Origin of the sequence: Chitinophaga sp. XS-30, assembly GCF_008086345.1 — a bacterium.
GTDB lineage: Bacteria > Bacteroidota > Bacteroidia > Chitinophagales > Chitinophagaceae > Chitinophaga.
The window spans coordinates 230686-692058 of sequence record NZ_CP043006.1; the positions used below are offsets into that span (position 1 = coordinate 230686).

375 protein-coding genes, 4 tRNA genes, 2 pseudogenes and 1 riboswitch (1 of these 382 only partly in view) are annotated in these 461373 nt (G+C 51.0%); of the genes and pseudogenes, 150 read left to right on the plus strand and 231 right to left on the minus strand.

The window, feature by feature from the left end; genetic code table 11:
* Positions 1 to 458: the final stretch of a YifB family Mg chelatase-like AAA ATPase gene (locus FW415_RS00970; RefSeq protein ID WP_148382449.1), read on the plus strand. It extends 1045 nt beyond the left edge of the window; only the last 458 of its 1503 coding nucleotides appear in the window; its start codon lies beyond the left edge, outside the window; it ends in the stop codon at positions 456 to 458.
* On the opposite strand, the gene FW415_RS00975 is transcribed toward FW415_RS00970, so the two are convergent.
* Complete coding sequence (locus FW415_RS00975) at positions 449 to 2575, minus strand: translation factor GTPase family protein (RefSeq protein WP_148382450.1); 2127 nt, start codon at positions 2573 to 2575, stop codon at positions 449 to 451. The two genes, FW415_RS00970 and FW415_RS00975, sit on opposite strands and share 10 nt — an antisense overlap.
* 266 nt (positions 2576 to 2841) lie before the next feature.
* Between FW415_RS00975 and FW415_RS00980 the strand changes: the two genes are divergently transcribed.
* The 3 genes from FW415_RS00980 to FW415_RS00990 all read left to right on the plus strand — a co-directional run bounded on the left by FW415_RS00980 (position 2842) and on the right by FW415_RS00990 (position 6823).
* Complete coding sequence (locus FW415_RS00980; protein ID WP_148382451.1) at positions 2842 to 4638, plus strand: ABC transporter ATP-binding protein; 1797 nt, start codon at positions 2842 to 2844, stop codon at positions 4636 to 4638.
* Between the two features lie 180 nt (positions 4639 to 4818).
* Positions 4819 to 5283, plus strand: a complete 465-nt coding sequence (locus FW415_RS00985) for a DUF983 domain-containing protein (protein ID WP_246858872.1) — start codon at positions 4819 to 4821, stop codon at positions 5281 to 5283.
* Positions 5284 to 5620: 337 nt separating this feature from the next.
* Entirely contained in the window at positions 5621 to 6823 is a 1203-nt protein-coding gene (locus tag FW415_RS00990) for a hypothetical protein (protein WP_148382452.1), read from the plus strand.
* 20 nt (positions 6824 to 6843) lie between these two features.
* Here FW415_RS00990 and FW415_RS00995 read toward each other — a convergent pair whose 3' ends face one another.
* The 7 genes from FW415_RS00995 to FW415_RS01025 form a co-directional block, all read right to left on the minus strand.
* The gene (locus tag FW415_RS00995; protein WP_148382453.1) at positions 6844 to 7698 is read right to left on the minus strand and encodes an NAD(P)-dependent oxidoreductase; all 855 of its coding nucleotides are present in this window, start codon (positions 7696 to 7698) and stop codon (positions 6844 to 6846) included.
* A gap of 147 nt (positions 7699 to 7845) precedes the next feature.
* Positions 7846 to 9231: a Gfo/Idh/MocA family oxidoreductase gene (locus FW415_RS01000; protein ID WP_246858873.1), complete on the minus strand. Its 1386-nt coding sequence runs from the start codon at positions 9229 to 9231 to the stop codon at positions 7846 to 7848.
* Positions 9232 to 9366: 135 nt separating this feature from the next.
* The gene (locus tag FW415_RS01005) at positions 9367 to 12606 is read right to left on the minus strand and encodes an AsmA-like C-terminal region-containing protein (RefSeq protein WP_246858874.1); all 3240 of its coding nucleotides are present in this window, start codon (positions 12604 to 12606) and stop codon (positions 9367 to 9369) included.
* A gap of 158 nt (positions 12607 to 12764) precedes the next feature.
* Entirely contained in the window at positions 12765 to 14291 is a 1527-nt protein-coding gene (locus FW415_RS01010) for a DUF5689 domain-containing protein (RefSeq protein WP_148382455.1), read from the minus strand.
* A gap of 49 nt (positions 14292 to 14340) precedes the next feature.
* Entirely contained in the window at positions 14341 to 15873 is a 1533-nt protein-coding gene (locus FW415_RS01015; RefSeq protein ID WP_148382456.1) for a SusD/RagB family nutrient-binding outer membrane lipoprotein, read from the minus strand.
* A gap of 11 nt (positions 15874 to 15884) precedes the next feature.
* Positions 15885 to 19142 carry a SusC/RagA family TonB-linked outer membrane protein gene (locus FW415_RS01020; protein ID WP_210420799.1) on the minus strand — a complete coding sequence of 1086 codons (3258 nt, stop codon included), beginning with the start codon at positions 19140 to 19142 and terminating at the stop codon, positions 15885 to 15887.
* 854 nt (positions 19143 to 19996) lie between these two features.
* Positions 19997 to 21529, minus strand: a complete 1533-nt coding sequence (locus tag FW415_RS01025) for a hypothetical protein (RefSeq protein ID WP_148382457.1) — start codon at positions 21527 to 21529, stop codon at positions 19997 to 19999.
* Between the two features lie 170 nt (positions 21530 to 21699).
* Here FW415_RS01025 and FW415_RS01030 point away from each other — a divergent pair, with 170 nt between their 5' ends.
* The 3 genes from FW415_RS01030 (at position 21700) to FW415_RS01040 (ending at position 23752) form a co-directional block, all read left to right on the plus strand.
* Positions 21700 to 22158, plus strand: coding sequence for a GNAT family N-acetyltransferase (locus tag FW415_RS01030; protein WP_148382458.1), 459 nt, complete (start codon positions 21700 to 21702; stop codon positions 22156 to 22158).
* 18 nt (positions 22159 to 22176) lie between these two features.
* On the plus strand, positions 22177 to 23088 hold the full coding sequence (locus FW415_RS01035) for a lytic transglycosylase domain-containing protein (RefSeq protein ID WP_148382459.1): 912 nt from the start codon (positions 22177 to 22179) through the stop codon (positions 23086 to 23088).
* A gap of 103 nt (positions 23089 to 23191) precedes the next feature.
* Positions 23192 to 23752: a porin family protein gene (locus FW415_RS01040; RefSeq protein ID WP_148382460.1), complete on the plus strand. Its 561-nt coding sequence runs from the start codon at positions 23192 to 23194 to the stop codon at positions 23750 to 23752.
* 4 nt (positions 23753 to 23756) lie between these two features.
* Here the strand turns inward: FW415_RS01040 and FW415_RS01045 are convergent, their stop codons facing one another.
* From FW415_RS01045 to FW415_RS01080, 8 genes are all read right to left on the minus strand, one after another.
* Positions 23757 to 26816 (minus strand): glycosyl hydrolase, encoded by a 3060-nt coding sequence (locus FW415_RS01045; RefSeq protein WP_148382461.1) that lies wholly within the window; start codon positions 26814 to 26816, stop codon positions 23757 to 23759.
* 196 nt (positions 26817 to 27012) lie between these two features.
* A complete protein-coding gene (locus tag FW415_RS01050) occupies positions 27013 to 29232 on the minus strand; it encodes a family 78 glycoside hydrolase catalytic domain (RefSeq protein ID WP_148382462.1) in 2220 nt (739 codons plus the stop codon).
* An 86-nt stretch (positions 29233 to 29318) separates the two neighbouring features.
* The gene (locus tag FW415_RS01055) at positions 29319 to 31046 is read right to left on the minus strand and encodes a RagB/SusD family nutrient uptake outer membrane protein (protein ID WP_148382463.1); all 1728 of its coding nucleotides are present in this window, start codon (positions 31044 to 31046) and stop codon (positions 29319 to 29321) included.
* Positions 31047 to 31064: 18 nt separating this feature from the next.
* Positions 31065 to 34403, minus strand: a complete 3339-nt coding sequence (locus tag FW415_RS01060) for a TonB-dependent receptor (protein WP_168208612.1) — start codon at positions 34401 to 34403, stop codon at positions 31065 to 31067.
* A 344-nt stretch (positions 34404 to 34747) separates the two neighbouring features.
* Entirely contained in the window at positions 34748 to 36001 is a 1254-nt protein-coding gene (locus FW415_RS01065) for a FecR family protein (RefSeq protein ID WP_148382464.1), read from the minus strand.
* Between the two features lie 201 nt (positions 36002 to 36202).
* Complete coding sequence (locus FW415_RS01070; RefSeq protein WP_168208613.1) at positions 36203 to 36796, minus strand: RNA polymerase sigma factor; 594 nt, start codon at positions 36794 to 36796, stop codon at positions 36203 to 36205.
* Between the two features lie 186 nt (positions 36797 to 36982).
* Positions 36983 to 37648 (minus strand): class I SAM-dependent methyltransferase, encoded by a 666-nt coding sequence (locus tag FW415_RS01075; RefSeq protein WP_148382466.1) that lies wholly within the window; start codon positions 37646 to 37648, stop codon positions 36983 to 36985.
* Positions 37649 to 37706: 58 nt separating this feature from the next.
* Entirely contained in the window at positions 37707 to 38723 is a 1017-nt protein-coding gene (locus FW415_RS01080) for an amidohydrolase family protein (RefSeq protein WP_210420880.1), read from the minus strand.
* Positions 38724 to 38899: 176 nt separating this feature from the next.
* On the opposite strand from FW415_RS01080, the gene FW415_RS01085 reads away from it, so the two are divergent.
* Complete coding sequence (locus tag FW415_RS01085) at positions 38900 to 40252, plus strand: serine hydrolase (protein ID WP_168208614.1); 1353 nt, start codon at positions 38900 to 38902, stop codon at positions 40250 to 40252.
* A 76-nt stretch (positions 40253 to 40328) separates the two neighbouring features.
* Entirely contained in the window at positions 40329 to 41276 is a 948-nt protein-coding gene (locus FW415_RS01090) for an NUMOD1 domain-containing DNA-binding protein (RefSeq protein WP_148382469.1), read from the plus strand.
* Between the two features lie 62 nt (positions 41277 to 41338).
* On the opposite strand, the gene FW415_RS01095 is transcribed toward FW415_RS01090, so the two are convergent.
* From FW415_RS01095 to FW415_RS01115, 5 genes are all read right to left on the minus strand, one after another.
* On the minus strand, positions 41339 to 43120 hold the full coding sequence (locus tag FW415_RS01095) for a TlpA disulfide reductase family protein (RefSeq protein WP_148382470.1): 1782 nt from the start codon (positions 43118 to 43120) through the stop codon (positions 41339 to 41341).
* A 91-nt stretch (positions 43121 to 43211) separates the two neighbouring features.
* Positions 43212 to 44603: a RagB/SusD family nutrient uptake outer membrane protein gene (locus tag FW415_RS01100; protein ID WP_148382471.1), complete on the minus strand. Its 1392-nt coding sequence runs from the start codon at positions 44601 to 44603 to the stop codon at positions 43212 to 43214.
* A gap of 40 nt (positions 44604 to 44643) precedes the next feature.
* Complete coding sequence (locus FW415_RS01105) at positions 44644 to 47832, minus strand: TonB-dependent receptor (RefSeq protein ID WP_168208615.1); 3189 nt, start codon at positions 47830 to 47832, stop codon at positions 44644 to 44646.
* A 243-nt stretch (positions 47833 to 48075) separates the two neighbouring features.
* Positions 48076 to 49209, minus strand: a complete 1134-nt coding sequence (locus FW415_RS01110; RefSeq protein ID WP_148382473.1) for a FecR family protein — start codon at positions 49207 to 49209, stop codon at positions 48076 to 48078.
* A 157-nt stretch (positions 49210 to 49366) separates the two neighbouring features.
* Entirely contained in the window at positions 49367 to 49963 is a 597-nt protein-coding gene (locus FW415_RS01115; protein ID WP_148382474.1) for an RNA polymerase sigma-70 factor, read from the minus strand.
* Positions 49964 to 50050: 87 nt separating this feature from the next.
* On the opposite strand from FW415_RS01115, the gene FW415_RS01120 reads away from it, so the two are divergent.
* Positions 50051 to 50248, plus strand: coding sequence for a KTSC domain-containing protein (locus tag FW415_RS01120; RefSeq protein WP_148382475.1), 198 nt, complete (start codon positions 50051 to 50053; stop codon positions 50246 to 50248).
* Between the two features lie 3 nt (positions 50249 to 50251).
* Here the strand turns inward: FW415_RS01120 and FW415_RS01125 are convergent, their stop codons facing one another.
* From FW415_RS01125 to FW415_RS01175, 11 genes are all read right to left on the minus strand, one after another.
* Positions 50252 to 50749, minus strand: a complete 498-nt coding sequence (locus tag FW415_RS01125) for a CinA family protein (protein WP_148382476.1) — start codon at positions 50747 to 50749, stop codon at positions 50252 to 50254.
* 49 nt (positions 50750 to 50798) lie between these two features.
* On the minus strand, positions 50799 to 51449 hold the full coding sequence (locus FW415_RS01130) for an SDR family oxidoreductase (protein WP_246858875.1): 651 nt from the start codon (positions 51447 to 51449) through the stop codon (positions 50799 to 50801).
* Positions 51450 to 51583: 134 nt separating this feature from the next.
* Positions 51584 to 53848: a hypothetical protein gene (locus FW415_RS01135; RefSeq protein WP_148382477.1), complete on the minus strand. Its 2265-nt coding sequence runs from the start codon at positions 53846 to 53848 to the stop codon at positions 51584 to 51586.
* A 75-nt stretch (positions 53849 to 53923) separates the two neighbouring features.
* Positions 53924 to 55786, minus strand: coding sequence for a PAS domain S-box protein (locus tag FW415_RS01140; protein ID WP_168208616.1), 1863 nt, complete (start codon positions 55784 to 55786; stop codon positions 53924 to 53926).
* Positions 55779 to 56189, minus strand: coding sequence for a response regulator (locus tag FW415_RS01145; RefSeq protein ID WP_148382479.1), 411 nt, complete (start codon positions 56187 to 56189; stop codon positions 55779 to 55781). The genes FW415_RS01140 and FW415_RS01145 overlap by 8 nt, the downstream gene beginning before the upstream one ends.
* 126 nt (positions 56190 to 56315) lie before the next feature.
* Complete coding sequence (locus tag FW415_RS01150; RefSeq protein WP_148382480.1) at positions 56316 to 57236, minus strand: YihY/virulence factor BrkB family protein; 921 nt, start codon at positions 57234 to 57236, stop codon at positions 56316 to 56318.
* Between the two features lie 10 nt (positions 57237 to 57246).
* Positions 57247 to 59094, minus strand: a complete 1848-nt coding sequence (locus tag FW415_RS01155; protein ID WP_148382481.1) for a M1 family metallopeptidase — start codon at positions 59092 to 59094, stop codon at positions 57247 to 57249.
* A 59-nt stretch (positions 59095 to 59153) separates the two neighbouring features.
* Complete coding sequence (locus tag FW415_RS01160) at positions 59154 to 60035, minus strand: RteC domain-containing protein (RefSeq protein WP_148382482.1); 882 nt, start codon at positions 60033 to 60035, stop codon at positions 59154 to 59156.
* Positions 60036 to 60073: 38 nt separating this feature from the next.
* A complete protein-coding gene (locus FW415_RS01165) occupies positions 60074 to 61252 on the minus strand; it encodes a hypothetical protein (protein ID WP_148382483.1) in 1179 nt (392 codons plus the stop codon).
* A 218-nt stretch (positions 61253 to 61470) separates the two neighbouring features.
* A complete protein-coding gene (locus tag FW415_RS01170) occupies positions 61471 to 62556 on the minus strand; it encodes an acyl-CoA desaturase (RefSeq protein WP_148382484.1) in 1086 nt (361 codons plus the stop codon).
* 139 nt (positions 62557 to 62695) lie between these two features.
* On the minus strand, positions 62696 to 63436 hold the full coding sequence (locus tag FW415_RS01175; protein ID WP_148382485.1) for an SDR family NAD(P)-dependent oxidoreductase: 741 nt from the start codon (positions 63434 to 63436) through the stop codon (positions 62696 to 62698).
* 75 nt (positions 63437 to 63511) lie between these two features.
* On the opposite strand from FW415_RS01175, the gene FW415_RS01180 reads away from it, so the two are divergent.
* Both FW415_RS01180 and FW415_RS01185 read left to right on the plus strand, forming a co-directional pair.
* Positions 63512 to 63862, plus strand: a complete 351-nt coding sequence (locus FW415_RS01180) for a helix-turn-helix domain-containing protein (RefSeq protein WP_148382486.1) — start codon at positions 63512 to 63514, stop codon at positions 63860 to 63862.
* 66 nt (positions 63863 to 63928) lie between these two features.
* Positions 63929 to 64000, plus strand: a tRNA-Glu gene (locus tag FW415_RS01185).
* Between the two features lie 408 nt (positions 64001 to 64408).
* On the opposite strand, the gene FW415_RS01190 is transcribed toward FW415_RS01185, so the two are convergent.
* From FW415_RS01190 to FW415_RS25105, 3 genes are read right to left on the minus strand one after another with little or no spacing between them, the layout of a single operon-like run.
* Entirely contained in the window at positions 64409 to 65200 is a 792-nt protein-coding gene (locus FW415_RS01190; RefSeq protein ID WP_148382487.1) for an AraC family transcriptional regulator, read from the minus strand.
* The gene (locus FW415_RS25100) at positions 65197 to 65706 is read right to left on the minus strand and encodes a hypothetical protein (protein ID WP_210420800.1); all 510 of its coding nucleotides are present in this window, start codon (positions 65704 to 65706) and stop codon (positions 65197 to 65199) included. Before FW415_RS25100 ends, FW415_RS01190 begins: the two co-directional genes overlap by 4 nt.
* Before the next feature lie 15 nt (positions 65707 to 65721).
* Positions 65722 to 66234 carry an NAD-dependent epimerase/dehydratase family protein gene (locus tag FW415_RS25105; protein WP_210420801.1) on the minus strand — a complete coding sequence of 171 codons (513 nt, stop codon included), beginning with the start codon at positions 66232 to 66234 and terminating at the stop codon, positions 65722 to 65724.
* A gap of 156 nt (positions 66235 to 66390) precedes the next feature.
* Between FW415_RS25105 and FW415_RS25685 the strand changes: the two genes are divergently transcribed.
* The 4 genes from FW415_RS25685 (at position 66391) to FW415_RS01215 (ending at position 69588) form a co-directional block, all read left to right on the plus strand.
* Positions 66391 to 66561, plus strand: a complete 171-nt coding sequence (locus FW415_RS25685) for a helix-turn-helix domain-containing protein (RefSeq protein WP_371417071.1) — start codon at positions 66391 to 66393, stop codon at positions 66559 to 66561.
* Between the two features lie 80 nt (positions 66562 to 66641).
* Positions 66642 to 67439 (plus strand): SDR family oxidoreductase, encoded by a 798-nt coding sequence (locus FW415_RS01205; RefSeq protein WP_148382488.1) that lies wholly within the window; start codon positions 66642 to 66644, stop codon positions 67437 to 67439.
* Positions 67440 to 67856: 417 nt separating this feature from the next.
* Positions 67857 to 68654, plus strand: coding sequence for an SDR family oxidoreductase (locus FW415_RS01210; protein WP_148382489.1), 798 nt, complete (start codon positions 67857 to 67859; stop codon positions 68652 to 68654).
* 67 nt (positions 68655 to 68721) lie between these two features.
* Entirely contained in the window at positions 68722 to 69588 is an 867-nt protein-coding gene (locus FW415_RS01215) for an AraC family transcriptional regulator (protein WP_148382490.1), read from the plus strand.
* Positions 69589 to 69634: 46 nt separating this feature from the next.
* Here FW415_RS01215 and FW415_RS01220 read toward each other — a convergent pair whose 3' ends face one another.
* From FW415_RS01220 to FW415_RS01245, 6 genes are all read right to left on the minus strand, one after another.
* On the minus strand, positions 69635 to 70657 hold the full coding sequence (locus FW415_RS01220) for a TlpA disulfide reductase family protein (protein WP_148382491.1): 1023 nt from the start codon (positions 70655 to 70657) through the stop codon (positions 69635 to 69637).
* A 50-nt stretch (positions 70658 to 70707) separates the two neighbouring features.
* A complete protein-coding gene (locus FW415_RS01225) occupies positions 70708 to 71874 on the minus strand; it encodes a TlpA disulfide reductase family protein (protein WP_148382492.1) in 1167 nt (388 codons plus the stop codon).
* Between the two features lie 9 nt (positions 71875 to 71883).
* Positions 71884 to 73290: a RagB/SusD family nutrient uptake outer membrane protein gene (locus FW415_RS01230; protein WP_148382493.1), complete on the minus strand. Its 1407-nt coding sequence runs from the start codon at positions 73288 to 73290 to the stop codon at positions 71884 to 71886.
* Positions 73287 to 76619, minus strand: coding sequence for a SusC/RagA family TonB-linked outer membrane protein (locus FW415_RS01235; protein ID WP_168208617.1), 3333 nt, complete (start codon positions 76617 to 76619; stop codon positions 73287 to 73289). The genes FW415_RS01230 and FW415_RS01235 overlap by 4 nt, the downstream gene beginning before the upstream one ends.
* 236 nt (positions 76620 to 76855) lie before the next feature.
* Positions 76856 to 77989 carry a FecR family protein gene (locus FW415_RS01240; RefSeq protein WP_148382495.1) on the minus strand — a complete coding sequence of 378 codons (1134 nt, stop codon included), beginning with the start codon at positions 77987 to 77989 and terminating at the stop codon, positions 76856 to 76858.
* A 126-nt stretch (positions 77990 to 78115) separates the two neighbouring features.
* Complete coding sequence (locus FW415_RS01245; protein ID WP_148382496.1) at positions 78116 to 78691, minus strand: RNA polymerase sigma factor; 576 nt, start codon at positions 78689 to 78691, stop codon at positions 78116 to 78118.
* 311 nt (positions 78692 to 79002) lie between these two features.
* Here FW415_RS01245 and FW415_RS01250 point away from each other — a divergent pair, with 311 nt between their 5' ends.
* Positions 79003 to 79782, plus strand: coding sequence for a hypothetical protein (locus FW415_RS01250; RefSeq protein WP_148382497.1), 780 nt, complete (start codon positions 79003 to 79005; stop codon positions 79780 to 79782).
* Positions 79783 to 80038: 256 nt separating this feature from the next.
* Here FW415_RS01250 and FW415_RS01255 read toward each other — a convergent pair whose 3' ends face one another.
* On the minus strand, positions 80039 to 80692 hold the full coding sequence (locus FW415_RS01255) for a dihydrofolate reductase family protein (protein WP_148382498.1): 654 nt from the start codon (positions 80690 to 80692) through the stop codon (positions 80039 to 80041).
* 218 nt (positions 80693 to 80910) lie between these two features.
* A complete protein-coding gene (locus FW415_RS01260; protein ID WP_168208618.1) occupies positions 80911 to 81519 on the minus strand; it encodes a LuxR C-terminal-related transcriptional regulator in 609 nt (202 codons plus the stop codon).
* A gap of 356 nt (positions 81520 to 81875) precedes the next feature.
* Here FW415_RS01260 and FW415_RS01265 point away from each other — a divergent pair, with 356 nt between their 5' ends.
* Both FW415_RS01265 and FW415_RS01270 read left to right on the plus strand, forming a co-directional pair.
* Positions 81876 to 83099: a hypothetical protein gene (locus tag FW415_RS01265; RefSeq protein WP_148382500.1), complete on the plus strand. Its 1224-nt coding sequence runs from the start codon at positions 81876 to 81878 to the stop codon at positions 83097 to 83099.
* Between the two features lie 50 nt (positions 83100 to 83149).
* Positions 83150 to 84439, plus strand: coding sequence for an OmpA family protein (locus tag FW415_RS01270; RefSeq protein ID WP_148382501.1), 1290 nt, complete (start codon positions 83150 to 83152; stop codon positions 84437 to 84439).
* Between the two features lie 44 nt (positions 84440 to 84483).
* Here FW415_RS01270 and FW415_RS01275 read toward each other — a convergent pair whose 3' ends face one another.
* The 7 genes from FW415_RS01275 to FW415_RS01305 all read right to left on the minus strand — a co-directional run bounded on the left by FW415_RS01275 (position 84484) and on the right by FW415_RS01305 (position 95836).
* Complete coding sequence (locus FW415_RS01275) at positions 84484 to 85386, minus strand: mechanosensitive ion channel family protein (RefSeq protein ID WP_148382502.1); 903 nt, start codon at positions 85384 to 85386, stop codon at positions 84484 to 84486.
* A 176-nt stretch (positions 85387 to 85562) separates the two neighbouring features.
* Positions 85563 to 88307 (minus strand): glycoside hydrolase, encoded by a 2745-nt coding sequence (locus FW415_RS01280; protein ID WP_148382503.1) that lies wholly within the window; start codon positions 88305 to 88307, stop codon positions 85563 to 85565.
* 59 nt (positions 88308 to 88366) lie between these two features.
* On the minus strand, positions 88367 to 89830 hold the full coding sequence (locus FW415_RS01285) for a RagB/SusD family nutrient uptake outer membrane protein (RefSeq protein ID WP_148382504.1): 1464 nt from the start codon (positions 89828 to 89830) through the stop codon (positions 88367 to 88369).
* Positions 89831 to 89861: 31 nt separating this feature from the next.
* The gene (locus FW415_RS01290; protein ID WP_210420802.1) at positions 89862 to 93251 is read right to left on the minus strand and encodes a TonB-dependent receptor; all 3390 of its coding nucleotides are present in this window, start codon (positions 93249 to 93251) and stop codon (positions 89862 to 89864) included.
* A 179-nt stretch (positions 93252 to 93430) separates the two neighbouring features.
* On the minus strand, positions 93431 to 94525 hold the full coding sequence (locus FW415_RS01295) for a FecR family protein (RefSeq protein ID WP_148382506.1): 1095 nt from the start codon (positions 94523 to 94525) through the stop codon (positions 93431 to 93433).
* A gap of 60 nt (positions 94526 to 94585) precedes the next feature.
* On the minus strand, positions 94586 to 95182 hold the full coding sequence (locus FW415_RS01300) for an RNA polymerase sigma-70 factor (protein ID WP_148382507.1): 597 nt from the start codon (positions 95180 to 95182) through the stop codon (positions 94586 to 94588).
* Between the two features lie 165 nt (positions 95183 to 95347).
* On the minus strand, positions 95348 to 95836 hold the full coding sequence (locus tag FW415_RS01305; protein ID WP_246859049.1) for a Fic family protein: 489 nt from the start codon (positions 95834 to 95836) through the stop codon (positions 95348 to 95350).
* Positions 95837 to 95855: 19 nt separating this feature from the next.
* On the opposite strand from FW415_RS01305, the pseudogene FW415_RS25230 reads away from it, so the two are divergent.
* The 6 genes and pseudogenes from FW415_RS25230 (at position 95856) to FW415_RS01340 (ending at position 101339) form a co-directional block, all read left to right on the plus strand.
* A pseudogene (locus FW415_RS25230) lies at positions 95856 to 96169 on the plus strand (transposase).
* 498 nt (positions 96170 to 96667) lie between these two features.
* Positions 96668 to 97042: a hypothetical protein gene (locus FW415_RS01320; RefSeq protein ID WP_148382511.1), complete on the plus strand. Its 375-nt coding sequence runs from the start codon at positions 96668 to 96670 to the stop codon at positions 97040 to 97042.
* A 32-nt stretch (positions 97043 to 97074) separates the two neighbouring features.
* On the plus strand, positions 97075 to 97518 hold the full coding sequence (locus tag FW415_RS01325) for a hypothetical protein (protein WP_148382512.1): 444 nt from the start codon (positions 97075 to 97077) through the stop codon (positions 97516 to 97518).
* 49 nt (positions 97519 to 97567) lie between these two features.
* Positions 97568 to 98200 (plus strand): hypothetical protein, encoded by a 633-nt coding sequence (locus tag FW415_RS01330; protein WP_148382513.1) that lies wholly within the window; start codon positions 97568 to 97570, stop codon positions 98198 to 98200.
* A gap of 555 nt (positions 98201 to 98755) precedes the next feature.
* On the plus strand, positions 98756 to 99097 hold the full coding sequence (locus FW415_RS01335; RefSeq protein WP_148382514.1) for a potassium transporter KefB: 342 nt from the start codon (positions 98756 to 98758) through the stop codon (positions 99095 to 99097).
* Positions 99098 to 99185: 88 nt separating this feature from the next.
* Positions 99186 to 101339 carry a GH92 family glycosyl hydrolase gene (locus tag FW415_RS01340; RefSeq protein WP_148382515.1) on the plus strand — a complete coding sequence of 718 codons (2154 nt, stop codon included), beginning with the start codon at positions 99186 to 99188 and terminating at the stop codon, positions 101337 to 101339.
* A 21-nt stretch (positions 101340 to 101360) separates the two neighbouring features.
* Here FW415_RS01340 and FW415_RS01345 read toward each other — a convergent pair whose 3' ends face one another.
* The 19 genes from FW415_RS01345 to FW415_RS01435 form a co-directional block, all read right to left on the minus strand.
* Positions 101361 to 104549, minus strand: a complete 3189-nt coding sequence (locus FW415_RS01345) for a chemotaxis protein CheB (RefSeq protein ID WP_148382516.1) — start codon at positions 104547 to 104549, stop codon at positions 101361 to 101363.
* Positions 104550 to 104681: 132 nt separating this feature from the next.
* Positions 104682 to 104963 carry a hypothetical protein gene (locus FW415_RS01350; RefSeq protein WP_148382517.1) on the minus strand — a complete coding sequence of 94 codons (282 nt, stop codon included), beginning with the start codon at positions 104961 to 104963 and terminating at the stop codon, positions 104682 to 104684.
* A gap of 137 nt (positions 104964 to 105100) precedes the next feature.
* Complete coding sequence (locus FW415_RS01355; protein ID WP_148382518.1) at positions 105101 to 105922, minus strand: sterol desaturase family protein; 822 nt, start codon at positions 105920 to 105922, stop codon at positions 105101 to 105103.
* Between the two features lie 49 nt (positions 105923 to 105971).
* Positions 105972 to 106556 carry a Crp/Fnr family transcriptional regulator gene (locus tag FW415_RS01360; RefSeq protein WP_168208621.1) on the minus strand — a complete coding sequence of 195 codons (585 nt, stop codon included), beginning with the start codon at positions 106554 to 106556 and terminating at the stop codon, positions 105972 to 105974.
* A 79-nt stretch (positions 106557 to 106635) separates the two neighbouring features.
* Positions 106636 to 107997, minus strand: coding sequence for a hypothetical protein (locus FW415_RS01365; protein WP_210420803.1), 1362 nt, complete (start codon positions 107995 to 107997; stop codon positions 106636 to 106638).
* Positions 107998 to 108120: 123 nt separating this feature from the next.
* Positions 108121 to 109452, minus strand: a complete 1332-nt coding sequence (locus tag FW415_RS01370; RefSeq protein ID WP_148382520.1) for a cell wall metabolism sensor histidine kinase WalK — start codon at positions 109450 to 109452, stop codon at positions 108121 to 108123.
* A gap of 2 nt (positions 109453 to 109454) precedes the next feature.
* Positions 109455 to 110129: a response regulator transcription factor gene (locus FW415_RS01375; protein ID WP_148382521.1), complete on the minus strand. Its 675-nt coding sequence runs from the start codon at positions 110127 to 110129 to the stop codon at positions 109455 to 109457.
* Between the two features lie 162 nt (positions 110130 to 110291).
* Positions 110292 to 111143 carry a hypothetical protein gene (locus FW415_RS01380; RefSeq protein WP_148382522.1) on the minus strand — a complete coding sequence of 284 codons (852 nt, stop codon included), beginning with the start codon at positions 111141 to 111143 and terminating at the stop codon, positions 110292 to 110294.
* A gap of 15 nt (positions 111144 to 111158) precedes the next feature.
* Complete coding sequence (locus FW415_RS01385) at positions 111159 to 111464, minus strand: hypothetical protein (protein ID WP_148382523.1); 306 nt, start codon at positions 111462 to 111464, stop codon at positions 111159 to 111161.
* A 61-nt stretch (positions 111465 to 111525) separates the two neighbouring features.
* A complete protein-coding gene (locus FW415_RS01390; protein WP_148382524.1) occupies positions 111526 to 112029 on the minus strand; it encodes a hypothetical protein in 504 nt (167 codons plus the stop codon).
* An 84-nt stretch (positions 112030 to 112113) separates the two neighbouring features.
* Positions 112114 to 113049 carry an FAD:protein FMN transferase gene (locus tag FW415_RS01395; protein ID WP_148382525.1) on the minus strand — a complete coding sequence of 312 codons (936 nt, stop codon included), beginning with the start codon at positions 113047 to 113049 and terminating at the stop codon, positions 112114 to 112116.
* Positions 113049 to 114971: an FAD-dependent oxidoreductase gene (locus tag FW415_RS01400; protein WP_210420804.1), complete on the minus strand. Its 1923-nt coding sequence runs from the start codon at positions 114969 to 114971 to the stop codon at positions 113049 to 113051. Before FW415_RS01400 ends, FW415_RS01395 begins: the two co-directional genes overlap by 1 nt.
* A 106-nt stretch (positions 114972 to 115077) precedes the next feature.
* Complete coding sequence (locus tag FW415_RS01405; RefSeq protein ID WP_148382526.1) at positions 115078 to 116157, minus strand: hypothetical protein; 1080 nt, start codon at positions 116155 to 116157, stop codon at positions 115078 to 115080.
* 13 nt (positions 116158 to 116170) lie between these two features.
* Positions 116171 to 118624, minus strand: coding sequence for a hypothetical protein (locus tag FW415_RS01410; protein WP_210420805.1), 2454 nt, complete (start codon positions 118622 to 118624; stop codon positions 116171 to 116173).
* Positions 118624 to 120312: a RagB/SusD family nutrient uptake outer membrane protein gene (locus FW415_RS01415; RefSeq protein WP_148382527.1), complete on the minus strand. Its 1689-nt coding sequence runs from the start codon at positions 120310 to 120312 to the stop codon at positions 118624 to 118626. The genes FW415_RS01410 and FW415_RS01415 overlap by 1 nt, the downstream gene beginning before the upstream one ends.
* Positions 120313 to 120324: 12 nt before the next feature.
* Positions 120325 to 123651 carry a TonB-dependent receptor gene (locus tag FW415_RS01420; protein WP_210420806.1) on the minus strand — a complete coding sequence of 1109 codons (3327 nt, stop codon included), beginning with the start codon at positions 123649 to 123651 and terminating at the stop codon, positions 120325 to 120327.
* Positions 123652 to 123948: 297 nt separating this feature from the next.
* The gene (locus tag FW415_RS01425; RefSeq protein ID WP_148382528.1) at positions 123949 to 125118 is read right to left on the minus strand and encodes a FecR family protein; all 1170 of its coding nucleotides are present in this window, start codon (positions 125116 to 125118) and stop codon (positions 123949 to 123951) included.
* A 230-nt stretch (positions 125119 to 125348) separates the two neighbouring features.
* Positions 125349 to 125939: an RNA polymerase sigma factor gene (locus FW415_RS01430; protein ID WP_148382529.1), complete on the minus strand. Its 591-nt coding sequence runs from the start codon at positions 125937 to 125939 to the stop codon at positions 125349 to 125351.
* 211 nt (positions 125940 to 126150) lie between these two features.
* The gene (locus FW415_RS01435; RefSeq protein ID WP_148382530.1) at positions 126151 to 127041 is read right to left on the minus strand and encodes a helix-turn-helix domain-containing protein; all 891 of its coding nucleotides are present in this window, start codon (positions 127039 to 127041) and stop codon (positions 126151 to 126153) included.
* 18 nt (positions 127042 to 127059) lie between these two features.
* Here FW415_RS01435 and FW415_RS01440 point away from each other — a divergent pair, with 18 nt between their 5' ends.
* From FW415_RS01440 to FW415_RS01460, 5 genes are all read left to right on the plus strand, one after another.
* Positions 127060 to 128490: an arabinose isomerase gene (locus FW415_RS01440; RefSeq protein WP_148382531.1), complete on the plus strand. Its 1431-nt coding sequence runs from the start codon at positions 127060 to 127062 to the stop codon at positions 128488 to 128490.
* A 58-nt stretch (positions 128491 to 128548) separates the two neighbouring features.
* On the plus strand, positions 128549 to 129937 hold the full coding sequence (locus FW415_RS01445; RefSeq protein ID WP_148382532.1) for a sensor histidine kinase: 1389 nt from the start codon (positions 128549 to 128551) through the stop codon (positions 129935 to 129937).
* A gap of 5 nt (positions 129938 to 129942) precedes the next feature.
* A complete protein-coding gene (locus tag FW415_RS25625; RefSeq protein WP_148382533.1) occupies positions 129943 to 131607 on the plus strand; it encodes an FAD-dependent oxidoreductase in 1665 nt (554 codons plus the stop codon).
* 7 nt (positions 131608 to 131614) lie between these two features.
* The gene (locus FW415_RS01455) at positions 131615 to 131875 is read left to right on the plus strand and encodes a UBP-type zinc finger domain-containing protein (protein WP_148382534.1); all 261 of its coding nucleotides are present in this window, start codon (positions 131615 to 131617) and stop codon (positions 131873 to 131875) included.
* A 76-nt stretch (positions 131876 to 131951) separates the two neighbouring features.
* Positions 131952 to 132920: an NAD(P)/FAD-dependent oxidoreductase gene (locus tag FW415_RS01460; RefSeq protein WP_148382535.1), complete on the plus strand. Its 969-nt coding sequence runs from the start codon at positions 131952 to 131954 to the stop codon at positions 132918 to 132920.
* Positions 132921 to 133129: 209 nt separating this feature from the next.
* Here FW415_RS01460 and FW415_RS01465 read toward each other — a convergent pair whose 3' ends face one another.
* A complete protein-coding gene (locus FW415_RS01465; protein ID WP_148382536.1) occupies positions 133130 to 134701 on the minus strand; it encodes a beta-N-acetylhexosaminidase in 1572 nt (523 codons plus the stop codon).
* Positions 134702 to 134808: 107 nt separating this feature from the next.
* Between FW415_RS01465 and FW415_RS01470 the strand changes: the two genes are divergently transcribed.
* The 7 genes from FW415_RS01470 (at position 134809) to FW415_RS01500 (ending at position 147548) form a co-directional block, all read left to right on the plus strand.
* Positions 134809 to 135759, plus strand: a complete 951-nt coding sequence (locus tag FW415_RS01470) for an aldo/keto reductase (protein WP_148382537.1) — start codon at positions 134809 to 134811, stop codon at positions 135757 to 135759.
* A gap of 114 nt (positions 135760 to 135873) precedes the next feature.
* Positions 135874 to 136269, plus strand: coding sequence for a response regulator (locus FW415_RS01475; protein ID WP_148382538.1), 396 nt, complete (start codon positions 135874 to 135876; stop codon positions 136267 to 136269).
* A 14-nt stretch (positions 136270 to 136283) separates the two neighbouring features.
* Positions 136284 to 138029, plus strand: coding sequence for a PAS domain-containing protein (locus FW415_RS01480; protein WP_210420807.1), 1746 nt, complete (start codon positions 136284 to 136286; stop codon positions 138027 to 138029).
* A gap of 171 nt (positions 138030 to 138200) precedes the next feature.
* Positions 138201 to 140819 carry a gliding motility-associated C-terminal domain-containing protein gene (locus FW415_RS01485; RefSeq protein ID WP_148382539.1) on the plus strand — a complete coding sequence of 873 codons (2619 nt, stop codon included), beginning with the start codon at positions 138201 to 138203 and terminating at the stop codon, positions 140817 to 140819.
* 116 nt (positions 140820 to 140935) lie between these two features.
* A complete protein-coding gene (locus tag FW415_RS01490) occupies positions 140936 to 142699 on the plus strand; it encodes an ATP-binding protein (RefSeq protein ID WP_148382540.1) in 1764 nt (587 codons plus the stop codon).
* An 867-nt stretch (positions 142700 to 143566) separates the two neighbouring features.
* Complete coding sequence (locus tag FW415_RS01495) at positions 143567 to 144412, plus strand: ATP/GTP-binding protein (protein WP_246858876.1); 846 nt, start codon at positions 143567 to 143569, stop codon at positions 144410 to 144412.
* Positions 144413 to 144440: 28 nt separating this feature from the next.
* Positions 144441 to 147548 carry a sensor histidine kinase gene (locus tag FW415_RS01500; RefSeq protein ID WP_168208622.1) on the plus strand — a complete coding sequence of 1036 codons (3108 nt, stop codon included), beginning with the start codon at positions 144441 to 144443 and terminating at the stop codon, positions 147546 to 147548.
* Here the strand turns inward: FW415_RS01500 and FW415_RS01505 are convergent.
* The 4 genes from FW415_RS01505 to FW415_RS01520 are packed head-to-tail and all read right to left on the minus strand — an operon-like array spanning position 147545 to position 152704.
* Complete coding sequence (locus FW415_RS01505; protein ID WP_148382542.1) at positions 147545 to 148948, minus strand: MBL fold metallo-hydrolase; 1404 nt, start codon at positions 148946 to 148948, stop codon at positions 147545 to 147547. The genes FW415_RS01500 and FW415_RS01505 overlap by 4 nt on opposite strands.
* A gap of 6 nt (positions 148949 to 148954) precedes the next feature.
* A complete protein-coding gene (locus FW415_RS01510) occupies positions 148955 to 149440 on the minus strand; it encodes a DUF4442 domain-containing protein (protein ID WP_148382543.1) in 486 nt (161 codons plus the stop codon).
* Positions 149441 to 149452: 12 nt separating this feature from the next.
* The gene (gene ppk1, locus FW415_RS01515) at positions 149453 to 151447 is read right to left on the minus strand and encodes a polyphosphate kinase 1 (protein ID WP_148382544.1); all 1995 of its coding nucleotides are present in this window, start codon (positions 151445 to 151447) and stop codon (positions 149453 to 149455) included.
* 3 nt (positions 151448 to 151450) lie between these two features.
* Positions 151451 to 152704, minus strand: coding sequence for a Pycsar system effector family protein (locus FW415_RS01520; RefSeq protein WP_148382545.1), 1254 nt, complete (start codon positions 152702 to 152704; stop codon positions 151451 to 151453).
* Between the two features lie 84 nt (positions 152705 to 152788).
* On the opposite strand from FW415_RS01520, the gene FW415_RS01525 reads away from it, so the two are divergent.
* Together FW415_RS01525 and FW415_RS01530 are read left to right on the plus strand one after the other, a co-directional pair.
* Complete coding sequence (locus FW415_RS01525) at positions 152789 to 153640, plus strand: SdiA-regulated domain-containing protein (protein WP_148382546.1); 852 nt, start codon at positions 152789 to 152791, stop codon at positions 153638 to 153640.
* Between the two features lie 3 nt (positions 153641 to 153643).
* On the plus strand, positions 153644 to 157288 hold the full coding sequence (locus FW415_RS01530) for a BamA/TamA family outer membrane protein (protein ID WP_148382547.1): 3645 nt from the start codon (positions 153644 to 153646) through the stop codon (positions 157286 to 157288).
* On the opposite strand, the gene FW415_RS01535 is transcribed toward FW415_RS01530, so the two are convergent.
* The 13 genes from FW415_RS01535 to FW415_RS01595 all read right to left on the minus strand — a co-directional run bounded on the left by FW415_RS01535 (position 157285) and on the right by FW415_RS01595 (position 170320).
* Positions 157285 to 159651 (minus strand): hypothetical protein, encoded by a 2367-nt coding sequence (locus FW415_RS01535; protein WP_148382548.1) that lies wholly within the window; start codon positions 159649 to 159651, stop codon positions 157285 to 157287. The two genes, FW415_RS01530 and FW415_RS01535, sit on opposite strands and share 4 nt — an antisense overlap.
* A gap of 74 nt (positions 159652 to 159725) precedes the next feature.
* Positions 159726 to 160391 carry a DUF3267 domain-containing protein gene (locus tag FW415_RS01540; RefSeq protein WP_148382549.1) on the minus strand — a complete coding sequence of 222 codons (666 nt, stop codon included), beginning with the start codon at positions 160389 to 160391 and terminating at the stop codon, positions 159726 to 159728.
* A 21-nt stretch (positions 160392 to 160412) separates the two neighbouring features.
* Positions 160413 to 161639, minus strand: coding sequence for a diaminopimelate decarboxylase (lysA, locus tag FW415_RS01545; RefSeq protein ID WP_148382550.1), 1227 nt, complete (start codon positions 161637 to 161639; stop codon positions 160413 to 160415).
* Positions 161640 to 161679: 40 nt separating this feature from the next.
* The gene (locus tag FW415_RS01550; RefSeq protein ID WP_148382551.1) at positions 161680 to 162066 is read right to left on the minus strand and encodes an RNA-binding S4 domain-containing protein; all 387 of its coding nucleotides are present in this window, start codon (positions 162064 to 162066) and stop codon (positions 161680 to 161682) included.
* 192 nt (positions 162067 to 162258) lie between these two features.
* Positions 162259 to 163470, minus strand: coding sequence for a lytic transglycosylase domain-containing protein (locus tag FW415_RS01555; RefSeq protein ID WP_148382552.1), 1212 nt, complete (start codon positions 163468 to 163470; stop codon positions 162259 to 162261).
* A gap of 13 nt (positions 163471 to 163483) precedes the next feature.
* Entirely contained in the window at positions 163484 to 164929 is a 1446-nt protein-coding gene (gene gatA / locus FW415_RS01560; protein ID WP_148382553.1) for an Asp-tRNA(Asn)/Glu-tRNA(Gln) amidotransferase subunit GatA, read from the minus strand.
* Between the two features lie 80 nt (positions 164930 to 165009).
* Entirely contained in the window at positions 165010 to 165237 is a 228-nt protein-coding gene (locus FW415_RS01565; protein WP_148382554.1) for a twin-arginine translocase TatA/TatE family subunit, read from the minus strand.
* Between the two features lie 242 nt (positions 165238 to 165479).
* On the minus strand, positions 165480 to 165830 hold the full coding sequence (gene rplS, locus FW415_RS01570; protein ID WP_148389802.1) for a 50S ribosomal protein L19: 351 nt from the start codon (positions 165828 to 165830) through the stop codon (positions 165480 to 165482).
* 83 nt (positions 165831 to 165913) lie between these two features.
* The gene (trmD, locus tag FW415_RS01575; protein WP_148382555.1) at positions 165914 to 166594 is read right to left on the minus strand and encodes a tRNA (guanosine(37)-N1)-methyltransferase TrmD; all 681 of its coding nucleotides are present in this window, start codon (positions 166592 to 166594) and stop codon (positions 165914 to 165916) included.
* Positions 166595 to 166606: 12 nt separating this feature from the next.
* Positions 166607 to 167128 (minus strand): ribosome maturation factor RimM, encoded by a 522-nt coding sequence (gene rimM / locus FW415_RS01580; RefSeq protein WP_148382556.1) that lies wholly within the window; start codon positions 167126 to 167128, stop codon positions 166607 to 166609.
* A 79-nt stretch (positions 167129 to 167207) separates the two neighbouring features.
* Complete coding sequence (gene rpsP / locus FW415_RS25630; protein ID WP_148382557.1) at positions 167208 to 167672, minus strand: 30S ribosomal protein S16; 465 nt, start codon at positions 167670 to 167672, stop codon at positions 167208 to 167210.
* Positions 167673 to 167807: 135 nt separating this feature from the next.
* A complete protein-coding gene (ffh, locus tag FW415_RS01590; RefSeq protein WP_148382558.1) occupies positions 167808 to 169127 on the minus strand; it encodes a signal recognition particle protein in 1320 nt (439 codons plus the stop codon).
* 323 nt (positions 169128 to 169450) lie between these two features.
* Positions 169451 to 170320, minus strand: a complete 870-nt coding sequence (locus tag FW415_RS01595; protein WP_146860292.1) for an RNA polymerase sigma factor RpoD/SigA — start codon at positions 170318 to 170320, stop codon at positions 169451 to 169453.
* A 400-nt stretch (positions 170321 to 170720) separates the two neighbouring features.
* On the opposite strand from FW415_RS01595, the gene FW415_RS01600 reads away from it, so the two are divergent.
* Positions 170721 to 171101 carry an START-like domain-containing protein gene (locus FW415_RS01600; protein ID WP_148382559.1) on the plus strand — a complete coding sequence of 127 codons (381 nt, stop codon included), beginning with the start codon at positions 170721 to 170723 and terminating at the stop codon, positions 171099 to 171101.
* On the opposite strand, the gene FW415_RS01605 is transcribed toward FW415_RS01600, so the two are convergent.
* Positions 171098 to 171706 (minus strand): hypothetical protein, encoded by a 609-nt coding sequence (locus FW415_RS01605; RefSeq protein WP_148382560.1) that lies wholly within the window; start codon positions 171704 to 171706, stop codon positions 171098 to 171100. The genes FW415_RS01600 and FW415_RS01605 overlap by 4 nt on opposite strands.
* Positions 171707 to 171957: 251 nt before the next feature.
* Between FW415_RS01605 and FW415_RS01610 the strand changes: the two genes are divergently transcribed.
* The 4 genes from FW415_RS01610 (at position 171958) to FW415_RS01625 (ending at position 177239) form a co-directional block, all read left to right on the plus strand.
* Positions 171958 to 173397 carry an LptF/LptG family permease gene (locus FW415_RS01610; RefSeq protein ID WP_148382561.1) on the plus strand — a complete coding sequence of 480 codons (1440 nt, stop codon included), beginning with the start codon at positions 171958 to 171960 and terminating at the stop codon, positions 173395 to 173397.
* Positions 173398 to 173453: 56 nt separating this feature from the next.
* Positions 173454 to 174122: a phosphatase PAP2 family protein gene (locus FW415_RS01615; RefSeq protein ID WP_168208623.1), complete on the plus strand. Its 669-nt coding sequence runs from the start codon at positions 173454 to 173456 to the stop codon at positions 174120 to 174122.
* Positions 174123 to 174259: 137 nt separating this feature from the next.
* The gene (locus tag FW415_RS01620) at positions 174260 to 175885 is read left to right on the plus strand and encodes a glycosyltransferase family 39 protein (RefSeq protein ID WP_148382563.1); all 1626 of its coding nucleotides are present in this window, start codon (positions 174260 to 174262) and stop codon (positions 175883 to 175885) included.
* A gap of 157 nt (positions 175886 to 176042) precedes the next feature.
* Entirely contained in the window at positions 176043 to 177239 is a 1197-nt protein-coding gene (locus FW415_RS01625) for an ATP-binding protein (protein ID WP_148382564.1), read from the plus strand.
* Positions 177240 to 177330: 91 nt separating this feature from the next.
* On the opposite strand, the gene FW415_RS01630 is transcribed toward FW415_RS01625, so the two are convergent.
* The gene (locus FW415_RS01630; RefSeq protein WP_148382565.1) at positions 177331 to 178056 is read right to left on the minus strand and encodes a superoxide dismutase; all 726 of its coding nucleotides are present in this window, start codon (positions 178054 to 178056) and stop codon (positions 177331 to 177333) included.
* A 659-nt stretch (positions 178057 to 178715) separates the two neighbouring features.
* Between FW415_RS01630 and FW415_RS01635 the strand changes: the two genes are divergently transcribed.
* From FW415_RS01635 to FW415_RS01655, 5 genes are read left to right on the plus strand one after another with little or no spacing between them, the layout of a single operon-like run.
* Positions 178716 to 179816: a ThiF family adenylyltransferase gene (locus tag FW415_RS01635; RefSeq protein ID WP_148382566.1), complete on the plus strand. Its 1101-nt coding sequence runs from the start codon at positions 178716 to 178718 to the stop codon at positions 179814 to 179816.
* A 27-nt stretch (positions 179817 to 179843) separates the two neighbouring features.
* The gene (locus FW415_RS01640) at positions 179844 to 180542 is read left to right on the plus strand and encodes a hypothetical protein (RefSeq protein ID WP_246858877.1); all 699 of its coding nucleotides are present in this window, start codon (positions 179844 to 179846) and stop codon (positions 180540 to 180542) included.
* A 29-nt stretch (positions 180543 to 180571) separates the two neighbouring features.
* A complete protein-coding gene (locus tag FW415_RS01645) occupies positions 180572 to 182734 on the plus strand; it encodes a 7TM diverse intracellular signaling domain-containing protein (RefSeq protein ID WP_168208624.1) in 2163 nt (720 codons plus the stop codon).
* A 12-nt stretch (positions 182735 to 182746) separates the two neighbouring features.
* Entirely contained in the window at positions 182747 to 183844 is a 1098-nt protein-coding gene (locus FW415_RS01650) for a hybrid sensor histidine kinase/response regulator (RefSeq protein WP_148382568.1), read from the plus strand.
* Positions 183828 to 184241 carry a two-component system response regulator gene (locus tag FW415_RS01655; RefSeq protein ID WP_148382569.1) on the plus strand — a complete coding sequence of 138 codons (414 nt, stop codon included), beginning with the start codon at positions 183828 to 183830 and terminating at the stop codon, positions 184239 to 184241. Before FW415_RS01650 ends, FW415_RS01655 begins: the two co-directional genes overlap by 17 nt.
* A 52-nt stretch (positions 184242 to 184293) precedes the next feature.
* Here FW415_RS01655 and FW415_RS01660 read toward each other — a convergent pair whose 3' ends face one another.
* The 4 genes from FW415_RS01660 to FW415_RS01675 all read right to left on the minus strand — a co-directional run bounded on the left by FW415_RS01660 (position 184294) and on the right by FW415_RS01675 (position 188069).
* Positions 184294 to 185781, minus strand: a complete 1488-nt coding sequence (locus tag FW415_RS01660) for a trypsin-like peptidase domain-containing protein (protein WP_168208625.1) — start codon at positions 185779 to 185781, stop codon at positions 184294 to 184296.
* Between the two features lie 111 nt (positions 185782 to 185892).
* Complete coding sequence (locus FW415_RS01665; protein ID WP_148382571.1) at positions 185893 to 187158, minus strand: HAMP domain-containing sensor histidine kinase; 1266 nt, start codon at positions 187156 to 187158, stop codon at positions 185893 to 185895.
* The gene (locus FW415_RS01670) at positions 187155 to 187832 is read right to left on the minus strand and encodes a response regulator transcription factor (protein ID WP_148382572.1); all 678 of its coding nucleotides are present in this window, start codon (positions 187830 to 187832) and stop codon (positions 187155 to 187157) included. The genes FW415_RS01665 and FW415_RS01670 overlap by 4 nt, the downstream gene beginning before the upstream one ends.
* A 12-nt stretch (positions 187833 to 187844) precedes the next feature.
* Positions 187845 to 188069, minus strand: a complete 225-nt coding sequence (locus FW415_RS01675; protein ID WP_148382573.1) for a hypothetical protein — start codon at positions 188067 to 188069, stop codon at positions 187845 to 187847.
* Between the two features lie 10 nt (positions 188070 to 188079).
* On the opposite strand from FW415_RS01675, the gene FW415_RS01680 reads away from it, so the two are divergent.
* Together FW415_RS01680 and FW415_RS01685 are read left to right on the plus strand one after the other, a co-directional pair.
* Positions 188080 to 188152 (plus strand) — tRNA-Ala (locus FW415_RS01680).
* Between the two features lie 143 nt (positions 188153 to 188295).
* A complete protein-coding gene (locus FW415_RS01685) occupies positions 188296 to 188679 on the plus strand; it encodes a response regulator (RefSeq protein ID WP_246858878.1) in 384 nt (127 codons plus the stop codon).
* Between the two features lie 3 nt (positions 188680 to 188682).
* On the opposite strand, the gene FW415_RS01690 is transcribed toward FW415_RS01685, so the two are convergent.
* The 8 genes from FW415_RS01690 to FW415_RS01725 form a co-directional block, all read right to left on the minus strand.
* Positions 188683 to 189522 carry a protein-glutamate O-methyltransferase CheR gene (locus FW415_RS01690; protein WP_148382575.1) on the minus strand — a complete coding sequence of 280 codons (840 nt, stop codon included), beginning with the start codon at positions 189520 to 189522 and terminating at the stop codon, positions 188683 to 188685.
* A complete protein-coding gene (locus FW415_RS01695) occupies positions 189519 to 193085 on the minus strand; it encodes a response regulator (protein ID WP_148382576.1) in 3567 nt (1188 codons plus the stop codon). Before FW415_RS01695 ends, FW415_RS01690 begins: the two co-directional genes overlap by 4 nt.
* Before the next feature lie 6 nt (positions 193086 to 193091).
* A complete protein-coding gene (locus FW415_RS01700) occupies positions 193092 to 194660 on the minus strand; it encodes a response regulator (RefSeq protein ID WP_148382577.1) in 1569 nt (522 codons plus the stop codon).
* 192 nt (positions 194661 to 194852) lie between these two features.
* A complete protein-coding gene (locus FW415_RS01705) occupies positions 194853 to 195959 on the minus strand; it encodes an efflux RND transporter periplasmic adaptor subunit (protein ID WP_148382578.1) in 1107 nt (368 codons plus the stop codon).
* Positions 195940 to 199179 carry an efflux RND transporter permease subunit gene (locus FW415_RS01710; protein WP_148382579.1) on the minus strand — a complete coding sequence of 1080 codons (3240 nt, stop codon included), beginning with the start codon at positions 199177 to 199179 and terminating at the stop codon, positions 195940 to 195942. Before FW415_RS01710 ends, FW415_RS01705 begins: the two co-directional genes overlap by 20 nt.
* Positions 199180 to 199189: 10 nt before the next feature.
* Complete coding sequence (locus FW415_RS01715) at positions 199190 to 200590, minus strand: TolC family protein (RefSeq protein WP_148382580.1); 1401 nt, start codon at positions 200588 to 200590, stop codon at positions 199190 to 199192.
* 29 nt (positions 200591 to 200619) lie between these two features.
* Entirely contained in the window at positions 200620 to 201945 is a 1326-nt protein-coding gene (locus FW415_RS01720) for a HAMP domain-containing sensor histidine kinase (protein ID WP_148382581.1), read from the minus strand.
* A complete protein-coding gene (locus tag FW415_RS01725) occupies positions 201942 to 202625 on the minus strand; it encodes a response regulator transcription factor (protein ID WP_148382582.1) in 684 nt (227 codons plus the stop codon). The genes FW415_RS01720 and FW415_RS01725 overlap by 4 nt, the downstream gene beginning before the upstream one ends.
* Positions 202626 to 202867: 242 nt before the next feature.
* On the opposite strand from FW415_RS01725, the gene FW415_RS01730 reads away from it, so the two are divergent.
* The gene (locus FW415_RS01730; protein ID WP_148382583.1) at positions 202868 to 203785 is read left to right on the plus strand and encodes a hypothetical protein; all 918 of its coding nucleotides are present in this window, start codon (positions 202868 to 202870) and stop codon (positions 203783 to 203785) included.
* Between the two features lie 117 nt (positions 203786 to 203902).
* Here FW415_RS01730 and FW415_RS01735 read toward each other — a convergent pair whose 3' ends face one another.
* From FW415_RS01735 to FW415_RS01755, 5 genes are all read right to left on the minus strand, one after another.
* On the minus strand, positions 203903 to 205903 hold the full coding sequence (locus tag FW415_RS01735; RefSeq protein WP_148382584.1) for a protein-disulfide reductase DsbD: 2001 nt from the start codon (positions 205901 to 205903) through the stop codon (positions 203903 to 203905).
* 115 nt (positions 205904 to 206018) lie between these two features.
* On the minus strand, positions 206019 to 206474 hold the full coding sequence (locus tag FW415_RS01740) for a protein-disulfide reductase DsbD domain-containing protein (RefSeq protein WP_148382585.1): 456 nt from the start codon (positions 206472 to 206474) through the stop codon (positions 206019 to 206021).
* A 44-nt stretch (positions 206475 to 206518) separates the two neighbouring features.
* On the minus strand, positions 206519 to 207211 hold the full coding sequence (gene purQ, locus FW415_RS01745; protein WP_148382586.1) for a phosphoribosylformylglycinamidine synthase subunit PurQ: 693 nt from the start codon (positions 207209 to 207211) through the stop codon (positions 206519 to 206521).
* Between the two features lie 343 nt (positions 207212 to 207554).
* On the minus strand, positions 207555 to 208535 hold the full coding sequence (locus tag FW415_RS01750) for a hypothetical protein (protein WP_148382587.1): 981 nt from the start codon (positions 208533 to 208535) through the stop codon (positions 207555 to 207557).
* Positions 208536 to 208550: 15 nt separating this feature from the next.
* Entirely contained in the window at positions 208551 to 210074 is a 1524-nt protein-coding gene (locus FW415_RS01755) for a hypothetical protein (protein ID WP_148382588.1), read from the minus strand.
* A 143-nt stretch (positions 210075 to 210217) separates the two neighbouring features.
* Between FW415_RS01755 and FW415_RS01760 the strand changes: the two genes are divergently transcribed.
* On the plus strand, positions 210218 to 211141 hold the full coding sequence (locus FW415_RS01760; protein WP_148382589.1) for a TIGR01777 family oxidoreductase: 924 nt from the start codon (positions 210218 to 210220) through the stop codon (positions 211139 to 211141).
* A gap of 71 nt (positions 211142 to 211212) precedes the next feature.
* On the opposite strand, the gene FW415_RS01765 is transcribed toward FW415_RS01760, so the two are convergent.
* From FW415_RS01765 to FW415_RS01780, 4 genes are all read right to left on the minus strand, one after another.
* Positions 211213 to 212418 (minus strand): anthranilate synthase component I family protein, encoded by a 1206-nt coding sequence (locus FW415_RS01765; RefSeq protein WP_246858879.1) that lies wholly within the window; start codon positions 212416 to 212418, stop codon positions 211213 to 211215.
* 99 nt (positions 212419 to 212517) lie between these two features.
* Positions 212518 to 213045 carry a hypothetical protein gene (locus tag FW415_RS01770; protein ID WP_148382591.1) on the minus strand — a complete coding sequence of 176 codons (528 nt, stop codon included), beginning with the start codon at positions 213043 to 213045 and terminating at the stop codon, positions 212518 to 212520.
* 96 nt (positions 213046 to 213141) lie between these two features.
* Positions 213142 to 214404: an adenylosuccinate synthase gene (locus FW415_RS01775; protein ID WP_148382592.1), complete on the minus strand. Its 1263-nt coding sequence runs from the start codon at positions 214402 to 214404 to the stop codon at positions 213142 to 213144.
* A 77-nt stretch (positions 214405 to 214481) separates the two neighbouring features.
* Entirely contained in the window at positions 214482 to 216713 is a 2232-nt protein-coding gene (locus tag FW415_RS01780; protein WP_148382593.1) for a bifunctional (p)ppGpp synthetase/guanosine-3',5'-bis(diphosphate) 3'-pyrophosphohydrolase, read from the minus strand.
* Between the two features lie 154 nt (positions 216714 to 216867).
* On the opposite strand from FW415_RS01780, the gene FW415_RS01785 reads away from it, so the two are divergent.
* Positions 216868 to 216949 (plus strand) — tRNA-Leu (locus tag FW415_RS01785).
* Positions 216950 to 217067: 118 nt separating this feature from the next.
* On the opposite strand, the gene FW415_RS01790 is transcribed toward FW415_RS01785, so the two are convergent.
* Both FW415_RS01790 and FW415_RS01795 read right to left on the minus strand, forming a co-directional pair.
* Positions 217068 to 217532 (minus strand): SRPBCC domain-containing protein, encoded by a 465-nt coding sequence (locus FW415_RS01790; RefSeq protein ID WP_148382594.1) that lies wholly within the window; start codon positions 217530 to 217532, stop codon positions 217068 to 217070.
* 13 nt (positions 217533 to 217545) lie between these two features.
* Complete coding sequence (locus tag FW415_RS01795; RefSeq protein ID WP_371417033.1) at positions 217546 to 217878, minus strand: ArsR/SmtB family transcription factor; 333 nt, start codon at positions 217876 to 217878, stop codon at positions 217546 to 217548.
* Between the two features lie 401 nt (positions 217879 to 218279).
* Between FW415_RS01795 and FW415_RS01800 the strand changes: the two genes are divergently transcribed.
* The 3 genes from FW415_RS01800 (at position 218280) to FW415_RS01810 (ending at position 219680) form a co-directional block, all read left to right on the plus strand.
* The gene (locus FW415_RS01800; protein ID WP_148382596.1) at positions 218280 to 218642 is read left to right on the plus strand and encodes a hypothetical protein; all 363 of its coding nucleotides are present in this window, start codon (positions 218280 to 218282) and stop codon (positions 218640 to 218642) included.
* Positions 218643 to 218704: 62 nt separating this feature from the next.
* Entirely contained in the window at positions 218705 to 219241 is a 537-nt protein-coding gene (locus FW415_RS01805) for a dihydrofolate reductase family protein (protein ID WP_148382597.1), read from the plus strand.
* Position 219242: 1 nt separating this feature from the next.
* Positions 219243 to 219680: a VOC family protein gene (locus FW415_RS01810; protein WP_148382598.1), complete on the plus strand. Its 438-nt coding sequence runs from the start codon at positions 219243 to 219245 to the stop codon at positions 219678 to 219680.
* A 74-nt stretch (positions 219681 to 219754) separates the two neighbouring features.
* Here FW415_RS01810 and FW415_RS01815 read toward each other — a convergent pair whose 3' ends face one another.
* The 3 genes from FW415_RS01815 to FW415_RS01825 form a co-directional block, all read right to left on the minus strand.
* Positions 219755 to 220234, minus strand: a complete 480-nt coding sequence (locus FW415_RS01815; protein WP_210420809.1) for a VOC family protein — start codon at positions 220232 to 220234, stop codon at positions 219755 to 219757.
* Between the two features lie 72 nt (positions 220235 to 220306).
* Complete coding sequence (locus FW415_RS01820; protein ID WP_148382599.1) at positions 220307 to 221128, minus strand: helix-turn-helix domain-containing protein; 822 nt, start codon at positions 221126 to 221128, stop codon at positions 220307 to 220309.
* A gap of 198 nt (positions 221129 to 221326) precedes the next feature.
* A complete protein-coding gene (locus FW415_RS01825; protein ID WP_148382600.1) occupies positions 221327 to 222262 on the minus strand; it encodes a hypothetical protein in 936 nt (311 codons plus the stop codon).
* Positions 222263 to 222576: 314 nt separating this feature from the next.
* Here FW415_RS01825 and FW415_RS01830 point away from each other — a divergent pair, with 314 nt between their 5' ends.
* The 3 genes from FW415_RS01830 (at position 222577) to FW415_RS01840 (ending at position 224995) form a co-directional block, all read left to right on the plus strand.
* Positions 222577 to 223626, plus strand: coding sequence for a linear amide C-N hydrolase (locus FW415_RS01830; protein ID WP_148382601.1), 1050 nt, complete (start codon positions 222577 to 222579; stop codon positions 223624 to 223626).
* 46 nt (positions 223627 to 223672) lie between these two features.
* Positions 223673 to 224446 (plus strand): AraC family transcriptional regulator, encoded by a 774-nt coding sequence (locus FW415_RS01835; protein WP_148382602.1) that lies wholly within the window; start codon positions 223673 to 223675, stop codon positions 224444 to 224446.
* Positions 224447 to 224509: 63 nt separating this feature from the next.
* Positions 224510 to 224995 carry an ester cyclase gene (locus tag FW415_RS01840; protein WP_148382603.1) on the plus strand — a complete coding sequence of 162 codons (486 nt, stop codon included), beginning with the start codon at positions 224510 to 224512 and terminating at the stop codon, positions 224993 to 224995.
* A gap of 60 nt (positions 224996 to 225055) precedes the next feature.
* On the opposite strand, the gene FW415_RS01845 is transcribed toward FW415_RS01840, so the two are convergent.
* Both FW415_RS01845 and FW415_RS01850 read right to left on the minus strand, forming a co-directional pair.
* Positions 225056 to 225733 carry an epimerase gene (locus FW415_RS01845; RefSeq protein WP_148382604.1) on the minus strand — a complete coding sequence of 226 codons (678 nt, stop codon included), beginning with the start codon at positions 225731 to 225733 and terminating at the stop codon, positions 225056 to 225058.
* A 56-nt stretch (positions 225734 to 225789) separates the two neighbouring features.
* A complete protein-coding gene (locus FW415_RS01850) occupies positions 225790 to 226011 on the minus strand; it encodes a hypothetical protein (RefSeq protein WP_210420810.1) in 222 nt (73 codons plus the stop codon).
* 130 nt (positions 226012 to 226141) lie between these two features.
* On the opposite strand from FW415_RS01850, the gene FW415_RS01855 reads away from it, so the two are divergent.
* On the plus strand, positions 226142 to 226756 hold the full coding sequence (locus FW415_RS01855) for a 2'-5' RNA ligase family protein (protein WP_148382605.1): 615 nt from the start codon (positions 226142 to 226144) through the stop codon (positions 226754 to 226756).
* Positions 226757 to 226769: 13 nt separating this feature from the next.
* On the opposite strand, the gene FW415_RS01860 is transcribed toward FW415_RS01855, so the two are convergent.
* From FW415_RS01860 to FW415_RS01915, 12 genes are all read right to left on the minus strand, one after another.
* Positions 226770 to 228527, minus strand: coding sequence for an alpha-L-arabinofuranosidase (locus FW415_RS01860; RefSeq protein ID WP_210420811.1), 1758 nt, complete (start codon positions 228525 to 228527; stop codon positions 226770 to 226772).
* Between the two features lie 5 nt (positions 228528 to 228532).
* Positions 228533 to 229789, minus strand: coding sequence for a glycan-binding surface protein (locus FW415_RS01865; RefSeq protein WP_148382606.1), 1257 nt, complete (start codon positions 229787 to 229789; stop codon positions 228533 to 228535).
* A gap of 51 nt (positions 229790 to 229840) precedes the next feature.
* Positions 229841 to 231490, minus strand: a complete 1650-nt coding sequence (locus FW415_RS01870; RefSeq protein WP_148382607.1) for a RagB/SusD family nutrient uptake outer membrane protein — start codon at positions 231488 to 231490, stop codon at positions 229841 to 229843.
* 17 nt (positions 231491 to 231507) lie between these two features.
* Positions 231508 to 234705, minus strand: a complete 3198-nt coding sequence (locus tag FW415_RS01875; RefSeq protein ID WP_148382608.1) for a TonB-dependent receptor — start codon at positions 234703 to 234705, stop codon at positions 231508 to 231510.
* A gap of 216 nt (positions 234706 to 234921) precedes the next feature.
* A complete protein-coding gene (locus tag FW415_RS01880; RefSeq protein ID WP_148382609.1) occupies positions 234922 to 239037 on the minus strand; it encodes a hybrid sensor histidine kinase/response regulator transcription factor in 4116 nt (1371 codons plus the stop codon).
* 121 nt (positions 239038 to 239158) lie between these two features.
* Positions 239159 to 240265: an acyltransferase family protein gene (locus tag FW415_RS01885; protein WP_168208626.1), complete on the minus strand. Its 1107-nt coding sequence runs from the start codon at positions 240263 to 240265 to the stop codon at positions 239159 to 239161.
* Between the two features lie 3 nt (positions 240266 to 240268).
* The gene (locus FW415_RS01890; RefSeq protein WP_210420812.1) at positions 240269 to 241120 is read right to left on the minus strand and encodes a PKD domain-containing protein; all 852 of its coding nucleotides are present in this window, start codon (positions 241118 to 241120) and stop codon (positions 240269 to 240271) included.
* A gap of 19 nt (positions 241121 to 241139) precedes the next feature.
* Complete coding sequence (locus FW415_RS01895; RefSeq protein ID WP_148382611.1) at positions 241140 to 242654, minus strand: RagB/SusD family nutrient uptake outer membrane protein; 1515 nt, start codon at positions 242652 to 242654, stop codon at positions 241140 to 241142.
* A gap of 14 nt (positions 242655 to 242668) precedes the next feature.
* The gene (locus tag FW415_RS01900) at positions 242669 to 245941 is read right to left on the minus strand and encodes a TonB-dependent receptor (protein WP_246858880.1); all 3273 of its coding nucleotides are present in this window, start codon (positions 245939 to 245941) and stop codon (positions 242669 to 242671) included.
* 272 nt (positions 245942 to 246213) lie between these two features.
* Positions 246214 to 247368 (minus strand): FecR family protein, encoded by a 1155-nt coding sequence (locus FW415_RS01905; RefSeq protein ID WP_148382612.1) that lies wholly within the window; start codon positions 247366 to 247368, stop codon positions 246214 to 246216.
* Positions 247369 to 247539: 171 nt separating this feature from the next.
* Positions 247540 to 248133: an RNA polymerase sigma factor gene (locus FW415_RS01910; RefSeq protein ID WP_148382613.1), complete on the minus strand. Its 594-nt coding sequence runs from the start codon at positions 248131 to 248133 to the stop codon at positions 247540 to 247542.
* Positions 248134 to 248279: 146 nt separating this feature from the next.
* Entirely contained in the window at positions 248280 to 249164 is an 885-nt protein-coding gene (locus FW415_RS01915; protein WP_148382614.1) for an NAD(P)-dependent oxidoreductase, read from the minus strand.
* 137 nt (positions 249165 to 249301) lie between these two features.
* Here FW415_RS01915 and FW415_RS25110 point away from each other — a divergent pair, with 137 nt between their 5' ends.
* From FW415_RS25110 to FW415_RS01925, 3 genes are all read left to right on the plus strand, one after another.
* Complete coding sequence (locus FW415_RS25110; protein ID WP_210420813.1) at positions 249302 to 250651, plus strand: HAD-IC family P-type ATPase; 1350 nt, start codon at positions 249302 to 249304, stop codon at positions 250649 to 250651.
* The gene (locus FW415_RS25115; protein WP_210420814.1) at positions 250617 to 251804 is read left to right on the plus strand and encodes a cation-translocating P-type ATPase; all 1188 of its coding nucleotides are present in this window, start codon (positions 250617 to 250619) and stop codon (positions 251802 to 251804) included. The genes FW415_RS25110 and FW415_RS25115 overlap by 35 nt, the downstream gene beginning before the upstream one ends.
* A 97-nt stretch (positions 251805 to 251901) precedes the next feature.
* Complete coding sequence (locus tag FW415_RS01925; RefSeq protein ID WP_148382615.1) at positions 251902 to 252363, plus strand: PA2169 family four-helix-bundle protein; 462 nt, start codon at positions 251902 to 251904, stop codon at positions 252361 to 252363.
* Here the strand turns inward: FW415_RS01925 and FW415_RS01930 are convergent, their stop codons facing one another.
* Positions 252364 to 253203 carry an ion transporter gene (locus FW415_RS01930; protein ID WP_148382616.1) on the minus strand — a complete coding sequence of 280 codons (840 nt, stop codon included), beginning with the start codon at positions 253201 to 253203 and terminating at the stop codon, positions 252364 to 252366.
* A gap of 145 nt (positions 253204 to 253348) precedes the next feature.
* Between FW415_RS01930 and FW415_RS01935 the strand changes: the two genes are divergently transcribed.
* The 3 genes from FW415_RS01935 to FW415_RS01945 all read left to right on the plus strand — a co-directional run bounded on the left by FW415_RS01935 (position 253349) and on the right by FW415_RS01945 (position 256099).
* Entirely contained in the window at positions 253349 to 254680 is a 1332-nt protein-coding gene (locus FW415_RS01935) for a cytochrome ubiquinol oxidase subunit I (RefSeq protein WP_148382617.1), read from the plus strand.
* A 2-nt stretch (positions 254681 to 254682) separates the two neighbouring features.
* A complete protein-coding gene (locus FW415_RS01940; protein ID WP_148382618.1) occupies positions 254683 to 255696 on the plus strand; it encodes a cytochrome d ubiquinol oxidase subunit II in 1014 nt (337 codons plus the stop codon).
* Between the two features lie 145 nt (positions 255697 to 255841).
* Complete coding sequence (locus FW415_RS01945) at positions 255842 to 256099, plus strand: hypothetical protein (RefSeq protein ID WP_148382619.1); 258 nt, start codon at positions 255842 to 255844, stop codon at positions 256097 to 256099.
* Between the two features lie 213 nt (positions 256100 to 256312).
* On the opposite strand, the gene FW415_RS01950 is transcribed toward FW415_RS01945, so the two are convergent.
* A complete protein-coding gene (locus FW415_RS01950; protein ID WP_148382620.1) occupies positions 256313 to 256510 on the minus strand; it encodes a hypothetical protein in 198 nt (65 codons plus the stop codon).
* Positions 256507 to 257097: a Crp/Fnr family transcriptional regulator gene (locus tag FW415_RS01955; protein ID WP_148382621.1), complete on the minus strand. Its 591-nt coding sequence runs from the start codon at positions 257095 to 257097 to the stop codon at positions 256507 to 256509. Before FW415_RS01955 ends, FW415_RS01950 begins: the two co-directional genes overlap by 4 nt.
* A 103-nt stretch (positions 257098 to 257200) precedes the next feature.
* Between FW415_RS01955 and FW415_RS01960 the strand changes: the two genes are divergently transcribed.
* Complete coding sequence (locus FW415_RS01960; RefSeq protein ID WP_148382622.1) at positions 257201 to 258637, plus strand: BNR-4 repeat-containing protein; 1437 nt, start codon at positions 257201 to 257203, stop codon at positions 258635 to 258637.
* Positions 258638 to 258645: 8 nt separating this feature from the next.
* Here the strand turns inward: FW415_RS01960 and FW415_RS01965 are convergent, their stop codons facing one another.
* Positions 258646 to 258924, minus strand: coding sequence for a hypothetical protein (locus FW415_RS01965; protein ID WP_148382623.1), 279 nt, complete (start codon positions 258922 to 258924; stop codon positions 258646 to 258648).
* A 123-nt stretch (positions 258925 to 259047) separates the two neighbouring features.
* Here FW415_RS01965 and FW415_RS01970 point away from each other — a divergent pair, with 123 nt between their 5' ends.
* Both FW415_RS01970 and FW415_RS01975 read left to right on the plus strand, forming a co-directional pair.
* A complete protein-coding gene (locus FW415_RS01970) occupies positions 259048 to 259722 on the plus strand; it encodes a FadR/GntR family transcriptional regulator (RefSeq protein ID WP_246858881.1) in 675 nt (224 codons plus the stop codon).
* Positions 259723 to 259760: 38 nt separating this feature from the next.
* Positions 259761 to 260993: an MFS transporter gene (locus tag FW415_RS01975; RefSeq protein ID WP_148382624.1), complete on the plus strand. Its 1233-nt coding sequence runs from the start codon at positions 259761 to 259763 to the stop codon at positions 260991 to 260993.
* Between the two features lie 126 nt (positions 260994 to 261119).
* Here the strand turns inward: FW415_RS01975 and FW415_RS01980 are convergent, their stop codons facing one another.
* Positions 261120 to 261845, minus strand: coding sequence for a DUF2490 domain-containing protein (locus tag FW415_RS01980; protein ID WP_148382625.1), 726 nt, complete (start codon positions 261843 to 261845; stop codon positions 261120 to 261122).
* Positions 261846 to 261953: 108 nt separating this feature from the next.
* Between FW415_RS01980 and FW415_RS01985 the strand changes: the two genes are divergently transcribed.
* Entirely contained in the window at positions 261954 to 262916 is a 963-nt protein-coding gene (locus FW415_RS01985) for a YheT family hydrolase (RefSeq protein ID WP_148382626.1), read from the plus strand.
* Positions 262917 to 263122: 206 nt separating this feature from the next.
* Positions 263123 to 264400, plus strand: coding sequence for a DEAD/DEAH box helicase (locus tag FW415_RS01990; protein ID WP_148382627.1), 1278 nt, complete (start codon positions 263123 to 263125; stop codon positions 264398 to 264400).
* A 77-nt stretch (positions 264401 to 264477) separates the two neighbouring features.
* Here FW415_RS01990 and FW415_RS01995 read toward each other — a convergent pair whose 3' ends face one another.
* Genes FW415_RS01995 through FW415_RS02010 form a run of 4 tightly spaced genes read right to left on the minus strand, consistent with a single transcriptional unit; the run spans position 264478 to position 271029 of the window.
* Entirely contained in the window at positions 264478 to 265896 is a 1419-nt protein-coding gene (locus FW415_RS01995; RefSeq protein WP_148382628.1) for a c-type cytochrome domain-containing protein, read from the minus strand.
* Positions 265893 to 266792 (minus strand): sugar phosphate isomerase/epimerase, encoded by a 900-nt coding sequence (locus FW415_RS02000; RefSeq protein ID WP_148382629.1) that lies wholly within the window; start codon positions 266790 to 266792, stop codon positions 265893 to 265895. The genes FW415_RS01995 and FW415_RS02000 overlap by 4 nt, the downstream gene beginning before the upstream one ends.
* 2 nt (positions 266793 to 266794) lie before the next feature.
* Positions 266795 to 268282 (minus strand): DUF1501 domain-containing protein, encoded by a 1488-nt coding sequence (locus FW415_RS02005; protein WP_210420815.1) that lies wholly within the window; start codon positions 268280 to 268282, stop codon positions 266795 to 266797.
* 5 nt (positions 268283 to 268287) lie between these two features.
* Positions 268288 to 271029 (minus strand): DUF1553 domain-containing protein, encoded by a 2742-nt coding sequence (locus FW415_RS02010; RefSeq protein ID WP_148382631.1) that lies wholly within the window; start codon positions 271027 to 271029, stop codon positions 268288 to 268290.
* Between the two features lie 745 nt (positions 271030 to 271774).
* Between FW415_RS02010 and FW415_RS02015 the strand changes: the two genes are divergently transcribed.
* Positions 271775 to 272173: a hypothetical protein gene (locus FW415_RS02015; protein WP_148382632.1), complete on the plus strand. Its 399-nt coding sequence runs from the start codon at positions 271775 to 271777 to the stop codon at positions 272171 to 272173.
* 95 nt (positions 272174 to 272268) lie between these two features.
* Here the strand turns inward: FW415_RS02015 and FW415_RS02020 are convergent, their stop codons facing one another.
* From FW415_RS02020 to FW415_RS02035, 4 genes are all read right to left on the minus strand, one after another.
* On the minus strand, positions 272269 to 273795 hold the full coding sequence (locus FW415_RS02020; RefSeq protein ID WP_148382633.1) for a RagB/SusD family nutrient uptake outer membrane protein: 1527 nt from the start codon (positions 273793 to 273795) through the stop codon (positions 272269 to 272271).
* Between the two features lie 17 nt (positions 273796 to 273812).
* Positions 273813 to 277328: a TonB-dependent receptor gene (locus FW415_RS02025; protein WP_210420816.1), complete on the minus strand. Its 3516-nt coding sequence runs from the start codon at positions 277326 to 277328 to the stop codon at positions 273813 to 273815.
* 123 nt (positions 277329 to 277451) lie between these two features.
* Positions 277452 to 278345 carry a FecR family protein gene (locus tag FW415_RS02030; RefSeq protein ID WP_148382634.1) on the minus strand — a complete coding sequence of 298 codons (894 nt, stop codon included), beginning with the start codon at positions 278343 to 278345 and terminating at the stop codon, positions 277452 to 277454.
* A 126-nt stretch (positions 278346 to 278471) separates the two neighbouring features.
* Complete coding sequence (locus FW415_RS02035) at positions 278472 to 279062, minus strand: RNA polymerase sigma factor (protein WP_148382635.1); 591 nt, start codon at positions 279060 to 279062, stop codon at positions 278472 to 278474.
* 180 nt (positions 279063 to 279242) lie between these two features.
* Between FW415_RS02035 and FW415_RS02040 the strand changes: the two genes are divergently transcribed.
* The 3 genes from FW415_RS02040 (at position 279243) to FW415_RS02050 (ending at position 282040) form a co-directional block, all read left to right on the plus strand.
* On the plus strand, positions 279243 to 279743 hold the full coding sequence (locus FW415_RS02040) for a hypothetical protein (RefSeq protein WP_148382636.1): 501 nt from the start codon (positions 279243 to 279245) through the stop codon (positions 279741 to 279743).
* Positions 279744 to 279821: 78 nt separating this feature from the next.
* Positions 279822 to 280472 (plus strand): lipopolysaccharide assembly protein LapB, encoded by a 651-nt coding sequence (locus tag FW415_RS02045; RefSeq protein WP_148382637.1) that lies wholly within the window; start codon positions 279822 to 279824, stop codon positions 280470 to 280472.
* A 176-nt stretch (positions 280473 to 280648) separates the two neighbouring features.
* Positions 280649 to 282040, plus strand: coding sequence for a sulfatase-like hydrolase/transferase (locus FW415_RS02050; RefSeq protein ID WP_168208627.1), 1392 nt, complete (start codon positions 280649 to 280651; stop codon positions 282038 to 282040).
* Positions 282041 to 282044: 4 nt separating this feature from the next.
* On the opposite strand, the gene FW415_RS02055 is transcribed toward FW415_RS02050, so the two are convergent.
* On the minus strand, positions 282045 to 283214 hold the full coding sequence (locus tag FW415_RS02055) for a PLP-dependent aspartate aminotransferase family protein (RefSeq protein ID WP_148382639.1): 1170 nt from the start codon (positions 283212 to 283214) through the stop codon (positions 282045 to 282047).
* 80 nt (positions 283215 to 283294) lie between these two features.
* Entirely contained in the window at positions 283295 to 284611 is a 1317-nt protein-coding gene (locus FW415_RS02060) for an APC family permease (RefSeq protein WP_148382640.1), read from the minus strand.
* A 46-nt stretch (positions 284612 to 284657) separates the two neighbouring features.
* Positions 284658 to 284877: riboswitch (cobalamin riboswitch) on the plus strand.
* A 110-nt stretch (positions 284878 to 284987) separates the two neighbouring features.
* Here FW415_RS02060 and FW415_RS02065 point away from each other — a divergent pair.
* The 4 genes from FW415_RS02065 to cobC are packed head-to-tail and all read left to right on the plus strand — an operon-like array spanning position 284988 to position 289120.
* On the plus strand, positions 284988 to 286892 hold the full coding sequence (locus FW415_RS02065; protein ID WP_148382641.1) for a TonB-dependent siderophore receptor: 1905 nt from the start codon (positions 284988 to 284990) through the stop codon (positions 286890 to 286892).
* Between the two features lie 19 nt (positions 286893 to 286911).
* Positions 286912 to 287514, plus strand: a complete 603-nt coding sequence (locus FW415_RS02070; RefSeq protein ID WP_148382642.1) for a DUF6580 family putative transport protein — start codon at positions 286912 to 286914, stop codon at positions 287512 to 287514.
* 58 nt (positions 287515 to 287572) lie between these two features.
* Positions 287573 to 288505 (plus strand): ABC transporter substrate-binding protein, encoded by a 933-nt coding sequence (locus FW415_RS02075; protein ID WP_148382643.1) that lies wholly within the window; start codon positions 287573 to 287575, stop codon positions 288503 to 288505.
* 54 nt (positions 288506 to 288559) lie between these two features.
* On the plus strand, positions 288560 to 289120 hold the full coding sequence (gene cobC / locus FW415_RS02080; protein WP_148382644.1) for an alpha-ribazole phosphatase: 561 nt from the start codon (positions 288560 to 288562) through the stop codon (positions 289118 to 289120).
* A gap of 2 nt (positions 289121 to 289122) precedes the next feature.
* Here the strand turns inward: cobC and FW415_RS02085 are convergent, their stop codons facing one another.
* Positions 289123 to 289704: a helix-turn-helix domain-containing protein gene (locus FW415_RS02085; protein WP_148382645.1), complete on the minus strand. Its 582-nt coding sequence runs from the start codon at positions 289702 to 289704 to the stop codon at positions 289123 to 289125.
* An 82-nt stretch (positions 289705 to 289786) separates the two neighbouring features.
* Here FW415_RS02085 and FW415_RS02090 point away from each other — a divergent pair, with 82 nt between their 5' ends.
* Both FW415_RS02090 and FW415_RS02095 read left to right on the plus strand, forming a co-directional pair.
* Positions 289787 to 290356 carry a MarC family protein gene (locus FW415_RS02090; protein WP_148382646.1) on the plus strand — a complete coding sequence of 190 codons (570 nt, stop codon included), beginning with the start codon at positions 289787 to 289789 and terminating at the stop codon, positions 290354 to 290356.
* A gap of 55 nt (positions 290357 to 290411) precedes the next feature.
* Positions 290412 to 290483: transfer RNA gene (locus tag FW415_RS02095), tRNA-Arg, on the plus strand.
* 179 nt (positions 290484 to 290662) lie between these two features.
* Here the strand turns inward: FW415_RS02095 and FW415_RS02100 are convergent.
* On the minus strand, positions 290663 to 292099 hold the full coding sequence (locus tag FW415_RS02100; RefSeq protein WP_148382647.1) for an ATP-binding protein: 1437 nt from the start codon (positions 292097 to 292099) through the stop codon (positions 290663 to 290665).
* Between the two features lie 164 nt (positions 292100 to 292263).
* On the opposite strand from FW415_RS02100, the gene FW415_RS02105 reads away from it, so the two are divergent.
* On the plus strand, positions 292264 to 293052 hold the full coding sequence (locus FW415_RS02105; RefSeq protein ID WP_148382648.1) for a hypothetical protein: 789 nt from the start codon (positions 292264 to 292266) through the stop codon (positions 293050 to 293052).
* A gap of 235 nt (positions 293053 to 293287) precedes the next feature.
* Here the strand turns inward: FW415_RS02105 and FW415_RS02110 are convergent, their stop codons facing one another.
* Together FW415_RS02110 and FW415_RS25690 are read right to left on the minus strand one after the other, a co-directional pair.
* Positions 293288 to 294520, minus strand: coding sequence for a hypothetical protein (locus FW415_RS02110; RefSeq protein WP_148382649.1), 1233 nt, complete (start codon positions 294518 to 294520; stop codon positions 293288 to 293290).
* On the minus strand, positions 294447 to 294773 hold the full coding sequence (locus FW415_RS25690; RefSeq protein WP_148382650.1) for a hypothetical protein: 327 nt from the start codon (positions 294771 to 294773) through the stop codon (positions 294447 to 294449). The genes FW415_RS02110 and FW415_RS25690 overlap by 74 nt, the downstream gene beginning before the upstream one ends.
* A gap of 523 nt (positions 294774 to 295296) precedes the next feature.
* Between FW415_RS25690 and FW415_RS02120 the strand changes: the two genes are divergently transcribed.
* The 7 genes from FW415_RS02120 to FW415_RS02150 all read left to right on the plus strand — a co-directional run bounded on the left by FW415_RS02120 (position 295297) and on the right by FW415_RS02150 (position 303901).
* Complete coding sequence (locus FW415_RS02120) at positions 295297 to 295905, plus strand: hypothetical protein (protein ID WP_148382651.1); 609 nt, start codon at positions 295297 to 295299, stop codon at positions 295903 to 295905.
* Positions 295906 to 296028: 123 nt separating this feature from the next.
* Positions 296029 to 297210: a 6-bladed beta-propeller gene (locus FW415_RS02125; RefSeq protein WP_168208628.1), complete on the plus strand. Its 1182-nt coding sequence runs from the start codon at positions 296029 to 296031 to the stop codon at positions 297208 to 297210.
* A gap of 108 nt (positions 297211 to 297318) precedes the next feature.
* The gene (locus FW415_RS02130) at positions 297319 to 300039 is read left to right on the plus strand and encodes a TonB-dependent receptor (protein ID WP_148382653.1); all 2721 of its coding nucleotides are present in this window, start codon (positions 297319 to 297321) and stop codon (positions 300037 to 300039) included.
* Between the two features lie 345 nt (positions 300040 to 300384).
* On the plus strand, positions 300385 to 300720 hold the full coding sequence (locus tag FW415_RS02135; protein WP_148382654.1) for a hypothetical protein: 336 nt from the start codon (positions 300385 to 300387) through the stop codon (positions 300718 to 300720).
* A 103-nt stretch (positions 300721 to 300823) separates the two neighbouring features.
* Positions 300824 to 301996, plus strand: coding sequence for a 6-bladed beta-propeller (locus FW415_RS02140; RefSeq protein ID WP_148382655.1), 1173 nt, complete (start codon positions 300824 to 300826; stop codon positions 301994 to 301996).
* Between the two features lie 149 nt (positions 301997 to 302145).
* Complete coding sequence (locus tag FW415_RS02145) at positions 302146 to 303276, plus strand: hypothetical protein (RefSeq protein WP_148382656.1); 1131 nt, start codon at positions 302146 to 302148, stop codon at positions 303274 to 303276.
* Positions 303277 to 303286: 10 nt separating this feature from the next.
* Positions 303287 to 303901, plus strand: coding sequence for a hypothetical protein (locus FW415_RS02150; RefSeq protein ID WP_148382657.1), 615 nt, complete (start codon positions 303287 to 303289; stop codon positions 303899 to 303901).
* A 314-nt stretch (positions 303902 to 304215) separates the two neighbouring features.
* Here FW415_RS02150 and FW415_RS02155 read toward each other — a convergent pair whose 3' ends face one another.
* Together FW415_RS02155 and FW415_RS02160 are read right to left on the minus strand one after the other, a co-directional pair.
* Positions 304216 to 304983 carry an SDR family oxidoreductase gene (locus FW415_RS02155; RefSeq protein ID WP_148382658.1) on the minus strand — a complete coding sequence of 256 codons (768 nt, stop codon included), beginning with the start codon at positions 304981 to 304983 and terminating at the stop codon, positions 304216 to 304218.
* A gap of 79 nt (positions 304984 to 305062) precedes the next feature.
* The gene (locus FW415_RS02160) at positions 305063 to 305632 is read right to left on the minus strand and encodes a Crp/Fnr family transcriptional regulator (RefSeq protein ID WP_148382659.1); all 570 of its coding nucleotides are present in this window, start codon (positions 305630 to 305632) and stop codon (positions 305063 to 305065) included.
* 213 nt (positions 305633 to 305845) lie between these two features.
* On the opposite strand from FW415_RS02160, the gene FW415_RS02165 reads away from it, so the two are divergent.
* The 3 genes from FW415_RS02165 (at position 305846) to FW415_RS02175 (ending at position 307934) form a co-directional block, all read left to right on the plus strand.
* Positions 305846 to 306379 carry a Crp/Fnr family transcriptional regulator gene (locus FW415_RS02165; RefSeq protein ID WP_210420817.1) on the plus strand — a complete coding sequence of 178 codons (534 nt, stop codon included), beginning with the start codon at positions 305846 to 305848 and terminating at the stop codon, positions 306377 to 306379.
* 68 nt (positions 306380 to 306447) lie between these two features.
* Positions 306448 to 307074, plus strand: a complete 627-nt coding sequence (locus FW415_RS02170) for an FMN-dependent NADH-azoreductase (protein WP_148382661.1) — start codon at positions 306448 to 306450, stop codon at positions 307072 to 307074.
* 17 nt (positions 307075 to 307091) lie between these two features.
* A complete protein-coding gene (locus FW415_RS02175) occupies positions 307092 to 307934 on the plus strand; it encodes a GNAT family N-acetyltransferase (protein ID WP_148382662.1) in 843 nt (280 codons plus the stop codon).
* A 23-nt stretch (positions 307935 to 307957) separates the two neighbouring features.
* On the opposite strand, the gene FW415_RS02180 is transcribed toward FW415_RS02175, so the two are convergent.
* From FW415_RS02180 to FW415_RS02195, 4 genes are all read right to left on the minus strand, one after another.
* Positions 307958 to 309598, minus strand: a complete 1641-nt coding sequence (locus tag FW415_RS02180; protein ID WP_168208629.1) for a S1C family serine protease — start codon at positions 309596 to 309598, stop codon at positions 307958 to 307960.
* Between the two features lie 80 nt (positions 309599 to 309678).
* The gene (locus FW415_RS02185; protein WP_148382664.1) at positions 309679 to 310821 is read right to left on the minus strand and encodes a TlpA disulfide reductase family protein; all 1143 of its coding nucleotides are present in this window, start codon (positions 310819 to 310821) and stop codon (positions 309679 to 309681) included.
* A gap of 99 nt (positions 310822 to 310920) precedes the next feature.
* Positions 310921 to 311904, minus strand: a complete 984-nt coding sequence (locus FW415_RS02190; protein WP_148382665.1) for an alpha/beta hydrolase — start codon at positions 311902 to 311904, stop codon at positions 310921 to 310923.
* A 76-nt stretch (positions 311905 to 311980) separates the two neighbouring features.
* On the minus strand, positions 311981 to 312580 hold the full coding sequence (locus FW415_RS02195; protein WP_148382666.1) for a Crp/Fnr family transcriptional regulator: 600 nt from the start codon (positions 312578 to 312580) through the stop codon (positions 311981 to 311983).
* Between the two features lie 136 nt (positions 312581 to 312716).
* Here FW415_RS02195 and FW415_RS02200 point away from each other — a divergent pair, with 136 nt between their 5' ends.
* The 3 genes from FW415_RS02200 (at position 312717) to FW415_RS02210 (ending at position 314765) form a co-directional block, all read left to right on the plus strand.
* Positions 312717 to 313064 (plus strand): TfoX/Sxy family protein, encoded by a 348-nt coding sequence (locus FW415_RS02200; protein WP_148382667.1) that lies wholly within the window; start codon positions 312717 to 312719, stop codon positions 313062 to 313064.
* A 73-nt stretch (positions 313065 to 313137) separates the two neighbouring features.
* Positions 313138 to 313482, plus strand: coding sequence for a YciI family protein (locus FW415_RS02205; RefSeq protein WP_148382668.1), 345 nt, complete (start codon positions 313138 to 313140; stop codon positions 313480 to 313482).
* Between the two features lie 11 nt (positions 313483 to 313493).
* Positions 313494 to 314765: an RNA polymerase sigma factor gene (locus FW415_RS02210; RefSeq protein WP_148382669.1), complete on the plus strand. Its 1272-nt coding sequence runs from the start codon at positions 313494 to 313496 to the stop codon at positions 314763 to 314765.
* 53 nt (positions 314766 to 314818) lie between these two features.
* On the opposite strand, the gene FW415_RS02215 is transcribed toward FW415_RS02210, so the two are convergent.
* The 4 genes from FW415_RS02215 to FW415_RS24870 form a co-directional block, all read right to left on the minus strand.
* Complete coding sequence (locus FW415_RS02215) at positions 314819 to 315178, minus strand: nuclear transport factor 2 family protein (RefSeq protein ID WP_210420818.1); 360 nt, start codon at positions 315176 to 315178, stop codon at positions 314819 to 314821.
* Positions 315179 to 315289: 111 nt separating this feature from the next.
* Complete coding sequence (locus tag FW415_RS02220; RefSeq protein WP_148382670.1) at positions 315290 to 317299, minus strand: family 10 glycosylhydrolase; 2010 nt, start codon at positions 317297 to 317299, stop codon at positions 315290 to 315292.
* Positions 317300 to 317373: 74 nt separating this feature from the next.
* On the minus strand, positions 317374 to 317790 hold the full coding sequence (locus FW415_RS02225; RefSeq protein WP_148382671.1) for a DUF2141 domain-containing protein: 417 nt from the start codon (positions 317788 to 317790) through the stop codon (positions 317374 to 317376).
* Positions 317791 to 317806: 16 nt separating this feature from the next.
* A complete protein-coding gene (locus FW415_RS24870) occupies positions 317807 to 317956 on the minus strand; it encodes a hypothetical protein (protein WP_168208630.1) in 150 nt (49 codons plus the stop codon).
* Between the two features lie 180 nt (positions 317957 to 318136).
* Between FW415_RS24870 and FW415_RS02230 the strand changes: the two genes are divergently transcribed.
* The 4 genes from FW415_RS02230 (at position 318137) to FW415_RS02245 (ending at position 322518) form a co-directional block, all read left to right on the plus strand.
* Entirely contained in the window at positions 318137 to 318724 is a 588-nt protein-coding gene (locus FW415_RS02230; RefSeq protein WP_148382672.1) for a Crp/Fnr family transcriptional regulator, read from the plus strand.
* A gap of 78 nt (positions 318725 to 318802) precedes the next feature.
* Complete coding sequence (locus tag FW415_RS02235; protein ID WP_148382673.1) at positions 318803 to 321163, plus strand: TonB-dependent receptor; 2361 nt, start codon at positions 318803 to 318805, stop codon at positions 321161 to 321163.
* A 93-nt stretch (positions 321164 to 321256) separates the two neighbouring features.
* Entirely contained in the window at positions 321257 to 321772 is a 516-nt protein-coding gene (locus FW415_RS02240; RefSeq protein WP_148382674.1) for a YdeI/OmpD-associated family protein, read from the plus strand.
* A 32-nt stretch (positions 321773 to 321804) separates the two neighbouring features.
* The gene (locus tag FW415_RS02245) at positions 321805 to 322518 is read left to right on the plus strand and encodes a hypothetical protein (RefSeq protein WP_148382675.1); all 714 of its coding nucleotides are present in this window, start codon (positions 321805 to 321807) and stop codon (positions 322516 to 322518) included.
* A gap of 4 nt (positions 322519 to 322522) precedes the next feature.
* Here FW415_RS02245 and idi read toward each other — a convergent pair whose 3' ends face one another.
* Positions 322523 to 323041: an isopentenyl-diphosphate Delta-isomerase gene (gene idi, locus FW415_RS02250; RefSeq protein WP_148382676.1), complete on the minus strand. Its 519-nt coding sequence runs from the start codon at positions 323039 to 323041 to the stop codon at positions 322523 to 322525.
* Between the two features lie 206 nt (positions 323042 to 323247).
* The gene (locus FW415_RS02255) at positions 323248 to 323748 is read right to left on the minus strand and encodes an RNA polymerase sigma factor (protein WP_148382677.1); all 501 of its coding nucleotides are present in this window, start codon (positions 323746 to 323748) and stop codon (positions 323248 to 323250) included.
* Positions 323749 to 324171: 423 nt separating this feature from the next.
* Between FW415_RS02255 and FW415_RS02260 the strand changes: the two genes are divergently transcribed.
* The 17 genes from FW415_RS02260 (at position 324172) to FW415_RS02340 (ending at position 342568) form a co-directional block, all read left to right on the plus strand.
* Complete coding sequence (locus FW415_RS02260) at positions 324172 to 325452, plus strand: nucleotide sugar dehydrogenase (protein WP_148382678.1); 1281 nt, start codon at positions 324172 to 324174, stop codon at positions 325450 to 325452.
* Between the two features lie 244 nt (positions 325453 to 325696).
* Positions 325697 to 328054: an SLBB domain-containing protein gene (locus FW415_RS02265; RefSeq protein ID WP_168208631.1), complete on the plus strand. Its 2358-nt coding sequence runs from the start codon at positions 325697 to 325699 to the stop codon at positions 328052 to 328054.
* A 34-nt stretch (positions 328055 to 328088) separates the two neighbouring features.
* Entirely contained in the window at positions 328089 to 329168 is a 1080-nt protein-coding gene (locus FW415_RS02270) for a Wzz/FepE/Etk N-terminal domain-containing protein (RefSeq protein WP_148382680.1), read from the plus strand.
* Positions 329169 to 329267: 99 nt separating this feature from the next.
* Positions 329268 to 329870, plus strand: a complete 603-nt coding sequence (gene rfbF / locus FW415_RS02275) for a glucose-1-phosphate cytidylyltransferase (RefSeq protein ID WP_305764225.1) — start codon at positions 329268 to 329270, stop codon at positions 329868 to 329870.
* Between the two features lie 171 nt (positions 329871 to 330041).
* Entirely contained in the window at positions 330042 to 331124 is a 1083-nt protein-coding gene (rfbG, locus tag FW415_RS02280) for a CDP-glucose 4,6-dehydratase (RefSeq protein ID WP_148382681.1), read from the plus strand.
* A complete protein-coding gene (locus tag FW415_RS02285) occupies positions 331121 to 332014 on the plus strand; it encodes an NAD(P)-dependent oxidoreductase (protein ID WP_148382682.1) in 894 nt (297 codons plus the stop codon). Before rfbG ends, FW415_RS02285 begins: the two co-directional genes overlap by 4 nt.
* Positions 332004 to 333311, plus strand: coding sequence for a lipopolysaccharide biosynthesis protein RfbH (gene rfbH / locus FW415_RS02290; RefSeq protein ID WP_148382683.1), 1308 nt, complete (start codon positions 332004 to 332006; stop codon positions 333309 to 333311). The genes FW415_RS02285 and rfbH overlap by 11 nt, the downstream gene beginning before the upstream one ends.
* A 21-nt stretch (positions 333312 to 333332) precedes the next feature.
* Positions 333333 to 334280 carry a glycosyltransferase family 2 protein gene (locus tag FW415_RS02295; RefSeq protein WP_148382684.1) on the plus strand — a complete coding sequence of 316 codons (948 nt, stop codon included), beginning with the start codon at positions 333333 to 333335 and terminating at the stop codon, positions 334278 to 334280.
* Positions 334268 to 335467 carry a lipopolysaccharide biosynthesis protein gene (locus FW415_RS02300; protein WP_148382685.1) on the plus strand — a complete coding sequence of 400 codons (1200 nt, stop codon included), beginning with the start codon at positions 334268 to 334270 and terminating at the stop codon, positions 335465 to 335467. Before FW415_RS02295 ends, FW415_RS02300 begins: the two co-directional genes overlap by 13 nt.
* Positions 335457 to 335747 carry a hypothetical protein gene (locus FW415_RS02305; protein WP_148382686.1) on the plus strand — a complete coding sequence of 97 codons (291 nt, stop codon included), beginning with the start codon at positions 335457 to 335459 and terminating at the stop codon, positions 335745 to 335747. The genes FW415_RS02300 and FW415_RS02305 overlap by 11 nt, the downstream gene beginning before the upstream one ends.
* On the plus strand, positions 335744 to 336916 hold the full coding sequence (locus FW415_RS25495) for a glycosyltransferase family 4 protein (RefSeq protein WP_148382687.1): 1173 nt from the start codon (positions 335744 to 335746) through the stop codon (positions 336914 to 336916). Before FW415_RS02305 ends, FW415_RS25495 begins: the two co-directional genes overlap by 4 nt.
* Positions 336917 to 336946: 30 nt before the next feature.
* On the plus strand, positions 336947 to 337660 hold the full coding sequence (locus tag FW415_RS02315) for a glycosyltransferase family 2 protein (RefSeq protein WP_148382688.1): 714 nt from the start codon (positions 336947 to 336949) through the stop codon (positions 337658 to 337660).
* Positions 337653 to 338972: an O-antigen polymerase gene (locus tag FW415_RS02320; protein WP_148382689.1), complete on the plus strand. Its 1320-nt coding sequence runs from the start codon at positions 337653 to 337655 to the stop codon at positions 338970 to 338972. The genes FW415_RS02315 and FW415_RS02320 overlap by 8 nt, the downstream gene beginning before the upstream one ends.
* Complete coding sequence (locus FW415_RS02325) at positions 338965 to 339870, plus strand: glycosyltransferase family 2 protein (RefSeq protein ID WP_168208632.1); 906 nt, start codon at positions 338965 to 338967, stop codon at positions 339868 to 339870. Before FW415_RS02320 ends, FW415_RS02325 begins: the two co-directional genes overlap by 8 nt.
* Positions 339870 to 340922: a glycosyltransferase family 4 protein gene (locus tag FW415_RS02330; protein ID WP_148382691.1), complete on the plus strand. Its 1053-nt coding sequence runs from the start codon at positions 339870 to 339872 to the stop codon at positions 340920 to 340922. The genes FW415_RS02325 and FW415_RS02330 overlap by 1 nt, the downstream gene beginning before the upstream one ends.
* A gap of 66 nt (positions 340923 to 340988) precedes the next feature.
* Complete coding sequence (locus tag FW415_RS02335) at positions 340989 to 341822, plus strand: glycosyltransferase (protein WP_148382692.1); 834 nt, start codon at positions 340989 to 340991, stop codon at positions 341820 to 341822.
* Positions 341823 to 341866: 44 nt separating this feature from the next.
* Positions 341867 to 342568, plus strand: coding sequence for a methyltransferase domain-containing protein (locus tag FW415_RS02340; protein WP_148382693.1), 702 nt, complete (start codon positions 341867 to 341869; stop codon positions 342566 to 342568).
* A gap of 16 nt (positions 342569 to 342584) precedes the next feature.
* Here FW415_RS02340 and FW415_RS02345 read toward each other — a convergent pair whose 3' ends face one another.
* Complete coding sequence (locus FW415_RS02345) at positions 342585 to 343625, minus strand: alpha-L-fucosidase (RefSeq protein ID WP_148382694.1); 1041 nt, start codon at positions 343623 to 343625, stop codon at positions 342585 to 342587.
* A gap of 70 nt (positions 343626 to 343695) precedes the next feature.
* On the opposite strand from FW415_RS02345, the gene gmd reads away from it, so the two are divergent.
* The 3 genes from gmd to FW415_RS02360 all read left to right on the plus strand — a co-directional run bounded on the left by gmd (position 343696) and on the right by FW415_RS02360 (position 347406).
* Positions 343696 to 344805 carry a GDP-mannose 4,6-dehydratase gene (gmd, locus tag FW415_RS02350; protein ID WP_148382695.1) on the plus strand — a complete coding sequence of 370 codons (1110 nt, stop codon included), beginning with the start codon at positions 343696 to 343698 and terminating at the stop codon, positions 344803 to 344805.
* A gap of 2 nt (positions 344806 to 344807) precedes the next feature.
* Positions 344808 to 345728: a GDP-L-fucose synthase gene (locus FW415_RS02355; RefSeq protein WP_148382696.1), complete on the plus strand. Its 921-nt coding sequence runs from the start codon at positions 344808 to 344810 to the stop codon at positions 345726 to 345728.
* Positions 345729 to 345819: 91 nt separating this feature from the next.
* Positions 345820 to 347406: a capsule assembly Wzi family protein gene (locus FW415_RS02360; protein WP_148382697.1), complete on the plus strand. Its 1587-nt coding sequence runs from the start codon at positions 345820 to 345822 to the stop codon at positions 347404 to 347406.
* Between the two features lie 94 nt (positions 347407 to 347500).
* Here FW415_RS02360 and FW415_RS02365 read toward each other — a convergent pair whose 3' ends face one another.
* Both FW415_RS02365 and FW415_RS02370 read right to left on the minus strand, forming a co-directional pair.
* Complete coding sequence (locus FW415_RS02365) at positions 347501 to 348445, minus strand: hypothetical protein (RefSeq protein WP_148382698.1); 945 nt, start codon at positions 348443 to 348445, stop codon at positions 347501 to 347503.
* Positions 348446 to 348448: 3 nt separating this feature from the next.
* A complete protein-coding gene (locus tag FW415_RS02370) occupies positions 348449 to 349885 on the minus strand; it encodes an MBOAT family protein (protein WP_148382699.1) in 1437 nt (478 codons plus the stop codon).
* Positions 349886 to 350866: 981 nt separating this feature from the next.
* Here FW415_RS02370 and FW415_RS02375 point away from each other — a divergent pair.
* Positions 350867 to 352759: an ABC-F family ATP-binding cassette domain-containing protein gene (locus FW415_RS02375; RefSeq protein ID WP_148382700.1), complete on the plus strand. Its 1893-nt coding sequence runs from the start codon at positions 350867 to 350869 to the stop codon at positions 352757 to 352759.
* On the opposite strand, the gene FW415_RS02380 is transcribed toward FW415_RS02375, so the two are convergent.
* Complete coding sequence (locus tag FW415_RS02380) at positions 352756 to 353217, minus strand: hypothetical protein (RefSeq protein ID WP_148382701.1); 462 nt, start codon at positions 353215 to 353217, stop codon at positions 352756 to 352758. The two genes, FW415_RS02375 and FW415_RS02380, sit on opposite strands and share 4 nt — an antisense overlap.
* 277 nt (positions 353218 to 353494) lie before the next feature.
* Here FW415_RS02380 and FW415_RS02385 point away from each other — a divergent pair, with 277 nt between their 5' ends.
* Complete coding sequence (locus FW415_RS02385) at positions 353495 to 354613, plus strand: acyltransferase family protein (RefSeq protein WP_148382702.1); 1119 nt, start codon at positions 353495 to 353497, stop codon at positions 354611 to 354613.
* Positions 354614 to 354748: 135 nt separating this feature from the next.
* On the opposite strand, the gene FW415_RS02390 is transcribed toward FW415_RS02385, so the two are convergent.
* The 8 genes from FW415_RS02390 to FW415_RS02425 all read right to left on the minus strand — a co-directional run bounded on the left by FW415_RS02390 (position 354749) and on the right by FW415_RS02425 (position 367226).
* Positions 354749 to 356158, minus strand: coding sequence for an RtcB family protein (locus tag FW415_RS02390; RefSeq protein WP_148382703.1), 1410 nt, complete (start codon positions 356156 to 356158; stop codon positions 354749 to 354751).
* A gap of 29 nt (positions 356159 to 356187) precedes the next feature.
* Positions 356188 to 356388 (minus strand): hypothetical protein, encoded by a 201-nt coding sequence (locus FW415_RS02395; RefSeq protein WP_148382704.1) that lies wholly within the window; start codon positions 356386 to 356388, stop codon positions 356188 to 356190.
* 108 nt (positions 356389 to 356496) lie between these two features.
* Positions 356497 to 357042 carry a DinB family protein gene (locus tag FW415_RS02400; RefSeq protein WP_148382705.1) on the minus strand — a complete coding sequence of 182 codons (546 nt, stop codon included), beginning with the start codon at positions 357040 to 357042 and terminating at the stop codon, positions 356497 to 356499.
* A 1028-nt stretch (positions 357043 to 358070) separates the two neighbouring features.
* On the minus strand, positions 358071 to 359153 hold the full coding sequence (locus tag FW415_RS02405; protein ID WP_148382706.1) for a PA0069 family radical SAM protein: 1083 nt from the start codon (positions 359151 to 359153) through the stop codon (positions 358071 to 358073).
* 49 nt (positions 359154 to 359202) lie between these two features.
* Complete coding sequence (locus tag FW415_RS02410) at positions 359203 to 360981, minus strand: hypothetical protein (protein ID WP_148382707.1); 1779 nt, start codon at positions 360979 to 360981, stop codon at positions 359203 to 359205.
* Positions 360982 to 360993: 12 nt separating this feature from the next.
* On the minus strand, positions 360994 to 364335 hold the full coding sequence (locus FW415_RS02415; protein ID WP_148382708.1) for a methylmalonyl-CoA mutase family protein: 3342 nt from the start codon (positions 364333 to 364335) through the stop codon (positions 360994 to 360996).
* A 515-nt stretch (positions 364336 to 364850) separates the two neighbouring features.
* Entirely contained in the window at positions 364851 to 365555 is a 705-nt protein-coding gene (locus FW415_RS02420) for an NUDIX domain-containing protein (protein WP_148382709.1), read from the minus strand.
* Positions 365556 to 365606: 51 nt separating this feature from the next.
* A complete protein-coding gene (locus FW415_RS02425; protein ID WP_148382710.1) occupies positions 365607 to 367226 on the minus strand; it encodes an amidohydrolase in 1620 nt (539 codons plus the stop codon).
* A gap of 123 nt (positions 367227 to 367349) precedes the next feature.
* Between FW415_RS02425 and ligA the strand changes: the two genes are divergently transcribed.
* Positions 367350 to 369446, plus strand: a complete 2097-nt coding sequence (gene ligA, locus FW415_RS02430) for an NAD-dependent DNA ligase LigA (protein ID WP_246858883.1) — start codon at positions 367350 to 367352, stop codon at positions 369444 to 369446.
* Complete coding sequence (locus FW415_RS02435; RefSeq protein ID WP_148382711.1) at positions 369443 to 369889, plus strand: nucleoside deaminase; 447 nt, start codon at positions 369443 to 369445, stop codon at positions 369887 to 369889. The genes ligA and FW415_RS02435 overlap by 4 nt, the downstream gene beginning before the upstream one ends.
* A 231-nt stretch (positions 369890 to 370120) precedes the next feature.
* Here the strand turns inward: FW415_RS02435 and FW415_RS02440 are convergent, their stop codons facing one another.
* Both FW415_RS02440 and FW415_RS02445 read right to left on the minus strand, forming a co-directional pair.
* On the minus strand, positions 370121 to 370330 hold the full coding sequence (locus FW415_RS02440; RefSeq protein WP_148382712.1) for a hypothetical protein: 210 nt from the start codon (positions 370328 to 370330) through the stop codon (positions 370121 to 370123).
* 236 nt (positions 370331 to 370566) lie between these two features.
* Positions 370567 to 371154 (minus strand): LuxR C-terminal-related transcriptional regulator, encoded by a 588-nt coding sequence (locus FW415_RS02445; protein ID WP_168208633.1) that lies wholly within the window; start codon positions 371152 to 371154, stop codon positions 370567 to 370569.
* 360 nt (positions 371155 to 371514) lie between these two features.
* Here FW415_RS02445 and FW415_RS02450 point away from each other — a divergent pair, with 360 nt between their 5' ends.
* Complete coding sequence (locus tag FW415_RS02450) at positions 371515 to 372108, plus strand: superoxide dismutase (RefSeq protein WP_148382714.1); 594 nt, start codon at positions 371515 to 371517, stop codon at positions 372106 to 372108.
* Between the two features lie 83 nt (positions 372109 to 372191).
* On the opposite strand, the gene FW415_RS02455 is transcribed toward FW415_RS02450, so the two are convergent.
* The 21 genes from FW415_RS02455 to FW415_RS02555 form a co-directional block, all read right to left on the minus strand.
* Positions 372192 to 372968: a DUF1080 domain-containing protein gene (locus FW415_RS02455; protein WP_148382715.1), complete on the minus strand. Its 777-nt coding sequence runs from the start codon at positions 372966 to 372968 to the stop codon at positions 372192 to 372194.
* A gap of 11 nt (positions 372969 to 372979) precedes the next feature.
* Entirely contained in the window at positions 372980 to 374368 is a 1389-nt protein-coding gene (locus FW415_RS02460) for a Gfo/Idh/MocA family protein (protein ID WP_148382716.1), read from the minus strand.
* Between the two features lie 356 nt (positions 374369 to 374724).
* The gene (locus FW415_RS02465) at positions 374725 to 376386 is read right to left on the minus strand and encodes a S41 family peptidase (RefSeq protein ID WP_148382717.1); all 1662 of its coding nucleotides are present in this window, start codon (positions 376384 to 376386) and stop codon (positions 374725 to 374727) included.
* A gap of 33 nt (positions 376387 to 376419) precedes the next feature.
* Positions 376420 to 376650 (minus strand): membrane protein insertion efficiency factor YidD, encoded by a 231-nt coding sequence (gene yidD, locus FW415_RS02470; protein WP_148382718.1) that lies wholly within the window; start codon positions 376648 to 376650, stop codon positions 376420 to 376422.
* Positions 376651 to 376714: 64 nt separating this feature from the next.
* Positions 376715 to 377116: a ribonuclease P protein component gene (locus FW415_RS02475; RefSeq protein ID WP_371417054.1), complete on the minus strand. Its 402-nt coding sequence runs from the start codon at positions 377114 to 377116 to the stop codon at positions 376715 to 376717.
* 16 nt (positions 377117 to 377132) lie between these two features.
* Complete coding sequence (rpmH, locus tag FW415_RS02480) at positions 377133 to 377288, minus strand: 50S ribosomal protein L34 (protein WP_012788729.1); 156 nt, start codon at positions 377286 to 377288, stop codon at positions 377133 to 377135.
* A 308-nt stretch (positions 377289 to 377596) separates the two neighbouring features.
* The gene (locus tag FW415_RS02485) at positions 377597 to 378115 is read right to left on the minus strand and encodes an OmpH family outer membrane protein (RefSeq protein ID WP_148382720.1); all 519 of its coding nucleotides are present in this window, start codon (positions 378113 to 378115) and stop codon (positions 377597 to 377599) included.
* 56 nt (positions 378116 to 378171) lie between these two features.
* Positions 378172 to 378687: an OmpH family outer membrane protein gene (locus FW415_RS02490; protein ID WP_148382721.1), complete on the minus strand. Its 516-nt coding sequence runs from the start codon at positions 378685 to 378687 to the stop codon at positions 378172 to 378174.
* Between the two features lie 88 nt (positions 378688 to 378775).
* Positions 378776 to 381520 (minus strand): outer membrane protein assembly factor, encoded by a 2745-nt coding sequence (locus tag FW415_RS02495; protein WP_148382722.1) that lies wholly within the window; start codon positions 381518 to 381520, stop codon positions 378776 to 378778.
* Complete coding sequence (locus FW415_RS02500) at positions 381501 to 382262, minus strand: isoprenyl transferase (RefSeq protein WP_148382723.1); 762 nt, start codon at positions 382260 to 382262, stop codon at positions 381501 to 381503. The genes FW415_RS02495 and FW415_RS02500 overlap by 20 nt, the downstream gene beginning before the upstream one ends.
* A gap of 163 nt (positions 382263 to 382425) precedes the next feature.
* A complete protein-coding gene (locus FW415_RS02505; RefSeq protein ID WP_148382724.1) occupies positions 382426 to 383325 on the minus strand; it encodes a DUF6089 family protein in 900 nt (299 codons plus the stop codon).
* A gap of 108 nt (positions 383326 to 383433) precedes the next feature.
* A complete protein-coding gene (locus FW415_RS02510; protein ID WP_148382725.1) occupies positions 383434 to 384324 on the minus strand; it encodes an NAD kinase in 891 nt (296 codons plus the stop codon).
* 20 nt (positions 384325 to 384344) lie between these two features.
* Complete coding sequence (locus FW415_RS02515; protein WP_148382726.1) at positions 384345 to 385754, minus strand: BamA/TamA family outer membrane protein; 1410 nt, start codon at positions 385752 to 385754, stop codon at positions 384345 to 384347.
* 44 nt (positions 385755 to 385798) lie between these two features.
* Positions 385799 to 386461, minus strand: a complete 663-nt coding sequence (locus FW415_RS02520) for a CBS domain-containing protein (protein ID WP_148382727.1) — start codon at positions 386459 to 386461, stop codon at positions 385799 to 385801.
* A gap of 112 nt (positions 386462 to 386573) precedes the next feature.
* Positions 386574 to 387359 carry an alpha/beta fold hydrolase gene (locus FW415_RS02525; RefSeq protein WP_148382728.1) on the minus strand — a complete coding sequence of 262 codons (786 nt, stop codon included), beginning with the start codon at positions 387357 to 387359 and terminating at the stop codon, positions 386574 to 386576.
* A gap of 59 nt (positions 387360 to 387418) precedes the next feature.
* The gene (locus tag FW415_RS02530) at positions 387419 to 387970 is read right to left on the minus strand and encodes a CvpA family protein (RefSeq protein WP_168208634.1); all 552 of its coding nucleotides are present in this window, start codon (positions 387968 to 387970) and stop codon (positions 387419 to 387421) included.
* 13 nt (positions 387971 to 387983) lie between these two features.
* Entirely contained in the window at positions 387984 to 388436 is a 453-nt protein-coding gene (locus FW415_RS02535; protein WP_148382730.1) for a GatB/YqeY domain-containing protein, read from the minus strand.
* An 11-nt stretch (positions 388437 to 388447) separates the two neighbouring features.
* Positions 388448 to 388795, minus strand: a complete 348-nt coding sequence (gldC, locus tag FW415_RS02540) for a gliding motility protein GldC (RefSeq protein WP_148382731.1) — start codon at positions 388793 to 388795, stop codon at positions 388448 to 388450.
* Between the two features lie 46 nt (positions 388796 to 388841).
* Positions 388842 to 389912: a glycosyltransferase gene (locus FW415_RS02545; protein ID WP_148382732.1), complete on the minus strand. Its 1071-nt coding sequence runs from the start codon at positions 389910 to 389912 to the stop codon at positions 388842 to 388844.
* Positions 389913 to 390011: 99 nt separating this feature from the next.
* On the minus strand, positions 390012 to 390449 hold the full coding sequence (locus tag FW415_RS02550; RefSeq protein ID WP_148382733.1) for a hypothetical protein: 438 nt from the start codon (positions 390447 to 390449) through the stop codon (positions 390012 to 390014).
* 74 nt (positions 390450 to 390523) lie between these two features.
* A complete protein-coding gene (locus tag FW415_RS02555) occupies positions 390524 to 391666 on the minus strand; it encodes an ABC transporter permease (RefSeq protein WP_148382734.1) in 1143 nt (380 codons plus the stop codon).
* 346 nt (positions 391667 to 392012) lie between these two features.
* Between FW415_RS02555 and FW415_RS02560 the strand changes: the two genes are divergently transcribed.
* A complete protein-coding gene (locus FW415_RS02560) occupies positions 392013 to 393005 on the plus strand; it encodes a terpene synthase family protein (RefSeq protein WP_148382735.1) in 993 nt (330 codons plus the stop codon).
* A gap of 14 nt (positions 393006 to 393019) precedes the next feature.
* On the opposite strand, the gene FW415_RS02565 is transcribed toward FW415_RS02560, so the two are convergent.
* A complete protein-coding gene (locus FW415_RS02565; protein WP_168208635.1) occupies positions 393020 to 394111 on the minus strand; it encodes a glycosyltransferase in 1092 nt (363 codons plus the stop codon).
* A 57-nt stretch (positions 394112 to 394168) separates the two neighbouring features.
* Positions 394169 to 394978 carry an alpha/beta fold hydrolase gene (locus FW415_RS02570; RefSeq protein ID WP_148382737.1) on the minus strand — a complete coding sequence of 270 codons (810 nt, stop codon included), beginning with the start codon at positions 394976 to 394978 and terminating at the stop codon, positions 394169 to 394171.
* Positions 394979 to 395061: 83 nt separating this feature from the next.
* Between FW415_RS02570 and FW415_RS02575 the strand changes: the two genes are divergently transcribed.
* Entirely contained in the window at positions 395062 to 396855 is a 1794-nt protein-coding gene (locus FW415_RS02575; RefSeq protein WP_148382738.1) for an acyl-CoA dehydrogenase family protein, read from the plus strand.
* Positions 396856 to 396933: 78 nt separating this feature from the next.
* On the opposite strand, the gene FW415_RS02580 is transcribed toward FW415_RS02575, so the two are convergent.
* The 6 genes from FW415_RS02580 to FW415_RS02605 all read right to left on the minus strand — a co-directional run bounded on the left by FW415_RS02580 (position 396934) and on the right by FW415_RS02605 (position 407098).
* On the minus strand, positions 396934 to 398541 hold the full coding sequence (locus FW415_RS02580) for a calcineurin-like phosphoesterase family protein (protein WP_148382739.1): 1608 nt from the start codon (positions 398539 to 398541) through the stop codon (positions 396934 to 396936).
* Positions 398542 to 398555: 14 nt separating this feature from the next.
* The gene (locus tag FW415_RS02585) at positions 398556 to 399965 is read right to left on the minus strand and encodes a DUF3863 domain-containing protein (protein WP_148382740.1); all 1410 of its coding nucleotides are present in this window, start codon (positions 399963 to 399965) and stop codon (positions 398556 to 398558) included.
* A 66-nt stretch (positions 399966 to 400031) separates the two neighbouring features.
* Positions 400032 to 401702 (minus strand): RagB/SusD family nutrient uptake outer membrane protein, encoded by a 1671-nt coding sequence (locus tag FW415_RS02590; protein WP_148382741.1) that lies wholly within the window; start codon positions 401700 to 401702, stop codon positions 400032 to 400034.
* Positions 401703 to 401721: 19 nt separating this feature from the next.
* Positions 401722 to 405081: a TonB-dependent receptor gene (locus FW415_RS02595; RefSeq protein WP_148382742.1), complete on the minus strand. Its 3360-nt coding sequence runs from the start codon at positions 405079 to 405081 to the stop codon at positions 401722 to 401724.
* A 199-nt stretch (positions 405082 to 405280) separates the two neighbouring features.
* Positions 405281 to 406438: a FecR family protein gene (locus tag FW415_RS02600; protein WP_148382743.1), complete on the minus strand. Its 1158-nt coding sequence runs from the start codon at positions 406436 to 406438 to the stop codon at positions 405281 to 405283.
* A gap of 48 nt (positions 406439 to 406486) precedes the next feature.
* On the minus strand, positions 406487 to 407098 hold the full coding sequence (locus FW415_RS02605) for an RNA polymerase sigma factor (RefSeq protein WP_148382744.1): 612 nt from the start codon (positions 407096 to 407098) through the stop codon (positions 406487 to 406489).
* 110 nt (positions 407099 to 407208) lie between these two features.
* Between FW415_RS02605 and FW415_RS02610 the strand changes: the two genes are divergently transcribed.
* Together FW415_RS02610 and FW415_RS02615 are read left to right on the plus strand one after the other, a co-directional pair.
* Positions 407209 to 408969, plus strand: a complete 1761-nt coding sequence (locus FW415_RS02610; protein WP_148382745.1) for an N-acetylmuramoyl-L-alanine amidase — start codon at positions 407209 to 407211, stop codon at positions 408967 to 408969.
* Between the two features lie 546 nt (positions 408970 to 409515).
* A complete protein-coding gene (locus FW415_RS02615) occupies positions 409516 to 410550 on the plus strand; it encodes a 2-oxoacid:ferredoxin oxidoreductase subunit beta (protein ID WP_148382746.1) in 1035 nt (344 codons plus the stop codon).
* A 78-nt stretch (positions 410551 to 410628) separates the two neighbouring features.
* Here FW415_RS02615 and FW415_RS02620 read toward each other — a convergent pair whose 3' ends face one another.
* Together FW415_RS02620 and FW415_RS02625 are read right to left on the minus strand one after the other, a co-directional pair.
* Positions 410629 to 411267, minus strand: a complete 639-nt coding sequence (locus FW415_RS02620; protein ID WP_148382747.1) for a LysE family translocator — start codon at positions 411265 to 411267, stop codon at positions 410629 to 410631.
* Positions 411268 to 411281: 14 nt separating this feature from the next.
* The gene (locus FW415_RS02625) at positions 411282 to 412823 is read right to left on the minus strand and encodes a GH3 auxin-responsive promoter family protein (RefSeq protein ID WP_148382748.1); all 1542 of its coding nucleotides are present in this window, start codon (positions 412821 to 412823) and stop codon (positions 411282 to 411284) included.
* 86 nt (positions 412824 to 412909) lie between these two features.
* Here FW415_RS02625 and FW415_RS02630 point away from each other — a divergent pair, with 86 nt between their 5' ends.
* Together FW415_RS02630 and thiL are read left to right on the plus strand one after the other, a co-directional pair.
* Positions 412910 to 413680: an inositol monophosphatase family protein gene (locus tag FW415_RS02630; RefSeq protein ID WP_148382749.1), complete on the plus strand. Its 771-nt coding sequence runs from the start codon at positions 412910 to 412912 to the stop codon at positions 413678 to 413680.
* A 7-nt stretch (positions 413681 to 413687) separates the two neighbouring features.
* Positions 413688 to 414716, plus strand: coding sequence for a thiamine-phosphate kinase (gene thiL / locus FW415_RS02635; RefSeq protein WP_148382750.1), 1029 nt, complete (start codon positions 413688 to 413690; stop codon positions 414714 to 414716).
* Between the two features lie 21 nt (positions 414717 to 414737).
* On the opposite strand, the gene FW415_RS02640 is transcribed toward thiL, so the two are convergent.
* The 12 genes and pseudogenes from FW415_RS02640 to FW415_RS02690 all read right to left on the minus strand — a co-directional run bounded on the left by FW415_RS02640 (position 414738) and on the right by FW415_RS02690 (position 427959).
* A complete protein-coding gene (locus tag FW415_RS02640) occupies positions 414738 to 416402 on the minus strand; it encodes a glycosyltransferase family 39 protein (RefSeq protein WP_148382751.1) in 1665 nt (554 codons plus the stop codon).
* 83 nt (positions 416403 to 416485) lie between these two features.
* Positions 416486 to 417277, minus strand: coding sequence for an amidohydrolase (locus tag FW415_RS02645; RefSeq protein ID WP_148382752.1), 792 nt, complete (start codon positions 417275 to 417277; stop codon positions 416486 to 416488).
* 73 nt (positions 417278 to 417350) lie between these two features.
* Positions 417351 to 417815 (minus strand): regulatory protein RecX, encoded by a 465-nt coding sequence (locus FW415_RS02650; RefSeq protein WP_246858884.1) that lies wholly within the window; start codon positions 417813 to 417815, stop codon positions 417351 to 417353.
* A gap of 1 nt (position 417816) precedes the next feature.
* On the minus strand, positions 417817 to 420132 hold the full coding sequence (locus FW415_RS02655) for an ATP-dependent helicase (RefSeq protein WP_148382753.1): 2316 nt from the start codon (positions 420130 to 420132) through the stop codon (positions 417817 to 417819).
* Positions 420133 to 420307: 175 nt separating this feature from the next.
* Entirely contained in the window at positions 420308 to 421861 is a 1554-nt protein-coding gene (locus FW415_RS02660) for a M28 family peptidase (RefSeq protein WP_168208637.1), read from the minus strand.
* Positions 421862 to 421988: 127 nt separating this feature from the next.
* Entirely contained in the window at positions 421989 to 422447 is a 459-nt protein-coding gene (rpiB, locus tag FW415_RS02665) for a ribose 5-phosphate isomerase B (protein WP_148382755.1), read from the minus strand.
* Between the two features lie 33 nt (positions 422448 to 422480).
* Positions 422481 to 423326 (minus strand): twin-arginine translocase subunit TatC, encoded by an 846-nt coding sequence (gene tatC, locus FW415_RS02670; protein WP_148382756.1) that lies wholly within the window; start codon positions 423324 to 423326, stop codon positions 422481 to 422483.
* Between the two features lie 626 nt (positions 423327 to 423952).
* Positions 423953 to 424930, minus strand: coding sequence for a hemolysin family protein (locus tag FW415_RS25500; protein ID WP_256378904.1), 978 nt, complete (start codon positions 424928 to 424930; stop codon positions 423953 to 423955).
* A gap of 76 nt (positions 424931 to 425006) precedes the next feature.
* Positions 425007 to 425222: pseudogene (locus FW415_RS25505) on the minus strand (CNNM domain-containing protein); the annotation flags it as partial.
* A gap of 146 nt (positions 425223 to 425368) precedes the next feature.
* Positions 425369 to 425941 carry a guanylate kinase gene (gmk, locus tag FW415_RS02680; protein ID WP_148382757.1) on the minus strand — a complete coding sequence of 191 codons (573 nt, stop codon included), beginning with the start codon at positions 425939 to 425941 and terminating at the stop codon, positions 425369 to 425371.
* Complete coding sequence (gene murA / locus FW415_RS02685) at positions 425942 to 427252, minus strand: UDP-N-acetylglucosamine 1-carboxyvinyltransferase (protein WP_148382758.1); 1311 nt, start codon at positions 427250 to 427252, stop codon at positions 425942 to 425944.
* Positions 427249 to 427959 carry a DUF4290 domain-containing protein gene (locus FW415_RS02690; protein WP_148382759.1) on the minus strand — a complete coding sequence of 237 codons (711 nt, stop codon included), beginning with the start codon at positions 427957 to 427959 and terminating at the stop codon, positions 427249 to 427251. Before FW415_RS02690 ends, murA begins: the two co-directional genes overlap by 4 nt.
* Positions 427960 to 428076: 117 nt before the next feature.
* On the opposite strand from FW415_RS02690, the gene FW415_RS02695 reads away from it, so the two are divergent.
* Complete coding sequence (locus tag FW415_RS02695; RefSeq protein ID WP_148382760.1) at positions 428077 to 428862, plus strand: SDR family oxidoreductase; 786 nt, start codon at positions 428077 to 428079, stop codon at positions 428860 to 428862.
* 138 nt (positions 428863 to 429000) lie between these two features.
* Positions 429001 to 430041, plus strand: a complete 1041-nt coding sequence (locus FW415_RS02700) for a tryptophan 2,3-dioxygenase (RefSeq protein WP_148382761.1) — start codon at positions 429001 to 429003, stop codon at positions 430039 to 430041.
* Between the two features lie 81 nt (positions 430042 to 430122).
* Here the strand turns inward: FW415_RS02700 and FW415_RS02705 are convergent, their stop codons facing one another.
* The gene (locus tag FW415_RS02705; RefSeq protein ID WP_148382762.1) at positions 430123 to 430590 is read right to left on the minus strand and encodes an Lrp/AsnC ligand binding domain-containing protein; all 468 of its coding nucleotides are present in this window, start codon (positions 430588 to 430590) and stop codon (positions 430123 to 430125) included.
* Positions 430591 to 431033: 443 nt separating this feature from the next.
* Between FW415_RS02705 and trmB the strand changes: the two genes are divergently transcribed.
* The 7 genes from trmB to FW415_RS02740 all read left to right on the plus strand — a co-directional run bounded on the left by trmB (position 431034) and on the right by FW415_RS02740 (position 435971).
* Positions 431034 to 431744, plus strand: coding sequence for a tRNA (guanosine(46)-N7)-methyltransferase TrmB (trmB, locus tag FW415_RS02710; RefSeq protein ID WP_148382763.1), 711 nt, complete (start codon positions 431034 to 431036; stop codon positions 431742 to 431744).
* Positions 431716 to 431913: a DUF5522 domain-containing protein gene (locus tag FW415_RS02715; protein ID WP_148382764.1), complete on the plus strand. Its 198-nt coding sequence runs from the start codon at positions 431716 to 431718 to the stop codon at positions 431911 to 431913. The genes trmB and FW415_RS02715 overlap by 29 nt, the downstream gene beginning before the upstream one ends.
* On the plus strand, positions 431846 to 432325 hold the full coding sequence (locus FW415_RS02720; RefSeq protein ID WP_148382765.1) for an MGMT family protein: 480 nt from the start codon (positions 431846 to 431848) through the stop codon (positions 432323 to 432325). The genes FW415_RS02715 and FW415_RS02720 overlap by 68 nt, the downstream gene beginning before the upstream one ends.
* Before the next feature lie 43 nt (positions 432326 to 432368).
* The gene (locus FW415_RS02725; RefSeq protein ID WP_148382766.1) at positions 432369 to 432812 is read left to right on the plus strand and encodes an IPExxxVDY family protein; all 444 of its coding nucleotides are present in this window, start codon (positions 432369 to 432371) and stop codon (positions 432810 to 432812) included.
* Positions 432813 to 432889: 77 nt separating this feature from the next.
* On the plus strand, positions 432890 to 433129 hold the full coding sequence (locus FW415_RS02730) for a 4a-hydroxytetrahydrobiopterin dehydratase (RefSeq protein ID WP_148382767.1): 240 nt from the start codon (positions 432890 to 432892) through the stop codon (positions 433127 to 433129).
* Positions 433116 to 435200, plus strand: coding sequence for a histidine kinase (locus FW415_RS02735; RefSeq protein ID WP_148382768.1), 2085 nt, complete (start codon positions 433116 to 433118; stop codon positions 435198 to 435200). The genes FW415_RS02730 and FW415_RS02735 overlap by 14 nt, the downstream gene beginning before the upstream one ends.
* Before the next feature lie 24 nt (positions 435201 to 435224).
* Complete coding sequence (locus FW415_RS02740) at positions 435225 to 435971, plus strand: LytTR family DNA-binding domain-containing protein (protein ID WP_148382769.1); 747 nt, start codon at positions 435225 to 435227, stop codon at positions 435969 to 435971.
* A gap of 4 nt (positions 435972 to 435975) precedes the next feature.
* Here FW415_RS02740 and chrA read toward each other — a convergent pair whose 3' ends face one another.
* Positions 435976 to 437154, minus strand: a complete 1179-nt coding sequence (gene chrA / locus FW415_RS02745; protein ID WP_246858885.1) for a chromate efflux transporter — start codon at positions 437152 to 437154, stop codon at positions 435976 to 435978.
* A gap of 180 nt (positions 437155 to 437334) precedes the next feature.
* On the opposite strand from chrA, the gene FW415_RS02750 reads away from it, so the two are divergent.
* On the plus strand, positions 437335 to 438381 hold the full coding sequence (locus FW415_RS02750; protein WP_148382771.1) for an alpha/beta hydrolase: 1047 nt from the start codon (positions 437335 to 437337) through the stop codon (positions 438379 to 438381).
* Between the two features lie 4 nt (positions 438382 to 438385).
* On the opposite strand, the gene FW415_RS02755 is transcribed toward FW415_RS02750, so the two are convergent.
* The 3 genes from FW415_RS02755 to asnS form a co-directional block, all read right to left on the minus strand.
* Positions 438386 to 439342, minus strand: a complete 957-nt coding sequence (locus FW415_RS02755; protein WP_148382772.1) for an isopenicillin N synthase family oxygenase — start codon at positions 439340 to 439342, stop codon at positions 438386 to 438388.
* A gap of 44 nt (positions 439343 to 439386) precedes the next feature.
* Positions 439387 to 439917 carry a biopolymer transporter ExbD gene (locus FW415_RS02760; RefSeq protein WP_148382773.1) on the minus strand — a complete coding sequence of 177 codons (531 nt, stop codon included), beginning with the start codon at positions 439915 to 439917 and terminating at the stop codon, positions 439387 to 439389.
* Between the two features lie 269 nt (positions 439918 to 440186).
* Entirely contained in the window at positions 440187 to 441623 is a 1437-nt protein-coding gene (asnS, locus tag FW415_RS02765; protein ID WP_148382774.1) for an asparagine--tRNA ligase, read from the minus strand.
* A 413-nt stretch (positions 441624 to 442036) separates the two neighbouring features.
* Between asnS and rho the strand changes: the two genes are divergently transcribed.
* Complete coding sequence (rho, locus tag FW415_RS02770) at positions 442037 to 443761, plus strand: transcription termination factor Rho (RefSeq protein ID WP_148389813.1); 1725 nt, start codon at positions 442037 to 442039, stop codon at positions 443759 to 443761.
* A gap of 344 nt (positions 443762 to 444105) precedes the next feature.
* Here rho and FW415_RS02775 read toward each other — a convergent pair whose 3' ends face one another.
* The 5 genes from FW415_RS02775 to FW415_RS02795 all read right to left on the minus strand — a co-directional run bounded on the left by FW415_RS02775 (position 444106) and on the right by FW415_RS02795 (position 447621).
* Positions 444106 to 444282, minus strand: coding sequence for a quinol oxidase subunit 4 (locus FW415_RS02775; protein ID WP_148382775.1), 177 nt, complete (start codon positions 444280 to 444282; stop codon positions 444106 to 444108).
* A gap of 114 nt (positions 444283 to 444396) precedes the next feature.
* Positions 444397 to 445014, minus strand: a complete 618-nt coding sequence (locus tag FW415_RS02780) for an outer membrane beta-barrel protein (protein ID WP_148382776.1) — start codon at positions 445012 to 445014, stop codon at positions 444397 to 444399.
* Between the two features lie 104 nt (positions 445015 to 445118).
* Positions 445119 to 445727 carry a TetR/AcrR family transcriptional regulator gene (locus tag FW415_RS02785; protein ID WP_148382777.1) on the minus strand — a complete coding sequence of 203 codons (609 nt, stop codon included), beginning with the start codon at positions 445725 to 445727 and terminating at the stop codon, positions 445119 to 445121.
* A gap of 345 nt (positions 445728 to 446072) precedes the next feature.
* On the minus strand, positions 446073 to 447047 hold the full coding sequence (locus FW415_RS02790; protein WP_148382778.1) for a deoxyhypusine synthase family protein: 975 nt from the start codon (positions 447045 to 447047) through the stop codon (positions 446073 to 446075).
* A 127-nt stretch (positions 447048 to 447174) separates the two neighbouring features.
* Positions 447175 to 447621 carry a PepSY-like domain-containing protein gene (locus tag FW415_RS02795; RefSeq protein WP_148382779.1) on the minus strand — a complete coding sequence of 149 codons (447 nt, stop codon included), beginning with the start codon at positions 447619 to 447621 and terminating at the stop codon, positions 447175 to 447177.
* Between the two features lie 413 nt (positions 447622 to 448034).
* Between FW415_RS02795 and FW415_RS02800 the strand changes: the two genes are divergently transcribed.
* The 5 genes from FW415_RS02800 to FW415_RS02820 all read left to right on the plus strand — a co-directional run bounded on the left by FW415_RS02800 (position 448035) and on the right by FW415_RS02820 (position 453121).
* On the plus strand, positions 448035 to 448625 hold the full coding sequence (locus tag FW415_RS02800; protein WP_148382780.1) for an ACP phosphodiesterase: 591 nt from the start codon (positions 448035 to 448037) through the stop codon (positions 448623 to 448625).
* A gap of 100 nt (positions 448626 to 448725) precedes the next feature.
* Positions 448726 to 449328, plus strand: coding sequence for a DUF2911 domain-containing protein (locus FW415_RS02805; RefSeq protein WP_148382781.1), 603 nt, complete (start codon positions 448726 to 448728; stop codon positions 449326 to 449328).
* Positions 449329 to 449758: 430 nt separating this feature from the next.
* Positions 449759 to 450898 carry a cystathionine gamma-synthase gene (locus tag FW415_RS02810; protein ID WP_148382782.1) on the plus strand — a complete coding sequence of 380 codons (1140 nt, stop codon included), beginning with the start codon at positions 449759 to 449761 and terminating at the stop codon, positions 450896 to 450898.
* 99 nt (positions 450899 to 450997) lie between these two features.
* The gene (locus FW415_RS02815) at positions 450998 to 451771 is read left to right on the plus strand and encodes a TIGR02757 family protein (RefSeq protein ID WP_148382783.1); all 774 of its coding nucleotides are present in this window, start codon (positions 450998 to 451000) and stop codon (positions 451769 to 451771) included.
* 75 nt (positions 451772 to 451846) lie between these two features.
* A complete protein-coding gene (locus FW415_RS02820) occupies positions 451847 to 453121 on the plus strand; it encodes a DUF6263 family protein (protein WP_148382784.1) in 1275 nt (424 codons plus the stop codon).
* Between the two features lie 6 nt (positions 453122 to 453127).
* On the opposite strand, the gene FW415_RS02825 is transcribed toward FW415_RS02820, so the two are convergent.
* On the minus strand, positions 453128 to 453793 hold the full coding sequence (locus tag FW415_RS02825) for a sterol desaturase family protein (RefSeq protein ID WP_148382785.1): 666 nt from the start codon (positions 453791 to 453793) through the stop codon (positions 453128 to 453130).
* A gap of 94 nt (positions 453794 to 453887) precedes the next feature.
* Positions 453888 to 455831, minus strand: coding sequence for a serine hydrolase (locus tag FW415_RS25120; RefSeq protein ID WP_210420819.1), 1944 nt, complete (start codon positions 455829 to 455831; stop codon positions 453888 to 453890).
* 123 nt (positions 455832 to 455954) lie between these two features.
* On the opposite strand from FW415_RS25120, the gene FW415_RS02835 reads away from it, so the two are divergent.
* Positions 455955 to 456971, plus strand: coding sequence for a fumarylacetoacetate hydrolase family protein (locus tag FW415_RS02835; RefSeq protein ID WP_148382786.1), 1017 nt, complete (start codon positions 455955 to 455957; stop codon positions 456969 to 456971).
* Between the two features lie 23 nt (positions 456972 to 456994).
* Positions 456995 to 457876: a flavin reductase family protein gene (locus FW415_RS02840; protein WP_148382787.1), complete on the plus strand. Its 882-nt coding sequence runs from the start codon at positions 456995 to 456997 to the stop codon at positions 457874 to 457876.
* Between the two features lie 87 nt (positions 457877 to 457963).
* On the opposite strand, the gene FW415_RS02845 is transcribed toward FW415_RS02840, so the two are convergent.
* Positions 457964 to 458701 carry a DUF4197 domain-containing protein gene (locus FW415_RS02845; protein ID WP_148382788.1) on the minus strand — a complete coding sequence of 246 codons (738 nt, stop codon included), beginning with the start codon at positions 458699 to 458701 and terminating at the stop codon, positions 457964 to 457966.
* 20 nt (positions 458702 to 458721) lie between these two features.
* Entirely contained in the window at positions 458722 to 459549 is an 828-nt protein-coding gene (locus tag FW415_RS02850) for a universal stress protein (protein ID WP_148382789.1), read from the minus strand.
* Positions 459550 to 459751: 202 nt separating this feature from the next.
* On the opposite strand from FW415_RS02850, the gene lysS reads away from it, so the two are divergent.
* Entirely contained in the window at positions 459752 to 461278 is a 1527-nt protein-coding gene (gene lysS / locus FW415_RS02855; protein WP_148382790.1) for a lysine--tRNA ligase, read from the plus strand.
* The last annotated feature ends 95 nt before the right edge of the window (positions 461279 to 461373 follow it).

Consider the following 461373-nt stretch of genomic DNA (forward strand, 5'->3'; position numbering starts at 1 on the left):
GCCCCTGCGGCTATTTCAATCACCCCGAGAAAACCTGCACCTGTGCGCCGGGCGCTGTGCAGAAATACATCAACAGAATTTCCGGGCCGCTGCTGGACAGAATAGACCTGCATGTGGAAGTAACGCCGGTTGCCCCCGGAACAGCAGCAAACGGAGAACGAAGCGCTGCCATCAGGGAAAGGGTGATCGCAGCCCGAAACCTCCAATGGGCCAGGAACGGCCATTACAATGCAGAGATGAACGTCAGCTTATGTCATGCTGAACCCGCAGCCCTGGAGCTGCTTGAATCCGCCATGAAACGTCTCCAGCTCTCCGCCCGCGCGTACGACAGGATACTCAGGGTGAGCCGTACCATTGCAGATCTGGCGGACAGCGAACACATCAACACAACGCACATAGCCGAAGCTATCCGGTTCAGAACACTCGACAGGGAACAATGGGGCGCTTATCAATGCTGACCGTTCTCATGCTCCATCTTCCGGTATTCCTCGCTCAGCTTCTTCTGCACATCGCCCGGCACGGGAGCATATTCGGCGAACACCGCTTTCACCTTGGCTTTTCCCTGCGTCACGTTGCGCAGAGAGGCATACAGCCTGTCCAGCTCCGCCTGCGGCGTCCTGGCCTTGATCACATGGGTATCCATCCCCGTGATCACGCTGCGGTGGCTTTGCAATTCGCTCATGATATCCCCCATCATCACATCCGGAGCGGAGGCTTCCAGCTCGAACACCGGCTCCAGCAATTGCGGCGCGGCCTGGTGGAAGGCATCACGGAAGGCCATCATCCCCGCTATCTTGAAAGAGATATCATTGCTGTCCACCGGATGCATTTTCCCATCGTACACGCTCACCCGCACATCCCGTACGTACGACCCCGTTAGCGGGCCTTCCTGCATTTTTTCCATCACGCCTTTCAGAATGGAAGGCAGGAAACGCGTGTCAATTGCACCACCAACGATACAGTTATTGAACACCAGCTTGCCTCCCCAGTTCAGCGCTATCTCTTCCGTCTCCCGCACGGTATATTCCCCGAAAGGCGGCATTCCTTCATAATAAGGTTCAATTTTCATATATACTTCCCCGAACTGCCCGGCGCCACCGGATTGTTTCTTGTGGCGGTACGATGCCAGCGCGGGCTTCTGGATGGTTTCCCGGTAAGGGATGCGCGCGGGCCGGTATCCCACCTCCATGTTGTAAATATGTTCCAGCCGCCAGCGGGTAACAGCGAGGTGCAGATCGCCCTGGCCGTGCAGGATCACCTGTTTCAGTTCACGGTTGTACTCAATTTCCAGGGTAGGGTCTTCCATATGGATCTCGCTCAGCACTTCCCCCAGCTTTTCATCATCGCCTTTGTTCTTTGCTTCAATGGCCACCCGTACTTTCGGCGGCGGAAAGTGGATCGGCGCTATCTGGGCCGTAAACCCTTTCTCGTTCAGCGTATGATTGGTGAATGTATTTTTCAGCTTGAGGGTGCAGCCGATATCGCCGGAGCGCAGTTTTTCCACCGGCTGCCGGTTTCTCCCGTCAGCGATGAACAACTGGTTAAGCCGTTCTGTGGTATTGCCTTTTTCATTGAACAGCTCCTGCCCTGCTTTTACTTCTCCGCTCATGACCTTGAAAAAGGACAGTTTGCCGATATGCGGTTCCAGCAGGGTCTTGAAGATGAACAGGCAGACAGGTCCGCCGGGATCGCAAGGCACTTCCCTGCCGTCTTCCGTTTGTTCCGGCGGCATCTCCACGGCGGATGGCGCTACATTGTCAATAAACCCCATCATCCGGCCACTGCCCATATTATTGCGGGCAGACAGGCAAAATAGCGGGAACACCTGGTGCTTCATCATCCCGATCTTTAACCCCTTACGCATTTCATCTTCATCCAGACTGCCCTTTTCGAAGAACAGTTCCATCAGGGCATCATCATTTTCGGCCGCTTTCTCCACCAGTTCATTATGCAGCCGGTCCGCTTCCTCCTGCTCCTCCGGCGGAATGGGCAATTTTTCAGGTTTGCCGCCGCCCGGAGGGAAACGGTACATGGTCATTTTCAACAGATCTATTATAGCATTGAACCCCTGGCCCTGATTTACAGGGTATTGCATGACGGTGACGGCGGGCCCGAAGAACTGCCGGGCCTGCTCGAGGGTTTGGGCATAATTGGCATTTTCATGGTCCAGGTGATTGATCGCCAGAATGGTAGGTTTGTTATAGCGGTCCACATAATCCCAGATCAGCTCTGTTCCTACTTCCACCCCGTTGTACGCATGCAGCAGCATGACAGCCGTATCGCAAACGCGGATGGAAGAGGCGACCTCCCCCGAGAAGTCCTCCAGCCCGGGGGTATCCATGATATTGATCTTGTAGTCACGCCACTCCGTATGCATGGTGGTGGCATATACCGAGTTTCCCCGTTCATGCTCCACTTCGTGATAGTCTGAAACCGTATTGCGCTCCTCTACGGTCCCGCGTTTACTGATGATGCCGGCCTCGAACAGCATGTCCTCGGCCAGCGTCGTTTTACCGCTCTTGGCAGCGCCAATGAGCACCACATTCTTGATGTGTTTTTCATCATACATTTTCATTTGTCAACTTTTTTGATGTCAGCGACCGGACGGAACGCCGGGCCCCTGAACATAGGGCTGCTGCGGGGCGTTCATTCGGGAAGACCTGGGTGATGATGATATGCCGGGTAAAACGTAAAAGCCTAGCGTGGAATAATGTCAGTTTTTCAGGCTATCCAACAAGCGGACGGATGACCTCCGGCTACCCTTCAAATTACGGAAAAATACCGTGATAAGTACAGCAGAAACCGATGTTTGAACATCTTTTATTCCCCTACCTTTGCTACATGAAATTGTTGCTTTCGTACCTCCGGAACTATAAGTGGCTGATAGCACTGGCTTTACTGCTGGCCACCATTAACCAGGTATTCTCGCTGATGGACCCCTGGATCTTCGGCAAGATCGTAGACCAGTTCGCTTCACATCCGCAATCATTCAACAAGGAAGGGGAAGCTGTCATTCCCCGTACGCAAAACCAGTACCTGTATGGCGTTTTGCTGCTGCTGCTGGCTTCCATAGGCGTGGCAATGATTTCCCGCATTGCCAAGGCGTTCCAGGATTATTTTGTGAACGTGGTGATCCAGAAATTCGGCGCACAGGTGTACACGGATGGGCTTCGGCACTCCATGCGCCTGCCTTTCCAGGAGTTTGAGGACCAGCGCTCGGGCGAAACCCTCGCGATATTGCAGAAGGTGCGGATAGACAGCGAAAAGTTCATTTCCCTGTTCGTCAACATCCTGTTCACCACCCTGATCGGTGTGGTATTCGTGATGATCTTCGCGTACAGCGTGCACTGGTCGCTCGTATTCGTATATTTCGGTGGATGCATCCTGCTCGGATGGCTGATGAATGTGCTGAGCAGGAAGATCAAATCCATCCAGAAGAATATCGTCAAGGAAACCACGATGCTGGCCGGCGCCACGACAGAATCGCTGCGTAACATCGAGCTGGTGAAAAGCCTCGGCCTCACCAACCAGGAAGTGCGCCGCCTCAATGCCAATACGATGAAGATCCTGCTGCTGGAACTGAAGAAAGTGCGCAGCGTGCGGACCATCGCCTTTGTGCAGGGCACTTTTGTGAACCTCCTGCGCTCCAGCATCCTGTTTGTGCTCCTGTATCTTGTGTACAAGGATACGGCCACGCTCGGGCAGATATTCACCCTCCAGCTATACTCATTCTTCCTGTTCGGCCCCCTGCAGGAGCTGGGCAATATCATCCTGGCTTACCGGGAAGCACAGGTATCGCTGACGAATTTCAAAAAGATACTGGATACCCCGGTGGAACCAACACCGCTGAACCCGCCGAAGCTATCCGCCGTTCGGGAGCTGACCTTCGAATCCGTGGGCTTCCGGCATCTCACAGCGCTGAACAATGCACTGGACGATATCAGCTTCAGTGTAAGAACGGGAGAGACCGTAGCCTTCGTGGGACCCTCCGGCAGCGGAAAGACCACATTGGTGAAGTTGTTGGTAGGACTATACAACGCCGGTGAGGGCCGCATCCTGTACAACGGGCTGAATGCTACCGATATCGACATTGAGGAACTGCGCATGCAGATCGGTTTTGTAACGCAGGATACACAGTTGTTCTCCGGCACCATCCGGGAAAATCTGCTGTTCGTCAATCCACGCGCCACGGATGAAGAGCTGATGAGCGCCCTGAACCGGGCGGCCTGCTACAACCTCCTGGCCCGCGCGGAAAACGGGATCGATACCGTGATCGGAGAAGGCGGCATCAAAATATCCGGCGGGGAAAAACAACGGCTGTCCATCGCCCGTGCATTGCTCCGCCAGCCCAGGTTGCTCGTATTCGATGAAGCGACCTCCGCACTGGACTCCATCACGGAAGAGGCCATCACCCAAACCGTTCGTGATGTAACGTCTACCAAAGAACATATTACCGTCATGATCGCACACCGCCTGTCTACTATTATGCATGCAGACCGCATCTATGTGCTGGAAAAAGGGCGCATCGTGGAAACCGGCACACACCGGGGTCTGCTGGAAGAAAAGGGGCTGTATTACGCCATGTGGCGGCAACAGATCGGTGAAAGGAAAACCATGGAGCCGGTACCGGCCGGATAAGCGGTATGCTCCTGCAAAAAAGCGCTGTGCGTTGAAGCGGCTCCCCGGCATGACATACGCTTGCAAAAAACGCTATGCGCCGCAGCGTCTCCCCGGCATTGGCGGCTCCTGACGAAAGCCCGCAACACGATTGATATAAATCAACGTTTAGCCCGGATGCTTTCTGTAAATTTGCCGATCATGAAGAAAAAACCGAATTTCTTCCTCAGCCTGTTGGCGATGAAATGCCCCAGATGCAGGCGAGGCGATATGTTCCGTACAAAAAATCCTTTCCACTGGCGGCTGTCCAGGATATTCGACATGCATGCCGATTGCCCCGTATGCGGACAGCATTATGAACTGGAAACGGGTTTCTGGTTTGGTACCGGTTACGTCAGTTACGCTCTCGGTGTAGCGCTCTCCGTATTCAACCTGATCTGGTACTGGCTGCTCATCGGTATTTCGTGGAAAGATGACAGCCTGTTGTACTGGCTGGCAGTGAACGGGGCTATACTGATACTGGTACAACCCTGGCTGATGCGTATTTCCCGGGCCATCTACCTGTATTTCTTCGTGTATTATGATGAAGATACGGCGCACCTGCCGGATGCGGTTCATAAGCAAGGTGAACACTCCCATCCGCACCCGGCAGGGCATTCACATTAAAATTACCTAAAGTTCTTCCTTCGTCAGTAAGGGCCGTGAAAACGGCCCTTTTGCTTTTCATCCAAAATCTGAACAGTTGTCAGATCATCTTTAGTTCATTTCAATATGTTTAAAACGGCTGTTTGTTATCTTATTGCAACTAACTACAACCAACAAATATACCTTATCCGGGGGATAGTTTAATGACATTTTTCGAGGAGCGTTCTCAGTTTGCAAGGCAAAGCCGGCCATCCGAAAAAACGCGGGGGCCGCAAAAAATAAAGCCTGATATTATTTGCATCAAAGTTGCATTTAATTATATTTGCAACCTTGTTGCACACATTAAACGCTATCAAATATGAAAAAATCACTGATGCCCATTGTTATGCTCGGGCTGTTTATCGCCGGTTGTAAAAAGAACGACGCCCCGCCGGAAAAGCCCGTTCAACCGGAGGCTCCATATCTCAGGCTGGTAATCACGGATGTGGACAAAGCCCAGATCACTGAACTCGAACCGCTGACAAAGAAAACAACGATCTACCCGGTAAAGGCCGCCCAGCCTTCATTATACGCCACCTCCAGCGGTCAGTTCGCCACTATCATCAGTCGCGCCGATAATACGGTGGAATTCTTCAACACCGGTATTGAAGTGCATGGCGGGCATTTGCATGTGCATGAGCCGGAGATGGCGGCGCAGACATTTACCGAAGCCGGTCCTACGCACTTCTTTTCACACGCGGGCCTCAGCGCTATCTTCAACGATGGTACCGGCAGCCTCAGCCTGTTCAAGGACAGCGAGCTGGAAAGCGGTACAGGGCGCGTTCTCCCGGTAGCTGCACCGCATCACGGCGCAATGGTCATATTTGATGACCAAACGATCGCTGTGACAGAAAAGGACGGCTCGGTGAGCGGAACATTACCGGAAAAGGTCAGGATAATTGACCGTTTCGGCGCTACGCTTCATGAAAGCACGATCACGACCACCGGCATACATGGTGATGCCGGCAATGGCGAACTTGCTGCTTTCGGCGCACCGGAGGGCGTGCTGATCATCCAGCAGAACGGTACGCAATATCTTGTAGACTATCCGGCGGACTTCGGCACCGCCTGGCTGGGTACGATCCTTGGCAACAAAGCGCTGCCGCATTTCTTCGGATATACGGCGGCTATGGGTCTGTACAAGATTGACCCTGTTGCAAAACAGATCACGCTCGTGCAAAAGAATGAAAGCAATATTCATCAATACATGCTGGATACTGAAGGGAAAAACCTGTATGTGATGATGACGGATGGCCAACTGAAAATTTACGATGCGATTACTGCACAACTGAAAAAAGAAGGCAAGATCAGCGCGGCGATTCCCGCAGGCGCCGCCGCGACAGAGAAACCGTATTTCGCGGTATCCCGGAAAAATGTGTATGTGACCGATCAGGCTGCCGGCGCAGTGAAAATGTTCAGCCTGGAAACCCTGCAGGAAACCAGCAGCATACCGGTAGCAGGCAAACCGCTAAGAGTGTTGGTAGTGGGCGACCAGGAAGGGCTGGATGTGGATGATCATTGACCGGCAGCATCCCCCTTCTCCTACAATGCTGCATCTTTGGCAATGACCGTCCAGTCGCTGGTCCCGAACCCCTTAGCTATCCAGCGGTCCATTTCCGCGGCGATGGCGGGTATAACCGCGAGTGCTCCGCTACCCTGCTCAACGGAACTGATGAACAGCTGCGTGTCTTTTCGCGCCATATTCAGCTCCCAGGAGGGCTTGCTATAATCACCGCTGCTGAGGCGGAGGAGCCGGTTGGGCAAGGTTTGCGCGGGGTTCCAGATGTCAAGAAGAGCGCCGATGTCCTGTGCGGAGACGTTCAATGCCTTACCGAGGGATAAAGTGTCCGACAGGCCGGCTGTAAAAGTAATGAGGAAGCAATTCCCGATAAGTTTCATCGCGGCGGCCTTCCCTTCTTCCAGCCCGAGATTGATCAACCTGCCTGTCATCTTTTCCAGCAAGGGCGTTACCCGGCCGATCACTTCCTGGTCACCGGATACCAGCATATACCCACTGCTTTCCCTGGCATTCGCCGGGCCCATGAATACCGGTGCATGCAAATAACGGAAGCCGCGTTCTTTCCATTCCTTTGTGCGCTGAATGGCGCCTTCGGCCGATGTAGTGGTGTGGTCAATGATCACCGCACCGGATTTAAGGCCGGCGGCGGCGGAAACCAGTACTTCATCTACACTGGCATCGTCTTTCAGGGTCAGGTGGATATGGTCGGCTCCTTTAACCGCCTCCGCAGCCGATGCAAATACACCGGCGCCCGATGCTTCCAGTAAAAGGGCTTTTTCAGGGTTCCTGCTCCAGACCTGCACCTGTTCTCCTTTTTCCAGCAGTGCTTTTACGAAGTTCGTGCCCAGCAGGCCCATGCCCAAAAATGCTCTTGCCATCTTTTTTTTTGTATGAAAGTAAGGAAAAGGGTGTCTTTAAAAAGTAAAAATGATGCGCGCACCGTTGGCAAGCGGGCGGTTACCCGAATAAATCAGGGCTGACCATTACTTTCTGGTCAGCCCTTTATATCTTATCGCAGATCCTGCCTACACTTTATAGTACTGCTCCCAGCCTTTGCGCGGCGGAGGCCCTACCAGCAACTCATTTGCCTTTTTATTGTTGGTGATGATCTTTTTATCACGGTCGAACACAAGCCTCGTATTTGTCCACTGTGCCAATACGCCCAGGCAGAATACCTGGCTCAACGGTCCGGCGATGGCGAAGGGTGAGCGGGTCTGCTCTTCTCCTTTGCATGCCTTCAGGAAGTTGGCAAAGTGATTGGACGGGCTTTTCGGCACTTCCGGCAACCTGGAGGCCATTTCCTTTGCTTTTTCTTCCGGGATGATGGAGAGTGTGCTGCCATGCGAACCTCCTTTGAAGGTGAGGTCCTTGCCGTAGATGATCTTGCCCGGGTTGAGCTTTGCCGGTTCTATGGCGCCGGTGCTCGGTGGCGGAATATTGGGATCGAGGCCGGATACGCCATATCCTTTGGGTATGGGCGGCAAATTGTCCACCCCATCATACCACATCACTTCAACCGGCGGCATATTGCCACGTTTCGGGAATTTGAAGGAGAGGGTGGACGACATCGGGTAGAAGAAGTTGTTATGCCCGGAAAGTTTTACCGGGTTAACCTCGGCAGGCAGACCAAGATCCAGGAACTGATGCGCGGTGTCCAAGATATGTGCGCCCCAGTCTCCCAGCGCGCCCATCCCGAAGTCATACCAGCAGCGCCACTGGCCGTTCACGAAATCTTTATTATAACTATGCCCTTTGGTGGCCATTTGCCAGATATCCCAGTCCAGCGTGGAAGGTATCTGTTCCGCGGGGGGAAATGCCTTGATATTGGGATCCCATCCGTGCCAGCGGCGGGGAGAGTTCATATGTGCGGTAATGGCGGTCACGTCTTTGATGATACCTGCATCCACCCAGGCCTTGAACTGGAAATAGTTGGCATCCGAGTGGCCCTGATTACCCATCTGGGTCACCACTTCAGGGTGTTTGGCGGCGGCTTTCATCATCAGTTCCACTTCATTGAAGGTACGGGCCATCGGTTTTTCCACGTACACATGTTTGCCGAGGCCGATAGCCATCATGGTGATGGGAAAGTGGGAAAAGTCAGGAACACCAACGGATACGGCATCGATCTGGTTACCCATCTTGTCGAACATCTGCCTGAAGTCCTGGAAACGCGGTACGTCCGGGAATTGCTTCAGTATCTTTTCCGTGTGCGGCGCCCCCATGTCCACATCGCAAAGCGCTACAATGTTGCACAGGCCTGTTTTATACAGGTCCCTGATAATTTCACCTCCACGGTTGCCAATACCGATGCAGGCAAGGTTTACCCGCTCATTGGGCCCCAGCCTGCGCGGCAGGGCGCGCCCTTTTGCCATCAATATGCCGGGAGTGGCCATGGCTGCAGAAGCGAGCATGGCCTGCTTTAAAAATAGTCTCCTTGAGTAATCGTTATTCATAGCGTGCTTCTTTTTTTGCAATCGATAGCAAAATACAAAAATTATGGAAAGCCGGCATACCATTTATCCCGGAGAGGGGCCACTGACAGAAAATCAGGACCGGCCCTTCGCCTTACCCAGCCCTACCTTGAAATTATCCGGTGTACCGGTGACCTTCAGGTTCATGAAACGCAGCTTTTTATCCGCATCGCGGTACTCGATCTCATCCACCTGGTCCATATCCACATCCGCCTGCTTTTTGCCGAATAATGCCCGAAAACCCACCTGTGTGACCATTTTCATGGGTATGCGCATATAATACTCCATGCTCAGATCGAGCGCCTGTTTACCGGATATTTCTATGAATCCAAGCGAGGAATTGATATTCATGGCGGGGATATTGAGCACGCCGTTGGTGAACGTGAGCACATTGCGCAGGGTATCGAACCGGACGAGGCGGAGGTTTTTGTCTTTGAAGTAGCCGGACATGGCCTGCATGGGTGCAAAATCCACGAGACTGCCGTTGTATATCGCTACATCCAGTTCCGCTTTGGAGTCATTCATCAGCGGCACCAGGTCCGGATGCACCTGTACATGGCTTTTGATATTGCCGCTCAGGCGGCCTTTGATGTTTTTATTGATCACCAGGTCCTGCCCGAAATGGTCCAGCCGGATCATCATTTTTTCCAGGTCAATATCATCTACATGAATGGCGCTGTTGAAATATATTTTTTCCGGATCGCTCCCGTTCAGGTAGCCTTTGATACCCATGGCGCCGTCCGCTACCTTCACACCGAAGGTATCTATGAAGATGTGATGGTCTTCCTGCATGCGCAGGCGCGCGGTGAGTTCTTTGAGCCGGAGCCGGTGGTATTTGAGCCTGCCGATATCCAGCCGCACATCAAAATCAGAGAACGGGATCATGAAGATGTTGAATGCTTTGGCATGCACTGAGGAATCTGCGGGCGCTTTCTTAGCGGAAGATGAAGATGGCGGCGCGGCAGCAGGGGCAAAACTGTAACTGCTCAACTGGTCGATATCCAGGAAGCGGGAACTGAGATGCAGGTAATTCGTTCTTTTCTTCATCCTTTTATCTTTGCCGGCAAACAGGCGCAGGCTGAGATCAAAATCACTGCGGCCAACGCTTCCCTTCAATGTATCCACTTTCAATATCCGGTTGGCGCCATAGATCATTTTCCCGCTGATGTTCTTCAGTTGCAGATCATGCCGTTTTACCTCGCCGGAGATATTGGCGATCTGTATCCTGGCAAACTTGAAAGCAGTATCATACCGCAGATCTGCCTTGGCGCGCAGCCATACATTGCGGGCTTCTTCCTGCTGATATTCTTCCGGGACGTATTTGCGGCTGACGGGACCAAGCAGGTCCTGCATCGCCAGGCGGCCGGATTTCAGGTCGAAGGCGATCTGTGTTCTCCCCTTTTTGAAAGATTGGAACCAGAGCTGGTAGTTATTGACCCGTCCGCTGAAACGGATATCCGACTGGTCTATCATGCCTGCAAAATTCCGGAGCAGCAGGGCAGTGTCGTTGATAGTGACCGTTGCTCCCAGGTCGTGAAAGGCATGCGGGTAGGTTTTAAAAGCAGCATTCAGTTTTTTCAGCTCAAATACACCTTTGGGCAGAGGGGCGGGATGCCGCAGCTGCTGCACGCTGGTTTTCAGGGAAAGCCCGATATTAAAGCCCCGTATCTCTTCTGTTGTCCGGGCAGCGATGGCGGTATCATAGGCAAACAATTCCTTCAGCGCAAGGGTTGAACTGCTCGCATGGAGCGCAAGCGCCACCGGTTTTTCATGGTCGTGCAAAAAGGCAACCAGGTCACTAAGCGATCCATCCACCCGCAGGTCTGACTTGCCCAGCCGCAGGCTCAGCGAGTCCAGCACAATCCTGCCGTTCCTCATTTCCGCATGAAGGTTCATATCCCGTACCGGATGCGGGTGCCCGGGGATGCGGAAAGAAAGGTCTTCCACTGTCAGTTCGCTTTGTACGCCATCTTTCAATCTGCCCAGGAACTGTTCGGGCAGATCGGGGTCCACCAGTTCCTTGAAATCCATATCAAGCTTGATCTTTCCGGTCATATGCCGGAGATCGGGGATGCCCAGGAATTCCCCGACGAATTTAAGTTCCAGCTCGGATTTGATCTGCATGAGCATCCGGGGATCGGTGAAATCGTGCATTACAAAATTGCCTTTGAATATCCCTTTCCCCGGCCGGGCATTCATATTGGTGAGATGCAGCTCCGAGGTGCGCAGCGAGTGTTCGCTGCCATTGGTATAGAAGCCGCTGAAGCCCAGCTGGTCCACTTTCCTGTCTGCTTCCGCATTCAGGAACCAGGCATCTTCACAACCGAAAGAAACGGATATGAGCGGCAGCTGTTCTTTGGAAACTTCGCCTTTGATGGTGCCATCGAAGTAGATGCGGCCATCGTACCGGAAAGGCTTCAGCGCTGCCGCGGCATCACCGGGGATGAAGGCGGTGAACAGGCTGATATCGGGCTTGTCTCCCTTGATCCGCAGATCAACGCGCGTTTTCCCGGCAAGGTCCGCCGTACCATCGATCATGAACGAAGCTTCCTGCAATTTAATACCGCCGGAGGACAGGAGCACACGCTGCAGCTTTTTATCATAGTCCGCACTGACATCCAGCTGCAATTGTTTGTGCCGGAAGAATGTGGTATCGGAGGGACTGGTGATATCAACGAGCATATCGCTTTTCAGATCAACGGACAAATGGTTGCTGTCCGTTTTAAAAGCAGTGGAAAGCCTGCTGATATCAGTGCTGTACAACTGTCCGGTGCGCTTGTCCAAAAAAGAAACGTGAATATCCTTCAACACCATTTTCCGCAGGTCTATCGCCAGTTCGCCCGATGCTTCGTTTCCGGCGGCAGTGGTATCTTCCCTGATATTTTTGGCTTCCATCAGGTTCAGCTTTCCGTTCTTTTCCTTCACCAGGTGCAGGTAGCCATCCCGCAGGAAGAGGCGTTTCACATTATACTGCTGCCGGAAAATATCCGGCAGGCTGAAACCCGCATAGAGGCGCCCTACTTCATACACCGGTTTCCCTTTCCGCTGCTTGTCCGGGTAAAAACGGACATCATGCAGGGCGATGGAGATATATGGAAAATGCCTGAACGGGGAGATATTGCTCTTTCCTATGGTCAATTCCCCTTTGAACTGTTTATTCAGTTCAGTTACAGCGAGGTTGACCAGGCGTTGCTGCTGCGTAATCAGCACGATAACAGCGGTTCCGACAAGCAACAGCACGAAAATGATCAGTGACAGCGAAATCCTGAATATCCACTTTTTGCGCATGACGATAGTTTCACGTTTATCCTTCACCGGTAAAGCTATTACTTCCGGCTGGAAATAAGGTTTAAAGACCTGTTAAACGTTTATCGGCAGCAATAAGTATTATAATTTCAAATATATGACATACTGTCAACAAAACGGGGCTGCCCAAGATGGAGCAGCCCCGGAACCGATATGGTCAGGAAATTTTATCTGAGGATGGTGGCGCCTTCGCCTTCGATCTCAATGATCTCTGATTGTTTGGTCAACAGCAGAGCGGTCTGGGTACGCGCTTTCAGCCATCTTCCGAGAGAGGGGCTGTATTCGCCTCCCAGGAAATTGAAATACCCCTGGTCTGCCGTGTTGTACGAGAGGAAGAGGGTATTGGAACCCATTCTGTAGAACGGCTGGTCTTCCAGTGTGATGGGATTTTTCACATCATACCAGTCGGTATTGGTGATGCGGTATCCCCGCGGAGGATTGGTGCTGAGGGTATAAAGGCTGCCGCCGGAGCCAACGAAGATCACATCTACCGGTCTTGTTTCCAGGTTTACGGTGGTGCCCTTGAACACCGCTACGCCGGAGGCGTTGCCGCTGTTGGCGAAAAGGCCGCCGGTTTTGGTGCCAAAACCATCGCCGTCCTGGTTAACATAGTTAAAGCTTCTGATCCAGTTGGAGCTGGCCATGCTGGTAGATCCTGATCCGTTGATCATTTTACCGGTGCCGCCTACGTAAAAGAAAGAGCCTTTGGCGGCGAAGCCGGATGTGAGATCAAACTTGAAAGTACGTCTGTCGCCTGTGCCCCAGCCGTTGACAGGGAAACCTGTGGGTTTGGAGGCATTGGCATTGTTGGTCACCACAACGGAATAGGGCGTGGCGGCGAAGTCGATATCTTCTGTGGCCATCATCTGTATGTATTCATAGTTGCCGTCACCACCTTTTACATCGCTCATGAAGCCGGTGATGATCACCGGTGTTACTTCTATTTCGGAGCTGAGCACCACCACATCATCGCCGGTACGCAGCCGGAACTGCGGAACCAGCTGATCGTCCGCACCAATGGTATTGAAAACGATGCCATAATAGTTGGCGTTGAAGGGCGCGGGGGTATTGGCGAATGAAGCGGAAGTTTCCGTATGGAGCACAAGCTCACCGAAACCATCGTTCAGCACTTTTTCGCCCGCCAGCACATCGGTAGGTGCCGGGAGCGGATTAAAGCCACCTTTCACGATAACGGACAAAGTGCTTTCATAACGTTCCGGATCAGCGAGGATAAGGTTCGCCGGAACCCTGTTCAGCGGTACGGTAATACCGGATGCAACTTTGGTTATGGCAGCAGGGGCAACGCCGGTCAGTTGAAGGATGCCGTCTATTCTTTTGAGCACAGTGCCTTCAACATCCACGATCACGGAATCGCCCGGCACATAGCTGGCGGCAGCTGCACCAATGGGAATGGATATCCCGCGAAGCTGGGATAAACGGCGGCTGTCCTGGATTACCAGCAAGCCTTCGGGCATATTGCCGCCGGAATGGTCAGAGACCACTACCCCGGTGATCTTGTTAGAGCCGAACATGTTCTCCGTGGTAAGGGTAATGTCTGAACCTTTATAAAGGTTACGGACGTCGAACATGGCGATATAGGGACTGATCCTTGCGCCCGGGTAGGCGCCTTTTTCACATCCCCACAGTACAGCGAGCGATAGTAAAAGGAAGGAATATATTGTTAACTTTTTCATGATACCATTTTTTTAAAACTGACAATTTTCTCGGAAACTGTTGTATGGTTTAAGGTCTCTGCCACCATACCTCCGTAGAGATCGCATCCGGACCCTGTGCGGCCACAACGGCTTTATAGTTGGTAGGGTTGGTGGATTGCACATATACGGGATAGGTCATCCTTGCCGGCATTACGCCATTATTCCGGAGGCCGGGGCCTTTAGGCAGCGTAGGGTGACCGGTGCGGCGGTATTCAAACCATTGCTGCAGGTCCGTCAGGAAAAGCGCGTAATATTTCTGCAGGTGGATGCGTTCCATTTTTTCCTCCAATGTCAGTTCTTCCTGCCACTGTATGTCAGCTGCGGCCAGGAATTCATCGATATTGGTGATGCCGGTGGTTACATCCGGCCATGCGGGCAGCCACAGCCTGATGCTGGCTAAAGCGCCTTCCGTGTAATGCGTTCCGGCAGCGCTGCCGATCCATCCTTTCAGCGCGGCTTCCGCCATGATGAATTTCACTTCCGCATAGTTCATCATCATTCCCGTCATGGGATCTGTCTGCAGCGATACGGCGGAGGTATTGGAATAGAAGTATGATCTTTTTTCCGGGTTCTGGCCGGGGGCGTAGCCGCTGGGGAGGCCTACATAAGCGCCTCTTGACGGTGCAATGCCCCATCTGTTGATGCTGCTTGTTCCGTACACAGGGATATCGATACGGGGATCATTCCAGTTCACCAGGTTATCGATGAAGAAACTGGCGAGGCCGGGTGAGCGGAAGTCCTGTTCCCTTACACTGATATAAGGCGAAACAAATGGCCCTACACCGGTCCACCTCAGGATGGCGGATTCATCGTTATTGGCGATGATGGGATAAGTAGATGTTCTTGTTTCCAGTATCTCTTTGATCTTTGCGATGCAGGTATCCGCTACTTCGGCTTTGCCGGACAGCCTGAGCAGCAACCTCAGATAAAGAGAGTTGCTGAACTTGCGCCAGCGGCTGATGTTACCGTTGTACACCGGATCGCTTGCCGCTACAATACCTTCATTCCGGCTCAGCAGCGTATTCGCCTGCTCCAGGTTGCTGAAGATGCCCATGTAGATATCTTTCTGCCTGTCGAATGCCGGTTCATAGATCATGCTGTCTCTCGCCTGGTTCGATTGCGAGTAGGGAAGATCTCCATAAGTATCCGTGAGTATGGAATAGATCCATGACTGGCAGACCAGGGAGATGCCCATGTACGACTGGTTCATGGTCAGGTCTTCACTGGCGATCCTGTACAGGTCCTTGAAATTGGTCAGTTCGGAATACATGCCGTTATAGAGGTAATCCGCCCAGTTGGCGCGGAAATCGTAACGGAATACCCTGCCTTCCGCATCACTCTGATCCACGGTCACCTGCATCAGCTCATTGTTGAAGTTGCGGTTCCGTATCATGTTGTAATGGAGCGTGCTCACCAGCGCCGGGGCCAGCAACTGCTGCGGCAGGGCATTGGGCGTATTGTTCAGGTCTGTATTGATCTCGGTGAAATCTTTGGTGCAGGATGAGAGCAATAAACTGATCATCGTTGCGGCACCTGTTATTTTATATAGTATCTTCTTCATGTTTATTCAAATTAGAATCCAACAACCAGGTTTACTCCGAGCGTACGGGTGGATGGGAACTGCGCGATTTCGAAGCCTTTCACGATATCCGAACCGCTGAGCGTTCCGAATTCGGGATCGAACATGGGCCATTCCGACCAGATGTGGAGATTACGGCCATATACACCAACTGTGAAACGCTGTAAACCCAGTCTTTTAACAACAGCAGAATTGAGGGAATAATCAATACGCGCTTCTCTGAACTTGATGAAATCAGTGCTGAAGGTGCTGCCTTCCGCATTATCTACACCAAAATGAGAACGGTAATATTCGTCAATATCGGTGGCGATCACATTATTCTGTACATATTTCCCGTCTGCGTCCTGGATCACGCCATTACCTATGATGCCGTTGTATCGCCCGGGCAGTGTTTTGGTAAGCTTGCCCTGTTCCGCCATTTTATAGTGCGTCAGCGAATGTCCTACTGCACCATACTGGGCATCGAACTGCAGGCTCAGGCGGAATTGCTTGTAGCGGAATTCATTGGTAAAGCCAACCCGTCCTTTGGGAATGGTATTACCCAAATAGGTAACATCCTGTGAGATAAGGGCAACACCGGTGTTGGCATCATATACCACTTGTCCGTCCGGGGCTCTTACATACCCTCTGCCGTAGAGGTCGCCCATGCTTCCGCCTACTTTCGCCACGATCTGGCCGCCGCCAACGGGGCCTGTTTGCAGCACAAGCGTACTGTCTGTCAGGTCTTCTATCCTGTTACGATTCACAGAGAACACGGCGTTCATATTCCAGGTGAAGTTCTTGCTCTTTACCGGTGTACCGTTCAGCGCCAGTTCAAGCCCCTGGTTGCTCACTTCACCGGCGTTGATCAGAATCCGGGTAAACCCTGAAGCACGATCAAGTACACGATCCAGGTGCTGATCCCTTGTTTTGCCACTATATACAGCCAGGTCAAAGCCCAGGCGGTTTTTGAGCATTTTCATCGCCAGGCCTGTTTCAAAAGTGAAGGTCCGGAGCGGGCGAAGATTCGGGTTTGCCAGTAGGGATGGGGTCTGTAACCCACCATCATACAGGCTCCCAGCAGTAGCGTAGTTATAGGCGGTACGATAGGGTATAACACCACCGCTGCCCACGCTTGACAGAGATAACCTGAGTTTGGCAAAGTTTATGGACTTGGGGAGGCTCAGCACTTCTGATGCAATGAAACTCAGATTGGCAGAGGGATAGAAGAACCCTGCATTGTCAGTACGGGCAGGTGTCGCCAATGCACTGTTCCAGTCCTGGCGGGCGGTAAGATCCATAAACAGGAAGTCTTTATACCCTGCGGAAATCAGCCCGTAGAAGCTATTGATGGCATACCTGCTTCTGTAAGGTCTGGTCTCCAGCGGCCCGGCGGCGTTGGTCATGATGTACAGACCGGGATAGGTCAGCGAGTCCGCACGGTTCTCATCCCTGTTGTAGGTATTCCGCAATATGCTACCACCACCGGTAATCGAAATATCGAAATCGCTGTTGATCTTTTTCGCGTATTTCAGCAGGAAGTCGCTGCTGGCTTCCATACTAAAAATGTTCTGTGTACGGAAGCTTCCTTTCTGCAGCTTGGAGCCTGCATCGTAGGGACGCTTCTGGGCACGCTGCTCATAGGTCATATCGACGGAAGTCCTCACCATCAGGCTTAATTCCTTTGTAAGATCGTAGGTTGCCTGAATATTGCCTGTTATGCCGTGACGGTTAGATTCATTGAGGAATTCGTAGGCGATGGCGTAAGGGTTTTCCGGGAAGGTGCTGTAGGGATATTTGATCTTGCGGCCTTCCTGCCCGTTTACCCAATAGTTCCTCAGCCAGTCGAGATCCGCATTGGGCTGCCAGAAAATATACCAGTACATGATAGACTGGTTGCCATAACCGGAACCCGGCAGGTTATCGCTCGATTTATTGGTATAGTTCACTTTGGAAGTGATCCGAAGTTTGTCATTCACTTTTGAATTGACGGACATGGAAACGGTGTTGCGTTTATACCCTGTATTGGGCATGATCCAGTTATTCTGCACATTGGTCAGGGAAAAACGTGCAGTGGTCTTGTCTGTACCGCCATCAACGCTGATGGTATTGGTAAAGGTTTCCCCCGTTTCAAAATAATTATTGACCTTGTTTTTGTAGGGTACCCAGGGCGTTCTTTCCGTACCTACTGCCTGTAACTTAGGATCGTACTGATAGAACATCTGGCCATCAAACCTGGGGCCATAAGCGGAGCTGGTACCGCTGGTGCTGCTGCCATCCGGACCAGCACCATAGGAATAATAGGCTGCGCCATCCAGCCCCTGACCGTATTCGAACTGAAGGTCAGGCCAGCGGTTCACTTCTTCTATTGAAGCATTGGAATTGATGGTCACGCCAAGGCCTTTCCTTTTGGAACTGCCGGATTTTGTGGTAATGATGATCGCGCCGTTCGCACCACGTTGGCCATATAATGCGGCGGCCCCAGGGCCTTTCAGCACCGTTATGGTTTCAATATCTTCCGGGTTGATATCATTCATACCACTGCCGTAGTCAGCCGGCATGTTATCACTGCCGGTACCGTAAGTGGCTTCGCCCCCGTTGCCTGTGCGGCGGGCGCTACCCTGATTAATAACGATTCCATCCACCACGATCAGCGCTTCATTGTCACCCGTGAGGTTGTTCTCCCCACGCAGGATGATCTTGTTGGAGCCGGTGGGGCCTGCATTTGACCGCAGCATATTGAGGCCGGCCACTTTTCCCGAGAGGGCATCCGTCCAGTTGCTGGAAAGAGCGTCAGTCAGCTGTTCGCCTTTTACTACGGTAGTCGCGTATCCCAATGCTTTTTCCTCGCGTTTGATACCAAGTGCCGTTACCACCACTTCGTCCAGCGCTTTCGGGTCGGGAGTGAGCTGCAGGTCAAAAACCTGCGTTTTGTCAATCGTTATTTCACGGGGAATATAACCCAGGAAAGAAAATATCAGTACGGCGCCGGAGGAAGGGAGCGTGAGCATATAATTCCCGTCTTTATCAGTGACGGCGCCCTTGTTGCTGTTCTTCGCTTTGATGTTCACACCGATCAGCGGATCGCCGTTTTCATCGGTCACCTTGCCCCTTACCACAATATCTTCATAATGGCGGGAGGGTATTACCAGGTTCCCTGTTCTTTTGTTTTCAGGTGTTGAAGCATCCGGGTGCTTCCATACCGTTTTTGCAGCGGTCATGCTGTAAGCACACAACTGCAGGCCGGTGATAAGTAGGAAAAAATGTTTCATGCAACAAGAGTTGTTAATGTAATAACGATCTGCGATAACAGATTTAAACAGATTTCAGTGATAAGTTTATTATATATGAATTCCCCCCAATTAATGTACTATACTGATAGAAGGCGCAAATGTAGATGCGCAATATGAACTTTATGTTAAGCGATTATTATGTTTCAGATAATTTGATTTTTGTTTAAAAACCGTTCAGTACGGGAAAGGATTTCTCCTTTCGCTGCATGGAGACAGCAAATCAGCACCATACCCGGGAGGCATCTGCATAAAGCGCAACTAACATTCACGGCAATACGAATTTTCAAACACTCGTTCGGCGGCGATGCAACACTAATTTTTCATGTCATTGACGATTTTGGTTATTTCTTCTAAAAAGCCTTACCATCGGCGTTACAGGGATAACGCAGCCGGACCGGCACAACGACCAACCTGGAATATTGAATACTGTAATAAAAGGATGCCGGTGATGCCACCGATAGCCTGTCCGAAAAATCCTGACTAATGATGCAACCGGTTTGTGCGCCGGAGAATCGTGGAACTTATTATCATTGGCTCATCAAAAAAGGGACAATGCTAAAGTAGAGAAAAAACTAAATTTAACAAAATTTAATTATAATTAACTTTTTTCAATAAATATGAAACTATATGAAACTTCCGCATTTTTGTGCCGGAGAGGAGTTGGGAGGAAGTTTGCAACGACCGTCCACAGGCTATTTCAAAGGAATGTAGCGCTTGTTTCAAATGGCATATCCTCAATATTAAATGTAATATAATGAAAGAAATCAAAAGTTGGGTAAAAAAAATTCGTCCGGCCCTTTCAGCACCGGATCTTGTAGCATGACCAACATGCTTTAACGGTTCCTGCGTGCCTGCAGTTGGGCCAGGTAGAGCGATGCAGGCGTTAAACCGGGCGTATTCTGCCCCTCCCATTCCCCATCGGGCCGGTCTTTCAGGCGACCTTCATATTTTTCGCCTTTGAGTCCGATGCAATAATTGCTGCCGGAGGCCCAGGGATTCTGGATAGCGGCGCGCTTTACGGTGCAATTCCAGATGACCTGGGTAACGCCGGCCCAACCGTGCCCGCTGCCCCAATTACCACGGTCCTGCACATTGATCTCTCCGTCTGTAATAATATTATCATACAACGTACCACTGGCCCAGCGGTGGTGCGGGCCAATGTCGGCATGCGTACGCCTGGCGCTACAATGCACAAATACATTGGGACCGCAGGTAACTGCGCCGGTCACAAAATCATGCCGCCCGTCCGTGGCATGGCAATTCATAAAAAGATTCAGCTGCCCGTCGTTATTAAAAGAATAACGGCGACTGCCGGTGATGATAGACTTATGCTCAAAGCAATTACTGTTCAGCACGGAGATGTTCCTGGCGGTACGTTGCAGGTTGACACAGGCAAAACCGAAATAGCGTGCCGTTACATGCTGCACCCAGCCATGGGCTATCTTTCCAAAGGAAACAGCCGTCCAGGCATGATTCTCGGAAGTATTCCTGTCATAAGCCGATTCACAATAAAGATGCTCTACGCCTACGTGACCGATACGGCCTTCGAAAGTGTACCGGTACAGTTCCCCGCCGCCGTACTTCGCATCCATTGCTATAACTACCGGATTGTCGATATACACTCTCTTGCCTTCAATGCGGGTGATGGTCCTTTCATAACGCAGATCATACTGCTCCGGCTGCCACTGCTTTGTACCGGGGCGTTCCGCTATCCGGTCCATCTGCAGCGCGGAGATCCATTCCACGGTACCGGGCCTCAAAACGATCACGGGGTCTCCCACCCTGAAGTGACGGGCATCTTCCACAAGAAAGGAAGTAGCGCCAACAGGAACATATTCATCGGTGATCTTTACGCGGGTCCCCCGCTCTTCCGCGATCTGCCCCTGCCCTGCCACCTGTATCAGTGAAACCTGCGTATCTGCGGTGGACAGCAGCCTTGTACCGGAGCTATCATCGCCTTCGCCACGCAGCACAATGCCGTTGGTCCCTATCCGGATGCTTCCTGGGATCATATAAGTACCTTTCTTCAGCAGCAATGTGCCACGGAAACCGTGCTGATCGGGCGTACGCATGGCCACCTCATCAATAGCCGCCTGTATATGATCCTGATCGTTACCCGTGCCGGTTGGCGATATCTCCTTCACCACCGGCACTACGGGCAAAGGCTCGTCACCGGAACGATATCCCACCCGGCTGAAATCCGGGATGGTGTTTCCCTTTTCATCGGGAATGTATTCCAGGGTGCGGGGGCCTTTAACCTTGATAAAGCGGCTTTCCCACGACTGTTCACGCGGAACAAAGAAAAGGAACGACCCGGCGCAGATCATCAAAGCGGGCAGGATGGAATTTCTCAAGGCGTTCTTCATAAAAAATATTGCTATGGTCTTGCGTTGTGCTACACAATATATCAAATATGGCGATGATTATTTCAGTCGTTGTCCCGGGCAACAACAGTATCGGCGGCAACAGCCATTCCCCCCTTGCGCTTTTTAGCTATATTTACGGCACATTAGCATGCATCAAAATCGCAGACATCATGGAGGAAATCATCATCAGAAAAGCCATGCCGGAAGACCTGCCGGTATTATTGCTGGCAGAACAAGAACTGATCAATGCAGAACGGCCATTCGACCCCACCCTCGTGCCGGGAGAATTTTACTACTACGATCTTGAGGAGATGATAGAAAGTGAAGACGCGGAAGTATTGATCGCCACATGGGATGGGCTCTTTGCGGGCTGTGGACATGCCTCGATACGCCCCGGCAAGCCTTACAACAATTTCGACAGGCAGGCTTTCCTGGGTTTTATGTATGTGGTGCCGGAGCATCGCGGCAAAGATATTATCCAGCGTATTATCGGGGAATTGAAGAAATGGACGGAGAAAAAGGGCCTTGACGAAATAAGACTGCAGGTATATGCGGATAACATCGCTGCCATCAAAGCATACGAGAAAGTAGGCTTTGAAAAGCTGCTGATAGATATGAGATTGAAATAAGCGGGTTAATTTTTTCCTATGAACAACAAATTTACATTCGGTTTACTGGTGTTTCTGGCAGGAGGAGTTACGGCCTTTTTGATCATCAGCCAGTTATCGTTCAAAGAAGATACGGAAACTGTTGCGGAAGAGCAAACTACCGTATCCATGGTGCCTGAACTGCCTGCGCAGATGGATTTTGCCGGAGAGGCCGTACCGCTGGACCGCCGGGATGTGCAGGAGCGGCTGGACAGGGAACTGCTGTACAATTATTACTATAAACCCAACGTCCTTTTCACCATAAAGCTGGCCAACCGTTACTTCCCGGCCATATCCGAACGGCTGAAGGCCAACGGCGTACCGGATGATTTCAAATACCTCTGCGTAGCGGAAAGCAACCTGATGGCCACAGCCATTTCAAGGGTCGGAGCGGTGAGCTTCTGGCAGTTCATGAACAGCACAGCGCCGCAATATCAACTATTGATCAACAACGAAGTGGACCAGCGGTATGACCTGGAAAAGTCCACTGACGCCGCCTGTAAATACCTGAAGCAGGCATATGACCGTTTCGGCAGCTGGACAGCCGCGGCGGCATCCTACAACTGCGGGATGGGCGGCTATAACAACCAGGCTACTTTTCAAAAGACCACTCATTATTACGACCTGCATCTGCCCGAAGAAACGAACCGCTATATCTACCGGATACTCACTTTCAAACATCTGCTGAACAATGCCGCGGCAATGGGCTTCGTGCTGGACAGCACGGACCTGTACGAGCCCGTGCCTTTCAGGGAGATTGAGGTAACCCGCACGATTCCCAACCTGGCTACGTTCGCCATTGAACATGGTACAACGTATAAAATACTGAAGCTGATGAATCCCTGGATCAAAGGCCGCACGCTAACCGTCAGGCCGGGAAGGGACTATGTGCTGAAACTCCCGGAAGAATAAACCGGCAGCCTGCAGGTTAATCCAATTGCGCTATCCGTTAAATGAGCAATGCAACCAAAGCCCCGTCCTCCCATCTTTGTGCGCAACAAAAAAGCATAACCCCATGAAAAAAGTCATGATACTGATGGCGCTGGTCACACAGGCATCCATCGTAAACGCGCAAACGAAAATAAGTTTCGGCCCCAAAGCAGGCGTCAACTTCTCGGTATGGACCGGCGAAGGGTCGCAGGGAGCGGCATTCCGGACAGGGTATTATGCGGGAGGATTTGTTTCCGTTCCCGTCAGCAAAAGCTTTTCCCTGCAACCCGAGTTAATGTATTCACTGGAAGGCACGGACCATAACGTTACAAAATATACGGACAAGTACCTCCGGCTGCCCTTCCTGTTCCAATACCGGCATTCCAGCGGCTTTCATGCAGAAGCAGGGCCACAGATCGGATGGCTGATCAGCACCTGGGCAAAAATGAAGAATGGCGACCCGGACGTTGATGCAAAAGAAATGCGCGCTCCGCTGGAGACCTCCCTCGGATTCGGATTTGGATGGCAGCTCAAAGCCGGCATCGGATTTAATTTCCGTTACAATGCAGGCATATCAGGCCTGGGCGACAATTCCAAATTGAAGGCTGCCAACATCGGCATTGGCGCTTATTACGCATTCCGCTAAACCGCTATGGCCGCACGGGGTACGACTGTAAACGCACCGGCCCCAGCAGCCCGGATTTCCGCAACGGATAGTCCCGGTCAAATTTTCGTACGTTCGTTTTCGTGAGCCTTTGTTCTTCCGGCAGATATTGATCGCCAATGATGCGGTTTGGCCAGAGGTTCACCACTTTTATCTGCAAGGTGTTCGTTCCTTCTTTCACGAATGCGGAGATATCGCCCCGGAAGGGATGCGTCCACCATACGCCGGTGTGCTTCCCGTTCACGGTCACTTCCGCGAGGTTATACATTTCGCCGAGGTCCAGGTGCACACTTTTCCCTTTCAATTGCTCCGGAGCAAGCGTAAAGGTATTTTCATAGATGGCAGTACCGGAGTAGTATTTGATGCCAGGATCGCTGTGTTCCGTCCATGAGATCAGCGTGTCAAATGTTGTTTTCTCCGGGCCTCCCCATTCCCTGGAGAAGCTTACCTGCCATGGTGTGGTGATGGTTTGTGCAGCCGGGATATCCGCCTTTATATTGCTTACCGTGTTGTCATGCTTCGTCAGCTGGTAATCACCATCCAGGGCATACCGTATATTGCCATCCGGCAGGGAAGCGAAAGGACTGATATCAAAGGTGTCCGCCGGCAGTTCGGGGAAAAGCTGCTGGCCGTTCCGGCTGATGGATGTATAATACGTGCCCTCCGGCTGCTTTCTGAATACAACGAACACGGAGCCGAACGGATCGAGGAACAGCGGCAGCTGCACACGGCCTCCGGTTGTCGAAAAAATATGCTGCGGCGTGATCGTTCCTTTATCAGGATTCCACAGCTCCGGCGCTTTGCCATTCACACGGAAGCTTGTCTGAATGTACTCCGGGCGCTCGTTCCGGTTGACGATGTAGTATATCTCCGCTTCAGGTGTCGTTCTGTGTATGAAGTCGATAAGTGCACCTGATTTACGGCTGCTGTAAGAAAAATCAGGTTGACGGCCCTTATCTGAAAGCACTTCCCGGATCGTTTTGCCGAATACCACTTTTCCCTCGCCATAAACATGCTCAACAACCGTTTTCCCGTCGATGTCACCCCAGAGCAATTGCGATAACTCCTGCACTTTTTGCTCCGCGGCCTGCCGGTCTTTCAAGCCTGTGGAAGAAACCGGCCGGGGCCCGATGACCGTAGCGCCTTTCTTTACCAGCTGCGCTATTTTTTCCAGCACAGCGGGCGGGATCACCTTCCAGTCCGGCAGTACCAGCACTTCATAGCCCATGCCGTCCGGCAGTACGATCCGTCCGTCCTTCACGTCCATGCGGGTGAGGATCACGTCCGTATTGCAGACATCGTAATCATACCCTTCTCCCAGGTCCGGATCAATATGTTTCAACGGCACCTGGTTAGGCACATTATCGCCGTAATAATAACAGACATCCGCTACGAACAGGCCCCGCGAAAGCATGAAAGCATTACGGGCATTCCATTGCAGGAAAGCCGGGGCCTGCTTCCACCAGGTAACATTCTGGTTGAAGTGCGTACCGGCGAAATATTCATTTCCCGGAATGCCTGCATCCTTCGGAGAATGCGTGAAAGTATGTATCACCAGGCGGTTCAGGCCTTCGCAATACACCCGGTCCAGCGTGGGCTTCATGTACGCGAAATCCTCTTCCCAATGCGGACCAATGCTGGTGGGGCCTTCGGCCTGCACGAACCTTTTGCCGTAGATATGCGCTGCGGACGCCGCCTGCTTTACATAAAGCCGGCGATGCGGTTCTACGCGATGCGTAGTAGCCCTGATCCAGAATTCTCCCATGGGAACAGCATTCAGGCTGAGGTTCTTCAATGCATCAATGGGCGCGGGATGAGGACCACCGCTTTCAGAATGAATGGCCAGCCCTTCTTTTTCCGCCAGTTCGCTGAACCGCTGATAGTGATTCTTGTAAATAAGATCGGCTATCGTTCTCCGGAAATCATACAGGAAACGGTTGGATACATCGCGGCTGCCGATGATCCTGCCGGTGAGCACGGGCAGGAATTTCGTGATCTCATAACCATTGGCTGCGCTGAATTCCGCAGGAAAGGCGGACGTCCAGTTGGAGGCGCCAAGCTCCCAGCTGTCGTCATGCAGGTACTTCAGGCTTTTGGCAGGCTTGCCTTTTGTCAGCACGCTCACCACACTGTCGTATTGCACATCCATCGCGGCCGTACTCATATAATCTATGGCAAGCCCGCCACCACCCGGACTATGGGTGGAGACTTGGATGCCCGTACCGGTGTACCCGAAGCGCATGATGAGATACCTGCCTTCCGGGACTTCCCAGCTGATCCGGCCCTGCTCATCCACAAAGGAACTGATATCGGTCACATCGTTCAGACCGGCATTGGAATCATTGGCCGGCAGTGAATCTTCTTTCATGAAAATGCCCCAGTCATAACCCAGGCCGTTCTTTGTAAAGGGGATATTATAAATGCTGTGCACCGCTTTGATGTTCATATTTTCCAGCGGCTGCACACTGTCGCCGTTGAGCTTCACAGCCAGTACTGCAACGGGTTTGTAGTATGGTTCGCTGCTGCCTTCAGGCGTGAACAGCTTCGCAGGCATGGGCAGGGTATCCGTCAGTTTGCGGGGGCCTTCAATATGCAATTCGCTCCAGACCAGTTTTTTCGAAGCCAGTTCCGGCGTTACCCAGGGGCCGCCATCATTCCAGCCGCTGCCGATGTTCAGGCTGATCTCCAGGTCAAGACTGTCGGCCACATGACAGGTGTAGTGAAAAAGGTCTATCCATTCCGGGCTCATGAACACGGGGCCTGCCGTTGTTCTGGCCATTTTGTTATAGGAGGATGAACCCGCATCGAAAAGAATGGCGCCTTTGATACCAGCGTTCTTCATTTCTGTGAGGTCTGTCAGAATACCTTCCCGGCTGATGTTACCCTCCAGCCACCACCAGAACACGCGGGGCTTTGCCTCATCAGGTGGATTGGCGAAACCTTCGGCCAGGCCGGGACCCTCGTCTCCGGTCATTTTGCTGTTCACACAACTGTTCAGTACATAACATAACGAGAGAAAAAGGAATTTATAAAGCAGATGTTTCATGCGTCGGATTTAAAAAGATGATTAAATGCAGATGAAGAGGACGTATCAACGTCCGGTACGCCTCGTTATCCGGGGAATAGCGGATTCCGTTATCGTTTATGTGACGGGCAAATTTTCCCGCATAAAATGCCTTATCCGCTTACGCATCCCGGTATTCCCGAAAAGCGCCGGCATAGCGGATTGGTGAGCTACTTCTTCATTTCTCTTTCACAAGGATATCATATTCCCCACCACCCAATGTGGTCAGCATTTTAACGGTTTCGCCATTGACGGTTATTGCTGCACCATTTTGTACCGGCAGTATTACTTCCGCGATAGTATTGGCCGGTATGGCCACCTTCATCCGGAATTCACCCGGACTTTGCCGGAACGCCATCCGGATATATCCTTTGATCGTTGGCAGCTGCAGGGAAGCCCAGGGGAGGCTGCCGGGCTGCGGTTTGATGCGGAAGCGGGACCAGCCGGGCTGAAGCGGTTCTATACCCATCAGCTTGCGGGGAATGATGTTAGCAGGCACAGCGCCCCAGGCATGGTTCCAATCCTGGTTGGGCTTGTATTTATTATCCCAGGCCTCCATGGCAATAGTACTGCCGGCGCGGATCATGTTATACCAGCTGCGTTCCTGCTGCGAGCTGAGGAGCGACAGGCCGTATGCCGCATCACCCGCATCATACACCGCATCCATCAGGAACTGGCTGCCGTACACGCTGCAGGCCATACCACGGGAACGGATGAACGATGCTACTGATGCTTTGTGCCGCTCTTCCACCAGGCCGAATGCCATGGCGAACATATTGGCATGCAGGGATGCGTGATCGGTGCCGATGCCATCGCGAAAAACTTTCTGCCTGTTATTCCAGAGCAGGCGCTGAAAGCTCTTTTTCATGCGATCAGCGCGGGCGGCGAATGAAACAGCGTCTTCGTTGTTGCCGAGCGCTCCGGCCAGCTGTTGCATATCGCGGAGCGCCTTGTAGTAATAAGCGTTAATGACGGTGTTATAGTCCATAAATACGAATCCGTCCGTTTCCCCGCCTTCGGATTTGCCCAGCCCCAGGATGCCGGAATGCGGCCAGTCCACAATATCCCGCAGCGCTTTGCCATTGTAATGAATGGCTTTCAGCAGTTCGGGGGATTGTTTGCCGGTGCGGGTACTGATGAGGCCGTTCTCTCCTTCGAGGGGAATGAGCAATTTGGCCTTCAGGTCGTTATAGTGATAGCGGGCAGAACGGATATCACCGGTGTACAGGTAGTCGTTCCAGGCCATCAGCACGGATTGCAGTATCCATTCCGTGGGCCAGGTGGCATGATGAAGGAGATATTCGTGTGAACGCCTCGCCATGCTGAACTCCCTGTCTGCGGCATAATGCCCCAGCTGGTTGATGTAGGCATCTGCCTCATATGGAATGCGCTCCCGGTCGCCATCCACATAAATACCCGTGAAAGAGGTCGCTTTCATGCTGTATTTGCATAGTTCCCAAACGGCATTCAGTACAGTGTCCGCACTGAGAAAATGCGCGGCTGAATCATTGAAGGGATAGTTTACCGCTACCCTGGTTACATCTGTTTGTTGCAAGGCGCCTTTATAACCTTCGATCTCGCAGTAGCGGAATGGCAGCACCTCTCCGATATAATCCGGCATTTTGATGGCCTGCGGGCCGGTGTTCCGTCTATCCGGACGGATCTGTACCTGGTAGGTATGGAGGCCCGGCCTCAGCGGCAGGGTGTACACCTGGTAGCGGATGGTGCCGCCGGGTTGCCGGTTGATGGAGCCGTCCGGATGGACCGCCTCGCCGAGGTGTACCCGCACCGTATCATGATCTCCGGCAGCTTGCAGGCGCAGTTTTATCTGCCCGAAAGCCGCCTTTCCGAAATCTGCGTGATATACATTTGTGCGTTTATACAATGCGGCGGGCAACTGGTCCGTTTTCTGCAACGGGTATCCGGCGGATGCATAATCCGTCAACACAGTATCGGTGACAAAAATGCGCGGGGCGGAATAATGGCTTTCTAAGCCGCTGCCGTCCCATATTTTCACTTTCCAGTAGTAATGCTTGCCGGGCTGCAATGGCTTGCCGTTGTACATAATACCGGTGGAGGTGGCTGCCATCACTTTATCGGAATCCCAGAAATTACCACGGTCTCTCAACAATGTATCCGGATGATCGGCCAGTAAAATGCGGTAGGCACTTTGTTGCAGGTCCGCCGTATAACCCGGAATAGCCCAGCTGAAGGCCGGCTGGCGACTGGCGATCCGTACGGAAGGTGTGGCCTGAGATGGCTGAACGGGATATCCGTGCAGCACATGCATATCTGTGTAAGCCAGCAGATCGCACAGCAGGCCGTCCGGTGCGGGCACCTGTGCGTAGGCCGGGAGTACGAAAATGACTGCGATGAAAAAAGCGAGTTTTCTGAGCATAATGGTAAAGATATTCGCGGCTGCTTAAAAAAAGAACATGAGGCCGACCAGTTTTTTAGTCCGCCTCATGTTCACTTTCAGCCAGTTTATCTGATCCAACCTTCGTTCTGTGCCAAAGGTTCGTCTTTATTCGTATCGATAACCCCCTGCGGAATAGGCCACAGGTTGTAGTTAAAGGTCAGTGTAGCTTGCGCTTCCGGCCAATATGCATATTGTTTGATGCGGCTTGTTGCGATAGTTCCACCCATGCGCAGCAAGGTGTTCCAGCGGCATTCCTCGTACACCAGTTCGCGTGCACGCTCGTCCAGGATCATGTTGAAATTATCGTCCATATCTGCAGCGGTCACCATGTAGGTGCATTGCGCACGATCGCGCAGGAGATTGATGTCCGCCGCCGCACCCGGTTTGTTGCCCATACGCTGTTTTGCTTCCGCGCGGAGCAGAATGGTTTCGGGGAGGCGGATGAAATAATCATCGCGGAAAAGGTTGCTCATATTCTCCCCATCAGCAAGGCCGGTGTATTTATCCGTCGCGATCTTGCAGGAGACGGGGTAGCAGAGACTTCTGTTATTCTTGTTGGTGGTAGCGTCTGCGCTGCCTTCGTACATTACGGACCAGGGTACGGGCACACCGTAGTATGGTGAAGTGGAAACGTTGCCATTGAATATCCTTCGGAAAACGATATCGGAGTTCCGCATGTCATCTTCCCATTTGTCTGCATAGATATCATCGCGGGTGTACATGGTAGGTATCATCTGCGAGATGCCCCGGCCGCCAACGTCTACGCCGGTACCGGTGAGGTGGTCTTTTGCACCGTCGCGGAATACGGGGCCGTAAGTGCGGGAATAGGGGAGTTTGGATCTACCGTCTTCCGCGCGGTACGCTGCATAATCGATCTGGATGGCCCAGATGCATTCGCTATTACCGTCCTGATAGTTCACATTTCTCTCCTGGAAGAGATCCCAATACACATTCCCCTGCGCTTCGTTCTGGCGGGAGCCGAAGCGGGTCTTCATCAGGGAATAGGTTCCGCCGTCTATTACCTTGTTGGCAAATTTTACGGATTCACCGTAAGCGGTCTGTGCATCGGCGGCCATTCCGTCCGCCGCCAGCTGTATGCCGAGGGCAAGATAGAGTTCCGCGAGGTTATGCTGCGCGGCGCCTCTTACCAGGCGTCCACCTTTGGTGGTGATTTCGGGGAGATCGTTTTCGATAGCCAGCAGCTCATCGATGGCGAACTGGTAGGTTTCCACGCGGGTGGCCCTTTTGAAATCGTACCGGGGTGTTGTGGTGATCTCTGTCACGATGGGCACGCCACCGAACAGCTCACCGAGATTGCGGTAGGCGAATGCGCGGAAGAAGCGGGCCTGCGCTACTACATATGCTTTTTCTTCTGCGGAGGACCAGGCGATCTGCGGTAACTCTGCGGCGTAGAGTGCCAGGTTCGCCTTGGAGATCATCTGGTACCAGGTGCTGTAGTTGTTATAAAAATGGCCGTGGTCGGCATTGATGTTACCGTAGTTGTTGAACGAATTTCCCCTGCGGATGCTTGGCACATCGAACATGTCTGTACCGTTGCCGCGGAACATAAAGATCCACTGCTCTTCCGAGGGATTGGCCCAGAGGTCGCGCATTTGGGAGTAGATGGAAACGAGTACCTGGTCTACCTGTGAAGAGGTGGCGAATGCATTGTCTACCGTGTAAAAGGTTTCAGGCTTTTCCATTAGGAAATCCATATCTGATTTGCAGCCGGCAGCACTCATCAAAAGCAGCAGCGCCCAGGTGGATGTATGTTTGAATATTGACTTCTTCATGTTTGCGTGGATTAGTGGTTAGAAACTGAAATTGGCGCCGATGGAAAAAGTGGTGGGTACCGGCAGGGTGTTCACTCTTACAGGCGTGCCTGTTTCCGGGTCTCCGCCGAACCAGTTGGTGATCGTAGCCAGGTTTCTTCCGCTGAGGAATACCCTTGCGCTGTTTACGCGTATTGCTTTGAGCCAGTCCTGCTTTACCCGCCAGGTAAGGGTCGCATCCTGCAACCTTACGAAGCTGCGGGACTGCAGGCCCAGGAAGCGACCATCTCCGGCGAAGTAGGCGGAGGGATATTCGTTGCTTCTGTTCTCTGGGGTCCAGTATGGCTTGGAAGTCATGTTGTCGTTAAAGCGGCCGGTTCCGGAGGTAAGGTAAGCTTCATCGTTGCTGGCCATATACCATCCGTTGCCGCCGAATACGCCGGCAAACATGATGTACAGGTCAAAGTCTTTGTAGGTGAAAGTATTGTTGATGCTCAGGCGGAAATTTTCTTTTCCATTTCCCAGTATTTTGCGGTCATCCGCAGAAATACCGGGATTTTTGTCGATATCCCTGTACTTGGGGGCACCAGGCGCTGCGCCGGTTAGCGCGATATAATCCGCGTCATCTTCCTGGACGATACCAATCTGCTCATATCCATAGATAGCACCTAGTGATTCACCGATGAACAGGCTGCTGGCGATGTCATCATCTTCCTTGCCATCGCCATCCAGGTCTTCGCCATAGAGCTTCACGAGCTTGTTCCGGTTGAGCCAGAAATTCAGACCGGTGCTCCAGGTGAAGTCGCGCTGCCGCATATTCACCGAACGTACGCTTACTTCCATCCCTTTATTGTTGACCTGCCCCAATGATGTTTTGATGGTTTTGAAGCCGGTCATCACCGGAATATTGCGGGTAAATATCTGATCTGTTGTCTGGGAAGAATACAGGTCTACATCCACAAACAATCTTTCCCCGAGCCAGGCAGATTCGAAGCCGGCGTTCCAGGCGGACGTAGTTTCCCAACCGAGGTCCGAATTGCCGAGGGCGTTCTGAAAGAGGCCGTAATTAATAACGCCGGGGGTATTGGAAAACTCATAGCGAACGCCTCCCGAGGCCGCATTGGCGATAGTAGACAAGGTACCGTATGGCCCGATACTCTGGTTACCATTCTGGCCCCAGGAAACTTTGAGTTTAAGATTATCCAGCGATTTGACATTCTTCATGAAATTCTCTTCTGTGATACGCCAGGCGAGGCCTGCGGCACCGAAGTGCGCCCATTTGTTGTTTGCGCCGAAAACAGAAGCGCCATCACGGCGGAAGGAGCCTGTGAAGAAATATTTGCTGTTGAAGGAATAACTCACACGGCCGAGGTAGCCGATATTGGCGCGCTCTGTGGCGTCAAGCGTAACCCTTTGCACGGTTGCCTTGTGCAATCCCCACAGGCCCAGCGCCGTATTGCCATTGGCGGCAAAATCACTCCCGGTAGTATTGATGCGGTCCCATCTCGTGTAATCGCGGGTAGCAACCAGCGTTACATCAACATTGTGGCTACCGAAATTGTTCTTGTAATTGATGATGTTATCGAATACATAGCTGTAGGTATTATCGTTTTGCATGTACCCGTTCGCGCGGGCGAGGAAGCCTTGTACGGTGGCAGGGGAATACCTGTCGAGCCCTTCGCCTTCCTGCACGTAATATCCCTCATAGTAGAAATTACCGGAACGCCATTTCTCCTGGTTGATCAGGTAGGTAGCGCGATAGCTGAGCCCTTTCACCCAGGGAACGTTCACCACTGCGTATGCATTCATACGATAGTTATGACGAACGTCATCATTGTCCCGGGTACCGCTGATGGCATCCCAGAGAGGGTTTACAGATGACTGCGTATAGGGATACTTTTCAAGGTTGCCCTGATCGTCGCGGAACATTACGCCGTAGGGAGACATCGTCTGCGCCGACCCAACATTGGCGGCTACCCCGGAATAGTCCCTCTTGTTGAAGCTTCCGTCTATCCCTACTTCCAGCCAGGAAGTGATGTTGGTTTTCAATTTAGCGAGTACGGAAATACGGTTGAAGTCATCTCCATAAATGATCCCTTTATTATCATCGTAGGACGTGGAAAGATAGTAGTTCACATTCTGCGTAGCGCCGGAAACAGACGCCTGATAGCTTTGAATCACACCGGTACGGGTTACTTCGTCCAGCCATACGGTTTCCTTACCGGCGTCCCTGTTAGCGATTTCGCCGGGTTTGAGCCAGTTGGTGGAGCCAGGGGTATAGCGGTTACGCGCATTCACTACTTCCAGCCATTCCTCTCCTTTCATCATCACCGGTTTATTTTGCCAGCTCTGCCAGCCAGTGGAAGTGTTAAAAGAGATCGAAGGCTTGCCCTGGCGACCTTTCTTTGTGGTAATGGCAATTACGCCATTAGCGGAACGGGAGCCGTAGGCTGCCGCAGAAGTGGCATCTTTCAGAATGTCGAAGCTGGCGATATCGTTTGGGTTGATGTCGGCCAGGCTACCCATATAAATCGTGCCATCAAGGACGATAAGTGGTCGGTTCAGCGCAGCTCTCGTATCGTTATCCCCGATGGAATTCTGTCCACGCACCACAATTGAAGGCTCTCCGCCTGCGGAGTTGCTTGCACCAACGCTCAAACCGGAAACATTGCCTTTGATCGCCTCCAGCGCACTCATATTCGGCATCTGGGCCAGCGGTGAACCTTCCAGCTTCACGGAGCTTACTGATCCGGTGAAGTCTTGCCGCCGCGCCGTACCATAACCAATCACCACAAAATTTTCCAGTGTCGTGGATTCTTCTTTCAGCGCTACCGTTACATTCGCCAGGTTCTCCGGTTTGATAGTAATGGTAGTGTACCCCAGCATAGATATTTCCAACTCCACTTCCGTTCCATCGGGAACGGACAATGTAAATTCTCCGTTAGCATTGGTGGTTGTGCCTGTGGTGCTGTTCTTCAGTTTGATGCTGGCGCCCGGCAACGGTTCTCCTTTTTCGCTCGTTACCCGGCCTTTTATAGTGATCACCACCGGCAAGGCCCTCAGCACAATAGGCTCAGCCGTTTCCTCTTTTTTCTTCACCACTATGATCTGTTTTACAATCGCATAATTAAAGGGCTGGCCGGAAAAACAGGCGTCCAGCGCTTCTTTCAGCGTAACTTCCTGCAGGTCAAGGGATACTTTTTTAGCGTTTTTCAGCAAGCGCTCATTAAAAAAGAAATGATAGCCGCTTTGCTTGCCGATCTCGGTAAACACCTTTTCCAATGGGCTATTCTTCACATGAATGGTGATCTGCTGGCTGAAGCCCTCTGCACTGACCTGGAGGCAGGCCGCAAGAAGAATAATTGCCGTTAGTTTCATAATAAGGAATGTTTTTCTGAAGGGCCGCCGGCTGTTTTTTTGAGCGTGGTCAGGCCCCAAAGCACCCGTGGAATTCGATAGCTTTAATTTCATAACTTAGAGTTGTTTGGGTTTGCGGAATAATCAGTTTTAGCCAATTGTATTATATCACACAGGCCCAGGCATCCGGCCGGGAGTACCCTCATACTTCCGGCTTTCTTTTTCCTGGTCTGTCCTTATAAACATTTTGCGGACCTGCCTGCTATCTGCTCAGCCTGGCAGGTGGATGGATCTCTGGTTTAGTCGTTAGGTTTTGCTACTGCTTGTTTTTCAGTTCACTTCCCGGCGCGGTTGCGGCACCGTTGTTATGGATTGATCGTTACGACTCTTTGGTCGATTCTGACATTTACATCGCTATACATTAATATCTCGAGGAACTGCGACAGGTTCACATTCCTGGGTAGTGTTCCGCTGAAGAGGTCCCGCGGTACACCGTTCGGGTACTCCACTTTTATATCGTACCACCTTTCCGCCTGGCGCATCATGGCGCTTACATCGGCTTGCGTGAACTTGAAATATCCGTCTTTCCAGGCAATGACCTGGCTGATATCTACATCATCGGTTATTTTTACAGGTGTATTGAATATGGCCTGCTGACCCGGACTGAGGGTCACGGCCGCTTCTCCTGCTTTCCGTATTTTTACCGCGCCTTCCAGCAGTGTTGTTTTTACGGCGGCTTCATCATCATACGCATTGATATTGAAATGTGTGCCGAGCACTTCTACAGCCCCTTTCTGCTCCCCGGAAGCGGATATAATGTCTACGATGAAAGGCACTCTGGTGTTGGCTTCCTTCAGTGCAGCCACTTCAAAATATACTTCCCCGCTGACCTTTACCTTTCTTTCCTTACCGGTAAATGCGGTAGGATAGGTAATGGAGGATGCCGCGTTCAACCAGACCGCAGTGCCGTCCGGCAAAACGATGCGATATGCGCCTCCGCGCGGTGTACGCACGGTATTGTACATGACCTCTAAAGCCTTTCCGTTACCCGCATCGTACGCCAGCTGGCCATTGGCAAGTTTCATTACCCTGACATTCCCCTGTTGGCTTAACAGCCCGTTGGCAGCACTGTCCAGCGTGATACTGGAGCCATCCCCAAGGGTCAGAATGGCTTTATTCCCTCCCGGCAACACCTCCTGTTGCACCGGCACAGTACGGAGGGCCAAAGTTTCCGGTGTTGACTGCCTGCCCTTTAACCAGAACAGGGCTGTTGCGGCAAACACCAGGCAGGCGGCAGCCGCCCACCACAGGTAACGCCTCCTGCGCGGCGCGGCCTCTCCTTCTCCGGATACAGGCATCTCTTTTAATAAAGTTTTGCGATCAGCTGCATCAGCCGGCATAGTATGGAGAAGAGGGCGGACATTTTCAAGCACCCTGCGTTTGGCGGTATCGTCCGCCAGGCTTTGGTATTGCGGGTTATTCCATACATCCTGCATAAAGCGCTGCCATGCCTTTTTGTTCGCAGGCTCCTGCAAGGCTTGCCAAAGGCGCTCGAATTCCCCGGCAGAAAGTTCTTCCGCCAGGTATTTTTCCAATAATTGCCTCAAATCATCCTGCATAAAGAAACGCTTTACGGTATAAAGACCGTTAAGCAGCGAAAAAGGAAGTGCCGGAAAGAAAAAAAATTCAGAAGAATGATAAGTTGTTATTACAGAACAAGTTACAAGTGAAATATGGTCCACAAACGACTCCGGGGAGCAGTCGGTATCCCCGCTCAACTCCTTTACGGCCGCATCATGTTCCGTAAACGGCCACCCGGCTCAATCCTGCCGGAAGAGGCAGCTGTAAAGACTTGTGAGCAAAATGGCATGTTCCTGCATATACTTTCTGAGAAAAGCGATGGAACGAACGATGTAGTCTTTCACAGCCGCGCGGCTCACGCCCATCTGACGGCTGATCTCCTCGTGGCTGAGGCCCTTTTCCCGGCTTAAGCGGAAGGCTTTCTGCTGCTGTGGCGGCAGCCTGCGGATACCGGCTTCCACCACGGATTGCAGTTCCTTCAGTTCAGTCCGTATCCCGGCATCTTCGGCCGCAACGGCCATACGGGAACTGAGGTAATGCTGGTAAGCGTCTTCCAGCTTCATCCGGCTCATTTTCTTGAAGATGAGGTTCCGGGCGCAGACGAACAGAAAACCGTCCAGGCTTTGGATACCCGCCGCTTTTTCGCGGTATTGCCAGAGCTGGAGAAACACTTCCTGGGAAATGTCCTGCGCCAGCTGCGGGGATTTTGTCAGCACCAGGGCCGAGGCGTACACCTTATTCCAGTAATGATCAAATAACTTGCAGAAAGCGTCCTCACTTCCCGCAGCCATCTCGTGGAGCAATAGTTGGTCAGTATAAGGTGAATTTGACAAATAAACAGCTACTTTATGAAGTAAATTTACGAAATATAACCACCCCAAAATAGCATTCAGGGGGAATTGCGCAACCTGCTCCGTCATGCTCCCCTGCAGCATGGTTATATTCCAAAAGGATCGCAGCGACCGTCAGCGCAAGCGGACGACACAGATACCGGTCTCAAGCTGCGGTATGACGGGAAATCATGCCCCCCGCTCCATCACACTCCCCTGTAAAAACGTCATCTTCTCGAACGATGCCGTTTCTTTAAACCCTGCATTCAGCCACAACTCCTTGGATACAGGATTGGCGTACAATATTTTCAAGGGCCGCTCCTTCCGCTGCAGACTGTCCAGCACCTGCTGAATGAACGCCTCCATGATCCGGTCGTTAAAAGGATTGAAGAGGAAGATAACGCCGATAGATTCCGGGATGGAATAATAACGGGCATCTGTACAATTAATCGTTACAGTAACACCCGGATGCCGCTTTTCCAGGATGCCCTTCACGGCAAAAGAAGCGCTGCATAGCTCAGGCGCAAATTCCACACCATGTATATCGGAAAAACCGTTCCCGGCGGCAATAGCCAGCACGCGGCCCAGGCCGGAGCCCACATCCAGGAAACCGGTCTTTTTATCTTCCGGTCTCAACTGGTCAAACAGCCTGCTCGCAGAATAATAGTTGACAGGCTCATATATCGTAATAAAATCCCGGTCCTCTTCACTGACAACACCGGCCAGGCTACTGGTACCTGTTGTGCGGATACCATACTTCCGCTCCCCTGCGATCTCATGCCGGATCACAAAGCAGGCCAGGCCGAAACCCCAGTGCCACCAGTAATAAAGAAAATAGGATATATACCTCATCACCTGAAGTTACGGCGATTTGGGAAGAAGATAAAACCGGGAAAGGCGGGAGTGTTCTTCTTTATTCAAAAAGGCTTTTATCAATATTCGGAATGATCTTCAACGCATTCCGGAAATACACTTTCTTCAGTATGTTATCCGGCAGGTTCATGCCGTACATGCGCCAGAAAGCATGGTATTTTTTATGATAAGGAAAATATTCGTCCGCCGTTTCCAGCACCCGGAAATAGGTGGAATATTCCGCGGGCTGCCAGGAATCCTTGCCGAACAGTATCCTGTCCTGGTACTTTTCGAAAAACTTCCGCGCCGCAATGGGCTGCCGCCCCAGTTCTGCGATCACGGCGCCGAACTCCACATACATATGCGGTATTTCCTCCATCAGCTCCGCGAGATGTGCCAGATCATTTGCATACCAGCCGAAATGGGCATTGATGAAAGTAGTGCGCGGATGTTTTTTGAACATCCGGTGCTGCTCCGCAATGATCTGCTCCCAGGGTGCGGGATTGTCCGGCCCTCTTCTCCGGCCGGGATGCGTTTTCAGCTCCAGCCAGCGTTCGTTCTGATCATCCGCTGGGTACCAGAATGGCTTGGGATCAGCCGCATGGATCAGTACCGGTATTTTCAGCGCTCCGCATTTCTCCCAGATGGCATCCAGGCGGGGATCGTCTATCGCTACCCGTTTCCCCGTGTTGTCCCTTACACTGAGGCCAAGGTTCTTGAACACCTTCAGCCCGTTTGCGCCGTTCTTCACATCAGTTTCCAGCTGCTGCACCGCTTTTTCCGTCCAGCCGGGTTCTCCGATGCCATTAAAACTGATATTGGCGAAAACGATGAATCGCTTCGGCGCATGCGCCCGGATATTATCGGTTTGCCTTTTCAACCCCTCGCCGTTACCACCGCTCAGGTTCACCATCACTTTCATGTTCAGGGCATCCATATCCTTCAGCACGCCATTGAGGTTCCCCGAACCGAGGCTCCGCTGATGGTTATGCACATCAATAAAAGGGAATTTCGCTTTGGAGAGCTTATGTTCCGGCACGACCAGCGTAGACGGGGGATCATATTGTTCAAAATCCATGCGTTGCCCGTCCTGTGCATACAACAGGCCGGCGCAAATGCATAAAGGGGCGGCGAGGGTAATAGATTTCCACATACAATAAATCTATATAATATTTCGTGCTTGTCATAATGGAAATGACAAGCGGCGATAGTTGCCGGAATTTTTTTCCTATATTGATGATAACTCGCATCAATATGAAAAAAACAAGCTCCGCCCTGTTCACCCTGTTACTCCTTGCCGCTTCTGCCCACAGCCAGCAAATACCCGCCCGGCTGGATACACTCATCACCGCCTGGGCTGACCAGTATAAATTCAACGGCACCGTGCTCGTGGCCCGCAAAGGTGAAATACTGCTCCATAAAGGATATGGATACCGGAATGTGAAAGACAGCATTCTTCATGATCAGCATTCCGTATTCCAGCTTGGCTCCGTTACCAAACAGTTTACGGCTTCCATTGTGCTGAAATTGCAGGAAGAACGCAAGCTTGGCATACAAGACAAGATCAGCAAATATTTCCCCGGGTATCCGAAAGGCGACAGCATTACCATCACCAACCTGCTCTCCCATACCTCCGGCATCTATAATTATACGAATGATCCGGCCTTCATGGCCAACGAAGTAAGCAAGCCCGCCAGCAGGGAAAAAATGATAGCGCTGTTCCGGGACAAGCCACTGCAGTTTTCTCCAGGTACACAATACAGTTACTCCAATTCCGGCTACAGTCTGCTGGGGTATATCATTGCCGATGCCACCGGTATGCCATATGAACAGGTGGTGCGCCGGTATATTTTCGGGCCCTTGCAGATGACGCATAGCGGTTTCGATTTCACGCATTTGTCCAATCCCGAAAAAGCAACGGGTTATTTCAACCTTACCGAAAGCGGCGCAATGCCCGCCCCTATTGTGGATTCTTCAGTTTCCTACGCCGCCGGGGCCATCTATTCCACTACGGGCGATCTGTACAAATGGCACCAATCCCTGCTGCAGCACAGTATCATCTCTGCGGCATCCTTAAAGCAGGCGCTTACCCGGTACAAAGACAAGTATGGTTTTGGCTGGATCATCGATTCCATTGCAGGGAAAGAAGTGGTGCTGCATGGCGGCGGCATTCACGGGTTTAACTCATTCATGGCTTCCATATTGGAAGATGATATATGCGTGGTAATGCTGAACAATTTTTCCAATCCCCATCTGGACAAGATATCCAAAGACATCTTTGCCATATTGTACAACCTCCCCTATCAACTGCCGAAACAGCGGATTGCCATTGCATTGCCTGCCGGCAGCCTGGAACAATACACCGGCGTTTACGAACTGTCGCCTGCGTTCCGGATCACTTTTACCGTAAAGGATGGCAAGCTGACCGGGCAACCCACCAACCAGTCCCCAGCCACGCTCTACGCGGAGCGGGAAGATCATTTTTTCCTGAAAGCCGTGGATGCGCAGGTCCGTTTCACGAGAGACAGCAGCCATCATGTGAACGGCATGATCCTGTACCAGAACGGTAGAGAAATGCCCGGCCGGAAAATGCCCATAGAAGATTGATCCGTTTGTTCCCAAAACCGTTCCCTGCATTCCGGATGCAGTGAGCTGCCTTATCTTCCCATAGTTACAAAAACCCATGCCCAGCACCCAAACAGCGCACACTGTAAACCTGCGCACAGATATAATCCTGCCAGCATACCTGGATATGACCATGGAAGACCGGCCCGGTGAACACTGGAAAGATATTCCGGGATTCAAAAACCGTTTTCAGATCTCCAGCCACGGCAGAATAAAACGCATGGCCCGGAAGATACTGGACACACAGGGCGGCGCGTACACCCTGCCCGCTATGATCCGTAAGGCCGTGGTCAATAAAGACCGGAACTTCCATACGCTGGACTGGACCTATCGCCTGCAGATCGTACTGCAATACCGGAACCGGAAATATTCTTTCCAGGTAGCGAGACTGCTTTACCATTGCTTTGTGCAGCCATTCCACCTGAAAGATGCTTCACTGGTCGTATCCACTTTGAATCTTGACGGGCTGGACCTCCGGCCGGAAAATCTCGTGCTGCTGACCCAGTCCGAAAAATGCCGGCGCCCGTATCATACCGGCCGGCAAAGCAGCCATTTGTCCACCGACAAGTTCAGGCTCATTGCCGCTATTGAAGCTTCAAAGAAAAAGACGAACATCATGGTATCCCAATACGATGCCGGCGGGCGTTATATCGCTACTTTTCCCAGCATTACGGAGGCTGCGCGGAGCACGGGCATCTGTTATGCTTCCATCGCTTATGCCGCGCGGCAGCCCGCACGGAAAGCGGGCGGCTTTTTCTGGCGGAAAGGCGATGCCAACAAGATCAATCTGAAACAGGTGCAGGAGATCATCCGGAAGCGGCAGGTGCTTTACCGGGAAAAGAAAGGGATAAAGGTGATGCAATGCGATGCCGCGGGGAATGTCATCGCGTTCTTTTCCGCCATTTCAGACGCCGCGAAGAAAACGGGGATCAGTCATAAAACCATTGCGAACGCCCTCAAAAGAGGGGATTCCGGCATTGGCGGCCGGGTCTGGAAAAGGCAGTAAAAAAACCGCCACGGCTGTTGCCGCAGCGGTATTCCCACGTCTGCATATACCAGGGGTTCCCATTATTCTTTGTTGCGCGCCATCTCTATCTGCAGCCTCAGCTTCATTTCCACGTCCGGCCCTTCAAATCCGATATTCCCGAACCGGATATGACCGCTTTTGTCGATCACATAAGTAGCGGGGATCACGGTGAATTTGAACTTGTCTCCGATCGCCGGGTCTGTATTATAATACACGGGGAAAGTATATTTTTTATTCCCGCTCCATCCCTGGGCATCCGCCAGCGTATTGCGGGCGCCGCTGTTGACGATCATGAACGCCACATCCGGGTCGTTCCGGTATTGATCGTACAGTTTTTGCAGGTAGGGCATCTCCTGCATGCAGGGAATGCACCAGGTGGCCCAGAAATCGATCACCACGATCTTTCCTTTGAGCGAAGCAGGGTCCAGCGGCCGGCCGTTCATATCCACAAAAGTGTTCAGCGGCGGCGCCGGTTTGCGGATCTCCTGTTTCGCTATCCTGGCCTGCATATCCCGCTCCCGCAAAGCTTCCAGCTCCTGTAATTCCCGGGTACGCCCCGTAGCAGAGTAGAACAGGGTGGCGTTATCCACTGTTTCCTTATCTATAGACGATTTTATGGCCTGTTCCATGCGTTTTGCCGCCGCAGCATCTTTGCCCTGCTTCATATCTATCAGCGCCAGCATGGAGTGCAGGTTACCTTTGGCCGTATTGTACACCACCTGCCGGGCGCTGTCCGTTGCATAGGGGTAGATATACCCCGTTTCCGGGAAGTAACGGATGATTCCCACCGGAAAGCGCTCCGCCATAGCCAGCGACCGGGAAGCGAACATCCTTGCGGTATCCAGCGCAATGCCGTTATCCAGCAGGGCCTGCGCAATATCCTTCAGCTTTTCCGGGTAATATGGACTATCATCTTTGGGGAAGGAAAAGAATCTTGCATGGTACAGCGCTTTGGCACTGTCTTTCCGGGCGGCGTAGAGCGCAAAAAGCCTTTCATGCATCCCGTCGAAATCCGCCGCATTCTCCCTGTTCTCTTCCTTTAAAGCTGCTTCGTACCTGGCGATCTGTTTTGCTGTGTCTTTTTCCCTGGCAATGGCGGAAGTCAGCAGGTCGCGGCCGAGACCGGTATGCGGATACCGCTCCAGGGCTACCGCACGGATGGAATCCAGACGGCTGTTCTCCCCGATGATCAGATACCCCATGGTCACCTTGTTCATATCTCCCGGTACAGTGGCGGCCGTTTTGAACTTGTCTGCTATCACGCGGTGCGCCTCCGCCCGGAATTTCGCTTTTTCCTTCGGGGTTTTGGCCTTGTTCATCTGGTAAGCCAGCAACCGTACTTTCGCCTCATAGTTGTCCGGATAACGTTTCAGCTCCTTCCGGTACTGTTCCTCCTGGCGGGCGCCCAATTGAGGGGATTTGCCCATGGCGGAACCAAGACTGTAAGCCCGGTGCAGCTCCGCATTGCATACCGGCACTTTATCCTTATACACACATACTTCGTAGAGCTCATCCGGCGCTGGCCTGTTCACCGCTTCGCCGCTCTGCAGATAGAAAGAAGCAAAGGTGGCGTAACGGGCAAGCTTGAACGAAGTAGTCCAGACGCCGTTCTGCGCTTTCATTTTGATGCGGTAAGGCACATCATAGAAAGTAGAATAGGGGAACACCAGCGTCACTTCCGCCGCGTCCGCAGGAATGCCTTTACCATCGGGATTATAGGTCACCGTCACAGTCTGACCACGCTCCGGGAAGGCCGGAGCAATGGTCACCTGTGCTTGTGCGACAGTAAAGGGTAACAACATCAAAAACAAGATTCTTTTCATCCGTCTGTTTTTATTTTTCGGGCCGGCTGTTCAAAACGATCATTCCCCTCTGCGTTTAACGATCATTCAAACATGGCGGCTTCATCATTTATCAGTTATACCCGTCATTCTGGGTAAGGAATATATTGGTCCTGCGCGCTTCGCTGGAGATGGGATACAGGGTATCTTCCGGCTGCCAGTTGGCGCCTTTGATCGGACCGAGCACGGCGGTAGAACGGTTGGTACGTTTCAGGTCGAACCAGCGGTGCCCCCATTCACAGAACAGCTCCACTTTCCGCTCCTGCTCAACGGCCAGGAGAAGGGCCGGTTTGCCGAGCGTTGCATTCAGCGGCAACAGGCCTGCACGGTGACGGATGGAATCGAGGTCCTGCCGCCCCAGGTCCAGCTTGTCCTGCTGGATGCGGGCTTCCGCGCGGATGAGATACTGTTCGGCCACGCGCATCACCATGGAATATTCGGAAACCGTACCGGAGGTGGTGGTGCGGATCTTGTATTTGTAAGGATAATACAGGTTAGCGCCTGCTGCGGTCACTACATGGCCCGTCCAGTTCGCTCTCCGTTTGTCGCCGGTTTCGAATTTCGGGATCAGGTGCGTGGTATCCAGCCGGAACAGCGGGGTACTGGTGGGCGTAACCGGTGTAGAAGTAAACCCTTCCCAGGTGTTGCGGCCTCCGGCAACATTCACCGGCTGCAGCTGGAACAGGGCTTCGCGGCTGTTGGCGAGGAACACGGTGTTCAGGTCGTCCAGCAATTCATAGCGGCCGTCCTGCAGCACTGCGGTGGCTTCCTGCTCTGCCAGACCGTATTGCTTCGTGTAGAGGTACACCCTGGCCAGCAATGCGGTGGCAGCGCCTTTGTTCGGGCGTACACGGGTACCTGTGGGATAATCCGCGCCCATTTTTGTCTTTGCTTCCTTCAGGTCCTCAATGATGCGCGCGTACACCAGCGATGTTTGTTCCCTTGGCTTCACATTGTTCTCCTCATAATCGGTGGAAACGATCAGGGGCACATCTCCATACATATTCACGAGGTAGAAATGCAGGAACGCCCGCATGAAATACGCCTCGCCCAGCAACTGGTCCTTTACGGCCGGCGTCAGGCCGGTTGCTGCGTTCAGGCCTTCTATGCAGGCATTGGTGTGGTAGATGTAAGCATACTGGTCCCGCCACATGCTTTCCACATATTGACTATTGGGCAGCAGACTGGTGTTGCGGAACACATCGTAATTGGCGAAAGGAGAGAAATAATAAAGGTCATCGGCCTGCATGGCAGTGAGGTAATTCATGAGCACATTCGCATAAAAATAATTGAATGCGTTCATCCTGGAATACAATCCGGTTACCGCTGCGGTAGCGGTTTTATCACTTGTGAACACAAGGTCGGACACCAGTTCGTTCTTCGGCAATGGCGTATCCACATACTTGCTGCAGGATGCGAGCAACATGACGGATACGGTGACGATCAATACATAAGTTCTTTTCATCGGTAATACTATATGTTGATGAATATTGTTTTCGTTAAGATCAGAATCCAATCTGCAAGCCTGCGGTGATGGTTTTCATCGGCGGCATGCGGAGGCCCTGCGTTTCGGGATCAAATCCATCGTAGCTGGTGATGGTGAACAGGTTCTGAGCGGAGGCATATATCCTCGCCCTGCTCAACTTCCAGCCTTTCGTGAATCCGGACAGATCGTATCCCAGTGAAATGTTCTTCAGGCGGATAAAAGAAGCGTCTCCCCATACGCCGGAAGAAAGGCGGTAGAGATCGTACTTCGTTGCCGCCGCACTGCGGGACGCCCTGGGTATGTGCGTCACATCCCCCGCGGCCTGCCAGCGGTCCAGTGCGCTGATGTCTTTGTTCGCCAATGCGCCATAGTAAACGGAGGAATATCCATAGTTCAGCTGCGGGCCTTCCTGCTTCGTGAACTGGAACAGGAAATCCAGGAAGATGTTCTTATAAGTGAAGGTGTTGGACAAACCGCCATAAAAATCAGGCATGGTTTTGCCAAGCACAACATAGTCCACAAACTCATCGATGGTGCCGCTTTCATCAAGGTCCGCGAACGTGGCTTCGCCGGTGGCCGGGTCTATGCCGGCGAACTGGTATCCGCGGACGATGGAGAGCGACTGGCCTACCTGGTAGGTTTCCTTGTAGGAAGAATTCTCGAAATCAGGATATTGCTTCAGTTCATTTTTAGCAAACGAGATGTTGAAGGAGGTATTCCAGCGGAAATCCTTTTTATCGATATTCACCGAGGTCACATCAAACTCCCAGCCGGTGTTCAGCACTTCCGCGGGGAAGTTGGCTACTACGCCGCCGAAGCCGGTTTGGGGAGACAGCGCAAAGTTCACCAGCTGGTTTCCGGAGATGTTGCGGTAGAAATTGGTGTTGAACAATATCCTGTCTTTCAGGAAACCCAGTTCTATCGCCAGTTCCATTTTCCTGTTCTCTTCCCAGCGGTAGTCGCCATTGGGAATGCGGGAGGGAGAAAGGCCGGCTGAGCCATCGTAGGGATAGGAGTTGGATGACCAGCTGTCCAGGTACGCATAGTCGCCGATCTGGTCGTTACCCGTTAACCCGTAGCTGCCGCGCAGTTTACCAAAACTGAGAAAGGATGGTGTGGACAGGAAGGATTCTTCACTGAATACCCACGCTGCGCCCACTGCCCCGAAGTTGCCGAAGCGTTTGCCCGGCCCGAAGCGGGTAGAGCCGTCCCGGCGGAAAGAGGCGTTCAGGATGTATTTGCTGTCCCAGTTATAGGTAGCCCTGCCGAAAACGGAGGTATAACGGTAGAGGATGTTAGTGGTTGGCCGTACCTGCAGCGTGGCAGCCGCGGAAATATCTTCCAGCAGCTCATCGCTGGAGAAATCATAGGCCGTGAAACCGCTGCCTTTGCGGACGTTCTCCTGCCATGTGGCCCCGGCCAGCAACTGCAGCGATCCTTTCCCGATCGTGCGGGTATAATCGGCCTGCGGCTCAATGATGTAGGATTGCACCGAGCTGTTCCCGAAATAGGACATGTTGCCGACAGAACTGATGGGATTGAAAGTAGCATCAGGGTACACCTGCACCTGGTCCATCGTTGTAGTGTTATACCCGAGGTTGACCTTCACATTCAGGTCAGGCAACACGGTGTACCGCACGGCACTGTTGGCCACGAGGTTGTTGGTGCGGGTGGTGGAACGCCTCAGCAGGTAGGCCGCAGGGTTTTGTTCCGTACTGTGCCAGTAGTATTTGCCGTCTGCATCATACAGCGGGTAATTCGGCGCCATGTCATAAAAAGCGGTAAGATCGCTGGCGATAGAGCGGTCTTTAGTGCCGCTGTAGTTGATGGAAGTGGAGATATTGAAGCGGCCATCCAGGCTGGAATGGTCCACATTCAAATGTCCCGCGCCGCGGCTGAACGGATCGGCATCCGGCAGTACGGAGGTCTGCGTATTGAAAGTACCGCTGAGCAGGAAGCGCGTCTGGGCATTTCCGCCGCTAACGGAACCTGTTACCAGGGACTGTTTGCCGGTATTGCCGATCATATACTTCTGCCAGTCCGTATGAGCATTGCGGTCCCATGTCACAAGGTCCGCCGCGTTTTCCGGATCCGGAACGATATTGTCATGCTCAAATGCTTCCTCCCGCATCTTCAGATATTCCTGCGTATTCAGCATATCCACCATGTTAGCCACTTTGCTGCCGCCGGAATTGACGCCGAAATTGAACTGTGTTTTTCCGGGGTTGCCTTTTTTGGTGGTGATGAGGATAACGCCGTTGGCCGCCCTTGAGCCGTAGATGGCGGTGGCGTCGGCATCTTTCAATATATCTATCCTTTCAATATCGGAAGGGTTGATGGAAGCAAGGGGGCTTTGCGTGCCGTTGGCCGAGTTGAACTGGTTCAGCGGTTCCGAGAAAAAGGGAACACCATCGATCACATACAGCGGGTCGTTGGCTTCCGGCCGCAGGGAGTTCTGGCCTCTCAGGCGCACCTGGAAGCTGGCGCCCGGCATACCGCTGGTGGAGGTCACCACCAGGCCCGGCACCCTGCCCTGCAGGGCGGCCAGCGGGTCCATTACCGGTTGGGATTCCATATCCTTGCTGGTTACGGAAGAAATGCTGCTGGTGCTGTTCCGGCGGATGGTAGTGCCATAACCGATGATCACGGTTTCATCCAGCGCGCTGACCGTGGGTTTCAGGACAACGGACAGGGTGCTGCCGCTAACGGTTACCTCCTGTGTTTCATGCCCGATATAGGAAATCACCAGTACCTGGCCCTGTTCTGCGTTGATGCGGAACTGGCCGTTGGCATCCGTTACCGCGCCGGTATTGGTGCCTTTGATCTTTACCGTCACGCCTATCAGCGCTTCTCCGTCTTCCCCGCGCACCGTGCCGGTGATCTCCTGGATGGCCTGGAGTATCTCGGCTACGAGGGGTTTGCGTTTAATGAAGATGGTCTTGTCTTTGATCGAATACTCCAGCGGCTGCAAGGCAAACACTTCCGTGAGGAAGGTATTGAGCGACAGGTTATCCGCCTCAATGGTCACGCGCTTCGTAGACCGCAGCACTTCCCTTTCGTAAAAGAACACGTAACCGGTTTGTTTTTTCACGGCGGAGAACACCTCTTCCAGCGGGGCGTTCTTCAGGGATACGGAAACCGACTGTGCGTAGCCTCCGGCGGAAACTTTCAGTGTGGCAACGATCATGAGAAAAACAGTCAATCTCATAGTAAGCGCTAGTTTTTGATAAAAAGGCCCAGGCATAGAATGGGCCTTACCATAACATTTCAATTGCATAGATTTGCATTGTTTGGATGAGAGAAATCAATATTTAGTCAGAACAAATGGTTGATACGCTTTTGATCCATTCATTTTCCGGGGGCGCGGTCCAGGCGCCTCCGTTTTTTTGATCATGACAAGCGGTTTAATGGCTGTTGTCTATCTCATATATTCAGTTGATGTTTTACAGTACTACGGTCTTACGACGATCTTCCGGCCTTCGATGGAAAAGCGGATGCCGGTATTCTTAAGCCCTTCCAGCACATCGGAGAGCGGAAGGTTCCTTTGTATCTCCCCCTGGAACCTGCGTTCGGGAATACCGGCCGCAAATTCCACTTCTACATCGTACCAGCGCTCCAGCTGACGCATAACGGTATGAATATCCGCATCCCGGAAATTGAACAGCTCATTCTTCCAGGCCACAGTGGCATCCAGGTTGATGTCCGCTACCACGCCGATCTCTCCTGAAGGCAGCACCTGTGCCTGCTCTCCTGGCTTCAGCGTAGCGGAACGTCCTCCGGCGCTGACCCTTACCGCCCCTTCCAGCAGTGTGGTATTGAGACTGTTCTCGTTGGTATAGGCATTGATATTGAACTTTGTCCCCAGCACCTCCACCGTCGTTCCGGCGCCTGCGGTTACCCTGAAAGGACTGGAAGCATTCCGTGTTACTTCAAAATAGGCTTCACCTGTCACCTCCACTTTCCGTTCCCTGCCGCTGAACGCGGTGGGATAGCGAAGGGAGGAAGCAGCGTTGAGCCAAACTTTCGTGCCGTCCGGCAGGGTAAGGCGGAATTGCCCGCCTCTGGGTGTAGTGAGCGTATTATAACTGGTGACGGTATTTGTCGTGCCATATTGCAACTGCCCTCCCTGCCGGATGATACCCGGAGCGATCACCTGGCTGCCCGCACTGTCCAGCGGCACTTCGGTGCCATCCGCCAGCGTGAGCATGGCCCTGCTGCTGCCGGGCAATACATCCTGCTGCTGAACAGCTACAGGCTGCGGCACAGGAGAGCGGCGCAACAACAGATGGACGCCCGCAATAGCCAGCACCAGCACAACAGCCGCCGCCATCCATTTACGGTTATCCATTCGCAATACCCTTGCCTCAGGCAACTCGTGCGTGGCCGAAAAACGTTTCCAGCCCTCGTCTGTATTGGTTTTGCCGAATATTTGCAGTTGTGTCCGCAGCCGGCCTTCATCCGTACATTGTACAAAAAAGGCGCGATTCTCTTCCGATACATCGATCCAGTGCTGCAGTTCTTCCCGCTCCGGCGCGCTAAGCTCCTGTCTGAGATGCCGGAGGATCAGGTAAGACATCCTTTGCATTTAGTTATTTTATTATAGAAACAACGGAATCGTCATTTCGATGAAAGGAAATGAGGGATTTTCTGAAAATTCTTTACCTGGTTCCCTGCTTTCCTCTGCCATTGTTCCTGAAAAGCGGCAGCCGCACCGATCCGCAGGCAGCATCGTTAAAATAACATTACCACGAATGTATTTTCAGGAAAGCGATGTAGGCATAAAACGCCGGAAGAAGGTTCTTTTTGAGGAGGGAAGCCCGGATCAGCTTGAGGGCCCTCAGCTTTTGGGTGCGTACGGTATTATAGGAGATCCCCAGTATGGAAGCGATATCTTCATTCCTGCGGCCTTCCAGGTAGCTCATCCGGAAGATGCGGCCGCACTGCGGGGGCAGGTTGCTGATCTCCTGGTACAGCGCGCTGATGATCTCGGTTTCCGCCAGCAGCGGATCGAATGCGTTTTCAGAAAAGGGCTCTTCGTGCAGATAGGTGAACGCTTCCTCCCGGGAGGTCTTGCGTTGCCTGGACTTGAGGAAATTGAGGCAGGCATTTTTTGTGGCGATATAGAGGAAAGCCTTGATATTGGCGTCGGTCCGGAAATCGCCACGTTTGTTCCATAATTTGGAGAATGTTTCCTGCACCAGGTCTTCCGCTTCCTGGCGATCTCCCACGATGGAAACGGCAAAGTAGCACAAAGCCTGGTAATGCTGACGGAATACAGCCTGAAAAACCTGTTTGTCCCCCAGCGTTATTGTATGTTCTTTATTTGCAGTATCTGACATTCCCCGATTTAACAGCCCCTCCCGATTGGTTGAATTGAATGCTAAAAATACAAAAAACAGGGGTATGAAGTTTGATGGACTGAAAACATGCCATCATCCGTTGTTGCAGCCATACGGTACAACGAGGCTTCGGCCACCCTGCGGATCATTTTCGTATCGGGAATGGTGTACGATTACGAAGCGGTGCCGCCCGCCGTGTACCAGGCCATGAAAGCCGCTTCGTCCAAAGGTACTTTCCTGAACCGCTACATCAAAGGGCACTATGCATTCAAAAAGGTCAGATAGGCGTCACCTGGCAAAATCCACTACATTATTGAAGGCGGACAAGAGGTAGTTCACATAAAACAACTGTACCTCCAGCGCTTTCCCTGCTGTTGGCCGCATCTCTCCCGTCAGTACCACATTTTTATTGAAAACAATGGCGTAGTGCGCGAACAGCTCGTTTCCGGACTCGGGTACCGGCGTGGCATAACCGGTGATACCCAGCCCCCAGTGGCTGGAGAACATGCGGGTCACCTGCAGCGCCAGCTCCGCCGCAATCTGTTCGGACACACAGTTCACCGCCTGTGCCTGTATGGGGTCAATATATAAATGACGGGCTTTCTGCCCCAGGTTGTAGGCGGTAATGCCGCCCTGGAAAAACCCGCTGGCCTCATCTGCCTGTGAAAAGGCCAGTTGCAGCATACCGGAAGTAACGCTTTCCGCAACGGCCAGCGTCTGCCGGTTCCGTATCAGTTTACCCCGTACCGATTCTATTATTTCATCATCAAATATCTTCAGGCTCATGTGACTGTTTTAAGTAAATTATTTTCCCGTTTCACTATGCGGCGCATTCTCATATGATCTGCAAATGCGGCCTGAGCTGGATCATCACCACATCACAGCGCCTGGGCTGGGTCAATGCATAAAACACGCTGGAGGCGACGTCTTCCGCTTTCAGCATTTTCATATCCTCTTCCTTGTCCCGCTGCTCGTCCGGCGTGGAGGGCTGCATATCAGTCCCTACGGCCCCCGGCTCTATCAATGTCACTTTAATGCCGTCTTTATTGATCTCTTTCCGCAGCGCCTCGGAAAACCCGCGGATACCGGATTTTGTGGCCACGTACACGGAGCTGCCCTCATCTTTTGTATGGGCGCTCATGGAACCGATATTAACGATGTGGCCGCCGCCTTTTTTCCGCATACGCTTCACCGCCTCATGGGTACAGGCGATATACCCGAGAATGTTGATGTTCACGGCATACGCCCATTCCTCGTAATTACCGTCCATTACACCGTTGTGGCCAATGGAGGCATTGTTCACCAGGATATCCAGACCGTCCAGCTGACTGTCCACTTCCCGGAACACCTTTTCGATATCCTCCTTCCGCGAAACGTCCGCCGTGATGCCATGTACCCGGTCTTCCAGCTGCGCATCCCGGAAATCCTTCAATGTATCCTCCAATGCATCCGCATTCCGTCCGAAGATCATTACCCTGGCACCCATGGAAGCGAGTAGCAGTGCGGTTGTACGACCAATCCCGGTCGTCCCCCCGGGTGATCAGCACCGCTTTCCCGCTGACGCTTTCCGTACCAAGGTTTTCTCTCCAGGTATCTGTATTTGTTTGCATAACGATAGTTTTATAATGACTTGATCAATTGTTTTGTCGATCTTTTGATGCTCTTTTTCTTCGGTGCTTCCCATTTGATCCGCACACGCTGGTTTCCCAGCAGAATGAATTCCAAATATCCTTCCGGCGTTCGTTTCCCTTCCGGTTTCTGCCGGGAGAAGGTTACCTGGCAAAGGGGCAGGGGCTTGTCATCCAGCGGGATCAGCATCATGCGGCAATGCAGCCGCTCATCTCCCTGCACAACAAAGGATAGCGTATGATCTTTCCGCTTGATGAAACTACAGGTTGGATAATCGATGTACACCATCATGGATGCTTCCGGTATTTTATAATAATGCCTGGGCACCAACGCAAAAGGCAACCCCGCCCCATACACCTCCTGCCCCACCGTTCCCGAGGTTTTCCATCCATCCTGCAGGTCTTCCACCGGTATCCAGAGTTTGTTGTCCAGCTCTCCGGACTTGACATCGCTGCTCAATACGGAGGGCGGCAGCTGCGGCGGGTAGTAAAACAGCGAGCGGTGCATCATATGTTTGATGAACTCCGCCAGCAGCAGGCGGACGGCGGGCATGATTTCCAGACCCTTTGCATGGTTCAGGTAATCATGGAATGCGGAAAAACCTTCCAGTTCCTCATATACCGCCGTGTACGGGGCGTCGTTGAGCGGGAACAGGGCAAAGTAGGTCTGGTAGTATCTGGCATAGCCGTAGTCGCAATCCCATAGCCAGACGTTCTTGAAAATATTGGCGAGGCAGAGGTAGCTCAGGTCCAGGTACACCTTGTCCCCGGTTTCCTTCCAGAGCCGCAGCATAGCCCCTGAGGCAAAAGCGGTATTGTTGGCCTGGTAGAATATATTGAACCCTCGTCCTTTCAGCGCATTTGCAGCCCGTTTGGCTTCCAGCAGGTATTTTCTCTCTTTTGTCAGCTCATATGCCTGGAGCATAACATGTGCGTATATTCCCGGCACATCCCGCTCCCCGCCTTTGCCCTCGGCTGCTTCGGCCTTGATCACCTCCAGCGTGTCCAGATGATAAAAAACCGGCCAGTCATAGTTAAAATGACGGGCTACTTTGATGATGTAATCCAGGGAAGACAACAATAGTGTACGTGCCATCCGCTCACCTTTCAACGCCAAACGCGAGAGATTAAGCAGGGGATGATGGAGGTACCAGGAGTCCATCACACGGGGTTTCTTGTGCTCTTCGCTGCCATCCAGCTTTTCTTCAGCGCTGACGAGCCAGCGGGTGACGGACCCGATCTTTTCATCATAGAATTGCGGCAGTCCTTCCCGGATGACAGCAGCGACTTTCTGTTTTTCCCCGCTCCATTCTTCATAATCCGTCAACGGCAACAGCACTGCCAGCTGCACCATGCTTTCAGGCGGTGTGGCATAGTCGCTGACATAAGCGTTGAGATAAGACTTCCCGTTGACCTGTGCCCAGCATCCTGATTTTTGCTCCAGGTCGTGCAGGGATTTTTTCAGGATATCCGGCCAGTTGCGGTAGGTGGTCTGTATGGGCGGCAGAGAGGAATAAACGCGGGAAAGCATGTCCAGGAACTGCCGTGCCAGCGCAAATTCCCCGGCAGGCCTGGCGGTATCGGGCAACAGCCATGCGTCCGATATGATGAACGGCTTTCCGGCCGGCAGTGGCTTCTCTTTTGTAGGCGGAAGGGAAAAGCCGAATTCGCCCCACCTTCCGCCAACGGTATCGCTTAATGAAGTTTCCGTGGCATTGCAATAATCATTTAAAGCGGAGAGGTTCTGGAAATAAAGCATGCTGCCGTGAACCGGCCGGGTAAAATCCAGGAACACCAGGCCCGAACGCAGGCCGGTCTGACGAAGATGGATCTTTCCCGTTGCCATAGCCTGCGGCCTTTTGCCAGCCGCTGCCGGCAACGGCACACAGTCGCGCGGCCAGAACGGGATGTGCAAAGGCATAGATGGTGTGAGCGTGGTCCGGCAATGCAAAAGCGATGGCTCCGGTAAAGGGAAATTCAGCCGCACCTCATAGCTGCCAAAATTCGCCTTCAGCCGGAATACGACGCCGTTCTCCCCCTCCTCCAGTTGCTCCGTCCGCAGATCGGCTCCCGGAGCATATGCCGCACGAAAAGCCAGCCTGCGGCCTTTCTTCCAGGAAATGACAACCCATAAGGCATCCTTTGTATTGAAGGCCTCAAAAGTGAAATCAGGCGTTTTTCTGCAATAATCATGTTGAATGTCTCTACCGGCAAAAAACTGGTGAGCAGGCGCAATCCATGGAGAAATCTCATCCATAATCAAACGGTTTTAGCAATGGTATCCATTTGAAAATGAACGTCTAAAAATAATGCCAACTACAACAGCAGTAAACTATCGGGCGGGGAGCGTGATATAAAAGGCGGCGCCTTCTCCGGGAACGCCGGTGGCACTGATCATGCCGCCGTGGTTCTCCACGATCTTCCGGCAGAGCGCCAGCCCGATGCCTGTACCGTCATACTGGTCAACAGGATTAAGGTGAGAGAAAATATGAAAGATCTTTTCTGCATACTGTTGTTCGAAGCCGATGCCATTATCCCTGAAAACGATCTCCGTCTGGCGGTGATGCAAACGGGAAACAGCAATAGTGATCATGGGCGGTTTTGTACAGAATTTCAACGAATTACTGATCAGATTGTAGAACAGGTGATACAGTTGGTCCGGATTGCCTTGTATAACGGGCAGTTCATCGGACTGCACAACGGCCTGCAGCCTTTCCGTTTCCGGCCGCAGCGCGTTCAATACTTCTTTCAGCACAAGGTTAAGATCGACATCCTGGACACGCCCGGTAAGATGGGAAAGGCGGGAGTAGTCCAGCACTCCCCTGAGCAATTTCGATATCCGGCCGGACGCAGCCTTGATCCGCCTGGTGTAGTGTTCCAGCAGACGCGGTTCGTGAAGATGCCTTTCTATGAGACCCGCAAAGGTCTGTACCTTGCGAACGGGTTCCTGCAGATCGTGGCTGGCAATGTAGGCAAACTGCCCCAGCTCGTCGTTGGACCGCTTCAGTTGCTGGTTCAATTCGATCAATTCCCGGGTACGCTCGTTCACGATCTGTTCCAGCCGTTCGGTAAAGGTTTTATCTGCCGTAATATCCAGCATGGTACCAATGAACCGTTTTGGCTCCTGCTTTTCCGAAAAAAGCGCTTTCCCCTGTACTTTGACCCACCGCAGATCGCCGGTGTCCGCACGACGAATGCGGAACTGCGCATCGAACCGGCCTTCTTTCTCCTCCGCCGTTTGCAGGGCCTTTCTTTTCAGCAGTTCCCCATCTCCCTTGAACACTAACGACTGCAGGAATGTTACCGTCAGCGGGATGTTATAATCTATACCCCATATTTTACGGCTTTCGTCTGACCAGGTGATACGACCGGTGTCCGGGAAAAACTCCCAGCTTCCGATGTTCGTGGATTCAACGGTCATGCGGAAGAGCTCTTCCCGTTCACGGATCAGGCGCGCGGTATTCTTTTGCTCACAGATGTCCCGCGCTATCTTGGATGCGCCCACAACATTACCGGCACTGTCTTTTACCGGAGAGATGGTGAGGGAGATATCTATAAGCCGTTTGCACTTGGTCATCCGCTGGGTCTCGAAATGTTCTACGCGCTCTCCTCTTTTCAGCCGCTCTATAATCACCGGTTCTTCATCCAGCCGGTCCTGGGGGATCAGCTTTGTCACCGGTTGCCCGATCATTTCCTCCGCCGTGTATCCAAAGATGCGTGTGGCCGCCTCGTTCCAGCTGGTAATAATGCCTTCGAGCGTTTTACTGATGATGGCGTCTTCGGAGGATTGTACGATGGCGGCAAGCAGCATCGTTTTTTCTTCATTGCTCCTGCCTTCGGTAACGTCTGTAACCAGGTGAACGCGGTAAGAGCGTTGCCCTTCCCCCACATTTATGGAACGCTGATAAATACGCACATAGCGCCTGCTGCCATCAGGCCGGTCCAGCGGGATGTCCAGGGCTGCCGACTGTTCCGCGGACAAAGCTTTTTCATCCGGCAATAAACCCTGCCCGGACCGCACTTTCCAGAATGCGCTCCATTTCTCCCGGCCCGGTACCGGGGCCAGTCCGAAAAGCTCCGTTGCTTTCCGGTTATAATATTGCACATAGCCTCCCTCATCAAAGACGTAGGCTGCCATCGGCAGGTCTTCTATGAACTGCCGGTAAATATTGATATGTGGAGAAATTTCAGGCATGGTGTTTACCCGGAGCATTGGTTAAAAAAGCCTCAAGACCGGGCTTAAGATCGTCCATGCTCGCTTCCTTGACAATAAAGGCATCTGCACCGGCCTGTAGCGCATTGTTTTTGTCCCCCGGATCGGAAGATGTGGTGTAAATAGCGGCAGGCACTTTTTTCAGCCTTTCTATCTTTTTGATCTCGCGCAAACAGGTCATCCCGCTCATGCGGGGCATATTCAGATCAATAAACAGATAATCGGGGAGGAAATCCTTTTCTTTTTGCAGCGCCCGGACGGCTTCATCTCCGTCATTAAAAAATCGGCAGAAAATATCCGGGTTTATCTCTCGCATAACATACAAAAAAATCTCCTGATCATCCATATCATCATCAATCAACACACAGGTGATCGTAGCGCTCATTGTTTTTTAATCTTAAGTTTCCGTAGACAGCCAATTGCAACAGTTGGAATAAATGTATGAAAAAATCTTTTATTAAATACCAAAATCCCCGCTGTTATTACATTCACGGCCTGCCCCTTGAAGTTTTCAGTCTTCTTCCTTCACATCCGCGATCCTGTACTTCTTCGCATGCGGCAAGGGCTGCACCGGCACTCCATTCGCATCGGCCCAGACATTCGTGAAAGACGCCCCGAAATAAAAGATCAGGGAACAGTAGAACACGAACAGCAACAACAGTACGATTGATGCGGAAGCGCCGTAGATACTGTTGATATTGCTGTAAGTCAGCAGCCAGCGCAGCACCAGCTTGCCGATATTGAAAAGGATGCTGGTCACCAAAGCACCGGTGAACAATATCTTCCAGCGGGGCCTGCCGTCCGGCAGCAGGTAAAATACCAGGGCAAACCATAAAGTGGCGGTAACAACCGTAGCAAGGTAGCTGAATGCGCTCCGGTAATAGTTGACAAGGTCCGGCGCCAGTTCCTGGATATACTTTCCAAGGAAGGCCATGGCGGCTTCAAAGAACAATCCTACGATAAACAGGAAACCGGTGAACAGGATCACCAGCACACCCCGCAGGCGGGACCGCATGATGCTTTTGAAGCTGCGGCGGCGGACGGAACGGATGGCCCAAACCTGGTTCAGACTGTCCTTGATCACTTTGAACAATGTAGTGGCAACAAAAAGCAAAAAAATAAACCCGCCGATGGCGATCAGCCAGTTCTCGGCAATGCTGCGGAAAGCCCTGAGGGTATTGATCACATCCTCCGTTGTTTCCCGGCCCACCAATCCTTCCAGCTGGGTAAACAGCTGCCGGCTGATATTCCGCGGAATGAACACCGCACGCAATGCCTGCAGAATAATGATCAGGATAGCGGGCAGGGCGAACGTGGTGAAAAATGCTGTAGCACCGGCCAGCCGCAAAGGGTCGGAAGCCGACAGCGCTTTGAAGGCGGCTTTCAACGATTGCAGAAATAATAACAGGTACGATGCTTTCCTGGTGCTCATTCGTTTCCGTTTAGTTGATCAGCTTACCCAGCGATTCCTGTGCCAGCGGATGATAGTTCTGTTTGTATTTTTCATAGATGCGCTTCGCCATTTCCCTTCCTTCCGGGGTTTTCATCATCTCGCTGTACAGCGGGGTCAGGAATTTACGGCGCCCTACCTGGCTGAGAAATTTTTCTATCGCCGGATAGGCCGGCTGGTATTTCACGGCAACGGCCATAATGAACCAACGGTCCGCCACTTCGCTGTTGCCCGTCTGTGTAAGGCGGAACGCTTTATCCAGGCTCGCCATCTGATCGATGGCAAGCGGCACCGGCATTTTGCGCAGGAAGTGCAGCCATTCGTGGGAGGTCCATTTATCCACCTCAAGCGTAGCAGGCTCCGCTCCTTTCAGGAAGCGCTCCCTGGCCTCATCCACCTTCCCGAACAATTGCTGTGAAGCACGCGGACAGTCTTCCGGGATGCCCGGTCCATACACCCACGCATTCACATCCACTTTGGTGGTATCCCCGTTCAGCAGTTTTGCATCGAGGTATTGCAGGAACTGCCCGGTACTCATAGTTTGAAAGGCATGTTCATCAAAATAGCGGCGCAGGAAAGTATCCAGCTTCGCGCGGCCGGCGGTTTCCTCTATTCTGCGGAGAAAATGAGCGCCTTTTTCATAGGCAATATCTGTCAGCCCTTCATCCGGATCGCGGCCGCGGAGATCCAGCTTCAGCCAGGTATCCCGGTTGCCCGCCCCCATTTCAGTCACCGTCGCGTCCAGGTCCTGGTACCCCAGTTCCCATAACATATCCGCATAGTCTTTGCCCATCATGGCCTCCATGATACGGCGCTCGAAGTACACGGTGAAGCCTTCATTCAGCCAGAAGTCGTCCCATGTGGCATTGGTTACCAGGTTGCCGCTCCAGCTATGGGCCAGTTCGTGTGCAATGAGGCTGACGAGGGAACGGTCTCCCGCAATGATGGTAGGCGTAGCAAAAGTAAGGCGCGGGTTTTCCATGCCGCCCAGCGGGAATCCCGGCGGCAACACGAGCACATCGTATCTTCCCCATCGGTATGGGCCGTACAGCGCTTCAGCCGCGTTCACCATCCCGCCTACTTCCGCAAATTCATGATGCGCTTTGTCCAGCATGGCCGGTTCCGCATATACGCCGGTGCGCGGATCGATCGCCTTGAAAGCAATATCGCCCACGGCCAGCGCCATAAGGTAGGCCGGCACAGGTTGTTCCATATTGAAATGGTAAATACCGCTGTCATTACGCTGCTGCACATTTACTGCGCTCATCAGCGCCATCAGCCCTTCGGGAACGGTCACACGGGCATCGTAGGTAAAGCGGATGCCGGGGCCGTCCGCGCAGGGGATCCAGGTACGGGCATAGATGGATTCTGATTGTGTATAAAGGAAGGGGGCCTTTTTGCCCAGTGTCTGCGAAGGTTCCAGCCATTGCAGCGCCGTAGCCCTGCTGCCGGTCCGGTACCAGATATTGACGGTCCTGGAACCTGCTTCCAGCGGAATGTTCAGGCGGCTGCCAAGGATGCTGTCCGCCACATCAAAGCGATGGGTAACTTTTTTGCCGTCAACGGTTATGCTGTCAATGCTCAGTTCCCGGGTATCCAGGCGCAATTCAGCGGCGCCGGTATTGTTGCTGATCGTCCATGCAGCCAGACCGCTGATGGTCTGTGAAGAAAAGTCCACGCGGATATCGAGGTGAAGATGTTCCATGGAAACACTGTCTGCATTGGACTGGGTATGCAGGTCTTTCGCCCCGGGATGCGCAGTTTCGGTGTACTGTGAGGATTTTCTCTGATTACAGGCAACGGTCATCAGGAAGATGCCGGCATATATGACATATCTCATGAAGCGGGTTTTAGCGAAAACCGAAGATATCGCTAAAAATCCTCTCCTGCAAAAGCCGGTCAGGAGTGGCGCGGCGCTTTGCCGCCGTTGACCGCACGGGAAGTATCTTCATCCATTTCTTCCATCAGCTTCTCCAGCGCTGTTTTCATCACTTCGGCGAACCTGGCTCTTTCGCCTTTGCGTACACGCAGATCGCGGAAAATGCTGTAAGGGTTGCCGAGCGAGATATTGAAGGAAGCTTCCAGCCAGGCGAATATCTGCTTCAGCTCGGCACGTCCGTGGTTCAGGGCTTTTGAAGCGTAGATGGCGTAGCCAAGTTCCGCCAGATCTGCCTTCCGGGCGGTCCAGAGCAGCGGCGTCCGGATCACTTTTTTGCTTTCCTCCAGCGCCACTTCAGCTTCTTCCAGGGCCTTTTCCAGGTATTCCTTTACCCTTTCCAGGCCGATCAGTTCGCCCAGCCGGATGGAGTTGGGATTGCAGAAACGGGTATCCAGCATGCCATCCAGATCATCCGGATAGTTGTTATTGTAAATGCTGTTCCGCAGGAAATATACTTCATCCATATCGCTGGCTTTACTGCGATGGTAAATGAACAGTGCGCCATGCTCTTCAAAGAAGAGATTGATGCGTTCATTCTCCTGTTCCAGGAAACGTTTGTATTCCGCCGGTACTTTGCGCGGACTATCGGCTTCTATACGGAAGAGGCGGCTGTAATACACATTCTGGCTGTGAATGCGCGGGAAGATGTTCTTGTAAAAAGCGAGCTCTTCCGCTTTGTCCGAGAAATCATTTTCCAGCACATGCATTTTCAGCTGTGCCAATACTTTCCTGACCATCTGGGCGCCCCTTCTCGTGCGTTCCAGCAGGTTAGGGGTTCGGGTTTCATGCAGGGCGAGCTCTTCAAACAATTTCTCCTGAATGGCGATAAAATCTTGTTTCATCGGTTGAGGTTTTACATTGGAATTTTGTAAATAACTTGTTAATCAGCATACGCATGCCGGCTCGTTTCATATTCCCGCAACCGGGCAGCCAGCCGGGCCACGGTAGCTTTGCAGGACTGGATGGTAGCCAGCGCCGGGTGATGGTACCGGGCCTCGAAGTTATCGCCGGCCGCAGCATCGGGCTGATTTACGGCCATCACGCTGGCTACTGAACGCAGTACCTGCTCGGTGGAAGTGTTCGCTATGATCCCTTCGTCTATGAACAGGCGCACCAGCAGGGTCAGCTGCGGCAGGGTAACATTGGTGAGAATGCGGGCTTCCCTGCTGGCTGCATGGAGTTCCTGCAGGTATTGTTTTTCTTCTTCCAGCCAATTGAGCAATTGCATGCAGATGTGCGGCTGCGTTGTATCCAGCGCCAACTCCGGGTTTTCCCGCGGAATGCGGTTGACCTCGCGGATGAAGCGGGACAGGCAGGCGATGCGTTCCGGCAGTTTCGGGTACTGTTTCAGCCTGATGCGGATGCGTTCGGTGCAATAGCAATAATATGCCGGTGAATTAAAGTTCATCTTCAGCAGGATGCCATGCATCTGCAGGTCGAACAGCCCCGCAGGCCCCACATCCAGCGTGGTGAGCTGCACCAGCTGGCTGAGCAGGTTGCGGCAGTAAAAAAGCATGCGGAATGTGACGCGCGCTCCCCTGTTATCGATCAATGCCCGCACAGGCCGGAAGATCAGTTCCGCCAAAGCCGGCTCCAGCCCCGGAGCGTCCGCCAGCCAGTCCACTTCGCGGAGGCGCATACCCAACTGCTTCCTGGCGAGGGTGGTGTAGCTGAACGGCAGATGGGCATCCAGCTCCATATATTCAGAAAAGTGCTGCTCCAGCCCGATCATCACATCCTGCAAACTTTCCTCTACTTTCCGGTAACACGCCATTTTGTGATCAGGGCCATCCTGCGTGCTCCTGCCGGTAGTGGACCGATGCACGCTGATGTAGTAATAAAGACTGTCCAGCAGGCGGGTCAGCGATGCCTGGTGTTGCCGGACCAGTGCCTGCCTGTCTTCCCTGTTGTTATTCAGGTGCGTTGCATCAAGCAACCTTCGGGTCATCAATTCTCTTTCCTCCTGCACCTGTTCAAAGCAGGCAGTAAGCGAGGCCTCATCGTCCGGCAGGGAACCGGGACTCATTTGCTGAATGACCAATTGGTGTAGTTTCTGCATAAATGGGAGGTTTAAAGAAAGTGTTAGATACTTCATTCGCCCACTCATTAGTGTTAATAATTTGTGAATGAGTTTGTTATTATCATGTTGATCCTGCTAAAATGAGCGTTTTATTTTGCCTGATGGTACGGGGCAGGCACAGGTGTGGAAGATTTTTTTACAAAAAAAGCGCCGCTCCTCCCGGAACAGCGCTTTTCAAAAGGCAAGCATTTCTTGTATTATGCAGGCACCACCTGTGGCTTCATTCCCAGCATCCGCATAAAACGGAAGTGCGAACGAACCGCGGCGCCCATAGTAGGCAGACTGTTGTAAGGCAGGTTGAATTCCCGGCACTTCTCTTCCACGATCTTGCTTAATGCCGGATAATGCACATGGCTGACCCTCGGGAAAAGGTGATGCTCCACCTGGTAATTCAATCCTCCCACGAACCATGATACGACCTTGTCGCCCGGAGAAAAATTCGCCGTGGTCTTGATCTGATGGATCGCCCATTCATTTTCAATGATCATATCGTCATCCCCCACTGCTTCAAATTCGGTTTCCTCTACCACATGCGCCAGCTGGAACACAATGGCGAGCGTGAAACCCATGACCAGGTGCATGGAAACGAACCATATCACCCAGGTCTGTGCGCCCACCACATATATCGGCAGTACGATGTAAAAAGCCACATACAACACTTTGCTCATCCAGAACACAAAATGATCGGAGAACGTCATTTTTTGCAGCGGGGTTCTGTACACTTTGCTGCTCAGGTATTTCACAAAATCCATGATGAAGACCCAGGCAAAGGAAGATATTCCGTACACCAGCACCACATAAAAATGCTGCAGCCGGTGCATCGGCACCCACTGCTGGGTGCTGCACTGGCGCATCAGCGGACTTTTCGCGATATCGTCATCCAGGCCGTCCACATTCGTATAAGTATGGTGGATGATGTTATGTTTCTGTTTCCAGATGAAGGCGTTGCCGCCAAGTGCATTCAAAGTAAGACCCAGGGCATCATTCACCCAGCCTTTGGTAGAATAACTGCCATGACAGGCATCGTGCATCACGTTAAACCCGATGCAGGCCAGCGTGAACCCCAGCAGGGCGCTCACCAGTATCAGCGATAACACGTGCATGGGAAATGCGAGCAGGCTGATATACAGCAGGATGGCCGCAGGGATCAGGACAATTGTTTTGACATGTAAGTGGGTATTACCCGTCTTTTTCAGGTTATTCTCCCTGAAATACTCTTCTACCGAGGCTTTCAGCGAGGGAAAGAAAAGTGCATTCTTGTTGTTGAAGGAAACTTTAGGCATAATTGAACGTATAACGCTGCAGGTAATTTAAAAGTATGAGTCCGTCTCATTCCCTCTTACCGGTTGGCATTTTACATAATGATACCCAAAATATTCCGGATAATGAAATATATAGTGGTTTGAGTTACTATATATTTTGTTAAATATTTGTGCCTCCATCGATTGTGATGCCGGTACCGGTGATGTTTTTGCTTTCATCACCCGCCAGGTAAGCCACCAGCCCCGCAATATCATCCCCCGTTCCAAAGTTGTCCACAGCCAGCAGGGTCCGCTGAAAATCCGCGGATTCGCCATTGACAGGGTTCATATCCGTGTCAATGGGACCGGGGTGTACGAGGTTCACCGTAATGCCCCTTTTGCCCAGCTCCCGGGCAAGGCCTTTGGTAAGACCGGTGAGCGCGGTTTTGCTCATGGAATAGACCGTTGCGCCGGGGAAAGCCACTTTGTCCACCATACAGGTGCCGATGTTGATGATGCGGCCGCCCCGCCCGAGATAGCGCAACGCCGCCTGGGAAGCGAAGAACACCGCTTTCACGTTCACGTTCATGTTGAAGTCGTATTCCTCGATGGTAAATTCTTCCATGAGCTTGTATTCCGCAACGCCCGCATTGTTGACGAGAATGTGCAGTCCGCCCAGCTCTTTTGCCGCCAGGTCTACCGCCGCCTGAACGGCCTTCGCGTCCGCACTGTCCGCCTTGATGGCCAGTCCCTTTACACCCTGCGCTTCAATAGCGCGGATGACCTCCTCCGCTTTCTGCTGCGATGCATTATAGGTAATGGCGACGTTGGCGCCTTCCTTTGCCAGTCTTTTGGCAATAGCCGCTCCGATGCCGCGGCTCCCTCCTGTGACGAGGGCTGTTCTGTTGGTGAGATTTTTCATGTAGCAAATGTAGACCGGGAGTTTTACTTTTGCAGGTACTGCATAAATTGTTAAGTACTAACAAAACAGTAAGAAATGCGTAAAGAGAGCTCTACAAATGCCATGAATGAAGATCACATCCTCCGGAATTGCGGGATGGCCTATACTTTGTCCGTACTCGGCGGCCGCTGGAAGCCGGCTATCCTGTTCCGTCTGCTGCGCGGACCGATGCGGTACAGCGAATTGCTGCGGTCGATGGAAGGCGTTTCCGAGCGTATGCTGGTGGCGCAGTTACGGGAGCTGGAGAAAGACGGTCTGGTAAAACGGACGGTGCATGCGGAGGTGCCGCCCCGGGTGGAATACGGGCTGACAGCGGTGGGGAGATCGGCCGAGCAGGTGATCGAGAGCATGTCCGACTGGGGAAATATGCATCGCCCGGATCAATAATTTGTCTGAAAAATTTGGAATTGTGTGGATTTGCGTTACCTTTGCCATCCCAAAAATGACCATAATGCCGCGTTGGTCAATCGGCTAAGACGCCTCCCTTTCACGGAGGAATGACGGGTTCGACTCCCGTACGCGGTACTGGGCGAGATTTCGCTAAAATCACACAAGGGTTCTTCAATTTTGAGGAACCCTTTTTCGTTGATCCCAAATAGTTACCGGCGAACACAGGGTGCAGTCGGGGTGTTCGAAATGCACCTTCGGAATAAGCAGGATTCTGTTCGAACACCAGCGAAATAAAGCCCTTCTTTTAAAAAACATTCATTACTTCAAACAGTTCACGCAGCTTTGTTAAATATGGCAAGTACGTTTCGATGATGGGTAAAAACTCCTTGCCTGTGTTTCCCATGGTTTCGATGATGTTCACCAAACTTTTCCGCATCGTGTCACAACCCGGATACATCTATGTCCGGCTGTCAATATCCGATGGTGGTGCCATTACCTTAAATGGCACTTTCAATTTTTTCTTACACCGCTATATTGACTTTGTCATTTCTTCGGTTTTTCGTTTTGTAACATACTTGGTGGGTAACCGAATTGTTTCTTGAAGACGTAATAGAAATGAGATAAGTCCAGAAAACCTAAATCAAGATATATTTCAGGCGGCTTCTGTTTTTTCTTCTCAATAAGGAAATGCGCTTCATTTAGCCGTTTCTTTACTAACCAACGATTAGGTGTGCAGCCAAAAATTTCCTTGAAATCCCTTTTGAAGGCAGACAAACTTCGTCCGGTTAAATAAGCGAAACGTTCTATGCTCACATTGAATTTGTAGTTGCTGTTCATAAATGCTTCCAGGTTGAGCTTTTCAGGCCTGGCGTAGTTAAAAAGGACTCCGGCAAGTTCGGGTTGCTGTTTGAGCAGAATAATTAAAAGCTCTTCATATTTCAGATCTTCTACCGCTTCATCTAATTGCATGCCCCCTTTATAATAAGGTTTCAAGGAGGTGATGAAGTTATCAATCCAATCTGTTTTTCTGATTTCCAAAAAGCTTTCAATCATGTTAGATGCAGTTGGCTGGATCTTATGTTTTGTCTGAAATTGCTGAAGAAATTCTTCATCAAAGCAGAATATAATTGGATTGAATGTCTCTTCATTGTCCGGCAACATAAATTTTATCAAACTATTTTTGCGGGCAATACCACAACCACCTGTTTTAAGTGTATATGTTTTATTTCCGTCGAAGAAACTAATACTACCTTTTACAACATATAAAAAAACGTGATCGGGTATGAACTGTTCTTTTAGAAAACTGGATTGTTGATTTTCTGTTATTCCTCTCATTTTATCAGGTTGTATTTAGCCATACTCTTTACTGCTTCCAATATGGTTTGTTCCTGTGTAGCAATAGGCTGCCATCCCAATAAATTTTTGGCTTTTGCATTGCTTACATTACGGTTTATCTTTAAAAGCATCGCTCCTTCTTTTGCCTGGGAATTGAATAATGAAGCTATATTAATAAAAAAATCAGGAAGTTTTTTTGTCGTAACCTTTTTGGCAACTTCAGGCAACTTACGTTTTAAGAGTTCGGCAATTTCCGGCAGCGTAATCTGTCCGTCCGCCGAGGCGATAAAACGTTGTCCCTTGGCTGCAGGATTTGTCATTGCAAGAATATGTATATCGGCTACATCTCTGACATCAACAACATTCAACGGAATATTTGGAACAGCTTTCATTGAGCCGCTCAATAAATTTTCAAGCAAACGAAAACTTCCCGAGATATGTTCATCTAAAGAAGGCCCATAAATAGCCACAGGGTTTATGGTAACAAATTCTAAGTCCTCACCCATAGTCCCGATAAAATCTCAGGCAGCTTTTTCAGCCAGTGTTTTTGATTTTTCATAAACCGATAATCCTTTTAAGTTGATGTCCGTCCAGTCGGCTTCCGTAGTCATCCGTGTCTTGTCTGTTTGACTGAAACCGACTGCACCAAAATTGGAAGTCATTACTACTCGTTTTGCACCTGACTTTTTTGCGAATTTCAAAATGCGAAGTATGCCTTCAACAGCAGGACGGACAGCTGCTTCTTCATCTTTTGGAACGTCAAAAAACACAGGAGATGCCACACTTAATACATATTTACAGCCTTTCATCGCTTCATCCCAATTATCATCTCTGGTCAATTCCGTTTCCACAAATGAAAGACTGTCAAATTGCGTAACGCCATTGGATTTCAGTGTTTTAATAAGCCTGTCTTTGCTCTTAATATTACGAACTGTTGTTCGAACCTTGTGCCCTTTTTGTAAAAGTTGCAAGATGATTTGCATTCCTACAAATCCGGTTCCACCTGTTACCAAAACTGTTTCTCTATTTTCCATTAACTATAAATTTCATACTGCAAAGTTCCGCATAAAATCTTCAGCATAGCTTGTTAAAAAGTCCAATTTTTGGTTGTTCTGAAGCTCAAAGCAGTAATAATAAATGGTAATAAGAAATTATATGTTTGAGATTTCTACCATATCCATACACAGTATATTGTTTGGTTTCGATCATTCCATAAGCAGGAAGCGAGGCTACGCTTAAAACATGCCGATCTTGATATTTTGGAAATTTCCCATCTTCCGGGTTTTCGTTCGCTTACCCACTTTTCCGGCTTTTTCAAAAAGTGCGAAGGCATATCTCCATCCATGTATAGAAAAGTTTGATTTTTATAACCATTGGTTTCAATTTCGTTAGCTACCAATACACCATTAGTTCGAAATTTGCCCTATAAACACGAACTACTATGCATAAAAAATGGTTTATTACGGGCGCATCAAGCGGTATAGGACGTAATTTAACAGAGCAGCTTTTAGAGGCAGGATATACAGTTTTTGCCACGCTAAGAAAGCCGGAGCTGTTAAAGGAATTAGCTGAAAAGTATCCTGGAAGACTTTATGTGGATTATTTGGAATTAACGGATTTGGCAAGTATCGAAAAAGCGGTCACTAATGCCTATAAAAAATTAGGACAAATTGATGTTGCAGTCAGCAATGCAGGAATAGGTGTTTTTGGAGCGGTAGAAGAACTGGATAGTTCGACGATCATAAAACAACTGGAGGTAAATTTACTGGGTCCCATCATGCTGATAAAAGCCTTAATCCCCTTTTTAAGAAAGCAACCTGAAGGTGGGCGTATCATTCAGGTATCATCAGAAGGCGGACAGATTGCCTATCCGGGGTTCAGCCTTTATCATGCCTCTAAGTGGGGAATCGAAGGTTTTGTGGAAGCTACTGCCCAGGATGTCTCATCATTCAATATTAGGTTTACCATTGCAGAACCCGGGCCTACCCGTACTAATTTTGGGAACAGCCTGAGTATCGCTGAACCTATGGAAGCTTATCAAAGTACCCCTGTTAATGAAATTCGAAAATTCATCGACGCGGGCTTTGGTGAACTGGATGATGCAGCAGATGTTGCAAAGGCGATTATTGAATGTACTACATTAAAAAATCCTCCCTTACGTTTGCCCATTGGTTCAGTAGCCACAAAAAATCTGATTACAGGTTTGCAAAAACGACTCGATGGTATTAAAATGATATAAGCGAGCCGAAAACTTTAGGGGGGTGCTTTGTCATATTTGCTACGCCTGCTAAATAAAGAATTGTATAAGCGGTTAAAGATGGTGAAGTTTTTCTAATTCCATTTTTCTGTTTTTGTTGCTGTAAAGTTGTAACGGGTTCAAAAAACAGATTTGCCCAAACGACTTTTGGTTTAGCCTAAAATGATGGGTTATTGAAATCAGTCTTATCCTTCAGGACATTGGGTAAGCTTGGCTCAATAATTTTCTATGCGTTGTGCTTCTTTAGGTCGTCCTATGTCTGGAGGTCTTCCGCCTGTCTTTTAGCGCTATTCTTCCATTCATGCAATCGGCCAATTGAACACAAACAATCGACTTTTGGATACTTTTTAGTTGAGGGAGATGATCAATTTTGTACCATCAAATTAAAAGTACAAAGAAATGAAAGCAACATTAATAACAGGGGCATCAGGTGGAATTGGAGAAGCCATTGCCTTAAAACTGGCATCAAGAAAACAAAATCTGGTGTTGGTGGCACGAAGCGAAGCCAAACTAAAGGAATTGGCTGAACAGCTAACCAAGCGCCATCAAATCTCGGTGGAATATATTTCGGCTGATCTATCTACAGCAGGTGCGGCACAGCAGGTTTTTGACGAAACACAAAAACGTCAATTACAAATTGAAACACTCATTAATAATGCCGGAATTGGCTCCGGTGGTGAGTTTGCAGAGTTGTCCCTGCAATCAGAGTTGGATATGCTGCAACTTAACATATCGTCTTTGGTTGCACTCACACATTTGTTTCTGCAGAAAATGAAAGCACAAAAAGGCGGAACGATAATCAACGTTGCTTCTATGGCATCATTTTTACCGATACCCTATATGACCACCTACTCAGCCAGCAAGGTTTTTGTCCGTCACTTTACCCAGGCACTAACCCAGGAATGTAAACCATACAATGTACACGTGATGTTGCTCTGCCCTGGGTTGACCAAAACCAATTTTAACAGTGCTGCCGGACTAGATGGTAAAGTGGGGCAAAGACTCAATGCGGAATATAACAGTTCTACCCCTCAACAAACCCCTGAACAAGTAGCAGACGAAATGTTGACCGCATTGGATAAAAAAAAGCATTATATTGTATCTGGGAAAATGAACCGAATGGCTAGCCGCTTATCGGCTTTATTTCCAAACGCTTTTGCAGCCAGAAGTTTTGCCAGATCATATAGGAAAAAATAGTCAATAATTATACCTGTATAAAGTGAATTTAAATACATCAACTATTCATCTCAAATCTATTACTGATATGCACAAGGTGGTGGGTATTTCCAAGCCGAAGCATCCTATGTTCAGCATTCTTCGTTTTGAAAATTTCCCAAAACCGGAACTCACCCAGCGCACAAAATTGATCAGTGATTTTTATCAAATCGCGTTAAAAAAAGAATGTCCTTGTAAAATGCAATATGGGCAAACAACTTTTGATTTTGATGAAGGCATTATTTCTTGTTTTGCCCCCAAGCAAGTGAACATTGTTGATAAAGATTTTGCATTTGCAAAAGCGGGTTGGGTCATAAGTATCCATCCTGACTTTTTGAGAGGATATCCGTTAAGCCCGAAAATGAAAAGCTTTGGCTTTTTTCATTATGATGTAAATGAAGCCTTGATCCTATCCGAAGATGAGCAAAAATCTATAGAAACTATTTTTGAGCAAATTGAAAAGGAATATTTGTTGCCCATAGACCAGTTTAGTCAGGATGTCATTATTTCGACATTGGATCTATTGTTAACGTATTTTAATCGTTATTATAACAGACAGTTTATTACCAGAAAAAACCACAGTAGTGAACTGTTGAACCAGGTAGAAAACATATTAAACGCCCATTTCAGCGACGCCAGGGAGCAAAAGTTGCCAACTCCTGCATATTTGGCTTCCCAATTAAATATATCGAGCAAGTATCTGAGCGATTGCTTGAAGCAACTCACAGGACAAACTTCCCAACAAATCATTCACGAAAAGCTGATAGACAAGGCCAAAGACATCCTTACAACCACAGAACTTTCTGTCAGCGAAATTGCCTATCAATTAGGCTTTGAATATCCGCAATCGTTCAGCAAAATATTCAAACAAAAAACAAGTCAGACACCTTTGGAATTCAGGCAGTCGTTTAACTGACGGACAAAAGCCCGGCTACCAACAGCATATACCACAATCAGCAAGCTCATTGACCCAAAACCTTTTCAAGCATTTCTGACAACGCTTTGCCACGCAGGTCCTTTGCAAGGATCTTACCATCAGGGCCGATCAGGAAGTTCCGCGGGATGGCTTGCACGGAATATAACATTGCTGCCCGATTTTCCTGCTGCAAATCTGAAACATGCGTCCAGGACAGGCCATCTTCCCGAATGGCTTTTATCCATTCCTTTTTGCCACTTAACTGATCAAGCGATACGCTTAAGATCGTAAAGTTTTTCTTTCTATATGTTTCATAAGCGCCGACCAGATAGGGACTTTCGGCTCTGCATGGCGGGCACCAGCTTGCCCAGAAATCCAGCAGCACAAACTTCCCTCTAAAATCATGCAGGGCAATTGATCTACCGGTTGTATCGGGCATCGCAAAATCAGGCGCAACCCTGCCTATGCTCACCACTTTCAACCTGGCAATTTTTTGGGCATATTCAACACCTTCCTTAGATGAGCGGATGCTGCCTGAAAGGATATTGAAAAGTGGCTCTACCAAAGCGGGGTCCGGGTCCTCTCCGCCTAAAATATCGAGCGCTTCGAAGCTGATGTAAGAATCGGGATGGGATTTAATAAAATTCGTATAAGCCGTTCCTGGCTCATCAACCGCTAAAGCCGCTTTCAGTATCGACGCATCCCTGTTGAGCGACCCACCGGTTACCTCGGCATTATCCAGAGAATCATCACTTACTATCGAAATACTTTCCGCATCCATAAAAAATCGCAAATATTCCACATCCTCTGAAATGCCTCCTGACCTGCTTATTTTCAAGTATGCCACAAGGTTTGGCCCTTTGGCAATACCATTAAATGCAAACGCCCCATGATCCAGCACTACAGAGTCAGTTTCCATTCCTGCGGCTTCCTCATATAGGATATAAGCTTTAGCCGGAGCCGAAAGGTCGCCTATCTTACCTTTAACGGTAAATTTGAAAGACTGCGCTTCTAAAACAGCGGGTGAAAAAATCTGCAGAAAGAATATAAAAAAAGCAATCCTTGCCATTTCCAAATTATTTTAATTTCCGCCTGCCTTCCAGGCCGGCGCATGAATCGTTATTTAATCAGTTCAGCTAGTTTTCTTTTCAGATCTTCTCCGCGAAGATTGATGGCAACAACAACGCCTTCGGGATCCAACAAGTAGTTCTGAGGAACGCTTTTTACGGAATATAAAAGCGCTACCTCATTCTTCCAGCCTTTCAGGTCGGAAACATGGTTCCAGGCCAATCCGTCCTCGTAGATGGCTTCTAGCCATAGCTCCTTATCCCCCGCATCCAGAGAAACGCCGAGCACGGTAAAGCCTTTTGATTGGTATTCGTTATACGCTTCAACTACAAACGGGTTCTCTTCCCGGCACGGCCCGCACCAGCTTGCCCAAAAATCAATCAGCACATATTTTCCTCTAAAATCTCTCAGCGACACCAGGTTACCAGCGGTATCCGGCTGTTCAAAATCAGGAGCAACATTGCCAATTTCGACCTTTACGCCTTTCTTCATCAACTTATAGAATTCGATCCCCTGCTTACTGGAACGCACCTTTGCATCAAGCGAATTATAAAGCGCTTCGATTTCGCTTAGCTCGGGAGATATGAAACTGGCATTGAGCAGGGTAACGGATCCATATTTCGCGTAGCACTCCAGTACAAAAAGACTCATTAAAGAACCTGGATTATCCTTGATAAATTTTCTGTAGATATCCATTTGCTCACTGCCAATTGCTGCCAGCTGCTTATCGCTGTTTTGTATGTACTCGCTGGAGGCTTTCTGTTCTTCCGATGCTGAATTGAATTCGTTATTGAAGCGGTTCAAGACTTCATAGTTAGACTTCAGTTGATGTAGCAGCCTGGAATAGTCTGCCTGCACAGTACCTCCTGTAACTTTGGCATTCTCCAGCGAATCAGCGCTTATAACAGATATTTCCCCTGGTTCCAGGTAGAAATTGAGTATGGAAGGCATGGCCTCCGGTTCATCATCGTACTGACCGACGCCATCATAGCTGATTAAAATCGTGGCAGGTTGAACTTCGCTCACTGAACCGCTGAAACGGAATTCGCCGTTTCTAATAACCATTGAATCTATCTTATCGTCAACGAATAAATAGGCGATTGCCGGTGGTTGCAACCGGCCAACTTTTGCACGGACGGTATATTTCTGTTGCTGGGCAATTAGCGTCAAGGGCAATAAGCATACAAAAAGAATAATCGAAAATTTAATATGTTTCATAAATCAATATTATGGATTGGGTTCTAAAAATGGGTTCGCCTGCAATTCAGCCACCGGTATGGGAAATAGTGCTGCATTTGCTTTCCAGCCTGGCTTAACGGCTCCTAAAACCTCATCTATCTTTCCGGTACGCTTTAAATCGATCCAGCGGTTCCCCCATTCACAAAACATTTCAACCTGACGTTCATGCAAGATTGCATCCAACGCTATTTCTCCTGAGTTAGTCTCAACATCCCCAAGGCCTGCACGATACCGTACCTTATTCAAATCTTCCAGCGATGCTGATATCCTGTCCAGTCTCGCCAATGCCTCGGCACGCACCAGGTAAATATCCGCCAGCCTCAAAATCATATAATCTTCCCTGGGGGTCTGCGCCTCACTTGTGTTTTTGTACTTATATGGATAGTAATAGGTAAAAATTGTCCCTCCTTCGTCTACCTCACTAACGCCCGTCCAATGGACCATTCGCTGATCATCAGCCTCAAACGCAGCCAGGAGTTGCGGCGACAAAGTGTAATTAGGCAAGTAGTTGGAAGTATAGGGAATGAATGTTGCGGCCTCCGGCGTTTGCTGATAGCTACCATTAGCCGGCAGCTGCCATATGGCCTCTGTGCTGCCGCCCAAAAAAACATCATCAAGATGGTCCTCCAAATTGTAATCAGGGGATGCTATCACCTCGCTTGCGGCGTTGACCGCATCCTCATATTGCCCGAGATATAAATAGACCTTTGCCAGTAATGCCTGCACAACATGGAGGTTTGGACGCGTGTGGCCTTCCGATGGATAATCGGGAGTTAATATCCGGGCGGCATCGTTTAGATCGGTTAAAATAAAATTGAACACTTCAGTTATAGACGCCCTCGGAACATTCCGGGTTGCAGCGTAGTCAACAGATGTAATAATCGGAACACCTCCCCATAGATTGACCATATGGTAATAATAAAATGCACGGCTGACTTTCAATTCTGCTATCAAAAGGCTTTTAAGTCCGTCACTGATTGCCTTTGTACCTTCGATACCCTTCAGACAGATGTTGATCTGGAAAATATTTTTATAGGCATTGGACCAAATGGAGGCTACGGTCTGATTATCCTGCAATATATTGTTATTGAAAAATGAAGGAGCAACATACATATCACTTCCAGGCACCAGTTCGTCGCTTGTCAGCCCGGTAAAAACGGTCATTACACCGCTGCCGAACTCCGGAACGTTCAAGGATGCGCCATAGTTGCTGTACACCGCGGAAACGGCGGCAATGATATTTGCGCTATCAGCGAATACCCGTTCATTGGACAGTTGATTGGACGGGTCTGCGGGTATCTCGATCAGCTTCCTGCAGGAAGTGGTGAAACATCCAATTGAAAGGATTACCAGAAAATATATATTGAGTTGAAGACGATTGTAATGCATGCTCATAAGTTGATATTTAGACCAAAAGCTACCGTTCTCTGCATAGGGAAGTTGAATAAGTTGTTCAGTTCAGGATCCCCGACCTTAAAGCCGGTCAATAAAAACAGATTTTGCCCGTTTGCAAAAATCCTCGCATCAGCAACGCCTATTTTGCTGCATAAAGCCGCCGGCAGCGAATATGAAACAGACGCCGTTCGCAGTCTTATATACGAGCCATCGCTATATGCGCCGGACGATTCCCTGAAATAAATTGCTGTACTGTACGCTTCTCCGTATGAAGATGTCAGTTTCTGGATGGAAGAGATCTGGCCTGGCGTGGTCCAGCGGTCTAAAATGGCAACCGGTTGATTGACCAGCCCTCCAGGCTTTATACCTGCATACAAACCTCTTAGATAGTTTGCCTGCTGCTGGCGCTGAAAGTTGAATAGAAAATAAATACTTAATTTTTTATACGACAAGGTGTTTCCAAGCCCTCCTATAAACCGGGGGTCCAGATTGGAAATGTTTTGGTAATCACCGCCCTGTGAGGGAACGCCGTAAGTGGGAGATGTAGTAACATCACCTTTGCTGGTATAAAACTCGAAAATGCCGGTTTCCGGGTTCACTCCTTTCAGGCGATAACCCTTTACTACATTGACCGACTCGCCGATCGTGTAAAGTACCGCATAGGGAGATTCCTCCAGTCCTGGAAAGGAAATCAGTTTGTTACGGTTACCGGAGATATTCAAGTTTGTACTCCAGGAGAAATTTTTGCCCGAAATATTCCTGGACGTCAGGCTAAATTCCAGGCCCTGGTTTTGAATGACCGCATTGAAGTTCGATAATACGGAACCGAAGCCGGTCTGAGAAGGCAAAGTATAATCTATAAGCTGATTCCCGATCCGGTCGCGATAATAATTAAGGTTAAGCAACACACGATCTTCAAAAAATCCAAGGTCCAGTGTTGCATTGAACGACCGTTTGCTATCCCAGCCATAATCAGGATTGAACAGGTTCTGTACAAACAGCGGTCTTACCCCCTGGAAATCAGGCGTAAAATTATCGGGACTGAATAACTGCTGGTATCGGTATGGAGTGGTGGCGTCTGAGCCTACGGTGCCGTAACTCCCTGATAATTTGCCATAGGTAATAAAGCGGGTAGCGCGCTCGAAAAACGGTTCGTCCGAAAATATCCAGCCAATTCCTATTGATCCAAAATTGCCAAACTGTCTTCCCGGGCCAAAATTACTGGATGCATCCCTTCTTCCTGAAACCTGGAAGATATATTTCTGATCATGCGTATAGCTTAATCTCGCGAAAGCCCCGGCATATTTGTATGGGTTATATGAATCCACCGCCTGTATATTTCCGGCGGAAGCAATGGAACCCATTAACGCCTCATCACTATAGTTGGTGCCTTGCAACTGAACGTTGGAAGTAGTATTGCTTTTGTATGTCCCCCCTAAAAGCGCGGTTAATGATCCGGCGCCGAAATTCCGTTGATATTCAAGTTGCGGCTCAATATTAATGGTTTCAAAGACGGTATTTGAAAAAACTGATTTAGACACGGGATTTTCTGACGGATCAATTGTGCTGGCCGGAGTTCGCTGTGTTTCATCACTGACTATCCGGCTGTAGCCTGCATTAATATTAATTTTGAGGCCATTCCCAATACTATACCCCAGCACGAGCGTGTTTGTCATATTATAAACCTGCATCAGGCTGGGCTGCTTTAAACTAGCTATATGTTGAACATAAATGCCGGTATTAAAGCCCTTGTAGTTCCAGGCAGGCTTTCCAGCCTCATCCAAAGGGTCAGGGAAATTGGGAGGCGTTAGTATGGCCGACACAAGGCCAGCTGATGCTGAAGTGTTATTTTTCTGGTACGAATAATCGGAACCAAATCCGATCGTAAAGCGTTCGTTGGCACTTGCATAATTCACTTTTGAATGAAGGGTAAACCGCTTGTCTGCAAAGTCGCCGGGAAAGTTATATTCAGCTTTGGTATAGCCTGTTGAAACGAAAAAGGTAGTTTTACCGGAACCTCCGGATAAACTTACGTGCGCATCGCTATTATTCGATGTTTTACCGAGATAATACCTGAACCAGTCCGTATACCTGTCCTGATCAAAAAGCAGCAGATCCGGGAATGATGCAGGAGGAGCAGTTGCCAGGTCGATACCATCATTTTCCAGGGCTTCCCGCCGGTAAGCCAGGTATTGTTCACGGTTCAGCAGGTCGATCTTTCTCGTTGCCGTATTAAAAGCGGTATTATAAGTGGCCTGAATTTTTAATTTGCCCGCTTTCCCATTTTTTGTCGTTATCAATATCACGCCATTAGCGCCTTGTGTACCATAGATCGCCGTTGCAGAAACATCTCTCAATACGCTTATACTTTCAATATCAGCCGGATTGATGCCATTGAACGGGCTGGAGCCACCAAAGTCATCCGCGAGCCCGGTATGGCCGCCAAGCGAATACAGTGCGCTGAGGTTTACATTCTGTGCTGCAACAGGAACACCGTCCACGATAAATAATGGCTGGCTGTAGGGTTTAACTGCACTGCCGGCGTTCTGGGTCAGTGAATTCTGTCCCCTGATCTGGATCCTGATCGCAGCGCCCGGAGCCCCTGACGCCTGGGTTACATTCAATCCCGGCACCAGGCCCTGCAGGGCCGCCAGGGGATTTAGCACCGGTTGCTTTTCAATATCCTCGGCTTTTACGGTACCCACAGCCCCTATTCCCAGCCGGCGGCTTTCAGTACCATATGCAACAACCCGTACTTCATCGAGTACTGAAACAACGGCATCCAGTAAAATATCACCCATCTTCTCACCAGCCGGAAGCTCTTTTGTTTTGAACCCGATACAGGAAATGATAATGATCGGTTTCTCCCCGGCCGCTTTAATCAAAAAATCACCGTTCGCAGATGAAACGGCAGACAAATTTGTTCCTTTTACCGTAATCGTAGCGCCAATGATGGCATTACCTTTCGCGTCCACGATCCTGCCGGTTACTTCCATCGGTGGCATAGGTGCAATCGGGCTTGCCGGCGAACCACCGACCCTCCTGGATATCACCACAAATTTATCTTCGATGGAATATGTCAGGCGCTGGTTTTTGAATATCTGATCAAGAACCGTTGTCAATTCAACATGCTTAACATCGATTGTTACACGATCACTTGCTTTCATCAGTTCATCGGAAATAAAGAAATCTACGCCGGCCTGTGCCTTGATCTTTTTAAATACGTCCGACACCGATGCATTTTTTACGGACAACGTAATTTTTTGAGCATAGCCAGCTGCACTAACCTGTAACAGGGATGCTATTAATATCAGGCTGGTAATTCGCATTATAAGCAGGATTTTACGGTATAGCCGGGTTGGCATACCAGTTTGTCTGGTACAAATTCTATACATTCGTGTTTGATTTGGTTGAAGCAACAGGCCTTAGTTTTCCAGGCGAGGGCATATTGCGTTTTAACGGTTAGTTATTATGATTGGCCGGGCCGAACCTGACCGGGAGTGACTTCATTCCCGGCCTTTTTTACCCTTCGGACTGCTTATGTTTTTCTCATATTGATCCTGGTTTATTCCTCCGGTTGATATTTGGTGACATATACTGTTCTTCCTGCAATCCTGAAATACACTTCCCTGCTCTTTTCCATCATCCTTAATACCTGGCTCAGGTTCCGCGTTCTTGATACTGAACCATACCACTTTGCATCCGGGCGCTCGCCCTCGTATATCACCTCCACGTCGTACCACCTGGCGATAAGCCGCATTATATCCTCGATGCTTTTATTATCAAACTGAATATCTCCGTTTATCCAGGCCACTTCATCGCCGACATCCACCCGGGCAACTTTCAATCCAGCTCCATTTGTGGCTGCCTGCTCACCAGGCTTGATGATCGCCGATCCACCTCCTTTCACCGATACTTTTACAGCGCCCTCCAATAAGGTCGTCCGGCTCGCCTGCTCGTCATCGTAAGCATTGATATTGAAATGCGTTCCCAAAACTTCCACTTCCTGTGCATCGGACTTGACAACAAAAGGATGCCCGATATCTTTCGAAATCTCGAAATAGCCCTCTCCGTTTAATTGTACCGTTCTTTTACCGTTCTCCATCAGGGAAGGCGTATATTTTAAACTGGATGCCGCGTTAAGATGCACCAGTGAGCCATCCGGCAGGCGTACCTGATAGGTTTCACCCTTTGCCGTTGTCAGTGTGTTAAAAGCGCCATCTTCCCCGCCCGGTTGCGCGATGGAATACACCAACTGACCATTCGCGGATTTTGAAATGGTAACGCCTGCCTCGCTGGCGAGTTCACCATTTGCAGCATCGTGCAGCCGGATTTGTTTGCCGCTGGCCAGGGTGAGCGTAGCCCCGGATCTACCAGGCGATACATCTGCTTTTGTAATAGTTTGCGGATAGTTTCCTTTTCCCGGACCAAGCTGGAAATAATAGAATGCTGCTCCAGAAATAATACATGCCACAACGCCGGCAACTGCTACAGGAAGCCACATACGTTTTACACGGAATTCCCTCCGCGTCTGGATCGTTTGCCACATTTCAGCCTTTATCCGTTCGATATCCAGATTACTATCTACGGCTTCTTCGCTCCCATATTTCATGAACCAGGCTTCAACCAGTAACTTTTCACCCGGTGTGCAGGTTCCCAGCTTGTATCTTTCAATGATTTGGATAGCAGGACTATTCATCTTTCTTGCATTTGCGTATCACGGCTTTGTATTATGACAGATGAATAAGGGGTTGGGGGTACGACAGGAGAGAAAAAATATCTTATCCTTTGATAATCATAAAATTAAATTTTGAAAACAGGGGGCTTAACGCAGGAGATAAGCAAGGTAGATCATTAGCCCCAGCCGTAAACGTAAAATCTTTAGCGCCCGCTTAACCTGGGTCTTAACCGTTTGTTCAGATATACCCAGGCGCTCGGCTATTTCCCTGTGGCTCATTTGTTCTTTCCGGCTCAATACGAAAACCTCGCGCATTTTCTCCGGGAGCAACCGGATCTCATGATCAATAATATCTGTAAGCTCTTTTTGCATCAATAGCTCATCCGCGTCCTGTGCATATTTCTCCAGATAATCTTCAAAAGACCTGATGTAAGATGTCTGATATTTCCGATGTACAAATATATTAAGCGCTCTGTTGTGAACAGATTTATACAAGTATGAGGAGAGGGATGAATAAAGGTCCAATTCCCTACGTTTGTTCCATAAAACAACAAAAATCTCCTGCACTACATCTCTGGCGTCCTGTTCGTTTTTCAGCTTGCGGACTGCAAAGAGGAATAATGGACCACTATACCGGTCGTAAATTTGCTTAAAAGCGTTGTCATCGCCGCGTTTAAGTAAACCCAGCAGCTCATGGTCAGTATGTTCGCTGTATTTTGACATTCACGTCGACTAAACGCCAGACTTACTTTTGTGAGATTAAAACTGCTACAATATTAAATAAATTTCAACGAGTTGTGACCGTCCTACTAATTTTTGCATACCGATTCTATAAGTGGCCAAATCTACAAAATAAAACAACTTTTGGCCACTTATAATTTATCATAGCCCCATGGCCGGATCAAGCCTAAAAGTTTGGGGAATTGTCCAATACCGCGGCGTCCTCTTTATACACCATTGACAATCATCAACTTCCCGCCCTGGTTTTCTCCGGAAGAAGTGTTATATTCATATATTAACAAATACCGTATCCAATGGCAAAACAAACTTCCTTCTTTACCTTCACGGGGAAGGCCGGCAATATGATCGGCTATTACCGAGACGGTAAACACTACTTCCGCAGCATGCCGGAAACCGTCCGGCAGACGGCTGCCACCCGCCGTGCCGCGCAGCGCTTCGGCGCCGCCAGCAGCAAAGGCCGTCTTATCCGCAGCGCATTCGCTAACCACCTCGATGTTCGTTGCGCCGGGGCGCATATCAACCGCCTCAACAAAACGATCATCAAAGGCGGTATCGGCAACACCGGGGCCATTGCAGGCTTCCGCTTCAACCAGCACACGGGAACAGACCGCTTCTTTACCGTAGCGCCAACACTCTCTGAGGAGGGCATTTTGCATATTCCTCCGCAGGCACTGCCGCAGTTCAGGGGCATCTCCACACTGGAAGTAAAAGTGATCGCCTCCCGCATTCATTTCGGGGAACGCCGGGTAACGGGCACGGAAACCGCGATGATCGAGCTGGATACCCGCGAAGCATTTGCAGGCGCAGCGCTGAACGTGGATGTGCCCGGCAAGGGAACGCTGATCGTAACCCTGCAGGTAAGAGGCATGTGCAGCAGCAGGGCATCTTTTAACCGGAAATACCTCGCCGCTGATATTATTGCTGTGCAGGAACCGCAGACAAAACAGGCCTTCCACAAACCCGGATACCAGCAAGAAGGGATATTGCCGCAGCGGTGGCCATCACTGGCGGGCGCTGCGCATCAGCAACCCGCATACACCTCCCCAACCCCGCCAGTCATCCAGCGGGAATAGGCCATTCCCCGCCTGAGGATACATTTTGTTAAGTAACCCATCCATTGAACGTCAAGCCCCTCCCACACTATACTTCCAATCAAAATTCCGCAAGCGCCAGTCTTTGTGGAGGGCTTGCTAATGCCGACATATTCCCTTCACCAGGATTTATCAACCCGCACTAACTTCAGACCATTTCCACATCAACTCCACGTGCCCAGGTGTGATCCCTCGGCTTTCCTTCGCTTTTCAGTCAATATTCTGTTCTGCTTTATATTCAACCCTTCCCTCCCTTCCTGATGACCAGGTGTGTTGCATTTTCTCCAGCCACTACCTGAACATCGTTATAGCCAAGCGCTGCCATATCCATTCCTGAAAACAAGTGCTCTCCTGCGTCTAAGAAAACAGGGGCTACTGCCAGATGCAATTCATCTATATACCCCGCCTGTAAATACTGCCTTACAGTTGAAGCCCCGCCGCCGATACGGATATCCTTTCCGTTCGCCGCCTTCCGGGCTGCTTCCAATGCTGCTTCGATGCCATCGGTAACAAAATAAAACGTAGTTCCTCCCTTCATCGTCACCGGTTTTCTTGCATGATGCGTTAAAACGAATACCGGAACATGATAAGGAGGATCTTCGCCCCACCAGCCCTTCCATTCGTCATCCGGCCATGCCCCGCGAACGGGCCCAAACATATTTCGCCCCATGATCCAGGCGCCAATATTATCCAAACCCTGCTCCACGAAGTCGTTATCGGTGCCTTCAGTTCCCCCATCTTTACGTCCCATCATCTGAAACCTTTTCGTGGGTAAAATCCAGCTGTGGAGTTCCTCTCCTTTTACACCCAAAGGATCAGTCATGTCTTGTTTGATGCCGGCACCAAATCCATCCAGGGAAATAGAGAATGTTGATACTTTAACCTTACTCATATTAAACATGTTTTTTGCGTCAAGCGATTATCTGATTTATGCTGCCTGCCTTTCACCATACGAATCTCACCCAAAAAAAGCACGTTTTGGCGGTGTATATGCGACTATCACAGTGGTAAAATGCGACAAGGAGAGAACCCGCAAAGACTTATGGCTGATCAATATGAGGTAACCTGCTGCTTTAATACCGTATGGCCCCGGGTATTCAAACTATCCCCCTATATCCACCCCTGCCGGATGGCCTTACTTACCAGCTCGCTGGTATTCGCCAGCCCTTTTTTATGCAACATATTCTTCCGGTGCCGGTCAACCGTTTCTTTGCTGATGTTCAGTATAACAGCTATTTCTTTACTCAGCCTGCCTTCTGCCAGCAGTTTCAATACCTGGCGTTCCCTGTAAGTAATATTGTCCTTGTCGGTTACCAGGTTTCTATTTTCCAGCGGTACATTAATATAGGAAGGCATCCCGTTCATCCCGATAAAAGAAAGCGCGGGATGACCGTCTTCTTTTAAATAGCTGATATCCGTATAAGTGCCGAAAGTCCTTAAAATACCGCCCCGGCCATCGTGGTCAATAATAATGGACTGATACAAGATCCGGCAATAACTTCCATCCTTTTTCCGATACCGGATATCGTATCTCATCTTGAAATTCAAATACTTCTCCAGGGTCATTTTCGAGATGAAATTAAACAGGGTCTCTCCGATCATCAGAAAATAAGGCCGGTCTTCCGGATGAATAATTTGTATCGCAAACGGAATCGTGAACTCATCCGGTTCATAGCCAAGTACCGTTTTTATTTCCTTGCTGACAAATTCAAAATCCATCTTATGATGGTTCATGGTAAAGTAAAAAGATTCCCCCGCAAGGAAAAAATCGGTCAGCTTTTTGTATGTATCGGCCTCAAATGAAAGTGTATCCGGCCGGGAAGAGTTATCAAACTTCCTCAACAGAAAGGCCATCTCACTTTTAAAGGAATGCAATTCCATAGCATCGGTTATTAAACAAATATAACAACATACAGAACAGCGAAGCCCCCAATTCTCTCATCTAAAATTAAGGTAATTGTCCGGAAGTACGATAGGTTCCAAAACTCATCCCCCCCGGGGCATAACCATAAATGGGTATATGCTGAAAAACGCAACGTCGCTAATTTTAGCTTTCGTCCAACCGAACACATGTCATGAAACGATTTGTCGCGCTAATACTATTGGTTTTCCCCATTTATGCACAATCACAGGCGCCATCGACCGCTATTCCAGGAGAACTGGCATCACTTATAGATGTGCCTGCGCTTGCCCCCGAACATGACCCTCCGGTGGACGGCCACGCTGCCGGCGAAACACTGCGTTTCGACAAATTGGTGCTGATTACCGGCAGTAGCGAATCGGGGCTTGAGACACAAATATATCTATATATCAATACTACTACCGGAGATATCGCAACCTGTACAGGCAAAGCCGGCAATGCTGATGATGGCAGTTTCAATATTGATGACCCTGCGTTCAGGCTTACCTATTATAACCCGCGCGGACGGACCTACAACTTTTACACCCGGAAGAAAAATGGCAACATCGTACGGTATATGAGCTCACTCAATACAGAAATAGTTCCCTTTTCCAACGGCATCCCATTTCAAAGAACAACGGTATATAAAACCGGGAACACTGCCAATCCTTTGCCGCAAAGGTTTGATGCGATGACCTATAAAGCGTCCGGCAGCAATGCCCCCACATTGATCGTATGCGGCGACCCCAAACCCGGGCGCCTGCTGCTGAAACGGTTTATCGGATATAGCGGTATCGGGTATATGAAAACAGACCAGGGCATTTACATGGTCGTAAAAATAAAATCGGCGAGAGGAGGTTTTACCGCCACAAAATGGAAAAGTGAAAACTATAAGCTGAACCTCTCGGATTTCCAACACATTGAAGCCGAAATGTACACCGATATGCTTGCCCGAAATGAGGCGAAAACAGAGAAAATACAGCAAAAAAGCTACACCGGCAATTGTGCTGATATCGCCAACCGGATAAAAGAAATAAAACTGGAACAGCAAAGAAAAGAACGGGAAAATATAACGCAGATGGGAAGAGGAAATCCCGTAACAGATGCCTCGGTGCGGGATGCAATGATGGGGTTGTACGGCAACCCTGCAAAACAATTACAACAGGCTTCGCTGGAGATTGACCTTAAACTGTGCAAGCTGGACAGCAAACGAATGCCGACAGAGAGCGACGCGGAAAAAAGAAACTGCCTGATGGAAGACAAGCAGAAACTGGATGCAGCGATGCTGGAGCTGCAGGCTTTAAAAGAGCGCTATTCCAACCCGAAAGACGCAGCTTTATTGGTTACAGAACAGCTTAAAGTGGTTGGGAAAGTGAGTACTGCATTAAAATGCAATTAGCCATACATCATCTCAATGATACACCCACACAACCCTAAAAACATCAAATCATGAATAAGATATTATTTGCCGTCCCCATCTTTCTTTTCTATCAGCTGCAAGCAGCAGCCCAGATCATCGATCCTAAAAAGAAAGCTAAACAAGCTACTGAAAACCGCGCGAACAACCGGGTGGATCAGGGAATTGATAAAGGATTGGACAAAATTGAAGAAGGTATTGGCGGGCTGTTCAAAAAGAAAAATAAAAAGAAAAAAAACGGAAGTGACGAAGAAAAGGGAGGCGTCAGCAATGCCAAATCGGCCGGAGGCACAGGTGCTGTTGGACAAAGCAAAGCTTTTTCTGATTTTATGCCCGGCAGCGGCGTGATCTTTGCCGACAACTTTGAACAGGATGCCTTGATGGACTTTCCGGCAAAATGGAACAGTACCGGAAGCGGACGGGTGGTGGAGCTGGACGGCCTGCCCGGCCGGTGGCTGGAAATGGCGCATAACACCTATGTAAACCCTGTGTTGGACAAAACACTTCCTGAAAATTGCACCATTGAATTTGACCTGTTTCTAAATACTGAGGGCGACCAGCGCACTCCCATGATATTCTTCGGGCTTACAGCAGTGCGGGATATTGTAAGAGAGGATATTTATTACAAAGAAAAATTCTACACCAAAATAGACGGGTATAATGCCGTTAACAACAAAGCGGTTGAGTACGGCATAAATTTCCCTCCATTGGGAAATAAAAATGATTTCCCGCTTACCAAATATAGCAATCGTGTGTTAAGGGTCAGTATGGCGGTCAATAAAACCAGGATGCGCGTATATCTCGACCAAACCAAGATCGTGGACCTCCCACGAATAGTAACGCCCAAAATGCGCAATAATATTTACTTCCAGAACGGGGAACTGGTTCCTGCTTCCCAGGTGGGCATGTATATTGGAAATATCCGTATCGCTTCAGGCGATGTGGATGCCCGGAGCCTTCTTGTAAAGCAACTGATGGAAGAAGGCAAGGCGGTTACCAACGATATTCTGTTTGATGTAAACAGTGATGTCATTAGATCGTCGTCGTTCAATACGCTTAAACAGATTGGCGATGCACTGGTAGCCAACCCTTCGCTAAAAATAAAGATCATAGGGCATACAGACAGCGATGGCAACAATGCCGACAACCTTACATTATCGCAACACCGGGCGGCGGCCGTAAAAATGTACCTCACGGAGAACTTTGCTGTGGCAGGTTCCAGGATACAAACTGACGGCAAAGGTGAAAACAATCCGGTAACGGGCAATAACACACCGGAAGGCAAAGCAAAAAACAGAAGGGTAGAGTTTGTCAAACTGTAATTGTTCAGGCCCTGCCATCCGCCGGGCGAGATTGCAGCCCTGCATCAGGCATTACCCCGTTCTGCCATATTCAGCTGCATATCCGTAAGTGTTTTACCGCCTTTGATGCCAAAATCCAGCGTTCTGATCGGGAACGGAATAGTGATATCTGCAGCATCATAAGCACGCTTGATCTTCATGATGGCCTCACTCCGGGCCGCTATGTAAGTCCGCTGATCAGTTGCGTTTACCCAGATATGAATAATGAAATTGATAGAACTGTCACCAAACTCTTCATAAAAAAGTTCCGTCTCCATCGTATTATCCCTGGCCTGCAACGATGACACGGCATCAAGGGTTATATCCTTTACTTTCTGCAGGTCATCCCCGTAAGAAACCCCTACTGCCAGATCAAGCCGCCGTCTTCCGGTGGAGGTAAAGTTCTCGATAGCATTCTGGAAGATCATTTTATTGGGAATGATCAGCCGCTGGCCCTGCAGGGTAATTATGGTCGTATCCCGGAGATTGATCGCTTCTATACGGCCCAGGCTATCATTGATTTTCACGAGGTCGTCCACATTAAAAGGACGGCGAAATGACATGAATACGCCGGAGATAAAATTGGTCGCAATATCCTGGAAGGCGAAAGCCAGCGCCAATCCAATAATACCGGCACCCGCCAGGGCCGAGGTCACCGCCTTATCCAGGTCCAGAATATCCAGGGCTGTGAAGACAGCAATACCTGCACCAACAATATACACGAATGAGGCAAAAAGCCGGTTAACGGTCTCTAATTTTGAGAACCTCCGGACCATCTTCAGCGCGTATCTTTTCAGTATTCCGGATAAAAAGAAACCCAGTATCACAACAATGGCCGCAACTGCCAGATTGGGAAGCAGGCTTACCAGGTCATTTAACCACGAAGTCAGTTTTTCAACGATCAGGCCATAAGCTTTTTCAAGATTCATAAGCAACGAAGTTTTCTGTAGCAATACGGGTAGCAAAAAGCCCTACCGCGCGGTGATGCCTGTTGCAGCCCTGGAGTTCGCTGTCAATATACGGAAAGTTCCGGGTATCGGTGATATCTGCCCCTCCGGCAGGCAATTACACGCACCTCCCTGCTTGTCACGGTTTCCCTGAAGCATCACGATCCCACCCGCGAAATGATCAACTCCCCGCTTTTATTAGTCGCCGGAAGACTAAGCCGGAACACGCCCTGCGGTAAACGTTCAATTGCAACCGGCTTTCCGGAAAACCGTGCCTCGTAATCAAACGCGGGGTTCATGCCTGCCAGCATAGCACGTTGATGCGGAAGGGTGGCCTCATCAAAAGAAATATCCGCTTTATACGCGGTATGATCGTCGTTGAACGACTGCGCATTGATCCATATCTCAAACCCCGGCGTTATCATACCTGTTTTATAATACGCAGCAAACCACGACAGTACCGGTGTAGATAACCCCGAGAACTGGTGCCAACCCGCTCCCCTGCCGGACGACGCCAGAAAGTGTTCAAAGGTATAATACGAGGCATCCGTTTCTCTTTTGTACACATCCAGGCCTTTCAAAGCCACTTTACCCGCAAGGTCACTTCTGTTCATATCCAGCATGGTTTTCCAGACAAACCACTGATGGGGCATCCATACCGCTCCGTTCCAGTAGCCATCATGACGGTAGTAGGGGGCGGACTGGTCCACCACCGTAATGCCGGCAGGGCTCCACATATGTTTGGGGGAGAATATCTTCTCCGTCAGTATCTCCTGCTGGCTGACCGTGCACATGCCGGAGATAAGCGGATAAGCGCCATCGAGCCCCATATTGAAATTGACACCGGATGCAGGGTCTTTATAAAAGCCTGTGGCATGGCCTGCGCTGTCATGCATCACATAGGAATAATAGCCGCTCGCTGCGTCCCAGGCATGTTGCTGCAGGGCGGCGGAGAACAGGCTGATGTCCTTGTCATACATTTTGATATCGGAACGATGGCCGAGCGCCCTGGCGGCCATTCTCAGTATCTTCGCCACACGGATCACATGCGCGGTGGTAACTACCGGCGTCACCTGTTTTTCCAAACGCTGCCTGTGCACGCCTGCCTGCGGCGGATAGTCATCCCAGCCGCCGGAATTGTAGAAGTAGTCCCAGGTCTTCAGCAAGTGGGAAGACAATACATTGGTGGAAGAACTCCCATAGCGGCCTGCCAGAAATTCATAATATTGTTTCAGCCGGGGATAAAAATAATGGAGCAATTCCCTGGATTGCGTTTTGTTCCATACTTCAAGGAATGCGTAGATCTGAACGGGCAGCGGCGTTCCGTGATGAATGAAAGCCGACTGGCTTCCCGGCGGCGTTACGTAGGCATTGATGCAATCCACCGCAAGCGCCGGGTTTATCGTGGAAAGACCGAGTGCAATAAAGCCAAGGTCCCAGGTGTACAGGCTGTTCCACCATTTGCCGGGGGTAAAATGCCGGACGTACTGATTTTGCGTATAAACGGGATATACGACGTTGGACAGCAAAGTGCTCTTCAGCATCTTGTAGCTGAACCGGTATTTTTCTCCTGCCGGCAAGATGTCGTTTTCTTCCGGCATCGTGTCCTGCAGCTGCGCGGCAAACAACGGGGTGCCTTTTTTCAACACCGCCAGCACGCCGTCATGCGTACCGCAACTCAGCAGCGCCGTACAGGATTGCGTGGAAAAAGGTTGCAGTTCCACAGGCCTGATAAAAACGTTGGCGTAATCCCCCTGCCGGTTCCCATTGAGCACTTTAGCCACATGGTTATGCGTTTCATTCCGGAAGAAAATATCCAGCTCATCATTCCGGATGCTGCGGATCTTGAATGGCTCCTTGTCCCAGGTGATGCCGTAATACATGGGTACATCCCGGTATTTCAGCAGCAGGCTGCGGGCCGGAAGGTCTTCCTCCGTTACGGGTGTTGTATGCATCGGCGCCGGTACGATCGTAAAAGGTTCGCGGGACGGCGATATGGTGATGACAAAGCCGTTTAACAGTATATCGCCGCCGCCAAGTGAAGTAAGGGTCAATTCCCTGCTGTTGCCGGCCGGCATATCAAACGGAACATCCAGTACGGCAAGCGTATCTGCCGGTTTGAAAACCACCTTCCGGTTGATTAGCCCCGAGAGCTGCACGGCGGATTCCCGCCCGCCTTTCATGCTATAAATAAAAAGTATCCTGGCCTTTTTTGTGGCCGGAGGCACATCTATATCGTACACGATCCTGTCCCCCGCGTGCCGGCCAAATTCCCTCCCGATACCGCGGCCGTTTATCAGCCGGGAATCGCGCACTTCTCCCCGCATCCATCCGTCATACACCAGATCGGCAGCAGGCTTTTTGACGGCATATGACATGGAACGATAGTCCATGGCATTATACCATGTTGTGCCCGCGCCATATTCCAGGGTGCGCGTTCCGTAATGCTCAGGGTAGGCTATAGATGCCACCAGGTTCAGGGAAAGGTTCTGCGGAAGCGGGGTATTGTTAACGCAGTGCATGGATACCAATACGGAAGCGGTATCGATCAATGTATAGGTAACATCCGTGTACACCTGGTCTTTCCATTCCAGTTCATACCGGTAGGTAATGGCGCTCCCGTCGTTCTTCACATTCCAGGGAAAATACTGCGATTCAAACCGCACGTTGGGCACCAGGAGCTTGTTGCGGTAATAACCGGGCAGCACGGAAAAATCGAACCGCATGCCGGACTTCACATCCGGGATATGGGAAATGCCTGCATAACGTTTGGAATAAGGGCCCCAGGCGGGCAACCGCAGGTCATGGTTCCCGTTCAGTTTTGCGGTATCAATATCCTGTGCAACACCAGCGGCGGCGAACAGGCACACCAGGCAGAAAGCAATCCCTGCTGTTAATTTCATGGCGGAAGTTTGTGAAAATGCCTGTCAGTTCCCGAAAAGGATTGACAGGCATTTATTTATCAGTTGGACCCTTCGTTCTGGGTGATCTTTGTTTTATTGATATCTATCTGGCTTTGCGGGATCGGGAAAACGAGGTTCTGCGGCGTAACCGGATTGACCAGGTTGATCTGGGCAGACTTTCCGTTGAGCACGGTGATGGCCCGGTCCGTCCTTACAAGATCATACCAGCGCAGGTTCTCAAAAGCAAATTCCACTCTCCTTTCATGCTCCATGGCCAGCCGGAATGCTTCCTGGCCCGGCACTTCCACAGCGGTAAGCGTATCCACTCCCGCACGTTTCCGCACCTTGTTAAGATACATAAAAGCATCTCCGCCGGCAACATATCCTGCTTCATTCAAACATTCTGCGTACATCAGTATCACATCTGCATAACGGATGATGGGGATATTATTCCCGTTATCATTGTTGATGGCCGGAACATCATGGTATTTTTTTACGAAGTTGCCCGGAATGGTGACGCCGCCGGCATTCACATAGGATGTGGCAACGGTGGCATCTTTTCTTTCATCACCCGCCTCATATTCATCGATCAGGTCGTCCATCGGCACATTGTTCCCGCCGCCGCCAAACATGATCACAGCGTTCCCCGAATTTTGCGGCGCAAATGAGTTCGGCCAGGGATTCCCCTGTCCAACCCCGCCGGATTTGTATTGCACATCAAAGACAGTTTCTATATTGTTCTTGTTGCTCACTTTGAAGAAATCCGCATACACCGGTACGAGGTCGTATTGATTCAGGTCGATGACCGCTTTCAGCTGCACGGCAGCCGGCCCATGTTTCTTTTGCGTCAGCAATACACGGCCAAGGATAGCCCTGGCTGCGCCTTCCGTGGCCCTTCCGATATCGGCGCCGGTATAGAAGGGAGGCAGCGCATCTGCGGCTTCCGTCAGGTCTTTTTCTATTTGCGCGTACACCTCCGCGATAGGGTTACGGCCATATTCATACCCTTCATCCGCATTGGTGATCTCCTTTAGTACCAGCGGCACGTCCCCGAATGTGCGTACCAGGTTGAAATAAAAGAGGGCGCGGAGGAACTTCGCTTCTCCGATGATCCGGTCTTTCAGCGCACTGTTCATGGCAATAGGATCGATGCGGCCGAGAATGGCGTTGCACCGGGCGATGGCCGTATAGCTGTTGCTCCAGCGGTTATTGATATATGGATTGGTGGTGCGGATATAAAAGCGGTCGAATTCGTCCTGGTCCGTTACAGAACCGGATGCTACCGCCATGGAGTTATCAGACCGTATCTCTCCGAAAATGTAACTGTCAACGCCGTAAGTGCCGCCTGTCCGGAGCGCGTTATAAGCGCCGCTGATCGCGTTCCTGAAATCCTCTTCCGTCTGGTAAAAATTACTGCTTGTGATGGAAGATACCGGTTTCAGGTCTACAAAACCCTTGCCGCAGGAAGCCAGCAGAAAGGCGACTAAAGCTGTCTTGTATATAATGTGATGAGTGAATTTCATGAGATGTCAATTTTGAAGTTTAACGGGAACATTAGAAACCAACGTTGATACCAAAAGTCACCGTTCTTGCCAGCGGATAGCTGCCGTAGTCAACGCCGCCTGTAAGTGGTCCTTCATAGTTACTTACTTCCGGATTGAAATTCGTGTATTTGGTCCAGGTATAAAGGTTCTGCGCGGAGGCGTATATCCGTACCTGTTGCAGTTTAAGGCGATGTATAACAGCCTGCGGCAGCTTGTAGCCCAGGCTTACATTTTGTATGCGCAGGTATGAGCCGTCCTCAACCCAGCGTGAAGAAACAGCGTTATTGTTGCCGGTAGTGCGCGCATTCGCTCTTGGCACCTTGCCATTACCCGGGTTTTCCGGGGAACGCCAGCGGTCCAGCGCTATGGCCAGATTGTTGCCTCCGCCTTCCAGGTTATCAAAAAAGCGGCGGCTCAGGTTGAGTATCTGTCCACCCTGCATGCCCTGAACGGAAATGCTCAGGTCGATGTTCTTATAAGAGAAACTGTTGTTCATGCCGTAAATGAAATCAGGCTGGTTGTTGCCAATGATGGTCCTGTCGTTCGCATCAAGTTTTCCATCTTTATTTACATCTTCATACTTCACATCTCCCGGCCTTGTGGTATTGTCATGCGGATTGGTGTGCAGGTCGGCGTCGTCCCTGAATATCCCTATCTGGTTATACCCGTAAAAGCTGCCGATAGGCTGGCCTATCATCGTAATATTTGTTTCGCCTACGCCGCTGCCGCTCCGGATCGGGTCACCGGTGGGGCCGAGCGCCAGCACTTTATTCCTGTTCAGCGAAAGATTGGCGCTGGTATTCCAGGTAAAGTCCCCGGTAAGGTTATAGCTGTTCACGCCAAATTCGAAGCCTTTGTTGCTCATCCTGCCGATATTCTTGACGGCTGAGCCAAACCCGGTCAGCGTGGGCACATTTACAGAAAGCAGCAGATCTTTGGTGATACGGTCATAATAATCAACGGTGACAGCTATCCTGTTTTTTAACAGGCCGATATCTACACCCAGGTCCAGCTGCTGGTTGCGTTCCCAGCTCAGGCCGGGGTTGCCGAGCGAACTGAGCGCAAGACCAGTGACGATGTTGTTGTTAAAGCTGTAGTTGGTGGTGCCGATGCTTCCCACGTAGGGATAGTAGCTATTGAACGCATTATTCCCGGAGAGGCCGTAACTCGCTCGCAGCTTCAGTTCCGATATCACCGGCAGGTTTTTCATGAAGGGTTCTTCCGTCACCCTCCATCCCACAGATGCCGCCGGGAAGGTACCAAAGCGGTTATCGGGACCAAAAATAGATGAGCCATCGCGGCGGACCGATACTTTCACCAGGTATTTGGACTTGTAGTTATAATCCACCCTGGCAAAGTAGGATACCGTAGCATTTTCAGTTATCTGGGAGCTTACGGATGCGGGTTGTCCCGCCGCATTCAGCGTTTGCACAATATCATTGGCAAAGGTGTTGCCCGCTGCGTCGGAGGATTGATATTGCAGCTTGGCGGATTCAGTACCGGCCAGTATTTCCAGGTTGTGCACGTCCTGGAAGGATACATTATAGGACAGTACCTGGTTAACCAGCCAGCTGATCCCCTGTTCCGAGAATGCGCTGCCTGTTGCGGCCGTAGGCGGCAGTTGCTGGTTAAGCGGCATCCTGGAAGTGGTGTATGCATTCCTCCTGTTCTGGTAAATATTGGCATTACCGGAAACCCGGTATCTCAGATTGGGAAGGAACCGGTATTCCGCGTAGGCATTGGACAGCAGGTTGGTCTGATCGAACTTGCTGTTGTATTCGGTGATATTGGCAACCGGATTGGTGATGCCCGGCAGGTTGTACGGAGCGGCCAGCGCCGTCATCGAGGAATAGCTGCCGTCCTCTTTGTAGATGGGGGCCATGGGCATGGTATTGAGCGCAGCATTGATGATGCCGTTGCTGGCCCAGTGCCCGTCCGACCTTACTTCCTGTGTTGTCCGGAAAGAGGGGTTGATGTTGACCCCTACGGTGAATTTCTCTGTGGCTTTGATGTCCACATTTGCGCGCAGGGTATAGCGGTCCATTGCTGATTTTTTGATGATGCCGTCCTGCGTCAGATAACCTGCGCTGATGGCGTACTGCACCTTTTCAGAGCCCCCTGCGGCGGAGAACTGGTAATTGCTGATCGGTGCTGTACGGAAGATGAGGTCCTGGTAATTATGATCCGGTAGTGCAGCCACTTTTGCCGGATCATCATAATCCAGCCATTCAAACAGATCCCCGCGGGCGTAGCGGTAACGCAGGTAATTTGAAGGCCTTACGCTGTTGGGATCTGATATCTGGGCGCCGGGCACATTATCCAGATACGCATTGTTGGACGCCTCTTTGGCAAACTCCGCATATTCCTGTGAACTCAGAAGATCCAGCTTTTTGGTCACCTGTTGAAACCCGGTATATACATTCAGGTTCATCCGCGCTTTGCCCGAGCGGCCCCGTTTGGTGGTAACGAGAATCACGCCATTGGCGCCACGGGAGCCATAGATCGCGGCGGAAGAAGCATCTTTCAGCACGTCGATCTTTTCAATCTCTTCCGGATCGAACAAGCCGAAGACATCCGCCGAAACGATGTTGCCGTCCACGACGATCAGCGGGCCTGTGCCTGCCGAGATGGAGCCAAAACCCCTTACCTTGATGGCCGGTGTTCTGCCGGGGCTTCCGGAATTCTGCTGCACCACCACACCGGCAATTTTACCCTGCAGGGCGGAGGCTACATTCGATACCGGCATATCGCCGATCTCTTTCATGGGCACAGAAGCAATGGCGCCGGTAACATCCTGTCTTTTTTGCGTACCGTATCCTACCACCACCAGTTCATTAAGGTTGCTGGAAGCGGCTACCAGCGTTACATTGAGCGTTGTTCTGCCTGCCAGCGCCTGCTCCTGTGGGGCAAAGCCGATATAAGTAAACACCAAAGTATCATCAGGCGAGGGTACATTCAGTGAAAAACGCCCGCTCACATTGGTAGCGGTGCCAAGGGAGGTGCCTTTAACGTTGATGCTGACACCCGGCAGCGGCTCGTTCCTGTCATCCGTTACCATCCCGCTAACCGTGATCCGGGCCTGACTGGCCGCCTCATCACTTTTCCCCGATGAAATAACGATCAGGTTATTCCCCATATCCCGGTACCGCAGTCCCGAGTGCTCCAGCAGTTTATCGAGCGCATCGGAGACCTTTGCATTCTTCACGGAGAAATCCACTTTTTTGGTCAGCAGGCTGAGGTCGTAATTATAGATGAACCTGACCTTCGCTTTTTTCTCGATGGCGATCAGAATAGTACGCAGCTCAACCTTTTCAAAGCTGGCTGTAATGGTCTGGCTGAATACTTTCGCTGCGTGTATCTGGGAAGCGGTAAGTAAAATAATCAAGATGGAAAGCTTCATACATAGAAGGAATTTAAGCAGACGTGGCGTCATCACTCCCCGGACGGGAGGTGCGTTTTTTTTCATAACTTTGGATTTACGGTTTAAGAAGATGGAAACCCGTTGATTTTGCCGATCGGAGGTTTCCGGACCATTAGACTTTTCGGGGAATGTTTCCGCATTTCCCGATTTTTTTGCTGTTACCTGTAGATGTTTACTTCATTATTACTGATTTTAAATGTGAAAGGCAATGATACCCGCAGGGCAGACAGTACTTCCGTGATGCTTTCGTTCTCGAATCTTGCGTGAAACCTGTAGCCGGCGACCGCCGGATCATGAATGGATATTTTTACATTGTACCATCTTTCCATTTCGGTGGCGATCTCCCGGAAATCTTCCCCGTCAAAGACCAGCTTGTTGTACACCCAGGCGGTTTCTACCATAGCGGTATCCGTAATGCTTTCTTTGATATGTTTGACGGTCATGTTATCCGGAACGGAGATGTCTGCATCTACGGAAGCGGGTTCAGGCCCCCTGTTTACCACCAATTTTTCATGCGGGCGCAGCAACAATGCTTCCTCCGGCCTGGCGCCGGTTTTGGATACCTGCACCAATCCGCTGATCAGGGTGGCCTCCGTTCTGTTGTCCTCCGGATAACATTTCACATTGAAAACGGTGCCCAGTACTTTTACATGAATGTCGCGGGTATGCACGATAAACGGACGTTCGGCATCTTTAGCCACATCGAAGTAGGCTTCTCCTTCCAGTTCCACTTCCCGCAGGGAATCCGTAAAACTGGCAGGATAGCTGATGCGGCTGCCTGAATTAAGCCATACCACGCTGCCATCCGGGAGCAATAATCTGGACTTGGCCCCTGGTTTGGCGATGGTTTCTATGCGGGACAATTGCGCTTCGCCGGCCTGCCCCCGGAAATGGTTGACGTACAGCCAGGAAAAAAAGATCAGCCCGGCCACCACGGCGGCCGCAACGAGGATGTGGCGTACGTAATGCGAACGGATGCGATGTGCCGGTTCAGGAGCGGATTCAAAAACAGGCTCCGGCTCCTGCGCTTCGCCCGCGGCGGCATCCAGGATATGGCGGAAACGCGCTTCGGGATCTTCGTCCTCATCCGCCATGGGGGAAACGGCCGGAGGCCAGTAGTCCGCCAGGACGGAAAAAAAATAAGCCTCATCCGGATGCTCCTGTAAAAGGCTGTCCAGTTCCTGTATTTCTTCGGGAGATGCTTCTCCGGATAATTTTCGGGCAATTAATTGTGGAATCCTTTCTTTATGCATTGAACCTTCGTTAATGATAAAGACAGGAAAATGGGGCGATGACCTTAAAACACCGGCAAATTATTTTCTGACCGCTTTTTTGGGGAAAGCGGTAAAATGCGCCTGCACCTTTTCAGAGATGCGTTTAACAGCAATCACCATCTGGGCGTCTACGGTATTTACGGTGAGGTTGAGTATCTCGGCCACATCCTTGTACCGGAGGCCGTCTTCCCGCACCAGCTTGAAGATCATCTTGCACCTGGGCGGCAAGGATTCCACTGCGGAGGCGATCCTTTGCTGCAGTTCGGCGCTGATCATTTTCTGGTCCGGCGCCATGTCGTGGCTCAGCGCTATGTCCACATGGTTGAAAGGTTCCGTGATCTGCCGGTTGGCCCTGGAAGAAAGGTAATTAAGCGCGCTGTTCTTTACGGCCACATAGAGGTACACGCGGATATTGGAGATGGAGGATACCTTTTCCCTTTGTTTCCATAACCTGATGAATACATCGTCCACGATTTCAGCGGCCGCTTCTTTTATTTTAACGATGGACCAGGCAAACTGGTTGAGGCGGGGGCTATAATATTGAAACAACCGGCGGAACGCCCGTTCATCACCATCAGCGATGTGCTGAAGCTCCACAGGCGGCTCCTCGCTTATATGATATGCATTGCTCCTCATGCAATCGATTGTTTTAATTTATGTTGATAGCCGTAAAGTCGTACCCTCCCCGAAACCGGAACGGTGTAATGGTCAGGTTAGCTAACCTGATGATTTATTTAAAAATTAAAGTACGCTTTTTTTGTAAAATGGAGCGGTGGGGCGGGTATTATTTGGAAAATAGGATTATCTGTTGCTCCTCAATTGCTGTTGAATAGTTTTACCTTTTGCAGTAAGACGGTATTTTTGCTTTACACTTTTCGGCTTATCCGGTATGGTCATCTCAATGATTCCGGCGTTCAGAGCCGGGTGCGGATAATTTTCCCGGAAAGTAGGGGCATGCCTCAACCTCAGGGTGGTCATCATTTCGTCCCTGGAAAGTTCTTTTTCAAGTATCAATACCGATTTGCTGACATGGTCGGTAACATGGTCGATAACTCCCTGGCCTCCCTTTTGAACTTTGTCAGTATTTACCCGGTAAATGATAGCTTTGAAATCTTCCTCCTGCACAAAGTCGGGTTCTCTTAACCCGGCCTCCTTTGCCCGTGTCACCATATCTGAAGTACCTGTTCCTAAACGTTCGATATATCCGGCGGGGTCACAATTACAGACCAAGGTATTAGCAATGTCAGAGCCAGAACGAGTGTCAGCCGACCAGTGGAAAGGGAAATCCATGAAATGTAAATATTTTAAGATGGAAGTAATAGAGAATCTGAAAAGTGAAACTATCAATGAAGTGACCACCCGGCAGGTGGATACAGCCAGTAAGGTAACTACAGACGCTTACACCAATTTCAAAAGACTGCATGAGCAAGTGAGCAAGCACAGGCCTGTCAATGTACAAAAGTACCCGCTTCCAGGACCTTGCCCTGGGTGCATGTAGCCCTCAGCAATTCCAAAAGAACGCTGCTTTCTACCTACCACAGAATCAATAGAGAGTACCTGCAAAATTACCTGAATGAATTTTGCCACCACCTCAACCGGAGATATATGAAAAGTGCCATTTGAACACCTGTTAGCCGCGATCATGACATGGTTTAACTAAGCGACTAGTCATTTAAAAGAATAGGGGGCGGCGGTATCAAACGTTGTTCCTTTGATAGGCAGAGCTCCTCCTTTACGCTGCAGGTGCTGACCAAGAGCGTCGACAGTACCCATCAAATGGGAGTTAACTGTTCCTGGGAATCAATTGAAAAAACTGCGAAATTTGGAAATAATAAAAAAAGTAGTATCTTAAATCTAAGATTGGATGAAAATGTGTTTGTTTTGCCCTAGTGATGTGAACCATTGAAGAAGTCCCAATATTCTGCACATACAAAGTATTTAAAGACCCATAATATGACGTTTGTTTTTTTTGTCGATAAGAGTCCCTGACGAAATTATCATTGATTTTGAACAGTCAAATTTTGACTCGTAACTCTTTTCGAACAACGGTTGTAGCTTCTTTCGAACCTTATTCTGCTGAAAATGACATTAATCCATTTTTCCAATATTTAAATCTGCTGTATGAAATACCTATTATTATTCTTGCCTATGGCCGCAGGCTTATACCCTCTTGCCGCTAATGTGATGAAGGAATCCTATATGACGGTTATGGTAAACCCACCAACCAGCACTGTAGAACTTCTGATATATGGGAATCAGTGCATGGATCTCTCTCTCAAAAATCAAAATTTTCTAGGTGCAATAATGTCGGTGCCGGAGCCAAAGCCTTTCCAAGAAAATTGGGACGTTATACTTTTGCCTTTTGGAAGTGCCCAAAGATCTTACTGCGTGTTTGCCACGGTTCCGGTTCAATGGCATTTTTTGATCAGCACATATTCAGATGTGGCAAATGTAGGTATCAGACTTGAATGGGATCCCTTCGTTGCTGCTTATTAAAATTAAATGTATAACGTTTAAAATCTAATTAGATGAAAAATATAACAATAGTATCTGCAATCATAGTCGTAATATTCGCTTTTGTAAGCTGCAACAAAAATGAGACAAAAATAGCTCTCAGTATAGATTCAATTGCCTCTGCAAGCACTCATATCTCCCCGAGAAACTATATCGACAGCAATACTTTTTTAAGCGTTGACACACAAGACAAGGTAATTTCAGCTATGCAGGATACCGATGTTGCTAAATTGAAGGCTGCCGTTTACCGCTTTTACAAACATGTGTCAGTACAAGATTCAAAGTACGTGACTTCGTTAAAAGGAGCAAATGAAATAAACTTGTCCAACGATCTGTATAATCTTCTTAAAGAAAACATGGATCAAATGAATAAGGATATTGATAAGTTGAGAGAGAAAGGTAAAAAAGTTATGATTCAAGAGGTTACTCCTGAATACCTTAACTCCTTAATTGATTAAATAGCGCGTAAAGAGAATAAAATCTACTCTACACTATAAAATTTACATTATGAACAAAATTACATTCACTACTTACCTGATCCCGCTTATTGCAGTTATCTGCTGTTCATTTAAAACAGATCAAATACAATCCAATAGGGATGCGAAAAAATATCATGAAACCCTTATTCCTCAAAATGAATTCAGCACTCTTAACATCGGGTATTTCTCCAAAAAAGAACCGAACGCAGAAAATCAATTCAACAGACTTAAAAGCGCCGACTTAATTAAACCACATCAAACACAAACAATCACAACAAGTGATACAGTAACAGCAACTGGAGTCCAGATAAGTTCAATGGAATACCATGGGACTACGAATGGTGAACGCGTATTTTTTTTTGAGGCTCTTGCATATCAATCCTTACCATGCTACTTTACTATTAAAGTGAGTAACTATAATAATGGTGGTGGAACTGAAACAGTAACAGATTCAGAATTTGAATATCAGCTATATTCAATACCTGACGGTACCCTATACTACATGCAACTTAACGTTATAAGTTATACCGCGGGTGAACATAATGTTTATGGAGCCGTACAACAAGTAACTTTTGGTCCTCCTAGCTCCCACGTAACCTGGGAAGTGACTTTTAGATGCCAGAGTGGGGCCGCATCTATTACTTTAATTAGAGCAGACTAGGTTGACGAATTGTTGATCCTATCAACAATTTCCATGGTAAAAGCGTTGTCATACAAGGTTTTTACCATGGAAACTAATCTAATGACTTCCGCATACAAAAATTATAACCACCAACTGCACTTTACTGATCCCCGGAAGCACCTGTCAGTTTTTCCGCGAATGCACATAAAGCAGCATGATATTCCCTGAATATGCATGAGAATGCTTCCTTGTCGCCACGCGACAGCAGCTGCATTAACGCTGTTTCCTCACATGAATTGTTAATAGACAAATAAACTAGTTGGTTGATCCCCGGTTATAAGCGAATAAACATACAATTTTACTACTTCATTTTTAAAATTCACAAACATTGGGATTTTTAGTAATTGGACGCCGGCCGGCGGCGCTTCCGCCCGCTTACCCCCTCCAACATTGCCATTTCCCATACATCGCAGGAAAACAATCAGCGCACAGCCACTTTTTTGTTAATTTACTTTGAAATACAAAGTACTTTTTCTTACCTTCATATAGATGATTATCATTACAAACAATCTGCAAAACTAAAAACATATCCCCATGGCACACAAAAACAATACCTCCACCCAGCCGCCGCTTCATCCGGCGCCGCTAAGTACGCGGATGCTGCAGGGAGCGGGCATCGCTTTAATTGCGATCACTGTTTTTCTGGTTGGAGCAGGCGAAGGCGACCCCGCCTGGCCAACATTCTGGATGCTCCGGCCGCTCATTATCGTGCCTTTAGCCGGTGCTGCCGGCGGGGGATTTTATTATTTCATGGATCATCTCCGTTACCAGGGCGGCTGGAGAAAGGTTTTGGCTATTCTGCTAAGCCTCATCGTATATATCATCGGGCTGTGGCTGGGCACTGTTCTGGGGCTGGATGGCACCTGGTGGGACTGACCACTGATCCAAAAACACGTGGATTTTACACCCAAAAGCGCTACTTTACCGCCTTCATTATTAGTTAATCGATTTAGCCTCCTGTTAAATGAACCACGCTAAACAGATATCCGGCCTTGCCTGTTTACTGCTGCTTGCAGTGGTATCAGCGAAAAGCCAGTCTTCCACGATCTATACCCGGCATGTCAATACCTTCATTGGTACGGCGCCGCTTACCGACCCGAAAATACTGGGTTACGAACTGCCCCGGGGCTGGCGGTCCTGGGCGGGGCTCACTTTCCCCGGCAGCTCCCTTCCCAATGCCATGGTACAGCTCAGCCCCATGACGGAATACGGATCAGGAGCAGGATACGAGTATGAAGATACCGTGATCTACGGGTTCACGCATACCAACAAAGGACACTGGAACCTCTGCAACATCCCGGTGCTGCCGCTCTCCAACCCGGGGGAAAAATTCGGCTCACGGTTCTCACATCAAAGGGAAAGCGCCTCCCCGGGCTTCTACCAGGTGTACCTGGATGATTACGGGGTAAACGTAAAGCTCACCTCCACCCTTCGCTGCGGATATCATCAATACGAATACCAGCGCAATACCGGCAGGCAGATACTGTTCGACCTCGCAAGGGCCAACAACCGCGTATCCAACTGGAACATAAAACAGGACGGCCGCTCTGCGGTGGAGGGATTCCAGCAGACCGGCGAACGCATTTACTTTTACGCGATGCTGAATACGGAGATCGAACGGCTGGAGCAAAAGGCGGAAGGCCAGCGCAACGGCTTCGCCATTATTCACCTGGCAGACGCACAAACCGGGCCTGTCGAGCTCAAAATAGGCCTGTCCTTCGTCAGCATAGCAAACGCAAAAGAAAACCTCCTGCAGGAGATCGGTCAGCGGTCCTTCAACGCTGTCCGCCAGGAAGCGAACGAAAAATGGGAAACACTGCTGTCATCCATTCAGGTACGCGGCGGAACGCACAAACAAAGGGAGATGTTCTACTCCTGCCTCTACCGCTCATTCCTCTGGCCGGCATTACGCAGTGATGTGAATGGCGAGTTTACCGGGGCGGACCGTAAAGTGGCCAAAGCGGATTTTAATTATTATACCGAGCCTTCCCTCTGGGATACCTACCGGAACAAAGACGTGCTGCTCAGCCTGATATCCCCGGAGGTGACGCGGGACGTGATCAGGTCAATGAAAGATGTGGGAGACAAGAAAGGGTTCATTCCTACATTCTTTCATGGCGACCATGGCGCTTCGTCCATTGCCGGCGCCTATTTGCGGGGGATTGATGATTTTGATGTAAAAGGCACCTATGAGATCCTGCTGAAAAACGCGAATGTAGAAGGCGGCGCCCGCCCGCATATCAGGGAATACATCGAAAAAGGATATATCTCCGATCCGGATATTCCCAACCCGCACGTGGAAACCAAAGCCAAAGCAGGGGTGTCCAAAACGCTGGAATACGCTTATGACGACTATTCCCTCGCGCAGATGGCGAAAAAACTGGGGGATACGGCCAATTACCGCATCCTGATGGAACGGTCAAAGCATTACAAAAATGTGTTCGATCCCTCCACAAGGTTCATGCGCGGCAGGCTGGAGAATGGCGACTGGATAGATCCCTTCGATCCCCAGTACCCTTACTACGAATACATGTACCGGGAAGCCAATGCCTGGCAGGTTTCTTTCTTTGCGCCGCATGATATGCCGGGGCTGATCGAACTGTATGGCGGGGCGAAGGGATTTGAATCAAAACTCGATTCCCTGTTCACCGTTCCCTGGAACCCGAAACATATTGCGCGGAACGTGGAAAGCATGATCGGCCAGTATTGCCATGGCAACCAGCCGGACCATGAGGCGCCGTTCGCATACTATTTCATCGGCAAGCCGGAGAAGTCGCAGCAAATGATCGATACCATCCTGAACAGCCTGTATGGCATCGGTGACGAAGGGCTGGCGCTCTGCGGGATGGATGACGCGGGGGAAATGTCTGCCTGGTACGTGCTCAGCGCACTGGGCCTGTACACCTTCTCCGCTACGGACCCGGAATACCTGGTGACCGTACCGCTTTTTGATGAAGTTACATGGCGGACCAGCAACGGTAAAACGCTTACATTGCTAAAAACAGGCGAAAGCAGGTCGTTGAAAAAGATCAAAGTGAACGGGAGGAAAAACAAAGGCTATTTTGTTCCGCATGACCTTTTCAGGAATGGCGGGAAGATCGTGATCCGTACGAAATAAACAGATCGACAGACGGGAATGCTAATCGTTCTCCTGTTTCTCTTTAAAAAAAATGCTGAAGGTGCTCCCCTTGCCATCTTCGCTTTCCACTTTGGTTTTACCACCGGAAGCGTCCACGATCTTTTTTACCAGGTATAAACCGATTCCAAGCCCTTCTACTTCGGGATGGAGCCGTTTGTACATATTGAATATGCTGTGGACTTTCCCGCTTTCCAGCCCGATGCCGTTGTCCCGCACATCAAGCAGCAGGAACCCATCCTCTTTCCGGGTATTGATATGAATTTCCAGCGGCCGTTCCGGAGATCTGAATTTGACGGCATTGCTGATGAGATTATACAGGATGCTGCGCAGGTTCTTCCGCGAGAAGTACAGTTTGGTGCCGTTCATGTTTTTAATAACCGAGGCATTGGCGGCAGCTATTTTACTCTGGATGCTGAAAAGCACTTCATCCAGCATTTCTTCCATATCTACCAGTTGCGGCTCTTTCAGCATTTCACTTTCTATCTTGCCGATCTCCGCCAGTTCCCTGAGATTCTCCTTGAATTTGGTGATCGAAGCCCGGATCATACCGGAATACATGTTGATCTCCGGATTTGCCATATCCAGTTTTTCGGTCAGCAGGTTCATCAGGCCCTCAATGCTGGTCAACGGGCCAAGCAGATCATGTGAGGCCGAATGCACAAAATTGTCCAGATCATCATTGATCCGCTTCAGGCTTTGATTGGTGCGACCCAGATCGTACTGTGCCTTCTTCAGTGCAGTGATGTCATTAAAGGAAACAATTGCGCCATCCTGCTGGTTATTGGCCTGGCGGATATAGGGCATGATCATCATCTGGTACCAATTGCCGTTCATCGCCTCCACTTCGCGGGACAGCGGGTTACCGCTGGCGATCACGTTACGGATATCGCGCTCCAGATCATTGTTCCGGATATTGATGGTAATATGCGAAATGGGCCGGCCAACATCGGACTCCCGGAGATTGATCAGCTTGATAGCGGCAGGTGAGAACTTTTTCAGCAACAATTCATTATCTACGAACAGCTGTCCGTTCAGATCACTCCGGAAGTAATTGTCCATATCATCGTTCAGCACCACCAGCTCCCTGATCTTCAGCTGGTAGTCCGTATTAATGGTCTGAAGCTCTTCATTGACAGATTGCATTTCTTCGTTGGCGCTCTGCATCTCTTCATTGGCGGACAGCAGCTCCTCGTTGAATGACAGCATATTTTCATTGGATGCGGCCAGTTTTTCCATGGATTCCTGCAGGCGGCCGCGGGTTTCCTTCAATTCTTCTTCCAGGTTCAGCATGCCCGCGCTGAGGTACTTTTCCTGGTCAAATACCGGGTTTTCCGATAAAGCAGCATCCTCCCGGAAGAGTACCAGCAACAACCTGTTGTCCGTATCACTGTCACCCAAGGGGCGTACGATCATAGTAACAGCCTTCGGATGCCCGGAAACGGAAACAGGGATACCGGAAACGATCACCCGTTCATTATTTTTCCGGGCTTCCCGCGAAGCGGACGCAAAAGCCAGCCCCAGCGGCTGGGGCAGCAGTTCCATCAGATCGAAGTTGAAGATCTTTTGCAGCAGGAACTCCTCTGCCTTGCCGAAAGATTTGACAACATAATTTTCCTTATCGATACAGACGCCTGCGTACCTGCCTTCTTCCAGCAGGATAAGGTTCACTTCTTCCATTAAACCGGATTTGTTGACAGCGGCTCCTGGCTTTTTAGCCTGTGCCAGCACTTCCGCCTGCAGTTCAGGCAGCAGGGAAGGCGTAAAAATGTCGAAGCGCACGGATTTAGGTGTATTCAGATTCCGGTAGATCTTCCATTTCCTGTCTATTTCAGTCAGGTAGGGCAATACCATCCCGCCGTTCTCACTGGACCCCAGGAACAGGAAACCATCCCGCGCCAGGCCGAAATGCAGCATGGAAAGCGCTTTTTTCTGCAGCGGAGGGTTCATGTAAATCAGCAGGTTCCGGCAGCTGATGAGGTCCATATTGCAATATGGCGGGTCCTTTACGACGTTATGCTGCGCAAAGATCAACGTCTTGCGGATGTGCGGCTTGACCCGGTAACTCTCGTCTTCCCGGGTAAAGAACTGTGCCAGTCTTTCGGGTGAAATCTCCGCCTGGATGCTTTCCGGGTACACGCCTTTGCCTGCAAACTGCAGTGCAGCCTTGTCTATATCGGTAGCGAACACCTTCACATTGATCTCCCGACCGGCCTTCTCCAGTTGCTCATGCAGCAGGATAGCCAGGGTATAGGCCTCTTCTCCGGTAGCACAACCAACCACCCATACCTTGATTTCGTCATGATCGGATTTCTGTTTGACGATCTCCGGTAAAACATCATTGGCAATGATATCGAATGCTTCTGTATTTCTGAAGAATGAGGATACGCTGATCATAAAACTCTTTGCCAGTGTTTCTACTTCCTCCGGATGCTGCAGCAGGAAATGATGATATTCTCCGGCCTCCCTGAAATTATGATAGGTCATCCGGCGCTTGATGCGGCGGAGAATGGTAGTAGGTTTGTAATCTGAAAAGTCCAGCGGCAAACGCTCCCTGATCAGTTCTACAATCGCTGCTGCCGTTGTTTCCTCATCAGGGCTATGTGCAGGCAGGTTATTGTTGTTCAAGGATTTATTGACGTATTGCGCGATGATCCTGGGCATAGTGGCGGGAGCAACGATGTAATCCGCCACACCGGTAGCCACGGCATTGGCAGGCATACTGTCATATTGCGTGGTGGCAGGGTCCTGTACGATCACCAGTCCTCCTGCCCGGCTGATATTAACGATACCCTCACTACCGTCATCACCCGTGCCGGATAGCACAACGGCAACCCTGTTGTAACCGGTTTCCCTGGCGAGGGAATTAAAAAAAGTATTGATGGTCTTGTGAGGCATGCCGGTTTTCTCCTTGTCCATGAGATGCAGGCGCCTGTTCCGGATGATCATGTACTGCTGGCTGGGTATCATATATACCCTGTCAGGCTCCACCTGCATATTATCCGCAGCCTCGCAAACCTTTAACTGGCTGTACCGGGATAAAATCTCGACCATCCGGCTTTTATAATCCGGCGAAAGATGTTGTATGATGACATAAGATACCCTGGCAGGCGGCGTATTGTCGAAAAAAGTGTGCAACTCCTCAATACCTCCGGCGGAGGCCCCGATGGCAACTAAAAACTGAGTATCCATAACATATAGAAATTAATGTGCGGCCCCAAACCGTACATGCCGTAAAGGTTATCCAAATTGGGAACAAAACAATCTTATCGCTAAAATTTCGTGCTTTGGAGTCAATGCTATTATTGGTCACTGAATAGTACTTCAACTGATATTGCTATATCCCCTGGGGATCAGTTCAAATCCGGAACAAACGGTCACATCCTCTGTCAGCAGACATTCATGCAGATCATTCCATATCGCACATACCTTGCGTGTCCGCGTTTCCGTACATACTTTCTCGTATGCTTCGGACTCAATACCAATCGTACTGTAATAGACCACATCTGCCGTTTTCACGAGAACAGAGATAACATTATCCTCGTCATCAACCAAGTATTTTTTGTCTTTGCTCAGGTATAACACCTGTTCTTGTACTGCAGTCATTGGATTCAGATTTATATTGGTAATTAACGGGGGATGAGGGCAAACAAAACCAAAACCGGAGAAATAGCCGTTGCTAGCGTGCTATTGAAGGTACGCAGATTAATCGGTAATTACTAAAAAGAATGCGGCAGGGCGTTTTAACCGCCCTCACCTGCCGGGGAAGGGGGGATCTGTTTTTTCAGCCCGGTTGCCTTCCTCCCGAACCGCTGCTCCTGCAGCCTGTCGTACTCCTTCACATAATCCGGGTGTTCCGTACCCATTACCCTGTCCCAAACCCTGAAATAAAGCCCGTAATTCCCCCTGAACCGGCTGTGATGGAGATTGTGATGCACCGATGTATTGATGATCTGGAACAATACCGTATGCCGCAGCCACTTCGGTGCGATCTCGTACCCCAGATGACCATATACATTGATCAGGAAGGCCACCGTCGTAAACCACATCACCGCAATACCGTGTATGGGTATCACCATGGCGATGATCACCAGTACAAATCCTTCCGCCACAGCCTCCAGCAGGTGGAACGAATACGATGCCCAGGGTGAGGGATTGGTGGAGCGATGGTGCAGCAGGTGTGTCCGTTTGAAAAGCGCGGGATGATGCAGCGTACGGTGCATCCAGTAGAAATAAGTATCGTGGATCACCAGCGCCAGCACAACGCTTACCGGGATGTACCACAGCGGGAATGCGTTTATATCACGATACACCTGCGTATAGGACCGCAATGGCGTGAACAGCACGGCAAAACCGATCAGGCTGAGCACAAGCGTGGTTTGCATGGAATGCCATATCTCCCGGATATAATCCTTCTTCCCCGCCAGCCGTTCCTGTATCTTGAAACGCGTGAGTTTCCGGAAAAAAAGGAGATAGCACAGCAGGAAGGGAATACCCGCCAGCAGAAAATACCGTATGGCGGATACGCCAAAGAGATGGGCGATGATGTCAGCAGCTTTTTCCATAAGGCAAATGTAAAAACTGCCGTTACCGGGACTGCTTAACAAAAGATAATTAATGCCTGGCGCGGGAGACGATGCGTTTGCGGATGCGGCTCAGGGAAACAGGAGTGATGCCCAGCATGGAGGCAATGAATTTTCCCGGCACACGGCTGATGATGTCCGGTTTCTCCCTGACCAGCCGGCGATAGCGCTCTTCAGGGGAATACAGCACAAATGTTTCCACCAGTTCCAGGGACTCCGCCAGCATCTTCATCAGGAAGAACGTTCTTAATGGCTCAAAACGGGGCTCCTCCGCCATGATCTTTTCAAGGTCCCCGTAATCCATTTCCAGTATGGAAACAGGTTCCAGCGTGCTGTAGGTAAAGCGGGAAGGCCGCTGCCGGATAATGGCATCATGCGAGGCGACGAATTGCCCTTCCCAGCGCAGCAGCATGGTCACCTCATCGCCATTGTCCTTGACCGTGCTGGTGCGGATAATGCCTTTCTCGATGAATGCGAGTTTCCTGGATGTGGAGCCTTCCCGGATGTACACTTCACCGGCGGCCAGCTCCAGCCGGGCCGCTTTCGAGGAAAGGAACTGTACATCTCCGGCGTTTACGCCCTGTACATTACGGATGGCATCCAGTAGTAGTTGCATGTATGCAAATTGCATAAAAAAAGGGAACAACACCAGATGATGTGTTCCCGTTGCGTATATTAACAATCAACGTAGGTGTTTATTGTCTTCTGTCGCGTGTTGCTCTTGTTGGCGCCGCGCTTCTTCCCTGCGGGGCGCTCACCCTGGTGGAACTGCGGTTTACCTGGCGTTGCGGCGCATTCACAGTGGTTGACCTGCTATTGACCTGACGCTGCCGGCTATTGATATTCGTAGCACTCCGGTTCACCTGGCGTTGCGGGCCGGTTACCGTGGTATTCCGATGGTTAATATCCCGGCGCGGACCGTTCACGGTAGTGGAACTCCGGTTGATCTGGCGGCCTTGCGGGCCGGTGACCGTGGTGTTCCCACGATTGATCTCCCTGCGGGGACCATTTACGGTAGTGTTGCTGCGGTTGATCTGACCTCCCCGGGGACCGGTTACCGTAGTGTTTCCCCGGTTGATCTGTCTGCGGGGACCGTTCACGGTAGTGTTGCTACGGTTAATATCCCTGCGTGGGCCGTTGACCGTTGTGGAACTCCGGTTAATGTCCCTGCGTGGGCCGTTCACAGTGGAAGAACTGCGGTTGATCTCCCTTCCGGAGTTGCCGCGGGTTACGGAAGTGCGGTTAAATTCCCGGCTGGGCGTATTCACCGCTACCGTTCTCCGGTAGTTATTGACGGCGGTATAATGCCTGTTGCGTACGGAAACAGAACTCACGCGCATCGGACGGTAAATATGATGCGCCCTCACTACCCGGTGCGTATGCACCACTACATACCTCGGGCGGTAATGATAGCAGATGGGCTGGTACACATGCCATGCCAGCGGCCTCCAGGGGTTCCACCATACGGGATAGTGATACCATCTCCAGGGAGAAACCCAGATAGTGTAATGCGGGGCAAATACAAACCGCACGGAAGGCCAGTACCATACGTTCACAATGATCCCCGAAGGCCCGAAGGCTGCGTTAGGCCCATGCGGCCTGTCCGTCACCGGAGCATCGTTAAATGCGGTCACATCCTCCTCCAACGGCTCCACGATACGCGATACGCCGTAGATGTCCTCATCCCCAACGATCTGTATCATCGCCTCGGCATTCCCCGTCCGCTCCAGTTCAATCACGGCAACGTCCTGGCTCTCATTGGGAGAAACCAATGCCTGCAGCACGAAGAGCTGCACATTCTTGTCCTTTTTATTTACAATGCGGATATAGTCGATATCCCCGTCTCCGTTAAGATCAAGGTTGTTCACCCCGTTCTCCTTCGTATTCAGGAGTTTCTCGAACTCCTGTGGAGAACCGGCCTTTTTGAACATCTCCAGCGCCCCTTCGAGACTGAAGTTATCTCCCGGCAAACCTGTTGCCTCCGCTTCCTGTGCCTGTACACCGGTTGTCAGTAATATACTGATCAAAACAGCTGGCAATGAATATAATGTTTTCATACGCTGTTGTTTTATATAAGACGATTGTGTATAAACAAAGTTTAATCCAAACTGCTGTAACGGTGTTGTAGAAATGTTAAAAAGGCCCTGAATTTTCCATATTTTCCGATTCAACCGGTTGCATCAACTTTCCCGCCATACACCTGCCGGAAATATGACCGAAAAAGTAGTGCCTTCATCCGGAACAGAAGATACTTCCAGCCGGATACCATGATAATTTGCGATAGCCTGTACAATAGAAAGCCCTAGTCCATAACCTTCCTGTTCCGTTCTCACCACTTTCTTGAAACGATTGAACACCGTTGCCTGCTCATGCGCCGGAATACCGATGCCTGTATCGGTTACATGCACGGTATATATCCCTTCGCCGCTCTTTTCTTCACTGATAACGATCTTTCCGCCGGGTTTGTTATACCGTACAGCATTATTGACGAGGTTGTAAAAAAGCTGGAAGATCAGATCATGATTCAAACCCTGCACAACCAGGCCGCGGGAAATAAACATGGAAAAATGAAGCGCCCTGTCTTCCAGCCGGTGCCCAAGCTCTTCCATCACCTCCGTGAGCAGTGTATGGATAGCAAACGTATCGCGCCTTTCAAACTGGTCGTTCTCGATCCTGGAGATCAATAACAATGATTGTACGATCTTCTTCAGGCGGTTCAGCGTTTTCATCATACCGATGATCCGGTTCTCCATTTCCTCGCTCAACGCATTGTCCACCATAAGATTTTCCATCTTGTGCTGCAGGATGCTGATCGGCGTCATCAACTCGTGCGATGCATTGGAGGTGAACTCCCGTTCCTTGTCAAATGCCGTTTTGATCCGGTCCATCAATTCCGTCAGTGAGCTGTCCAGATACTGAAAATCCACCGTGGATGTTTTAACGGGAGGAATATGTTCCTTGAACGGAAATTTCCTGTTCACCAGTTGCGTTTTGATGATCTGGCCCAGCGGCCGCAGGAGCAAACGGGTGAACACCAGGTCTATCAACACGGTCAACACCGTGAGCCCCACAAGCACATACAACGCCACGGCCTGCAGGGGGCGGTTATACTGGCCGATCGTGGCCGTTGTTTTACCGACTTCCAGGATATACCGGTTATCATCATACGCAAAAACATGCGTCAGCACCCGGTAGGTCAATGTATCATTCTCCACGATACGCCGCTGCGTGGCGATCGTGTCCGAAGGCTGTATCCTGCCTACCGGTTCCAGGGAAATGTACTCTTCTTTCAGCATGGTATAGCTCCCGTAGTTGTCTTCTCCCTGCAGATAAAAATCAATACCATTCTGCTGAATGATGCTGAGCACTTTCTTTTTCTGTTCGCCGAGATAGTAATCGTTATATGCAGATGCCACATTATCTACCAGCAACGGCAGCAGCAGCACGAACAATACCACGATCGCCGCTTTGGAGAGCGTAATGAAAAGCGTCAGTTTGGTAAATAGTTTCACGCTCAGATCTTTATTTTATAGCCAACGCTGCGGATAGTCTGCAGCCATTCCACAGACGAAAAGGCGCCAAGTTTCTTGCGGATGTTCTTGATATGCACATCGATGTAATTCGAATCATAATCATCATCCGAAAAATTGCCCCAGATATGCTCACTCAGCTGCAAACGCGTAAGCGGCCGGTTCTTGTGCAACAGCATGTAACTGAGCAGATCGAACTCTTTGCGGGAGAGCGGTATTTCATCTTTCCCTAAAAACACTGTTCTTTTTTGCAGATCTACCGTAAAATCACCCAACGCGATCTGCGTATCGTTGATAGCGAACTTTCTTCGTGCAATGGCCTGCATGCGGGACTGCAGTTCCAGCAACGAAAACGGCTTGGGCAGATAGTCATCTGCCCCAAGATCCAGTCCCCTGATCCTGTCTTCCAGCTGCCCGCGGGCCGTGATCACGATGTAAGCCGCATCCGGACAATTCTTCTTGGCTTCTGCCAGCACATGCAGCCCGTCTTTATCCGGCAGGCCAAGGTCCAGCAGAATGAAATCATACTGGTTCTCTTCCATCTTTTCGAGGCCCTGTTTTGCCGTGTAGGCCAGGTCGCATACATAAAAGGCCTTTTTCAGAAATGCGGACATTTCTGCAGCCATCGACCTTTCATCTTCTACGATCAATACTTTCATCTGTCCATGTTTAACTTTCAATTGCCAGACGGGACCTTAAATGATTAAAATGATCATTCCCCGTATGTCTAATGATAATTTTAATCATGCCGGTTTCATCTGTTCATATTTAACTTTCAATTGTCAGATGGGACCTTAAATGATCGGCTTCACTGGCGGTTTTCAGAACTGGTAGTAAAAGCTCAAACTAAGAAAGGTGTTCAACTTCCCCGCTCCGGTCTCCGCCTTCTTTCCCGGCACGGAAAACTGACAGGCGGCTTCCACCAGGTAGTTCGCGCGATTGTAGGCCAGCGGCAGCTTCAGGTTCCAGGACAGCAGGCTGAAATTTGTGGACGTAGTGGTCGTTGTTTCTTCTGCATCGTCCTGCCCGCCCAATACCGGCGGTATCGGTAAAATGCCCAGCAGGCTGTCCCGCAGCCGCTTTTCCGTCACATAAGTTTCATAGAAATGTTGTGTACCGCCCACCACTTCCAGCAGGGGCGTCAGTGAAACAAAGTCTTTCTGACTGAAGAGGTGACCGAGATTGATGAACTTTTCGGTGCCAAGCGTTACAAATACGTCCTGCTCTTTTCCGAAAGCATAGTCCACATTCACGCCGGTGGTCATCCAGTATTCGTAATTCAGCGAAGCGCTGGCCATATCTGTATTTGCGGCATGCAGGAAAGGCGAGTTCGAGGGAAAGAAAGTATGGGTGTAACTCAGGTCCGCCACAAGTTTTTTACTGATGTTGAAGGATATGCCTGCGCTCGCAGCGGAAGCGGATACGATGTTGGCGGAATCATTCAGCAGCCTTAATCCTACCCCGGAAAAATAAATACCTGACGGCAGGCGTATGGAGGCGATGGCTGCAACGTATGGCAGGCTTTCTTCCGCACGTTGTCCATAATAACTGGCATCGCTGGTGTACATGGCTCCTGCGGTGAAGGTGACCTTCTTCCCGCCGGTGCTGTCTTCCTGGGCATAGGCGCCCAGGCCCGATAACCACAGAACGGATAAAGCAATGATATGTTTCATACAGATGTGATGCCGTTACCGGATGATACCGGTAACCTTTTTAATGACTTTTGGTTTGATGACCTTGATCGGTTTGACAGGGATGGGCGCCGGAACAGGGATCGGTTTCATCTGCCGCCGTGTTTTTGGCACTTCCTTGATGATGTCAGGTTTTTTCTTCGCCGTTTCCTTTCCTTTCTCTTTTTTCTGCGGCGGTTTCCGGGTATCCGGCACCGTATCGGTCACCGCTTCCATTCCGATATTCCCGGCCATACTTTGCGCCGGTCTGGCCATCAGCAGCAGGAAGAATATCCCTGCCTGGTATATCAACAACTTTCCCATGTACTATAAAATTAACAGGATTTTGCCATCTGCCGCGGCAAAATCCTGTTACTCACAATGGTTACCTGATTCGCAAGCCGACTGCACTGCTGAGACCGGTGTTTATTTTTACCGGTACGGCTTTCATCTGCGCCGCGGCGGAATGGTTCACCATACTCTTGATGCCGGAGCTTTTGATCTGCCCGGTAGCAAACTGGTCTGCCGTAGCCGTAACGTTATGCCCCGTCTTCCCGATTACGCTGACCGCATGGTCTGTCGCGGTCGAAACCCGGTTCGCGATATCCCCTTTGACACTAACGGCATGATCCGCCGCCACCGAAATGCCATTTTCCACCTTCCCTTTGACCAGTTCCGAACGATCCACGGCGCCGGCCCTCACTTTTTGCAAATCGGCGGTGTTAACGGCAACACCGGAGGTTGCGGATACATCCGTATTGGCTTTTGCGCCGGACTTGCCGGCCTCTGCCGCAATTTTCACGTCAGCATTTCCTTTTACTTTGGTTTCCTGAGCAAATACTGCGCCGGACAAGAAGAGTGCGGCGATCATCATGACTTGTGCTTTCATAACTCCAGATTTTATGGTTTTTCAATGATTACACCACAAAATTATTTCCCGAAGATGAAGCGAAGATGAAAAACGTAAAAAAAGCTATTCCGCAATAATGGCCTGCATACCAGCCGTCATAAAGAACTTTGGCCGGCCTTCTTCCTCATATACGAGGAATGCCTCCAGCTGCGGTTCCTTTTGCAGCAAAAGTTTTGCGCCTTCCAGCCCCAGCGCGAGCAGGGCAGTGGCATAGGCATCCGCTGAAGCCGCGTCAGCGGAGAGCACCGTAGCGCTCAGCAGGGCATCGGGGGGAGAAATGCCGGTTTGGGGATGCATGATGTGATGGAGCAGTTGCCCATCCTGACGGTAAGCATTATAATAATTGCCGGAAGTGGCTGTGGCGCGGTTGGTAAGGGTTAGGGTGCGAAGGGTTTTCCCCGGATGGAATGGGTCCTCAATGGGTATGGATCTCTTTTTCCCGCGGCAACGCAGCTCGCCGCCAACTTCCACGAGATAGTCCGTAATGCCCTGCTTTTCCAGGAAGCCGGCGATCACATCCACCGTATATCCCTGGGCAATGGCGTCAAAATCAAGCCGCACACCGCTCTTCGTTTTATGCACCGCAACGGAATCGAAAACGATGTATTGAAAGCCAACATATTGCAATAGTGAATCCACCCGGCCCGGCCAGGGTATGCCGCTTCTTTTGCCATTGCGGTAAGCTTCGGTGAGGGGCGCCACCGTAGGGTCGAATGCGCCGCCCGTGGCCTGGTAAATCTCGTATGAACGCTGCAGAACGGGATAAAAATAACCGGACTGATACCGGAAATCATCGAACTGGTTAAAGGTCGATACTTCGGAATCAGTCCGGTAAGTGGACAATGCCTTGTCGATATCCGACAGGATGGAATCCACGGATATTTTAAAATTACGCTGCCCGGCATCCGCATAACGGATGTGATAAGTAGTGCCCTGGGCCGTACCGTCAAAGCTGACTTCCGGCAGCAGGAAACATAAAAAGGCAGCGGCGATCCACATCAGTCTATTTTATTTGTTACCTGTTGTGAAGGCACAGTTTCGTCTTTCAGGATAGCCACCAGTTCAGACAAATGATGCTGGTACACGCCTCTCGGTGTGGTATTATGTTTCTTCGCGATGCCGGCTGCAAAGCCTACTACCTCTCCCATCATGCCGCAGGTACGCATAACGCGGGTGCTGCCGAAGGCAACGTGCGTGGTGCTGATGTTCCGGCCGGCCATGAACAGGTTGGAGATGTTGCGGGAATAGAGGCACCGGTAGGGAATGGTGTACGGCGCTACGCGGATGTGTTTGGTGCTGGCGAAAAATTCCTGCCCTTCAAAATATTTGCTGTTCTTTTCCTGCGGGAAATGCAGGTCTATCGTCCAGGTAGCGGTTACTGCGCCATCAGGATAGAACTTGCCTTCCTGGATATCCATCTGCGTGAGCACATGATCCCCGATAATGCGGCGCGATTCCCGCTTGCCGCCGATGTAAGCCACCCAGGCCAGCTCGCGTTTCGCATATTTCTCCGGTTTGTTCTTCTTCAGGTAAGACCAGTTGCCGTATATCGCACGAAGGTTATGATCGCGGATCTGCTCCGCTTCCGTGATGGTATTGAAATTCCCGAAACCCGTTTCCCATTCCCAGTCTGATTGCACCTGATCGATATGATATTCATCGGAGAACTGCAAAGCCCAGGGTGTTTCGGGGAAGGAAGACACGGTATCCCGCTCCAGGGATGCCCAGAGGTTGGAGGTGCCGAGGGTGAAATCATCCGGTTTTTCGGGCGCCAGCGGCTCACCCGTTTCGGCCCTGCTTTCCCGGCCCATACGGAAGTCCGCGCCGGACAGGAAACCAATTGTGCCATCGCCGGTGCAATCGGCAAAATAGGTAGCAGTGAAACGTACATCCTGGTTCGTGGAGATGTTCCTGCCGGTCACGGCTTTGATCTTATCCTTATCCATTTCTACTTTGTAGGCATGCGTATTGAGGAACAAGGTCAGGTTCTTTTCCGCTTTCACGATATCGATCTTGCGTTTGTCGCCATACTCTTTCGCATCAGGATTGCCGTTGCCGGGATCTCCGTTATCCATTTCCCGGACGATCCTGCCCAGTTTGGGATAGTGATTCTTGTCCACATCCCCCATCAGGTGTACCCTGATCTCCGAGCTGTTGTTGCCGCCAAGCACCGGCCTGTCCTGCACCAATGCCGTTTTCAGGCCCTGGCGCGCAGCGGAAATGGCCGCACAGGTACCGGCAATGCCGCCGCCGATCACTACGAGATCGTAATGCCCGCCGTTATCCGGTTCGGCATGTGTATGCAGCAGCTTGTTACGGAAAGCGTTCAGTTCTTTCAATGTATTTGGCGGGGTGAACTTCGATGCGTCTGTGAACAGGATGGCATCGCAGCGGCCATTGAAGCCGGTCAGGTCATTCATGGTCAGCCGCACCTTTTCGTTTTTGATATCTACTGTTCCGCCATCATACCATTTCCATGCATCGTTGCCGCTGGCGCCGAATACCGGGCCTGCCTGCTGTCCGTCGATGGACAGGGTGAACTTTCCCGGGCCTGTAGGGAACGGCGCCCAGTCTTTCGTGCGCACCCACATCCGGTATTTGCCCTTCGCGGGAAACTGTACGGTGGTGGATGCTTCTTTTACCGGCCGGCCCATGCCATGCGCCATCAGGTAGGAAGAACCTATTACAACAAACGACTGCTGATCAATTACCCAGCCGCCTTTGTCTTCAAAAGATTCCGCTTCCACGTACACCTGCTTTTGGGCGAACAGGCCCGTGTGCAGCAGCAACAGGGCAAAGCCGGTCACCAGGGAGCTCTTTGCGGGTAACAATATCCGGAAAATGCCGGTGATGGGAAGACAGCTGTCCTTCAGGAACGACAGGGCTTTCATGATGCTTCGGCGGTGTGTTAATATTTTCATCTGTACATATTTTATGTTTTTACGGGGCAAATGAATTGTTATTTCATCTGTTCATATATTTTTTACGGGTCAGATGGAATGCTATTTCATCTTTTTTCGAGTTTTATTATTCCGATGCCGATGACGACGCAGCCTTTTCATAACCTGACAGTTTTTTCCGCACTGTTTTATGTGTCGGTTTCAGGGACGATAACGCCTCATAGATCGCCTCTCCTGCGTCCGGATCTGTCAGCTGTTCCGCCAACTCCAGTTGCGCTTTGTCCGAAAGCTTTTGCTGCGCGGCCAGCAGCGCCAGTTTTATTTTAAATTGTTCATGATTCCCGGCTCTAACGGCCTTTGCTATACGAACAGCCAGTACTTCGCCAAGCGGGATGTCTTTCAATTTTTTCAGGATGGCCATCTGGAAAGGGTACACGGCCGAGTTATACACCTCCCACAGCCACAATTGTCTTGATGGCGTATCAAAAAAATCCCTGTTCACCGTTTGCAGCGCATGCCGCGCGGTGAAAATATTCTTCCCGGCAATGATCTTTTCAATGTCTCCTTCATAAGACGCCTGCACATGCCCCTCTGCAGATATCACTTTCTCCATCGCGAAGTACTGGTAATGGTAGTTGTCACTGTTCAGGAAGCGGTGCAGCAACCCGGGTGACAGGTACGTTTCCGTGATCTTCCTGATCTCTTCTTTCACCGGGCCATGCGCCAGATGCCAGAGGGTGTAGCAGGTGAATACCGCGCCTTCTATCACATCATTTTTGATGGTCTTGAGCGTAGCGCCTGTTTTGATATTGGCCGAATCGGAGATATCCTCCGTACCTTTCACCACCAGGTCTTCCATCTTCAGCTCGGCGAGTATGGAGGTTTCCCGGGAGAGGATGTCCTGCAGCTTCGCGTAATCCTTCTCCTGAAATTCCCGGTGATCTGTTTTCGTGAGCACTTCATTATCCGGCATATCAAAGCGGGTGTAATTGCCCCTCAGGTCCCAGTAAAAATTGATGTACACCGGTTTGCATTCGCCGGTATTGCATACAGGCGTATAGATGTTCCGGAAGAAGTACAACGGCTGCCCTGCCTTGTCCAGTACAAGGTTCAGGGTATAGCTGATGCTGTCGTTCTCCCTGACTTCATACCTCCGGATGCTGTCATCTGCGCGCACCGGCATTGCCGATGCGCACAGGATGACCATTAAAAAAATCAGTTTACTTATATTCCAGTCTCGCTGTAGCATTACAATCCTTGTTGCTCACAAATCTGATCCACCGGGCCTGTACATCATCCGGGAAGCGGAAGGCGAACTGCTCGCCGGGCGCCACCGTCACTTCCTTGTATTTCATCCATACGCCGGTGCCAACAGGGTCCATTTCGATGGTGAAGGTTACGGGCTGTTGGGCTTCATGAGAGAGCTGCAGGCTGCGGCTGTCATAAAAACCGAACAGGTAGGGATCGGATGGCGCATTCGCTGTCACGGGTGATTGTTTCCAGGGACCGCCCTGCCCTGCAGGTTTCCCCAGCTTCCACAGATCATCGATCACACCGGCCCATACCGCGGCTTTGCCATCGGCCGAACGGATGATATGCTCACTTTCGCTTCCGGCATCGATACCTGTCAGTATCAGCAATCCGCGATAAGAAGCGTAGTCGTTGATCCGGAAATGATGCGATGCTACCGGCCGGATCTTTGCATAGCCGTCCGCATTCTCGGCGGGGAGTTCGTAAAATGTACCGTGACAGTTGAACAGGTCCCGCTCTGTAGCTACCTCACGGCAGATGCGGAGGGCACTATGTTGCGTCAGCCCGGTAAATGCCTCATCTCCCAGCGGCAGGCGCCAGCGGCGGCCTTTATCGTCCACGACCAATACGGAAGCGGCGTCTATGGTCACGGCCTGTTCCGGGATGGCGAACTTTTTACGGATGAACGCGCTGGCCGCGGTATCTTCTTTCTTTTCCAGCTGCATTTGCGCATTCAACTCATAATATCCGGCTTCGGTGGCTGTTGCGCCGCTGTATTCCAGCGCCAGCATTCCCAGCGTACGCCGGTCTTTCCCCAGGCCATAGATCAGTCCGCCGCTTGTTTTATCCGCACCAGTTTCGCTCAGCCCTTTAAAGATACCATCCGTTGTGTTATTCCGCCGGTCTTTATCCGCATAAGAAAAATGCAGCGTGGCGTTGGTGTTTACATTCGCTTTTGCCCGTATCCATTCCCCCGGCATATCCGCTGGGAATGCCACCGGTACGCTTCCTCCGGCCGGAACCGAAACAGTTTGCGCAGTGGCCCAGTTGCCGTCCCCGGCCTGGTCGGTTTCAAAGGTGAACTGAACGGACTGGCGGCCGTTGTTTTTGATCCAGGCGGAGCGCAGGGGCCATCCGGCAAAAAGGAAAGGCTCGGAGACCTCATTGGCCTGTATGCTTTCATTCAGCCACACAGCGCCTTCGGCCGTATTCGGCCCCAGTTGGTCCGGCTGCTCCAATGAAGTGAACCAGAGGTTGGAATTGGACTGTCCCGGCCCTTCTATATTGCCTTTGGCTTTTCGCTTGTTTAAGAACTCCTTTTGTGCGGAATCATCGCATCCGAAAACCAGCTGATCGTTCCAGCGGGCAAAATCCCCGATCACTTTGAGGTAAGCGGAGCGCGGGCGGATACCGGCGGTTTGCCTGCTGCTGAACCCGCCGGGGAAACGCCAGAACATGCCGTGCATGGTCATCAGGTAATCCGGCTGCTGTGAAGTGCCGATATCGCGGATGCGCGGCCACTCTGTATTCCAGCCATGCGCGCCATCGTAGCTGTGGCTGGCTTTCGGCAGACGGTAAAAATGCCATTGCCCCTGATCGCGCACGGCCAGCAAAACGGATTTATGGTCCCAGCCCGTAGCCCAAATGGGATCGGTATCCGGATTTTTATTGCCGTAAATGCCACCCGGACCGGTCACTTCCACAAACTGATTGCGGCGGACGGTCTTCCAGTTTTTCCCGTCCCATTCTGACAGGGAGCCGGATTCGATATCGAAATCGGTCAGGGACTTCGGGCCCGGCTCACCGTTGTTGGAATAGACCATCACGCCCTGTCCGGAATACAATCCTTTGCCATGTGCGCCGGGCAGGAGATTGGGTACGGAATCCCTCGGGTTGCCATCAGGATACAGCATCACCGGTTGCAGGGTGTTCACATCCACTTCATAGAACCCTTCTTCCATGGTGCCGTAATATATTTTGCCTGCGGGGTCTGTGAGATGGCGGGCGTTGCCGGTATGGCGACCTTGCATGGCGGTGTAGGGGATCACCCTTACTTTGCCGCTGCTGTCTATTGCATACGGCCCGATGAAAAGCTGGTGGCTTTCCGGATGGATCATCCTGTTGGCCGGCGTTCCGCCGATGCTTTCGCTGCGCACGGTCTGTTGCAGGTCCGGTGATATCTCATACAGTTTGTCTGACGAGCCTTTCGGCAAATGGGGACCATAGGTGATCACCCAGAGTTTGCCGGCCCAGGGCACTACCGCCCCGGTGCCGCATTCTCCTTCGTTGTTGTACATCGCCAGATGCGGGTACACGCCGCTGAAGGAACGTTGCTTCGTTGTGTCTGCTGTCTGCCTGCAGGCGGCTGCATGCAGCAATGCTCCCGCCGCCAGCACCATCATGCTGCTTCTTATCGTCATCATCAATAGTTATCGTTTTGATCAAGACCGCTGGTCAACACCTCGGCGGAAGGAATAGGCCAGAGATACTGGCGGGTGACATCGAACTTGCGCACGGCAACTGTTTTGATCAGCCCGGCGGTGGCCATGGCCGTGAAATCGGCTACACCGTCCTCATCTATCTCCGGTGTCTGCGGGAAGAACCACAGGCCCGGCTGCACCACTTTTGTACGGAGATCGGCCGGGTCCAGCATGCCGTAATTGATCTTGTTCAGCACTTTACCCGCCAGTTTCCAGCGGATGATATCCATATAACGGATGCCCTCTTTCGCAAATTCCATTCTTCTTTCCACGCGCACGATCTTCCTCAGTTCGGCCTGATCAGTGGTGGTCACCGCCGGATAATCCGCAGTGGCGGTATATTCCACGCCATAAGCCCTTGCCCTTACCATATTGATGGCATCCAGCACCGTCTGATCGATCTGGTTCAGCTCCACTTTGGCTTCTGCATACATGAGCAGCACATCCGCATAACGGATAATGATCTTGTCCGGCTCGGCCGTCCAGGAATTCAGCAGCCAGTCGCGGTCCACGCCTTTCTTCCAGATCAGCCCGTTGTAGGATGCGAAGATGGCGATGGCGCGGGTGTCTTTATTCTCCACATGTTTCATATCCGCTTCCTTCCATACGGTAAGTGTATCCGGATGCGGTTGGTAGGTATATCCGAGGAATGAGCTGCTGAAAGGCACGATGGTAGCCGCACAGCGGGGATCGCGATTTTCAAAGGGATTATGCGGGTCGAATAAAGGCGATTCATCCACCGGCATTCCGTCTGTGCACAGAAAAGCGCAGAACAGGTCCCAGGAAGGATTTTTAGCGCCCCATCCCCCTGCATTGCGGGTCACGTAATTCTGAAGATCGCCCAGTGTTACCTTCAGCGCAACGGAGCGCGGAAGGCCGAACACCGTTTCCACGGAGTTCTTGGTTTTGGACAGGAAGAGGTTGCTGAAATCAGGATGGAGTCTGTACACCTCCTGGTCCATGCAGGCTTTGGCAGCGGCGGCAGCCGTAGCCCAGTCTTCCATCTGCAGCGCGATGCGGGCTTTCAGGGCCAGTGCAGCGCCGGAGGTGGCACGTTTCAGTTCATTGGCCGTATAGGTCGCAGGCAGATTATTGGCTGCGGAATCAAAGTCCGCATAGATCTTCGCCAGCACCATCGCTTTGTCCATCTGCTTCAATTGCAGGGCCTGATCTATATCCAGCGCGGAATCCGTGTACACAATATTACCGTAATGGGAAAGCAGCCGCGAATATTGTGCGGCGCGCACAAAACGCGCTTCGGAGGAATAACGGCTGATCTGGGCGGGGGACAGCACATTCGCCGCACGGCCCACACTGTGTATAACGGTATTGGCACGGGCGATGGCCTTGTAGGCATTCACCCACCATGTGCGTACAAAATCGGTTTCCCCATTGATGGTAGCGCCGGTGATGGGCGTTGTGGCATCGCGGTAAAGGAAATCATCCGTCCAGTCATCATTATCGGTTGGCCAGAACGCATCTTTATACAAACCGTTGAGGGACATTTCAATTTCCTCTGCGGTAGAGTTCCAGGTTTCGCTGGAGCCGTCGGACAGCGGGTTCAGGTCCAGTTTTGCACAGGCGGCCACCAGGAAGAGGCCGGCGCAGGTGATATATAATTTGAATTTCATGTTCTTTCAGTTTTAAAACTTGACGGATACGCCGAAAACAAATGACACGGTGATGGGATAACCGAGGTAGTTCATCTCGGGGTCCCAGCCTTTCGGGAATTTATGGATCGAGAATACGTCGGTAACAGTACCATATACCCGTACGTCCTGCACTTTAGCCTTCTGCACCAGGCTTCTCGGAACGGTATAGCTCAGGTTGATGTTCTTGAGCCGGAAGTAACCGCCGTTGATCAGCCAGTAGTCGGACAGTGCGTAGTTATTGCCTGCGGAGGTATTGGTATAACGCGGGTATCTTACGTTGAGGTTCTGTTCCGGTGTATTGTATTTGCTCCAGCTGTTGCCATCGAGTATGGCCGGGAAGTTGCCGTAGTTCTCCAGCAGCGGCCGCACGATATCGGTGGTGAGACGGGCGTTCTGTTTGCCAACGCCCTGCAGCACCACGCCCAGGTTCCAGTTCTTGTACCCGGCCTGCAAAGTGGCGCCGTACATGTAACGCGGAAGCGAACCGCCTAACAGCACACGGTCGTATTCCGGAGATATCTTTCCGTCCGGCACGCCATTCGGACCGCTGATGTCTTTGTATTTGACATCACCGGGTTTTACATTGGCATTCAGCACAGGCGATTTATCCACATCATCCTGTGTCTGAAAAAGGCCGTCAGACTGGTATCCGTACCATTCATTGAACTCGCTGCCGTATATCTTGATCTGATCGCCGATGAACTCTGTTCCGCCGAGGTCACCCATTTTTGAAATGAAGTCGGACATGTTGGCGGAAACGCCGTAGGAGAAATCACCCACTTTGTCGTTCCAACCGATCTGGAATTCCCAGCCGGTGGTGTACATCTTGCCGGTGTTCTGGGTGGGATTATCGAAACCGATGAAGTCGGGAATCTCCAGGTCCAGCAAAATATCCCGCGTGGTCTTCTTGTAATAGTCCCCGGTGAAACGCAGCCTGTTGCCGAGGAAATTCATATCCAGCCCGATGTCGTAGGACGCTGTCGTTTCCCAGGAGATGTCGCGGATAACATATTGCCATTGTGCGGCGGATTGAGCGGAAACGGCGGCATTGCCCCTGTAGAACAATGAATTGTTCTCGAAGCGGAGGAGCGCCTGATAAGGATAATTTCCCCCGATCCGCTCATTGCCAAGTGTTCCCCATGAGGCGCGTACTTTCAGGAACGACAACCAGTTGGAAGTGCCGCTCATGAACGGTTCCTGGGAAATGATCCATCCCGCGGAAACGGAAGGGAAGGAGCCCCAGCGGTAACCGGGTGCAAAACGGGAAGAAGCATCGTAACGGATATTCGCCTGCAGCAGGTATTTTTCCTTGTAGTTGTACATCACGCGCCCGAACCAGGAACGGTAGGCATTTTCCGTAGCGTTGCCGCTATTGTCCCTGAACTCCAGCGGGCCCAGGTTCAGATAAGGGTAATTGGTCAGCACATACTGCCCGCGGTATGCCATCAGGTCCTCATTAAACGCATAATAATATTCATATCCGCCTAACAGGTTGAGGTTATGGTCGCCCAGCTGTTTGGTGTAGTTCGCCAGGAACTGCATGGTGTAACGATGGTTATCGTTGCGGTTCTCTGTGAGCTTGGTCTCCGTGCCTCCTTCAATGTAGCCGGATACGGAATTAGGATTGCTCCAGGAGGTGTAAGGTATCTGTTTATTGAATGTTTTCAGCTTGTCGAAGCTGGCGAATGGCGATATCACGCCGGAGAATTTCAATCCTTCGATGGGTGTGAAATCCAGGCCTATCTTGCCGCCGATCTGGTTGTACCAGTCGTGATCGAAACCACCGTGCTTCACCAGCGCATAGATATTGGCGCCATCCTTTCCCGCACCGATCCTGCCGTCTGACCACATGGCGGCATACAGGGGCGGCACGATACCCATTTTGTACATGGGATTGGTTACCGGCTGCTTGATGATGGTGCGGCGGAAGTTCAGGTCCACACTCGCGGAAAGATATTTATTGATGGTGATATCATTGTTGACCCGCGCGGTCAGGCGTTCGTAGGTGCGGCCGTCATACAGGGCATCGGATTTGTCATATCCCAGCGATACCCGGGAGCGGATGCTTTTGCCGCCACCGGAAATGCTCATGATATGGCTTTGCCGCGGTGAGGAATTGTTCAGGATCATGCCCCGCCAGTCCGTATTCGGATACTCATCCGGGTTCTGGGCGTTGAGGTTGTAATAATCATCAATGGTCGCCTTAGGATAGGTTGGATGTTCATTGGCGTTATTGCCGTTGTCGTTCCATCTCAGTTCATTGGTCAATTCCATGAACCGGGTCACATCCACGTAATCCGGCAGGATGGTGGGTTTTTCAATACCGTATTCATAGGTATAATCCAGGCTCAGCTGGCCGTTCCTGGCGCGTTTGGTGGTGATGAGGATAACTCCCGCGGCAGCCCTGGAGCCGTAGATGGATGCGGAAGCCGCATCCTTCAGCACGGAAATATTGTCCACATCATTCGGGTTGATGGAATTGATATCGTCGATCGGTACGCCATCCAGGATAATGAGCGGATCAGCGCCTCCTTCCGTGAGGGTGGTGATACCGCGTACGCGTATGGTGGCCGTGGCGCCGGGTGCGTTATTGTTGCGGGTCACGGTAACGCCGGGCATGGAGCCCTGCAGGGCGGTGGAGATCTGGGTGGTCTTCCTCGCCGCGATGGCTTCACCTTCCACAGCGGATACGGAGCCGGTAAGGTCGCTTTTCTTGATAGCGCCATAACCTACTACTACCACACTTTCCAGTGTGGTGTTATCCGCTTTGCCCATTTTGATATCCAGTTTCTTCCTTCCGTTCAGCTCCAGCTCCGTTGTTGCGAAACCGATGTAGGATAATACCAGCACCGCTTTATCATCCACCCCGGAAAGTTTGAACTCTCCATTCTCGTCTGTCGTGGTACCGGTTCTTGTGCCTTTCACCATAACGGTAACACCGGGCAGCGGTTCCCCGGCATCATCCGTTACCTTTCCGGTGATGGTCACCGGCGGCAGGATGAAGGGGGAAAGCACTTTCAGCGGCGGCGTTTTCTTGATGGTGATCGTTTTATCAATGATGGTATAACTCAGCCCCTGCCCCTGAAGAGAAGCGGAGAGAAAGGTTTCCAGGGGAGCATTGAGCAATGATACCGTCACCGGTTGCGCGCTTTTGATCAGGTTGTTATCATAAAAGACCACATAACCTGTCTGTTTGTGAATGGCGGCGAAAATAGTTTTCAGCTTGATATTCTTACCTGAAAAACTTACGGTTTGCGAAACACCGGTAGCGCTTACGTTCAGGAATAAAACCGTCAGGAACAGGCATGTTAACTTCATAGCTAACAGAATTTTGGTAAGGTTTGGCAGACGGTGCATAAGATCTGCACCGCTGACTCCCGGAGATGCAGAAATTGGTGTAGCAACAGCCGTCCGCTTGCGGAAAGCGATAAATTTAAATTGCATACATTTGCATTGTTTGGTTGAATGAATAGGCAGTCTCAGCCGATTGTTCTGTTCAACGCAGACTAAACGCCCGCCAGAGATGTTCCAACCATTTCTGGCATTTTTTTAGCCCACGTTATCTGGTGATCAGTTTTTGTTTGTCATTTCATCATCGTGGATATTTTTTTGTTATTACTTCAATACAGTAATATTTTTCCCTTCTACGCGGAATTTTACATTATTTTCTTCAAGGATGGTCAATACTTTGGACAGGGGCAGTGACCGCTGGATACCGCCGCCGAAGCTTCTCCGTGGCACAAAGCCTTCTTCATAGCCTACGGTCACATCGTACCAGTTCTCCAGCTGCCGCATCACGGCGGGCATATCTGCATCCACGAACAGGAAGTACCCGTTCTTCCAGGCCATTACTTCATCAAGATCTACGTCATTCACCACCTGCATACCGCCGTTATTGCGTTGCAGGCGAGCCTGTTGACCTGGCTGCAACACATCTCCGCGGCCGCCGCCGGACACTTTTACCGCACCTTCCAGCAGCGTGGCTTTCACTACCGGCTCCGCCGCATAGGCATTGATATTGAAATGGGTGCCGAGCACTTCCACTTTCATTTTCCCGGCGTCTACCACAAAGGGTTTACCGGCGTCTTTCGCTACTTCAAAATATGCCTCGCCTGAGATCTGCACGCTTCGTACATCTCCGGTAAATGCGGTGGGATAGGTAATGGAAGAAGCGGCGTTGAGCCAGACGTTGGTGCCGTCCGGCAGGGTGAGGCGGTATTCTCCGCCCCTTGGCGTACGCATGGTATTATACATGACCATATCTTCTGCAGCGCCTTCAATTTCGTAGGACAGCTGCCCGTTGGCCTGCTTTATCACCCGGACTTTCCCCTGCTGCGTCACCACGCCATTGGCGGCGCTATCCAGCGCTATCACCGTACCATCGCCGAGCGTCAGCAATGCTTTATTGCCGCCTGCGGGCACTTCGTTCCTGTATCGTTCGATCCGGGGCGCCTCCGCAAGCTTCTGCGGGGATTTGCGCGGCCATAGCAACGCGGCAGCAGCCACCAGCAGCAATATACCTGCGGCAGCCAGCCACCGGCGGACCGGGAGGGAACGCACACGCGGCTTCTCTTCTTCAAAAAGGGAAGCCTGGATCCGTGCGGAAACTTCGCCGGGCATCCTGTCCTCCGGCCGGAACCGTTCCCAGGTTTGCGCAACGACCTCCTTCAGGTCCTGATCGTCCTGTACTTCGCTGATCCATTCTGCCAGTTCGTGTTTTTCTGCAGCAGTACAGGTGCCATTAAAATACCTTTCCATGAGGTATTGCATACGTTCTCTCAACATGCTGAGTGGTTTACTCTTTAATTAGACAATCGGGAGAGAAAACATACCTAGTTGCGCATGGATTTTTTTTGAAAGACGGGAAATCAGGCGGATAGCCAGCCACCGTGCAATGGGGAAATATGCTGACCGGCCGCTTTTTTGACTTGCCTGCAGCATGGCGATCCCGTTCATGAAAATATGCTGCTCACCGGCTATCGCCAGCGTGCAGCGGGTTGCGTACAGCAACCCGGTCAGGGCTGGAATGTCAGCAGGATCATTAACAAAGTAAATGCTTCCGGGGAGGCGCGCAATTGCTGCCGGATGAGGCGCAACGCTTCTATCAGATGATTATTGACGGTGGAAGGGGAGATATTCAGGTAACGGGCGATCTCGTCGTGTTTCAGGCCCCTTTCCCGGCTGAGGGTATATACTTCTTTCTGTTTGGGCGTGAGTTTGTTCAGTGCCTGGTGCAGGCTTTGGGTAACTTCCTGCAGGCTGAGCCGCGCTTCTGCGTCCATTCCGGTCTGCGGCTGGGTTTTACCCAGTTCATTCAGAATAAGGGTTTCCTTTGCCATCCGTTTCAGCGAATTGATCACCTGGTGCTGCGCCATCCGGTAAACATATCCGCCAAACTGTTCTATCTGCGAGAGGTTGGACCGGTCTTTCCACAGCTTCAGGAAAATATCCTGGATGATATCCTCCGTCATCTCCGGTGAACCGGTTGCGCGCAACAGGAAACCGTACAACTTGTGTTGATATATCCGGAAAAGGCCGGCAAATGCGGCTGAATCGCCTTCTGCAGCAAGCCTTAAAAGATTTTTTTCATTGTTCGCGGACTCCATGGCAGCGGAATAGAAGAATCGTGGAATGCTATTTCATAACGTCCTGGTAAAAATAGGAAATAATTTTCTTCGCGGGCGGTTTTTATGCCCCGGGCGGTTTTGTTTTGCATTGCAACCGTTCCCACAATTTTTTTCCCGGCCAAAAACTGCATCCGGAATATCAAAATGGATATTGGTTTTCCGGACTCCGGCGGATACTTTTGGGCAGACGTTATGAAAGCGCGTTATGAATCGTCTTCCGGTAAAGGTCCGGCGAAACGCCCGTCTTCACCTTGAAGATCTTTGAGAAATAAAAAGCGGATTCAAATCCCGTTTCGGCGGCAATGACCTTCACGGATATCGAAGGGTCCGCCAGCAGCATCTTCGCCTTTTCGATCTTTAACTGCAGCAGGTACTGCCCGGGCGCAATGCCGGTATATTGCCGGAATGCCTTGCGCAGCCAGGAATAACTGACGCACAACTCCTCCGCCACATGCGCTATCGAAAGACGCTGGTCCGCCTTCGCCCGAATGATGGCCATAGCCTTATCCACAATATTCTCCGGCACATCTTCCTGCCGCAGCGCCGCCTGCCTGCCCCAGGCATGCAGGTAACCCAGCAGATGCTGTACAGCGCCGGAAACGAAGGGCTGGTAACCGGGTTTCTCCGTTCGTGTACAGTCAATAATGCCCGGCAGCAGTTGCAGGATGGTTTCCTGGAGGCCCGTCCGGAGCAGGGGTTTATCCGGACTGATGAACCCGTTTTGCAGAAGGCCCGTGGCGGCATCCCCTTTGAAACCCACCCACCACTCGTCCCAGCCCGTATCCGGGTTGGGACGGAAACGGTGCCATTCACCGGGGAAAAGGAGCATGACCGTTCCTGCGGCCACATCCGTAAGCGGGCAATGTGCGGATTCAAAGCTGCCGGCCCCGCGGGAGATGTAGATCAGCTGGAATTCCTGCAGCACCCGCCCCTGCTCCCAGCGGAAATGGTGATGCGCGGGATGCCCGGGACGGGGATAGGCTTCCGCCCTGCCGATGCTGTTGCAGCCGGCATTCAGCACATACATTCCCCAGCGCTGGTCTTCCACGCTCACGGGCAGGTATTTGTAATAATTGATCACGATTAAAAATAACTAAAAATGAACAACGGACAACTCAGGATCGGTCTGTTCGGTATCGGTCTGGATACCTACTGGCCGCAGTTTGAAGGGCTGAAGGAGCGGCTCGAAGGCTATCTGCAAAAAGTGGAGGCGAAACTCTCCGCCATTCATCCGCACATTATCAATGCCGGGCTGGTGGATTCGACGGACAAGGCTTTTGCCGCCGGAAAGCGCTTCCGCCGCGAGGAAGCAGATGTTATTTTCCTATACGTCACCACCTATGCGCTCTCCTCCACCGTGCTGCCCGTCGTGCAAAATGCAAAAGTGCCGGTGATCATCCTCAACCTATCTCCTGAAGCAGCGATCGATTATACCGCCTTCAATGCGATGACGGACAGAACAAAAATGACTGGCGAATGGCTGGCTTACTGTTCCGCCTGCCCCGTTCCCGAGATCGCCAATGTATTCAGCCGCACCGGCATCCGCTTTCACCAGGTCACCGGCATGCTGAACGATGACCCCGATTGCTGGCAGGAGATACAGGAATGGGTCGAAGCCGCGCGTGTAGCCCATACCATGGCCAACAACCGCCTGGGCTGCATGGGCCATTACTACAGCGGCATGCTCGATATCTATACAGATCTCACGCAGCAGTATGCCTATTTCGGTGGACATATTGAACTGCTGGAAGTGGAGGAACTGGTGAGTTTCCGCAGGGAGGTGAGTGCCGCGGCCACAAAGGAACGCCTGCAGTTATTCCGGCAGGTATTCGACATTCAGGCGGATTGTTCCGCAGCAGAACTGGAAAAGGCCGCTGTCACCTCCGTGGCGCTCGACAAGCTGGTGGCGCAGCATCAACTCGGGTCCATGGCCTATTATTATAAAGGCAGCGGGAATCCGGACAATGAGCAGGCCATTGCCTCCATCATCCTCGGCAATTCCCTGCTTACCGCCAACGGCGTACCGGTGGCCGGTGAATACGAAGTGAAGAACGCACAGGCCATGAAGATCATGGATGCATTCGGGGCCGGCGGCTCTTTTTCGGAATATTACGCCGTTGATTTCAAAGACGATGTGGTGTTGATGGGGCATGACGGGCCGGGGCATATCGCCATTGCGGAAGGCAAAACCAAAGTGCGGCCGCTGTACGTGTACCACGGCAAGGTGGGCAGTGGCCTGTCCGTAGAAATGTCCGTAAAGAACGGCCCGGTAACCCTGCTTTCCGTGGTGGAAAAGAAGGATGGCAGGCTGATATTGCTCACGGCCGAAGGGGAATCCGTTCCCGGCCCCATCCTGCAGATCGGGAATACCAACAGCCGCTACCGCTTTGCGGGAGGGGTAAGGCATTTCATCAACAGCTGGAACAGTCACGGTCCCGCGCACCATTGCGCCGTAGGCATCGGGCATATTGCCGCGAAGATCGAAAAACTGGGATTGCTGCTTGGGATGGACGTGGAAAAGGTCTGTTAGCGGGCGGTTTGTTGGATCGCCGCGCTTACAGTAACTTTAGCGGAACAAGTGTCCGCTCATGCAAGAAGTTACCACCGCCTGGCTGCAATCCATAGAAGCCCTGAAAGATGTTCCGGCTGATCAGCTGCAATGGATGATCAGCCAGAGCCGCCATTACCTCCTTCAACCCGGAGATTTCCTGTTCAGGGCCGGAGAACCGATCACCGGCACGCATATCGTTATTTCCGGAAAACTCCGGATACACCAGCGGCAGGAGGAGATCATCCGGTTTGAGGCAAAGACCATCAGCGGGTACCTGCCTTTCTCCAGGGGGAAAGTGGCGCCGGTATTCGGCGAAGCCATGGAAGCATGCCAGATCATGACATTCCCCATAGAAAAGGCGCGGGAACTGATCAGCACACATTATGAGCTGACCCAGGCGCTGGTGCATTTCATGACCACCCGCGTGCGGGAATTTACCTCCCTGCAGCTGCAGAACGAGAAAATGCTGGCCCTGGGCAAACTGTCCGCCGGCCTCGCCCATGAGCTGAACAACCCCGCCGCCGCTGTTGTGCGCGGCGCTGTGACCCTGAAAAAACACCTCCAGATGGAACCGGAAACGTTCAAAAAGATCGTTTCCATCCGGATGAATGAAGCGGACGTGGATATCGTCAGTAACAGGATGTTCGAAGTGCTGCGCCAGCCGGAAAAACCGAAACTCTCCCTGATGGAACGCTCCGCGAAAGAAGACGAACTGGTGGAGTGGCTGGATGAACATGCCGTGGAAAATGCTATGGAACTGGCCGAGAATTTCGTGGAATTCGGGTTCAACACCGGCGACCTCGATGCGTTCAAAGCGCATATTCCCGCTCCCTACATCTCTCCCATTTTCAACTGGATCAATGCCAACCTCGTCACCGAAAAAATGGTGACGGACATCGAAGAAGCCTCCAACCGCATCGCTACCCTCGTCAAATCCGTGAAAACATTCACGCATATGGACCAGGGGCATGCCAAACAGCTGACCGACATTCACACCGGCATAGAGAACACGCTGGCCATGCTGCAGCACAAACTCCGCAAAGGCAATATCACCGTTACCCTGCATGCGGATCACAGCCTGCCGCAGATCAAAGCGCTGGTAGGCGAATTGAACCAGGTGTGGACCAACCTGATAGATAACGCTGTGGATGCCATGGAAGGCATGCCGCAGGGTGAGCTGGAGATCCGCACGGAACCGGATAATACCTGTGTAAAAGTGACGATCACGGACAATGGCCCGGGCATTCCCCCCGAGAACATCAACCGGGTATTCGAGCCTTTCTTCACCACCAAGGAGATCGGGAAAGGAACAGGACTGGGGCTGGATATCGTCAACCAGATCATCCGGCAGCATCACGGCAACGTTAAAGTACAATCACAACCGGGACGTACGCAGTTTTTTGTATCACTCCCCATTAATGGTTAATCAGCATGAACCTACCGATCATATTATGTATCGACGATGACGCACAGGTGCTGCGTGCCATCGTCCGCGACCTGAAAAGCCGGTACCGGAACGAGTACCGGATCATCAGCACCACTGTTGTCAAAGAAGCGCTGGACAGCCTGCTGGAAATGAAGAACAAAGGCGAGACTATCGCCATGTTCATTTCAGACCAGCGTATGCCGGACATGGAGGGCGTTGCCTTTCTCGAAAAAGCCCGGCAATTCTATCCGGAGGCGCGCCGGGTACTGCTCACCGCATATTCGGATACGGACGCCGCCATCCGCGCCATCAACACCGTGCAGCTGGATTACTACCTCGTGAAGCCATGGGACCCGCCGGAAGAGAAACTCTACCCGATCATCAACGAACTGCTGGACGACTGGCAAAACACCTATCATCCGGATTTCAAAGGCATCAAAGTGGTGGGCTACCAGTTCTCCCAGAAGTCCCACGCCATCAAGGATTTCCTCGCCGGTAACCTCATTCCCTACCAATGGCTCGATATCCAGTCCACCGAAGAAAGCAAACGCCTGCTCTCGCTGAACAACCTGTCCATGCAGGACCTCCCCGTAGTGTTCCTGGAAGACGGCGGATACCTGGCAACACCAACAATCCTGGAGATCGCCCGGAAAGTAGGCCTGAACCCGCAGATCAAACATGATGTGTACGATGTGGTGATCATCGGCGCAGGGCCGGCGGGACTTGCCGCCGGGGTGTACGGCGCTTCCGAGGGATTGAAAACTTTACTGATAGAACGGCGTGCGCCGGGTGGACAGGCCGGCACCAGTTCCCGTATCGAGAACTACCTGGGCTTCCCCACCGGCCTCAGCGGCGCTGAGCTCACCCGCCGCGCCATCACCCAGGCTACCCGCCTGGGAACGGAATTCATCACCCCGCAATCTGTGAAAGATATCCGCCAGAAAGACGGCTACAACAAGATCATCCTCGAAGATGGTACCGAAGTCAATACCCGTAGCGTGATCATCACTACCGGGGTGGACTACCGGAAGCTGGACACACAGGGCATTGCGGATTTCACCGGCGCCGGCGTGTACTACGGCGCAGCGATGACCGAGGCCGCAGCCTGCAGGGATAAAGAGGTATATATCGTCGGCGGCGGCAATTCAGCCGGCCAGGCGGCCATGTATCTCTCCAAATTCGCCAAGAACGTGTACATCCTCATCCGCAAGGATGATCTCACCAGCACCATGTCCGCCTACCTGATAGAGCAGATCAAAGGCGCTCCCAACATTCATGTACGCCCCCGCACGGAGATCACCGCCGCTTACGGGCACGAAAAGCTGGAACGCCTTGTCATCAGCAACATCGATACCAAAGCAACATCCGAAGAAACCGCTGATGCGCTGTATGTATTCATCGGTGCAAAACCTTATACGGACTGGATTGCGCTGAATATCATCAAGGATGACAAAGGTTTCATTGAAACAGGCCGTGAACTGCGGAACTATGATGCCTTCAATAAAATATGGAAACAGACCCGTGACCCATACCTGCTGGAAACCAGCTGTCCCGGCATCTTTGCAGCCGGTGATGTCCGCGCCCGTTCCATGAACCGCGTAGCCGCCGCCGTTGGGGAGGGTTCCATGGCTATCAGTTTTGTACATAAATATCTTGCTGAAGTAAAATAACGATACTATGCCTTGCCAGCACATACAGGATATCGACACCCTGAAAACAGCGAAGGAACGCGCCTGCGAAGAATGCCGGAAACACGGCGGGCACTGGCTGCACCTCCGTACCTGCCAGACCTGCGGCGCCACGCTCTGCTGTGATGATTCACCCAAAAAGCACATGACGCAGCACTTCCATGAAACCGGCCATCCGGTAATAATATCAGCGGAACCGGGCGAGCGGTGGATGTGGTGTTATGTAGACAGTGACTTTGCGGAATATTGAGCAGTATCCGTGATCAGTACCCCGAATACCATGGTTTGGTCCATGATCGGCCGGAGGGGCATGCCTAAATTTGCGGATGAACAGGAAAACATTTATCCGCGCGGCGGGTACGCTCATGCTGCCGATACCGCTGTTCGGAAAAATTCATAAAGAAACTGCTATGTTTGATACTGCCATTATCGGCGGCGCCTCCGCAGGCCTCGCCGCCGCGCTCACACTAGGCCGCTCCGCCCGGAAAACCGTTGTATTCGATACCGGCGCTCCCCGTAACAGGCCGGCCGCGCATGCCCATAACTTCTTTACGCGGGACGGTGCTCCGCCATCGGAGATTCTGGCTATCGGCAGGGAACAACTAAAACCCTACCCCTCCGTGCAGCTGATGCAGGAGGAAGTCATCTCCGCCGAAAAGAATGGTGCTCATTTTCAACTGAAAACCGCATCCGGCAAACAGTTCAGCGCCCGCAGCATCATCCTGGCAACAGGCGTGAAAGATATCCTGCCGGATATTGAAGGCGTAGCAGCGCTCTGGGGCAACCGGGTCATTCACTGCCCGTACTGCCACGGCTGGGAAATGAAGGACCAGCCTGTAGCCATTATCGCCAACGGGGAAGATGCTGCTCACCTGGCGGCACTGGTGCGCAATCTGAACAGAGACGTGGTTATCCTCACCAATGGAAAAAGCACGATCGAAGAAAAAATGCCGGTGCCGGTGATAGAAAAGACCATCCAAAAAATGGAGGAAGATAATGATCGGATGAAGATCACCTTCTCCGACGGCAGTTCCATTTACAAAGGCGCGGCTTATCTGAAAGTGGCCCGCGTGGACTTCCGCAATGCCCTCGCTCAGCAGCTGGGCTGCGAACTGCAGGAAGGCGGGGCGGTAAAAGTAGATAACATGTTCAAGACCACCGTGCCGGGCGTGTTCGCGGCTGGAGACCTGTCCCAACCCGGCCTTCACCAGGTATCCATAGCCGCGGCCGGCGGGCACACAGCTGCAGCGGTCTGCAACAGGATGCTGAGTATGGAGGATTTTGCGAAGTTGTAAAGACGGATGGCCATCAGGCAATAAAAGGAGGAGATGAACCAAAAAAAAAGTGAAGGCGCCGGGAATCGCGTAAACGAAATTATCTCCATCAGCGACCTGAATAAAAAGAGGTTGAGGATTGAATGAACGATGACAGGTCTCCATCAGGGCCCGAATTAATCAGGGCTGACCATTACTTTTTGGTCAGCCCTCCTTTTTGTTTCATCCCCTTATTCCGCCGCCTCCGGCGTCAGCTTCGGGTCCAGCACATTGTAATAGTAAATGCCTTCTTTTCGCAGCAGCGGCAAAAAAGCTTCCAGCCGTTTTTCAAACTGCGCATAGTCCCGCTTCACCGGCTTCGTCCATGCCGCTTCCGCAAACGCCAGCAAGCGCGGGAAGGTCAGGTAATACATCCGCTGATCGCTCACGATCGTTTCAGACCAGAGGTTGGCCTGTACACCTTCCACCAGTTTGCTTTGCTGCACGGAAGCGGGCAAACCCTTCAGCGTAAAGTCATACACATCTTTCAGAGGATTGTAGGCTCCGCCTCTCCAGCGGCGGCCTTTCAGGTTCGTGCTGTCCTGCACGAAATCGAAATAGAACGGCAGGCGCGGGCAAAGCACTACCCGGTAACCTTTTTCAACGGCGGAGGTCAGTTGCTCCGGCTTATCGTGGCGCCACCAGAAAACGATGGTCTTCTTCGAAGGCAGAGCGGATTCGGTCACCTCATCCCATCCCAGCACATCATTGTTCAGCTTCAGGAGCGTATCGGCCATACGTTTCAGGAAATAATGCTCCACCTGCACCAGCGAGTTCAGCTGCTCCTTTTGCATAAGGCGTTGTACAGCGGCATCGCTATTCCAGGCCTGGCTGCCGAAGCTCACTTCATCTCCGCCGATGTGGATCATCTGCGAAGGGAACAGCGCATCCACTTCTTTCAGGATATTGGTCAGGTACTGATAGGTTTCTTCCTTGCCGGGGTTGAAGGTGAAATCAGGGTAACGGGGAGAACCGCCGCCGCTGAACTCCGGATAGGCCCGGTTGGCGGCCCTGGCATGACCGGGCATATCAATCTCGGGTATCACGGTGATATGGCGCGCTGCCGCATACGCCACGATCTCTTCAACATCCTGCTGCGTATAATATTGCGCCGGAGCGGTGGAATCATGGAAACTGCCGATACCGCCCACCAGCGCCAGGCGGGGGTATTGCCGGATCTCTATGCGCCAGCCCGGATCGTCCGTCAGATGCCAGTGAAAACGGTTGAGCTTGTAGAAAGCCATTTCATCAAGGATCTTTTTCACCTCCTGCTTTCCGAAGAACTGCCGGGATTCATCCAGCATGAAGCCACGCCACCTGTACAGCGGTGTGTCCCGGATATTCCAGCAGGGAATGCCCGCGGCTTCCTGTTTCGCCCTTACCAATTGCAGCAGCGAAACGGCACCGTAGAAAATGCCGGCATCACCGCCGGCGCTGATGGTTACCGTACGGCTGTTCATATGCAGCGTGTAGGCTTCGGGGTTATTGTTCTTTTCTCTTTTCAGGATGATGGCGTTTCCGCTGGCGGCGGGTTGTATGGAAACACGGATGCCCGCATACCGCAACAGCTGTTGCTGAAGCATATGCGCCGTTGCCTCAAGGGAGGGTTCTGCAGCCACAATGGCCGTTCCGTCATTCAGCAAAAAATGCCCGCCGGCCTTTTCATATTGGTCCGGCAGCGGGATCACGGGGCAGGACTGTTGCGCAAAGGACTGCAACCCAATGCCCATGCATGTCAGCAGGAGAAAGGATAATCTTATCATACTTGGTAGCTTGTTATTAGATGAGGATAAAAGTATAAAAACTTTTTAACGCTATTTAATTTGAGTGTTTGCAGGTAACCGACTATCTTTCCGCAAAACAGAAAGACATGGAAAAAAGATCATTGGGAAATACAGGGCTCGAGATCGCTCCGCTGATGTTTGGCGGCAATGTGTTCGGATGGACTGCGGATGAGGAAATGAGCTACCGGCTGCTGGACGAATTTACGGATGCGGGATTCAATGCTATTGATACCGCGGATACTTATACGGCCTGGGTACCCGGCAATACCGGAGGCGACTCCGAAAGGCTGATCGGGAAATGGCTGCAGCGCACCGGCAAGCGGGACCAGGTGGTGATCGCCACCAAAGTGGGCGGCAAATTCAGCGAAGAAAAAAAGGGATTGAAAAAAGAATATATCCTCAGTCAGGTGGAGGACTCCCTGCAACGACTGCAAACCGATTATATCGATCTGTACCAGTCCCACTACGATGACCCGGAAACGCCGATAGAAGAAACGCTGGAAGCCTTTACCATACTGGTAAAATCCGGGAAGGTGCGGGCCATCGGTGCATCGAACATTACGGTAGACCGGCTGGCGGATTCCATCATCACCAGCGAGGATAATGATTTTGCCACTTACCAGACGCTGCAACCGGAATACAATCTCTTTGACCGGGAACGATATGAGCAGGAATTTGAGCAGTTCGCGCTGATCAACAAAATTGCCGTGATCCCTTATTTTTCGCTGGCCAGCGGCTTCCTCACAGGAAAATACCGCGCAAAGGCCGATATCGCCGGAAGCAGCCGGGAGAAATATCTGGATAAATACTTTACCGAACGCGGCTTCAAAATACTCAATGCACTGGAGAACGTGGCCGCGCAATATGACAGCAAACCCGCTGTGGTTGCCCTCGCCTGGCTCCTTACCCGGCCGGGTATCGCAGCACCGATCGCCAGCGCCACCAATCCTGAGCAACTGAAAGATATGATGGCCTCGGTTTCCCTGAAACTGGACAAAGGCGACCTGGATATCCTGAACAGCGCTTCCGCCTATTGAGATCATGCAACCGGAATATTATCCGGGGGTGTTTTCTGCGGAAAACACCCCTTTTTTTATTCACTGGTACTTTGTTCCATAATAAATCATTATATTAACAGCAATAACCGTCTAATGCTTCCCGCACCCTCCATACTTTTAGTTGATGATGATATCGACGACCAGGAAATTTTCACCTCCGCGCTCGCCTTTATCGATCCATCAATCATTTGCTCTATTGTTCCAAACGGCATGGAAGGCATCCGGCTGTTGAAGAATGCCGTATCGATGCCGGACCTGGTTTTCCTTGATCTCAATATGCCGCTCATGAATGGCATTCAGTTCCTGAAAGAAGCCAAAGGCATCAGCGGCGTAAAAGATGTACCGGTGATCATCTACTCTACTGCATCCGATATCCGGACGATAGAAGAAGCCAAACAGGCGGGAGCACATCAGTTCATCACCAAACCTGAAAAATTCTCCGAACTGGTAGGATTATTGCATGAGCTTCTATATCCGGCAACAAAATAGCTGCCCTACCAACTTTGTTAGAAAACATCGGCCATACTGTCCATACCGTTACCCATAAATTCCTCGAAGGCGGAGGTGAACTAGGAGCGATGATCCGGTCATTCGACTGGGCCTCAACCCCTGCAGGCCCTCCTGAGCAATGGCCCCAGAGCCTGCGTACAACAGTGAGCATCATATTGAACTCCCGCTTTCCCATGTTCCTCTGGTGGGGAAAAGAAATGATCCAGTTTTATAACGATGCGTACCGTCCCAGCCTGGGCATGAACGGCAAACACCCTGTGGCTGTCGGTCAGCGGGGAGAAGACTGCTGGCCGGAAACATGGCCGGTAATCAAACCGCTCATCAAAGAAGTATGGGAGGGCGGCTCCATCTGGAGGGAGGATCAGCTGATCCCCATTTACCGGGACGGAAGACTCGAAGATGTGTACTGGACCTTCAGCTATTCCCCCGTCAGGGATGATAACGGGGAAATCGGAGGGGTGCTCGTCATCTGCCACGAAACCACGGAAAAAGTAAAGGCGCGGCAAAAAATAGAAACCGCGGAAAAGAAATTCCGCAATATCGTAAAGCAGGCCCCTGTAGGTATTGCTATCCTGAAAGGTCCGGATTTTATTGTGGAAACGGTCAACGATAAATACCTGAAACTGATGCAGGTAACGGAACAACAGATCAGGAAAGAACCGCTGTTTGAGATACTGCCGGAGATCAAAACTGCTGTGGAACCATTACTCACCACGGTACTCAAAACGGGTAAGCTATGCTACGGCCGGGAGTTTGAGACGAAAGAAGGTACTTTCAATTTTTTATATGAACCGCTGCGTGATGCGGAAGGGCAGATTGAAGGCGTGATCATGGTATCCAGTGAAGTAACGGAAGAAGTAAAAGCGCGCAGGAAAAGCGCGGAAGCGGAAAAGAAATATGCGGAACTGAAAGCGGTTGAAAAAAATCTTCGTGAAACGGAACTGCAACTGGAGAAACATGTGGAAGAAAGAACGTCTGACCTGCGGCATGCGAACTATAACCTCAAACGTTCCAACAGCGACCTGGAACAATTTGCCTTCATCGCCAGCCATGATATGCAGGAACCTCTGCGGAAGATCCGCACATTCACCGCTTTGCTGGAGAACAAGCTGGATAATAACCTTGTTGACGAAGACTCCCGCAAATACCTCCATAAGATCGGTGATGCCGCGGGCAGAATGCGGAAGCTGATCAACGACATGCTCTACTACTCCCGGCTCTCCGCTGCCGGCAACACTTTCAAAACAATAGATCTCAACACGCTGATGCAAAACGTCATGAACGATTTTGAGCTGCTGATACAGGAAAAAAATGCCGTAGTACGCTGTGAAACCCTGCCGGATATTCAGGCCAATCCCCTGCAGATCACGCAGCTCTTTACCAATTTGCTCAGCAACTCCCTGAAATTCAATAACAGCCCGAGACCCGAGATCATGATAACTGTACGTCCCCTGTCGGCGGCACAGGTGGCGAACTTCGAAGGGCTTAACCATCAACTCTCTTACCAGCGGCTGGAATTTTCCGATAATGGCATAGGCTTCGATCAGCGTTATGCGGAACAGATCTTCACCATCTTCCAGCGCCTGCACACCAAAAACGAATACTCCGGAACAGGCATCGGGCTGGCCCTCTGCAAAAAGATCGCGCTGAACCACCAGGGAAACATCTTCGCTTACTCCGGCGCAGGGCAGGGCGCCACTTTCCACGTATTGCTGCCGGAAACACAATCAGTGTTATAATCAACTTACATTATATTATACATAAACGGTATCTGAATTTTCTTCCTGACATGTTACCGGCGTATGTGAAGGATCATTACATTTACACAAGATCATCAACCTGACTGCATGCCCCGGAGCAACTAACCGACTGTCGTATTCGTATATCAGACAAAGGATTTAATCATCTGTATGAAGCACTTCCTGCTGCTCATATTGCTGGGCGCTGCCCTGGCGGCAAAAGCCGATCACATTACCGGCGGGGAGATGTATTATACTTATACGGGCTCTTCCGGCGGCATGCACAACTATCGTGTAACCCTGAAGCAATTCCGCAGCTGTGCTACAGCTAACCGCCAGTTCAGCAACCCTACGTACATCGGCATATTCAATCGTGTTACGGGAGAACGCATCCGCGACATACAGGTACCGCTGCGCTATGAAGAGCAGATCAGCACCACCAGCAACGACCCCTGCATTACGCGCGCGCCTTTTGTATGCTACTACGTGGGTTACTGGGATTTCGATATCTCGTTGCCGGATTCGCCGGATGGATATATCCTCACCTCCCAGGTAACTTTCCGCGTGGACGCGATCAATAACCTCGCAAATAATTACGACCGGATCGGGGCGACCTATACGGCGGAGATCCCCGGTACGCCGGCTGTGGACAATAACAGCGCCAGGTTCGTAGGTACGGACCTGGTGACCATCTGCGCGGAGAACAGCTTTACTTACAGCTTTGCGGCCCAGGATAATAACGGGGATGAGCTGCGTTACTATTTCTGTGATGCCTACCAGACCATCGGGTATGTGGCCAACAACCCCGGAGGCGGTGGCGGAGGAGGTGGTGGTGGCAATAACAGCGCGCCACCGGCGGCGCCACCGTATTATGGTGTGCCTTACGGCAGCGGATTCTCGGGAGACAGGCCATTGGGGGGACGGGTGAACATCGATCCCGCAACAGGCCTCATTTCCGGTATTGCGCCCGGTGTAGGCATTTACGTAGTGACGGTTTGCGTGCAGGAGATCAGGGACGGCGTGGCGATAGCTACCCAGCGCAAAGACCTGCAGATCAATATCACCGGCTGCACCATCGCCGCCGCATCCCTGCAGCCGGAATACATGCTTTGCGGAAATTCGCAGCAGCTGGTGGTGGCCAATCAATCCAACAGCCCCCTGATCTCCACCTGGAACTGGGAGTTCACCAACAGCGCAGGAGCCGTAGTATTCAATTCCGGCAACCCGGTGGCCGACCATACCTTCGCAGTGCCGGGCGTGTACGATATCAAGCTTACGACCAACCGCGGGTTGCAATGCCCGGATTCCACCACTGCCAAAGCCATCGTATTCCCGGGTTTTGAACCGGGCTTCTCCGTAGTGGGGGCCTGCATCAACAGACCGGTCATTTTTACGGACCAGACCACCACGGCGCATGGCACGGTCAACTATTGGGACTGGGACTTCGGAGAGCCTTCTCTGCAAACGGACCGCTCTTCCGACCGAAACCCCGCATTCAGCTACCCCACCATGGGCCGCAAACAGGTGCGCCTTATCACCGGCAACAGCGTGGGCTGCAGAGATACCATCGTCAACCCGCTGGATATCCTGGATAAACCGCCGATTGGCCTGGCCTTCCGGGATACGCTCATCTGCCCGCCGGACCAGTTGCAGCTGCAAGCCACCGGCACCGGCACATTCACCTGGTCCCCTGCCGTGAACATCACCGGCGGCAATAGTGCCAGCCCCCTCGTTTCACCTGTCAGCGATACAAAATATTATGTGGACCTGGATCAGGACGGATGCCTGAACCGCGATTCCGTCATGATCCGTACAGTCGGTCACGTTACCCTGTCTGCCCCGGCGGACACGACTATCTGCCAGGGCGACCCTATCCGGCTGCGGCCGGTTTCGGACGGGCTGCTGTACACCTGGGGGCCGGCTGCCAGCCTGGATGATCCTTCCTCCCGCGAACCGCTGGCCACCACCGTCAATACCACCGTGTACACCGTTACCGCCACCATCAGCAACTGCTCGGCAACGGACCAGGTTACGGTACGCACGGTACCCTATCCGCTGGCTGCAGCCGGGCCGGATACCACCATCTGTTTTGGCACTCCGGCACAACTGCACGCCACTACCAACGGCAATGCCTATTCCTGGGATATTATCGATGCGGGACTGAACACCGTGGTATATCCAACGGAAACCACCACTTACATCTTTTCTGCATACGATAACCGCGGATGCCCCAAACCCACCAGAGACACTGCCGTGGTGACCGTGCTCCCGGAAATAGCAGCCTTTGCCGGACGAGATACCGCCGTGGTCATCGGGCAGCCGCTGCAACTGAACGCCAGCGGAGGCACACAATACACCTGGTCGCCCCCGCTCGGCCTGTCGGCCTTGACTATCCCGGACCCCATAGCAACATACTCGTCCCCCAACCGCGGCATCCGCTACAAAGTGCTGGTGCAAAACACAGCAGGATGCGCGGATTCCGCATTCCTCAACGTAAAGGTCTACAGCACACTTCCCACCGTATTTGTGCCAACAGCATGGACGCCTAACGGAGACGGCATCAACGACCAGCTCAGGCCCATCGCAGCAGGCATGCAGGAAATACAGTACTTCATGATATACAACCGCTGGGGGCAGCTGGTGTTCACCAGCCGGCAGAACGGCGTGGGCTGGGATGGCCGCATCAACGGCGTGCCGCAGTCCAGCGGCGTGTACGTCTGGCAGGTAAAAGCAGTGGATTATCTCGGGCTGGATTTCTTCAGCACCGGTACCGCAACACTGATCCGCTGACACGCTCCTCGCTGCAAACTAGTTTGCTCTGTTAATGTTTTTGTGCGCATATGCGAATGCCTTACATTTACACCGTCACGAAGCCCCGAAAAAAACGTTTGTGAAAGACTGTTAACATGAAACTACCGTCCCCAATTGCCCGTCTCGTACATGCAGGCACTGCGGGAAAAGATGACGACCAGCAGTTGCGGATCATCATCATCAATTCCCTCGGCCTGACGATCGCCTCCCTTGCCATGATCATGGGACTGTTGTTCTATGCCCTCACCGCCAAACTGCAGATACTCATTCCCGCCACCGTTGGCGCCGCGTGTTTCCTGCTCATTATCTGGCTGAACAAAAAAGGGAAACATGAATCCGCCAGTGTGTTCATGCTCGTGTACCAGGCGATATGGGCCAGCTACTATGCCATATTGCTGGGGCCGGGATCCGAGATCGTATCCGCCCTGATCTTCATGATCTGCGCGGCCTTCCTCCTGTATAAAAAACGATCATCCATTCTCATCTGCGCCATCACCACATCGGCCGCGCTCATATTCATCGAGGTCAGTTATTACAACGCATGGTTCACCCCCCTGGCACTGGAACATCACATCCTTTCCATTATCCGCTGGAACTGCATTCTCTTTATCCTGATCATGAATACGATGGCGATATTGCTGAACAAAAGGAAAAGCCGTTCACTCGTCAATGCATTGAAAGAGCAATCGGAAAAACTGGAAAAAGCCAATCTCTCCAGGCGCAACTTCCTGCAGGAGACCAGCCATGAGATCCGCAATCCGCTGAACGCCATTTTCGGCATCGTGCAACTGATGAAAATGGAGGAAGATGACGGGGAAATACCCGCATCCCTGAAACCCTTGATCGATAACCTGTATGTAGCCAGCTTTAATGTAAAAGGCATCATCAATAATGTGCTGGAACTTTCCCGCATAGAAGCCGGGCAAACCGATGAGCTGCATCGCAAGGAAATGGCGATCCGGCAGCGCGTGCACAATTTTACAGGCATCTATGAATATGTGGCCAATGCAAAGTCCGCGCATATAGCGCTGAGCTTCGATGAATCCCTGCCGGATTTTGCTTATACGGACGAGATCAAGCTTTCACAGATCATCAGCAACCTGCTGACGAACGCCATTCATTTTACACGGCCTCACAGCCTGATCCGTGTGCACAGTGGCGTAAAGAACGACTATTGGTACATCAGCGTAACGGACGAGGGAAGCGGCATAGAAAAAGAAAAGCTGCAGAACATCTTTCAGCCTTTTGTGCGGGAACGCAGCACCTTTTCGGAGGGCACGGGGCTTGGATTGTATATCTCCAAACACTTTGCGGAACTGATGAACGGCAACATCACGGTGGAATCAACGGAGGGTAAAGGCACTACGTTCACCGTATGGCTCCCCATGTCAGACACCAGCGGCATCAGGGCGCAACCGCCGCACAAGAGTGAGGCGCCGGTGCATTTCTCCGGCAAAGCGGTATTACTGATCGAAGACGACAAGATGAGCCAGGTGATCCTGCGCAACTTCCTTAATAGCCTGGGCATTGCCGTGCGAACGGCGGACAATGGGGTAGAAGGGCTGGCGGCGGCGCGTTCGCAGCCGCCGGACCTCATTATTCTCGATTCCTACATGCCGCGGATGAACGGGAAGGAAACGCTCTTTCATATCCGGCAGGACCCTCAGCTGCAGCATATTCCGGTGATCGTGGCATCAGGGGATGCCTTCACCGAAACAGCCAGCGGCTTCCTGCGGGAAGGCGCCGATGAATATGTTATCAAACCTGTTGAGTTCGGGGCCCTGCAGCATGTGCTGGAAAAATACCTCAATGGCGCGTCACAGCTTGCGGCTTCTCCGGCGCCACCCACTACCGGGTGACGGTGTCTATTTAGCCGGCCGCACAGGATGTTCTATGGAAATATTTTCAGGGTGATAGATCATACTTCCTTACCAACCCCTCTAGTCCGCGTTGATCATCAAGTACAATCGTGTATATCCACCGATAATGATCCTGTTGCCAGAAACTAATTATCTGGTATGCCCTCAATTCTCCAAGAAGTTCCTTCAGCGCTTTATGCTCCAGGTAACAAATAAGAATATGAAAATAGGTATCCGTTTCGCCTCCGCTACCATCAGGAAAATTGATCTTAGGGTGCGGGTACATTGATTTTAATTGGCCAAGCACGTCCTCTTTCGATTGATGATCACTTACGAACCAATGGAGCTGTTCATGAATAAATGTCGACAATAACAGGTCGTCGTCTCTCAAATGGCGCGTGTTGAGCGTAAGAACAGGGTGACTATGCGGAATTACGCGATACCCGCTTTCTATTATTATCTTTCTTGTAAAAATCCACCTTTTAATATCATAGGATGATATCAGTTTCAACAATTGGTCTTTCGTTCGAATCTCAAGAGAATCCTGGTTTTTCAACTGAATCTCAAGTTGATCATTCTGAGCCAGGGAACTATTAATTGTCAGAATGACCAATAAGTGAAGGATAAGTAAGGTTCTCATTTGCAGCATGTAGAATAAGCCCAAATATATTCAATCTTCAATTAATCCTCTTCCGTCAGCCCCTCAACACCATCTTTGCCGTACAGACCTTTGCATATCCGGCAGAATTTAACGAAATTGCTGCTTAGGTGGTGCATGCGCACTGTTACTGTTGTTGCTTCAAAACAACTGTCTTTCAGTCAAATGCATAACTTTTTGTCACTTTTATTACCTAATCACTACCAGTTATGAAAGCAAAAACCCTCATCCTTTGCCTGGTGTGCGCGGCATGGCCATTCATGCGCAGCACCGCCCAGCAGGCCACCCTCGAAAAGATATGGACCTCGGACACTACGCTCCGGGTACCGGAATCCGTGTACTTTTACGCCAAAGAGAACATTTTATTTGTCGCCAATATAGACGGTACGCCCTGGGCAAAAGACGGCAACGGGTTTATTTCAAAGATGACGCCGGACGGAAAGATCACCATGCTGAAATGGGTGGACGGCCTCAATTCCCCGAAAGGCATGGGCATTTATGGGGAAACATTGTATGTGGCCGATATGGATGAACTGATCCTGATCGATGTCAGCAGCGGCAGCATCATCAAACGGGAAAAATTCGAAGGCGCGGAAAACCTGAACGATGTTACCGTAGACCCTAAAGGCATAGTGTACGTTTCCGATTCAAAATTGAAAAGAGTGTACACCTACAACAAGGGCGCCATCTCGCTGATGCTGGAAAACCTGGGTAGCCCTAACGGACTGCTTTATCGCCCCCGCGGCTTGCTGGTGCTCACGAACGGTGGTTTGCACCGCGTCGGAAAAAATAAAAAACTGACAGAACTGGCGAAGATCGCCAAATCTCCGGATGGCATCGAGCATGTTAAAGGAGATGAATTCGTAGTTTCGTGCTGGCAGGGCGAAATGTTCTATGTAGATGCCAAGGCCGGCACTGCTGTCAAATTGCTGGATACGCAGGCACAAAAGCTGCAGACGGCAGACATCGGGTATGATCCAAAAAAACGGATCGTATATGTGCCGACCTTCTTCGGGAACACGGTTACTGCCTATCAACTGAAGGTGGCAAAATAAAACGGCTGCCCTTACACCTGGAATGAGCTTGTTGAAGATTTACGGTTTCCTTACAGCATTGGTATTTTGCCTGCCTGCCGTTGCGCAGGAGCATAATACGCCTACGTTCCATCATCTTACCATCGGGGAGGGCCTCTCCGGCAACCATGTATCGGCTATTCTGCAGGACAGGAAAGGGTTTATCTGGATCGCCAGCACGGCGCTCCAACGCTACGACGGCAAACAGCTCGTTACCATAGCGCAGTTCGACCGGCTGCCGGGTTCCATTTATTACAATGATATCGCGCTGCATGAAGATCGGCAGGGCCGCATCTGGATGGGCACACCGGAGGATATCCGGTACTTCGACCCACTGACTGCGCATGTAAAGGACGTGCCGCTGGAAGCCGGGCTGCGGACCGCCGGGAACATCAATTGCCACACTATCGTGCAGGACGGCCAGGGAACCGTATGGGCCACCACGCGGAACGGCCTTATTCAACTGGACGAAGCCCGGCAGGTGTTCCGGAAACCGCCAGGCATACCGGACAGCATCCGCACCGAAATGAACAGCGGCATTGCGGAGGACGGCGCCGGCCGGTTGTGGATCAGCGGGAAATATGGCCTGTATATCCTCGGTAAAGACCGTAAAACAATATCCGGTTACGCTAACAATCCCACCGGCATTTCCGCACTGAACATCCGCGCCAGCGCCAAGAAGATCTTCAAAGACCGGGAAAACAGGATGTGGATTGCCACACGCGGGGAAAATGACCTCTGCGCCTGGCATCCCGCCACCAACCGCCTGCGCACCTATCGCTTTCCCACTCAGGGAAACAACGGCAACGACCAGGTGTATGATATCGCCGCGGACCAGCACGGGAACATCTGGGTGGCCATGGAACATGAGGGGCTGTATCGTCACAGCAATGCCTCGGACAGCTTTAGCCTGCATATTCCGGGCAACAGGGAAGACGCCCTGGGCCTGCATTTCAACTATGAAACCAATTGCCTGCTCAACGACCGTGACGGCCATATGTGGGTAGGCACGGACCTCGGCGTCAATATCACCAGCCTGCATAATCAGTCATTTACGCGGCTGGACCATCGGGCCCGATTTCCCGGTACGGCACAACGGCTGCCGCAGGCGGAGGTTACCGGCGTTTTCAGTACAGCTAACGGTGACGTATATATCGGATACTGGGGCGCGGGCATTGCCCGGCTCGATCCGCGCCTGCACCTCCGGGCCTACTACCCCCGCCTGCCTGACGAACGCGCGCAGGCATGGAGCTTTGCAGAGCAACGCAGCGGCCATGTGCTCATCGGGCAGGAAAACGGGTACATCTCCCGCTATGATCCGCAAAAAAACAGCTTCTCCCATCACCATCCACCGGCATTCGAAGACGAGGCCGTGCTGGCCATGTTACCCGAAACGGATACCTCCGTCTGGGCAGGCCTGTATAACAACGGGCTCGTTAACTGGAACCCGGAGAACGACCAGGTGCGCACTTTCCCGCAACTCTTCCAGTTCATCCGGAACAGCACGTCCATTATGGGCATTGTGCCGCAGGGAGATTCGGTATTATGGCTGGCGGCCAGCAACGGCGGATTGCTGCGGTTCCGCAAATCGAACGGGCAGGTTGACAGACAGATCATATTCCGTTGCGGGGAAGAACCTGTCAACAACATTACCAGCCTGCTGCGCTACAACGACAGTACCCTGCTGGCCGGTACAAGCAAGGGGCTCTATTTCTACAACCTGCTGCAAAACACCTGGCAGGCACAGCTGATCAATGAAAGCCCTTTCGATGACTGGGTACTGAGCATGCATCCGGCAGGGGGACAGGATGTATGGATCACCACGCCCTACGGCTTCTACCGCCTGTCCGGCACCAAACGCCGCCTGATCGCTTTCATTCAGAATGATGATATTATAGACAATCACCGCAGGGTAAGAAGGAACATCGCCACCATGCCGGACGGATGGATGCTCGTAGGCGCATCGGACCATGTAACGGCATTCTCCATCGACCGGCTGCAGCCTAAACCCCCGCCTCCCAATGTAACGATCACCGACTTCAAGGTACTGGAACAATCCATTATCGTAGACTCGGTGGTGGACACCGGGCAACCGCTCGTCCTGTCTCACGAACAGAATTTCATCAGCATAGCATTCAAATCGCTGCAATACCACGATATCAAAACACGCTACTATTACCGGCTCGTGGGCGTTGATGCAGACTGGCTGCCCACGGAAGATCTGCGGATGGCGCGTTATACCAACCTGCCGCCGGGAGAATATACATTCCGCGTGAAAAGCATGAACATGGCCGGCGTGTTCTCCCGTCACACTACGACCCTGCATATCCTTATCCGGCCTTCGTTCTGGCAGACCTGGTGGTTCAAGGCCTTATGCATTCTCGCCGTGCTTGCACTCGTTTATGGATACTTCCGCTTCCGCGTATATCTCGTCAAAAAAGAAGAAAAAGGCCGGGCCGCCATCCGGGAAGAGCTGGCCCAGCTGGAAATGAAAGCGCTGCGCGCACAGATGAACCCGCACTTCATCTTCAATTCGCTCAATTCCATCCAGACCTTCATGATGAAGAATGAAACGGAACAGGCTTTGTCCTACCTCAGCCGCTTCGCCCGCCTGATCCGTAATGTGCTGGACAACTCACAGCTCAACAACATCTCCATCACCCGGGAAACCGGTATGCTGGAAAATTATATGGAGCTGGAAAAACTGCGGCTGGCAGATCAGTTCGATTACCGGATCATTATCGATCCGGCGCTGGACAGCGATTTTGTGGAGGTCCCCGCCATGGTGATACAACCCTTCATAGAAAATGCCATCTGGCACGGCCTGCTGCACAAAACAGACCGTGGCTTGCTGACCATAGAGTTTATCCGGAAAGAGAACAGGATACATTGCATCGTGGAAGACAATGGTATTGGCCGGACAGCTGCAACAGCCCTGAAAATGCAAAGCCACCCCAGCCATGTTTCGAGGGGGCTGCAGATCACGAAAGACCGGCTGCAGCTCTACAACAGCCGGTTCAATATGGATGCGTCATTTGATATTGAAGACCTGTACGATGAGGCAGGGCAGGCGCGCGGTACCCGCGTCAACCTGTGGTTCCCGCTGGAAGAGGATTAGCCCAGTCCGATCTCCGCATGGCGTTCCGGAATCTCTATATCCGCAAAACCCTTCTTCAGCAGCCAGTCCTTAAACACGGTCTGCACCTCATATTCCCCATGCACGAGGAAGAGTTTCTTTATGGCTTTAGGGTCCTGGCAGGCAAGCCACTGGCTCATATCCTCATAATCACCGTGTGCGCTCATGGAACGGATCATGCCTACCTCCGCCTTTACTTCAAAACGTTCGCCGTAGATGGATACTTCCTTGGCGCCGCGCATCAGCCGGCCGCCGAGGGACTGCGGTTCGCAATACCCCACGATCAGGATCGTGTTCTCCCAGCCACCGATGTTGTTCCGTATATGATGTTTCACACGCCCGGCTTCCGCCATGCCCGATGCGGAGATGATCACGCAGGGCTCCTTGCGGAAGTTGAGCATTTTGGATTGCTCCACCGTCTTGATGTACCGCAGGCCCGGAAATTCGAACGGATCATCGTCTACTTCCAACATCTTCGCCACTTTGCGGTTGAAACATTCCGGATGCATGCGGGTGACCTGCGTAGCTTCCAGGGAAAGCGGGCTGTCAATGAAAATATCCACCTGGGGCAGTTTCCCTTCCAGTTGCGCGCGGTTGAGCGCATACAGGATCTCCTGTGTACGGCCTACGCTGAATGCAGGAATGATCAGTTTGCCTTTTTTTACGATGCAGGTGTTGTGTATGTATTGCAGGATAGCGCCATCTGTTGGCGCCAGATCAGTATGCAGGGTGCTGCCGTAGGTAGATTCCATGATGATGTAATCCGCCTGCGGGAATACTTCGGGTGACTTGAGGATAGGATCGCCGTAACGGCCGATATCGCCGCTGAAAGTGATCTGCTGCGTTTTCCCGCTCTCCCGGATGCGCAGATGCACACAGGCGCTGCCAATGATATGCCCGGCATCCGTGAACAGCACTTCCACATCATCATCGATCCGGTGCCATTTGTTGTATGGCACAGGATGCAAGCGGTCGATGGCGCGTTTGGCATCATCCACCTTGTACAACGGCTCTACATATGGTTTCCCTTCACGGGCATTTTTTTTGTTCACGTAGCGCACATCATCTTCCTGTATCTCGGCGGAATCGAGCAGCAATATCTCCGTAAGGTCCCGGGAGGCCGGCGTGCAATAGATCGTTCCGTCGTAGCCCAGCTTTACCAGGCGCGGCACCAGGCCGGAATGATCGATATGCGCATGGGACAGGATCATGATATCTATCTCCGTTGCATCAAAACCGAATTCCTTGTTCAGGGTCAGCGTTTCCTTGCCCATGCCCTGAAACATCCCGCAATCCAGCAGGATCTTTTTACCATTCTTCAATGTGATCAGATGCTTGGACCCTGTAACGGTCCTCGCAGCCCCATGAAATGCAATCTTCATATTCAATCAGTTTTTCGCTTTATAGCTCCAGGTTATCCTGAACGTGGCGATCTCCGTTCCTTCTGCCGATTTGCCCGTTACCGCTATGGTAACCGCGGATGAGCCGCCGGTATCCAGCGCCGTCTGTATCGCTGCTTTTATCCGCTCGCCTTCATCACAGGTAAACCATGTGATGCTGACGGCCTTCTTCAGGAAAATGCCTTCCATGCCTGTAACCAGCATGGATACACGCGGACCGGCATATGCCATCGACAACAGGCCGGTGCTCATTTCAGCAGCCATCGCCAGGCAGGCGAAATAAGTAGAGCGGAAAGGGTTCTGGGAAAGCCAGCGATAAGGCACCCGGATAACGCAACGCTGTGCGTCCATCTCCTGCACCCGTACACCCGCCAGCCACGCGGAAGGCAGCTTCCAGAGCAGGTACAAAGAGAACTTCAGGCGGCTGTTCACCAGCCGGATAAAACGGTCCGTCTGTTCGGGTGTTGTGCTCAAATTACCGGGTTGTTAGATGGTGTGTACATATGCCTGTATCGCCTGCTGCGCATTCACCTCCGCTTCTCCGGCCTGCTTTTCTACCGGTATGTTGCGGATTTCACTATCCAATATTACGGCATTTGTGTTATCTGCAAGCTGCAAGCCGATAATATCTTTTACCTGTTTGCTGTACTGTGCATCGTATATCGGGAAACAGACCTCTATCCGGCGATGGAGATTACGGTTCATCCAGTCCGCAGAGCCCATGTACACTTCTTCTTCACCATTATTGTGAAAGATGAACACCCTTGCATGCTCCAGGTAGCGGTCTACGATCCTGCGGATGCGGATACCTTTCTGCGGCGCCAGGCAACAGATGCTCCTTGCGATCAGGTCTATTTCCACACCTGCTTCAGCAGCGGCATACAGTTCCGTGATCATCGTTTTTTCCTGGAGATTATTGAGTTTCACGATGATGCGGGCAGGCAGTCCTGCGCGTGCGTTCTCCGCTTCGCGGCGGATAAGTGCAGTGAACCGGTCCACCAGGTTGAACTGTGCTACCAGCAAATGCTCAAAGTGCATGAACTGGTAACGCGTGGGCGGCAGGCCGGTCTGCATATAGATGAACAATAATTCCAGTTCCTGCGTCATGCCGGTATGGGCAGTGAGCAGCACATGATCAGTATAGAAACGCGCGGTGCTTTCATTGAAATTACCGGTGGCCATCAGGCCGATGTGATCGTAGCGGTATCCTCTGCGGCGCTTCACCAGCGCTACTTTGGCATGCACCTTCAGGCCGGGTATGCTGTACAGTATTTTCACACCGGCCTCTTTCATCCGTTTGGCCCAGCGCACATTATTGGCTTCATCGAAACGGGCCTTCAACTCCACCATTACCGTTACCTGTTTGCCGTTCCTCGCGGCGCTGATCAGGGCATTGACGATACGGGAGCCGGAAGCCACGCGGTACAGCGTCACGTAGATCTCCTGCACGTCAGGATCAACAGCGGCTTCATTGAAGTATTGCAGGATATAATCGTATTGCTGATAGGGCACATGCAGCAGCACATCCTGCTCGAGAATGGTGTCCAGCAGGGAGGTTTCTCCTTCAAGTGCGTTTACGCGCGCGGGTTGCTGCTTCGGATATACGCAGGCGGGATTGCGTACCGGCATCGGCAGGTCCGCCAGGTCCCTCAGATGATGATACCGGCCGCCGGCCACCATTTCGTTCGGCGCGATCCGGAAATAGGCGGCCAGACTGTCCCGCAGCGCCTCCGGCATGGCCGCATCGTATAAAAAGCGGGTGGGCAGGCCCAACTCCCTTTTCACGAGCATATTCTCCACTTTCTGCAGGAGATGGCCGCTGAATTCATCCACGTCTATCTCCGCGTCACGGGTGATCTTGATGGCATAACAACCGGTGACCTGTCTTCCGGGGAATAACAGGGGCAGAAAATGGCGGATCACATCATCCAGGAAAACAATATGCTGGTCCGGCAGGCTGAGAAAGCGCGGCAGTGCCTGGGACGGCACATTCACGATGGCATGCTGCCCGTCCGCAAAACTGACAACGAGGTAAAGCGCATTGTTTTCCAGGAACATCTCTACCGGTTTCTCCAGCCGCAGCGGCACCGGCTGCAGGAAACCGGAAACCGTAAAACGGAAATGATCGCGGATAGCAGCATGATGCTCTTCCCGAACCGGTTCATTGTGGTAAAGATATATGCCTTCATGGCGAAGCGCAGGCAAAACCTGCTGCGAAAAGGTTTGTCCGAATACATTCAGCTGCCGTGATATTTCCTGCTGCACCGCCGGCAATATGCCTGGCTGCGCTTCCTCTTTCAACTGACGAAGGGCCAGCAGGGCGGGCATGCGCACACGGAAGAACTCATCCAGGTTGGAAGAGAAGATCGACAAAAAACGGACACGCTCATACAGGGGCACCTTCTCGTCTGCCGCCATCTGCAACACGCGGTAGTTGAATGACAGCCAGCTCAGGTCCCGGTCAAATAATACAGTTTGCAATGGTTATCCTTTTACCGGGAAAAATACGGCAGCGATCACAAACGCCAGTACAGACGCTATGATGCCGAACATAAAAGTATTGTAAGCGAAGCGGAGCAGCCGGTATTTCCGGCCCAGCACCACGCCGAGATTGTAAATATCGTGGATCATGTTGCTGTACAGGTATTCCCCGTTCGCCATGATCGTTTCCATGCCTTCTTCATATTCCTGGTAGCTCATCTGGTGGAAGTTGCCGAAAAACAGCAGGTTGGCTTTTTTGCTTCGTATATCCAGGTCCGTAAAGCGGCCGCTGGTCACATTCGGGCGGGTGGCCAGCACAGAAAACACAATGGTGGTCACTCCGGTGACCAGGAAGATGATAGCCGGGATGATATAATGCGGATAATCTTCCAGTTTGCGCAGCAGCACGGATAGCAGCACGGAAATGATGATCGCGTTCACCGATATCATGATATTGGCTTTGGAATCAGCCATGGAGCTGAGGCGGATATGATTGACGGAAGTGGTGCGGAACATGGTTTCCACGCCTCTGTCCGGGCGGCGGACCTTTTCCTCCTTTTCTTCCTTCTCCTCCTTCGGCCCTTTCTCCGCTTTCTTTTTCTCTTTTTTCTCCGGCCTGGCTTCCTTCTCCGCAGCTTCCTGCAAGCTCTCGCTTTGCTTCTTTTCAAGTTTCGAGCGCAGGCGTTCCAGGTTCTCCTCTTTCTGCTGTTTCAGCAAGGTCTGGCAATATGCGGTATGGTATTTATGCACTTCCAGGAACATAATGCTGGTACGCGTCCATTCTATCCCGGAAATATTCCTTCCTGTAGCCAGCTCCGTTTCCGCGTGCAACAGCTTGTCCCGCTTCCGGTAATCCTTGCTGCCAAGATGGAACAGGTCCGAATCGCAAACGATCTGCTCCAGCAGATTGGCAGGCTCCTGCGGAATGCGGGTGGCAAGGATGCAGCCGGCCACAGCATCCGCCACATTATCAGGCAATTGCTGCATGCCAATGAAGTTGCGGGCAGCATCTGCACCGGCCTGCTCATGCTCCTTCCGCTTGCCGAGCACATATCCTACATCATGGAACCACACCGCCAGCATCACCACCAGCTGATCATTGTCCGTCAGCCGGTAATAGGAAGATATCTGCTCCGCCGCCTGCACCACCTGCCTGGTATGCGCCAGGTTGTGATAGACCAATACCGGGTCAGGGTGCTGATTGAATAACTGGGTTACATAGGACTGCGCAGCAGCGATCACTGAACTTATTTCCATGACATCATGTTGATTTACTGAGAAAGAATTCAATTCCAAATTACGGCATTTTTTGCTTTAATTTTACGAACTAAAGAATCAGCAATGAAAGGTATCCAATGCTACTGCCTGCTCACGCTGCTGCTTTCCTGCCAGGCCCTTGGCGACCGGGACCAGGAGAGGCCGCTCTCTTCTCCCAAAGGCTACCAGCTGGAAAACCCCAAAAGGTTCAGGGTACGGGAATCCATGCAGGAAATATCAGGACTGGTGTACTACCGCGATGAGACGCATTTTATGGCGATGAATGATGAACAGGGAAAACTCTTTCGCATCAACCTGCGGGCCAGATCCGCCTATCCCTCCTGGAAATTCGGCAAGGGCGGGGACTATGAGGAACTGGTGTTCACCGGCAAAGACTGGCTGGTGCTCAAAAGTAATGGCGTCATTTATCATGTTTTACATCTCTTTACAGATACTACGGAATCTGTCGATTATCATTTTCCGAAAGGCAAAAAGAACGAATTTGAAGCGGCTTACTATGATCCCGGGCAAAACAAGACTTTCATTATATGCAAGAACTGTGAAGATGATAAAGGGCAGGGTACAACGAGCGTATATGCGTTTGCGATGGACAGCATGCGGTATGCTCCCGAACCGGCATACCAGTTCAGGGCTGAGAATATCGACAAGCTGGAAGCGTCCCATTCCAAACATTTCCGCCCTTCCGCCGCAGCCATCCACCCCGTTGAAAAACGGCTTTACATCATGGCTTCCGTCAACAGGCTGCTGGTCATAGCAGATCTGCAGGGAAATGTGCAGGAATCCCACTTCCTGGACCCGAGGCATTTCAATCAACCGGAAGGCATCACTTTCGCACCGAACGGTGATATGTATATTTCCAACGAGGGCGATGAGGAATACACCGCCGATATTCTCAAATTCAGCTATCAACCATAATTCATGCAACGAAAGACCTGCCTGCTTCTTGTCACCCTGTTTATCACATCCGCTGCGCTGGCCCAGACGGACAGTGTGAAACAACGCATTATCCTTATCGGGGATGCGGGGGAAGTGCATCAGGGTGTTAACCCTACGGTGGACGCCGTGAGAAAATTCATGAACGTTCACCAGGGCAGCAATACCATACTTTTCCTGGGTGATAACGTGTATCCGTTGGGGTTGCCGGACAGGGCATCGCCGCGGTATCCGCTGGCGAAGGAAATACTGGATTACCAGGCCGGTCTCCTCCGGGGCACAACGGCAGAAGGCATTTTCATCCCGGGGAACCACGACTGGTCCAAACACCGCCCGGACGGATGGCAGGTGGTCCGCAACCAGCAGCGCTACATCGATTCCCTGAAGCTACCGAACCTGCGGTTCCTGCCGAAAGACGGTTGTCCTGATCCCACCGTCATCCCCATCGGTGACAATGCCATCCTCATTGTGATGGACAGTGAATGGTGGCTGTACCCCGGCGAAAAGCCCGGTCTCGAATCCGGCTGCGAATGTAAAACAGAAGACGATGTGCTGTCCGCCGTGAGCGATATCGTAGCCCTGAACCCCGGCAAACTGGTGGTCATGGCCATGCACCATCCGCTGCGCAGCTACAGCATACATGGCGGCTATTACACCCTCAAGCAACATATTTTCCCGCTGACCGAGGTACATCCTTCCCTTTACGTACCGATGCCTGTTATCGGTTCCGTTTATCCGCTGGTACGCGGCGTATTCGGCACCCGGGAAGACCTTCCCCACCCGCTGTACCGCAGGCTGGTAAAAGGTCTGGAAGAAGCCATACCACAGGGAACACCGGTGGTCTTCACCGCGGGGCACGACCATACGCTGCAACTCATTAAAGATAAAGACCGCCACTACATCGTCAGCGGCGCAGGCGTAAAAGACAGCAGGGTAAAGAAAGGCAGCAAGGCGCTCTTCACCAGCCGCCGCAACGGCTTCACCACGATAGATATCCTCCGCAACGGCGCAGTGAATGTGAGTTTCTATAACGATGCGGATGCTACGCCAATGTACACGCAAACGCTGCTGAACATGCAGCAGTACACCGCAAAGCTGGAACGGCAACTGGCGGCCATGCCGCGGCCGGAATACGTTACCATGCCCGCAGATACCCAATACACAAAAGCAGGAAAGCTGCACCGGAAGATACTCGGCAATAACTACCGCGAAGTGTGGGCCACACCACTGACCTTCCCGGTGATAGACCTGGATACGGCCAAGGGCGGGCTGAAGATCATCAAACGGGGCGGCGGCATGCAAACACGCTCCCTCCGGCTGGAAGACAGCAAAGGCAATGAATGGGTATTGCGCACCTTGCGCAAATGGCCGGCCACCGCCATTCCCCAGGCCCTGCGGGAAACCATCGCCAAAGAAGTGGTGCAGGACCAGATCTCCGCGGCCAACCCCTACGCTCCCGTTGCAGTGTCCGCCCTCGCGGAAGCTACAGGCGTGCCGCACACCAATCCCGCTTTCGTGTACCTCCCGGATGATACATCCCTGGGCATTTACCGGAAAGACTTTGCCAATGACGTGTACCTGCTGGAAGAACGGGAGCCCGTGACCGCCAATAAGACTTACAACACCTTCAAAGTACTGGAAGAACTGGAAGCGGATAATGATAACTCGGTGGACCAGCCTTCTTTTCTGCGGGCAAGGCTGCTGGATATACTCATAGCGGACTGGGACCGGCATGAGGACCAGTGGCGCTGGTATGCGGAAAAAGGCAAGGATAAAACAAAGGTTTTCTTTCCCATTCCCCGGGACCGGGATCAGGCATTCTTCATCAATGAAGGCCTGCTGCCGCGAATTGCCGCGCGCTCCTGGATAATGCCCAAGATACAGGGCTTCCGCCCCCGCACGCCCAATATCAACACCTGGGCATTCAGTGCCAGGTTCCAGGACCGCAGTTTCCTGAACGAACTGGATGAACCGGCCTGGCGCGCAGGCGCAAGCGATTTTTCCAAGGCGGTAACAGACAGTGTGATCGAACATGCCATTCACCAGCTGCCCGATACCATCCGCAGCCAGGTTGGCCCCCGCATGCTGCATACCCTCAAATCACGCCGCAACTACCTGGAAGAAGATGCCCTGGAATACTACCGCTTCATCTCCAAAGCAGTGACCGTTACCGGCTCGGAAAAAAATGAGCTGTTCACCATCACCCATATGCCGGAAGGCCGCATACAGGTAACGGCGCAGAAGATCAGCAAAAAGGGTAAACTGGAACAAACGTTATACAGCAGAACTTTCGACCCGGCTGTAACGAAGGAAGTGCGCGTGTTCGGTCTCGGCGGGGATGATGAATTCCGCGTGCAGGGCAGCGGCGCCAGCCCCATCCGCCTCCGGCTGATCGGCGGCAGGGAGCAGGATACGTATGTGGACCAAAGCTCCGGCCCCAGCGGTAAACGTTTGCTCATCTACGACCTGAAGAACGGGAAAGACAGCTTTGCGGTGGACCGGCGGACAAAACTCCGGCTGTCCTCCCGCCCGGAGAACATTGCCTACAACCGGCAGGAATTCAAGTACAACAAACTGATGCCTATGGCCGCTGGCGGCTTCAACCTGGATGACGGCCTGCTGCTGGGCCTGGGCCTGCAATATACCGGCAACAGCTTCAGAAAGGAGCCTTTTGCGGAAAAGCACACATTCACCGGCATACATGCCCTGGCCACCAAAGCCTTCAGTTTCAAATATGCCGGGGAGTTCACGGATGTTTTCGGCCGGTCTGACCTGCTGGTGAATGCCCTCGCAAGAGCGCCGCACAATACCATGAACTTCTTCGGCTTCGGTAACGAAACATCGTTCAGCAAACAGATATCCGATCCGCCCATACGCTACTACCGCAGCCGCTTCAATGTATTCAGTCTTGAAACAGCGCTCCGCAGTACACTGGCGCAAAATATCACAACTACTTTCGGCCCGTCTGTTACCATTGTCAGCCTCACGGAAGAAGAGAATGAAGGCCGTTATCTCACCGATTACGATATCAACCATATCGATTCTGCTTCCATCTTTCGCAACAAGCTGCATGTGGGGCTGCGCGCCGGTTTGAATATAGATACAAGGGATAATACGATCATTCCCACACGCGGGCTGTTATGGAACACTTCCATCCAGGGTAACAAAGGCCTCACAGGTTTCTCTCACGACTATACGCAGCTGCGCACCGACCTGAGCATTTACGCCTCTTTCGGGTTGCCCGCGAAGGCCGTACTGGTCACCCGTTTCGGCGGCGGTGTTACCTGGGGCAGGCACGAGTTCTTCCAGGCACTGACGCTCGGCGGAACGGCCAACCTGCGTGGATACCGCAATCATCGCTTTGCCGGGAACAGCATGGTGTACAACAATATCGAGATACGCGCCCGGTTGTTTGAGTTCACATCTTACCTGCTGCCCGGCTCTGTAGGGCTGATCGCATTCAACGATGTAGGCCGGGTATGGATGGACGGCGAAAGCTCCCGCCAATGGCATAACGGGTTTGGTGGTGGCTTGTATGTATCACCGGTGAACATGCTGGTGATCACGGCCGTGGTGGGGCATTCCCCGGAAGAAACATTGCCTTATGTGACGTTTGGGTTCAGGTTTTAAATGATCACCGGCGACTGCGGCTGCTCTTCCAGGTTCACGCTCATGCGCAGGGCTTTCAGCCCGCTGATGCCCTGCACCTCTTCCAGGTCCAGCATTTCCACATCCGGCAGAATGATCTTTTTGTTCTGCAGGAATTCTATGTATTTGCTGTATTCTTCCGCTTCCCGCACATAGGAATATACAATGGCGATCTTCCCCGGCTGTGTAAGCCTTTCATTTGTATTGCGGATACGCACTTTATCGATCCGTTTTTTCATGATCTCATAACGGATGTTGTATGCACCTTCCACATCAAAACGCCTTTCAACTTTACGGAAACTGATGGCAATGGGATTGCTGTGTGCCAGCAACAGCTGTGTGGTCTGCAGGGGAATATTCAGATGCGGCACCAGCTGATGCGTGATGCGCGCAATATTGGCCATTGATGAAAGCTGCCACAGGCGGAGATTACGCAGGTACAACACATCAAACTTGCGTTCCGGCGCTATCGATTGGCCGATGTAGATATTGTATTCCACACCGTCAGTACGATATTTTTCGAAATAGCAGGGATAGGATTTTTGCAACTCTTCCTTTTCCCTTTCCAGGTAAGCATTGATGGCGGAGTTGATCTGCTGCAGGCTTTCTTCATATTCGCGGCGATGATGGTACACATGCCCCGAGGTCTGGTCTATCTTCTCAAAATACCCGTTCAGCAAGGGTTTCAGCTCCGGCCGGCTTTCGTAGATATGCCGGAAGGTCGGCGCAACCTCGTAGTCCAGGAACTCATTGATACGCACTTCATCTTCCGCGAAAAGCGTATCCTGCAGCCCTTCCAGCAGGCGGTTATTCTTGAACTGCAATTCTTCCAGCAAAGGAAGGTGCATATCTCCGTTCAATTGCTGAAAGGTGTAGCGGATCAGCTCCAGTTGTTCCTTCAGGTCATCCCGGATGGCGGAACCGCGCTCGATGGAAGAATTGCGGATATCTACCGCACCGTATAAAGGATATACATCTTCAAACAGAATGTTGCCGATATCTTTCTGCTGCGCCTTCGGCGTGTGCAGATATTCCCAGGCGGCTTCCATGAACTTCCATTCCACCGCAGGCTGCAGGGCGGTAAACTGGTCCTTGATCACTTCGCTGATCCTTTCCTTGTGCAGCTCTATGCTGCGGCGCAGCAGCAGTGAGCCAACGGCATAAGCGGGTTGCAGCACGGCCAGCATTTCCCAGCCGAGGCGGTCCCCGGAGGTAGCCGCCATTTCCAGGATGCCGAGAATATTATCCTCATGCTTGATGGCCAGCAAAATGAAGCTGTTGACACCATGCAGCGGCAGGTATTTCAGGAAGGGGTACAATTCCACCGATTCCCTCGTCACTTCTTCGATCACCAGCGGTTCCGGATGAGCATGCAGGTATTGCAGCAATTGTTCATTCAGCGTAGCACGCTCCGCATCGTTGCGGGCATTGGCGAAAACAATGCTCTGGGAGGTGTAGGCGCTTTCCATCACATGCTTGTTGTTCACCTTGAGGAAGGGCATCAGGTGGATATTCACATCCGGGCGGCCGGACAGCGTGCGGAGGTACTCCCGCGCCATCGTGTAGCTGATCTGCTCATTGTGTTTGCGGACATTCAGCACCAGGTTCTTCATACCGGTCACCACATGTTCCTGCGTAACGTCTTCTATCGTCCAGATCACGAAACCTTCCAGTTCAAAATTGGCCAGCGGCAGGATGGCCTCCAGGTCTCCCAGGTTCTGCTCACGAAAATTGCTGATGCAGAGATTGTCGCAGTTCAGCGGCGGAAGGCTGCCTTTCAGCTTCACATCTACAAAACGGGCATCGATATTTACCTTGATGTATTTGCGCAGGCCGGTATCAGCATTATCAATGCTGTGCACCAGTGCCGAATCGTAATTGACGCTGACGCCATACCATCGTTCCAGGATCAGTTTGTAGAGCCAGCTCAGTTTGTCACGCTTCACCTTTTCCTCCGAAATGCCTTTCGGTACCGCCATCAGTTCAGCGCCGTTATCGGAAAATATCTTCGCGAAACGTTCTGAATAATAAAAAATGGCGAAACGGTATGGCACGCCGATGCCGAAGATGTCTTTCGAATCATCCATCGTCACCGGGAAAACGGTGGCCGTCAGCAAGTCCAGGTACTCCTGGTACTGCGTGATATCGATATCCTCTTTCAGCGGTTGCTGAAGTGCGGGATTGCTTTCAAAATGCCTGACGATCTCGGAAAAATAGCTGGCCCTGGCGCCTTGCGCCGAAGCGGCCTTTTCCTTCATGAACCGGATAAAGGGTACAAAAGATATATGACTATCAACGAGGTGATCGTCCTTGAACAAGCCAGGGTGTGCAGTTAGTATTTTCATAAAAAAAACATCAACGATTGCAGACAGTTGACAGTGCAGGATAACAGAATGGTAAGGGGATCAGTCTGACAAAGTTACGATTTTTCCGCATCCGAACCGTCATCTGTCCGGGTATTTGTGTCCGGCAGGGCATAAAACCAGGAAACATGGTTGTCAGCATCATCAAAACTTACCGGTTGCCGTTCGCGGTATTTGTAAAAGTAGGCGCAAAGCCCGAAATCACCGGCGCAGCAGACCGTATGAAAAATATACAGCCCGGGGATGAGGGCCTTCCCTTCCGCCGGCACAAAACAGTACACACCGGCACAAAGCAGCGATATTACCACAAAAGGCGCCAGCGCAATGTATTTGAACTGCGGGTAGCTGACCGGGAATTGATGTGCTACTGCATAGAACATCAGGTACCGCCAGATCACGCCATAGCGTACGTCTTTTGCGCCATACCAGCGGAACATCCATCCATGCACCAGTTCATGCAGCGGCACCAGCAGCAGGGTAGCCGGAATGCCTGCAACCATCCAGCCCAGGAAAGCGGGAAGCCCGAGCTGCCCGGTACTGTGCAGGTACGCATAGCTGACCCCAGCCCAGATCCCGCCGAAAATGAGGAAATACCACATCATCAGGGTAAAGGCATTCGATGCCCGCAGGCCCTCCTGCAGGGGAATGACCAGTTCGCGGAAACTGTATCTGGAGAGGAAAACGTAGCCCTTTGCTTCCAGTTTTTGAATGATATGATCCATGATTAAACGGGATAACCCGGTTTACAGCGGTAGCTCCACCTGGTTCTTCAGCAGGTCCTCCAGCGTATCGCGGCGGCGGATCAGATGGGCTTTGCCGTCTTTCACCAGCACTTCCGCCGGTTTAAGGCGGGAATTGAAGTTGCTGGACATCTCGAAGCCGTAGGCCCCGGCATTGTAGAATACAAGGTAATCCCCTTCCCGTACATCGCTGATCTTGCGGTCCCAGCCGAAAGTATCCGTTTCGCAGATATTGCCGACCACGGTGTAAATGCGTTCGGTGCCTTTCGGATTGGAGATATTGCGGATCAGGTGGAAGGAATCGTAGAACATCGGGCGGATCAGGTGGTTGAAACCGGAGTTCACCCCCACGAATACGGTAGCGGTGGTCTGCTTGATCACATTGGCCTTCACGACAAAATAGCCGCACTGGCTCACCAGGAATTTTCCCGGCTCAAACCAGAGCTGCAGCGGGCGTTTGTAAGATCTGGCGAACTGATTGAAGGCATCCGTGAGCTTTTTGCCCAGCAGGTCGATATCCGTTTCCGGATCTCCCTGCTGATAGGCCACTTTGAAGCCGCTGCCGAGGTCGATGAACTCCAGGTCAGGGAAATGCTCGGTCATCTCGAACATGATCTCTACACCGCGCAGGAATACATCCACATCCTTGATCTCTGAACCGGTATGCATATGCAGCCCGGTTACCCGCAGTTTGGTGGATTTCACGATCCGTTCGATGTGGCGCATCTGGTGAATGGAGATACCGAATTTGCTGTCCACATGCCCGGTAGATATCTTGAAGTTCCCTCCTGCCATGATGTGCGGGTTCAGCCGGATGCAGATGGGATAACTGCTGCCGAACTTGTTGCCGAACTGTTCGAGGATGGAGATATTGTCGATATTGATGTTCACACCCAGGTCCTTTGCCGCGATGATCTCCTGGAGATCAACGCAGTTAGGGGTGAAGATGATGTTCTTGGGATCGAAACCTGCTTTCAGCCCAAGCTGCACCTCCTGAATGGACACGGTATCCAGACCGCAGCCGATGGAATTGATATACCGCAGCACGTTGATATTGGTCAACGCCTTGCAGGCATAGAAGAACCGCGCATCGGCCTTGCTGAAGGCCTTTTGCAGCTTCTCGTATTGTGTCTTGATCTTTTCTGCATGATACACGTACACCGGTGTACCAAACTCTTCCGCCGTTTTCACCAGGAAGTCGGCGCTGAGAACATCGCTTTGCTTAGGCATTGTATGGTTGTAAATTGAATGTGCGAAAATAACAAGAATATTAATCTTCCTGCATAAAATCATCCAGGTCCCGGCGTTCTTTCTTGGTGGGGCGCCCGATCTTGCTCGGGCGTTTACCGGTATGGAAGCTGGAAGCAACGTGCTGGTTGAACTGCTGATCTGCTTCCGGCGTGATATCCAGGTAGTATTTAATGGCTTCCGCGTATTGCAGGCGGTTCGGCAGAAGGCCCGTCACCTCTATCTTCCAGCGTTTAGCCTCCGTCTTTATTTCATACTGGTCCCCGATGTTCACGTTGCGGGATGCTTTCACGGATGTGCCGTTCATCTTCACTTTGCCGGTATCACATGCCGCAGCCGCCTGGGTGCGGGTTTTGAATATACGGATCGCCCAGAGATATTTGTCCAGGCGGAGTTTTTCTGCGCTCATGCCGCAAAATTACGAATAAGCGGGATTGTATGCGGAACGGGATGACGAGCGGGATTCGTCAGCGGACCGGCAGCTGTGCCTGAAGCAAATGCTCATCCCGGGAAAACACCGCCCATGCAGCCTGAAAAGGAAAAGGGTTGCACCTGTTTCCGGTACAACCCTTTCCAAAATTATGTGTTGTAAACTGTCTGTTTATTTAGCTGCGGTCTTTTTAACGACCGGTTTTGCTGTGTTTGCGCCTTTCTTGGCTTCCGGCATTTTCACCGGGGCAGGGAAACGGGATTTGTCCACTGTTGCCGCCTTGTCGTCAAGGGTGAGCTGCAGGGATGCTTTCAGTATCTCTTCTTTCTCTGCGAGGAATGCCTTCATTTTTTCTTTCGGAATGCGCAGGTCGTAGCTGTTGTCTTCTCCGGCCAGTGACCTGGCAAAATCCGGGTTAAGTCTTTCCAGTTCAGCCTGTTCCATGCCCAGTTTCTTTGCGATGGCTTCCATCCTGTATTTGCCGGTGATGTTGAACTCTACGGTGTTGAACAGGTCTTCTTCCGTCAGTTCCGCCGGTTTGCGGAACTCCGGGGCTGCTTTCAGCCTGGAGGCCGGAGTAGCGGCTACATTTTCGCCCAGCCCGAAGAAGGTATTGAAACGGTCCAGGATGTACCCGGTGGCTATGAACTTGTACACATGGTTGCGGGACTCTGAGGGCAGGAAATACTGGATACCCCAGAAATCTGTCCGTCCGCTGATGCGTTGCGCCCTTTGCACACCGCCTGCGCCGCAATTGTAAGCGGCCACTACCAGCAACCAGTCATCGAACTGGGTGTACAGCTCGTTGAGATATTTGGCCGCGGCTACAGTGGATTTGTAGAAATCCTTCCGTTCATCCACTTTCTTTCCCACGTTGAGGCCGAAAATACGGGCTGTGCTGCTCATGAACTGCCACATGCCTACCGCGCCCACACGGGAGCGGGCATTGTAGGACATCCCTGATTCAATCACGGCCAGGTACTTCATTTCCTCGGGGATACCATGATCTGAAAAGATCTTTTCTATCTGGGAAAAGTAAGGCGCAGCGCGACCGATCATCACGGTGAGGTGACGGCTGTAGCGGTTGGCGTAATCATTGATATACCCTGTAACGTAACGGTTATCGTTCATTTGCTCGTAAACCTTGGGGTTTCGAACGAGGGGAGGCATTGTCTGGGCAGCTTTTTTAACAGCTGCCGAAGCAGGAGATCCATGTACCGCAGTGTCCTTAGGCAGGTGTGCTGACTTTTTGAGCTTGACGGTATTGGTATCGGCGGGTGCTTCCTCTACGGAAACAGCCATCTCCTTAGGGCTCTTGCCACTGGCGGCGAAGGAACACAGGGTCCCAACCAGCGAGAAGAGTAATAAAAAGACTTTCGTCATACACTTTTGAATTTTATGATATATCTACTTGCTGCTCTTGCAACATGTTGTTTGCTATCTGCAATAAGTTCTCTTCATCAAACTCCTTTGTGATGATTTGCACCCCATAGGGCATTCCGTTGGAATGCCGTTGCAAAGGTACGGAAATCGCCGGAACCCCGGTCAGGTTTGCCAATACGGTATAAATATCCGCCAGGTACATGGCAATCGGGTCGTCCATTTTTTCCCCGATCCTGAATGCTGTTGATGGTACGGTAGGTAAGAGGATGGCATCGTATTCCCCCAGGATGCTGCGCATCTTCTCCACGACCAGCCTTCTGACCTGCTGTGCTTTGGTGTAGTAAGCGTCGTAATAACCGGCGCTCAGCACAAAAGTTCCCAGCAGGATGCGGGGTTTCACCTCTTTACCGAATCCTTCCGACCGGCTTTTCCGGTAGAAGTCAGACAGGTCGAGATTTTCCCCTGGCGTACGGTAGCCGTACTTTACCCCGTCGAACCGGCTAAGGTTGCTGGAGGCTTCTGCGGTGGTCAGCACATAATAGGCCGCCACAACATAATCCAGGTAATCGAAATTCACACCTTCAACGGTGTGTCCTGCTGATTTCAGCGTTTCAAAGAAGTTCTCATATCCCGTCCGCATTTCTTTATCGAGGCCTTCGTGGTGGAGGGCATCTTTTAAATACGCAAATCTCCGGGTTTTATTGTGCCGGAGACCTGCCTGATAATCAGGAACTTCCCGCTGGGCGGCGGTACTGTCGTACGCATCCGGCCCGGCGATGACTTGTAGAACTATGGCCACGTCTGCAATATTCGAGCCAAAAATGCCTATCTGATCGAATGAAGAGGCGTAGGCGATCAGCCCGTGGCGGGAGATCCGCCCGTAACTGGGCTTCAGTCCCACAATACCGCAGAAATCCGCCGGCTGGCGCACAGATCCACCGGTATCGCTGCCCAGGCTCACCTGGCAAAGTCCGGCCTGCACGGCCACAGCGGAACCACCGGAGGAACCGCCGGGTACCCGGCTGTTATCCAATGCGTTGAGCACTTTGCCGTAAGCGGAATTCTCATTGGTGGACCCCATGGCAAACTCGTCACAATTAAGGCGCCCGATGATAATGGCGCCTTCAGCAACAAGCCGTTCCACGGCAGTGGCGGAGTAGAGGGAGGTGAAGCCTTCCAGTATCTTTGATGCGGCGGTCACCTGATGCCCTTTGTAACAGATCACATCCTTGATGCCCACAACAACGCCGGCCAGGCTCCCCGGCCTTTCTCCTTTACGGATACGGGCATCAAGGTCCATGGCCTGCGCCAAAGCTTCTTCGGTAAATACTTCCAGATATGCGTTGAGGTGCCGGGACTGCCCGATCCTGTCAAGGTATAAGCGTACGATGGACTCGCAGGTCGTTTTTCCGGCATACAACGCCTCATGAAAAGACGATATACTGCTGAATTCAGTCAAACCTAAACCAGTTTAAATCTTGTGATGGAGATCTCTAAAATCGTGTAGATACGGTGTATCCGCAGTGGAAAGCGGCGGGACTATGCGTTTTTCTTAACGTCAGCTTCCTTCATGCCTTCTTCCATTTCGCGGCGCACGTTATCCTTGGCATCTTTAAATTCGCGAATACCCTTGCCAAGGCCACGCATTAACTCGGGAATCTTTTTACCGCCAAACAGCAGCAATACTACGAGGGCGATAAGGATCAGTTCTGTCATGCCTAGTTCTTGAAAGAGTAAGAGCGGTGATTTGGCGAAAATAGCAGTCATTTTCTCAGTTTTTATAATGTTCAGCTAACAAAGATATGGTTTAATTCGGGGTTTTTCAATCAACGGACGAGACTTTAATTAAGTTTTAAGAAAGGCATTCCGGCCTTTGGTTTGGTATAGATACGGGCTATGAGGGAGGGCGGTTTTCGGGAACAGGGATCTTTGCCAGGTTCCGGATTGTTCATAAAAAAAACGGGAGCCCTGTTGGACTCCCGCCTATACTAATTTCCCTGTATATAATATTACTTAACCCTTTTTTCCTTGATACGGGCAGCTTTACCCTGACGCTCGCGCAGGTAGTACAGTTTCGCCCTTCTTACTTTACCGGCCTTGTTCAGTACGATAGAGTCGATATTGGGAGAAAAATACGGGAACAACCTTTCCACGCCCACGCCGTCAGAGATCTTGCGTACGGTGAAAGAAGCCGTAAATCCGGTTCCCTGAACCTTTACCACATCGCCTTTGAAGGACTGGATACGTTCCTTGTTACCTTCCACGATCTTATAGTTAACGGTAACATTGTCACCGGCTTTGAATTTCGGGTATTGCTTGCCGGCAGTCAACTGCTCGTGAACAAAAGAAATTGCGTTCATCATTCAATAATTTATAGGACGGCAAAGGTATGGAAGCTTTTTCCAATTACCAAAAGCTTTCCCTTGTTTTTAGAAAAAATAACTCAGTCGCGGGACTGGATGTCCGGCCTGCGCTCCTTTGTCCGCCGGAGCGCCTCTTCATGGCGCCATTCATCGATCTTCCGATGATCGCCGCTGAGCAGTATGGGCGGCACCTTCCAGCCCCGGAAGTCCTCCGGCCGCGTGTACACCGGCGGCGCCAGCAGGTTATCCTGAAAGGAATCGAACAGGGCGGAGGTCTCGTCATTCAGCACCCCCGGCAGCAGGCGGCCGATGGCATCTACCACAATAGCAGCGGCCAGCTCCCCGCCGGACAGCACAAAATCCCCGATGGATATCTCCATAGTCACGAAATGTTCCCTTACCCGCTCGTCTATCCCCTTGTAATGGCCGCAGATCAGCAGCAGATTCCCTTTGAGGGACAGGCCGTTGGCCATTTTCTGGTTAAAGGTCTGCCCATCCGGGGTCAGGTAGATGACCTCGTCGTAGGTCACTTCTTTTTGCAGGCTCTCGATGGCGTTCACCAGCGGCTCTATCATCATCACCATGCCGGCGCCGCCGCCGAACTGGTAATCGTCCACCTGCTGCTGCCGGAAATTGGAATAACCGCGCAGGTTATGCACGTTCACTTCCAGCAGTCCCTTATTCTTCGCACGCTTCATGATGGAATGCGCAAACGGGCTTTCCAGCAGTTCCGGCAGTACGGTGATGATATCTATCCGCATGTGCTTGTTTTCTTAACCTAAGTAGATGTCCAGCAGCCCGTCCGGCAGGTCCAGATGAACGGTCTGCTGTTTTTTATCGATCTTCAGGAGGGTCTGTTCATTGAGCGGGAGCAACATCTCCTTTTCCCTGAACATTACCTTGGCCAATACCTGCAGGGGCATTTCGATGATCTCGGATATTTCGCCGAGGGGACCATGCTGTTTGTCCGTTACATTGAATCCGAGGAGTGACAGGGGCGCGGAGGCCGATGCCAGACCCTTGAAATCCACCTCTTCCAGGTAAATGCCCTTTTGCAGCAGCTTCCTGGCGGCTTCCCGGGTATCTATGCCTTCCAGCTTGATGTACAGATGCTCCGTATCCTTTGCCCTGGTTTTCTCGATGAAATACGGCAAAAAGCTGTCTTTCCGGTCTTCAATGAAAACAGCTGCAATATCTTTCAGGGAAGTTTTCTTACCGAGACTGTGCCTGAGGATGAATTCCCCTTCCGTGCCATACACGGCGGAAAGCTTCCCGATATTAAAATAATTAGCCATTCGATGGTGCCGGTTTTAAAAGCAAAAAGGGAATCTTTGCGAACAAATCTTCCCTTTTTGCAATATGGTATGCTGATGATTAAGCTTCAGCAGATCCTTCGTCTTCAGAAGAAGCAGCGGGAGCAGCCGGAGCGTCTTCCACTTTTCTTACGATGGGAGCAACCGGACGGGAAGCTCTTCTCTGGCTTTCACGACGGGCAGATACTTTCTGTTCGTGATCTGCCTGCCATTGTTCGAATTTGGTGTAAGCCGTAGGCTCATCGAACAGGCCGAGTTTCACCCCTCTCAGGAGGTGTTTCAGGTACAATACGCCTTTGAAAGAAAGGATCCTTCTAACAGTATCGGTAGGTTGTGCACCTTTCTGCAGCCAGCGGAGCGCTTTCTGCGTATCGATATTGATGGAGGCCGGTACGGTCAAAGGATTGTAGGTACCGATTTTCTGGATGAATTTACCATCCCTGGGCGCGCGGGCATCAGCCACAACAATAAAGTAAAAAGGTCTCTTTTTCGCGCCGTGTCTCTGTAATCTGATCTTTACTGGCATAAATAAGTCGAATTATTTCTTGCGAGTTGTTAAAAAATATTGTTTCTATTGGGGCAGCAAATGTAGGCTTTAAAATGAAACCTGCCAAATAAAATCCACTCCCGGCCTTGAAAAAAAGCTGGAAACGGAAAATGACTACTTCATTTTCAGGCCTTTAGCGCCGCCGGGTATTTTATTCATCATTTTCATCATCTGGCGCATCTGCTCAAACTGCTTCATGAACTGGTTCAGGTCTTGTATCTCCTTCCCTGCCCCTTTGGCGATGCGCCTGCGGCGGCTGCCGTCGATCAGGTCCGGATTGGCCCTTTCGTCCGGGGTCATGGAATTGATCATCGCTTCAATGCCTTTGAAGGCGTCATCGCTGATATCCATGTCTTTCACCGCCTTGCCCACACCGGGGATCATGCCCAGCAGGTCCTTGATGCTCCCCATTTTCTTGATCTGCTGCAGTTGTTCCTTGAAGTCATCGAAATCGAATTTGTTGGCGCGGATCTTCTTCTCAAGTTTTTTGGCCTGTTCTTCATCAAATTGCGCCTGCGCTCTTTCCACCAGGGTGGTGATATCCCCCATGCCCAGTATCCGCTGCGCCATACGCTCGGGATAGAACACATCCAGCGTATCCAGCTTTTCGCCCATGCTTACGAACTTGATGGGCTTCTGCACGGTGTATTTGATCGTAAGGGCCGCACCACCGCGGGTATCACCGTCGAGCTTCGTCAGCACGATACCGGAGAAATCCAGCCGCTCATTGAACGCCTTTGCGGTGTTCACGGCATCCTGACCAGTCATGGAGTCCACCACGAACAGGATCTCCTGCGGAGATGCCGCTGCTTTCACATTGGCCACTTCGGTCATCATTACCTCATCTACGGCCAAACGGCCGGCGGTATCGATGATCACCACATTGTAACCATTGGCTTTCGCCTCTTTTACCGCATTTTCAACGATCTGCACCGCATTCTTGTTCTCCGGCTCGCTATATACCTCTACCCCGATCTGGCCGCCCAGCACTTTCAACTGGTCGATCGCCGCGGGGCGATAGATGTCCGCCGCCACCAGCAAGGGCTTCTTGTTCTTTTTGGTTTTAAGGAAATTCGCCAGCTTGCCGGAAAAGGTGGTCTTGCCCGAACCCTGCAGGCCTGCGACAAGGATCACAGTGGGATTGGCTTTCAGGTCCAGCTCCACTTCGGTATTGCCCATCAGCTCCGTCAGCTCGTCCTTTACGATCTTCACCATGAGCTGACCGGGGGAAATGGCAGTGATCACCTTTTCTCCCATGGCCTTTTCCCTTACCCTGTCGGTAAAATCCTTGGCTATTTTAAAGTTCACATCCGCGTCCACCAGCGCTCTGCGGATCTCCTTCACCGTTGTGGCTACGTTTATTTCCGAGATACGGCCTTCACCTTTAAGCTGTTTAAAGGCCGAGTCCAGCCGTTCCGATAATGATTCAAACACAGTCAAAAATTAAAAAAAGTAAAAAATAACATGGAAAATATGGGCTGATATTGACCATGGCGTACAAAAGTAAAGAATTAAAAGGTAAAAGTTAAAAATGCGCGTACGGCGCAAAAAACCGGCCCCGCAACCTCCACTGATATTATTTTACCAGTCCGCTTCAGGCCTCCCCCGGCACAAAGAGAAGACAAGGAGAAGACAAGGAGAACACAAGGAGAAGGCAAGGAAAACACCGGAGAACAGGGGTAAAATGCTACTACTAAAAAAGGTGAACACCCGCAGGCATTCACCATTCAATAATTTATCGCGCCCGTTGGCTGTTATCAGCCGCCGAGATAGTTCCGGAGCAGTTTGCTGCGGGAGGTAGTGCGCAGTTTGGTAATGGCTTTGTCCTTGATCTGGCGTACCCTTTCGCGGGTGAGGCCAAATTTTTCACCAATATCTTCGAGTGACATGGGATGTTCCACGGCAATGCCGAAGTACAGCATGATCACATCTTTCTGACGGTCTGTAAGGGTGGAGAGGGAGCGTTCGATCTCGCGGCGGAGGGAATCGTGATGGTCCAGCTCCTCGTCCGCGCTCACGGCGTTGGGATTCTCCAGCACATCCAGCAGGGAATTGTCTTCCCCGTCGATGAACGGCGCATCCATGGATACGTGACGGGCGGCAACGCCCAGGGTGGCTTCCACTTCCTCAGTATTGATTTCCAGGATAGTGGCCAGCTCGTCCGGGGACGGCTCACGTTCAAACTCCTGTTCCAGCTGGGAATAGGCTTTGCTGATCTTGTTGGAAAGACCAACCTTGTTCAGCGGAAGACGTACGATACGGGATTGTTCTGCCAAAGCCTGGAGGATCGACTGACGGATCCACCAAACGGCATAAGATATGAATTTGAAGCCCCTGGTCTCATCAAAACGCTGTGCGGCTTTAATAAGGCCAAGATTGCCTTCATTGATCAGGTCACTGAGGGACAGGCCCTGGTTCTGGTATTGTTTGGCAACGGATACAACGAAACGGAGGTTTGCTTTCGTCAGCTTCTCTAACGCACGCTGGTCACCCTGTTTTATGCGGATCGCAAGGTTCACTTCCTCCTCCGGCGTTATAAGATCAACTTTGCCGATCTCCTGCAAATACTTTTCTAACGACTGAGACTCTCGATTGGTGATCGACTTCGTGATTTTAAGCTGGCGCATTGACATAGCACGGGAACAGTTACAGGTTAAAAAAAAGTTATTATTAGAAGAATGCTAGACAAAAATAACTTTTTTTAGATACCACCCAAAAAAAATCTCAAACCGTTGAAACCTTTTTAAGCTAAATCGATTGTGTCTGATTATCCATATTATATTGGCCTTATTTACCTGATTCTGATGGTGTTTTACCCTGAATAATATCGTTTGATAAGGCTTATACTTGCCAAGTGGATAATTTTCCGCTTTGTATATAGAGAAGAAAGATCATATTTCAAAATATGATCACACATGAGAATGAATACGTTAACGTATAGAAAAAAATCTAAAATTTATTTTGATGTAATGAATATTTTTCTATAATTGCATGCAGATGATTTTGATTTTATAATAATACAGTGCGATGTCAAAGAAAGTGCAATATGAGTTAGAATATCCGGTTCGGTGCTCTCCAAGTATCCTATATGAATTCCTATCTACCCCCGCAGGCCTGCAGGAATGGTTTGCAGATAAAGTGGATTTCAGAGATAATGTTTTTTCTTTTTCCTGGAATGGCTCTGCTGAAGAGGCGGAGGTGCTCGAACAAGAGGAAGATGAACGCATTCGTTTACGTTGGTTACACGCTCCCAAAAATGAATTCTTCGAATTCAGCATCCAGATATCTGAAGTAACGAACATGACTATACTGATCGTAAAGGATTTCGCGGAAAAGAAGGAGATCGCCGATCAGAGCCAGTTATGGGATTACCAGATCAAGGACCTTTTCCACCGGATCGGCAACTAGTCCCCGTCTCCGGCAGACAACATATCCAGCAGTGCCGCATAGACGGCAACGGCATTGGAGATCATTTTTCCCCATGTAAGTACGTCAAATCGCTTTGCCAGCTTCACAAAGGATCTATTCTGAACCAGTTCCTCCCACTGCTCCGATGATATGTCAGCAACTGGCTGATAATTAACAGGCTCGAAATGATGCTGCCAGGGGTCTTCCTGCACGCAAATGTACCAGCCATCTGCCGCCAGCTGGTGTTGCTTGCCGGTCAGCACAGCCCGGTAAGGTTCCAGGCCCGCTCCCGCCATATGCAGTGTGGTGCTGAAGAACCGCCCCCACCAGAAGAAGGTGCGGCAGGCAAAGATGTTGTCTTTACCGAACACGCGTGGGTAATCCAGCACTACCCAGGGCAGGCCAAGGTACTGCTCCCCCCGGGAGATCTTCGCCGGCTGCGCGCCGTCCCCAGGGAACCGGGATATCACCGGGTCTGCCGCCAGCGCCTCATGCATCGCCCCGAAAAGGTGATACACTTTTTGTATAACTTCATTCTTGCGCAGCAACCACTCCGCATCGGTAATGATTTGCCGCTCTTCCTGACTCAGTTGGTATGCTTCCATGGCCTTTCCCTTTTTCATACTGGTCGCGGCACCATGGCGGATTCCTTCGCCTGAATGGCACTGCTGCACGGCTATTACGGCCGCCCGGCGCCGGCACAATATGATCTTCAAAAATAAATTAACTGTTTTTTAGCCCGCCCGCTGTTACGCACTTTCCCGAATCGTATTAACTTTGTGCTGCCTGCTGGCTAAAGTAGGCTGAAAATCAGTCAGTTTTACATTTATTAAATTATTTTTTTCATCGCCTGGTTGTGAAGAAGCTCGATAAACTCATTGTAAAAACATTCATCGGTCCGTTTATAGCCACATTTTTTGTGACCTTGTTCGTATTGGTCATGCAATTCGTGTGGAAATATATTGATGACCTGGTGGGCAAGGGGCTGGATACACCGGTGATCATCGAACTGCTGGTCTATACCAGCGCCAGCCTGGTGCCGCTGGCCATGCCGCTGGCTGTACTGTTGTCTTCCATCATGACCTTCGGGAACCTGGGCGAGAGTTTCGAACTGGTGGCCATCAAGTCCGCCGGCATCTCCCTGCTCCGCTTTATCCGTCCGCTGTTCATATTTTCCGCCCTGATCGCGCTGGGCGCTTTCCTTTTCTCCAACTATGTGATCCCGGTGGCGAACCTCCGGGCAAAGTCGCTCCTCTACGATATCACCAATTCCAAACCGGCCTTCAATATCAAACAGGGCGTATTTTACGGGGATATTCCGCATTATGTGATCAAAGTGGCCAAAAAGGACCCGGATAACAAGACCATCCACCAGGTGATGATCTATGAACGCCCCCCCGGATCGCGGGACGGGCGCCTGATACTCGCCGATAAAGGCACCATGGAGCTTTCTCCGGACAAACGTTTCCTCAATTTTACGCTGGAGAACGGATGGAGCTATGAAGAGCGCGGCGATCCCCGCAACCCGGAAAAGAACGAACTGATCCGCCTGGGCTTCAAAAAATATAAAAAACCTTTCGATCTCCGGGATTTTGCCTTCAGCAGGCTGGATATGGACCTATTTGCCTCCAACCAGCAGATGCTCAATATCAGGCAGCTGGACAAGGGGCTGGATTCCCTCCGGCAGCGCGACTCCTCCTTCATCCGTACCACCAATGCCTACGTGACCAGCCGTTATCCTTTTTACAAATGGAAAGACACCGGCTGGGCGACTTCCGCACCGATAGCTCACGGGGAGACATTTATAGACAGCATCCCGGAAAAATCCATGCGCTACGTGCTGGAACGGGTGGAGCAGACCTTAAGGGAACAGGAGTCCAGCCTTACGGGCCCGGCGGCGGAATTCGCCGAAAACCAGTCCAGGATCGCTTTATTCAAAGTGGAGTGGCAGCGGAAGTTCTCGCTGGCAGCGGCCTGCATCGTGCTTTTCCTCATCGGGGCGCCGCTCGGGTCCATAATTCGTAAAGGCGGACTAGGGACTCCGCTCGTTTTTGCCGTTATATTCTTTGTGATCTTCAATATATTCTTTATGTTAGGCGAGAAAATGGCCCGGAAAGATGTGATGACCTCCTGGGGAGGAATGTGGCTGGCCAATACCGTTCTTATGCCTATTGCGGCCTTCCTTGTGTACAAGGCCATGAATGATTCGCAACTGTTCAACAAAGAAGCCTGGTTCAGGGGATACCAGCAATTTAAAAAATTCATTCAGCAACGGCGGAACAAACATGCAGTCTGATAGCTGCTGTTGCTGAGATAGAATACATACGGACCTACAACTTAAAACTGTTTACTTTGAAAACACTGGTAGCACTGGTGCAACAAAACCGCTATTTCTATGTCCCGTTCCTGTTATGGCTGATCATCGGCGGAGCACTTTTATCCCTTTTTACGAAAGATGAACTTTTTCTCACCGTGAATGGCGCGCATCACCCGGTACTGGATGTGCTGGTGACCGGCACTACATACCTGGGTGACGGCATTACTTTCGGCGTTATGCTGCTGGTACTGCTGCTGCTGCGCAAATGGAAGCTTTTTTTCATGGGCGCAGGCACCCTGCTGATCGTAACATTGATCGTACAGGGTATCAAACATGCGGTGAATGAACCCCGCCCTATCGTGTATTTCGGCGACACGGAGATCTGCCATATGGTGCAATGGGTGAAGGTACACGGGGGGTTGAGCTTCCCCTCAGGCCATACCTCCACCGCTTTCGGCATGTTCTGCTTCCTGGCGCTGATATGGCGTAATAAAAAAATGGGGGCGCTCATGTTCATCCTCGGGCTCATTACCGCACATTCCCGCTTGTACCTCAGCCAGCATTTCTTTGCGGATGTATATGTGGGCAGCATCATCGGCACATTGGTCAGTTCTCTCATATTCTGGCTCTTCGAATACCGCAGAAGCCAGACGACCGGGCAGACCAATGCGCATGACACCATCATTGCGCCGCAACCGGCATAGATTATCCCTGGGATTATTACGCTTTCTTTACGAACTTAGCGCTTCATACGAACGAAACGTAAGTTCCATTCGGCCCATTAATGAAAGATCACGAATGAAATGCAAATTCCATTCGGCCCATTAGTCAATATTCGCGAATGAAATATCTGTTGATAGCCATCGTAGCAGCCCTTTTATTTATTCCCTTCCTGGGAGCCGTGCACCTGTTCGACTGGGATGAGATCAATTTTGCGGAGGCCGCGAGAGAAATGATCGTAAGCGGCAATTATTCCCAGGTGCAGATAGATTTTGCGCCGTTCTGGGAGAAACCCCCGCTCTTTATCTGGATGCAGGCGCTGAGCATGCACCTCTTTGGCATCAACGATTTTGCAGCAAGGTTCCCCAACGCCGTCATCGGCATCATTACCCTGCTCACCTTCTTTCATATCGGCAAAAAGATCGGGGACGAAAAACTCGGCCTCTGGTGGGCGCTCGTATATGCGGGGTCCTGGCTGCCGCATTTCTATTTCAAATCCGGCATCATCGACCCCACCTTCAACTATTTTATTTTCCTCTCGCTTTACTTTGCCTACCGTATCGGCTATGCTCCCAAACCAACGCGTATGGCCATATGCAGCGGGGTATCACTCGGGCTGGCGGTGCTGACCAAAGGTCCCGCTGCCATTCTCATTGCCGTACTGGCGCTGGTGGTGTACTGGGTGTACAACAAGTTCAGGATCTATATCAGGATCATGCATCTCGTTTGGATCGCTCTCTTCTGCCTGCTGACCACCGGGCTTTGGTTCGGCTACGAGATCATTGCGAACGGATGGTGGTTCATGAATGAGTTCGTGGTGTACCAGTGGCGCCTGTTCAGCACACCGGATGCGGGGCATGGCGGGCCGTTCTTCTACCACTGGATCGTGCTGCTGGTGGGATGCTTCCCGGCAAGCATCTTTCTCCTGAGTTATATCCAGACGGCCAGGGGCAAATCCATTTACACCCAGCAGAGCACGGAAGCCAAGGATTTCAAGATATGGATGTGGGTGCTGTTCTGGGTAGTATTGCTGCTGTTTTCTATTGTGAAAACGAAGATCGTGCACTATTCGTCCCTCTGTTATTTCCCCCTGAGCTTCCTCGCCGCGCTGCAGGTGCACCGCCTGCTGGAAGGAAGGTTCACCCTGAAAGGATGGAATATCACCATCATCCTGGTGATCGGCCTGGTGCTGGGTGTCGCCATCAGCCTGCTGCCCCTTGTTGGCATCTACAAAGCCGAACTGATCCCGCACATCGGGGACCGTTTTGCCAAAGCCAACCTGGAGGCCGATGTGCCGTTCGGTTTTGGCGAAATGGCCTACGGCCTCATCTATACCATCCTGGTGATCGTGTCCTGCGTATTGCTGTTTAACCGGAAAGTGAAACAGGGGCTGCTCTGCCTGTTCATCAGCACCATCATCATGATACAGGTGACGGTACTGCACTTTGTACCGAAAGTAGAGCGCTTCTCCCAGGGCGCCGCCATCGATTATTTCAAATCCTTTGTGGGAAAGGATGTGTATGTGCGGCCGCTCAGCTACAAGAGCTATGCCTATATGTACTACACGCGGAAGCTGCCGCCTGCCAATAAAAATTACTACGATGATAAATGGCTGCTGGAAGGGCCGGTAGACAAACCCACCTACTTCATCTGCCGGATTACGGACAGCGATCCCTGGAGGGCGCACCCCAACCTGGAGGTGATCGGGGAAAAGAACGGGTTTGTGTTTCTGAAGCGGAAAGATTAGGGCCTGCCGGCAGGAGTAATGATTGGGCTTTTTTGTAAAATTGTACAGCCCGGTGAGCAATTTTCTGTAAAATTGTACAGTATGATAGGCAATTTTATTGATTTTTGCTGTTCTGAATGTACAATTTTTAGTATTTTTGCCTATCAGACTATCATATATGGAAAATATAGCATCCAAATCGAACCTCCTCATACAAGGTCAAAACCTTGGATTTATCCGTTCACTGGCTGCGAAGATCGACTGGAAGGATCGACTGATAGGCATTTTGGGCGCACGGGGAACAGGTAAGACGACCTTGTTGCTGCAACATATAAAACAGCATTACGGAATAGGCGGGAAAGCCATATACCTGACGCTTGATGATATTTACTTTACGGAGCACAAACTGGTGGACTTTGCTGAACAATTCCGTCTGCAGGGTGGCGAAATACTGTTTCTCGATGAAGTGCACAAATACCCCAACTGGGCAACAGAAATCAAGAATCTGTACGATTTTTATTCGGATTTACGGATCGTTTTTACCGGTTCTTCCGTCACAGACCTCCTCCGCCAGAATGCCGACCTGAGCCGGAGAGTTGTGCAGTATGAACTTACGGGGTTGTCCTACCGGGAGTTCCTGGAGGTCTCGGGAGTGGTCAGTATTCCCCCCCTTTCATTGCAGGACATCATTGACCAGCATGTTCATATCGCGAATGACCTAAGCACAAAGTTCAAACCACTCCAATACTTCAATGACTATCTGCAATACGGGTACTATCCATTTTTCCTGGAAAACAAACGTACTTATTTCATTCGCCTGGAGCAGGTCGTAAAGCTGATCATAGAAAACGACCTGCAGTTTATCGATGGCTTCGACTCTCATAACACCAGGAAGATATATCAATTACTATATATCCTTGCCACCAACGTTCCATTCAAACCCAATGTCTCCAAACTGAGTGAAAAAACGGGAATGCACAGGACTACCCTTTTGCAGTATATGCACTATCTGGATAAAGCCAGGCTCATCAATACATTGACGGCAGCAGGCAAAAGTATAAGCACGTTGCAAAAGCCGGACAAGATCTTCCTGGAAAATACCAACCTCCATCATATGTTCTCACAGGAAAAGGCGGATAAAGGCGCACTGAGAGAATCATTCTTTTTGAATCAGCTCTGCAACGCTGGTCATGAAGCAGCCCTTCCCTTAAGCGGAGACTTTATGGTTGACGGGAAATATACGTTTGAGATCGGAGGGAAAGGGAAAGGAGGGAATCAGATTAAGGATATTCCTGATTCATGGATAGCTGCAGATGAAATAGAAACAGGAGCATGGAATAAGATTCCTTTGTGGCTCTTCGGATTCCTCTATTAGCCTTCTATCTATTGCTCCTGCACCGATACGTGACCCGGAAGCAGGCTTAAACCACCCGCCCCCAGGCCCTTTGCTTATTTCCTGCAATTCGTTATTTCTTCATCGCCGCGTCGTACCGCTTCTCCACTTCTTTCCAGTTCACAACATCCCAGAAAGCTGCGATATAATCGGGGCGTTTATTCTGGTGCTTCAGGTAATAGGCATGTTCCCATACATCCAGTCCGAGGATGGGTGTGCCGGTTTCCTTCACCAGGCCTTTCATGAGGGGATTATCCTGGTTGGGGGTGGAGGTCACCGCCAGCTTTTTATCTTTTCCAACGATGAGCCATGCCCAGCCTGAGCCGAATACGCCTTTGGCGGCATCGCTGAACTTTGTCCGGAAGGCATCCATGGAGCCAAAGGCGCCATTGATGGCAGCGGACAGCTTTGCCGAAGGTGTTGTTTTTTCCGGCGAAAGAATGGTCCAGAACAGGCTGTGATTGTAGTGCCCCCCACCGTTATTGCGGATGGCGGTTTCTTTGGCGCTTACTTTCGCCAGAATGTCTTCGAGGCCCAGGGAAGCGAGAACGGTGCCGTTAAGCGCGGCGTTCAGGTTCTTTACATAGCCTGCATGGTGCTTGTCGTGGTGGATCTCCATCGTCATCTTGTCGATATGAGGCTCCAGCGCACCGGTTGCGTATGGCAATTCGGGCAGCGTAAACGGTGCTTTGGCATCAGCCAGGGTTTCCGGACCCTCTGCAGCAAACAACCCTTTCGGGTTTGCCAGGGCAGCCACGCCGGCAAGGCCGGCTACCTTGAGGAATTCTCTTTTATGCATATGTCAGCTATTTTTTATTCTGTACAAAGCTATACGTTTAAGCAAATTTTACACCAACAATTCCCGACCGTTACCTGGTTTTTGAATTTTGATCAAAATAAAGCCGAATATTATCGTTTAATTTGAAATTAATTGGTATTTTACCTTTATATTCATGTGTTGTTGTCGTATTTAATCATTTTTGAAAGATGAAGTTATTTATCCCTGGCTGCAGGCCTGGCCCTGCTCCGGTCAGCATGGCTCCGGATGGTGCCCTGTACCATCTTCACCGGCATCCGCCGGTACCCGTCCATCCCCGGTATATACATGCTGAATTTGTCTTACCTGCAAACTGCTGTTTTGCCCGCTTCGCCTGATAGAGGAGAAGCAGGAATTGAGAATATCACACTATAGATAATAACAGAGCTGTCTGTACGCCCCTGCCTTTCCGATGCATCCGGAGAGGTTTGGCTTTTACTATATGCTGCGAACTGACAGACACAGGTTTTAAGATAGCTTCATCGCTTTTGATTATGATTTAATTTTGATGCACTGGACAAATGGGTTTTGGGCAGAAGTGACCTATACTTTGCTCCAATTTGGCAATAACCATCAATACATTGATCAGACACCAGGCAGGCATAAATTTATTCACCCAATAAATCAAGTCCGGAAGCAGCATGATGATTCAGGAACGCGTACAAAAGACAAGACAAGAGCCGTTGACCTATTCGCCCGTTTTTTTCCGTGCGTCCGGGTCCGGAGAGAAAGCAGCCCTGCTGCAATTGCTGCAGGAGAACCCACAGATCAAAGTTTATGATGAGCTGTATGGGCAGCTGAAAGAGCTCATCAGGAGCCAGCACCCGGCGCGCATGCTTTCTGTGGCAGAATCCGAAGCCGCCATTACCGCCCATCTCGCGGGAAACTCACTGGAAGATTATGGCGTATGGGTGTACTACCCATGGTCAGAAAAGATCGTTCACCTGCTGGATGAAGAGGAATTTGTTGCGATGCGCACTTCCCGCAATATTTATAAGATCAGGACGGAGGAAAGGGATCTGCTGATCCGGAAAAAGATCGGGGTAATAGGCCTGTCCGTGGGGCAGACCATTGCGCTCACCCTTGCCATGGAGCGTATCGGCGGGGAACTGCGCCTCGCGGATTTCGACGACCTGGAACTCTCCAATATGAACCGCATCCGTACCAGCGTCCATAACCTCGGTACCCCCAAAGTGATCTCTGCCGCGCGGGAGATCGCGGAACTGGACCCCTTTATTAAAGTGAAGTGTTATACGGATGGCGCAACGGAAGACAATATCATGGATTTCCTTACCGGAGGCGGTCAGCTGGACCTGCTGGTGGAGGAATGCGACAGCCTCAATGTAAAAATATTAAGCCGCATCAAGGCAAAAGCCCTGCGTATGCCCGTGGTCATGGAAATGAACGACCGGGGTATGCTGGACATCGAACGTTATGACCTCGAACCGGATTACCCCATGATGCATGGCCTCATTCCCGATATGGATATGGAAACGCTCAGCAACCTCACTACCGAGCAGAAAGTGCCCATCCTCGGGCCGATGGTGGGCGGCGAGGCGATGAGCGAAAGGATGAAATACTCCCTGACGCAGATCGGGAAAACCATTACCGCATGGCCTCAACTGGCATCCTCCGTGATGCTGGGCGGCGGAATGGTGGCGGATACCTGCCGCCGCATACTGCTGGATGAACTGAAGGTCTCCGGCAGGTTCTATGTAGATTTTGAGCAACTCATCAAATAGCGCCCAGTAAACTAAAAGAGCAAACCAATGAGTGATTTGATCAAGGTAAGGGCCTTTATTGCTCCGGAAGACCCGGAGGCTTGCATGCGGTTCTATGAGGGCCACAGCAAACTGTTGGAGATACATTTCGGTATTGCCAAGATCACTTCGGGGAATGTGGACTGGATCAACCACAAGAACACGATCGTGATCATCGTGGAAGATGAGACAGGTACCAAGACCTACGGCGGCGCCCGGGTACAGCTGGCAGACGGCGTGATTCCCCTGCCTATAGAAACGGCGATCGGCAAATATGATCCGAAGATCTATACCGATGTGCGCCCGGGAAGCGCCGAGATCTGCGGGATGTGGAACTCAAAGGAGGTGGCCGGCATGGGCATCGGCAGCCTGATCCTGTGCCGGGTAGCCGTAGCGCTGATGAGCCAGCTGCCGATAGACCAGGTACACGTACTTTGCGCTCCCATCACCACCCGGATGGGCAAACGCGTAGGCGCTGTGATAGATACCTCGCTGGGAAATGAAGGCATCTTTTACTATCCGAAAGACGACTTCATTGCCACGGCCATGATCATTAAAGATGTAGATGTGCTTAGCAGTGCAGAGGCCCGGGAAAGGGAGCTGATGTTCGAGCTCCGGAAAAATTTCAATCAGCTCCGGACGGAAACGGGGCCGAAAGGAAATTTTGAAGTATATTACCAGTTGAGCTTGCCGGGATGGGAAAAATAAAAAACGCTAAATTACACCGAAGATTAAAAATGCCGGTACGTTTCATCCTGTTATTGCTCATTTCACTCTTCTGGCGCAGCGCAGCCAGCGCGTCGGAACCTGTCGTATTTGCAGACAGGGACCGGCTGATGCAGATCGGGGAATATATGGAGCTGTACACGGACAAGACCAACAGCCTTACCTTGGAACAGGTGGCCGGCCTGGCGTTCTCCCCCTCCACCCAGAAAGTACCGAACCTGCAGATATCCCCCAATACCCACTGGGCCCGCTTCTCCATCACCAATACCTCGGATGTGACGAAGCTGCTGCTGGAAGTGGAATACCCGATCATCGATGATATCACCTTATTCGAGATCCTGCCCGGCGGCGGACATAAGGCCACGAGGCTCGGCGAATTCCAGTCCTACTACAAAAGACCTTACGACCATCAGAACTATATCTTTCCGCTGGCCATCCCCAAAGGAGAAACCCGCTCCTTCTACCTGAAGATAAGGGCCGGGGAGCAGTTGCAGCTGCCCGTTTATCTGGGATCGGAAAACAGGCTGAACGCAAAGAATACCGAACGTAATTTCATCATGGGCCTGTATATCGGCATCATTCTCGTGATGGCGCTGTACAACCTGTTCATTTTTATTACGATACGGGACTGGAGTTACCTGATCTACGTCAGCTATATCATTTGCGTAGGGCTCACACAGGCCTCGCAGCAGGGCTACACCTTCCGCTTCCTCTGGCCGGAAAATACCTGGCTGGCCATGCACGATACCGTGCTGATACCGATACTGAACGGCATCACGGCGGCGCTGTTCATATCGTCGTTCCTGCATGCCCGGGAAAAATACAAGCTGGGGTACCATATGCTCAACGCCGTGATCGTACTGTATCTGCTGAACCTCATTCCGATGTTCATGGACCGGTACTTCGTTGCGCAGATCTGGGTGCAGCTGGTGGCGCTCAGCGGGTCTGTTATCGCCATCTTTGTGGGTGTGAAGGTGAGCAACAAAGGCTTTCTACCGGCCCGCTTTTTCCTCGTAGCATGGGGTATCTTCCTGTCCAGCGTCTGTATTTTCGTGTTGCGCAATTTCAATGTGCTGCCGTATAACGACTTCACCTATTACGCCCTGCAGGTAGGCTCCGCGGCCGAGGTCACCCTGCTGTCCTTTGCCCTGGCCAACAAGATCAATATCTACCGGAAGGAAAAGGAGGAATCCCAGGCGCATGCCCTCCGGGTGTCGCAGGAGAACGAACAGCTGGTGCGCGAGCAGAACGCCATCCTGGAAGCCAAAGTGCAGGAACGTACAGAGGCCCTGCAAAGCAGCAACAAGGAGTTGAACAAAGCGCTCAGCGGGCTGAAAGAAGCCCAGACCCAATTGGTGGAGGCGGAAAAAATGGCTTCCCTCGGCCAGCTGACCGCAGGTATCGCCCACGAGATCAACAACCCCATCAACTTTGTAACGTCCAATATCAAACCGCTTAAACTGGATTTTGAAGACATCCGCAACCTGCTCCGCCGCTATGACACCCTCGGCCAGGGCGGGAATGTGCAGGAACAGCTGGCGGATATAGAACGATATAAACAGGAAATCGATATAGATTACGTTCACAGCGAAATAGATACGCTCATCAAGGGCATTGAGGATGGCGCCAACCGTACGGCAGAGATCGTAAAGGGGCTGCGTACCTTCAGCCGGCTGGATGAGAGCGATCTCAAGATCGTGGACATCCACGAAGGGCTGAATTCCACCATGGTACTATTGCGCAATACCACCCCGCAACATGTAAAGATCATCCGTGATTACGGTGAACTGCCCAAGATCGAGTGTTATGCCGGCAAGCTCAACCAGGTATTCCTCAATATCCTGAACAACGCCCTGAATGCCATCAAAATGAAACCCGAACAAGGGGATGAGTCCATTACCATCACCACCCGCCAGGTGGATAACAAAACGGTGAGCATCAGCATTAAAGACAGCGGTATCGGTATGACGGAGAAGGTGAAAGAGAAGATATTCGAACCGTTCTTCACCACCAAGGACGTGGGAGAAGGTACGGGATTGGGGCTCTCCATCGTTTTCAGTATTATAGAAAAGCATCATGGAAAAGTAGTCGTTGAGTCGGCCCCGGGTAAAGGAGCGGAATTTATTATATATTTACCGCTCAATGTTCCTGGTGTTCAGAGTCATTCGTCCTAACAATAAACCCTCATGAAAAGCAACCGTATCAGGATACTGTACATCGATGATGAAGTACATAACCTCAATGCATTCCGTGCCAATTTCAGGCGGAGCTATGAGATATATACCGCCAATTCCGCAGCCGAAGGTATGCAGGTGCTCCGCGGCATAGAAGTCCATATCATTATTGCCGACCAGAAGATGCCCGGTACTACGGGAGTAGAGTTTTTTCACGAGATCAAGGACATACTGCCAGACCCCATCCGCATCCTGCTCACCGGTTATACGGATGTGGAAGATATCATTGACGCCATCAACAAAGGCCACATCTTCTCCTATATCAAGAAACCATGGGATGAGCATGAGCTGTTCAAAACCATCAATAACGCCTACGAGATCTATTCTGCGCGCAAACAGCTGAAAGAAAAGGTGCTGGAGCTGGAAAAAACGAATGATGAGCTGAACCGTTTCATTTACTCCACTTCACATGACCTCCGGGCACCCCTGATGAGCGTACAGGGCATCATCAACCTGAGCCGGCTGGATAACAGCATGACGGACCCGCAGGGCTATATGAACATGGTGGAGGTCTGCATCACGCGGCTGGACAGCTTTATCCAGAAGATCATCGAATACTACCGCAACTCCCGGCTGGAACTGGAATATGAGAAGATCGATTTTGTAGCGCTGATAGATGACTGTATCGATACGTTCCGGCATCAGAATACGATCATCAATTTCAATGTAAAGATCGACCAGCCTGTTCCGTTCAAGGGTGATTTTTTCAGAATAAGTGTTATTTTGAACAATCTGATATCCAATGCCGTTAAATATCAGAAACCGGATGAGGAGTATCCGCAGGTGAACCTGTCTGTAAAAGTGGAGCCTCATAAGGCAACCATCCGTATTGAAGATAATGGTATCGGCATTCTGAGCGAACATCTGAGCAACATCTTTAAAATGTTCTTCCGCTCCAAGAACAACAACAAGCCGGGTAGCGGCATTGGTCTGTACATTGTGAAAGAAGCACTGAGCAAGATCGGCGGTACCATTGGCGTAGATTCCCGTTACGGTGAAGGCACCCAATTTGAAATCTCTATTCCGAACCGAAATGAATTCGATACCTGATCTTCGCGTCATACTGATTGATGATAACGACATCGATCTGCTCCTTCACGAGCGGCTGATCACCCTTCAGGGTATCAGCAGGACCGTTCTGGCTTTCAGCAATGCGAACAAGGCGCTGGAATTCCTTTCCAGCAACATTACCCTTCCGCACATCCCTCCCACGGTCATTCTGCTGGATATACAGATGCCTGAAATGGACGGCTTCGAGTTCCTTCGCTCCTTCGATTCCTACCCCTCCAAGATCAAGAACCAGTGTTCCATCATCATGGTATCCTCTTCGCTTGATTTCGGCGATATCTCCCGCACCAATGCCAATCCGCTGGTGATCCGGCTGCTGAAGAAACCCCTGCAGCCCAAAGAGCTGAAAGAGGTGATAGAAAGCATCTTCCAGCAATAAAAAAAGCGTACCGCCGGAGCGATACGCTTTGTCTGTCAGACCATCCATCCTTTTAATTCAAATCATTGATACCGTAGTAATAAGTATTTCCGCTGCCGGGATAGGTCCCTTCTATCTGGAAATTGCCGTCCTGTTTTGCCAATGCCGATTTCAGTTCTTCGATATTTCTTACGGTTATCCCTCCGATCTTTGTAATAATGAATCCCGGGCGCATATTCGTCTGGCCGCTGATCACGCCATCGCGGATATTGGTGACCTGGAGGCCGCCCGGCAGGCGCAGTTTTGCTGCATCTGATTTGGACAGCGGCTCAAAATCAGCGCCCAGGGCCTCCACTGCCGCAGCCTGCTGGCCGGACATGGCGCCGAGTTTTCCTTTTAGTGTCACGCTAACCTTTCTTTCTTTTCCATCGCGCAGCACCACCAGATCTACCTTGTCACCCGGTTTCTGCATGGCGATCAGCTCGGATAACTTGGAGCTGGAAGTTACCGCTACGTCATTCACTTTCGTGATGGCATCGCCTTTCCGTATGCCCGCTGCCGCTGCTGCGCCATTGGGATCGGTATCTGCTACCCACACGCCGTTGCCGTCGTCCGTAACACCCAGTTCCCTGCGCGTTGCTTCATCCAGGTTCTCCGGGGCCATGCTGATACCGAGGTATCCGCGCTGAACGGAACCGTATTTCATGATGTCGCCCACCACTTTTTTCATGAGGTTGGAGGGGATGGAATAGGCATACCCCGCATAGGAGCCCGTGGGTGAAGCGATAGCGGCATTGATGCCGATCAGTTCACCGTTGGTATTCACGAGGGCCCCGCCGCTGCTGCCGGGGTTCACGGCCGCATCCGTCTGCAGGAAAGCTTCCACCGGAGCGCTGCCCTGTCTGTTGATGCCGATATTGCGCGATTTGGCGCTGATAATACCCTGGGTAACGGTCACATCCAGGTTCAGCGGGTAACCTACTGCCAGCACCCATTGGCCCAGGCGCACCTCGTCAGAGTTGCCCAGCGGCATCACCGGTAATCCCTTGCCATCGATCTTGATCAGGGCCAGGTCCGTATTCGGATCGTTGCCCACCACCTTTGCCTTGTAGTCCTTGCGGTCGTTCAGCGTTACGGTGATCTCGTTGGCACCGTCCACAACGTGATTGTTGGTGACGATGTACCCGTCTTCACTGATGATCACCCCTGAGCCGGAAGCCTTCTGGTCAGGCCGCTGGAAAGAGCGGCCGCCGCCAAAGAAACGTTCGAACAGCTGGTCGTCCATCCCGAAGGGGTTCATGCCGCCCCGGGACTGGGTTTGCTTGAATTTTACCACTGTTCTGATATGTACCACAGAAGGAACCGCTGTGCCCGCTGCTCTTTCAAAGTCAACCGGCTGGGCTGCTGCGCCGCCGGAATAAGAAGTTTGTACCAGGGGTTTGGGATCATCCTGCAAGATACTGTTGTAGGGCTTGCCGGAAGAGGTGCTGCTCAGCGCATATCCCCCGCCGATGCCTGCCGCCAGTAAGGCAATGGCGGCGAAAGTCAGTTTTTTTGTCATAGTATCTCCTTTTTTGATACCGTAAAATTGAACAGGCATTCTGAATACATTCTGAATAAACAGGTGTAGCGGGATGGATTTAACTTTTTCTTAGGAGGGGCCGGGCAGCCGCTATCCCTTCATTTTCACGCTGAAAACGTGCATGGGATGCTCGTAAACATAGGTGATCTCATATTTGTACAGGTCGCAGACCTTTTTTACGATCTCCAGGCCCAGCCCCATGCTTTCCGCATCCGCACTGCTTTTGGCGAAGCGCTGGAAAAGGCGGGCCGTGTTGAGGGCGTAAAGCTGGCCGGTGTTCTGCACCGTGAACGTACCATTGGCGATCTTCACCAGGATGTTGCCGCCGTTGAGGTTATGGCGGATGGCATTGGCCAGCAGATTGCTGAGCAACACTTCTATAAGGACGGGATTGGCATTCACCACGAGGTCTTCCTGCCAGTCGGTCTCCATACCCAGCTGTTTCTGTTCCGCCTGGGCGCGGTATTGTTCCAGCAGGTGAATGGCCATTTTCTGTACGGAAATATCCTCCGTTTCGGGGAATTGCCCGTTCTGGATGCGCGTGAGCAGGATGAGCCCTTTGTTCAGCCGGCCCATGCGCTGGCTGGCGGTGGCCATGTCTGTGATGAGCGCGGCCTGTTCCTCCGTGAGGGGAGTGGTTTGCATCAGCAACTCCAGCTTTCCCTGGAAGATGGCCAGCGGGGTCCTCATTTCATGGGAGGCATTCTCCGCAAATTCTTTCTGGGAAACATAGGCCTTCCTGCTGCGCTCTGCCAGTTGCTCCACTGCCGTATTCAGCTCCTCAAATTCGCTGACGCCGGGTTTGCCCAGCAGCAGCGGCGCGGCGTCATCCACTTTATAGGCGCGAAGTTTGCGGAGCGTGTTGTAAAAAGGCTTCCAGACCTGGCGGGCCAGGCTACGGTTGATCAGCAGCAATCCGGCCAGCAACAGGGAAAGCAGCAGCACCTGCAAAATGATGATGCTGGTGATGAGCGCCTCATGATTGGCGAGGGAAGATTTGATCTGCAGGCGGTAAGTTTCCTGGTTGATGACCAGGTGGGAAGTCAGCAGGCGGTAGGTGACCCGCCGGCGGGAGGTGCTGTCCACCACATCGGAGGTATAGAGCGAGTCCCGGCCGGTATGCGGGGCCGCGCGTTCCAGGGTGATATCGTTGTTGAGCAGGGGATTATCGTCTTCCGGGTATTCATCCATTACCTGCAAACGCGGCACCAGCTGCGTTTTAGTGGCAATCAGGCGGGCATCCACATTGGCGATCACAATGCGCTTCAGCACAAAATAGAATACCGGTACCGCCACCAGCAGCAGGATGACGGATAACAGGAAATAATACTGTACGGTTTTGTTCAGCAGCTTCATGGCACTTCCATTTTATATCCCATGCCATACACTGCCTTGATCTGGTCTTTCCATCCGGCCTGTATCAGTTTCTTTTTCAGGTTTTTCATATGGGCGTAGATGAAGTCGTAATTATCGAACAGCCCTTCCCCGTCGCCGGACAGGTGTTCTGCGATGGCATGTTTGGATACCACCCTGTTCCTGTTCGTGAGCAGGTACAGCAGCAGGTCGTATTCTTTACGGGTGACGTCTACCGCCTGCCCGTTCACGCGGACGGAGCGGGCCTGCGTATCCAGGCTGAGGGGGCCGGCTTCCAGGGCGGTATTGCCGGAAAAGCGCCGGCGGCGGATCACAGCGGCAATGCGGGCGCCCAGTTCGGAAAGGTGGAAGGGCTTCGTGAGGTAATCGTCCGCCCCCAGCTGCAGTCCCTGAATACGGTCGTCAATACCGTCACGGGCGGAGATAATGATCACCCCTTCGGTTTTATGATCGTCTTTCAGTGCCTTGAGCACCTGCAGGCCATTACCGTCCGGCAGCGATATATCCAGCAGGATGCAGTCGTATTCGAATGATTCTATCCTGTCCAGCGCCGTTTTGCAGTCCGGCGCTACCTCGCAGGTATAATTCTCCGCTTCCAGGTAGGTAGCGATGCTTTTGCTGAGTGCCTGTTCGTCTTCAATAATAAGAATCTTCATGCCGGCATTAATTTACAGAAAAAAATATTCCGGCGCGACACGAAGGCCGGGGATTGCCGGAGAGTATCCCGCGCGCTTGCGGCAGGCGGCAGAAAACTGGCATGCAGCGCCCTTGCAAAAGGCGGTTTCACGCCCGGCAGCGGCGAACGCCCATGTTGATTGGCGCTTATAAGCATCCGCCGGCACTGTGAAGAATTTTTTTGTTTTTTCGAAAAAGCGCCTAAATTTGCACTCCATTCACGCACAGGGGGGATTAGCTCATCTGGTAGAGCGCAAGCATGGCATGTTTGAGGTGATCGGTTCGAGTCCGATATCCTCCACCCGGAACGGGAAATCGGTAACACGGTTTCCCGTTTTTCTTTGCCCTGTTGCGGATGATTCGGCAACAGCATTAACATTCAGATGTTTTTTTGTATCTTTCGTCACATATTCATGAAACCCAATGAGACAAAAAATTACCTGTTTGCTAATTGACGATGATAAGGATGATCAGGAAATATTCAAGCTCGCGCTGCAGGATGTTAACCCGGATGTGATGTGTTTAACAGCGGATGACGGAGTTGAAGGCCTCAAACTCCTGCGGTCTGAGAAAGACTTTTCCCCGGCTTATATTTTTCTGGATCTGAACATGCCCCGCATGACGGGGAAGGACTGTCTCTGCGAGATCAAGAAAGATGAAAGGCTTTCGGATATTCCCGTAGTGATCTACTCCACCTCTTCAGACCCTGGTGATATCAATGATTCCCGGTCGCTGGGAGCGAGTGACTATATCGTTAAACAGTTCAGCATCAGTTCGCTGAAATCGATACTGGAACCGTATTTCAGCAAGAAAAAGGAAATAGCTTAAGCATTATTTCACTTTCCGCCATATTTTCTGGCGGTTCGGCAGTTGTTTGTATTTAGGCGCTATCACCGAATATTTCAGGCTTTCTTTTGCACCCAATGCCAGGAACCCGAGCGGCTCCAGGCTGTCTTCGAATAATTGCAGCACACGGTTCTGCAGTTCCTTATCGAAATAGATCAGCACATTCCTGCAGAGGATCAGCTGAAATTCGTTGAATGACCGGTCAGACACCAGGTTATGCGTGGATATGACCATCCGGCCGGACAGCTGTTCATCGAATTTTGCCCAATCGTATTTTGCCGTGTAGTACCGCGAAAAATCATGGAGACCGCCGGATTGGATATAGTTTTCCGAATACTGTTTCATATACCGCAGGGGGAAGATGCCTTTGCGGAGCTTTTCCAGTACGGCCGGGTTAATATCCGTGGCATAGAGGAGGGAGCGTTCCAGCAGCCCGGCTTCCTTCAGAAGGATGGCCATGGAATAAACCTCTTCGCCGGAGGAGCATCCCGCATGCCAGATGCGGATGAAAGGATAGGTAGCCAGCACCGGCAGCACCTCCTCGCGCAGGCAGCGGTAGAAATGCGGATCACGGAACATTTCGGTCACATTCACCGTGATCTCCTCCACGAAATAACGGAAGTAATTGGGGTCTTCCCGGACGCGCAGCCTGAAGTCCAGGAAACCGGCAAACCTGTTCAGCGAAAACAGCCGGTTGATACGCCGCTTCAGTGACGGACGGGCATAATCATTAAAGTTGTATCCGTAGATATCATGCACATCCTGCAGCAGCAGGGCTATCTCTTCGTCTTTAAGCTCGTATTCCACCTTTGATATTTGGATCATTTGCCTGTATCGTACAGCCATACCCGCAGCAGGGACAATAACTGGTCGATATCCACCGGTTTGCTGATATAATCGGAAGCACCCGCGGCAATGCATTTCTCCCGGTCCCCGTTCATCGCCTTGGCTGTAACGGCAATGACCGGCAATCTGGCAAACCTCTTATCCGATTTGATCATGCGGGTGGATTCATAGCCATCCATTTCCGGCATCATCATATCCATCAGCACAATATCCGTTTCCGGATGTTCCCGGAGGCGGTCCAGCGCTTCCCGGCCGTCCACCGCGGAGATCACGCGCACCCCGCAGGCCTCCAGCGCCTTGGATAGGGAGAAGATGTTCCGCACATCATCATCCGCCAGCAGCACCGTTTTCCCTTTCAGCACATCCTCCCGCGCGGCCTTGGGTTTCACGGTTTCCTTCTTTTCTTCCACCAGGTGCAGGAAGAGGGACACCTCATCGAGTATGCGCTGGTAGGAGTTGGCCACTTTGATCACGATGGAATCCGCATATTGCCTGATGCGCAATTCCTCCGCCTTGCTGAGCTGCTTGCCTGTAAAGATGATGATGGGCACATTTTCCAGGCCGGGTGACTGTTTCACTTCATCGAGGGTATCGTAGGACCTTTCGCCGGAAACGCCCATATCCAGGATCACACAATTTACTTCCTTTTTCCGCAAGGCCTCAACGCTTTCCCCGATGTTGCCCCTGATCTCCGTGTTCACCCGGTAATTGCCAAGGTAATAGGCCAGCGCTTTGGCGTGTTTCATATCTTCTTCCACGATCAGCACCTTGCGGGGATTGTTATTGAGCATGAACTCTATCTTGCTGAAGATGTCTTCCATCTTGTCGTATGCCGCGGGTTTGTCGATAAAGTCCACCGCGCCTTTGGAAAGGCTTTTGAATTTCGCCTGGAAAGAGGACATGACGTGCACGGGGATATGCCGGGTGAGCGGATCGTTCTTCAGCTCTTCCATCACTTCCCATCCATCCTTGACCGGCAGCTGGATATCCAGCAGGATGCCCTGTGGGCGATATTGCTGTGCCAGGCCCGCAGCATCATCGCCGCGTACGGTCACCACGCCTTTGTATCCTTTCTGCCGGGTGAATTCCAGCAAGGAGCGCGCAAAACCTGTATCATCTTCCACAATGAGTATCACGCGGTCTTTCCCGGTGATGGAATGGCGGTCGTCTGCAATGCTTTCGGGGATCACCGGTGTAACGAAGCGCTCCGGCACGACTTCCTGCAACAACACTTTCGGCCCTTCATCTTTCGGCAGGGCAAAACCGGCTGCGGAGCGGGTAGCCGGTATGATCACGGTAAATTCGCTGCCTTTGTCCGGCTGGCTTTTCAGGCGTATCTCCCCGCCCAGCAGCTTTGTCAGCTCCCGGCTGATGGACAGTCCAAGGCCCGTACCACCGTACTTGCGGCGGGTAGAGCCATCAGCCTGCTGAAATGCTTCAAAAATGTTCTGCTGTTTGTCTTCCGGAATACCGATCCCGGTATCGCTAACGGTGAACATCACGGTATTGCGGTTCTCTTCCGGCATGGACACCCGCAGCTCCACATATCCCTCTGCCGTAAATTTCAGCGCATTCGAGATCAGGTTGCGGATGATCTGATCCAGCCGCAGCCGGTCCGTTTCAATAATGCCGTAAACGTTCTCATCCGTTTCCACCCGGAAGCCGATCCCTTTTTCCCTGGCCACCGGCTCAAAGAGCGCTCTCATATCCCGAACGATCTCGTCTATGCGCACGTCGCTGTACATGAGGTCCATTTTACCGGCTTCTATCTTGGAGAGGTCGAGTATCTCGTCTATCAGCGACAGCAGCCCCTTCCCCGAGTTCTGTATCACGCTGGCATACTCTACCTGGTCCGGCGTAAGGTTCTGCCCGCTGTTCTCTCCCATGAGGCGGGAGAGCAGCAGAATGGAATTGAGCGGCGTACGCAGTTCGTGGGACATATTGGCCAGGAATTCTGATTTATAGCGCGTGCTTTGCTCCAGTTCCTCTGCCTTGCGTTGTATTTCCAGGTTCCTGTCAATCACCAGGCGGTTGCGTTCTTCCAGCAACCTTGTTTTTTCCTCCAGTTCCTCGTTGGCTCCCAGCAGCTCTTCCTGCTGTACTTTCAGCTCTTCTTCGGATGCCTGCAGTTTCTCCGTCTGGGCTTCCAGCTCACTGTTGATATTTTCCAGCTCGTTATGCTGCGCCTGCAATTCTTCTGATTGCGACTGTGTTTCTTCCAGGAGCTCCTGGAGGCGCTTGCGGTTCTTCACGCTATGCAGTACGGTGCCTATATTCGGACAGATCGCTTTCAGGAAGGCGATATCGTTCTCTGAAAAAGGCTTCAGCGATACCAGTTCGATCACGCCTTCTGTTCTGCGCTCATAGTCAAGCGGAATGGCAATGATGTTGCGGGGTTTGAGGACACCGGTAGCATGACTGAACAGCATCAGGTCTTCCGGTACATCCTCCAGGTGAATGATCTTGCAGCTATCCGCGCATTGCCCCACCAATCCGTCCCCGAAGGGGATCACGGGTTTTGCGTACTGTTCATCGATCGCATAACCCTGCAGGAAACGCAGGGAAGAGCTGTTTTCTGTCGCATAGAATACGCCTGCGTGAGCATGGGTATAAGTGATCACAAAATCCAGGATGCTGCGGGAGAGTATGGGCAGGTCGTATTCCCCCAGCATTTTGTCATGCAGCGTGGTCACACCCGTCTGCAGCCATTCCCTGGCTTCCAGCAAACCAAAGGAATATTGCAGGGACGCGGCCATTTTGTTCAGCGACACGGAAAGATAGCCGAGGCCATCCTCCCCTTCCTCCTGCGCCCGGGTGGAATAATCCCCGCCGGAGATCCGGTCTGCAATGTCGCGGATAATATTGATGCGCCGGTTGATATCCTGGTCTTTCTGCTCCAGCTCGCGCCGCAATTGCTGTTGTCTTTTAAAATCACTGTTTACCCTGATGAAGGAAGTAATGGTGATAAGCAACGCCAGTATAGTGGCTATAACCAGAAAAGCAGGCGTGGCATTGGCAAACTTGTCGAGCTCGCTGGTCCGCTCTTTAAGCAATTTGGTTTCCCGGGCTTTCATCAGCTTTACAAGCTGGTCCAGCTGCTCCATATACCCCCTGCCTTTTTCAATATCCGCCACCGTGAGCAGGCCTTTGCTCTTCTTCCTTTCGATATTGGATTCCAGTACATCGATGCGCATCATGGCTGCCTCCATCAGCTGATCTGCACCGGAAGCCTGAAGCGGATTGTCTTTCACCAGCTCTTTTACCCTTCCGATATTTGCACGGGTACTGTCTACTGCCGTATTATAAGGAATGATGTATCCTTCATTCCCGGTGATGATATATCCGCGCTGTCCTGTTTCGGCGCTCTTCACACCAAGGATCACTGCATCGAGTTCATGCAGAACGTCATTGGTATGATCCACCAATTCCGCACTGTTCACAAGGTTGCGGATGCTGATATAGGATGCCACGGCACTGAATATCAGCAGCAACAGTGAAAACCCGAACCCGATAACAAGATTTCGCTGAAAAGTTGACTTCATTCGCTGTTATGATTGATTGACTGGTAAAATCATGATAAATGTGCTGCCTTTGCCCGGTTCGCTCCTGGCGGTGATCAACCCGTTGTGGGTATCGATGATCTTTTTTACGATCGCGAGGCCGATACCCGTGCCTTCATATTCATTACGGCCGTGCAGACGCTGGAAGATCACGAAGATCTTGCTGAGGTACATCTCATCGAAACCGATACCGTTATCCGATACCGTGATGCGGCAATAAGGGCCTTCAGGCGAAGCTGCGCTGTTTGCCGCAAGCTCCTCAACGCGTTCTCCCTGTATATGAATGACCGGCTGCACTCCTGCTTCCGAGAATTTGATGGCATTACTGATGATATTCTGGAAAACCTGCCTGATCTGCGAGGGGATCACTTCCAGCCTGGGCAGCTCCGTCACATGCAGGACAGCCTGCTTTTCCGCGATCAGCAGTTCCATATCGTCCATGATCTCCCGGATAATGGCATTGATGTCCGTCCATTCAAAAACGGAGGAGATGGACAGCTTGGAAAAGTCCAGCACATCTGTGATGAGCCTGTTCATGCGCTCGGCCGAATGTACAACCCGGTTGAGGTAATGCAATGCTTCCGGCTGTTCTTCGCCGATCTTTCCGCTGATGAGGTTGCTGAATACCTGTATTTTCCGCAGCGGCTCCTTCAGATCGTGAGAAGCTACATAGGCAAACTGCTGCAGTTCATGGTTACTGATCTCCAGCTCCCTGTTGGCCTGCTGCAGGGCCTGGGTCCTTTCATGAACACGGTTCTCCAGCAGCTGGTTGATCATTTTCTGCTCATGGATATCCGTAAAGATGCCCACCCATTTGGCGATACGGTCGTCTTTCCGCACGGGTGTTATGCTCAGCAGGTGATAACGGTACTCATTTTTGCCGATATGCCTGATACTGACCTCGAACACGGCCTGTACGCCGGAAGCCAGCGCCTGCCGGATACATTCAGCAATGTCCGGTTCACCTTCCTGCGATTGCGGCAGCACTTCCTTATCCGTGGAATACTGGTACCAGTACTGGTTAACGAATTCTATTTCTCCCGCTCCGTTGAGGGTGAAAGCGATCTGCTGTATGGACTCCAGGATGGAGCGCAGTTCTTCCAGGCTTTGCCAGAGAGCCGCCTGTGCATTCTTTCTCACGGTTATCTCCTCCCGCAGGGACTCCTGTGTTTCATTCAGTGCGCGGGTCTGCTGGTGCAGCCGGTAAAAGGTGCCGACCTTCAGCAGCAGGATGTCCGGATCAAAAGGTTTGGTGATATAATCGATAGCGCCGGAAGTATATCCTTTTGTGATGAACCGTTTTTCCACGTTCACCGCAGAAAGAAAAATAATGGGAATGTCTCTCGACTTGCTGTACCCCGTGATCGCCTCCGCCACTTCAAAACCATCCATGCCAGGCATCTGTACATCCAGAATAATGACAAAATAGGTGTTCTTCAGAATCTTGCGCAGCGCCTCTTCCCCGGAAGTCGCCGTATCTACCTTAAACTGGTTTATCTCAAGCAACTTCTGGAGTGAATAGATATTATCGGGACGATCATCAACTATAAGGATCATAATACTGCCAAAATGTGCGGCAATTTATTCAAATTTTATGCGACTGCACTGTAGATTTAACTCTACACATATCTATCTCATTTTCAATTTGTTGCAAGAATTTTTCTATTGGCATAATTTATGGTACCGCCATAAAAAAGGGAGCGGTACCTATCACCGTACCACTCCCGTGCCATTCTAACTATTGATCCGTTACTTCTTCTGTGCGATCTTTGATCCGTTCCTTATTTCATCATTTGCTTTTTCAACGAGGATATCTCCGGCGTAGAGATCGCCGAATATTTCGGCTTTACCTTCCGCTTCGCGGCCTTTGCGCACCTCCACCCATTCCGCTGCGCCATTGTTCACACGCACCACAAATACTTTCTCCGTGGAGCTCACCACAGCCGTTGAGGGCACCACAAATACGCTGTCACGGTTATTCAGCGGAATGCTCACTTCCGCTACCATACCCGGGAGCAGGGCTTTATTGCTGTTATCCACATCCATTTCCACGCGTTGCGAGCGCAGGCGGCTGTCCAGCGCGCCGGAGAGGCGGTCGATCACAGCGGTGAACTCCTTTCCGCCCATGGAGCGGATGGTAAAGCTCACTGCTTTCTTTTCCGCGAGGTATGCGGTATATGCTTCCGGTATGGACACAACGAGGCGGAGTTTCTTTTGCTGCTGCAGGGAAAAGAGCGGGAATTCGGAGCCTTTGCCGGATGGGCCTACATATGCCCCGGCGCTTACGTTCCTGCTGCTGATCACCCCTTCGAAGGGTGCACGTATCTCCAGGTAGTTGCGGGTATCGGCGATCTCGCGGTAGGCGGCTTTGGCGGATTCCTGCTGGGCGAAATCAGACTGCTGTTTGGCATATGCCAGGTCCAGATCGTTGCGGGAAACCGTTCCCGGCGTCTGGCTGGTCTGATACAAACGGTCGTAATTGGCTTTGCTGGCCAGGTACACCGCTTCCTGCGAGTGCAGTCTTGATTCCGCTCCCGCCAGCTGGGCGTTCAGCTCCGGCGCTTCCATCGTGGCCAGCAGCTGGCCGGCCTTCACGGTGGAGCCTACATCCACATATAATTTCTTTACAAAGCTGTTCACCTTCGCATAGAGATCCACCTGCTGGAAGGCGATCAGTTCCCCTGGCATGCGCAGGGTGGCGGAAAGCACATCTTTTTTCAGGGCAAAGGTGCTTACGGCGTTGGCGGCAACGGTTTCTTCAGCAGGCCTGTTGTCCGGCTTGCTTTGCGAAACGCCGCAACCGGCCAGCAGAATTGCGGCAAACAAGACCGGTATGTTATTGTTTGTTCTGATCATACAAGGAAGGTATATAGTGTTTACTGTCTTTATTTTCCGGGTTGAGGGATACAGAGGCGATGGATGCTTTTTTCTGCACCCAGGCGAACACGAGCGGCAATATCAGCAGCGTGGAAAAGGTAGAGGCTACCAGCCCGCCGATCACCGCTCTGCCGAGAGGTGACACCTGGTCCCCGCCTTCTCCGTGCCCGATGGCCATAGGTATCATACCCGCCACCATCGCCAGGCTGGTCATCAGGATCGGCCGGAGGCGCAGCCCCGCCGCTTCTTTTGCGGAGGCCAGCGAGTCCCCGTTATGCCGCCGCAGATGCTCCGCATTCGTGATCAGCAGTACTGCATTGGAGATGGACACGCCTACGGACATGATGATACCCATGTAGGATTGCAGGTTCAGCGTTGAACCGGTAAGTATCAGCATCAGCAGCGCACCGAAGATCACCGCCGGAACGGTGGTCAGCACTACCAGCGATACGCTGAACGACTGGAAGTTGGCGGCCAGCATCAGGAAGATCACCACAATGGCCACAATAAGGCCGGATTCGAGGCTGGACAACGTTTCATCCAGGGTGTTGGACATGCCTACTATTTCCATGCCCAGGCCACGCGGCAGCTCACCGAGCGAGGCGATCGCCGCTTTCACCGCTTCGCTGGCCGTACCCAGGTCCACATCATTCAGATTGGCCGTCACGGATATCATGGGCATGGCGCCGAGGTTATCATTCTCACCATAGGTCGTATCTGCATTGATGGTGGCGATATCTCCCAGCACGGGGCGCGATGAATTGCGCAGCACGGGGATCTCGCTGATATCGTGTATGCTGCTCATCTTGTTCTCCGGCACCTGTACCTGTACACTGTAACTGAGGCCGGCGCGTTCATCCACCCACACGTTCTTTTCCGTCAGCCGGGAAGAGGAGGTGGATGCGATCAGGGAGCGGGATACGTCCGTCATATCCACACCGAGCTGTGCCGCACGGGTACGGTCCACTTCAATATTGATGGCAGGGTATTTGGTGGATTGCATCAATTGCACATCCCGCATGTAATCGATCTCCTTCAGCTTCGCGATGATCTTCTGCGCATATGCTTCATTCTGTTTTTTGTTCCGGCCCGTGATGCGTACTTCCACCGGTGTGGGTGATCCCTGGCTGAGTATTTTATCGGTCAGTTCTATCGGCTCGAAAGATGGCTGGAGGTCCGGCACGGTTTGTTTCAGCTTTGCACGGATGCGTTCCTTCAGTTCATCCAGGTCCGTATGATAATCCCGGCTCAGGCTTACCTGTACCACGGATTCATGGGGACCGGGCATGAAAAGATAGATCGGGCTTACGGAGAACAGGGAAGGGTGTTGCCCTACGTAGGAAGAGGTAATGGATATATTCTCCTTTCCTACCAGTTCTTCCATACTGCGTATAGCCGTCAGCGTTTTTTCCTCCGTGCGTTCCATCCGGGTGCCTTCCGGTGCGCGCAACCTTACCTGGAACTGACCGCCATTGGTCTTTGGCAGCACGTCCCGGCCAACGTTGTGCAGCAGCAGCGCCGCGAGTGCGCTGAAGATCACGAGGTATGCGATCACTGCCGGTTTGCGGTACGGGAGCATGCGGGTGATGAAGCGCATGAAGCGCGCCCTGAAACGTTCGAAGCGGCTGATCTTTCCGTCATTATTGCTGTCTGCCCGCTCTACCAGTATCTTCTTCTGGTCCCAGGTATCTGCTTCACCGATGGAAGGCACGGCATGTTTTTTATGGCCTTTCATCAACCAGTTGGCCATTACCGGCACAAAGGTCTGGGAAAGGAAATAGGAAGTGATCATGGAAAAGCCGATCGCGAGCGCCAGCGGCAGGAACAGCGAGCCCGGGATGCCGCTCATGGTGAAGGCCGGGGCAAACACGGCGAGGATACAGAAGAGGATCAGCAGTTTCGGGAATGCGATCTCCTTACAGGCGTCCCAGATGGCGAGGGCCTTGGGTTTGCCCATATCCAGGTGCTGGTGGATATTCTCTATCGTCACTGTGCTTTCATCTACGAGAATGCCGATGGCCAGGGCGAGACCGCTCAATGTCATGATATTGATGGTTTGTCCGAAGAGGTTCAGGAACAGCACACCGGAGATGATGGATACAGGGATGGTGAGGATCACGATCAGCGCGCCGCGGAGGTCCCCGAGGAAAAGCACCACCATCAGGCCCGTCAGCACCGCTCCGATGATCCCTTCGGTGACGAGGCTTTTCACGGCGTTCATCACGTAGGTGGACTGGTCGAATTCGTAGGTCAGCGTTACGTCTTCCGGCAGCTGGCTTTGCAGTCTGGGGAGGGCTTTCTTCAGTGTCTGCACCACTTCCCAGGTGGAGGCATCCGCTGATTTGGCAACGTTGATGTACACGGAACGCCTGCCGTTCACGAGGGCATAACCGGCGGCGATATCCGCTCCGTCTTCAACGGTGGCTACATCGCGGAGATAGAGATTTTGTACGCCGCCTTTGAAGAGCGGGATGTTCTCGAAGTCCTTGATATTCCGTATAGTCGTATTCGTGGGTGTGAGGTAGTTTTTGTCGCCGATGCGGACGTTGCCGGAGGGGGCCGTCTGGTTATTGACGCGCAGCGCTTCCACCAGCTGGTCCGGCGTGAGATTGTGTATCCGCAGCTGTTCCGGGTCCGCCTTGATCACCACGGTGCGGATGTTGCCGCCGAAAGGCGGAGGGGCAACGAGACCGGGGATGGAGGTAAAGGAGGAGCGTACATATACATTCGCCAGGTCCATCAGCTCGTTATTCGTGCGTTTCTCGCTGCTCAGCACCAGTTCGCCTACCGGCAGCGTGGAGGCATCGAAGCGGATAACGAAAGGCGGCTGCGACCCGGGCGGGAAAATAGCCTGTATCCTGTTGGCGAATGCGGACACTTCGGCGGCGGCCTGCGCCATATCGGTACCTTCATAAAAGCTCAGCTTCATCAGGGTGAGGCCCTGTATATTCTTCGTTTCGATGGATTTCAGGCCGTTCACGAACAGGAGGATGTTCACGTAGTTCTTGGCGAAGAAGGCTTCCATCTGGTTAGGCGTGTACCCGCCGAAAGGATGGGCGATGTACAGCACCGGCATATCCAGTGCCGGAAAGATATCTACCTTGATGTCCCGCACGGATTTGATACCGAAGAAGAACAACCCCGCTACGATCACGAGGATGGAGATCGGTTTTTCCAGTGCGCTTCTGATGAGTCCCATTGTATATCTGTTAGAATTCGTTGATAAATAAGCCAAAGTTCCCTGCGGCGGCGGCTTTCAGCAACAGCGCCTGCCACACGTTGCTATAGGCGATCTCCCGGTCTGTTTCCGCGCGGCTGAGGGTGTACATGGCCTGGGTGACGTCTACCAGCGTGCTGAGGCCGTTCCTGTACAGCACGGTCTTCTGCAGGTAAGCGTCCGATGCGGCTTTGATCTGGATGGCCGATTCCCGGTAGTTGTCCAGCGCGTTCTTGATCTTCACATCGGCGAGAGCCAGCTGTGCTTTGATCTGCTGGTCCACCACTTCCATTTCGTTTTGCAGCGCAGCGGATGTAAATCGTTGTACGGCGGACTGCTGGCGGATGCGCAGCGGGCTGGTCAGGTTCCAGGTGACGCCCACTCCCAGCAGATAGTTGCTGCGCGTGGGTTTGATGCCATCCCAGTAATTATGGGAAAAGGCCGTCTGGTCTTGCGTATAGGCCGCCTGAAAGCCGGAGGCGCGCGTTTGCAGCACGCTGAAAAAGGAAAACGCCGGATAGTTGAGCGTTTTGATATATTTCTCCTGTTCCCGGCTGAGTTGAATGCGGCTGCGGTAAAACTGCAGATAGGGATGGCTGTCACCATCCAGGGAAACCGTATCTGTTATCACGGAAGGAATGCGGGTGATGATGGAACTGTCCAGCACAAAATCTTCCGGCGCTACGCCCATCAGTTGTGCCAGCAGGTTAGCCTGTTCTTTTTCCAGGTCCCGTGCCTTGGTAAGCGTGATGCGGGCATTGGAGGCCTCCGCGCTGGCGAGTGATGAATCCACGCCGGCAATCAGCCCATTGTCTACCCGGCGTTTTACCACGGAACGGAAAGTGTCTGCCCGTTCCAGGTTGCGTTCCCAGGACCGGCTGAGGCGCTGCGCGGCAAGCAGGTTAAGGTATGCTCCGGCCACTTTTACCTCGTGGCGGAACTGTTCCTGCTGCCAGTCCCGTTCATCACGACTGGCAACGGATTCCGCCGTTCTCACCCTTTCTTTCATCCTGCCGAAGGCAAAAAATTCCCAGTTGATATTGGCGAGATACAATGCGCCGAAGGCGGCGTTCCAGTTCTGTTCCGGCAGCGGAAGGCCGGAAGATGCCACTCCCAGGCCGCCAAAACCATACAGCGGACCGTTCTGACCGTTGATGGTACCATAATCCTGCTGGGCGGAAACGTTCAGGTTCGGGAGATAGTCCCGCCTGGACTGGAGCACGGAAGCTCTGGAAGCCTGGAGATAGTTGGCTTTGGCCTTGATGGTCCCGTAATTGTTCAGTGCCGTTTGTACGGCGTCTTTCATGGTCAGCACCTGCGCCTGTGCAGTACAGGTATAACAACAAAAGATGGCAAACAGTACCAGACGGGCCGGATATCGATTAGTTATCATGTGCAAATGAGCGATTAAAGCATGGCAGCTTACTGCTGGATTCTCTCATGCAAATAGCGCTCATCATTTTGAAGGAATTTTGAAGCGGAGGTGCCGGAAGGAAAGTTCACTTCCACAATATGATACCCGGAAGCATAACGGTAGCTGATCTCGAAGTTATTCATATCACATATCTGCTTCACGATAGACAGTCCTATGCCGATGGAATTATCGCACTGGCTGCCTTTTCGGAAGCGCTGGAACATCTCGGAGGTGGGGACGGAAGGCGGATGCCCGGTGTTTTTGATCATCAGGTGTTCCCTGTTCAGCACCACTTCAATGGTACCTTCCGGGAGGTTGTGGCGGATGGCGTTGCTGATGAGGTTGTTCAGCAGGATGTCCGCCAGGGAGGGGTGCAGATGGAGGCATACTTCCTCTTCAATATTGCTTTTTACCTGCAGGGACTTCAGCGCCATCAGGTCGCAGAAAGCGCCGAGGGCATCGCGGGTATATTGGCTGAAGGGCATTTCCTCCGTGGCTTCATATTCATTGTTCTCCAGCCTGGAAAGCAGTACCAGGGAGCGATTGATACGGGTCAGCTTTTCCACGGCATTTTGCATGTCGCCGATGAGTTGGGCCTGCCCGCCCTGGATATCGGATTCGGAAAGCAGCTCCAGCTTGCTGCGGATAATGGCCAGCGGCGTTTGCAGCTCATGCGAGGCGTTCTCCGCAAATTCTTTCAGGGAATTGTAATCATGTACCGCCTTGTCCGTCATCTTTTCCAGGAAACAGTTCAGCTCATTGAACTCTTTGGTGCGGGTACGGGGGAGCGTCAGCTTTTGCTTGGTTTTCAGGTTGAAGCGCTGCACTTTTTTCAGGGTATTGTAAAACGGCGCCAGTACGTACCGGGATACCAGCCTGGCCGTCAGCGTCACAAAACCCAGCAGAATGGCGATCTTCCAGATAATGGAGGTCCGCAGTCCCGCCAGTATCTGTTCCGAGCGGGTAACATAATCGGCGGAGGTGATCTTGTACAGCTGGTTGTTGATCGTATGCCAGGAACTGACGATCACCTTGCGGTCATTGTCCCGCAGTTCCGGTATGTCTTTCACATCCTTTTCCGTTATTTCCACATGGCCTGCCGGGATGGTTTCCATAGAAGCGGCCACCAGTATCTTGCAGCCCTGGGTATGATCGCTGATCGGTTCACCCGCTTTCACCTGTTCCGCCACCCGTTCATTTACATGTTTCAGCCGCTCCACGGTGGCCTGGTCTATTTCCTTCCGGATGGACTGGTAGGAAATATAGGCATTAAGCGGCAGGATGATGAGCGTGGAGCTCAGGTACCATAGCGTGAATTTATCAACCAGCTTCATTGTTTGGAGGTATTAAACTTGTATCCCAGTCCGTACACGGTGCCGATATAATCTGTGCCATTGGCTGCGCTGATCTTCTTCCGGATATTTTTTACATGCTGGTACACAAAGTCAAAGTTCGCAAAATTATCGGTGTAATCGCCCCAGAGGTGTGCGGCAATGGATTGGCGGGAGAGCACCCTGTTTTTGTTGACGAGGAAATACAGCAGCAGGTCGAACTCCTTCCGGGTCGTATCCAGCAGCTGGCCGTTGACGGTAGCTTCCAGGGTGTCGATATTCAGGCTGATCTCGTTGAACGCGATGATATTGCTGCCGTTGAGTTTTTTGCGGCGGTAAATGGCGCGCAGGCGGGCGTGCAGCTCGGGCAGATGGAAGGGTTTGGTGAGATAGTCGTCCGCTCCTTCTTCCAGCCCGATGATCTTGTCATCCAGCGAGTTCTTCGCGGACAGGATAAGGATGCTGCTCTGTATCTTTTCCAGCCGCATGAAAGAAAGTATCTGCAGCCCGTTGCCGTCCGGCAGCATGATATCGAGCAGTACGCAGTCATACTGAAAGGAAATGAGCTTGTCCTGCGCATCCCGGACGTTATCACTCACTTCGCAGATATACCCCTCCCTGCCCAGGAACTCGCTGATACTGCTGGCCAGCTCCAGATTATCCTCAATCAGCAATACTTTCATAATATCCTGCAAATTACGCACAAATTTGAAGCAATTTTGAAGCGGAGAGCCTGCCGATGTGCTAAAAAAGTCCTATCTTATACTTTCGAGGCTGGTTCAATAAACTGATTATCAATTACTTTCTTTTTTGGCACAGGATTGGCTGATATCGGAACCGTAAAACCTATCGTATGAAATACCTATGTATGTGTTTTCCGGAATTTCCGGCCAGCCACACTAAACATCGAAAAAATACAACACAGATGAGACCATATGCATTCATTCTGACAGCCGCAGTAGTGCTGAGCGCCTGTGCGGGGCCGTCTTCGGAGAAACAGGCGGAAGGGGACAGTACGGTAACCGTTCCGGAAGCGGTTGCGGCCTCGGCTGCGGATATCGCCAGCTATGTAGGCGATGTGGATGAAAAGATCGGCGCACAATACCGTACGCTGGCGGTCCATAATTATATGCATGGGGGCAATGCGGCGGGTATCGTGGCGGTATTCAACGACAATAATCAGCCCTTGCGGGTATATATCTACCCCGAAGGCAAGCAGGTGGATGAGCAGCGGGAGACCTGGCTGTACCTGGATTCCCTGTCCGGCAAGCCAGTGCTGCTCCGCGAGATCGTGACCACGAAGGACAGCGTGACCGAGAATTCCTTTTATTTCGGCAATAATACCTTGTTGCAGGCGGAGACCCGCGCGGCCAAAGACCTGCCTTCCCTGGAAGCTGCCGGTTTTACACCTTTTCAATCAGCGACCGGGCAGGATAATTACCGGTTGCGGCCATCGGCGGTAGATTCACTGGTAAAAGAAGTGCTGCAGGTGGTGGAGGCAGACCGGAAAGACCTGAGCAAAGAAGCGAACCTGATGCGCAAACAGGGCGCTGCTTATTGGGGCACCGGCAACGAGCCGGGCTGGAGCATTGCCGTGATCCCGAATAAAAAGATCTTTTTCAATTTTAACTACGGAGAGAACAAATACGAATTTCCCTGCAATGATGCGCAGAAAGGAGACCGCGAAGCAACAGAATTCAATACCCGGTCCGATGAGCATACCCTGCTGGCAAAATTCGAGAACAGGCGCTGTACGGATGATGCGGATATCATGCATCCGATGACGGTAACGGTGACGTTCGACGGGAAGACTTATCAGGGATGCGGGCTTTCGTTGTATTGAAGTTGATAAACGAAGGCTTCTTCATCCCCCGCAAAGAAACCAGATGGCCCTGAGCCGCAAATAAAAAGAGGGTGTGTCAGCAAAATCCGACACACCCTCTTTTGTTATCACAAGAAATTATTGCTTCACTTTCTCGAACGCTTCGATCCCGGCTTTCAGCCAGTTGGCGTATTCACGGATATCGGGCGTATAAGCCACGGGGAGCGTCAGCAATTGTTCATCAGGACTGATCAGCACGTACAGCGGCTGTGAGCTGTTGATGAAGTTCTCGCTTTGCATGGTGGCGTATTTGTTGCCGATGGTCTTGATCTCTTTGGTGCGGCCGTCATCGAACTGATGCAGGAACTCTTCTCCTTCCGGCAGTTTCTGCTTGTCATCCACATATAACGATACGAGTATGTAGTTGTCTTTGATGAGGGCATGCACTTCAGGATCGGTCCACACATTTTCTTCCATGTTGCGGCAGTTCACGCAGGCCCAGCCGGTGAAGTCTATCAGGATGGGCTTGTTCGCCGCTTTGGCGACTTCCAGCGCTTTTTCGTAGTCATTGATCACATCAGGTTCCACGGCGCCTTTTTCTTCGGCGCTGTTGCCGTACCAGCTGTAGGACATCGGCGGCGCAAAACCGCTCATCAGCTTCAGTTTGGCGTATTTGGTATTGGTGATGCCGGGGATGAGGTACAGGGTGAATGCACCGAACAACACGGCAAAAACGATCCTGATGGGGGTGAGCTTTTTAACGGGACTGTCATGCGGGAAGCGGATCCAGCCCAGCAGATAGAGGGTGGTGAGGATACCGATGATGATCCAGATGAGGAAGAAGGTTTCGCGGTGGAGGATACCCCAATGCGTCACGAGGTCGGCATTGGACAGGAACTTCACGGCCAGCGCCAGTTCCACGAAACCCAGTACTACTTTTACGGAGGTGAGCCAGCCGCCGGATTTGGGCAGCGAGTTCAGCCAGCTGGGGAACATGGCGAAGAGGGCGAAGGGCAATGCGAGGGAAAGCCCGAAGCCCGCCATACCCGCGGTCAGCAGCCAGGCGCCGCCATCGGAGTTCAGGGAGCCTGCCAGCAGGGAACCCAGAATAGGGCCGGTACAGGAGAACGATACGATCACCAGCGTAAGGGCCATAAAAAATATCCCGATCAGGGTGCCTTTATCCGCTTTGGAATCCGCCTTGCTGGCCAGTCCGCTCGGCAGTGTGATCTCGAACACGCCGAAGAAGGAAATGGCAAACACCACAAAAACGGCAAAGAAAAAGAGATTCAGCCAGACGTTGGTGGAGATGTTGTTGAATATCTCCGGCTCTGCGGCCCCGGCAATATGGAAGGGCACGCTGAACAGCACGTAGGTGAGGAATATGAAGAAACCGTACATGGTAGCGTTAAAAATGCCTTTTTTCCTGTTCTGCGAGCTTTTGGTAAAGAACGATACGGTCAGCGGGATCATGGGGAATACGCAGGGTGTTACCAGGGCGATCAATCCGCCCAGGAACCCGAGCAGAAATACGACCCATACTCCCTTTCCTTCTTCGAGGATACCGCCTACCTTGCTGACAGGGTTCTTCAGGTCGATATTCGTGCGTTTGAGCTTGCCGGCCTGTTCTTCGTTGATCTGCAATCCTGCTTTGGCGGCCACCAGGCCGGCGGCAGGATCTGCATTGAAGCGGAATTCCACTTCTTCCGGCACTACTTCTTCTCCTTTGATGACCATGTAGGTAATGACGCCTTTTACGTCTTTTACTTCGGCTTTGAAGCTGGTAGTGGCCTGAAGGTCTACTTCGTTCTCAAAATACCTGATCTCAAGGTTATCGAGTATAGGTTCTTTCGCGGTTTTCAGGTCCCCAGCTTCCTCCACACCGGTGATAGCCGCGCGGGTATCACTGAGGCTGTCCAGCATGATGCGGGTATTGGGATCATCGTCGCTCATGGTATAGGAGAACAATTTCCAGCCTTCGGAAACCTTTGCCTTGAAATGCAGCACGAAAGTGCCGTCACCCTTTTTTTCGGCAGTATATTCCCATTTCACCAACGGAACCGCCGCTTCGTCCTGCGCTTGCGCACGCGGCAGGAACAGGAGCTGAAGGCCCGTTATCAGTAATAAAAGATACTTCATATGTATGATAGACTTAAAAGATTGTAAAGAATCATATGCAAAAAACGAGTCCTTGTTAAAGAACTCGTTCCTGTTTATGGCTGAATAATATTTCCGGTGATGTGAGGGTCACTGCCTATTTACCACCAAGGCTAAAGGTAAAGGGTACTTCAGCGGGGGGCAGACACTGATGGTCGTCGCACACCATGAATTCCACGGAGCCTTTAAGTTTTGTGGCAGCTTTGCCTTTAACGGTCACTTTCTGAACGAAGGAAACGGTGTTTTCGTAATACTTCAGCTCGGAATTAAAGTTCTTGTCAAACGCTTTGTGCATTTTACCTACTTCTGTTACTTTACCGTTCATCGCCACGAGGGGATTTTTGGTGAAGGAGAAGGTGGTAGGGATCGGGCCTTCACCGGCTTCCTGGGCATACACATGCCATCCTTTTTCGATGGTAGCCTTGGCGATCACTTCGTACACCTGGTTACTTACTTTCTTGGTGGTGAATTCCCATTTTACCGGATTGTCGTCCTGAGCGAAAGCCAGTACCGGTAAAGCAAACATGCACAATGCAACGAGTAATTTCTTCATAGTTCCTTTTTTTTCTGGTTGGTTGATTTGTTTGGTGTTTGATGCTAGTTGTTATTGATAAGGCTCTGGAAGATGAGCTGTCCATCGCGGTTGCCCAGCAGTTCGCTGGAGGCCCTTTCCGGATGCGGCATCATGCCAAAGACATTTCTTTCCTTATTACAGATACCTGCAATATTGCGAACAGCGCCGTTCGGGTTAGCAGATTCAATAATGTTGCCAAACTCATCGCAATACCGGAAGATGACCTGATTATTTGCGAAAAGGCCATCGAGCGTGGCATCATCGGCATAATATCTTCCCTCGCCATGGGCGATCGGGATCATGAGGGGGCGGCCGGTCACTTCTTTGGTGATGGAAGTGTGGGTATTCTCGCTCTTCATGAAAATATTCTTGCAAATGAATTGCTGGTTCTGGTTCTTCAGCAAAGCGCCCGGCAGCAGGCCTGCTTCGCAAAGTATCTGGAATCCGTTACAAACCCCTATCACACGTCCGCCTTTGTTGGCAAACTCCACTACGCTTTGCATCATGGGGCTGAATTTTGCAATGGCGCCGCAACGCAGGTAATCGCCATAAGAAAAACCGCCCGGCAGCAGGATGCAATCCTCTGTACTGAACATGCTCAGATCCTTGTCTTTATGCCACAGGGCAATTACTTCCTGATTCAGGTCGTAACGCAGGGCATCCACCATATCCTGATCGCAGTTTGAGCCGGGAAATGTAACAACACCAAATTTCATCTGTTCGTATTTGTTTTATTAGTGGTCAGATGGAACATCCGTTTCATCTGTCAATATTTGTTTTTCAACGGTCAGATGGAACTTGCGTTTCACCTGTTCGTATTTGTTTTTATCAATGGTCAGATGGAACATTCTGTTTCACCTGTTAAGTATTTGTTTTTATTAATGGTCAGATGGAACATCCGTTTCACCTGTCAATATTTGTTTTATCCGTAGTCAGATGGAACATTCTGTTTCACCTGTCAATATTTGTTAATTTATCGCTGGAAAACAACAAAATTACTGCGCATTGGGGAATTTACAATCACCGCTCATCAGAATTATGATTCCCCTAACAACCTGTTTAATGCGAAAAATACTGCATTACAATGACATATGCCAAAACAATCACATGTATAGCATTGGCAAAGGTATTATTGGAGATGCTCCAGAACACGTTCCCGGCGAACAGGGATACCGGTAATACCGCCAGTACCCAGTACCCTGCGGAAAAATGCACGCTGAAGAAAGGCACGAGCACGGCTACTACGGCATGCACGACCACGGTGGCCCATATCTTTCTCCCCTGGATCAGCATTTTTGAGTAATTCCGCTGCAGCAGCAGCCATCCGATGACAAAGAACAGCAGGCTCACAATAAGGGCGCCCCAGACCTTGTAATCCGTGATAACGGGCAGATTGAACCCGATGACGGGCAGTTGCGGCACCATTTCCCAGCGGTCCGTCAGGAATAGCCAGGTGCCCAGCAGGTAAAAGGGGCAGATCAGCCCCAACAACCCGATGATCCATTCCGCCAGCCGGAAGGAGCGCATGATGAGCAGGCTGATGAGCAGCAGCGCCGCAAATATGATGGCCGGAAAATAGAACAATCCGCCAATCCCCAGTGCAAATCCCATATTGAAAGCCACATCACGGGCGGAAGGGCGCATATACAGGTCTGCAATACTGGAAAATATCCATAACATGATGGTATTCAGGATAAGGGCGGGTGAAAAAACGTTCCAGGCTTCCAGGAGAGAGGTAAACAGCAGGAAACTCATGGCCGGCAGGTAATTATCCTTCGGGAACAGCCGGTGATTGTTGATGATACGGGTAAGCAGCAACGCCTGCAGGAACTGCATCAGCAGTGCAATGGTGGTAAAGAACAGGGGGCTTTTGCCCACCAGCCCTTCCAGCCAGGTTGTCAGCAGGTTATATACCAGGCCCTCGGAACCATCTGCCTGAAAGGAAGACGGATGCAAAAGGTAGTAAAATTTGATGAGCAACGTGTAGATAAACAGCAGCAGCACCGTTAGCGGGTTGCCGGATCTAAAGAAACGTATCACGGTGCAAAGGTGTAATTAAAAGTCAATTTTAGCAAAGCAAATATAATTCCGGTAAATACAGGGAATGATCACGGTGCGGGCGGCGATCTGCTTGCCATAACGCGGCATCCAGGTAAACCCTTTGTCCAGATTGCGGAGCGTGGGCTTGCGGCTCACCTTGCCGTCCGGTCCGATGGTATTCTCTGACAGCACATACTGGCGGCGGTCCAGCTCATTGAACAGGAAATGCAGTTCACTGCCTACATTCACCAGCATATAGCTCAGGTACAGGTCTGCCCCGTCATCGAACTGGCTCTTATGCACAAAGTTGCTGTATTGCATTTCTCCCTTTTCGTCGAAGGACAGGATGGCGATGTTATCGTAATGATAACGGGTGCCGTGCATGTCGTTCCAGCCATAGGGGTTGTAGTAATATGGCGAGTAGGGGGAATAATAATACGGATAGTAGCCACCCATGCCTCCCATACCGCCGTACATATAGTTCCAGCGGTTCCAGGGCTGGGTGCGCGAGGTGGTATAATAGGCTTCCGCGGTCATGAGGAAACCGCCGTCTTTTGTGAAGACGATCTTGCGGATAAAGTAGTCGTTGAATGCGGAAGGAGCCGACGATTCGCCGCGTGCATTCTGTTTCAGTTCGGGACTGAAGGCGGTGGCCTTTTCGAATATTTTTTGCTTTGTAGCGAGGTCCAGCCGCAGCATATATATGCCTTCCACGTTCCCCCGGCGGCGTTCGTAGTAGAAGGCGGTAACAAGCGCCTGTTTGCTGTTGTTATCCAGCTTCACTTTAATCTCGTCCAGCAATATCCCTTTGACCTCAAATGGCTGCACTTCAAAACTGTCCACAACGGCGCGTTTCACCACCAGGTTGCCGCTGACGATATAATCCCGGGAATTGCCTCTTTCCAGCTTTGTAAACACCAGGTCCCCTTCATTATTCAGGTTAAAATTGCTCAGGAACTGCCGCTTGGCCTCCATGGGGAGCGATACGCGGCTGTTGTTGACCAGGTTGAAATTGCTGTCGTACAGAAAGGTATAGAATACGTGATTGTCCTCCTTGTCCTGATTGATCTTGTACAGCAGGATGCGTTCCTTATCTTCCGATACTTCTACGGAATAGACCTTGTTCTCTTTGGAGTAGTTGCCAATGCGGGTGGAATCCACCATGACGGGCGCTGTTTCAAAAACGCCGTTGCCGTTCAGTTTGCCCACGAAGCTGTACACGGCGTCCCTGCGCTGGAACTGGTAGATCATGTAGGCCTTGTCCTGATACCCCACAAAATCCACGCTGATCAGTTTTTTGGGGAGAAAATCCAGCTTCACACGATCTTTCAGCTGCATACCATTATCATATACGGAGATGTTATAATCTCCGCGGTCCGCTTTATACACCAGGATGTTCCCGGATATTCTGCCGATGATCTCGAATTCGGTGGTCTTATAGTCATCGCGTTCCGGCTCCGAGTAAGTGACTTTCTGTGCGGAAGCGGCCGTGGTAAGTAGTATCAGGGCAAAAAACCGTAAGATATAGCGAATGCGCATGACAATTATTTAAGGTTTGATACAGGATAAACGTTTCGCGCTGCTGTTTTATGCATGCTGCTGCATCAAACCTACACGAAAATTATCTTTTTGCAAAGGGATGGGGGATGTACGGTTGATATTTTATTATGTACTTTTATTTTATGGATACGGTATTAATCACAGGCGGAACCGGCCTTGTAGGGCGGGCACTGACAACATTGCTGCTGGAACGGGGGTATAACGTGATCATTCTTACGAGGCGGCCCCGGGCTTCCAGCCATCCTCAGCTCCGTTTTGCCCAATGGGACCTGGACCGCAAAACGCTGGATCCCACCGCTTTGCAGGAGGCGGACCACATCGTCCATCTTGCCGGCGCCAATGTTGCGGACAAGCGGTGGACAGCGCAACGCAAGCAGGAGATACTGGACAGCCGTGTGCAGAGCGCCCGGCTTTTATATGAGCGGCTGGCCGATACCTCCAACAATATAAAAAAAGTGATCAGCGCATCGGCTACCGGGTATTACGGGCCATTCAAAGGCGACATCTTCCGGGAAGACGCGCCTCCGGCGGATGATTTTCTCGGGGTCACCTGCGAGGCCTGGGAGAACAGTGTGCGGAAGATGGAAGATCTGGGCAAGAAGGTGATCATTCTCCGTACCGGGCTCGTGCTGAGCCTGGAAGGCGGCGCGCTGAAAGAATTCAGCAAACCCCTGAAGCTGGGCTTCGCTACCGTAATGGGGGATGGAGAACAATGGGTGAGCTGGATACACCTGCACGACCTGGTGCGGCTATATTTCAATGCCATCGTGAACGACCGGCTGCAGGGGGTGTACAATGCCGTTTCGCCGAGCCCCGTTACCAATGAAGAACTGGTGCTGGCACTGGCCCGCGCCGCAAAAGGGAACAGTTTCGTATCCGTTCATATACCGGCGTTTGCGCTGAAGCTCGCATTGGGTGAAATGAGCGTCGAAGTGCTGAAGAGCGTTAAAGTGTCGGCGGACAAGATCAGGGAAACGGGCTTTCTTTTTTCCTATCCTGAAGTGGCAGGGGCTATGGAGCAATTGCTGCTGACGAAAAAGAAGTAAACGGCTGGCGGGACGTAATGCGTGACGGACGCACCTGCTGTAAATGATCACGTGTTATACCGTCCCTCATCTTATACAATCCCCAACGCTGTTTCCATTGCCTTTGCTTTCAGCAGGCATTCCTCCCACTCTTTTTGCGGATCGCTGTAAAACGTAATGGCCGAACCGGTCTGGAACGACACATATTCCTGCTCCGCATTGTACAGTATGCTCCTGATCACCACATTGAAATCGAAATCACCTTCCGGTGTGATGTAGCCGATAGCGCCGGAAAACAATCCCCTGCGCGACCGTTCGTATTGCTCTATCAGTTGCATGACCCTTACTTTTGGCGCCCCGGTCATGGAGCCCATGGGAAAGGCGTGGCGGATGGCGTCCGTGAAATGGAAGCGTTCATCCAGTGTAGCCGTTACCGTGGATATCATGTGATGCACCTGGGGGAAGGCATAGATACCGAACAGTTCGTCCACCTTCACGCTGCCCTGCACGGCGGTCCTGGACAGGTCATTGCGTACGAGGTCAACGATCATGACGTTTTCGGACTGTTCTTTTGCGCTTTGCAGGAGCGCTTCCCGCAGGAGGGCGTCCTGCGCAGGATCAGCGGAGCGCCTGGCCGTTCCTTTGATCGGTTGGGACAGCAGGCGGTTGCCCTGTTTTTTCAGGAAGCGTTCCGGGCTGGAGCAGGCCAGGTGTTTGTGACCGGTTTTGTACCAGGCCGCGAAAGGGGCCGGGGACAGGGCGTTCAGGCGGCGGAACAGCAGCAGGGGATCTGGAATGGCCATTCGCGCAAATTGTTCCCGGCAGAAATTCACTTCGTAGCAATCTCCTTTGCGGATATGCTCCTGCAGGGCTTTTACGGCATACAGGTAACCGGCGTGGTCAATGGGACTTTGCAGCGGAACGGGCGTCCAGGTGACGTCCGCAGGCGGGTTTGCCGGTTCGCGGAGGCATTCGGCGAGGATCTGTTTTGCGGCGGTTTCCGTCAGCCCCTCTCCGCTGATGGTCAGTTCCTGTTGGCGGAGATGAAGGAGATAGCGGGGACGGAAGAAAAACATATCAGGGAAGCCGATACCGTCAGGATGTGCGGAATGCAGGCGTTCCGTTTCATTTTTGAGATCGTAAGCGAGGTGACCGAACAGCCAGCCGGGGGCGGTGTCATGAAAAGCGCGAAGCTGCTCAAAGGCGTTACCGGCGGGGCATTCCAGCACTTCCAGCGCATCCGCGGCCAGCAGTGCTTCTGCGTGATGGCCAGTCAGCCGGTATTCATTATTGTCCAAAAAACAACAGATGTTGAACCGGTTACCCCAGCTCAACATCTGTTGTTTAAATGCGCTTATATTATTTACAGGAAAACTGTATGATAGCACTATTGCGGATTAGAAATCATCGTCGTCATCATCAAAGCGGTCGTTGAACATATCCATGTCCTTGAAGTCATCGTCAAAGCCCAGATCATCATCGTCATCACCTTTTTTGCTGGGGCGGCCACGTTTGCTTTTGGCTTTGGGAATATCAAACTCTTCAAAATCGGGATCATAATCTTCATCTTCACCTTTTTCCCAGGCATCGTCATCATCATCCAGATCGTCATCATCATCTAAATCATCATCATCGTCATCATCCTTCTTCTTTTTCGCTCCGGCTTTGGCACCTTTCTTTGCTCCTTTTTTAGGCGCATCATCCTCGTCTTCGTCATCCTCGTCATCATCATCTGCACCGGATTTAGTGGCGAGCTTATCTGATTTTTTAGAAGCAGACTTACGGGGAGTTTCCTCCTCGCCCTCCTCCTCATCTTCGTCTGCATCTTTCTCGGGCTTTGCAACAGCTTTCTTTTCAGCCGCTTTATCAGTCTTCGGAGAAGCAGGTTTTTTAGTCTCTTTTTCTTTATCAGATTTTGATTTCATAATGGTACGTTGCTATTAGATTCTGGCGTAAAGTTTTAACAGTTTTTTTGATTAGCCAAATTTTTTTTTGACTGTTTTTTTTGTATTTTTTTGACTTTACTTTTCGAGGATCTGGTCCCTTCCAGGGCCGTTTGACACGTATTGTACGGGTACGTTCAGATAGCTTTCCACAAAAGACAGGAATTTCTTCATTTCGGCTGGCAATGTGTCATATGCCGCGCTGTCTGCTGTTGCTTCCGTCCATCCCTCAAAGTGTTCCAGTACGGGTTTGATACTCAGGCCGTTCAGCTGGAAAGGCATTTCTTTTGTCTGCTTACCGTCAATCTCGTATGCAACACAGGCATCTACCTGGTCAAATGCGTCCAGTACGTCGCTTTTTGTCATGACCAGTTGGGTGACACCGCTTAGCATGCAGGTATAATCCAGGGCAACGAGGTCTATCCAGCCGCAGCGGCGGGGGCGGCCTGTGGTGGCGCCGAACTCGTTACCGGCCTTGCGAAGGGTTTCCCCGGTCTCATCTTCCAGTTCAGTGGGAAAGGGGCCGCTGCCCACGCGGGTGCAGTAGGCTTTTGTCACGCCGATCACTTCCTCGATCCATTTCGGGGCAATGCCCAGGCCGGTGCAAACGCCGGCGGAGATGGTATTAGAGGAGGTTACAAAGGGGTATGTGCCGAAATCCACATCCAGCATGCTTCCCTGGGCGCCTTCCGCCAGCACTTTTTTGCCGGCTTTGAGGTATCCGTTGAGCCAGTATTCGCCGCTCACGATGTTCATTTCTTTCAGGAAAGCCACGGCTTCAAAGAATTCCTTTTCCCATTCGGTGATATCTTCGGTAAAATCGTAGTTGGCCAGCAGTTGCAGGTGCTTGGTCTTGAGCTTGCCGTAGGCCGCTTCAAAATCAGGATGCATCACATCGCCCACACGGAGGCCGTTGCGGCCGGTCTTGTCCATATACGCAGGCCCTATCCCTTTGAGGGTGGAGCCGATCTTCTCCAGGCCTTTGCTCAGCTCGGAAGCCTTGTCCAGCGCGCGGTGGGTAGGTACGATGATGTGGGTCTTCTCTGCAATGAAAAGATTCTTTTTGAGGTCAATGCCCAGTGCGGCCACTTTTTCGCATTCCTTTTTAAAGGTAACCGGGTCCAGCACCACGCCATTGCCGATGAGGTTGAGGGTATTGGAGTGGAAAACGCCGGAAGGAATGGTGTGCAGCACCACTTTCTGACCATCGACATACAGGGTATGACCCGCGTTGGGGCCGCCCTGGAATCGGGCTATTATGTCATATTTGCCCGCAAAGTAATCTACGATCTTGCCTTTGCCTTCATCGCCCCATTGCAGCCCCAGCAGTACATCTACCATTTTTGATCTTTGATTTATGGTTTAAAAGAGGAGCAAAAATAAGGCGATTGAATGAATTAAGGGAGAAATAAATAATCCTAGTCTTCCAGCCTGCTGATGCTCTGGATGCCGTCCAGTCCTTTCAGGCGGTCCACCAGCTCATCCAGCTCGTCCTTGTCATGCACAAAAACCTTGATCAGGCCCTCGAACAGCCCTTCTTTGGATTCGATGGTGAGCCCGGCTATATTGATCTTCAGCTCGCCGGAGATGATATTGGTGATCTTGTGGATCACGCCCACATCGTCCATCCCGATGATCCGGAGACCGGTGAGGAAGGATATTTCGCGGTTTTTGACCCATTTCGTCTTCACCACGCGGTGGCCGTAGTGGGCCAGCAGCTGTGCGGCATTCGGACAGTTGGTGCGGTGGATCTTCAGGCCTTCGCTGGCGGTCACGAAGCCGAATACATCGTCTCCGGGGATGGGGCGGCAGCAGTTGGCCAGTTTGTAAGCGATCTTGTCCGAGCTTTCCCCGAAGATGATCAGTTCCGCATCCTTTTTGGATACCTGTTTATGATGCTCTTCCGGCTGCGGCTCGTGCACTTTCACCGGTTTGGGCGGTTCCAGCTTGTCTCCCAGCACATGGAACTGCTTCAGTTCCTTCAGGTCTATATTCTTCACCGCTATCTGGTAGTAAAGGTCCAGCGGCGACGGTTGTTTATAGAACTGCACCAGTTCGTTAATGTTGTATTGGCTGGCGGAGGCCTTGATATGGTCCAGCTTGCGCTCCAGCAGTTCCTTGCCGTCCATGGCCACTTTGCGCTTTTCTTCCTTGAGCGCGTCCTTGATCTTGCTTTTGGCTTTGGCGGTGAGCACAAAGTTGAGCCAGTCCTCTGAAGGTTTCTGCTTGTTGGAGGTGATGATCTCCACCTGGTCCCCGCTCCGCAGCTTGTGGCTGAGCGGCACGAGTTTGTAGTTGACCTTGGCGCCGATGCACTTGTTGCCCACGGCGCTGTGGATGGAGTAGGCAAAATCCAGGGCGGTGGAGTTCACCGGCAGTATCTTGAGGTCCCCTTTGGGGGTGTAGACGTATATTTCTTCAGTGAAGAGGTTGCTTTTGAAGTCTGCCAGGAAGTCCAGCGTATTGGAATCGGGACTGCTGAGTATTTCGCGGATCTGGTTGAACCACTGGTCGAACTTCGATTCCTGCACGGACTGGTTCCCTTCTTTATAGCGCCAGTGGGCGGCTACGCCTTTTTCCGCATAGTCGTTCATCCTTTTGCTCCGTATCTGCACTTCCACCCATTTGCCGTTGGGGCCCATTACGGTCACGTGCAGGGCTTCGTAGCCGTTGCTTTTGGGGTTGCTGAGCCAGTCACGGGTGCGTTCGGGGCTGGGGTGGTAAAAATCGGTGATGATGGAATATACTTTCCAGCAATCCGCTTTTTCCTTGTCTATCGGTGAATCCAGGATGATGCGGATGGCAAAAAGATCGTACACCTGTTCGAACTCCACACCCTTTGTCTTGATCTTGTTCCAGATGGAGTGGATGCTTTTGGGGCGGCCGTGTATCTCGAAGGTATAACCTTCTTCCTGGAGCACTTCCTTGATAGGTTTGATGAATTCGTTGATATAGCGGGTGCGTTCGCGTTTGGTCTCCTTGAGCCTTTTGGCGATCTCCCGGTATTTATCCTGTTCCGTGTACTTCATGGCGAGGTCTTCCAGCTCGCTTTTGATGATGTACAGGCCGAGGCGGTGGGCCAGGGGAGCGTAGATAAATACGGTTTCGGAGGCTATTTTGAGCTGTTTCTCCCGGCTCATGCTGTCCAGCGTGCGCATGTTGTGCAGGCGGTCCGCCAGTTTGATGAGGATGACGCGGGGGTCATCCGCCAGGGTGAGCAGTATTTTCTTGAAGTTTTCCGCCTGGGTGGTGCTGGTATTGGAATCGATGACATTGGAGATCTTGGTGAGGCCGTTGACGATGTTGGCGATCTCTATACCAAACTCCCTTTCCACGTCTTCGAGCGTAACCTCGGTGTCTTCCACGGTATCGTGCAGCAGGGCGCAGATGGCGGAGCGCACCCCCAACCCTATTTCTTCCACGGTGATCTGGGCTACGGCCAGGGGGTGGAGGATATATGGTTCACCGGATTTGCGGCGCATATCTTTATGGGCGTCCGCTGCCATTTCAAAGGCAGTACGTACCAACTCACGGTCGCCTTTCTTCAAACGGGGTTTGAGCGCCCTCAACAGGGCCCGGTAATGCCGGACGATCTCTTTCTTTTCCTGTTCTTCGTCGAGATTATATTTTTGAACGGTCATCGTTTCCATGCAATAACAAAATTACGAAATCGGCAGCAGGAAAGAAAACGGCTGTTTAAATTGATAATCATTTAATTATGCATGGTAATGCGGGGTAGATGCGGGGAATATTTTTATAATTACCGAAAAACGATACCTTTGCAATCCTTAAAATGGAGCGCAGGCGGATGTGGTGAAATTGGTAGACACGCCAGACTTAGGATCTGGTGCCGCGAGGCATGGGGGTTCGAGTCCCTTCATCCGCACAATCAAATTAAGATGGGCTGTCTTTCGGTAAAGATGGCCCTTTCCTTTTGGTATCCCTGGCAATCCAGCCGTGCGTATTATAGAGGATATTTTCCGGCGGTAGCGGTCACAGCAGTTTCACCTCACCAACCCTGTTATATAGTTTCCCAATCTGTCAAATGCAGCTCCCCAGCCATTATAAAACCCCATTTCTTCCTGTTGCCGGCAATATTCTTCTGTAGGATGAATAACACTGAAGGTAAAGTCGGTTTTATCTCCCCTTTCTTCAAATAATACATATATGGTCACACCTGCTGTCATCGGCCTGAAGTCCGCGGAAGTCACAATCTTCTCCGGAGGAACAATCTCGGAATAAATGCCTTCGGAAATAAATTCACTGCCATCCGGCATCGGCATAACGTACTTCCATTTGCCACCCACCTTGAATTCGTGGCAAACTACTGTCACATGCATTCCGGCAAGTGCCCACCATTGAACAATATGTTCAGCGCTGGTCCACGCCTCCCATACTGTTTGCCTGGGCACATTGAATGTCTTTTTCAATGTAAGCACCCTTTTACTGATTTCATTCAGACTTTCCATTGTGTTTGCCTTTTTAAGTGTGCAATTTGTTAACGTATATCTCAAACGAGTCAATTCTTTCTTCCCAAAGTCTTGAATATTGATCAGCCCAATCTGCAATTTTCTTCAGTTGCCTGGGCCTGAGCGAGCAGAATGTTTCTCTACCCGCTCTTTTTATTTCCACCAATCCGCATTCATCCAGAATTTTGACTTGCTGGGAAATAGCAGGTCGGCTGATGTCGAAATACTCTGCCAGCGTTTTAAGATTCATGGGGTGTTTCGAGATAAGATCTATAATCTTTCTCCTGGTTGGATCAGCAATTGCCTGGAATATATCTCTCCTGGATGAGATGGCCAAGTATAACAAGTAAGTGTTCGCTTACACAAATAAGCGAACACTTACCAAAAGATATTTTTTCATTGTTGAGGGGAATGAAATGTAACCAGGCCAGCAGAAAACCGGCTTTTCCTGCTAACCCGCAGAATGATTTAGCCTGACAGTCGGTGCGATGCAAACCGGTGCTCATTTTATACATAGCCTATAGATATTTACAAAAGTTAAATATTCCTCTTCGTTTTGTCTCCTGATTGGATACTCTGGATATCAACTACATGGGGCAATTCCTTACATTCTGTTCAAAATCAAATAGATAGAATAACAGAGAGGTTCACCCTTTTTCACTTTTTACTAAACTACCGGTGTCTTAACTTTATAGAATGTTTGTTGCAAACATAGGAGCACAACACGTTATAATTAATATCGACAATATGACCAAGACAGAAATAGCAAAAGCATTTTCAAATGGAGAATTTGAATTGACCTTTCAGTATCTTGCGGACAATGTACTATGGACCGTTGTAGGCGAGAATTATTTCGACTGCAAGAAAGCGGTAATGAACAACTGCGAACAAGTTTCCAGCTATTTTAAATCGGTAACAACAAATTTCAAAATGACAAATATGATAGCAGATAACAACCTGGTTGCTGTATGCGGAACAGCGGAATTCATTCGTGATGATAAAAAAGCAAATTTTGTTTCTGCATGTGATGTCTATGAATTCAACGGCAACAACAAACTACAGACTATAACATCGTACTGTATTCAGGAAAAAAATCGAATATCTGAATAGAAAAACACGAACCGCTATCAATGCACGCCACAACATGAAACAGGCGATAAAATAATAACTAAATGCGAAAATTATCACTTTTTATAGCGACAAGTTTAGACGGCTACATTGCAAAACCAAATGACGACCTTAGCTTTTTGAGATTAGTTGAAAAGGAGGGAGAAGACTACGGTTATAAAGAATTTACGAAAAACATAGACACCATAATTATTGGGAGAAAGACCTATGATTATGTGCTTAAAGAAATTGGCCCTTCACATTACGACAACGGACAACAAGACGTGTATGTAATAACAAGAACTGAAAGGCCAGGTATTGGCAGAACTACATTTTATGCAGGAAACTTAACAGATCTGGTGTACCGGTTAAAATCCGAGAAAGGGGAAAAAAATATTTACTGTGATGGTGGAGCAGAAATTATAAATGAGCTATTACAACACGACCTGATAGACGAAATTATAATTTCCATAATACCGATTCTAGTTGGCAACGGTACAAGATTATTCAAAGACAGCAGGCCAGAACAGCAACTTGAACTTGTTAGCGCAAAATCATTTGATACAGGATTAACACAATTGCATTACAAGCGAAAAAAATAGTATGGAACAACGAATTAGCGTATTAACAATTGGAGCGGACGACTTGAACGAAATGAAACATTTTTATGGACAAGTTTTAGGCTGGACAACAGTTGCGGAAAATAAAGACGTAGCCTTTTATAAATTCAATGGATTTTTATTGAGTATTTGCAACAAAAAAATACTTGCCGACTTTATAGGCGTTGACCACAAAGGGCAAGGTTTTCGTTCAGTGACTATTGGCTACAATGTTGACAGTAAAGAAAGCGTGTTAGCGCTTTACGACCAACTGAAAGACAAAGTAAAAATTTTGAAGGCCCCGACAGAAGCCCCATTTGGTGGTATCTTCTTCTATTTTTCGGATATTGAAGGGAACATAATTGAAATCGCCCAAAATTCCTTTGTAACACTTGACAAAGACAATAACGCAATTGATCACAAGCCGATTGACAACTTGTAAAATAACACAAGCGTCAAATGAAGCATTCGCCCCCCTGACGCCCAAACCGCTGTTATGCGACCATACTTTTCTTCCTAGTTGGCTGAATGCAATCCCAGTTTATTCCCTTCAGTATCAGTAAACAGGGCATAGAAACCCATTTCAGGACTTATCGCTGTTTTGGGCATAATTATTTCTCCGCCATTGGCCGCGATCTTGTCTAAAATGATCTGTAAATCATCTCCTCCATTCAGGTAGAGCACACTCCCGCTGGCCGTAGGTGTATAATCACTTCCATTGGCTAAAACCACATTCACAGTTCCTTCTTCAGCTGGGAAAACGCCCATTTTTACATCTCCCATTTCAGCTTCTTCAATACTGACCCCTAAAATGGCGCTGTAGAATTTTATTGCCCTGCCGAGGTCAGCAGCGGGTATCTCGATTATGGAAACCAAATTACTCATACTGTTCTCTGTTTTAATTTTATTTTGCGGTTGTTCATTCAATTTGTTGCGGTCGGCACAGGCAATAAGGCCGGCTGCAACCAACGCCATACAGGGAAAAAACTTTTTCATACTTCCTTCTCAGATTGGATGCAGCTAAATTACAACGCGTTTTAAAGCCGGTATTGTACAAATGCGACACACCTAGTCTTTCCTGCACATTACAGCGGAAAGCATCATATGCTCATCTTTCATAAACGCTGTCGGGGTTGTACCGGTAAACTCCTTAAAATCCCTTATGAAATGTGCCTGGTCATAATACTCGCTTTCGTAGGCGATATTGGCAAGGTTTCCAGATCTATCGCCAAGCAGCATTTTCAAAGCGGCCTGCAACCTGATTACTTTGCCTAATTGCTTTGGACTGATGCCGATCTGTTTGGAGAAATTTCTTTCCAGCTGCCTTCTTTTTGACAGATCGTTTTCAAGTATGTTATTAATGGGACTTTTACCACTTGTTGACACAAGGGCATCAATTGTTGTCTTTACAATCTTGTCAATAGTTGTTTTACGGTTGATTGCAGTCAATAGGAACTTTTCCATAATTTCTATTCGTTCCCCTGTGTCTTTTGCCTGAACGATTTTTCGTTCCAACGCCTTCGAAACCCTGTTTCCAAAAAGGATTGCTACCGGTATTTCTTTATCAGACAGCTCTTTTATTGGTGTGGTTACAAAATTGGCAAAACCATATGGATAAAACCGGATGGCAAATGTGTTGACGTAGCCGGTTGGTTGAATATATAAAGGATCAATGATCTGCCCAAGTACCATTGCGCGGGGTTGCAGGATGAAACTTGTTGCTGATGTGTACCGTTTTATATCATCTCCAAGGATAAAAGCCATTTCAATGCAGCCGTCCGGAATTATTCGTTGTTTTGGCGCATCAGGTTCCGCCGGAACTTCCAAAGTCCAGTAGCACTTCACAAGCGCCTCCAGGTCCGGATGCGGTTTAAATGTCTGATAGTTCATGGGATGGATGTTGTTTGATCAGCGTGCCGCACAACGGGTTTTCCGGCGGTCGCAGATCGCTCCAAAATATCCTGACAAACCAGAAACAACAAGTATAGATGAGATTAGCGGAATAACCAAACGCAGATAGCACTTCCTGGTAGGGCGCCTTCCTTTCAGACTCCGTAACACCGCAAGGGTAAAGTTGGTGCCTGTTGTTCATTCATCTTTTTTATAAAATCTCAAAACTCTCAATGCCCTTAATGTATTCCAGCGGCTGGGATTTCCGGGTTTCTCCATGTCAAAATGCGTTTGTCCAGGGTAGTTTGCAGGCAATTTCCATAGTCCCTCTTTATTTCTTTTGCTTTTAATTATGTCGATCGACTCTTCCATCCTGCTATCATATTTCACTTTGCCAAACTGGAAGTAGTCCATTGCTTTAAGAATATCGTAATGCCAGCGTGGTGGATAGCATAGTTTCAAAAAGTTTGGATTGATCACTTCCCCCGTTTTATCTGAGCGAAATAACCTGTGCGTCAGGATAAATTCCTGAGATGAGCGTTTTGCATTTCGTAATTCGTCCAATCTGTACTTGTATCCGCTGTTTTCGTATTCAAGAATACCTTCAAGAACGGAGAGCGTAGAGTGCAATGAACTGTGTACTGCTCCCTTCCGGTTTGACTGACAGTTAAATCCTCCATCTTTCATTTTCTCAGATAGCAGGAAGTCAACAACTGATTTCAACAACTCCTCATTTACATGAAAGTATGACGAATAATTCAAAACCATTCCATTGATGCAAACATCACTTTTCTTAACGGTTCCAACAGGTAATATTCCCCCATCGGCTCCTTTCAGGTTTTTAAAAATAGCATTCAGGGTTTCGCATATTATTTTGTTCTCAGGAGAAATGCAGGTATTTCTTAAATCCAACAAAGTGTAGTGAGTTGACGTCCATTTCGGCTGATAGAAATCCTTCCCCCAAAGCCCGTTTGGGTGCCGGCAGGATAGGAACTGCAATCCCCAGCCTTTGGATTCAATTTTCTTTCTGAGCCTTGGCCTGTCATCATCCAATAAGTCTCTGTATGTCTGATATTGAATAGACACGTCTCCCTCAAGCAGCCAGGATATTATTTTCTTATTCTTATCGGTCATATTTACAATTTAGATAATGTTTTCTGGTTTGGCACGATAAATAACCGGGGTTGCCGCATGATGCTGAAGAGAATCCTGAAATAGTTAAAGACAAAATCAAATACTTCTCTAATGACCAGTTCGATGGAGTTCATGCTTGGCGATTTAAAAGGGGGATAGGGAAATGTTCACGTCATCCAAGATAGGGAATTATTTTCCGCAAAGCCATCGCACCCCATCAGGGAATATTTCAGTATATTAGTAAAGAAGATAAAATACCCTGGGCGTCAAACCAAAACAATACCCCGTTTGTTTCTAACCAAAAACACTTCGCCATGAACACCTTCATCAAATCGGCTTTCCTGGCAGCCATCCTCTCTGCCGGCACTATCGTGCAAAACGGATTCGGCTGTACCCGTGTAGTGTACAAAGGACTGAACAATATCATTCTCACCGCCAGGTCTATGGACTGGCAGGAAGACGTATTGACCAATCTCTGGATCTTCCCCAGGGGCATGGCACGCAACGGCGCCGTAGGGCCGCATTCCCTTAAATGGACATCCAGGTACGGCAGCGTTATCGCCTCGGGCTACGACATCTCCACTACGGACGGCATGAATGAAAAAGGGCTGGTGGCCAATGTGCTCTGGCTGGTGGAATCCGGTTACCCCGAATGGGACCAAAGCAAGCCAGGCCTGACCATCGCCGCCTGGGCGCAGTACGTGCTGGACAATTTTGCAACGGTGAACGAAGCCGTGAAAGCAATGGAAAAGGAGGAATTTGTGGTGATCACGGAAAAGGTGCCGGGGCAGGACAGGCTGGCCACGCTGCACCTCTCCCTCTCCGACGCAACAGGCGACAACGCCATCTTCGAATATATCAACGGCAAACTTATCATCCATCACGATGCGGCCTACACGGTAATGACCAATTCTCCGGTCTTCGACAGGCAGCTTGCGCTGAATGAATACTGGAAGGATATTGGCGGCACCGTTGTTCTGCCGGGCACCAACCGCGCATCAGACCGCTTTGCCAGGGCTGCTTTTTACATAGATGCCATTCCCAAAACAGATAACACCCACGTTGCCGTAGCCAGCGTATTCAGCGTCATCCGGAACTGTTCCGTGCCTTTCGGCATTTCTACGGAAGGCCAGCCGAACATTTCCTCTACCCGCTGGAGAACGGTTTCCGATCATAAAAACCTGGTGTACTATTTTGAATCCGTGCTCACGCCGAATACTTTCTGGGTCAACTTCAAGGACATCGATTTTTCCCCGAAGGCAGCGGTAAAAAAGCTCAACCTCACAAAAGGGGAAGTATATGCGGGCAATGCGGCCAAGTCCTTCGTAAAAAGCGCTCCTTTTAAATTCCAGGGGCTGGAATGATATTTCCACCGCCCATCTTCCGGGGTTTCCTTAATTTTAGCAGGCCATGCAAATCAGGAAATTCCCTCCTTCCGCAATACTTGCTCCCTTCATCCGGGAATTCGTCATCATAGAAAGTGACGTGGAATTTGACAGCCATACCATCCCGGATACCGCGCTGGTGATGGCATTCCGGTATATGGGCAATATCCTGCATATCGCAGATGGCGGCAATGCGCCTGTACCTTCCGGCGCCGTATCCGGGTTGCGACGGTCCGGCCGCAGCTTTCACTACACGAAGGGCACGGCCAATCTGCTGGTGATATTACGCGAAGGAGGAATGGCCGCTTTCAGCAGGATGCCGGCGCATGAACTGTTCGGGCAAAGCATTTCCTCCGAAAATCTCTTTCCCCGCAGGGAACTGGAAGAGATACTGCAGCGCCTCGCCGCAGCACCGCATCATCCCGCACGGATCGGGATCATGGAAACATTTCTGCTGAACAGGATGCTGCCCGGCAAAACCGACCCGCTTATCCGCCAGGTGCTGCAAACCATCAAAATACAGCACGGGACGGCGCGTGTGAAGGAACTGGCACAGGCCCTGTACATCAGCCAGGATGCCCTTGAAAAAAGGTTCAGGAGCCAGATAGGCGCCACGCCTAAACAATACGCCTCCATTATCCGACTGCGGCACCTCATCGAACGATATTCCTCCTTCCCCTCCCTGACCGCGGCCTCGTATGAAGCCGGGTATTTCGATCAGTCCCATTTCATCAAAGACTTCCGCCTCTTCACCGGCCAAACGCCCAAAGACTTCTTTGCCTCCGCCCGTTACTGGTAGATCACTGATTTTTTACAATTCCCGGCCGCCGGGCCCGGATAACTTTGTGAAAAAATCAAACATATGAAACCACTCGTCATGGCTATGATGCTTATTCCTGCGCTTTCGCAGGCCCAGGGAACGGCGGAGCAAAACAGGAAAACCGTAGGGAAGATCTACGCCGAAGCCATTAACGGCAGGCACTCCGAACGGCTGAATGATTTCATTGCGGCGGAATATACCGGCGTAAAGGGCGTTAAAGGCCCGGCGGGGTTCCGGAACGCCATTGAAGAGATCGTCGCGGCATTCCCGGATGCGCAATGGAAAGTAGAAGAAATGATCGCGGAAGGCGATAAAGTATTCGTCAGATGGACGTTCACCGGAACACACCGCGGGCAGTTCCAGCACATCCCCGCCACGGGCAAAACGGTCTCAAATACCGGGATGGCCGTTTATGTGCTGAAAAACGGCATGGTAACCGGCACGCAGGTGTACACGGACAGGCTGAGCTTTATGCAGCAACTGGGTATATTGCCGGAAGACCTGACCACACTGGGCAGGAAAACCTAGCTTTCCGGTGCAAAAAAGCGCCGGAGGCGGCTTTTGCGCTCCCGCCCGGCAATTGTCCCCTCAGCTTTCAATAGCCGCCAGTTCTATGATCCCTTTGCCATCCACTATCTTCTTATCGTAAGGGTTATGCACCACATAGATCATGGCGCGGGCCAGCTCGGTGAGCGTACAGAAACCTTTCGGGTACAAGGCTCTCCCGGCCGGGAACATCCAGTCGATATAACGATAGAACTTGTGGGCGTTGGACAGGCCCGGAACGGGTTTGATGAATCCCGGCCGGAAGGCGTACACGGTGCGGAAAGGCAATTTCATGAGGTCGTTCTCCGTTTTGCCTTTCACCCTGGCCCACATGCTGCCGCCTTTTTCGCTACTGTCCGTACCGGCGCCGGAAATATAGCAGAACGTCATATCAGGGTTCAGGCTGCTTAAGATACCGGCTACATGCATGGTGAGCGTATAGGTCACTTTGAAATAATCGGCTTCGTTCATACCCACGGAAGATATGCCGAGGCAGAAAAAACAGGCATTGTAGTCGGACAGTTGTGATGTTATGGGAGAGATGTCGTAGAAATCTGTATGGATGATCTCGGTTAACTTGGGGTGGGTAAGGCCCAGCGGTTTGCGGTTGATGATCAGTACGGCTTCTACCCGCGGGTCCTGCAGGCATTCGTGCAGTACACCTTCCCCGACCATTCCCGTAGTGCCTGTGATGATGGCCCGTATTGCTGGATTGTTCATCTGGATATTTTCCGGGAAATTACTTTGAATTTCCGATAAACGGGGAACTTTAGCGGTTACGATCTTCCATTCGCAAAGGACAATCCTCTCGCATCCAGCGCCTCCCGCAACTGCGCCAGCGCATTGGGCCCTATGCCATGCAGGCGCGCCAGCTCCGGCTCACTGACATTCGTCAGCTGCTCCAGCCTGGTATAACCCGCATGATGCAATGCCCGCACAGCCGGTTTCGCCAGGCGGGGCGGCAGACCTTCCACCATTTTCAAGGTGTCTTTTTTCATACCCCAAACTTAAGTCAGCATTTGCTTATTCAGGCGGCGTAAACGCGACAATCTCGGGGTGCTTTGCGCCATCGTAGCATTCATTCCGCCAAAAAACACGATCTTCAGGAGTGCCAAACTTCCATCCTCCATGCGCTCCGGACAACTATCCTTATTCGCACCCGAAGATATCCCGCAGGCGTACACACCCTGCGAGTACTTCCTGCTCATTTCTCCCCCCTCTGCATTGATCGAAAAGATCAGGGCGATGAAAAAGAAGCTGCACAAGATCGTGCCGGTCGGCGAAGATAACCTGCATTCGATCGCGCATATTTCACTCCTGAAACTGCGCATGCGGGAAAACGATGAACTGGTGACCGGCAAGGTCCGCCGCGCACTGACGAACCTGCACGGCTTTACCATCAGTCTCAATGGCGCAGAGGTGTTTGCACATGGCCGGGCATCCAGATCGCTTGTACTGCGCATCAGCAACCCGGAACCCGTCAACATCCTCCATGCATGGATATCCAGCGAGTTCGGGAACCGCAAAGGGATCACCCCGCATCTTACCATCGCTAAAAAAATTCCGGCAAAAAATTTCGCAAAGGTGCCGGTGCAGGATTTCAACCGGTACGACTCCTTCCTTTGCAATAGCGTGACCATCCTGAAGAAAACCGGAGAACAGGAACATTATACTCTGCTGGCGAAAATACCGCTTGCCGCTGCCGAAAGCAGTGTGCTGCAAGGCGGCAAAAAGATCCTGTAACCGGTGCAAAAACCTATTCCTTTTCCACAGCCAGGCATACCACTGACATAGGAGGAAGGTTCACTTTCACACCATTTTCAGCACCAGCCCCATAAGCCTTCAGCGTAGCATAACCCGCAGGGCCGCCAATTGTACCGGAAGGGCCGTTCCCGTTCACGTAAGCCGCTCTTGAGAAACCGGTCTTCCCTTCCCCGCCGGTGATGGTGTACCAGTAAAAACGCCCGCCGGGATTGAAGTTCCGGAAACGGACCTGCACATTTTTGGCCGTGGTGTTGCCATTGACCAGCGCCAGTGACACCTCTCCCGAACTGAATGTAGAGGCATATGCATTGATGTTTGCCTGGCTATCTGTCGCAAAGGCATGAATATACCGGTCACCCAGGAATTTTCTGAAGAAATAGAGGTAGTAAAATGCAGGCCTGGGCGACCATTTCGCTTCTCCGGAAACTGCCTCTCCCTGGCTGAACAAACCGTGGTCATCACCATTATCCCATGCGTTGGCCAGGTTCCAGCGGCTTGCCATCCCGAAGCGGTTTTTCATCAGTTCTCCCAAAACCATTACAGCATGCATGCCCGCCACCTGCGATACCATTTGCCCTGAGCCGGTAGCAAAGATGTTCCATTCTGTTAATGCCAGCGGCTTCATGTCCGCGCCTGCTGCTGTTACGGATGCCTCCACATGATCGTACATGGCTTTGGCGACTGCTTTGGCGGAGGCGAGCACCTCAGGCGGATTGGAGTTGGTATTAAAGGGCGTAAAATAGCTGTGTACAATAAAATAATCGGCGGCGTTCCCTGCCTGCTTCAATACACCGCTGTTCCATTCCTTATCGGTGGACGTGGCCCATGATGCCGGTTCATGTTCCAGCAACTGCGCCCCTATGTAGATGGTTTTAGATATTTCGGCCGCTGCTTTGCGCATGGAATCCGCAAACACTTTAAAATGCCTGCCATAGAGATCGCCGGTAACGAACTGGGGTTGCCCGTCTTTATTCTGCGTTACGTCAATCCTGTAACCGGCCTGCCAGGCGCCGTTGCTTTCGTTGCCTATTTCCCAGTAACGGGTGCGCCCATTGTCGTACCGCACCCAGTCGGCAGCCAGGTGTGCGGCAGCCGCCACGGGATCTTCTCCTGTGCCGTACCGGGCATAGCCATAGTTTACGGTCAGCATGCCTTCATTACCGGTCAGGTGCAACATTTTGTAGTAGTTGTCCAGCGACAGGGTCCAACCGGCGGTATTGCCGCCATACCAGTAACCGGACGGCACCTGGTTGCCGGAGGCGTCCCTCAGCATGGCAGGCGCATCGGCAGGCGGACGGTCCGGCAAAGCGTTCCAGAAGAAAACACTGCTGAGGTTCCCGCCGGGATAGCGGATGATGCCGGGGCGCAGCAAAGTGATATGGTTCAGCAGCACCGGTTCGGTCACCATCTGCGTCTGATATAAATTGCTGTTGTCCCCGAACAAACCGGGGGATATCTTTGAAACGATCGTTGACGCATCCACAATAACGGTATCCGTGGTAACGGACGGCACCGTTGCCTCCGTGAATGCCGGCGCTTCAAATCTCCGCTCCTCCCATCTGTCCATAAAAAAACCGATGGACGCTGCTACGGGAGGGTCTTCCGGTATCACCACCGTTGCGGTGGTATCATTGTCATTATTGTTGTCTGTCTTGCGGTTCGGATTGCCTTTCCTGCAGTTGGTTGCCATAGCTGTTGTCAGGCACAGTAACCCGATGCAGGAAAGGCGTTTCGCCAGTGCTCTCATCATTATTGCTATCTTATCTTAATGATCCGGAAATTATCGAAGGCTGCATTAAACACGTCTACAGGGGCGGATTCCGTAATAAAACGATACCCGAAAGCAACCACACCGCCGGTTTTCAGCAGGTCGCCCATCACCGCCGCCGGGGCGCCCATTCCTTCCACACCGTTATCCGCTGTTCTGAATGCCGACAACGGGATAGTGACTGTTTGCCATTTGCCGTCTGTATCGAACGACAGGTCAACTGCCGTTGCCCATGGCATGAACCGGTACGCATAGTTGTCTCCGAAACGCAATACGTTTATTCCGGCCGTCCAGGGCTCTTTGGTATTGATCTCGAATTTCAACACATAGGAAGATGTCTGCTGCGTCATGATAGCATTTGTAAACATGGGCACTTCATTAAAGTTGCCGGAACGGTTGCCATTCCACCAGGCACCGTCATCAGCGCCCACACCCCCGAAAATATTCTGCAGATACCCGCCCCTTGTGCCGGGAAAGAGCGCCGCGTCACTCGTTCTGTTGGCTCCCCACCATGCCCAGTTGAAAACGGGATTTTCACCAGGCTCCCCGTCGTTTGTGAGATTGCTGATAAGGTTCCCGCTCTGATGGTCGTTCAACGGGCCATCGGATGTTGTACTGCCATAGCTGGCAATGATCATGATCCTTCCCGTATCCGCTCCAAGGTCCGGCATGATCATGCCAACCCGTGTACCGGCCTCATTCTCCACAAGCGCCGTCACTTCCCGGCCTCCGGGGAAAACTATTTTTTCTATCAGCCACAAGCTGGAACCGAAAATGATCAGTGAGTCGCCGGGCAGGGCATTTTCATTTGAAATGGCGAAAATGGAAGGAGGGGGGATATCCACTATAAAATCATATACAGCTTCGCCATGCCCGGTCACCACCCTGATATTGTTGGGAACATCCGGCCGGGTAGCTTCCGTCGGCGCATTTGACGGTATGGTGATGATGAGGCTGGTGTTCGTATTGTAGGTGGGGTTAAAATAGGCTTCCATGTCGTTGAAGAGCACCTTTTTTATATCGCCCAGGTTTTCGCCGCTGATCAGCACAAGCGTACCGGGCAATGCTTTCACAAATGTGCTGTCCCGCAGCGTTGAATCCAGCAGGCTCACGGCCTTTATCACGGGGGGGCCGGACATGCCGTTATCTTTTCTGCAGGCGGCGGTCAGGAATAAACTACCGGTTAGCGCACACAGAAGCAACAGCTTTATACCTTTTCCAGCAGTGAATTTATACTGTATCATAACGTTGTTATTATTGTGTTGATTAATACCGGATGCATTCCGGTTGCATCGTTAAAATTCATACGGCACAGGAGGTTTTCGCAGGTTCGGCGCTGCCGTCATCTCCACAGCCGGGTAAGGTAAACGGAAATTGCTTTCGGTAACCGGATAATAGGCCTCCGTATCAGAGGCGATCGCCCATGATGTGGCATTGGTTGCTGCGTTGGGAATGATCCGGTAAGAGCCCCTGTCCTGGTTATTCAGTATCGAAAGCGCTTTCTGCGGATTGTAGTAATGCAGGCGCACAATGTCGTACCATGCCTGGCCTTCCATCGCCAGTTCAAGTCGTCTTTCGGTAAAAATATCATCTGCCGTAATGGACGTTTTGGCGGGCAGCCCTGCTCTTGCGCGCACGGCATTATAGTACATCAATGCTGATGCGTCATTGGTAACAGCGGCATTGCCGAGCACTGCTTCTGCATAAATGAGATACACTTCAGCAAGGCGCAGCATATAGGTATTTATTTCGGTATGCTGTTGCGTCACTTTCCCATCGTTATCTTCCGGGCGACCTACAACATATTTTTTTACCCAGGCACGGGTATTATACCTTTCTGTTCCAACATAATTCCAGGGCACCTGCAATTCCTGTATTATTTTCTTCCCGGGGTTGTTGGGATCATCTACGGCCTGATGGATATATGCGTAATGGTCTCCCGGGAACATGAAAGTGCCTTTCCTGCGTTTATCGGCGGAGGTATACAGCTTCAGTATATCCAGGGAAGCGCCGAGATCGCCTCCCCATCCGTCGCCAAAGCCTGTTATCTCCGATCCGTAGGCCAGGAATGCCTGTACGCTGTTCTGCGTTCCCCAGTCGCCATCATATTTCCATTGCAGGGCAAACAGGCTTTCCGAGTTGTTGTTGTTTTTCATCAGGAACAGGTCCTCATAATTGTTCATCAACACAGCGCCGCTGTTGTCTATAACATCTTTGGCATACCATGCGGCACTATCCAGATCGGCCTGCCTGCGCGTCCCGGAGCTTTCCACACCGGCGCGGGTCAGGAACATTTTCGCCAGCATGCCTTCAGCTGACCATTTCGTCAACCGCCCTTTCAGCGCGGGAGTGCCGGGTAGATGCTGCGCAGCAAAGCGGAGATCGCGGATAATAAATTCCCATACGGATTCCACGGTGTTCCTGGTGATGGATGTATCTGTCAACAGTACATTATTGTTCACGATAACCGGCACCGGTCCCCAGTTCTGCACAAGGTAAGCGTATGCCAGCCCGCGCATGAACCGCCCTTCCGCAATACCTGCCTGTTTCACGTTTTCCGGCACTTCCGGCGAGGTGTACTTGCTGAGGTTATCTATGATCATATTGGACTGGGCAACCACGTTAAAGAAGGAGGTCCATGAACTGTACACCTCTGCGGTAACGTCTGTTGTTTGCATGCGGATATTCTCCACCTGGTAGGAACCAGACATCAGATTGCCGCCCCTGGCATCGCCTATGCCATGTGATGCTTTGTCGTTATAAGCAAACCAGACGATATTGTACAATGGCGCAGTGCCTGCCAGCACCTGTTCGGTAGACCTATAAAAATTCGCGTCCACAATGGCATCTTCAGGCGGCCTGTTGAGAAAATCCTTGCTGCAGCCTGTCAGCGCCAGGAAAACGGTGGCGGCGATCATATGATATTTACAGTGTATCTTTTTCATCAGCGTATTTTTATCTTTTAGAAATCAACCGCCACACCGGCGGAATAAAGCCTTGTCAGCGGATACCGGCCTGCATCCACACCAATGAACTGGCTGTTCAATTGCACTTCCTTCCCCAGGTAGGCGCCTACTTCGGGATCATATCCTTTATACTTTGTAAAAGTGGCCAGGTTCTGCACCCCTGCCGAGAGCCTGATGCTTTTTATCACATTTTGCTGCCTTATCCACGAGGCGGGGATATTATAGCCCAGCTGTACATTTTTGATCCTCACATAGGAACCGTCTTCTACAAAGAGATCGGTGAACCGGATGCCATTGCCGTTAATATCCGAGGCTACGATCCGGGGCACTGTGGTGCCGGGGTTCAGCAAAACGGTCTTGCCGCTCGCATCAGTGGAAATACGGGCATAGTCAAATGTTTCGCTGAACAGGTTACGGCCCAGATTGAGGTTCCCGGGGTTTACGTTGGTGTACCGGAGATAGTTGTATATATCATTGCCGCTCGCCCCGGTTAACAGTATACTCAGATCGAATCCCCGGAATGAAAAAGTATTGGTGAGCCCGAATGTGAGCTTCGGCCAGGGATTGCCGATAAAGGTCTGATCCCTTGAGTCGATAATATTATCCCCGTTCAGATCTTTATATTTTATATCGCCTAACCATACGCCGCCATTTTCCTGTACGGGTAACCTGCTGCCGTCCGATTGGGTGGGAATGGCGCTTTTATTGATCTCCTCAACTGATGAGAATATCCCTTCCGCCAGGTACCCGTAAAACAGCCAGGGCGCCTGTCCAACTACGGAACGGGAGGTAAAGTTGTCCATATACCAGGCTGATCTCGACAGGAACGCCGCATCGGAATAGAACCGGGTGATCTTTGTATTGAAAGAGGAGATATTGAAGTTGCTTCTCCAGGTAAACCCTTTTTTGTTATCGATATTCACGGTATTCAGCGTAATGCCGAAGCCCTTGTTCTGCAGGGCGCCGATATTCACGATGGGGGGATTGATACCGCCTTCTCCCTGGGTGCCCATATAAGCAGGCAGGGGATTTGGCATCAGCAGGTTATCTGTTTTCTTCATATAGTAGTCTGCTTCCAGTTGTATCCTGTCGCGGAAAAGACTGATATTGAAACCGATATTTCTTGTTGTCGTGGATTCCCATTTGAGCCCCGCATTTCCGTATTGTCCTGTACGGAAGCCGGCGCCCCAGGGTGTGGTCACGGAATTAAGCGCGGAATATTGCGCGCCGCCGCTGCCGTTGTTGCCGGTAGTGCCTAATTCGCCCCGTATTTTCAGATCGCTGATAAAGGATACCCCTTTCATGAACGGTTCTTCAGACAATCTCCATGCTACGGAAACGGAGGGAAAATATCCCCATTTGTTCTCCGGCCCGAAGTTGGATGAGCCGTCTGCCCTTCCGGCGAGCTGCAGGATATATTTATTGTCGTAGCTGTAGTTTATGCGGCCGAGGTAAGATTCCAGCGCACCAGAGCCTTTAGAGCTTCCTGTGGTTTGGCCCAGCGCATCGCCGAGGTTGAGGGAAGGAATGTCATTGCTGGCAAACCCGGTCCTTTGTGCGGAAAGGCCCTGATGATTCCATGCCTGCGCTTCATGGCTCAGCATTATGCCAAAGCTGTGCTTGCCAATGTCCTTGTTGTACTGCAACAGCTCGTTCAGGTTCCAGTAAAAATTGCGGTTGTTGTTCACGCTCAGAACGGCTTTTTCATTGGCATTGTAGCCAAGCCGGTATGTAGGCGTGAACTTGCTGCCATCCGCATACTCAAAATTCCCGTTGAAACTGGTGCGGAATACGAGTCCTTTAATGATATTGACTTCCGCGGTGACGCCGCCCAGCCCCCCGGTCCTTTTGTAATCGTTGCTGACGAGGTTGGCAATGGCTACAGGGTTCAGCGGCGCGAACTTGGCGTTGCCGCCGTACTCGTTTTCCGTTGCGCCACCCCAGGAGCCGTCAGGGTTCGTTACAGGGATATTGGGCGCCAGGTTGATGGCATTCCTGATCACATCCTCACTGGTAGCGGCCAGCTTTTCCTTTGTTTGATAAAAGTTCAGCGAGGCGCTCAGCTTCAGCCAGGTAAATGCCTGGTTGTCCAGGTTCAGGCGGAAGGAATAACGGTTGAAATCAGAGCCGATGGCCACCCCTTCCTGGGCGAAATATTCCCCTGACATATAATAAGTGGTATTGTTCACTCCTCCGCTTACGGTCACCTGGTGTTTTTGCAGCGGCGCGCTTTTGAACAGGGCGTTCTGCCAGTTGGTGCCGTTGCTCAAAAGGGAGGGGTCCTGAAACTCCGCCGTCGGTGTACGGTCCAGCAGGGCCGCCACTTCGTTGTTCATCTGAGCGAACTGGGGCAGGGTCATAACCGGCAGGGCATCGGGTTTATCCTGGCTGGAATACAGGTAATTATAGGTTACCTTGAACGTTCCGGCTTTACCGCGTTTGGTGGTAATAAGCACCACGCCGTTGGTAGCCCGGGAACCATAGACTGCCGTAGCAGAGGGGCCTTGCAGTACCTCAATGGATTCAATGTCCGAAGGGTTGATGCCGGCCAGCGGGTTAACCGAACTGGTGTTTCCATAGGAGACGGTTGCAGGCTGCATTTGCACGCCATCGATCACATACAGCGGTTCATTCGTTCCGCTCAATGAATTAATGCCCCGGATATTCACGGATACTCCCCCGCCCGGCTGCCCGGAGTTCTGCGTCACATATACCCCGGCGGCCCGGCCCTGGATGGCCTGGTCTATTGTTGTATTGATGGTCCTGCCAATGTCCGCCGAGCTGATGGAAACCTGGGCGCTGCTCTGGTCTGTCTTTTTCATTTTACCATAACCCACCACCACCAGGTCGTTGAGCGTCCTGTAGTCGTCATCAAGACCAACATTGATCACTACGGAACTGCCCACTTTCAGCTCTTTGGGGGCAAAACCGAGGGAAGAAACCCTGATGACCTGGCCGGGTTCGGCGGTGATGGAAAATCTGCCCTGCTCATCGCTGGCCGTAGCGGTCGTTGTTCCTTTAATAATGATGGATGCACCGGGAATAGGGCTGCCTGTTGCCTGTGCGGTAATGGTGCCGGTGACTTTCCGGCTGCTTCCCTGGCTTTGTGCAAGAACAGGCATAGCCAATGCCAAAGCAGAGATCATGGCCCATACCGCAAGGTATGCGCTCCTTGCAATACTGTTTTTTTTCATACGTAGAAGATTAAAATTTACCTGGAATTTTAGCTGTTATTGATCCTGGTTGAACTATCAGTTAATGGAAATGTGTGGGTAATCTGGCACATTCATAACGTTCGGATAAAGTTAGCGGGAGCTGCTGACAAGGGAGTTACCAGGATGTTTATTATCCGGGACAATATGTTGCCGGAGGGGTATCAACTGTTAATTTGAGGGGTATGTACGGTTGCATCAGGTGCGCACCTGCCGGCGTTGCTCCGCTACGTATGCGGAAGGCAGCATATTGAATGCCGCCTTGAAGTACCGGGCAAAGTATTTGGGATTATTGAAGCCTACTTCATAGGCAACTTCGGTGACGTTCATTTGTGTTGTGGAGAGCAATTCAGCTGCCCGCCGGAGCCGCAGGGAACGGATAAATTCGGTCGGGGTCTGCCCGGTCAGCGAAAATATGCGCTTGTAAACGGAAACACGGTTCATGCACAGTTCCCGGCTTAGTTCCATGACAGAAAATGCGGCATTCGACAGGTTCTTTTCAACGATCTCCAGCACTGTCCGCATAAACCGTTCATCCGGACTCTCCGTCTGCGCCTCCTCATTATCCGGTTTCAGGCGGCCTACCACGATATGCCTTACCGTTGTCTGCTGTGAAAGCACATTGCGCAGCCGGGATAACATGATCTCGAAATTGACCGGCTTTATCAGGTAATCCGCGGCGCCCGTTTCCAGCCCTTTCAGTTGCTCTTCCTCCGCCGCCATGGCTGTCAGCAAGATAACAGGTATCTGGCGGGTACGGGGGTCGCCCTTGATCTTCCGGCAAAGTGCTATCCCATCCATCACCGGCATATTGATATCGCTTACAACCAAGTCCGGGTGGGCGGAGAGGGTTTTTTGCCATCCGGACCTTCCGTCTGCCGCCTCAATGATGTTATAGCTTTCTTTCAGGTTATCTTTCAGATAAAAACGGAAATCGTCATTGTCTTCCACCAGCAGCACCGTCTGCTTTTGCGGCGTTTTCGCCTCCTGGATGACCGGCGGACGGCGGGAACCCTGCGCTGCCGGTTCCTCGGCAGGTATTCCTTCCTTCTCCATCATGCTTTCTTCACCGGGAACAAGCACATCATCCAGCACTTCACAAGGCAACCGCAGGGTAAAGCAGCTTCCTTTATCCACCTCGCTGGTCACGGAAATGGAACCGTTAGCCAGTTTCACGAACTCCCGGGTAATCGCCAGCCCGATCCCGCTGCCCTGGCTGACCATTGAGCCGGACATCTCGCTTTGAAAGAATCTTTCGAAGATTTTTCCCTGCCTTTCTTCCGGTATGCCAATACCGGTATCTTTTACTTTTATTTCCAGCCAGGTCTGCCCTTCCTCTTCCATCACCTCCACCCCTACGTCCACTGCGCCGCCTTCGGGCGTAAATTTGAAGGCGTTGGATAACAGGTTGAAAAGGATGCGTTCCATTTTTGCATGGTCGAACATGGTGTACAAATGTTCACAGGCCGTCCGGCAGCGCAGGGAAATACGCCTTCTTTCCGCCAGGTCCGTAAACGAGTCTGTCACCTCTTTAACAAAGCCTACCACATCTCCCGGATCGGGCGTGTATTTCAGCTCCTGCATTTCCATTTTTCTGAAATCCATCAACTGGTTCACAAGGTTCAGCAATCTCCGGGCGTTGCGGCGGATCAACTGGAACTTGTGCCTGTCTTCCGAGGCCCGGTTATTCCTGATGACCTCATCCGTTGACGTCAATATCAGCGAAACGGGGGTTCTTAATTCGTGGCTGACGTTGGTAAAAAGCCTGATCTTCATCATGTCAAGCTCATGCAGGCGCTGCGCTTCCCCGCGCTCCTGCTGCAGTGCAAAACGCCTGTGCGCACGGCGGATGACCGCCCTTCTCGCCATGAACAGCATCATAGCGGCCAGCATTATGTATATGATGTAGGCGAGGGGAGTTTTCCAGAAGGGCGGCAATATCCTGATGTTCAGCGAAATGCCTTCCTCATTCCATATGCCGTCTTCATTGGCTGCTTTAACATGCAGGGTGTAGTCACCGGGATTAATATTTGTGTAGGTGATCCGCCGGTTCCTGCCGTCCGCTGTGACCCATTCCCTGTTAAACCCCTCCAGCATATAGGCATATTTATTTTTGTCCGTATTGATATAATTCAACGCGGCAAAATCTATCGAGAAATCATTTTCATTATGCTTTAAGGTGATCTTTTTGATGCTTGACAGGGATTCAGGCAGGATAACACGATTGTGCCGTTTTTCATGCGTTGCCACCCTCCTGTTGAAGATGTGCAGGTCCGTAAAAACAATGGCCGGCCTGTGCATATTCTGCCGGATGCTGGCGGGATTAAAAATATTGAAGCCGTCCGGACCGCCAAATATCAGTTCGCCGGACTTCAGCTTTAATGCAGCATTGGCGCTGAATGCGCGGCCCTGAAGCCCGTCTGCATCGTCATAATTCCTGCATTGAATGCTGATGCCCTTCTCTCCCTGCCGGATGATGATCTTGCTGAGGCCGTTGGAGGTGCTTACCCACAGGCGCCCCTCATCGTCTTCCAGCATACTGACGATATTATTGTCCGGCAGGCCGTCTTCCACCCGGAAAGACCTGAATGTGCGGGTGACGGGATCGAACAGGTTCAGCCCGGCACGGGTGCCGGCCCACATATTGCCATTCCTGTCACATAAAAGCGAGCTTACATTATCATTGCTCAGCTGATGCGTGGCGCTCAAATACTGAACAAATATCCCTTTTGCCTTATCCAGCACATCAATGCCATAAGCCGTCCCTATCCAGAGATCCCCGTTTTTATCCTCCGCAAAGGAAGAAATGAAATTCGAGTGAATGGAATTGGGCAAACTCACATTGTTGTGATAGAAGATGCCGTTACTGCGGTCGAACCTGTCCAACCCGCCGCCCAATGTTCCTACCCAGAAATTATTCCGCTGGTCCTCGTATATCCTCCAGACGCTTTTGCCCGCCAGGCTGTTGGGGTCTTCGCTCCGGTGCCGGTAGTGCGAAAATCTGCCGTTGCTGTAAAAATCCATCCCCCCGAAATAATAACCTATCCAGAGATTGTCCCAGCGATCCACATACAAACTGACGATGACATCGTTACTGATGGTGTTGTCATCGGCCGGATCATGCCGGAATGACGTAAAGCGATGGGCCGCGCGGTCAAAATAAATGAGGCCGCCGCCGTTGGTGCCTATCCAGATATTGCCCTTGCGGTCTTCCGCAAAACAGTTCACATCATCATGCCCGGGATTTGAGCTGCCGGAATGACGGCGCGTGTACAGGTTGAACTTCCCCATGCTTTCGGCGAAATAGCTGATCCCTCTTTTATAGGTACCGCACCAGATAACGTCCAGGTTATCCCTGTACAAAGCATAAATGGCGTTCTCCGCAAGGCTTTTCGCATCATCTTCCCTGTTCATGAGGCTATAGCTGCTGAAATCCCGCTTATCTACCACATTTATCCCGCCGTGGTCGGTGCCTATCCATATGGCGCCTTTTTCGTCCTGGATAATACTGTTAACAATATCATTGTTCAATATGCCATTTTTGCTGGATAACCGTTTGACAGCGCTGCTGCGGGACTTTAAATAAATGGCGCCGAAATCGTTGCCCGGCGCATAAACCCACAGATCATCGTCCGCATCAACGAACAACATCAAAGCCATCACCTGCCCGGCAGTGATAGCCGCAACAGCAGTATCCCGATAAATGGGCCTGGCGGAATGCGCATCCCGTATTTCAATCTTTCCGTTACTGTACAATACAACGATGTTGCCTTTCGAATCCGATTTTATATCAGCGATGGCCGCCTGTTCTTTATTTCCTGCGTTTACCTTTACCGCCTGATCGCTGCCGCCGAGCCTGTACAGACCGGAGTCGGCGCCAGCCAGCCAGAAAACACCGCCGGCCTGGTGAATACAGGTCAGCCCGTTGCCCGGAAGCCCGGTGCGGTCCAGCCAGGACCGGGTTTCAAAGAATTTCTCCGTAGCGGGATCATAGATGTTGTCGCCGTTCCTTGTTCTGATGTACAGATTGTTGCCGGGCGCGGGATATATCCCGTATATATAGTCGTCATTAATAGAAAAAGTATCCGCCAGCGCATGCCGGAAGACCCGGAAGGAATACCCGTCATAACGGTTCAGGCCACTCATCGTGCCAAACCACATAAATCCCGTGGAATCTTTGTAGATGCAGTTCACCTGGTTGTTGGAAAGCCCGTTGTTGACATTCAGCGACGTGAACGGATAAGTTGGGTGCTGTGCATGCACATTCAGCAGCATGCATAATAACAGTGGAATTTGCAGATGCCTTTTAAGCATTAAAATCGATTCAGATGAAGGCCATTTAACTATTGTCTGTTTACAATTTAACAAAAAAAACGCAAAAAAACCTTCATATGAACGGCGATGTATTTATGCAACCCACGCCATGTCTGTTGTGTTATAATTTAAAAAAGATATGTTTCCGGTACAGCCAGTAACAGATGTACCATTCCAGGGCCAGTACGGCAAAGGCGGAGATAACGGCCTGCAGTGCGGCAGGCGCCCGCAGCATCTCCAGGAAGCCCTGCACAAATATGCCCACAGTACCGTTCAGCCACTGAATGCCCACCGTTTCGAAGAACAGGTAAATGAAGATGGCGTTCATGCCCACTACCACAGGTATCCAGGTGAAGCGCCGGTGGTCTTTCACATCGATCCACCAGTAGAGGGCAGCCAGGATGAGGGTCACCCATCCCAGCGACGCCAGCACGAACCCGCCGGTACTGATCCTTTTGATGATGGGCGACAAACCGGAAAGGTCCGCCGCGTAACCCAGCACCAGCGCCGCAATACCTGCTATCATCAGCAACTTTATTTTTGCTGCATTCCCGCGTTCGCTCATGAGCAGCTTGCCGGCGGTAACGCCGAGTATCGTATGCGCCGCGGTTGGCACGCAATTGAAAGCCACCCATCCATCGGTATTGATCTTGCCCATCAGCAGCGTGTCCACATAAGCGCCGAAGTTATGCCCCTGCGTAAATGGCTGATCGAAACCCGGCACCAGCACCGTTCTGTACAGCACGTCGTTAAGCGCCACCATCAGCAGCGCTGCAACGATCTGCACGCGGTACGGTTTCCCGATCAGGAACCAGGCAACGAGCGTGGTGAACGACAGCTGCGTCAATACATTCCACAACTCCCATACTAACCTGCCTGCATACACGCAGTGCAATGCGGTGCCCAGCAGGAACAGCCGGAAGCTCCTCACGGCAATATGCCTGAAAATATCCCGCTCCGGCATGCCTTTGCTGCGCCTGCGCGTAACGGAAATGTACATGGCGGTGCCGGCCATGAACATGAACGCAGGCTGTACCAGGTCCCAGAAACGGAGGCCATGCCAGGGATGGTGAAAAAATTGTGTAATGAAGGCATTGAACATACCGCCGCCTTCCAGTTGGTGCAATGATTCATATACGCGGCAGCTTTCCCCCGCCAGCAGCAGCATGATCATGCCGCGCATCACATCGAGGGACAGCAGCCTGCCGTCGGGTTTCAGTGGGATCATAGTCTATTCAAAGTTGATCAGTATTGCCGGTTGTGCTGGCGCCGGTATCCGGCCGAGGGTGGCGGACCAGTCGCTTTTCGTTGCGAAAATGCCCAGCTTCAGCGCCTGCGTGGCGGCCAGCCCTTTGAGCTTGGCGCGGGACAGGCGCATCTCGAATGTGAGCAAACCGCCGCTTTCCTCCATGGCGCCAACGGTAAAGAACTCGGTGGTGCCGGTAAAATCGAAAGAGAATGCATTCTGCGCGCCCTTGTGATTGAAGGCATCCAGCCAGCCGTCCAGGATGCTGCCTTCCAGCAGCACATCAAAACCGGCGCCGGTGATATCCGTGGTATATCCTGTAGTAGCATCATTATCGGTATCGAGGTAGATATCGTATATAGCGCCGCTGGACTGTGTGGTAGCTGCTTCGATGTACAGGTACACATACTGCGCATCGTAATCGAATTTGGCCGTTTTGAAAAAAGTTTCCCCGGCGCCGGGCGTTACGGTGTAGTCGTTCACGTTATCCCAGTCGGACAAACTGTTATCATTCATTTTTACCGGTGAGGTTTTGGCGATATAGATGACGGTGGAACCTTCCGAAATCCGACCGTCCTTTGTGGTAGCGTACAGGGTGGGCACATATTTGCCTTTGTCCGGGTACGTATGCACGGGACTTTCCTCCGTGGAAGTTTCCCCGTCCCCGAAATCCCACTGGTAGGACACGGCGCCACTGGTCTCATTGGTGAAGGTCACCGTTTTGTCCTCAATGCTCACGGTGTAAAAGATATCGGCTGCCGGTGTAACGTCATCTTTTTTGCAGGCGGCGAAACAAAGCGGCAGCAGCAACAGCAGTATATTGTTATTGATCTTCATGATAATCGGCATTAATGAATTAAGGGTTCTGGTCGCATAAGCGGTTCGTCTGCACTTCATCGATGGGAATGTAGTAAATGATCCTCGCGGCGTCCCATGGCACGGTCATATTGGCATAACCGGCCGGCGCAGCGGCGAGGTTGATATCCGATTCCTTCAGGCCGGGCAGGTGGTAACCCCAGTACGCGCGGTTCATATTGCGCTTGTTGCGGTACACATCATAACTGCGGTGGCCTTCAAAAGCCAGCTCTATCCTTCTTTCCTTCAGCACAATATCCAGCGCACTCTTGCCTGCAGGCAACTGCCGGTTGTACAGCGCATTTTCCAGCCCGCGGTTCTTCCTGATCTCATCCACATTGTCCAGCGCGGTATTCATATCATCTTGTTTGGCAGCGGCTTCTGCTTTGTTGAGGTACATTTCCGCCAGCCGGAACATGATGGGAGAGCTGAGCGTAGGGCTGCCTCCCTGGAAAGAGAATTTGCTGATGTAATATATTTCGATGCCGTTCTTCTTTTGCAGGTTGCCGCCACCATCTTTCAGCGGTACGATGTATGACCAGCGCACATCTTCCGGGTGGGCGGACATGGTGTCGCGGAGCGACCGGGAAGCAAATTCCTCTCCCCATCCCGAGTTCCCGTCTGAATACAGCATGGAAGCAATGGAACCGGCCTTCCCGTAATCATCCGCAGGCGTGAAGGCTACGCAGAAAATGGTTTCCTTTCCGGCTGTGGCATTGGCGAACAGCTGCGGGAAACTGGCGGCGGTCTCCAGCGTAAAGCGGCTGGAGCCGATCACTTTGTCCGCATAAAAAATAGCGCTGTCGTTCTTTTCTTCGTACAGGTAAGCTCTGGACAACAAGGCCCATGCGGCTTCGCGGGAAGCGAACTGCACACCGCGCGGCTGCGCCATCAATTCCGCTCCTTTCTCCGCATCGGCAACAACGGAAGCATATACTTCCGCAACGCTGGAACGCGGCTTCTGTGCGGGATCGCTGGTGGAGGTGCGCAGCACGATGCCGTCGGACGCAGGGTCATGCGAATAAGGCCGGGCAAATAACCGCACGAGGTTAAAATGGCAAAAGGCGCGCAGAAAATAACATTCGCCGATCAGCTGCCGGGTGTTGTCATTCGGGTCCGGTATCGCTTCCGCCGAGGCGATCACAGTATTCACATCGTTGATGATCTTGTAGGAGATGTACCAGAAATAACGGCTGTTGGTCTGCGTGGCGGTATGGTCCAGCGAAAAGCTGTAATACAGCGGGTCGGTGGTCGTCTGTGCGCAAACGATATCGTCCGCCGCAAAATCGCTGAGTTGAAAATACTGGCGCAGGTACATGTTGTTGCCGTCTACCGTTCCGTTGAACGAAACATGATCTTTGAACAGGGCATAGGCGCCGTTCAAAGCCTGCCTGAGCCCTTCTTCAGTACCGGTGAGCGTTCCCGTGTCCAGCGAATCGCTGGGGTTGATGTCTTTCAGACAGCCGGTCACCAGCAGCGGCAAGACGAAGATGATATATAAAAGTCTTTTTTGCATGATCGGTAATTTTTCTAGAAACGGACATTAACATTAAACAGATACTGACGGTTGTTGGGATACTTGAAGTCGGACACCCCGGGCATCACATAACTGCCGGTGGTAATGGTCGTAGCCGGGTCCTGCCCCAGGAAATCCGTAAAGGTGTACACATTGTCCGCCGTGAGCGACAACGTTATGCCTTCCAGCTTCAATGCGCTGACCCAGGTTTTCGGCAGGGTATAGGCCAGGGCAATGTTGCGGATGGCCAGGAAGCTGCCGTCCTTCAGATAACGTGTAGACGTTTCCGTTGCATTGGCCGCATTCTGCGGGCTGGGCTCTGTGGCATTGTCCCCCGGCTTCGCCCAGGTACTGTAGCCGTCAGGCAATACGATCTGGTTATAATACGGTTCCATGCCGTCATTCATCACAAAGCGCAGGGAGTTGCTGAATACTTTATTGCCGGAGAGGAAGTAAGCATTCACGCTGAGCGAGAAATTCCGGTACCGCCATTGTGAATTGAGGCCGCCCTGGAATCTGGGCAGGGCGGAACCGGCTTCCTGGTAAGTGGCGGCGGCATAATCGGAAGTAGCCTCGCGGCTGGTGATCTTTCCGTCCGCATCCCGAATGACCACTTCCCATTGCGGCGCGCCGGTCTCGCTGTTCACACCCAGCCATTTGGGCATGTAGAACTCGTAGAGGTTACCGCCATTCCGGTAGATCTGCGAAATGCTCCAGGTAGGCTGTGTGCGGATGATATCACTGGGCAGCTTTTGCAGCTTGTTGGAATTGAAGTTGATATTGATATCGGTATTCCATTCAAAATCCGGCGTCCTGATATTTACGGTGCTCAAACTCAATTCTATGCCTTTATTGATGATCTCGCCTGCATTCTCCCAGCGCTGCTCAAAACCGATGGACAGCGGTTGGGATACCTGCAGCAGCAGGTTTTTGGTGACGTTGTTGTACACATCCACGGTAAGGTTCACCCTGTTGAACAAACCGATATCGACACCCGCATTCAGCTGATGCTTGCTTTCCCAGGTGAGGTCCGGACTGGGCAGCTGTGAAGGTGTGGCGGCGGTAGCGCCGTTGTAATGACTGTTCAGCGCAAAGAGACCCAGGTAGCGGGAAGAGCCGATATCCTGCGTGCCGGTTACGCCGTAGCTCGCCCGCAGCTTCAGGTTATCGACAAACGGATGCTTTTGCAGGAAAGGCTCGTTGCTCATCAGCCATGCGGCGGAGATGGCGGGGAACGATCCGTAGCGGTTGCTTGCCGGGAAATTGGTAGAACCATCTACCCGGTAAGAACCGGTGAGGAAATACTTTTCGCGGTAACCGTAGCTCACCTGGGAGATGAATGACTGCAGGATCGCCTGATCGTTATACCCGTTCACCAGCTGGCTGTTGGACACTACGTTCAGCACCGTCAGCCCCACCGGGAGCCCTTTGCCGGATGCGCCCACCACTTCTGTTTTGCTGTTCTCGATGGCAATGCCTGCGAGACCGCTGATGCTGTGCTCCCCTTTGCTGAAGTTGAACTTCAGCATGTCGTTGGAGATCACGCCATATCCCAGTGTACCAAGCTCGTTCAGGAAACCGGTGCCGCTATATAATCCGGCCACAACCGGCGAATAATAATCGGTGCCTTTGTTGTAGCTGGCCGCGCCCCGGTTGTTGCTGGAGAAAGACAGCCAGTCCGTGATCTTTATATCCAGGTTCAGGTCGTAGTTTACATTGAAACTCTTGTACGGATGATTGGAATTGCGGATCGTATGGATGGGATTCGTTTTGTCTCTGGACCACCATTTGGCCGTCGTATTCCCGTCCACATAAACAGGCTGTCCATTGGCATCATACGGATTGTCCCAGGGCATGTTCAGATAAGCATAGAACACATCTTCGTAGTTGAAGCTCTTGCCGCTGGCCGCGCTGATATTGATATTGTTGGTCACGCTGACGTTCTTTGAGAAATGATGCGTGGCATTACCGCGGAGATTGATGCGCTGATAATCCGTGTTCAGGAAAGTGCCTTTCTCGTTATAATAGGTGATGCTGGTATAATATTCGTTCTTCTCGTTGCTGCCGCTGGCGGACAGGTAGATGTTCTGCATGGGCGCTGTGCGGAACATGCTGGTGAGCCAGTTATAATCCTGGTCGCGCAGGGTCCGGGGGCGCTCGTCATAGAATTTGAGGAGGTCGATCTTGTAGGAGTTGTCGGTTGTACCGGGGATATAGTCGCGGTAAAACTCTTTATGCCGCTCATACAGCTGGCCGCCGTTCATCATGTTGATCTTCCCGAAGTCCGGTGTACGGAAGCCGGTGGTGATCTTTGCATCAAACCTTGTTTTGCCGCTGCGGCCTTTTTTGGTGGTCACGATGATGACACCCGCATTCGCCTGTGAGCCATACATGGCGGTAGCTCCCGCATCCTTCAATACCGTGATGTTCTCCACATCATTGGGATCGAAGTTCCCGCCAATGATGCCATCCACCACATACAGCGGCGTCTGGGACGCATTGACGGAAGATACGCCGCGCAGCCGTATTTCCGCGGAGCTGCCCGGAACACCGGAGCTGTTGACCACCTGCAACCCCGCCACTTTGCCCTGCAGCATGGAGCCTACATCATTGGTGGTCACATCTTTCAGCTGTTCCGCGGACACTACGCTGACGGCGCTGGTCAGCTCGCTTCTCTTTTTATCGCTGTAACCTACGACCACGATCTCGTTAAAGCTCTTCGTGTCTTCTTCCAGCGAAACGTTCAGCGTACCGCCGCCGCGTGGCACACCGATCTCGCGGCTGGTGTAGCCGATGTTGCTGACCACCAGCACCGCTGCAGCCGGAATGCTTTTCAGCTGGAACATGCCCTGTTCGTTGGTCTGCGTACCGCGGGAGGTCCCTTTCACCATTACGGTAGCACCGGGCAGCGGTGTGTTGTCCGCCGTAGTGATGCGGCCGGAAACATCGATCACCGTGTCTGCTACGGCAGGCGCCGCTGCAGGTGTTTCCATCCTTTTGATGACGAAGCTGTTGCCTTCCAGGGTGTAGGCCAGCGGCTGGTCCTTCAGGAGAAGGTCCAGCACCTGCTGTACCGGAAGATCTTTAACGTGGAGGGAAACGGGACGGGAGCTGGATAACACTTTTTCGGAGTACACGATAGACACGCCCGTCTGGGTGATGACCTCGGCAAAGACCTTTCGCAGCGGCATATTTTTTACGTCCAGGGTCACCTTCTGGGAGTATCCCGCTGCGCTGACATGCAGGCAGGTGATCAGAAGAAGGAATGCGGTCGCTTTGATCTGCATAATGATTCGTCTTTTTAGCGCCCGGGCGGAAACAGGGCCCGCCACCAGGGGAATTTTGGTTGACAGCCCGCGCCGGATGCGGGCTGGTGCATTACACTTGAATTGCATACTTTTGTGGTGTTTGGTAGTACTTTGATTGATCTTACAGTGATTATTCAGGATACCAGATGTTATAGCGGGTTCCGATGGCCGTCGGGGCCCGTTTCTTTTCCGGTATGGATAATGTTAAATTCTGGTTGTTTTAAATTCTGGTTGTTGCTAACGATAAACGGCTAAGGCAATACGATCACTTTTCTTCCTTCTATGCTGAAATGATTGAATCCGCTGGCTTCCAGCAGGTCCAGCACGCCGGACAGGTTCAGGTTGCGGGAAATACCGCCGCCATAAAGCTCTGTACCGGGCGTGGCTTGATATACAATGTCCACATCATACCAGCGGGCCACTTCCCGCAGGATGGATGTCAGGGGCATATTATTGAATACGAATAACCCATTTTTCCAGGCGATGATCTTGCTCACGTCCGCTTCCTGCACGGTGATGGTACGGCTTTCCTGGTCCAGCACCGCCTGCTGGCCGGGTTTCAGCAATTGCTGGGCAGCGCCGTCCTTCACCTGTACGGACCCTTCCAGCAGCGTGGTATTGACGGTAGCCTCATCTTTATAGGCCATTACATCAAAATGCGTCCCCAATACCTGCACTTCCATGGTGTTCACCATTACTTTGAAAGGTTGTTGCGCATTTTTCGCCACTTCAAAATATCCCTGTCCTTCCAGCTCCACGATCCTTTGCTCCCCTGTGAAGGCGGTGGGGTAACGGATGGAGGAAGCGGAGTTGAGCCAGACCTTCGTACCGTCCGGCAGGGTGAGCCGGAACCGGCCGCCGCGGGGGGTAGACAGCCGGTGATATTGCAATCCCGCTTCCGCGTGCTGCGCCTGGTACACCAGCTGCCCGTTCTGCTGCATCACGCGGGTATGGCCACGGGTGATCACCTGGTTGCCGGTACTGTCCAGAGTTACAACGGAGCCATCCGCCAGGGTAAGCACCGCTTTGTTGTTCCCCGGCGCCACATCTCCATCCTGCAGCTGCGCGGATGTTGGGGCTGTTTGTTTATCTGTTTCAGGCCACAGGAATAAGCCGCCGGCCAGCACAAGCAGAACTGCCGCCGCTGCTGCGTACCGGAAAGGGAATAAGCGCCGCCGTTTGGCAGGCTGCTGCAGAATGCTTTGATACACCGCCTCATAATCCACTTCCGGAAGGGTTTCTTCCGGCGGGGCTTGCTGATAGGTCTCTTCCATGAAACGCAGCAACGCCTCATCATCCGCACCTTCGGGAAGGCAGGCGAACAGTTCTTCCATTTCCTCCCGGGAACAGGTTTTTGTGGTATATCGCTGCAGCAGGTACGTTATTCTGGAAGGATCATGTGGCATAAAATCAGGCTTGTAACTATAAAGACGAATGGGCGGAGGAGAAGGACCGGGGAGATGGAAGATTTTTTTAAGTGGAATGGCAGAACCTAAAGATCATGCCGTAAACCGGCCATGGGAAGCGGAAAGAAAATACCGTGAAGCATCAGCAAAATACCCGGGACCGGGATTCCGCTACAAAAAAGCCTTCAGGCACACCAGCTGGAACAGCACCGCCAGCAGCATGGAATGCTGCGCCAGGTAATACCGGATATATTTCAGTATCTCTACCAGGAGATTTTTAACGCGGCTTCTGGAAAGGTGGAGCTGCTGCCCTATTTCCTCATGGCTCAGGCCCTGATGCCGGCTGAGGTGGAATATCTTTTGTTTCTGCGGGGACAGGCGGGCGAGGGCTTTGCTGATGAGTGCCCTGCTTTCCCGGGCATCCAGCTGCAGCTCCAGGTCATCGGCTACCTCGGATATATTGGCCCATACCCGGTCCATCAGTTTCTGCTGCAGGGCAACCTTCCGCAGATGGTCCAGCGTTTTGTTCCGCGCAATGGTAAAGATGTAATTGCCGAAATGTTCGATCTCCGGCAGTTGCTCCCTGCCCGTCCACAAACGGAGAAAGGTCTCCTGCAGAATGTCTTCCGCATCTACGGCGGAATGGGTGAGGTGATACGCAAACGCCATAACCTGCCTGCCATGCCGGGCATATAATTCCCGGAAGGCCGGTTCATCGCCCTCTTTCAGCTTTTTTAGCAAGTCATGGTCAGTCATCAGCGGCATGCCCGGTAATCGGGATTTAGTCCATTGCCAATTTTAGGTAAATTATTGTGCTAAAAAAAGCGGAAACTGAAAAAGCGGTAAAATAAGGGGCATAAAAAAAGGTGCGCCGGGTCACGCGATGCACCTTTCATATTCTCCCGCACTGCTCAACGCAGCACTTTGATCAGCGCAGCCAGCTCTTCGTTTTCCAGACCGGCTTTGGCAGCCTGGCGGAACAGTCCGGCGGCATATGCCGGAAACCCGCTGTGTATGCCCGCATCCTCAGCCTGCTGTAGTATTCTTTCCATGGCATCAATGGAGATCTTCATGGGGCTTTGCGATATCTCAAAATTGCCGGACCGGATCACATTGGCCTCATGCTGCAGGAAGTCGCCGAAAGTGGAAGTGATCCCGGCCACGAGGGCGCCGTATTTATCCACCGGAAAACCGGCCGCCTCCACGATCCTTGCGCCATGCAGAAAACCCGTCATCGTACCGTAAATGGCGGAAAGCGTAGCCAGGTCTATTGCCGATGCGGCGCCGGCCTGCCCGCCGAAATACGTCACACTGCCGCCGAATACCCGCAGGATGGCTTCCGCCTGTTGGTATGCCGGCGTTCCGCCTGATACGAAGATCGGCGTATCCGGCCGGCCCATCTGGCTGGGAGCAGCCTGTATCGCGCCATCCAGGTAAGCAGCGCCCTGCGCTTTGATCAGCGTTTCCATCTCCTCCGCTTCCTTCGGGCTTCCGCTGGAAAGATGTATTACCACCCTGCCGGGAAGCACGGCTTTTACTTCCGTTGCGCCCAGAATTTCCCGGGCGGCGTTATAGTCGCGCACACAGATTACCGTCACAGGGCTGGCCTTCACAGCAGCAGCGGCATCGGGCGCAAGTATAGCACCTTCCTGTACCAGTTGTGCCGCCTTTTCCGGATTGCGGTTCCAGACGGTTACATGATATCCAGCCTGCAATAATAACCGGGCCAGCGTTGTGCCCATCATGCCCAGTCCCGTTACGGACACAGCTTTTACATCGTTGTTGTTTGTGTTCATCGTCATTCCGTTTTGATGATGCAAACTTCAGCAGATCAGCGCAGGCAGACAATAAGGGAAAAAATATTCAGCCGCCGAACTTTTTTTCGCTATGCGCCCATAGCCGGTTGCCGGGCAAAAGCTTATCTTTATCAGGTATGCAGGCAGCACAAAGCAGGCCCGAAGGGCTTTCGGAAGAACAGGTATCCGCCTCACGCCGGCTTCATGGAAAGAACATGTTGCAGGGCAAGACGCAGAACAATCTTGTAGAAGCGCTCAGGGATGCGTTCACGGAACCGATGTTCCTGTTATTGCTGGCCGCGGGCATCATCTACTTCCTGCTGGGTGAATCCGCCGAAGGCATTTTCATGATCGCGGCGATCTTTATGGTATCGGCCATCTCTGTGTATCAAAGCTCCCGCAGCGGCAATGCGCTGAAGGCCCTCAAAGCGCTGAACCAGCCTTCCGCCCGCGTGATCAGGGACGGCAGGGAGCAGCAGATCCCCACGGAAGAGCTGGTGCCGGGAGACCTGATGATCGTGGAAGAAGGAGAACAGGTACCGGCGGACGCCGGCATCGTCCGGGCAAACGACTTGTCCATCAACGAATCGGTGCTCACCGGTGAAGCATTCGCCGTCAGGAAAGCCGAAGGAGATCCCCTGTTCATGGGCACTGCCGTTACCAGCGGTATGGCCTGGGCCGAAGTGACCGCCATCGGCAATCAAACCGAACTGGGCAAGATCGGCAAGTCCCTGGAGCAGATCAGCACAGAAAAATCCCCTCTGCAAAAACAGATCAGCAGCTTCGTCACCAAAATGGCGGTGGTCGGCGCCGGTGTGTTCCTGCTGGTTTGGAGCATCAACTTCTATCATTCCCGGGATATACTGGACAGCCTGCTGAAAGGCCTCACGCTGGCCATGTCCATTTTGCCGGAAGAAGTACCCGTAGCCTTCACCACTTTCATGGCCATCGGCGCCTGGCGGCTGATGAAAATGGGCATTATCGTCAAACAGACGCAGACGGTGGAAACCCTGGGCAGCGCCAGTGTGATCTGCACGGATAAAACCGGCACCATTACGGAGAACAGGATGCAGCTGGCCATGATCTACATACATGCCACCGGGCAAACCGCCGCAGCGGACATGTGGCGCAGCGATGCAGCGCGGGAAGTGATCGCCACCGCCATGTGGGCCAGTGAAACGGCGCCTTTCGATCCTATGGAAAAAGCGCTGCATGAAGCTTACGGGACTGTTGCGGAAACAGACCTGCGGCCCGGCTACCATATGGTGCATGAATACCCGCTCGGCGGCAAACCTCCCATGATGACGCATGTATTCGCCAATGCAACAGGGGAACGCATCATCGCGGCAAAAGGTGCACCGGAAGCCATCATGGCCGTCAGCCCCCTTTCCGCGGAGGAACGTCATACCATAGAACAACAGATAGATCAACTCGCCGGAAAGGGATACCCGGGTGCTGGCCGTTGGCCGCAGCACATTCAACGGTGATGTTTACCCGGAAGAGCAGCAGTCCCTTTCCTTCACCTTCCTCGGCCTCATCGCCTTCTACGATCCCCCGAAGCAGAACATCCCCGCGGTGTTCAACAGCTTCTACGATGCCGGTATCCGGCTCAAGATCATCACGGGGGACAATACCCCCACCACTTTGTCCATTGCCCGGCAGGCGGGTTTTCGCGGAACGGAAAAAGCACTGACCGGTGACGAGATCGCCGGGATGGATGACCGCGAACTGAACACCGCGGTAAAAGAAGTGAACATCTTCACCCGCATGTTCCCCGCCGCCAAGCTGAGGATCATCAATGCACTGAAATCAGACCGGCAGGTGGTGGCGATGACGGGAGATGGCGTCAACGACGGCCCCGCCCTGAAAGCTGCCCACATCGGCATTGCCATGGGCACCAAGGGAACGGACATCGCGAAAAAAGCCGCCTCCCTGGTGCTGACGGACGATGACCTTGCCAGAATGGTAGACGCCGTAGCCATGGGCAGAAGGATATATGGCAATCTCAAAAAAGCCATCCAGTATATCGTATCCATTCACATCCCCATTATCCTTACCGTAACCATTCCGCTGCTGCTGGGATGGATATACCCGAATATTTTTACCCCGGTGCATGTGATCTTCCTGGAACTGATCATGGGCCCCACCTGCTCTATCGTGTATGAACAGGAACCGATGGAAAAGAATGCCATGCTGCAGCCGCCCAGGCCCTTCACCACCACTTTCCTGAACTGGAAGGAACTGAGCACAAGCATTATCCAGGGCCTTATGATCACCGCCGGTACGCTGGGTATTTACCAGTATGCCATACATAACGGCTTTGATGAAAGCCTGACCCGGACGCTGGTATTCACCACCCTTGTTACCGCCAACGTTTTGCTTACCCTTGTGAACCGCTCCTTCCATTATTCCCTCTTTACGGCCATGCGGTACAACAACTGGCTGTTAAGAGCGGTATTGATCATCTCTATCCTGCTCAGCATGGCCATGATCTACCTTCCTCCGCTGGCTGCATTCTTCCGGTTCAGCCCCCCGGCATGGCAGCCCCTGGCCATCAGCATAACGGCAGGCATCGCCTCGGTGATCTGGTTTGAAGGATGGAAGCTCGTGAAACGGGCATCTTTGCTACACCATGAATAAATGATGCTACAGTTTGTGTAAACAACCATGAAAATATGCCGGTATCAACACTGGCATGTTTTATGGCCGGTTATTTCAAACACCAAAACATTCAATCATGGAAAAGACAACCACAAATGATACTATCGAGGTACTGAACGACCTGGTAGCGATCAACAACGACCGTATCGCCGGATACGAAAAAGCACTGGAAGAACTGGCTCCCGAAGATGCGGACCTTCGCTCGCTCTTCGCCGATATGATCCGCGAGAGCCATGATATGCGTAATGCACTGGGCACAGAAGTGCAGGTTTGCGGTGGAGAAATGGAAACCGGCACCACCAACAGCGGCAAGATATACCGGACCTGGATGGATGTAAAAGCCGTATTCACGGGGCATGACAGGCACGCCGTGCTCGCCAGCTGCGAAGCCGGGGAAGATGCCGCCCAGCGGGCATACGAATCAGCCCTCACCGTGGAGGACATGCCCGATTATCTTCGCCAGATACTGGTGGAACAAAAGCAGATATTGAGGGTTTCTCACGACAGGGTCAAGGCGCTGCGGGATCAGGCTAAATAGCTACAATAATCTTCCGCCGCAATACTTGCAGAATTTTGCATCATGGTCATGCCCGTCCTGCCCGCAGGACGGGCATGCGTGATTGAGGCCCCTGCGTTGCTGCCGCACGGCCATAGCCATTTCGGTAGTAACGATGCCGGTAGGCACTGCAATAATGCCATACCCCAGCAGCATGATGAAGCTGGCAATGAACTTGCCCACGGTCGTAGCCGGGGCAATATCCCCGTAGCCAACCGTGGTAATAGTTACAATAGCCCAGTACACGGATTGGGGAATGCTGGTGAAGCCGCTGCTGTCATCCTCCACGAGGTAGATCACCGAACCGAGGATCACCACGCAGGTGAGCACAAACAAAATGAAGATGCTGATCTTGCGGAGACTGTTGAGTATGGCAACCGATAAAAAGCGCATTTCAGAAACGAAGTGCACCAGGCGGAATATCCTGAAAATACGGAGCAGGCGCAGGGCACGCAGCACGAGTAACGATTGCGCACCAACGAAGATCACACTCAGAAAACCGGGAATGATCGCCAGCAGATCGATGATGCCGAAAGCGCTCAGCACATATTTGTAGGGACGGAGAATACAGATCAGCCGGAGGATATATTCTATCGTAAAAAGGATGGTGAACGCCCATTCCATGGCAATGAACACATCACCATACTTTGCATGCAAATGCTTGACACTATCCAGCATCACCACCACAATGCTCAATAATATGCAGGCCAGCAGCGCTATATCGAAGATCTTGCCTCCTTTTGTTTCCGAGCCATAGATCACCGCATGCAGCTGGTGTTGCCATCTGCGCAGCCCGCTGGTTTCAGCATTGTCTTTTTTCATATTGAAAAGTTAAGCATATTTGACCGTACTCATTCCATTGCGGCGGTAAAACTGATGCATCTCATATCTTCTTCCCGCTTTTCTTGCTACTTTTACGGTGGCTCCGGGTATTGGCCCGGTGCCGTTCCTCAAAAACTGTTCCGGCATGGATGATTTTTTTGCTGCACGATCACAGATGGCTTTGTCCCTCGGCTTCCACATCATCTTTGCCTGCATTGGCATGGTGATGCCATTCTTCATGGCCGTAGCGCATTACAAATGGTTGAGAACAGGCAATGAAGTGTACCGGAATGTGACCAAAGCCTGGAGCAAGGGAGTGGCCATTTTTTTTGCCACCGGCGCTGTGTCCGGCACGGTGCTTTCTTTTGAGCTGGGCCTGCTCTGGCCCACTTTCATGGAACATGCAGGCCCCATTTTCGGGATGCCCTTTTCACTCGAAGGCACGGCCTTTTTCATTGAAGCCATTGCACTGGGGTTCTTTTTATATGGATGGAACCGCTTCAATCCCTGGTTCCACTGGTTCACCGGCGTAGTGGTAGGCATCAGCGGCCTGGTGTCCGGCATCCTGGTAGTAGCTGCCAATGCCTGGATGAACAGTCCGGCCGGCTTTGATTATGTAAACGGACAATACCTCAATATAGATCCCATCAAAGCGATGTTCAACGATGCCTGGTTCACGCAGGCCCTGCATATGTCCATCGCAGCATTTGTTGCCACCGGTTTTGCCGTGGCCGGCATCCATGCCCTGATGATCCTGAAAGGAAGGCATGTGGCCTTTCACAGCAAGGCCTTCCGCATTGCCGCGGCATTCGGCACCGTAGCAGCCATCCTGCAACCGGTCAGCGGCGACCTGTCCGCAAAAGACATTGCACAACGCCAGCCCGCCAAGCTGGCGGCCATGGAAGCGCATTTCCACACCGAAGAGAAAGCCGCGCTGATCATCGGCGGCATACCGGATGTCAAAGCAAAGAAAGTCAACTACGCCATCAAAATACCCGGCGGGCTCAGCTTCCTCGCGCATGGCGATATCAATGCGGAAGTCACGGGGCTGGACAAAATACCGGAGCAGGACCAGCCCCCTGTGGCCGTCACGCACTACGCCTTCCAGGTGATGGTGGGCCTGGGCATGATCATGATGCTCATTGCACTGCTGTACTTCCTGGCGTTGTGGAAGAAAAAAAGCTGGCTGCGGAGCAAATGGCTGCTCCGCCTGTTCATCATCGCCACCCCCATGGGCTTCATTGCGGTGGAAGCGGGATGGACCGTTACGGAAGTGGGCCGCCAGCCCTGGATCATCAACGGCATCATGCGTACAGCCGACGCCGTTACCCCCATGCCGGGCATCGTTTATTCCTTTTACATTTTCACCGCCGTATATCTTTCCCTGTCTTTCATCGTTGCGTTCCTGCTTTACCGGCAGATAAAGATGGTAGACAGGCTGTACGATCATTCATCTGAACAACCTGAAGCCATCTGATCATGCTATACGTTGTCATTACCTATCTCTGGGCGGCCATCCTGTTATACCTGCTGCTGGGCGGCGCGGATTTCGGAGCGGGCATTATCGAATTCTTCACTTCCCGCAGGAACAGGGGCAGAACGCGAAGGACCATGTACCAGGCCATCGGGCCGGTATGGGAGGCCAATCACATGTGGCTGATCATCACCATCGTGATCCTGTTCGTGGGTTTTCCGAAGATATACGCCACTATGTCCGTGTACCTGCATATTCCCCTCACGGCCATGCTGCTGGGGATCATCGCGCGCGGCACGGCATTCGTATTCAGGCATTATGATGCGGTGAAAGATGATATGCAGAAACTCTATAACCGCATATTCATCTATTCCAGCGTGATCACTCCCCTGTTCCTGGGCATCATTGCGGCCAGTACGGTTTCCGGGCAGGTGGACCTGCAGGCGAAAGATTTTCTTTCCGCTTACATCTTCAGCTGGCTGAACGGATTTTCGCTGGCCGTGGGGCTGTTTACCGTCTGCATTTGCGGGTTCCTGGCCGCCGTGTTCATCATCGGGGAAACGGACAATGCGGAGGACCGGCTTTTCTTTACCCGCAAGGCCAAGTGGATGATCGTGTCGGCCGTGTTATGCGGGGTGCTGGTATTTGCAGCTTCCTATATCGAGAACATCCCGCTGGTGGACTGGGTATTCGGCAAACCGGCGGGAATGCTCGCCATCGCAGCGGCCAGCCTGTCGCTGCCCTTCCTCTGGTACGGGCTCACACGCGGCAAGGCCATCATCATCCGGCTGCTGGCGGGCTTCCAGGTCTGCATGATCCTGTTTGCGGCCACATACCGGCATTTCCCCAATATCGTGTTACTGAAAGGCGGCGGGCATCTTTCCCTGATAGAACACCAGGGCCAGGAGAAAACGATCGAAGCCCTGGCCTGGGCGCTGCTTATCGGGAGCATCTTCATTTTGCCGGCCCTGTTCTACCTGATGTACAGCTTTGAAAAGAAGAAGCCGCAAGAGGCCTAAGACATTCATTATCAAATCGTAGAAAAGCAAAGGACCTAATACCCTCATACTCAATCCCATTTTTAAGGTTTTGTTAAAAACGGCTGTATGTAACACAAATGTGTTACCTTCCATATCCTCATTCAATAATCAAAACCTTATGATCATGGAATCGAGACTACTTTTTTTCACACCCAAAGGCCCGTTATGCTTTATTGATTACAGTTCGATCATGGAAGGCAGGGCCATCCTGAACCGGATACGGGAAGTGGTAGGATCAGCCAAACAAGGCCGCGCCTACCAGTTCAAATTATTCAGGAAACTTAAGAACAGGTTCATCAGCATCGACGAACATTTTATGCCGGGGTTTGACCGGAATTGCCTGGATGTTTTTGTAGAGAGCGCTTTTTCAGGAAGACATTAACGTTATTCCCACGGCATATTAATTGCAGTCATCGTACCTAAATCTGCATACATGAACAAATTCCTCAGAGCGCTTATCGCCGGTTACGGCGCAAAAAAATTGGGCGGCGGATGTTTTGGTACCATACTGGTGTTTATCCTGATCTACCTGGCATTGGGGTATTGCAACTGAAGAACGATCTGAAAATTATTTATGCTGCGTTATGAATGAGCCTCATACACAGCGCAGCAATGAATTGGTACCAGCCGAAGCCTTTGCCGGAGTACGCACTTCGTGTTTTTCCAGCCATTCCATGATATGATCTGCATCTTCCTTCCAGGCAGGCAATCTCAATACATAGTGATTACGGCCTTTACTCTCTTTATACCCGGTCACGGAGCCATTGGTTTGGCTAACCCGGGTTAAAATCATTGTTTGCCTGCCATCCTTTTGCGGATGCGGCTGAGCGAAGGGCCCTGAATACCGAGATAGGAAGCAATGTGGTAGAGCGGTACGGCATTAAAGATATCAGGATGTTGCCGGGTCAACTCCTGGTATCGCTGCTCGGGGGTCAGGAAAATAAAATCTTCGGCACGATTCATCGCCAGCCCGAAGGCCTTTTCAGCGACCAGCCGGCCAAACCGCTCCCATTCATGGGACTGGCGGTACAGGGAAGTCAGTTGTTCATACTGTATGTAGTAAATAACGGCATCGGTCATCGCGGCGGTGTGATAGTTGCAGGGGGCCTGATCTACAAAACTTTTATACGATACCACGATCTGGTGCTTCGAGAAAAAGAACACGTTCTTTTCTTCCGCCGTGGCATCATCTATATAGTAAGTCCTGAAAACGCCGTCGAGAATAAAACCAAGATGCTTGCAAACGTTCTTGTATTCATTGAAGAATTCACCTTTCCCGTAATGCTTCTGTTGCCAGAACGAAGCAGATAAGGCGAATGCCTCTCCGCTCATGCCGGCAAAATCCTTAAAAGCATATTCCAGAAGTTCGAACGCTGTCATCTTTAACAAAAATAACGATCAGAAATTATTATTTTGGAAGATGTTTTTCCCGGCAGAAGCCACCGCTTTTGCTGTCAGCATCAAAACGAAAGTATATCCACGTATGAAAAGATCGATCTCCCTGCTGCTTTTTGCAGTCATTTCTATGCAAACGTTTGCTCAACTGAAGCAGGACGATGGCTACCGCGGTATCTGGTACAGCATCGGCCGCACCAATAATGAATATACCTACAAATACGGCGGCGGCCTGGGCACCTATCCCTCCAATCATTATCCATTCGCCGTATATGCGCCAAAGGTGCAGAAGACCTTTTTCTGTTACGGCGGCACCGATACCGCAGGTACTACGCTATACCATGAAGTGGGTTATTTCGATCATGCCACCGGCATGGTATCCCGCCCGGTGCTGGTGCTGGACAAACAGACGGACGATGCGCATGATAATCCGGTGCTGCAGGTGGACAGGGATGGGCACATCTGGCTGTTCTCCACCTCTCACGGCACTTCCCGCCCTTCATTCATCCACAAAAGCAACCGGCCCTACGATATCAGCGCCTTCACCCGCATACATCCCACAAAAATGGAAAACGGACAAGCGGTGCCGCTGGACAATTTTTCCTACCTCCAGGTGTATTACGATGCGGAAGAAGGTTTCCTGGCGCTGTTTACCCATTACGAACAAAAACAGCTGCGTTACGGCAGGAAGAACTGCCGGGTGATCGCCTATATGAAAAGCAGGGACGGCATCACCTGGTCTGCCTGGAAAGATATCGCCAATATGGAGGAAGGACATTACCAGACGAGCGGGCAATCGGGGAAACGCATCGGCACGGCATTCAATCATCACCCGAACGTCCGCACCGGGGCGGGACTGGATTACCGTACCAACCTCTATTACCTGTACACGGATGATTTCGGGGAAAGCTGGAAAACGGCGGACGGAAAGACGGTCAACCTGCCCCTGCTGGAGACCGGTAAAACGGGGTTGGTAAAGGATTATGCCGCTGAAAAAAAGAATGTGTATATCAATGATGTGAATTTTGATGCGGACGGTCATCCGGTGATCCTGTATGAAACGAGCAAAGGGCCGGAGCCCGGCCCTCAGAACGGGCCTTATCAATGGTACACCGCACGCTGGACGGGCAGGGATTGGGATGTCAGGCCGTTTACGGCCTCGGATCACAATTACGATATGGGATCGCTGATGATCGGGGAAGACGGCAGCTGGCGGGTAGTGGCGCCAACCGATGCGGGACCGCAACGGTATAATACCGGCGGCGAGATCGTGATGTGGCTCAGCAAAGATCATGGCAGGCACTGGAGCAGGGAAAAACAGCTGACGCAGCAAAGCGAACGGAACCATTCCTATCCCCGGCGGACCGTGAACGGCCATCCGGGTTTTTATGCTTTTTGGGCAGACGGGAACGGGAGGAAACCTTCCGTATCAAGACTCTACTTCGCTGACCTGCAGGGCCATGTGTTCAGGCTGCCGGAAAAAATGACCAGGCCGATGATGAAACCGGAAAAAACCGGGGAATAGCGGTTATGCTATTCCTCATCGTCGTCATCATCTTCATCTTCTTCCAGCCACTCCATATAGGAATAGTACCACTCTTCAAGCTCATCGAGGAGCTGCTGCTTCTTTTCCGGCTCCCCGTGAAAATATTCCTCCACATTATCAATTTCCTCCACAATATCAATATAGGCTACTTCTTCATCTTCTTCTACACGTTTGGCAAAGAAGCGGGGCCGCTCTGTATGAAAGATGTATTCATTATCCGGATCGGTAACAGGATCATCTGCAATCATGAATTTTGGTAACGCCATTGGATAATATTTTAAAATTGATAACTAAGACTACAAAAGTATAAATAATGTAGTAAAGATGCCCGCCGATATTCTACCGGGATTTTCCGGGTTATTGTCGTAGTTTTGCAAACATCAGATGATATGATGAACTCACCCATACTTCCACTGAAACGTAAAAACCTGGCCGACGAGGTGGCCGGGCGGCTGCAGCAGCTTATTTGCTCCAGCCAATATACCATAGGGCAGCAACTGCCCACCGAACCGGAGCTGATGCAGCAGTTCGGCGTGGGCCGGTCTACCGTCCGCGAAGCGGTGCGGCTGCTGGTGAACGCGGGGCTGGTGCGGGTACAGCAGGGGCTGGGGACGTTCATCATTTCGCAGCAGGCCATGGCGGAACCACTGGCTCAACGGCTGCATCGTGCACATTACCAGGACCTTAACGAAGTACGGCTGCTGCTGGAAGTGAAGATCGCGGAGAAAGCGGCGCAGAACAGAACGAAGGAAGATCTGGGAAAGATGAAGCTTTACCTGAAACAACGCTTTGAACATGGAAAAGCCAATAATGTGGAGGCCTGCATGCAGGCGGACATCAACTTCCATATCAGCATAGCGGAGGCTTCAAAGAACGAGATCATGGTGGACCTCTACAAGACCATCGCCACCCATCTCAAACAGTCTTTCTCCGAACGCTTTGCGGACACCTCCACTTTCCTGGAGACCCAACATCTGCATAAATCGCTGTTGCAGAGCATTGCAGACAAAGACCCGGCGCAGGCGCTGCTATGGGCAACGCGTATCAGTACGCACACCAAATGACTATTTTTTTGCCTTTAAACATCAGATGATCTGATTATATGGAAACTGTAGCTTTAGAAGAAGAAAAGACCGCGGCGCAAAACCTCGCGGAAAAGACCGTATTCTCCGTTTTGCTGGCCCTCAGCTTTACCCATTTGCTGAATGACACGATCCAGTCCATCATCCCGGCCATTTATCCGCTGGTGAAAGACTCGCTCCAACTGAGTTTTTCGCAGATCGGGCTGATCACCCTCACCTTCCAGCTCTCTGCGTCCATTCTGCAGCCGCTGGTAGGGTTGTACACGGACAAAAAGCCGCAGCCCTATTCCCTGGCTATCGGCATGGGCTTTACGCTGGCGGGGCTGATATGCCTCTCGCTCGCGCATCATTTTTCGATCGTGCTGGTGTCTGTAGCGTTGATCGGGGTTGGTTCCGCCATCTTCCATCCCGAAGCTTCGAGGCTGGCCTATATGGCTTCCGGCGGGCGGCATGGCATGGCCCAGTCCCTCTTCCAGGTAGGAGGGAATACCGGGAGTTCACTGGGACCGCTGCTTGCGGCGGCCATCATTGTTCCCCTCGGCCAGTTCCACATCATCTGGTTCTCGGTGATCGCGCTCGTTGCCATCATTGTAATGCTGCGGATCAGCAAATGGTACCTGCGGAACACCCATCGCATCAAACCCAAAAGAAAAACAACCTTCCAGCCGGAGCGCGTGAAACTCTCCCGCGGGAAGGTCACCTTTGCACTGGTGATCCTGATGGTGCTGATCTTCTCCAAATACTTCTACATGGCCAGCCTCACCAGCTATTACACCTTTTACCTGATCGACAAATTCAATGTATCCGTGCAGAGCGCACAGGTGTACCTCTTCATTTTCCTCTTTGCCATCGCGGCCGGCACATTCATCGGCGGGCCGGTAGGTGACCGCATCGGGCGGAAGTATGTGATCTGGATCTCCATTCTCGGGGTTGCGCCTTTCGCTTTGCTGATGCCGCACGTCAACCTGTTCTGGACGGCGGTGCTGAGCGTTTTCATCGGCGTGATCCTTTCATCGGCCTTTTCCGCCATCCTTGTATATGCGCAGGAACTGGTGCCGGGTAAAGTGGGCATGATAGCGGGACTGTTCTTCGGCTTCGCTTTCGGCATGGCCGGCATCGGCTCCGCCCTGCTGGGCGAGCTGGCGGACAGGACCAGCATCAACTATGTTTACCAGGTATGCGCTTATCTGCCGTTGATAGGATTGCTGACGGGACTGCTGCCGAATATTGAAGGGAAACGCAGGCGCAGCTGATAAACGGTAGGACGGGGGTGCATGAAAGGTAAATAGTGAAGCCGGAAATCACCTAAGCACAGGTGGACTCCATGCCCGGTCGCTTTTTACTTCGCCCGCACAGTTGAAGCCCGGTTTAAATGCCCACTACAACCTTACATACCCCGCCAGCTGCAGCACATGGATATTCGTAAATGCGTTGTTGCGGCCGGAAATATAATTGTTGAGATACCCTGTTTCCAGATCGAAACGGGGGCTGAAACGGTACCCGATGGCCAGGTACGCCCGGTTCTGGTCAAATGCTTTGCCATTCACGGCATCAGTATTGGCGAAATTCAGGAATATCTCGTTCTGTACCGCGGCGAAAGGGCCTTTGGAAAACGCGCCCTGCCCGCTGAAAGGAATGATGCCGCGCAGGAAATAACGGAAACGGTGCGTCAGTTCATGCCCGTCCTTTTCCAGTTCATTGTTGTTCACCACCGGGTTGCCGATAAAACGCTGCTCCACGCGGAAACGGTGCTGTACCGGAATAAAATCCAGCTTATGGCCGACAATGAACTGCTCCCAGATGCGATGCTCGGAGAGATATGCGGTCACATCATCCAGCGTACGCCTTGCGCCTACCCAGCCATAACCCACAGTAGCGATCATATTGCTGCGGAAATGGTAATTCAGCCCCGGACGCACGAGGAAGGTCTGAAATTCCCGCCATTCATGCGTGCTGCGCGCCTGTACATCCAGGTGAATGCTCAGCTTGGTTTTCTTGATAGAAAAAGTATTGAACGATGCAAGCCAGCTGGAAAATTGTGTGGATTGTGATCTTGCTGCCGTTGTGCTGATGATGAAAATGCCGATGATTAAAATACGCCTCATAACTAGAATACTTTTTTGCCTCGGCCAAAAATAAGGCCCGCTGCCCACTTATTCAAACTATACACCATCTCCTCGCCCCGTTCGTCATCTTCTTCCTACCTTTGCCATATGCCTGTGCTGTCCACATCAGATTACAAAGCACCCGCCCTGTTGCGGAACCGCCATTTGCTGACCATCTTTCCCTCGCTTTTCCGGAAGCAGAAAACGGTCAACTATACCCGTACCCGCATTCCCACGCATGACAATGATTTCCTGGACCTGGATTTCAGCCGTGTGGCGAGTGATAAGCTGGTGATCATCCTGCATGGGCTGGAAGGCGACACCCGCCGGCAGTACATGACCGGGATGGTGCATATTTTCAACGAAGGCGGTTATGATACGGTATGCATGAATTTCCGCGGCTGCAGCGGCGAGATCAACAATGCGCTGCGATTCTATCACAGTGGGGAAACGGGGGATCTGGAGACCGTGGTCCGCTATATTACCGGCACCGAAAAATACCAAAGCATTCATCTGCTGGGATTCTCGCTCGGCGGAAATGTAACACTGAAATATATCGGGGAACAGGGCACGGGCATCCCCGCCATCATCCGTTCCGCCGTAGCCATATCCGTGCCCTGCGATCTGAAAGACAGTTCCGTGGAGCTGGAAAAACGGCATAACTTCATCTATATGCGGCGCTTTATCCGCTCACTCGGGGAGAAGCTGGAGATCAAAGCGCAAAAGTTTCCTGAAATATCCCTGAAAGACTTTTCGGCTATCCGAAACTTCAAACAGTTTGATGACCGCTACACCGCACCCATGCATGGCTTCAGGAATGCTGAAGAATACTGGGAAGCGGCCAGCTCCAAAAAATTCCTGCCGGCCATCCGCATCCCTACACTGCTCATCAATGCGCTGGACGATCCTTTCCTGGGCAAAGGCAGCTTTCCGTACGAAGAGGCGGAACAAAACCCCTGGTTCCACCTGGAAACACCGCAAACAGGCGGCCATGTGGGATTCGTATCCTTCTCCGGCAAACACTACTGGTCGGAATTACGGGCATTCCGGTTCATCCAGGAGCATCCGTAACCATAATATCAGACCTCATTCGCACTGTTGGATAAAAAAGCCTATATTCGCATAATTATTTTTATATCCCCTCTCTCCGCAGATCCGGATTATTCCCCCTCGGCAGTCAGGTTCACTTAAAATGATGTGTGGATATACAATCTAGCCATCCTTCTCTTAATAAGCTTTGGATTGTTAGCATCATTTTAAATTAAACTATACATACTTTGTCATTTGAGAAATTAGGTCTCATTGCGCCTATTTTACGCGCACTTGAAACACAGGGCTATACTGCGCCCACACCGATCCAGTCTCAAGCCATCCCTATCTTGCTGGCTAAAAAAGACCTGCTGGCCTGTTCACAGACAGGTACCGGCAAAACCGCCGCATTTGCCATTCCCATCCTGCAATTGCTTTATCAGCAAAAACAGGCGGAGCCAAACGGCGCGCGTTATATCAAAACGCTGGTACTCACCCCTACCCGTGAACTCGCGATCCAGATTGCGGAAAACTTCCGGGATTATGGTGCGCATACCGGCCTCCGGCACCTGGTGATCTTTGGCGGGGTATCTCCGCAAACGCAGATCCAGACGCTGAAACAGGGCACGGATATTCTCATTGCCACACCCGGCAGGCTGCTGGACCTTTGGCAGCAGGGGCATATCAACCTCCGCAACATCCACCAGTTCGTGCTGGATGAGGCAGACCGTATGCTGGACATGGGTTTTATCCACGATGTAAAAAGAGTGATCACCAAGCTGCCGGAAAAAAGGCAGACGCTCTTCTTCTCCGCAACCATGCCTGCAGAGATCGCACATCTTGCCAATTCCATTCTCACCAATCCGGAGAAAGTGGCCGTTACGCCGGTTTCTTCCACAGCGGAGAAAGTGGAACAGCGCATGTACTATACGGATAAAGCAGCGAAGCGTTCTTTGCTGATCCATGTATTGAAAGATCCGTCCATTGTCAGCGCACTGGTATTTACCCGCACCAAGCACGGGGCAGACCGGGTGGCCAAGGAACTGAGCAGAGCACAGATCTCCGCCAGCGCCATTCACGGCGATAAATCGCAGAATGCCCGCCAAAGGGCATTGACCGATTTCAAGGGCGGCCGCATCCGCGTACTGGTAGCAACGGATATTGCTGCAAGGGGCATTGATGTGGACAATCTCTCCCATGTGATCAACTACGAGATCCCCAACGTACCGGAAACCTATGTACACCGCATTGGCCGTACAGGACGCGGCGGCGCAAGCGGCATCGCACTGTCTTTCTGCGATGATGAGGAAAGAGCGTACCTGAAAGATATCACAAAGCTGATCGCACAGAACATCCCGGTAGTGGAAGGCCATCCCTTCCCCGCCAGCATGACCGCCCCGGCAAGACCGGCGCCAGTTGTGCAGATGCGGCAATCCTCCGCCCAGCAGATCGCCGGGAAGAAAAGGAGTAACCCGCAGCACGGGAAAAGGAAATGGCATGGAAGGCCGCAACAGAAACAGGCGTAAAACCTTGTCGTTATATTTTTACGAAGAGGCTGTATCGAAGTGATACAGCCTCTTTTTATTAGGCTCTAAAGCCCCCGCTATCCCCGTACTTTCCTGTACACCATCGTATCTGTCGCCAGCACCGGCATCCTGTACCCTCCGGTATCTATCCTCGCTTCCGGTAATACGCTACGCAACTGGGCTATACCGGCCGGCGTTACATTTGTATTATAGATGAACAACTCACGGAGCGCATTGTTTTGCTGTAAAGTGGCCATGCCCTTATCACTGATCTTTGTACCCACCAGGTTCAGATATTTCAGCTGTTTACAATCCGCCAGGGCAGGCAACCCCGCATCAGTAATGGCAGTATGCTCCAGCTGCAGGCGGGTCAGTTGCGGCAACTGCGCCAGCACCTGCAATGCGGAATCGCCAATTTTTGTACCGGTCAGTTTGAGCCATACGATCTGCTCTTTCAAAGGCAGCAACAGCGCGGCATCCTTGTCTGAGAACCCCGGCGCGTTCACACAATTGATCATCACGTAATTGCTGCCGGCCGCTACCGGCATAACTTTCACGCCGATGGCCTCCAGCGCCTCCCGGTCTTTCTCCGGCACCGCGCTCACTTCCGCCGGCGGAACAAAAGGATGCGCAGCCGTAGCACCCGAGGGCTGCATGGCTTCCAGCACCAGTTGAATGCGCGGGGATTTAGCCAGCTCCCTGACGGACGCCGAATCGGAAGCGCCCTGCGCGATCCACCAGTACAATATCTCCACCTGCTGCGGGGTCAGTTGCGGCTTGCCTTTAGGCGGCATCCGCTTGTCATCTTCTTCCGGCAGTATAAGCCTTTTGTACAGCTCGCTGGCTTCGGGCAGACTGTCTTTCAGCACTGGCCCGTTCTCGCCCCCACCGCGGATATGTTCCATACCATCCAGCCGCAGTCCGCCTTTCAGCTTCTGTGCATTATGGCAACTGTAACATTTCTGCTCCAGGATGGGCTTCACCAGCTGTTCGTACACCTTTGCTTCGCCGATATTGGTGATCGCTGCCGTTTGCTGTTGCCGGCGGCCCGGCAGGGCTGCCGTGAGATAATCATCGCCATGCGTCAGCGACCCACCGTAATGGCCCGCGGCGGATAACAATGCGATCATCAGGCCGGACAGCGGGAACCGCAGCCTTTTCAGCAGAACGAAGCGGTGAAGGAAGCACAGCACCACCGCTATAACGGCAACGGCTATACCCAGCCACTGGTGCAATGCCAGCGCTTCTTCTTCATATCCACCGGAAAGCGACAAAAGGTATCCCGCAATGCAGGAGAATATGGCGGACAATGCGCCGAAGATCATCACCGGCAGTACGGCGGCGGACAGGAAAGCAAGGCGCTTCAGCCTGCCCAGGCCTTCCAGGATGAAGGCCACCATCAGCATGCCGATAGGGAGATGCACCAGCAGAGGATGAAATCTTCCAAAAAATAAAGCCCAGCTTCCTTCCCGGGCGATCTGCATTAATTCCATCATCCTTTGCTGTATCTCGATTTAAAAAGCTTCATCATATGCACATTGATATCCCATTGGTTGGCGAGTGGCTGTCTTGTATAAGGCAATGCCGGCATATAATCTACGGGGCCGAACTCTGTAAGCACGGTAAGCGTCTCGCCTTTGGACTGTTTATGCTTCACCACTTCGTCCCACCAGGCGAAATGCGCTTTTACGGCCTGTTCCCATTCCGGCGCACGGGGGTCGTTGACCTGCGCGCCCTGCGGGTGGCCCACCCTGGCGTGAATATGCCCTGCACGCGCCAACGCCATGGACACGGTTTCCTGCTGGTCCTGCAACAGCGATTCATGCACATTGCACCAGTGAGAGATATCCAGCGTAAGTCGCAGTGCAGGCTTTGTCTCGATGAACTGCCGGGCCACATGGGCGGCAAACAGCATGCGGGAACGATGCGTTTCGTGGTACACCGGTATTTTCGTTTCCTGCGCGATGCGCGTGGTGATATCGATCAGGCGGCTGTTCTGCTCAAAGGAAAAGTAATCCTTCCCGGAGTGACAGTTGATATACAGCGGGCGTTTACGCTGCTGTGAAGTGGCCGCGGAAAGCGCTGCCTCGAATGAGGCGGCATGCTTCGTATATTCATTACTGTTACCTGTGCATAAGAACCCTACTTCCAGGTTATATTTATCCAGCGCCGAAAAGAGGGCGTCATCATCTTTCCACCACACTTCAATACCATCATACCCTGCGTCTTTTGCGCGTTTGCAGAACTCGTCTATCGTGCCGGGGAATCCCCAGTTGGTGGCCAGCATCAGCAGCCGGAAACCGGGCGCCATGCTATGGGCAAAGGAAGGTAACAGGGATGCGACGCCGAGCACGGCGGATTGTTTCAGAAAATTCCTTCTGTGGATTTGCATGATCAGCCTAATATTTCGTTGATGATATGCCCTTCTACATCCGTGAGCCGGAACGGGCGGCCCTGGAACTGGTAGGTGAGCTTTTCGTGGTCAAAGCCCAGCTGTTGCAGCATGGTGGCATGAATGTCGTGCACGGCCACTTTTCCTTTCACGGCGCCGAAACCGATCTCGTCCGTTTCGCCCCAGCTGAAGCCTTTACGGATGCCGGCGCCGGCCATCCACATGGTGAAGGCTTCTACGTGATGATCGCGGCCCATGTAGGGCATTTCTTTACCATCGCGGTTCTCCTGCATGGGCGTGCGGCCAAATTCCCCGCCCCATACCACCAGTGTTTCATCCAGCAGTCCGCGTTGCTTGAGATCGAGCAGCAGGGCGCTCATGGCCTTGTCTATTTCCCGGCATTTGTTACGCAGACCGTAGTCGATCGAAAGGCCTTCATCTGTTCCGTGAGCATCCCATCCCCAGTCGAACAGCTGCACGAAACGAACGCCTTTTTCCACCAGCTTGCGGGCAAGCAGGCAGTTGTTGGCAAAGGATTCCTTGCCGGGCTGTGTACCGTACAGCTCGTGAATGTATGCGGGCTCGCTGTTGATGTCCATGACACCCGGGACCGAGATCTGCATTTTATATGCCAGTTCATATTGCGAGATGCGGGAGAGGATTTCCGGGTCTTTGAATGTTTCGTATTCCTGTTTGTTGACGGCGTTGATCGCCTGGATGGACTGGTAGCGCATGTCCCTGTCCATTCCCGCAGGATCTGTCAGATACAATACCGGATCGCCTTTTGAACGGCATTGCACACCCTGGTAAACGGAGGGCAGGAACCCGCTTCCCCAGACGCTCTTACCGGCATCCGGCGTTTTTCCACCGGAGGTCAGCACAACAAACCCGGGCAGGTTGCTGTTCTCGGACCCCAGTCCATATGTCACCCAGGACCCGATGCTGGGCCTTCCCAGCCGGGCGCTGCCGGTGTGCATGAAGAGCTGGGCGGGACCGTGATTGAACTGGTCCGTCTGCACCGCTTTGAGAAAGCTCACCTCATCTACCACATTGGCAAAATGCGGCAGGTGATCGCTCACCCATGCGCGGGATTCCCCGTGCTGTTTGAAGTTGGCCTGGGGGCCGAGCATCTTCGGTACGCCACGGATAAAGGCAAATCGTTTGCCTTCCAGCAGCGAAGGGGGGCAAAGCTGGTTATGCAATTTCTGCAGTTCGGGTTTGTAATCGAACATTTCCAGCTGCGAGGGGGCGCCGGCCATATGCAGATAGATCACGCTCCTGGCGCGGGCGGGAAAATGCGGTGCGCGCGGCTCGAGGGGGTTCAGGCTCTGCGGCATCCCTTCCCCGGAAGAGGAGAAGAGATTGCAGCCTCCCAGCAGTGATCCCAGGGCGGTAGCACCGAGACCGGTAATACAGTCGTTCAGAAAATGGCGGCGGGAAAAAAAGCGCGCGGCCTGCTCATTGGCTTCTTTTATGATTTTTTCAGACATGTGCTTCAGGATTTGGATAAAAATTCGTCCAGGTTCATGATGGCGTTGGCGACTACCGTGAGTGCCGCCAGATGCTCCGTACCGGTTTGCTGCTGCTGTTGCAGGAAGGTGGCGGCGGCCTGCGGGTCTTTCCGGAATTTTTCCAGCGCCTGGCCGTACAGCTTTTCCAGCGCTTCCAGTTTTGCCGGTGTGACGGCCCTGTACATGGCCGCTTTATAACCGGCGCGGATACAGGCTGTTTTATCTGTGCCGCCGGTTTTATGCATATTCATCGCCAGGTGCCGGGCTGCTTCCACATACACAGGGTCGTTCAGTGTTACCAGTGCCTGCAGGGGCGTGTTGGTACGTATCCTGCGTTGCAGGCAAACCTCCCGGCTGGAGCCGTCGAAGGTGATGGTGGAAGGATAGGGACTGGTTCTTTTCAGGAAAGTGTACAGGGCGCGGCGGTATTGGTCGCCGCCTTCGGAGGTCTTCCAGTATTCCCCGCTCCATACGCTTTCCCATATGCCGTCCGGCTGATAGGGCATTACAGAGGGGCCATGCATTTTCCGGCTGAGCAGGCCGCTGACTGCCAGCGCCTGATCGCGCACCTGCTCTGCCGTGAGGCGGAAACGCGGCCCACGGGCGAGGTAGCGGTTAGCCGGATCTTTTTCCTGCAATTCCGGGGAACTGCGGGAATCGCGGCGATAGGCAGCGGACAGCACCATTTCCCGGAGAATGCCTTTCATGCTCCACTGATGATCGTGCATGAAGCGGTAAGCCAGGTAATCCAGCAACCCGGGATGCGAGGGCAGGAAACCCTGTGTGCCAAAGTCCTCCAGCGTTTCCACCAATCCGGTGCCGAACAGTTGTTCCCACATACGGTTCACCATCACGCGCGCTGTCAGCGGGTTCTGCTCATCCACCAGCCACTGCGCCAGTCCCAGCCGGTTACGGGGCGCATTGGCAGGGAAAGGATTGAGGGAGGCCGGAACGTCCGGGGATACGGCCTCTCCCTTCACCAGCCAGTTCCCCCGCTCAAACGTATAGGTCTGCCTGAACATCTCCTGCGGGTTCTCCACCATTACCGGCATACTTTCCGGCGACGCGTTCACCAGTTCCATGAATGCTTTTTCCACGGGTTGATAACCCGGCTCCTGTTTGCCGGGCAGGTCATGCCGCAGCGCAAACCACTCTATGGTCGCTACAGCCTGCAATGGCTGGAGCGCACTATTACGGAAAACAAAATACAGGTGGTGTGAACCTTCGATAGCGGGTATCGGCACGGCCAGCACCTGGCGGCCCTCCGGCACAGCCTGACGGGCTATCGTCTTTCCATGCAGACTGTCCAGCCGGATCTCCATTGTACCGCCTGCCTTGTTCGTCCAGTAATACATCAACAGCCTTGTTCTGCCGTTGAGCGGCACATTTTTCAGCCGGCAGCTGCCGCCATGGCGGATGGATGTGAATTTGGTATCGGCCAGTTCGCCGTTGATATAATCATCGCAATCATGCGCATGTATCTTGGGTTCAAGTGTCCGCAGGAAATCCCGGGTATCTTTTTCAGCCGCGGCATTGCCATGCTGACGGGCCCACACTGCCACGTCCTCCACCTGTTTGCGGCTAACGCTGTCGTATAAACGCAGTTTGGGATGTTCGCCGTGGGTGTCCTCATCGCGGGTGTTATTAAGGAAAGCCATCAGTTTGTAATAGTCCTCAAACCGGAAGGGATCGTAAGGATGGCTGTGGCATTGCACACAGGCGATAGTAGTGCCCTGCCATACTTCCATCGTGGTATTCACCCGGTCTATAATGGCGGCGGTACGGAACTCTTCATCCTGGGTGCCGCCTTCATCGTTGCTCATGGTATTGCGGTGAAAGGCGGTGGCGATCAACTGGTCGTCTGTTGGCGAGGGCAGCAGGTCTCCCGCCAGTTGCTCGATGGAGAACCGGTCGTACGGCATATCCTTGTTAAAGGCATTGATAACCCAATCCCGGTAGCGCCAGAACTCCGGGCGGGTATTATCGCGTTCATATCCTTTGGTATCGGCATAGCGGGCAAGGTCCAGCCACATGGCGGCCCATCTTTCTCCGTAATGCGGGGAAGCGAGCAGGCTGTCCACCACTTTTTCGTAGGCATTACCGCTCCCGTCAGCCAGGAAGGACTGCAGCATTTCTTCTGTAGGTGGCAGGCCGGTGATATCCAGGCAGGCACGGCGAAGCAGCGTCACTTTATCGGCCTCCGGCGAAGCATCCAACCCTTCCTCTTCCAGCTTCTTTTCAATAAAATAATCTATCCCGCCTGCGGCCGTATTTTTGCCGGAACCGGCGGTTTTCATGGCAGGTGTAGGGGCGGGTGGTTCAGGAGGCACATAGGCCCAGTGTTCTCCCCATTGCGCTCCCTGATCTACCCAGCGGGTGAGGATGGCGATCTCTTCCTTGCTGAGCGGAGCGCTTTTATAGGGCATCCTTTCTTTCGGGTCCTTGCTGTGGAGGCGGCGGATAAATTCGCTGCGCGCCGCGTCCCCGGGGATAATGGCGGGATGGCCGCTTTCTGTTTTGCCCAGGGCTTCTTCCCTGAACAATACGCTAAACCCGCCGCTTTGTTTCACGCCGCCGTGGCAGGAAATGCAATGTTTGTTAAGGATGGGCTTTACTTCGGAACTGAAATCCACCGGTTTCCTGCTGCTGCAGCTGAAAAGCAACAGCGTGGCCGGCAATAATGCGATAACGGCGCGGATGGACCGGTACGTGGAGAGATGGTACATACTTATCAGAATAATGGAATCTTATGAAATTTACGAAAAAGCAGGAGGGTTTACAACCGTTCGCCGCAAAAACCGGGCAGAAGATGGATTATCTTACGGTGTGGGGGGATTTTTGGCGAGCAGGGAGGGGTAAAACGGGGCTTGTTTAGTCAGTGCCATAAAAAAAGAAGGGTGAAAGACTTCACCCTCCGGTATATGCATACATTAGACATGAGACTTATTTGATGCGGTTCATTTGCACATGCGCCGGACTGCACCCGCTATATTTATTTTTATCGCATTACGGCGTCCATTGTGGATGAAACAATAGAATGCTGCCTTAAAAGGCGGCAATTGTTCATGAAATATGGGGCATGGACGATGAAAGGCCGGTCAGCAGGCGATCAGTTTTTCCTTGTATGTTATTTTTTACCAGACTGACCTTGCCGGGTGCTTTAACCGCATTGAACCCGAAAACAACCACTATGTTACAAGGCAGTTGTTATCGCATCGTGTAATAGCGATATATTGTTGAGATCGACTTGGCCCGCAGCCATACTCCCGCGGGAATTTGGTTGATAACCGGCACTTTGCCGGCATAATATCTGCGTCATCATTCACAACTTCATTGAATAAGACAAAAATCGGGGGCAGGAGGGGTGAACTGTCGGGGGATTTTTTTTGAGAAATATGCTGATTAATCCGGATCTACTTCACCCTTTTATATCTCTTTCCGCCTCTATTCAAATAATATTATCAAATTGATATGCAACCAATCTCCCGGAGACTCAGCTCCTTCCTTCAACATAAAGGTTTGTCCACTTCAGCATTTTGCCGTATTCTGCAATACAGGAGTTGCGAGAAGATTGCGCGGCTGTTCAGGCTGAAGCACGCGAAACCGAGTGTGGATATACTGGAAGACATTGCCAATCATTTCAGCGACCTGAATATCCGCTGGCTGATCACGGGTAATGGGGAGATGCTGGCAACGCAACGTTTGCCGGAAGCCGCGGCCTCCATCGAAAATGCGCGGCTGCAGGTTATCCGGCAGGCGGGCAGCGATACCTTTATACCATTTGCCGGCGGGCAAAATCCGGCAGCAATAGCTACCCCGGCCCGCCCTCAGCTGGTACACGTCATAGAACAAATGCGGGATGAAAATTAGCGTCACTTCCCGAATTCCCTAATATCAGAAAGGGCCGTCTTGATAGATGGCCCTTTTCTGTTTACTGTTTTTTATTTATCGCTTTTATCAAAAGACTAGTTGTACCCCTGGTTTTGCGAGAGGTTCCCCACGCGCACATCTTCATTGGGAATGGGCAACAGCTCATATTTCTGCGCTTTGAAGCCCAGCGGCCCCAACTCGGTCACCGCCCGGCCCCAGCGCACCAGGTCGAGGTACCGGTGCCCTTCGAATGCCAGTTCCAGGAATCGTTCATTCACGATCGCTTCAAAGAGCGCATTGCCGGAGGCGGTGATTTCCGGCAGGCCTGCGCGCAGCCGTACCTTTCTCAGCTCCGCGCGCGCTTCAGCTTCCTTATTGTCGCGGTAGTAGGCTTCCGCCGCCATGAGCAGCACATCCGCGTAGCGGATCAGCCGGTAGTTATTGCCGAAGTTCAGGTCGTTCACCGGCCCGTTTGTATAGTTACTGAAGGAACCGTATTTGCGCTGGAAATACCCTTCGTAATCCCAGGCCGTGGGGGCCGTCCAGTTGCCGCCCGCGGCTTTCAGCTCTGCTTCGGACATCACGGTGGCCGTTCTCCTTACTACATCTCCAGCGGCAATGTAGGCGTTATATAATTTGGGCCTGGGCAGGTTGAATCCCCAGCCGGCCAGGAGCGAATCCCCGGGGGCCTTGGTATAGAAGTCACTCCGCGGGCCCATGAGCTGCACATGAATGTTGCTCTCGATCTGGCGGAAGGTGCTCCAGGGAAAGTTACCCCAGTCGTAATTCCTTTTGGAAGAGAATGGCACTTCAAAGATGCTTTCCATACCAAACTCGCCCGCGCTGGAAAAAACCGTGGCAAAGTTCCCTTCCAGATCGTATTCGTGCGACAGGATCACCTCATTGAACGCGGCATGTGCCAGCGCCCATTTCTCCTGGTACAGGTACACCTTGCCGAGCAAAGCCTGGGCAGTGCCTTTGCTGGCGCGGAATCTCTCGGCCGGAGCCAGCTGGCTTTTCAGCGGCAGCAGGGGAATGGCTTCCTGCAGGTCTTTTTCCAGTTGTGCATATACATCTGCGCGTGGTGTTCGGGGTGTGGCGGTATAGTCGCCGGGCTGCAGCAGCTCCGTGATGAGGGGCACATCTCCCCATAACGAAGTCAGCTCAAAATGATAATAGGCGCGCAATACTTTACATTCCGCGATCAGGCGTTTTTGCAGGTCCGTTTCCCCGCTCACCCGGTGAATGACCTGGTTGGCGCGGTAGATCCCGTAATAATTCACCCGCCATATCCACAATACGGCCTGGTTTTGCGATTCGAAAGTAAAATTGTCCAGCGCCTGGTAATTCGGCTGGTCAGCCGGACCGTTGCCGCCGGCATTACTTTCATCGGAGGGGAGGGTTTTCACCATCAGCGGGCTTCCCCATCCCCAGTTATATTCCGCCTGCAGCAGGTCATATACCGCATAGGTAGCGGTCACGGCATCTGCATCGGTCTTGTAATATTCTTCCAGCGGCGCTCTGCCGGGAATATCCTGGTCAAGGAAACCCTTGCCGCAGCCACTGCTCACGAGCAGCGCAGCAATGCCGGAGATCATGTATGGCAAAATGGATCTTTTCATAACTAGAGAATTGCAGGTTAAAAACTGAATGTCAGGCCAACTACAGCTGTGCGGGGGATGGGGTACACACCCCTGTCGATGCCCAGGCTGTTATTGTCTTTACTGCCGGCTTCAGGGTCCATCCCTTTGTATTTGGTGAATGTAAAAAAGTTGTCCAGCGACCCGTAGATCCTGGCACTGCGGATCTTTGCGCGTTGCAACAGGGCCTGCGGCAGGGTGTAACCAAGCTGCAGCTGGCGAATACGGGTGTAGGAGCCGTCGAACAGCATCAGGTCGGAATTATACACGAATTCGCTGCCGGTGTTGGCGGAGAACCAGGAGTTGGTGCTGCCTTCACCCGTCCAGCGGTCTGTAAAAAAGAACTCCGGACGGTTGCCCGTGGGTCTGTCTACCCGGTTAAAACCCATCAGCACATCGTTCCCTACCTGCCCCTGTACAAATACCAGCAGGTCAAATCCCTTGTAGGCAAGGTTCAGGCGGCCGCCGAAGATGAAATCGGGATGCGGACTGCCGATGTTCGTGTGGTCGCTGTTGGAGATCACCCCGTCACCATCTACATCCACGATGATGGGATCGCCGGGTTTGGGATTAACGGTCATGCTGGTATTGGCGAGATAATCCTGTACCTGTTTGTCATTCTGGAAGATGCCGGCGGTCTTGTACCCGCGGAAATACCAGACGGGATATCCTTTTTCAAACCAGGATGCGCCCCAGCCGGTGCCTACATTTGAACCGGGAATGCGGTCCACGAACTCGTTCAGCTTTGTCACCTCATTCTTTATAGTGGTGAGGTTGCCGCCGATCTCCCAGGTGAAGGCATTTTTGCTGTCGTTGCGGTAGGACAGCTCAAATTCCCAGCCTTTGTTCCGGACGTCGCCCCCGTTCACGATGCGCAGCACATTCCCGACGAAGCTGGGTACAGAGCCGGGTGTGAGGAGGCCGCGGGTGGTCTTGTCGTAATAATCCACCACCAGGCTGAGGCGGTTATCAAAGAAACCCATATCGGCCCCGAAATCCAGCTGCTCGCTGGCTTCCCATTTGAGATAGGGGTTTTCCAGGCCGAATGGTTCCGCCCCTACCTGGAAGTTATCGTCCGCATCCGGGAACGAAATGCCCTGTGTGGTGATGAGCGACTTCCAGTCGCCGATGCCGATGTTGGCAATGCTGCCGTTTTTGCCCCAGCTGGCGCGGAATTTCAGATAATTGAGCGGAATTTCCGGGAAAAAAGCTTCATTGGAAGCCACCCATCCGGCGGAGACGGAGGGGAAAGTGCCCCAGGTATTTTCCGGCGGCAGCAGGGAAGAACCATCCCTTCTCACGGTAACGTTCAGCAGGTATTTTCCGTTGAAGTCGTACTGGATACGGCCGTAATAAGACACCATGGAGGTGGAGGTCTGTATACCGGCGATGCGGTCCTGGTCATCCGGCAGGAAATCCGGGTAGCTGAAAAAATCGTTCTCCCGGAACATGCCGCTGGCTGTGCCATTCAACCGGTCGTACCCCCTGCGCAGGGAACTCATACCGGCCATGACGGTGATATCGTGATAGCGGATCTTGCGGTTATAGGTGGCAAAATTTTCCCACTGCCAGTTGTACCAGTTCTCGTTCTGATCGAAGGTGCTGGGAACCGTGTTCATTCTCTCCGCGGAGAACCAGAAGGTGGGATTCCATCCGTGATTGCGCTGGAAGGCGGCATCAAGACCAAAACGCGAAGTGATCTTCAACCCTTTTACCGGTTCTGCTTCCGCGAATACGTTGCCAACAACTTTATGCTGTGCGGTGAAGTTGTTGGTAATAGCCATTTGCGCCAGGGGGTTGCCGGCTTCACCGAAAACATAGTCGGATACGCCGTAATAGCGGCCGCTGGGGTCTTTAATGAGATTGAAACCGCCGTTCAGCGCGTTCTGCGCCCGGTCGCTCAGCGCGCCGGTGTACACAACGGGCATGAGCGGGTCCATCAGTATGGCATTGTTGATCACGGCGCCGAATTCGGAATCCTCGGTAACACCTTTCCTTTTGAAGTAGGCGTATGACAGGCGGTTTCCAACGCTGAGCCAGGGTTTCACCTTATGATCGGTATTGATGCGCACGGTATAACGGTCGAATCGCGCCCTGTCCCCGCCGATCACGCCGTCCTGCCGGAAGATGGTGCCGCCGAGTAGGTAGGATGATTTTTCGGTGCCGCCGCTAACGTTGAGTGCGTGGCGTTGCAGTGGAGCGTTCTGCGTGATCTCGTCCAGCCACAGGGTACCTTGTTTGCCCACCCAGTCTGCCGGGTCAGGAATGGAGCCGGCGGTGTTGGCTTCTGTGAGGTACCGGGTGTATTGCTCCGCGGTCATCATTTTCATGGGGTTATGAATGGATTGCTGGCCGTACTGCATGCTGTATTCCACGCGGGCGGTCCCATCCCGGAAACCGGATTTGGTGGTGATGATCACTACGCCGTTAGCGCCTTCTGCACCGTATATCGCTGCGGAAGCCGCGTCTTTCAGCACTTCCACGGATGCGATCTCCGAGGGATCGAGGTATTCCATCCCGCCTGCGCGCATACCATCGATAATGTACAGGGGGTCCGACGCGCCATTGGAGCCTGTTCCGCGAATGCGCACCCGCATGCCGCTGCCGGGAGAGCCGGATACAGGCAGTACGGTCACGCCCGCGGTGCGGCCCTGCAGCGCCTGTTCAACACGACTGGAGGATACGGTAGCGATATCCGCCGCCTTGATGGAGGAGATGGCTCCGGTCACCAGGCTTTTACGCTGGCTGCCATACCCTACCACCACCACTTCGTTGAGTGCGCGGTTGCTGACATTCAGCGCAATATCCACTTTGCCTGCGGCGGTTACCTGCATCTCGCGGGATTCGTATCCCAGGAGGTTGAATACCAGTGTTTTCCCGGCGCTTGTCTCCAGGGTGTAGTAGCCATCGCCATCTGTCTGGGTGCCCCGCATTTCCCCTTTCACCTGTATGGCCACTCCTGGCAGCGGTACGCCGTTCTCCCCGTCTGTCAGGCGCCCGGTGATCCTGATGCGGCGCACGGTGTCCTGCGCAATGCCTGTGATCATCATGGCGGAAGCGCCATTGAGCTTCAGGATGGGCGTAACATTCGTGTCTTCGTTCCCGTTAGTTTCCTGCCTTGCCGGGCCGGCTGGCTTTGAGCGGGTATTATTTCCGTCGGGAAGGGGTACGATGGCCCAGGTATTGGGCTGTACGGATTGTGCCTGCAATCCGTGCGGAGCCAGCAGTGCCTTCAGCATTTCCTCCACATTGTCATATGCAGCAGGGGAAAACGTCACTTTTACATCGGGCAGTTTCCTGGCTTCATAAAGCAGGTCTATCTTGTACGTTTTGTGAATTTCCTTCAGCAATTGCAGCAGGCTTTTTTGTCTCGCTTTTTCGGAGGACTGTTGCCAGGGGTGTCCGGGTTTTCGAACGGCGGCCAGATCCTGGCGCGCGCCGGCAAAAGCGCTGGACGACATCACTACGGATAGCGCAACCAGCAATGCTCTTCGCAACATTAATTTAGCATTCATAATATGGAACGGTTTAAATGGGTAAAACAATTTTGATCCGGGCAGACATGACAAGGGCTATCAGTCTTCATCTGAAGCTGTTGAACGTGGAACCCCGATCCGATTTTGGTACCTGATATACTGTTATTCCTTCAGAGAGAACAGTAGCTGTTGATCTTTCTTTTCGATATGAATATTCATCGTCACGGATAATGCCCGTGAGAGTTGTGCAATATCTTCCGCATACAGATCGCCGCTGATCCGTTTCTGCAGTATCGCTTTATCTTCGATCACTACTTCGTAACCGAACTTGGAATAAATGAGGGCGGATATCTCTTCCATGGAGGTATTGTCGAAATGATAACGGTGGTTCCGCCAATCGGCGATCAGATCGGTGTTCACCGATTTCCTGATCTGCGCATGATCTTTTTCTACCAGCACTTCATCACCGGGTTTCATCTCCAATACTTTTTTCCCATCCGCGATCTGTTCCCTGGCCCTGAGCTGCACCTTGCCTTCTTTCAGCGACACCGTCGTGCGGCTGCCGAGCATATTCACATTGAACTTGGTGCCCAGTACCGCCACATCCACTTTATCCGTATGCACGATGAACTGGGCATTACCGGCACCGGGCCGCTTCGTGATCTCGAAATAGGCCTCCCCTTCCAGCCATACGGTACGGCTTTCTGCGGCGTTCCATTCGGCGGGAATGCGTAAAGTGGAATTGGCATTGAGGTAAACCACCGAGCTGTCCGGCAACATCACCTGCCGGATCTCTCCGTAGGCGGTATGGTAAACTTTCATGTTACCGGATACCACATGACAATATATATAGTAGGAAGCATAGGCCAGCAGCGGCAATACCACGGCAGCAGCGGCAAACCGCAGGATATTGCGGGTCAGCGTACGGGGTTTCTTCCCGCCGATACCGGATTCAATGCGTTTCCAGCTGGCGGCTGTCTGTTCTTCCGTTACCTGCCTGCGCCGGAAGCGGAAGGGCGGTTTACCCGGGTCCTGCGGTGCGGATTGATCCTCCATAACGTCGATTTATCAGAAGACACGGGATGGGGTGGCGGGATACTCCTTTTTTCAGAATTTTTTTTGATGTGAGGATAAAATACGGTGCAAACAACCCGTGATAGCAGGCGGGGAGAGTGGAAAAAATTACGGGAGATAAACAAATACCAGCCACCACAACGGTATATGCCCCATCAATCCGCGCAGCTGGGTGATGGCTTTATGGGCAAGATTGATGACGGACTGATAATTCACCTGCATGATCTCCGCGATCTCGGTATAGGGCAGTTCCTCATAGAACCGCAGGTAGATCACTTCCCGCTGGCGGGCGGGCAACTGGTTGAGATAACGGCTGAGCTGCCTTTTTCTCTCCTGCTGGTCTTCCTGCGCTATCAGGATGTCTTCCGGGGAAAATGCGATATCAGGCTCACCGGGGGGCAATATCTGCAGGCTGCGGAGCCCGCGGAGCTGATTGAGGGCCTGCCGGCGGACGGCGGTAAAGAAAAAAGCGCGGACACTGTTCAGCGTACCGATCTTTTCCTTCCGGTACCAGATACGGATGAACACTTCCTGCACCGCGTCTTCCGCCAGCTCTTCCGCATTGAGCATGGCAAACGCATACCGGTATAACTCCGGATGCAGATGACCGTGGATGACCGCGTATGCCTTTGTATCTCCCTGAAGCACAGCGGTCCAGAAGCCGGTCAGGTCCTTTCCCTGGTCATAGGTATCCGGCATGGGTTGTCAGTGAAGAGGTTGATGGATTCATTATTATTTTCTGTAAAATAAGGAATAATCTCCTGCCGGCATGAGCGAAAATAACACCGGTCTGCCCCGAAGGCCGGCCACAGCATATCTCCGGGGCGACTCAACACTTTTGGCCGGAAATTTGTTTATTAACTATCAAAACAACTGGAAATGATAAAGCAATTGATCCGACTTTTTACCGTTTTCGGCGCGGCATCCCTGCTGCTGAGCGCTTGTGCATCCCAACAGGGTACCGTTTCTGCCAACAGCATGAGCAAGAGCGTTAAAGGTAAATGGACGCTGAACACCGTTACATTCGAGGGACTTCCCGCTACCGCGAGGGTGACCACGGTATTCTCGAACATTCCCTATAAATGCCTGGAAGGCAGTGAATGGAACCTTCCCTCCAATGCCTACGGGTCTTTCACAACAACCTCCGGCGCCGAGGGATGCTCTCCCTACACCCAGAACATCGTATGGTCCACCATCAACCAGGGCGGCGTGATCATGCTCCAGTTCAAGGAACTGCTGGACGGCGTGAAAGCCAAGAATATCTCCGACGGATACCGGGTGGAGCTGAGCGCTGTGGACAATTCCGGTATGATCTGGCGGGCGCCGGTTACATTGGAGGGAAAAACCGCTTACATCGTGTACTCTTTTTCGAGAAAATAAATGCCCCTGCATTCATTCAAAGGCCGGTTGTGATTCCAACCGGCCTTTTTGTATCTTTGCCCCTCGTTTAACTCAATTATGAAAGCATTTAACTTATTTATCAGATATCGTCTTCCCCTGGGCATTGTGCTCCTGCTGGGCGGTATAGCGCTGGGCCTCTCGATAGGCTGGTGGGAAGCGGCCATACTGCTCGTTCTGGCCGTTGTTTGTATTGTAACGCACTTCCTCTTCGGGCCAATGCGCCTGGTGCAGGAAGCCGTGGAAGCGGGTGATGTGGAAACCGCCATGGGCATCATGAACGGCATCAAATTCCCCAAGCTGCTGTATAAACCCATACGCTCCGTATATTATTTCATGCAAAGCAACCTGGCAATGTATGACCAGGATCTGGACAAAGCGGAGGCTGCCGTTAAACAAAGCATCAAATCCGGCAGTCCCATGAAGGAATATGAGGGGATGCAGTACTTCCAGCTCGGCACCATCGCCTACCAGAAGAACGACATCAAAACCGCTGATACCAATCTGAAAAAAGCCGTGCGCCTCGGCCTGCCTGACAAGGAGAATACCGCCGCCGCACTGCTTACCCTCTGCTCCATTTCCATGAGCAGAAGGGATTTCAAAGTAGCGAAAGATTATTTCCGCCGCGCCAAGGCCCAGAAGCCTACCACAGAACAGATTGTGGGGCAGATAAAGGAAATGGACAAGTATATCAGCCGCATGCCGGGTTGATGAAAAGATAATATTGATCAAAAAGCCGTTCCCGGATGCCGGAACGGCTTTTTTGTTGCCCCCTGCCTGCTCCCGCAACCTGCCTGACTACAACATGCCTCGTTTCGCCTGTTATTTGCCGGGAAAGCAAAGATCTACTGCCTTTACTGCAGGATTATATATATTTTTATCCCGTTATGAAAAAACTGCTCTTTATCCTCATGCTGGCTGGCACGGCGGGTAACGCCTCCGCACAGCAACCGCCCAATATCATCCACATCATCGCTGATGACCTGGGATATGACGACCTCTCCTGCTTCGGCTCAAAACATTACCGCACACCGAATATCGACAAGCTGGCGGAGGAAGGCACACGGCTGACCAATTTTTATGCGCCGCACGGCACCTGCACGCCGTCCCGTGTCGCGGTGATGACCGGCAGGATCAGTCCGCGCATAAACGATAAAAAAGGGCTGGGGGTACTGTTCCCCTTTTCCAAAGAAGGGCTGGACCCGGAAAAGGAGATCGCTTTTCCGCGGTTGCTGAAAAATAAAGGTTATGCTACCGCCCTGCTGGGTAAATGGCATATCGGCCACCTGCAGCAATACCTCCCGCCACAGCATGGCTTTGATTATTTCCTGGGCATCCCCTTCCCCAACGACCACGGGCCGGAGCGGCTCGGCAATACCAACTCATATGGGCTGGACAGCATCCCGCTGATGAAGAACAACGACGTGGCCCGGCGGCTGGGCAATAACGATCTTGCCGAACTGCCCTCGCTCTTCGTTCGTGAAACCTGCATGTATATGGCCCAATGCGTGAAAGAGAAAAAGCCTTTTTATATCCAGTATGCCAATATCGAAACACATACCCCCTGGTTCATCCCCAAAGGCTTTGAAGGCAGAAGCCGCTACGGCGCCTACGGCGATGCGGTGGAATACCTGGATATGTCCGTCGGCATCATCATGGGATATCTCCGGAAACTGGGCATCGAGAACAATACGATCATTGTATTTCATGCGGACAATGGCCCGCTGGTGCATCCTTATCCGGAACTGGAGCTTTGTTACGGCCGGTATGCCGCTGTAGACACTACTTTGCGGCACCTCCTGCGGGAAGGCAAGTACCAGGAACGTTTTGAAGGCGGGCCACGGGTAGCCGCCATCGTTAAATGGACCGGCCATATTCCCGCCGGTACGGAACATCCGCAACTGCTCTCGGGGGCAGACCTGTTCACCACCTTCCTGGGCCTGGCCGGTGCGGAAGTGCCGCGGGACAGGGTGATCGACGGGAAAGATATGCTTCCGCTGCTCCGCTCCGGCGATGCTGGCCAAAGCGTACGCAATACTTTTTTCAGCTTCGGGCCCAGGGGCTTATTGCAGGCCGTGCGCTACAACCAGTGGAAGCTGGTGTTTGCAAAGGCGAACCAGCTCCTGCTGTTCAATCTCGATGCGGACATCTCGGAACAACGCAATATAGCAGACCAGCATCCGCAGATCGTGCAGCAGCTGGCGGCATTGGGCCAAAAGGCAAAAAAGGCGGTAGCGGATGATAAGGCATTGCCGGAGAATAACCGGCTGGCATTCTAGGCTTTTATGCGTCGCCCATCTTGCCCAGCGCCTGCTCCAGGTCTTTGATCAGGTAATCCGCATCTTCCAGGCCGATGTACAGCCGCACCATGCGGTGCTTTTCTTCCTGCGGGTCAAAATCCCCTTCCGCCAGCGCGGCACAGGCCGGAAAAGCCAGCGATTCATGCCCTCCCCAGGACACCGCCATCAAAAAATGGCGAAGCGCATCGCAGAAGATCTCCACCTGCTCCCGGCGCGTTGCTTTCAGCTGAATGGTGACCAGGCCGGCGGCGCCTTTCATTTGCCGCAGGGCCAGTTCATATTGCGGGAAATCGGGGTCCAGGGGGAAGTACACCTTCTCCACAAGCGCATGGGCCTTGAGGAAGGCCACCACCTGCCGGGTGCTTTCAGCACTGCGCTGCAGGCGTATCTCCAGCGTGCGCAATCCCCGCAGCAGGAGCCAGGCGTTGAAAGGCGCAATACCGCTGCCGATGGTGAGAAATTCTGATGTGAATATCTTCCGGATCTTTTCCCGCGTACCGGTGAGCACGCCCGCCACTGTATCGCTGTGGCCGCTGATGAATTTGGTCGCGGACTGCAATACGAGGTCTATCCCCATAACATGCGGCTGCTGATACAAAGGGGTGCAATAACTGTTATCGATGATGGAAGTGATGTTCCTGCTCCGTGCCAGCGCAGCAACCGCGGAGATGTCCTGCAGGGAAAAGGTAAGCGAATTGGGAGATTCCAGGTAGATAACGCTGGTATTGGGTTGCATAGCTTTTTCAAAATTGGCGCTATCCGTGCCATCCACAAAGGTGGTCTCCACACCAAAGCGGGGCAGGAGATTTTCAAGCAGTTGCCGCGCCCAGCTGTAAGGTTCCTTCACGCAGATCACATGATCACCCTGCTGCACCTGTGAGAATACGGCGGCAAAGATCGCGGCGGCGCCGCTGCTGAACACCAGCGCATCTTCCGCGCCATCCAGCGCAGCCAGTTTCTGACGCAGGATATCTATCGTGGGATTGTTGCCGCGGGAATACAGGAAACCCTGAAACTCATCCAGCAGCCGCTCCCGCATAGCGGATACGGTACCGAATGCAAAGTTGCTGCTCTGCACGATCGGTGGTGCTATGGCATTGAAATATTGCTCGCGGTCTTCGCCCAGTTCGTTGATGATAAAAGAAAGGTCCATAAATTAATGACAATGCAAGGTGTTTGACAATCGATTCCAGATTTGGTGAATAACGACGGACAGGTATTGGTCAGTACATATCAGCGTACCGCTTTTTTCATCGCCAGATAAATGGGCAGTCCCGCTACGAACCAGCCCATCCCGCCAAGCGCCTGCCGCCAGTCGGTAATAAATATGTTAACCGTCACAAAGAGATAAACGGTGATAAAGAACAGCGGTACGAACGGGTACAGCTTCATTTTGTAGATACCGGTACCGTCCAGATGCCGCGTTTTCCTCCGCAGCACAAAAATGGTTGCCGCCGCGGAAGCCAGGCCAATGGTATCGAACAGCATCACATACTGGATAATGCTTCTGAAGTTGCTGAGAAAATATAACAGGGCCACCGTCAGTACCGTGAACACGGTAAGCGCCACTTCCTGCACCTGCGTTTTGCTGTTCACCCGTTTGAACACCGCCGGCAAAACGCCGTCTTCCGCCATGGCATAGTACATCCTGGGATTGGAAAGCAGGTTCACATTCGCATAGCCCAGCACCGAGAGGAACAGCAGCACCGAAGTGACCCTGAAACCATTCTCTCCGAAGAACACTTCCGCCATGCGTGCGGCCAGCGCATCCGTTGTTTTCAGCTGCTCGAAGCCGATCACTTTAACGTATGCATAGTTGACCGTGATGTATAATAACAGGATGATGAAAATACCGGTAAAAATGGCCCTGGGCATGTTGCGTGCAGGCTCCCGCACATCGCTGCCGAAATTGATCGTCTGCTGATAACCGCCATAGGTAAAGAACACGGGCACCAGCGCGGCGCCGAAGATATAGAACCAGCTGACCGGCTCCGGCTGCTGCACAACGGCGGAGGCAGGCGCCACATGATTGCTGAATGCGGTGAGACAGAGCAATAATACCAGCGTGATCTTGAACACGGTGAGCACATTCTGCGAGCTGGCGCTCAGCCGGATACCCAGCATGTTGATGATATATAACACAACGATGGCGGCAATGGCGATCGTTTTGCGGCCGGCTTCGTGCTGCATGGTATCCGGCAGCAATACCGGGCCGATGTACTCGGCGCCAACGAGGCATACCGCGGCGATGGACGCGGCATTGGAGATCACCAGCGTCCAGTTGATCATGAAAGCATAAGCCGGATGGAAACCGTAGGACAGCACTTTATAAAAACCGCCGGCCACAGGATAACGGGAGCCGATCTCGGCATAGGTGAGCGCCCCGCAAAGGGTGACCAGCCCGCCGAGCACCCAGCTCATGTAGAACAGCATGGGCGCACCGGTTTCCCGCGCTACGTCCACCGGCGTTTTGAATATCCCCATGCCGATCACCAGCCCCACCACGATCATGGTAAGGTCAAAAGGACCGAGTTTAGGTTTGATGCTCATGATCTACAATATACTCATTAACGCGTATTTCCGTAAAATATCCGTAGGTTTGCGCCCGGTAAACGGTTGCCCGGTGTGCAAGCACCCCAGGGCATTAATAGGGAATCCGGTTCAAATCCGGAGCTATCCCCGTAGCTGTAATCCCGCTCCCGAAGCGCTTCGGGACGTTTTTTCGGACACTTCAACCACTGCTCTCTCCAAAGGGCGGGAAGGTCATCCGGAAAAGCGGGAAAGCCAGAAGACCTGCCGTACTGCCATTAAATCAATCCGCGCTTTCGGGTGAAAAGCGGAGGGTGTAATTGCTGCGACGGCGGCATTCTATACTTTTCAATATTCTCCCCCCTGCGTGAAATCATTTTTTCAACTTGTAACTTACATGAAGAAGAAAAGCTTTTCATTGCTCTCTATCAGCCTGCTGGCTATTTCCCAGACCGGCTTTGCACAGGAAGACACCTCCCGTGTCTCCCAACTGAACACCGTAGTGGTCACCGCCACAAAATTCGCCAAAAAACAAAGCGAGACCGGTAAAGTACTGACCGTTATCTCCCGCGAACAGATCGAAAGAAATGTTGGCCGCACCATCACTGATGTGCTGAATGAACAGGCCGGTATTGTGATCAACGGCGCGGGCTCCAATCCCGGTAAAAACAAGGAACTGTATTTCCGCGGGGCCACCTCCCAATATACCACCATCCTGATCGACGGCATCCCCGTAGCGGATGCCACCGGCCTCACCGGCAGCGCTATCGACCTGCGCCTGATGCCTATCGATGAAGTGGAGCGGATAGAGATCCTCCGCGGCACCCAATCCACCCTCTACGGGGCGGACGCCATTGCCGGCGTGATCAACATCATCCTCAAAAAAGGCAGCGGCAAACCGGTGAACGCTTTCGGCAACCTCACCTGGGGCAGCAACCGCAGCATCAAAGGCACACTGGGCCTGCGGGGTCAGCAGGAGAATGTGGATTACAACGTCAGCTTCACCCATTTTGAAACCGACGGCATCTCCGAAGCCGCACCGGCAGACAGTCTCGTTAATCCGGAATTCGACCGGGACGGCCTTAAACAGAATGCTTTCATGGCCAACATCGGCATACAGGCTACCGACAACCTGAGGCTGCAGCCCTTTCTCATGTTCTCCGACTACAAAAGCAAATACGATGGCGGCCCCTTCCAGGATGCGCTGGTGAACAATAATAAATCCAACCTCCTCCATACCGGCATCCGCAGCGTGTACGACCTCGGCAAAGGCCAGCTCCACGGCAACTTCGGCTACCAGAAAGTACAGCGCACGGATGAATCTGCCTGGGGTATCACGGACCTGGATGGCCGCTCTTATTTCGGCGAACTGTACGGGCATTATGATATCAATAACTGGCTGCAGGCGCTGGCCGGCGTGGAATATCGCAAGGCTGAGCTGATGGATACGGCTTTTGACGCGCCTTATGGCATCCGCTCCCAATACAATACCAGCCCCTATGTTTCCCTTTTCATCAGGAACCTGCATGGCTTCAGCTTTGAAGCCGGTGGCCGCTATAACATGCATTCCGCCTATGGCAACAACTTCACTTACAGCCTGAACCCTTCGTACCTGCTGAACGACAGGCTGAAACTTTTCGTGAACATCTCATCCGGTTTCAAAGCGCCTTCACTGACGGCGCTGTACAGCAGCTACGGGAATCCGGACCTGAAACCCGAAGAGACCAACAGCTACGAAGCCGGTTTCCAGACCTTCCTGCTCCGCAACAAGATCGACCTCCGCGTAACGGGCTTCAAGCGCGACATGAAAAATGTGATCGCCTACATCAATAACCGGTATCTGAACTTCAACAAGCAGAATGACAAAGGCGCGGAGCTGGAACTGGCGGTGCAGCCTGCCAAAGGACTGACCGTAAAGGTATTTTACGCGTATGTTGACGGGGAAGTGACCACACAGGTGAATGATAAAGACACCACCTACAGCAACCTGGTGCGCCGTCCTAATCATTCCGGCGGGCTGAACATCGGTTACCAGGTGCTGCGTAATGTATTCGTCAGCACCAATATCCGCCACATCGGTTCCCGCAACGACCTTTACTATGCACCCGGTGCCTGGACGGCAACGAATGAACCGCTGGCCGCCTATACTATCTGGGATATGTATGCAGAATACCGCTTCTCGGACAAAGGCCGCCTGTTCTTCAATGCCAACAACATCACCAACAACCGTAAATACGAGGAGATCAAAGGCTATTCCGTGCAAGGGTTCACGGTACAGACCGGCATTTCCTTTCAACTTTAATATTTAAACCAGATCCGCAATGTCCATTAAAAATCTGCAGCCGCGTTTCTTTGCTTTGCTGCTGCTCATCCTGGTGGCAGGCGCCCTGCGTGTTACCGCAGCGGGGCAGATCACGCCTTTTTCCAATTTCTCGCCGGTGGGAGCTATGGCCCTTTTTGGCGGCGCTTACTTTGCCGACAAATGGAAAAGCTATGTTTTCCCGCTGCTGACGCTGTTCCTGGGCGATGTGATCATGATGCAAACCGTGTATAAAGCGTATGGCAACGGCTCCCTGCTGTTCGAAGGCTGGATATGGGTGTACCTGGGCTTTGCCGCCATGGTGCTCATCGGGCAACTGGTGATCCGCAAAGTGCGGGTAACGAACATCCTGATCGCCTGCATCGCAGCGGCCGTGGCACACTGGCTGCTGGCGGATTTCGGCACATGGATGAGCAGCACGGGCTTTGATGTAACTACCGGTCTCCCTTACACGAAAGACTGGCAGGGACTGATGAAGTGCTACGCCAACGGCCTGCCCTTCCTGAAGAACACACTGCTGAGCAATGTCGTGTACTGCGGGATATTTTTTGGACTGTTTGAGCTGATGCAAAGGAATATTCCGGCATTGGCCTATGAAAAATAAAAACGGGAAGGGCCGGACGTTAGCGCCGGCCCTTTTTCACGCCTGTAAAAGCTGTATTATGATCGCATCCTCCTTTCTGCCTGCTGCTACACAGATGATCTATGATATGGGCCTGCAGCATCTCCTGCAGGGCGTCACCTTTGAATGCCCGCCCATTGCGCTGGCTGAAAAAGAAAAGGTCGTTCGCTGCGTGCTGGAAGGCAAGGCATACAGCAGCGAGGAGATAGACCGGATATTTTCCGCTTCCAAAGCACAGGGCAAAAGTCTTTATTATGTGGATGAGGAAAAACTGGCGGCCATTGCACCGGATGTGATCTTTACACAGGATGTCTGCGAGGTGTGCCAGATCGATACCCATTGCACGCAACAGGCGGTGCATAAACTTGCGAAACAACCGCAGCTCGTTTCCCTCAGTCCGAATAACCTGCAGGACGTGTTCAACTGCGCCGTGACCATCGCCACCGCACTTGGGCAGGAGGAAGCAGCATACCGTCACCTGGCGGAACTGCAGCAGCGGCTGGATACGATCGTGGATACCCTGCGCCTCCATCGCGCGCCGCTGCGCCGCGTCATGATCATGGAGTGGATGGCGCCGGTGTACAACTGCGGCCACTGGATCCCCTACCAGGTAGCCTATGCCGGTGGGGTAGACATGCTCTCCAATCCGGCCGGCGATTCCATCGTAACGCCCTGGGAAAAGATCTGCAAATACGATCCCGAGGTGCTGGTCATAGCCCCCTGCGGCTTTCTGACGGAACGCTCCGCCGAAGAACTGCATCTGCTCACCCGCCAGCCCGGCTGGGAACAGCTCCAGGCTGTCCGCAACAACGAAGTGTACCTGGCGGATTACGACCTCTTCACGCAGCCCAGCGCCTCCACCCTCACCGATGGCGTGACTGTACTGGCCCGCCTCTTCCATCCGCGGATCTTCAGTGTTCCGCCGCGACTGGAAGGCAAGTTCCGGCATCTGCAGTTGCAGGCCAGCTATTGATCCCCCCGCCGCTCACCCCTGCTTGCGGAAAGATCGGTATATTTGCACCCGATTATGGATATTTACCTGATACGGCACACTACGCCGGATGTTGAATACGGGACCTGCTATGGATTTGCTGACCTGGACCTTGCCCACACCTTTCCGGCAGAAGCTGCCCGTGTAAAGGAACTATTACCTGATAAAGACTTCTCGGTATATGCCAGCCCCCTGCAACGCTGCAGCAAACTGGCCACTTTCCTGTTCGGGGAGGGCTTCCGTACGGATGAGCGCCTGCGGGAAGTGAACTTCGGGGACTGGGAAATGCGGACCTGGACGGACATTGCTATTACCACTCCTCAAACCTGGATGGAAGACTACCGCTATGATCCGGTGCCGAACGGCGAAAGCTATGCCCAGCTGTACGAGCGCAGCGTCAGGGCTTTTGAGGAGATACTTGCCTCGGCTGTACAGGATACGGCCATTGTGACCCATGGCGGCGTGATCCGCTCCATCCTGGCCTATGCCACCAAAACCCCGCTGAGCCAGTCCCACGACCTGCGTGTGGAATACGGCCGCGTGGCGCATCTGCACCTGAACGGCAACGGGCTGGAAGTGAAAGCGGTGAATATCTAGGGTCAGTCTGCATTCTCAAAAAAGCAGACGATCAATATGAAAGCATCGTCATTCCCGATATTGGCGGGTTTGTGGCCGAGGCGGCCATCAAAAAAGATGGAATCGCCGGCTTCGAGGATATGCACCTCATTATGCACCTGGTATTCCACGGTGCCTTTGATCACGTATTTGTATTCCCAGGCATCGGTCTTCACCATTTTGTTGCGCCGGGCGCCTTTTTTCAGGTCCAGCAACTGAACGTCCACCGGCCCGCCTTTGATATTGCGGGAGATCACCCGCCGGTAGTGATAGCCTTTGGAATTTTCCTTTTCAACAGGCAGATAGCGGTCCTGGCGGATCACAATGATGCGGGAGGTACGCCTGTCCTGGTCCATATCATTGAAAAATTCGTTCATATCCAGGTCCAGCGCACGGATAATGTTCACCAGTACCAGCAGGGAAGGCACCGTACGGTTGTTCTCGATCTGGGAGATCAGCCCTTTGCTGACTTCCGCTTTGTTCGCCAGTTCCTGTACGGTAATTCCCCTGGATTTTCGCTGTTCCTTGATCTTCTGACTGATCTGGATGATGATATCTTCCTGCATATCGGCCAAAATAAATATTTTTAATCAGGCTACCCATCATCCGGGCGAAAGAATACCTTTACTTTTGCTAAAAAAACACCATATGTTCAGTATCGACCAGATCATTACCGTAGGTTTCACACTTTTCGCCGTAATCGATATCCTGGGCTCCATTCCCATCCTGCTGTCGCTGCGGGAGAAGATCGGGGAGATCAACGCGCTGAAGGCCACACTGGCTTCGGGTGTGCTGATGGTGGTTTTCCTCCTGGTGGGAGAATCTTTCCTGAAGCTGATGAGCGTGGATATACAGTCCTTTGCCGTAGCCGGTTCCATTGTGATCTTTGTGATCGGGCTGGAAATGATCCTGGGGGTCGAATTTTTCAAAAGCGATAATGATACGAAGACCGGGAGCCTGGTACCCATCGCCTTCCCCCTGATCGCCGGTTCCGGTACGCTGACCACGATCATGTCGCTCAAGGCCGATTTCGGGGATTATAATATCCTTGCGGGGATTGTGGTGAACCTGGCGATCATTTACATCGTATTGCGGTCGTTAAGCTGGATAGAACGGATTCTGGGGAAAGCGGGGCTGATGGTGGTGCGCAAGTTCTTCGGGGTGATCCTGCTGGCGATTGCGGTAAAAATATTCAAGAGTAATATCGGAACTTTATAAAATTCTTTCAGGATTTGCCAAATTAAGTTAGTTTTGCAGTCCCTTTGGGAGATTTGGCCTCGTAGTACAATGGATAGTATAAGAGTTTCCGAAGCTCCAGATCCTGGTTCGATTCCAGGCGAGGCTACCTGGTAGTGAATTAAAAGCGTTCGTTCGAACGCTTTTTTTCATGCGGGTGGTTTACCGGGAAGATCCCAATCTTGTGGTGCAGCAACAGACATTGCCCGCCTTTGATGCTGCTTGATCTCTGAAATTTTGAGCCCATTTTTGAAATTGATGAACTGAATATGTTCCGGTTCAGTGCGGTCATCTGAACAGGTCCTCCATTTTTACTTCAGACACGATGCGTCCGGTATAATAAATATTCTGTTTCGTTCCATAGGTGGTGATCATCGTTGGGAAGATCGTTTTCCTCGTTCTGGTTTGTGCCTGGAAAACCTTCACTTTGCTGTCCAGTTCATTCGCATATTTTTTGTCAATGACAAATTCTCCATGTGCAAATTTCATTTCACATACATTGATGCTGTGATCGGCCCGGTCCAGCAACAGATCGATCTGTGCGCCCGTTTCTCCTTTTTTAGGCATATATCGCCAGCCTGACGCTTCCGTGTACACAGCTGCGATGCCAAGCGCCTTCTTGATCTGTTGTATGTGTTTTTGACAGATGGCTTCAAAGGCATAACCGCTCCAGCTATTATAGGACTGGCCTTCCGCAATTTTATGCCAGGTGCCGGCCCCTGCAGCGCGGGCACGATCGATGAACTTCAGGTAGAACAGGGAATATTCGTCCGATAGTTTATAGATGCCATCCCGGGAAGTTTTTTCAAAGGGAATGTATTGCGTGATGAAACCGGACTGCTCCAGCTCTTCAAACAAGCGGGTGGTTGTACCGCCAGTGGTGAGCCCGCAGGCTTTGATAACTTCGGCGCGGCTAAGGCCACTCGCTTTTTTTGCAAGTTCCCGGACGATGGCCTCGTGGTGACTGGCATTGTTGAACAGGGAGCGGTAGAGCACATTGAATTCCGTCTTTAGCATCCCGTTCTTTTCAAAGAAGAGCTTATCGATCACCTGTTGAGCACTCTGCCCTTTATCTACCTGTTTTAAATATTGGGGGATACCGCCCATGGCCATATAGAGCTGTAAAATTTGATAGTGATCCAATTTCACCCCCCGGCTGATCAGGTAATCTTCAGACTCTTTCAGGCTAAAGGGCAATAGCTGGATAGTCCTGCTCACCCGGTTATGCAGGCCACCTTTATTATGGAGAATATTTTCGATCATCCATGACGCAGCCGAACCGCAGATCACTACTTTCAGTTGAGGCTGGCGGGAGGCCCAGGTGTTCCACCAATGACCGAAGGCGGTCAGGAATCCCGATTTGGCAGTATGTATCCAGGGGAATTCGTCAAACAACACAACGGCAGGCTGATCTTTCAGTCTGGTGGCAAGAAAGTCGCTGAGAAAGGTAAATGCCTGTACCCAGCTGTCCGGGGTAGCAGGCGGGATCGGTGATTGCATAGCCTGCTGCAATGACCTGGTAAAATTGAACAGCTGTTCGGACATTCTTGCCTCATGAATGCCGGTACATTCAAACACAAGGTATTTTTGGTAATAATTGCGGACCAGGAAAGTCTTTCCCACACGGCGGCGCCCCAGTATAGCAATCAGCTCCGCCTCTTTGGAGCTGAGCATCTCTTTCAGCATTTTCTTTTCGGCATCCCGTCCGATGATTGTTTCTGCCATAAGTTATGGACAAGTATAATTTTTTATAATCGTCCATAAATATACAATATCTAATACTTATGGACAAGTATAAATTCATATACTCGTCCGTAACTATCTGCCCAACGCTCCAATTTTCTTTAAAAAGATGTGTTATATTCATACATTAACAAATACCGTATCCAATGGCAAAACAAACTTCCTTCTTTACCTTCACGGGTAAGGCCGGCAATATGATCGGCTATTACCGGGACGGTAAACACTACTTCCGCAGCATGCCGGAAACCGTCCGGCAGACGACTGCGACCCGCCGTGCCGCACAGCGTTTCGGCGCCGCCAGCAGCAAGGGCCGTCTTATCCGCAGCGCATTCGCCAGCGAACTGGATGTTCGTTGCGATGGCAGCCATATCAACCGCCTCAACAAAACGATCATCAAAGGTGGTATCGGCAGCACGGGGGCCATCGCAGGCTTCCGCTTCAACCAGCACACGGGAACAGACCGCTTCTTTACCGAAGCGCCAACACTTGCTGAGGATGGGATACTGCATATTCCCCCGCAGGTACTGCCGCAGTTCAGGGGCATCTCCGCGCTGGAAATAAAAGTGATCGCCTCCCGCATTCATTTCGGAGAACGCCGGGTAACGGGCACGGAAACCGCTATGATCGTGCTGGATACCCGCGAAGCATTTGCAGGTGCGGCGCTGAACGTGGACGTGCCCGGTAAGGGAACGCTGATCGTAACCCTGCAGGTAAGAGGCATGTGCAGCAGCAGCGCATCTTTTAACCGGAAATACCTCGCCGCCGACATTATTGCCGTGCAGGAGCCGCAGACAAAGCTGGTCTACCACAAACCCGGATACCAGCACGCTGCGATGTTGCAGCAGCGGTGGCCATCACTGGCAGGCACTGCACATCAGCAGAAAATAGCCTCCGCATACACCTCCCCAACCCCGCCAGTCATCCAGCGGGAATAGACCATTCCCCGCCTGAGGATACATTTTGTTAAGTAACCCATCCATTGAACGGAGACCCTCCCACACCATATTTCCAGTCAAAATTCCGCAAGCGCCAGTCCTTGTGGAGCATCTGCTATTGCCCATATATTCCCCTCACCAGATTTTTCAAACCCGTACCAACTTCAGACCATCTCCGCATCAAGTCCACGTGCACCGGTGTGATCCTTCGCTTTTCAGTCACACCCTATCCGGTTTAATACGCGTATAGCCTGTACTCCTGTAATTGCGCCCCGCTGTTATAGAGCGAGTAGATAGTAGTAGCCCATCGGGGGCTGCCGGATTTTATTTCTTTGAACTTTAATACCAATAACCTGTTCTCCAAAGCCGGGTCTTTTATCAGGTCTTTCTTTCTTATGATAAGAAGATGTATATTTTTCTCTGAAAAAGGAATGCTTTCCAGGTCGGAGTAGTCCTTAATGATAGTGTGCTTTAACGCCGGCATCTCGTAAAAACGTTGTTTAAGCGTTTTGAACGGAACGAAAGGATTGTTCCCGTTCATGACATAAAGCTGCACGCGGGAATGTCTATAATGGTTATAGATGAACTGAGTGATAGCAATTCTGCCATTGGAGGGCACTATGAAAATTGCAGTGATAAGTGATAAAAGATTAATGGAGAGAAAACACATGTGGATAAGCTTCATCAGTTTTGCACTGGCAGGACCAGGATTAAATGACTGGATAGCTTTGAACACAATATAGGGTGCGTAGATCGCAACAGGAAAGAGAAACCTGATTTCTTTGTGAGGAATGATCAGGTGGACGAGCAGGAACGGTGTTATTGTCCATATGATCTTGTCCCTGGGATTCCTGAACAGGAGCAATAAATATGCGGATAATACCATCAATCCTACCGGAGCAACCGCGTCAAGAAGTATGTCCCCGATGTATTTGTACCATTTCACTTTGCCAAAACTGGACGCAATATCCATTAGAATATTTACATTGAAATAATTCCAGGCCGTCAGCGTCCAAGTCCCGTAAAATAGCCAGTCAAGTACAATTCCCAATAGCAGCACACCAATCCAGCTTAATGCCAGATACGAAAGGTTCCTCAACGATTCTTTTTTTATCAACAGCAACCAAAAGAACAGGCCGGCGAACAAGAGGCCACTTTGAAACCGGCATAAGAATGAAAGTCCAAGTAAAACGCCGGTTTTCCATGATTTTTGAACCGTTAATTCTTCTTCTTCTGCATTTATTTGAGCTAGTCCAAGCATAAACAGGAGGCCGGACCATGTCTCGGAGCTGAATCGGATACAAATTACCGGCAGCAGCCACAGGAAGAAGGACCAGAAGTAAAATGTTTTCTGCATGGATGCTTGAAACTGGCCGATATTTGAGCGGATGAAACTATGGATGGATAATATTGCCAGTATTGCAGTGAACGTTCTTAATATGAATGTTATGATGTAGGGACTGCTTATTTTTTAGTGCAGTGCAGGATTTCATTACCAGGTACGCGAACCAGGGCTGAAAGGTCGGCCGGATTTCCGTTGCGTATTCCCAAGGTAGTTCGTAGCCTGAGATGTTCCCCATTTTGAAATTGGCGAACTCCAATAGCTGAAAGTGTTCATCCGGGTGAAAATAACCGGTGGAGAAGCAGGCAGTTATCAGATAGGTAAGTGATGCAAACAGGAGTATCCATTTCTGATAATGTACAGGGTTATTCATTCGCATAAGCGGAGGGTTAAATCCCGATTGGAAAATTTTAAGGAAAATAGGAAAAAATGAACTTTTATTATTACTAGCCGACTAAAATAGTCAAAAAAGAGGGAAAAGGGGTGCTGGAAAAGCACTCGCTCACGTTGCAGATTTGTTTTACCAGGAACACATCACAACATGGGCAAAAATATGGAAGTAAAGGCGAGGGGAAAAAATGGCTTCCTCAACGGAGGCAACCGTGATAAGGATACATCCGGGAAAGTAATTTATCAACCAATAAAAATCAAGGCTTCCAGCCGATAAAAGATCAATTTTCAACTTTAGTCGGTCGCCATTGATTTGAAATATTTCTTTTGGAATTTACTTATTTGTTCTATATTAGCCCCTGTTGGTGGCCACTTGTGAAGTATGAAACCCTTTGACATAACGGTTGTCAGCAGCCCGATTTGTTAGCCGATATTCTCCGTTAATATTGCGAAGGCGGCGCGTGTAATTTTTCTGAATATATAATTATTGTTCTGTAACGTAACCTTAAACTATGAAATCAAATGGCTTAATAAAGCTCTTTATGCTGTTGGGCTTTATTGTATCCGGTTTCTTTATGGCTAAATTTATCTCGGCGCAAAAAAGATCACTGGAATCATTGATGGTATCAAAGCAAGAGATCGGAAAAGCTTTCGGGGACTATGTGCTGACATCCTCGGCCAGTGTTTCCATCAAAAACCATACGCTGGTGAATGAACGGTTTGATACGGTCCCCGGTATTAATGGCTTGTTTATGAACGGGCGATATAAGCTCGGAATTTATCTCAGTGATCGGCAGTGTGTAGAATGCCAGATGGATGCACTGACTTATCTTAATTTATTCAGTGACAGCATTGGTGTTGAGAATACCATCATTTTCTCTAACTATCATAATATGAATGAATTATCGGTTCTAAAGGAAAGGGCGAAAACGAAAACGGAAGTACTGAACGCCATGAGAAATTTTTTCTCCGATAATATTTCAAATGCCAATACACCGTTTTTTTTCCTCGTTGACAGTTCTTTAACAGTTTCTTCATTATTTATGCACAATAAGTCGGTGCCGGCAGCAACTGAGTTTTACCTGGGATCGGTAAAACTATTGGTTGGAAGTGGTTCCTGATAGAAACAACGGTGTGTTGACGGGTTTGACCGATTAATAGAAGATACAGAAATGTTTAAAAGTAAAAGGCTTCGCAATACAGGAGCAACGATCATTGCCATTCTTTCAGGTTCATTATTAAATATGAATCTATTCGCGCAGAGAGATGCGAGGGAGATCCGGATAGACCCGGATCGGCCAATGGGTAGTGCTGTGGGCAGGATTTTCGGTGTTGTCAGGTACATATCCCTGGAAACAACCAAAGAAAGTACACTGGGCCGTGTTGACAAACTGTATGTGACCGACTCGCTTTTTATTATTCTTGACTATGCTACCAACAATGTCTTTTTATTCAGGAAGGATGGCAAGTTCCATGCGAAGATAAATGGAGGTCCCAAACCGGAATATGGAGGGATAAAATTCTTGAATATAGACAGGCAGCGGAAAACTATCATGTTCAAAGATGCAAGGAATGGAATTAAAATGTATGATTTTGACGGCAATCTCCTGCCGGACTTGAAGAAAGACAGGAATTTTGAGTATTTCCATACCTTGAGAGATAGCGTGACCCTTTATTATAGCCTGAATTATGATTACAGGAAAGACAAAAAGGACTCCCTGGATTATGAGTTGAAGTTCTACCGGGGAGACAGTTTGTCCGGCCGCGCGTTTTCATACAGGAATTACAATAAAACAATCAGAAATGATGACCTGATCACGGGATCTGAGGGTGTTTTCTTTGAAACGGGAAATGATAGTACAGTGCATTTTATACGCACCTACCGCTACCAGGTTTATACCGTGTCGCGGGATTCTGTTTCGGATGTATACCGTTTTGTTTTCCCCCGTGAGCGGTCTTTGCCCCAGGACTTCCTGAGCAATCCGGCATATTATGGTAATCGGGCCAAGTATGTTCTGTCAACAGGGGCGAAAGCCATATTCTCGATATTGTATTTTTATAAGGTGAAAAACCTGGCCTTTTTCAGGCTGCAGACAGTGGATAAACCGAGGAAACAATCTTATTCCTTTGTATACAACCTGGATACTCAAATGCTTTATGCGGTGGACCACATCGCGCCCGATCCATCAAATTTTTATCTTCCCATAGGCACGTCCAATGGGTTTCCCACTGCGAATTTTGTAACGCATGGTTTCCTGACCACAGATGGGAACGCCATATATGCAGCTGCTTCATCACAGGAGATGTTTGCCGCGAAAGACATGGCCGCAGAAAAGAACTTGACCTATAGCGATGACCTGAGGGAATATTTTGAGCGGAATACCATAAAGAGTAACCCGGTTATTATCCAGATGATCCCTAAGTAAAATAAAAATAAATTGCGAAGTTCCCTGATAATCCTGTTTTTGTTCTGTTTTTGCTATTCTTCCCGCGCCCAGAAAGCTGATAGTAGCTGGAATGGTGCAGTGAAGGGTATGGTAAGGGATTCTGCAAACGACATAGACCTGCAATCCGCTACGATTGCTGTTTACAACGAGAAAGACTCGACTTTGCTCGGTTACCGGTTGACTAATGGCCTGGGCGAATTCCATATCACGGGTTTGCCGGTGGGAATAAGCTTGAAAGTAGTAGCCAGTTTCATCGGCTATCAAAGCAGGTCTGTGACCTTCAAAATCAGTCCGGGTGGACTGAGTAACCTCAAACCGGTCTACCTTCAAAGGAGCGACAGGCAACTGAAAGAGGTGACGGTCCTTGCGCATCCTCCGGTGCGCATGAACGGCGATACACTTGAGTTCTTTTCGGATGCCTTTAGTTTATACGAGAATGCAGTTGTAGAGGATTTGTTGACCAAATTACCGGGTGTAACGGTATGGGGAGACGGTACGATCACGATCAATGGCAGAAAAGTCAACCAGGTGCTTGTCAACGGAAAACCTTTCTTTGGAGGGAATACCAACGTCGCGATCAAAAACATTCCTAAAGATGCGGTCGAGAAAGTACAGGTCTACCAGCAACAGGGTCAATCCGGGATCACCCAGGATTCCCTGACGAATGTTAACATACAACTTAAGAAGCATAAAAGCGCGGGCTTTTTCGGCAAGCTGGCTGCCGGATATGGAACGAGAGAAAGGTATGAAGCGGATGCAAACATGAATATTTTCTCAACCCGTTCGGAATTGGGGATCGTGGCGGGATTGAACAATGTGAATAAAATAGCTGGGAACGTGAGCGATCTCATCGAGAACAGCGTTTATAAAAGCACCGGCGTATCGATGGACTATCAGCCTGATTTCAGTATGCAGGGCACCAATCGTCCTCTATCGGGCGGTGTAATATTCAGGCATGATTTTATCTCCAATCCCAACGCCTACAATAATAACAGGTTAACCGCCACGTATTTCCTCAGGGATAATACCTTGCTGAATCTTCGGGAAACCAGCACCATTACTTTATTGGGTGGGGACAGCATACAGCTGAAGGATAATAACCGGCATGCGAAACAGTCCGGTACTATCCAGGATTTATCCATACGGTACGATAAGAAAAAAGACTTTAAATCGTATTTCATTTCCACAAAAATAAATTCCCGTCAGGACCGCAACTTCTACTCGGAAGTACAGAACAACTTCCTGAACGATACCTCGAAGCTGACCAGTATCAGTAATAAAGAAGAAGAGGTAGACAGCAATATCAGGAAATTTTCGCTGGAAACCGGATTTAACAAGTCCAAACCGTCCCTGAAGCCGGCGGACATTGATCTGAAATACTCACTAAGCATCGACAGTGACAGGAACAGCAGGTCAAGGGTAAACGATTTCTTTTCACTGGATGATCCCGCTGAAAATCGAAACTTCAATCGCCTGTATCAGCGCCGGGGCAATGATATGTCGCATCAATTATGGGCAAGCTTTGGGGATCTTCTGAAATGGATCCCCGCTGACCGGAATTTTATGCCCGGATTATCATTGAAAATTCAGAATTCGTTGAGTATAGATACCCGGAATGAAAGAAATATCGTGCATGATATCCATCCGCAGGACGGAAACCTGGTGTTAAACAGGAATCTGACGAATAATATCAGTACGCTCCTTCTCAATGAGCAACCGGCGTTGCTGCTGGTAAAGCATTTTTCCAGGAGTTTGCCGGACAGGTATTCAAAGGATTGGGTGATCAGCTTAAATCTGCAGACGCAATATTACCACCAGCGAAGCAGGTCCGATCAAGCCTTTCAGAATATCACCAGAAGTTACCAGAAGGGAACGCCGGGGATATTTCTAAACTATAGTAATTTCCAGGTCGGAGAGTTCAGGGATAATTTCAAACTTGGTTTCAAGCTGTCTTCTGAATACCCGACAATAGAGCAGTTAGCCGGATTGGTGGACAGTTCCGATCAGTATTTTATCCGGCAGCCGAACAGGGCCCTGCGGGAAACGGAAAGAAAGGAAATTAAATTCAGTTTTCAGCATAGTAGCCTGCGTTCCAGGAATAGCTTAGGCTACGAATTTGATATCCGCGCTGGTGTGCTGGATAATGCATTTTCAGACAGCATATTGATCGACAACCTAGGACGAGGCACCTATTTTACGACGAATATGGACGGGAATTCGTATCTGAACGCCAACGGAAAGCTGACAATGGCATTGAAGCTTACGGACCACCAGATCCAGTTTGCACCGAGCGCCGGAATAGAACTCTCGAAATCGCCCTCGTACATTAATAATGAAAGAAATTTTTCCAGGAATAGGACGGGAAGATTTGGCCTGATGATCAATTATACACTCATGGATAAACTGGCTGTTTACCTGGAGAACGGAGTAACGTTGTATACTTCAAGGCAGGAAGGCGCTAATGGGAATTTGTTCAGGAACAGTAACCAGTTCAACCGGCTGGCGGTAAGTACAAACGTTACCCGGAAGTTATTCCTTGGCAGTAATATAACGGTAAACCGGTCTACTACTTCCTCGTTTTCACCATTTACGTTCACCTTGTGGAACACCAATATTGCATACCGGTTCATGAAATCGGATAACCTGGAAGTAAAGTGTTCGGCATTAGACCTGTTGAGGCAAAACAGGAGCATCATCAATTATGGCAACAATATCATGCTGACACGGGGAACAGCGAATGTGCTTCAACAATATTTTATCGTTACGGTTTCCTACTTTCCGAGAAAATTTGGTAAAAACGGAAATTAGGAAGCCCATATTGAATAGTAAAATTTGTCTTGCGGATGTTCTGTTTTTTGCGTATGTTTGACTAGGAAAATCTCTATCTATGAACCCGATATATTAGTGGTTTTGTTAACTGTGTTGATCTTTCGCGGTATTATAGTATTAGCTTAGATGTGCATAACCCGGGCCGGTAGTGTACGGCGTGGCATTTAATCGTGCTCGTACATCTGGTATTCTCAATTGTTCCATTCCTGTAGCACGTATGCTTTTCATAAGGCATGGGAACAACCCTTTGTTTCGTGTTCTACCTAGAATAGAACCTCCGGAAACGTAGCATATTCATTTAATAATAAACCTAAAAATTCAAGTATGAGAATTAACATGTTACTGGGCCTATTGGCAGTACTATTGTTTTCCGGCAGTATTGCATTTGCCTCTACCTATTTAAACTCCACAGCCGGTTTGTCCTTAAGTACGGATACCGGCACAGATCCTGACGATACGGGTACTGATGTGGAAGCTAAAAAATATTGGAAGAACGCCGGACCTACCCTTTGTACCTATACCGTTTGGGTTCCCAAACCCGGCGGTGGTATGGAGCCCGTTGACTTGACAGGTATTGAAGATATCTGTGTAAAGACCAAAGAAGTGGATAAATGCACGGAAATAGATTGCGGGCCGCCGGCAACAGATACCGGCTTCTAACATAGGCCTGCTTATAGTATCAGAGCTATTGACATGCAGTGATCGATAGCTCTGATACTTGTATTCTTTGTTTTAACCATTTATTTATTCCACACTGCCTGATATGAGATACAAACCAGGAAGTAGGTTGTTGCTTGCAGTTTCGATATTCCTTATTGGCTGTAATCTTCAAAAACCTGAAGTAATATTTTCAACAGATCGGCTGATACCCATTAAAATTGACAGCATTGCCTCAGCAAGGAATATATCGGAATTTGCGACCGGCGTTGCATATATACCATTGCAAACTTCGAACGGATGCAGGATAGGTAAGATCAGAAAGGTGGACTTTGTGCAGGACAGGTTCGTTATCCTCGCTTCCAATGCCAACACAAAAGAAGTGCTCGTATTCGACACGCTTGGGCGTTTTTCATATAAGATAGACAGGTTAGGTACTTCAACATTTAGAAATAATGATCTGGTGGATTTTGAAGCGGATCACCTGTCGGGTGAAATATATGTATATTTTAATGAGAAGGGTTATATCGGAAAGTATGACGTTCGCAACGGGAAGCTGCTGGACGGGATGGATGCACCGCGATTTTTCTATCATTTTTCCGTTCTTCCTGATCACCTCCTTTTTTTCAGGGACGGTTCGGTACGCTATAATGACGAGTACGGAGATTCCAGGATCTATGAGTTTGACAAACACAAGCGGATGCAGAAAAAGTGGCTTGGCTATCCTATAAACCCCAAGGTCAATACGGGAGATATCTATTACGCCAAAAATAAACACAATGCATCCCTGCTGATCTCCAGATTTGCCTGTGATACAATATTCCAATATAAGAATTCCAGGATCGAAGCACTTTACAGCATCGATCCTCCTTTACAATATCCCTATGACCTGCGTCTTGCTAAAGATCAAAGTGAGCTGAGGACAATGATGTATAGCGACCGCTCCAGATATTTTGCGGACAGGATTTTTGATACGAAGGATAAACTGTATTTCCTGTACAAAAGTGGAAGATCTATCGGGTTGAATGTTTTTTACAAAGAAGATAAGCGAAGTGTTTTTATAGAACAATTCAATAACGATTTTAGCGAGATCCTCATTCCTGTTCCGGTCTATATCAATGATCACAATTTTATCAGTGTCGTATACCCGCATTTATTGAAGCAGCAGGTCAGTTTTGTTGCTCAGCCAGACACGCGTTATGATAGTTTGAAAAGCCTGGCTGCCCGTGTGTCTTACAACGATAATCCTGTTCTATGCCTGGTTACATTGAAAAACTGATTCAGGACTCATAAATGATTAAAGTGGAGTTAACAACAAGATCGGTGCATGTTATCATTTTCGCAGCTATATATGTTTTAATTGTAAGTTACGTATTTCAACCGCTTACGCTTCTCGGATTTGCCAGGCCGGACGATCATTGGATGCTTTTGAAGAACGAGCTCGTTCATCCTGATCAATTCGGGTGGGCATATTTTAAAAGCGTGTTTACCCGGGTGAACCAGATCCAGTATTCTCCGGTTAATACCTTGTACTTTAGCCTGGTTTTCAGAATCAATGGCTACGATCCTTATTACTACCACATTTCCAATTTGCTTGTCCACTTTCTGAATGCAATGCTGATCTTCCGGCTGGCAAAGCGGATTGTATCTATTTTCAATATTGGTAATGGAATGCTGATAGCATATATTGTCAGCTTGTTATGGTGTATTCATCCATTGAATGTGGAGCCCGTGACCTGGGTGTCTGGCTCCAAGATACTGCTGTGTACGTTGTTTACACTTTGTTCAATATTATGTTTCTTGAGGGCGTTGCTTTTGGATAAGATGATCTATTATGCCGGCAGCGCATTCCTGTGTATCCTATCTTTCCTTTGCAAGGAACTGGCTATTTTGACACCAGTCATGTTTTGTTTGATTACGTTTTGCGTTTATCGGGGTAAGGTACAGTATCTTAAAAAAATTCATTGGTGGTTCCTGGCGGCAATGATGGCAGTATCAATTATCCTGGGAGTAATTACAGCCGGCATTAACAGGATGGATACACAGGAATTCGCACCGATGGCGGGGTATTCATACGGACGAAGGGTTCTGTTGATCTTTTATTGCATCAGTTTTTACTTCGGAAACCTGTTGACACCGCTGAATCTGCACTATCATTACATGTACCCGATTCAACCGGATGGCCCGATACCTGTAATATTTTATCTATACCCGGTTTTTTTTGCCGGACTGACAGCCTTGTTTTGTTTCTTCCTGCGCGGATCCAGGGAGTTTTATTTCTATCTGCTTTGTACCGGCATTTTTGTTATTCAGATAGCGCTGTATATCCAGGTAATCCCGATGACCCGGCCCGCAATCGTTGCGGACAGGTATATGTATTTGCCCTCGTTCGCACTGCTACTGGCCGGGGTTCAATTTATATCAGACAAAATTGCGTTTAATCCCCAGCTGCGGTCTGGCAAGTTAATAGCCTCCGTGCTGGTGGCGGTGTACATAGGTTATTTCGCTAGTTATAGTCATCAACTGGCGAAGAATTGGCTTTCACTTGATCTAAGATAACTGTAAAACGATGGTCGGAAAGAGAACAGTATATTTAATGCTTGCTGTTATTATAGCGGCAACCCTTTTGGCGGCATATGGCCTTTTAGGGAAGGGAAAGGCGGCGCCCGCCGTCCATATGATCATGTATGGAAATACTTTTAGTTATGAAGCGCAGGCGGATTTTAACAATGAAAGTTTCTGGGATAATTATCCATATTGGGTTTTGCTTAGCAGGAATAAAAGCGTTCAACCTGGATTTTTGCTTAAAACCGGAAATGGAGCGACTGCTACCTTTAAGGATATTCTGACATCAGGCGACTCCCTGTTCTTCCGGTACCAGCGGGAGGGCCTGAATGATTCAACCCTGAATACCATTCTCAAAATAATTGTCCAATCCAATGCAACGGTAAGCATCATAACCGATAGATCGGCCATCCGCCAGTTGGAAAAGTTCGATGGCTTTGCGAAGTTAAAGGAACATATTTATACAACAGAGGTGATGCTCCCGCTCAGGATCGATCATTCAGGCCTTCCCTATTTTTTCCGGATCGATGGATATTTTAAAGTGCAGGATATTCTTGTCCCAAGAGAAGCCGTACCGGAAGTGATTCTAAAGTATCTTCATTTGATTTCCCCTAGTTAATGATTTGAAAATCTCCCACATTTTCTCCACTTTCACATCTAAACCAAGGCGTTTTACCGCATTTGATGAAGGATTGACAGGCTCATATGGGATGTCTTCCGCTTCGGAAACGAAGCCGGGAGTTTTGCCATGTTAAATAAAAGGTAATGTGGTAAAATTTTAGTTGAGATATTCCTGGAGTTTATATTTCTTAAATAATCTAAATTCAAGCTACGGTTTGGACCTGATTAAACCTGTCAGAAATGCGACTATTACCAGTAACAAAAAAAGTCCAGCAACCTTGCTTGCCGGACTTTTAATTGATCAATCTCTTCTTACCAGGGAATCTCGCCTGTTTCAGGATTTGTTTCTTCACTGAAAAATTTGCCTGTTGGTCCGTCTTCGTCAATCAGCGCGTATTTCGCAACACGTTTTCCTGCTTCTTCAACTTCACCACCATTATAGTTGGTAAAATCCGTTTTTGTATAACCCGGATCAACCATATTTACTTTGAACGCCGTGCCCCGAAGCTCATAAGCCAAATGGACCGTGTACATATTCAGGGCCGATTTTGAAGATCCATAAACCGCAAACTTTCCAAATTCATAAGCGGGCCAACCAGGGTCGCTTTGAAGGGATAATGAGCCAACTGTCGAACTTACCATTACAATTCTCGGTTCGGCCGCGTTTCCCAATAAATCCAGAAAAGCCTGCGTAACGCTTACCACACCGTAAACATTGGTTGCATACACTTCTTTGAATGTGTCAATACTTGCTTCTTTCGCTGTCCAGGTTTGTGCAATATAATTTCCGTTCCCGTCAAGTTTCACACCGCTAATAGCGGCGTTATTGATCAAAACGTCCAAACGATCAGTTTTTTTCCCGATTTCTGTCCGGGCATTTTTCACCGAATTATCATCAGTTACATCAAGTTGAATAGCTTCTACGTTTGTCAAGCCCTCGCCTTTCAGTTTTTCAACGGCTTGCAACCCATTTTCAAAACTTCGGCTTCCGATATAAACGTAAAATCCTTTTTGTAAAAGCTGCCTGGCTGTTTCCAAGCCTATGCCTTTGTTAGCGCCTGTAATGAATGCCTTTTTCATTTTGCTTCTATTTTTAAGTTAATGAAGCAAAGGTTGCGCAATTAAAAATGACCTGGTTTACCAAATGGTAAAAAGCGATTCAGCGAATATTTTTCCTGATTCTGCTTAATGATTGTTGCGTAATTCCCAGGTATGAAGCGATATAAGAAAGTGGGACACGATTTGCGAGTGCCGGAAATTTCTGGATGAACGACAAATAACGTGTTGTAGCGTCTTCTGAAACCAACGGACTTCTACTTTCTATTTTTTGCATCAAACATTTTTGCACTATTTTGGTCACAATTTTATCCCAGCCAATGATGGTGTTATCAATTTCGATCCAATCCTGTTTTGAAAATACCAGCAATTTGCAGTCTGTGACTGCCTGTACGTATTCCGAAGCCGCCATATTAGCATCAAAATTCAGGTAGTCTGTAACGAAATGTTTTTCGTCAATAAGATAATCCGTAATTTCCTCGCCTTTATTGTTGTAATAGCAAAAACGAAAGATGCCTTCAAGCACAAAACCCACTTGCCGTGGAATTTTACCGGCTTCTGAAAAATATTCGCCTTTACGAAGGTATGTTTCCGTTGCTTTCTGCTTGATCAGGTCTATTTGCTGTTTGTTCAGGTTGCCAAATTGCAAAATATATTCAATCAATTCTTCCATAGTACAAAGTTATTAAATGAATGGGGCTATGATTTACCATTTGGTAAATTTAGTACGCTCATAGCCAATGATACCCGATTTGCCCCTCACTACAACTATTTTTAGTAAATTCCGTCTGACTTCATCCTGTTAAACGGACTGTGTTTTTCTTATTTCCTGTATTGATTTGTAATGGATAACGCACTAATAAAGAATGTATTACGCCACATAAAAATGAGCGAAGAAGAATCCCTGATCTTCGGGCGCTTCTGGACAGAGAAGACTTTGGCCAAGGGGGATTTTCTGTTAAGGAATGGTGAGGTCTGCAAGTATGACAATTATGTTGTAACCGGCACCTTAAAGGCATTCTACATTGATCCGGAGAATGGCAAGGAGGAAATCCTCTATTTTGCCATCGATGACTGGTGGGCTACCGATATTGACAGTTTTTCCAGGCAAAAACCTTCGATATATGACATACAGGCTATTGAACAAACCACAGTCCTGCAAATCAATTATCACGCCTTTCAGCAAATGTTAAACGAGATACCTGCTTTGGAAAGGTACTTTCGCATAATACTGGAAGGTTACGCGGGAACCTTGCAACGAAGACTTATCTGGAACAACATACATGATGCGGAATACCGGTACTTCGACTTCCTGGCGCGTTATCCCGGTATTGCCAGGAAAGTACCCCAATACCTGATCGCGTCCTATTTGGGTATTTCTGCCGAATTTCTCAGCCGTATCCGAAAAAAACATAAGTAAGATTGAACCAGGTCAATTTTTCCGGGTTTAATAATCCGGATGTTTGCTGCTTTAAAACAAGTCAGCAAATGAAAAAAGTATTGATCATTAACGCAAGTGTCAGGGATAAAAGATCCCACAGCAGAGCACTGACGCAGTTCTTTGCAGAAAACTGGAAGTCCAGATACCCGGAGGATACATTTACTTACCGGGAGGTAGGAACGGAAAGCATTCCGCATATCGACAAGGCATGGATCACAAGTGCATTCGTCAAGCCGTCTGAACGAACGGAAGCAAACCAGTCCCCGCTTCTGTTGAGCGATCAGCTGGTAAAAGAGCTTAAAGATCACGATATCTATGTCATCGGTTCACCCATGTACAACTGGTCTATTCCGAGCGGTCTGAAAGCCTACATCGATCAGATCATGCGCATCAATGAAACATGGAAATTCAGGTCCGGCGTACCCGATGGCGACTATGTAGGCCTGCTTGAGAACAAAAAGATGTTCATACTTTCCAGCAGGGGCGATACGGGTTACGATGAAAACGGGAAAAATGCGCACATGAACTTTCAAACAACGTACCTGCGTTTTATTTTTGGTATTATGGGTGTTAAGGACATCACTGTTTTTTCCCAGGATAACGAAGAGTTCGGCGGCGAGATATTTGAACGTTCAAAACAAAAGGTCCGGGACTCCATAAGCCTGATCGAATAACGGCAATACAATATGTCATGAAGATAAAACCGCTAACGGGAACCGGTACAACAACGATCCTGACTACCTTCAACGAGGCTTTTTCCGATTATGTGGTGCCGCTGAAGCTGACGGAAGAACAACTTGGCAGCAAGTTCAGGAGGGAAAATATCAACCTGGAATTGTCTGTCGGCGCTTATGACCGGGATCAACTCGCGGGCTTCATCCTGCATGGCCTGGAAACCCGGCAAAACGGGACTGCCGCCTATAACGCGGCTACCGGTGTCATTCCGTCACACAGAGGGCAACGGTTAACACGCCGGCTTTACGAGGCTATACTCCCCGCGCTGCGGGCAAAGGGGATGAAAGCGATTTCTCTTGAGGTCATCACCACCAACATACCGGCATTGAAAACCTATAAAGAAACGGGGTTTCAGATTTCCCGGCGCCTGCTGTGTTATAAGGGTAAGCTGGAATTGGGCGAAACCCGGGGCAGCGGGAACGTCCACATACTTGAACACATTGATTGGGATCTGTTGAAGCTGTTTGGGGATTGGGAACCCACCTGGCAGCATGCTGTTCCGGCTATCGGGCGGATGGGAGCGCAAATGATCACCATCGGCTACATCACCGCGGGACAGGTTGTTGGATATGCCTGCTACGACCCGGTTGCTCACCGCGTTTCCCAGGTTGCCGTAAAACCTGATTGCAGGCGCCAGGGGATAGCCACTGCTTTGTTCGCTTATCTGTCCTCCCGTTATGGGGCCGATATGTCTGTCATTAATGTGGATGCAGCCGCTGTTGAAACGCAGGCATTTATCCACAAAACCGGCCTGCGGGAATTTATACAGCAGTTTGAGATGGTCCTGCAACTGGATTAAACGAAGCATACGCCACCCGGCATTCAGGGTAACTCCCCTCCTTTCAAGAACGTCCAAACCACTTCCGCAGGCACCGCTATCGTACTGGTGCGGCTGTATCGCGCTATATTGATGCCCTGAAAGCGCCCGTCCGCATCAAATACAGGCCCTCCGCACTGATCAGGCGTTAGTACGGCATCGTGCGCAAACACACGCGCAAACCCGTCTCTCCGCATGCTTTTACCACCGGCAAACATTTCCGCCGGATGATTGCCGGGTATCTGCGGCTTGTTTCCCAGTACCACCTGCTTTGTATAAAGACTGTCTCCCCGTTTCAGTTGCAGGGCAACGGTATCACCCGGCCAGTATGGCTGCAGTGCTTCGCCGTAGTCTTCCGCCTGCTGAAGCGCAATGCCATTGATGCTGATCACTTCATCTCCCACACTGAGGCCACCGGCGAAGGCGGGAGAATTTTTGCGCACAAAGGTGAGCAGCAGCGGGCCGCTTCTATGGGCAATAGAGGCGCCTAAAAAGCCAATGCTGTTGATCTTCGGCAGGCTGAAGGGAAGGCTTCCGGTTACACTGACGGCGTTGGATGTATCCAGGCGGGGGCTGACCAGGAATTTGCCGAGCTGTGCAAAGGACAGGCTGTCCGGCTTCTCCGCAGGAATGGCAATGCCATCCTTTATACCCTTTTTTACCTGTAACAGCACCAGGTCATTTTCCCGGTCGCGGCGCACAATGGTGGCTTTAACCTTTTGCCTGCCGAGCTGAACGAATGGCGCATCGCCCACCAGCGAACTTTTGCTCACGATATAACCGCCGGTGAATGCAGTACCATAGATATTTTCTGCTTTATGCTTTACCTGGCTGGTGATCAGCAAACAGGCCTTTTTAGCGGTACTGAAGATGGCGGGCAGGTTTTCAGGTACAGCATATGCTTTGAGCTGCGCGGCTTCAGGATCGTTGCCTACGGCATCGGTCACCTCCGGCATGGCGTTGTATTTCTTTGCCGTTTGCAGCGCTGTGCGGTATTTGCGGTACAGGTCCACCGGAATTTCGTAGTTGAATGATTCGGGTATGTTAATGGCGCTGTGTATGCCTATTACGCGTCCCAGGAAATCGAACAGCGGGCCGCCGGAATCACCCGGTTCCATGATACAGGTGGATTGTAAAAAACCGCGCTCATTGCCAGTACTGGCAATGCGCCCGAAACGCACCGTGGGCAGCGGCTGGTTGAGCGATTCAGGATACGCGATGCTGATGCAGGGCTGATCCTGCTGCAACGAAGCAGAATAACCCATTTCCGCATACGGCCAGATGCCGGGCGTGATGATCTTCATCCTGGACACATCGGGTACCGTGGGATCATCCGCCAGCTCTATTTTACCAAGCGCCAGGGCAATCGCTTCCCTGCCGTCCGGGAACATTACTTTATAGGTTTTGCCGGGTGTGGATGTATGCGCCGCAGTGAGTATGTCACCGTCCGGACTCACCACTACCGCGCTGAACTGGGCGCTCATTTGCTGCCTGGAGGCAGTATCGTAACCCCACATGCGCACGCTGGCGGGATATGCTTTTGCAATGGCCTGCTGTACCATGGTTTCCAACGGGCCGGGGGCCTGAGCGTAAACGCCGGAGGATATCATCATAAGGGCAATAACCAGCAGCTTGTATCTTTTCATCTGAAGAAGTAAAATGTAAGTATCCCGGCCAATCATTCAGCCGGGATACTTTACGTTGACATAGAGAAAAATAGAAAAAATCAGTTGTTGAAGATCTCGGACAGCTTCTCATTCAGCTTTTCGCCACGTACATTGTCCGCAATGATCTTGCCGTCCCTGTCTATAAGATAACAGGCCGGTACGCCTCTAACGCCATACAACCGGCCGGCGGCATTGTTCCAGCCTTTCAGGTCGGATACATGCAGCCAGGGAAGCCCGTCCTCTTCAATCGCCTGAAGCCAGTCCTTCTTCTTGGCATCCAGTGACACGGACAGGATTTCGAAGCCTTTGTCCTTATAGATCTTGTATTGTTTCAGCATATTGGGGTTCTCCGCACGGCAGGGGCTGCACCAGCTGGCCCAGAAGTCCAGCAGCACTACCTTTCCTTTGAGATCGGCCAGGGAGAGCGGTTTATCGTTAATATCATTCTGGGTAAAATCGGGAGCCGGTTTGCCAATGGCAGTAAGGCGTTCGGCGGCGATGCGCTGCTCCAGTTCCTTCGCCATATCTGTGCTGCGGAGATCTTTATCCAGCGCTTTCAGCAGTTTTTCAGCGGTAGCCATATCTGCATACGAGCCGGCTACTTCTGATAATCCGGTGAGCGCGAAATAAGAGCCCGGGTTGTTCTTTGTAAATTCGATCTGCTTCAGTCCACGTTGTTTCCTCAGTTCCGTTTGCCGGGCGTTAAGCGCGGCCATGAATTCCGGGTCCTGCCGGTCTTGCGGAGCCGCCTCTGCATATTCTTTCTGATATTGAGCGGTAAGCGCCATAATGGAGCCGCCGATCGCTTTGTTGTAAGCGGCGTGCTCGTCGTATATTTTGGAGCCTGTAAAAGCAGCGGTGCTTAAGGAGTCTTTGGAAGTTATCGTGATCTCCTCCGGCCCGAAATAAAAATAGATCACATCGGCGCCGGGTGAGTAGATGGAAAACGGCTTGCCTTTACCTTCATGATCGAGGGACATCCGGGCGGTGGTGTAACCGGTAACGGCGCCGCTGAGCTTGAATTCGCCATTGATCACGTTGGCCGAATCTTCTTTACCCTGCCCGGTGGCATCGGAATAATCGATATAAATTTTCGCCGGCTTATCCAGGCTACCGAGCTTCCCGGTGATGCTGAAGCTGGATTTCTGCGCAAAAACCGCTACAGGAGCCAATACTGCGAAAAACAAGGATCTCACTTTCATGTAATTGTTGGTTTTTTTGGTAAAAAAGGCGCATTCATCTGAAAACAGACCCGCCTGTCCACTATAATAAAGTGAGATACCTTGATTTTCTTAGCGTTTTCAGGAAAATAATTTGCTTTTGATCACCGCGGCGGCCTGCTCAATAGCGGTTTTTACGGCCGGAACATCCGCCAGCGGGTTCAGCAATCCGTAGTCATGGATCAGCCCGCTGTACCGCGTGAGGGTAACGGGCACGCCGGCCTCGTTCAATTTTCTGGCATAAGCTTCGCCTTCATCGCGCAGTACATCATTTTCCGCGGTCTGCACCAGTGCGGGCGGCAGGCCCTTCAGCTCCTCCGGTGCGGCCTGAAGCGGCGAGGCGTATTTTTCCTTTCGTTGTTCCCCGGCAGGGAGATAATTGTCCCAGAACCATTGCATCATGTTCCGGGTGAGGAACCTGCCTTCGCTGAACTGGAGGTACGAAGGCGTATCAAAATCGGCATCGGTCACCGGCCATAGCAAGACCTGCAGTTTTATGGCCGGGCCTTTTTTGTCTTTGGCCATCAGGGCGGTCACGGCAGCCATGTTCCCACCCACGCTGTTGCCCGCTACCGCCAGATTTTTCCCGTTCACGCCGATCTCCTCACCATGCTCCGCTACCCATGCGGTGGCGGCATAGATCTGGTTGATGGCGGTCGGGTAGCGGGCTTCGGGCGATGGCGTGTAATCCGGGAATACGGCTACGGCGCCGCTGGCGACCACAAGGTCCCTTACCAGCCTCCGGTGGGTGGAATAATCGCCCAGCACCCAGCCGCCGCCGTGGATGAAGATGAACACCGGCAAACCGGGTCCGGCGTTTTGAGGGCTGGTGATGTGGATGTTAACGGTTTCCCCGTTCTGCGTAATGGTCCTTTCCGTTTCCCTGATGCCGGAATAATCCACTTGTACGGATTCCTGTGCGCCGGTGAGCACCTGGCGGGCATCGGTGGGGCTCAATTGCTCCAGGGGCTTTCCGCCGCCGGAGTTAAGGGCTTTGAGGAAGGAGCGCACTTCGGCGAAGATCTGCGGATCTTCCTCCGCTTTGAGGTTTTTTTGCGGTTCCATGATGAATGTGTTTGATATGGTGAATAATTGATCAATGATCGGTGCGATGAAGCTCGTTCAGGAAAATGGCTGGTGATTAGATGGCTTGTCCGTCTTTCTTCCGTTGTACCTGCTTCTTCCTCAGCTCGCTCAGGTATTCCGGCGTAAATCCCAGAAACGACGCCAATACTTTTTGCGGCACCCGCTGGATAAAATCCGGATAGCTGGCGGTGAACAATTCATAGAACGCTTCTTTTGACAGGCGGAGGATGTATTTCACCCGGAATAGCGAAGCGGAATACGCCCGTTCGTAAATAAGCCGGAAATACCTTTCCATTGCCGGATATTCCCTCAGCATACTATCCATGGCATCCTTGTCTATTTCCAGCACTTCGGTATCTTCAAGCGCCTGCACGGAAAAAGAAGCTTTCCTGCGTTTGTTAAAAGCATCGATATCTGTCATCCACCAGTTTTCCAATGCAAACTGTATGGTTTGTTCATTCCCGTTCTCATCCAGGAAAAACATCCTGAGACAGCCTTTCACCACAAAATAATTCTTCCGGCAGGTCTTCCCTTCCGTGATCAGATGTTGTTTTTTCTTCACCCGGAGCGGATTGAAATACGGCAGGACCGAAGCGATCACATTTTTATCGATGTCAATATGTTTTTTGATATGATCAAACAGCGCTTCGGACATATACCGGTAATTTACAAAAAAACCATCTTGCCGGAAAATGCAAATGCCGGCCGGGACAACAAGGCCTCCTGTTGCGCCGGTTCGCAATTAAGCCTAGATTTACATCAACCTTTCCATTAACATTAAAAAGCAGGGTATGGCTTATGACCTCAAACTCGCCGAAAGGATACGGGAATACCTGGAAAAAATTCCCGGGCTGAATATTGAAGAAAAGAAAATGTTCCGCGGCCTCACTTTTATGGTCAACGGAAAAATGTGCGTTAACGTCAGCGGCACGAACCTCATGTGCCGTTTCGATCCGGGCCTCCAGGAGGAGATCATGGGCAGAAGGAGTGTATTGCCCGTGATCATGAAAGGGAATGAATATAAAGGCTATTGTTATGTTGAGCCCGCCGGATGCAGATCGAAAACCGACTTCGAATACTGGGTTGATCTGTGCCTGGCGTATAACAAACAGGCAAAATCCTCAAAAAAATCCCGGTGAGGATGTCCTGTTTCCCGCATCCCGATTGATATAGTGTTGTAATGCATATTTACTCACTTAAAAAATTAACAAGATGAAAGAATTCATGTTGATCTTCAGGCATGAGGATGGGGCCAGGGTGGCTTCTCCGGAACAGATACAGGTATGGATGAAGCAGACGATGGACTGGCTTGGCGGGATCGCTGCGCAAAACCGGCTGGTCAGCCAGGGTAACGGCCTTTCTTTTGGCGACAGCCGGGTGGTGCGTCATGGGAATATTGTGACCAACGGGCCTTTCGGCGAGATCAAGGAAACCATTGGCGGTTACGTTATTGTGCAGGCCGAATCTGTGGAAGAAGCCGTTGAATTTGCCAAAGGCAGCCCGGTATTGCAGGGGGAAGGCAACAGTGTGGAAGTACGTCCCATCGCAGGGCATTAAGCATGCGGACCATGGAGCATCAGGCATTGATACCGCATTTATTCCGGACAGAGGCAGGCAGGATCACTGCTGTGCTTTGCAGGAATTTCGGGCTGGAGCACATCGGGGCTGCGGAGGATATTACCAGCGAAACCTTCATGGCCGCGCTGGAAACCTGGCCATACAAAGGCATTCCTGAAAACCCGGCTGCCTGGCTCCATGCCGTTGCCAAAAACAAAGCCCGCAACTACCTGGCGCGCCACCAGCGCTTTACCGGGAAGGTGGCGCCCCGGTTGCGGGAAGACGGCGCCTCCACAATTCCTGAAACGGAGATCGATCTGTCAGACAACAATATCACGGACAGCCAGCTGCAAATGCTGTTCGCCATCTGTCACCCCGCTATTCCCGTGGAAGCGCAGATCGCGCTGGCGTTGCGCATCCTCTGCGGGTTCGGGATCGGGGAAATTGCCCATGCCTTCCTGGTGAGTCCGGACACCATCAGCAAACGCCTTACGCGGGCAAAAGAAAAACTGAGAACGGCTAAAGACCTGCCGGTATTCCCTTCCGGCCAGGAGATCAACAACCGGCTGGATGCCGTGCTCCTTACGCTCTATCTTCTGTTCAACGAAGGCTGTTATTCGGAAACGCAGGACACCGTGCTGCGGGAAGACCTTTGCCTGGAAGCCATGCGGCTGACCTACCTTCTGCTTGGCAACAACAGCACCAATCAGCCGGAAGTAAATGCCCTGCTGGCGCTGATGTGCTTTCACGCTTCCAGGTTTCCGGCCCGGAAAGACCGGCAGGGCGGCATCATCCTGTACCACGACCAGGACGAGTCGCGCTGGGACGCAGCGCTGATCGCCAAAGGCGCGGAGTTCCTGCACCGGGCATCAACCGGCAACAGGGTTTCCAGGTACCACCTGGAGGCCAGCATTGCTTACTGGCATACGATCAGGACAGATTCGGAAGAGAAATGGGAAAACATCCTCCAACTGTACAACCAGCTATTGACGATCGCCTATTCTCCCGTGGCGGCGCTCAACCGCACTTTTGCGTTGTCGAAAACCAAGGGTAAGCCCGAAGCCATCAAAGCGGCGGTAAAACTGCAGCTGACGGACAATCCGTATTATCATGCCCTGCTGGGCGAATTGTATGTTGATATCGATAACGCACAGGCCAGGAAGCATTTTGAAACCGCCCATGCCCTGGCCGGAACGGCCGGGGACAAGCGGGTGTTGCAGACGAGGCTGGACGCGCTGGCGGATCAAGGGGAACACGCCGCTAAAAACTCAGGGCTCCCGTAACCGGAAGCCCTGAAGTATCAACAGAAGGGCAGGGAATTCTCCCTTTCATGGGATCACTGCGGTTGTTTCTGCTCAAATACCATATAGCTGCTGATCTTTTTCACTTTCCCCTTTTCCAGCTCATACACATCACAGAAAAAACAGTTCCTGGGTTGCCCGTTCTCGTCCACAGAAGCGATGAAGCCGGTCCCGGCCACTTTGTCGCCATCAACGATCAGGTCCCCAATGGTAGCGGAGGTCATGGGCGGTACGGACTTGAAGAATTCGCGCAAAGCCTCTTTGCCCGGCGCCAGGTCAAAAAAGCCCGGCCAGCCCATTTGTATGTCATCTGTCGCGTGCGAAAGAACGGTCTCAATGTCCAGCCGCAGAAAAGCATCAATAACCTGTTTAACTACTTCCTTGTTGTTCATCATACATAGATTTGATTAGGAAAAAATATCGCGAAGGATACCTGCGATGTTCATTTGCCAGTCAAAAATAAATATGGCTGCGCCGGGAAAATAGCATAAATCCGACATGTCGCGTCATTGCGCCACCAGCAAGGTTTTCACCCGTTCCCTGATATATCCGTTCTGCAGATAATGGTAAAGGTTCTTCCCGGGGCAATCGGTCTGGCTGGAATGATCGCGGTGGGAGGCAATGCTGTCTGCCGGGATGTTATACTTTTTACTGGCGTGGGCCAGCAGCCTGGTCAGCGCATCCAGTTGCCGGGGGTCCACTTCCTGCACTTCCAGGTTGCCGAGGCAGGTGATCAGCAGATGGCCGGAAGGGTCATATTCTGTGGCCGTCTCCCCAGCGGTGTATACATCGCGGCCTTCGTAGATGGTGCCGTCCGGTGCTATCAGGAAGTGATAGGGAATATCGCTCCATTTCCGGTCCGGCCCCATGCCCCAGACCTGCACATTACGGATCTTCCGGGCGGCATCTTCATTTGGCCCGAAGCGGGTGCCTTCATGATGGATGGTGATCTTTACCGGCTGATGCTGTTTATATGGCCGCGCGGGAACGGCGTTCCAGCCGGAACGCGGTACAATGGCCACATCGGTGAGGGTTAACAGCTGTTCTTTAAAGGCGCTTTCATTACCGGTACGGTCCACCGCGGTAACGGCAATATGGCTCAGGCGGTGCCGCCCCTGCTGAATATCGATCAATGCGGTGCGGTCGCTACGGTTGACGATCCTGTACGTCCACTTGTTGCCGTATTTCATATGCACTACCCAGCGGAACACGTCATTCGCATCGGTATGCGACCAGCTTGCGCGCACCTGCGTACCTTGCTGTGCGGCCTGTACCACCGGCATAGCAGGCGGCTCCGCGTCCAGCCAGGGGCTGGCCGGCACCAGGGCGTCATTGCTGTAGGGGCCGCGCAGCAGGGCCTGGGACATATTGGGATTGCTCACCACGGAAGAGAGGTTCCAGTGTACCGCGCCTTTGCTGGCCGGCAGCATGCCGCGCGTGATCATGATCTGGCTCATGGTCTCCTGTACGTTCAACGCGCCGGTATCCCGCCCGATGCTCATGCCCGGCCACAGGTGACGGGCCTGCGTATTTTCATTCGCCCACCAGCCCAGCAATACCGGGAAACTCAAGGGTATGCGGTTGATGGGCCAGTATAACTGCGGTGTGAAATAATCGATCCAGCCCTTGTTCAGCCAAAGCCGGGCATCGGCATATAATTCATCGTACTGATCAAACTCCGTAGCGCCGGGAGGATGGCCGGGGCGGTACACCCCGAAGGGGCTAAGCCCGAACTTCACATGCGGTTTCAGGACTTTGATCTCCCGGTACACCCGCTGTATGAACGTATTCACGGCATCCCTCCGCCAGTCTCCCCGCGAAAGCCTGCCTCCGGAAGCCTGGTAAGCTTTCCAGCTGGTGCTGTCCGGGAAATCCTCGCCGAAATTATAGGAAGGGTAGGGATAGAAATAATCATCGAAATGCACCCCATCGATATCATACCGTTTCACAATATCCATCACTACGGCAGCGGAATGGTCCTGCGTAGCTTTCAGGGCGGGATCGAACCACCAGTATCCTTCTTTAAGGAAAACCACCAGTTCCGGCCTTTTCTTCACAATGGAAGAAGCCGAGACCTCGCCGCCGACTTTATGATGGGCGCGATAGGGATTCAGCCATACATGCAGCTCCAGCCCGCGTTCATGGGCTTCCTTCGTCCAGAATTCCAGCGGATCGTAATAAGGGGATGGCGCTTCTCCCTGTGTGCCGGTGAGGTAATACGACCAGGGCTCCAGTTCGCTTTTGTACAAGGCATCAGCCTGGGGGCGTACCTGGAAGATGACTGCATTAAAGTGATGCTCCTGCAGGAAATCCAGCAGCCGGATGGCTTCTGCCTGCTGCTCCGCTGTGCTCAGGCCGGGTTTGGAGGGCCAGTCGATATTAGCGACCGTGGCTACCCAGGCCGCACGGAATTCCGCCGCCGCTTTAGGGGTGGATGGCGGAAGTGTTTGTGTAACAGGTTTTGTTGAAATACAGGCTTGCAACAATAAGAGTGCGAATAAGGCGTATCTGTGCATATGCTAAAAATACAGAAAGTTAGTCCTGTTAGCAAGCGCATACCCCATGATGCGGCATGTTTTCCACACCGGCACTACCTTAAACGGACGGGGAAAACCTGTTGCGCCCCCTTCACTTCAATGGTCGCCTCATTAAAAGTGGCCGGGCGCATGGCCGGTGTTCCGTTCGTGAAGCCGTATTTTTCCTGTGGAATGCCAATGAGGCTGAAGTCGAGATCCCCGTTGCCGTTCTCGTCAAGAAACACGGATATGGCGTATTTGCCGGCGGGGATCTTGTCGAATACCGCTTTTATTTCATCCTGCTGATCCACTTTGACCATTTTGACGAAAACGGTCTGTTTGGGTTTCATGAAAGTTTCTTTCTTGTCGTACCAACCAATGTATAAAGTGCCTTTTTTCTTTTCGATGTTGGTGATATGTACTTCCTGGCTGTGCTGGGCTTTTACGCCAAAGGACAGTAACAGGCATAAAACAGTTAGATGTAGCTGCATGCGGGGATTTTTTCAGTTATGGAATGCCGATGGTATCGTTATTATCGCCTCTTTTCTCGCCGGGCTTGTCTTTCGGCGGATTTTTCTTTACTGCAGGGCGGGATTTGTTGTCTTTTTTGACCGGTTCAGCCGGACTGCGGCCCTTGTGCTCAGGATGTTTTTCCATGGGTAACGTTTATGGATATAGCAGGGAATACTATGCCAATTTCCGGTGGCACAGCATTTGGGGTACTGGGCGGCTAAAGGCGGTAAAAAGAAAAAGGCGGCAGGCTGAGGGTGTGGGCAAAAGCCTTTATGACCAATAATAACCCGCCTGTTTTGGCGTTTGGGAAGAAACGCCCATCCAATGTCCGATACCTACGCCAGTTTCTTCCGGTATTTACGTTTTGTGGTGCCGGATATGGAAGATGAAGTCTTTCAGGCCATGATCCCCGTGCTTACCGTAAAAACTTACCGCAAAGGAGCGATCATCAGCCCGGAAGGAAAGGTCAACAATCTCACTTCTTTCATCGACTACGGTGTGGTTATGCCGTATAATTTCATCGATGGAAAAAAGCATGTATACAACTTCTTCTTCGAGAACGAATTCACCACCGATTACGAGAGCTTCCTTACCCGCCAGCCAGCCAAATACGGCCTGGAAGCGCTGGAAGATACCCGGCTTATCAATCTTCATTACGACGATCTGCAAAAGCTCTACCAGCGTTTTCACAAACTGGAAAGGGTGGGCCGGCTGGCAGCCGAAGCGCAGTTCCTCCGGCTGGTGGAGCGCAGCTTTTCCCTGCAATCGGAAAAACCTGAAGAGCGTTACCTCCGCATCCTGAAGGAAAAACCGCAGGTACAGCAAAGGGTGCCGCAATACCTGCTGGCGGCCTTTGTGGGCATCACGCCGGAAGCGCTGAGCCGTATCCGTGCCCGTCTTGCCAAAGCCTGAATTTATTGATCCGGATCAACAGGTATCACTTTATGATCCGTTTTCTTTGCCTGACGACTCAACAAAATGATCAGGCAAATGAAGAAATACCTGTTACTGGCAGTCCTGTGCTGCCCTATCCTCACTGATGCACAGCAAACCATCCGCGGGCGCGTTACGGACGAAGCCTCCAAAACCCCTGTCCCGGGCGTTACGGTAGTAGTGCTGCATACACAACCCGCCATCGGCGCCATCACGGATGCCAATGGAGATTTCAGGCTTAGTGATGTGCCGCTCGGCCGGCAGTCCCTGCAATTCAGCTCCATGGGATATGAGACCATTGCGCTGAATGCCGTGGTGGTCACCGCCGGGAAAGAAGTAGTACTGCAGGTGGCGCTTACAGAAAAGTTCACCCGGCTGAAAGATGTGGAGATCACCTGGCAAAGAAGCAAAGACAAACGGTTGACCAATAACGATATGGTAGCCGTCAGCGCCAGGCCCTTCAATATGGATGAAACCAAACGGTATGCCGGCTCCCTCGGCGATCCCGCCCGGATGGCTGCCAACTTCGCGGGAGTAGTGTCCACCAACGACACCCGCAACGATATCATCATCCGCGGCAACTCCCCCAACAGCATGCTCTGGCAGTTGGAAGGGCTGAACATCCCCAACCCCAGCCACTTCGGCGCGCTCAACAGCATGGGTGGCTCGGTGAGCATGCTCAATAACAATAACCTGGACAAATCCGATTTCATGACCAGTGCTTTCCCCGCCCAATACGGCAACGCCCTGGCCGGCGTATTCGACCTCCGGCTGCGGGACGGCAACGATGAAAAACATGAATTCCTCGCACAGGCCGGGTTCAATGGATTTGAAGCCGGAGCGGAAGGTCCCGCTGGCAGGAAGAACAAAGCCACCTATCTTGTCAATGGCCGCTACTCTACCCTCGCGGCCTTCCAGCAACTGGGCCTCAATGTTGGCACCGGCTCCGCCACCCCGGAATATGCAGACGTCAATTACAAGATCAGCACACCCGTCGGGAAGAAGAGCAAACTTTCGCTCTGGGGCCTTTGGGGGCAGAGCAGCATCGACATCCTGGGACGGGATTATGATTCTACCCGCACGCAGGCTTACGGCAATGCGTACTCGGACCGGTATGCCCGTTATCAGACCAATATCACCGGTCTTACTTACGCGCATCGATTCGGCGCCCGCACCACCGCAAAGTTGACCATCGGCTACAGCAGCACCAATGAAAAATTCGACCGGGATTCGCTCAGCACGGACAATATCAACATCGCCACACCGGACTGGTACTGGCGTTTCGAAACGCGTAAATATTCCGCCGCGTTCAGTCTGCATCACAAATTCAACGCCCGGCACAATATCGTCACCGGTATCACCGGCGACCTCACCGACTATTCCATCTTCAATAAACGCATCTACAACGGCACTACCGACAAAGTGCTGGCGGATAAAGACGGGCAGCTATCCCTGCTGCAATCCTTCATTCAATGGAAATACCGGATCACCGACCGGTTAAGTCTCGTCAGCGGCCTGCATCATCAATACCTCAGCATCTCCGCCAGCCAAAGCCTGGAACCCCGGCTGGGCCTGAAGTACACCGTTCATCCCGCGCATACGCTGGGCATCGGTTACGGTCTGCATAGCCAGATGGACAACATCATGACCTATGCCGTGGTCACTCCCACGCCGCAGGGGAACATCTATACCAACGAATCGCTGGGCTTCGGGAAGAGCCATCATGCGGTATTGTCGTGGGACTGGCAGATCAGCGCCAGCACGCATCTGAAAACGGAAGGTTACTATCAGTCGCTTTTCGATATCCCCGTTACGCAGCGCCCCGGCTCATTCTCCACGCTCAACCTCGGCGCGGAAAGCATTCCCACGATCATGGACAGCCTGGTGAATGCCGGCACCGGCCGGAATTACGGCGTGGAGATCACGCTGGAACGCAACTTCAGTAAAGGGTATTACTACCTGCTCACCGCATCGGTATTCGATTCGAAATACAAAGGCAGCGATGGCATTGAACGTAATACGGCATTCAATATGGGCACCGTGTTCAATATCCTGGCCGGGAAGGAATGGCAGCTGGGCCGGCGGAACCGGGTGCTGGGGCTGAGCGGGAAGGTCTCCGCCGTGGGAGGGCGTTATCTTTCCCCTATCGATTACGCCAAATCCATCGAAGACGGGGAAGTGCAGTACGACGATACCCGCGCCTATTCAGAGAAACAAAGCAATTATTTCCGGGCGGACGTGAAGCTCTCCTACCGCGTGGAATACAAACGCGCCACATTGGAATTTTCGCTGGACCTCCAGAATGTCACCAACAACGAGAATATTTTCCGGCAGGACTGGAACGCAAGGCAGCAGCGCGTCACCGACAACTACCAGCAGGGATTCTTCCCGGTGCCGTTCATCCGGTTCACCTTCTGAATCTTTTTTGGACAAGGATGGCGTAAGGGCAGGTCAATTTATTGGCCTGCCCTTTTTGATTTTTCTTAATTTTATCCCCCCAAACCACACGCTATGATCAAGTTCACCGCTATCCTGAAAAAGTATGCAGACCAGGGCGAAAAGACCGGATGGACCTACATCGACATACCTGCAGACATTGCCGGCAAGCTCAAACCCGGGAATAAAAAATCCTTCCGCGTAAAAGGCCGGCTGGATGAATATGCCATTGAGCAGGTAGCGCTTATGCCCATTGGCGAAGGCGATTTTATCATGCCCGTCAATGCCACGATGCGCAAGGGCATCGGCAAGCGGCAGGGCGCTTCGCTGAAAGTGCAGCTGGAAGTTGATGACGCAGGTTTCAAGCTGAATGAGGAGTTCATGGCCTGTATGGAAGACGAGCCGAAAGCGCTGGCCTTTTTCAAAAGCCTGGCGCCGGGGCATCAGCGTTATTTCAGTAACTGGATAGACAGCGCAAAAACCGAAGGCACCCGCGCAAAGCGGATCGCACAGACGATCAATGCGATGGAAAAGAGCATGAATTTCGGGGAGATGATACGGGCGATGAAGGCGGAGAAGGATAGGTACTAGTTTAACTTTTCCTTAGTAAAAAACAGGATATCTTGTCCGCATACACCATGCGCAAGGTACTATCCTTCATATGCACGATCTGCCTGTTGTCTCTCTCCGCACAGGCACAATCCGTTCTGCAGGGACGGATACTCGGGCGCGATTCCCTCCCGCTGGCCGGTGTTTCCATTCAAAACATCAACACAAAAGCGATCACCATTTCCGGCAATGACGGTTTTTATTCGATCCCGGCAAATGATCCGGATACCGTTCTTTTCCGTGCTATCGGTTATGTTACATTGGCCCTGCGCGCTGCGCTCGTGCCGCAGTCATTATATCTGCGCCCTTTGGTGACTGATCTGCAGGGCGTGGAGATCATCAAACGCAACTATCTGAAAGATTCGCTGGAGCGGCGGGAGGAATTCCGGAAGGGGTTCGATTTCCGGCGGCCGAAATTCGGGGAGGTGGTGAAGGTCATTCCTATGGGTATCGGCATCAATATTCATCAGTTATACAAAGCCGTCTCTTTCAAAAGCAATAAAAAAGCGGATGTATTCAAGGAAAGATTGATCAATGATGAGCAGGACCGGTATGTGGACCAGCATTTCACGCCGGAGCTGGTGGCCAGGCTTACGGGGCTGGACGGGGACAGCCTGCAGCATTTTATGCTGCGTAACAGGCCGGGTTATGCGTTTGTGAGCGGGTCATCGCAGTATGATCTGTTGGTGTTTATCCGGCAGGCGGTGGAAAGGTACCGGCATCCCTGATTTTTTACTGCTCAATATACACCGCAATCTTCGGGAAAGCGATATGGAACCAGTGTGTGAAGGTTTCGGGGGCGGTGAGCAGCAGGCGGCGGACCTCATCGGGAGAGGCAAACTTATAGTTCATCACCTCGCTGCTGTCTGGCTGCACGGGGCCATCATACTGACCGATCAGCACATGATCGAATTCGTGCTCGGTGAGGCCATTGTCGAATTCCGCGCGGTAGGTGAAGCTGAATATCTCTTCCAGATCGCAGTCGAATCCCATTTCTTCCATGAGGCGGCGGTGAGCCGCGGTGAGAACGTCCTCATCCGGGAGGGGGTGGCTGCAGCAGGTATTGGTCCACAGTCCGCCGGAGTGGTATTTGTCCAGCGCGCGCTGCTGGAGCAGCAGTTCACCTTTGGCGTTGGTGATGAACACGGAAAAGGCGCGGTGGAGCAGACCTTTCTGGTGGGCTTCCAGTTTTTCCATAGTTCCGACAGGTTCGTCCTGTTCATTGACCAGTATGACGGGCGGTAGTAACATAGCGATAAAAATAACAATTTACGGCAGAATACTGCGAAATAACAGCAGTGGGGACGGTGTACCGGGGGACATGACGCTTTTGTCGGTGATATGTGGTTGCCGTACGGCACACCAGGCACAACAAGGTCATCACCGGGCGGGTCATTCACCGAAGCATGAAAAAGATATTTTATCTGGAGGGAGAGTCGGGTTAGAAGAAAATCGGGTTAAAAGCGGGCCACCTGGGCCTTTAGCATTTTACGGGCGAAGTGGATACGGCTTTTGATGGTTCCGAGTGGTTCTTCCAGGATATCGGCTATTTCGAAGTACTTGAATCCGTCGAGATACAGTACAAAAGGTTTTTTAAATATAACGGGCAATTTGTGCACGGAAGTCTGAATGTCTTTGATCCTCAATACGCTTTCCGCCTGATTTCCGATGATAACCTGCTGGGAATTGAGGAGGAAATCGTTGGAGGTGTTATCGAAGCAGAGGTGTTGTTTGGCTTTTCGCCGGTAGTTGTTAATGAAGATGTTGCGCATGATGGTGTAGAGCCAGGCGCGGATATTGGTTCCGGCGAGATACTTCTCCTGGTTGGAGAGGGCTCTGAACATGGTTTCCTGGTAAAGATCTTTTGCCGATTCGGCGTCTTTGGTCAACGTAATGGCGAAAGGTCTTAGAAAGTCAGCATTGCTGAGCAATAGGGTGTTAAATTCAGCGGATGACATATTGTTTAATTTTTGTTATTTCAATTTAAACAAAAAAAAGCGTTACTCCAAACAATTTCCGCGTTATTTTTCCGTTTGCGGGCACAGGATACGGATGATTAATAATTTAATAATCAATGATTAGTGTTTTGAATGGAGTATTTTTTGATAATTTGCTCAGGACGGTCAACAGGGGTATTTTATGTTTAACTATTCATTCATATTATTTAAAACAAATGTGATTTATGGTGTATATAGCAAAGCCGTGGGAGAACGGCATAATTATTTACGGAGAAAGTGCCGGGGTGGATTGGGGGTTTTGAAAAAATTCTCTCCGTTTTTTGATAAATTTGCCGGTTCAGCAGACGGACAAAGCATTTCAGCTTACCCGGATGGCGTTAACAAATAATCCCGTCACCTGATCTCAGTAACCAAATCCCGATAATGAAACCGAATCACAACATTGCAATCATTGGCCTGGGCTACGTAGGTCTGCCCCTGGCCATTGAGTTCGCTAAAAAATTCCCTACCCTTGGCTTTGACATCAACACCCACCGCATTGCCGAACTATCCGGCGGAGAAGATCATACGATGGAAGCAGACACCGAAGCGCTGCTATCCGTCATGCAGCCGGCACCGGATAAAGGACTGAAATTTTCCGCCAACCCGGAGGATCTCCGGCAGTGCAATATCTACATCGTTACCGTTCCCACGCCGATAGACCAGTTCAAAGCCCCGGACCTGAAGCCGCTCCTGAAAGCCACGGAGATGCTGGGTAGTGTGCTCAAAACCGGTGATATCGTTATTTATGAATCCACCGTATATCCCGGCTGTACGGAAGAAGATTGTGTTCCGGTGCTGGAAAAGGCATCCGGACTGCAATTCAACAAAGATTTCTTTTGCGGTTATTCCCCGGAAAGGATCAACCCGGGCGACAAGGTCAATACCCTCACCAAAATAAAGAAAGTGACCTCCGGCTCCACCCCCGGGATCGCGGACCAGGTGGATGCCCTGTACGGCAGCATCATCACCGCGGGCACCCATAAGGCGCCGAGCATCAAAGTAGCGGAGGCATCCAAGGCCATCGAGAACGCGCAGCGGGATGTCAATATCAGTTTTGTGAATGAGCTGGCATTGATATTTGACCGGATCGGTATCGATACCACGGATGTGATCGAGGCGGCGGGGACCAAATGGAATTTTCTCAAATATAAACCCGGACTGGTAGGCGGTCATTGCATCGGCGTTGACCCTTATTACCTGGCCCATAAAGCCGAATCCCTGGGTTACCACCCCCAGGTGATCCTATCCGGCAGGCGGGTGAACGACAATATGGGCATGTTTGTTGCCAATAAGGTGGTGAAGCTCATGATAAAAAAGGGGCATAAGATCGATGGCTCCAAAGCGCTGATCCTGGGGGTGACGTTCAAGGAGAATTGTCCGGATGTACGGAATTCAAGGGTGGTGGATATTTATAAAGAGCTGGTGCAGTTCGGTGTTTGTGTAGATGTGTACGACCCGCACGCCTCCCGGGAGATCGTGGAAAAGGAATACGGCATCGGGCTGTGCGATCCGCCGGAAACCGGCTATGATGCCGTGATACTGGCGGTTTCCCATAAGGAGTTCCTGGAAATGGACTTTTCGAAGATCACGAACGGGAAAAATGCGGTAATATTCGATACAAAATCATTTTTAGACCGGGAAATGGTGGACGGAAGGCTGTAAAATGCCCACTGATTTTCAATTGGCTAACATTTATATGTTATTTTTAATAAATTTGCCGATCCTTTTTCGTGAACCCCGGATATGGCAGGGGATTTGCGAATAACGGCCAACATTCAATTAATCCGAGAAAAGCTTTATATCTGAATACTGCATGAAGAAATTAATATTGGTCCAAATTTTCTTGCTGGCAGGTTTGTGTGCGTTTGCCCAGATACCCTCTCCGACCCAGATACAGCAAATGAAGGTGGAAAATCTGTCGGATGAGCAGGTACGCCAGATGGTGGCGGAGATGAAGCGGAACAAGATATCGTTTGATCAGATAGACAGTTATGCCCAACAGAAAAGCATTCCCCAATCGGAAGTCATCAAGCTGAAAGACCGGATCAAAATGCTTAACCTGGATAAAGAACTGACCGGAAATGGCCAGCCGCAGGTCGTGGAACAGGAACAGGCCGACCGTTCCGTGAGTGACGGCACCACCATATCCGCCCGGGATATAGAACCGATGACCGAAGCGGAAAGAAAAAGGGCGAAAATATTCGGGGCAGAGCTTTTCAGCAATAAAAATCTCACTTTCGAGCCTAACCTCCGCATGGCCACCCCGCCCAACTATCAGCTGGCGCCGGGTGACGAAGTAGTGATAGATGTATATGGATACTCCGAAGTACAGCATAAATTGAAGGTTTCCCCCGAAGGACATGTGCGCATCCCCTATCTCGGTCCGGTGTACGTTAACGGGCTGACAATGGATGCGGCCACCACCCGCATCACCCAGCAGCTTACCTCCATCTATGGCGGCATCAAATCCGGTAACACTTTCGTGCAAGTGTCCCTGGGCAATATCCGGAGCATCCGGGTATTACTGATCGGGGAAGTAGTGCGGCCGGGTTCTTATACTGTGCCCTCCCTGGCTACAGTGGCCAATGCATTATACGTATCAGGTGGGCCTGATGAAAACGGCTCCTTCCGCGATATCCAGGTGATCCGCAACGGGCAGCCGGTCGCGCATTTTGACCTGTATGATTTCCTGCGGGACGGTGATCTGACCAATAACATTGTACTGCAGGACCAGGACATCGTAAAGGTGAATCCCTACAAAACACGGGTGGAACTGACCGGGGAAGTTAAACGTCCCGCTATATTCGAGGTCAAAGACGGCGAAACGCTGCAGGATGTGATCAATGTTGCCGGCGGGTACACGGATATTTCTTTTAAAGATGTGATCAGGGCTTACCGTATCAATAATAAGGAACGGGAGGTGGTGAATATTTCGGCGGATGAAGTGGCGGCATTCCAGCCACGCTCCGGCGATAAATATTTCGTGGACGCGGTACTGAACCGCTTCTCCAACCGCGTGATGATCTCGGGGGCAGTGTTCCATCCCGGAGAATATGCGCTGGAAAGCAATATGACCGTAGCCGACCTGATCAAAAAAGCCGATGGGGTGAAGGAAGAGGCCTCCCTGGGCCGCGCGATCATCTTCCGGCTGAATGAGGACTACACCCCTGCCGGGACCAGTTTTAGCCTGGATGATGTACTGTCCGGCAAACAAACCGTGGCCCTCAACCGGGAAGACAGTGTGGTGATCTATTCCAAGCTGGAGCTGCGGGAAGATTACCAGGTGAAGATCAGTGGACAGGTGAATTCCCCGGGGTATTTTACGTATGCGGATTCCCTGCATGTGGAAGACCTGATCCTGATGGCCGGGGGCCTTCGCGATGCGGCCTCCCTGAAAAGAGTGGAGGTAGCGAGGCGTATCCGCGGGAAAGCCTATAATCCGACTGATTCTGCTGTAGCTATCGTGGCGCAATTTGATATTGCGGCTGATTTGAGTCCCTTAGCCGGGTTTGCCTTGCAGCCGTTTGATGAGGTGGTGATACGGAAATCCCCTACTTATGTGGAGCAGGCGACTGTTTCTATTGACGGGGAGGTGGTGTATCCGGGGGCTTATACCATCAATTCCAAAAGAGAGCGGATATCTGACCTGATGAAAAGAGCGGGGGGATTGAGGCCAGAGGCATATTCCGAGGGGGCCGTGCTTTTGCGGAGGACATTTGCGAATTCTTCGGATAGTGCGCTGCTGGAGAGTAAATTGCAGGTGTATTATAATAAGTTGCAGGATAGTGCGGATATTTATAAAGTCCAGAACACGATTTCGCGTAAAGATCAGCTGCTTGGCATTAACCTGGAGGAGATCGTTAAACATCCAGGGTCGAAGTTTGATCTGTACCTGGAGGAAGGAGATGTGATCAGGATTCCCAAGAAATTACAGACGGTACAGTTATTTGGGGAGATCTATTTTCCGAAGAAGGTGCGGTTTGACAGGAGGATTGATTTTAGGGATTATATTCGTGGGGCTGGGGGTTTTACGAATGGGGCGTTGAAGAGGAGGAGTTATGTGGTGTATGCGAATGGGGAGGTGAAGAGTACGCGGAAGGTTTTGTTTTTTAATAGTTATCCTAAGGTGAAGCCGGGGGCGGAGATTTATGTACCGAAGAAAAGCGAGCGCAAAGGACTGTCCGGACAGGAGATTGTGGGTCTGTCCACTGGTATTGCTTCCATAGCCTTGATTATTTTTACGATTCTGGACAGGACTAACTAACCGCCTTTTAAGGTGAAAAATTATATAGCATCCCATGGAGTCAACAAAACCTGTTTCCTTTAAGCAAGAAGATGAGATATCGTTAAAGGATCTCATTCTGAAAATTCAGGAATGGCTAAAATATTTAAGAAGAAAATGGCTTACTATACTAATCTTTGGCATTTTAGGGGGAAGTTTAGGGCTTACATATTCGTTTATTAAAAAACCGGATTATACAGCAGAACTGACTTTTGTACTGGAAGACAGCAAAGCTAATACTTTAGGGGCATACGCTGGTCTGGCAAGTCAATTCGGGATAGATCTGGGCGGAGCATCCGGGAATGGAATTTTCAGTGGTGATAATATACTCGAGTTTCTAAAATCGCGGCTAATGATAGAAAAAGCCCTGTTATCTCCAATGATCGGACAAAATAAAGTTGAAAGTCTTGCCGATTATTATTTAGACATAAGCGGGTTGGCCGAGGCTTGGGAAAAAGATTCCTCCCTTAAAAACATACGCTACCCGCTTACAGAGAACAGGAATAACTTCACCCTTAAGCAAGATAGTGTTCTGAATGTAATTTATACAACTCTTCTCAAGAAAAACCTAACCGTTGTTAAACCGGACAAGAAACTAAGTTTTATTTCCGTACAATGCATCTCAAAAGACCAGCATTTTTCAAAGCTTTTTATTGAACGTCTGGTGAAAGAAGCGATAGATTTTTATGTACAAACCAAAACCCAAAGGTCAAAGATCACTGTAGATAAGCTGCAAGAAAAACTTGATTCCATCACGTTTCTGCTTAATCGAAAGACTTTATCCGTTGCCGCGTCCCAGGATATGAATTTAAATCCTGCGCGAAGTGTGGCCGGAGTAAATATAGAACTCGCATCCAGAGATAAAATGGTGTTGCAGACGATGTATGCCGAGGTAATGAAAAACCTTGAGCTGAGCAAAATGGCTATGGCACAGGAAACGCCTATCATACAAATAGTAGATACTCCGATCCTTCCACTTAAAAAAGAAAAATTAGGGAAACTGAAAGGACTGATAATAGGCGGATTCCTCGGTGGTTTCTTAATTATTCTCTGGTTGCTTATCAGGCGTATCTATAGTGAAACAATGAGTCAATAAAATATTTGATGCAAAGCCCTTCTGGAGTCGAGTATTGCTAAAATGCAACACCACTAATATTCCCGAGATGGACTATTAATTGTATAAATTAACTATTATATGAAAGTTGTAATTCTTGCCGGCGGTTTAGGCACACGGTTATCAGAAGAAACATCCTTAAGGCCGAAACCAATGGTAGAAATAGGGGGTATGCCTATTCTATGGCATATTATGAAAATATACTCCTCTTATGGATTTAATGATTTTGTCATTTGCCTTGGGTACAAAGGATATATCATTAAAGAATACTTTGCGAACTACTTCCTGCATAAATCAGATGTGACCATTGACCTGAAGAATAACTCGCTAAGTATCCACGACTCACAGGCTGAACCCTGGACTGTAACTCTGGTGGATACCGGAATTTCGTCCATGACAGGAGGAAGAATTAAAAGAATTGAGCGATTTATTGGTAGCGAGTCATTTTTTCTCACATATGGAGACGGCGTTGGCGATATAGATATTCCCCAGCTCTTGGAATTCCACCGTAGCAATAATAGAACCTGCACGGTTACCTCCGTACAACCGTCAGGCCGGTTCGGAACTTTAAATATTAAGGATGACATGAAAGTGGAATCTTTTATTGAAAAACCCAAAGGAGATGGCGCATGGATCAATGGCGGTTTTTTTGTGTGTGCCAACCAGAAATTTTCAAATACATAGCGGGCGACGACACAGTTTTTGAAAAGGAACCTCTTGAGAATCTCGCCAAAGATGGCGAACTGGTCGCTTTTAAACACACTGGTTTCTGGCGACCGATGGACACTCTTCGTGACAAACAGGGCCTTGAAGAATTGTGGAACTCGGGAAATGCACCTTGGAAAATAGTTTGAGATGAAAGAAAAGATTGATATTATAACAAATGCCTTTGCCGGCAAAAGGGTATTTGTTACAGGTCATACAGGCTTTAAAGGATCCTGGATGGTTGCATGGTTACACCTGTTGGGGGCAAATGTTAGAGGATATGCATTGGCCCCGCAGGGAAAAGATGCACTTTACTCTCAGATCGACGGCGATAAGTTATGTGATTCGGTTATCGCCGACATCCGGGACGAGGCAAAATTAAAGCAGGAATTAGTCTCTTTCCGGCCGGATTTCGTTTTTCATCTTGCCGCCCAGCCTCTGGTAAGGAAATCGTACGAAATTCCGCTGGAGACATTTGATACGAATGTAATGGGCACTGCATATGTATTAAATGCAGTGCGGGATGTGTCTACCCCCTGTACGGCCGTGATAATTACCACTGACAAGGTTTACGAAAACAGGGAATGGCTATACCCGTACAGGGAAAATGAGCCACTGGGCGGATATGATCCGTATAGCGCAAGCAAAGCCGCCTGTGAAATTGTTTGCGGGGCATACAGAAACAGCTATTTTAATCCTTCTGACTATGTAACTCATAAAAAATCTATCTCGACTGCAAGAGCCGGAAATGTTATTGGTGGCGGCGATTGGGCTGAGAACAGAATTATCCCTGATCTTATAAGGGCGTTTAGCAAAAAACAGGAATTGTCGGTAAGAAACCCGGAAGCTATACGTCCCTGGCAACACGTAATGGAACCGCTATTCGGCTATCTTCTACTGGCTGCATTGATGGCCAAAGAACCTATCCGGTTTGCCGCAGCGTGGAACTTTGGGCCCGAAGCGAAAGACACTCTTACAGTGAAGGATCTCGTTGAAATCGCAATCAAGCAATGGGGCAGCGGACAGATGAGGGTTGAGAACCCCAAACACCAATACCATGAAGCAAATTTACTGAAACTGGACATCAGCATGGCCGTCGGCATGTTAGGCTGGACTCCTCGCTATTCTGCAGAAAAAAGTATCGAAGTAACCATAAACTGGTATAAGGACTATCTGGATGGAAAGAATGCATTTGACATTATGAAAGATCAAATTAAAGCCTATACAAGTTGAAGATACTAATTACAGGTGGCAGCGGTTTTCTTGGAAAACATCTTATCAGGCATTTATTAGCCGAAAAGTATCATGTAATTGCACTGTTACGTAAAAACTCTGATATCAGCAGATTGCCGGTCAAAGACCAACAGCTCAGTTTGGTTTTTATTGAAGAGCTGGATTATGATAATTTCTTCAAGGCCGAGGCGCCCTTTTCTGCAATGGTACATTGCGCCACTAACTATGGCAGAACCGCAACGGGGTTATCAGAAGTATTGCAGGATAACTTGATGTGGCCTACCCTGCTTCTGGAATATGGTATCAAATATTCCTGTGGATTATTTATTAATACAGACACCTTTTTTGCGAAACAACAAAAGGCTCAAAGTTACTTGCAGGCATACGTATTATCCAAATACCTGTTCCGGGAAATACTGAAAGCGAAAAGCAGCATCATCCCTGTCGTGAACTGCAGACTGGAACATGTTTACGGCCCAGAAGATGGAGCGGCAAAATTCACGACATACATACTTCGTGAATTGCTGAAGAATGCAGAGACCATTGAGTTATCTGATGGCTGGCAAAAAAGGGACTTTGTATACATTGAAGATGTGGCCAGAGCCTATGCTTTGATTCTCAACTATTTACCAAGGTTTCGCGGGTTCTCAGAATATGAAATAGGTACCGGAGAGAGCCATTCTATCCGGGAATTTGTTACAACCCTAAAAAACATGATACCAGGGAACAATACTATTTTAGACTGGGGGGCCTTACCAATGCGAAGAAACGAAATCGAAGATTCATTTGCCGATATATCAGCCCTCCTGAACCTAGGATGGGCTCCGAAGTTCGATCTTAACAAAGGAATTTATCACTTATTAGAACACCATAAAGTCCATGGAATTTAAGAACCTAGATATGCAACTGGCGGCTACTTTAAAAAGCGTCGCAGAGAAGAATGTAAATAGAATTATAACTCCAGGCAAAGACTACATACCTGTAACAGGAAAAATTTTAAGCAGCGATGATCTGTTGCTGGGGGTAGATGCTGTATTGGACGGATGGCTTACAACTGGAAGATTCGGCCCCCTTTTTGAACGCGAGTTTGCAAAATGGTTCGGTTCACGCTTCTCTACGCTTGTGAATTCCGGTTCTTCCGCAAATCTTGTCGCATTTTATGCCCTTACTTCCCCAAAATTAGGTGACAAGGCCATTCAACCTGGTGACGAAGTGATTACCGTTGCAGCGGGGTTCCCGACAACCGTTAACCCCCTTATTCAATTTGGGGCCATACCGGTTTTTGTGGATGTTGATATTCCAACATACAACATCAAGGCAGAATTGATAGAACAGGCAGTTAGTCCTAAAACCAAAGCAATCTTTATTGCTCACACATTAGGCAACCCATTTAATCTCGATGAGGTAATGCGTGTAGCAAAAAAATATAATCTTTGGGTAGTAGAAGATGATTGCGATTCACTCGGAGCTACATATAAAGGAAGAAAAACTGGCACTTTTGGAGATCTGGCCACGGTATCATTTTATCCAGCCCATCATATTACCATGGGTGAAGGAGGTGCAGTGCTTATCAATAACACGTCTTTAAAGAAATTTGTGGAAAGCTTCAGGGACTGGGGCCGTGATTGCTGGTGCGAGCCGGGTAAAGACAATACTTGCGGCAAACGGTTCGACTGGCAATTAGGTGAACTACCTTGCGGCTATGACCACAAGTACACATATTCTCATATCGGGTTTAATCTTAAAGTAACAGATATGCAGGCGGCCATCGGGCTCAGCCAGTTAAAAAAGGCTGATATCTTCGTGGAGAGGAGAAAAACTAATCACAAATTACTTTATAAGAAGCTCAAACAGTTTGAAGAACATTTTATTCTCCATGAGGCAACTGAGCACAGCGATCCCAGCTGGTTCGGCTTTATGATCACCCTGAGAGAAGGAAGCAAATTGAATAGGAACGCTCTTGTTCAGCATCTGGAAGAAAAAAAAATAGGCACACGGCTACTGTTTGCTGGCAATCTGGTAAAACAACCTGCATACAAAAATATACAGAAAAGAATAGTCGGCGATCTTACCAATACGGATATTATCATGGAGCGATCATTCTGGCTGGGTGTCTGGCCGGGATTAAATGAAGAACATTACGATTATATTTCGGAAACGATCAAAATCTATATTCATACGCTCTAACTTACCATAGAAAGTAACAGGATGTTATTATCAATTTTGATACCGACCTATAACAGGCAAAAATTCTTATTAAAGAACCTTGAGATTCTTTGCGCCATTATTACTGAAAATAACCTAAATAACGATGTTGAAATAATCATTTCAAACAATTGTTCACCTGATTCAACATCACAAAAAGTCAGGATATTCATGGAAATGTATCCGGACATCAAGATTACTTTTTTCGACCAGCCACAGAATATCGGCTTAGAAGCGAATGCGCTGCTTGTATTGAGCGAATCACATTCCGAATATGCAATGTACCTTGGGGATGATGACTATCTGACTAAAGAATATCTCGTACAGCTTGTTAAAAGGATTAAGGTATGCAGGGATATTTCATGCATAATTCCATCATACCAGAATATCAACCCGGAGGGGAATCATATCAATGATGGACGTGACATTGGACTTAAAAGCCAAGTTTATTCAGGAGGATTTGAAAACTGTCTTGAAAATTCATTCAGAGGTCACCAGTTAAGCGGCCTGACATTCAAGCAGGAAGGCCTGCTGGATACGTACAGAAAAAATGCTGTCCAAAATATGTATCCGTTTATCTATTTTGTTTCCAGGTGCTGCTTAGATGGGAAAACATGGCATTTTACAGACTACCCCGTGTTGGTAACTGCAGCTCCGCAAAAAGATAAGGATTGGGGCTATGGCAACGATGGACTACTCGCGAATATTTTTGATAATTATAAAAAACTCGAAGGTATAAATACAATTCAGCGATCTAAGCTGGAACTTAGATTCTTGTTTAGGCAACATTGGAGATATGATATGTATCTGTCAAAGGGAAAACTAATTTTCGCCAATGTGGTACTAAATATAATAAAGAGCCGAAATACAAGCTGGCCAACTAAGATTATCTTTCCAGGTTATATTACTTATCGAATGGTACGTAAAATAGTGCGAAAATGTCTTCCTTAAAAAAGCAATTCCTTACAGGCGTAGTATATTCTGTAGGAGCAAAATATATCGGCTTATTCGTTCAATTAGTGATCACCGGAATCCTCTCAAGGATACTGAAGCCCGATGATTTTGGTATTGTCGCCATTGCAACCGTTTTCATCCTGTTCTTTACACTATTAGGTGAGGTGGGGATCGGCGCCGCTATTATTCAAAATAAGATGCTTTCCCCAAAAGAAATACAAAGCATTTTCTCTTTTTCAATTTACATTGGCATAACCCTCGCATTTGTATTTTTTTTATTATCAGGCAAAATCGCGGATTTTTACAATCGGCCCGAGCTAGAAAGAATCTGTCGGCTGCTTTCCTTAAATATCCTGTTTGCCAGCTTCAACGTAGTATTAAATGCCCTGCTGCTTAAGGAAAAAAAATTCAGGTTTATTGCGTTAAGAACCCTATTGATACAGATCATAAGCGGCATCATTGGTATTGCAGCTGCATATGCAGGGCTTAAAACCTATGCGTTGATTCTATATGCGATTTCCGCTTCTGCTTCTATGTTTATCTTCAATTACCTAAAAAGTCCGCTCTCCTTCGAGCTATTCCCCAAATTACCTGCAATCCGAAAAATATTCAGATACTCTGCCTATCAGTTCCTTTTTAATTTCATCAACTATTTCTCACGTAACCTCGATAAATTACTGATCGGAAAATTCCTTTCCCCAGTATTATTGGGTTTCTATGACAAGGCATACCGCTTGATGCTGCTGCCCGTCGAAAATCTCACCTACGTATTGGCGCCGGTTATCCACCCTTTTTTTTCGGATTTCCAGCAGGATAAACAGCGGATTCTTGAAAATTATATGAAAATTGTACGGGTGCTGGCGCTAGTTGGTTTTCCTATTTCCGTTTTCCTTCATTTTTCGGCAGCAGAACTAATATCCATCATTTTTGGTCCGCAATGGGGCGCGGCGGTTCGCCCCTTCGAGATACTGGCCTGGAGCGTTGGCCTCCAGATAGTTCTTTCAAGTGCAGGCCCCATCTTTCAGGCCGCCAATAATACTAGGCTGCTGTTTATCTCCGGTTTATTGTCAGCAATAATTATGGTGTTAGGCATATTGTACGGTATTTTATTGCCAAAAGCCTGGACGGTGTCGCCTATGGTCTGCTCACCGCATTCTTTATTAACTTCGTACAATGCTACTTGATGCTCATCAAAATGCTGGATGGGAGTTTGTCCGTATTCATCGGGCTATTCAAGGTCCCCTTGATACTGGCAGCTTTCGTGTTTGTTTTGGAGGGATTACTGAACAAATTTGTGCAGTTGCACCATCCTATCGGCAGTTTTTTACTCAAATCCGCTGTTTTAGCGATAGCATTAGTTATTGGCGTGATAATATCGGGGGAGCATCGCCAGCTAATAAAATTATTACAAACATTACTAAAAAGACGATAATACAACAACCTGCATTACGACAGTTACTATGATAAGTACCAAGAAAAGAATAGCTTTTTTTACGCACTATACAGAATTATATGGTGCGAACAAGTCATTGATCAACTTGGCGGAAGGGCTCCTCAAAGCGCAACTGGCTGAAGTAATGCTGGTAACGCCAGCCGAAGGCAAAATAACAGGGTTTGCCAAAAAAAACAGCATTCCGTACCTGATACTTCCTTTTTATAACGAAATTCAATATAATCCAAGAAAGGGAATAACCGGCACACTAAAAAACATTTTCAAGCTGCTCTACAACTGGATGCTGGTTCTAAGGCATTCCCGGAAGCTGGACAGATTCGACATTATCCATTCGAATTCCTCTGCTACCCTCATTGGTGCATATTTTGCCCGATGGAAACAAAAGCCGCACATCTGGCATATCAGGGAATACGGATGGGAAGACTATAAATTCACCTACAATTTCGGATACTCGTATTTTCAGCGCTGGTTAAACAGATCCTCGGCAATAATTGGGATTAGCGAGGCCATTTATCAGCAAAGGATAGCTTCCAGCCTTGTAAAAACAAAAGTCGTGATATATAACGGCGTGATCTTCGCCGACGATATTCCTCCCCCTTCAATTGATCCGGAAACACAGCGCATATCCGACAAAGTAATCTTTGCCATTATCGGACTGATAAGGGAAGAGAAAAATCAAATGGAGGCCTTACAGGCATTTCAGCAAATTAATGAGATGCACAACAAAGCAGAGTTGTGGATCATTGGGGATGGCGATCCTGAATATATTCATGTGCTGAAAACATTCGTATCCCGAAACGGCCTCAGTAATTGTGTGAAATTCACCGGATTTTTGGATGATATAACACCGGTATACAAATCACTGTATTGCCTTCTCATGTGTTCAACCAATGAGGCGATGGGTAGGGTTACTATTGAAGCGATGGTAAATGATGTACCGGTTATCGGGTATAACAACGCAGGTACTGCGGAAATCATCAGGGACAATTACAACGGCTTGTTATATTCCGATGGGCCTGCTGAATTGTCCCAAAAAATGAAGTTGCTTCTTAACAACAGCGGGCTCGTAAAAAAAATAAAACACAACGCCCGCCTCGAAATACTGGAAAAATTCACCATAGAAAAATATAGCGAAAGCGTTTATAATATTTATAAAAACGTATTGTTTTCTACTCATTGAATTACTAACTTACTTTAATAAAACGGATACATGGAGCCATTAATTTCAATTATTACAGTTGTATACAACGCAGCTGAAACATTGGAAGAAACCATAAAAAGCGTTATTACCCAAAAATACCAACGACTTGAATATATAATAATTGACGGGGGCTCCACTGACGGAACACTGGACATAATAAAGGAATACGAAGATAATCTTACCAAATGGATAAGTGAAAAGGATAAAGGCATCTATGATGCTATGAATAAGGCACTGCAGCTTGTTACCGGGGACAGGGTGTATTTCCTGGGAGCAGACGATACGCTCCGTGAAAATATTCTCCATAATATCAGCGACTACCTGAAAGATGATAAAAAGGTCTATTACGCCAATGTATGGTACATACACCGTAAAATTACCTACGATGGCAAATTCAGTAAATTTAAATTCGCATTAAGGAATATCAGCCACCAGGCAATATTTTATCCGGCCACAGCTTTCAAGAATCAAGAATTTGAACTTCGATATAAATACCTGGCAGATTATGTGTTTAATCTGAAGCTTTTCGGTTCAGGAAAATTCGAATGGGAATACATTCCGCTAACTGTGGCCAATTATAACGATGGCGGATCCTCGGGAAGTAACCCGGACAATCAGTTTGATGCTGACCGTTTTACTTTGCTGCAGTCGGCATTTCCATTTTATGTGTATTATTACGCCAAGATGCGGTCATATATAAAGAAAATCGTCAGAAATGGATAACTATGAGTTCCTGAAAATATTCTCATCCAATCTGCATATTTATGTTCTGGTACTGATTTCTTTATCAGTATTATACTATCTCTTGTTCAGGAAAGTCATTTACGGAATTATGGATCCATATTTCCTGAGCCTTGTATACTCCACTTTTGCTACCAGCGTGGTAGTGTTTCTATATTTCACAGAGCATATTTCTACTTATCTGTTTATAAATTTCTGTCTCTCCCAGACAGCCTTTTTTATTGGTTTTTTTGCACTAAGGAAGGTTAACCTCCTCAATACACCCAAAGAAACGTCGAGGCCTTTGGGCAATACCCCGTTTACCAAACTGATTTTTTTTCTTATTACCTCGTCCATGTTCATCGTCTTTCAATTCTATACCTATTGGGAAAGAGGCATCCCACTTTTCTATGCATCCAGGCTTGAATATTTTGAAGGAGGCTCCGGTTTTGGCATCTTCTCAAGGTTTCTCAGCGTGTTGACTGTTGTTTCCTTATACGCTTTCATGGACCTCCTGTCTTCCAGAAAGGCCTACAAATCTTTTTCTCTTTTCTTCTACGCATGCTTTTATGTCCTGGTTCTCTTTGCAAGCCTCCTTCTATCAGGTAGCAAATCGTCGTTCCTGATTATTATGTTCGTTGCATTTAGCTACTTCTATTTTAACGGAAGGATTAATGAGCTGATGGCTGTCTGGAAGAAATGGCGAACGATAATACTAAGCTCTTGCTTCATCTTAGTTTTGTTTATCATTACCATACAGGGTGGACAGGAAGGCGGAAATATTCTTACATCCATTACAATGCTTGGCTATCGGTTTATGAGTAGTGGCGACATATTCTGGTATTCTTATCCAAACGACCTCGTTTTTACATACCCCTATCACATCAATGGGTTCCAGATGCTGTTTAACGATCTCCTGGGATTCCTCCGCGTATATTCGTGGGAACAACTAAGATTTCATCCCGGCGAATATTTTTATAAACTACATCACTATTCTGAAATAACTCAGGGGGCGAATGCGCGCCATAACCTGTTCGGGCTATTATATTTCGGATACGGCGGTTCTGTTATTTTTTCCTTTTGCCTTGGCTTACTGGTTTCATTTGTCAGGTTCCAGCTACCTAGGTATAGCAGATATAAAGGAATAATCCTCCCTTCATTTGCAGCTTTTTTGTTTATCAAAGGGCTTTCGCTGGAAGGTGACCCTACATTGTTCTTTACCAGCCTAAACAATGTCCTGGTTGTTTTTTTTCCGGTCCTTATTATATATTTACTTGTAGAATCGTTTTTCAGGGTCAAAAATGTATATGCCTAAATTGTCAATAATTATTCCGTATTATAAAGGAAAGAGTTTTTTAATCCGGCTTCTTGATTCAATTTTCCGGTCTTATTCAGGTATCTCAGGTAAATTGGATATTGAAATACTAATCTTGATCGATTGTAGTACTCCACTTGATGTCGTTACAACTTTGATCAATGACAACTTAACCGCGGAACAATCGGGGATTATCAAAATATTCCGGAACGAAAAAAACTTTGGAGTAGCCCGTACCAGAAACAGAGGTTTTAAACTTTCTATTGGAGACTATATCCATTTCATTGACCAGGATGATGAAATAAGCACTGACTTTTTTGAAACAATATTGCCTCTCCTTGGTAAAAAAGACTTCATATTATCCAACGGGATCATAATGGATACGGACAGCAAGGTACAATATCAGCTATATAACCTCGCACCTGTAGTAAATCTCAGGAAACTGATCCTGAAATCCTTCATCCGCTCCCCAGGGCAGGTGGTACTAAAAAGGGCACTCGTGGAAGACATCCGGTTTACCTCTGCGAGAAAATATTTCGGGGCAGACGATAAGTTTTTCTGGATTGACATTTACCTTTCAACCAAAGAAATAAAATCAGCTTACATTAACAAATGCTTGTATATAGCTCATAAACATAGGAAAAACTACAGCAATAATTACAGAGAGCTATCCTTAAGTTGCCTTGAACTTTGGGAACAATTCCGCCCACGGATGAATTCCCCGCAGCAAATTGCCCTGATGGAGCAAGACATCCGGATACAACGGTTTATACTGAGAGACTTTCGCTCTGCCGGTGATCGACTCCGTTGTTGCTGGGACTTCCTGATGTATAAGGTCGACCTCAACTCATTTATCAGGTTTTTAAACAAGAGTATTAAAAAACTGTACACTAAGTAATGAAGATTGCATTCATACTTCCCGCGTTGGCTAACAAAGGTCCCATTGTTGTTGCCAGGGATATAATAAATGTGCTGGTGAAAGAAGGCCATGTGATCGATGTGTTTTTTTTTGACGAGAAAAATGAAATCGCTCTCGATGCCTCCTCTTCCAGGAAAATCACTATGAAGGAGACAATCCCGTTCGATGAATACGACATCGTTCACAGCCACGGCCTTCGGCCGGATTATTATATATGGAAACACAGGCGGCATATCAGGACAAAATGTTGTACTACCATGCATAATTATATTCATGAAGACCTCAAATTCCAATACAATCAACTGGTAGCTACGCTCTTCGGCTTTTTATGGACACGCTTCCTGAAAAAACAGGACCACGTTTTTGTATTAAGTAACCATATGAAACAATATTACACCCGTTGGATCTCCGCTGATAAAATCGAAGTGATTTACAACGGAAGGTCTTTTCCTGATATAGGGAGCGCTCTCCGGCAGGACGAGTTAGCGAAACTAGAGAAATTAAAAAAGGAATTCATTGTGCTTGGCGTTATAGCCCAGCTTACTAAACGGAAGGGGATTGATCAGGCTATAAAAATACTACCTCAGTTGCCCGGGTACTGCTTATTAGTTGTTGGCGACGGTAAAGAAAAGGAACAGTTGGAGCGACTAGCTGAACAATATAAGGTAGAAGACCGTTGTATATTCTGGGGTTATCATAAAAATGGGAGCCTGTTTATGTCTCTCATAGATATTTATCTTATGCTCTCCAGATCCGAGGGTTTCCCTCTTTCGCTAATAGAAGCTGCATCCCAGGGCATCCCCACTGTATGCTCGGGGATACCAATTTTCAAAGAGGTATTTACCCAACAGGAAGTAACGTTCTTTGAGCTGGAAAACGAACAGTCCTTATTTCAGGCCATCACATCCATCAATTACCTTAGGGATACATATAGCCAGAAAATAAGCCAGTTTTACCAGAACAGATTAACAGCTGAGATCATGGGTAATAATTACCTGCTGGCCTATAAAAGGCTGGCTGCAGTCAACTAAATGGGAAATTTTATTATCTTCCTTAATATTTCAAAAAATAATACATAAAAGTTTCTAGTGCGATCTATGAGTAAGTTTGAGTTTTCTGTACTTATACCAGTGTACTTAAAAGAAAATCCTTCATATTTCGATGTTGCGTTATCAAGCATTGTAAATCAGACCTATCTGCCTGCTGAAGTTGTAATTGTGGAAGATGGGCCACTGACGAATGAGCTCGATACCATTATTGACGATTATTGCGGTCGGTTTCCCGGTCTTTTCAATATTATAAAGCTGGCACAAAACCAGGGAATGGGAGCTGCCATGAACATTGGACTTCAAAATTGTAAGTACGAATGGGTGGCACGCATGGACTCTGACGATATTTGCCTTAAAGACCGTTTTCAGAAACAGGTAAGTTTCCTCCAGAAACACCCGGAACTGGATGCATTAGGCAGCTTTACCGAAGAATTCCGCTCCCAGCCGGGAGATTTCGGGAAAATACGCAAGCTTCCCACTTCCCATGCAGCTATTCTTGAATATGCCAAAAGGAGAAGCCCAATCAACCATATGACCATAATGTACCGGAGGAAAAAAGCTATTGAGGCCGGTGGCTATTGGGACAAAAAAATATTTGAGGATTATAATCTATGGTACCAAATGCTAAAAATGGGTTGTAAATTCAACAACCTTGAAGAAGTACTGGTGGATGTAAGGGTTGGTAACAATATGGTAGGCCGGCGCAAGGGCCTGAATTACTTCAAACAGGAATTCGGATTCTTTAAACAAATGAAAAATGAAAAATTTATCAATACTGCCCAATTCCTGGAAGCAATCAGTGTCAGATTTCTTTTCCGTATCATGCCGAAGGTGCTGCTTGAAAAAGTGTACTATCTACTGCTGAGAGATAATAAGAAGTGACGGCAATCTTTTACTCACGATCTCAAAGTTTAAATTACACCCATATGAGTGAATCAATTTACAATGATGGAGAATACCTTGCAAATAACCCTACCTGGCATATGGAAGATTCTCCTTGGAAAGCTTCCAATATTGTGAGACTAATGCGAAAAAATGAACTTGACATTAAAAGTATCTGTGAAATAGGATGTGGCGCAGGCGAAATACTAAACCAGTTATGGAATAAGCTGGATAACAGCATACAATACCACGGTTACGAGATATCTGGCGATGCCTATGTGATGTGTAAAGTCCGGGAAAAAGAACGCTTGCAATATGTGAACGCCGATCTACTCGCGGAAAATAACAAAGACTTCTATGATCTGCTGCTCGTGATTGATATCTTTGAACACATTGAAGATTACTTTTCCTTTCTGAGAAAATGCAAAAACAAAAGCACCTATAAAATATTCCACATCCCCCTCGACATCTCTGTACAAACCGTACTCCGGAACTCCCCTTTTTTAGTTAACCGGCAAAAAGTCGGACATATCCACTATTTCACAAAAGATCTTGCACTCGAAGCATTAAAAGACACAGGGTATGAGATCATAGATTACTTCTATACCGGCACAGCTACTGAACTTGCTGCAAAATCCATAAAAGGGAAACTGGCAAAATGGCCAAGAAAAATACTCTTCTCCATAAATCCAGACCTCACAGTCAGGGTATTGGGTGGATATTCTCTGATGGTACTTGCAAAATAACCTGCTTAGAAACTATTTAAAGGTCGGGCTTGATAGCCTTTTGGATAGCCACCAGTTGGTTCAACTGGGCTTTATCTAGGCTGCCGTCCCTGTAAAGGGTCATTTCCATTGTGATTACACCACCGGCCTTGTTACATCTCCTGATATAGTCTATCAGTTCTGGGGTAGGCTTTCTTACGCCAGGCTGTGCCCATCTAGGTCCACCAATATAAGAAACAAGGTGCCATTGCTTCCCATCTAGGAACCGCCCTTTCGTAGGTATTTCCCAAAAACTGTCCATTTCCCCTGCCAGATAATCGTCGTATTTGGTATAGAACTGGACCTTAGGATTCACACCGGAATTGAATGCAACGATAGACGCAGGATTGCCAGCCTTCAGCGCCTTGGCCAAGAAACCCAGATATCTGTCATTATATCCGATAAAAGGATAACTACCGTCCACCCACCAGCCGGTTATTTTATTTTTATACCGCATGCTTAAATCCCTCAATACAGTTGCCCATTTTTTTACAAACAAATCATTCATTTTGAAAGGAACCGTTTTTGACTGGTAAAAGCTGGGGTTATTCAGTGCTTTACTTGCCTTTCGGTCATTTTTGGGGCCGTCTCCGGTTACGTATAAAAATAGTTTGATATTATATTTGGAAAGAGCCTTATAAAGATCCAGAATAAGATCTCTACGCGGCGTTGCATCTCCCCTTTTGTAACCTGTCAACTTTTCGTAGGTGGCGTTAGGAGTACAAAGGTATTTATCTATTTGTAAGGTCGTAAACAGTACGTATCCCGCTCCGGTCTGATGCACTTGTGATGCAAACCTCTCCACATCAAAATCATTGATACAAGAATCCCAATTAGTTTTTTTCCCCTGATTCCAGGGTTCAGCTCCATTCTGCAATTTGTGGAGATAATGTACAAAAATGCCATACTTGGAATTATAAAACCAGTCAAGCGTTTTGCCTGAAGTTCTATTTTGCGAATGAAGAGGTTGTAAACAAAGGAAAGATATTGAAAATAGAAATAATATCTTCAACCTAAATGGAATTAAATTACACTTCATCGCGAAAGGGTTATTTTTATAATATATTTGCAAGATTCATACCAGTTATTTAATTCTATTGCGAGTTATTATGAAAAAAGCTTTAATTACAGGTGTAACAGGACAGGACGGTGCATACCTTACAGAATTTCTCCTGAAAAAAGGTTATGAAGTACATGGCATCAAACGAAGAAGCTCCCTATTTAACACTGACAGGATAGACCATCTATATCAGGATCCCCATGAAAAGAATGTAACTTTCAAACTTCATTACGGTGATCTTACCGATTCCACTAACCTAATTCGCATTATCCAAGAAGCACAGCCCGATGAAATTTACAACCTCGGCGCCATGAGCCACGTGCAGGTGAGTTTCGAAGCTCCTGAATACACTGCCGATGCGGATGGCGTCGGTACACTGCGCATATTGGAAGCAGTTAGGATGCTTGGCCTCACTAAAAAAACGAAGATCTACCAAGCTTCTACTTCCGAATTGTACGGCTTAGTCCAGGAAGTCCCCCAATCGGAAAAAACGCCCTTTTACCCGCGCTCCCCATACGCAGTAGCCAAGATGTATGCATTCTGGATCACTGTCAACTACAGGGAAGCTTACAATATGTTCGCCTGCAACGGCATCCTTTTCAACCACGAAAGTCCATTGCGTGGCGAAACCTTTGTTACGCGCAAAATAACTCGCGGCATCGCGAAAATGTCGCTTGGCATGCAGGATAAACTTTACATGGGCAACCTGGACGCTAAACGCGATTGGGGTCATGCCAAAGATTATGTGGAAGCGATGTGGCTGATCCTGCAGCAGGATCAGCCGGAGGACTTTGTGATCGCCACCGGCACCACCACCACAGTGCGTGACTTTATCATGATGGCCTTTGCAGAAGTAGGCGTTAAACTGGAGTTTACCGGGGAAGGCGTAAATGAAAAAGGTATTGTAAAAACAGCCGCTTCAAATAGTCCTCTGAAGCCAGGACAGGAAGTGGTAGCCATTGATCCGCGCTATTTCCGCCCCACGGAAGTAGACCTTCTAATAGGAGATCCTACCAAAGCGCAAACCAAACTGAACTGGAAACCTAAATACGATCTGCCCGCCTTGGTAAAAGAAATGGTAGCGGCCGACGTAGATCTCTTCCAGCGCGAGAAGTTACTAAAAGACGCAGGTTTCAAAGTATTAAACCAGTTCGAATAACGATGCAACCACAAGATAAAATATACATCGCCGGCCATCGTGGAATGGTCGGCTCTGCCATCAAAAGAAGGCTGGAAACTGCCGGGTTTACCAACTTTGTAACCCGTACATCAGCTGAACTGGATTTACGGGATCAACAGGCAGTAGAAGCGTTTTTCATAGAGGAAAAACCGGCCTACGTATTCCTTGCCGCGGCGAAAGTCGGCGGCATCATGGCCAACAACACCTACCGCGGTGAGTTCCTTTATGATAACCTGATGATCCAGAGTAATGTGATCCATCAGGCTTATAAAACCGGTGTAAAAAAGCTGATGTTCCTCGGTTCTTCCTGCATCTATCCGAAAATGGCACCGCAGCCGCTGAGGGAAGAATATCTGCTCACCGGCCTGCTGGAACCTACAAATGAGCCATACGCTATCGCGAAGATAGCCGGCATTAAAATGTGCGATGCCTATCGTGCGCAATACGGATGCAATTTCGTATCTGTTATGCCCACCAACCTCTATGGCCCGAACGATAGCTACGATCTGAATAACTCCCATGTACTGCCAGCCCTGCTGCGCAAGTTCCATGAGGCCAAAATCAACGGCCATCCTGAGGTTGTCGTATGGGGCACCGGCACACCTAAACGGGAATTTCTGCATGCGGACGACATGGCGGATGCCTGCTTTTACCTTATGCAGCATTACGATGAGGAAGGCCTTGTGAATATCGGCACCGGCGAAGATATCAGTATCGGCGAACTTGCACAGCTTATTCAAAACATTACCGATTACAAAGGCAAGCTGGTATTCGATCATACCAAACCCGATGGAACGCCCCGCAAACTGATGAATGTATCCAAACTGAATAGCCAGGGCTGGAAAGCGAAGATTGGCCTGGAAGAGGGAATAAAAGCGGTGTACAAGGAGCATTTTTCCTGATTCACAAAAAACAACGCATCAAACAGCATGTTCATATATTTGCGCATCTTAAGGCATAGTTTTTGCCATCCGTGAACCAAACTGCCCTCGAATGAAGCAACTCCTCCGGATAGCCGCATGTATTTTGCTGGCTCTCCCAACCATGGCCCAGGAAAAACTACCGGTAATCGCCCCTTATCACGCGCAAAACATAAGGGAACTCTACCTGGATTCCGTTAACCATCATACCGCCCTCAAAACCATCCTGCATGAGGATACCAGCGCCATGTACACACAGGCCGACAGCATCAAACGCAGTTGGTTTCACCGCAAACTTTTCAAGGAGCATCTCTTCGAGTTCCGCGAACCGGATTTCAATTTTTTTGTGGATTTCTTGCCGGACTTTCAGATCGGCCGTAGCAACAGAGGTAAAACCCTCTGGCTGAACACCCGTGGCGCCCGCGTACAAGCCAACATCGGAAAGAATTTCTACTTCGAAAGCTCTTTCTATGAGAATCAGGGCGTATTCCCCGCGTATATCGACAGTTTCGTAGCAAGAAAAAGGGTAATCCCCGGTCAGGGGGAAATAAAATACAACGACAAAATCGGCAAAACCTACGATTTCGCTTACGTCAACGCCCTTCTCTCTTACACACCAAGCAAATACCTCAACTTCACCTTAGGCTACGGCACCAATTCCTATGGCGATGGATACCGCTCCCTCATCCTCTCCGATATTGGTTTCAGCTACCCCTATCTGAGAATAACAGGCACTCTGGGCCAATTCCAGTACACCTCCATGTGGGCACAGTTCATCGACCAGCAGGGACTCTCATTCGGACAAGCATACGAAGGCATCGGCTACCCAAAAAAATGGGGCGTATTCCACTTCCTGGATTGGAACGTCTCCAAAAAGCTCACCATCGGCGTGTACGATGCCGTGATCTGGCCGGATACCGACACCGCCGGGCGCAAAAGAGGTTTCGACTGGAGCTACATGAACCCTATCATCTTCCTCCGCCCCGCTGAATACTCCGCCGGCTCTTCTGATAACTCGATGTTGGGCCTTAACGCCAAATACAAGCTCTTCCCCAAGACTACTGTCTACGGCCAGTTCATGATCGATGAATTCAAAATAAAGGAAATGCTCAGCAGTGATGGCTGGTGGGGTAACAAATGGTCTGCCCAACTGGGCTTCCGCTCCTTTGATCTCTTTAAGGTCCCTAAACTAGACTTGCAGGGAGAGCTTAATATCGTGCGTCCGTTCACGTACTCCTACAGTAACACACGGACCAATTACGCCCATTATAATCAATCGCTCGCCCATCCGATGGGCGCCAACTTCAAAGAAGTGCTCGGCATCGCCTCCTACACCTACAAAAGATGGTTTATCAGAGGCCAGGTCACCTATGCCAACTACGGCCTTGACTACGACCAGACCACAAGCTATGGGCAGGATATCTTCAAGCCTTATACGAACCGCATAGGCGAATATGACAACCGGATAGGCCAGGGCCTGAAAACAGATTTCCTCTACGGCCAGGGTACCATCGCATTTGTACTTAATCCAAAATACAACCTCCGTGTAGAGCTATCAGCCGCCGGACGCCAGGAGAAAAATGAACTGGAAACCAGGAGAGAGTTTATATTCTCCTTTGGATTAAGGAGTTCCTTCCGGCAATTTTACTACGATTTTTAAATTAGGACATCCATAGCTCTAAACACCCAAGGTTAATTGGAAAATTTTTCAGCCCGCCAAAGATTTATTCACCCCGAAATAGAAATAAAAGTTGCTAAATGCTTTCGGCTAATAGTAACTCTTTAATTGTTTTTAGGAGTTTCGTTGTTCTTAGGTCTCTTCCGGTTTTATTCAGGTGATACACTGTATCAAAAAACAAACTGTCAGGGTATACTAGCTGATGAGGGCTATTTAGTATAGGAATTCTCAAATCTCTCCGCAAATCAACATCGAGGTCTGACAGTGTTTCCCTATTTAAAGTATAAGCAGATTGTGCGTAGCAAGGATACAAAAAAAAGATATCGGCACCATTTAACATAATTTTTTCTGATGCTTCATTGATTTTTTCTATCCCATCCCAATAGTCATATGCAAGTCGATTTCTATCATTTAGCGATGGAGGAGCTTTCATTTTAAGATGTGCAACAACATCTCCATATGTGTTAAACGATGTATTCGCATAAACAGACTTACTTGGTTGGCGGCCAAGTACCTTTGACATTAATTGCGTTACAAGGAATGTTTTGTTCACCTTCATATTGTCAAACTTTCTGTCAAAAAAATGCTTTAAATCATAAAGCAGGTTACGCTCAAAATAACTGTTAGCCGGTGGAAAATATCCAGCTGAGGCCATCTGCAAATTATACCTTCCCTTTCCAGCATAATACTCTGGTGACAAAAACACAATATCACCTTCTGTGACTACAGATTTCAACTCATTAAGGATGAAATCCAGCCCCAATCCGGCATGTAACCCTAAATTAACCACTGGTATCTTGATCTCATCTTCTATTCTTTTGCTATCAATTCCAAATGCCAAATTTGATCCACCTGCCAGTATTATTCTCCTGCCAGTTAAACTTTCCAGTCTATTATGCTTTGCTACTATTGCGCCTACATAGTTAAACTCCTCCGGTTCACTTAACTCAGTTCCTAAAAAACAGATTACAAGAAATGCTACGATTGAAAATTGCATTAATCTTAACAGAAAAATCTTCATAGACTAAAACTGAAAATAAATAAATTGCTGCTCACGACTGCCCAACACAATAATTGTTACAATAAGCATACAGTAAAAAAACCATCTGACAGGCCGATGCCAGCTTAATCCTGTCGTTGCTATTGCATATGGTTGCTCTCTTCCCTGCCATTCAACAATTATAAAAATAAAGATAGCAAAAAGCAGTGTTCTAGGAAGTACTTCTGGTTTTGTAAAAAAAGTCGGAGAAAAAATACCCGCTACGTATGCAAAAGCATTATTCAGATTTTCAGAACGAAAGAAAATCCAAGCAAGCGCTACAAGCAAAAATGTACTTCCCATTTTATACATATCTCTTAAGGAAGGTAAGAGTTTCCCTTTCGCAACAATATCCAAATTCGTTCTATTCCTACCAAAAAGTAATAGTGGAAGAAAGTACATGGCATTTAACCCTCCCCAAAAGATGAAAGTCCAATTAGCACCATGCCAGAATCCGCTTAGCAAAAAAATAATAAACGTATTTCTTATCACCTTTAGCTTGCTAACCTTGCTCCCCCCAAGGGGGATATAAACATAGTCCTTAAACCAAGTTGATAACGAGATATGCCATCTCCGCCAAAACTCAGCAATATCTCTTGAGAAATATGGATAGGCGAAATTCTTAAGCAATTCAAATCCAAAAAGCCTGGCAACTCCAAGTGCAATATCAGAATAGCCCGAAAAATCTCCATAAATTTGAAACGCAAACAAGATAGCGCCGACAAATAGTGTACTGCCATTATAGTTTGCGTAATCTCCAAAAATCATGTTAACATAAATAGCACAACCATCTGCAATTACTATTTTCTTGAATAATCCCCATAAAATTTGCCTTAATCCATCAACAGCATTTTCTAGATTGAATTGTCTACCATTTGATACTTGAGGTAATAAATGTGTCGCTCTCTCAATAGGCCCCGCAACAAGCAACGGAAAAAAACTTACAAAGACCGCGTAGTCTACAAACTTATAGGTTGGCTTTGTCTTTCCGTTATAAATATCAAATACATAAGATAACCCATGAAACGTATAGAAGGAAATCCCAATTGGCAAAATAAGCTGTAAAGTCCATACATTTGGTTGAAGCCCTACAGCACTTAACAGTTCAGCAAATGATTCAATAAAAAAATTATAGTATTTAAAAAAGCCTAAAAAACCGAGATTGAAAAATACACTTATATACAGCCAATTTCTTTTACCCTTCCGAGTTAAAGCATTCTCTATCTTCAATCCAGTGAAATAATCCAAAAAAATGGAAAATCCGAGTAAGAATAGAAAACGATAATCCCACCAACCATAAAATACGAAACTCGATACAAGAAGAATCCAGTTTTGGGCAACTAAGTTATTCCTTGCAACAAACCAGTATAAAATAAAAACAATTGGAAGAAAAAGAGCAAATTCAAAAGAATTAAATAGCATAAGGAATGGGCGATAATTTTTTATGTAAAATTACCCTATTATTAACCTTTCTAAAGTTCCGGTTGATATAGGATATTTCTCACTTTTTTTAGAAACAGTTAATAATATATATGTAATATTCTGTATCACGGGTATAAAATGTCAAATATAGTAAAAATTACTACCATCTAAACATTTCCTATTTTTAAATTATAGAGCAATATAGACTCGGAAAATAAATATTCTTTCTTATTTAAAAGCTTGGAGGAGGGAAGCCCTTTCAAATAATTTTATCAGAAATTCTATACATTATACATATAGGTATATAAAATGCGTGTAAAATTGGCCCAGACCACCGCCTTTTTGTGGAACGATGATCATACACCCTGTGCTGTTCCGATAGAGTTTTTTTGCAGACGTTTGGTAGTAGGGTGAAAGTACCATCGGATACCTCTCCCACAAAACCTCCATACCCACCCCAAACAACAATAAAAAAATCACACAAAAATTCCCCCGTGTATTTCGGACAATTAACCGAAATTTAAACTGTACTTCTTAACTGCATAACTATGGCTGGGCTTCTCTTGAATTTGGGCACCATCGCTATCGTCTTCATCGCCTGCTTCTCCTTCGCATGGCTGATGAGAAAGATCGAAAAAGCGAAATGACAATCACGTAAACAGGCATTTGAATCACCCTATGCTTTCTGCCTGAGAAAAAAACTAAAGCCTCCCGAAACCGGGAGGCTTTTTTATCTCTTTCCAATAAGGGGATACAAACACAAGAATGCTTCTAATGGATAAAGGCCGCTGATACTGGCAAATACTCGGGGAAAAAGTGCATCCCTCCTTGCCCGGCCTTTCAATTCTCACAGGAAGCACAGCTTGATTCATATATCCTTACCTTCAATAGAACCTAATGCTGTTGTGGCTTTCAAGATATGAATATACGAAATCATCCCCGAAAATCCCATATCCCCCCGAAACACCCTAACTTCGCACCATGCACTACGTAACGGTCGAGGGGCTGACCAAATCATTCGGTATCACCCCGCTTTTCGAAAATATTTCCTTCCATATAGAAGAAGGCGACAAAATCGCCCTCGTGGCCCTCAACGGCACCGGAAAATCTACCCTCCTCAAGATCCTCAGCGGCAAAGAAACGGCCGACAGCGGCAAAGTCTGGATACACAAAGATGTCACCGTCGTGATGCTGGAACAGACCTCTGATTTCAAGCTGGACCGCTCCGTACTGGAAAACATCTTCGATCACGATCATCCCATCCTCAACGCCATCAAGGAATATGAACTGCTGACCGATAATGACGAGGAACCGGATGCCACCGCCCTCACCAATGCTATCGACAAAATGGACGAGCTGAATGCCTGGCACTTCGATGCCAAGGTCAAACAGATCCTCGGCAAACTCAATATCCACCACATGGAACAGCGGGTGGGCACCCTTTCCGGCGGCCAGCAGAAACGCGTGGCGCTGGCCAAAGTACTGATCGATATCGGGTTTGAACATAAACATACCCTCCTGATCATGGACGAACCCACCAACCACCTGGACGTGAGCATGATCGAATGGCTGGAGAATTATCTCGACCAGGAAAATGTGACCCTCCTGCTCGTGACGCACGACCGGTACTTCCTGGACAGCGTCTGCAACGAGGTTATGGAGCTGGATGACAACACCCTCTACATCTACAAAGGCAATTACGAGAACTACCTGGAAAAGAAAGCGGCCCGCGAGGAGTCCGACAAGGCCAGTACCGAAAAGGCCCGCAACCAGTACCGCAAAGAGCTGGAATGGATGCGCAAACAGCCCAAAGCCCGCACCACCAAATCCAAATCCCGCATAGACGCGTTCTATGACGTGAAGGAAAGGGCGGCCAAACGCATCGAACAGCAACAGCTGGAGCTGAACGTGAAAATGACCCGCCTCGGCGGCAAGATCCTCGAACTGAAAAAAGTCTACAAATCCTACGACCGCCTCAACATCCTCAAAGGCTTCGATTATACCTTCAAAAAGGGCGAACGTGTGGGCGTGGTGGGGAAGAACGGCGTGGGCAAATCCACCTTCCTCAACCTCCTGCTCGGCACCGAAAAAGCGGACTCGGGCAAGATCAATGTGGGCGATACCGTGGTGTTCGGCAATTATTCCCAGGAGGGGCTGATCATTAAGGAAGATGTACGGGTGATCGAATATGTGAAGAACATCGCGGAGAATTTCCCCCTGGCGGACGGCACCAAGGTGAGCGCGGCCCAGTTCCTGCAGCTTTTCCTGTTCACCCCGGAAAAACAATATACTTATATCTCCAAGCTGAGCGGTGGCGAAAAACGCCGCCTCCACCTCCTGTCCATCCTCTTCCGGAACCCTAACTTCCTGGTGCTGGATGAACCGACGAACGACCTGGACCTCCCCACGCTGAACATCCTGGAAGAATTCCTGCAATCCTACCAGGGCTGCATCATCATCGTGAGCCACGACCGGTACTTTATGGATAAACTGGTGGACCATCTCTTCGTGTTCGAAGGCGATGGCGTGGTACGCGACTTCCCCGGCAACTACAGCCAGTACCGGGAATGGGAGCGGGACCAGGAAAAGGTCAAAACACCCGAAACACCGGTGGAAGAGAAACCAAAGGAACCGGAAAAACAGGAACAGAAGCTCCGCAAAATGTCTTTCAAGGAAAAACGCGAGCTGGAACTGCTGGAAAAGGAGATAGCAACGCTGGAAAACGAAAAGAAACAGCTGGATGCCCAACTGGCGGACGGCACGCTCCCCTACGATCAGCTGGAAAATGCGTCGCGCCGCATCGGTGAAGTGATGCAGTTACTGGATGATAAAGGTATGCGTTGGCTGGAGCTGAGTGAAATGACGGCTCCCTAACGGCTGTCAGGCGGGGGCCAGTCTACCTTGATGGGCTGCAATACGCCTTCCTCATTCACGCAAAGGGTACCGGTTTCCTGATCAGCCGGATCAATGGCGAAAAGCTGCCCTGCCCGGTTCTCCGGCGCAGGCGGCAGAAAATGCCGTTCCAGGATGGCTAATGCCCTTATGGGGGATATGTTTTGCTTCAGCAGGCGGATGGCCATTCCGGTCATTGTACGGTAAAGCTGCCGGTTTTTCTCCTCAGGCGCTACGGAGCGGTACACAGCAGATGCGATCCGCGAGGCTTCCCCAAGGATGTTCGCGTTCTCCATCGTCCGCCGGAATGCGGGGTCTTTTTTCACACGGCGGCCCGTCAGCGAGCTTTTCAGCCGCGCATAGTATTTTCCCTGCATCTTGTAGAAACAGACCATACCAACCGTGCCGGTGAAGTACACAGGCCCTGCTTGCTTAGCCATAACAGCATGTTTTTGAAGAATGAAAAACTCTTGTCAATTTAATGCATACACCGCATCCCGCGACAAACTTTAACAAAGTGAGCGGCGCAAAAAGCCGTCATTAACATCTGCCGCCGTAGCAAACCCGTAGCAAACCCGTAGCATACCCATAGTATATCCATGGCATACCCGGGTCATACCCATGGTTAAAGCGCATGAACTCTCCGGAAAACTGCCTGCCCGCTATTAATAAATCCGAATTATCCTTAGCTTTAACCATAAACCCGAGCCTTACTATATGAACCAAAATCAACGCTTCCTTTCCCTCGATGTTTTCCGGGGCCTTACCGTTGCTTGCATGATTCTCGTGAACACGCCCGGTAGCTGGACCTATGTATGGGCGCCCTTGCGCCATGCCGGATGGCACGGCTGTACGCCCACCGACCTTGTATTCCCCTTCTTCCTGTTTGCCGTGGGCAATGCCATGAGCTTTGCCATGAAGAAGTTCAATACCATGAGCAATGCCCAGGTATTGGGGAAGATCTTCAAACGCACCGCCCTGATCTTTGTGATCGGCTTCGTGCTTTCCTGGTTCCCTTTCGTGAAATACGATAACGGCAGCCTGGTGTTCAAAAGCCTGGAAAGCCTCCGCATCCTGGGGGTACTGCAGCGCATTGCCCTGTGCTACGGCATAGGCGCCCTGCTGATCCATTTCCTGAAGCCCAAAGGGGCCCTGATCGCTACGGCGGTGTTGTTATTAGGATACTGGGCGGTATTATGGGCCTTCGGCGGCAGCGACCCCTACAGCCTGGAAGGGCATATCGGCCTGCAGGTGGATAAAATGATATTGGGCGAGAGCCATATGTACCACGGCGAAGGCATCGCATTCGACCCGGAAGGACTGCTGAGCACCCTGCCTGCGGTGGGCAATGTGGTGCTGGGTTACTGGGTGGGCTGGTTCGTGCAGCGCAATATGCATTCCCCCACCATGCTCATGCGGCTGGTAGCAGGTGGCAGCATTCTCGTGGCAACGGCTATCGTCTGGGGCATCGCCTTCCCGATCAACAAAAAGATCTGGACCAGCTCCTATACCCTCTACACCGTAGGCATTGCCACATTACTGCTGGCGATTTTTATTTATTTTATCGAGATGAGAAAAGTGCGCGCCGGCACTTACTTCTTCGAAGTGTTCGGCAAGAACCCGCTGTTCATTTACGTGATGTCCGGCGTGGTAGTGAAGTTATACGGACTGATCATTATCGGCGATCAGAATTTCTATGGATGGCTGTACACGCATGTATTCCAGGCCGCATTCGGCGATTACCCCGGCTCTTTCCTGTTCGGGATATTCCATGTGCTGCTGCTCTGGCTTCTGGGTGTGTGGATGGATAAAAAGAAGATCTATATCCGGGTGTAGATACCCGTTTTATACAGAGCGGGGGCTGTCCACATTCTGGACAGCCCCCGCTTTTTTATCCAGGATCCGATAGAGCCGCCGTTGGTGTGCTTTCCGGCACCACATACTTGCCTGGCATAAGCGCGGCTCCTGCCCCTAATCTTCCCGCGGCCCTCCGTCAGCCATCCGCACGATCTTCGGGTAGAACCGGCCGACAATATCCACCAGCGCGGTCTGCGCTTTCATCACGGTGGCAATGTCCTTATACGCGCCCGGCGCTTCGTCCAGTCCGCCGCCCACCAGCGTTACCCCATGCTCTTTCAGCAGCCTGGTCAGCTCATGCCTGGTGAACGACTGGTTCGCCTTTGCCCGGCTCATCTGCCTTCCCGCACCGTGGGACGCGCTATCCAGCGATGCGGCTGCGCCCCGCCCCCTGACGATGAAGCCCGGTGCGGTCATAGAGCCGGGAATCACGCCCAGCACGCCTTTACCGGCCGGCGTAGCGCCTTTCCGGTGAACGATCACCTCCTCGCCCTGATGGGTCTCTTTCCACGCGAAGTTATGGTGGTTCTCCACCCTCGCCAGCAATTGTCCCCCTACGGCTTTGATCAACCGTTTATGAATGTGATGGTGACAGGCGGAGGCATAATCTCCGGCCAGGTTCATGGCCAGCCAGTATTCCTGCCCTTCTTCACTGTCCATCTCCAGCCAGGCGAGATGCTGGACTTCCCGCGGCAACGGCGTGATCTCCCGCGCCACTTTGGTGTAATGCCCTGCGATCTGTGCCCCCAGGCCCCGGGAACCGGAATGCGACAGCAAAGCGGTGTACAGCCCGGGAGCGAGCGACCATTCGTTATCCGCATCCAGGATGTCTGCCAGTCCCCATTCCACAAAATGGTTGCCGGAACCGGAAGTGCTCAGCTGGTCCGCAGCCTTTTGCTGCAGATGTTTCAGCAGGCTGATCTCCCCGAAGGCCGGATGCTCCAGCACTTCATCTTCCAGCCGCGGTTTCCATCCCGCTCCTGCGCCGAATACCGTACCGGCGATCAGCTCCCGTTTAAAAGAGGAGGCCCGCTTTTCGAGCTGCTCATGCGGGATATCCAAAATGCTCAGGCACATCCTGCAGCCGATATCTACCCCCACGCCGTAGGGGATCACGGCATTTTTCACCGCCAGCACACCGCCGATAGGCAGGCCGTAGCCATGATGGGCATCCGGCATCAGCGCCCCGCCGGCGGTTACCGGCAGGCGCATGGCGTAGTCCATCTGGCTGATGGCGCCTTCGTCAATAAATTCCCGTCCGTACACGGCATAGTCTGCCGGTGCTTCGTTCAGCGGGATATCCGTTATCTCCTCTACGATCAGCTTTTCCGCGATCTTTCCGAGGTGTTCGTCTGCTCTGTATGCTTCCGGCTCCTGCAGCACTTGCTGCAGCAGGTCCAGCGCATCTTCCTGTGAATGATGTTTATAGTGCTGCTCCATCACGGTGATGGCCACACTGATGACCGGGGACTCCGGGAACCCGATGTTCCGGAGGTCTTTACCCCGCAATTTTAATTTTGCCATGTTTGTTGTATCAGCCGGCTGATATCATGTCAGCCGGTATTCTTCTTCAAATACTGTTCCTTTCTGTGCTGCTCTTTCTGCGGCCCTGTGGTATGGGACAGGAGCGCCAGCAGCAGTTTGCCGCCATTGTTGTCGTACTGTCCGTCGTACCGCACGTTATAGATGGTGGACAGTGCCGCGAGGCGGCCTTTGCGGGTATCGATGTATGCGGTTTTTCTTTTCCTCTTCATATTCATTCGTTTTTGGGAACAGGGCGATTGAAAAAGCCCGGCTTACACAGCCGGGCCTATAACCTGTTCGTGTAAATCATTTGTTTTTATATCAGCACGCCGCTTTCCTCATATTGCTCGCGCAGCTCCAGCATTTGTGACTGGTGGCGGGCGATGTGCCGGGTGAGGAAATAGATGTATTGATAGATATCCAGTTTTCCGAGATCGTTCACGGGTCATCTCCGTTTTCACCAACCGGCCTTCCCCATTTTTGAGCAGGCTGAGGTTGTACATGCATTGTGCGAACTGTTGCTTGAGCAATGCCCTCACTTCGGCCATATCTCTGATACCGCTGGGTTCCAGGTGATCCGGGTTTACCCATCCGAAGGATTTGCTGCTCACGGTCTCTATCTGCCGGAACTTTTCTTCATAGTCATGCGGGGCCATCAGGATGAGGCCGTCCAGCTTCCGCGCCAGCGCCCTGCGGGTGCTTTTATTGATGATGAGCAAGAGGAAGTAGTTGGTCAGGCTAATGTGTTCCAATACCTCGCGAATGTTCCATTGTTCCGGTGACGGTTTGAAATGCAGCAGATCCTCATCCGCCTGGAACCAGCGGTCCAGTTCCCGGAAGTTGTTTATCAGGGCCTCTCTTACAAATTGTACTACGTTTCTCATTGTACTTGTTTTTGGGGCAATCACTTTCTCACAAAAAAGCGGTTACCATGTTTATATATAGATGTTCGTATTGTCCTTTTTTCCTGCAATCGCCTTCTCAAAGAAGGTTGCTATGTTCTGTTCCTATTGTCCTTCTCCTCCAATCTCCAACTCTAAAGCGGTTACCATGTTATATACTAATCATATTCTCCGTTTTCCACAGGCCCATAAAAAAGCCCGGTGCGCTTTGCTGCGGACCGGGCCATATAACGTTAAACTTCCGTTTACATCATAACATACCTTCTCCGCCGGGACTGTATCGCATACACCTTTCCCCTGGCGCTTTTGCCATGCTTAGCTTCTCTACAGATACTATGTTTGTCAGTTCCTTCTTCATTACATCACTAAAACAAAAAAGGCCCCGCAGTTGCTGCGGGACCTCTGTTATATCTTCGGATAACTTCTGTTAATTCCTGTTATAACTGCCCGCAATCAGCCTCTCCGCCTGCTTTTGCATGCGTGTTGAGACCATTACCTTAAAAATACAATTGCGTGACACTGCTTTCAGTTTTGTTTTATCTAATGCAAAAGTAAAGAGTATTTTTCTTCTGTCACAATTTTTTTGATTAAAAAATTGTTTCTTCTGCATTTTTTTTATAAACCGCATTCGTCATGTCAAAATGAAGCATCCGGTCCTGTAAACAGTATTCGTCAGTAGTATGATTCCCCATAACATATAGCAGTGGTATTATTCCCCCGTTTGCCTGAATTGAATCATTCACATTATGCTGGCGGCATTCCTTTCATGCCTTCGCAACCGCGTCCTATACCTGCAAAGTTCATTCCATTTACCGCCCATCCATTACCTTTCCCGCTGAATACTACCACTTTAACTTTTATCTAACGGCGGCTGTTAAATCTCCCGAAGCGGCGGCGCTACCGGACGGCCACACTGGATACAACATTTCTATTACATGCCTGACAGCCTCAGGCCCCACCGTCGCAAGCACTTACCCGCCTCCCGGCTAACGACAATCCTGTACATCTCCCTAAAACAATCTCAACTGGCTCTGCGGCCGCTGGAACAGGCTGGTATTGAACTCGAACCGCTCCTGGTTAAGCCCCAGCCGCTTCGCCTGCACCCTGAACTGCTGCCTGATCAGGTCGGCAAAGTTACCATCGCCCCGCATACGCCGCCCGAAATCGCTGTCATTCACCTGCCCGCCATGGAGGCTCTCGATCATATGCCACACCTTATCCGCCCGGTCAGGAAAATTCTTGTATAACCAGTCGTTGAAAATGATCTTCACGGCATCGTTCAGCCGTACCACCGTGTACCCGGCCTGCTTCGCCCCATGCTCCGCCGCGGCCTCCAGTAACCGCGGTATCTCGTGATCGTTCAGCCCCGGAATGATCGGCGCCGTCATTACCCCCACGGGAATACCCAGCTCGCTCAGGTCCTTCAGCACCCGCAACCGCTGCACCGCCGTAGCAGTACGCGGCTCCATTTTCTGCCGCAGGTCTTCCTGCAACGTGGTGATGGACACAAATACACAGACCAGGTTATGCTCCGCCATCTTCTGCAGGATATATTTATCGCGCAGCACCAGCGCATTCTTTGTGATAATGCCCACCGGCTGCCGGTACTCCCAGGCCACTTCCAGCAACTGACGTGTCAGCCACATCTTCCGCTCCAAAGGCTGGTAACAGTCCGTATTGCCCGAAAGGGAAATAGGCTTCGGCACCCATTTTTTATTTTCCAGGAACTTGCGCAGCAGATCCGGCGCATTCTGCTTCGCCACGATCTTCCGCTCAAAATCAAGCCCCGCACTGAACCCCCAATATTGATGAGAGTTCCGGGCATAACAATAAATGCAGCCATGCTCACAACCCTGGTAAGGGTTCATGGAATACCACATGCCTACATCGGGACTATCTACCTTGTTGACCAGCGTTTTGGCGCGCTCTTCGAAGATCTGTGTTGGGGTGTCCGCCTGCCACCATTCATCTATCCCCTCGATATGCTCCTGCGCATATTCCTGCGCCAGGTACCTGTTCTTCGGGTTAACCTGGGCGCCTCTGCCTTTATAGTAAGGGTTCTCTTGCGGTGCATCGGAAAATGGGATGGTCATCTGCACTAATAATTTTAGTAAAAATACTAAATTTATTAGCTTTAAAAAATTAAATTATTTCCATCTGCTTCATGAGGAAAGTAGCGTTCTTGTTCCGCGCTATGCCGGGCCGCATGCGGTAGTCGAAATGCAGCCGGCCGTTATCCAGACTGCTTTCAAAGCAGTAATTGCGGATCTGCTGCGGATATTCCTGCTCCAGCCCGCCCAGCTCCAGGTCGTGCGTAGCGATCATACCCAGACAGTTATATTGCATAAAATGCCGGATCAGCTCCCGGGAGCCTGCCAGCTTGTCTTCCGAGTTCGTGCCTTTCAGTATCTCATCCAGGATAATAAAAACGGTCTCCCCGCTCTTCAATACCCGGATGATTTGTTGCAGCCGTTGTAATTCCGCCTGGAAATAAGACGTATGCCGGGCGATGGAATCGCGGATGCGCATGGAGGTCATGATCCGCAGCGGGTAACAGGAGAAGCCGGCGGCACATACCGGCGCACCGGTCATCGCCAGCAGCCAGTTCACACCCACGCTGCGCAGGAAAGTGCTTTTGCCGGACATGTTCGAACCGGTAATGATATGGAATTGCTCCCCATGCCCGATACTGCCGTCGTTCGCCACACATTCCCCCGCCGGGATCAGCGGATGCCCGATCCCACGGCCGCTCACTCCCGGCGTTCCGCTGATCTCCGGGTAAGCATATGCCGGATGGTTATACGCAAAGGTGGCCAGACTATTGGCGGTCTCCAGCTCGGATATCACATTGAACCATTCATCCACGCCCTTGCGGTACGCGGATTTCCAGCGTTCCAGGCGATAGGCGCAATGGAGATCGTACAGGATGAAAGAGTTCAGGAAAAAGCCTACCAGCAGGTTCAGGCGCTGGTCCAGCAGATTGCTGATGGCGGCCAGCCGGTGCAGCGCTTCATCGGCTTCGGCGGCGGTACGCTGCCGTGCTTCCAGCCAGGGAACGCCTTCCCACTCCGCCTGCCGGATCATCCGCAGCAACACCGCGAATTTCCGCAGCAGCTTCTCCTTGTTGGATAACAGCAGGTGCTGGGTATTGACCTTTTTGACATTCAGCAATAATATCGCCCAGTTGACGGCCAGTAAAAATATGATCGGTGCATAATCGCCGCTATAAGCGTAATACGCCACCGCGCCCAACAGCAGCGCCGGAATAGCCCAGCAAAGCACCAGCAACACCCTTCGGTGCCGGAACGCCATCGGCGCGTCCAGCCACTGGCGGATGGATTTGACATCATCTTTCCCTTCGCCCGATAATTGTGCATGAGCCGTATAATCCTGCCGGAAACTGATCTGTGCGGATAACTTTTTTACCGCTTCCTGCATGGCCCTGATCTCCCCGGCATCCTGCAAGGGTTGCTGCAGCGAACGGGCCAGATGCGCCCGGCCGGAAAGCGTGCCGGTACGGTTCAGGAACTGGAAAAGAGAAGAAGGGCCGAACACATCCAGATCGCCGGAGAAGTCATGCCGGTCATCCATAAACTCTTCACCGTTTTCAAAATCGGATTGATGATGGGTGACAACTTTCAGCTCTTTTTCATTCAGGCTGAGCAGCGCCTGCAGCAATGCCTGCCGGTCCTTTCCCCGCTGATAGAAGACCAGCGACACCACAAAAGCGATCACCAATGCCATGGCGATCAGCAGCCAGGTCAATATAAAGGCGGAAGCCACATACTGATAACCGAAAAAAAGTATGCCGATAAAGCATACCAGGCGGACCACACTGAGGTTCCGCAGATGTGCCGCTGTCTGTGCCAGTTGCTTGTCGAATACGCTGATGCGTTGCTGATAAGTTGATGCGGGTTGCATGGCGGAAAGATACTACATATTCCTCCTATACTGCCCCCCCACTTCGTACAATGCATGCGTGATCTGCCCCAGTGAACAATACTTCACCGTTTCCATCAACTCGTCAAAAAGGTTCCCGTTGCGCACGGCTGCATCCTGCAACTGCTGCAGCTTTGCAGCGCACTGGCCGGCATGCCTTTCCTGGAAAGCCTGCAGGGTATTGATCTGGAACTCCTTCTCCTCTTTTGTGGAACGGATCACTTCGGCGGGGATCACCGTAGGAGAGCCGTTTTTGTTCAGGAAGGTGTTCACACCGATGATGGGGAACTCGCCGGTGTGCTTGAGCGATTCATAATACAGGCTTTCCTCCTGTATCTTGTTGCGCTGGTACATGCGCTCCATCGCGCCCAGTACACCGCCGCGTTCGGTGATGCGGTTAAACTCGGCCAGCACGGCTTCTTCCACCAGGTCTGTCAGCTCTTCCGTGAAAAAGCTGCCCTGGTTGGGGTTTTCATTCTTCGCGGTGCCAAGCTCCCGGTTGATGATCAGCTGAATGGCCATCGCGCGACGCACGCTTTCTTCCGTGGGCGTGGTAATGGCTTCGTCATACGCATTGGTGTGCAGGGAATTGCAGTTGTCGTATATCGCGTAGAGGGCCTGCAGGGTAGTGCGGATATCGTTGAAGTCGATCTCCTGCGCATGCAGGCTGCGACCGGAGGTCTGAATATGATATTTCAGCTTCTGCGAACGGTCGTTCCCCTTGTACTTGTATTTGATGGCCTTGGCCCAGATCCTGCGGGCAACGCGACCGATCACCGCGTATTCGGGGTCCATACCATTGCTGAAGAAAAAGGACAAGTTCGGCGCAAAGTCATCGATATGCATGCCGCGGCTCAGGTAATACTCCACGTAAGTGAAGCCGTTGGCCAGCGTAAAGGCCAGCTGGGTAATGGGATTGGCGCCGGCTTCCGCGATGTGGTAGCCGGAGATGCTCACGGAATAGAAGTTCCGCACTTTACGCTGAATGAAATATTCCTGCACATCGCCCATCAGCTTGAGCGCAAATTCGGTGGAAAAGATGCAGGTGTTCTGCGCCTGGTCTTCTTTCAGGATGTCTGCCTGTACGGTACCGCGCACGGTGCTGAGGGCATGGGCCTTGATCTTTTCATAGACTTCCGGCTCCAGCACATCGCTGCCGGAAACTCCGAGCAGGCGGAGACCGAGGCCGTCATTCCCTTTGGGCAGCGCTCCATTGTACTGCGGCAGGGGATGGTCTTTGAATTTTTTACGGATGATGGCTTCCACTTTTTCCGTAAGGCCGTTCGCCGCGATATATTTTTCGCATTCCTGGTCTATCGCCGCATTCATGAAAAAGGCCAGCAGAATGGGCGCGGGCCCGTTGATGGTCATGGATACGGAGGTTTTCGGATCGCAAAGGTCGAAACCGCTGTAAAGTTTCTTCGCATCGTCTACCGTGGCAATGCTCACCCCGGAGTTACCGATCTTGCCGTAGATATCCGGCCGGTAAGCGGGGTCTTCGCCGTACAGGGTCACGCTGTCAAATGCAGTGGACAGGCGTTTTGCCGGCTGGTCTACCGATACATAGTGGAACCTTTTGTTGGTACGCTCGGGACCGCCTTCCCCGGCAAACATGCGGGTGGGGTCTTCGCCTTCCCGTTTCAGCGGGAACACCCCGGCTGCGTGAGGGAACTCACCGGGCAGGTTTTCCGTGAGCTGCCAGCGGAGGATATCGCCCCAGTCCTTATACTGTGGCAGGGATATTTTCGGGATGCGGGAATGGGACAGGCTTTCGGTGTACAGCGGCAGCTTGATCTCTTTGTCCCGCACCTTATAGGCATAATGGTCCGCGCGGTATTTCTCCTGCAGTGCGGGCCAGTTTGTGATGAGAGCTTTGCAGTCCGCATGCAGCTGGCTTTGCAGGTGGCTGCTGATCTCCTGCAGGTCTTCCGGATGGCGGAGACCGGGTATTTGCAGCGCGCCTTCCACCTGGTACCATTGCGTGGCGATAGTGCATTGCTCGGTTACCCAGGCGCCGTATTCCCCGATGGTGGTCACGATCTCCGCGAGATAGCGCACCCTTGCGGGCGGAATGATCATGGATTTGGTGGAGGTGGCGGATACCGGTTTATCCGGATGGTCTTCCCCGAAGTGGATACCCGTCTTTTCCAGGATGCGGTGCATCAGGCGGTCGAACAGCTGGTTCACACCGGGATCGTTGAACTGGGAGGCGATGGTGCCCACTACCGGCAGTTCCGCCTCTTTGGCTTCCCAGAGATTATTGTTGCGTTTGTATTGTTTGCGCACGTCGTGCAGGGCATCGAGCGCGCCGGCTTTATCGAATTTATTGATGGCGATGAGGTCCGCATAGTCCAGCATGTTGATCTTTTCCAGCTGGGAGGCAGCACCGTATTCGGGTGTCATCACGTACATGGACACATCGCAGTAATCCACAATGGCAGTGTCGCTCTGGCCGATGCCGGAGGTTTCGAGGATGATGAAGTCGAAAGCGGCGGCCTTGCAGATGTCTATCGCTTCCTGGATGTGGAGGCTGATGGCTTTATCGCTTTCCCGGGTGGCGAGGGAGCGCATGTAAGCGCGGGGGTGGTGGATGCTGTTCATCCGGATGCGGTCTCCCAGCAGGGCGCCGCCGGTCTTTTTCTTGGAAGGGTCCACGGATATCACCGCGATGGTCTTGTTATCATATTCCCGCAGGAAACGGCGTACCAGTTCATCTGTCACGCTGCTTTTTCCCGCGCCGCCGGTGCCGGTGATGCCCAACACGGGCGTGGCTTTGGCTGCTTTTTTCAGTCCCGCCAGCTGGCCATTGAGGGCAAAGTTCTCCGCATAGGTAATGGCTTTGGCGATCTCGGGCGATGCATCTGTATGCAGCGCTTCGCTGTCCAGCTTCCAGTCGCCCTGCTGCACGGTGGCGAAATCGCATTGTTTGATCACGTCTTCGATCATCCCGCCCAATCCGAACCTGCGGCCATCGTCCGGCGAATAGATACGGGTGATGCCATAGGCCTGCAGCTCTTCGATCTCGGAGGGCAGGATGGTGCCGCCGCCGCCGCCGAAGATGCGGATATGCCCGCAGCCTTTTTCATGGAGCAGGTCGTACATGTACTTGAAAAACTCGATATGCCCCCCCTGGTAAGAGGTCACCGCAATACCCTGCGCATCCTCCTGGATGGCGCAGTCCACGATCTCGGCAGCCGAACGGTTATGCCCGAGGTGGATCACCTCCGCGCCGGTGCTTTGCATAATGCGGCGCATAATGTTGATGGCAGCATCGTGACCATCGAATAAAGCGGCCGCGGTAACTATGCGGACCTTATGTTGTGGTGTATAAGACATGCGCGCAAGTTACGAAAATAGGCGCTGTAGCGTGGTCTGGCCGAAATTTAGTATCAATTGAACAGGGAAGATGAATCCTTTGAAATTGTTTAACCGCAATCGGTTATCGATGGATAAAAAACAAAAGAGGCTGACTTAAAAGGAAAATCCTTGCGAGTCAGCCTCCGGATGCAGGAAAGTGTTAAAATGAAAATCCTGCTAATTCATAACGTGGAATCGATAAAATGCAAACAAAAAGTATGTTGGATGCCATCGGGTAAATAAATGGCGATGTGTACGCGTGTTTAGAGTTTCCTGTTAAAAAATAAAATAGTTGAATTGTGCAATTTAGAATCTGGTCTCTGGCTACAGTCAATATCGATATAACGCTAATATGCTAGTGTGTATATCTTACACAATCTTAATTAAATTTTTGTTAAAAACCAATTTTTTTATGATCCTTATTATAAAAAAGCAGGAACAGCTGTTTCGCGGGCTAACCGGCAGGAACTAAATAATTGAAAATCAATATCGGACTAAAATCCGAGGCTTTTCTTCTGCCGCTGGCTGTACTTCTCCTGGTTGAACTTGTACAGCCTTGCGGGCCGGTGCTTTACCGCCTGTTCTTCTTCGTTGAGGTCAACCAGGTAGTCCATTGCAAAGAATTTCTTGCGGAAATTCCGGCGGTCCAGCTTCACATCCAGTATGGCTTCGTAGAGGTTCTGCAGTTCGCGGAGCGAGAACTTTTTGGGGAGGAGGTTGAAGCCGATGGGCTGCTCAATGACCTTATGCTGCAGCCGCTGATAACAGGTGGCCAGTATTTCGCGGTGATCGAATGCCATGTGGCTGATATCCCTGACGGCATGCCAATGCAGGTCGTTATTGTGGGTCTTCAGTTCCACATGCCCGATGTTCACCAGGGAATAAAAGGCGATGGAGATCACACGGCCGGCGGGATGCCGGTCTATTGCCCCGAAAGCCTGCACCTGTTCCATATACACATCCTCCAGTCCGGTACGCTCCCGCAACACCCGGTAAGCGGCTTCTTCGAGGTCTTCATCAGGCCGCACGATATCGCCGAGCAATGACCATTTGCCTTTGAATTCATTGAGATCGGATTCGATGAGCAGCACTTTCAGCACATCTTCATCAAAACCGAAAATGACACAATCAATAGAAATAGCTGCCTTGAAATAATCCCGTATCTCCGTGAGATGGGTATTAATGTTCTTGGTATTCATAACGGTGGAAAGCGTGGAACAATAATAAATATAATGATAATCTCCTGCCCGTCATAACCGGACGCCGGAAATAAATGTGCCTTGTATCTTCGTTTGCAGCAGCTGTGCTTCAGGAACGCTCAGCAGGTCCTGGTCTACAATAATGAAATCCGCTTTTTTGCCGGGCTCCAGGCTGCCTTTGACAAGCTCTTCAAACGATGCGCGGGCGGGCCAGATGGTCATGCCGCGCAGGGTTTCTTCGCGGCTCAGCGCATTCTCCGGTTGAAAGCCCGTGGCCGGATAGCCGGCGGCATCTTTCCGCACCACAGCGGCATAAAAGGTCAGCAGCGGATCGATGCGCTCAACGGGAAAATCGGTCCCCAAAGGCATCCAGCCGTTCTGTTCCAGCAGTTCCTTAAAGGCATAGGCGTGTTTTACCGTTTCATCGCCAAGGCGGTCTTTCGCCCAGTACATGTCTGACGTCGCATGGGTGGGCTGCACCGATGGCACAATATTGTTGTCGCCAAACCACCCGAAGTCCGCCGCGTCTACGACCTGTGCATGCTCTATTCGCCAGCGCTTGTCGTTTTTCCCTTTCAGCACGTCTGCGTATATACGAAGAATGGTGCGGTTCGCAGAATCCCCGATGGCATGGGTACACATCTGTATATCCGTACCCGCCAGCAAAGCGGCCTGCTCCGCAAAATACGCCGCATCTTTCAGCATGAACCCTTTCCAGCCCGGTTTATCATGGTAATCATGCAGCAGGCATGCCCCCCGCGAACCGAGGGCCCCATCCCCATAAAATTTTATCCCCCGCACCTGGTAACGCTCTTTCACTATGGGGCCATGCTGCACAAGATGGTCGATATGCTCCCGGCTGTCGCTCAGCATGATATTGAGGCGCAACTGCAGCTTCCCTTCCGCATAGAGCTTATCCAGGAAGGCGACCTGCGGCAGGGCAAGACCGCAATCCGTAACACTGGTCAGCCCCGCAGCGATACAATTGGCCTGTGCCTTCAGCAGCGCGGCTTCCATTTCCACGGGTGCGGGATCGGGCACTTTGGCCGCCACCAGGCCCGTTGCGTTATCGATCAGTATGCCGGTAAGCCTGCCGTTGCGTACTTCTATCGTGCCGCCTTTGAGTGTTTGCCCGGCTTTGATGCCTGCTGCGGCCAGTGCGGCGCTGTTGGCGATGGAAGCATGCCCGTCTATCCGTTCCAGCAGTACCGGCGTATGCGGGAAAAGGCTGTCCAGCCGCGCTTTGTCCGGAAAAGATTGCTCCGGCCAGTCATTCTGGTCCCACCCGCGGCCCAGTACCCAGGCCGATTGATGATCCGCTGCAAAGGCTTTTGTCCGCTGCAATACCTCATCCCAGCTGCGGGTGCCGGTAAGGTCCACTTGCAGGAAAGACGTGGCATATCCCCAGAAATGCGCATGCGCATCGTTGAAACCCGGATACACCGCAGCTCCGCCGGCATCGATCACGGAATCGGCAGAGAATTTCCGCTGTATGAGATCGTTGCTGCCGGTGGCGATAATAATGCCGTCCCGCACCGCCATGGCTTCCACTACCGTGAATGCGGAATCCACCGTGTATATCCTGGCGTGATGGATGATCAGGTCCGCCTGCTCCGGGCGGGCACAACCAATAAACAATAACAGTATGAAGACTAGGGAGAGGTATTTCATCTATCGTGTTTTTCTTGTAAGGGTCTGCAAATATTGCTGTGCTCCAAAATTTTACCCGGCTGTTTCCTATACTTGCGTTAAAGGAAAGACTAAATTTACGGCAGTGTTTTGATATAGCAATTTATGATGTACACGAAGGAAACGGAAATTACGCTGGCCCGGCTGGGGCAGACATTACTGTCAAAGCCCCCGCAGCAGTCCCCCAGCGATATGATAGACTCGCTGCGGCAGGTGCTCCGGCATAGCGACTGGCGCTATTATATTCAGGACGATCCCATTCTCAGCGATGCGGAGTACGACCAGCTTTTTGCCTGGCTGAAGCAGCTGGAGAAAGAACATCCGGAACTGGTAACGCCGGATTCCCCCACGCAGCGCGTAGCGCAGGGGCTGACCAAAGTATTCCCCACCGTGCAGCACCTGGTGCCCATGCTCAGTCTCGAAAACTCCTATGATGCGGATGATCTGCTGGACTGGGACCGGAAAGCCCGCGAGATCAGCGGGCTGGATGAAATCGAGTATTGCATCGAACCGAAATTTGACGGCGCCAGCATATCACTGATCTATGAAGATGACCGGCTGGTGCGCGGCGCTACCCGTGGCGATGGCGTGCAAGGCGACGAGATCACCGTCAACATCCGGCAGATCCGCTCCATTCCCCTTACCGCCAGCTTCTCCGCTTACGGCCTGCAACAGATAGAGCTGCGCGGGGAAGTGCTGATCAATAAAAACACCTTTAAAAAACTGAATGAGCAAAGGACGGGCGAGAACCTGCCGCCGCTGGCCAATCCACGTAACGCAGCCTCCGGCTCGTTGCGCATCGTTGATCCCAACGAGGTAGCCAAACGGGGACTGGAAGCCTTTCTGTACAATATGAGCTATCATACGATGATAGAGAACAAGGAAGAGCCGCCTGCGCTGCTGACGCACAGCGGTACGCTGGATATGCTGGCACAGCTGGGTTTCCGCAGCCCCGCAAAAGAAATGAAGGTGGTGCGCGGCATACAGGCCGTGATCGATTATTGCCTGGAATACGAAAGCCGGCGGGATGACCTGCCTTACGAGATCGATGGCATGGTGATCAAAGTGAACAGTTATGAGCTGCAGGACCGGATGGGCATGACCACGCATCATCCCCGCTGGGCGATGGCGTACAAGTTCAAAGCGCGGCAGGGTACCAGCAAGCTGCGGGCCGTGGAATTCCAGGTGGGGCGCACCGGCTCCGTTACACCGGTAGCCAAGATAGACCCCGTGCCTATCGGCGGGGTGATGGTAGGTTCCATGAGCCTTTTTAATGAAGATGTGATCCGGGAAAAAGACCTGAAGATCGGGGATACCGTACTGGTGGAAAGAGCGGGCGATGTGATCCCCTATATCGTAAAATCGATGGCAGACCTGCGCGACGGCAGCGAAACGGATATCGTCTTCCCGAAAAACTGTCCCGTTTGCAAGGATGCGCTTTTCAAACCCGAAGGCGAGAGCGTGTGGCGCTGTGTGAACATCAACTGCGAAGCGCAGGTGGTGGAAAGGATGATCCACTTCGTCAGCAAAGATGCGATGGATATCCGCAGCCTCGGGGAGAGCAATGTGCGCAAGTTCTATACCCTCGGGCTGCTGAAAGATGTGCCGGGCATTTATACGCTGGACTTTGATGCTATCGGCCAGCTGGAAGGCTTCGGCCCGAAATCCGTCAGCAACCTGCAGGCCGCTATAGAGAAATCGAGGGCCCAGCCATTGCACCGGCTGGTATTCGGACTGGGTATCCGGTATGTGGGGGAGACCACGGCCAAAACACTCGCCCATGCGGTAGAACATTTACTAGATATGGCGGGATTTACGGAAGAGCAGTTGCTGGCACTGGAAGATATCGGGCCCAAAGTAGCCGGATCGGTGCGGCAATTTTTCAGTAATGAGGATAATGTGCAGATGCTGCAAAAGCTGGAAGCGCTGGGCCTGAACCTCCACAGCACCAAAGGCGCGCTGTCCGCAGAAGGAACGTTAAGCGGGCAGACCTTCCTGTTCACCGGCACGCTGCACAAGCTGAAACGCAGTGAAGCTGAAGAACTGGTGGAACAGCATGGCGGCAAGATCGTGAGCGGGGTGAGCAGCAAGCTCAACTACCTGGTGGTAGGGGAAGATGCCGGCAGCAAACTGGAAAAGGCGAAGAAGATCAATACGGTGAAGATCTTGTCTGAAGATGATTTTATAAAGATGATAGAATGATGAACGATGAACATTTCATGCGGCAGGCCCTGCAGGAAGCCCGTAAAGCACTGGAAAAGGATGAAGTGCCCATCGGCGCGGTGGTAGTGATGAACGGGCAGATCATCGGCCGGGGTTACAACCAGGTGGAGATGCTCACGGATTGTACGGCGCATGCGGAAATGATAGCGCTGACGGCGGCTTTCAATTATCTCGGCGCCAAATACCTGCCGGAAGCCACATTGTACGTGACCCTGGAGCCTTGTGTGATGTGCGCGGGAGCATTGTACTGGAGCAAGATCGGGCGCATCGTGTATGCGGCGGCAGATGACAGGAACGGGTATCGCCGCGTAACCGGCAATACATCGCCTTTTCATCCAAAGACAAAGGTAGAAACAGGCCCTTGCGGGGAAGAAAGCCTCCAGTTGGTGAAGGGTTTTTTCTCCGGCAAAAGAAAACAATAAAGGATATGGCCGAACCTGCGGCAAGCAGGGAAAGACTGGGGCTGTCCGATGTAATGGGGCTTCAGGCAATGACGGCCTGATATATCAGCACCATCACTCCGGGCAGCGGGGTTTTCAGGGTTTCCAAATTCAGGATGCAAGACCGGTAAAAACGTGGCGTTTACAAGGGCAACAAACAACGAATGAACGTTGTCCGCAAAAGGCAATGACCATGCATCAGGCAGGTCTTATTTATACTTTCTGGCAGTTCCTGAGATATATAAATACATCATCCAGCTCAATCTGTTTCAATTGATAGGCAAGCCGGGTTTTCAGGTCCTCCGTTTCTTCTCTGATTTTTTTGTACTGGTCTTTTAATACCTGATATCTGGCCGTTATTTCCTCGGACGTGGCGGATTGGTCCAAAGCCAGTATATCATACGCCTTCTCTTCGGTTATCATAGTGATAAGTATTACCTCAAAAAACTATCCAAATGAACTCCGTGTCTAATTCAGGCTACTAATTTAGTGGAGTTTGACTCCCCGGAAAATACCCAAGCTTGGGTATTTTTGGGCGCGTCCAAATCGCGCGGAAATGTGCGTCCCCGGCCGTTATAAATTAGAAATGGAAATATGTAAACTGATTATCAATGGTAAAAAATATTCATTTGTTTGCAATTGCTATTCGTTTCGGAGAATTACTGCAAACCGATCTGTTTGGCCAGGGCAACAAGTTCCGGGGTATTGCGCACTTTTAATTTGAGGCGGATATTCTTGCGATGGGTTTCAATGGTATATCTGCTGAGGTTGAGTTTCTCTGCGATCTCTTTGTTGTTATGGCCGCGCGCTGCCAGGATGAAGATGTCTTTTTCCCTTGCCGTCAGCTTGTTCAGCACATCTTCGTTCCGGCGGCGGAGCAGTTCCCGCAATGCTTCGCTGATCTGGCTGCCGGTGTCGATGGCATAGGAGAAATCCAGGAACACGCAGATCACGTCTTCCACATTCCCTTCTCCGTCGAAAGTGAAGGGCAGCCCTAATCCTACCAGCCATACCCATTCGTTCTGCCCCCGCTTGCGCACCCGCAGCAGGCCGCCAAACATCCCTTTCTTGTCCTGGAACGATTGCTGGGAAATATCAAGAATGGCTGCGTCATCCGGGTGAGTGATGGCTTTGAAAAAGTCGGTGCCGAGTGAGAGGATCTCTTCCAGGGAATAACCCATTGTGTCTGATAGCTGCCGGTTACACCAGTTGACGGCCTTTTGGGAATTGTTGGAAGTATATATCATTGCAGGCATTTTATGTACAACTGCCTCCAGATGTTCAAGCCGGCTCCTCAATTGCGCGTTCTCCGAAATCAACGTTTCCAGAGAATCGCGTGGTTCTGTGCCCATGTCCTGCATATATTTGTTTTAAACAAACAATAGTGAAAACTAACGATGAATACTATACGAATATAATTAAATGCTAAGTAACGGTTATAACACCTTTATGTAAATATAAAAGAATTGGCCATATATCCAACCGTTGTTAACATGCCGGGCCTCCCCGGATCGGGGTTTTCATAAAGGTTTGACAATTCCCTCATTAGGCAGTATTTTTGATGCTCTAAGAAAAAAGCAATTCTTTAACCCATAAAAAATTGGATTATGGCATTTACACTTCCTGCTTTGCCGTACGCTACGGATGCGCTGGAACCGCACATCGACAAGCAAACGATGGAGATCCATCACGGCAAGCACCACCAGGCTTATGTTGACAACCTGAATAAGGCGATCGCAGGCACGGAGCACGAGAATAAATCACTGGAAGAACTGGTAGCCAATGCCGGCAGCATCAGCCCGGCAGTAAGGAATAACGGCGGTGGTCACTGGAATCACAGCTTCTTCTGGGAAAGCCTCGGCCCCAAAGCCGGCGGCACTCCTACCGGCAAACTGGCGGATGCGATCAACAGTACTTTCGGTTCTTTTGATGCATTCAAAGAAAAATTCAATGCTGCAGGCGCTACCCGCTTTGGTTCCGGCTGGGCATGGCTGATCGAGAAAGACGGCAAGCTGGAGATCACTTCCACGCCTAACCAGGATAATCCCCTGATGGACGTTGCGGAAGTTAAAGGCAAGCCCATTCTGGGTGTGGACGTATGGGAACATGCGTACTACCTCAAATACCAGAACCGCAGGCCCGAATACCTGGCCGCTTTCTGGAACGCTGTGAACTGGGATGCAGTAAGCAAAAGGTTCTAAGGCTGTAAAAGCATTTTCAGAAAAAAGGCTGTATCGGAGATTCCTGATACAGCCTTTTTATTATTCACGCCATTACGGCGATACTACAATTCCCTGATCTTGAAATTTTTGAACCATATCTCACTGCCGTGGTCCTGCACGCAGATATGTCCTTTTTTCGCCACACCGTACCCTTTGTATTCCTTCCATTTACCGGAGGTTTTCTTTTTCTGCCATTCATCGGTCCACATTTCGGAATCCACCACTTTCTCTCCGTTCAGCCAGTGCTCAACATGACCGTTGTTCACGACGATCTTTGTGTGGTTCCACTCGCCTATTGGTTTTGCCGCCAGTTTGGAAGGCGGGTCCATGGCGTAATTGGCGCCTGATTTCTGCCAGTCTTCCAGTTTTTCCGGGAAGTTCTCGTCGTCTATCAGCTGGTATTCCGGACCGCTCATGTAGGGTGCGTCAAATTCTTCGGTCACGAGGTAAAGGATACCGCTGTTGCCCTGCGGCGCGATCTTCCAGTCTGCTTCGAGCTCGAAGTTCTCATACTGGTCATTGGTGATGAGGTCCCCGCGCATATCGCTTTTGTCGGTAGCGCTGCCGGTACAGTGGAGCGTGCCGTCCAGTACGCCCCAGGTATTGGATTCCTTGTTTTTATAGATACGCCATCCGTCCAGGTTATTGCCGTTGAACAGGAGCTTCCATCCTGCGGCCTGCTCTTCAGCAGTGAGGGTATTGGCGGGAGGTTCCATGGCTGCTCTGTTTGCGCTGCCGATGGCCGTATCCGCACCGGAGCCCTGATTGTTCGGATTATTCCCGCAGGAGGCCGCTGCAATGGCAATAGCACAGGCTGCCGGGAGCAATAATCTTTTCATCTGTTAGTATTTTACTTGTTTACGGTTTTCAGGTTCTTCGGGTCCCAGTACATGATCTTGTTCTCGAAATAGCTGTCGTTGCACAGCAATGCAGGCGCTGCGGCGCGGAAGCCGAACAGGGCGTCTTCACTGACCTTTCCTTTTGTGCGCATGGCATTGAACAGATTGTAAAAGTGATCGAAGTGCGCGCCTTTATATCCTTCCTCCGCGGCATACTCCAGCTTGTCCGGCGGCAGCATATCTTTCCGCTCGTACACGTATTGTTTGCCGGTATCTTTCTGCTCTTTGGTCTGCAACAGGGGATCGTCCGTAGCGGCGTAGGCTTTGTTGCGATAGAGGGTTACTTTGTCCCACTCCACGGTCATGGAGCCTTCGCTGCCTACCATGCGCAGGTAATTGGTACCGCCGGTACCGTCTACAAAGTTCACCCGGAGGGAGAGATTGAAGGCGGGGTGGATATCGGTCTGCGGGTAATCGAACATGCCGAGCATGACATCGGGCACTTCACGGCCATCTTTCCAGTAGCGGAGGCCGCCGGTAGCCATGATCTTATCCGGACCAATGGAGCCGGTCACCAGGTGCAGGCTGGAGAACAGGTGTACGAACAGGTCTCCGGAAACGCCGGTGCCGTAATCCCGGTAATTCCGCCAGCGGAAGAAACGCAGCGGATCGAAGGGCCGTTTTTTATTGTTGGCGATGAAGGCGTCCCAGCCCACGGTAGCGGGGGAAGCATCTTCGGGGATGGGGTACTGCCAGGCGCCGAAGGGCGACATGCGGGCCCAGAAGCCTTCCGCGTAGTTCAATTGCCCGATAGCGCCGTCTTTCAGCAATTCGCGGGCCTTTTCATTACCCAGGGAGCTGACGCCCTGGCTGCCTACTTCGTACACAATGCCTTTGTTCCTGTTCTGCGCTTCCACAACGGCAGCGCCTTCGGAGACATCATGCACCATCGGTTTTTCACAATAGACGCTTTTGCCTTTGTTCATGGCTGCTACGGATATGTCCTTATGCCAGCTGTCCGGTGTGGCAATGATCACGGCATCCACATCCTTGCGTTCCAGGATCTCCTTGTAGTCGCGGGTGGTATAGATGTGACTGCCCCATTTCTTTTTGGCATCGGCGAGACGGCCATCGTAGAGGTCGCAGGCGGCCACCAGCTTCACACCGGGCACCTGGATGGCGGTGGATGCATCGGCAACGCCCATACCTCCGGCGCCGATCAGCGCCACCTGTATCTGGTCGTTCGCACTGTAATGGTCCTTCTGACGGCGAAGCTGCTCAAGGCTTCGCTTCCTGTCTGCTGCTGTAATGATACCGGGAAACAGGGAAGCGCCGACTACTCCTTTAGCCAGTTTGGTAATGAAGCCGCGGCGTGAGTTTCCTTTTGAATGTTCTGTCATGCTGTTTGCTTTTATAGTTTGGACGTGGTTTTCGGGAAATGTTAATTTAACGATTATATCCTGTAAATCATCATACTTTTCTGCCGGGAGGGCCGGTGTATAACGACAATAAAGTCTGCCAGGCGGCGTAGCGGAACACTGCATTCATACAAAACAAATAAAGATAACAGGTATAAAAAAACGAAAAACAATTTACCCGTGCAATGTAAAACACGGATAAATTGTCAATTCGTTGATGATTTACGGGGATTGAGCGTTTTGTGGCGGGGCACTGGCGGCTGCGCCTGCTCAACCACCGGAGTTGCATTTTTGCGGTGGGGCAAGCGGGAATGCATGCTCATGGCCGGCGCCGCGGCCTAATTCTTTCTCCCGGTCAGCAACTGCTGGTATTTCTCCGGCTGATGCAGCAGCGCTACCGCTTCATCCACATCCTTATCCCAGGAAAGCCCTTTCTCGATCCTTCCCTGCTGCGGGTAGTATCGGTTCATGATCTCTTCTTCCAGCAACTGCTTGATCTCGGTCTTGTTCCGCAGCAGGTCCTGCTTTTTATCGTGCTTCATTTTGGCCTGCAGCGCTTCGAATTCTTTTGAGAGCCCATCGAAGTATTTTTCCCTTTCAGCGGTATTGCGGAACATTTCCAGCGCTTCTTCGCTGCGGGTTTTATAGCTGTAGTCCTTCCCATCCAGGAACTCCCCGAAGTCCTCGAATTCCGCTTCGGTAAGCGAGAACTCGGCTGCCGGTTTTACCTGGGGATGGGCGTAATAGTAGCGGGTGGCATAGTCGAAAATATATTGCTTGCGAAGCAGGGTCACGGCTACCTGGCTGAGCATGGTGCTTTCCACTTTGGCATCCGGCTCTATGCCGCCGCCGTCTTTCACGGGCCGGCCGGCTGCTGTGGTGAACGAACGGCGCAGGGAATCCGGCACATAATCGGCTTCGCCTTCCTCGTTCCGGGTGGAATAGTCGATCGCCTGGATGCAGCGGCCGCTGGGGGTATAATACCGGGCGGTGGTCACTTTCAGTTTGGCGTTATAGGGCAGGGGACGGGTGGTTTGCACCAGTCCTTTGCCATAGGAGCGTTGCCCTACAACAAGGCCACGGTCCAGGTCCTGCACCGCACCCGCCACGATCTCTGCGGCTGAAGCGGAGGAGCGGCTGGTCAGCACCACCAGCGGGATGTTCAGGTCCACGGCGGGCTGCATGGTCTTGTATTCCCGGTCCCAGCTTTTCACCTTGCCTTTGGTGCTGACGATCAGTTGATGCTTGTCGATAAAGATATTGGAGAGGGTCACGGCTTCTTCCAGCAGGCCGCCGGGGTTGCCGCGCAGGTCCAGCACCACGCCTTTCAGCTGCGGGTTGCTCTTTTTCAGCTGCTCGAAGCTTTCCTGCACCTGCAGACCGCTGTTTTCTGTGAACTGCGTCATTTTAATATACCCGATGTCGTTGCGGATCACGCCGGCAAAGCTGACCGGTTTAACATTGATATCCTCCCTGACGATCCTGCGGGGTGTTTCCTGGCCATTCAGGGGATGCCTGAATACCATATTCAGCACGGTGCCGGGATTACCTTTCAGGATACTGCTGACATCCTCCTGGGCCATACCTTTGGCGCTTTTGCCGTCCAGGGATACGATGATGTCTCCGGGTTTCACGCCGGCTTTGGCCATGGGGCTGCCTTCGTACACATCGGTAATGGCCGTCCAGTCCCCGTCCGTATAGATGGAAGCCCCTACGCCACCGTATTTGCCGGTAGCCATGAAGCGCAGTTCATCCAGGTTCTCTTCGGGCACGAAATCCGTATAGGGGTCCGTTTCCTCCAGCATGGCCTCTATACCTCTGTGCATCAGCTTCTCGGGCGGGAGGTCCTCCACGTAATAGGTATTCAGCTCGCGGTAGAACGCGGCGAAAATATCAAGGTTCTTGGCGATGAGGAAGTACTTGTCGCTGTTGCGGAATGCGACGAATACCAGGCAGAGGCCCAGCAGCGAGAACAGTACGATCTTTTTGGATAAACGCATGTTGACAATTTAAATGTTGAGGGATGTCCGGTGTCAGGGAACCGGATCATGACCATGGCCTCCCCAGGGATGGCACCGCAGTATCCTGCGGGCGGTGAGCCATGTACCCCTGAAAATACCGTGTTTCTGGTAGGCTTCAAGGCCGTATTGGGAGCAGGTGGGCGTGAACCGGCAACTGGATCCCAGGAAAGGGCTGAGGCACCATTGATATAGCTTGATCAGAAAAATAAAAGGGAAGCTTAATATAACCGATAGTTTCTTCAAAAGTTAAAAATTATTCACCAAAAGCAGAACGGCTCCGTTCATCATGTCTGCATCTTTCCGTTCTCTACTTTTCACTTTTTGCTGCTTTGGCCAGTCTTCCTAAAATTACCGAAAATTTGTCGCGGAGGGTAGGTAAATCGGGGATTTTTTTGTCGGTATAGATAAAAAATACGGCCAGTTGGGTCGGGGTGTCCTGCAGGGCATCATACAGCAGTTGTTTCTGGAGGCGGTAGCACTCCCTGCCGAGGCGTTTGATGCGGTTACGGTCTACCGCACGGGGGAATTTGCGGGATGATACGCTGAAGCCGGCCTGAACGGGGTATTTCTCCGTAGTGAGCTTTGCCGGCATATAGATCACCCGGTAGGGGAAAACAGAAAACGCTTTTCCGTCCCGAAAAAGCGTTTCAATCATTTTCCTGCTTTTTAACTTCTCTTCCTTGTTAAAAGAATAAGTTTTTATGGCAATATGCGTTTATTGCGGATTATTTCAGCTTACGTTCGTCAGAAACGGTCAGTTTCTTTCTTCCTTTCGCTCTGCGGGATGCCAATACTTTACGGCCGTTGGCAGTTTCCATTCTCTTTCTGAAACCGTGTACGCTCTTTCTGCGTCTGTTATGCGGTTGAAAAGTACGTTTCATTTGTAGTATATGTTTTTATCAGTGGTCAAATGGGACTACAGTCTCATTTGTAGTATATATTTTATCAGTGGCCAAATGGGACTGCCGTCTCATTTGTAATTTATGTTTTTATAAGTGGTCCGGCGGGGACAACTTAATACCCATCCCGTTTTCAGCTGGCCGAATACCTTCAGCCCCGTTTAAAACGGAAAGCAAAGGTAGGGTAAAAATTTAAAAATCAAAAATCAAAAGAAAAAAAGCCTTAAAAACAAAAGCAGGCCTGCCATACGGCCGCCTGCCTTTCTATAACTTTTTAACATTTATCTCTCTTACTGAACGCCCAGCTTCGTTTTCACGGCGGCCAGGATGTCGTCTCCGGCGGGAGATACCAGCAGCATGCCTTCAGAGCTGTCGATCACATAAGCATAGCCTTTTTCCTTCGCTACATCTTCAATAGCCTTGCGTGCTTTATCGTACACGGGTTTCAGCAGTTCATTCTGCTTGGTGCCGATCTTCTCACGGGCAATGGTTTCATAGTCCTGGATGCGTTTCTGAGCTTCCTGGATCTCTTTCACCTTAACTTCCTTCATGGTTTCGCTCATGGGCGGGGTGGCCTGGGAAGCTTTGTCAAACTCCTGCATCTTCTTGTTATATTCATCGATCAGGGTTTTGCTTTCTCTTTCCAACCCTTGTGCGAAAGTTTCGATATCAGTTTGTGCTTTTTTAGTTTCCGGCATTGCCTGGATCAGGGCCTGGGCATTGATGTGTGCGATTTTGGATTGTGCACTTGCCTTTGCGCTGAATAAACCGGTGAATGCAACAAGTGCAATAATTACATACTTCTTCATGATGTTGTCTTGTGTTTAAAAGAAATTAAAATGTTATAGGTCAAGTATTTAAGGGATTATTTTTTGACTCCCAGGGATTTAAGAATGTCTTCGCTCTTATCCAGTTTCGGATCGGAGAAAATAACGGTGATACCTTCTGACTTGTCCAGCACAAAGTCGTACATCCTGCTGGCAGCCAGCTTCTGAACGGCGTTGTAGATCTTGTCCTGTATCGGTTTCACCAGTTCCTCGCGTTTCTTGAACAGGTCTCCTTCATAGCCGAAACGTTGTTTCTGCAGGTCTTTTGCTTCTTTTTCCCGGGCAATGATCTCGTCTTCCCTTTTGCGTTTCAGGGCGTCGGTGAGCATTACGGATTCTGCCTGGTAGGATTTATACATCCTGTCCACTTCCTGGAACTTTGCGTCGATCTCTTTCTGCCACTGTTCTGCTATCGCATCTATCTTCTTCTGGGCTTCCGAATAGTCCGGAATGCTTTCGAGGATATACTTGGTGTCGATCACGCAATACCGCTGCGCCAAAGCTCCGAATACCGTCCCTAAAACCAAAGCGGCCGTAATGAATACTTTCTTCATGAGAAAAAGGTTTACTGGTCTTATTGCTTATACCAAACGTAATACTGCAACTGGTATTACGCAGGCTACGCAATATATAATAAATATTTTATTCCGGTTCAAAGCCGAGCATGAAGGTAAATTTAGCTGCATCCTTCATCCCGTTCCCCGGTCTTAACCTATCCAATCCTATGCCATAGTCGAAACCAAGGAGGCCGAACATCGGCAGATAGAAGCGCGCACCCACGCCCACAGAGCGACGCAGCCGGAAGGGGTCGTACTCTTTGAAGTCACGGTAACCGTTTGCGGCTTCCATGAACAACAGGCCAAAAATGGTTGAACTGGGGTTCAGACTGAAGGGATAGCGCAGTTCAACCACATATTTGTTGAACATCGAGAAGCCGGAGTAACCTGCGGGCGGCGCTGTGCTTTCCGGGTTGAGTTTCGGGTTCGATGTATAATATACAGGATAACCACGTTGTGAAATGATATCACGGTCATATACGGCAAAGTTGCTCAGACCATCGCCACCCAGCTCAAAGCGGCCGAAGGGCGAGAGGTTGGTACGATCGTTATACCGGCCAACGTAACCGAACTTGGCGGCAACTTTCAGTACCAGCGATTTATTGTCAGCGCCACGGGGGCGGCTGAGGGGAACGTACCATTCGGCGTTCAACCGGTATTTCTGGTACTCGATAAATTTAAACTGGTCGCGGATCGGTTCCTTGGTGTAGTCCCTGTCCGGATTGAAGAGGGAATACGGCGGCGTGAACTGCCCGAAGAGCATGAAGCTGGAGCCGCTGCGCGGGAAGATCTGCTGGTCTACCGAAGAACGTGCGAGCGTGAGGCGCAAGCTCAGGTTATTGGATACCCCGTTATCGAAACCTTCCAGGCCGAAGTAGTTGAAATCTTTCAGCTGATAGCGCTGATAGTTGATCGCGTACATCAGGGAGAACCAGTCATCCGGCCATTTCAGCTGTTTGCCGAGTGAAACAGAACCGCCGAGTACGCGGAAATAGGCGCCTGGATTGTTTACCGGCTGATTGTAATATTCCGCGAAGGCGTTCGGGTTCTGGTAGGTGCTGTAGAAACTCACCGAGAAGGGGTTCCTTTTTTTGCCACCCAGCCAGGGTTCTGTAAATGAGAAGTTATAGGAGCGGTATGCTTTACCATTGGAGGAGATACGTACGCTCAGCTTCTGGCCGTCGCCGCTGGGCAGCGGGTCCAAGGTCTCTTTCCTGAAAATATTACGGAGGGAGAAGTTATTGAAAGTCACCCCGAGTGTACCGGTAAGGCCGATATAACCGCCCCATCCGGCAGAAAGTTCCAGCTGGTCGTTGGCTCTTTCTTCCACTTTATAGTCGATATCCACGGTACCGTCCGCTACGTTCGGCACGGGATTGATACCGATGGTCTCCGGGTTGAAGAAGCCAAGCTGGGATATTTCGCGCTGCGAACGGATAAGGTTCTGGCGGCTGAACTTGTCGCCAGGCAGCGTACGCAGCTCACGGCGGATCACATGCTCATTCGTTTTTTCGTTACCGGCGATGCGGATATCCTTGATGGTGGCCTGGGGGCCTTCCTGGATGCGTATTTCGTAGTCGATGGTATCTCCACGGATGCCTACTTCCACAGGATCTACCTGGAAGAACAGGTAACCATCATCCATGTAAAGGCTGCCGAGGTCTCCGCCTTCAGGGCCGGGAGGGTTGCCGAGGCGTTTGCTCAGCAGCTCCAGGTTGTAGATATCGCCCTTTTTGATGCCGAGCACGCGGGACAGGATGGTATCATTATATACGGTGTTCCCTCTCCAGGCAATATCCCCGAAGTAGTATTTCTTTCCTTCCTCGATCATCATCTCGATGTTGAGATTGCCTTTGAGGGAAGGATAGGTAGTATCTTTCATGATCTGCGCATCCCTGAAACCGCGGGAGTTGTAGAATGCGATGATCTTTTCCTTGTCTTCCTGGTATTTGGTGTCGTTGAATTTTGCAGAGGAGAAGAGTTTGAAGCGGAAATAGGGGTCCAGGGCTTCCAGCGTTTTGGTGGCGGACAGCCAGCCGAGATCCTTCCAGTAGTCCATTTTATATTCCGTGCTGTCCTGCCATGCATCGGCATTGTCAGGATACAGGGTGAAACGGCTGGTTTCCTTGGTCCCTTTCATTTTCTTTTTGATGGACTTGTCGCCTATGTTGCCGTTGCCTACGATATGGATATCGTTGGTGCGCACCTTGCTGCCTTTGCTGACATGAAAGATAACGGTGGCGGAGTTGATGGCCGGCGGCGGGTCCTTCTTTTCTTCCATGCGAACGGTTACGTTACGGAAACCTTTCTCTGCATAATATTTGGTCACAACGGAAACCGTGTTCTGGGCGAGTGCTTCCGTTACCACGCTGCCTTTGCGCAGGGCGGCCTTGGTGGTCAGTTCGTCCGCCTCGGTTTTCTTGATGCCTTTGAAGGAGAAGCTGGACATGCGGGGTTTTTCCGCCAGTTCTATTTCCAGCCAGATCTTTGATCCTTCTATTTTAGTGATGTAAATAGCGATGTTGGAGAATAACCGCTGCCCCCAGAGGCTCTGGATGGCTTTGGCGAAATGATCTCCCGGAAGCACCACCTTGTCTCCTACGGCAAGGCCGGAAAGGGACAGCAGCAGGGACTTGTCGAGGAATTCAGTACCGGTGACGGCGATGTCGGCAATTTCGTACTGCTGCGGACTGGCCATGCTGAAAGGGCTGATATCCGCCGGACGGGCTTCCGGAGCGGGAACAGTATCCCTTTGCTGGGCGCGCGCTGTCAACCCCGCGCTGCAACATAAAACTACGGCCAGTAGGCTTCTAGGAAACAATTTCTTCATTCTGCTGTATTTGTTCGCTTGTTTTGCCGAATCTACGTTCTCTGGTTTGATAATTCAAGATGGCTTCGTATAGGTTCTCTTTGCGGAAATCAGGCCAGCGGGTATTGGTAAAATATAATTCCGCGTAGGCCAGTTGATACAATAAGAAGTTGCTTATACGGTGTTCGCCGCTGGTGCGGATCATTAATTCCGGGTCCGGCAACCCTGCGGTGCATAGGTATTTTTCCCATATCTCTGATGTAACCTCGTCCGGGTTCAGTTTACCGGCCTGCGCATCCTTTGCGATACTGCGCGCGGCCTGCAATATTTCCCAGCGGGCACTGTAACTCAGCGCCATAACGAGATTGAGGCCTGTATTCGGAGCAGTGATGTCCATAGCTTCTTTCAGCTCCCGCAGGCAGCTTCCAGGCAGCATGGTCATATCACCGATCACGTGCAGGCGTATGTTATTTTTGTTAAGTGTACTCACCTCCTTGCGGATGGTTGTTACCAGCAGCTCCATTATCCCGTTCACTTCGTACACCGGCCGATCCCAGTTCTCCGTAGAAAATGCGTATAAAGTAAGGTATTCGATGCCCAGTTCGGCACAACCTTCCACGATATCCCGCACACTTTCTACTCCCTGATGATGCCCGTAAAGCCGATCCTGCCCCCTTTCTTTGGCCCATCGTCCATTACCATCCATGATAATAGCGATATGGCGTGGCAGTCGTTGCAGGTCCAGTTGATCCTTCAAACTCATGACTATTCAGGCGCGTTAAAACAGATTTACTAAAAGTGTGCAAAGATACAAAAATAACTTTATGCCCTTTCCGGCAAAGGGTATCAGGTGGTTTTAACGTAGTTTTAACGGGAAAGGCGGCCAATAACGGCTTCCATGGCCTGTAAACGCCCGCTGCGCCTGCCTAGAACTTGCAGCGGTAAGAAGTGAAGAGAATACCCAGTGTCAGCTCAATGGTCGCAAACTGGTCCTTATCCCTGCTATTTCCCCGCTGACGTCCCGCTACACCTATGGGCGTACCGGTAACATTGGAACGGTCCTGCAGGATGGCGGCCATGGTAGGGCTTCCATCCGGCCGCAGCGCAAAGGCGTCAATACCCACATAGGTGGTGCTGACATCATCCAGATAATCCGTCTGCGTAAAGCGGAAAAGTACTTCCAGCCCAAGGTTCAGCCGCCGGCTAAGACTGTATTTCACACCTCCGCCCATCAACCAGGCATAAGAGAAAAGGGAATATGGCTTGCGCTCAGGGTAAGCTGCAGTGCCCTGCCCTTCTGTATGCATGGGCTGCAGAAAGTATTTTTCATCATTATAATAAGCATAGGGATTAAAATGGAAGGCGGACAGGCCGAGGGTCAGATAAGGAGAAAAGCGGTAATCGTCGCTCCCCGGCTCAAAACGGAAGAAATTGAAATCCCCCTGCAAAGCGAGTTCAAAAATGTCTGAATTGAAGCTCAGGTTCCGCCTTTGCTGAAACTCGTTGCTGCTGTAAACATCGGAATACCCAAGTTGCATAAAGCGGAAATGGGCGCGCGCGCCCACATAATCGTTGAAATACTTCCGGTAAAAGATCCCGACGGCCGGTTTTACGGCCTGGAGGCCCGTACTGGTGTTGATATCCCCGAAATAATGCGCGCCACCTGCGGTAAAGCCAAGCTCTCCTACATAGCTCATCTCCTGCTGGGCCTTCACCTTCCCGGTAAAGGCGCCGGCCAACAGGGCGGTCACGACCAGTAAAATCCTGAAATGAATACGCTTGTGCTGCATAAATATCCCTAAAAACGTAAAATAAGGCATTTTCATCTGTACAGGCCGTTGTTTTTCATTGGCCGGGCGGCAAATTGAATAAATAATAAATTGTTTGTCAGATAGTTATGCTGTATTTCGCATCCTAAAAAAGGATAACAACGCTCACTTCCTTCCGGCATTGCGGGTATCGATGCCCCATAACAGCTTGTTCCGCAGGGTATGCAGAAAATTCCCCTCATTCAGTCTTAACAGGCTGATGGAGAAATCTTCCCTTTTTACGGCGAGCTGCACCCGGTTATCGATCACTTCCATCCGGGAATCGAGCGTACAGAGGAACTGGTCGCTGCGGCCTTCCACTTCAAAAGAGATCACATGGTCATCCGGAACGATGATGGGCCTTACGTTCAGGTTATGCGGGGAAACCGGGGTGATCACAAAACTGGCTGCTTCGGGAAATACGATAGGCCCGCCGCAGCTGAGGGAATAACCGGTTGATCCTGTGGGTGTTGCCACGATCAGGCCATCCGCCCAGTAGGTATTGAGGAACTCTCCGTTCAGGTAAGTATGTATCTTGACCATGGCGGAGGTATCTTTCTTGTGAATGGTGAATTCATTCAGCGCGTAGGGCACTTCGCCGAACAGGGGAATGCTGGCGTCCAGGTGGATGAGCGACCTTTTGTCCACCACATAACTGCGGCTGACAAGGGCATCCACGATCTCGTGGATCTCGTCCCTGCCGATGCCGGCGAGGAAGCCCAGCCGCCCGAAGTTCACCCCCATCACCGGAATGTTCTTGTCCCGGACAAAACTCACCGTATCCAGCAGGGTGCCGTCGCCTCCCAGGCTCACCAGGAACTCTATCCTGCCATCCAGGTCCTCTGCACGGGAAAAGGTATCTGCATCTGCCGTCAGTTTCACATGCGGGCGCAGCTCCCTGTAAAAGGGCTCATATATTACCGGTGTGATCTCCTGGCGTTTCAGTTCATCCAGCAACAATTGTACATCTTCCAGGTCTTCTTTGACAAAACCGCGGCTGTAAAGGGCTACGTGCATTTTTAATTTTGTGGTTCGTGTTACATATCCAGCTTAGCGTGCAAAAATAAACCTTTTTCTCCCAATTGATTGATGCTGTATTCAAAGCGGATACAGGCATCGTAGAAGGATACCACATCAAGACCAATGCCTCCGGTGTATAACATCCTGTTATTCAGGATGCCGTTGCGCGTCATCCTGGAATAGACATAGCCCATATCCCCGTATGCTTTTGCCAGCACCCGGATGGGCAGGCTGCTGAATTTCTTCGGCACTATAGGCAGGTTCACCCTGAAGTTGAGCAATTCCCGGCGGAGAGTGGATTTGAGGATAAAAAAGCTGGTGCCGTCCACCACATAATATTCCAGCCCGCGCAGGTAGTCATCGCCATAACCCATCGCGCGTACGCCGGCATAAGGCTGTATGTCGGGGAATTTCGCCTGTCCAAGTACGCCGAGGGCGCCATATGTTTTCCTCGCCAGTTCCCAGTATTTGATGGCGCGTACGCGGAATTTAACATAATCAATATCGCTTAGCGGCCCGATGCCGGTCTTGAGCACTTCGCCCTGCAACATGGTCCCTTTCAGCGGATACTGCCAGCTGTCCGCCTGAATGTAATTGAAACGGTAAGCCAGATCAAGGTGCCGGACCTCCTTTCTGGCATTCCCGAGGTAATCCGGATTGAGGATGACCACCGAATCGTTCACCGTTTCATTGTTATATGACATGGAGAGCTGGTGCCGCGTGGAGATCGCCTTGCGATAGGAGTAAGTGATGCCGAACTGGAACTGGCGGCGCAGGAAATCATCCTGCCGGAAAAACTGCTGTTTGTTGGCATCCGATATATAGTTAAGTTCACGGTTCCGGCTATACGATACTACGAAGCCGATGCCATGCCGGAAACGTTTATCGATATACGGGAGGTTGTACCCGAGCAGGAACCGCTGCGTGTAGCCAACAGTGACATCTGCGTAGATATCGTCGTTCCGGCCGGTAAGATTGTCCTGGAACGCCTTTACGCCCACATTCACACGTTTGAGGCTCCTGTTCTGCTCCACCCACCATTGGTTGAAATTCCGGTCCGCCAGTTTGAAAATGGGGAATGCGAAGAGGTACCAGCGTTCCCATACTTCAAATACCACGTCGGCTTCCTGGCCTTCCCAGTTCTTTACATTGGCCGTGGCGTTGAGGAAAAGAGAGGTATTGAGCAGCTGTTTGCGGCTGCTTTCAAGCGTTTCACCGAGCACATTGAGATAAATGGTATCGCCGGGCCTGACGGGAAGCTCTCTCAGGATGATGGAGGTACGCGTTTTTTTGTTGCCCTGTACGACCACATGGCGTACCACCATGTACGCGGCTTCCTGTACCGGAGGGTTTTCCACCTGCGCCAGCACGGGTAAGGCAAACAGCAGGCATAACCATATGCCGTAAATGTGGAGGACAACGCGCATGCGGGAGTGGTAGGTTCGCTTTAAAAATAAGGTATTTGGGGAAATTACATACTGATGTAATTCATCAGCAGGTCATAATTCTTTTTGAGAAGATCTTCTTCCAGTTCTTCGCTGAACATGTATTTGATGACGTAGTTGAAGCGTTCGAAGGTGGCAACGAGGCCATGCAGTTCCTGGCGGTTCGTTTTAAGCAGCACCTCCAGCTTGCCGGTATTCGGGTTGGTGATCGTGTTCACGCTCAGCAGGGTTACATCATTGCTCTCTGCGATGCGAGCAATTTCACTGAGGCTGTAGTCCCGCGGTTCCACTTCCAGCACCAGCAGGCCGCCGGTTTCCTTTACGCCGTTCAACTGGGCGAGGATGGCGAGCAGGTTGTCTTTCGTGATCAGGCCGAGGTACTCATTGTCTTTTGAAACAACGGGAAGCACGGAGAGTTTCTGATCGTAAAAGAGCTTGAGGGCTTCGAAGAAGTGCGCGCCTTCCATGATGGCAGGCTTGAAAGTATGGTTGGGCGAGGTTTCCAGCAGCTGATCAGGATCTTCCCAGTCCATCACTTCTTCTTCTTCCACCAGCGCCAGGTATTTGCTATCCACCACGATCGGCAATTGCGTGAGATGATATTCATTCATCAGCCGCAATGCTTTCGCGCCGGTATCCATCGGATGCAAGACCGGCACAATGGTAGATATGAGTTCCTGTGCCAACATAATTGATCGTGTTTCTCCTGCAATAATAGCAAAGAATATTCCAATACCATGACACTTACGTGTTAAAAATTAAGGAATCACGGAGCAATGGTGCTGCAATAGGGATGAACGGTCAGCTGGCGCCGGCTTCTACGGTTTTGTTGTTGAGCCTTTTCAGGAAATCATGCATGATCCTGTTAAACTCGCCCGGGACTTCCATCATGGGCGCGTGACCGCATTTGTCGATGAAGTGCAGTTCAGAGTTAGGGATAAGTTTATGGAACTCTTCTCCCACCATTGGCGGAGTGATCGTATCATTATTGCCCCACACGAGCAATGTGGGCGTTGTGATGGTTTTCAGCTCTTCCCCGAGATTATGGCGGATAGCGGATTTGGCGAGCGTGATGATCTTGATCACTTTCAGCCGGTTGCTGGTGATCTCGAACACTTCATCCACCAGTTCCTTGGTAGCCATGGCAGGATCGTAGAAGGTAAGCTCCGTTTTTTTCTGAATGTACTCGTAGTTGCCGCGTTTGGGATAGGTTTCCCCCATACCGTTCTCGAACAGGCCGGAACTGCCGGTAAGGATGAGGGATTTCACTCTTTCCGGGTGTTTGAGGATGTACACGAGGGCAACATGGCCGCCGAGAGAATTCCCCATCAGATGATAGTTGGCATAACCGCGGGTTTCAATGAATTTGTGCACGTATTTGGCCAGGCCGCCTACGGAGGTTTCCAGGATATTCAGATCAAACAGGGGCAGCATGGGGATCACCACTTTGTAATGAGCCTTGAAATATTCCAGCAGGCCGCTGAAGTTACTCAGGGCGCCGAACAATCCATGCAGCAGAATTACCGGCTCTCCTTCACCTTCTTCAATGTACCTGAATTTACCCTGTGTTTTGATTTCGTAATTCATTACCTATGCTTGAAGTCAATTTTGCGCTAAAATAATTCTTTTTCTTAATTCAAATAGTCTCAAAGATGAAGAGGTTGTGTGGGCAATTCGCTCGCCGCATGCTCAAAAAAACCTTCCAGCTCACTGAATACATCGCGGAAAACCGGCAATACTTTGCCGATATGCTCCATAACCCAGGGCCCGAGCGGCTCTATCCACGCATAGACGGCCGATTGCAGCTTGATTTCAGGGCTGAGCCAGTACAGCTGATTGGCCAGCCATAACATCACGCTGTAAATGACCGTGTACACGATACCGTAAAGCAGTATGCCGCCCAGCCGGTTCAGCCATCCCAGCATGGACCATTGCACGATCTTTTCGAGAAATGCAGCGCCGAGCCGCACAATGATCACCACCACCAGGAAAATGGCGATAAAGCTGATCACCGGCCACCAACGGCCATGCATACCCGATTGTTCCAGATACGAGGCCAGAACGGCAGATAATTTCAGCGCCGCGGCCATCCCAAGTACAAACGCCACGAGGGAAAATACCGCTACGATCAGACCGCGGGTAAATCCCTTGTAGATGGCAAAGGCCAGGATAATGGCAAACAGGATGTCGATGGCCACGGGCCGGATTTGATTATTTGGTCAATAATTCCTTCACCAGCGCGGAGATCACTTTTCCATCCGCTTTGCCGGCGAGCTGTTTGGTGGCAACACCCATCACCTTGCCCATATCGGCCGGGGAAGATGCGCCGGTGGTGGCGATAATATCTGTCAATACTGCCCGGATCTCCGATGCTTCCATTTGCTTCGGCAAATAACGCTCGATCACGGCCAGTTCTTCCTCTTCCTTCTTTGCCAGGTCTTCCCGGTTCTGCTGCCGGAATATATCCAGCGAATCTTTCCGTTGCTTCGCAAGCTTTTGCAGCAGCTTCATTTCATCGGCTTCTGAAAGCTCGGCGGGCGCCCCTTCCGAGGTTTTCGCCAGCAATACAGCTGCCTTGATAGCCCTGAGGGCGCGCAATTCGGCTTCTGCTTTTGCCAGCATGGCGGTTTTGATGGCACTGTTGATTTGCTGTTCTAATGACATATGGTGTGTTTTTACTGGTCCTGGTTCTTCAGTTTTTCTTCGAATTTCTTGTAAAAGTCCGTGGCGAACGTCCGCAGATCATTGGCAAGGTCCGCATACGGCGTGGCACGCTGATAGGTATCCGCCATGGTCATCATGGTCTGGTAAAAGAAATCTGCCATTTCATCCACCATCATTTCCTTGGTCCACAGGTCTATCCGGAGCGCTGTTTTGTCCGCCCCGTCCCAAAAGGCCACCATCATTGCCTTTGCCTTGTTCATACGGTCTGCCGTACTGTCGGACGCTGTCCATTCTATGCTTTCCGGCACTTTGTTCTCATCCAGCGCTACCTGTATCTGTATGGAAGATTTTTTTGTCATTATATCTGATTTGAAAAAGCAAAAATACGTTTTTTGTCATGCTTGTTCAGGATGTGATGGTACGCCCGAGCATAACGGCAGCTTCGTCCCAGCTGGAAATGCGCGGAATATGTGCCATCAGCCTGCTTCTCAGCAGTTCATCCTTATAAAGTGCGCCCATTTTTTCCGAGAGGTCGGTAATGTCCCCCGCCACAGCATTCAGTGCGGCATCCCCACCGGCTTCCGGTGAAGCCCCTGCGTGGATCACGACTGCAGGCACTTCGCAGCGGAGGGCGGTATAGACCGGTACGGGCAGGCCGTCCGCCCCGGCAGTGTGCACAATGGCGTAAGCTGCGGCAACCAGGCGTGCCAGGATACCTTCGTCCGGCTGTTGCAGCCAGATCACATCATCCCGGAACTTGTAGGTCTGCAGCGCCTCCGCTATTTCCTCGCCGGCAGATGTCAGCCGGCCGGTCAATACCAGCTTCATACCGGAGCGGAGCCGTTTCTTCAGCAGGGAAAAAGCTTTCAGCAGGGGAATGATGTTATTATCCGGGTGAATGCTCCCCACGGCGATAAAATACTCCATTCCCGCGGCATATTCCCGTTTCACTGCTTCCCTTTCCTCCCAGTTGAGCGGCATATAGGCTTCGGCAACGCCAGGCGGCAGAAATTCCATCTGGCCATCCAGCCCGCCAAAACGTTTATTTATCTGCTCCCGCATGAATGCCGAGAACAGGGAAATGCTCCTGTAGCTGCGGATATACCGGGAAGCTGCCACGGTATCCAGCAGGGCGGTATTGCGGGTGAGCACGAGGAATGCCGGAAGCCCCTCCGGTACCGGCAACAGGTCGTCGAAGCACAGCAGCCGGTCGATCCTGTATTTCTTCAGCGCCCGCGGCCATTGCCGGCGGCGCCAGATATACCGGCCCGGACCGTTGTTCAGCCAGGGTTTCAGCGTTACCAGCTGTGCATTTGGAGGAAGAGGGCGGGGAAGTGCGCCCGGTCTGTCTGCGATCAGCAAAAATTCGATCCCGGGATGCAGGTTGCACAAGCGGTACAACATTTCACTGGCCACATTCCCGGTATCGGCAGGAGTATCCTGCAGCAACGGGGAAGCATTAACGGCTATTCGCATGGTCTTGTGTTTCTTTTCACCAGCTGCAAACCTAGGGAAAAGCGGTTAAATATGCTATTGCATGCACAGCCGTTGCGCTATGATATGGAGAAAGGGTAACTACGGCACCTTGTTCATCACCCCGAAGCGGAATGTTTTGGTATTGGACGGTTTGGTGTTGGAGGTTACCGTCACCACGATCTTCGCCACCTGCAGGCTTGGAAGATTGATCAAAGTTATATCGGTGCTGCCACCGGTACCGGCCACCGCAGCATTCTGTGCGATCACTTCACCGGCGGGATTGGTAGCCGTTATGGTGATGGTGTACCCCTCCGGCGGCAAGGGCGTGGAGGTAACATTCACCGTTACACCCAGGGTATTCCCCTGCGCGGCATTGTTATCCTGGTTAAGATTGATATTGGGAATGGTGATGGCCAGTTCGGCTTCCTGGGCAGGAGGCGTCACCGGAGTGCCGTCATCTTTTTTCTTTTTCTTGCAGCCGCCGGCCATTACAGCCAATGCGCAGCATATGATGAGGAAGTACTTTTTAAAGGGCATACATAGTTCGGATTGAAAAACACTTTAAAATTATAAAAAATAATAATACCGATCAAGTATCGGCCCAAAATACCTTAAATACGGCCCTTTACGTCCATCGCATCCCGCAGACCGTTACCCAACAGATTGAAAGCCAGCACCAGCAGCATGATTGCGATACCGGGGGCCAGGGCCAGAAGCGGGTTATGGGTAATGATGAAATTGTAGTTTTCCTTGATCATCAGGCCCCAGGAGGGCTGCGGTGGCTGTACCCCCACGCCCAGGAAGCTCAGACCGGCCTCTACCACAATAGCGGTGGCGAAATTGCTGGCGGCCACCACCATCACCGGGCCGAGGATATTCGGCAGGATATGGCGGACGATCGTGCGCACATGCCCGTAACCGAGCGCCCTGGTGGCTTCCACAAACTGCAATTCCCGCAGGCTCAGCACTTGCCCGCGGATGATACGGGCTACGTTCACCCACATGGTAAGCCCTACCGCAATGAACACCTGCCAGAATCCCTTTCCGAGCGCCAGCGTGATCGCAAAAACGAGCAGCAGCGTAGGTACGCTCCATATCACATTGATCAGCCACATCACGGCTTCATCCGTAGCGCCCCGGAAATAACCGGCAATGGCGCCGAGGAAGATGCCGATGGTCAGGGAAATGATCACAGCAATGCACCCGACGCTCAGGCTTACGCGGGTACCGGCCAGCAGGCGGCTCAGGATGTCCCGCCCGAACTTGTCGGTCCCCAGATAGAAACGCCGCTCGAAAAGATGTTCCTGTTCCACCTGCCGCCGCAATAGCGCGGTATCCTTTCCGGGCACATCCTTTCCGTAAACGACCCTGGCGAGCGGCCAGGCTTCCTCAACAGTGGTGCCTTCATCCACATATTTCTGCACGAAAATGGAATCGCCTTTAAAGCGGTGGGATACCAGCGGAACGAATGTCACCTTATCTTCCCTGCCGTTCACGAGATGATGGAACCAGCTGCGCTCCGGCGGCGGAGGGGATTTCCGGATGGCCAGCATGCTGATCCGGAAGCCGGGTTTCTGCCCGCTGACCTCCAGGAGCATGCGGTTGGCATAAGGCGTCTGGTCCGGCGCCAGGAAATAGGCAAAAATGCCGGCCAGCAATGCCAGCAATATCACTGTCAGCCCGGCCATGGCGCCCTTGTTGCGCCGGAGCCGTTTCCAGGCTTGTCGGGAAAAAGATGATGCGGAACGGGCCATGACGCCCAAGTTAAAGCAAAGAAGGGATTATTTCTTCATTTAACCGTGAACGTTATACCCGCAAATTTCCCGGCCGCCCCTCAAATTGCGTTTTATTATACTCGTAAAATAGCTTAATTTTTATGCAGACACAGAAAGACGTTTTGCATAGTGAATGTTTCCCTGGCAAAATGCCTTGGCCAGGACAGAAGACACGAGAATAGCAGGCATATCATTATACCTTGAACAGAGATCACAAAGAAGACAATTTAGCTGGCACAGTCAGGCACAGTAACCGTCCTGTTAGCCGTTTACACCCTCAATCCGTTTGTACGTAACCATTTTTATAACCATTAAACATTTATTTATGCTTAAGACCAAAATCCCGCAGATTTTCTGCCCGTTCCCTTCTATGCTCAATCCCTTTGCCAATGAAGCAGAACTCCACACTGCAGACTGGGTACATCATTTTGAGCTGGTAAGATCCGAAAAGGCTCGTGAACGCTTTCGCAGAGCGCGTTTTGCCATGTTGTCGTCCCGTGCATTCCCTACGGCCGGGCGTTTCAAACTCTGCATCGCCGCAGAATTCAACACATGGCTTTTCCTGCTGGATGACAAAAACGACGAATCCCGCTTCGGCAAGCGGGACTTCCTGGAAATGGTGCATTCCTTCGTGACCATGATCCTCAAGAACAACCAGGTAGTGGCCCCCGAAGAGGGGATGCCGCTGGCCAACAGCTTCGCGGATCTCTGGAAACGCCTGAAAAAGATCAGCAGCCCGGCCTGGCAACAGCGCTTTGAAAAAAGCATGGTCGATTACATGGATGCATGCCTCTGGGAAGTGGACAACCGCATCCGCCACGAGGCGCCGTCCGTAAAGGACTACATCGAAAAACGACCCTATACCGGCGCATTGTATGCGGATATAGAGCTGATCGAAGTGCTGGAAAGCATCTACCTCCCGGAGGAAGTACGGCTGCATGAAACCGTTGTGCAACTGGCCCTGGCCTGCAACAACGTGGTCTGCTGGGCAAATGACCTCTTTTCATTCGACAAGGAACGTCGCCAGGGAGATGTACACAACCTGGTAACGGTATTGAAAGAAGAAAGGGAACTGGACCTGGAAGAAGCGCTGGCCGAAACGGCCAGGATGCATGATGCCGAAGTACGGCGGTTCATCACCCTCAGCGAAAACCTGCCTTCATTCGGCGCTGAGGTGAATGAAGAGTTGCAGCGGTATATCAGCGTGCTGAAAGCCTGGATGCGGGCTAATCTGGACTGGAGCTTCCAGGACACGGCGCGTTACCGCATGAATATCACGGAAACGGCCAACGGCAACTGGATGATCTCACAATTCTGATCCCGGAGGGGCGCCTATTTCACCTGGCGCCCCTTCCATTCATAACTGCCGAACTTGCCCAGCCATCCGGCCACTACGACATAAATGATATGGAAGGGCTGCCCGGGAATGAACCAGGGCAGCAGGGAACGCTTTTGGAAAAAAACCGCCACCGGCACAAGAAACACCAGTTCCAACACTACCTTGTAGGCCAGCAATCCTAGGAGCCAGTACCATATTTCCGGGCGGAAAATGGCTACCGCGGCCATCAGCAGCAGGACCACATTCCAGATGTACACCAGCACCAGCACCCGCGTGATCCTTTTATCCTCGTATTTGTCCGCCTTGGACGACCAGCGGATACGCTGCTGCATGAAGGCGGAAAGATCGTTCACCGGCAGCGTGCGCACCACGGCATCCCGGCTTTTGAGATACATCACGCCATCCGGGTAGGCATGATATATCTTGTACATCAGCAGCATGTCATCCCCCGAAGCGATCATATCTATTCCCATGAATCCGCCCACGGCTTCGAATGCGCTCTTTTCATAGGCCAGGTTCGCCCCGTTGCACATGGTCCCCGTCTGCAGATAAGCCACTGCCCCGGTTATGCCCTGCATGGTCATGAAATCGAGGGACTGCAGCCTGGTAAAAAAGCTGTTCTCCCCATGATAGGCCACCGGCGCCGCAATAAAGCGCGGATGATAGGTTTCGTAGAATTTCACGATGGTTTCCAGCCAGCGGGAACCCATTACGCAATCCGCGTCCGTTGTAACAATAAGATGGCCCGTAGCTTCCCGGATAGCCAGCTCTATCGCTTTCTTTTTATAGGAATTGAGGCGCTGCTCGGCATTGAGATGGTCGCTCATGCGGATAAGGCGGACATTCTGGGCAGGAAAAAACTTCACCACGTCGGCCGTGCCGTCAGCCGAAAAATCATCCACCACGATCACTTCGAACAGGTTGGATGGATAACTCTGCTGCTGCAGGGCTTCCAGCAGCAAAGGAAGATTCTTTTCCTCGTCGCGCGCTGGAATGACAACAGATACCGTTGTATTAAAGGTATAGGCATGGCGGTTAGGGCGGAATAACTTCAGCCGGCTCCAGCCGTAACTGTAGGATACCATCAAAATACCGTATAAAAACGCAAGGCCAAGGGCAATAATCAATAAGGCATCCATGCTTTACTCCTTCCTTAAATTTTTTCTGATAATAAATCCCGCTGACTCCGTCAGCAACTGATGCCCTTTCTCCAGCACCACGATCTTGCAGGGGAAACTCCCGTCTGCAAAACGTTCGCCGAGCACCGGCGGGATCACACGATCGTAACGTCCGAAAAGCATGACCGTATCAATATCGTACCGGGCCATCATTTCCCTGCACCGGCGTTTGGACGGCATCATTTTCCGCATATTGGTCCACACATCATATACAAGCTGGCGCTTTTCCAGTGCATTCATCCTGTGCAATACAAATTTGTGCACGCTTTCATTGAGCAGTTTCCATTTTCGTCCGATGGAGAGCAACCTGAAAAACAGGGCCGGGTTGCGGGTATTGTACAGGAATATCCTGTTGCCCAGCCGTGTTTGCGTGGCGATCATATGCCAGGGATTGTTCTTCAATCCGTCCGGTGCCAGCAGCACCACATGGTTGATACTGGCGGCCATCTTCTCTACAATACATAACGACAGCCGGCCACCCATACTATAACCCATAAGTGAGAACCTTTGTTTGCCAAACCGCTCCAATATTTTCACGGTCAGCGCTTCCAGGTCCGCCCGCTCCACATCACGCCCTTCATTCCAGCGGGTTTGGCCATGAAAGGGCATATCTAACGCCACTATAGTGAAGATATTGCCCAAAGCCGCTTCCATACAGGCAAAATGCGATGCGCTCTCCCCGAAACCATGGAAACAGATAAGCAGTTCGCTCCCCGAACCGGTGGTCATTCCGGAAAATTCACTTTGCAGGTATGGCAGGCGAAGTTCGTGCATGGTTCAAACAAACGGCAATTTTAATCAACTTTTGCCAATTGGTATAATTCCGGTAAATTGGGAGTAGACTAAATTTTAGCAAGATGGATACCGCGGTTACCGGCAAAGCAGCCTTGAAAGGCGCAGAATTCCTCGTCAGGGAAACATTACCCTCCGAAATTTTTATTCCCGAAGATTTTTCAGAAGAGCAGTTAATGATCAGGGAGATGGCAGAACAATTCCTGACAAAAGAAGTAACGCCGGTGCTGGACCGGCTGGACAAACTGGAAGAGGGGCTGATGACCGCTCTGCTGGACAAGGCCGGGGAGCAGGGATTGCTCGGCGCGGCCTTTCCGGAAGCTTACGGCGGGCTGGGCAAGGATTTTATCACCGCCACCCTCATCAATGAATCCCTGGGTGCAGGGCATTCCTTTTCAGTGGCCATGGCTGCCCATAACGGCATCGGCTCGCTGCCCATCCTCTATTTCGGCACGGAAGAGCAGAAACAGCAATATATTCCCAAACTGGCCTCCGGCGAAATGAAAGGCGCCTACGCCCTCACGGAACCCAACTCCGGCTCGGACGCCCTCAGCGCCAAAACCACCGCAAAGCTGGATGCGGACGGCAAACATTATCTCATCAACGGGCAGAAATGCTGGATCACCAATTCCGGCTTCGCCGATGTGTTCACCGTTTTCGCCAAAATAGACGGGGACAAGTTCACCGCCTTCATCGTGGATAAAGATACCCCCGGCTTCACGCTCGGCGCGGAAGAGCACAAAATGGGCATCAAAGGGTCCTCCACCCGCCAGATCTACTTCCAGGACGCAAAAGTACCGGTGGCAAACGTACTGGGCGAGATCGGCAAAGGCCACCTCATCGCTTTCAACATCCTCAACATCGGCCGCCTGAAACTCTGCGCGGCGGCACTGGGCGGCGCAAAAGGCAGTATGAACATCGCCATCAACTACGCCAACACCCGGGAACAGTTTAAACAACCCATCGCCAACTTCGGCGCCATCAAACATAAACTCGCCGAAATGGCTATCCGCATCTGGGTGTGCGAATCGGCGCTGTACCGCACGTCACAGCTCATTGAACAGAAAGAGCAGGAACTGCTGAAAGAAGGCAAAGCCTTCAATGAAGCCCTGCTGGGCGCGGCGGAAGAATATGCGGTGGAATGCGCCATGCTGAAAGTGAACGGCTCCGAGGTGCTGGACTTTGTTGTGGATGAAGGCGTGCAGATACACGGCGGCAACGGTTTCAGCGATGAATATGTGATATCCAAAGCCTACCGGGACTCCCGCATCAACCGCATTTTTGAAGGCACCAACGAGATCAACCGCCTCCTCACGCTGGACATGACCCTCAAACGTGCCATGAAAGGCAAGCTGGACCTGATGACTCCCGCTATGAACGTCATGAAAGAGCTGATGAGCATCCCTGATTTCGGGAATGATGATGAAAGCCCTTTCGCCAAAGAAAGAAAGATCATCACGAATATGAAAAAGGCCATCCTCATGACAGCCGGCGCTGCCGCGCAGAAACTGATGATGCAGCTTGAATCGGAACAGGAAATACTGATGAATATCGCGGACATGGCCATCGAAACTTTCATCTGCGAAAGCGCACTGCTGCGCCTGATGAAACTTACCGACCTCAGAGGCGCCGATGCGGCGGCCCTGCAGGCGGATATGGTACGCACCTACCTCACCGATGCGGCGGACCGGGTCAATAAATCCGGCAAAGACGCCATCAACGGTTTTGCGGAAGGAGATGAGCAACGGATGATGCTGCTGGGACTGAAACGCTTTACCAAAACCGAGCCTTTCAATACCAAGGCGGCACGGCGGCGGGTGGCGGACAAGCTGATCGCGGAAAATAAATATACATTCTGATATTTTTCAACAGACTGAGGGCTGACTAAAGGGATCTCCCTTTTAGTCAGCCCTTATTCCAGCTCCGGGGAACATCCATTATTTCACTGCGGGCAATGCTATGGGGTGATCTACCCTCAGCATCCGTTCGCCGGTGAAAGTTCTGCCGAACATATCCGTTGCGCGGACCTGCAGTTGATGTGTACCTACGGGCAGTTCCGTGCTCACCGCCCCTTTCCACAGGTGGGAGCAGATCACGGCATCGGAAGGCCTTCTGCCGGGCATCAGGGAATCCACCTGGTCCCAGCGCAGGTAACGTTCGTAATAAGAAGGATCGATGCGCTCTTCTTTACGCAAGGGTGTCCATTGCCCGTCATCCACACGATATTCCAGCTTGCTGTTCTCATCGCCGGTGAAGAAGTTCACATAGAAATCGGCTCTCGTATCTTTACGGTGACCGATCACTTTCGGCGCGAATATGCTCATCTGGTAAGTGGAGTCCTTACCGGCCACTTTGTAGTCTACAGTGTAGGAGTTTCCGTGAACATTCAAAAACAGGTATCCTTTCTCCGTGCCATCTCTCATGGTGGCGAATGGTACGTTATGTTCATCCAGTTCACCGGAATACCAGTCGCCGGAAGTTGTGCCCGCATTGAATTCATGCAGCGGCTTTTCCTGCAGCCAACCTTCTTCCTTTGTATAAAAATTTTGTTTTTGCAAGTGGGTATGGCCGCTAAGCATCAATACATGCTTGTGATCTTTCAGATAGCTGAAGAGCTGTTCACGATCTTCGCTCCGGAAAGCACGTCCTTTCATGGGAATGTGAAAAGCGATCACCACCAGCTTCCCCGTGTCCGTATTCGCAAGATCATTCTTTACAAACTCCAGCTGATCTTCGCGAAACCCGCCCCAGTAGCCGCTATTCTTGCGGGGGTCCGGAGAAAGGATGTTGTCCAGCACAATAAAATGGGCATTCCCGTATTCAAAGGCATAGTTCGCAGGGCCAAAATGCGCTTCGTAGCTTTCGTCTGACAGCGCGTCTGTAACCCCCTGACCAAAGTTCAGGTCGTGATTGCCTACCATATTATACCAGGTAAGGCCCAGTACAGCCATCTCCTTTTTGTAATCGCTGAAAAGATGGAGGTTATCACCTACAAGGTCTCCCAGGCTCATGCCAAAAGCCACGTTCTTCACTCCTTTTACTTCTTCCAGGATGCCTTTGCGGAACCAGTCGATATCCTGCTGCGAGTACACCTGCGGATCACCGAAAACCAGCGCACGGAATTGCGCCGGCTCTTCCTGCCGGATGAGTGCGAAATTCACTTCCTTCGGCAGCGGGCCGGTAGGTTTCACACCGGGATAACGCAGGCTGGCGGGAGAGCCGCCCGGTTTATGGATGTAATAGAACTGCGGAAGCATCATGGCGTCCACTGGTACGCGATAACCGGAAGGCTTGATCACAAACAGGATGTCGTCGTTCCCGACCGGTAATTCATATCGCCCGTTCCCGTCTGTTTTCACTATCTGCCTGCCGTTACTGACGGCCACGCCGGGGATGCCCGCTTCCTGTTTGTCTTTCCTGCCATTGCCGTTTTTGTCTGTATAGACGAATCCTTTTGCCGTTTGTGCTGCTGCGCCGGCCACACTTGCCAGGCCCAGTACGCTTGTTATGATAGCGGCACGGCTCCATTTACTAAATGTATGCATATCGGGTATTTCGTTTATTGTTTTTGTTTTTCGAAGAGTTGCGGATAATATTTCCGGATCAGGCGCTGATCAGCTGCATCCAGTTCATTCAATAGTTTCGGCTTGTCCTGCGGCCGCAGGCCCTTCTGATTCATTACGTTGATGAGGCTCCAGTCTTTGACCGGCCGGCCCGGTGAAGGATCTGCGGGTTCTTTGGCTTTGAGGTCGTAGCGGGTAAAGTCGATCACATAGGTGGGCGAGCCTTTGATATGCCAGTCGCGCTGCAGGGCCAGCCTGAATTCCTTGTTCATGAACCATTTGATCTCCAGGTTATTGTAGGAATCTCCCAGCCCCGAGCCACGCTCCACGAACCGGTAGTTCCAGTCGTTGCCCGACCTGTGTTTTTCGCGCCACATGGTACCGAATTCTCCGAAAGACACAAATTGCACATCCGGCCAGCGTTTCTTCGTATCCGTTACCCACATTTCCATAGCCTTGCAAATAAATTCCTGTCCAAATTCATGTACCATCTGTGCTTCCCATATATTGGTCACCCAGCCAAAGCCGTTCAGTTCCACACCCTTATCGAAGTGGATGGATTGCGTATGCATCACTTCGCGGTGCCCGAGCTCAAGGCCCCAGCCTTTGTAAGTTTCTATCGGCCCTACGCCCCTGCGGCTGTTGTAGCCCGTGATCTGGTGCCCATTCTGCCCGCTGCGCCGTGCACAAATAAAATCCATCGTCCAGCCATCAAGGTTCACGCAATCGATAAAATCCTCTTTTCCCTGCGCCGGCTTGCAGAAATGTTCGGCAGAGGGATAGAAAGGATAGGATGGCGAACCGTCTGCGCCACCCCCATCAATGTTGTGCTGGCTCCAGATCACGGCATGCGCTGCGTGGATATTCTCTTTCTCGGCCAGGTACCGCAGGTTGTCCGCCGCAAGAAATCCGCCGATAACGGATTGGGGACGGTAGCCTTTACCCACCATCCCGGAGATCAGCTGTATGGCTTCCGACATTTCACGGTTCACCCGTTCCCGGGGCAGGTACATTGCCGGAAAATATCCCGGGAAATAGGTCACCTCATCGCCATACTTTTGCTGACAGGCTACTACGTAATCGCGGATCTGTTTATAATTCTCCCGCTGATCTTCCAGTGCGTTCATGGTGAATCCCCATGTCAGGCGCCCATCCGGATTGTTCTTCGCGAATGCTGTTCGCAATGCCTGCACACCTTCCAGTGTATGCCAGTTCCCTTCATCCCGGGGGTGCAGTTTTACATCGCGGGATACTTCCCAGGGCGTTGTGCGGATCATGATACAAAGGGTCACAAATCGCTTGCCGTCTATTTCATTCGCCTTGGAAACGTTGGTCAGTGTGGAGAAAAGAAGCATGAGCAGCAGGCTTTTCAGCAAGCCGGTGGGTTTCAGATGCAGATATTTCATGTATATTAAAATATTGGTAAAAAGAAGGCCGCCGGGTATTACCGGCAGCCTTTTCTTGCATTATGATCACTGCCACCCCGGGTTATTGGGCGCCAGGTTCGGGTTCAGGAAGATCTCGTCCAGCGGAATGGGGCTGGAGTAGTGTTTAGGATTCACGAAAGTACGGGCAGACAGGGGTTCCACGACCAGAAATCCATTTTCGTCTACCAGGCCTGGGTTGCCGTCATTCAGCACATTCTGCGCTTCGTACTGGGAGCCTTTATATTTGATGCCTTTTACCGGCTGCGCCAGCTCTGCTTCCGCGGTCTTCCAGCGGCGGATGTCATCGCGCCGGAAACCTTCAAATGCAAGCTCGATCGTGCGTTCGCGGCGGATCTCGTCAAGCATGTTCATATTATTGGCCATTACGAATTCGTTCGTCAGCGGCGGCATTTTAACCCCTTCGCGATTGCGGATCACATTGATCGTGCTGTTCAGCACATCGTTGCTGATGCTGCCGTTTTTTTCAAACGTTGCTTCTGCAAGTATGAGCAGTACTTCCGGATAGCGGATGAGATGCACATCGAAAGTTGACTGGCCTGAACCGGCAGCCCTTACTTCCGTCATAAACTTCCAAAGCTTGTAACCAGTACGTGTTTCAGGTCTTACACTGAAAGCCGGGCTGCAGACGAAGGCCCCGTCTGTGCTCAGGAAGCTGGTGCCGGGGATCAGAATGGTCTGGCGCATGCGCGGGTCCCGGTCCTGGAACTCATCTTCCATTTGTGCGTAGCCATGAAAGCCGGATGCCGCGTTCTGGATCGGCAAACCCGTAGTCTTCATCAGGTACATGTCCACCAGTTTTTTGGTGGGAGAACCGCGCCATCCCCAGTACACGGAACTGCCGGTGGAGTGCATGCGGATATCAAGCGCATAGCGGTTCGCGAAGATAGATTCCGGTGAATCATCTCCCCGGTCGATGAACGTGTGACGATAGCTGTCCGCGCCCGCACCTTCAAACAGGTGATATTGCTGGCTTTCGATCACACGGGTAGCAGCGCTGATCGCCTGGCCGAGCAACTGGTCTGCATCAGTACGGTGGCTGTGATATTTTGCCCAGGTACCCGCAAATAACGCTACTCTTGCCTTCAGCGCGAGCGCGGCGCCTTGTGTAACACGGCCAAGGTCTGTCGCCGCCAGTTCGCTTTGCTTGGGCAACTTCGCTGCCGCTGTTTCCAGTTCCGCCAGTATAAAGTCTTCCACAACGGCCTGCGGTTCTCTTTTGCCATAGAGCTCAGGAGACTGGGTGTTCAATACTTTTGTGAGAACAGGCACGCTGTTGAATTTCTTCATCAGGCGCCAGTGGTTGTACGCCCTGAAGAAACGGGCCTCCGCCACAAAGCGTTGCACCTGTACGGAATCAACTCCGCTATATTCCTGTCCTTTTTCGATGATCTTGTTACAGTTCCGCAAGTCCGTGAACCGGTCGCTCCAGTCGCCATCTGCATTCAGTGCACTATAAGAGCCGTTGCTGACATTGTTCGGGTTCAATTCAAAGGAGATATCGCTATTCACGTCCTGCACTCCCAATGTTTCAATGTTGCTGTACAACTGGTTGGCGGCTTTTTTATAGTCGGCAGCACTTACCCAGAACTGGCTGTCGTCCAGCGAGTCTTTCGGTCTCAGATCTATGTCCTGGCACCCTGCGGCAGCAACGAACAACGCCGCGGCACTTGCCATTTTCCCAATATATTTCTTCATGACTTGATGTATTAATGGATTAGAAAACTACGTTTACGCCGAACGAATAATTACGGGTAAAAGGATAAGCGGCGATACCACCCTCATCTTCAGGGTCCCAGCCGCCCGGCGCGTTATGCACTTCGAACAGGTCTTCACCGCTGAAGTAAAAACGTACTCTGTCGATCTTCATTTTCCGGATATACTTTTTCGGTACGGTATAGCCAATCTGAAGGTTCTTCATACGCACATACCCCACTTTGAATCTCGTATTGGTAGAAGCGTTGTAGTTATAGAACCGTCTGCCGGTGAGCGTGATAGCCGGATATTTGGCATCCGTGCGCTCGGGTGTCCAGGTTTTGCCGTAGAAATATTCCGGAGACTGGAACCAGGGCTGTGCGAAAGGCATGGCAGCATCTCCCTGCAGGAACATTGTGCGGCGGCCAATACCCTGAATGAAGGTGCTGAAGTCGAAGCCTTTGTACCCCGCACCGAGGTTCACACCAAAATTATAACGCGGGTTCATATCGCCGAGGTAAACTACATCGCCGGAGCCGGGCTTACCATCGCCGAGTACGGACAACCTGCCATCGCCATCGAGGTCCAGATACTTCGCATCTCCTACTTTCAGTTCCGTCTGCACCTGGCCTTCATTCGGGAAGCGCTTGCGATACTCCTGCAAGTCTGTTTCATTCTGGATGATACCATCAAATACATACCCGAAGAAAGAATTGGTGGAATACCCCAGCGGTGTTCTGTTCAGTCCGAGGCCGATCAGGTTATTGCCGATACGGCTCGCCACCTTGTTCCTGGCATCGCTCACGTTAACACGTACACTATAGTTGAAATCGCCGGCCTGGTCTCTCCAGCCCAGCGCAACTTCCCAGCCTTTGATCTCCAGGCGGCCACTATTGGTAGCAGGCGCTGCGATACCGAGCATAGAAGGATAGGAAACGGGGATGAGCATGTTCCTGTTCTCTTTCCAGAAATAGTCGAATGAACCATACAGCCGGTCTTTCAGCAAACTGAAGTCGATCCCGACGTTCTTTGATATGATAGTTTCCCAGGTACGGTCGGCAGATACGAGGTTGGACTGGCGGGCCATCTGGTCGCGCTGCGCAGCACCGAAGGGATAATAGTTGGTAGCGATGGAGATCAGCTCGATGTAGTCATAAAAACCGATACCGGACTGGTTGCCCATTTCACCATAAGACGCCCTGAATTTCAGGTCGTCGAAGATATTGAGATGCTTGACAAAGCTTTCTTCTCCTGCACGCCAGGTAACGTTCACGCCCGGAAAGTAACCCCAGCGGGAATCCGATGCAAAACGGGAAGTTCCGTCTGCACGCAGGGTTGCTTCAAGGAGGTATTTGTTGGCGAAGCCATAGTTTACGCGGCCAAAGAAGGAGTTGATCGTCCATGCATTGCCTTCACTGGAAGCATCTGCACCAACCTGGCTACCCAAAGACAATGGCATGGAAACCTGCTGATCGAAGTTGATACGTTTTGCCCACAGGCGGTCGTAGTTGTTAGACTCGTTCGCCGCGCCGGCCATAAGACCAACGTCGTGCCTGCCGAAATTCTTTTTGTATTCCGCATAAAGGGTAAAGTTCTTATACAGGTTCTTGAAATAGTTGCGTTCCGCACTGTTCGGCCTTCTGGCGATACGGTGGTTCACATTATCCCAGTTGTAATTGTAGATCATCTTCTGAACGATGTAGTTATCGCCATCGTTCTTGCGCACCACCGCACGGCCTATCAGGTTCAGGCCCTTGATCACCTGCCAGGTCAGCTGGTTGTTGAAGGTGAAATTACCGGTCGTGGAACGGGTATCGCCACCTTCCTGCAAAACCTGCGCGGGGTTATCGAAACCTTCGAAAGTATAGAAGTTGCCGGCAGGATTATATACAGGGGCCCAGCTGCGGGTTTTGTAGATCAGCTCCCATACGTTCTGCCCGTAGCCGATCACAGAAGCGTAGTTGCGGTCACCGCCTTCGTAAGACAGGTTCAGATCATACTGCAGCCCCTTTCTCAGCTCCACATTGGCTTTCATCCTGGCGTAATAACGTTTGTCGTTATCCACCCCGAATTTCGGGAGACCATTTTCGGCTACGTGACCGAGAGAGATCATGTAGGAATATTTGTCGCCACCACCGGTAAGGCGGAGGTTGTAGTTCTGCAGGCTGCCATTGCCAATAACATGCTCGTTCCAGTTCTGGTCCCTGAAGAATTTATTGTAACCGGACCATCTTCCCCAGCGTGCCGCGGGCAATACTTCATCGCTGCCGGCGAGTATTTTCTGCAGTTCATCCCTGGTGTATTCTACAGGAAAGGAGCCATCTGATATCTCAAGTCCCATTACGGCGTGCTCGTACAAGCCTGCCGGTTTTTTCAACAATGCGGGTGTTTTCAGGGAGTAGAACGCATCTACCCCTATCTTCAATGGCTGGTTGCGGCGACCGCCCCGGGTGGTAATAAGGATCACACCATCGGATGCACGGGCGCCGTAGATAGCGGCTGTACCATCTTTCAATACAGATACGCTTTCGATGTCCGCCGGATTGATGAGGTTGATATCACCTTCTGCTCCATCGATCAGTACGAGCGGCATACCACCATTGATAGACGAGATATCTCTTACACGCAGTGCAGGTGTGCTGCCGGGAGCGCCGCCGCTGCGCACTACCGTGAGGCCGGGCACCACGCCTTGCAGGGCGTTGGCCGCGTTACGCACCGGGCGCGATTCAAAAGCTTTAGCGTCCGCTGTTGCTATAGCACCGCCGAGGTTCGCACGCTTTACGGTACCATAACCGATCGCTACTACTTCATTCATGTCGAATGCCTGCGCTTTCATCTGTATGTTCACGGTCTTGCGGCCACCGATCGCTTCCTCCTGCGCTGCATAACCTATGTAGGTGAACACAAGCGTCTGTTCCAGATCGGATACCGTGAGGGTATAATGACCCTTTTCATCCGTAGCGGTGCCCACACTGGTGCCTTTTACCATAACGCTTACACCGGGGATCGGCTCGCCGGAACCATCGGTTGTTACCGTACCGGAAACAACGGCATCTGCTTTAGCTTCGCGGTCAGCCGCAGATAACGGCGTGAGAATGATATCCCTGTCTACCACTTTATATCCTACATTGGATTGCCTGAACAATTCGTTCAGTATTGCAAAGACAGGCTTCCTGAAAGCCTTCACAGAAACATTCCTGGAAACGTCCACCATTTCCCCGTTGTAGAAGAAACGGAATTCAGACTGTTTCTCTATTTCATCCAGGATATCCACAATCCTTTTATTCCTGATATCCAGCGACAGCTTTGTGTGCTGTGCGTAGGAATAATTGGAGAAAGCTACATTCACTGAAAGTAGCATAAACGCCAACAGCAACTTCATAGCAGGAAGTATTTTAGTTAGATTGAGATTAGAAAGACGAAGTCCCCCAGCTCCATTGACATGAGCTAATTTTTTCATACTTTTGTAAAGCTTTTTTGAAGTAAAGAATTAACTGATTGTTAGTTTTTGGCACGGGAACATGGTCGCATATGTTTCCGTGTTTTCTTTTGCGGATGTTGATTACGTTGTCATAAGTATTTTATTTAAGTTCTACGATCGTTTTCTTCCCCTTTGTCAGGGTGCTGTAGCGGATGTTGGATGAGAGCTGCATATAGTCCAGCACTTTTTTCAGCGGCTTGTCTTCAAACGTTCCGGTAAACGTGTACTGATAGATCGCTTTGTTCCTCATTTCAAATGACACATTGTAGAAGCGGGACAATTTTTCCAGTACTTCCTTCATGGGCGTCCGGCGAAATACCAGCCGCTCGTACACCCAATCCGTTTCCCTGTCTGTATTCACGGCAAGCACCTGCAACTGATGATCGCGTGTGGAATAGATGGCCTTCTGGGAAGGTTTGAGCAACTGCCAGCCGGATGTTTTTCCGGTTTTCAGCGCTACACTGCCAGACACAAGCGTGGCCTGCAGGGTATCGCTATCCTGCCAGGCGGAGATATTGAAGCTGGTGCCCAGCACACGGACCATCATGTGCTCGTTTGCCGTCTTCACAACGAAAGGCCAGTTCGCGGCCCGGCTTACTTCAAAATATGCTTCACCGGACATCCTGGCCATACGCAAGTCTTCCCTGAACCTGACGGGGTAGGTGACCGCACTGGCGGCGTTGATCCAGATACGGGTACTGTCTGGCAGCACCACCCGGTATCGTTGGCCCGGAGCGGTCAGGAGCGTGTGTTCTGCAATGGAGGCAGTTGCTCCCCGGGATTCGTAGCGAACTTCACGGTCGTGAATGTAAATGCGCGTGCTTTCATCGAGTATGACCGTACTGTCAGCAACGGCCTCCAGGTCGATATCAGTCCCATCCGCAAGATGTAATCGTGAACGTTCTGGTGTGTTATGTAGTGAAGCAAGTGCCGGCTGCCCGGTTATGGATGCCAGATGCTTTTGCCCGTTATGCCGGATCAGGAAAACAGACAACGCCCCTAACAGGCAGGCAGCGGCTGCTCCGGATAACCAGTAACGCAATGATCTGACCTTCGTTACCGCAGCGGGCGGTTCCAGCTTCCGGCGGAGCTGCTGCAGCGATCGGACTGCGAAGCGCTCCACCAGCTCATCCGGCAAGGGTTTTTCCGGCACATCCAATTGTGCCAGCCAGTTGGCAATTGCCTGTTTTTCCTCTGCTGTGGCAGTGCCTTTCCGATACCTGTCGAAAAGGGCCTTTATTCTTTTTTTGTCCTCCATGCTATTAGTAATAAGCAGAGAGAGAGCAAAAGGCCTATAAGTTTTGTGTTAAGGATTTATTAACCATATCATGAACATCAGTTCCGCCGGGGTGAGAGAAGTGTCTGATACAGCGTGGCGGATGCGGTTCATGGCCTGGTTCACCTGGTTTTTGACAGTTTTGGGGGATAACTCCAGTTCCTGGGCAATGTCTTTGATACTATTATTTCCATCCCTGCTCATGAGAAAAACGATCTTCATTCTCTGCGGCATTTCGTCGATAGTACGTTTCACCAGTTCCATCACGGCCTCATATTGTATATTGATCTCGCGGGCTTCCTGTTCATCGGGGATCCCTTCCTGCCCGATCTTCAGGAACTCCCCGAACAGCCGTGCGTGCTTTTCCCGGAAGCCCCTGGTGCGGAAATACCCGCACAATTTGAACCAGAGCCGGTTGCGAAGCCATGCATCGAGCGTATTGGGTACATGCAATGTTTCACGCTTTTCCCATATCTCCATGAACATCTCCTGTAAAAGATCGAACGCTTCATCCTCATCGCCGGTTTTTTTTACTGCCATGCGAAAGAGCGTAGCGTAATGTTGCTGATGCATGTCCTCAAAAGCCTGGTAATCCGTTTGACGGATGCGTTCCACCAGGTCATGTCCTTGTGCTGGTTCCATCGCCGCAAACATACCGCTTGCATATTAATTTCACGTTAACTGCTGAAACGCGCTTACGCCGGTAACATCTTTTCCGCTTGTTTGTTATATTGTTATAATTTTATGTCGTTATGAACAAATGGTCAGGAGGAGTCATGCTGCTGGCGGTCATGCTGGCAACACCAACGCTCGCGCAGGAGAAAAGTTTTATCCGCCTCACGCAACCCGGAAGGCAGAACAGTTCGGTCACCACCGCCCGCCAGTTTCTCGTGGGCAGCACCTGCAAAAGCTGCAGCCTGTATGTGAATGATGAACTGCAAAAGGTGTATCCTACCGGCGCATTTGCCATTGAGGTGGAGTTGGACGAAGGCAACAATCCTTTTGTGATCAGATCCGTCAGCTCCGCCGGTGATGCCATATCGCGGACCGTAAGCTTCAGCTATCACCCGCCGCAGGCACCGGAGCCGGTGCACTCCGTCGATATTGCTTACATCCAGACCTTCCCTGAAGGCAACCTCACCGTTGCGCCGGGAGACCTTGTCAAATTCCGGGTAAAAGCCCTCCCCGGCGGAACCGTTACCGTAGGCAACAACTTCACCCTCACAGAGCTGCCCGTCAGCGGCAGCCAGACGATGCCGGGCATTTACCAGGGCACCTATTCCGTACAATGCAGCGATCCCATGATCAATGGGCGCGCTTTGCCTGTTGTGCTGAAAAGCGGCGACCGGGAGATCCGCCGCAACACCACTTACAGCTTCACCCTGATGGACCCGCAGGCCCAGCCCGTTATCGGCAAAACCACCGGCGATGCCCCTTTCCTCAAATACGGTCTGGGGGAAGACCGCCTTGGCGGCGCCAGGATGGAATACCTGGATACTGCCGTGCTGCTGAATATCACAGGTAAAGTAGGGAACGACTACCGGGTAAAGCTTGCCAAAAATCTTAATGCCTATATTCCGCAGGAACAGGTGAAACTGCTGCCACCTGGCAACTTTCCACCTTCCTCGCTGAGCAACTCCTGGCGCGTATGGGGAGATGAGCGTTTCGATTACGTGACCATCAGCTTCGCGCAAAAACTTCCCTACCGCAGCCTGCAGCAGATCGCTCCAGCCCGCATCGTGCTGGACGTATTCGGCGCCACCGCCAATACCAACTGGATCACCCAGCTGGAAAATGCAAAAGAGATCAAAAACGTGTATTACGAACAACTGGAAGATGATATCCTCCGCGTGAACATCGAGCTGAAACACGCCCAGCACTGGGGCTACCAGATCTACTACAGCGGCAGCGCCCTTACCGTGAAGGTGAAACGCCCGCCCGCAAAACCGGGCCTCGCCAAACTGACCATTGCCGTGGACGCAGGGCATGGCGGCAGGAACGCGGGCGCACAAGGCCCCACCGGCGTATATGAAAAGGCAATGACGCTTGCCGTGGCGGCACAGCTGCAAAAAGCGCTGCTGGCCGAAGGCGCCAAAGTACTGATGACAAGAGTGAATGATTCTTATGTGGACAATAACTACCGCGTAGTGTCTTACCGGGACAAGGACCCCGATCTCCTGGTGAGCATTCACCTCAATTCAGCCGCAGATCCCATCCGCATCAAAGGCACCAGCACCTATTACAAACACATCGGCTTCCGCCCCCTGAGCCAGCATATCTACAAACACCTGCTGGACCTGGGGCTGAACGAATTCGGCAATATCGGCAGCTTCAACTTTGCGCTCAACAGTCCCACCGAATACCCCAATGTACTGGTGGAAACGCTTTTTCTCAGCAATCCCGAGGATGAAATGCTGATCCTGGATGCCGGGTTCCGCAAAAAACTGGCGGACAAGATCGTGCTGGGTTTGAAGGATTTTGTGGCTGCAGCCGTGGCATCACCGCAAAACTGACACGGCCGGTAAGGCCGCACACCGGATTTCCATGCCCTGAGCGCCGCATCGCGGCAAAACAGATCCCGCTCCACAGCCATCCTACGAAAAAGGCCCCCGGTGAAGGAGGCCCCTGCAAATCACCGCAACGGTTTACCCGTTTACGGCATTTCCATATCCAGAACAAACCGGCTTGATAGCCATTACCAGTACCTGGCGGCGATAGTTCCGTATCATGACATTGACTGATAAGGTGGTACTGATAAGTGGCTACTATATTTCACGGGTTAATGGCAGGTAATTGATGGCATAAAAATGGAATTTCCCGCCCGGTAAGCCAATACTCATTTATAGGTATTTTTCCATTTGACAGATTTGTGTCATGCTGATGATTATCCTACTATATTAGTAGATTAATAAGTATCTTTGCAGGCGTTTATTTTGTACCTTTAGCGCTATACATTTGATAAACACGTCTTTATACGCCAGCCAGATATCCGTCAAACAGCGGAATATTGGGAAGAGCGGGTGAATTCGTAACTTTGATGCTCAAATTATCCGTAAACAATGTCAACTACAGCTATCCCTCCGCAACCATTAACGGCCAAGGACTTTGCGACGGACCAGGAAGTACGCTGGTGCCCGGGTTGCGGGGACTACTCCATATTGAAACAGGTTCAGACCATCATGCCCGGGTTAGGCATACCCCGTGAGAATATTGTGATCGTTTCGGGTATCGGGTGTTCCTCCCGTTTTCCGTATTACATGAATACTTTCGGCATGCACTCGATCCACGGCCGCGCCACCGCTATCGCTTCCGGGCTTAAGGCTACCCGCCCCGAGCTGAGCGTATGGATCGTTACCGGTGACGGTGACGGGCTTTCTATCGGGGGCAATCACACCATACACCTGCTGCGCCGTAACTTTGATGTGAACATCATGCTGTTCAACAACCAGATATACGGCCTCACAAAAGGACAGTATTCACCCACATCGGAAACGAACAAGGTCACCAAAAGCACGCCCTTCGGCAGTATAGATCATCCCTTCAACCCCATGGCCCTGGCTATGGGAGCGGACGCTACCTTTATTGCCCGCAGTATGGACCGTGATCCGAAACACCTGCAGGAAATGCTCAAACGCAGCCATGCCCATAAAGGCGCTTCTTTCCTGGAGATCTATCAGAACTGCAACATCTTTAATGACGGCGCTTTTGAAGTGTTCACCGAAAAATCCAGCAAACCGGAAGAAGCTATCTTCGTTGAACATGGCCAACCGCTGGTATTCGGCGCCCAAAAGAACAAAGGCGTCCGCCTCGATGGCCACCGCCCGGTAGTGGTGAACCTGGACGAAGGCTTCAGCACCAGCGATCTCTGGATTCATGACGAACAGGACTTCGGCAAAGCCCAGATACTCACCCGCATGTTCGACGATCCCCGTATCGAAGGACACCTGCCACGGCCGTTCGGGGTATTCTACCAGATCTTCAGGCCCACATACGACGATATCATGCTCAGCCAGCTGCAGGATGCCGCCGCCAAACGCGGTCCGGGCAACCTGGATAAACTCCTGGCCGGCAATGAAACCTGGACCATAAGCTAAACGCAAACGCTGACAGATAAAAAAAGAGAAGGCATCACACCTTCTCTTTTTGCATTTTATACGGTTGCTTTGGTTAAATCAATGCGTAAAATTACCATCCCCGAACATCACCTGGTACAGCAATACTAGGCCGAATATGATCATGCATACACCCGCCACACGGTTCAGCCAGATCACGTTCGTCAGCGTCAGCTTGTGACGGATCTTGTCAGACACAAATACTTTAAGGATATCAGCGGACAGCACGAACAGCAGGCAGACGCTGTACATGGTAAAACGGTGGCTGACGGAAGTAGGCGCATTGGCTACGCAGACGCCCAGCCAGAAGATAATAACACCGGGGTTGAGCGTGTTCATCAGCCATCCCCCCAGCCATATCTTCGCATAATCACGGGTACTGAACATTTCCGGGGGCTCATCGCCGGTAGTGATCTTTACTTTTTTGAACAGCAGGCCATAAACGCCCATACCTATCAGCAGAATACCGCCGCTGATACCGATAATACTGGTGTAAGCCCCGAGATTGCTGATAAAGGAGGTGGCGAGATTGCCCAGCAACACGAACATGATATCGCTTCCGGAAACTCCCAGCGCAAAGCTGATACCCGCCCTGAACCCGTTGCTGATGCTATACTTGATAATAGCAAAGATCACGGGCCCGACCGATACAGATAAAAACATTCCCAATCCTAATCCAGCTATGATGGCGGCTATCATGTATCAAATAACGGTTATGCTTTCACGCCTGCTTTGGTGGTCAGAAATTGTTCCCAGTCAGCCAGCTTCGCGCCTTTCATCACCCTGGGGAACTTATTCATGGCGCCTTCCTTGCCTTTGCAGCGCAGATAATCCAGGAATACCTGGTTCGGCAGCACTTCCACAAAAACTTCCTTCAGCGCCGATGTACGCTCCACCGCATAGTCGTCATTCACCTCGCTCAGCGTCTGGTCAATGATCTCCCTCACTTTAGCGGCATCTACATTAGCGGCATCCGTACCAATATACCAGCGGTGCGCGAACAGATTTTCATACGAAAAGCCTGCTACCGTAAATTCCCGGATGGTGACGCCCAGTTTCTTCTGCACATTGTCGATGGCCTTGTTCATATTATCGATGCTCATATGCTCTCCGGCCAGGCTAAGGAACTGCTTTGTACGGCCAACGATGGTGATCTCATGTTCCTTTACGGAAGTGAATTTCACGACGTCGCCGATCAGGTAACGCCAGGCGCCGGCACAGGTAGACAGCATTACAGCATATTCCACATCTTCCACCACTTCGTGGATCATGTAAGACTTGGGATTGGGCCGTACTTCGCCGTCAGCATCAAAATTCTCCTCGTTAAAAGGAATGAACTCATAAAAGATGCCTGCGTTCAGCACCAGCTTGATGCCCCTAACACCCGGACGGGCCTGGAACCCGAAAGAGCCTTCGGAGGCCATGTAAGTCTCGATAAAGGTAATAGGCTTCCCAAGCAGCTTCTGAAAACTGTCCCGGTAAGGCTCAAAGCTCACCCCACCGTGGATGTAGATGGCCAGGTTGGGCCATATTTCGTGTATATTCCTGACGTTGTGGTATTTGATGATCTCTTCCAGCACGATCTGTACCCATGCCGGTACACCGCAGACCGTACCTACGTCCCAATGCGGGGCTTTCCGTACGATCAGCTTGATACGCTGCTCCCAGTTGGGTTTCCGGGAAATGCTGCCGCCGGGTTTATAGAACCGGCGGAACCATTTGGGGATGTTCTTGGCCTGGATACCGCTCATATCTCCCTCGTAATAATCCCCTTTTTCAAACAGGGAGGTAGTGCCGCCGAGCATGAGGATGCCCTTCTCGAAGGATTTCGGAGGCACATTGAAGTTCACCATGGAATACAGCTGCTTCACGCCCACCTTTTTCACGGTCCTGAGCATATCCCTTGTAACGGGAATATGTTTGCTGGCGGATTCGGAAGTACCGGAGCTGAGGGCGAAATATTTTACCTTTTCGGGCCAGCTGACATTCGCCACCCCATCCAGGCATTTATGCCACCATTCCGCATGCATTTTGTTGTAGTTATGCACGGGAACCTTCTGCCGGAACTGGCTCACCCAGGTAGGGCTGTTCAATATCTGCTCGTATCCATAATGTTCACCAAACTGGGTATGCTTGGCTTTCTCCAGCAACCGCCGCAATACCTGCAACTGATACTGCCGGGGCGTTCCCAATTTGAAAGTGAACTTCTTTCTTATCCGCAGGGATCTGGAAATTAGATTACCAATGATGGCCATTAACTGCGTTTCTTGTTTTAAAATGCAAAAATAGTTAATTCGTATGTAATTAAGGGGAAGTTGGCGAAGCTTCGTAACTTAGCGCCATGCTAAAATCAACGTTACTCAAAGCTACACAAGCCGGTGCAAAAGTTTTACAGGAATATTTTAACGGTACTTTCACAGTTTCCCACAAAGATACCATCAATAACCTGGTAACCGAAGCCGATAAAAAAGCCGAAGAAGCGATCATTACCACCATCCGGGAGGATTATCCCGACCATTATATCCTCAGCGAGGAGATCGGGGAGATCAAAAAGGACTCTTCCATTAAATGGATCATCGATCCGATAGACGGCACCGTGAATTTTGCCCATGGCATTCCCATCTGCTGCGTAAGCATAGGGGTGGAGCAGGACGGGGAGATGATCCTCGGCGCGGTGTACAACCCCCTGATGAATGAATTGTTCTTTGCCCAGAAAGGTTTTGGCGCTACGTTGAACGACAAGCTCATCAGCGTTTCCCGGAAAACCGATATGTCCAGTGCCTGCCTCGTTACCGGTTTCCCCTACAATTGGGAGGAAGCCGCCAATAACCCGCTTAATGTCTTTGAGCGCTTCATCCGCCAGGGTTTGCCGGTACGCCGCCTTGGCTCAGCCGCCATCGACCTTTGCTGGGTAGCCTGCGGCCGCTTTGATGGCTTCTGGGAGCATCATCTGAACCCCTGGGATTCCGCTGCCGGTTATCTCATCGTAGAGGAAGCAGGCGGCAAAGTGACGGATTTCAACGGTAATGCCTATTCCCCATACCAGAAGAAGATCCTGGCCACCAACGGCCATATTCATGCAGACCTGCTGAAAGAGATCAACAGTATTTAAAACAATCATGGAAGAGAGAACAGAAATCAATGACCTCGGGGAGTTCGGCCTGATCGACTACCTGACCCGCAATATCGAGATCAGCAATGCCGGCACCATCCTCGGCGTAGGGGACGATGCCGCCGTGATCGACCACTTCGGCAAACAAACCGTTATATCTACGGACATGCTGGTGGAGGGCATTCATTTTGACCTGATGTACACCCCGCTGAAACACCTCGGCTACAAATCGGTTATCGTGAACCTGTCGGACATCTATGCCATGAATGCCACGCCCACGCACATTACGCTGAGCCTGGCCTTCTCCAACCGCTTCTCGCTGGAAGCGCTCACCGAGTTTTATGACGGCGTATATGCGGCCTGCGACAAGTATAAGGTAGACCTGATCGGCGGGGATACCACCTCCTCCCAGAAAGGTTTTGTGATCAGCGTTACCGCCATCGGCGAAGTGGCGCCGGACAAGTTCGTGAAACGTTCCACCGCACAAAAAGGCGATCTGCTTTGCGTGTCCGGCGACCTGGGTGCCGCCTACCTCGGCCTCACCATACTGGAAAGGGAAAAACAGATCTTCCTGGAAAACCCCAATATCCAGCCGGACCTGGAAAGCCAGACCTATGTGATCGGCCGCCAGCTGAAACCCGAAGCCCGTCACGATATTATCTCCTTCCTGGCCGGCAAGGAGATCACCCCTACCGCCATGATGGACGTCAGCGACGGCCTCAGCTCGGATATCCTCCACATCTGTAAACAAAGCGAACTGGGCTGCGTGCTGTATGAGGAGAAGATACCTGTGCATGACGACAGCCGCCAGCTGGCCATGAAACTCGGCCTCGATCCCACTGCCTGCGCACTGAGCGGCGGAGAGGATTATGAACTGCTGTTCACCATGAAACAGGAAGATTATGACAAGATCACGCTGAATGAAGAGATCGCCGTGATCGGTTATATGACCGATGCCGCAGAAGGAGCGCACATCATCACCCAGAGCAACAACAAGCACCAGATCACCGCACAGGGCTGGAACGCGTTCAAATAACCGCGGGGCCGGCCAGGCAGATCACTCCACCACCAGCTTCAAACCCTGGCTGTTGTGGGTCGGGTCCAGCTCCGGCATGGCCGTTACGCCTATTTTCAGCGTGTATTTCCCTTTTTCCTGCGGCGCCTTTACCTGTAACTGCACGCTATCCCGCAGCAATGCGTCGGACAGCAACAGATCGCCTTCCACAACGGAGCTCCAGTCCTCTCCCTTTCGCAGGATGTATCCAACGCGCGCATCGTTCAGCTTCACGGGGGAAGCATACCCGTTCCTGACCCCGAAGGTCAATGGAAGCGTTTCTCCCGGAGCGGCGTGAAATTCCGTTTCCGCCGGTACGAACTGTATCAGGGAGTAGGAGTAATAGGGCGAATACGTTTTGAGATAAAGTTTCCCCTGGGGCCGGGTAAGGCTGTCTGTATAAGTAAAAGAACCCGGGTGGTTGGAGACCAGCAATACCTCCTTTCCCCACAACTCCTCTTCCGTCTGCCAGTAGTTATATTGACTGCGGCGGGAAAACACACTGTTCAGGCTATACGAAACTCCTCCGGCATAATACAGGTATTTGGAAGGGGCCTGGTAACTGTTCAGGAACACCACCGGCCGGCCCGCTGCTTTGGCTGCCACTGCCGCCGTCCACTCCCGGTTATGATGGATCTCCGGCCGAACTTCCACACCCGGCATAAAATCCCACACCAGGTACACCCGTGCGATCAGCACGAGTATCAGCGAAGGCCATAAGGTGATCTTCAATATTCTCCTTGAAAGCCCTTGCCGCACGATGGTCTGGTGTGCCAGGATCAGCAGCGGCGCAAACACCATCACCGTCCAGTTAGCCTCCACGCGGCCTTTGAATGTGCTGAAGAGGAAGAACACCAGTACGCCGATCAGGCTGTACTTCAACGCTCTTTCAAAATTATTGCTCTGCACCTGGGAACGGAAAGCGTAATACAACAACAGCCAGCCGATCAGCGGGCCGAACAGCAATACCTGCCCCAGCACATAATCCAGCGTGTAGCTGATATCGTAAGAAGAAGCGTTCCTTTCCACAAGATGGTACTGCAGGGAGGGAAAGTCATGCGCATATTGCCAGTAGAGGTGAGGGAAGAACAGTATCGTGGTAATGATCACGGCAATATAATAGCGGTAAGCCCTCAGCAGGTGGATATTGGCGATCAGTGTAAAGAACACCAGCAATATGCCATGGTATTTGCTGTAAAACATCAGCGCCATGCTGAGCCCCAGCAGAAAGGTGTTCTTCCAGCTCTGGGATTCCAGGAAGTTGCGGTAGATATAAAAATAGAGGGTGGCAAAGAAGATCAGGGGAATATCCGGTACGGCCAGCATCCCGCCGAGCTGCATGGCCCCCATGCCGGCGAGGATCAGGTAGAGCACCCGGTTGTTCTTTTGCGGGATCATTTTATCTACCAGTACCAGGGTAAGCACATTCATCACGATCATGCCCAGGCGGATGCCCAATTCATTATGGAAAAGCGCATACCCCGCCTTGATCAGCAGCGCGATCATGGGCGGATGATCGAAATACCCCCAGTCGAGGTGACCGGAATAAACCCAGTAATACGCCTCATCGTCCAGCAGCTCCGTAAAGGCAGCCTGCAGGATGGCCAGGACGGCCCAGGCTGTCCATACAAGATTCTTATACTGGTCTTTGGTAAAAAAGCGGATCATAGTGCCGCGAAGTTAGGCAAGTTCACCGGGAATTTCAGCGGAAACAGCAGCAGTGCGCCGGCCGGGACATGGCGCCGCGGCCGCTACAGGATCATGAAACGGTCGGCATCCTTCATGAAAGGGAATTTCGCGCGCAGGTCATCCAGGTGTGAGCGGGAAAGGGTATAGGTGAAAACATCCTCATCATGCGCCTTGTGGTAGATGATCTCCCCCACCGGGTCTATAAGGCTGGTATCACCGCTGTGATAGATGTTGTTGCCATCATTGCCCACGCGGTTCACGCCGATGGCGTAACACTGGTTCTCGATGGCCCTGGCCTGCAGCAAAGCTCTCCAGGGTGTGCTGCGGCGTTCCGGCCAGTTGGCCACGTTCACCAGCACATCATATGCGGGATTGCCGTCTTCCTGTATGGTATTGCGCGCCCAAACCGGGAAACGAAGGTCGTAGCAGATATTCAGGCAGATCTTCCAACCCTTCACCTGCGCGATCAGGCGCTTATCTCCCGCTCTGTAGTGATTGTGCTCATCAGCGAATGCAAACAGATGACGCTTGTCATACGTACCGTAAGTGCCGTTAGGCAGCATCCAGATCAGGCGGTTGAAATACGCTCCGTTCTCTTCAATGATAAGGCTCCCTGTGATGATCACGTTCTTTTCCCTGGCTTTCTGCTTCATCCACTGCACGGCGCTGCCGTCCATGGTTTCTGCCAGCCGGGAAGATTGCATGCTGAAACCGGTGCTGAACATCTCCGGCAGCACGATCACCTCCGTACGCGTTTTGATGGAATCGATCTTTTGACCGAACATGGCCAGGTTTGCCGGAATATCTTCCCAGTGAAGATCAGCTTGAATAAGCGAAACGGTTAAATCAGACATATCACATTAATTACTGCAAAACGCTGTCAAAATTACGATGTGTTGGATTAGAAAGTTTTGAATTATTGCGCTTTTATGCTTCCATTTTTGCGATTTCTTCAATGGCATCCCGTGCCAGATCGTACTCAAAACCTCTCTGCAACAGGAATTGAAGGGTTTTATACTGCCTTTTCGGGGGTTTTTCGGCCGATAATGACCGGTACTTCCGGCCGGCAAGCGCCAGCAGGGTTTTCCCGTAATCTTCCTCCCCGATGTCCGCCAGCGCTTTTTTGATGCAGTAAACGGAGACCTGTCTTTGTTTCAGGGCCATGGTGATCTTCTTTCTTCCCCATTGCTGCATCCTGAATTTGCCGCCGGCAAAGGCAATGGCATATCGCTCTTCGTTAAGAAAATTCTCTTCTACCAGGTGCGCGATGGCATTTTCCAGTTCATCTCCGCGCAGGCCAAGTTCCCGGCCCTTCTCCCGTACTTCCGTATGGCAGCGTTCCTGGTAGGCACAATAATGGCGCAGTTTGAGTATCGCTGCATTCATCATCATCCTAACTATTCCGTATGATCATCAGTTTAGCGTAGTTCAGCATGATCTTTTTTTCACCGCCGGCTTTCGGGAATACCACGGTGGCGATGCGGTTGTTCGGAGCGCCTTCGAGGTTCAATATCTTTCCGAAGCCGAATTTCTGATGCTCTACATCCATGCCCGGTTCCATGGCGGAGGGATCATCCGCTGTAAAGTTCGGGCTGGGGGTATGGCTGCTCACCGCACCGGCAGATACCGGTCTGGATACAGTTCTGGTTGGGGTGGACGGCTGCGCCGGCGCTTTCCGTTTGTCGAACATGCCGCCCCAGGAAACACCGCCGCCAACGTTCCCGCTGTTACGGATGCCACCGGCATAACTCCGGTCGATATACTGCTCCGGCATTTCTTCCAGGAAACGGCTGGCCTCATTCTGCTGCAGCTGCCCGAAACGGTAGCGGCTGTTGGCGTAAGTGAGGAACAGGCGGGACTTTGCACGGGTAACGGCCACATAGAACAACCGGCGTTCTTCTTCCAGTTCTTCACGGGAATTGATGGACATGCCACTGGGAAACAGGCTTTCCTCCAGGCCCACCGTGAATACCACCGGAAATTCCAGCCCTTTTGCCGCGTGAATGGTCATCAGCTTCACTACATCGCTGTCTTCTTCGTTGCCCTGGTCCGCATCCGTGAGCAGCGTGATCTGCTGCAGATAGCTGCCGAGACTTTTATCCAGCAGTTCGCCGTCTTCCGTAGGGGTTTCCGTAAACTCCTTGATAGAGTTCAGCAACTCCTGTATGTTCTCGTAACGGGCAAGCCCTTCGGTAGTTTTGTCGTTGAACAGTTCCTTGACGATATTGGTGGATTTACCAACCTGTACCGCTACATCGTATGCATTCTGTTTTTCAAGCTGCACGCGGAAGCTGTGCATCATGGTAACGAAGTTGCTGATCGCTTCCAGGGTGCCGCCTTTAAACCCGAATTCACGGGCATTTTCCAATACCTGCCAGAAAGTGATGTTCTGCTCGTTGCTGTAAATCGTTATCTTTTCGATGGTGGTTTTGCCAATGCCGCGCACAGGATAGTTGATGATCCTTTTGATGCTTTCCTCATCGCGGGGATTGATGATCACACGAAGATAGGCCAGGAAGTCCTTGATCTCCTTGCGCTGATAGAACGAGATGCCGCCGTAGATCCGGTACGGGATGGCCATTTTTCGAAGGCTTTCCTCAAAGGAACGGCTTTGCGCATTGGTACGGTAAAGGATGGCGAATTCCCTGTTCGCATAATGATTGCGCAATTTCTGCTCCGCAATGGTATCCGCCACAAATTTGCCTTCCTCGTTATCCGTATTGGTGCGTACCAGTTTGATCTTGTCGCCTTCCAGGTTGTCCGTCCACAGATTCTTTTCTATCTGCCCCTTGTTTTTGGAGATCACTTCATTCGCCACATTGAGGATGGACTTGGTGCTGCGGTAATTCTGTTCCAGCTTCACCACTTTTACATCGTCATAATCTTTTTCGAACTGCAGGATATTCTGGATGGTGGCGCCGCGGAACGAGTAAATGCTCTGTGCATCATCCCCAACCACGCAAATATTTTCATGCACCGCGCCCAGCAGCTTGACGATCTCGTACTGCGCGGGGTTGGTATCCTGATACTCATCGATCATGATGTACCGGAACTTGTGCTGATATTTTGCGAGCACTTCCGGGAAGCCTTTCAGCAGCACGTACATTTTGTACAGCAGATCATCAAAGTCCATAGCGCCGTTCTTGAAGCAGCGCTTGGCGTACATATCGTATATTTTGCCTACCAGCGGGCGGTTGGCGCGCTGATCTTCCTGCTGTACATAGTAATCATGCTGATATTCTTCCGGGCTCATGAGGCTGTTCTTGGCCGCGGAGATGCGGTTGTACACCAGGTTGGGCTTGTAATGCTTGTCATCCAGGTTCAGCTCGTTCACGATGGTCTTTACCACACTCTTCGCATCATCTGCATCATAAATGGTAAAGTCGCTCGGATAGCCCAGCTTCGGCGCATCGCTGCGGAGCAGGCGGGCAAAGACGGAGTGGAAAGTGCCGATATAGAGATTGCGCGCCTCATTACCGCCAAGTATTTTCTCCACCCTTTCTTTCATTTCCTTTGCCGCCTTGTTGGTAAATGTCAACGCCAGTATATTGAAGGCGTCCACCCCGTTCCGCATCAGGTGGGCGATCCTTGTTGTCAGTACTTTTGTTTTACCTGAACCGGCGCCTGCAATGATCATCAGCGGGCCATTGATGGCCGTTACCGCTTCGCGTTGCCGTTCGTTCAGATCGTCTAGATAGTTTGCCTTCATCAATCAGAAAATTTCAGGCGTAAAAATACGATTTGAGGGGCGGATCACGAAACTTATAAATGTTGCAGCGCTTTCACCGGCCGGACGAGGTTATGCGGCTCCCGGCCATCCATAAAAAAAGGACTGCACCGGTTTTGCGGCACAGTCCTTTTACTTATAGTTAAAAGCCTTGTTTTTATTTTTCGTCCCGGTCCACCTTCAGGCGCTCTTCCCGGTTGGCGATCTCCCAGGCGGTATGGAACACCAGCCGGGCCCGTTTCTCCAGCATGGGATAGCTGATCTTGTCCGGCGTATCACCTGCGCCATGGTAGTCGGGATGCACGCCGTTGAAATAAAATATGATGGGTATCTTATGCTGCGCGAACATGTAATGGTCCGAGCGGTAATAGAAACGGTTGGGATCATTCGGATCATTGTATTTGTAATCCAGGTCAAGCCCTACATTTTCATTCGCCGCTTCGCTGACGGGGCGGAGATCTGAGCTGAGCTTGTTGTCCCCGATGATATACACGTAATTGCTGTCCTGCGCATGATCTTTGTCTATCCTGCCGATCATATCGATATTGAGGTCCGCTACCGTATTGGCCAGCGGGTACACCGGATGATCTGTATAGTAACGGGAGCCCAGCAAGCCTTTCTCTTCCCCGCTTACCGTCATGAACACAATACTGCGACGGGGCCCTTTACCGGCTTTTTTTGCTTTCATGAAAGCTTCCGCCATGGCTATTACCGCCACGGTGCCGGAACCGTCATCGTCCGCACCGGGATGTATCTTCCCATTGATCACGCCGATATGGTCATAGTGTGCGGTAATGAAAAGGTATTCGTCTTTTTTGTCCGTGCCGGGAAGAATGCCCAGCACATTGCTTGATTTTATTTCGGCGGAGCCTTTTTTAAACACCAGGTCCGTGATCTGCCCGTTGACAGGCTGTAAAGCAGCGGCGGGGTCTTTCAGTGCGGCAGCGAGCGTGGCATATGGTGTGCCGAGTATCGCCGTAGCCATATCCGCTGAAATGAAATACGAGTTGGGGATGTATTCCATGGTGGTCATTTCCTGGAAATACAGGCCGGTCCGGCGAACACGGTTGCCCGCCCTGGCGATCTGCGCCGCATTGGACGTAACGATGAACACGGCCTTTGCCCCTTTGCCCCCGGCGGTACGCAGCTTATTGCGCAAGGTGGAAAGGGTGGTCTGCCCTTCAGCAAGCGGGAACATGGCCTCGCCATCCGCATTCAGCGGCACCCCTTCCGCAAGCATAACGATCTTGTCCGTTACATCCAGTCCCTTATAGTTATCATACGCTTCGTTGCTAACGCCGTATCCGGCAAACACCACGCCCGTTGAGGATAGCGTCTGATTGCTGTTATCGCGCAGGCTGTTGTAGAAATCCCTGCCGAATGTGAAGGTCTTTCCGCCAGCTTTGATCGTACCGGTGTTGATGGTATCCTGGAAAAGGCTGAATGGCTGTTCCCATTTACCGTCCGCGGCAGGTTGCAGGCCGGCTTGTTTGAATTTTTCGGTAATGAATGCGGCCGCTTTGTATTGCCCGGGCTGCCCCGTTTCCCTTCCCTGCATTTCGTCACCGGCAATAATGTAGAGGTTCTTTTTAAGGCCGTTTGCCGTGATGCTGTTGGCAAAGGGCACCGCGGCGGTGCCCGGGGCTGCAAGCTGAGCGCAGGCTGTTATCGTACCGGCCAGCAGACCCGCCAGGAGCGTAATATTTTTCATGGGTTGATGTTTAATCTGGCTTAAAATTAAGGTTTGCCGGGTAAGTACCGCTACCATTCATCTAAAAAGACAAAAAGAGGCTGCGGAACAGTACCGCAACCTCTTTCTAATATGATCTGTCTGTCTATTACATGCAGGCGATCTTCTTTACCCGGTTCTCATGCCGACCGCCTTCAAATGGCGTATCCATGAAAATGTCCACCATTTCACGCGCCGTCGTAAGATCTACGAAGCGGGCGGGTATGCACAATACATTGGCGTCATTATGACTGCGGGCCAGTCTTGCCAGCTCATCGCCCCAGCAAATGGCGGCACGGATCTGCTGGTGTTTGTTGGCGGTAATGGCCACGCCATTGCCGCTGCCGCAGATCAGGATGCCGAAGGCGTAATCGCCCGATTCCACTGCTGTTGCTACAGGATGAGCAAAGTCAGGATAATCCACCGAGTCCGCCGAAGGCGCACCGAAGTCCTTTATCAGCATACCCTTTCCTTCCAGATAAGAGATCACTTCCTCTTTATATTCATATCCCGCATGGTCTGAACCGATCGCTACCGGCAATGCAAGATTAAAAGTAGTTTGTTCCATACAACCCGATTTTAGGCGTTTAATATTTATTCATCAGGACCATTCTTCCTGTTCTTTCTTTTCTTTCTCTTTATACACTTTTGCCGATATAAAGATACTGATCTCATACAAGAGGTAGAGCGGAACGAACACCAATATCTGGTCGATCACATCGGGCGGGGTGATGATCGCGGCCAGGATAAGGATCACTACGATGGCGTGACGGCGGTAACTGCGCATGAAATCCGGTGTGAGCAGCCCCAGTTTGGTGAGGAAATATACCAGGATAGGCATTTCGAACAATACCCCCATTCCCAGGATGATCTGGGACATGAGGCCGAAATAATCATCGATAAAGAATTCGTTCTTGATCACTTCCGACACGGTGTAGCTGGCCAGGAAGTTGATCATGAAAGGCGCTATCAGCAGGTAGCTGAATGCTATGCCCATGAGGAACTGCAGGCTGATCCAGAAGATAATGCCCTGGGAGCCTTTGGCCTCATTTTCCTTCAATGCCGGCCTGATGAAGCGCCAGAACTCGTAACAGATGTAAGGGAAGGCCCCTATAAAGCCCAGGATGAATGCCATTTTGAACTGCAACATGATCTGTCCGGCCATTTTGTAGTTCTGGAAATTGATTTCCGGGGGCACCAGGCACAACTTGTCTCCCAGGCCTATGGCATGGCTTAAACTGCACATCCACTGATAAGTCGGGAAATCCGGCCGTGTAGGTCCGAAAACAACATTGGTCAGGATCCACTCCGTAAAAACAAAACCCAGGATGCTGACGGTAACAATGGCAATGGCAGACCTTACAATATGCCAGCGTAATTCTTCCAGATGGTCAAAAAACGACATCTCTGCCTTGTTCTCACTATTCGAGAATAATTTCTTTAACATGCTATATGTACGTAGATAATCAGGATCACAAATATAGTATGTGCCCGGTGAATACTAAATGCCCAAAAACGCTGTAAGGTAAAATAAAAAGAGGAGGAAATGGAAACAGGGATCAGTTGGGACAAAAAAAAGAGCCAGCCCGAGAAGAATCAAGAGCCGGCCTTTCATCCATTGTTTGTTAACCCCAAAAAAGTTGAATTCGAGAATGTCTTTTATCGCTACTGTTATAATTATAACTCTATCCTATAATGGCAAGCTATTGAGATATAAGTTACGACTGTCACAGAGCTTTTAAATTTCTAAAACAAAAATAGAAAGAAATATCGTATTATCAATGTTACAACAAAGTTTTTTACAACCTTTTAACAAAAATCAAATTATTGTGTTACGAATCAGGCACTACGGTAATTCAATTCGTGTTAATTTACTACTACTGCTATCAAAAACGATTTAGCACACTATCCGGTCTTGCTGCATTTCCCTGAAAGTAACGTTTTTTTAACCCGTTGTATTACAGCATCTAAAGATAAGAAAGAACTTTTTAAATGCGATAATTTTTCAGTTTTCCCCGCTTTCCGGGTGATCCCTGTCTTTACTATCCTGCAATTTTCGAGCCGAAACCCGTTTTAATTCAGGATTTTCATCTTTACCATCTCTATCCGGGTATCCGTTACGTTCAGGACATCGAACTCATAGTCATCTATAATAATGCGCTCTTTCAGGCGCGGGATGGTCTCGTAATGGGAAATGATGTAGCCCGAGAGGGTTTCGCTGCCATCTTCAGGGAAGTCGAAGCCATAACGTTCATTCAGATAGTCCAGTTCCAGCCGGCCGGAGAAGATGTATTCCCTTTCCGCGATCTGTTTTTCCACGAACTCTTCCACATCATGTTCATCCTTGATATCGCCGAATATCTCTTCCAGCACGTCTTCTATGGTCACAATACCTGCTGTTCCGCCAAATTCGTCCACCACCCAGGCAATGCTTCTTCTTTCTTTGTTGAATTTGCCCAGCAGATCGATGGCGCTCATGGTTTCGGGCACCGCCAGAATGGGATGGATCACTGAACGGATATCCGGCGGGCTTTTGAACATATCCAGCTGATGCACGTATCCGAGAATATTATCGATATTATGTTCGTAGATAATGATCTTGGACAGTTTGGTGTCGATGAATTTGCGATGGGCCTGTTCAATGGTAGCGCTGATATCCAGGGCTTCTATTTCCTTCCGGGGGATGAGGCAGCCGCGGATCTTCACATGAACGAGGCTCAATGCGTTCTCGAACAGTTCGGTATTCAGTTCCTGTCCGTCCCCCATGTGCTGCTGGCTCTGGCGGATGAAGTACTCCACGTCCACCCGGGCAAACGAGCTTTTGTTCTCCGCAATGCGTACGTTAAAGAGGTATTTCAGCACCCATTCGGAAATGGATTCCAGCAGGTTGCCGATGATATAAAGCGGTTTGGACAGTACCGAAATGGGCAGGGCAAAAAAACCGAGCAACGCTTCGGGGCGGGAGCGGAAAATGCTGCGGGGGATGAAAAACCCGAAGAACAACACCAGCAAAGTAGCTACGGTGATTTCCAGGAACAGGGGAAATGGCAACGAACTGGGCCATCTCGCTCTCCGTCCACACCAGCGCCCATAAAGAATCCAGCCAGCCGGCCACCAGCATACTGTAGATCACGATGGCGATCGTCAGGCCAATAAGGCTTGTGGCGAGGAAACGGGCCGGATGCTCGTTAAAACCGGAAAGTATCTTGCCGGTGGCGCGCCCCTGCTTCTTCTTCAATTCTATACTCAACCTGTTCACATTGGCAAAAGCAGTCTCCATACCAGCGAAAAAGCCGGCTACAAGCACTACTATAACCAGTAAAACAATCGTATAAATATCCATCTAAACAAAGATATGAAATTAGCTGACAGCAGCAATGACCGGAAAATATAACGCCCGGCCGGCCGGAATGTTCACTGCTGTGGAGGTTTGCGGTTCCCTGGCAAAGTTGCCGGCCCGCCATGGGTCATCAGACGTGGCGGGAAGGCTTAGGGCCTGCCCAGGAAGTCCTTCACCAGCGCTTTCACCCCGGCATAGGCTTTGTCCAGCTCATCATTGACCACGATATGATCAAATTCATGGGCGAAAGACAGTTCATACCGGGCTTTGCCGAGCCGCTCCTCCAGCGAGGCCTGCGTTTCTGTGCCACGCTCGCCGAGGCGTATCCGCAGCGCTTCCAGCGAAGGGGGTTGTATAAAAATAGTGAGCGCTTTACCATGGTATTTTTCCTGGATGGACAGGGCGCCCTTCACATCAATATCCACAAGAGGATATTGCCCGTTGGCCCAGATGCGTTCCAGCTCACTTTTGAGCGTGCCGTAGTATTTACCGGCATATACCATTTCATATTCGGCAAAAGCGCCTTCATCGATCCTGTTGTGAAATTCTTCGAGGGACAGGAAGTAATAATCCCTGCCGTGCACCTCGTTCTCCCGTGCGGAGCGGGTGGCGGCGGAAATGGAGAACGCCAGCTCAGGCATCTCGCTGAGCAGTTTTCTTACAATGGTTGTTTTACCGGCCCCTGACGGCGCGGTGATGATAATGATCTTTTCAGAAGCCATTTACACACGCTTGATATCTGCTCCCAGGTTGCGCAGGCGCTGATCGATGTATTGGTACCCGCGGTCTATCTGGTCAATGTTATGGATGGTGCTCTTTCCTTCGGCGCTCAGTGCAGCGATCAGCAGGGCTACGCCGGCGCGTATATCCGGGCTGCTCATGGTGATGCCCCGGAGCTTGTGCTGCCTGCCCAGGCCTATCACCGCGGCACGGTGCGGGTCGCAGAGAATGATCTGTGCGCCCATATCTATCAGCTTGTCCACAAAGAACAGGCGGCTTTCGAACATCTTCTGATGAACGAGCACGCTGCCTTTGGCCTGTGTGGCCACTACCAGCACGATGCTCAGCAGGTCAGGCGTAAAGCCCGGCCATGGATGGTCGTAAATGGTGAGGATAGAGCCGTCTATAAAGGTCTGGATCTCATAGCTGTCCTGCTGCGGAATGTAGATGTCATCCCCTTTGATCTCCAGCTGAATGCCCAGTTGCCGGAACTTGTCCGGGATCACGCCAAGATGTTGCACGCCGGCATTCTTGATGGTGATCTCGCTTTGCGTCATGGCGGCAAGGCCGATGAAGGAGCCGATCTCGATCATATCCGGCAGCATGGCATGACTGCAGCCTTTGAGGGCGGAGACGCCTTCTATGGTGAGCATATTGGAACCTACGCCGCTGATCTTTGCGCCCATGCTGTTCAGCATCCGGCAAAGCTGCTGCAGATAAGGCTCACAGGCGGCGTTATAAATGGTAGTAACGCCCCCGGCAAGCGCCGCGGCCATCACAATATTGGCGGTACCGGTTACGGAAGGCTCGTCCAGCAGCATAAAAGCGCCTTTCAGCCCGCCTTTCGACTCCAGCCGGAAATAATTATCGTCATTATCATAAGCAAAAGCGGCCCCCAGTTTCTCGAAACCGATCACATGGGTATCCAGGCGGCGGCGGCCGATCTTGTCGCCTCCAGGTTTTGGAATATATGCTTTGCCGAAGCGGGCCAGGAGAGGGCCTGCCATCATCACGGAACCGCGCAGGCGGCCGGATTTCTTTTTGAATTCGGCGCTTTCCAGGTATTCAAGATCAATATCGTCTGCCTGGAATTCGCAGGTGGCACGGTCTTTACGATCGACCTTCACACCAATATCCCCCAGCAACTCTATCAGCAGGTTGACGTCCAGGATATCCGGAATATTGCTGATGGTTACTTTTTCAGGTGTTAACAATACCGCGCTGATGATCTGTAATGCTTCATTCTTTGCTCCCTGCGGTATAATATCTCCTTTCAGCCGGTTACCACCCCTTACTTCGAAAACGCTGCTCACTTGTTCCTGTTTTTGTATTTGTTGTGTTTATTGCTTTTTCCAGCGTTATTGCTCTTGAATTTGTTCTGCTGGTAGGATTTGCGTTTGGCGCTGCCTGAGCCGCCTCCGGATACACGGAATTGCTGCTGATCGCTGCCGGCCAGGTTGTAAGATGGGCCGGGAGCTACATTCACAACACTGCTTCCTGCGCCCGGCTGATATTGCAGCGCTCCTTTCGAAATAATGGCCAGTTCTGTCTTGATGGCATCATCATGTACGCTTTCTTTGTGCCAGTTGGAATAGGCGAGTTTCATGTAATTGCCGACCACCTGGGTGAACGCTTCCTTCTTTTCAGGATTCTCTTCCTTTATCGCTTTGTCCATTACCATCTCCAGGTTCTTGCCGAAGTGACGGTTGCGGGGATATTTTTTCGGATAGGGCAGCCGCTCAGGTTTGGAACGCAGTGTTTCCTTTGTGGGAATGGGATAGGGGGAATCCACATCCAGCTTGAAGCCGGATACCAGGAAAAGGTGGTCCCAAAGCTTGTGCCGGAAGTCCTCTACGTTACGTAAATGCGGTTGCAGGGTGCCCATCAGTTCAATAACGGCCATTACCTGCTGCTGGCGATGCTCACGGTCTTTCAGGGTGAGGATATATTCGATCATGCGCTGGATATTCCTTCCATACTCGCGCATGATGAGGTGGTTGCGAGCGGTATTATATTCCATTTCAGTATTTTAAACGTCTGTAAAGTTGTTGATTAACAGCCATATGCCTTGGTGCAGAACGGCCTCAGGTGCAGTTAAGCTTCCTGCAAACCTAACGAAAAATATTACATTTACGCCATGAAACTGTCATTAGCCGGAAAAACCGCCGTGATATGCGGCGGATCGCAGGGGCTTGGCCTCGCATCAGCCAGGGAACTGGCCTTCCTGGGCGCCTCCTGTATCCTGCTCGCCAGGAGCGAGTCAACCCTGAAAGCCGCCGCCGCCACGCTGGATGTGAGCCAGGGACAGCAGCACGACTACTATATCGTGGATTTCCAGTATCCTGACAAGGTTAGCCAGACCATTCGCGTGATCACGGACAAACAGGTGGTGCATATTCTCGTCAACAACACCGGCGGCCCTTCGGGTGGCCCTATTGTAGCGGCCGAGGGCGGCGCTTTCCTGAAGGCATTCGAAATGCATGTGGTATGCAACCAGTTGCTGGCGCAGGCGGTGATCCCCGGCATGAAAGCCAGCGGGTACGGCAGGATCATCCAGATCATTTCCACCTCCGTGAAAACACCGCTGAAAAATCTCGGCGTTTCCAATACCATCCGTGCAGCAGTAGCCAGCTGGGCCAAGACCTTGGCAAATGAGCTGGCGCCCTTTGGCATTACCGTCAACAACGTGCTTCCCGGCTCCATGACCACAGACCGGCTGCGCAGCCTGTTCCGCTCTTCCGCGGAAGCCAGGGGCATAACGGAAGATGAGGTGTCGGAGGAATGGCGGAACGAGATCCCCATGCAGCGTTTTGGCGATCCTGCCGAATTCGGCGCAGCGGTAGCCTTCCTGGCTTCCCCCGCGGCATCCTATATCACCGGCATCAATCTGCCGGTGGACGGCGGCAAAACACCATCCCTGTAAACATCCATCCGTTTATTTCCTTACTTTTACGGCGATGAATATCTGGAAAAACATCATTAAAAGTCCCACCTGACCGCTTCCGGGCCTGAATGGCCATTGCCTTTTTTATTTCAACCAACCCTTTAATTGATTCTCTGTATGAGCAGAAAAGATGTGAACTATGGTGAGTATCTGCACCTTGACCAGATACTGCATGCGCAATTCCCGGAAAGTGACAGGCTCCATATGCCTGCACATGATGAAATGCTGTTTATCGTGATCCACCAGGCTTATGAGCTGTGGTTCAAGCAACTGTTATATGAAGTGGAATCCGTGGCGGGCATTATGAAAAAACCGGCGCTGAACGATAACTCCCCTGAACTGCAAACGGTGGTGCACCGGCTTTCCCGGATGGTGACCATCCTGAAAGTGCTTGTGCACCAGATCGATATCATGGAAACGATGACGCCGATGGACTTCCTCGATTTCCGCGATATGCTGCGGCCGGCCTCCGGCTTTCAAAGCTGGCAGTTCAAAGTGCTGGAAGCAAGGCTGGGACTGAAGTATGAGCATCGTTACGGCCAGGAATATTACCTCTCCCAGCTGAAAGCAGAGCAGGTGGCCGGTATCCGCCAGGCGGAAAGTGAAAGGTCTGTGTTGCAGCTGCTGAATGACTGGCTGGAAAGGACGCCTTTCTTTGATGAACCGGAGAACTGGGTGAACTATCAGCCGGTTACCCATACCGGCCATGAGGCCGGCGAGCATATTTTCTGGAACGATTACCGGCAGATCTACGCCAGCAGCCTGGCCGATGCAGAACAAAGCAACCGCGAACATTTCAATAAAGTATTCTCCGGCGATACCGGAAAAGGTCTGTCACCCAAAGCCTGCCGGGCGGCGCTGTTCATTATGCTATACCGCGGCTATCCATTGCTGCAGCTGCCATTCCAGCTGCTGAACAGCCTGCTGGAGATCGACGAGCAGTTAAGCACATGGCGCTACCGGCACATGAGCATGGTGCACAGGATGATCGGCACCCGAATAGGAACGGGCGGCAGTACAGGCAGAGATTACCTGAAAGGCGCGCTGGACAAGCATTATATCTTTGCAGATATTGCAGGGTTGACAAGCTTCCTGATTGAAAGGAGAAAGCTGCCGGGCCTTAGTCATGAAATGGAGAGAAGACTGGGGTTCCTGTGATGACAGTCTTTTTACAACATAAAGGGTGGCGGTGACCGTCATCCTTTATGTTGCAGTAATTCATACACGGTGGAAAATCCCCTATTCTACCACGTTAATGGTGCGGGTAAAGCTCTCTTCAAGCGAAATAAATGTTTCGGTGCGTTCGATCCCTTTGATCTTTTGGAGTTCGTCGTGCAGCACACGGCGCAGGGAAGAGATATCCTTGCAGATGATCTCGGCAAACATGCTCCAGCCGCCAGTGGTGTAATTCAGCCGGACAATTTCAGGCATTTTACGTAATTCCTTGGCTACCGTGTCGTACATGGAACTCTTTTCCAGGAAAATGCCGATAAACGCGATCACGTCATAGCCGATCATTTTTAAATCCACATGCAATCTCGTACCTTTAACAATACGCAGTTCCTGTAGTTTCTTCATACGCACGTGGATCGTTCCGCCTGAAACGAAGAGCTTCTTCCCAAGGTCAGCATAAGAGATTTCTGCGTTAGACATCATCTCACTGATGATCTGAAGGTCCAGTTTGTCAATATTCAAATTGTGGCTCATTTTGACAAAGTGTTTTTGAATGTTTTAAACTTATATGCAAATATTTAAAAAATATCGAAATTTCCAAAATTTCCCTTAAAATATTTGCAAAAAATACCCCCTCTCTTTAGATTTGCATTATTGTTATTGACAACAAGCCCAGTCCAGACAAGCTGGTTCAGTGCCCGAAAGTAGCATTTAAACGGCAGTCGGATTAAACTTTGTGGGATGATGGAACTGGCAGACATGCCCTCTCGTCTCGGGGGTGAGGATCACGGGATAAACGTAGCGTAATGGGTTGACCACTAATCTTATTTGTGCTATGGCTAACCGCCTCGTGTAGGTTCGACTCCTACTCCTACAGCAAAAAAGGCTGTACCAAACGTTGGTACAGCCTTTTTTTATTTCTTCCTTACTCCTTCTCATCATGCCCTGCCGGCCAATTTTACTATTTTTGCCGCCTCATGGGACAAAAGAAATTACAACGGTTCGCAGAAATAGAGACTTTCCCGAATGTGCTCATCTATCCGGAAAGGATGCAGGGCAAGTGGCCTGAACACTTTGGGAACAGTCATCCGCTGACATTGGAACTGGCCTGCGGAAAAGGGGATTACACCCTGGGCCTGGCCCGCCTGTACCCGGAACGGAACTTTATGGGGGTAGACGTGAAAGGCAACCGCATCTGGCGGGGCGCCAAAACTGCGCTCACGGAGCAACTCGGCAATGTGGCCTTCCTGCGCACCCAGATCGATAAACTGCCGGATTATTTTCTGCCGGGGGAAGTAAAAGAGATATGGATCACCTTCCCGGACCCTTTCCTCCGGAAGTCCAGGGCCCGGCACCGGCTCACACATCCCAGGTTCCTGGGCCTTTACCAGCAGGTATTGGTTCCCGGAGGCACGGTGAACCTCAAAACGGATTCCCCCCAGCTGTACAAATTCACCCGAATGGTGATCGCCGCTACCGGCTGTACCCTGCTGGAAGACATTCCGGATGTGTACGCACAACAAAATATCGATCCGCTGCTGCGCATCCGGACCTTTTATGAAGGCATGCACCTGGCGGACGGCAGAACCATCCGCTTCCTTAAATTTGTATTGCCCGCACAACCGATAGACTGGAAAGCGGTAAAACTGGATATGGACGATGAAGAAAGCGCTGGAGGAGAACATTGATTTCTATTATAACGAGCAGGGTTATGTAGTGCTCACTGAAAAGTATCACCGGGAAAGGGGATACTGCTGTGGAAATGGCTGCCTGCACTGTCCTTTTGATTATGAAAAAGTCCCCGAAAATAAAAGAAGCCTCCTCCGGGAAGCCCGGCGGAAAGGCGGGAACGGCTAAAAAAACGGCCGGAACGCAGAAAACCGGAAGAACAATCGCAACAAAGCAAACGGCTGACAAGGCGCCCACTTTCCTGGATGCCGTGTATGATATCGTACGCCGCATTCCCCGGGGGCGCGCCACAAGCTATGGCGCCATCGCAGAAGCCGCCGGCATCCGCCTCTCCGCCCGCATGGTAGGCTGGGCCATGAATGCCGCCGGCCGCGCCAACCCGCCTGTACCGGCCCACCGGGTCGTGAACAGCAAAGGGCTGCTCACCGGCAAACATCACTTCTCCACACCTACCCTCATGCAGGAACTGCTGGAAAATGAAGGCATACTGGTGGAAAACGACCAGATCCAAAATTTCAGCACTGTTTTCTGGGACCCGGGGGAACTGCAGGGAAAAGGAAAAACAAAAAAGAAGAAATAGAATATCTTTACAACAGCATAGGATCTGATCTCATAAAAATGATATGTCTGTATTAAAACTCAAGCTGGACCAGGAGCAGCTGGTTGAAGATTTTTTTGAGGATACCTGGCTGGCCGGCATCATGTCTCCCGCAAGGGATTTCCAGCTGTGCTGGCAGATCAATCAACAACTGGGATATGATTTTCGCGTTAACAATTTACTGGAGATCAAGCTGACAAAAAACCGCCGCTCCTTTTACTTTACAGTATTCGAATACCTGGAGCTTACCAAATCTGCCGCACATTATTTGTACAATAATCACTGCAAGGCCGAATTCCTTCTGCCGGAACTGAAGCATGTGGACTATATCTGGCTGATCAAAGGAAACTATTACCAGGCGGCAGATGTAAAGAGCCTGATAGAGCAATGCAGGAAAGCAGAGCTGGTTCAGCTGGTCACTTTGCTGGACATGAAAGACATTAAAAACAAGATCAATCTGATCTTTTAGATAACGCATCTGATTTCATCATGTGGACGTAACCCAGAAGCATCAATCCCGTTATGCTCCATCAAACCTTATTATGTATGTGGCAGGAAAAAGATCATCAACTGTTTCGCGCTTTCCGGTTCCCTGACTTCAGGGAAGCCTTTGCATTCATGACAAAAGTAGCCCTGGTCGCGGAAAAAATGGATCATCATCCCACGTGGACCAATACCTATGACCGGGTGGAGATATACCTTTCCACACACAGCGCAGGAAATACCGTAACAGAAAAGGACCATGCACTGGCTAAAGCGATAGACGATCTTTATGAACCATCCTGACCGTTTTCTGTTCATCTTCCTGCTGTTCTGCAGTTCCCTGCTTTCCCTTACCCGCGCAACGGCACAAGACACGCTGGCTATTGACTTTACCGGACCGGCAGACCGGCTGGACCTCCGTGCCTTTACCGGTGTGTATCACGACCGGGATGAGGCCTTCAACATGCAGGATTTCGGGTCCATGCCATTTGTTCCGGACACCGCCGTCTTTCATATGCACAAACGGCCGCTGCATCATGTCAACAACATCTGGCTGAAGTTCACCATCAGGAATACCGGCGCAACGGATACCACGCTTTACCTGTTTACCGGTTACCACGATGAAATGGAATGGTTCACCCCCGGGGCGGATGGGAGTTATAACAGAGCGGTACATACCGGTCTTATGATAGATGATGGGGATGTGGATCGATGGGGGCGCTATGCATTTCCCGTGAAAGTAGCCGCCGGCCATACCAGCACTTTTTACCTGCATATCATCAATCATCTTTACCGGGAGAACAGGCTGATGCCGGTATTGTATGACGCGCTGCACTACGCGGAGCACAGGCAGGTACATGCCGATCATTTCAAAAGGGAAGCCCTGGTGATACAGGTGCTCATCGGCATGCTGCTGGTATTGCTCTGCATCACACTGATCAATTACACCCAGTTGCCTGACCGTTCCTCGCTCTATTTCGCGGCTTATATCCTGGGGCTGATCCTGTTCTTTGCTTTACGGCTGGAATCAAAGCCTTTCCAGCTCTCTTTCTTCCATTTCTGGCCCATGCTGAAATATTACTGGGACATTCCGGCGATATTGTTCTGCTTCTATCTGGCACCGCTCGTCTTCGGGAATATTTTCCTCAGCCTGCGCGAGCGTTATCCGCTGATGGAAAGATGCTACCGGTACGGCGCCATTTTCATGGGCATCCTGATCGTACTGTTCCTGGGGATCATTGCCCTTGGGGAGTTCCAGGTGCCGGCCATGATCTACTCCTGGTTCCACATGTTCTCCATCATACCCCTGGGTATTTCATTCCTTGCGCTCGCCCGCAGAACCCGGCATCACCCGCTGGTGCGTTTCTTTCTGCTGGGATCGCTGAGCGTGTTCTTCCTCTCCGTCTGGTCTTTCATTGTGAATAAGGAGCCCGTGGGCCTGACAAGCATTCCCGAACTGACGGCCCCGAATTACATCATCCTGGCAGGCATTCTGCTGCAGGCCATGTTCTATGCGGCGGGGTTAAGCTACCGGAACAAGCTGGTGCACCAGGAAAGGACCAAGACCCAGGAAATGCTGATCCGCCAGCTGAACAAGAACAAAGAACTGCAACGGAAGCTGAACGAGCAGCTGGAGGAACTGGTAAAGGAGCAGACCACCGAGATACTGAGAAAAAAGCAGGAACTGGAAGAACAGCGCAAGCTGCAGCTGGAAGTGGAGTACAGCAAGAAACTGGCGGAGATAGAGCTGAAGGCCATCCGTGCGCAGATCAACCCGCACTTCATCTTCAACTGCCTCAATTCCATCCAGCTGTTCGTGATGCAGCGGGACTATGAGCATGCGCAAAAATATCTTTCCGATTTTTCATACCTCATCCGCAAAACGCTGGACTTCTCACGCCGCAATTTTATCTCCCTGTCAGACGAAATTACTTACTTAAATACCTATCTTGGGCTGGAGAAGATGCGGTTTGAGCAGAAGATGTTTTACGAGGTCATTGTTGATCCCAGGATAGCGGCCGCCGAACTGGAAGTACCGGCCATGCTGCTGCAACCCTATGTTGAGAATGCGGTAAAACATGGCATGACGAACCCGGACCACCCCAGCGGCATGCTCATTATCCGGTTCAACCAGTTGGAGCCGGATATGCTGGAGTGCGTGATCGAGGATAACGGTATAGGCATAGCACGTTCGAAAGCCATGCGCTCCATGCCCTCGCATCACCAGTCGTCCGGCATGGAGATCAGCCTCAACCGGGCGGAACTGCTGAACAAAATGTATAACACAGGCATCCAGATAGAAATTATTGATAAATCAGATAAACAGGCCAGCGACAGCGGAACCATCATCAGGATATTGATACCCCAGTTATAGTTGACCTGAGCCAATTAAATACATATGATCCGCGCAGTAATCATAGATGATGAACGGAATAGCAGGGACATTATTTCCCTGATGCTGGGCAAGTACTGCCCGGAAATAGAAGCCGTAGGCACCGCCGCAAATTGCCGCGATGGTATTGAACAGATCCACCTGCATAAACCCCAGCTGGTATTTCTCGATCTTGAAATGCCGGATGGCACTGGTTTCGATGTGCTGGCCGGAGCATACGATGCGTCTTTCGAAGCTATTTTCGTTACCGCATTCGAGAAACGCTTTCTGCATGCCATCCGTTTAAGTGAAGTGGAACTGATCCTCAAACCGATCGATAAAGAAAGCCTGCTGCAGGCGGTTGGCACTGTCGTGAAACGCATCAGCCACCAGCAGCAGCATGAACGTTACCAGGTACTGCTCTCCAATTTCTCCAAACCGGAAGGGGATGTACGGCGGCTCGTACTGCCTTCTCCCGATGGGCCGGAAGCGGTGATACCGGTGGAAGACATTTACTACCTGGAGGGCTACGCTGAGAAAACCGTGTTTTATCTGCCGGATGGAAAAGTACTGGCTTCCCGCCGGCCATTCCGCTATTATACGGAGCTTTTTGCGAACATGCGCTTCTATCAGACCACGAACCACCAGATGGTACAGTTGCCGCAGATACAGCGTATAGATCATGAACAGAACAAGCTGCATCTGAAAGATGGTCTCGTACTGGATGTAACGGACCGCCGCAAACGCGAGCTGGTGAACATGCTGAAGCAGTGATCGCTTACAGCCACCATCCCATCAGGATACAGGCAATGACAATGAAAGGCGAAGGCACACGGGAGAAATACAACAGCCCGAGCGTACCGGTCATGATCAGGAGATTATACCAGGTGGGGCTGACGGAGAGGAAAAGGATAAAAGTGGCCGCCCACATGATACCCACCACCACGGCATTGATCCCTTCCAGCGCGCGGTAGATGATCACATGTTTTTTCAGGTTATTCCATATCGGGAAGAAGAACAGCACGAGCAGCATGCTTGGCAGGAAAATGGCGATGGGCGCCAGGATGCAGCCCAGAAACTGGTAACCTGTACCCAGGTTCCGCATGACCATCCCACCCACAAAAGCCGCCAGGGAAAAGGTGGGGCCGGGCAGGGCGCGCATGATCCCCGCGCCGGTAAGCAGTTCTTCGGCAGTCATGAACTGGGACTTCGTACGGGTAACATACTGCTCCAGCAACATCGCTATCAGGATGTCGCCACCGCCGAAAACCAGGCTGCCGAAACGGTAAAAGTTCTCGAAAAGGTTGAAAGGGCGGCGGGTGATCCAGTCGTTCGTACGCGCGAGTTCGGACAGGAACCCCGCCAGCAGGAAGATCGTGGCGAAGAGCCAGAGGTTGCTCCATTGTATCTTTTTACGTTTCCCCTCAATATCCGGGATACGTTTGTTGCTGAAATTGGAAATGATGCCGCCGAGGATGATCAGGGCGGGGAAGGTCCAGGGAGATTTGATGAAGAAAGCGGTCAGCATCGCCACCAGCATGATCCCCACCGTAGCCATATTCTGTATGCTCACCTTGCAGGCTTTGATGCCCCCGTATGCCAGGAACCCGACCGCCATCGGCTGCACATACCTGAAAATATCCACATTCAGCGCCCGCTTGTCAAAATACTGCAGCAGAAAACTGAGAGAGCCCATCAGCAGGCAGGCGGGCGTTATCCAGATGGCCAGCGTCACTACCGCCAACGGCAATCCACCGCGCTTGTACCCGATGAGGGTCAAGGTTTGCGATGAAGAAGCCCCGGGCAACAGCTGGCAAAATGCATTATACTCCATCAGCTCCTGCTCCGTTACGTCTTTCCGTTGCTGCACAAAGGTTTTCATCATCATCGCCAGGTGCCCCTGCGGCCCTCCGAAAGCGGTGAAACTGTGCAACAATACGGCCCTCAAAAATGACATGTGACGTAAAAACACTATTGGATCGGATATAACTGCCGAATATGCGGTAAAATACTGAATTTTTCAAATCACAGCCCCAATAACCAGGGATTTGAGGCATAGAACTTGTACTTCCAATCGTGACGGCAAACCGTTCTGTTCGTTTAGCCGTTTATGGTATTATGACCTCAAATTCATGATATGTTGCGATTCTCACTGGCACTTTTGCTGCTTATCAGCACCGCAGGTACCCGGGCACAGTCCACCGGCTACAACAGCGCCGCCCACTGGTCCAACTTCTCTTTCCAGTCCGTAGCCGCCCGTCCTGATACCGCTGGGGACACCTGCCTGGTATTCGTCAGCAACCGCCATGTGATGGCGGACAGTCTCCGCTTTGTGGATGAATCGCTGGATACGGCAGCACTCAAATATTTTTTCCTGCAGAAACAGCAGGGCAAATGGAACGTGTACAAGGCTTCCTCGCTGGACGAGGCGATGGAAAACCTGCCCGCCAGGAAAGATATTGTGGTGTACGCGGAAGGCATGGGCAAGGTATTCACCGCCAATGTGGAAAGGGCACGGCTGATGAGCGCCCAGTATAATGTGAATGTAGTGATGTTCGACTATGCCAGCATCAACACTACATACAAACCCGCAAAAAACTTCCGGTTCGCCAGGGAGAATGCCCGCCTGTCTGCCGCACACTACCTTTCCCTGCTGAAGGAACTACGGCGGGCCCGGATGGATAATGCAACATGGATCAGCGGTTTGAAGCTTTCTACGTTCTACCACAGTATGGGTAATATCATCCTCGAAAAAATGATCACGGAACATGATATCAGCAGCATCAACGACACGCCTTTTATTGATAACCTGGTGATCAACGCCGCCTGTGTACCCATGAAACAGCACAGGGAATGGCTCGAAAAAGTACGGTTCGCAAAGCAGGTGTATATACATTACAACCATACGGACCTGCAGCTGAAAGGGGCGCACCTGCTTACCATGAAAAGGCAGCTGGGAGAAAAGATCCCGGGGAAACGGCGGACAGCACATGCGATCTATGTCAACTTTCATGACATCGCCGGTTTCCGGCACAGCTACTTTATGAACTTCCCGTACATTGGATACAAACTGACACCGGCGATGATCCGTTATTTTTCCAGGCTGTTCACCGGACAGGACATTTCCCCGCAGGAAGTCACGGCCCTGTTAACCACCCCTGGGACCGGGACCGGCAGCATGTAGCGTTTTATTTTTTCAGCCCTATTTCACGCAGCCTTTCGTCCAGATACTCGCCGGCGGTAATGGGTTCGTATGCCAGCGGATGCTTGTCGTCCACGCAGCTGCTGAGGCAACTCAGGTCCATACCCGATTTCGGATGAAGGAAGAAGGGAATGGAAAACCGGGAGGTGCCCCATAATTCACGCGGAGGATTAACCACGCGATGGGTAGTGGATTTAAGACGGTTGTTGGTCAGCCTTTGCAGCATATCCCCCACATTCACCACGATCTGTTCCGGCAGTGATGTCACAGGTACCCAGTTGCCCTGCTTGTCCTGTATCTGCAGGCCGTCCGCAGAGGCGCCGACCAGCAGGGTAATAAGGTTGATGTCCTCATGCTGCTCCGCTCGGATGGCCGATTTCGGTTCCTGTGTGATGGGGGGATAATGAATAGCGCGAAGGATGGAATTGCCGTTATGGATCTTGTCATCAAAATAATGCTCATCCAGGCCGAGATATAAAGCGATGGCTTGCAGGAGCGCCCGGCCGGACTGCTCAAAGCCCCGGTAGGCTTTAAAGAAAGTGGGCGTGAAAGCCGGCACTTCTTTTACCTGCACATTGTCAGGATACTCTGCTTTGACAGGATCATTGTCTTCCACCGACTGGCCGAACTGGAAGAACTCTTTCAGGTCCGGCGCATCAAACCCTTTGGCATGTTCTTTTCCGAAGGAAGTGTAGCCGCGCTGGCCCGCCAGCTCCGGGATCTCATAGCTGTGCTTGGTTGCAGCCGGCAATCTGAAAAACTCCTGAACATACTTGTACAGATCAGCGATCAACTCATCGGGAATGCCGTGGTTCCTGACCGCCACAAAGCCCACTTCTTCATAAGCTTTTCCAAGTTGTGCCACAAAAGCAGCCTTGCGCGCGGGATCGCCGGAAGTGAAGTCCGCCAGGTCTACGGACGGAATGGTGTTAACGGTAGCCATATAGTATTGTGTTTGGAATACTATAAAGATACGGGAAAAGCCATCTATTCCCCCAGCATCCTCAACTCCGTTCCGGAAATATCCACCAGCGCAAATCTGGCCACGCGGTTGATCTTCATCTCGTCCAGCGCATCCACCACATTACGGTACTGTGCGCCCGGTGAGGCTTTGACGGAAACCACCAGCTGGTCCGCATCGCCATACAGCTGAGCCACCTTTTGCTGTTTCGCACGGATCACTTCCCCGATGCCTTTACCGGGTGAAAAGCTGCTGCGGTGTATGACCGGCGGCGCGACAGGATCATCCCCCTGCCCATCGTACCAGGAAATGGAGTTGTTGGCGCCAACCAGCAGCGTAAGGGATTTGCTGGCCCCTACCGGCATAGGAGGCCCGTCCGCCGGCATGATGAGGGACAGGGAACGCGGTTTGCTCATGGTGGTAGTGAGCATGAAAAAAGTGATCAGCAGGAATCCGAGGTCTACCATCGGCGTCATATCTACCCTTGTAGATAATTTCTTGCTGCGCCTGCCGCCGCGCCGGCGGCCGCTTTCAGCCTGGGTGTTCATTTCAGCCATAAGAGATGTTTTTTGGGTAAACCGGCAACGGGTGCGAAACCCGTTGCCGGTTTAAAATAACACACACTTATTACAGTGTTTTGCTCAATGCAAAAGAGATGCGGGAAGGGGATGTTTCCATAAAAGAATCCTGCAGCGGCATGGCATGTAAATGCACAGATTCAGCATAACGGCCGGGAGAATAAAAAAACGCGGGAGGCTGCACATAAAACAGGGGTGTACCTTTTATGGATACACCCCTGCTGTTATATTCATCGGAATATGCCTTGTTAAAACTCCGCGTTCTTGGGTGTGCGCGGGAAGGGGATCACATCGCGGATATTGGTCATGCCGCTGACGAACAGCACCAGGCGTTCGAAACCAAGACCAAAACCGGAATGGGGCGCAGTGCCGAAACGGCGGGTATCCAGGTACCAGCTCAGCTCTTCCACCGGAACGTTCATGGCTTTCATGCGTTCCACCAGTTTTTCGTAGCTCTCTTCCCGTTGTGAACCGCCAACGATCTCACCGATGCCGGGGAAGAGAATATCCATGGCCCGGACGGTTTTGCCGTCGTCATTGCGTTTCATGTAGAATGATTTGATGGCGGCGGGGTAATCCGTCAGGATCACCGGCTTTTTGAAATGTTTTTCCACCAGGTAACGCTCATGCTCGCTCTGCAGATCAGCCCCCCATTCTTCCACGATGTACTGGAATTTCTTGTTCTTGTTGGGTTTGCTGTTCTTCAGGATGTCGATAGCCGTTGTATAGGTGATGCGTTCAAACTTGTTGTTCAGCACAAATTCCAGCTTCTCGATCAATCCCATTTCACTGCGTTCCTGCTGGGGTTTCTGCTTTTCTTCATCGGCCAGGCGTTGCGCCAGGAAGTCCAGGTCTTCCCGGTTATGCTGCAGTGCGTAGCCGATCACGTATTTGATGAATTTCTCGGCAAGGTCCATATTATCGTTCAGGTCGTAGAACGCCATTTCCGGCTCTATCATCCAGAACTCGGCGAGGTGGCGGGCGGTGTTGGAGTTTTCCGCACGAAAGGTAGGCCCGAAAGTGTAGATCTCCCCGAATGCCATGGCGCCCAGCTCACCTTCCAGCTGGCCGGATACGGTGAGGTTGGTGGAACGGCCGAAGAAGTCCTCTTTAAAATCGATCTCTCCTTCCGCGTTCCGGGGCGGATTTTTCAGGTCCAGCGTGGTTACGCGGAACATTTCCCCGGCGCCTTCCGCATCGGAGGCGGTGATGATAGGGGTATGCAGGTACACGAAGCCCTTATCATTAAAGAACTGGTTTACGGCGAAGGCCAGGGAATGGCGCAGGCGGAAAACGGCGCCAAATGTGTTGGTCCGGAAGCGCAGGTGTGCGATCTCCCGCAGGAATTCCAGGCTTTGTTTCTGGGGCTGTATGGGGTAAGCCTCCGCATCGCAGTCGCCCAGCACTTCGAGTACAGCAGCTTTCAGTTCCAGCTTCTGCCCTTTGCCCAGGGAAGGTATCACCTCTCCGGTAACGCTGATGGCGGCACCGCGGGTGAGCCGCCGGAATTCAGCGGGGTCCATTTGTTCCGGGTCTACCACGATCTGCAGGTTATTATTGGTAGAGCCATCGTTCAATGCTATAAACTGGTTGTTACGGAAAGTGCGTATCCATCCCTTTACCGTTACTGCATAGTTTGTCTGGTCGCTGGACAAGATCTGTTTGATCTTCACTCTTTGGCTCATATCAATAATAAATTTTATAATGAGTTGCAAAAATAATGTTTTCTCCCGATGCCCGGGGGCTGTTTTTCCGGCTTCCGGGGGTGTTGGAAATGGCGCGCGATTTGCAATAGAACCGGAGGTAACCGTTATGGGTTCAGGGATACAAACATTCTGTTAAAATTATATACATTAACAGTAAGCGCTCAATATTTATTTGGAGAATACTAAAACTTGTTTTAATCTTGTATTTATAATCTGTCTGATTAAGTTCCAATTTACCACCTTCATCAGCAGTCCTTAACTCAAAGCGATCCCTATCAATTTAATGATCAAAGCTTTATTATTGACTCAAAACAATTATTTATTAATTGGTGTATGTTGGTATGCAGTGGTACCCACCTCACGACACTTCTAAAATTTGACAAACGCAGATGATGTACGACATCTTACAACTGAACGACATGCTCGTTCCTGAACTGCTTGATATTGCAGAAAAGCTGGACATTCCGAACGCCAAAAAACTCGACAAGCAAGCACTGATCTATAAAATACTCGATAAACAGGCTGTAATAGCATCCGAAGAGCAGCAGGGAGGCGACGAAAAGAAGACAAGGAAGCGAAAGGCTGCCACTAAAAAGGAAGATAACGATAGCCCCGCCACCCCCGCAGAACAAACTCCATCAGAAGAAAAACCTGCCGCCAAAAAAGGAAGAAAGCCCGCCACCAGCAAAGCAGCATCCAAACCGGAAGAAGAAGAGAAAGAAAAACCGAAACCTGCAGCAGCAGCCGCGGCAGCTCCTCAGAAACGCAAGCTCGATATAGATCTGGATATTCCCTCCCTCACGTTTGATGACGATGATGATATTGTATTGCCGGCATTATCCGACGAAGAAGAGGAAGAAGAGATCGCATTACCGGAAGAAGAACTGGCGGACGATGATGACTTCGTGACCGCGCAGGACCCTGTGGCAGCGCCGGTCAAGCAACAACAGCAACCCGGCGGGCATAAATACCCGAAGAAAGAACCTATGTTCAACATAGAGTTCGATGGGGTGATCCTCAGTGAAGGGGTGCTGGAAATGATGCCGGACGGTTATGGTTTCCTCCGTTCTTCCGATTACAACTACCTCAGTTCCCCTGATGATATTTATGTATCTCCTTCCCAGATCAAACTGTTCGGGCTGAAGACCGGTGATACCGTACGCGGTTCCGTTCGTCCGCCGAAAGAAGGAGAGAAATATTTTGCATTGCTGAAAGTGGAGACCATCAACGGCAAATCCCCGGAGGAAGTGCGCGACCGTGTACCTTTCGACTATCTGACACCGTTGTTCCCTTTCGAAAAACTGACGCTCACCACCACCTCCAATAACTACTCCACCCGTATCATGGATATGTTCACCCCGATCGGTAAAGGCCAGCGTGGCCTGATCGTGGCGCAACCCAAGGTGGGTAAGACCATGTTACTGAAAGAAGTAGCGAACGCCATCGCCACCAACCATCCGGATATCTATCTGATGGTGGTGCTGATCGATGAACGTCCGGAAGAGGTGACCGATATGGAACGCAGTGTAAAAGCGGAAGTGATCGCCTCCACTTTTGATGAGCCGGCGGAAAAACACGTAAAAGTCTCCGCCATAGCTCTGCAGAAAGCCAAAAGGTTGGTGGAATGCGGCCACGATGTAGTGATCCTGCTGGATTCCATTACCCGTCTTGCCCGCGCACACAACACCGTGGCCCCTGCTTCCGGCAAGGTACTGAGCGGTGGTGTGGAAGCCAACGCCATGCAGAAACCAAAACAGTTCTTCGGCGCCGCCCGTAAAATAGAGAACGGCGGATCGCTCACCATCCTGGCTACCGCCCTGATAGACACCGGCTCCAAAATGGATGAGGTGATCTTTGAAGAATTCAAAGGTACCGGTAATATGGAACTGGCGCTGGATCGCAGACTGGCTAACCGCCGTATCTTCCCGGCCATTGACGTTACCGCTTCCTCTACCCGCCGCGATGACCTGCTGCTGGAAAAAGAAATGCTTTCCCGCATTTACATCCTGCGCAATCACCTGGCGGATATGAACACGGAAGAAACCATGAACTTCATGCTGCAGCATATGAGAGGCACACGGAACAACGAAGAATTCCTGATCTCCATGAGCAGGTAAAAACATATTCAGATCATGCAAAAGGGTGTATCAGGTCCGATACACCCTTTTTATTTGTCTCTCCGTGAGTACATCCTTCACTGAAAAAGGCCCTGGTCAGCTGACCGGGGCCTTTTTACTTTCACATGGCTAAACATGCACCTCTACCTTCAATCGTCATATATGTGGGTATGCTATGGTCGTTTCCGTAATCACCTGCTGTTCCATCACAAAAGGGCCGTGCGGCGGGCGTGGAGGTTTCGGTGGCTTGGGTGGCAGTTTTGGCGTTGCACAACTTACCCCGATGATCAATATTGCACCAACAGCGACTGATGCGCTCCATATCTTTTTCATACACTGCATTTTTAATGTTGTTTCTTTTGCTGGCCCGGTGCAAACGGCTTCGCTGATTTCGTACCATACATCTTCTTCGCCTGCCCCGGCGGAATGCGGTTACCCTGCGAATCATGGTACACGGTACAACTGCCGAAGACAATAGCGGTTGCCAGCAAACACGATAATATGATCCTGTTGTTTTTCATTGACTGGTTATTATTTCACAAGTGGTATTGCCAAAACTCTGCCAAAGTCGCCCGAAATGAAAAAAGCATTGCCGGTCAAACAGCAATGCTTTCAAAAAAAGAGTAATAGTTAGATTAGAACAGGAAGCTCACACCCAGCTGGAACTGTTGGGTGAACGCAAAATCAAAAGCGCTGCTTTTGGATTTGATGTCCGATCCTTCTGCTTCTGAAGTGGTGTTAGCATAGCTCAGGCCACCGAAAACACCTTCGATCACGAAGCATTTGGTAACGAAATAGCTGATACCCGGCTGAACATTGGCGTAGATACCGCTGTTGCTGGACACCTTGTCCCCATCCTGCTTGGTCTGGCCGAAACCATAACCAACATTAGCTTCACCAAAGAAGGCAAATTTGGAACCGCCGATCACATGGTAGTTACGAACAAAAACACCAGGAATGATCATGGTAGTATTGCGCTTGTCCTCAACCCCTGCAACTTCATCTTTGCTGGTGAAGAAATTGGTTTCCGCCATTACACCGATCATCCATTTGTCGCTCAAAGCATAACCAACTTTCGGGCTGATAAAGAACTCGGTGGTCGTCATCTTGTCATCTGTTGCGTCATTTTCCTTGGAGGATGTTGTGCTGATGCCAACGCCTCCACCTACAAGAAAATCACCTTTAGCTACCTGTGCTTTCGCAAACTGAGTTCCAAACAGGCCCACTACGGCCAAAACGATCATTTTTTTCATCTGTCGTACAATTTAATTTTTGATTATGTCAAATAATTGATTCCGCTGTTCATGTTTCTACATACATGCCAATCGGGGGAAGAAGAAGCTGGTTGTATCCGTGGTTATCTTAAGCCGTTAAAGAATATGGTCAGTACCATCTTTTCACGGTGCATAAATTCTTTTATATTTTCTGTATGATGAAGTTCAAAACCCTGGGCCTGCCACTTGCACCAGATCACCCACAAACCAAATAACACATGCACCAGCATTTCGGCGGTCTTTTCGGGATCATGCTGCGGCGATATCTCCCCATCTGCAATTCCCTTGCGTATCCAGGCTGCCAGAAAACGGCTCTCCGCCTGCTGTACCAGCTCGCCTACCTGCCGCTGAAGGTTGCCGGGCTTTTCCCGCACCCATTCGTGCACACCAAACAGGAAATGATATTCCTGCAGTATCTTTTCTTTCAGCGTCAGATACCTGTCCATCACCAACTGTACCGTTACCGGCCCTTCCAGGAAACTGCTGACGTCCGCAAAACAACGGGAAACGATCCTTTCGATCACCGCCACATAAATGCGGTCTTTATCCGGGAAATAATAATATAAAGATCCTTTGGACATGTCCAGGTCCCCTGCAATCTCCCCCATGGTCGTCTTGGCCAGCCCATAGCGCGAAAAGCGCTTTAGCGCAGCTTCCAGTATCACTTCCCTTTTTTGATCCTGTTCAGCCATGAAAAGAAGTACAAAGAACCTTTTGACCTTTTGACTTTGCGGGTCAAATGTACGAAGTGTTTTGAAACTGCCAAAAGAATTTACCGCGGAATTTAAAAAAACTTAAAAATATGACATGCATAATCATATTGTTAAGCAAATGTAAATAAATATTTTAATTGTGCATATGTAATTTGATAAAGATTTGTTAAAACAGGCACAGGGGGCTATCCGGGGTGGTTGGTGCCATGCCTAATGTTTACTAGTTAAAAATTGCCGGGTTCAAACCGGGGTCAACGGGTTTGTCAGGTATCCGTTTCCCGGGCAACGCAGTATCGGCATTGCCCGGGAAAACGGCAAATGAGCTTACCAGCCCAACAGGTATGCAAAGATCAGCGGCGCAACGATGGTGGCGTCTGATTCCACAATAAACTTGGGTGTATGGATATCCAGCTTGCCCCAGGTGATCTTTTCATTGGGCACGGCGCCGGAGTAGGAACCGTAGGAGGTGGTGGAATCGGATATCTGGCAGAAGTAACTCCAGAAAGGCACGTCATGCCATTCCAGGTCCTGGTACATCATCGGTACCACACAGATAGGGAAATCTCCCGCAATGCCCCCACCGATCTGGAAGAAACCTACGCCCTTGCCGGAAGAGTTCTTGCGGTACCAGTCGCTCAGTTCCACCATATATTCAATACCGCTCTTCATGGTGCTGGCCTTCAGTTCTCCTTTTATGCAGTAGGAAGCGAAGATATTGCCCATGGTGCTGTCTTCCCATCCGGGTACAACAATGGGAATGTTCTTTTCCGCCGCAGCGATCATCCAGCTGTTTTTCGGATCGATCTCGTAATGCTCTTTCATGACGCCGCTAAGCAGCAGTTTATACATGTATTCATGAGGAAAATAGCGTTCACCGTTGCTTTCCGCGTCTTTCCATATCTTGTAAATATGCTGTTGTATGCGGCGGAAGGCTTCTTCCTCCGGAATGCAGGTGTCTGTTACGCGGTTAAAGCCGCCTTCCAGCAGTTTCCATTCATCTTCCGGGCTCAGGTCGCGGTAGTGGGGAACGCGTTTGTAATGCGTATGCGCCACCAGGTTCATGATATCTTCCTCCAGGTTGGCGCCGGTGCAGGAGATGATATCCACTTTCCCCTGGCGGATCATTTCTGCAAAGGAAATGCCCAGTTCCGCCGTGCTCATGGCGCCGGCGAGGGTTACCATCATTTTACCGCCTTCCAGCAGATGTGTTTCATACCCCTTTGCCGCATCTACCAGCGCCGCGGCGTTAAAATGGCGGTAATGATGCTGGATAAACTGAGAGATCGGTCCTTTATTCATAACAGTACAGTATTTTCTTCGTTTAAGCCGCAAAGGTAAGATAAAGACATAAAAAAAACCGTTCCGGGAAAACGGAACGGTTATGACTGATTAAACTAAAACTAAAACCTGTTGGTGTGACTGTGTACTACGCTTTTTGTAATTTCTTGAGGGTGGTAACATAACCGGAAGACTGCGCTTTCAGCACGGTCCAGTGTGTTTCGCTTTCGAGCGTAACAACATAGGTGGTCGTGTCGTTAGCGTCATACTCCACTACGCTGTGTATACGCTGGTCAGGGAACTTCTTCATCAGTTTGGTAATAACATTCAGCGGCAGTTCGCTGTCCGTAATGTAACGGGACGTAGCGAGCAGGTTGCCTTCATTGTCAAAATGCGCGGTTACCTTGGAGGTATTGATCGTGAATTTGGCAACATACTTGTCCTTGGTGCTGTACCAGGATACATCTTCTGCTCCTACAAATTCTTTGTTAAAGGCATCCATCACTTTTTTGTTGCTGACGGAATTGTCTCTGGCTACTACGGCGCTGCTGGTAAATACCGCAACGAGGGTAAGAATGGCGATAATTTTTTTCATGGCGGAAAAGTTTTATCTGGTTTAGTGTTTAAAAAAATTGTTTGTGATTACGGTGTAAAAGTACTCCGGTGGCAAGCGGTTGGCAAGCGAATCTTTAGGAGTGGTGCTGCAAGATTAAATCAATGTTATGCATGTTATCACGCTTACCTGAAAGCATCTGGAGGGGATCGCTGCAAGCCAATACAGCAAAGGAGTTGAGCGGAAAGAGCAAATGTTGCACGGACAAGGGTTAAGACTTTGTTAAAGTGGAATGCTGGTGACAACTGGTAGTGTACGGCAAGCGTTTTTCAAAAGCGGACACTTATTCCCGGAAGCGGACACCATCGCAGATAAGTCTTATCTTGGAAAGGAGGAAACGTCCTGTTTATCAGGTCTCCGCCGTTCATAACTTATCTTTTACCGTTCAACAGCCCATGAATTATCTCGCACACGCCTACCTTTCTTTTCATGATCCGGCCATTACCGTTGGCCAGCTGATCGCGGATTTTGTGAAAGGGAAACAGATCGATTCCTATGATAAAAGGATACAGCAGGGCATCCGGCTGCATCGCGCACTGGATGAGTTTACGGACGGCCATCCGGCTACCCGTCAGGCCAATGCGGTGTTCCGGCCGGCCTGCGGCCCCTACGGCCCGGTGTTCATGGACGTGGTCTACGATCACTTCCTGGCCAATGATCCGGAACATTTCCCCGGGGACGCCCTGGCTGCCTTCGCCGCATCTGTGTACGACATACTGGTTACTTATGACAGCCAGCTGCCGCCGGAGTTCAGGCGGGTATCCGGGTATATGCGCAGCCAGAACTGGCTGTATCATTATCAGGAGAGAACCGGCATCTTCAGCAGTTTTTCCGGTATCATACGGAGAGCCCGGTATTTCGATAAACCCGCCACCGTTCCTTTTGCGGTATTTGAAGAGCATTACCGGACGCTGGAACTGTGTTACCGGCAATTTTTCCCGGACGCGCTGGACTATATGAAAAGCCGTTATGAGGGTATCGGGTAGCAGGAGCGTCCTTATATAATTATATACTCCTTTTGAGGATTTTCTGAAAATCGCCTAGTTTTGGGCATAAATTGATAAAACCATAAAGCATACACAGGTTATGAACACGATCAAAGCACTACTGGTAATAATAGGTTTGGCCGCCCTGCAACCGGCTCTGGGGCAGGAAAGGAAAATGCCGCCGATAGATCCCAGCCCGATGGACATGGCTTATTTCCCTGTAATGTACCCCTATGTGTGCAAGGTGAAAGGAGAGCCGGGTACCCTGGTGGCCCGTGCAGTGTTCAGCCGGCCGCAGAAAAAAGGCCGCCCGATCTTCGGGAACCTGGTGGAGTATGGCAAGGTATGGCGCCTTGGCGCAAATGAAGCAACGGAGGTTGAGTTTTACCGCCCGGTGATCATTGGCGGCAAGCAGGTGCCCAAAGGCCGGTACACCCTCTACGCCATCCCTGCTGAAGCGAAATGGACAGTCATCATCAACAAACAGACCGATATCTGGGGCGCCTATAAATATGAGCAAAGCCTGGACCTTGTGCGTACAGACGTACCCGTACGCGAGGCCGGCGAGGAACTGGAAGCCTTCAGCATGGTATTCGAAAAGGCTGCTTACGGCGCCAATCTGCTGATCGGATGGGACAAAACCCAGGTCAGCCTCCCCATCCGCTGGAATGATGCCGCCGCATCCGCCGCCAAAAAGAAATAATATCCTGATATTCACTACATAACAAAAGGCAGCGACGGTTCGCTGCCTTTTGTATTACATATATAGCTATAGGGAGAGATAGAAAGAAAAAAGCGGTAAGAATACCGCCTTCAGAAATTTTTAACCATATCCTATGAAAAACCTACGGTAAAATTAGGCGATAAATGGCCAGGACAAAACCCGTTTCTGGTGAACGCATCAAATTTCCTCGTGACCGTCACATATCCCGAGGTATGGGACGGGCGGTCCGGGAAAATACCTGCCGGATTCCCCTGAAAGTGCGTAGTAATAAGCATTACAGCATTCCCGTAATACTACGTAAGTGTTATAGTATAACTACGTATATCCACTATATATACCTCCGGTAATGGCAAAAACATCCCCATTTCCAAATTCGTTACCTTTGATAGTTCTTAAAACAAAGCAAACCATGAAGTTAGGTACTAAACTCATTCACGCGGGCGTTGAGCCGGACCCATCCACCGGCGCGATTATGACGCCCATCTTCCAGACTTCCACCTATGTGCAGCGTGCGCCGGGCGATCATAAGGGCTACGAATATGCCCGTACGCAGAACCCCACGCGCCACGCCCTGCAAAATGCGCTGGCTGCCATTGAGAACGGAAAACATGGTCTTTGCTTCAGCAGCGGCATGGCTGCTACAGATGTGGTGATGAAATTGCTTTCCCCCGGCGATGAGGTGATCGCTTCCAGCGACCTCTATGGCGGAAGCTACCGGGTTTTCACCAAGGTCTTCGCCCGTTACGGCATCCGGTTCCATTTCGTGGATATGCATGATGCACAGAACATTGTGCCTTTCATCAATGCACAAACGAAAATGATCTGGATAGAAACACCGACCAATCCTTTACTGAATATCATCGACATAGCGGCCTGCGCAGCCATCGCCAAAGAATACAAGGTACTGCTGAGCGTAGACAATACTTTTGCATCTCCTTACCTCCAGAACCCGCTTGATCTTGGTGCGGATATTGTAGTGCATTCCGCAACGAAATATCTCGGCGGACACAGCGATGTGGTGCATGGCGCGGTGATCGTAAAGGACGATGCGCTGGCGGAACAGCTGGCTTTCTTCCAGAATAGCTGCGGCGCCGTACCCGGACCGCAGGATTGCTTCCTGGTATTACGCGGATTGAAGACCCTGCATGTGCGCATGCAGCGGCATTGCGAGAACGGAGAGGCCGTTGCCCGCTTCCTCCGGGAGCATCCTGCCGTAGGGAAAGTGTTATGGTGCGGTTTTGAAGATCATCCCAATCACGCCATTGCCAAAAAACAGATGCGGGGTTTCGGCGGCATGATCTCTTTCTCCCTGAAGGATGACAGCCAGGCGGCTGCGCTCAAAGTGCTGAGCAGTACCAAACTGTTCTCCCTGGCCGAATCTCTCGGCGGCGTGGAGTCCCTCATCGGGCATCCTGCTACCATGACGCATGCCTCCATTCCAAGGGAAGAAAGGATCAGGAACGGACTGACGGACTCGCTGATGAGGCTGAGCGTAGGTATCGAAGATGCGACCGACCTGGTGGAAGATCTGAAGCAGGCTTTAGGCTAGTTAGCCGCCTGATTAGAAAAACCGGGAGAAACAGATTATTTTTAGCAGATTACACCTACGTTCCGCTGTAAGCAGCGGCAGTCCATATACCATAACCGTATGAAGTCCCAACAACTGAAAGATTTTCTCGATGCCAAAGCGGCATATTACAATCAACCGGCATTCGTAGCCGGGGATCCCGTCAGCATTCCCCACCGCTACAGCCGGTTGCAGGATATAGAGATCGCTGCCCTGTTCGCCGCCATACTGGCCTGGGGCAACCGTACCACCATTATCAACAAGTGTACGGAACTGATGGAGCTCTTTGATAATGCACCCTACGATTTCATCCTGAACCACCAGGCCCAGGACCGGATGCGCCTGATGGGCTTCAAGCATCGCACCTTCAACGGGCTTGACCTGATGTATTTCGTGGAGTTCCTCCAGCATTACTATTCCAATGTGACCTCCCTGGAATTTGCTTTCAGCGGCCATATGGATGAAACAGACATCGATACGGAGAAAGCCCTGACCGGTTTCCACCAGATGTTCTTTTCCCTGGAGCATCCGGAGCGCACCCGCAAGCACGTTTCCAGCCCCGAAGGCAATTCCGCCTGCAAGCGGCTGAACATGTTTTTGCGCTGGATGGTAAGAAAAGATGAAAATGGCGTGGATTTTGGTTTATGGAAATACATTTTGCCGTCACAGCTCATCTGCCCGATGGATGTTCATGTCAGCCGGGTAGCTGCCAGGCTGGGCCTTATCGAAAAAGCGGAAGCCAACTGGAAAACCGCTCGCGAACTGACCGCCGTGCTCCGGGAACTGGACCCGGAGGACCCTGTCAAATATGACTATGCGCTCTTCGGGCTGGGGGTCATTGAAAAATATGTTTAAAATGAACCGGGCCTCACGGATATCTCCTTTCTGTCAGGGGAAATATCCGCGAAGCCGATAAAAGACAAAAAACGGATGAAAAAGATTACCGGATTGGCAGCACTGCTTGGCTGTGCTCTTTCGCTCTCCGCGCAGCAGGAATATGTGGAGCTGGATTATAAATTTAAAACGGGCGATGAGTTCACATTGCAACAGGAAAGCCGTAGTGAGACCTATATCACGGTAAACGAAGTAGTTCAGCGCACCACACGCGATTACAATACGCAAATGACCGTAAAGGTCACCGAGGCCGGTCCGGGCGTTACCCTGCTGACCTGGATGTACACAGACCTGAAGTTCAATTTCAACTCCAAAAACGTCAACATATATGTAGACGGGAAAACGAAACACGACGAGCCGCTCCAGGGCGCGCTGGCCCTTCTGCTGGAACAGCCCTTTACGGTAGAAATACAGTCCAGCGGCATCATCAACAAGGTAGAAGGCCTTGATGCACTGATGGACAAGGCTTCCGCCGCTTTTTCCTCCCTGAAGGAAGATGAGCAGACCGCTTATAAAAAACTGTTGAAAGACCAGTTCGGCACCAATGCATTCCGCTCCTGGCTGGAGCAGCTGCTGGTGGTATATCCCATCCACGGCATCAAGAACGGTACCCAGTGGGAAGAGAGCGTTCCCCTCAGAACGGGCCTCCAGGGCAGGATAGACCTCTATTGGAACCTGCTCTACTGGGACAGCAACTCCGCCAAGATCAACGGCACCGGCAATGTAAAAACCGACAAAACGGAGATATTTACCATAGAAGAGGGTATCCAGGCCACCGCGGATATCGAAGGCAAACAAAACCAGCAACTATGTGATCAACCGGGAAAGCGGACTTCCCAGCCTCTGCATCCAGAACACGGAAATGTCAGGGAAATATATCTATCTCGCCAACCGGAAAAAACAGCTGCGGAAAGACCTCACCGTACCGGTGCGCATTACCACCAACGCCTCTTACAAGATCAAGCAGGTAAAATGATGGCCGACCGTTATTTACAGGAAACGGGCGCATGGCTGCAGGAAAATACGGGCATCCGTGTACCCGCCGCCGTCAGCCGGGAAGACCTGCAAAAACGGCTGGCAGAGCGGCTGGAAGTACTCGTAGAACGGGATTTTCAGCAGTTCGTGCTGCTGCTTTACCAGGTAGACGTTTCTGAACGCAAAGTAAAGGAGATACTGGCAGCAGAAAGCTACCCGGACGTATTCACGTCCCTGGCGCAACTGATCATTGAACGGCAGATGGAAAAGATCCGGAGCCGGGAGATCTACCGCCAGCCGCCGGAAAGCCTTACAGATGATGAAGAAAAATGGTGACCCACACTACTTCCTGTCAAACATCAGGGATTTCGTTTTCTCCTTATCTTCCTTCTCCTTATCCAGGTCAAAGAAAGTTCCGAACACCCGGTCCCAGAAAGCTGTGCTCACACCAAACCCTTTGTCGTCATTCTTGTAGTGATGCAGGTGATGATTGCGCCATAGCGGTTTCATGAACTTGAAAGGAGGATTCCACGCATGGATGGCGTAATGCATGCTGCCATATACCAGATACCCCAGAATGAAGCCGGGGAAAAACATGAACGCCGCTTTACCGATCAGCAGATACTGCAGGGAGAACAGGATAGAGGAAATGATAAGGCTCGGCACCGGGGGCATGAAGAGGCGCTGCTTATCCCGCGGATATTCATGGTGATTACCGTGCAGGACGTACACGAAACGCCTCATCTTCGGGTCTTCTGTTACCATATGAAAAATGAAGCGATGCATAATGTATTCAAACAACGTCCAAAAGAAAAGACCGCCGATAAATACTGCTGCAACCTGCCCCATGCCATACGCCAGGGAAGCATAACTGTAGTAAAGCATGTAGCCTATCACAGGCAGATACATTCCCCAGATAATAAGGGGATGCGTTTTAGTGAGCACTTCCAGATATTGACTCTCGAATAATCTTGCCTGTCCTTTGTTCTTAATTTTGTCAAACTTCATGACTCCTAGAATTTAAAAATCAAACAATTTGCTTTTACGGTAACAGGAGTAGGGAAACAATCTAAATGATGCCATTGCCGGGTGCCGTTACTTGCTAAGGACGATCGGACAACAGCCGGGGTATGGTAACCAATTCATATTGGTTACGCTGCAAATATCGTATCAATTTATCCAATTGTAAATAAAATTTATCGATACGCCTCGGGTCCGTTCCTATATGTAAGAGCAATATGAACCCGTTAAGGCCTGCCGGGCGCTGATTTTCAAAGTCTAAGATAGACTGGAGAATGGTTTCGCTGTCCCGGTAACTTTTCCCCATCGCAGGATAAGTATAGTCCGATGTGCTGCGGGTACCGGGGCTGAAATTCACCAGTTGCAGGCCCAGGTTCCCGGTCCAGTGCACAATGGAATCATTGTACCATTCATAGGGTGGCAGAAAATAATGCGGTGCAGGCAATCCATGCCGTTCCATTGCCCTGTAATTCAGCGCCAGGTCTTCTTCGAACTGCTGCCGCGTCACCAAAAGACTGTCCCGCTGCCCCCAGTCGCAATACAGCAAATGCCGCCCGGAATGCGGCCCCAGGTAGTGGCCATCCGCTTTCAGACGCCGGATCAGGGGCGCAAAAGCCCCCGTTTCGTAAAAAGTACCGGTCAGGAAAAAGGAGGCCGGCACCTTGCGCCGCTTCAGCACATCCGCGATGTGCATGCCCCCGTCCGCAAACTCGTGCCCGGTAAATACAATGGCTACACGTTTTTTGGTCGTGTCGCCCCGCGTGATGGCTGTTGGCGGTTTCCCCAGCCCCGCAGTGGCCTCCTCAAACAGGGAAAGATCCGGCCGAAACGCTCTTTTGCGCTGCAATTCATAATTATAGATGATATCCCCTACTTCTTTAAAGAAGGGATACCCGATCTCTTCATACTCGTATTTGTTGTCATTCAGCACCCCGTCCCGGTTAACATAAATGCTCCCGCTCAGCATGAACTCCACTTTGTTCCTGAAATCCGCGAAATAGGCCACATCCGTCAAAAAACCGTAGGACCAGCCGGTTTTGTTGAATACCCGGATGTACGGCGGAACTTTCCCCCTGCCGGCCTTGAACCGGAAGAACTTCGTATAGCTGTCAAAAAATTCCGCGGTATCGTATGCCGGATGCCGGGATTCGAAGGGCAAAGCCCCCATACTGCGGTATAAAAACCGGTAATCCTCCGCGGTGAGGTTAAACCGCTTCTCCGGCGGCACCGAGGCGGGAAATAATACCGACTGCAATAGTTGCTGCAGATCTTCCAGCGGGGCGTTATTGTGCCGGGTGAAATCCATCGGGCTGTTGACGAGCTGTTCATTGCGGTCGTAATGCGCTTGACCGATAAACACCGGTTTGCTGAAATCATATGCCAGGTTGCTGACCGCAGCCGGTTGCCTGTAAACCGGCTCCGCACCGGTGCCGAAACGAATGGGATTCGTATGCCGGTTCTCCTCCTCATTCATCGGCACGAACCGGCGGACGATACGCATCCGGGGATACCCTTTCGCCCAAAGCTTTTCATGAATGGTTTGCTGGCCGATGAACTCGTACAGCCGGTTATAGGCATCGTTATCGCTGACGAGGAACACTTTTTTGATGTATTGCGCAATGGAGGGCAGGCCGTTTTCAGCCGAGGTATCCCGGCTCACGCGCGATTGCCCGCTGTAAGCACTGTCCGTAAACATCGGGGTATTGCTGTTCAGCCCCGGCACGGCCAGCTCATTCAGCTTCTCCAGCGCCAGGAAGGCCAGCGGCATTTTTACGGTAGACGCGGGGTTGAAATACCGGTCCGCATCCACATGATAATAGTAATGCCGGAAAACGGGCCTGTTCTGCGCATCACGGTTGATCTGCGTATAAATGAGCTGGTAACGGAACGAGTCCGGATGCTGCATAACATGTTGCAATGCGGGTGAAGCATGCCGCTGCAGCAGGGTTTCCAGGAACTTGTCCTGCTGCTGCGCCGCAGCGGAAAGTGCGCATAACATGATGATGGTGGATATGAGCCGGAACATACCTTAAAGCTATAAAAAATCCGATCTTCAAAAGGGCTATATTTGAAGCCAAAACACCAAAACATAACCATGGGACGCATCGTCAGGCGCGTTCCATCAGACCATTAAAAATCAAACGAACCAATGAAACTTGTTACGTATTTAAGGGAAGAAGTAGACCAGCTGGCCATACTGGTGGACGGGCAACTGTACAATATGCAGGAGCTGCATCCAGACCTGCCTACCACCATGCACATGTTCCTGCAGATGTGGGATGAAGTAATAGACCTGGCCAAGAGCATCGATGCGCAGCTGAAAGCCGGCAAAATGCCGAGGGCCAGTACCTGGGGCGTGCCATATGATAATGTTGCCCTGCTGGCGCCGGTGCCGTTCCCCACGTCCTGCCGCGACGGCTATGCTTTCCGCCAGCATGTGGCGGCGGCGCGCCGCAACCGGAAAGTGGACATGATCCCCGAATTCGATCAATACCCGATCTTTTATTTCACCAACCATAATGCCGTACAAGGGCCCGGCGAGATCCGCTGCATGCCGGACCATTTCCGGAACCTCGACTTTGAGCTGGAAGCGGCCATCGTCATCTGCAAACGCGGCCGCAATATCACCGCCGAAGAAGCAGATGAATACATCGGCGGATATATGATCATGAACGATATGAGCGCACGCCTGCTGCAAATGGAGGAAATGAAGCTGAACCTCGGCCCCGCCAAGGGAAAAGATTTCTCCACCGTTATCGGCCCCATGCTGGTAACGCCCGATGAACTGGAACCTTACCGCATTCCCGCGAAGGAAGGGCATACCGGCAACGCCTACAACCTGAAAATGCGTTGTTGGGTGAACGGCAAACAGGTGAGCGAAGGCAATATGGGGGATATGGACTGGACGTTTGCGGAGATCGTGGAGCGTTGCGCTTACGGGGCGGACATCCTGCCCGGCGATGTGATCGGCAGCGGCACCGTTGGTACCGGCTGCTTCCTGGAGCTGAACGGCACCGGCAAGCTCAATGATCCCGATTACGTGGCGCAATGGCTGCAACCCGGCGATGTGGTGGAAATGGAGATCGATGGCCTGGGCAAACTGAGCAACACCATTGTAGCGGAAGATTCGGACTTTTCCATCCTGGCCCGGAAAAAGAATGCATAAAACATCCAAAACGACATCACACGATGAAAATAGTTCCCGGAGAGATCAAAACCGGCCAGCTGCATGCATACCTGCTGGGAGCCGTGGCCCCGCGGCCCATCTGCTTCGCCAGTACGGTAGACGCTGAAGGACAGGCCAACCTGTCCCCCTTCAGTTTTTTCAATGTCTTTGGCTCCAATCCCCCCACCCTTATTTTTTCCCCTTCCCGCAGGGTGCGGGACAATACGGTGAAGCATACACTGGAAAACATCTACGCCACGCGGGAAGTGGTGATCAATGTAGTAACCTATGCCATGGTGCAGCAGGCTTCCCTGTCCAGCTGCGAGTACCCCAAAGGCGTCAGCGAATTTGAAAAATCAGGCTTCACGCCGCTGGCATCCGAGCGGGTAAAGCCTTTCCGCGTGAAAGAAAGCCCGGTGCAGATAGAATGCATCGTGAAACAGGTCATTGAAACCGGCAAAGAAGGCGGCGCGGGCAACCTCGTTATTTGCGAACCGGTATTGCTGCACATCAACGATGATATCCTGGACGTGAACGGAAAGATCGACCCGCAGCAGATAGACCTGGTAGCCCGCATGGGCGGCGACTATTACTGCCGCGCTTCCGGAAATGCCGTATTTGAAGTGACCAAGCCCAATCTTCAGCTGGGCATTGGTGTGGATGCGCTGCCATGGAGCATCCGCAACAGCAGTGTACTGACCGGCAATAATCTCGGCCAGTTGGGCAACGTGCATGAGCTGCCGGTGATAGATGCTGCCTTCCAGGACGATCACCTGAAAAACATCATGCAATATTATAGCGTAAACCCGGAGGAGATGGAGCAAGAGCTGCATACCTATGCCAAGCAGCTGCTGGCGGAGAACAGGGTCGATGACGCCTGGCAGGTGCTGCTGGCGGGAGGATGAGTTTGCCGTAAACAATGATGGCTTCGCGTTCCGTACAAGGGTACAGGCCGCGAAGCCATGATCTTTTAATACGCTGAGTCAGCGGCCTTACCCCCCGAAAACTTTCTTCAGCAGCTCGGTGCTCCTGGCCGCAGGGTTCTCGCGGATCGCCAGTTCTTCCTTGGCGATCTGGTCGAACAACGCCTTCACGGCCTTTTCCGTAACATAGCCCTTCAGGTCCGGATTTACCTTGCTGAAAGAAGTAGGCAGGCTATTGTATTTGGTGACGATATCGCTATAATACTTCGTGGCGCTTGTTTTATCCAGTGCGCTGTCTATCACCGGTGAAAAAGCTGCGGTCAGCGATGCCGTGGTCTTGTTCTGGAAATAATCTGTTGCGCCGCGTTTGTTGCCACCGGTGAGCAGCGCCAGCGCATCGTTGATCGTCATCTGTTTGATGGCATTTACAAAGATGGGCTTGGCAAAGCCAACCGCTTCTTCAGCCGCGCGGTTGATCTGCAGGATGGCTTTATCCACTTGTCCGCCAAGGCCAATGCTGCGCAGCGCCCTTTCCGCCTTCAGGGCATCGGGCGGCAGCAGTACTTTATACAGTTCGTTGCCGAAAAAACCATTTTCCTTGTTGAGCATGGAGATCCCGGCGCTCACGCCCTTCTCCAGCGCTTCCTTGATGCCCATTCCGGCCTCATTCTCGGTAACATTCCCGGTGGTAGTGCCGCCGCCGGTAGCGGATTTCAGCACGCCGGAAGCCTTTTTCAGGATCTGCGCTTCAGTAACCGTGTGCAGGCACAATACGCCTGCCGTCAGCAGGATAATTCTTTTAAGCATAGTTTTGATTTATAGGGCTTTTATTCATGAATAGACAATAATGGTACATGCGTGTTAAAAGCGATCCTCGATGTGGTGCTGCGCTTGAAAATGCTGTCGAACAACCCGTGTTTCTTCGGGATGATCAGCAACAGGTCCGCACCGCTATTCTCTGCAAACGCTGTAATGCCCTCTACAGTATTCGGATGATCTACAAAATGATAATGCGCATTGTAATTATGCAGCATGTTGTCCAGTTCCTGGTTCTCTTCCGGATGGATGTGCTCGCGGCCTTCTTTCTGGATGTTCAATACGTGTAATTCCGCCTGGAACAGGTCCAGCAGCTTGTACAGCACATCTTTGCGGGTGGTTTTGGCCACTTTGCGGAGATCGCAGGCGAACACGATCTTGCGTACCGGCCGGAAAGCCGCCTGTGCCGGCACTACGATGACCGGGAAATCCGAGCTTTTCACCACATCCACCGTATTGGAGCCTACCAGTATCTCTTCCAGCTGGCTGCCGCCGGTGATGCCCATCACCACCAGGTCCGCCTGCTCATCCTTGCAAACCTGGTCGATATTCGCCGCCAGCAAATGATTGTCCGCCCGGAAATCCAGCACGGTGTTCGCGGGAATTTCCGGTGTAAGGAGCCTTTTCATCTTTTCAAGACCTTCTATACTGGCCGCTTTCAGGTCTTCCATATTCACCATCGGCACTGCGGTGGGCAGATCGGGGATGGGAACGATCAACTCATATGCATGATACAGCACAATGCGGGTAGCCCCTGTCTGGCCCGCCAGGCCAATGGCATAACGGGCAGCATTATAAGCAGTTTCTGAAAAATCTGTAGGGACAATGATGGTTTTCATGCCAGTGGTTTTAACTACAATTTAAGCAATAACCGAACCAATTACAGCTGTTAAAGGAACAAAAAAAGTTGATATCCGTCTTCTGTTGCGGCATGGCAGGCAGCCTTCATGCAGATAAAACCGCTGAAATCATCTATTTTTGCACTCCGTCCGGCGTTTCACAACGCCATGGCAACGGCAAAACCAGTTTTACACAAGAAAAATGAGCGTAATTACCCAACAACAGCTATCAGAACAGGAGATCATCCGCCGGGAGAAACTCCAGGAACTTGTCAACCTGGGCATCGACCCTTACCCGGCGCCGGAATATCCCGTGAATGCATATTCCGTGGACATCAAGGCCGGATACTCCGAAGAGACCAAAGACCAATACCAGGATGTGTGCCTCGCCGGCCGCATCATGAGCACCCGGGACATGGGCAAGGCCAACTTCGCGGTATTGCAGGACAGCAAGGGCCGCATCCAGTTATATATTAAACGGGACGAGATCTGCCCCGGTGAAGATAAATCCCTTTATGACCAGGTGTGGAAGAAGCTGACGGATATCGGTGATTTCATCGGCGTGAAGGGATATACCTTTGTGACCAAAACGGGAGAAACCTCCATCCATGTAAAGGAACTGGAGATACTGGCCAAAGCCCTGCGCCCCCTGCCCGTAGTGAAAGAAAAAGAAGGAGAGACCTTTGATGCGGTGACCGATCCGGAATTCAAATACCGCCAGCGGTATGCGGACCTGGTGATCAACCCGCAGCTGAAAGAAACCTTCATCAAGCGTACCCGCCTGATGCAGACCATCCGTGATTTCTATAACGAGCTGGGATACCTGGAAGTGGAAACGCCCATCCTGCAGGCTATCCCCGGCGGAGCCGCGGCACGCCCCTTTATCACGCATCACAATGCGCTGGATATGCCGCTGTACCTCCGCATTGCCAACGAACTGTACCTGAAAAGGCTGATCGTAGGCGGATTTGACGGCGTTTTTGAGTTTGCGAAAGATTTCCGGAACGAAGGCATGGACCGCACGCACAACCCGGAATTCACCGTCATGGAAATGTACGCAGCCTACAAGGATTATGAATGGATGATGCGCACCACCGAAGCGCTGCTTGAAAAAGTGGCCGTTAACGTGAACGGCGGCTCCAAAGTGCAGGTGGGTGACAAGGAGATCGACTTCAAAGCGCCTTACCGCCGTGTAAGCATGTACGATGCCATCAGGGAGCATACCGGTATCGATATCACCGGCATGGATGAAGCACAGCTGCGCGAAGTATGCCGGCAACTGGACATCCCCGTGGAAGCCAGCTCCGGCAAAGGAAAGCTGATAGATGAGATCTTCGGCGAAAAATGCGAACATCATTATATACAGCCCACCTTCATCATCGATTATCCCGTGGAGATGAGCCCGCTCACCAAGAAACATCGCAGCAAAGCAGGCGTGGTGGAACGTTTTGAGCTGATCTGCAACGGCAAAGAGATCGCCAATGCCTACTCCGAGCTGAATGATCCGGTAGACCAGCGCCAGCGCTTCGAAGATCAGGTAAAACTGATGGAAAGAGGGGATGATGAAGCGATGTATATCGATTATGATTTCCTGCGCGCCCTGGAATACGGCATGCCGCCCACTTCCGGTATCGGTATCGGTATCGACAGGCTGACCATGCTGATGACCAATCAGCCGTCCATCCAGGATGTGCTTTTCTTCCCGCAGATGCGGCCGGAGAACGGGTGATAAAAGCTAAAAACTGCATATCAGCAGGCTGTTTCAAAAGTAACCTGAGGGGCTGAACATCGTGCAAACGAAAATCTTCTCCCTCGGGCATCCGG

Excerpts from the sequence above, each read along its gene's own strand:
- FW415_RS00975 (WP_148382450.1), bottom strand. The coding sequence starts at position 2,575 with ATGAAAATGTATGATGAAAAACACATCAAGAATGTGGTGCTCATTGGC.
- FW415_RS00980 (WP_148382451.1), top strand. The coding sequence starts at position 2,842 with ATGAAATTGTTGCTTTCGTACCTCCGGAACTATAAGTGGCTGATAGCA.
- FW415_RS00985 (WP_246858872.1), top strand. The coding sequence starts at position 4,819 with ATGAAGAAAAAACCGAATTTCTTCCTCAGCCTGTTGGCGATGAAATGC.
- FW415_RS00990 (WP_148382452.1), top strand. The coding sequence starts at position 5,621 with ATGAAAAAATCACTGATGCCCATTGTTATGCTCGGGCTGTTTATCGCC.
- FW415_RS00995 (WP_148382453.1), bottom strand. The coding sequence starts at position 7,698 with ATGGCAAGAGCATTTTTGGGCATGGGCCTGCTGGGCACGAACTTCGTA.
- FW415_RS01000 (WP_246858873.1), bottom strand. The coding sequence starts at position 9,231 with ATGCTCGCTTCTGCAGCCATGGCCACTCCCGGCATATTGATGGCAAAA.
- FW415_RS01010 (WP_148382455.1), bottom strand. The coding sequence starts at position 14,291 with ATGAAAAAGTTAACAATATATTCCTTCCTTTTACTATCGCTCGCTGTA.
- FW415_RS01015 (WP_148382456.1), bottom strand. The coding sequence starts at position 15,873 with ATGAAGAAGATACTATATAAAATAACAGGTGCCGCAACGATGATCAGT.
- FW415_RS01020 (WP_210420799.1), bottom strand. The coding sequence starts at position 19,142 with ATGAAACATTTTTTCCTACTTATCACCGGCCTGCAGTTGTGTGCTTAC.
- FW415_RS01025 (WP_148382457.1), bottom strand. The coding sequence starts at position 21,529 with ATGAAGAACGCCTTGAGAAATTCCATCCTGCCCGCTTTGATGATCTGC.
- FW415_RS01030 (WP_148382458.1), top strand. The coding sequence starts at position 21,700 with ATGGAGGAAATCATCATCAGAAAAGCCATGCCGGAAGACCTGCCGGTA.
- FW415_RS01035 (WP_148382459.1), top strand. The coding sequence starts at position 22,177 with ATGAACAACAAATTTACATTCGGTTTACTGGTGTTTCTGGCAGGAGGA.
- FW415_RS01040 (WP_148382460.1), top strand. The coding sequence starts at position 23,192 with ATGAAAAAAGTCATGATACTGATGGCGCTGGTCACACAGGCATCCATC.
- FW415_RS01045 (WP_148382461.1), bottom strand. The coding sequence starts at position 26,816 with ATGAAACATCTGCTTTATAAATTCCTTTTTCTCTCGTTATGTTATGTA.
- FW415_RS01050 (WP_148382462.1), bottom strand. The coding sequence starts at position 29,232 with ATGCTCAGAAAACTCGCTTTTTTCATCGCAGTCATTTTCGTACTCCCG.
- FW415_RS01055 (WP_148382463.1), bottom strand. The coding sequence starts at position 31,046 with ATGAAGAAGTCAATATTCAAACATACATCCACCTGGGCGCTGCTGCTT.
- FW415_RS01060 (WP_168208612.1), bottom strand. The coding sequence starts at position 34,403 with ATGAAACTAACGGCAATTATTCTTCTTGCGGCCTGCCTCCAGGTCAGT.
- FW415_RS01065 (WP_148382464.1), bottom strand. The coding sequence starts at position 36,001 with ATGCAGGATGATTTGAGGCAATTATTGGAAAAATACCTGGCGGAAGAA.
- FW415_RS01080 (WP_210420880.1), bottom strand. The coding sequence starts at position 38,723 with ATGGATTTTGAACAATATGATCCCCCGTCTACGCTGGTCGTGCCGGAA.
- FW415_RS01085 (WP_168208614.1), top strand. The coding sequence starts at position 38,900 with ATGAAAAAAACAAGCTCCGCCCTGTTCACCCTGTTACTCCTTGCCGCT.
- FW415_RS01090 (WP_148382469.1), top strand. The coding sequence starts at position 40,329 with ATGCCCAGCACCCAAACAGCGCACACTGTAAACCTGCGCACAGATATA.
- FW415_RS01095 (WP_148382470.1), bottom strand. The coding sequence starts at position 43,120 with ATGAAAAGAATCTTGTTTTTGATGTTGTTACCCTTTACTGTCGCACAA.
- FW415_RS01100 (WP_148382471.1), bottom strand. The coding sequence starts at position 44,603 with ATGAAAAGAACTTATGTATTGATCGTCACCGTATCCGTCATGTTGCTC.
- FW415_RS01105 (WP_168208615.1), bottom strand. The coding sequence starts at position 47,832 with ATGAGATTGACTGTTTTTCTCATGATCGTTGCCACACTGAAAGTTTCC.
- FW415_RS01110 (WP_148382473.1), bottom strand. The coding sequence starts at position 49,209 with ATGCAAAGGATGTCTTACCTGATCCTCCGGCATCTCAGACAGGAGCTT.
- FW415_RS01115 (WP_148382474.1), bottom strand. The coding sequence starts at position 49,963 with ATGTCAGATACTGCAAATAAAGAACATACAATAACGCTGGGGGACAAA.
- FW415_RS01120 (WP_148382475.1), top strand. The coding sequence starts at position 50,051 with ATGCCATCATCCGTTGTTGCAGCCATACGGTACAACGAGGCTTCGGCC.
- FW415_RS01125 (WP_148382476.1), bottom strand. The coding sequence starts at position 50,749 with ATGAGCCTGAAGATATTTGATGATGAAATAATAGAATCGGTACGGGGT.
- FW415_RS01130 (WP_246858875.1), bottom strand. The coding sequence starts at position 51,449 with ATGGGTGCCAGGGTAATGATCTTCGGACGGAATGCGGATGCATTGGAG.
- FW415_RS01135 (WP_148382477.1), bottom strand. The coding sequence starts at position 53,848 with ATGGATGAGATTTCTCCATGGATTGCGCCTGCTCACCAGTTTTTTGCC.
- FW415_RS01140 (WP_168208616.1), bottom strand. The coding sequence starts at position 55,786 with ATGCCTGAAATTTCTCCACATATCAATATTTACCGGCAGTTCATAGAA.
- FW415_RS01145 (WP_148382479.1), bottom strand. The coding sequence starts at position 56,189 with ATGAGCGCTACGATCACCTGTGTGTTGATTGATGATGATATGGATGAT.
- FW415_RS01150 (WP_148382480.1), bottom strand. The coding sequence starts at position 57,236 with ATGAGCACCAGGAAAGCATCGTACCTGTTATTATTTCTGCAATCGTTG.
- FW415_RS01155 (WP_148382481.1), bottom strand. The coding sequence starts at position 59,094 with ATGAGATATGTCATATATGCCGGCATCTTCCTGATGACCGTTGCCTGT.
- FW415_RS01160 (WP_148382482.1), bottom strand. The coding sequence starts at position 60,035 with ATGAAACAAGATTTTATCGCCATTCAGGAGAAATTGTTTGAAGAGCTC.
- FW415_RS01165 (WP_148382483.1), bottom strand. The coding sequence starts at position 61,252 with ATGCAGAAACTACACCAATTGGTCATTCAGCAAATGAGTCCCGGTTCC.
- FW415_RS01170 (WP_148382484.1), bottom strand. The coding sequence starts at position 62,556 with ATGCCTAAAGTTTCCTTCAACAACAAGAATGCACTTTTCTTTCCCTCG.
- FW415_RS01175 (WP_148382485.1), bottom strand. The coding sequence starts at position 63,436 with ATGAAAAATCTCACCAACAGAACAGCCCTCGTCACAGGAGGGAGCCGC.
- FW415_RS01180 (WP_148382486.1), top strand. The coding sequence starts at position 63,512 with ATGCGTAAAGAGAGCTCTACAAATGCCATGAATGAAGATCACATCCTC.
- FW415_RS01190 (WP_148382487.1), bottom strand. The coding sequence starts at position 65,200 with ATGAGAGGAATAACAGAAAATCAACAATCCAGTTTTCTAAAAGAACAG.
- FW415_RS25100 (WP_210420800.1), bottom strand. The coding sequence starts at position 65,706 with ATGGGTGAGGACTTAGAATTTGTTACCATAAACCCTGTGGCTATTTAT.
- FW415_RS25105 (WP_210420801.1), bottom strand. The coding sequence starts at position 66,234 with ATGGAAAATAGAGAAACAGTTTTGGTAACAGGTGGAACCGGATTTGTA.
- FW415_RS01205 (WP_148382488.1), top strand. The coding sequence starts at position 66,642 with ATGCATAAAAAATGGTTTATTACGGGCGCATCAAGCGGTATAGGACGT.
- FW415_RS01210 (WP_148382489.1), top strand. The coding sequence starts at position 67,857 with ATGAAAGCAACATTAATAACAGGGGCATCAGGTGGAATTGGAGAAGCC.
- FW415_RS01215 (WP_148382490.1), top strand. The coding sequence starts at position 68,722 with ATGCACAAGGTGGTGGGTATTTCCAAGCCGAAGCATCCTATGTTCAGC.
- FW415_RS01220 (WP_148382491.1), bottom strand. The coding sequence starts at position 70,657 with ATGGCAAGGATTGCTTTTTTTATATTCTTTCTGCAGATTTTTTCACCC.
- FW415_RS01225 (WP_148382492.1), bottom strand. The coding sequence starts at position 71,874 with ATGAAACATATTAAATTTTCGATTATTCTTTTTGTATGCTTATTGCCC.
- FW415_RS01230 (WP_148382493.1), bottom strand. The coding sequence starts at position 73,290 with ATGAGCATGCATTACAATCGTCTTCAACTCAATATATATTTTCTGGTA.
- FW415_RS01235 (WP_168208617.1), bottom strand. The coding sequence starts at position 76,619 with ATGCGAATTACCAGCCTGATATTAATAGCATCCCTGTTACAGGTTAGT.
- FW415_RS01240 (WP_148382495.1), bottom strand. The coding sequence starts at position 77,989 with ATGAATAGTCCTGCTATCCAAATCATTGAAAGATACAAGCTGGGAACC.
- FW415_RS01245 (WP_148382496.1), bottom strand. The coding sequence starts at position 78,691 with ATGTCAAAATACAGCGAACATACTGACCATGAGCTGCTGGGTTTACTT.
- FW415_RS01250 (WP_148382497.1), top strand. The coding sequence starts at position 79,003 with ATGGCAAAACAAACTTCCTTCTTTACCTTCACGGGGAAGGCCGGCAAT.
- FW415_RS01255 (WP_148382498.1), bottom strand. The coding sequence starts at position 80,692 with ATGAGTAAGGTTAAAGTATCAACATTCTCTATTTCCCTGGATGGATTT.
- FW415_RS01260 (WP_168208618.1), bottom strand. The coding sequence starts at position 81,519 with ATGGATTTTGAATTTGTCAGCAAGGAAATAAAAACGGTACTTGGCTAT.
- FW415_RS01265 (WP_148382500.1), top strand. The coding sequence starts at position 81,876 with ATGAAACGATTTGTCGCGCTAATACTATTGGTTTTCCCCATTTATGCA.
- FW415_RS01270 (WP_148382501.1), top strand. The coding sequence starts at position 83,150 with ATGAATAAGATATTATTTGCCGTCCCCATCTTTCTTTTCTATCAGCTG.
- FW415_RS01275 (WP_148382502.1), bottom strand. The coding sequence starts at position 85,386 with ATGAATCTTGAAAAAGCTTATGGCCTGATCGTTGAAAAACTGACTTCG.
- FW415_RS01280 (WP_148382503.1), bottom strand. The coding sequence starts at position 88,307 with ATGAAATTAACAGCAGGGATTGCTTTCTGCCTGGTGTGCCTGTTCGCC.
- FW415_RS01285 (WP_148382504.1), bottom strand. The coding sequence starts at position 89,830 with ATGAAATTCACTCATCACATTATATACAAGACAGCTTTAGTCGCCTTT.
- FW415_RS01290 (WP_210420802.1), bottom strand. The coding sequence starts at position 93,251 with ATGAAGCTTTCCATCTTGATTATTTTACTTACCGCTTCCCAGATACAC.
- FW415_RS01295 (WP_148382506.1), bottom strand. The coding sequence starts at position 94,525 with ATGCATAAAGAAAGGATTCCACAATTAATTGCCCGAAAATTATCCGGA.
- FW415_RS01300 (WP_148382507.1), bottom strand. The coding sequence starts at position 95,182 with ATGAGGAGCAATGCATATCATATAAGCGAGGAGCCGCCTGTGGAGCTT.
- FW415_RS01305 (WP_246859049.1), bottom strand. The coding sequence starts at position 95,836 with ATGGATTTCCCTTTCCACTGGTCGGCTGACACTCGTTCTGGCTCTGAC.
- FW415_RS01320 (WP_148382511.1), top strand. The coding sequence starts at position 96,668 with ATGAAATACCTATTATTATTCTTGCCTATGGCCGCAGGCTTATACCCT.
- FW415_RS01325 (WP_148382512.1), top strand. The coding sequence starts at position 97,075 with ATGAAAAATATAACAATAGTATCTGCAATCATAGTCGTAATATTCGCT.
- FW415_RS01330 (WP_148382513.1), top strand. The coding sequence starts at position 97,568 with ATGAACAAAATTACATTCACTACTTACCTGATCCCGCTTATTGCAGTT.
- FW415_RS01335 (WP_148382514.1), top strand. The coding sequence starts at position 98,756 with ATGGCACACAAAAACAATACCTCCACCCAGCCGCCGCTTCATCCGGCG.
- FW415_RS01340 (WP_148382515.1), top strand. The coding sequence starts at position 99,186 with ATGAACCACGCTAAACAGATATCCGGCCTTGCCTGTTTACTGCTGCTT.
- FW415_RS01345 (WP_148382516.1), bottom strand. The coding sequence starts at position 104,549 with ATGGATACTCAGTTTTTAGTTGCCATCGGGGCCTCCGCCGGAGGTATT.
- FW415_RS01350 (WP_148382517.1), bottom strand. The coding sequence starts at position 104,963 with ATGACTGCAGTACAAGAACAGGTGTTATACCTGAGCAAAGACAAAAAA.
- FW415_RS01355 (WP_148382518.1), bottom strand. The coding sequence starts at position 105,922 with ATGGAAAAAGCTGCTGACATCATCGCCCATCTCTTTGGCGTATCCGCC.
- FW415_RS01360 (WP_168208621.1), bottom strand. The coding sequence starts at position 106,556 with ATGCAACTACTACTGGATGCCATCCGTAATGTACAGGGCGTAAACGCC.
- FW415_RS01365 (WP_210420803.1), bottom strand. The coding sequence starts at position 107,997 with ATGAAAACATTATATTCATTGCCAGCTGTTTTGATCAGTATATTACTG.
- FW415_RS01375 (WP_148382521.1), bottom strand. The coding sequence starts at position 110,129 with ATGAAAGTATTGATCGTAGAAGATGAAAGGTCGATGGCTGCAGAAATG.
- FW415_RS01380 (WP_148382522.1), bottom strand. The coding sequence starts at position 111,143 with ATGAAACATATCATTGCTTTATCCGTTCTGTGGTTATCGGGCCTGGGC.
- FW415_RS01385 (WP_148382523.1), bottom strand. The coding sequence starts at position 111,464 with ATGGGAAAGTTGTTGATATACCAGGCAGGGATATTCTTCCTGCTGCTG.
- FW415_RS01390 (WP_148382524.1), bottom strand. The coding sequence starts at position 112,029 with ATGAAAGCACAAGTCATGATGATCGCCGCACTCTTCTTGTCCGGCGCA.
- FW415_RS01395 (WP_148382525.1), bottom strand. The coding sequence starts at position 113,049 with ATGTGGATCGCCGCTGCCTTTTTATGTTTCCTGCTGCCGGAAGTCAGC.
- FW415_RS01400 (WP_210420804.1), bottom strand. The coding sequence starts at position 114,971 with ATGAAAATATTAACACACCGCCGAAGCATCATGAAAGCCCTGTCGTTC.
- FW415_RS01405 (WP_148382526.1), bottom strand. The coding sequence starts at position 116,157 with ATGGTCATCCTGTGCGCATCGGCAATGCCGGTGCGCGCAGATGACAGC.
- FW415_RS01410 (WP_210420805.1), bottom strand. The coding sequence starts at position 118,624 with ATGATGACGATAAGAAGCAGCATGATGGTGCTGGCGGCGGGAGCATTG.
- FW415_RS01415 (WP_148382527.1), bottom strand. The coding sequence starts at position 120,312 with ATGAAATTCAAATTATATATCACCTGCGCCGGCCTCTTCCTGGTGGCC.
- FW415_RS01420 (WP_210420806.1), bottom strand. The coding sequence starts at position 123,651 with ATGAAGTTAACATGCCTGTTCCTGACGGTTTTATTCCTGAACGTAAGC.
- FW415_RS01425 (WP_148382528.1), bottom strand. The coding sequence starts at position 125,118 with ATGTTGAGAGAACGTATGCAATACCTCATGGAAAGGTATTTTAATGGC.
- FW415_RS01430 (WP_148382529.1), bottom strand. The coding sequence starts at position 125,939 with ATGGAGTCCGCGAACAATGAAAAAAATCTTTTAAGGCTTGCTGCAGAA.
- FW415_RS01440 (WP_148382531.1), top strand. The coding sequence starts at position 127,060 with ATGAACAACGGACAACTCAGGATCGGTCTGTTCGGTATCGGTCTGGAT.
- FW415_RS01445 (WP_148382532.1), top strand. The coding sequence starts at position 128,549 with ATGCAAGAAGTTACCACCGCCTGGCTGCAATCCATAGAAGCCCTGAAA.
- FW415_RS25625 (WP_148382533.1), top strand. The coding sequence starts at position 129,943 with ATGAACCTACCGATCATATTATGTATCGACGATGACGCACAGGTGCTG.
- FW415_RS01455 (WP_148382534.1), top strand. The coding sequence starts at position 131,615 with ATGCCTTGCCAGCACATACAGGATATCGACACCCTGAAAACAGCGAAG.
- FW415_RS01460 (WP_148382535.1), top strand. The coding sequence starts at position 131,952 with ATGAACAGGAAAACATTTATCCGCGCGGCGGGTACGCTCATGCTGCCG.
- FW415_RS01465 (WP_148382536.1), bottom strand. The coding sequence starts at position 134,701 with ATGATAAGATTATCCTTTCTCCTGCTGACATGCATGGGCATTGGGTTG.
- FW415_RS01470 (WP_148382537.1), top strand. The coding sequence starts at position 134,809 with ATGGAAAAAAGATCATTGGGAAATACAGGGCTCGAGATCGCTCCGCTG.
- FW415_RS01475 (WP_148382538.1), top strand. The coding sequence starts at position 135,874 with ATGCTTCCCGCACCCTCCATACTTTTAGTTGATGATGATATCGACGAC.
- FW415_RS01485 (WP_148382539.1), top strand. The coding sequence starts at position 138,201 with ATGAAGCACTTCCTGCTGCTCATATTGCTGGGCGCTGCCCTGGCGGCA.
- FW415_RS01490 (WP_148382540.1), top strand. The coding sequence starts at position 140,936 with ATGAAACTACCGTCCCCAATTGCCCGTCTCGTACATGCAGGCACTGCG.
- FW415_RS01495 (WP_246858876.1), top strand. The coding sequence starts at position 143,567 with ATGAAAGCAAAAACCCTCATCCTTTGCCTGGTGTGCGCGGCATGGCCA.
- FW415_RS01505 (WP_148382542.1), bottom strand. The coding sequence starts at position 148,948 with ATGAAGATTGCATTTCATGGGGCTGCGAGGACCGTTACAGGGTCCAAG.
- FW415_RS01520 (WP_148382545.1), bottom strand. The coding sequence starts at position 152,704 with ATGGAAATAAGTTCAGTGATCGCTGCTGCGCAGTCCTATGTAACCCAG.
- FW415_RS01525 (WP_148382546.1), top strand. The coding sequence starts at position 152,789 with ATGAAAGGTATCCAATGCTACTGCCTGCTCACGCTGCTGCTTTCCTGC.
- FW415_RS01530 (WP_148382547.1), top strand. The coding sequence starts at position 153,644 with ATGCAACGAAAGACCTGCCTGCTTCTTGTCACCCTGTTTATCACATCC.
- FW415_RS01535 (WP_148382548.1), bottom strand. The coding sequence starts at position 159,651 with ATGAAAATACTAACTGCACACCCTGGCTTGTTCAAGGACGATCACCTC.
- FW415_RS01540 (WP_148382549.1), bottom strand. The coding sequence starts at position 160,391 with ATGGATCATATCATTCAAAAACTGGAAGCAAAGGGCTACGTTTTCCTC.
- lysA (WP_148382550.1), bottom strand. The coding sequence starts at position 161,639 with ATGCCTAAGCAAAGCGATGTTCTCAGCGCCGACTTCCTGGTGAAAACG.
- FW415_RS01550 (WP_148382551.1), bottom strand. The coding sequence starts at position 162,066 with ATGAGCGCAGAAAAACTCCGCCTGGACAAATATCTCTGGGCGATCCGT.
- FW415_RS01555 (WP_148382552.1), bottom strand. The coding sequence starts at position 163,470 with ATGACGAAAGTCTTTTTATTACTCTTCTCGCTGGTTGGGACCCTGTGT.
- FW415_RS01565 (WP_148382554.1), bottom strand. The coding sequence starts at position 165,237 with ATGACTGCTATTTTCGCCAAATCACCGCTCTTACTCTTTCAAGAACTA.
- rplS (WP_148389802.1), bottom strand. The coding sequence starts at position 165,830 with ATGAACGCAATTTCTTTTGTTCACGAGCAGTTGACTGCCGGCAAGCAA.
- trmD (WP_148382555.1), bottom strand. The coding sequence starts at position 166,594 with ATGCGGATAGATATCATCACCGTACTGCCGGAACTGCTGGAAAGCCCG.
- rimM (WP_148382556.1), bottom strand. The coding sequence starts at position 167,128 with ATGGCTAATTATTTTAATATCGGGAAGCTTTCCGCCGTGTATGGCACG.
- rpsP (WP_148382557.1), bottom strand. The coding sequence starts at position 167,672 with ATGCCAGTAAAGATCAGATTACAGAGACACGGCGCGAAAAAGAGACCT.
- FW415_RS01595 (WP_146860292.1), bottom strand. The coding sequence starts at position 170,320 with ATGCGCCAGCTTAAAATCACGAAGTCGATCACCAATCGAGAGTCTCAG.
- FW415_RS01600 (WP_148382559.1), top strand. The coding sequence starts at position 170,721 with ATGTCAAAGAAAGTGCAATATGAGTTAGAATATCCGGTTCGGTGCTCT.
- FW415_RS01605 (WP_148382560.1), bottom strand. The coding sequence starts at position 171,706 with ATGGAAGCATACCAACTGAGTCAGGAAGAGCGGCAAATCATTACCGAT.
- FW415_RS01620 (WP_148382563.1), top strand. The coding sequence starts at position 174,260 with ATGAAATATCTGTTGATAGCCATCGTAGCAGCCCTTTTATTTATTCCC.
- FW415_RS01625 (WP_148382564.1), top strand. The coding sequence starts at position 176,043 with ATGGAAAATATAGCATCCAAATCGAACCTCCTCATACAAGGTCAAAAC.
- FW415_RS01630 (WP_148382565.1), bottom strand. The coding sequence starts at position 178,056 with ATGCATAAAAGAGAATTCCTCAAGGTAGCCGGCCTTGCCGGCGTGGCT.
- FW415_RS01635 (WP_148382566.1), top strand. The coding sequence starts at position 178,716 with ATGATGATTCAGGAACGCGTACAAAAGACAAGACAAGAGCCGTTGACC.
- FW415_RS01640 (WP_246858877.1), top strand. The coding sequence starts at position 179,844 with ATGAGTGATTTGATCAAGGTAAGGGCCTTTATTGCTCCGGAAGACCCG.
- FW415_RS01645 (WP_168208624.1), top strand. The coding sequence starts at position 180,572 with ATGCCGGTACGTTTCATCCTGTTATTGCTCATTTCACTCTTCTGGCGC.
- FW415_RS01650 (WP_148382568.1), top strand. The coding sequence starts at position 182,747 with ATGAAAAGCAACCGTATCAGGATACTGTACATCGATGATGAAGTACAT.
- FW415_RS01655 (WP_148382569.1), top strand. The coding sequence starts at position 183,828 with ATGAATTCGATACCTGATCTTCGCGTCATACTGATTGATGATAACGAC.
- FW415_RS01660 (WP_168208625.1), bottom strand. The coding sequence starts at position 185,781 with ATGACAAAAAAACTGACTTTCGCCGCCATTGCCTTACTGGCGGCAGGC.
- FW415_RS01665 (WP_148382571.1), bottom strand. The coding sequence starts at position 187,158 with ATGAAGCTGCTGAACAAAACCGTACAGTATTATTTCCTGTTATCCGTC.
- FW415_RS01670 (WP_148382572.1), bottom strand. The coding sequence starts at position 187,832 with ATGAAGATTCTTATTATTGAAGACGAACAGGCACTCAGCAAAAGCATC.
- FW415_RS01675 (WP_148382573.1), bottom strand. The coding sequence starts at position 188,069 with ATGGAGTGCAAATTTAGGCGCTTTTTCGAAAAAACAAAAAAATTCTTC.
- FW415_RS01690 (WP_148382575.1), bottom strand. The coding sequence starts at position 189,522 with ATGATCCAAATATCAAAGGTGGAATACGAGCTTAAAGACGAAGAGATA.
- FW415_RS01695 (WP_148382576.1), bottom strand. The coding sequence starts at position 193,085 with ATGAAGTCAACTTTTCAGCGAAATCTTGTTATCGGGTTCGGGTTTTCA.
- FW415_RS01700 (WP_148382577.1), bottom strand. The coding sequence starts at position 194,660 with ATGATCCTTATAGTTGATGATCGTCCCGATAATATCTATTCACTCCAG.
- FW415_RS01705 (WP_148382578.1), bottom strand. The coding sequence starts at position 195,959 with ATGATCAGAACAAACAATAACATACCGGTCTTGTTTGCCGCAATTCTG.
- FW415_RS01710 (WP_148382579.1), bottom strand. The coding sequence starts at position 199,179 with ATGGGACTCATCAGAAGCGCACTGGAAAAACCGATCTCCATCCTCGTG.
- FW415_RS01715 (WP_148382580.1), bottom strand. The coding sequence starts at position 200,590 with ATGATAACTAATCGATATCCGGCCCGTCTGGTACTGTTTGCCATCTTT.
- FW415_RS01720 (WP_148382581.1), bottom strand. The coding sequence starts at position 201,945 with ATGAAGCTGGTTGATAAATTCACGCTATGGTACCTGAGCTCCACGCTC.
- FW415_RS01725 (WP_148382582.1), bottom strand. The coding sequence starts at position 202,625 with ATGAAAGTATTGCTGATTGAGGATAATCTGGAGCTGGCCAGCAGTATC.
- FW415_RS01730 (WP_148382583.1), top strand. The coding sequence starts at position 202,868 with ATGAGACCATATGCATTCATTCTGACAGCCGCAGTAGTGCTGAGCGCC.
- FW415_RS01735 (WP_148382584.1), bottom strand. The coding sequence starts at position 205,903 with ATGAAGTATCTTTTATTACTGATAACGGGCCTTCAGCTCCTGTTCCTG.
- FW415_RS01740 (WP_148382585.1), bottom strand. The coding sequence starts at position 206,474 with ATGAAGAAATTACTCGTTGCATTGTGCATGTTTGCTTTACCGGTACTG.
- purQ (WP_148382586.1), bottom strand. The coding sequence starts at position 207,211 with ATGAAATTTGGTGTTGTTACATTTCCCGGCTCAAACTGCGATCAGGAT.
- FW415_RS01755 (WP_148382588.1), bottom strand. The coding sequence starts at position 210,074 with ATGCGCATTCGCTATATCTTACGGTTTTTTGCCCTGATACTACTTACC.
- FW415_RS01760 (WP_148382589.1), top strand. The coding sequence starts at position 210,218 with ATGGATACGGTATTAATCACAGGCGGAACCGGCCTTGTAGGGCGGGCA.
- FW415_RS01770 (WP_148382591.1), bottom strand. The coding sequence starts at position 213,045 with ATGAAATCAAAATCTGATAAAGAAAAAGAGACTAAAAAACCTGCTTCT.
- FW415_RS01775 (WP_148382592.1), bottom strand. The coding sequence starts at position 214,404 with ATGGTAGATGTACTGCTGGGGCTGCAATGGGGCGATGAAGGCAAAGGC.
- FW415_RS01780 (WP_148382593.1), bottom strand. The coding sequence starts at position 216,713 with ATGGAAACGATGACCGTTCAAAAATATAATCTCGACGAAGAACAGGAA.
- FW415_RS01790 (WP_148382594.1), bottom strand. The coding sequence starts at position 217,532 with ATGGAAAGTCTGAATGAAATCAGTAAAAGGGTGCTTACATTGAAAAAG.
- FW415_RS01800 (WP_148382596.1), top strand. The coding sequence starts at position 218,280 with ATGACCAAGACAGAAATAGCAAAAGCATTTTCAAATGGAGAATTTGAA.
- FW415_RS01805 (WP_148382597.1), top strand. The coding sequence starts at position 218,705 with ATGCGAAAATTATCACTTTTTATAGCGACAAGTTTAGACGGCTACATT.
- FW415_RS01810 (WP_148382598.1), top strand. The coding sequence starts at position 219,243 with ATGGAACAACGAATTAGCGTATTAACAATTGGAGCGGACGACTTGAAC.
- FW415_RS01815 (WP_210420809.1), bottom strand. The coding sequence starts at position 220,234 with ATGAAAAAGTTTTTTCCCTGTATGGCGTTGGTTGCAGCCGGCCTTATT.
- FW415_RS01820 (WP_148382599.1), bottom strand. The coding sequence starts at position 221,128 with ATGAACTATCAGACATTTAAACCGCATCCGGACCTGGAGGCGCTTGTG.
- FW415_RS01825 (WP_148382600.1), bottom strand. The coding sequence starts at position 222,262 with ATGACCGATAAGAATAAGAAAATAATATCCTGGCTGCTTGAGGGAGAC.
- FW415_RS01830 (WP_148382601.1), top strand. The coding sequence starts at position 222,577 with ATGAACACCTTCATCAAATCGGCTTTCCTGGCAGCCATCCTCTCTGCC.
- FW415_RS01835 (WP_148382602.1), top strand. The coding sequence starts at position 223,673 with ATGCAAATCAGGAAATTCCCTCCTTCCGCAATACTTGCTCCCTTCATC.
- FW415_RS01840 (WP_148382603.1), top strand. The coding sequence starts at position 224,510 with ATGAAACCACTCGTCATGGCTATGATGCTTATTCCTGCGCTTTCGCAG.
- FW415_RS01845 (WP_148382604.1), bottom strand. The coding sequence starts at position 225,733 with ATGAACAATCCAGCAATACGGGCCATCATCACAGGCACTACGGGAATG.
- FW415_RS01850 (WP_210420810.1), bottom strand. The coding sequence starts at position 226,011 with ATGAAAAAAGACACCTTGAAAATGGTGGAAGGTCTGCCGCCCCGCCTG.
- FW415_RS01855 (WP_148382605.1), top strand. The coding sequence starts at position 226,142 with ATGCGCTCCGGACAACTATCCTTATTCGCACCCGAAGATATCCCGCAG.
- FW415_RS01860 (WP_210420811.1), bottom strand. The coding sequence starts at position 228,527 with ATGATGAGAGCACTGGCGAAACGCCTTTCCTGCATCGGGTTACTGTGC.
- FW415_RS01865 (WP_148382606.1), bottom strand. The coding sequence starts at position 229,789 with ATGATACAGTATAAATTCACTGCTGGAAAAGGTATAAAGCTGTTGCTT.
- FW415_RS01870 (WP_148382607.1), bottom strand. The coding sequence starts at position 231,490 with ATGAAAAAGATACACTGTAAATATCATATGATCGCCGCCACCGTTTTC.
- FW415_RS01875 (WP_148382608.1), bottom strand. The coding sequence starts at position 234,705 with ATGAAAAAAAACAGTATTGCAAGGAGCGCATACCTTGCGGTATGGGCC.
- FW415_RS01880 (WP_148382609.1), bottom strand. The coding sequence starts at position 239,037 with ATGCTTAAAAGGCATCTGCAAATTCCACTGTTATTATGCATGCTGCTG.
- FW415_RS01885 (WP_168208626.1), bottom strand. The coding sequence starts at position 240,265 with ATGATCCCACTGAAACCCGACGGCAGGCTGCTGTCCCTCGATGTGATG.
- FW415_RS01890 (WP_210420812.1), bottom strand. The coding sequence starts at position 241,120 with ATGAAGATCAATAACAATATACTGCTGTTGCTGCTGCCGCTTTGTTTC.
- FW415_RS01895 (WP_148382611.1), bottom strand. The coding sequence starts at position 242,654 with ATGCAAAAAAGACTTTTATATATCATCTTCGTCTTGCCGCTGCTGGTG.
- FW415_RS01900 (WP_246858880.1), bottom strand. The coding sequence starts at position 245,941 with ATGCAGATCAAAGCGACCGCATTCCTTCTTCTGATCACCTGCCTGCAT.
- FW415_RS01905 (WP_148382612.1), bottom strand. The coding sequence starts at position 247,368 with ATGCCACATGATCCTTCCAGAATAACGTACCTGCTGCAGCGATATACC.
- FW415_RS01910 (WP_148382613.1), bottom strand. The coding sequence starts at position 248,133 with ATGCCGCTGATGACTGACCATGACTTGCTAAAAAAGCTGAAAGAGGGC.
- FW415_RS01915 (WP_148382614.1), bottom strand. The coding sequence starts at position 249,164 with ATGAACACAAACAACAACGATGTAAAAGCTGTGTCCGTAACGGGACTG.
- FW415_RS25110 (WP_210420813.1), top strand. The coding sequence starts at position 249,302 with ATGCAGGCAGCACAAAGCAGGCCCGAAGGGCTTTCGGAAGAACAGGTA.
- FW415_RS01925 (WP_148382615.1), top strand. The coding sequence starts at position 251,902 with ATGGAAAAGACAACCACAAATGATACTATCGAGGTACTGAACGACCTG.
- FW415_RS01930 (WP_148382616.1), bottom strand. The coding sequence starts at position 253,203 with ATGAAAAAAGACAATGCTGAAACCAGCGGGCTGCGCAGATGGCAACAC.
- FW415_RS01935 (WP_148382617.1), top strand. The coding sequence starts at position 253,349 with ATGGATGATTTTTTTGCTGCACGATCACAGATGGCTTTGTCCCTCGGC.
- FW415_RS01940 (WP_148382618.1), top strand. The coding sequence starts at position 254,683 with ATGCTATACGTTGTCATTACCTATCTCTGGGCGGCCATCCTGTTATAC.
- FW415_RS01945 (WP_148382619.1), top strand. The coding sequence starts at position 255,842 with ATGGAATCGAGACTACTTTTTTTCACACCCAAAGGCCCGTTATGCTTT.
- FW415_RS01950 (WP_148382620.1), bottom strand. The coding sequence starts at position 256,510 with ATGATTTTAACCCGGGTTAGCCAAACCAATGGCTCCGTGACCGGGTAT.
- FW415_RS01955 (WP_148382621.1), bottom strand. The coding sequence starts at position 257,097 with ATGACAGCGTTCGAACTTCTGGAATATGCTTTTAAGGATTTTGCCGGC.
- FW415_RS01960 (WP_148382622.1), top strand. The coding sequence starts at position 257,201 with ATGAAAAGATCGATCTCCCTGCTGCTTTTTGCAGTCATTTCTATGCAA.
- FW415_RS01965 (WP_148382623.1), bottom strand. The coding sequence starts at position 258,924 with ATGGCGTTACCAAAATTCATGATTGCAGATGATCCTGTTACCGATCCG.
- FW415_RS01970 (WP_246858881.1), top strand. The coding sequence starts at position 259,048 with ATGATGAACTCACCCATACTTCCACTGAAACGTAAAAACCTGGCCGAC.
- FW415_RS01975 (WP_148382624.1), top strand. The coding sequence starts at position 259,761 with ATGGAAACTGTAGCTTTAGAAGAAGAAAAGACCGCGGCGCAAAACCTC.
- FW415_RS01980 (WP_148382625.1), bottom strand. The coding sequence starts at position 261,845 with ATGAGGCGTATTTTAATCATCGGCATTTTCATCATCAGCACAACGGCA.
- FW415_RS01985 (WP_148382626.1), top strand. The coding sequence starts at position 261,954 with ATGCCTGTGCTGTCCACATCAGATTACAAAGCACCCGCCCTGTTGCGG.
- FW415_RS01995 (WP_148382628.1), bottom strand. The coding sequence starts at position 265,896 with ATGATGGAATTAATGCAGATCGCCCGGGAAGGAAGCTGGGCTTTATTT.
- FW415_RS02000 (WP_148382629.1), bottom strand. The coding sequence starts at position 266,792 with ATGCAAATCCACAGAAGGAATTTTCTGAAACAATCCGCCGTGCTCGGC.
- FW415_RS02005 (WP_210420815.1), bottom strand. The coding sequence starts at position 268,282 with ATGTCTGAAAAAATCATAAAAGAAGCCAATGAGCAGGCCGCGCGCTTT.
- FW415_RS02010 (WP_148382631.1), bottom strand. The coding sequence starts at position 271,029 with ATGTACCATCTCTCCACGTACCGGTCCATCCGCGCCGTTATCGCATTA.
- FW415_RS02015 (WP_148382632.1), top strand. The coding sequence starts at position 271,775 with ATGCAACCAATCTCCCGGAGACTCAGCTCCTTCCTTCAACATAAAGGT.
- FW415_RS02020 (WP_148382633.1), bottom strand. The coding sequence starts at position 273,795 with ATGAAAAGATCCATTTTGCCATACATGATCTCCGGCATTGCTGCGCTG.
- FW415_RS02025 (WP_210420816.1), bottom strand. The coding sequence starts at position 277,328 with ATGAATGCTAAATTAATGTTGCGAAGAGCATTGCTGGTTGCGCTATCC.
- FW415_RS02030 (WP_148382634.1), bottom strand. The coding sequence starts at position 278,345 with ATGGAGGATCAATCCGCACCGCAGGACCCGGGTAAACCGCCCTTCCGC.
- FW415_RS02035 (WP_148382635.1), bottom strand. The coding sequence starts at position 279,062 with ATGCCGGATACCTATGACCAGGGAAAGGACCTGACCGGCTTCTGGACC.
- FW415_RS02040 (WP_148382636.1), top strand. The coding sequence starts at position 279,243 with ATGATAAAGCAATTGATCCGACTTTTTACCGTTTTCGGCGCGGCATCC.
- FW415_RS02045 (WP_148382637.1), top strand. The coding sequence starts at position 279,822 with ATGAAAGCATTTAACTTATTTATCAGATATCGTCTTCCCCTGGGCATT.
- FW415_RS02050 (WP_168208627.1), top strand. The coding sequence starts at position 280,649 with ATGAAAAAACTGCTCTTTATCCTCATGCTGGCTGGCACGGCGGGTAAC.
- FW415_RS02055 (WP_148382639.1), bottom strand. The coding sequence starts at position 283,214 with ATGGACCTTTCTTTTATCATCAACGAACTGGGCGAAGACCGCGAGCAA.
- FW415_RS02060 (WP_148382640.1), bottom strand. The coding sequence starts at position 284,611 with ATGAGCATCAAACCTAAACTCGGTCCTTTTGACCTTACCATGATCGTG.
- FW415_RS02065 (WP_148382641.1), top strand. The coding sequence starts at position 284,988 with ATGAAGAAGAAAAGCTTTTCATTGCTCTCTATCAGCCTGCTGGCTATT.
- FW415_RS02070 (WP_148382642.1), top strand. The coding sequence starts at position 286,912 with ATGTCCATTAAAAATCTGCAGCCGCGTTTCTTTGCTTTGCTGCTGCTC.
- FW415_RS02075 (WP_148382643.1), top strand. The coding sequence starts at position 287,573 with ATGATCGCATCCTCCTTTCTGCCTGCTGCTACACAGATGATCTATGAT.
- cobC (WP_148382644.1), top strand. The coding sequence starts at position 288,560 with ATGGATATTTACCTGATACGGCACACTACGCCGGATGTTGAATACGGG.
- FW415_RS02085 (WP_148382645.1), bottom strand. The coding sequence starts at position 289,704 with ATGCAGGAAGATATCATCATCCAGATCAGTCAGAAGATCAAGGAACAG.
- FW415_RS02090 (WP_148382646.1), top strand. The coding sequence starts at position 289,787 with ATGTTCAGTATCGACCAGATCATTACCGTAGGTTTCACACTTTTCGCC.
- FW415_RS02100 (WP_148382647.1), bottom strand. The coding sequence starts at position 292,099 with ATGGCAGAAACAATCATCGGACGGGATGCCGAAAAGAAAATGCTGAAA.
- FW415_RS02105 (WP_148382648.1), top strand. The coding sequence starts at position 292,264 with ATGGCAAAACAAACTTCCTTCTTTACCTTCACGGGTAAGGCCGGCAAT.
- FW415_RS25690 (WP_148382650.1), bottom strand. The coding sequence starts at position 294,773 with ATGCGAATGAATAACCCTGTACATTATCAGAAATGGATACTCCTGTTT.
- FW415_RS02120 (WP_148382651.1), top strand. The coding sequence starts at position 295,297 with ATGAAATCAAATGGCTTAATAAAGCTCTTTATGCTGTTGGGCTTTATT.
- FW415_RS02125 (WP_168208628.1), top strand. The coding sequence starts at position 296,029 with ATGAATCTATTCGCGCAGAGAGATGCGAGGGAGATCCGGATAGACCCG.
- FW415_RS02130 (WP_148382653.1), top strand. The coding sequence starts at position 297,319 with ATGGTAAGGGATTCTGCAAACGACATAGACCTGCAATCCGCTACGATT.
- FW415_RS02135 (WP_148382654.1), top strand. The coding sequence starts at position 300,385 with ATGAGAATTAACATGTTACTGGGCCTATTGGCAGTACTATTGTTTTCC.
- FW415_RS02140 (WP_148382655.1), top strand. The coding sequence starts at position 300,824 with ATGAGATACAAACCAGGAAGTAGGTTGTTGCTTGCAGTTTCGATATTC.
- FW415_RS02150 (WP_148382657.1), top strand. The coding sequence starts at position 303,287 with ATGGTCGGAAAGAGAACAGTATATTTAATGCTTGCTGTTATTATAGCG.
- FW415_RS02155 (WP_148382658.1), bottom strand. The coding sequence starts at position 304,983 with ATGAAAAAGGCATTCATTACAGGCGCTAACAAAGGCATAGGCTTGGAA.
- FW415_RS02160 (WP_148382659.1), bottom strand. The coding sequence starts at position 305,632 with ATGGAAGAATTGATTGAATATATTTTGCAATTTGGCAACCTGAACAAA.
- FW415_RS02165 (WP_210420817.1), top strand. The coding sequence starts at position 305,846 with ATGAGCGAAGAAGAATCCCTGATCTTCGGGCGCTTCTGGACAGAGAAG.
- FW415_RS02170 (WP_148382661.1), top strand. The coding sequence starts at position 306,448 with ATGAAAAAAGTATTGATCATTAACGCAAGTGTCAGGGATAAAAGATCC.
- FW415_RS02175 (WP_148382662.1), top strand. The coding sequence starts at position 307,092 with ATGAAGATAAAACCGCTAACGGGAACCGGTACAACAACGATCCTGACT.
- FW415_RS02180 (WP_168208629.1), bottom strand. The coding sequence starts at position 309,598 with ATGAAAAGATACAAGCTGCTGGTTATTGCCCTTATGATGATATCCTCC.
- FW415_RS02185 (WP_148382664.1), bottom strand. The coding sequence starts at position 310,821 with ATGAAAGTGAGATCCTTGTTTTTCGCAGTATTGGCTCCTGTAGCGGTT.
- FW415_RS02190 (WP_148382665.1), bottom strand. The coding sequence starts at position 311,904 with ATGGAACCGCAAAAAAACCTCAAAGCGGAGGAAGATCCGCAGATCTTC.
- FW415_RS02195 (WP_148382666.1), bottom strand. The coding sequence starts at position 312,580 with ATGTCCGAAGCGCTGTTTGATCATATCAAAAAACATATTGACATCGAT.
- FW415_RS02200 (WP_148382667.1), top strand. The coding sequence starts at position 312,717 with ATGGCTTATGACCTCAAACTCGCCGAAAGGATACGGGAATACCTGGAA.
- FW415_RS02205 (WP_148382668.1), top strand. The coding sequence starts at position 313,138 with ATGAAAGAATTCATGTTGATCTTCAGGCATGAGGATGGGGCCAGGGTG.
- FW415_RS02210 (WP_148382669.1), top strand. The coding sequence starts at position 313,494 with ATGGAGCATCAGGCATTGATACCGCATTTATTCCGGACAGAGGCAGGC.
- FW415_RS02215 (WP_210420818.1), bottom strand. The coding sequence starts at position 315,178 with ATGATGAACAACAAGGAAGTAGTTAAACAGGTTATTGATGCTTTTCTG.
- FW415_RS02220 (WP_148382670.1), bottom strand. The coding sequence starts at position 317,299 with ATGCACAGATACGCCTTATTCGCACTCTTATTGTTGCAAGCCTGTATT.
- FW415_RS02225 (WP_148382671.1), bottom strand. The coding sequence starts at position 317,790 with ATGCAGCTACATCTAACTGTTTTATGCCTGTTACTGTCCTTTGGCGTA.
- FW415_RS24870 (WP_168208630.1), bottom strand. The coding sequence starts at position 317,956 with ATGGAAAAACATCCTGAGCACAAGGGCCGCAGTCCGGCTGAACCGGTC.
- FW415_RS02230 (WP_148382672.1), top strand. The coding sequence starts at position 318,137 with ATGTCCGATACCTACGCCAGTTTCTTCCGGTATTTACGTTTTGTGGTG.
- FW415_RS02235 (WP_148382673.1), top strand. The coding sequence starts at position 318,803 with ATGAAGAAATACCTGTTACTGGCAGTCCTGTGCTGCCCTATCCTCACT.
- FW415_RS02240 (WP_148382674.1), top strand. The coding sequence starts at position 321,257 with ATGATCAAGTTCACCGCTATCCTGAAAAAGTATGCAGACCAGGGCGAA.
- idi (WP_148382676.1), bottom strand. The coding sequence starts at position 323,041 with ATGTTACTACCGCCCGTCATACTGGTCAATGAACAGGACGAACCTGTC.
- FW415_RS02255 (WP_148382677.1), bottom strand. The coding sequence starts at position 323,748 with ATGTCATCCGCTGAATTTAACACCCTATTGCTCAGCAATGCTGACTTT.
- FW415_RS02260 (WP_148382678.1), top strand. The coding sequence starts at position 324,172 with ATGAAACCGAATCACAACATTGCAATCATTGGCCTGGGCTACGTAGGT.
- FW415_RS02270 (WP_148382680.1), top strand. The coding sequence starts at position 328,089 with ATGGAGTCAACAAAACCTGTTTCCTTTAAGCAAGAAGATGAGATATCG.
- rfbF (WP_305764225.1), top strand. The coding sequence starts at position 329,268 with ATGAAAGTTGTAATTCTTGCCGGCGGTTTAGGCACACGGTTATCAGAA.
- rfbG (WP_148382681.1), top strand. The coding sequence starts at position 330,042 with ATGAAAGAAAAGATTGATATTATAACAAATGCCTTTGCCGGCAAAAGG.
- rfbH (WP_148382683.1), top strand. The coding sequence starts at position 332,004 with ATGGAATTTAAGAACCTAGATATGCAACTGGCGGCTACTTTAAAAAGC.
- FW415_RS02295 (WP_148382684.1), top strand. The coding sequence starts at position 333,333 with ATGTTATTATCAATTTTGATACCGACCTATAACAGGCAAAAATTCTTA.
- FW415_RS02300 (WP_148382685.1), top strand. The coding sequence starts at position 334,268 with ATGTCTTCCTTAAAAAAGCAATTCCTTACAGGCGTAGTATATTCTGTA.
- FW415_RS02305 (WP_148382686.1), top strand. The coding sequence starts at position 335,457 with ATGCTACTTGATGCTCATCAAAATGCTGGATGGGAGTTTGTCCGTATT.
- FW415_RS25495 (WP_148382687.1), top strand. The coding sequence starts at position 335,744 with ATGATAAGTACCAAGAAAAGAATAGCTTTTTTTACGCACTATACAGAA.
- FW415_RS02315 (WP_148382688.1), top strand. The coding sequence starts at position 336,947 with ATGGAGCCATTAATTTCAATTATTACAGTTGTATACAACGCAGCTGAA.
- FW415_RS02320 (WP_148382689.1), top strand. The coding sequence starts at position 337,653 with ATGGATAACTATGAGTTCCTGAAAATATTCTCATCCAATCTGCATATT.
- FW415_RS02325 (WP_168208632.1), top strand. The coding sequence starts at position 338,965 with ATGCCTAAATTGTCAATAATTATTCCGTATTATAAAGGAAAGAGTTTT.
- FW415_RS02330 (WP_148382691.1), top strand. The coding sequence starts at position 339,870 with ATGAAGATTGCATTCATACTTCCCGCGTTGGCTAACAAAGGTCCCATT.
- FW415_RS02335 (WP_148382692.1), top strand. The coding sequence starts at position 340,989 with ATGAGTAAGTTTGAGTTTTCTGTACTTATACCAGTGTACTTAAAAGAA.
- FW415_RS02340 (WP_148382693.1), top strand. The coding sequence starts at position 341,867 with ATGAGTGAATCAATTTACAATGATGGAGAATACCTTGCAAATAACCCT.
- FW415_RS02345 (WP_148382694.1), bottom strand. The coding sequence starts at position 343,625 with ATGAAGTGTAATTTAATTCCATTTAGGTTGAAGATATTATTTCTATTT.
- gmd (WP_148382695.1), top strand. The coding sequence starts at position 343,696 with ATGAAAAAAGCTTTAATTACAGGTGTAACAGGACAGGACGGTGCATAC.
- FW415_RS02355 (WP_148382696.1), top strand. The coding sequence starts at position 344,808 with ATGCAACCACAAGATAAAATATACATCGCCGGCCATCGTGGAATGGTC.
- FW415_RS02360 (WP_148382697.1), top strand. The coding sequence starts at position 345,820 with ATGAAGCAACTCCTCCGGATAGCCGCATGTATTTTGCTGGCTCTCCCA.
- FW415_RS02365 (WP_148382698.1), bottom strand. The coding sequence starts at position 348,445 with ATGAAGATTTTTCTGTTAAGATTAATGCAATTTTCAATCGTAGCATTT.
- FW415_RS02370 (WP_148382699.1), bottom strand. The coding sequence starts at position 349,885 with ATGCTATTTAATTCTTTTGAATTTGCTCTTTTTCTTCCAATTGTTTTT.
- FW415_RS02375 (WP_148382700.1), top strand. The coding sequence starts at position 350,867 with ATGCACTACGTAACGGTCGAGGGGCTGACCAAATCATTCGGTATCACC.
- FW415_RS02380 (WP_148382701.1), bottom strand. The coding sequence starts at position 353,217 with ATGGCTAAGCAAGCAGGGCCTGTGTACTTCACCGGCACGGTTGGTATG.
- FW415_RS02385 (WP_148382702.1), top strand. The coding sequence starts at position 353,495 with ATGAACCAAAATCAACGCTTCCTTTCCCTCGATGTTTTCCGGGGCCTT.
- FW415_RS02390 (WP_148382703.1), bottom strand. The coding sequence starts at position 356,158 with ATGGCAAAATTAAAATTGCGGGGTAAAGACCTCCGGAACATCGGGTTC.
- FW415_RS02395 (WP_148382704.1), bottom strand. The coding sequence starts at position 356,388 with ATGAAGAGGAAAAGAAAAACCGCATACATCGATACCCGCAAAGGCCGC.
- FW415_RS02400 (WP_148382705.1), bottom strand. The coding sequence starts at position 357,042 with ATGAGAAACGTAGTACAATTTGTAAGAGAGGCCCTGATAAACAACTTC.
- FW415_RS02405 (WP_148382706.1), bottom strand. The coding sequence starts at position 359,153 with ATGACCATCCCATTTTCCGATGCACCGCAAGAGAACCCTTACTATAAA.
- FW415_RS02410 (WP_148382707.1), bottom strand. The coding sequence starts at position 360,981 with ATGCAACCCGCATCAACTTATCAGCAACGCATCAGCGTATTCGACAAG.
- FW415_RS02415 (WP_148382708.1), bottom strand. The coding sequence starts at position 364,335 with ATGTCTTATACACCACAACATAAGGTCCGCATAGTTACCGCGGCCGCT.
- FW415_RS02420 (WP_148382709.1), bottom strand. The coding sequence starts at position 365,555 with ATGAATACCAAGAACATTAATACCCATCTCACGGAGATACGGGATTAT.
- FW415_RS02425 (WP_148382710.1), bottom strand. The coding sequence starts at position 367,226 with ATGAAATACCTCTCCCTAGTCTTCATACTGTTATTGTTTATTGGTTGT.
- ligA (WP_246858883.1), top strand. The coding sequence starts at position 367,350 with ATGATGTACACGAAGGAAACGGAAATTACGCTGGCCCGGCTGGGGCAG.
- FW415_RS02435 (WP_148382711.1), top strand. The coding sequence starts at position 369,443 with ATGATGAACGATGAACATTTCATGCGGCAGGCCCTGCAGGAAGCCCGT.
- FW415_RS02440 (WP_148382712.1), bottom strand. The coding sequence starts at position 370,330 with ATGATAACCGAAGAGAAGGCGTATGATATACTGGCTTTGGACCAATCC.
- FW415_RS02445 (WP_168208633.1), bottom strand. The coding sequence starts at position 371,154 with ATGATATATACTTCCAACAATTCCCAAAAGGCCGTCAACTGGTGTAAC.
- FW415_RS02450 (WP_148382714.1), top strand. The coding sequence starts at position 371,515 with ATGGCATTTACACTTCCTGCTTTGCCGTACGCTACGGATGCGCTGGAA.
- FW415_RS02455 (WP_148382715.1), bottom strand. The coding sequence starts at position 372,968 with ATGAAAAGATTATTGCTCCCGGCAGCCTGTGCTATTGCCATTGCAGCG.
- FW415_RS02460 (WP_148382716.1), bottom strand. The coding sequence starts at position 374,368 with ATGACAGAACATTCAAAAGGAAACTCACGCCGCGGCTTCATTACCAAA.
- FW415_RS02465 (WP_148382717.1), bottom strand. The coding sequence starts at position 376,386 with ATGCGTTTATCCAAAAAGATCGTACTGTTCTCGCTGCTGGGCCTCTGC.
- rpmH (WP_012788729.1), bottom strand. The coding sequence starts at position 377,288 with ATGAAACGTACTTTTCAACCGCATAACAGACGCAGAAAGAGCGTACAC.
- FW415_RS02485 (WP_148382720.1), bottom strand. The coding sequence starts at position 378,115 with ATGAAGAAGTATGTAATTATTGCACTTGTTGCATTCACCGGTTTATTC.
- FW415_RS02490 (WP_148382721.1), bottom strand. The coding sequence starts at position 378,687 with ATGAAGAAAGTATTCATTACGGCCGCTTTGGTTTTAGGGACGGTATTC.
- FW415_RS02495 (WP_148382722.1), bottom strand. The coding sequence starts at position 381,520 with ATGAAGAAATTGTTTCCTAGAAGCCTACTGGCCGTAGTTTTATGTTGC.
- FW415_RS02500 (WP_148382723.1), bottom strand. The coding sequence starts at position 382,262 with ATGAGTTTGAAGGATCAACTGGACCTGCAACGACTGCCACGCCATATC.
- FW415_RS02505 (WP_148382724.1), bottom strand. The coding sequence starts at position 383,325 with ATGAAAATGCCTTATTTTACGTTTTTAGGGATATTTATGCAGCACAAG.
- FW415_RS02510 (WP_148382725.1), bottom strand. The coding sequence starts at position 384,324 with ATGCACGTAGCCCTTTACAGCCGCGGTTTTGTCAAAGAAGACCTGGAA.
- FW415_RS02515 (WP_148382726.1), bottom strand. The coding sequence starts at position 385,754 with ATGCGCGTTGTCCTCCACATTTACGGCATATGGTTATGCCTGCTGTTT.
- FW415_RS02520 (WP_148382727.1), bottom strand. The coding sequence starts at position 386,461 with ATGTTGGCACAGGAACTCATATCTACCATTGTGCCGGTCTTGCATCCG.
- FW415_RS02525 (WP_148382728.1), bottom strand. The coding sequence starts at position 387,359 with ATGAATTACGAAATCAAAACACAGGGTAAATTCAGGTACATTGAAGAA.
- FW415_RS02535 (WP_148382730.1), bottom strand. The coding sequence starts at position 388,436 with ATGTCATTAGAACAGCAAATCAACAGTGCCATCAAAACCGCCATGCTG.
- gldC (WP_148382731.1), bottom strand. The coding sequence starts at position 388,795 with ATGACAAAAAAATCTTCCATACAGATACAGGTAGCGCTGGATGAGAAC.
- FW415_RS02545 (WP_148382732.1), bottom strand. The coding sequence starts at position 389,912 with ATGCGAATAGCCGTTAATGCTTCCCCGTTGCTGCAGGATACTCCTGCC.
- FW415_RS02550 (WP_148382733.1), bottom strand. The coding sequence starts at position 390,449 with ATGCCCTTTAAAAAGTACTTCCTCATCATATGCTGCGCATTGGCTGTA.
- FW415_RS02555 (WP_148382734.1), bottom strand. The coding sequence starts at position 391,666 with ATGGCCCGTTCCGCATCATCTTTTTCCCGACAAGCCTGGAAACGGCTC.
- FW415_RS02560 (WP_148382735.1), top strand. The coding sequence starts at position 392,013 with ATGCTTAAGACCAAAATCCCGCAGATTTTCTGCCCGTTCCCTTCTATG.
- FW415_RS02565 (WP_168208635.1), bottom strand. The coding sequence starts at position 394,111 with ATGGTATCCTACAGTTACGGCTGGAGCCGGCTGAAGTTATTCCGCCCT.
- FW415_RS02570 (WP_148382737.1), bottom strand. The coding sequence starts at position 394,978 with ATGCACGAACTTCGCCTGCCATACCTGCAAAGTGAATTTTCCGGAATG.
- FW415_RS02575 (WP_148382738.1), top strand. The coding sequence starts at position 395,062 with ATGGATACCGCGGTTACCGGCAAAGCAGCCTTGAAAGGCGCAGAATTC.
- FW415_RS02580 (WP_148382739.1), bottom strand. The coding sequence starts at position 398,541 with ATGCATACATTTAGTAAATGGAGCCGTGCCGCTATCATAACAAGCGTA.
- FW415_RS02585 (WP_148382740.1), bottom strand. The coding sequence starts at position 399,965 with ATGAAATATCTGCATCTGAAACCCACCGGCTTGCTGAAAAGCCTGCTG.
- FW415_RS02590 (WP_148382741.1), bottom strand. The coding sequence starts at position 401,702 with ATGAAGAAATATATTGGGAAAATGGCAAGTGCCGCGGCGTTGTTCGTT.
- FW415_RS02595 (WP_148382742.1), bottom strand. The coding sequence starts at position 405,081 with ATGAAGTTGCTGTTGGCGTTTATGCTACTTTCAGTGAATGTAGCTTTC.
- FW415_RS02600 (WP_148382743.1), bottom strand. The coding sequence starts at position 406,438 with ATGGAGGACAAAAAAAGAATAAAGGCCCTTTTCGACAGGTATCGGAAA.
- FW415_RS02605 (WP_148382744.1), bottom strand. The coding sequence starts at position 407,098 with ATGGAACCAGCACAAGGACATGACCTGGTGGAACGCATCCGTCAAACG.
- FW415_RS02610 (WP_148382745.1), top strand. The coding sequence starts at position 407,209 with ATGAACAAATGGTCAGGAGGAGTCATGCTGCTGGCGGTCATGCTGGCA.
- FW415_RS02615 (WP_148382746.1), top strand. The coding sequence starts at position 409,516 with ATGTCAACTACAGCTATCCCTCCGCAACCATTAACGGCCAAGGACTTT.
- FW415_RS02620 (WP_148382747.1), bottom strand. The coding sequence starts at position 411,267 with ATGATAGCCGCCATCATAGCTGGATTAGGATTGGGAATGTTTTTATCT.
- FW415_RS02625 (WP_148382748.1), bottom strand. The coding sequence starts at position 412,823 with ATGGCCATCATTGGTAATCTAATTTCCAGATCCCTGCGGATAAGAAAG.
- FW415_RS02630 (WP_148382749.1), top strand. The coding sequence starts at position 412,910 with ATGCTAAAATCAACGTTACTCAAAGCTACACAAGCCGGTGCAAAAGTT.
- thiL (WP_148382750.1), top strand. The coding sequence starts at position 413,688 with ATGGAAGAGAGAACAGAAATCAATGACCTCGGGGAGTTCGGCCTGATC.
- FW415_RS02640 (WP_148382751.1), bottom strand. The coding sequence starts at position 416,402 with ATGATCCGCTTTTTTACCAAAGACCAGTATAAGAATCTTGTATGGACA.
- FW415_RS02645 (WP_148382752.1), bottom strand. The coding sequence starts at position 417,277 with ATGTCTGATTTAACCGTTTCGCTTATTCAAGCTGATCTTCACTGGGAA.
- FW415_RS02650 (WP_246858884.1), bottom strand. The coding sequence starts at position 417,815 with ATGATGATGAATGCAGCGATACTCAAACTGCGCCATTATTGTGCCTAC.
- FW415_RS02655 (WP_148382753.1), bottom strand. The coding sequence starts at position 420,132 with ATGAAGGCAAACTATCTAGACGATCTGAACGAACGGCAACGCGAAGCG.
- FW415_RS02660 (WP_168208637.1), bottom strand. The coding sequence starts at position 421,861 with ATGAAAAATATTACGCTCCTGGCGGGTCTGCTGGCCGGTACGATAACA.
- rpiB (WP_148382755.1), bottom strand. The coding sequence starts at position 422,447 with ATGGAACAAACTACTTTTAATCTTGCATTGCCGGTAGCGATCGGTTCA.
- tatC (WP_148382756.1), bottom strand. The coding sequence starts at position 423,326 with ATGTTAAAGAAATTATTCTCGAATAGTGAGAACAAGGCAGAGATGTCG.
- gmk (WP_148382757.1), bottom strand. The coding sequence starts at position 425,941 with ATGGCTTCTGAAAAGATCATTATCATCACCGCGCCGTCAGGGGCCGGT.
- FW415_RS02690 (WP_148382759.1), bottom strand. The coding sequence starts at position 427,959 with ATGGAATATAATACCGCTCGCAACCACCTCATCATGCGCGAGTATGGA.
- FW415_RS02695 (WP_148382760.1), top strand. The coding sequence starts at position 428,077 with ATGAAACTGTCATTAGCCGGAAAAACCGCCGTGATATGCGGCGGATCG.
- FW415_RS02700 (WP_148382761.1), top strand. The coding sequence starts at position 429,001 with ATGAGCAGAAAAGATGTGAACTATGGTGAGTATCTGCACCTTGACCAG.
- FW415_RS02705 (WP_148382762.1), bottom strand. The coding sequence starts at position 430,590 with ATGAGCCACAATTTGAATATTGACAAACTGGACCTTCAGATCATCAGT.
- trmB (WP_148382763.1), top strand. The coding sequence starts at position 431,034 with ATGGGACAAAAGAAATTACAACGGTTCGCAGAAATAGAGACTTTCCCG.
- FW415_RS02715 (WP_148382764.1), top strand. The coding sequence starts at position 431,716 with ATGAAGAAAGCGCTGGAGGAGAACATTGATTTCTATTATAACGAGCAG.
- FW415_RS02720 (WP_148382765.1), top strand. The coding sequence starts at position 431,846 with ATGAAAAAGTCCCCGAAAATAAAAGAAGCCTCCTCCGGGAAGCCCGGC.
- FW415_RS02725 (WP_148382766.1), top strand. The coding sequence starts at position 432,369 with ATGTCTGTATTAAAACTCAAGCTGGACCAGGAGCAGCTGGTTGAAGAT.
- FW415_RS02730 (WP_148382767.1), top strand. The coding sequence starts at position 432,890 with ATGTGGCAGGAAAAAGATCATCAACTGTTTCGCGCTTTCCGGTTCCCT.
- FW415_RS02735 (WP_148382768.1), top strand. The coding sequence starts at position 433,116 with ATGAACCATCCTGACCGTTTTCTGTTCATCTTCCTGCTGTTCTGCAGT.
- FW415_RS02740 (WP_148382769.1), top strand. The coding sequence starts at position 435,225 with ATGATCCGCGCAGTAATCATAGATGATGAACGGAATAGCAGGGACATT.
- chrA (WP_246858885.1), bottom strand. The coding sequence starts at position 437,154 with ATGTCATTTTTGAGGGCCGTATTGTTGCACAGTTTCACCGCTTTCGGA.
- FW415_RS02750 (WP_148382771.1), top strand. The coding sequence starts at position 437,335 with ATGTTGCGATTCTCACTGGCACTTTTGCTGCTTATCAGCACCGCAGGT.
- FW415_RS02755 (WP_148382772.1), bottom strand. The coding sequence starts at position 439,342 with ATGGCTACCGTTAACACCATTCCGTCCGTAGACCTGGCGGACTTCACT.
- FW415_RS02760 (WP_148382773.1), bottom strand. The coding sequence starts at position 439,917 with ATGGCTGAAATGAACACCCAGGCTGAAAGCGGCCGCCGGCGCGGCGGC.
- asnS (WP_148382774.1), bottom strand. The coding sequence starts at position 441,623 with ATGAGCCAAAGAGTGAAGATCAAACAGATCTTGTCCAGCGACCAGACA.
- rho (WP_148389813.1), top strand. The coding sequence starts at position 442,037 with ATGTACGACATCTTACAACTGAACGACATGCTCGTTCCTGAACTGCTT.
- FW415_RS02775 (WP_148382775.1), bottom strand. The coding sequence starts at position 444,282 with ATGAAAAACAACAGGATCATATTATCGTGTTTGCTGGCAACCGCTATT.
- FW415_RS02780 (WP_148382776.1), bottom strand. The coding sequence starts at position 445,014 with ATGAAAAAAATGATCGTTTTGGCCGTAGTGGGCCTGTTTGGAACTCAG.
- FW415_RS02785 (WP_148382777.1), bottom strand. The coding sequence starts at position 445,727 with ATGGCTGAACAGGATCAAAAAAGGGAAGTGATACTGGAAGCTGCGCTA.
- FW415_RS02790 (WP_148382778.1), bottom strand. The coding sequence starts at position 447,047 with ATGAATAAAGGACCGATCTCTCAGTTTATCCAGCATCATTACCGCCAT.
- FW415_RS02795 (WP_148382779.1), bottom strand. The coding sequence starts at position 447,621 with ATGAAAAAAATTATCGCCATTCTTACCCTCGTTGCGGTATTTACCAGC.
- FW415_RS02800 (WP_148382780.1), top strand. The coding sequence starts at position 448,035 with ATGAATTATCTCGCACACGCCTACCTTTCTTTTCATGATCCGGCCATT.
- FW415_RS02805 (WP_148382781.1), top strand. The coding sequence starts at position 448,726 with ATGAACACGATCAAAGCACTACTGGTAATAATAGGTTTGGCCGCCCTG.
- FW415_RS02810 (WP_148382782.1), top strand. The coding sequence starts at position 449,759 with ATGAAGTTAGGTACTAAACTCATTCACGCGGGCGTTGAGCCGGACCCA.
- FW415_RS02815 (WP_148382783.1), top strand. The coding sequence starts at position 450,998 with ATGAAGTCCCAACAACTGAAAGATTTTCTCGATGCCAAAGCGGCATAT.
- FW415_RS02820 (WP_148382784.1), top strand. The coding sequence starts at position 451,847 with ATGAAAAAGATTACCGGATTGGCAGCACTGCTTGGCTGTGCTCTTTCG.
- FW415_RS02825 (WP_148382785.1), bottom strand. The coding sequence starts at position 453,793 with ATGAAGTTTGACAAAATTAAGAACAAAGGACAGGCAAGATTATTCGAG.
- FW415_RS25120 (WP_210420819.1), bottom strand. The coding sequence starts at position 455,831 with ATGTTCCGGCTCATATCCACCATCATCATGTTATGCGCACTTTCCGCT.
- FW415_RS02835 (WP_148382786.1), top strand. The coding sequence starts at position 455,955 with ATGAAACTTGTTACGTATTTAAGGGAAGAAGTAGACCAGCTGGCCATA.
- FW415_RS02840 (WP_148382787.1), top strand. The coding sequence starts at position 456,995 with ATGAAAATAGTTCCCGGAGAGATCAAAACCGGCCAGCTGCATGCATAC.
- FW415_RS02845 (WP_148382788.1), bottom strand. The coding sequence starts at position 458,701 with ATGCTTAAAAGAATTATCCTGCTGACGGCAGGCGTATTGTGCCTGCAC.
- FW415_RS02850 (WP_148382789.1), bottom strand. The coding sequence starts at position 459,549 with ATGAAAACCATCATTGTCCCTACAGATTTTTCAGAAACTGCTTATAAT.
- lysS (WP_148382790.1), top strand. The coding sequence starts at position 459,752 with ATGAGCGTAATTACCCAACAACAGCTATCAGAACAGGAGATCATCCGC.